The organism is Streptomyces sp. enrichment culture (assembly GCF_964272895.1).
GTDB lineage: Bacteria > Actinomycetota > Actinomycetes > Streptomycetales > Streptomycetaceae > Streptomyces.
On record NZ_OZ186832.1, the window covers coordinates 6,920,964 to 7,379,102 of the forward strand.

The window sequence follows — 458,139 nt, forward strand, 5'->3', positions numbered from 1 at the left end:
CGCCGGCGGGCACCCTGATCGCGGAGGGCGTCGGCCCCGCGTTCCGGGACGCCGTGGCGGCGGCCGCGCGCCGCAGGCGTGAGCTGGGCGCCGGCACCGGCGAACAGGCGGCCGACCGACCCGGAGGTCAGGCCATCGGTCGCGCCCCCGGACCCGGCCGCGCGACCACGTCCCTCGGCGTCAGCGCCGTCTGCTCGGCACAGCACTCCACCACGACCCGCACCGGCGACCCGCACGCGCCGTGCCGGATGTCGAGCACCGGCCCCTCGGGCTCACCGGCGTACGTCTCGCCCCACTGGCCGAGCGCCATCAGGACCGGCCACAGGTCCCAGCCCTTGCGGGTGAGCCGGTACTCGTGGCGCGCCCGGCTGCCCGGCTCCTGGTACGGAACCGTCCTGAGGATCCCGGCCGAGGTCAGCTTGCGCAGCCGGTCGCTCAGTACCGCCTCCGACAGCCCCATGTGCCGGCGGAAGTCCTCGAACCGGCGCACCCCGTTGGCGGCGTCCCGCAGGATCTGCAGCGTCCACTTCTCGCCCACCACTTCGAGCGTGCGTTGCACGGGGCAGTTCTCCGGGCTCGTCTCCAGCCAGTCCATGCCGCCATCGTAGGGCCCTGACTTCGTCGTTGACAGCCAGCTGATCGCACAGCTAGCTTCGTTCGACGAAGTCAGCCGAGGAGGGGCAGCTCAGCATGGGACGGACACGCACGTACGAGTGGCAGGACCCCGGGATCACGGCCGCGGCCGTCGGCCGGGGCAGCGGTCTGGAGCTGCTGCGCGACATCCTGGCGGGCGAGCTGCCGCCCCCGCCGATCGCGGCCACGCTCGGCTTCACCCTGGACGAGGTCGAGCACGGCCGGGCGGTGTTCTCCCTGGAGCCGGGGGAGGAGCACTACAACCCGATCGGCAGCGTCCACGGCGGTGTCTACGCCACGCTCCTGGACTCCGCGGCGGGCTGTGCCGTGCAGAGCCTGCTGCCCGCGGGCATGGGGTACACCTCGCTCGACCTGAGCGTGAAGTTCCTGCGCCGGGTGACGCTCGACACCGGCCGTGTGCGGGCCGTCGGCCGGGTCGTCAACAGCACCCGCCAGACCGCGCTCGCCGAGGCCACGCTCGTGGACGAGAAGGACCGGCTGCTCGCCCACGCGACGAGCAGTTGCCTGCTGTTCCCGGTGCCGGCCGCCTGACCGCGACGGCCGGCTGGACCTACCGGCGTCCCGGCGTCCAGAGGTCCGCCGACGGGGCCCAGGCCCTGGGCTCCGGCCGGCCCGTCAGCCCCCGGACCCGCCGACAGGCGCCCCCGCCTCCGGCCAGTTGCGCAACAGCGCGTCCACGGCGTCCAGGATCCGGCTCCATGTCTCCTCGGTGTCCGGCGTGCTGTGGCTGAAGCCGCCGCCCAGCTCCAGGCTGATGTAGCCGTGGAAGACGCTGCCCAGCAGCCGTACCGCGTGCGTCTGGTCGGGCTCCGACAGGTCGTAGCCGCGCAGCAGCGCCCGGGCCATCTGCGCGTGCCGCACCCCGGCGCTCGCGGCCGCCGTCTGCGGGTCCAGGGGCAGCCGGGTCGCGGCATAGCGGCCGGGGTGCTCGCGGGCGTAGTCGCGGTAGACGTCGGCGAGGGCGCGCAGGGCGTCCTTGCCGGCCCGGCCCGCCAGAGCCGCGGACGCGCGGTCGGCCAGCTCCTCCAGGGCGAGCAGCGCGATCCGGGTCTTCAGGTCCTGCGAGCTCTTCACATGCGAGTACAGACTCGCGGCCTTGACATCGAACCGCCTGGCGACCGCGGACACGGTGACCTGCTCGAAGCCGACCTCGTCGGCCAGTTCCGCTCCCGCCCGGGTCAGGCGTTCGGCGGTCAGTCCCGCGCGTGCCATCGGCCTCCCTCCCTGTTCATGGGGGGATTGTGGGCGGCTCGCGGGGTTCAGGCAAACCGCCCCGGCGGCGCGATCCGCGCACGCGTCTTGACGTGTCCTTGGCACAAGTGGGTTCATGGGAGCGCTCCCACACTCCCATCGGTAACCGCTTACTGGAGTAGCCGTGAGACCGACGAGCCGTACACTCCGCCTCCTGACCCGTTTACTCGCCCTGCTGGCCGCCGTCCTCGGGCTGGCCCTCCTCGGCACGCTCGCCCCCGCCGCCGCCCAGCAGCAGCCGCCCGGCGCCCGGGCCACCGGCCTGCACATCAGCGGTGGCCGGCTGGTCGAGGGCAACGGCAACGACTTCGTCATGCGGGGCGTCAACCACGCCCACACCTGGTACACCGGCGAGACGCAGTCCTGGGCGGACGTCAAGGCGCTCGGCGCCAACACCGTCCGCGTGGTCCTCTCCGACGGCCACCGCTGGACCCGCAACAGCGCCGCCGACGTGGCGGCCGTGATCGAGCGCTGCAAGGCCAACCGCCTGATCTGCGTGCTGGAGGTGCACGACACCACCGGCTACGGCGAGGAGGCCGCGGCCGGCACCCTCGACCACGCGGCCGACTACTGGATCAGCCTCAAGGACGTGCTGGCCGGCCAGGAGGACTACGTCATCGTCAACATCGGCAACGAGCCCTGGGGCAACACGAACCCGGCCGGCTGGACCGACCCCACGATCGCGGCCGTCAAGAAGCTGCGAGCCGCCGGGTTCGCGCACACCATCATGGTGGACGCGCCCAACTGGGGCCAGGACTGGCAGGGCGTCATGCGGGCCAACGCCCGCACGGTGTACGACGCCGACCCCACCGGCAACCTGATCTTCTCCATCCACATGTACAGCGTCTTCGACACCGCGCAGGAGATCACCGACTATCTGACCGCCTTCGTCGACGCCGGACTCCCCCTGGTCATCGGTGAGTTCGGCGGCCCGGCCGACCAGTGGGGCGACCCGGACGAGAACACGATGCTGGCCGAGGCCGAGCGACTCGACCTCGGCTATCTGGCCTGGTCCTGGAGCGGCAACACCGACCCGGTCCTGGACCTGGCCGTCGACTTCGACCCGGCGCGGCTCAGCTCCTGGGGCCGGCGCATCTTCCACGGTGTCAACGGCATCGCCCAGACCTCGAAAGAGGCCACGATATTCGGCGGCGCCCCCGGCGACACCCGGCCGCCGACCGCCCCCGGCACCCCGGCCGCCTCGGCGGTCACCGCCACCTCCGCCACCCTGACCTGGCCCGCGGCCACCGACGACGTCGGCGTGACCGGCTATGAGGTGGTCCGCGTCAGCGGCGGCGCCGAGACCACGGCCGCCGCGACCACCACCACCTCGGCCACCGTCACCGGCCTCACCGCGAACACGACGTACACCTTCGCCGTCTACGCCAAGGACGCCGCGGGCAACCGCTCGCCCCGCTCGGCGACGGTGAACGTCACCACTCGCAGCACACCGGCGGGCTCCTGCGCGGTCGCCTACCGCGTGGTCGGCGAGTGGCCCGGCGGCTTCCAGGGCGAGATCGTCGTCCGCAACACCGGCTCGGCCGCCGTCAACGGCTGGACGCTCGGCTTCCGGTTCGCCGACGGTCAGACGATCTCGAACATGTGGGGCGGCACCCCCGCCCAGACCACCGGCGGCGCGGTGACGGTCACCCCCGTCTCCTACACCTCCACCATCGCCGCGAACGGCTCGGTCACCGTCGGCTTCGTCGGCACCAAGGGCGCGACCAACACCGCCCCGACCGCGTTCACGCTCAACGGCGCCGCCTGCGCGGCGGGTTGACGTGCCTCCGGGCCCGGCCGGACCGCGGCCGGGCCCGGCCGGTTCAGGAGACGGCCCCCGGACCGCGAGCCCTCTCGGCGACGCCGGATCGACGGGGCACCGCCCAGGTCACGCGGCCGGTCGCCGGCGCCGCCCGCCGACGGGTGCGGTCAGCAGGATCAGGCCCGCCGCCAGGACGGCCAGCCCGCACCAGGAGAGGGACGGCAGCCGTTCCCCGAGGACGGCGACGCCGAGCACCGCCGCGACGGCGGGCTCGGCCAGCGTCAGGGTCGTGGCCACCGAGGCGGACGTGCGGCGCAGCCCGTGACCGAAGAGCAGATAGGCGAGGCAGACGGTGAACACGGCGAGGTACACCGCCACCCCCGCCCCCTGCCAGGAGGCCAGCCACCGCGTGCCGAGGGCCAGGACGAGCGGCACGACCAGCACACCGGCGGCCCCGAAGAGCACGCCCATCACCGCGCCGGAGGCGTGGCCGCCGGTGATCAGCCGCCCGCCGATCAGCGCGTAGCCGGCGTACGACAGTCCGGCGCACACCGCGAGCGCCGCGCCCGCCAGGTCCACCGGTTCCGCGTGCCCGGACAGGGCCGGGCCCAGGACCAGCAGGGCACAGCCCAGGACGGTGGCCGAGGTGGCGGCGGTCCAGCGTGCCGTGGGCCGTCCCCGACCGGTGAGCCATGCCAGCACTCCGGCGAACACCGGCGCGCTGCCCAGTGCGATGACCGTGGCCACGGCGACGCCGGTGCGGTGCACCGCCGGATAGAAGGTGACCGGATACCCGGCCACCGCGAGCGCGCCCAGCAGGAGCATCCGCCGCTCGCGGGGCGAGCAGGCGCGGGGCAGGGCGCGTGCTCCGCGGGAGGCGAGGAACAGCAGCAGCCCGCCGAGCGCGAGCCCGGCGCAGCCGATGGCCGCCGCCGGGGCACCGGCCGGGGCCATGGAGGCGGCGGTCCCGGTCGTGCCCCACAGCACGGACGAGACGAGGATCGGAGCGGGTCCGGCGAGCAGCCGGTGGCGGGACGCGCGCGGGCCGGCCTCGGCAGGGCGCGCGGGGGTCGGGGCGGCAGTGCGGTTCGGCACAGTCGTGTCTTCCGTCGTCGAAGCGTCTGGGAGTCCATCCGGGAACAGGCGCACGACAACAACCCCTGACCGCCCTGAGGGCCGGCCGGGGCCGGGGGATCAACTACCGCCGGGGTCCCGCGCCTGTCAGGCGCAGGGGGGCGGAAGGACGACGTGCCAGTGGGTGTTCATGCCGCGATGATAACCGGACCGCGGTATCAGCCGGGGCGGCCCGTCGTCCGCGGACCGCTGGGGATCATGGGGGTGCGGAAATCCCGGTGAGCATCGGAACGCCCGTTCGCTAGGGTCCCCGTATGCAGCAGAGAGCCACCACCACCCTCTGGCGTCCCACCGGCCCCGAGGAGCTCGACCTGGTCCGGGAGTCGGAGTGGCGGGCGTGGCCGCCGCGCCTTCCCGAGCAGCCGATCTTCTATCCGGTGCTCGACGAGGAGTACGCCATCAGGATCGCCCGGGACTGGAACGTCCCGGCGAGCGGCGTGGGCTATGTGACGCGGTTCGAGGTCGACTCCGAGTTCCTGCGCCGCTACCCGGTCCAGCAGGCCGGTGGCCGCACGATCCTGGAACTGTGGGTGCCCGCCGAGGAGTTGGAGGAGTTCAACGCGCACATCGTGGGCCGTATCGAGGTCGTGCACGAGTTCCGCTGACGAGATCCGCTGACGGGTGCCGCCGCCGGGCGCGGCGGCACCCCTCGCGCCGTCAGGGCGAGCAGTGGAACATCGCCCCGGCCCAGTCCCCGTGGTCCCCGGACTTCGTGCCGTCCGTGTCGGTGACCAGAAGGTTCACATGGCGGGCCGCGTCGAGCGGGACGTTCACCTCGACGGGCTCCGACCGCCCGTCGACGGTCGGCGAGGACCACAGCCGCCGCCCGTCGGCGACCACCGCGAAGGACACGCCGCCGTAGCCGTTGATCTCGTCGTCGATGCCGACCGTCGCGGTGAACGACGAGCACTTCCCGCCCAGCCAGAACTCGATGTCCGAGTCGGCGTGCGCGCCGATGCCCTTGGCGTACGCGGTGCCGTCGAGGGTGAGCGTGCGCCCGTCCGCGGCGCCCTGCTCGCCGTTGCTGCGGTCGCGTTCCGGCGGCCCCCAGCCGTTGGCCGACTTCAGCCACGGCAGATCGCTCGCCCAGCTGTCCGTCGTCGGCGGCTTCGGCATCGTGCGGACGGCGGCCCGCTGGGCGGTCACCCGCGGTTCGCCCGCGGCCCGGTACCGGGCGGTGGCGGTGAGCACCGACTCGCCGACGGCCGTACCGTCGGGCGGGGTCACGGTGAACTCGGCCCGCGCCCGCCGGCCCGGGTCGACGCGGCCGACGCTCCGTGCCGCCGACACGGTCCAGCCGTCCGGCGCGGTCAGCGACACCTCCGTACCGTCGGCGCCGGCGCGTCCGGCCGTGAAGTCGACCGCCACCTCGGCGGGCGTACCGGCACCGATCTCCGCGGGCTGGGTGACCGTGACGGTTCCCGTCGCGCCCGGCACCCTGCCGCCCACCGCGCTGGTCCCGGTCAGTTCGAGCCGGTGTGCCCGTGCCGTGCTCAGGGCGCGCGTCTTGACCTGGACGACCCCCGCCCGGTCGGCGGCGTCGTACCACCAGCCCTCGGCCGCCGCGTCGAACGCGGCCTCGGAGGTGTGGCGCGGCAGCGTCCGGTCGCCCAGCCGCACCTGCTCCGGCGCGGAACCGGTGTGCACGGTGAAGCGGTACGGGCGGGTCGTCTGCTTGCCGTCGAAGCTGCCCACGCTCGCGCCGACGTCGATGCTCACCGGGCCGGGCCCGTGTCGAGGAGCGGTGACCTCGACCCGCTGCTCTGCGTACTCGCCGGCGCGGTGCTGCCGGGTGACTCCGTCGTCCTCGTAGAGCGTGAACGACGAACGGCCCTGCGGATAGACGTCCCAGGCGAGCGGGGAGTCCGCCGTGCGGTCGCGGTACGAGGTGATGCCCGGCCACATGGGTATCGCGGCACCGGCCCTGACGAACAGCGGGAGCGTGTCCAGGGGTGCCTGGTAGCCGTCGACGGTGGTCGGGCCCTCGTACGTACGGCCGGACCAGTAGTCGATCCAGGTGCCCCGGGGGAGATAGATGCCGTCGCGCACGGTGGTGTCCCGGTACACCGGCGCGACGAGGAAGTGCTCGCCGGTCAGGAACTCGTGTTTCGCGGCGTCGGTCGCGGCCACCGGGTCGTCCGGGTACTCCAGCGCGAGGGGGCGGACCGGGCCGACGCCGTCGCGGTGCGCCTGTGCCGCGTAGGTGTACATGTACGGCAGCAGGGACTCCTTGAGCTTCAGGTACGTGCGGTTGATGCTGGTGTACGGCTCCCCGTGGCGGAACGGCTGCTTGTCGCTCGCGGCCCAGCCGTCCATCGTCATCACGGCCGGCAGGAACGCCTTCCACTGGAGGTCGCGGACGTACGTCTTGGGGCTGCCGCCGAAGATGCCGTCCACGTCACCGGTGGTGTAGGCGAGGCCGGACATGGTGGCTCCGGCGTACGTGGGGATCTGCCAGCGGATGTAGTCCCAGCTGCCGGACTGGTCGCCGCTCCACTGCACTCCGCAGCGCTGGGCTCCCGACCAGCTTTCCGGGGCCCAGGTGAAGCCGCGGGCGTCGCTGTTCTCCTCGATGCCGCGGTGGGCGGCCTTGCAGCCGTCCAGGGCGAACTTGTAGCCCTCGCCGACCCAGGCGACGTCGAGCTTCGCGACGCGCTGGCCGGCCTTCACCTGCTCGGCGAGCTTGTCCAGGCCGTCCTCGGTCCACAGGCCCAGTTCCATCTTGCGGTCGTTCAGGCCCTTCGCCGTCTCGGCGAGGTTCTCGTAGCCGCAGCCGTAGCCGTCGTTGACCAGCATCCAGCCGAGCGGCATGTCGTGCTCGACGTACTCGTCGGCGACCTTCAGGGCGTCCAGGGTGTGCCGTTCACCGCGGTTGGCGTTGTGCAGGTAGCAGTCGGAGTCGCCGATCTCCAGGCCGTAGATCGGCGGCATCATGGGGCGGCCGGTGAGCTTGGTGTACTGGCCGATGACGTCCTTCGCGGTGCGGCCCGCGAAGTAGTACGCGTCGAACCGCTTCTCCTGCTCGGTGGTGGTGACCGGGTCGGTGAAGGCGTATGTGCCGGGGGAGTAGGTGTTGCGGTAGACGCCGTAGCCCGAGGAGGAGAGGTAGAACGGGACCGAGTTGGGGTGGCCGCCCTCGTTCCAGTTGTAGTCCACGCCGACTTCGAGGGTCTTGCCGCGGTGGGAGGTGTTGCCGCTGCCGTTCTGCTCGCCCAGGCCGTAGAACTGCTCGGTGGCGCCGCGTCGGAGGGTCTGGGTGGTGGAGGTGCCGGTCCAGCTGATGCCGCGGGACTCCTCCCACAGGAGGGTGCCGTCGGCGCGGTACGCGGCGAAGCGGAGGGGGGATGTGTAGGCGCGCAGGGTGACCTGAGCGGTGGACAGCTCGTAGTGGTCGCCGCGGTCGGCCCACCGGGTGGTGGGCGGCGCGCCCTGGGGGAGCACGATGTCGTCGCCCACCGGGTCGGTGAAGGTGCCCTCCGGGGCCACCTCGATACGGAAGGTGTCCTGCGTGACGAAGCTGACGCGGGCCTTGGCGGGGGCGGCGGTGAAGGTGTAGGTGGCGCCCTTCGCCTCGAAGGCGGTGACGTCGCCGATCGTTGTTCCGGCGGTGGACCGGGGTGCCGTCCTGGTTGCTGTGGTCGCGTCGGCGGGGAGGGCTTGGGCCGTCGCCGTCAGGAGGGCCAGCAGGGTGGTGCCTACGAGGGTGGTCAGGCGGGTTCTGGGTCTACGGGGTGGAGCGGTCATGGCGGTCCCTTCCCCTTGCGCTGTGATGGAAGATGCTTGAAAAGCCGTCTTAGCGCGCAGAATCGATCAGGCGGTGAAGGTATAGCGCATGGGTGGGTGCCTGCGCCAGAGTGCGGCGGCTCCCCCTGGTCAGGGGGTCCGGCGTCGCCTTGTCCAGGTGGCGTCCGCTGTGAAGTGGACGTCGAACCGGGTTTGGGCCGCCAGGAGCTTTTCTGGGGGTTCCTGTCCCAGGGACACCTGGGACAGGAGGCGGAAGTAGTCGAAACGCTTCACCGCCGGGGTCATGACGACCAGTACGTCGGCCGGGGTGTCGGGTGGTGTGCCGAAGGCGTGCACCAGGTTCGGGGGGACGACGATCAGGTCGCCCTCGGTGGCCATGAGGGTCTGGTCGCCCAGCAGGAATTCCAGCCGGCCGGTCAGCAGGTAGAAGAGTTCCGATGCTCGTGTGTGGCGATGCGGTGCGGCGCCGTCGGTGCCGGCGGGGAGCGTGAGGCGGTTGGCGCCCAGGGCGCCCTCGCCGTCCAGGAGGAGGTGGAAGGCGCCGCCGTGTGCGAGGGGGACGACCTCGGCCTGGTGGGCGGGCGCGACAACGGGCTTGTGCATGTCGGGCTCCTGTGTGTCGGGACGTGATCATTCGACCGTGGGAACAGGCGGTGAACCAGGAGCAGTTGGCGCTGAGTGAGATCGGCGATCGTGATGAATCGGGGGTGGCGGAGTGGAGCTGCGCCAGTTGCGGTACTTCGTGGCCGTGGCCGAGGAGGGCGGCTTCGGACGGGCCGCCGAGCGGATCGGCATCGTGCAGTCGGCGGTGAGTCAGCAGATCCGCAGGCTGGAGCGGGAGCTGGGTGCGGTGCTCTTCGACCGGTCGACCCGGCGTGTGCGACTGTCGGCCGCGGGGGAGCGGTTGCTGCCGGAGGCCCGTCTGGTTCTCGCGGCGGCCGAACGGGTCCGGGAGGTGGCGGCCGGCATCTCCGAGGGCGCGGTGGGCGTTCTGCGCCTCGGCACGATCCACGGCGACCGGCTCTATCGTGCTCTGACGGCGCTGGCCGAGACACGGCCGGGGCTCCAGGTGCGCCTTCAGCGGTTGCCGGTGGTGGAACGGCTCGCCGCCGTGCGGGAGGGCAGGCTCGATGCCGCCCTGGTACGGGCCGTGGTCGAGGCGCCTGGCCTGCGGCTCGTTCCCCTGCGCACGGACCCGCTCTATGCCGCCGTGCCTGCCCGGCATCCCCTTGCCGAGCGTCCCCGCCTCGGTCTCGGTGACCTCGCGGAGCTGCCCTTGAGGCTCGCCGCGCGCGAGCGCAATCCCCCGTTCCACGACCTGGTCACCGACGCTCTGCGCGACGCCGGGGTGACCGCCGTGCCGGGGCCCGCTTTCACCAGTCTGCGCGAGACCCTGGCCGAGATCGCTGTGGGGACGCCGTCCTGGACCGTCTTCTACGACGTGTCCGGGCTGCCCCCGGCGCCCGGTGTCGTGATCCGGCCGCTGGCCGGGCCCGCCGTGGTGACCTCGCTCGCCGTGCGGGAGGGGGAGCCGTCCGCTGGTCTGCGGGAGCTGGTCACCGTGGTGAAGCGGTGCTTTCCGGATGAGGGGGCGCTGTAGGACTTATCACCGTTCCAGGTGATTCGCCGGTTGGCGTCTTCGGTCCCTGGGGAAGGAGTGGGAGCCGACGTCAACTGATCTTGCTCCGGGGTCTACTTGCGCCCGTCCTTTGCCGCTCCCTTCGTAGCACTCGTCGTTCTGTCCGGGTGTGCTGCGCCGCGTCCCGTCGCGCTGGGGCCCGATGACACCGTCAAGGCCGCACAGGCCCTGCTCACCGACCGTTGTCTGGCGCGTCAGGGTCTCACCCCGCCGCGGCCGGGGCAGGGGCCGCCCGGCGTCGCCGAGCAGCGCCGGGTCAGTGACGCGTTGTTCGGCACCGGACGCGCCGAGCTCTCCCTCACGCTGCCCAGCGGCCACACGATCCGCCAGCACACCGACGGTTGCCTCGCCCGCGCCCAGCAGCGCCTCTACGGCGACCAGGAACGCTGGTTCCGCGCCTCGACCACCGTCAACAACCTCAAGTCCAGGGCCCCGGAAGGCGAACGGACCGCCTACCGGGAACTGCGGGCGCACGCCGTCCGCACCGCCCGGTCCCTCCTTCAGTCCGCAGATGAGAAAGGCAGTCCCCGATGAAGAAGCCCGTCCTCCTGGCGGCCGCGCTGCTCCTCGCCGCCGGTTCCAGCCTCGCCACCGCCTCCACGGCGTCGGCCGCCGACTGCCCGAGCGGCCACTTCTGCGCCTGGGAGCACACCGATCACCAAGGGCAGCGTGCCAACTGGTCCGGCGACGACGGCTGGTGGGAGGGCTACATCGCCGACGCGGACTCCTCCTGGGCCAACCACGGCATCTCCGGGCCGGGCATCAAGGACCACGTCCAGGTCTACGACTCCGCCTGGCAGGGCGGGCGCATGACCATCTGCCTCGCCCCCGGCCAGGAGGTCCACGCGAACGGCACGGCCAACGACAGGGGCGACTCCCACATCTGGGCCACCGGCTGCTGAACCGCCGTCACCCGGCGTTGTCAGTGCCCTCTGCCATGATCCGGGCATGCTCCGAGACAGCCGGGTGACCGCACCCGCCCGCAGTGACCGGCACGGCCTCGCCGCCGTGCCGGTCGGTGCACCCCGCCGGTGGCAGCGGCGAGGGGATGCCCGATGACGCCCGCCGAGCGCTTGATGCGCGCGCTGACCGATCCGGAGTACGAGATCCCCGATCGGTACGGAGACCTGGCGCTGGTCTCCGACGAGGAACTGGGCACCCTGATGCCGGCCGCATACGCGGTCCGCGCCGGGTCGCCCCACGGCATGACGGCGACCCGTCTGGCCGTCCAGAGTGCGGGCGAGAAGCGTTCGCCGCGCTACACACCCGACGCGTGCCGTCGGATGTTCGAGGCACTGGTCGCGGGGACCGAGACGCGCGAGTGGGCCGATCTCGCGCTGGGCGTCGGTTCGTTGGCGCGTTGCACCGGGCCGCTGCCCGACCTCGCCGGACCTGCTCGCTTCCTGGTCGGGCATGCCCTGCGGGAGGACTACGCGGACGGCAGGCCGCTCGCGATGCTCACCGTCGGCGTGCTCGCCGGCGGGGAGGAGCTGAGGACGGTCGTACGGCTGCTGAGCAACGCCGGTGACCCCCTAGCCGAGGACGAACTGGCGGTGCTGACGGGGCTCGCTCCCGGTGAGCTCGCGCTGCTCGCCGAGACGGATCGCCACCGACCGGTCACCGCGCCGCCGCCCCTGCCGGATGCGTGGCGGAGGATCGCCGGCCTCCCCGCCTACACCGGCTTCGCCCGGCGGGCGCTGGAGACGGCCGTCGACCGCACGGACGCCATCCGGGGCGGCAGCGTCCCCTACCGCTCCGACAGGGCCTTCACCGGCAGGGAGGTCGCCGCACTCGGACGCGCCCTGCGGGTGGCGCTCGTGCGGGACGAGAGATGGTTGCCGGGACTGCTCGACCGGCTGCTGCCCGGCATCGCCGTCGCTCCCACCACCGCCAAGACCCTGCCGTCCCAGGCGCTGCTGTACGAGATCACCCGTGCCGCCCAGGAGTGGCCGACGCCCGAGCTGGTCACCGCGCTGCGCACCGTGCGCCGAGTGGTGCGGAACGCCGGGGTGCCCAACCAGCTCGACAAGGTGTTCAAGAAGATCGACGCGGCCCTCGCCGACCGCACCGATGTGGCGCTGCGGCTCCCGGCTCTCGGCTTTGCTCCCGACGGTGTGCTGCGCCGCGAGGCCGGGCAGTACACGGCGGTCGTCACGGTCGCGGACGGGGCGGAGCTGGGCTGGGAGAAGGACGGCCGCAGGCTGCGGGGGGTGCCCGCCGCCGTGCGTCGCGAGCAGGGCGGGACGCTCAAGGAGCTGCGGGAGCTGGTGAAGCGGGTGGACGCCCATCTCGCCACGCTCGTGCGGGCTCTGGAGGCCGGGCTCAGCTCCGATGTCCGGCATCCCTACGGCCGGTGGCGCACGGACCTGGCCGGACATCCGCTCGCCCGGTCCGTCGTACGCCGGCTGATCTGGGAGGTCGAGGTCGCACCGGGCACCTGGCAGGCCGTCCTGCCCGAGACCGGGGACCTGCCCGAGGCGCCCGAGGACGCGGCGGTGCGGCTGTGGCATCCGCTGCGCTGCGAGCCCGACGCGGTGCGCGCGTGGCGGGACCTGCTGACCGAGGCGCGTGTCCGGCAGCCGTTCAAGCAGGCATTCCGCGAGATCTACGTGCTCACCCCGGCGGAGGAGGAGACCCGCGTCCACTCCCATCGCTTCGCCGCGCACCTCGTGCGCCACCCGAGGATGCGCGCCCTGTTCCGGGCCCGCGGCTGGACGAGCGGCCACCCGTGGCACCCGGGCGACGAGGACGAGGCCGAGCGCGTCCTGGGCGGGGGCGAGTGGCGGGCCTGCTTCCGGTACGTGCAGGCCGAGTGGACGGCCGAGGAGCGGCTGGCCTCCACCGACCGGGTCCGCTTCGAGCGCCGTACGCGGGACGGGTGGCGGGAGGCCCCGCTGGCCGAGGTGCCCGCGCTGGTGTTCAGCGAGGCGATGCGCGACGTGGACCTCTTCGTCGGCGTCACCTCCATCGCCGCCGACCCCGACTGGGCCGACGGCGGTGCGGGGCGCGCCTACTGGGAGCGGGCCGCGTTCGCCGAGCTGCCCGGCAGTGCGCTGGCCCGCCGGGAGGTGCTGGAGCGGATCGTGCCCCGGCTGAAGATCGCGGACCGCTGCACGCTCGACGGACGCTTTCTGGTGGTCCGCGGCGACCTGCGCACGTACAAGATCCATATCTGGTCGGCGAACATCCTGATGGAGCCGGACGACTCCTATCTGTGCATCGTCCCGGCGCGGCGGGTGCAGGAGCGCAAGGTGTTCCTGCCGTTCGAGGACGAACGGCTGGGGGTGATCCTCAGCAAGGCATTCCTGCTCGCCGCCGACGCCGAGATCACCGACCCGGCCATCCTGCGTCAGATACGCCGAGCCGGCTGACGGCCGCGGTGGCGCCGCGTCAGCGGACGGCGTGCCCCTGGCCGATGCGCACCACCCGCGCCCAGGCCGGTGGGCGGCCGGGCTCGTCGTCGGGATCGTGCTCCTGCGCTGTGCCCGAACGCGGCTCCCGCGGGAACAGGCCGATCACCGTGCGGCAGGACGGACGGGCGGCCGGCCACGGTGTCTGACCGTCGGTCAGGGCGACCACCACGTCGGGGCGCGGCCGGGCGGCGAGGGCCCGCGCGAAACCCGTCCGCAGATCCGTGCCGCCGCCGCCCACCAGCGGGATGTCCTCGGCCTGGCACAGCGGATGCACGACCCGCGCGGCCGCGTCGCAGGACAGGACGCTCACCAGGTCGCGCCGGCCTCCGACGGCACGGGTGATCGCGGTGATCTCCAGGAGCGCGCTGCCCAGTTCGGCGTCGCTGACCGAACCGGAGGTGTCGACGACGACCGCGACGCGGGGCGGGGTGCGGCGCAGGCTCGGCAGCACCACGCCGGGCAGGCCGGCCGCGCGGCGGGGCGGGCGGCCGTAGGTGTAGTCCTCGCCGACGCCGGCGCTTGAGACCGCCGAGCGGACCGCCGCGCCCAGCAGGTCCCGCCAGGGCTGCGGCGGATGGAACACCTCCTCCGCCCACCGCCGCCACCCGCCCGGCGTGTCACCGGGCTTCCCGGTGATGCCCTGGGCGACCCGGAACCGTACGGCGTCCTGCTCCTGTTCGCTGAGCCCGTGCGCGCCGTCCGGGCCCAGGTCCCACTCCCGCTCCAGCCCGTCGGCGCCGCTGCCGCAGTCCAGCCAGGCCAGGTACTGGGTCAGCGGTCCGAGGCGGATGCCCGGCAGATACTCCTCCATGAGCTGTCCGCCGGGCAGGCCGAACATGTCGGGCCGCACCACGTCCTCGGGCCCGACCAGGCCCTCGCCGAAGATGTCGTCGTTGATCTCGCAGTCCGCGGCGATGTTCATCCGCAGCCGTTCGGCGGGACCGGTCAGCCCCTGGACGCGCGCCAGCCGGTCGCCGCGGCCGTGGTGGTCGCGCAGCAGATGCGACACCTCGTGCACCCACACCCCGGCCAGTTCCTCCTCCGGCGTGCGGTCCACGAAGGCCGGTGAGACATAGCACCGCCAGTGCCGGTCGACGGCCATCGTCGGCACCCGGCGCGACTCGACGACATGCAGGGCGAACAGGGCGGTCGCGAGATAGGGGCGGGCGCGGGCGGCGTGGAGGCGGGCGGCGTAGAGCTTGTCGAGGTCGAGGGCGGTCGTCTGGGCGGGGGTGGTCGTCTCCGTGGGCGTGGTCTGGGGTGGGCGGCTGCTCGTCGCGGGGGCGAGGGTGTCCGGCGTCGTCGGTGCCGACTGCCGTGTACGCCCGCTCATCGCGCCCCCTGGCCGGTGGCCAGCGCCCTGCCCGCGGCCTCGTCGGCGCGGCGGGACAGGGAGACCGCTCCGGCGAGCCGTTCGATGGCCTCGGGCACGTCCCAGTCCTCGCGGCGCAGGGCGGCGAGCGCGGTGGCGGGGGCCACCACCAGGTCGGGCGCACCGGTGTCCAGGGCTCGTACCAGCAGTTCCCATGCCGCGTCCCAACGCCACCGCTCCGGGCGGGCGTTGACCGCGGCGACCACCGCCTCAAGGCTGGCCTGGCGTCGGTCCCCGCGCTCGGGCAGCTCGGCCCGTGCGGGGTCGGCGAGCAGCACCTCGGGATCGGGGAGGTCCATCCGGTCGATCGCGGCCAGCAGTTCAAGGCCGGGTCCGTCGCCGACCGTGCCCCTGACCAGCAGCGACAGTACCTCGCGCGAGGACCCCGCGGCGGTGGCGAAGGCGATCAGCGACAGCGTCATGTCCCAGCTGCGCGGCGAGGGCCAGGCGCCGCCCCGGCGGGCCTCGCCGCTGGGCAGGCGGTGGACGAGGGTGGGCCGGGCGGTGAGGAAGGTGCACACCGCGCGGCGCGCGAACTCCACGGCCTCGGTCAGCTTCGCCGGGTCCAGCCGGGGCAGGGTCGCCCGGGGCCAGGTCCCGCCGAGGCCGCGGACGACGACGTCGTGGTCGTGGGTCCACTGCAGATGGACGAAGCGGTTGGCCAGCGGCGGGCTCAGCTCCCAGCCGTCGGCCGCCGAGGAGCGCGGGTTGGCCGCGGCCACGATGCGCACGCCGGGCGGCAGCCGCAGGGCGCCGATCCGCCGTTCCAGCACGAGCCGCAGCAGCGCGGCCTGCACGGCGGGCGGGGCGGTGGACAACTCGTCCAGGAACAGCAGTCCCCGCCCGGCCCGCACCAGGCGCACGGCCCAGTCCGGCGGAGCCATCGGCACGCCCTGCCGCGCCGGGTCGTCCCCGACGACGGGCAGGCCGGAGAAGTCGGACGGCTCGTGCACGCTGGCGATGACCGTGGTCAGCGGCAGGTCCAGGGCCGTCGCCAGTTGGGTGAGTGCCGCGGTCTTGCCGATTCCGGGCTCACCCCACAGCAGTACCGGCAGGTCGGCGGCGACGGCGAGCGTCAGGGCCTCCAGCTGGGTGTCGGGGCGGGGTTCGGTGGTGCTGTCGCGCAGCAGGGTCAACAGGTCGTCGGCCACGGCGAGTTGGCCGGGCGCGGGGGAAGAGGTCTTGGGCATCGTGCATCACCTGAAGGGTCGTCGGAGGGGCTTGTCGAGGGCGCGGAGGAAGTGCGCAGGGCAAGGAGGAAGGGCGTGAAAAGGGCTTGGGTGGGCGTGAGACGGGCCTGGGAGGGCGTGAGAAGGGTGTCCGCCGTCAGCGTGCGAGCGTGTGGCGGGGGTGGGAGCGGTGGCCGCCGGGGCGCGCCGGGCCGGGGCGGAGGCCGCGTGGGTGGGGGTCGGAGAGGCCGGCGCGGAACAGGCCGTAGGCGATGCGCCGTCGGGCGGCCGCCTCCAGTTCGTCCAGCAGCGGGCCGCTGCGCAGTACGGCTTGCGGACCGAGGAGGCCCTCCACGACGGCCAGCGCTCCGTCGATGTCGCCGTGGGCGAGGCGTTCGCGGACTCCGGTGAGGCAGTCGGGCCGGCGGTGCGCCCGGTCGACGGCCTGGAGGCAGGGCAGAGGGGTGCCGGAGAGCGCGGCGAGCAGTTCCTCGCGCCGGATCTCGGCCGGGTCGTGGTCCAACGGGGCCAACGCACCGTCGACCAGGCCGATGCGGTGCTGTTCACCGCGGCACTGCACGATCCGCGCCGCCCCGACCGGGTCCGCCGCTCGGGCAGACTCCGGTCGGTGTCCCGGTACCAGGGCCGAGGCGACCAGCGGGTGCAGCAGCCCGGGCTCGACCAGTCCGGCCCGCAGCAGCTCCAGGTCGGGAGGCACCCAGGTCGCCGCGTCGGGCAGGACGGGCAGCGCCGACAGCCGCCCGTCGGCCGGGGCCCGTGCGACGCGTACGCCGGGCGGCTCGGCGCCGTCCTCGGCCGGGCCGAGCAGCAGCCGGTGCCGGGTGCCGAGCCGTACCGCGACGGCGGTGGCCGTGCGGCGGTCGGCGCGCAGCAGCAACTCCGCCTCCGCCGCCCACCGGTGGACGGCACAGTGCCGCGCGTCCGGCACGTCGTCCGGCAGCCGGGGAACGGGCACGCCGTCCGGCGGCGGCCCCTCGGCCCCGGACCGCGCCCGCAGCTCGTCCGCCCTGCGGGCGTCCCACAGGTGGCGGTGCAGATCGAGCCGGAAGCGTCTGCTGGGGCGGGCCCGCGGATGGCCGCCCGCCCCGGCGTCCGGGCGGGACGCGTCCCACAGGGCGAGGCTCATCCGCTGACCGGCGTCCGCCCAGGCGGGCGGCGTACGGACCACGAGATGGACCGGGCTCACCCCGTCCCGTCCCGCGGCCTCGTAGCGGGCCAGCGAGACGGTCAGACCGGGGCGCAGCAGCCCGTCCGGTGCCACCCTGGGCATGTGCCAGCGCAGCAGGTCGGGAGCCAGATGCCGCAGATCGTCCCGGAGCCGGTCCGCGAAGGCCCGGCCGTGGGCGCGTGCGGCGGGCCGCAGTCCCAGATCGACGTCGACACCCGCGGCGGCACAGGCCCCCGCCCAGTCACCGGAGTGGCGACGGGCGGTCGCGGTCTCGACCATGGACGGCGGCACGGCGTACTGACGTACGCGCAACCAGAAGGAAAGTCGGGAGTCCCCGTGCACGCGATGAGTGGCCATCAGCACTCACCTTGCGCGGACGGTGCCCCCCATCTCTGAAGAGAAGGAGTCATCGCCTGGATCCTAATCCCATCTCCCGTCGGCGTCAGGTGATTTGATCGCCGACGGGGACAGGGCCAGGGACGGGGCGGCCTCACTCGGTGGGCAGCGACGACCGCACGGCCTCGGCCGTCACGGACGGGTCGTAGCCCTCGGGCACGCCCGGCACCAGGATGATGTCGCCCTTGATGTGCCGGGAGCGCAGCGGGGCGATCTCCTGGTACGCGGGGGAGTCCCACCAGGCCCGCGCCTCCTCCATGCCGGGGAAGGCGATCATCACCACCCCGCCGGGCCACTCGCCCTCCACCACCTGGTGCTCGACGGCGCCGTGCACCAGGAACCGGCCGCCGTACGGTTCGAAGGTGGCGGTGATCCGGTCGATGTACTCGGCGACCTCCGCGTGCGGAGTGATCTCCCGCAGGTGGGCTATCGCGTAGGCGGTCATGGCATTCCCCTCCGTAGGTCCAACTCCCTTGCGCTGAGGCGATCTTGGCACGGCGGGGCCGGGGCGGGCGATTACCCCGGAGGTAAGGGCGTGGCGGCGGCCACGGACCGGGCCCCCGGCCACGGACCGGGCCGGCGGCCATGGACCGTGCCGGCCAAAACCGCTTGACCGGTGTGGACGGCGGCCGGTCGGATGGCGCCCCATGAGCTCAGCACAGAGGCATCCCGGCCGGCAGCCGGTCGACGACGATCTCGTACGGCGGCTGGTTGCCGGGCAGTTCCCGCAGTGGGCCGGACTCGCGGTCGAGCGGATGGCGTCGGGCGGCACGGTGAACGCCATGTACCGCCTCGGCGACGCCATGGTCGTCCGTCTGCCGCTGGTCGAGGGCGGCGTCGGGGACGTCGAACGGGAACAGCAGTGGCTGCCGCGCCTCGCGCACCGGCTGCCCACGGCGATCCCGGAGGCGCTCGCGGCCGGGAAGCCCGCCGAGGGGTATCCGTGGCCCTGGTCGGTGTACCGGTGGCTGGACGGCGAGAACCCGCGGGAGGGCGAGCTCGCGGCCCCCGTGGCGCTCGCCGAGGGCCTTGCCGCCTTCGTGACCGCGATGCGTGCCGTGGATCTGCCGGGCGCGCCCCCGGCGTACCGGGGCGGCCCCCTGTCCGGGCTCGACGCCGAGACCCGCGCCGCCGTGGAGCTGCTGCGCGCGCTGGGGCAGGAGGGCGTGGACTGCGACGCGGTGACCGCCGTGTGGGAGGACGGCCTGCACGCCCCCGAGAGCGACGTCCCGCCGGTGTGGCTGCATGCCGATCTGATGCCGGGCAACCTGCTCGTGGACGATGACGGCCGGCTCGCCGCGGTGATCGACTTCGGGTGCATGGGGGTGGGCGACCCGGCCTGCGATCTGTTCCCGGCCTGGAACCTGCTGCCGTCCGACGCCCGGCGGGTCTTCCGGGACGCGCTCGACGTGGACGACGCCACCTGGCGCCGAGGCCGCGCCCGCACCCTCTCCCAGGCGGTGATCGCCCTGCCGTACCACCGGGACACCAACCCGGCGATGGCCGCCAACGCCCGCCATGTGATCCGGGCGGTGCTGGAGGAGTTCTGAGCGAGGCCGGCCCGGGCCCCGCAGCCGGGCGGTGGCGGCGAATTCCGTTGTCCGGTCCCGCGCCCTGGTCTACCGTCCCGGTCATGCTGCCTGTGGTCGGGACGGACGAGGAGTGGGACGCCGTCGTCCGTGACGAGACGGTGCTGCGCCCCGGAGTCGAGGACCTCTGCGCGCGCCTCGGACTGGCCGGGGCGCCGCTGAGCCGGTTCCCCGACGGGTCGCAGCCGGTGTACGCCGTCGGTGACGAACACGTCCTCAAGCTGTTCCCCGCGGCCGCGTCCGGTGACGCCCTCGCCGAGGCCCGGGTCCTCACCCACCTCCAGGGGAGGCTGCCGATCCCCACACCGCGGGTGCGCGAGCACGGCATGTACGAGAACGGCTGGCGCTACGTCCTGATGTCCCGGCTGCACGGCGAGAGCCTGGCCGGCCTGTGGGACCGCGTGCCCCAGGCCGGGCGGGAACGCGTCGTCACCCAGATCGGCGAGACCCTCGGGGTGCTGCACTCGCTCGACCCCGGCCCCCTCACGGACGTCCTAGGCCCCGGGGAATGGGGCGCCTTCCTCGACCGGCAGCGGGCCGGCGCGGTGCGGCGGCAGCGCCGGCACGGGCTGCCGGACCGGTGGCTGGAGCAGATCCCTGACTTCCTCGCCTCGGTCGAGCTGCCGCGCACCCCGCGCCCCGCCCTGCTGCACACCGAGGTGATGCAGCAGCACTTCCTCGTGCGGGACCTCGGGGACGGCCTGCGGCTGACCGGGTTCTTCGACTTCGAGCCCGCCATGATCGGCCACCGCGCCTACGATTTCGTGGGCGTCGGCCTGTTCGTCACGCGGGGCGACCCGGCCCTGCTGGCCCGGCTCTGCGCCGCGTACGGCCACCGCTTCGCGCCCGACGAGCTGCTCGCCTACACGCTGCTGCACGTGTACAGCGATCTCCCCTGGTACCTCCGGGAGTTGGGCGCCCCCGAGGAGAAGACGCTGACCGCCCTCGCGCAGGAATGGTTCGGCGTGTCCTAGGGCGTCAGCCCTCGGGCTCGTGGATGTCGATCATCCAGGACACCCCGAAGCGGTCCGTGCACATGCCGAACACATCGCCCCACATCTGCTTGTCGAGCGGTACCTTCACCTCGCCGTCGGCGGACAGCTTCTCCCAGTAGCCGCGGAGCTCGGTGTCGTCGTCACCGCTGACGGACACGGCGTAGGCGGTGCCGGGCTCGAACTCCGTGCCGGGAGGGGTGTCGGAGCCCATCAGGGTGAAACCGGCGGGGGTCTCCAGCATGCTGTGCATGATCTTGTCGGACCCCGGGGCGTCGCCGGAGCCGAACTCCGCGAACGTGTTGAGTTCGAGTGTGCCGCCGAAGACCTCTTTGTAGAACTCCATCGCCTGCCGGGCGTCGCCGTCGAAGCTGAGGTAGGGGTTGAGCCGCGAGGCCATGAATACCTCCTGGAAGGGGCGGAACGGACATCAGGGGCAGACTAATGCGGGGCACTGACAGCGGCCTGCTGGGCGGCTGGGCCGTGTGATAGTCCTTGATCGCATGAGTTCGATCCAGGCCGTCCCCGGCAGTGACGATCCGCAGGTGGCGGAGGCGCTGGCCGCCGAGTACGAGACGCTCTCGCCGCAGTGCCGGGCGGACGCGGACCGGCTGCGGAGTTTCCTCGCGCCGGACTTCCACGAGTTCGGTGCCTCGGGCGCGGAGATCGTCTTCGAGGGCACCGCGGAACGTGTCGCCGCCTACACCGACCCGGACGGCGAGCCCATCAGGGTGGAGCGCATGCGGGGCGTACGGCTGGCCGACGGACTGGTCATGCTCAAGTACACGGCGTGCATCGACGGCCATTGGTCGCACCGCACCTCGCTGTGGCGCCGGGTGGCACCGGGCCGCTGGCAGATGTTCCACCACCAGGGCACACGGACCCGCCTCGACGCGCAGGACACCTCGGCCCCCTCGGCCCCCGCGGACGAGCCGGCCTCCTCCCACAAACCGGCCTCCTCTCACGGGCCGACCCCCTCCGACGGACCGGCCCCCTCCGACGGACCGGCCACGCCGACCCGCGCCTGACCCCCGTAGCGGCGCTCCCGCCCCCCGCACGGCAGCCACTCCATCTGTAGTAGTCTGCCGACGCCGTCATGCTCGACGTACTGCACAGGGAGTGGTGGTGGGATGGTGCGCAGGAACGACCAGCGCAGAGCCGCGCTGGTGGATGCCGCGATCGAGGTGCTGGCGCGGGAGGGGGCCCGCGGTCTGACCTTCCGGGCGGTGGACGCCGAGGCCGGTGTGCCCGTGGGGACGGCCTCCAACTACTTCGCGAACCGCGACGACCTGCTCATCCAGACCGGCCGCAGGGTCTACGAGCGGCTCCAGCCGGACGAGGCCGTCCTCACCCGGCACCGCACGGCCGCCCGCGACCGGGAGACGTACGCGCAGCTGATGCGGGAACTGGTGGACCGGGTGAGCGCGTTCCGCTCCGGTTATCTGGCGCTGCTGGAGCTGCGTCTGGAGGCCACTCGGCGTCCGGGCCTGCGCGGGCTGCTGACCGAGCAGGTGCGCGCCGACCTCCAGGCGAACGTGGCCTACCACGAGGGGACCGGCCTGCCGGGCGACGCGACCGCGGTGCGGCTGCTCTATCTGGCGCTGAACTGGCTGATCGTCGAGCAGCTCACCCTCCCCGACGTGCTCTCGGAGGGTGAGCGCGAGCAGCTCGTCGAGGCGGCGGTGGAACGCCTGGTGACGGACGCTCAGTAGAGCTTGTTCACCGCCGTCTTGGTGGTGCGCTTGAAGTCGGCGAGCTGCGCGTGGCGGAAGGTGCCCATCTGGGACCACTTCACGAACGTCACCGTGCGGCCGTCGCGGCCGACCGAGAGCAGGGCGATGTCGGAGGCGCCCCAGCTCGAAGCGGTGTGCAGACCGTAGACATGGGCGCCCTCCTCGACGCCCAGCTTCCCGTAGTACCGGCCGGTCGCCGACATGTCGGGGTCCTGCTGCTCCAGTGCCGCGGCGCAGCCGTTGATCTTCTTGCGCAGCAGCGCGGCGAAGTCCTTGGCCTTCTGCGCGTTCTGCGCCACGACGGTCACCTGGAGCGCGCTGGTGTCGTACTCGGTCCAGAACGTGCGGTGCGAGGAGATCGACGGCAGCGCCTCGCCGACGCAGATCGGCAGCGGGTCGGGCTGACCGGCGGTGACCCGGCCGGCGTACCACGGGGAGGTGGGGTGCGGGGGCAGGTCGCCGGCCGCGAGGAACTTCGGTGCGGAGGCGGCGGAGGCCGAGGGCGTGGCGGCCGCGACGGCGAGCGCCGTGCCGGTCGCCACGGCGGCGAGGGTCAGTCGGACGGATCGGGAACGCAGGGTCATGTCTCCCCCAGGGGCGGGTGCGGGGCCGGTGTCATTGCGGTGACTTTGACTGATACGACCTGTCGGCGGCCCCGACCGTTGCGCCGTGTCCCGACACAAACCGGTCTCATTCGTCGCGGAACGGAAACATCCGCCCGGCGCTTCCGCTCCAGGGGCCTGCGACGCGGCTCTTGACTCCTTCGGCCGGCCTGACGATCCTCGTTCCTCATCGGTAACTTTCGATGAGCATGACAATCATGGACCGCCCCCCGGATCCGTCTATCCAAGGACGTGGGTTGATGACCAAGGCTCGACGTCCGCACCTCGCCGTCGTCACGCTGCTGCTGCTCGCGCTGGTCATGTCCCTGGGCCCGGCGCCCAGTTCGGCGGCGGGAGCCGACGCGTGGTGGGATCCGGCCGCGCGCCCGGCGCCGGACTCGCGGATCGGCGTCACCGGTGAGCCCTTCAAGGGCACCGACTCCCGTGGCGAGGTGCGCGGCTTCGTCGACGCCCACAACCACCTGTTCTCCAACGAGGCGTTCGGCGGCCGCCTCATCTGCGGCAAGCCCTTCTCCGAGGCGGGCATCGCCGACGCTCTCAAGGACTGCCCCGAGCACTACCCCGACGGCTCCCTCGCCGTCTTCGACTTCATCACGCGCGGCGGCGACGGCCGCCACGACCCCGTCGGCTGGCCCACCTTCAAGGACTGGCCCGCCCACGACTCGCTGACCCACCAGCAGAACTACTACGCCTGGATCGAGCGCGCCTGGCGCGGCGGCCAGCGTGTGATGGTCAACGACCTCGTCACCAACGGCGTGATCTGCTCGGTGTACTTCTTCAAGGACCGCTCCTGCGACGAGATGACCTCCATCCGTCTCCAGGCGAAGCTCACCTACGACCTCCAGGACTACGTCGACCGGATGTACGGCGGCCCCGGAAAGGGCTGGTTCCGCATCGTCACCGACAGTGCACAGGCCCGGCAGGTCATCGAGCAGGGCAAGCTGGCCGTGATCCTCGGCGTCGAGACCTCCGAGCCCTTCGGCTGCAAGCAGATCCTCGACATCCCGCAGTGCAGCAAGGAGGACATCGACAAGGGGCTGGACGAGCTGTACGCGCTCGGCGTGCGCAGCATGTTCCTGTGCCACAAGTTCGACAACGCGCTGTGCGGCGTCCGCTTCGACTCGGGCGCGCTCGGAACGGCCATCAACGTGGGCCAGTTCCTGTCCACCGGCACCTTCTGGCGCACCGAGAAGTGCAGCGGCCCCCAGCAGGACAACCCCATCGGCCTGGCCTCCGCCCCCGGCGCCGAGGCCGAGCTCCCGGCGGGCGTCAGCGTCCCCTCGTACGACAGTGACGCGCGGTGCAATGTGCGCGGGCTGACCGCGCTGGGCGAGTACGCCGTGCGCGGCATGATGAAGCGCAAGATGATGCTCGAGATCGACCATATGAGCGTCAAGGCGACCGGGCGCGTGCTGGACATCTTCGAGGCCGAGTCGTACCCCGGCGTGCTGTCCTCGCACAGCTGGATGGACCTGAACTGGACCGAACGCGTCTACTCCCTCGGCGGTTTCATCGCCCAGTACATGCACGGCTCCGAGGGCTTCACCGCGGAGGCGCGGCGCACGGACGCGCTGCGCGACAAGTACGGCGTCGGCTACGGCTACGGCACCGACATGAACGGCGTCGGCGGCTGGCCGGCGCCGCGCGGAGCGGACACCGCCAACCCGGTCAGGTACCCCTTCCGCAGTGTCGACGGAGGCGCGGTCATCGACCGGCAGACCACCGGGCAGCGCACCTGGGACCTCAACACCGACGGCGCCGCCCACTACGGCCTCGTCCCCGACTGGATCGAGGACATCCGGCTGGTCGGCGGCCAGGACGTGGTCGACGACCTCTTCCGCGGTGCCGAGTCCTACCTCGGCACCTGGGGGGCCACCGAGCGCCACCAGGCCGCCGTCAACCTCGCCAAGGGCGCTTCGGCCACGGCCAGTTCGGCCGAGTGGAACCCGTTCACCAGCTATGCGCCGGGCCGGGCGGTGGACGGCTCGCGCGACACCCGCTGGGCCAGCGACTGGAGCGACGACCAGTGGCTGCGCGTCGACCTGGGCGCCACGCACCGGGTGGGCCGGGTCACCCTCGACTGGGAGCGCGCGTACGGCCGTTCGTACCGTATCGAGCTGTCCGTCGACGGCACCGACTGGCGGACCGTCTGGTCCACGACCGCCGGCGACGGCGGGCTCGACACGGCCGACTTCACGGGGACCCCCGCGCGCCATGTGCGCGTGCGGTTCCTCGACCGCGCCACGGACTGGGGGTACTCGGTGCATGAGCTGACCGTGCACAGCGGCTGACGCACACCGTCTGCGAGACTGCCGTCCATGGACGCCGGTTACGCACGCGCGGTCTGGCAGGTGCTCGAACCCCTGCATGCCGTCACGTACTTCGCGCCGGAGAGCCGCGAGGCCGCCCGCGCGGTGGGGCTGCGCGGTTTCTGGATGGGGTACTTCGCGCTGCGGGCCGCGCCGCTCGGGGCGGTGAGGCCGGGCGTGGTGGAGGCGGCCTTCTCCAACTTCCACCCCGCGATGGTCCGCCGCGCGCTCCCCGACGCCTGGGGCCTCGCCTCACCCGAGGCGGTGCTGCGGGCCCGCGCCGACTCCGCCACGGCCGCCCTGCGCCGCGTGGCGCCCTCCGCCCGGGACGCGGCGGCGTCGGTCCTGCCACTGCTGGAGCGGGTGATCGCGGCCGCCGACGGGGCCGGGCGGCCGCTGTTCGCCGCCAACCGGGATGTGCCCGTGCCCGAGGATCCGGTCGGCGCGCTGTGGCAGGCGGCGACCTCGCTGCGCGAACACCGCGGGGACGGCCATGTCGCCGTCCTCACCGCGGAGGGACTCGACGGCTGCGCGGCGCATGTGCTCTTCGCCGCGGGTGAGCAGGTGCCCGTGGAGGTGCTGCGGGACAACCGGGGCTGGTCCGCGCAGGAGTGGCGGTCGGCTGCCGACCGGCTCGTCGCGCGCCATCTGCTGACGGGCGCGGGGGCGCTCACGCCGGAGGGCCGGGCGCTGCGCGCGCACATCGAGGCGCGCACCGACGCGCTGGCCGTCCGGCCCTACGGTGTCCTCGCGCCGGACGACGCCTCCCGCCTGCTGCGGACGCTGGAGCCCGTGACGGAGCAGGTCCTGGGCAGTGGCGTCATCCCGTTCCCCAATCCGATGGGGCTGCCGCGCCGCTGAGCCGCACGCCGGGCCGAGCGGCGCCCGGTGTCGTACGTACCGCGCGTGCCGCGCGGGGTCTGGTGCCGTAGGTACTGCGCGTGCCGCGCGGCGCCCGTGCTGTCCGAGCGGCGCCCCGTGCCGTACGGCCCCGCCCCGGCCTCACCGCGTCCCCGTCCGCACCGCCCCCGCGCTCGCCGCGACCACCAGCGCGATGGCGAGCCACTGCACCGGCGCCAGCCCCTGCTCCAGCACCAGCAGCCCGGCCAGTGCGGCGAGGGCGGGCGCGAGGCTCATCAGTACCGCGAAGGTCGCCGCGGGCAGCCGGCGCAGGGCCAGCAGCTCCAGGGTGTACGGCACTCCGGAGCTCAGCACGGCGATCCCGAGGCCCAGCACCAGCACATGCGGCTCCAGCAGTGTCCCGCCCGCCGAGGCGAGGCCCGGCGGCAGGCTGACCAGCGCGGCGACGGCCATGGCGAGCGCCAGCCCCTCCAGGCGCGGGAAGCGGCCGCCCGCGCGGGCGCCCAGCACGATGTACGCCGCCCACATCGCGCCCGCCGCCACCGCGAAGGCCGCGCCCGTGAGGTCGAGCCCGCCCATGCCGCCGCCCAGCAGCGCGACCCCGGCCAGCGCCAGGGCGGCCCACAGCACTCCGGAGACGCGGCGCGCGGCGGCCACCGACAGCAGCAGCGGGCCGAGCACCTCCAAGGTGACCGCCGGTCCCAGCGGGATCCGGTCGATCGCCTGGTAGAAGAGGAGGTTCATGCCACCGAGGGCCAGCCCGAAGCCTCCGGCCACCGCCCAGTCGCCGCGGGTGAGACCGCGCAGCCGCGGGCGCGCCACGATCAGCAGCAGCACCGCCGCCAGCGTGACCCGCAGGGCGACCGTGCCGAGCGCACCGGCCCGGGGGAACAGCAGCGCCGCGCACGCCGAGCCGAACTGCACGGACACCGCCCCGGCCAGCACCAGGCCGACGCCGGTGAGCGCGCCGGGCCGCGCGGACGGTCGTAGCGGGAATGCGGGAGCCGTCGTCTCGCGTACCGGGGTCGTCATGGCCTCCACGCTAGGCAGCGGCGCGACGGGTGTGAAATGCCGGTCCCGCTGCGATTATGCTCCCGAGGCATGACCATCGAGCTGCGGCATCTGCGGGCCTTCCTCGCCATCGCCGACGAGGGGAACATCACCCGTGCCGCCGCCCGTCTGCACATCGGGCAGCCCGCGCTCTCCCGCACCCTGCGGCAGCTGGAGGACCACCTCGGCGCCCGGCTCGTGGACCGCTCCACCCACCACCTGCGGCTGACCGCCGAGGGCCGCACCTTCCGCGACAAGGCGCTCGCCGCGCTCGCCGCCGTCGACACCGCCCTCGACCCGACCGGGCTGCGCCGCTGGCCGCTGCGCCTCGGGCACACATGGGCCGCGCTCGGCGACCACACCGTGCCGCTGCTGCGCCGCTGGGACGAGACCTATCCGGCCGTCCCCCTGGAGCTGCTGCGCGTCGACGACCCCACGGCAGGGCTCACCCGGGGCAAGGTCGACGCGGCCCTGCTGCGCGGCGAGGTCACCGCGCCCGGGGTCCGCACCGAGGTGCTGATGTCGGAGGAGCGCGTGGTCGTCGTGGCCGCCGACAGTCCGCTCGCGGAGCTGCCGCGCGTGACCCTCGGGGACCTCGCCGCGTATCCGATCGCCCTCAACACCGTCTCCGGCACCACGACGCTGGACCTGTGGCCGCCCGGCAACCGCCCGGTGGCGAGCATCGAGGTGACCAACACCGACGAGTGGATCATCGCCATCGCCGCGGGCCGTGCCGTCGGCGTGTCCACCTCGGCCACGCCCAGCAACCATGCCCACCCCTCGCTCGCCTACCGCCCGCTCGTCGACGCGCCCCCCGTCCCCGTCGTCCTCGCCTGGCCCGAGCGACCGGGGCACCCCGCCGTCGCCGCCCTGCGAGCCCTGGTACGAGACGTCGTCGCGGGGTGAGCCGCGCCACCACGCCGGCCGTCGCGGCGACGGCGTGAGCCACACCACCGCGGACCGCTGCCACCCCCGCACGGCGACGGCGTGAGCCGCGCCACCACGGCCGCCCGTCGCGCCAGCCCAGCGGCGCGGCACACCCGCGTGTGACCGGACTAACGGCCGCGGGGCCCGCGTCCGTCCCACCCCGTCTGCCACGATGGGCGACGCCGTCCTCCGGAACCGTGGAGGGAACCGCGCAGCGCAGCCGGTGTTCCCACTCCCGCCGGTAACCCCCCTCCGAGTCCGCCCTCCGCGGGTCTCCTCCCGAGTGACCTCACCGTGCCTGCCTCACCTTCCTCCGCCCCTGCCCGCGCTTCCCACTCGCCCTGGCGTGCCCTGCGACACCGCAGCATGCGCTGGTGGTCGGTGGCGAACTTCGTGTCGAACACCGGCACCTGGATGCAGCTCACCGTGCAGAACCTGCTCGTGCTGCAGATCACCGGGTCCGCCGCCGCCACCGGTCTGTCGATGTCCGTGCAGGCCGCCCCGGCGCTGCTGATCAGCCTGTTCGGCGGCGCGGCCGTCGACCGCTGGCCCCGGCGGCTGACCGCGGCGGTCAGCCAGGCGCTGCTCGGCGTGATCGCGTTCGTCACGGCCACGCTGGTGGCGCTGGACCGGCTCGACGTCACCACGCTGATGGTCCTCGCCGCCGCGACCGGCGTCATCGCCACCGTCGACGGCCCCGCCTGCGCCCTGCTGGGCAACGACCTCGTGCCGCAGGAGGACGTGCCGTCGGCCATCGGCGTGGGCTCCCTGGTGCACAGCGCCGGACGGCTGGTGGGGGCCGGTCTCGCCGGAGCCACCGTGGCGTTCCTCGGTACGGCGGCGGCGTACGCGGCGAACGGACTGTCGTTCCTGTTCGTGGCGGCGGTCATCCCCTTCCTCAAGCCGGTGCGGCACACCGAGCCCCACCCCGTGAAGACGCCCCAGGAGGCGGACCCCTCCGGCGAGACCATGAGCGTGCGCGAGGGACTGACGTTCTTCCTGCGCCGGCCCCGCCTGGTCGCCCTCGCGGCGATCACCGGCGTTAGCGCCGTCTTCGGGCGCAACTACGGGCTCACCCTCGCCGTCCTGGTCACCGGCCCCCTCGCGGGCGGCGCGGGAGCGTTCGGCACCGTCTCCACCGTCCTGGCCGTCGGCGGCATCCTCGGCGCGATCCTCGGCGCCCGGCTGCGCCGGCCCTCCGTACGCCTGGTCGGCCTGCTCGCGGCCGGTGGCGCGCTGCTCCAGGTGGCCGCCGGACTGTCGCCGTCGATGGCCGTCCTGCTGGCGATCGTGCTGCCCATGGCCGTCGTCGAGTCGGTGTCCGACACGGCCGGCACCTCCGTGCTCCAGACCGACCCGCCCGCCCGGATGCGCGGCCGTGTCCTCGGCGTCTGGGGCACCGTCTCCACCGTCTGGGGCCTTGGCGGACCGCCCGCCCTCGGCTTCCTCATGGAACACGCCGGCGCCCGCGGCGCCCTCGTCACCGGCGGCCTGCTCATCGCCGGCACCATCGGCACCGGCTTCCTCCTGCGCTCCCGCCGCACCCCGACCACCGTGCCCGTCCCGGCCCTCCACGAGGACCTGCGGGAGCGAGAGGCACTGGCCCCGGCGGCCTGACCTCGGCCCGGCCCCACGCGAGCCGGGATGCCTCCGGTACCGGTGTGACGTAGCGTCGGAAGAGGGGCGACGGGGGCCTCGCAACTCGGAAGGGGCTGTGCGGCATGCCTGAACCCGACGTGTGCAGAGGGTTGCGCAACAGGCTCCGGGATCTGGCGACGGAGTTGCAGCAGGTTCTCGGCGACCTGCTGAACGAGCCCTTCGGAGCGGGCCGTGTGACGCTCCAGGAACGCGCCGACCTGCTCCAGGAGCGCATCGAGGACACCCGCGCGCAGATGGAGGACGCCGGCTGCGACCCACCGCGGCCGCCGGCGGTCCACACCCCGCCCGTCACCGCCCCGACCCTCGACGAGTTCGGGCACGGCAGCATCCGGGTCGCCGGGCGCACGGCACTGGGACCCCGTCCGCTGCTCGTCGTCCTCCTGGAGTGGGACGACGACGGCACGGACGGCTTCCCGAAGATCTCCTCGGTCCATGAGCTCGACTACTACGAGAAGCTGGCCTTCGGCCACCCCGTCCCGCCGTTCAGCACCAGCGAGCCGGCCGTCAATCCGGCGAGCCTGACCGAGTACGTCCAGGAGTGCTCGGCCGGACGGTTCTGGTTCACCCGGGCCGGTGTCACCGGGCCCGCCGCGATGGGCGTGTTCGGCAACCCGAGCGAGGCGGAGCATGTACGCAAGGTGGCCGAGCGGATGGCCGGTCTCTTCCCGTACCTGCTCTACTCCATGGACAGCGACGCGAGTTCGGTGGTCACCTCCGACGAACTCGTCGTGCTGGTGGTGGAGAACCACCGCAACCGCTGGCCCGCCAACCGCTACACCCAGTCGGTGCCGTTCACCCTGGAGTTCTTCCCCTTCTCCCTCACGAAGACCATGCAACTCGACCTGGCGTTCGCGGGCCCGTTCACGCCCTTCTACCAGATCGCGCACGAGGTGACGCACTCGCTGGGCACCGTGGACATGTACAACCCCGGCACCATGAACTCCCTGCTCACGCTGATGGGCGCGTACTCCTTCACCAGCAACGACCAGACCGTCGTCCATCTCGACGCCTGGCACAAGATGGCCCTCGGCTGGTGCGAGCCGCAACGCGTGCAGCTGTCCGAGCACGGCACGGCCTGCGTCGTCGAGATCTCCGCCGAGCGGCCCGACGGCGCCGTGATCCTCTGGCATCCCAGCCGCCGGGCCGCCGAGTACTTCCTCGTCGAACGGCGCAGGCGGACAGGAGGCCGCAAGTACGACGCCGACTTCCCCGGCGACGGTGTGCTCATCTGGCACATCGACCCGTCGCGGCCACCCATGCACCGGGGCGCCCCCGACCTCACCCCGGGCGCGAACGGCGTCTGGCAGGCCGGGACCCGTACGCCCCCGCTGACCTGGACGGACGGCACGGTGGCCGTCGCCGGGCTCGAGCTCACGGACGGCCCCGACGCGGGGGCGATCACGCTCACCTGGTGAGGAGCCCTCGCGCCCGGGCCGTACGCGCGCCGGCCGCACGGAGAGAAAACCGGTGGAGGCGCCGGCCGGGGGCGGGATAGCCTCCGCGGCGTGAACCTCGCCGCCGACCTCGTCTCATGAGGCTTTCCAGGACCCTGCTGGACATCAGTCCCCTGCGCACCTCCGCTGTCTTCCGGCGGCTGCTGATCGGCCGTACGGTCTCCACGCTCGGCGGCTTCATGACCGTCGTCACCGTCATGTACCAGGTGTGGGACATGACGCACAGCACCGTGTGGACCGGTGCCGTCGGGCTCGCGCAGGCGCTGCCGCTGGTCGGTGTGGGGCTGGTGGCCGGTGCGTGGGTGGACCGGTCGGACCGGCGCCGGGTGTTCCTGGCGGCCACCGTCGGGCAGGCGGTGTGCTCGCTGCTGCTCGCGGTGCAGGCGTTCGCCGGGCACACGCCGGTCGTGGTGATCCTCGTGCTGGTGGCCGCGCAGTCGGCGTGCGGCGCGATCGGCGCGCCCGCGGCGGGGGTGTTCGTGCCGCGGCTGCTGCCCCGTGAACAGGTCGCCGCCGGGCTCGCGCTGTACCAGGTCAGCGGGCAGGCGATGATGCTGCTCGGCCCGGCCGTGGCGGGCCTGGTGCTCGGCTGGTGGGGGATCGGCGTCTGCTACGCGCTGGACGCGCTCAGCTTCGGGCTCGCCTTCTACGGCGCCTTCGGCCTGCCCGCGCTGCCGCCGCAGGGCGAGAAGTCACGCCCCGGAGTGCACGGCGTCCTGGACGGACTGCGCTTCCTGACCCGGCACCGGGTCGTGCGCGGGGCGCTCGTGACCGACCTCGCCGCCACCCTGCTGTCCATGCCGGTGAGCCTCTTCCCGCTGGTCAACGCCGAGCGGTTCGGGGGCGATCCGCACACCCTCGGCCTGTTCCTGTCGGCGCTCGCCGTCGGCGGGGTCGCCGCCACCGCCTTCTCCGGGCCGCTCACCCGGCTGGCCCGCCCCGGCCCGGTGATGCTGTGCGCCTCGGCGACCTGGGGCGCCGCACTCGCGGTGTTCGGCCTGGCCACCGACGCCTGGGTGGGCCTCGGCACGCTCGTCCTCGCCGGAGCCGCGGACGCCGTCGCCGTCCTGTCCCGGACCACGATCATCCAGACCCACACCCCCGACGCCCTCCTGGGCCGGGTGACCGCCGCCGAGCTGATCGTCGGCCAGGCGGGACCCCACCTCGGCAACCTCCGCGGCGGCGTCGTGGCCGGCTGGACCTCGGGCGCGACCGCCCTGATCAGCGGGGGACTGCTGTGCCTGGCCGCGGTGACGACCGTGGCGGCCACGACCCCGGAACTGCGCCGCGACGCCGGCGCCCCTGCGCACCCCGCGGAACCGGGGACGCCCGGCCTCGACTCGGACACCCCCGCGCCATCCGCGGCACCGGGAACGTCCGACCCGGCGGGCACCGGCCGCGACGCACCCACGCCCCCGGCCCCGGCCGACGGCCCCGCCTGACCCGCGCGGCTCCCCGGGACGCCGCCCGCCCCGGAGAGCCGCACCCGGCATCACGTCAGCTCGACCAGCAGGTCACCGCCCTCCACCTGCTGCACCCGGTGGACGGCCAGCCGGGAGACGCGTCCCGCCTTCGGCGCGGTGATGGACGCCTCCATCTTCATCGCCTCGATGGTGGCCAGCGTCGTCCCCGCCTCCACCTCGTCGCCCTCGGAGACCACCAGGGTCACCACACCGGCGAACGGCGCCGGGACGTGCCCGGGGTTGGAGCGGTCGGCCTTCTCGGTCGCCGGGACGTCGGAGGCGGCGGCGCGGTCGCGGACCTGGATGGGCCGGAGCTGGCCGTTCAGCGAGGACATCACCGTCCGCATGCCCCGCTCGTCGGCCTCGCCGACCGCCTGGAGCTCGATCAGCAGCCGCACACCGGGCTCCAGATCGATGGCGTACTCCTGGCCGGGGCGCAGCCCGTAGAAGAAGTCCTTGCTGTCCAGCACGCTGGTGTCGCCGAACGCGTGCCGGTGTGCCTCGAACTCCCGTGTGGGCGCCGGGAACAGCAGCCGGTTGAGTGTCGCCCGCGGCTCCTTGGCCAGCCCGGCGCGGTCGTCGTCGGTCAGCTCGGCCACCGGCCTGGCCTCGCCCCGCCCGCGCAGCGCCTTGCTGCGGAACGGCTCCGGCCAGCCGCCGGGCGGGGTGCCCAGCTCGCCGCGCAGGAAGCCGATGACCGAGTCGGGGATGTCGTACCTGTCGGGGGACGCCTCGAAGTCCTCCGGGTCGACACCCGCACCCACCAGGTGCAGCGCCAGGTCACCGACCACCTTCGACGACGGCGTCACCTTCACCAGCCGGCCCAGCATCCGGTCCGCGGCCGCGTACATCGCCTCGATCTGCTCGAACCGGTCGCCGAGCCCCAGCGCGACCGCCTGCGTACGCAGATTGGACAGCTGTCCGCCGGGGATCTCGTGGTGGTAGACCCGGCCGGTCGGCGCGGACAGGCCCGCCTCGAAGGGCGCGTACACCTTGCGCACGCTCTCCCAGTACGGCTCCAGGTCCCCGACCGCCGCCAGGCTCAGCCCCGTCGGCCGCTCCGAGTGGTCGGTGGCCGCCACGATCGAGGACAGCGACGGCTGGGACGTCGTACCGGCCATGGACGCCACCGCACCGTCCACCGCGTCCACGCCCGCCTGCACGGCGGCGAGATAGGTGGCCAGCTGGCCGCCCGCGGTGTCGTGCGTGTGCAGATGCACCGGAAGGTCGAACTCCCGCCGCAGCGCGGTCACCAGCTTCGCCGCGGCCGGCGCCCGCAGCAGCCCCGCCATGTCCTTCACGGCGAGCACATGCGCGCCCGCCTCGACGATCTTCTCCGCCAGCTTCAGGTAGTAGTCCAGCGTGTACAGCCGCTCCGACGGGTCGGACAGGTCCGCGGTGTAGCAGAGCGCCACCTCCGCGATCGCCGTCCCCGTCTCCCGTACGGCGTCGATCGCGGGCCGCATCTGGTCGACGTCGTTGAGGGCGTCGAAGATACGGAAGATGTCGATACCGGTGGCCGCCGCCTCCTTCACGAAGGCGTCCGTCACCTCCGTCGGATACGGGGTGTAGCCCACGGTGTTGCGGCCGCGCAGCAGCATCTGCAGGCAGATGTTGGGCACCGCCTCCCGCAGCGCGGCCAGCCGCTCCCACGGGTCCTCGGCGAGGAACCGCAGCGCCACGTCGTAGGTCGCGCCGCCCCAGCACTCCAGGGACAGCAGCTGCGGCAGCGTGTGCGCCACGACCGGGGCCACGGCCAGCATGTCCTTGGTGCGCACGCGGGTGGCCAGCAGCGACTGGTGGGCGTCGCGGAAGGTGGTGTCGGTGACGCCGAGCATGGGCGACTCGCGCAGCCGGCGGGCGAAGCCCTGCGGGCCCAGCTCGGCCAGCTGCTGCCGCGACCCGGCGGGCGGCTCGGCCGGGTCCGCGCCCGCGGGCAGCGGCGGCAGCTTGGTCGACGGGTCGATCAGGGCGGGCCGCTCGCCGTGCGGCTTGTTCACCGTCACGTCCGCCAGATACGTCAGCAACTTCGTACCCCGGTCCGCCGAATGACGGGCCGTCAGCAGATGCGGGCGCTGCTCGATGAACGCGGTGGTGACCCGGCCCGCCTGGAAGTCCGGGTCGTCCAGCACCGCCTGGAGGAACGGGATGTTCGTCGCCACACCGCGGATGCGGAACTCGGCGACGGCACGACGGGCCCGGTTCACGGCCGTGGTGAAGTCCCGCCCCCGGCAGCTCAGTTTGACCAGCATCGAGTCGAAGTGCGCGCTGATCTCCGAACCGGCGTGCGTGGTACCGCCGTCCAGCCGGATCCCGGAACCGCCGGGGGAGCGGTACGCGCTGATCCGGCCGGTGTCCGGGCGGAAGCCGTTGGCCGGGTCCTCGGTGGTGATACGGCACTGCAGGGCCGCGCCCCGCAGCGTGACGCTCTCCTGGGACAGCCCGAGGTCGGCGAGCGTCTCGCCGGCGGCGATGCGCAACTGCGCCTGCACCAGGTCGACATCCGTGACCTCCTCGGTCACCGTGTGCTCGACCTGGATGCGCGGGTTCATCTCGATGAAGACGTGGTTGCCGTCCCGGTCGACCAGGAACTCCACCGTGCCCGCGTTGCGGTAGCCGATCTGCCGGGCGAACCGCACGGCGTCCGAGCAGATCCGCTCCCGCAGCGCCGGGTCCAGATTGGGCGCGGGCGCCAGCTCGATCACCTTCTGGTGCCGCCGCTGCACCGAGCAGTCCCGCTCGAACAGGTGGATGACGTTGCCCTCGCCGTCCGCGAGGATCTGCACCTCGATGTGGCGGGGCTCGACGACGGCCTTCTCCAGGAACACCGTCGCGTCGCCGAACGCCGAGACCGCCTCCCGCGACGCCGCCTCGATGGACTCCCGCAGCTGCTCCCGGTCCTCGACCCGCCGCATCCCGCGCCCGCCGCCGCCCGCGACCGCCTTCACGAACACCGGGAAGCCGATCTCCTCGGCCGCGCGCACCAGCTCCTCCACGTCCGTGGAGGGCGCCGACGACCCCAGCACCGGCACCCCGGCCGCCCGCGCCGCCGCCACCGCGCTCGCCTTGTTGCCGGTCAGCTCCAGGATCTCCGCGGGCGGCCCGACGAAGGTGATCCCCGCCTCCTGGCAGGCCCGCGCCAGCTCGGGGTTCTCCGACAGAAAGCCGTAACCGGGATACACGGCGTCCGCACCCGCCCGCCGGGCGGCGCCGACGATCTCCTCGACCGAGAGATACGCCCGCACCGGATGACCCGGTTCGCCGATCTCGTACGCCTCGTCGGCCTTCAGCCGGTGCAGCGAGTTGCGGTCCTCGTGCGGGAAGACCGCGACCGTCCGCGCACCCAGCTCGTAGCCGGCGCGGAACGCGCGGATCGCGATCTCGCCACGGTTGGCGACCAGCACCTTGCGGAACATCCTGGATCCCTTCAGCCTGCCGGTGTCGAGCCCATCGTGTCGGCGATACCCGCGGTACGCCATGTGAGCCGGGCCACTGGATCCCCCTTCCCCGATCCGTGCGCCCCGACCGCAACCGAGGTGGCCGAAAATGTGTCTCTGACCGCATGAACGCTTGGGCGGTGCCCGGATACGCCGAGTCGCGGGAACTCGGAGCAGGAGCGAGCGGACGAGTGGTCCTCGCCGTGCACAGGGAGACCGGTGTGCCGGTCGCGGTCAAGTACCTCAGCGACTCCCTGCGCACCCGGCCCGGTTTCGTGCGGGACTTCCGCGCGGAGGCCCGGCTGCTCGCCGGACTGGAGAGCCCGCACGTCGCCGGGCTCTACGAGTACGTCGAGAGCCCCGACGGCGCGGCCATCGTGATGGAACTGGTCGACGGCGTGTCCCTGCGGGCACTGATCGCCCGGCAGGGCCCGCTGGAGCCCGAGGCCGCGCTCACCCTCCTCAAGGGATCGCTGCTGGGCCTCGCCGACGCCCACCGCCTCGGCGTCGTCCACCGCGACTACAAACCGGAGAACGTCCTCGTCGCGCCCGACGGCACCTCCCGCCTCGTCGACTTCGGCATCGCGGTCGACTCCGGCATCAGCAAGGGCATCGCCGGTACGCCCGCCTACATGGCCCCCGAGCAGTGGACCGGCGCCCCGGCCTCGCCGGCCGCCGACGTGTACGCCGCGACGGCGACCTTCTTCGAGTGCCTGACCCGCCGCAAGCCCTACGAGGGCGACAACTTCGCGGAGCTCGCGCTGCGCCACCTCGACGCGCCGGTCCCGGCCGAGGAGGTCCCCGAGCCGGTCCGCGGGCTGGTGCGCCGGGGCCTCGCCAAGGACCCGGCCGAACGGCCCGCACACGCCGAGGAGTTCGTACGGGAGCTGGAGGCGGCCGCCGCCTCCGCCTACGGCCCCGACTGGGAGGAGCGCGGCCGAGGCCGGCTCGCCGCGCTGGTCGCCCTGCTGCCGCTGCTGCTGCCCTCGGCGCGTACCGCCCCGCGCACCACCCTGGACACCGCCCGCACGGTGCTGGGCGGCGCCGGCCGGGGCGGGCTGCGCGCCTGGCTGCCCGGCAAGCCGGGGCTCGCGGTGTCGGCCGCGCTCCTGCTGCTGGGCGTCCTGCTGGCGTACGGCGGCCCGTCCGGCGCCGGTGCGGACGCGGGGGAGGCGGCACGGGTGCTGGCCACCACCAGCGCAGGGGCGGCCACCGTCCCGCCCTCGCACCCGGAGACGGCCACCGCGTCGCCCAGCGCGTCCTCCATCTCCGCCTCGCCCTCCCCGTCGCCGTCCGTACCGGCGTCCGCGACGGCGTCGGCGTCGCCTACCGACCCGACCCACCCGACCGGCCCGACCGGCCCGGCCGAACCCACCGCCTCCGCACCCTCCGCCCCGCCCGCCGGCCCCGCGTCACCGCCCGCCCCGGCGACACCGCCCACCGACACGGAGGCCCCGCCGACCGGCGCCCCGCCCACCACGACGGCCCCGACGGCCGTCAAGGACGTGACGGTGACGGCCTTCCAGCAGACGGGCCCGTTCACGGGGAGCGCGACCTTCACCGTCACCACCGACGGAACCGGGCCCGTGTCCGTCACCGTCGGCTGGTTCACCGGCGACACACCGGGCCGGCCCGGCACCCAGGACGGAGCCGCCCAGACCCTTGAGCGCGTCGGCGCCACCAGCTACACCGTCACCGTCGAGCACACCTTCCAGAGCCGGGGCTGCTACTGGACGGTGCAGGCGACGACCACCCCCGCCTCCGCCGACGGAGGGGCCTCGCAGCAGCTTCTGACCAGACAGTGTGAGCTGACATGACCGCACACGACGACCGCGGACCCGTGTCCGTGCCCGCGCCCGCTGAGGACGATTACAGCGCCACCGTGCTGGCCAGTCACTGGATCCAGGGACCTGAGCCGGGGGAGACGGCCACGGTCCGGGAGACCGGCACCTTCCCCGGTCCGCCGGCCGACGCTCCCGTCGCGGACCGGGTCGAGGGCACGGTCCTGCGGTTCGGACCGGGCGTCACCGCGGCCGTCGCGGAGCGCAACCGGCACCGGTCGGCCGCCGTACCGCCGACGGCGGCCCGTACCCTGCCGCCGGGTCCGGCGTCGCCCGCTCCGGTGCGTCGGCGGGCGCGACGGCACGCCCTGCCTGCGCTGGTGCTCCTGTGCGTCCTGGCGTTCCTCGCCTGGCAGCGGCTCGGGTCCTCCGTCGAGGTGCGCTCGGTGACGGTCGCGGCGCGTCCGTCGGTGCTGGGCTGCGGCGCGACCGCGGAGATCGTCGCCCGCCTCACCACCGACGGCCGCCCCGGCACGATCTCCTACCGCTGGATCCGCAGCGACGGCACCGCCTCCCAGGTACTGCGCGAGCGCGTGACCGAAGGACAGCGGACGGCCACTCTCCGGCTGCGCTGGACCTTCGAAGGCACGGGCCGTGTGGAGGGCCGGGCCGACCTGCGCCTGCTCGCGCCGACCTCGCGGACGGCCACCGCACGGCTCGTCTACGACTGCCGTTAGGCGACTTGGCTCGCTCTCCGGGGTGGGCTCGCTCGCCACGGTGGGCCCGCTCTCCAGGGTGGGCCCGCTCCCGAGGGCGTCCCGCTGACCCGGTCGGCAGGGACAAGGGCGGCGGGGGCACCGGGAGGTCACCAGGCCCCGCGCACGGGCACCGCGGGCACCCGCAGGTCACCCGGCCCCGCGCACGGGCGCCGCGGCGCGCGCCACCAGCAGCAGGAACAGCCCGCAGCCCGCCACCAGCAGCCAGCCGGGGCGAGCGGCCCCGGCCAGCCCGGCGGGCGCGACCCCCGCGACCAGGCCGCCCGCCAGCGCGACGCCGAGGGCCGCGCCGACCTGCCGTGCGGTGGAGGTGACGGCACCGGCGACCCCGGCGCGGGACGGCGGCAGCCCGCTGACGGCGGTGTTGGTGAGCGGCGCGTTGGCGAACCCGAAGCCGACGCCGACCAGCAGATACGCGGTGAGCAGCAGCAGGACGCTCGTCCCGGTGCCGAGCCCCACCAGACTCACTCCGCCGGCGGCGATGAACGCGCCCGCGAGCAGCAGCGGGCGGCGGGCACCGAAGCGGCCGACCAGACTGCCGGCCCAGGGCGCGCAGACGGTGGCCCCGAGCGCCATCGGCAGGGTCGCCGTACCGGCGGCGAGCGGGGTCCAGCCGCGCGCGTGCTGGAGGTAGAGCGTGGTGAGCAGCAGCGTGGTGGTGAGGGCGGCGAACACCGCCACGGCACCGAGGACCGCCGTCGCGAACACCGGCCGCCGGAAGAGCCCGAGGTCCATCAGCGGATCGTCGCGGCGCAGTTCCACCCGGACGAACGCGGCCGTCGCCAGGGCGATCAGCGCATAGCAGGCCACCGCCGCGGGCGCGGTCCAGCCGATCCGGGGGCCCTCGATGAGAACGCCGACCAGCAGACCCAGCGTGAGCGTGAGCAGCGACTGGCCGGGCAGGTCGAGACGCCGGGCCCGCTGCCCGTACGACTCCGGCACGAACACGGCGACCAGCACCAGCGCGGCGGCGACGACCGGCAGGTTGATCCAGAACACCGACCGCCAGCCGAACGCCGCGATCAGCGCCCCGCCGGTGACCGGCCCGGCGGCCATGCTGAGGCCGAACACCGAGGCCCAGATGCCGATCGCCTGCGCCCGCTCCCGTGGGTCGGGCATCGCGCTCACCACGATCGCCAGCGCCACCGGGCTCAGCATCGACGCCCCGAGCCCCTGCACGGCCCGCGCCGCGACCAGCGCCTCCAGCGACGGCGCCAGCGCACAGACCAGGGAGGCCGCGCCGAAGAGGACCAGCCCGCCCCGGAACACCCGCCGCCGCCCGAAGCGGTCCGCGAGCGCGCCGGAGACGATCAGGAAGGCGGCGAGGACGACGGTGTAGGAGTCGACCACCCACTCCAGTCCGCGTGTTCCGGTGCCCAGCCCTTCGCCGATCACCGGCAGGCCGACGTTGACGATGGTGGTGTCCAGGCCGATCAGGAACAGGCTCAGCGCGCAGACGGCGAGGACCGTCCAACGCCGGCGCGCGCTCAGTGCGGGTTCCGCCGCCAGGGATGTCGTGGTCACGTAGGTCGCCTTCCGTTCGCTGCCAACTGCCGCCCATGCTCGGCCCGTCTGCCGGATCGGCGGCAGCGGATTTGCCGGTACGGCAAACGCTGGTGCCGGTGGCCTCCGCGTCCCCCGGCCGTGCGCAGGTGTCCTCGGGCCAGGCGCAGCGGTGCTCGTGCCGGACGAACTGGGCAGGCGGAACGGCGCGTTCGGCGGTGTGCGACGATCGGACCCCATGATCGAGACCGTGAGGGGCAGCAGGGGAGGCGCGGTGAGACGGACCGTCGTGCGGGTGCTCGCCGTCACCGCCCTGGCGGCGCAGACCGCGTGCGGGATCCTCGGGGACGGCACCCGCCCCTGCACGATGATCTACTCGCCCGCAGGGATCAGCGTCGAGGTCGCCCCCGAGCTGTCGGCCGGGGCGACCGCGTCCTCCCTCACGGTGTGCTGGGACGCCGTGTGCCGCCGGGGCGTTCCCCGTCCGCGCGAGCTCGCCCCGCAGGTGCGGCCCTGGCCCGGGTTCACGGCGGTGGACGACCTGCCGGGCCGCCCGGTCCGGGTCACGCTGCGGCTGACGGACGCCGAGGGCGGCACGGTCCTGGAACGCCGGACGACCCTCACCCCGCGCGCCACCTACGCCAACGGCCGCCACTGCGCGCCGGGCGGACCCCAGGCCCACCTCGCGGTGACGGCGGACGGCGCTCTGATCACGGGCTGAACGGGCGGGTCGTTATCGTCGTCGGCCATGGGGCTGGACATCACCGTGCTGATCGCCGACTGGGCCTGGCTGGGCGCGATACCGGTCCGCGAGCGCCTGGAGCGGCTGCGGGACGCCTGGTACGACGACGCGACCGGGCTGTGGGACCCGGACGCGCCGGTGGTCGACGCGGGCTGGGTGCGGCCGCGGGGCGCCGGCGGCGAGCGGTTCGCGGTGTACGAGTTCCGGCACACCTGCGGCTCGTTCAAGCCGCACTTCTGGGCCGGGCACCGGTGGGAGTCCCTGCGCGGCCACGTCGACGCCCCTGTGCGGTCCGACCTGGACGCCCTGCTGGCCGGGTTGATCTGGGCCGGGCCGGACGGCGAGGCGACGCACACCGATCCCGAGGTCTTCGGCGACGATCCCTCCCTCCACGGTCTGCTGCTCGCCCGCTCCCCGGACGGCGTGCGCGAGCTGGCCGCGACCTGGCGGCGGGCCCGGCCCGCCCTCGACGGTCTCGAAGGTCCCTTCACCGCCCACGCGGCCGGCCCCGACGGCTGGGTGGGCGACTTCGCCGCCTACCGCGAGCTGCTGGCGGGCTGGGGGACCGTCGTCACCGAGGCCGCCCGCCGGGGCTGGGCGGTGGTGGGGCTCAGCGAGTAGGGCGCGCCCCTCGGCCGGCGCCGGTCAGGCGCACCACCGCCGTCCCCCGGTCGAGGTCGACGCTCGTGCGGTGCGGAGGCGCGCCGTCCTCCTCGTCGTCGCGCAGCATCAGGGAGGACTGCCGCTCCTTGAGCTCGTGCTGCTTCCCCGGCGAGAGGGTGGCGTGCAGCTGCTCGAAGCCGGTCGCCGATATCTGACCGGTGCTCCCGCTGTGCCGCCAGGGCAGCAGCCCCGCCCGCCCGGCGCGCAGCAGCAGCTGGTCCGCGAAGGCCACGGCGGTCAGCAGGATCACCAGGCCGGGCAGGGTCAGGAAGACGATGAAGGCCATGAGGGCCAGTATTCAGGGCGGTGAGCCTCACGGACCAGGCGCGCGGCCCGTCCCTGGCCGCCGCCCGCGTCCCTACCCCCCGGCCCCCGCCTCAGGGTGGCGTACGGCCTTCTTCACGTCCGCCTCGACCTGGTTGCGCGCGGTGCCCTGTTCCTTCGCGTACTCGGTGACCGCCTGCTGGACGTCGCGGGCCAGCTCGCGCCAGGCGCGCCAGGCGGTCTCGTACAGGTCGGTCTGGTGCGCGGGCCACGCCTCCTGCGCGGGCGGCCCGTAGCGGTCGCGCAGCTCCTCCACGCGCGCGTGCGCCTCGTCGGCGGCGCGCTGCTTCTCGACCAGCTCTTCGAAGGTATGGGCCACTTTGTGATCGTAAGAAGCGGTGGCCGTTCCCGCGCGTCGACAGGGCGGTGACGCGACCGGTACGGGACCGGGCGGACCTCGGTTGCATGACCATGCAGGCTGATGCATACTCTTCCTATGTCCAAGGTCCTCACTTCCCTTCCGGCCGGCGAGCGCGTCGGTATCGCCTTCTCCGGCGGCCTCGACACCTCGGTCGCCGTCGCGTGGATGCGCGACAAGGGTGCCGTCCCGTGCACCTACACCGCCGACATCGGCCAGTACGACGAACCCGACATCGCCTCGGTGCCGGGCCGTGCGAAGACCTACGGCGCCGAGATCGCGCGCCTGGTCGACTGCCGCGCGGCGCTCGTCGAGGAGGGCCTGGCCGCGCTGGCCTGCGGCGCGTTCCACATCCGCTCGGGCGGACGGGCGTACTTCAACACCACGCCGCTCGGCCGGGCCGTCACCGGCACCCTGCTGGTGCGGGCGATGCTCGAGGACGACGTGCAGATCTGGGGCGACGGCTCCACCTACAAGGGCAACGACATCGAGCGGTTCTACCGCTACGGTCTGCTCGCCAACCCGCATCTGCGGATCTACAAGCCCTGGCTGGACGCGACCTTCGTGAGTGAGCTGGGCGGCCGCAAGGAGATGTCGGAGTGGCTGCTCGCCCACGACCTCCCCTACCGCGACAGCCCGGAGAAGGCGTACTCCACCGACGCCAACATCTGGGGCGCCACCCACGAGGCCAAGACCCTGGAGCACCTGGACACCGGCATCGAGACCGTCCAGCCGATCATGGGCGTACGGTTCTGGGACCCGGACGTGGAGATCGCCACCGAGGACGTGACGATCGGCTTCGAGCAGGGCCGCCCGGTCACCATCAACGGCAAGGAGTTCCACTCCGCCGTCGACCTGGTCCTGGAGGCCAACGCCATCGGCGGCCGGCATGGACTGGGCATGTCCGACCAGATCGAGAACCGGATCATCGAGGCCAAGAGCCGCGGCATCTACGAGGCCCCGGGCATGGCCCTGCTGCACGCCGCCTACGAGCGGCTGGTCAACGCCATCCACAACGAGGACACCCTCGCCCAGTACCACATCGAGGGCCGCCGCCTGGGCCGCCTGATGTACGAGGGCCGCTGGCTGGACCCGCAGGCGCTGATGATCCGCGAGTCCCTCCAGCGCTGGGTCGGCGCGGCCGTCACCGGCGAGGTGACCCTGCGGCTGCGGCGCGGCGAGGACTACTCGATCCTCGACACCACGGGCCCGGCGTTCAGCTACCACCCCGACAAGCTGTCGATGGAGCGCACCGAGGACTCCGCCTTCGGCCCCTCGGACCGCATCGGCCAGCTCACCATGCGCAACCTCGACATCGCCGACTCGCGCGCCCGCCTGGAGCAGTACGCCGGGCTCGGCCTGATCGGGGCCGCCGGTCCCGCCGTCGGCGCGGCGCAGGCGGCCGCCACCGGTCTGATCGGCGCCATGCCGGAGGGCGGCGCCGAGGCCATCGCCTCCCGCGGCGAGGTCTCCGAGGAGGACGAGGCGCTGGACCGCGCGGCGATCGAGTCCGGCACGGACTGATCACGCGGGACGCCGCAGGGGCGGCTCGGCACCACGAGGGCCGAGCCGCCCCTGTTCACGCCCGTGTCACAGACGCTGCCACAGCGCCGGTACGTTCGGCGGCTCCCAGCCCTGCTGGGCCTGGTGCGTCTGCAGGCAGCGGTAGCCGGCGCCGCCGTACGTCACGGTGGCGCCCGCCTGGTAGACAGTGCCCGCCGCCCAGGTGCCGCCCGGCTCACCGGGGTCGCCCGGATCGCCGGGGCCGCTGCCGGCGGTCTTCAGGGTGAGCCCGTACGCCTGGAGGATCGGGTTGATCGGCTGGAAGAACGTCGTCCCGCCGGACCGGCAGTTGCCCGAGCCGCCCGAGGTGACGCCCTGCGCCTGGCTGCCGGAGATGTACGAGCCGCCCGAGTCGCCCGGCTCGGCGCACACGGACGTCCGGGTGACCCCGCTGATCGTGCCCTCGGGGTAGGTCACGCTGGTGTTGTGCTGCTGGATGGTCCCGCAGTGCCAGCCCGTGGTGGAGCCGGAGCGGCAGACGGAGGCCCCGACCGCGGCCTGGGTGGACCCGGCGACCTGCACGGAGGAGCCGTTGACGTTCGGCGTCGCCGTCCAGTTGCTGTTGGTGGCCACCCACGCCATGTCGTTGCCCGGGAAGACCGACGCCTGGAAGGTGCCCTGCGCCACCCGGTTGGAGCCGGTGGTGCTGCTGCCCGCGCGGCCGCAGTGACCGGCCGTCGCGAAGCCCTGCTGGGTGCCGCGGGTCACCGGGAAGCCGATCGAGCAGCGCCCGCTGTTGTTGATGTAGTACGCGTCACCGCCCCGCAGGTCGTACAGCGGACGGGGCCGCTCGGCCGACACCTCCACGCGGGCCTCCACGCCGGCCGCCGCCAGCAGGGAACGCGCGGCCCCGGCCCGGACCGCCTGCACCACAAGGGAGTTGGTGCGGACGTCGACGTACCAGACCGGGGTGTCGGCGGTGCCGACGCGGGCGGCGGCACGGTCCAGGCGCGCCTTGGCCGCGTCCAGGTCGGCGAGGGAGTGGCGCACGACGACCGCGTGCGCCCCGCGTGCCTCTATGGCGGCCACGTCGGCGGGGTCGGTCGTCGCCACGGTCAGCGTCGCCGACTCGGGGCCGCGCACCCAGGCGCCGGCGAAGTCCGCGCCGAGCGCGGCCCGCAGCCGGCCCGCCGCGGCCCCCGCCTCGGCCTCGTTCACCAGCCGCCGCTCCGCCTGGTCCCGGTCCAGGCCCAGGTCTCGCTGCATCGCGCGCAGCAGTGCGGGCGGGGCCTCGGCGGTGCGCAGGGAGGCGGCGGCCGAAGGCGCGGCGGCGGGAGCGGCGCCCGCGCTCGCGGTGCCGCTGAGCCCGGCCACGAGCAGCACGGACGCCGCCGCACAGGCCGCCCGTGCCGCTCGTGCCGCTCGGGCGGCTCTCGCGGATTCGGCGGCACCGGCCGGTCGTCGGACATGTCGTCGGAGCATGGGGAGGTCTCCTCGGAATCGGATGGGGTGCCGAAACCGTAGGGACGCGGCGCCGTCCCGGATAAGACCTCAGCCGACCCCCTGCCCCGGTGTTATGGAAACCCCGGCTCCTCCCCGTGGAGCGCGAGCCAGTGCGCGTAACTCCCGCTGCGCGCCGCCGCGCCCGCGTGCGCACCGCGCGCCTCGGCCAGCACCGTCGCGGCCAGATCGGGCCGTTGGGCGGCCGGATGCCAGCCCAGCAGATGCCGCCAGACCAGCGGCGTACCGGCGAGGGGGCGGGTGGTGACACCGGGCGTCGGCGGAAAGGTCGCCCGGCACAGGCCCACCGCACGGCCCACCTGCACCAGATGCACACAGGACGCGGTGTCCGTCTCGTACATACGACGCGGGCTGAACCCGGCGCGGGCGCAGGCCGCGGTGAAGCAGTCGGCGAAGCAGCCGTCGCCGGGGACGCAGGCCCACTCCTCGTCCGCCAGTGCGGCCAGGTCCAACTCGCCGGGATCGCGGGCCAGTCGGTGGCCGTCGGCGAGCATGACGAACACCGGGTCCACGGCGATCTCCTGCCACACCAGCTGCGCGGTGCCCGGTGGGGGAGCGGTACCGCAGGTGCCGGCGAGCGCGAAGTCCAGGCGGCCCTCGGACAGCAGCTCCGCCAGCTCCCGCTCCGACCAGGAGGCGCAGGTGGTCACCGTGGCCTCGGGGGCGGCGTCCACGAGGCGGTCCACCAGCGCGCCGAGCAGGGGTCCGTGCGTGCCGCCGAGCCGCAGCCGCTCCGCCGCCCGTCGGCTCCGGGCGAACCGCGCGGCCTCGCGCTGCAGTTCGCTCACCGCCGGCAGCACGATCCGCGTCCGCTCCAGCACCAGCTCCCCCAGCGCGGTCGCCCGCACCCCGTGGCGCCCGCGCTCGAACAGCGCCCCGCCCAACGCCCGCTCGATCCGCTTGAGCTGCGCACTCAACGCGGGTTGCGCGAGCCCCAGCACCGACGCCGCCCGCGTCAGACTCCCCGCCTCCGCGATCGTCCGGATGGTCCTCAGATGCCGCAACTCCAGCTCCATGGGGGGAGCTTGCGCGGTGGGGGAGGGGAGGGCAAGGGGTTGGTACGGACCAGGGGCGCGCCGCGGGCCTGGATGGGAGGAATCTTCCTACGGGCGAAGTCCGGGAACTTCCGGGGACCTTGGGACGTCCCTCAGGGGGAGAGTGGACAGACGCGGTGCGGGGACGGCGAGGGGAGCCCAGATGCGCGACCAGGGAGCGGACCGGCTGGAGGCCACCATGGCCGACGGGCGGCGGATGACGCTGTCGCTGCCGGCGACGGATGCCCCGTGGGCCGCGGACGGCATACGGGCCCTGCGTGTGGTGCCGCCCACGCACACCGGCCGCGGCGAGGAGCCCCAGCCGCTGCCCGAGCGTCCGGCGCTGCCCCTGGAGGTGGCCATGCTGGGGCTGGGGCTCTAGCACCTGACCGGGGACTGTCCTGTCGGTCAGGGCAGGAGCTGACGTACGAGGGAGTCCGCGGCCCAGTGCTCCCAGCGGGACGGGGTCCAGCCGCGGGCGGTGACGAGCAGGCCGTAGGTCTCGGGGCCGAGGACGGCCAGGGCGATGTCGGCGGCCGAGCGGGCGTCGTGGCCGTCGCGCAGGGCGCCGCCCGTCTTGGTCGTCAGCGCCTCGGTGAAGCGCAGTTGTACGGCGTGCCGCTGCTCCAGGTTGGTCCGCCAGAGCTCGGCCAGTTCGGGCTCGGAGCCCGCGGCCGTGCGGACGACCTCCAGGATCGGTGCCGCACGCCGCAGGATGCGCCGCGCGCCGGCGGCCTGGCGGGCGAGCTGGGCGGCCGGGTCGGGCTCGGCGAGCACCGCGCGTGCCCAGGGGCGGTCCAGGGTGGCGACCGGATCCCCGTCCCCGGCGATCGCGGTGTCCAGCACCTCCTTGAGCACGGCGCGCTTGGTGCCGAACGTGAAGTAGACCGTCTGCACGCCGACGTCGGCGGTGCGCGCGATGTCCTCCACGGTGGTGCCCGCCCACCCCCGCTCCCTGAAGAGGCGCGCCGCCGCCTCCAGCATCCGCTGCCGGGTGCGGCGGGTCTTCTCGGCGCGGGTCAGGGGTGCGGTCACGGGGGCGTCTCCTCGGTGTCCGAAGGGCATTGACTGTAGTGAGACTACAGTGATGTCATCGTAGTGTGACTACAGTGAGAGCGGGTGGCGGGGCAGCCGGCCCGAGCGGGGGATGGCGCGGCGGCGACTACGCCGCGGCCGGGGACGCCTGGGCGCACGCGGCGGACGACGTGACCGCGGTGGCCCTCGCCCGGCTTGCGGGACCGGGACTTGCGACGACCGGTGCGCGCGTGCTGGACGTGGGCACGGGGACCGGCCCCGCGGCGCTCGCCGCGGCCCGCGCGGGCGCGGACGTCGTGGGCCTGGACCGTGAGCCCGCCCTGCTGCGGATCGCGGCCGCACGCGCCCGGCGGGACGGACACGGTTCCGCCGCCCGATTCGTCGCCGGAGACGCGCTGGACCTGCCGTTCCCGGCGGACGCCTTCGACATCGTCCTGTCCACCTTCGGCGTCATGTTCGCGCCCGACGCGCCCCGCGCCGCCGCCGAACTGGTACGGGTCTGCCGTCCCGGCGGTCTGCTGGCCGTCGCCTCCTGGACTCCCGACGGCGTGCTCGGCCGGATCGCCCCGACCGTCCTCCGACACCTGGACCGGCCGCCCGCCGCCGCGCCGCCCACCCGCTGGGGCGTCCCCGCCCACCTGGACGAGTGGTTCGCGCCGCTCCCCCTCGACCTGCGCAGCCAGGTGCGGACCGTCCGCGTCACCTACCCCTCCCTGGCCGACGCCGTCTCCGCCTTCGAGAACAAGCCCGGCCCCCTGCGCACCTACCGCACCGCGCTGCGGGACGCCGGCCGCTGGGACCGGGCGCGCGCCGACCTCACCGACCTGTTCCGCACGCACAACCTCGCCGACGACGGACGCCTCGTCATGGACGTGCCCTACCTGCTGCTGCTCGGACGCCGGAAGGCGGCGTGACGAAGTCCCCGGCTCAGCGCACGAGTTCGGCGGCCAGCAGGTCCATCAGCAGGCCGTCGTGCCAGGTGCCGTCCTCGCCGCGCTCGTACTGCCGCATGACGCCGACGGGCCGGAAGCCGACCTTGGTGTAGCAGCGGATGGCGGGCGCGTTGTCGGCGGCCGGATCGATGATCAGACGGTGGTAGCCGTGGTCGTCCACGAGATGCGCCGCCAGGGTGCGGACGGCGTCGGTGCCCAGGCCCCTGCCGTGGACGGCGGGATCGAGGAAGAGGTCGATGCCGGCGTGCCGGTAGTCCGGCTCCTCCTCGGCGTACCACTGGATCATGCCGACGATCCGATCCCCGGACTCGACCGTCAGACAGTGCGTGTCCGGATCCGCCAGGTCGGCGGCCGTCTCCGCGGCCAGGTCGTCCCCGCCGCGCCAGCGCGCCCGCACCTGCGGTGTGGCCCGGATGGCCGCCAGCGCGGGCACGTCCTCGGCGGTGGAGGGACGCAGGACGACATGAGTGCCGTACAGGACGGTCATGATCCGACCCTACGTGAGCAGCCGGACGGCGTCTCCCGGGTTTCCGGGCCACGGCCTCCTGAGCCCACCGCGATCTCCCTCGCCACCCGGACACGATGGCCGGATGTGACAGAACCCCGTCATTGCGGTCACCCGATCCCCCGACGACGATGGACGCATGTCCACGAACCGCCGCATCGTCATCGCCGTCTTCCCCGATGTCGATCTCCTCGACGTCACCGGCCCGGCCGAGGTGTTCGCGCTGGCCAACCGGGAGAGCGGCGGCCGTGCGGGCTACGAGGTGCGGCTCGCGGCGCCCGAGGCCGGGGCGGTGACCACGTCGGCGGGGGTCCGGCTGCTCGCCGACGTCACCTTCGACGAGGTCGACGGCGTGCTGGACACCCTGCTGGTGCCCGGCGCGGTGGACATGCTGCCCGGCGGACCGGTCGCGCGGATCGACAAGGACGTGGTGGCCTGGGTCGAGCGGGTCGCGCCGCAGGCCCGCCGGGTGGCGTCCGTCTGCGTCGGCGCGCACGTCCTGGCGGCGGCCGGGCTGCTGGCCGGGAAGACCGCGACCACGCACTGGTCGACCGCCGCCCAACTGGCCGCCGAGCACCCGGAGGTGACCGTCGACCCCGACCCCATCTTCGTGCGCTGCGGGTCGGTGTGGACCGGCGCCGGCATCAGCGCCTGCATGGACCTCGCGCTGGCCCTCGTGGCGGAGGACCTCGGCGAGGAGGTCGCGCTGACCGTCGCCCGGCAACTGGTGATGTACCTCAAGCGCCAGGGCGGACAGAGCCAGTTCTCCGTGCCCCTGAGCAGACCGCCGGCCACCCGCCGGGACATCGACGAGCTGAGCCTGCACATCGCCGACCACCTGGACGGCGACCTGTCCACCCCGGCGCTCGCGGCGCGGATGTGCCTGAGCGAACGGCACTTCGCGCGGGTCTTCCGCCAGGAGACCGGCACCACACCGGCCGCCTACGTCGAGGCGGCGCGGGTCGAGGCGGCACGCCGCCTGCTGGAGAGCACCGACCAGCCCCTCGACGAGGTCGCCGCCGCCTGCGGACTCGGCTCGGTCGAGACCCTCCACCGCGCGCTGCGCAGACAGCTCGGCACGACCCCGGCCGCCTACCGCCGCCGCTTCCGCACCACCACCTGACCCACCGAACCTCCCTAGCCGGGGCCCGGCCCCCGCCGCGCCCTTGCCCACATCCCGCGGGCCCGGCCCCGCCGCGCCCTGCCCCGGATCCCACGGGCCCGGCCCCGCCGTGCCCGTTCAACCCACCCTGCACACAAGGAGCTTCATCATGTCCGCTTCCGCGACCCTGCGTGACGTCATCGGCCTCGACAACCGGCTGCCCCGGCTCGCCGACGCCACCCTCGTCCTCATCGACTACCAGAACACCTACCGCACGGGCGTGATGGCGCTGGAGAACGCGGACCGGGCGCTCGCCGCGGGAGCCGGGCTGCTGGCCGCCGCTCGGGCGGCGGGTGCCCGGGTCGTCCATGTCGTCAACGACGGCGGTCCGGGGACGCCGTACGACATCCGTGCCGAGATCGGCGCCATCTGCGCCGAGGTGGCCCCGGTCGACGGCGAGCCGGTGGTCGTCAAGAAGTCCCCGGACGCCTTCCGCGACACCGACCTGGAGAAGACGCTGCGCGAGCTGGGCGCGGGCCAGGACCTGGTGCTGGCCGGGTTCATGACCCACATGTGCGTCACCTTCACGGCCCAGGGCGCGTTTCTCCACGGCTACCGGCCCACCGTGGTCGCCGAGGCATGCGCGACCCGCTCCCTGACCGCGCCCGACGGCACGGTCGTCCCCGCGGCCGCCCTGCACACGGCCGCCCTGACCACCGTGGGCGACCTGTTCGCGACGGTCGCGCCCACCGTGGCCGACCTCGTCGGCTGATTACCGGAGTCTTACGGCGACGGCACGGCGCTTCCGCGCGGGCACGCGGGCGTGTTGGCTGGGCGTACGAGGGGAGCGGCCGACCGCCGGCCGTTCCCGTACCGCTCCGCAGGAGGTCCCAGGTGTCCCGCGTGTCCCGCCGTGTCGTCGTCCCCGCCGCCCTGGTGACGGCCGTCGCCGTCGCCATCGGGCTGTATCTCTTCCAGCCGTGGAAGGCGTTCACCGACACCCGGGTGGACGAGGCCCTGCCCACCGTCGTCGTGGACCAGGGTGACAAGGAGGCGACCGGCACCGCGCGGCCGCCGGCGCGGAAGAAGACCGCGGCCCCCGTGGACCTCGCCCAGGGCACCTTCGTCACCCACGAGCACGACACCAGCGGCACCGCCCGCACCGTCCGACTCGCCGACGGCGGCCAGCTGCTGCGGATCGAGGACCTCGACACCTCCGACGGCCCCGACGTCCGCGTCTACCTCTCCACCCGCGATGCCGACGAGGTGGAATCGGGGCTCGGCGACGGAGCGGTCCAGCTGGGCAAGCTCAAGGGCAACCTCGGCAACCAGAACTACACGGTCCCGGCCGGCACCGACCTGAGCGAGTTCCGCAGCGCGGTGCTGTGGTGCAAGCGCTTCTCCGTCTCCTTCGGAGCCGCCGACCTGACGCCCGTGGCGAGCTGACCCCAACCCCGTGGCGAGCTGACCCCAACCCGGTGGCGAGCTGACCCCAACCCCGTGGCGAGCTGACCCCAACCCCGTGGCGAGCCGCCCCCGCTCCCGAGCCGACCCCGCGCGGACAGCCGGCCGGACTCTGGTGTTCCAGATCACCGTGTGAGTGAGGTGACGGTCGGGAAGGGATGTCCCCTGCTGGCCATGACACTTGTGGGGGAATCGGTGAACGTGTGCGTGATCGGTGCCGGTCTGTCCGGACTGGCCGTCATGCGGTCCCTGCGGGCACGCGGTATCGACTTCGTGTGCCTGGAGAAGGACCCGGACGTGGGCGGTATCTGGCGCCGGCCGCAGGCGGGGGAGCGCGGTCCGGGATATCTGGCCCTGCACCTCAACTCGGCCAAGGAACTGACCGGTTACACCGGGTTCCCCATGCCGGACTCCCTCCCCCTCTACCCCCGGCACAGCGACATGGCCGCGTATCTGCGGTCCTTCGCCGAACGGTCCGGGCTGTACGACCGGATCGAGCTGAGCACCGAGGTGCTGTCGGTGCGCCAGGAGGCCGACGGCCTCTGGAAGGTGGTGAGCCGCGACGCCGACGGGGCCGAGACGGTACGGCGGTTCGCCCATGTCGTCGTCGCCTCGGGCCACAACAGCGAGCCGAACATGCCCGAACCGCCCCCCGGCGCCGACTCGTTCGGCGGCAAGATCCTGCACGCCCTCGACTACCACGACGGCCGGGACTTCGACGGACAGCGCGTGGTCGTCGTAGGACTCGGCGCCTCGGCCGTGGACATCGCGGCCGATCTGTCCCGGCACGCCGCACGGACCGTGCTGTCGGTGCGCCGGGGGCTGCACATCGTGCCCAAGCAACTCTTCGGCCTGACGCTGGACCAGATCGCCAACGCCCCGTGGTGGACGCGGATGACGCTGGCGGAACAGCGCCGGTTCGTGGAGCAGGCGCTGCTGGTCGCGCGGGGCAGGCTGGCCGACTACGGCCTGCCCGAGCCCGACCATCCGGTCTTCGCCTCGGCCGTGACCATCTCCGACGAGATCCTGAGCCGGATACGCCACGGCGCCGTGATCCCCCGGCCCGCGATCGGCAGCCTCTCCGGCAACGAGGTCCGCTTCACCGACGGGAGCCGTGAGGAGGCCGACGCGATCGTCTACTGCACCGGTTACCGCATGGCGTTCCCGTTCCTGCCGGCCGGCTGGCCGACCGGGCCGCATGGCGCGGTCGAACTGTACAAGCGGGTGGTGGCGCCCGAGCTGCCCGGCTTGTACTTCATCGGCCTGGTCCGGCCGGTGGGGACGATCACCCGGCTCGTGGAGGCGCAGAGCGACTGGCTGGCCAGGATCGTCGCCGGTGAGGTGAGCCTTCCGTCCCGGCAGGTCATGCGGGCGGAGATCGACGCCCATCTCGGCGGTGTCGCCGAACGGTACGGGATCAGCGAGGGCTCCTCCCTCCAGGTCGACGTCGTGCCGTATCTGCGGCAGCTCGGCGAGGACGGGTGAGCGCGACGCCCGGCCGTGCGGGGTGCGGGCGACGCTGACCGCACCCGTGGCCCAGGGCCCCGCAAGGCCGGATCAGTACACCGGCACGGCCCCTCGGACCGGCACCCGCACCGGCGGCCGTACCGCGTACGCCTCGGAGGAGATGTAGACCGTCACCCGAGGCGGGCAGCCCTGCTGGTGGACGAGTGCCAGATACGCGATGAGTCCCACGCCCTCCTCCGGCAGCCGTGCGGTGACCGCGGACAGCGACCCGAGGAGCGCCGCGGGGTCCACGCCGATCCGGTAGAGCGCGGTCGCGGCCCGTTCCAGGGACTCGCCGTCGTGCCGGGCGTAGTCCCGGACCGGGATGTGCAGGGTGAAGCCGCTGGGCAGACCGGCCGTGGACTCGGTGAAGGCGTGGCAGGTGAGCACGGGGCGGCCGGTGAGCGGGACGGCGTCGTCCGTCCCTGTGCCGTCGAGCCCGGCCGCCGTGCGGAAGAACTCCGTGACCGTCTCGGGTTCGGGTCCGGCCGGCATCCGGGACAGGCCGGGCGCCTCGGCCGCGGAGAGTCCGTCGTGCCGCAGATAGACCTTCACCCGAGGTGTCTCCCAGTCGCCGAGGTCCAGCGCGAGGAAGGGAAAGCCGTCCGCGGGCGGCAGGGCCGCGAACGCCTCGCCGTGGCCGAGCCGGCGCATCGCCTCCCGCACGGTCGCGTGGGAGCGCTCGGCCCCGGACGCCGCCGGGTTCAGATAGACCTTCACCTTGGGCACTCCGCCGGGGCAGAGCTCCAGCGCGCACCACAGCGCCAGCGGACCCTCGGGGTCCTCGGGGAAGAACAGGTCCTCCAGCTCGTCGAGCCGGTCGGTGGCGAAGCGCCAGGTCCGGGCCATGTCACGGACGGCCCGCAGGCCCGCGCGGCCGTTCTCGGCCAGCGTGTCCGCGGCCCAGCCCGGCTCCAGCAGCACCCGCAGCATCGGTGCGGCACCCGTGTGGAAGGCGAAGGAGTACTCGACCGGGGTGTGGTCGTCGGAGAGGAACGTGCGGCAGGGCGGCGGCTCGTGGAGCGGCCGGGAGGCCATCGGGCCCAGGGTGTGGAGCAGGACGTCCGCGTAGGTCGCGGAGTCCTCGGGGGGCAGTCCGGCGACGTCGCACAGCCGCACGAGCTGGCGGGCGGTGAAGCAGCCGAGCGCCGGCACTGCCAGGGAGGTGCGGCCCTTCCTCATCGGCACCCCCGGCGGTCGCCGTGGTGCGCGGCGGGGCGGGCGGGGGCCGGGCGCGCAAGAAGATACCCGCCGATGCGGGCGGGTATCTTCCCCTGCTGTCTGTGAAGTTGACTTCTCGCGCTACGGCAGTCCGTACGCCGCCGCGGTCTGCGGGGGCGAAGTCGCGCTGATCCGACAGATATGCGAGACACGAACCGTCCTTCGACCGGGAATCGATACGGAAGCGATCGTTACCCTTCCGATTCGTGCTTCATGCGGTCGTGTGGGACTGGTGAGTGTCGTGTGAATCACTCCGCCAGCCAGTTGAGGAACTTGCTCCACAGTCCTGTGCGGCGCGGGGCCGGGTCGCCGGCCTTGGGCTGAGCGGTCTCGTCCGCCGTCGCCCGGACGGTGGCGGACCCGCGCACCGGCTCCACGGGGGTGAAGCGGGCCGGCAGGGTGACCAGCGCCCGGTTGAAGGGGCCCGGACGCCACGTCAGGCTGTCCTCGGGCACGGCGAGTTCGACGTCGGGCAGCCGGTTGAGCAGATGCTCGACCGCCATGACGGTGACGTGCCGGGCGGTCTCCTTGGAGGGGCACGCGTGCGGTCCCGCGCTCCAGGCGAGGTGGGCGCGGTTGCTCCCGGCCTGGCGCGCGGACGTCAGGGCGGGGCCGGTGTTGGCGGCCGCGAAGCTCACCAGGACCAGATCGCCCGCCGCCAGCTTCTGACCGGCGAACTCCATGTCGGAGGCGGGGTAGTGGGCCGCGTAGTTGGAGATCGGCGGGTTCTCCCACAGCGTGTCGTCGACGGCCTCCTCGATCAGCCCGCCCCCGTGGGCGTACCGGTCGTGGGTGAGCAGCCGGTGCAAGGTGTTGCCGAGCAGGTTGCGCAGCGGTTCGGCGCCCGCGCCCAGCAGCAGGGCGAGCTGGTGGACCATCTCCTCGTCCGTGAGCCGTGCCTCGTGCCGCATCAGCCATGAGGTGATGTCGTCGCCGGGCCGCGACCGCTTGAGCGCGATGAGATCGCTCACCGCCTGGAGCAGGACCGCGGTCGCCTTCTCCGCGTTGACGCCGTCGAACATGCCGGAGATACCGAACAGGACCCGGTCGCCGACGTCGGCCGGGCAGCCGAAGAGGTCGTTGAAGACGAACAGGGGCAGCTGCTTGGCGTAGTCGCTCAGCAGATCGGCCGAACCGCGGCCGCTGAACTGGGCGATGAGGTAGGCGGCCGCCCGCTCCGTGGTGCGGGTCAGCCGGCGCGCGTCCACGCGGGCCAGGCTGTCGGTGACCGCCTGACGCAGCCTCAGATGCTCGGCGCCGTCGCTGAACAGGCAGTTGGGGCGGTAGGCGAGCAGCGGGCCGACCGGGCTGTCGGCGGGGATCTTGCCGTCGGCGAGGTCCCGCCAGCGCCGCGAGTCCTTGCGGAACGACCCCGAGTCCTGGAGGAGCTGGAGTGCGGCGGTGTAGTCGGTGACCAGGGTCGCCTCCACCCCCGGCGCGAGCTCCACGGGCGCGGCGGGCCCGTAGTGACGCAGATACGCGTAGTACGACTGCGGATCGGCCGCGAACTCCGGCCCGTACAGGGGCACTCGGCCGCCGGAGCCGTGCGCCGGGCAGCCGGGCGGGGGTGCGGGGGCGGGGGAACGGTCGTCCATGTCCTGGCTCCTAGGAGGCGCGGTCCAGCAGATAGCGGACCAGGGTGATCAGTGCTTGGGCCGACGACTTCTCGTCGCGCGCGTCGCAGGTGACGACGGGGGTGTCGTCGAGCAGGTCCAGTGCTTCGCGCAGGGCGCGCTCCTCACGCAGGGGCGATTGGTCGAAGTGGTTGACGGCGATGGCGTATTCGAGGCCGTAGCTCTCGATCAGGTCGATCACCGGGAAGGAGTCCGCAAGCCGCTCGGGATCGACCAGCACCAGCGCCCCGAGGGCGCCGCGGGCCATGTCCTCCCACATCTGCACGAAGCGCTGCTGACCGGGCGTGCCGAACAGGTACAGCACGACCCGGTCGCTGATGGTGAGGCGCCCGAAGTCCATGGCGACCGTGGTGGTGGTCTTGCCGGAGACCCCCTTGAGGTCGTCGACGGCCTCGGCGGCCCGGGTCATCGTCTCCTCGGTGGTGAGCGGGACGATCTCCGAGATGGATCCGATGAACGTGGTCTTGCCCACCGCGAAATGCCCGACGACGAGGATCTTCACCGCCGTCTGATGCTCGCCGCCGCGGACGTAGGCCCGCTCATCCAAACTTTGCCCTGAGACCATGCAGCACCTCCTCCAGGATCTCCACGTCGGCCAGGGGCGCGCGCTCCACGGGCGGGCGGGTGATGAGATAGCCGCCTTCGACGAGCGCGGACAGCACGATCTTCACGACCCCCAGCGGGAGCCGGGTGTGCCCCGCGATCTCGGCGACCGAGAGATAGCCGGCGGAGCAGATGTCCAGCAGGTGCTGTTCCTCGGGGGAGAGCCGGGTCGGCCGCTGCTGGTGGTCCTCGGCCGCCGTGACCAGGGTGATCAGCGACAGCTGGGCCTCGTCCGGTAAACCCCGGCCACGGGTGATCACATACGGCCGTACGAGCTCGGCGGACTCCTGCTCCCACTCGTCGGCGCCGGTCATGACGAGGCGCCGAGGTTCTCGCGGGGCGGCGTCATCAGCGCCTTGCCCAACTGGCCCACCAGCTGCTGCATCCGGAAGGTGATGTCGGCCATGTCGACGTCAGGGGTGGCCGAGACACCCAGGTAGGCGCCCTGTCCGGCGGATATCAGGAACACCCAGCCGCCGTCGAACTCCACCAGCGTCTGCCGCCACTGCTGGTTGTCGCCCTCGCAGAAGAAACCCAGCGACCGGCTGAGCGACTGCACACCGCTCATCGCGGCGGCCACCCGGTCCGCGTTGTCCTTGTCGAAGTCCTTCGTACGGGCCATCAACAGACCGTCGGCGGATATCAGGACCGCGTGCAGGGCCCCGGGAATCTCCAGGGCGCTGTCGAGCATCCATGCCAGATCGTCGTTCACGAGACCTCATGTCCTTCAGTGCCTGCACCAGCTGTGCCGTTCGACTGTGCCGCGGGGTCCGCCTCCGGGCTCGCGCTGCGACCGGACTGCGTGCCTCGCTGGAACGCACCCATGATCGCCGCCGTCTCGGCGCTGGACCGAGCCGGGGCGGGGGAAGCGGGCGTGCTGCCCGGGACGATGGCCATCGGCCGCTTGCGGCGCCGCTTGGGCAGCCCGTCGGCCGTCGAGGCGACGGTCTGCGCGGGCTCGGGGCCACTGCGCGGCAGCCCGGAGGCGGCGGTGGCGCCCGGCGCCGGGGTGCGCTTCTCCGGCATGCTGGTGAGCAGATCGTGGGGGAGGAGGAGGACGGCGCGCACACCGCCGTAGGGCGAGCTGGAGTCCACCGAGACCTCGAAGCCGAAGCGTTCGGCGAGGACACCGACCACCGCGAAGCCGAACTGCGGCGGATTGCCGAGTCCGGAGACACCCGAGACGCGCTCGGTCGACAGGAGCCTGGTGGCGCGGGCACGCTCCTCGTCGTTCATGCCGACACCGGCGTCGTCCACGACGATGCAGATGCCCTTGGGCACGGTACGGATATTGATCTCGACGACGGTGTCCGGGCTGGAATAGCTGGTGGCGTTGTCGAGGAGTTCCGCGAGGGCCAGGGCGACCGGTTCCACGGCGCGGCTGGTGATGGCGAAGTCCACCTGCGACAGGATTTCCACCCGCCGGTAGTGGCGGATCCTGCCCTGGGCGCTGCGCACCACGTCGTAAACCGACGCGACTTCGCGCTGCCGGCCCAGCCATCCGTCGCACAGCACCGCAATGGACTGGGCGCGGCGGCCGAACTGTGAATTCGTGTGGTCGATTTCCAGGAGGTCGTGCAGAATCGTCGACTCGCCGTACTTCTTCTGCAGTCCGGAGATGACGAGTTGCTGTTCCGCGGCGAGACCCTGAAGCGTTCGCATCGCGGACTTCAGAACCGTCCGCGTGGCTTCCTCGGCCTCTTCCTGAGCTGCTTGGACGGATTTCGCGTAGTCGCTCTCCAGCTCCGCATAATGAGCCCTGAGCCCGTCGACGTCCTGCCGCAGTGATGTGGCCGCTCTGCGCTGACGAACAAAGGCGGCGACCGCGACGGAGGTGGTGACGAGGAGAGCCCACACCAGTGGGTTCTGTATGTACGTCATAAGACTCTCTTCAGGCGACTGACGGTCAGATGGTTGAATCTCCGTCAATGCGGGGGTGAACCAGCGGTGCGCCTTTAGACCGCACTCCGCAAGTGCGCGGTGATCCTATCACCATGAGAACTTATGACGATCCGTCAAGATGCTGTGCCTGTTGGGTGATTGACGTGCAAGCGGGGAAAGTCGCGCTTCTGCGACCCTCGGGGATGATTCCGGACGATCTCATCGGAAAAGCCGAACTCCCCGCCGGGGCAGGCCCGGACGGGGAGTCGGTGGTGCGGCGGCCGGCGTCAGCGGCCGGCGAGCAGCTCCAGGGTGTCGATGACGCGGTTGGAGAAGCCCCACTCGTTGTCGTACCAGGCGACCACCTTGACATGGCGCCCGTCGACCCGGGTGAGCTCGGAGTCGAAGATCGAGGAGGCAGGGTTGCCGGTGATGTCGGACGACACCAGCGGGTCCTCGGAGTACTCGAGGATCCCGGCCAACTTGCCCTGCGCGGCCTCCCGGTAAGCCTCCAGCACCTCCTCGCGCGTCACGTCACGGGAGACGGTCGTGTTCAGCTCGACGATCGAGCCGACCGGCACCGGCACCCGGATGGAGTCGCCGGACAGCTTGCCGTCCAGGCCGGGCAGCACCAGGCCGATCGCCTTGGCCGCACCCGTCGTCGTCGGCACGATGTTGACCCCCGCGGCGCGGGCCCGGCGCGGATCGCGGTGCGGGCCGTCCTGGAGGTTCTGCTCCTGGGTGTAGGCGTGCACCGTCGTCATGAACCCGTGCTCGATACCGGCCAGTTCGTCCAGTACGGCGGCCAGCGGCGCCAGGGCGTTGGTGGTGCACGAGGCGTTCGAGACGATGGTGTGCAGCTCCGCGTCATAGGCGTCGGTGTTCACGCCGTACGCCAGCGTCACGTCGGCGCCGTCCGACGGGGCGCCGACCAGCACCTTCTTCGCACCCGCGTCCAGATGGGCGCGCGCCGCCTTGGCGGAGGTGAAGCGGCCGGTCGCCTCCAGGACCAGATCGACGCCGAGCTCGGCCCACGGCAGGTTCGCCGGGTCGCGCTCGGCCAGCACCTTGATGCGCCGGCCGTCCACGACGAGCGTGTCCCCCTCGACGCTCACCGGGCGGCCCAGGCGGCCGGCCGTGCTGTCGAAGGCGAGCAGCCGGGCCAGCGCGGTGGGCTCGGTGAGGTCGTTGACGGCGACGATCTCCAGGGCGCTGTCGCGCTCCAGCAGCGCGCGCAGCACGTTGCGTCCGATGCGGCCGAATCCGTTGATGGCGATGCGGGTCATGAGTGGTGTCCCTTCGTCCCTCTGAACACCCCCAGCCTCCCGCCCGCCGCCCGATGACGACCGAGGCGAGAGCGCCATGGTTCGCAAGGATCGCGCCAAGGCCCCGCAGGCCGGTCGGGGCGCCGGTCCGACGGGTGGGGCGAGGCCCGTGCCGCGCGGTCACTCCCCCCGGGTGAAGGTGCGCCGGTACTCGCTGGGCGTGGTGCCGAGCACCTGCTGGAAGTGCAGCCGCAGATTCGCTCCCGTACCGAGGCCCACGTCGTTGGCGATCTGCTCGACACTGCGCTCCGAACGCTCCAGCAGCTCACGGGCCAGATCGATGCGCGCCCGCATCACCCACTGCATCGGCGTGTAGCCGGTGTCCTCCACGAACCGCCGCGAGAAGGTGCGGGGCGACACGGCGGCGTGCCGGGCCAGCCGCTCCAGGGTCAGCGGCTCGCCCAGCCGGTGCAGCGCCCACTCGCGGGTCGCCGCGAACCGCTCGCCGAGCGGCTCGGGCACCGTACGCGGCACGTACTGCGCCTGCCCGCCGCTGCGGTAGGGCGCCGCGACCAGCCGCCGGGCCGCGTGATTGGACGCGGCCACCCCGAGGTCGCCGCGCAGGATGTGCAGGCACAGATCGATGCCGGAGGCGGCGCCCGCCGACGTCAGCACGCTGCCCTCGTCCACGAACAGCACGTTCTCGTCGACCCGCACCCGCGGATGCTTCGCCGCGAGCGCCCGTGTGTAGTGCCAGTGGGTCGTGGCCCGCCGCCCGTCCAGCAGCCCCGTGGCCGCCAGTGCGAAGGCGCCCGTGGAGATGGCCGCGAGCCGCGCGCCCCGCCCGTGCGCGGCGACCAGCGCCTCCACGACGGCCGCGGGCGGGTCCTCCCGGTCCGGAAACCGGTACCCCGGCACGAACACCACATCGGCCCAGCCGAGCGCCTCCAGCCCGTGCGCCACGTGGTACGACAACCCGTCGCCGCCGGTCACCAGCCCCGGCTCCGCCCCGCACACCCGCACCTCGTACGGCATGCTCGCCCGCGTCGTGAACACCTGCGCCGGAATCCCGACGTCGAGCGGCTTGGCCCCTTCGAGCACGAGGACGGCGACACGACGCAGACGGGAGGACGACACGGGACCAGCGTACGAGGCGGCAGGGCTCGCCTCGGCGGGGCGGGCGCCGACGCATCGGCGGGGCGGGGCACGGGACCGAGACGCCGACACCCGCCTACGTCAGATAGGCCAGCCCCGGATGCACCGCCCGGTACGCGTCCACCAGGCGCCGCGCGACCTCGACGGAGTCGACCAGGGGATGCAGGGCGAACGCCTTGACGGCGGCGGCTCGGGAGCCGGACGCCGCCGCGGCCAGCGCCTCCCGCTCCACCGCCTTCACGGCGCACACCAGCCCCGTGGCGTGCGCGGGCAGCGGTGACACGGCCACCGGGTGGGCGCCGTTGGCGTCGACCAGACACGGCACCTCGATCACCGCGTCCTCGTCCAGCACCCCGAGGGTCCCGCGGTTGCGGACGTTGAGGATCAGCGTCGCCCGCTCGTCGCGCGCGATGGCCCGCATCAGCGCGAGCGCCACCCGCTCGTACCCGCCGGACTCCGTCAGCGACGCCTCGTCACGCCCGCCGGCGCCCGCCGCCTCCCGGTTCTCCGCCATGTACGTCGCCTCGCGCTCGGCGCGGGTGTCGTCCCAGGTACGCAGCGCGGGCGCGGCCGGGTCGCGCATACGGTCGTAGAACCGGGCCTGCTGGTCGCGCAGGAACGCGCCGCGCGTGAGCGGAGCCTCCTGGTAGGCGCGTACCGTCTCGCGGTTGAAGTAGTAGTAGTGCAGATACTCGTTGGGCACCGCGCCCAGCGACTGGATCCACTCCGGGCCGAAGAGCTTGCCCTCCTCGAAGCTGCCGAGCAGCTCGCGGTCGGCGAGCAGCCGGGGCAGCTCGTCGCGGCCGTCGATGCGCAGGCCGCGCAGCCAGCCGAGGTGGTTGAGCCCGACGTAGTCGATCCACGCCTCCTCGGGCCGGGCCGCGCCCAGCGCACGGGCCACGCGGCGGCCGAGTCCGACGGGGGAGTCGCAGATGCCGATCACCCGGTCGCCCAGACGCCGGGACATGGCCTCGGTGACGAGTCCGGCCGGGTTGGTGAAGTTGATGAACCACGCGTCGGGAGCGACCGCGGCGACCCGCTGGGCGATGTGGTCCACGACCGGCAGGGTGCGCAGTCCGTAGGCGATACCGCCCGCACCGACGGTCTCCTGGCCGAGCACCCCCTCGGCCAGCGCCACCCGCTCGTCGGCCGCACGGCCCTCCAGGCCGCCGACCCGGATCGCGGAGAAGACGAAGTCGGCGCCCCGCAGCGCCTCGTCGAGATCCGTGGTGACGGACACGCGCGGGGCGTCCGTGTGGCCCTCGGCCTGCTCGGCGAGGACCCGGGCGATCGCGGACAGCCGCCCGGAGTCGAGGTCGTACAGGGTGACATCGGTGACCCGGCCCTCGGCGTGGTCGCCGAGCAGAGCCCCGTACACGAGCGGCACCCGGAAGCCACCGCCGCCGAGAATCGTCAGTTTCACGCCGTGAACCCTACTCCGCGGCGGCAGGATGACGCATGGGATACCAAATCATGGCGCCTCATCTGCTGAGTGCTGTGAGACCTCTAGATGAGGCACTATTTGGTATACAAAACTGGCGTCACCCCCCGACCACCGCAGTCGTCCGCCAAGAGCCGCCCACCCCCGTCCCCGAAGGGAACCCGATGACGCCTCCCCCGCTCTCCCGCCGCACCGTCCTCGCCGGAGCCGCCTCCGTCACGGCCGCCGGCGCGCTGAGCCAGACCGCCCCGGCCCACGCCGCCGCCCACTCCGCCCCCACGTCCGCCGCCCCCCAGGACCACGCCGCCCCGGCTCACGCCGCCTCCCCGCAGGGCGCCCGGCGGCGGGCGGTGGTCTTCCGGGACGTACGGCCCTTCGGCGTCGGCGCCCCCGTCGACCTCACCGTCGTCGACGGCCTGGTCAGCGACGGCCCCGCCCCCAAGGGCGCGAGGGTGGTCGACGGCGGCGGGCGCATCGCCCTCCCCGCTCCCGTCGACGCGCACATCCACCCGGACAAGACCACCTGGGGCGGACCCTGGGTGACCCGCAGGCCCGCGAGCACCATCGCCGAGTACGTCGCCCAGGACGTGGAACTCTTCCGCGGCCAGGACCGGTCGGTCGCGGAGCGCGCCTACGGTCTGATGGCCCACGCCGTCACCCGCGGCACCCGCGCCATGCGCGCCCACGCGGACGTCGCCCCGGCGTACGGCCTGGCCGGGGTGGAGGGCGTGGCCGCCGCCCGCGAGCGTCTGGCGCACGCGCTGGACGTCCAGATCGTCGCCTTCCCGCAGCATGGCGTCATCCGCACCCCGGGCACCGCCGACCTGCTCACCGAGGCCGCCCGCAGCGGCGCCGTGGACGCGATCGGCGGCATCGACCCCAGCAGCTTCGACGGGGCCCTGGACGAACAGCTCGACCTGGTCTTCGGTCTGGCCGACCGCTACGGCACCGCGCTCGACATCCATCTGCACGACCGGGACGCCGGCGGCGTCGCCGTACTGCGCGCCATCATCGACCGCACCCGTGCCCTGTCCCTGCGCGGCCGGGTCACCGTCAGCCATGTCTTCTGCCTGCCCGGCCTGACCGACAGCGAACTCGCGGACATCGCGCGCGACCTGGGCGAGCTGGACATCTCCCTGACGACCGTCGCCCCCAGCCGCGACCTCGTCCTGCCCATCGAGCGGCTGCGCGAGCACGGCGTCACGGTCGGCCTCGGCTCCGACGGCGTCCGCGACGCGTGGAGCCCCTTCGGCAACGCCGACATGGTGCACCGCGCGCATCTGCTGGGCTGGGTCACCGACGTCCGCCTCGACGGGGAGCTGCGCGCCTGCTACGAGGCCGCCGCGCACGGCGGTGCCGATGTGATGGGCCTGCCGCGCGCCGACCTCACCGCGGGCAGCCCGGCCGACTTCGTCCTCGTCCAGGGCGAGTGCCTGCCGCAGGTCCTCGTCGACCTGCCGCCCCGTGACCTGGTCGTCCACGCCGGCGAGGTGGTGGCCCGCGACGGCCGGCTGGTCGGGTAGCGCGGGGGCGGCGCGCTAGGGTCGCTGTGCCGCGCGATGCCGTGGCACGGCGGCCCCGGCGGTCGCGGGACCGGAGCAGGAGAGGGCGAGCATGACGGGGTCTGGGGAGTTCACCCCCGAGTCGGAGCGGGTGACGCGCCAACTGCGCGACGAGATTCTCGACGGGGTACGCGCGCCGGGCAGCCGTCTGGTCGAGCGCGAGGTCGCCGAACACCTTGGGGTCAGCCGGCTCCCGGTCCGCGACGCCCTCAAGGCCCTCGTGGCGGAGGGCCTGGTCACCCCCAGGCCGCGGTCCTGGGCGGTGGTCCGGGAGTTCAGTCCCAGCGATCTCGCCGACCTGGACGAGGTGCGCTCCGCCCTGGAGACCCTCGCCTTCCGCCTCGCCGCCCAGCGGCACACCCGGGCCGGTCTGGAGAAGCTGCGGGCCGATCTGGACGCGGAGCTGGAGGCCGCCCGCGCCGGTGACGCCGTACGCGCCCGGCGCGCGGCAGCCGACTTCCACCAGACGGTCACCTCGCTGGCCGGCAACGAGCTCCTCGGTGAACTGGAGCGCGTCCTGCGCAGCCGGATGCGCTGGCTCCTCGGCCAGCACGACGACCTGCTGGGCATGGCCCGTGAACACGAAGCCCTCTATCACGCCGTCGCCGACCGCGACGTGGAGCGCGTCGAGGCCCTGGTACGCGAGCATCTGGCGACCAGCCGCCGGGCGGTCACCAACCGCCGGGCGCGGGAACAGGGCTGACCCGGCGACAGGTTGGGACACACCCAGGGGGCGCCGGTCCCGGCGCCCCCCTGTGGGACGAGGTCGGCGAGGAGAGCGAGAGGACTGGTCCAATTTAGTTCGGAGTGAAGAAGGAAGCCCCCTCATGGCCTCGCCGTGCCTCACGCTAGCAGTCAGGCCGGGATCGCGTCGTGCAGATTTCGCGGGGTGAACACCCGTGAGTCGGGGTGCAGACCCTCGGGCCGGTCCAGGCCGAGGAAGGTCACCGGGCCCTCCGGGAGGCCGGTGCCGTCCCAGACGGTCACGGACGCGGCGCGTTCCGCAAGCAGATCGACGAGGTGACGGACCGTCAGGCTCTCGTGCTCCAGGGCGGCCCGCACCAGCGCCCCCACCGACAGGCTGTTGCCCTCGACCGTGTTCTCCGACGGTTCGCCCTTGAGGTACACGTGCAGCCACTTGGCGTACCAACCGCCGTCCCCGTCACGGACGAAGGCCAGCGGCAGCGCCACCCGGCCGGGCCCGCGCAGCTCCGACTTCAGGCGTACCGTGCGCGGTTCGAACGGACGGCCCTGCTGCTCGCCGTCGCGCAGCATGAAGCCGAAGAACGACTCCTCCGCCTCGTCGAACCCCTCGCCCGCGTAGACATCGACCTCGGGCACGAGATACGGGGCGCGCACCGCCCCCAGCCGCAGGTTGACGAACTCCGAGGCACCCTCGGGCGCTTCGGTGATGTCACCGGAGTGCTCGCCCTCGACCTCGGTCAGCGACCCCCAGGACAGCCAGGAGACGAGGTCGAACTCGGCGTCGAGCAGGGCCGCCGACAGGTCGTAGTCGGTGGTGCGGCCGCGCTCCTTCCAGTGGACGAAGAACCGCAGCAGCTCGCCCTCCACACGGGACACCGAGCCGCGCGGCAGCACCCCGAGCCCGGACGGCGCGGCCCGGCCGCTCAACGGCAGTGCCACGTCCAGCATCTCGGGGTCGACCAGCAGATGACCGGGGTCGGGGAGGCGGCGGGCGGTCTCCGCGTCCAGCGCGGCGATCAGTTCCGTACGCTCCCGGTCGGGCAGGGGCGCCCGCGTGTCGTCCGCCACCCAGCCGCCGCCGGCACGGTTGACGAACACCCTCCGGCGGTCGCTGCCGGCACCCCGGTTGTGCAGATGCTCGCGCACCGACAGCAGCACCCGCCCCGACACCTGCCCGGCGGTCCGCAGCGCGGCCGCGACCACCGCGTCCCGCTGCTCCTGACCGGACGCCGAGCGCAGCAGCCGGTCCAGGGCGCGGTACAGCCGGCCCGGCGCGGTCGCCAGCAGCTCGGCCGCCTCGGCGACCTCGCCCTTGCCCAGCAGTTCCTCCACCCGGCCGTCCAGGGACGGCACCCGCCGCTCGCCCCGCGCGACCTCGAAGACGGAGGCGGCGTGCGGCCAGCGAGGGTACTCGTGCGGGTGCAGCCGCTCACCGAGCCGCTTCCACGCCTCGCCGTGCACCCGCACATCGGCGAGCTTGGCGGGGGAGGCGGCGACCACCGCGTCCAGACCGGCCAGCAGCGCGCGGCGCACCCGCCGGGACAGCCCCGTGAACCGGGTCGGCTCGCGCAGCGTCACATCGCCGCCCGACAGCGCGCACGCCAGCCGCAGCACGTCCGTCACCGTGTCCAGCAGCAACGGGCGACCGGCCGCCAGCCGCGCCGAGTTCACCACCGCCCGGTTCTCCCGCACCGGTATCTCCGCGGGCTGCGGGCCCTCGGCGCACACCCCGGCCAGCGTCCGCAGGTCGTCGAGGCGGTCCTCCCCGAGCGGGGTGACGGCACCGGCCAGCGCCAGATACAGCGCGGTCGCCTCGGACTCCAGCGGGCCGCCGAGGTGCAGCACGGTGAGCCGGTCACCCGCGGCGGCGATCAGCTCGTCGTGGGCGGCGAGCATCTCCTCGTAGGTGTGCCGATAGGTCCCGTACGAGGGCAGCGTCAGCAGGTTGACGGTCCCCTCGTCGAGCTGGGCCAGGGTGCCGGGGCGGGCGGTGCCGTCGGCGAGGGCCTCGGCGACGCACCGTGTCCAGAAGTCGAGGGTGTCCGGCACGTTCGCCGGGAAGTCCCGGAAGTAGACGTTGTGCCGGACATGGTCGCCGACCAGGAGGCGCACGGCATCCAGCGTCCACTGCGCCGTCTGCGTCACCGTCTCCTCCGGCAGCGCGGCCAGGCGCTCCAGCAGCTCCGCCGACAGCTTGAACCCGACGGACAGCAGCGCGGCGTCCAACTGCCGGGCGGCGACCGCCCCCTGACGTTCCGAAACAGGGGCAGCCGTGACCGGCACGCGATGCGTGTGCCGTACGACCAGGGAAGCGAGGCGGTGATCCATTCGGCCATGCTGACAGAGCGCCGACAGCACCCGCACGCGGATATCGGCGCCCTCGGCCCGCCCTACAGCGCGTAGTCCTCGGCCAGTTCCTCCCAGCACACGGCACGCAGCCCCGCGTCGGCGTCCTCGCCCGACGGGACGGCCGGGGTGGGCTGGAACCAGGCGAGGGCGAGGGCGGAGCGGTAGAGGACCGGATCGTGGCCGGGGTCGATCGCCGTGGAGCGGAAGAACCCGACGCAGGCCACCGCGGGCAGCACCTCGACGGGCCCGAACGGGCCGGAGGTGCGGTCCGGATACTCGAGGGGCGGCGGTATCAGATGGGCCGGGGTTCCGGGGAACTCCCTCCGCGCGGTGCGCAGCAGGCCGTCAATCTTCATCGAGTTGACCGGCTTGCAGGGGTAGCCCTCCAGCATCCCGCCGTAGGTCGAGGACAGGGTCAGCTCGGCGAGCTCGACCAGGCGGCCGGACGACAGGATGACGCGGCTCAGTGACATGGCCCCCACCCTACGAGCGGGAGAGCGCCGGCCCGGGCGCTCCGGCGGCGGGCGACGACGGGGCGAGGTGGCGGAGCTGCGGCTCCCTCATGACCGCCATGACCTGTGCGGCGGCAGGCGGCGTACGGAGTCAGGAATGGAGAAGCGCCCGCCCACGGGCCGTGGCTAGGGTGGCTGTCCTACGAACAGCCGGGAACCGGTACGCCACACCACGTACGAATTGTCCTACTGTGAGCTAATATGCGCGACGGCTGCCGGTGCCCCGATGCGCCTCGGCGCCCCGCGCGACAGATGGAGACAGGATGAGCAGGGCCAGGAAGACGGACACCCAGCCGACGCCGCACATCGCGGACAGCCATGAGCTGATCCGGGTCATCGGCGCGCGCGAGAACAACCTCAAGGACGTCAGCGTCGAGATCCCCAAGCGCCGGCTCACCGTGTTCACCGGCGTCTCCGGCTCGGGCAAGAGCTCCCTGGTGTTCGACACCATCGCCGCCGAGTCGCAGCGGCTGATCAACGAGACCTACAGCGCCTTCGTCCAGGGCTTCATGCCCACCCTCTCCCGCCCCGAGGTCGACGTCCTCGACGGTCTGACCACCGCCATCATCGTCGACCAGAAGCGGATGGGCGCCGACCCGCGCTCCACCGTCGGCACCGCCACCGACGCCAACGCGATGCTGCGCATCCTCTTCAGCCGCCTCGGCGACCCGCACATCGGCCCGCCCAGCGCGTACGCCTTCAACGTGCCCTCGGTCCGCGGCAGCGGCGCGATCGCGGTCGGCGACAAGAAGGCGGTGAAGGCCACCTACAGCCGCACCGGCGGTATGTGCCCGCGCTGCGAGGGCCGCGGCACCGTCTCCGACATCGACCTCACCCAGCTCTACGACGACTCCAAGTCCCTCAACGAGGGCGCCCTGACCATCCCCGGCTACACCATGGACGGCTGGTACGGCCGCATCTTCCGCGGCTGCGGCTTCTTCGACCCCGACAAGCCGATCCGCAAGTACACCAAGAAGGAACTGCACGACCTGCTCCACAAGGAGCCGACGAAGATCAAGGTCGAGGGCATCAACCTCACCTACGAGGGCCTGATCCCGCGCATCCAGAAGTCGATGCTCTCCAAGGACCTCGACGCGCTCCAGCCGCACATCCGCGCCTTCGTCGAGCGCGCGACGACCTTCCAGACCTGCCCCGAGTGCGACGGCACCCGCCTCGCCGAGGGCGCCCGCGCCTCCAAGATCGAGGGCATCTCCATCGCCGACGCCTGCGCCATGCAGATCAGCGACCTCGCCGCATGGGTCGCCGGGCTGAACGAGCCGTCCGTGGCACCGCTGCTGGAGTCGCTGCGGCACACCCTGGAGTCCTTCACCGAGATCGGCCTCGGCTACCTCTCCCTGGACCGCCCCGCCGGCACACTCTCCGGCGGCGAGGCACAGCGCGTGAAGATGATCCGCCACCTCGGCTCCTCCCTCACCGACGTGACCTACGTCTTCGACGAGCCGACCACCGGCCTGCACCCGCACGACATCCAGCGGATGAACGACCTGCTGCTGCGCCTGCGCGACAAGGGCAACACCGTCCTCGTCGTCGAGCACAAGCCGCAGACCATCGCGATCGCCGACCACGTCGTCGACCTCGGCCCCGGCGCCGGTACGGGCGGCGGCACCGTCTGCTTCGAGGGCACCGTCGAGGGCCTGCGGGCCGGGAACACGGTCACCGGCCGCCACCTCGACGACCGAGCCGCGCTGAAGGAGTCCGTGCGCAGGCCCACCGGCAAGCTGCCGATCCGGGGCGCGAACGCGCACAACCTCCAGGACGTCGACGTCGACATCCCGCTCGGCGTGCTGACCGTCGTCACCGGCGTCGCCGGATCCGGCAAGAGCTCCCTGGTGCACGGCTCGATCCCGGCGGAGGAGGGCGTGGTCTCCGTCGACCAGGGCCCGATCCGCGGCTCGCGGCGCAGCAACCCCGCGACCTACACCGGGCTGCTCGACCCGATCCGCAAGGCGTTCGCCAAGGCCAACGGGGTCAAGCCCGCCCTGTTCAGCGCCAACTCCGAGGGCGCCTGCCCCACCTGCAACGGCGCCGGGGTCATCTTCACCGACCTGGCGATGATGGCCGAGGTGTCCACGGTCTGCGAGGACTGCGAGGGCAGGCGCTACGACCCCTCCGTCCTGGAGTACCGCCTCGGCGGCCGGGACATCAGCGAGGTGCTGGCGATGCAGGTGACCGAGGCCGAGGAGTTCTTCGCCGACGGCGAGGCCCGTATCCCCGCCGCGCACAAGATCCTCCAGCGGCTCGCCGACGTCGGCCTCGGCTACCTCACCCTCGGCCAGCCGCTCACCACCCTCTCCGGCGGTGAGCGTCAGCGGCTGAAGCTGGCCACGCACATGGCCGAGAAGGGCGGGGTGTACGTCCTCGACGAGCCGACCACGGGTCTGCATCTGGCCGACGTCGCCCAACTCCTGGGCCTGCTGGACCGGTTGGTCGACTCCGGGAAGTCGGTCATCGTCATCGAGCACCACCCCGCGGTGATGGCGCACGCCGACTGGATCATCGACCTCGGCCCCGGCGCCGGGCACGACGGCGGCCGGATCGTCTTCGAGGGCACACCCGCCGACCTGGTCGCCGCACGCTCCACGCTCACGGGCGAGCATCTCGCCGACTACGTGGGCGCATAACGGGCGAGGGCCCGTGCGGCACGTCGGTCAGGTCCGTGCCGCACGGGCGGTTCAGGTGTCCCGCCGCGCGCCGCCCCGAGTCCGGGGCTTACGAACGTACACCCCTGCCGTGGGGCGGATCTCAGCTCTGCGGCAGCACCCCTCGGCGGAACTTCTCCACGCCCTCGACACGGCGGACGTGGTGCGGCTCGATGTACACCGCGACGCGCGTCTCACCGGGCACGAGCCACGGGAAGGTGTCCGTGCCGAGGTACTTCCGGGCGAGGCGGTCCATCACGCGCACGGCCGGCGCCCCCTCGACGAAGCGGACGACGTGCCCGCGGATCTCCACCCGGTGATACGGGTTCTCCGTGTCCATGCACGACAGCGACAGCCGCGGGTCGCGCCGCAGGTTCTCCTCCTTCACCCGGCCCACCGAGGTGTTGACGACGATCAGATCGCCCTCCAGGCCGGCCCACATCGGCGTCAGCTGCGGCGACCCGTCCGCGTTGAGGGTCGCCAGCTGCCAGAAGCGGGCCTCGGTGAGCCAGGTGCGGGTGATGTCGTCCAGCGGGACCGGCATGGGCGGACTCCTCGACTCGGCTGCCCGGTACGGGCGAGGAAGGTGATGTACATCCGGTTCCTACCCCGGTCCGACGCCTGTGACAGCCGGGCGGTGATCTCGAACCCGGCCCCGCGCAGCAGCCCGGCGATCCGGTCGGCTCCAGCGCAGGCCCGGATGGGCCGCTCGGGCCGGCTCCACCATCCGCGGCGAGATGTCCACCCCGAACACCCGCACCCCGAGCCCCACCAGATGGGCCGTCACCTTGCCGGGCCCGCACCCGACGTCCGCGACCGGCCCGAGACTGTCGTCGCGCACGAGCTCGGCGAACGCGGCCAGCATGCCGCGGGACAACGGGTCCAGTTCCGAGGGGAACTTGACCTCAGCGGCGTAGTCGGCGGCGACGGTGTCGTAGGACGCGCGGACCGCGGCGAGGTACGAGGGTTCGGTCACCGGTCGATCATCGCCGATCCCTACGGCTCCAGGTCGTCGGCGAGGGAACGGAACGCCGTGGCGAGGGTCTGCGCCTGGGCGGTGGTGAGGTGGCGGGCGAAGTGCCGCCGCACGCCCCGGACATGGGTGGCCCAGGCCGCCGTCAGCGCGGCGAGCCCCTCGTCCGTGAGGACGACCTGGGTGGCGCGCCGGTTGGCCGGGTCCGGCTCGCGGCGCGCGTGACCGCCGCGTTCGAGGTTGTCGACGATCCGGGTGACTCCGCTGGTGCTGTAGACCAGGGCCGCCGCGAGGTCCTTCATGTACATCCGCCGCCCCGGCGCCTCCGAGAGCTGCACCAGGGCGTCGTAGGTGAGCAGGGTCATCCCGTGCTCGGCCCGCAGATCGGCGTCCAGGGTGCGCACCAGCAGGGCGTGGGAGCGGAGGTAGAGCCGCCAGGCGGAGGCGTGCGCCTCGGGCAGGGGTTCCTCGGGCTGCTCGGGCTGCTCGGGCTGCTCGGGCGGGGGAGGCGTGGGCATGGCCGCGATGATACCCGCGCCGACTGTCCCGGTGTCCATTGTCCCTCTCCACAATGTCCGCAAACTTATTGTCCGCATGCGGACTGTTGCGATAGAAGAAACGGTCAGCTCGCAGGCGAAGAACAGTGAGCGAAAGGCGTCCACCATGTCCACGCGTCCCGCACCCGTCCACGGCACCGTCGCGGAGGGCTTCGAAGCCGTCCGCGCCCGCTTCGCGCGGATCGCCGCCGCCGAGCCCGGTCTCTCCGCCCAGCTGGTGGTCCGCCTCCACGGCCGCCAGGTCGTCGATCTGTGGACCGGCCCCCAGGTGACCGGCGACTCCCTGTTCGCCCTGTACTCCTCCGGCAAGGGCGCCGCGTACCTGGTCCTGGCGCTCCTCGTGCAGGACGGCCGGGTGGACCTGGACGCCCCGGTGGCGTCGTACTGGCCCGAGTTCGCCGCCGCGGGCAAGAAGCGGATCAGCGTGCGCGACCTGGTCTCGCACAAGGCCGGACTGATCGGCGCCGACGGCGGATTCACCGTGGAGGAACTGGCCGACGACCGCCTCCTCGCCGCCCGCCTCGCCGGACAGCGCCCCCACTGGGCGCCCGGCAGCGGCTACGGCTACCACGCCTTCGTCATCGGCGCCCTGGTCGGCGAGATCGTCCGCCGTGTCACCGGGACGACGTTGCAGGAGGTGTTCGACCAGCGCGTCCGGGTGCCGTACGGCATCGACTTCCACCTCGGGCTCCCCGCCGCCGAGGAGTACCGCTATCTGCCGGTCCAGCCGCTGCTGCCGCACCAGCAGGCAGTCCAGCAGGCGAACGCGCCCGCGGCGGACTCGCTCACCGGCATCGCCTTCAACCTCAACGCCACCCCGCCCACCGACCTGGTCGAGTTCGCCAACACCCGTGCCGTACGCGCCCTCGGTCCGGCCTCGTCCGGCAGCGTCGGCACCGCCCGCGGACTGGCGCGGATGTACGCGGCGGCGCTCGGTGAACTCGACGGACAGGGGCCGTTGTTGAAGCCGGAGGTGCTCGCGGAGTTCACCGCGCCGCACACCTCGGGCACCGACCTGGTGACGGGGGAGCGGGACCACTTCCTCCTCGGCTTCGAGGCCCAGGCCGCCCGCTACCCCGGCCTCGGTCCCGACGCCTTCGGGCACAGCGGAGCGGTCGGCGCCCAGTCCTTCGCCGACCCGCGCTCGGGCATCGCGTACAGCTACACCCGCCGCCGCTTCTCCTTCGGCGGGGGAGGGGGCGCCCCGGAGAACCGGGAGCTCGTGGCGACGGTGCTCGCCTCGGCGGCGGGCCGCCCGTAGGGGCGCGTGAGTGGGCTCCCGCGCGACCCCGAGCTCCTTTCACGCGCCGGTGCACCTCCAGGACCGAGGATGCGGGCCGTCTCGGGTGGGCAGGCATGAGCGCCGTGGAGCAAATCGATTCTGCAGCGATTCGCCGTGCCTACGGAGCCATCCTGGACGGGCTGCCGGGCGAGCCGGCCACCCAGATCCTCGCCGGCCGTCTGGCCGGTGACCTCCGGGCCCTGCTTCCCACCGTGGCCGCCCAGGCGTCCCGCATGCGGGGGGAGCGGCGCAGAACGGCGATACACGTCCTCACCCACGCCGCCCACCTCGTCGTCGACGGCACCGACCCCGCGTCCGCCGACCGGGCGTGCTCCTCCCCTCGGGACATCGCCGAGGCCGCCCGGGCGCTGCTCGCCCTGCTGGACGAAGGACGCGCGGCATCGGAGTGAGCGGCCCGGCGTGCTCCGCCGGGCGCGGCCTTGAAGGGGTAGACGAAGGAGCGTGGAGAAACGTTCAGTCAGGGGAAGGTGCGGGACACGCGGATGACGTCGTCGGGAGCCGACCACCCGGACGGGTGGCCCTCGCGCCAGGACGCGGGCACACCGATCTACGAGGAGCTGGTACGGGTGTGGCGAGCCGAGGGCCGTGAGGTGCCGCAGCCGCAGACGGGCGGCGCGCGCCGCGGACCGGGCGAGCCGAAGGACTACTTCGGGCGGGGGTGAGGCGCGGTGCCGGCCGCGCGGCCGTCCGCGCGTCCGGTCTCGGTGGTTGGCTGTCCGCGCGTCCGGTGCCGGGCGGTTGGTTGTCCGCCGTCCGGTGCCTGCCGCCTGGTTGTCCGCCGTCCGGTGCCGGGCGGTCGGCTGTCCGCCGTCCGGTGCCTGCCGCCTGGCCGTTCGCCCGTCCGGTGCCGTCCGGGGTGGGCCGTCCGCCCGTCCGGCGAGGCCCGCCCGGCCGGAACGTGGTTGTCCGGCGATTCGGTCCCCCACTACGGTGCCACGGTGGACCTCGACTCGGCGGACCTCTTCTCACAGTCCTGGACGGCGTTGCGCGCGGCCGTCGCCGAGACGCCGGACGAGGACTTCGAGCGGCCGTCCGGATGTGCGGGGTGGCTCGTACGGGACCTGGTGTGCCACCTCGTCATCGACGCCCAGGACGTCCTGATCACCCTCGTCACCCCGGCCGCAGGCGAACCGACGGTGGACGCCGTCACGTACTGGAACCTCGTGGAGCCCCCCACCGGGGACGATCCGCTGGACGCGCTGATCCCCCGGCTGGCGGCCGCGTACGGCGATCCGCGGCTGCTGAAGTTCCATCTGGACGACGTCGGTTCCGCCGCCGGACGGGCCGCGCAGCTCGCCGACCCCGCGCTGCGGGTGAGCACCCAGGGCGAGGTGCTGACGGTCGCCGACTACCTCGGCGCGTACGTCCTGGAATGGACCCTGCACCACCTGGACCTGACCGCCCATCTGCCCTCGGCGCCGCAGCCGCCCGCCCGGACGCTGGCCGCGGCCCGCACGGGCCTTGAGCGGATCGCCGGGGCGGCCTTCCCCGCCGCCCTCCGCGACCAGGACGCCCTGCGGATCGGCACCGGGCGCAGGAAACCGACCGAGGCGGAGCGGACCGCGCTCGGCGATCTGGCCGCGCGTCTGCCGTTCGTGCTGGGCTGACACACTCGACGCCTGCTCTCCGTGCCGGCCACGGGGTGCGGTTCAGTCCGGCGCGGTGAATCGGGCGAGTATCTCCCCGGCGCCGCGCGGCAGTTGGGCGTGGGCGGTGGGCGGAAGGCCGTCGACGGCCGTGCGCAGGTGCTCCGCCAGGTCCGGGAGCAGGGACCAGGCCGAGGCGGGGGCGCCGGCGGTGGCGAGGAGGAGGTCGCCCTCGTAGAAGTACGCCTCCGGCAGCGGCTCTTCGAGCAGCAGGCGGACCGCGAGGGGGAGGACGTAGGGGAGGGACACCCCCTGGGTGACGAGGGTGCGCAGGTCGGCCGGGCGCAGTCGGGCGAGGGGGACGCGCCGCAACTCGTGCACCGTGCGGACCGGTTGGGTGACGTCGGCGGGCGGTGGGGTCCAGCGCGGGGGATCCAGCTCGTCGAGTGTGCGGTCCAGGTGCAGGAGGCGGTCCATGGGGGCAAGTCTCGCCGCAGGGGCGGAAGCCGCGGCAGGCCGGGGCCGGACGGTCCGGCCCCGGCCTGCTCGCCCGCGGGGTGGCAGCGAGCGCTGCCTCAGAGGGGCGTGGGGCCGCTCTCGCCCGGGCGGATACGCCCGCGCCAGGCGCCGCTCTCGCCGCCGCGCTCCTCGATGTACTCCTTGAACCGCTTCATGTCACCCTTCACTCGCCGGTCGATCGCACCGAGCGCGTCACCGGCCTTCTCCGCCGCGCCACTGGGCTCGACGTCCATGACCAGCTCCACTCGCGTGTGGGTGTCGTCCACCCGCTCGAAGCGGACCGTGCCCTTCTGGTGGGTGTCGCCGGAGGTGGTACGCCAGGTGATGCGCTCGTCGGGCAGCTGATCGACGATCTCGGTGTCGAACTCGCGCCGGACACCACCGATCTTGGTGGTCCAGTGGTTGTGGCGGTCGTCCAGCTGGGTGACCTCCTCGACCCCCTCCATGAACCGGGGGAACTCCTCGAACTGCGTCCACTGGTTGTACGCGGTGTGCAGGGGGACGTCGACCTCGACCGTCTCCTTGACCGTGCTCATGACTTGTACCTCCGCTTACATCGGTCGGACGCTGCGCCGGGTACCCAGGTTCGCCGCGCCTGTGCCCACGAGAAGCGGGACGTGGGTTCGAGAGGTCGTCGGAGGGTGTGATCCACGGGTGCGCGGCGCCACCGGACATGCGCATGGCGCGTTGGGGTAGCCGTGGCGCGGCCGCGGTGACGGCTCTGCGTGACCGCGAGCGTGCCCCGCCGAACGGCCCGCAGACCTCACCGGACCCAGGAACCCCGTATGCACCGCACCCCGCCCGCCGCCCCCACGCCCACGACGCGCAGGTCCCTGCTGCGCGCACTGGACCGCACCACCGAGACCCCACCGCCCACCGATGTCCTGGCGGCCCTCATGCCGGTGGCCCAACGCCCGCTCACCCCGGAAGCCGCCTTCGACGCGCTGTACATATACGCGGCCCCCGGACTGGTCCACCAGGCCCACCTGCTGACCGGCTGCCGCCGCCGCGCCTTCGAGTCCGCCGAACACGCCTTCCGGCACGCCTGGGCCCACTGGCCCGAGGTCGCACGCGATCCCGACCCCGTGGGCTGGGTGCGGGCCCGCAGCCACGAGTACGCGCTGTCCCCCTGGCACCGCTTCCGGCGGCTGCGCTCCCGCCCCGGTCCGGCGCCCGCCGATCCCCTCCTGCGCGCACTGCTCGACCTGCCGCCCCGTCACCGCCGTACCGCCCTGCTCGTGGACGGTCTCGGGCTGACCGTGTCCGAGGCCGCGGCGGAGACGGAATCCAGCACCTACGCCGTACGGGGCAGGCTGCGGCACGCCCGCGCGGTGCTCGGCGCCACGCCGGGCGCGGCGCGCGAGGCGCTGCGGGCCCGCCTCGACGAGGCGTCGGCCGCGACCCTCGCGCACCCCCGGTCCGTACGCGCCGGCGGCGAACGGCGGGCCCGCGCCGTCACCCGTACGGTCTGCGCGGCGACCGCGGCCCTGGTCGCCCTCGTCACCTTCACGGTGGCCACCACCCCGGCCCGGCACGACCCCGGCCACGGGCCGCGCGGCGGGGTGTCCGAGGGACGTCTCGTCACTCCGTTTCCCGCCGAAGGCCGCGCCACGCAAGGGCCTCCTGTGCAAGGATGATCGAAGCCTTAGCCCGAGGGAGACGCAGCGTGAGCAGTGCTGGTGAGGGACTCGACTACGACGGCCTGAGGGTCGACCGGACAGGCCAGGCGGAGGCATTCGACGCCATCGGCGACCGGTACGACGAGGCCTTCCCGCACAAGGAGGGACAGGTTCAGGCCGCCGACTGGCTCGCCCAGCGCCTGCCGTCCGGTGCCCGGGTCCTCGACCTCGGCTGCGGCACCGGTCTGCCGACCGCGCGGCAGCTCGCCGACGCCGGATGCCGGGTCGTGGGGGTCGACCTGTCGGAGGGCATGGTGGAGCTCGCCCGCCGCAATGTGCCCGAGGCGGAGTTCCATCGCGCGGACATTGCCGACCTGCGTCCCGGCGGCCCCCTCGACCTGGGCCGGTTCGACGCGGTCGCGGCCTTCTTCTCGCTGCTGATGCTGCCCCGCGCCGAGATCCCCCTCGCCCTCGCGTCGATCCACGGGCTGCTCCAGCCGGGCGGTCTGCTCGTGCTGTCGATGGTGGAGGCCGACGTCGACGACTTCGCCATCCCCTTCCTCGGCAGCACCATCCGGGTCACCGGCTATCTGCGCGACACCCTCCGCGAGGTCGTCGAGGCGGCGGGCTTCGCCATCGAGGGCGAGTCCTCCTACACCTACGCCCCGGAGAGCTCGGACGTCCCACCGGAGGAGCAGATCTTCCTGCGCTGTACGAGACTCGACTAGTCGGGCAGAGCGGGGCGCGAGAGAGCACAGGAGCATGTCAGCACAAGCGGCGGTCGGAGGCGGGCGAGGCGTGGCCCCGACGGCGGGCCGCCCCTCGGCACGCGGCACGGCAGGTCGTACGGCCACGGCAGGTCGTACGGCCACGGCATGCCGGACGGCCACGGCATGCCGGACGACGGCGACGGCAGGCCGCACGGCAACCGCCGGCCGCGTCGATACGCCGGTCCGCGCGGCCATGGCGGTCCGCACCGGCGCCGGACGGGACCGACGAGCCGTGGTGGAGCGGTGACCAGGACGCGGGACGGTGAACCGGTGATCGGCACGCGGGACGACTCCGGTCGCGGCCGACGGGCACGCGGCACCCGGCCCCTGCGCGACGCCGGGACCGGCAGGCTGCGCTATCTCGACGCAGCGACCCGCCGGATCGCCCGAGGCATGAGCCTGGACGAGACGCTCACCGAGCTGTGCCGGGCGGCCGTGCCCCTGTTCGCCGACCTGGCCGTGGTACATCTCTACGACCCCCTGCCGGTCGGCGACGGCACCCGCGCCGGCCCCGCCCTGCTGCGCACGCACAGCGTCCACCCCCCGCAGATCCCGGAGCCCGGCGTCGCGCCACGGCCCGTCACGGGCGCGCTGGCCAAGCTGCTCCAGGACGGGCGGCCCGTGTTCGGCAACGGGCCGGGAGCCGCCGAGGCGTCGGCCGAGCTGCTGGCGGCGATCGGTTTCCCCGACGACATACCGCCCGGGCGGCGAGTGATCATCGCCCCGCTGCGCGGCCGCCGGCATGTCCTCGGCAGTGTCGCCCTCGTCCGGCGCCGGGGCCGCCGCGCCTTCACCGGTGACGACCTGCTGGTGGCCTCCCAGCTCGCCACGCACGCCGCGCTCGGTGTCGACAAGGCGCTCACCCACGGCCACGAGGCATCGGTCGCCGACACCCTCCAGCGCACGATGCTGCCGCCCTCGCTGCCCGCCCTGGCCGGCGTCCGGCTGGCCAGCCGCTATCTGCCCGCCTCCAGGACCGCCGAGGTCGGCGGCGACTGGTACGACGCCATCCCGCTGCCCGGCAACCGGGTCGCCCTGGTCATCGGCGACGTGATGGGCCACTCCCTCACCTCGGCCGCGATCATGGGGCAGTTGCGCACCGTCGTTCAGACCCTGGCCGGCCTCGACCTGCCGCCGCACGAGGTCCTCCACCACCTCGACGAACAGGCCGTACGGCTCGGCAGCCAGCACCTCGCGACCTGCGTCTACGCCGTCTACGACCCGGTCTCGCGCCGCCTGCTGACCGCCAACGCCGGCCACCCGCCGCCGCTCCTGCTCCACCCGGACGGCACCACGGAAGCCCTGATGCTGCCGTCCGGCGTGCCGATCGGCGTGGGCGGCGGCGACTTCGTGACCACCGAGATGCCGGCGCCCACCGGAGCCACCCTGCTGCTCTACACCGACGGCCTGGTCGAGTCCCGCGGCTCCGACATCGTCTCCGGCATGACCCGGCTGCAGCACCGGCTGCGCGCCGTGGCCGGTGAGGGTCCGCCCCCGCTGGAGCCCCTGTGCGAGGCGGCGCTCGGCCTCCTGGACGAGGTGGGCCGGGAGGACGACGTCGCCCTGCTCGCCGCGCGCTTCGAGGGGCTGCGGCCGGAGACCGCCGCCAACTGGTACCTGACCCCGCACCCGCGCACCGCCGGCCAGGCCCGCCGGCTCGTGCGCCGCACCCTGGAGCGCTGGGGCCTGGACGCCCTGTCCGACACCACCGAGCTGCTGGTCAGCGAGATCGTCGCGAACGCCGTGCGCGTCACCACCCGGCCGCTCACCCTGCGGCTGCTGCGCACGGACGTCCTGCGCGTCGAGGTACGCGACGACTCCACCCAGCTGCCCCGGCTCGGCCACGCCCAACTGGACGACGAGGGCGGCCGCGGGCTGTTCCTCGTCGACCAGCTCTCCCTGCGCTGGGGGGCCACCCGGGTCAGCGGCGGCAAGATCGTGTGGTTCGAACAGCGGCTGCCGGCCGGTGCCCGCCCGGCCCGGCACCAGGACGGGTGACGGACGCGACGCGTCGTACGGGCTGGTCCCGGTCGTGGCTGCTTCACTGGCGGCATGCCCTTCGCTCAGTACGGTGTGCTCTCCGGGACCCTGTACCGCCACTACCGCGACCAGCCCGACAACCAGGGCCGCTGGTTCCATGTGAACCTGGAGGTGGACGTGCCCGGCGGCCGCTACCACTGCGCCGTGGACGTGGACAGCCACAAGTCCAACGTGGGCGTGCAGTGGAAGGCGTTCACCGTCGACGCCGGCGCCCTCGGGCCGGTCGCCGGCCTGGCCCAGGGCTACCACGACCTGGCGCCCACCTCGGCCTCCGGCGCCCTGGACTACCTGCGGCACCCGGCGCTGGTCGACCGGTCCGGCGTGCTGTTCACCCGCCGCCCGCCCTCCTGGCTCCAGGACCTCCTCGACCTGTTCGGCGCCCGGCCCTGGCACGCGGGCTCCAACGTCGACGCCGCCACCGCCCTGGAGCCGATCCTGGTGCCGGGCCGGCGTGTGCTGGTCTTCGGCGAGCCGTTCACCGACGACCCCGAGGGGGACCTCGGGATGCACAACATCCACCAGAACCAGGGCGACCCGGCCGGGTCCCAGTGGTGGGCGGAGAACGGCGTCTGGCAGGACGGCGCCACGCTCACCCGGCGGCCCGACGGCCGGTTCGACGTCTTCCTGAACAAGTTCTCCAGCCAGGCGGACCGGACGGACAACGCCGGGCACCCGGTGACGTGACGTCAGAAGACGCTAGGCGGCGGGCCGGTAGTCGCTGATGGTGTAGGCCGCCTCGTCGTCGGTCGCGTTCTTGTCCCAGTCGATGGTGATCCGCTCCGGATGCCCGTCGGACGCGTACGCGGCCTCCGCCTCCTCGGCGCCGTCCCCGCGGGCCTGCTCCAGTTCCCTGAGCAGCCCGGCGATGGTGGGCACCTGCTCGGGCAGGTCGGCGACCACGCGCCGGGCGCTGTCGTCGAGGCCGCGGGCCCCGGCCACCCGATGGTCCCGGACGGTGATCCGGAAGGTCCCGATCAGTGCGCGCTCGCCCTCCGTCGACGTCAGTGTGTAGACGTAGGCGGAGGGCTCGGACCACGCCTCGGACGCGGCCGTCGACGCCTGGGTGTCCGCGCCGCACGCCGCCGCCCCGGCGAGCAGGACGGCGGCGAGTACGGCACGCGTGCGAGCCTTCACGGTGGTCATAGGTGTACGTCCCCTCATGTTCGACTGCACCTGTGACGCCGTCGGCCCGCGGAACGTTCGGCCACCCTGCGGATCAGGTGAGGACGACGAGCCGCTGGGTCGCCCTGGTCATCGCCACATAGCGGTCGACGGCACCCGCGACGCCCTCCCCGAACGTCTCCGGGTCGACGAGGACGACCAGGTCGAACTCAAGACCCTTCGACAGCGCGGGCGTCAGCCGCCGCACCCGGGGTGAGTCGGGCAACGGCAGCGGGGCACCGGCGTCGGCGATCACACAGGCGACGCCTTCGGTGCGCTCGGCGAGCCAGGTGCCGAGGACCGAGTCCAGGTCCGCGACCGCGCCGTGCAGCACGGGGACACCGCCGCTGCGGATGGAGACGGGGACGTTGGCGTCCGGCAGCACCGCGCGGATCACCGGCTCCGCCTCCGCCATGACCTCCTCCGGCGTCCGGTAGTTGATGGTCAGCGAGGCCACCTCGACCCGGTCGAGCCCGATCCGCTCCAGCCGCTCCCGCCAGGACTCGGGGAAGCCGTGCCGGGCCTGGGCGCGGTCGCCGACGATCGTGAAGGACCGGGACGGACAGCGCAGCAGCAGCATCTGCCACTCGGCGTCGGTCAGTTCCTGCGCCTCGTCGACCACGATGTGCGCGAACGGCCCGGCCAGCCGGTCCGCCTCCACCGTGGGCAGCTCGGACTCGTCGATCAGATTGCGCTGGAAGTCCGCCCGGCGCAGCTGGCTCATCAGGCCCTCGCCGTCGTCCGCCGCGACCAGGTTGTCGACGACCTGGGCCATGCGCTCGCGCTGCGCCGCGAGGGCGGCCTCCTGCCGGCGCCTGCGCCGTGACGTCCGCGGGTCCCCGAGCCGCTGCCGTGCCGCGTCCAGCAGCGGCAGGTCGGACACCGTCCAGGACTGCGGCGCGTCCTTGCGCTGCAGCATGCGCACCTCGTCGGGGCCGAGCCAGGGCGCGCACAGCCGCAGATAGGCGGGGACCGTCCACAGGTCCGACACCAGGTCGGCCGCCTCGATCATCGGCCAGGCCCGGTCCAGGGCCCCGACCAGCTCCCGGTCGTGCAGCAGCGCCCTGCGGAACAGCTCCTCCGGAACCTCCTCGCCGACCTTCTCCAGCAGGATCGTGACCAGCTCGTCCCAGATCTGCTCGCGGGCCTCGTTGTGCGGGGTGCCCGGCGCCGGTGCCCGGAACGCCTCGGCCCAGTCGTCGGCGGTCAGCCGGACGTCGGACCAGGGGGTGGTCACCGTCATCCCCTCGGCGGGCGGATCCTCGTAGAAGCGGACCGCCGTCTCGAGCGCCCGCACCATGTCCGCGGACTCCTTCAGCCGTGCCACCCGCGGGTCGCTCTCGTCGCGCGCCCCGGCCCCCTCGGCGACCAGATCGCGCAAGGTGCAGGTGAGCACGCCCTCCTCGCCGAGGCTGGGCAGGACGTCGGCGACGTAGTCCAGGTAGGGCTGGTGCGGGCCGACGAACAGCACCCCGCCGCGGCGGTGACCGAGCCGGGGGTCGGAGTAGAGCAGATAGGCCGAGCGGTGCAGGGCGACGACCGTCTTGCCCGTGCCGGGGCCGCCGTCGACGACGAGCGCGCCGCGCGAGCCGGCCCTGATGACGGCGTCCTGGTCGGCCTGGATGGTGGCCAGGACATCCCGCATCCGGTCCGAACGGCTGCTGCCCAGACCGGCGATGAACGCGGACTGGTCGTCGAGCGCGGCGTGCCGCTCCAGACCGTCGGTGGTGAACACCTCGTCCCAGTAGTCGCTGATCCTGCCGTCCGTCCAGCGGTAGCGGCGGCGGCTGGCCAGCCCCATCGGGTTGGCGTGGGTCGCCCCGAAGAACGGCTCCGCGGCGGGGGAGCGCCAGTCCACCAGCAGCCGGCGGCCCGTGCTGTCGGTGAGGCCGAGCCGGCCGATGTACAGGGGTTCGGCGTCCTCCGCGCCGACGATACGGCCCAGACACAGGTCCAGTCCGAAGCGGCGCAGCGCCCGCAGCCGGCCGGTGAGCCGGTGGACCTCCGCGTCGCGGTCCATCGCCGCCCGGCCCGCGCCGCCGGGCGCCTTCAGCTCGGTGTCCAGCCGGGCGGACGTCTCGGCGATCGCCTGCTCCAGGCTCTCGGCGATCGCCGCGAAGTGCTTCTCGTCGTCGGCGATCAGCGCCGGGTCGGCCTTGGGGGAGAGTCGGTCGGGCAGATCGAAGGGGCTGACGGTGCCGGAGGCGAAGCGTGTCAAAGACGCGTGCACGGAGTGGGTCTCCCGATTTCCGCAGGTGGTGGCCGTGAGGGAGTGATTGTGCGATACATCGGGGGCCTTGCCGCAAGCCCCCCTGTGCGCTATAAGTTGAGAGTGGCAAGGAGTGGGTGCACTCCTTGCTCTTCTCATTTCCGCTCCTTTTCCGCCCCGTCCGGCCGACTTCTTCCGCTCCGTCCGGCCGGCCTCGGGCTGCCGCCCGACGCCCCGCTATCCGGCGGGTGCCGGGCCCGAGCGCGGTGCGGTCAGGGACGCGAGGAAGTCGTCGAGCAGCGTGGTCTGTACGTCCTCGGAGAAGTGCGCGGGGTCGAACAGGGCCTGGACGACGAGACCGTGGACGAAGGCGACGGCCGTGGCGGCGAGTCGGCCGGGGTCGGCGTCGGCGGGAAGCTCGCCCAGGTCGCGGGCGGTCTCCAGAGGGGGGCGGAGCGAGGCGCGCAACCGCGTGTAGCGGTCGGCCTGTTGGGCGCGCAGACCGTCGTCGGCGAGGGACAGGTCCCAGGAGCTGACCCAGATGCGGTTCCGTGCGGTGTCGCCCGGCGTGAGCGGCAGGATGTCCAGCAGCATCGCGCGCACCGTGGCCAGCCCCGGCGCGGGCCGGTCCCGGCGGGGCCGCTCGGCGGTGTCCTTCTCCAGCAGGTCCAGGGCGTGGGTGACCAAGGCCCGTTTGGTGGGGAAGTAGTGCATGAGCATCCCCGTCGAGCCGCCCATCACGGCGGCGACGGCGCGCAGCGTCAGCCCGCCGAACCCCTTGTCGGCGAGGACCTGCCACACCGCCTCGGACACGTCCTTGCGGCGGGCTTCACGATCTCCAGGTGCGGGTGGCATGGTGCTAGCTTACGTACCGAACGCTTGTTACGTACCGGCGGTACCCGGTCGCTCCGCCGTGCCCGGCCCACGCCGATGCCTTCAGCGCCCGATCCGTCCCACGCCCGATCCGTCCCCCGCCCGATCCCACCCGCACCCGGAGAGCGAGACGCCCATGTTCAGCCTGCCCCTCGGCGACCGTGCCCTGCTCCGCCCCCTGGAACCCTGGCAGGCCACGGAGTTCCTGGCCCATATCGACCGCGCACGGCCCGGAGTCGACCCCTGGATACCCTGGGCGACCTTCAGCACCGACCTCGCCTCCGCCACGGCCACCCTCCAGCGCTACGCCGACCGCCAGGCCGAGGACACCGGGCGGATCTACGGCATCTGGAGCGACGGCACACTGGTCGGCGGCGTCATGTTCACCCGCTTCGACAGCGCCGCCGGGGTCTGCGAGATCGGCTGCTGGTCGGAACCGGCGGGGGAGGGCCGGGGCCTGGTCACCCGGGCCTGCCGGGCGTTGATCGACTGGGCCTTCCGGGAGCGCGGGATGAGCCGCGTCGAGTGGTGGGTCGCCTCGGGCAACACCCGCAGCATCGCGGTCGCCCGGAGGCTGGGCATGTCCCGCGAGGGCGTGCTGCGCCGACGGTACCCGTACCGGGACGTACGGCACGACAGCGAGGTCTGGTCGGTGCTCGCGCAGGAGTGGCTGCCGCCCGCCGGGGACGACTCGGCGTCCGAGTCCGCGGACCGGGCCGAACTCGACCGGCTGATGGGCGTGTTCGTCGGCGCCTTCACCAACACGGACGGGCGGCGGCCGGACCTCGACGTCATCCGCGAGGTCTTCCTCCCCGAGGGCAGGATCATCGCCAACGTCGGTGCGCGGCCCGTGATCTACGACCTCGACGCCTTCATCGAGCCGCGCCGCAAGATGCTCAGCGACGGCACGCTCACCGAGTTCTCCGAGTGGGAGGTCGCCGCGCGCACCGAGATCCGCGGCTCCGTCGCCCACCGCTTCAGCGAGTACCGCAAGTCCGGCTGCCACCACGGCACATGGTTCGAGGGCTCCGGCCACAAGACCACCCAGTTCCTGCGCACCCCGGCCGGCTGGCGGATGGCCTCGCTGGCCTGGGACGACGCACCCGCCGACGGCGGGTGAGGGACGGCGCCGCCCGGCCGCGGTGCGGACAGGCGGCGCCGTGACCCGTCACGGGAGGGACCGGTCGGCCCAGGTGAGCACGGGACAGGGCAAGGTCAGCCCGTGCGACGGTCGCGCGTCATCGCGACAGCGCCTCGTACAACGTGATCCATTGGTCCGGACGGACATGAGCCACCACCGTGTCCGGCCCGATCCCGGCCGCCGCCAGCGCGGCGTCCACGTCCCGGTACCGGGTGCGCAGTGACGCCCGTACGGTGCCGCCGATGCCGGTGAAGCCCAGGTCCACCAGCTCGGTGAAGCCCCGCCGGTCCCGCACCAGCGGCTCGGGCCGGCGGCGGATCCGCAGCACGGCCGAGTCCACCGAGGGCACCGGCCGGAAGCTGTCGCGGCCGACGCGGGCGACGAGTTCCCAGCTGAACCAGGGCCAGGAGGACACGGTCACCAGGCTCCAACGGCCGTAGCCGCCGGTGCGTTTGCGCGCGTACTCCAGCTGTGTCAGCAGCGTCGCCCGTGTGAGGTGCGGTGCGCGCAGACACCAGTCGACGATCCTCGCGGTCGCCGAGAACGGGATGTTGCCGACCACGGCGAACGGCTCCCGTGGTGGCCTGGCCCGGGCGAAGTCGCCCCGCACCACACGGATTCCGCCGTGCGTACGGGTACGGGCGGCCAGCTTCCCGGCGAGCAGAGGGTCGATCTCGTACGCAGTGACCCGCGCCCCGCGCTCGGCCAGCGCCCTGGTGACCACGCCCTCACCGGCTCCCGGCTCCAGCACGGTCCCGGCCGGGTCGGCGGCCTCCATCAGCAGGTCGACCGCGTGCCGGTCCACCAGAAAGTTCTGCGACAGCTCCCGTCTGGCCCGATCGCGCGCCGTGCGGCCCGCACCCGCGCCGATCTTGCCCTGAGTGTGCGAAAAGTTCCCGAAGCCATGCTTCCGGGAGGAGAAGTTGTGCGCCACGGCAGTTGCCCCTTCGGGTCTTCGAGATGGAACGAGCTCTCGAAGGGCCCTGGGCACGCCCGCGAACGCGGGAGGAGTGAACGCCTGCGTCCGCTAGCGGGCCAGAGCCCGACCGCTGCGCAGACGGATGAAGAACGCGGGCGACGCGAAGGTGGGACACGACATGAGAGCCAACCTAGAAGCCGCCTCCCCGGCGCCGCAAACCATTTCCCTGCCGCCTTGCCGCCTTGCCGCCCTGCCGCCCTGCCGTCGGCGGGCTCACGGGGGCTCGGGGCGGCAGATGCCCGGCCGGACCAGTCGGCGGTCCGCCATCCGGGACCACGCCCGCCGTGCCGCCGTCCCGCCACCACGCCCTCCACCCCCGCCGTCCGGCACGCGACCGGCTCCCGCGACCGCGCGCCCTCCACGACCCGCCCATCCCCAGGATCGGCCCCTACACCTCCACCACCACATGCGGCGACAGCGCCCGCAGGAAGTCGGCCGCCTCGAAGACCGCCCCGGCGGAGAGGACACCGGTCGCCTTGGCGCGGCCGGTGAGGACGCGCTCGACCGCCTCCACCGCGAGCGGCGCGGTGACGGCGTAGATGTCCTGTCCCCGCGCCACCGCGCGCCGTTCGGCGTCGCCGGAGCGTACGAGGACGTCGACGAGGAAGGTCTGTGCCGAGCGCCCGGCGTCGTCGACCGCGGTGGGGGCCGGGGTGTCGGGGGCGAGCACGTCCGTGGCCGCCTCGACGGTCATGTAGGTGCGCACCTCGGGGACGGACAGGTGGCTGGGCACGGTGACCACGTCGGCCATGGTGAACTCGGCGATGACGTCCCGGTGGCCGATCGGGTCGGGGAAGGTCCAGCGGGCGGCGGGCGGCGCGTCCTCGCGGTGCTCCAGCCGTCCGTTGGCGAACACCAGGCGCCGGCCGCCCCGCCGCTCACGGGAGACGGCGCCCGAGGCGCGGGTGCCGGGGGTGGGGTGCCAGCTGTCGAGCGCGTAGGCGACGTGCACTTCGTCGGCCGCCGTCCAGCCGCCCATCGCGGCCGTGGCGAGCAGGTCGCCGAGCCCGCCGTAGAAGGCCATCGCCGGCAGGACCAGCACATCCCTGGCGCGGGCCGGCTCCGCGAACCGCGTGAAGGTGTCGGCGTTGGCCTCGATCTCCGCGGCCACGTCGACGTACGTGATCCGGGCCCGCAGTGCCGCCTCGATCAGCGGGGCGGCCGTCGTGGCGAACGGGCCGGCGCAGTTGATCACGGCCGCCGTGCCGGCCAGCGCCCGGTCGAGCGAGGCCGGGTCGTCGACGGACGCGGGGCGGTGGCCGAGGCCGTGCTCGGCGGCCTGCGCGCCCAGGCGGCCGGCGTTTCGGCCGGACAGCACCGGCACGAACCCGCGCTCCAGCAGCTCCGCCACCACGAAGCGCCCCGTGTGCCCGTACGCGCCGAACACCGCCACCTCAAGCCCCGCACCCATGGATGTCTCCCCCAACTCGCCTGTTCCGCCGCGCACTTGGCGCGAGGAGGTCTCCGTGGAGACGCCCCGCGCGCCCGGCCGCGGCCTGGTGACGACCATCCTGTCCGGCACCGGCGGCCCGCACGAGTGTCCGGAACGACATGACCCGTACAATTCCGGACGTGACCACTGTCGCCGTGGCCGTCACCGACGGCATGCTGCCCTTCGAACTGTCCCTGGCCTGCGAGGTCTTCGGCTCCGCCCCGGCCGCGGTGCAGGGACCGTGGTACGACCTGGTCGTCTGCGGGTCCGGCCCAGTGCGGTTCGGCCGGTTCGGGCTTCGACCCGACCACGGGCTCGACCGGCTCGCCGACGCGGACACCGTGATCGTCCCCGGCTGGGCCGACACCGACGAGGACCCGCCCGGCGAACTGGTCGGCGCGGTACGCGCGGCCCACGAGGCGGGCGCGCGGGTGGCCTCTCTGTGCACCGGCGCCTTCGTGCTGGCCGCCGCCGGGCTGCTGGACGGGCGGCGCGCGACCACGCACTGGGCGCACACCCGCGACCTGGCGGACCGCTACCCGCGGGTGGAGGTCGACGCGGACGTCCTCTACGTCGACAACGGCAGCGTGCTCACCTCCGCGGGCAAGGCGGCCGCGATGGACCTGTGTCTGCACCTGGTCCGCCTCGACCGCGGCGCGGCGGTCGCCAATGCCGTCGCCCGGCGGCTCGTCGTACCGCCGCACCGGGACGGCGGGCAGGCGCAGTTCGTCACCACCCCGGTGCCCGCCCCGGCCCACCACCCGCTCGCCGAGGTTCTGCCCTGGGCGCTCGAACGCCTGGACCAGCCCCTGACGGTGGAGGACCTCGCCCGCCGGGCGGGGATGAGCTCACGCCACCTGGGCCGCCACTTCCGGTCGGTCACCGGCACCACCCCGCTCCAGTGGCTGCTCACCCAACGGATCCGCCGCGCCCAGGAGTTGCTGGAGACCACCGACGACAGCGTGGAGGCCGTCGCCACCGCCACCGGCATGGGCACCGCCACCACCCTGCGCCGCCACTTCAGCCGCACCGTCGGCGTACCCCCCGACACCTACCGGCGCACCTTCCGCACCCGCGTCGGTCCGCCGGACACGTCCGGCCGGCCCCGTAGCGCTTGATCCGCAAGCCGATGCGGGACCGCCTGTCCACGGCGCGCAGGCCGATGCCCGCGGCCCAGGCGATCTTGGATGGCGGAATTCCGCCCCGCCCGCGCCGGACCGGTGCGAAGGTGGGACGGCTCGCCTGATCACGACCGAAGGGAACAGCGGTATGGCCGTCATCCACCGGACCACCGTCAAGCCGACCAAGCTGGAACTGCTCACCGCCTGGCTGCCCTCCCGCCCCTGGTACCGCGGCGCGGGCGCACCGCAGCTGGCCAAGGCCGGCGGCTTCCGGCTGGACGACCCGGAGGGCGAGGTCGGCATCGAGTTCATGGTCGTCACCGACACCTCCGGCTCCGACCCGGTCCCCTACCTGGTGCCCCTCACCTACCGCGGCGCCCCGCTCGACGGCGCCGAGCACGCCCTCGTCGGCACCATGGAGCACGGTGTGCTGGGACGCCGCTGGGTCTACGACGCCTGCCACGACCCCGTGGCGACGGCCCAGCTGGCCGCCTTCCTGCTCGGCCGGGCGCAGGCACAGGACCAGAACGTCAGCGACGCCCCCGACCCGGAGATCACCGCCTCCTTCACCGGCGAAGGTGCCCTCCCCACGGACGTCACCGCCGCCGACGACCAGGACGGCACCGCGCTGACCGCGGCGCACGGCCCCACCCTGCGCCTGCGGCGCGTCCTGCGGCCCGCCGCGGACGAGCAGGACCCCGCCCCGCAGTCCGCGATCGGCCATGTCACCGGCCCCTGGCAGCTGCTCGACGGCACCCGCACGCGGGGCATCTTCGCCGTCGTGCACCCCGACGAGCGGGCCTGAACCCTCCCACGAGGGCGAGCACCTGCTGCTGAGGGCCGTCCGGCCCCGCAAGACCTCCGTGCCGCCCGCCGGTCCCCGTCGCAGGCCGTCGCTCCCGGCGGCCCTCCACAGGGGTGCCGACCGCCGCCCACAGGCGTAGCGTCCCGAGAGAGGGGAGGCGGGCGTGGCCGGACGCGCTCCGGGCAGCCGCCCCTGCCGGGCTGGAGGTGCCTCGTGACCGGAGCGGGTGACGCGGCGGCGGACACCGACGCGCTGGACGCGGCGTTCGCGGAGACGGTGCGCGCGACCGGGGCGTCCATCGGCGCCCTGTACCTGCTCGCACCGGGCGGGGACCAGCTGTTCCTGGACGTGCTGTGCGGGGCGCCCGCCGAGTTCGCGGCGCCCTGGGCGAGGGTCCCGCTGAGCGCACCCGCACCCGTCGCCGACGCGGCACGGGAGGGGCGGATGGTGTGGGTGGGCAGCCAGGAGGAGATGGCCCGCGCCTATCCCCGTACGGCGATGGCCCTCCCGTACCCCCTCGCCCTGGCCGCCGCACCGGTCAGCGGGGTCCGCCGCTGGGGATCGCTGCTCCTGCTGTGGCCGGCCACCCGCCCGCCGTACATGACACAGCGCGAACGCGGACACATCGCCGCCTCCTGCGGACGGATCGCCCGGCTGATCGAGGAGGTCGGGCAGCGCGGCCGGCCCCCGTCCCCCGACGGCGCGCCGCGAGTGGTGCCCCTCGGCGGCGGGCGGCCGTCCACGGACCCGGCGCAGGGCGCCGCCGACTTCATCGAACGGCTCCCCGGCGGAAGCTGCGCCCTGGACCTGGAAGGACGCTTCACCTACCTCAGCTCGGGCGCCTGCGAGCTGCTGGGCCGCGACCGCGGCCAGCTGCTGGGCACCCGGCCCTGGCACTCGCTGCGCTGGCTGGACGACCCCACCTACGAGGACCGCTACCGGGCCGCGGTGATCAGCCGCGAGCCCGTCGCCTTCACCGCGTGCCGCCCACCGGGCCACTGGCTGGAGTTCCACCTGTACCCGGACGCCAGCGGCATCAGCGTCCGGATCGTCCCGACCGGCGAGCGGCCCCCGCCGTGGCCCGCGCCGCACCGCGCCCCGGGCACCGTCGCACCGGCCCGCGCCGGGCGGCTCTACCAGGTCATGCACGTGGCCGCGGCGCTGACCGAGGTCGTCGGCGTCCAGGACGTCATCGACCTGGTCGCCGACCAGATCCTTCCCGTCTTCGGCGCCCAGGCGCTGGTGCTGTCCATGGCCGACGCGGGGCGGCTGCGCATCACCGGACACCGCGGCTACCCGCCCGAGGTCATCGAGCGGCTCGACCGGCTGCCCCTGGACACCGCCTTCACCCCGGCGGGGCGGGTCCTCGCCAGCGGAGTGCCGGCGTTCTTCGCCGACCCGGAGGAACTGCGGCGCGGCTACCCGCGGGCACCCCAGGTCAGCGGCAAACAGGCATGGGCCTTCCTGCCCCTGATCGTCTCCGGCCGCCCCGTCGGCTGCTGCATCCTGTCCTACGACCGCCCGCACGTGTTCTCCGCCGAGGAACGCGCCGTCCTCACCTCGCTCGCCGGCCTCATCGCCCAGGCCCTGGACCGGGCCCGCCTCTACGACGCCAAGCACGACCTCGCCCGCAGCCTCCAGCAGGCCCTGCTGCCGAGGACCCTGCCCGAGGTCCCCGCACTGCGCGTCGCCGCCCGCTATCTGCCCGCCACCCGCGGCATGGAGATCGGCGGCGACTTCTACGACCTCATCCCCCTCGGCGGCAGCGCCGTCGCCGCCGTGATCGGGGACGTCCAGGGCCACGACGCGGCCGCCGCCGCCCTGATGGGGCAGGTCCGCACCGCCGTCCACGCCCACGCCTCCGTCGGGGCCACCCCGGACCAGGTGCTCTCCGGCACCAACCGGCTCCTCACCGACCTCGGCGCCGAACTGTTCACCAGCTGTCTCTACGCCCAGCTCGATCTCGCCGGCCGGCGGGTCACGCTGGCCACCGCCGGCCACCCGCCGCCCATCATGCGCCGCCCCGGCCAGGTCACCCGGCCGGTGGACGTGACGCCCGGCCCGCTGCTGGGCATCGATCCGGACGCCGACTTCCCGGTGACCGAGCTCGACCTCACCCCCGGTCTCATGCTCGCCCTCTACACCGACGGCCTCGTCGAGACCCCCGGAACCGACATCGAGGACTCCATCGCCGAGCTCGCCCAGCACCTCGGCGACGCCGACGACCGGGACCTGGACGCCCTCATCGACACCCTGGTCAGGAAGGCGGGCACGGACTGGCAGCGCACCGACGACATCGCCCTGCTCGTGCTGCACCACACGGACGCCCGCTGACCCCGGCCGCGCGAGCGGCGGCCTTCGATGGGCGCCCCGCGGACACCCGCACTACGATCGTCCGTGGGGTCTGCACAACGGCCTTCTTCGCGGTCGGCGCGCCTGGGAGGGCCCATGTCCCGGCATCGTTTCCGTCGTCCGGTGGACGCGGACGCCCTGCTGGCCCGACTCGACCGGCTCACCGCGCAGGCCCTGGAGCGCACGGAGCTGCACCGGGCCCGCATCGAACTCGCCGAGGCCCTGCAACGCGAGATGCTGCCCGGCTTCCTGCCGGAACTGCCCGGACTGCGCGCGGCCGCCCGGTACGCGCCCGCCCGCTCCGGCCTGGACATCGGCGGTGACTGGTACGACGCGTTCCGGCTGCCGGACGGCTCCCTGGGGTTCTCCGTCGGCGACGTCCAGGGCCACGACGTGGAGGCCGCCGCCTTCATGGGGCAGATCCGCATCGGACTGCGCGCGGTGGCCGCCTTCACCACCGACCCCGGCGAGGTCCTCAGCCGCACCAACGACCTGCTCGTGTCGATGGACTGCGGCCTCTTCGCCACCTGCACCTTCCTGCGCTACGACCCCGCCACCCGGGAACTCCTCGCCGCCCGCGCCGGCCATGTCCCCACCATCTGGGCCACGCCCGACGGCCGCGGCGGGCTCCTCGACGACGACGGCGGCGCCCCCCTGGGCGTGCTGCCCGGCGTGAGCTTCCCGGTCACCCGCCACCGGCTGCCCATGCGCGGGGTGATCGTCCTGGTCACCGACGGCGTGCTGGAGGGTCCGGCCTTCCCGATCGAGTCCGGACTGCGTCAGGTGCTGAGCATCGTCACGGCGAGCGCGGAATGCGATCCGGACCGGCTCGCCGCCCAGGTCATCGAGGTCGCCGAGCTGACCGGACACACCGACGACGCGGCGGTGCTGGTGCTGTGCGGTGCGTGAGGAGGGTGACAACCGGGGCGCGCCTGGCGTGTCACGGCCCGCTTACGCCCCGGAAGGCCGTCTGATGGCGGGCGTGGTGCGATACGTGGGCCTGCGGCGCCCGGCTGCGACGGGGTTCACGATCCTCGTCGTCGCGCTTGCCTACGCGGTCACCGGAAAGCTCGGTCTGCTGGCCCAGGTCGTCGTCGAGAGCTCGCGCATCACCCCGCTGTGGCCGCCCACCGGCGTGGCGCTGGCCTCCCTGCTGCTGGCCGGCCTCCGTGTCTGGCCCGGAATCTTCCTGGGCTCGCTGCTGGTCATGGCGACCCTCGGCCCGCTCACCCCGGCCGCCCTCGTGATCGCCGCCGGGAGCACCGCGGGCCCGCTGTGCTCCTGTCTGCTGCTGCGGCGCCTCGGCTTCCGGATCGAACTGGACCGGCTGCGGGACGGGCTGGCGCTCGTGTTCGGGGGCGCCCTCGTCGGGATGCTGATCAGCTCCGGCGTGGGCAGCACGACGCTGCTGGTCACGGGCGGGCTCACGGCGAGCGACTTCTGGTCCGTGTGGTCCGCGTGGTGGACCGGCGACGCGATGGGCGTCCTGGTGGTCGTGCCCCTGCTGCTCGGCGTGCGCACCGCCCCGCCGCTGCGCGAGACGGGGCTGCGGGAGTGGGTCGAGCCCGCCGTGCTGGTGGCCGCCACCGCGGCCGTCACCGCCGCCGTCACCCACAGCCGGCTCCACCTGCTGTTCCTGGTGTTCCCGCTGCTGGTCTGGGCGGCGCTGCGCACACGGCTCTTCGGTGCCGCGGCGTGCGTGCTGATGCTGTCGGTGCTCACCGTGGTGGCGTCCACCCACCGCCGCGGACCCTTCGCGGACCGCAGCATCATCGAGAACATGGTCGTGCTGCAGGCGCTGAACGGGGCGGCCGCGCTGACCACCCTGCTGCTCGTCGCCGTCGTCGCCGAGCGGGAGAACACCTACCGCAAGATCGAGGAGGCATGTGTCGTCCTCACCGAGGTGGTCGCCGGCCTCCCGTCCCCCGGCCCGCTGAGCCCCCGCCCGCTGCGCGACGAACGGCACCGCGACTGAGCGGGCCCACGCCGCGGGCCGCCGGTGGACGGGCGTGCTCGTCGGGGCGGTGCGTACTCCTCGGGGCGCGCGGTGGACGGGCGTGCTCATCGAGGCGGTGCGTACTCCTCGGGGCGCGCGGTCGACGGGCGTGCTCGTCGGGGGCGACGGCGGTCGCCATGTCGCCCAGTCGCTCTCCAGCGGGGTCAGCCCTCTCGGAGCCGACGGACGTCACCCGTGCCGAGTGCGACGACGACCCGTGGCCGCATCGGCTCCTCCCCGCGCCGGGACAGCACGACCACCTCGTCGACCGCCGCCGACAGCGAGCCCAGCCGGGCGGCGCACTCGGCGGCCAGGCTCCGCGGGTCCTGGGTGCGGCCGAGGGACAGATGCGGCACGAAGCGGCCGGCCCGCCCGTGGCACAGGGGGAACCGCTCCACCAGCTCGCGGTGCAGCCGGGCCCAGGGCGCCGGATCGCCCGCGGCCGGGTCGAGCCACACCGTCGCGTAGTGGCGGTGCCGGAAGTACCGTACGCCGGACAGCCGCGCGGTGAACGGCCCGCACCGCTGCGCCGCGGCGCCGAGCAGCGGCACCGCCCGCGCGAACTCCTCCTCCGGCACGAAGCCGAACAGCACGTTCACATGCGGCGGCCAGCGCCGTACCTGCGGATCGTGCTCCCATCGGATGTCCTGGATCGCCGGCCACAGCTCCCGCGGCGGCAGCCAGGCCACGGCCGTCCGCGGCGTCGGCGCCGCCCCGAGCGCGTCCACCGCCCCCGGAGCCCCCGCCGGACCGGCGGCGGCCAGTTCCTCCTCGGGCGTCACGGCAGGCCCTTCCTGGGCAACAGGCGTCCGCGCGGGAAGCCGACGCCAGGGCCCCGGCATCAGGGCGGGAAGGACTCATCCGCTTCTTGCGGATCCTCATTGCGCGGTGCACGGCTCGGGGCCGCTTCTCCGCGTCTGGAATCGGGTCCTTCCCGTCACTACCAGCACACCACACGGATCCCTCTCAGGCCAGGCGTGGGCCGGCCTCCAGGCGGTGCGGACCGGGCGCTACCCGGTGACGGTGAGCGTGCCCTCCGGCAGCCGCAGCCGGCTGCCGGTGAACCGGGCGCGCATACGGCGGTCGTGGGTGACGAGGACCACCGCGCCCGGATAGTCGGCCAGGGCCGCCTCCAGGTCCTCCACCAGGGCGGGGGAGAGATGGTTCGTCGGCTCGTCCAGGAGGAGCAGGTCCACCGGGGCGGTGACCAGACGGGCCAGTTCGATGCGGCGCCGCTGGCCGTACGACAGGTCGCCCACCCTGAGCCGCAGCGCCTCGGGCGCGAACAGGCCCAGGGACAGCAGGCGCTCCGCGTGTTCCTCCCGGGTGCCGGCCCGGCCGTGCGCGTAGGCATCGAGGAGCGTCAGCGCCGCCGGCCACGGTGTCTCCTCCTGGCGCAGGTGACCCACCCGGCCCGGCACGCGGACGGTGCCCGCGTCCGGCTCCAGTTCGCCGGCCAGCAGCCGGACGAGCGTGGTCTTGCCCGCACCGTTGGGCCCGGTGACCAGGAGCCGCTGCGCGGGACCGACCCGCAGATGCGGCAGCTCCATCCGGCCGCGCACCACCACGTCGGCGAGCTCGGCGGCCGGGAGCTCGATCGACGCCGTGTCCCGCGCCGTGGCGATGCGTGCCGTGAACGTCAGCGGGTCGGGCGGCGGCACCACCGGGGTCGCCGTGAGCCGGGCCAGCCGTTCCTTCGCCATCCGGATCCGGCCCGACGCCCCGTGGGTGCGCGAGCGCGGCTTGAACGCCCCGTGTCCGAAGCCGGACTTCGCCATCTTGCGCGGGATGGCGTCCAGCCGGACGGCGTTGGCGGCCACCAGCTTCCTGTTGCGGGCCAGTTCCCCGCGCCACTCGTCGTACCGCAGCCGCATCGCCTGCCGCTCGGCCGCCTTGGCGGTCAAGTAGCCCGCGTAGCCGTTGCCGTGACGGGTGACCCGGCCGCCGTCGACCTCCAGGACGGTCGTCGTCAGCCGGTCCAGGAACTCACGGTCATGGGTGACCGCGACGACCGTGCCCCGGTGGGCGCGCAGATGCTCCTCCAGCCAGCGCACGGCCCGGTCGTCCAGGTCGTTCGTCGGCTCGTCGAGGAGCAGCAGCTCGGGCCTGGACGCCAGGGTCCCCGCCAGCGCGAGCCGGGAGCGCTCACCGCCGGACAGCGTGCCGAGGCGCCGGTCCCTGGCCAGGCCGGGCAGGCCCAGCGCGTGCAGCGCGGCGTCCACGCGGGCGTCCGCGCCGTAGCCGTCCCGTGCCTCGTACCGCTCGATGAGCCGGGCGTACGACGTGAGCGCCGCCGCCAGGTCGTCGGCGTCCGCGAGTGCCGCCTCGGCACGGCGCAACTCCCGCTCAAGGGCGCGCAGTTCGGCGAGCGCCGAGTCGACGGCGTCCTGCACGGTCGCCTCCGGCGGCAGCCCGAGCGACTGCGCGAGACAGCCGACGCCGCCGGGTGCGACGACCGTCACCTCGCCGGTGTCCGGCCGTACCTCGCCCGCGATCAGACGCAGGAGGGTGGACTTGCCGGCCCCGTTGTCCCCGATGACGCCGGCCTTCTCGCCGGGGGCGAGGGACAGGGTGACGCCGTCCAGGACGGTGAGGTCGCCGTACCGCTTGGTGACGCCGTGCAGGGAGAGCTGGGCGGTGGACGGGGAGGCGGACGGTGTCCGGAGGGCGTCCGTGGTGGGCTGGGTGCGCGGGGAGGGAGAGCTGGGCAGAGGTGATGGTGAGGTGTGCATGGGCAGCCCCTGTTCTCGGCCGTCCCGTGGCAGGGCATGTCAGTGCATGCGACGCCACGCGGTGCCGATCCGTACGGAAATGAGGACGGTGAGCGCTACGGCCGCGGAGCGAGGCTCGACGCGGACCGTGCGGGGGCTGTCACAGAGATCCCATGCCGGACACCGTAGAAGGCCGACCCGTCGCAGGGCAACTTCTTTTTTCGCGTGGGCCAGGACCGGGCTACCCGAGGAGGCGGTCCAGTACGGCGAGTTGGTCGGTGACGCGGGTCTCGGACCAGCTGGTGAGCCAGGCCCTGTGGTCGGCGCCGTAGCCGCGCGGGGCCGCCTCCACGCGCATGATCAGGGCGAGATAGACCCGGTAGAGCGCGAGCCGGGCGGACGCCGCCTCGTCCAGGGTGAGGTCCGGGTCGACGCTGCGGTAGCCGGCGATCAGGTCGGCGTCGTGCTCGGCGGCGCCGAGCGGATCGAGGCCGACGAGTTCGGCGAGGGGGTCACCGAAGAAGGCGCGCTCGCCGTCGATGAGCCCGACCAGCTCCCAGGCGCCGGAGGGCCGTCGCCGGACGACGACATTGCCCTCCCACGCGTCGAAGTGCACCAGCGCCGGCCGCTTCACCTCGGCGAGTTGCGCGGCGCACCGCGCGGGCAGGCCGGCCAGCCGGTCCGGCGGCACGGGCAGTGCCACGCCGAACCTCTCCGCGTCGGCCAGCACCGCGCCCAGCATCCGGGCGAAGGCGGTCGGCCAGTCGGAGGCGCCGAGGGGCGGCGCGGTCGGCTGCGGATAGCCGTACTCCGTGCCGGTCACGCCGGCGATCCGGGCGACGGCGGCACCCAGCCCGCGCCGCAGCGCCGCCCGCGCGCCGGGGGCGATCCGGTCGCGGGCCGCGTCCATCGTCGTACCGTCGAGATACTCCAGCAGCAGCCACTCGCTCACCCCGTCCTCGGCCGCCGACTCGTGATGGAGCACCGTCGGCACGGGCACCCCCGCCTCGCCCGCCAGGCGGTGGAATACCCGCTCGGTGCCGAGCAGTCCGCACTCGTGGCTCAGTGCCGGTGCGTCGGCGGGCGGCGCCGACTTGAGCACCAGCCGCCGGCCGCCGGCGAGTTCCAGCAGCCACGCGGAGTTGTACCAGCCGCCGCTGAGCCGTGTGGCGGACAGCGGCTCCACGGGCCCGAGCGCACGCCGCAACCGGCGGACGACCATCTCCCGCGACGCCTCGGTCATGAATCCTCCCCCTCGGAAATCCGCTCGGCCCCCCGGCAGGCGGGCACCACGCTGGGCGCCCCTGCCTCAGGCCGTCTTGACCAGCCGGAACGCCACGCACACGACCGCTGTGTCGTCCTGGATCAGGGCCCCCTCCCGACTCCAGAAACGCCGGTGCCCGGTACGCCACTCCTCCAGGGAGGTGTCTCCCTCGCCCTCGGCCCTGGCGTGTTCCCAGGTGACCTCGCCGAAGGTGGTCACCTGCACGCCCGTGACCTCGATGACGCCGACGGACTGCCCCTCGTCGCCCAGCAGGGCGAGTCGTTCGCCGATGAACTCCAGCCCCTCGGTGTCCTCGACGTAGTCCTCCAGCAGTCCCGTGGTGGCGGTCTTGGTACCGGCCAGGACGAGCGCGTTCAGTCTGCCGCGCATCTCGCCGGGCGTGCCGAGCTCCATCGCGCGCATACCGTCGACTCGGGGCCACATGTGCTCTCGCCTCCCGCGGGACACCTCCGGCGCCCGAGGGTCGGGGGCCGGTCCGATCGTAGGCCGATCCGACCGTGCGGGTGGAGAAACTGATCAGCCTTGAACGTACGGAAGCTGATCAGGAGTTGAGGCCGCGGAAGCGGATCAGGACGGGAACGCGCAGAGGCCGATCAGGACTTGAGGGCGTAGAAGCGGACGGGCGAGTTCGGTACGAAGCCGATGCGCGGGTACACCGGCGCGCCCGCGGCCGTCGCGTGCAGGGTGGCGCGGGTCAGCCCGGTGGCGCGGGCGCCCTCGTACAGCGCCTTGCGGGTCACCGCCTCGCCGTACCCGCGGCGCTCGTGGCCGGGGTCGGTCGCCACCAGGACGACGAAGAGCCGGCCCGTCGCCTCGACCGTCGCGGCGCAGGTCACCGGGGTGCCGTCGCGCAGGCCCAGATACGCGTGGACCTCGCGCTTCCACAGGGCCGAGCCGACGAGGCCGTCGCGGCCGTCCTCCACAGGGAACCCGTACGCCCGCGAGTTGATGTCCGCGTACGCCCGCAGCTGTTCGTCGGTCGTCACGCGTACGAAGGTCAGGTCGGGGTGGGACGGCTCGGGGAGGGGCAGGAAGTCCCCCGCCATGCCGGTGCCCGGAAAGGCGTACGCCAGACCGGCCTCCTCCGCCGTCGCGTCCAGCACCGCACGGGCGTCGGCGTCGAGGAGGTCGTCGAAGACCCACAGGAAGCCCGGCTGAGTCTTGGAGCGCATGATGTCCGCCGCCTGACGCAAGCGCTGGGCGAGCACACCCGCCCGCGTGCCGACCTCCGTCAGCGTGACGCAGTTCCAGAACGCGAACCGGCAGTCGGCCCAGCGGACGGCGATGCCGGGAAGGTCGCGCACATCCGCCGCGGGGTCCCGGTCGAGCACCATGGCGCGCCAGACGTCGGCGAGCTGCTCCATCGATTCGACGGACGCCGTCAGTTCCTTCATCGAAACCTCTCAAGTGGCCGGACCGGACGAGGGTTTGACCGAGTCACCGTCCGGTCACCCTACGCCACCGGAGAGGGCGCGCAGAGAATCGACCGCCTGTTGTCGATGAATTGCAAAGTATGCGCGACATCTTGCGTGAGGTTGTGGTGAGTGGTTGAGTGTGGCGCGCCCCACAGACGTCGGTTCGTGGGGCGGACTCCACGTTCCTGCCCGAAGGGGACCCACCCATGAGAAGAGCCCGGTTCCGCCGTACCCGCCGCGGTGGTGCGGCCGTCGTCGTCTCCGCTCTGACCCTGACCGCGCTCGCCGCCTGCGGCACGAGCAGCAGCGGCGACGGCGGCGGCGGATCCGGCGACGGCGCCTCCGCCGACCCCTCGGCGCCGCTCGACCCGAAGACCAAGGTCACCCTCACCATCGACTGCATGCCGCCGGCGGCGAAGGCGGCCGAGCTGAAGGAGTGGAAGGAGGACGTCGCCGAGTTCAACAGGACGTATCCGAACGTCACGATCGACGGCCGCTCCACGCCGGGCCAGTGCCTGGAGCCGCCCCGCTTCACCGCGATGCTCAAGGCCAAGTCCCAACCGGACGTGTTCTACACGTACTTCACCGATCTGCCGCAGGTCCTCGACCACGACGGCGCCGAGGACATCACCGCCTACGTCAACGACAGAACCGTCCCCGCGCTGAAGGACATCGACCCGAACGTCCTCGCCTCGCTCCGCCACGACGGCAAGCTCTACGGCCTGCCCACCAGCAACTACACGATGGGCCTGCTGATCAACCGCAAGCTGTTCGAGCGGGCCGGGCTGGACCCCGACAACCCGCCGCGCACCTGGGCGCAGGTGCGCGCCGCCGCCAAGAAGATCGCCGGACTCGGCGACGGCATCGCGGGCTTCGGCGAGTACAGCGCGGGCAACACCGGCGGCTGGCACTTCACCGCGCACCTGTACAGCATCGGCGGCGACATCGTGGACGCGAGCGGACGCAGGGCCGCCTTCAACGACGAGCTCGGCAGGCAGGTCGCGGCCAACCTCCACGCCATGCGCTGGGAGGACGACAGCATGGGCGACACCCAGCTGCTGAAGTGGGGCGACCTGCAGAAGCAGATCGCCACCGACAAGCTCGGCATGTTCCTCGCCGCCCCCGACGACATCGCGTACATGGTCCAGCAACTGGGCGCCGAGTACGAGAACTTCGGCATGGGGCCGATACCCGGCGAGAAGAACACACTGGCCGGCGGCAACAACTACATGATCAAGAAGGGCATCTCGCCCGACAAGATCAAGGCCGCGATCGCCTGGCTCAACTTCAAGAACCTCACCGTCGGCAAGGGCCAGTTCGACTGGGCCCGCGCCAAGGCCGACAAGCTGCCCGTCGGCGTCCCCCAGCCCAACTTCTGGCGCGGCGAGTCCAAGAGGAAGGACGACGCCGCCCGTCTGGCGAACGCCACCATGCCGGTCGCCAACTTCAGGACGTTCATGGACAACCCGGTGCCCGGCAAGGCCGAACCCCCGAAGGCGCAGGAGATCTACAAGGTCCTGGACAACGTCATGTCCGGCATCCTCACCAACGAGGACGCCGACATCGACGCCCTCCTCGACACGGCCGAGGAACAGGTCAACCAGGTCCTGGCCAACCGGTGAAGCGCGCGACGCCCCTGCCGGCCCCGGGCGGCGCCCTCACCCGGAGCCTGCGCCGCAACCTGACCGCGCACGCCTTTCTCATCGGCGCGGTGCTGTGCTTCGCCTTCTTCTCCTGGTACCCGATGATCCGGGAGTTCCTGCTGGCCTTCCAGCGGACCGAGGGCGGCGAGACCACCTGGGTCGGCCTGGACAACCTCCGGACCGTCTACAACGACCCCGCCTTCTGGCAGGCATGGCGCAACACCGTGCTGTTCACCGTGCTCGCCCTGGTCCTCGGCTTCGCGGTCCCGTTCGTCGCCGCCGTCGTCATCAACGAGTTCCGCCACGCCCAGGGCTACCTCCGCCTGCTGGTCTACCTGCCGGTGATGCTCCCGCCGGTCGCCTCCGTACTGCTCTTCAAGTACCTCTACGACCCCGGATACGGCCTCCTCAACGAACTCCTCGGCCTCCTCCACCTGCCCGAGCAGCAGTGGCTCCAGGACCCGGACCTGTCCATGCTGTCCGTCGTCGTCGCCGCCACGTGGATGAACATGGGCGGAGCCACCCTGGTCTACCTCGCCGCGCTCCAGGGCATCCCCGGCGAGCTGTACGAGGCGGCCGAGCTCGACGGCGCCGGACTGCTGCGCAAGATCTGGCACGTCACCGTCCCGCAGACCCGGCTGGTCCTGTCGCTGATGCTGCTCATGCAGATCGTCGCCACCATGCAGGTCTTCGTGGAGCCGTTCCTGCTCACCGGGGGAGCCGGACCCGAGGGGTCGACGACCACCGTCGTGTACCTCATCTACCAGTACGCCTTCAACTTCAACAACTACGGTGCCGCGGCGGCGCTCGGCCTCCTCCTGCTCGTACTCCTCGCCGGATTCTCCGCGGCGTACGTCAAGCTCAGCCGCTCCGAGGACGCCTAGCACCGGGGGAGACCCACCATGTCCACGCGTACGCTCATCTCGCCGGCCCAGCTCGCCAAGCCGCGCGGCAAGGCCCTCTATCGGACCGTGTTCACCGTGGTCGTCGGCGGCTTCACGCTGGTGTTCCTGGGGCCGCTGTACTGGCTGGTGTCCAGCGGCTTCAAGGACGCGCAGGAGGTGATCCGCACCCCGCCGACCCTGGCCCCGGAGAGCTTCGCGCCGGAGAACTACAGCCGGGCCTGGGAGGTCATGGACCTGTCCTCCCTGCTGTTCAACACCCTCTACTACGCCTTCGGGGCGCTCGCCTTCCAGCTCGTCCTGGACGTGGCCGCCGCGTACTCGCTGTCCCGGCTGCGGCCCGTCCTCGGCAAGGTGATCCTCGGCATGATGCTGGCCACGCTGATGATCCCGGCGACCGTGCTCGTCGTACCGCAGTACCTGACCGTGCTGGACGTGCCGATCGTCGAGCGGAACCTGCTGAACACGCCGTGGGCGATCTGGCTGCCGTCCGTCACCAACGCCTTCAACATCTTCCTGCTCAAGCGCTTCTTCGACTCCATCCCCAAGGAACTGCTCGATGCCGCCGCGATGGACGGCGCCGGCCCTCTGCGCATCCTGTGGTCCGTCGTGCTGCCGATCTCCCGGCCCATCCTCGGCGTGGTGTCGATCTTCGCGGTCGTCGGGGTCTGGAAGGACTTCCTGTGGCCGATGCTCACCCTGCCCGACCCCGCCAAGCAGACCCTCAACGTCGGGATCTACTCCCTCTCCAACGGCGTCCCGGTCAACGTCCTGATCGCCGCGCTGACGATCGCCTCCCTGCCGACGCTGATCGTCTTCCTGGTCTTCCAGCGCAACATCATGAGCGGCCTGACCGCCGGCGGCCTCAAGGGCTGAGAGCCGCCGCCCACCCTCCCTGCCCGAAAGGAAACCCCGTGGCAGCCCCTCACCCGCCCCGCACCGACGACTGGTGGCGCGACGCCGTCATCTACCAGGTGTACCCCCGCAGCTTCGCCGACGGCGACGGCGACGGCACCGGTGACCTCGGGGGCATCCGGGCACGACTGCCCCACCTCGCCGAACTCGGCGTCGACGCCGTGTGGTTCACCCCCTGGTACGCCTCCCCGATGGTCGACGGCGGCTACGACGTCGCCGACTACCGCGCCATCGACCCCCTCTTCGGCACCCTCGCCGAGGCCGAGAAACTCATCGCCGAGGCCGACGCGCTGGGCATCCGGGTCATCGTCGACATCGTCCCCAACCACGTGTCCGACCGGCACCCCTGGTTCCGGGCCGCGCTGGCGGCCGGACCCGGCAGCCCCGAGCGCGCCCGCTTCCACTTCCGCCCCGGCCGCGGCGCCCACGGCGAACTCCCGCCCAACGACTGGCCGTCCCAGTTCGCCGGCACCACCTGGACCCGTGTGCCCGACGGCGAGTGGTATCTGCACCTGTTCACCCCCGAGCAGCCCGACCTCAACTGGGCGCACCCGGACGTGCGCCGCGAGCACGAGGACATCCTGCGCTTCTGGTTCGAGCGAGGCGTGGCGGGCGTACGGATCGACTCGGCCGCCCTGCTGGTGAAGGACCCGGCGCTCGCCGACTTCGAGGAGGGCGTCGACCCGCACCCCTATGTCGACCGGGACGAACTGCACGACATCTACCGCTCCTGGCGGGCGATCGCCGACGCCTATCGAGCGGTGTTCGTCGGCGAGGTCTGGCTTCCGGACGCCGAACGCTTCGCCCGCTATCTGCGCCCCGACGAACTGCACACCGCCTTCAACTTCACCTTCCTCAGCTGCCCCTGGGACGCCGGCCGGCTGCGCCGCGCGATCGACGACACCCTCGCCGAACACGCCCCCGTCGGCGCGCCCGCCACCTGGGTGCTGTGCAATCACGACGTCACCCGCACCGTCACCCGCTACGGCCGGGCGGACACCGCCTTCGACTTCGCCACCAAGCGCTTCGGCACCCCCACCGACCTCGCCCTCGGCACCCGCCGTGCCCGCGCGGCCGCCCTGCTCACCCTCGCCCTGCCCGGCTCGGTGTACCTGTACCAGGGCGAGGAACTCGGCCTGCCCGAGGCCGACATCCCGCTCGACCGCATCCAGGACCCCATGCACTTCCGCTCCCACGGCACCGATCCCGGCCGCGACGGCTGCCGGGTGCCCCTGCCCTGGGAGGCCGACGCGCGCTGGTGCGGCTTCGGCGCGGGGGAGGAGCCCTGGCTGCCCCAGCCCGCGGACTGGGCCCGCTACGCCGTCGACCGCCAGCGGGCCGACCCGGATTCGATGCTCACCCTGTACCAGGAGGCCCTGCGCCTACGCCGGTCGGAACCCGGCTTCGGAGACGGCCCGCTGACCTGGCTGCCCGCCGCGCCGGGCGTCCTGTCCTTCGCCCGCACCGACGGCCTGGTCTGCGTCGTCAACCTCTCCTCACCTCCCGTGGCCCTCCCACCGCACCGACGGACCCTGCTCAGCAGCGGGCCGCTCGCCGCCGACGGAGCCCTGCCGCGGGACACGGCGGTGTGGCTGCGCACCTGACCCGCGGGGAGCACGCAAGGGGCGCAAGACGCTTGCGTCGGAATCCGGGACGAAAGCGCGAACGGCCGCAATCCGCTTGCGGAATTTGCGTTAGTCTTGCGTACATGACGCGACGACTTGCCCAGGTGGCGAAGAAGGTGGGGGTCAGCGAGGCGACGGTCAGCCGTGTCCTCAACGGCAAGCCCGGCGTGTCGGAGGCGACCCGCCAGTCCGTGCTCACCGCGCTGGACGTGCTGGGGTACGAGCGGCCGACGCAGCTGCGCGGCGAGCGCGCCCGGCTCGTCGGCCTGGTGCTCCCGGAGCTGCAGAACCCGATCTTCCCGGCGTTCGCGGAGGTCATCGGGGGCGCGCTCGCGCAGCAGGGGCTCACCCCGGTGCTGTGCACCCAGACCAAGGGAGGCGTCTCCGAAGCCGACTACGTGGACCTGCTGCTCCAGCAGCAGGTGTCGGGCGTGGTCTTCGCCGGGGGCCTGTTCGCGCAGGCCGACGCGCCGCACGAGCACTACCACCGGCTCGCCGAGCGCAACATCCCGGTCGTGCTGGTCAACGCCTCCATCGAGGGCCTCGACTTCCCCTGTGTGGCCTGCGACGACGCCGTGGCCGTCGAGCAGGCATGGCGCCACCTCGCCTCGCTGGGCCACGAGCGCATCGGCATGGTCCTCGGCCCGGCCGACCACGTGCCCTCCCGGCGCAAGCTGGAGGCCGCCAGGGCGGCGGCGAAGGAAGCGGGCATGACCTGGACCGACGAGTACGTGGAGCGGTCGATCTTCTCCCTGGAGGGCGGACAGGCCGCGACCGCGCGCCTGCTCCAGCGCGGTGTCACCGGCATCGTGTGCGGCAGCGACCCGCTCGCCCTCGGCGCCATCAGGGCCGCCCGGCGCCGCGGGCTGGTCGTCCCCGCGGACGTGTCGGTCGTCGGCTTCGACGACTCCGCCTTCATGACCTGCACCGAACCGCCGCTGTCCACCGTGCGCCAGCCCATCGAGGCCATGGGCCGGGCGGCGGTCGACCTGCTGTGCGCCCAGATCCAGGGCACCCAGGCCCACCCCGGTGAGCTGCTCTTCGAGCCGGAGCTCGTCGTCCGGGGCTCGACGGCCCCGCCGCCGGCCCGCTGACCCCCCGAACCCTCACGGCACCGGTGTCACCGCCGCCCTCAGCGGCGGCCGACACCGGTGCCGTCGGCGTTTCGGGGGCCGGACGACCGTCCGGCAGCCCGTCCGAACTCCGGCCGGAGACCGCCCAGAAGTCCGACCGGAGACCGTCCCGGTGTGACGGAACCGTTGACAGACCCGTCACCCGGTAGAACCTGTGGCCTCGGCAACGCAAATGTTCCACAGAATTGCTCAAGAATCTGGCTCAGAGCGTGTGGAGAGGCCCACCATGAGACGTAAACATCCGATCGGGCGGCTGGTCACCGCCTTGCTGACAGCCACCCTGATCGCTGTCGGACTACTCCCCGTCCCCGCGCACGCCGCGGCGGAGCCCAACATCGCGCTCGGCGACCCGGCGTCGGCCGCCAGCGCACACTCCGGCCACGGCGCCTCCAACATCACCGACGGCGACCAGAGTTCGTACTGGGAGAGCGCCGGTGCGCAGCTGCCCCAGTGGGTGCAGACCGACCTCGGCCGCACCGAGCGCGTCGACGAGGTCGTCCTGCGGCTGCCGTCCGGCTGGGAGAGCCGCAGCCAGACCCTGACCCTGCAGGGCAGCGCCGACGGCACCAGCTTCACCACCCTGAAGAACTCCGCCTCGTACACCTTCAGCCCGGTCACCGGGAACACCGTCACCGTCGCCTTCCCCGCCACGCTGACCCGATTCGTCCGCGTCCACATCACCGCCAACACCGGCTGGCAGGCCGCCCAGCTCTCCGAGTTGGAGGTCCACTCGGCCGACGCCTCCTCCACCGACCTCGCCGCCGGCCGCACTTTGACCGCCAGCAGCCACACCGAGGTCTACGCCGCCCCGAACGCCAACGACGGCAACCGGGCCAGCTACTGGGAGAGCCGCAACCACGCCTTCCCGCAGTGGCTCCAGGCCGACCTCGGCGCCTCGCTCCGGGTCGACCGCGTCGTCCTGCGGCTGCCGTCCGGCTGGGAGAGCCGCAGCCAGACCCTGAAGATCCAGGGCAGCACCGACGGCTCCGACTTCACCGATCTGACGGCCGCGCGGGCGTACACCTTCGACGCCGCCGCGGGCCACGCGGCGACGATCGCCTTCGACGCCGCCACCACCCGCTACGTCCGCGTCCTGGTGACCGCCAACACCGTCCAACCGGCCGCCCAGATAGCCGAACTGGAGATCTACGGCCCGGCCACCGGCGACACCCGGGCCCCGACCGCCCCCACCGGCCTCGCCCTCACCGAGCCCGCCACCGGCCAGATCCGGCTGACGTGGACCGCGTCGACCGACAACGTGGGCGTCACCGCGTACGACATCTACGCCAACGGCGACCTGCTCACCAGCGTCTCCGGCGCCACCACCACCTTCACCGACACCCGCCCGGCCGACCAGACCGTGTCCTATCGCGTACGGGCCCGGGACGCGGCCGGCAACCAGTCCGGTGACAGCAACACCGTCACCCGCCTCGGCGACGGCGGCGACACCCAGGCCCCCACCGCCCCGGCGAACCTCGCCCTCACCGAGCCGGAGTCAGGCAAGATCCGCCTGACCTGGACCGCGTCGACCGACAACGTCGGCGTGACGGGCTACGACATCTACGCCAACAACGTCCTGCGGGCGAGCGTGGCCGGGAACATCACCACCTACACCGACACCCAGCCGACGACCGCCACCGTCACCTACCACATACGGGCGAAGGACGCGGCGGGCAACCGCTCCGCCGACAGCAACAAGGTGACCCGCAACGGCAGCGGCGGCACCGGCTCGAACCTGGCGGTGGGCAAGCCGATCGACGCCTCCTCCACGGTCCACACCTACATCGCCGCCCACGCCAACGACAACAACACGGCCACCTACTGGGAGGGCGCGGGCGGCAGTTACCCGCAGACCCTCACCGTCAAGCTGGGCGCCGACGCCGATCTCGACCGGCTGGTGCTCAGGCTCAACCCGGACCAGGTGTGGCAGGCGCGGTCCCAGACCATCGAGGTCCTCGGCCGGGAGCAGAACGCCACGGCCTTCACCGGCCTTGTCCCCAGCCGGAGTTACGACTTCAGCCCGGCGACCGGCAACACCGTCACCGTGCCCGTCACCGCACGCGTGGCCGATGTGCGGCTGCGGTTCACCGCCAACTCCGGTGCCCCGGCCGGACAGATCGCCGAGTTCCAGGTGTACGGGGTGCCCGCGCCCAACCCGAACCTCATGGTGACGGGCCTGACCACCTCGCCCGTCTCGCCCGTCGAGTCCGACCCCGTCACCGTCTCGGCGACCGTCCGCAACGACGGCCCGGCCCCGGCCGCCGCGAGCAGGGTGGCCCTGCGCCTGGGCGGCACCAAGGTCGCCACCGCCCAGGTCGGCGCCCTCGCACCCGGCGCCCAGACCACGGTGGAGGCGTCCGTCGGCGCCCGCGAGGCCGGGTCGTACGAGCTGAGCGCCGTCGCGGACGAGGCGAACGAGGTCATCGAGCAGAACGAGACCGACAACACCTACACCAGGCCCACCGCCCTGGTGGTCCGGCCCGTCCAGAGCGCCGACCTGATCGCCGCCTCGGTGACCACCACGCCCTCCAGCCCGGCCGCCGGCGACACCGTCACCTTCAAGGTCGCGGTGAGGAACCAGGGCAACGAACCGAGCGCCGCGGGCGCCCACGGCGTCACCCTCACCCTCGTCGACGACAGGGGGACCACGGTCAGAACGCTGACCGGCAGCCACACCGGCGTCATCGCCGCGGGTGACACGGCCGTGGTCGGCCTCGGCCCCTGGACGGCCGCCGACGGCTCGTACACCGTCCGTACGGTCATCGCCGACGACGTCAACGAGGTGCCGGTCAAGCGGCAGAACAACACCTCCACCCGCCCGCTGTTCGTCGGACGCGGCGCCGACATGCCGTACGACACCTACGAGGCGGAGGACGGCACCGTCGGCGGCGGCGCGAGCGTGGTCGGCCCCGGCCGGGCCGTCGGCACCATCGACGGCGAGGCGTCCGGCCGCAGGGCGGTCACCCTCGACGCGACCGGCGAGTACGTCGAGTTCACCACCCGCGCCGCGACGAACACCCTGGTCACCCGCTTCTCCATCCCGGACGCCCCGGGCGGCGGAGGTATCGACTCGTCGATCAATGTGTATGTCGACGGCGTCTTCACGAAGGCACTGCCGCTGACCTCCAAGTACGCCTGGCTGTACGGCGCCGAGGCGTCACCCGGCAACTCACCGGGTGCGGGCGCCCCGCGGCACATCTACGACGAGGCGCACCTGATGCTCGGCAGGACCGTGCCCGCGGGCAGCCGGATCCGGCTGCAGAAGGACGCCGCCAACACCGCCGCCCACTACGCGATCGACTTCGTCGACCTGGAGCAGGCCACCCCGGTCGCCAACCCCGACCCGGCGGCGTACGCCGTGCCCGCCGGATTCACCCACCAGGACGTGCAGAACGCCCTCGACCGGGTCCGCATGGACAGCACCGGCACACTCGTCGGGGTGTATCTGCCGCCGGGCGACTACCTGACCTCGAGCAAGTTCCAGGTGTACGGCAAGCCGGTGAGGGTGGTCGGCGCGGGTCCCTGGTTCACCAGGTTCCACGCCCCCTCCACACAGGACAACACCGACATCGGCTTCCGCGCCGAGGCGACGGCGAAGGGATCGCTGTTCAAGGGCTTCGCCTACTTCGGCAACTACACCTCGCGCATCGACGGACCGGGCAAGGTGTTCGACTTCTCCAATGTGTCGGACATCGTGATCGACGACATCTGGAACGAGCACATGGTGTGCCTCTACTGGGGCGCCAACACCGACCGGATGACGATCAGGAACTCCCGGATCCGCAACATGTTCGCCGACGGCGTCAACATGACCAACGGCTCCACCGACAACCTCGTCGCCAACAACGACGCCCGGGCCACCGGCGACGACAGCTTCGCGCTGTTCTCGGCCATCGACGCGGGCGGCGCGGACATGAAGAACAACGTCTACGAGAACCTGACCACCACGCTGACCTGGCGGGCGGCGGGAGTGGCCGTGTACGGCGGGTACCACAACACCTTCCGCAACATCCATATCGCCGACACGCTCGTCTACTCCGGCATCACCATCTCGTCCCTGGACTTCGGCTACCCGATGAACGGGTTCGGGGCCGATCCGACGACCTTCGAGAACATCTCGATCGTCCGGGCGGGCGGCCATTTCTGGGGCAACCAGACCTTCCCGGGCATCTGGCTGTTCTCCGCCTCGAAGGTCTTCCAGGGCATCCGCGTGAACAACGTGGACATCGTCGCCCCCACCTACAGCGGCATCATGTTCCAGACGAAGTACGACGGCAGCCGGCCGGAGAACCCGGTCAAGGACACCGTCCTGACCGACATCTCCATCACCGGCGCCCAGCGCAGCGGTGACGCCTGGGACGCCAAGTCCGGCATCGGCATCTGGGTCAACGAGATGCCCGAACCCGGCCAGGGGCCCGCCGTCGGCGAGGCGACGATCAACTGCCTGCGGATGAACGGCAACGCGGAGGACATCCGTAACACCACCAGCACCTTCAAGCTGAACATCAATCCCTGCTGACCCGCTCGGGCCCGGCCCCGGACGGCAGACGGCAGACGGCCGGCGCCCGCCGCACCGCGCGGCGGGCGCCGGTCCGTGTGCGTCTCAGCCCTTGTGGGGGGAGAGACGGGCGAGCAGCAGGTTCGGATCGGGGTCCTGCTCCAGGAAGAAGGACGCGCTGTTGACGTAGACGGTCCTGTGGCGCACGGCCACGGAGGTCGGGTTGGCCAGTCCGTCGGCTCGGGTGAGCACCGTCCTGTGGGTGCCGTCGGGCCGTACGAGGGCCACCTTGTTCACCTGGATCTGCGCGGCCAGGACCGTGTCGCCGCGGTGGCCGACGAAGGCGAAGTCGTCGATCCAGGTGAGGTTGCGCGCCCTGGTCTGGATCGGGCCCGCGGACTTGTCCGGGCGGACCGGGATGCGCAGCAGGGTCGCGCGGTCGGTGTTGGACACCCAGACGGCGCCCTTGCGGACCTGTACGCCGTTGGCGCCGACGAAGCTCTTCGGGGTCAGCGGCGTCCCGGTCGCCCAGGCCCTGGGCGTGCCGCCGGTCACCGGGACGCGCCAGACGATGCCTCTGGCCGAGTCGGCGGCGTAGAGGGTGCCGCACTCCTCGTCGAGCGCGAGGCCGTTCGGGAACGAGGTGGCCGGGAACCGCGCGATCTGTACCGGGCCGCTGCCGTCGGGGCGCAGCCGCCAGATGCCGCTCTCCTCGGTGCCGGTGGCGTAGTTGACGTACACGGTGCCGTCCTCGGCGCGGGCGATGCCCATGGCCGCGGCGATGCCGATGACCGGGGTCCGGGGGTTGTCGACGCGCGGCAGCTCCGCGAGGACGGTGACATCGCCCCGCGGGTCGACGTGGGCGATCTGACGGGCGAAGGCGAAGGTGACGAGGGCGGAGCCGTCGGGCTCCAGGGCGATGCTCTCCGGGGTCTGCCCGGCGGAGAAGTCGAAGTGGACGAGGACGCGCGGGTTGCGCAGGGTCAGGTCGCCGGCGGACGCGGGGCCCGCGGCGAGCGCGACGAGGGCCGTGGCGGCCGCGGCGAGCGCGGTCAGGCGGGGAAGTCGTGCCATGGGTTCTCCTCAGGGGGGTGAGACACCAGACGACGATGACCGTCCGGTGGCCGCGGAGGCCGGTGGCCCGTCCGGCAGGTCGCCCGCGCGGCCGACCGCGACCCACCGTCCGCACTCATGCGGGGCGCGGTCATGCCGCTCGTGCTCGTGCGGGGCGCGTGACGCCGGTCGTGCTCGTGCGGGGCGCGGTCACGCCGGTCGCGCGCAGCCCTCCGCCCCTACGCGCCCCTTCCTCAGGGCCCCTTCTCCCGTACTCCTGTCGCCCGTACTCACGTCCGAGATGAGTATCCGAGCGCTGACGCCCAACGCTTTGCGCACGGCACCGTGCCCGCATGGGAAACATCACCGACCGGGGGCCGACCGCCCGGGAACTCGCCGACGCCACCCCCGCCACACGGGACCGCTACGTCGATCTGCTGCGGGTCGCCTCGCTCACGGTGGTCGTGCTCGGTCACTGGCTGATGGCCGCGGTCACCGCGGACGGAGAGATCGGCAACCTGCTCGCCGTCGTCCCCGGTCTGCAGATCCTCACCTGGGCCCTCCAGGTCATGCCGGTGTTCTTCTTCGTCGGCGGCTTCGCGCACGCCCTGGCCCACCGCTCCCGCCCGCGGTACGCGGCCTTCCTGCGGGCCCGGCTGCAACGGCTGCTGCGGCCCACGATGGTCTTCATCGGCGTGTGGGGCGTGCTCGCGCTCGCCGTCCAGCTGCTCGTCGCGGACGCCGGGGGAGGGCTGACCGGCGCCGCGCTCCGACTCGTCACCCAGCCGCTGTGGTTCATCGGCATCTATCTGGCCATGGTCGCGCTCACTCCGCCGCTGCTGCGGCTGCACGGGCGCTGGGGGTGGGGCGCCTTCGCCGCCCTGGCCGGGGGTGCGGGCGCGGTGGACGTGCTGCGGTTCGCGGCCGGTGTGCCCTACGTGGAGTTCCTGAACTTCGCCCTCGTGTGGCTGGCCGTCCACCAGCTCGGCTTCCTGCGCGCCGACGGGCTGATCCGCCGTCCCGGCCTGCTGGCCGCGGCGGGCCTCGTGGGCGCGGGGCTGCTGGTCGCGTACGGGCCGTATCCGCTGTCCATGGTGGGGATGCCGGGCGAGAAGGTCTCCAACATGGCCCCGCCGACCCTCGCCCTGCTCTGCCACGGCCTGTGGCTGGTCGGCGCGGTCGAACTGCTGAAGGGCCCCGGTGCCCGGTTCACCGCGCGGGCGCGCGTCTGGCGTGCGGTCGTCGCCGCGAACGGCATCGCGATGACCGCGTTCCTGTGGCATCTGACGGCGATGCTCGGTGTGTACGGCGCACTGCTCGCCCTCGGCATACGGCTGCCGGAGCCCGCCTCGGCCGCCTGGTGGGCCCAGGTCCCCCTCCGGCTCGGGGCGGCGGCCGCCCTCACCGCGCTCCTGGTGTCCCTCTTCCGCCGCTTCGAACAGCCCGTCCCCGCCCCCACCCCGTCGACCGACGCCGGCGGCCCCCTCGCCGCACTCGGCATCACCCTCGCCCTGTTCGGGGTGCTGGGTCTGTCGATGACCGGCCTCGGCGGCCTCCTGCACGGGCACACGGCCACCCTCGTCGCCGTCCGGGTGACCGCCCCGGCGGCCGTCGCGATGGCCCTCACGGGGTGGTTCCTGGTGGAGCGCGCCGGCCGCGCATAACCCCCGTGCGCCTCATGTGCCGTGCCGGCTCACGCAGTTGGGCCGGTCACGGTGAGGTCCGGCCGGTCCCGCGTGAAGGCTGCACGCCACTCCGACGTTGCACTACTTGGGAGTACACCCAGGACGACGCCCAGGCCGCCCTGGACCAGTACACCCACGAGCAGAACCTCGGCCCGGCCGGACAGCCCACGTCGGACAACGCCTTCCACAACGGAGCAGATCGACTGCGGCCCCGGCCGCCGGGGCACCGCTCCTCGGCCCCGGCGGCGCGGTGCGCGGGCGCCGCGCCGCCGGCGCCGGGTCAGCGCAGGTCGAACCGGTCGAGGTTCATGACCTTGTTCCAGGCGGCCACGAAGTCGCGTACGAACTTGTCGGCGCCGTCCTGGGCGGCGTACACCTCCGCCAGGGCGCGCAGCTGGGAGTGCGCGCCGAAGACGAGGTCGACGGCGGTGGCGGTCCATCTGACCTCGCCGGTGGCCCGGTCGCGGCCCTCGTAGACGTTCTCCTCGGCCGCCGACGCCTTCCACTCGGTGCTCGGGTCGAGCAGGTTGAGGAAGAAGTCGTTGGTGAGGGTCTCCGGGCGCAGGGTGAGGACGCCGTGCGGGGATCCTCGGTAACCGGTGTTCAGGGCCCGCATGCCACCGACCAGCACGGTCATCTCGGGGGCGGTGAGGTTCAGCAGGTTGGCGCGGTCCAGCAGTAGGGTCTCCGGGGAGAGCTTCTCGCCCGCCCGCAGGTAGTTGCGGAAGCCGTCCGCCTTGGGTTCGAGCACGTCGAAGGTGGACACATCGGTCTGCTCCTGCGAGGCGTCCGTGCGCCCCGGAGCGAACGGGACCGTGATGTCGTACCCGGCGTCCCGCGCCGCCCGCTCGACGGCCGCGCAGCCGCCGAGGACGATCAGGTCGGCCAGCGACACCTTCTTGCCGCCGGTCTGTGAGGCGTTGAAGTCCCGCTGGATCCCTTCGAGCGTCCGCAGCGTCTCGGAGATCTCCGGCAGGTCGTTGACCTCCCAGTCCTTCTGCGGGGCGAGCCGGATGCGTGCGCCGTTGGCGCCGCCGCGCTTGTCGGTGCCGCGGAAGCTCGCCGCCGACGCCCAGGCGGTGGTGACCAGTTGGGGGACGGACAGCCCCGAGCCGAGGATCGTCCGCTTGAGGGCGGCGACGTCCTCGTCCGTGACCAGCTCGTGGTCGACCTCGGGCACGGGGTCCTGCCACAGCTGCGGCTCGGGGACCCACGGGCCGAGGTAGCGCGACAGCGGGCCCATGTCGCGGTGCAGCAGCTTGTACCAGGCCTTGGCGAACGCCGTCGCCAGTTCCTCCGGGTTCTCGTGGAACCGCCGGGCGATCGGCTCGTAGACCGGGTCGAACCTCAGCGCGAGGTCCGTGGTCAGCATCATGGGCGCGTGCCGCTTGGACGGGTCGTGCGCGTCGGGCACGGTGCCCTGGGCCGCCGGGTCCGTGGGAGTCCACTGCTTGGCTCCGGCGGGGCTGGTGGTCAGCTCCCAGTCGTAGCGGAACAGGTTGTCCAGGTAGCCGTTGTCCCAGCGCGTCGGCTCGGTGGTCCAGGCGCCTTCGAGCCCGCTGGTGAGCGCGTGGACGCCGACACCGGTGCCGTGTGTGTTGCGCCAGCCGAGCCCCTGCTGCTCCAGCGGGGCGGCCTCCGGCTCCGGGCCGATGTACGACGGGTCGACCGCGCCGTGACACTTGCCGAACGTATGACCGCCGACGATGAGCGCGACCGTCTCCTCGTCGTTCATCGCCATACGCCCGAACGTCTCGCGGATGTCCCGCGCCGCGGCCAGCGGATCCGGATTCCCGTTGGGGCCCTCCGGATTGACGTAGATCAGCCCCATCTGCACGGCGCCCAATGGCCCCGCGAGTTCCCGGTCACCGCTGTAGCGTTCGTCGCCCAGCCAGGTGTCCTCCGGTCCCCAGAAGATCTCCTCGGGCTCCCAGATGTCCTCCCGGCCGAAACCGAATCCGAACGTCTTGAACCCCATCGATTCCATGGCGCAGTTACCGGCGAACACCAGCAGATCGGCCCAGGAGATTTTCCGGCCGTACTTCTGTTTGACCGGCCACAGCAGCCGGCGCGCCTTGTCGAGGCTCGCATTGTCCGGCCAGCTGTTCAGGGGGGCGAAGCGCTGGGCGCCGGAGCCGCCGCCGCCCCGGCCGTCGGCGATGCGGTACGTCCCCGCGGCGTGCCAGCTCATCCGGATGAAGAGCGGCCCGTAGTGGCCGTAGTCGGCCGGCCACCAGTCCTGGGACGTCGTCATCACCTCGACGACGTCCCGCTTCAGTGCGTCGAGATCGAGGGTCGAGAACTCCCGCGCGTAGTCGAAGTCCTCGTCCATCGGATTGGCCGCCGGTGAATGCTGATGGAGAACCTGAAGGTCCAGCTGATTCGGCCACCAGTCCCGATTCGTTCTCGGTCGGGTCTGCTGGGGGGTCGGGGAGGGAATTGCTGGGTTCTCGCTTTCGCTGCCGGACACGTCCGCCCTTCTTCCTTCTCCGTATTTTCTGGGTGGGCGTCCGTATGGTCGCGCACCGGGCAGCGCGTCGCCGCGAGAACACGCAGGGAATCCCTCGGCGACAGGACTCCCTCTTCCCCCGCCCTCCGGCATAGGGTCACGCGTATGGGGGAGCGTCACATCGTCGTCGTCGGGTACGAGGCGGCCGAACTGCTGGACATCGCCTGTGTGACCACGGGCCTGGCCATGGCCAACGGGCTCGGTGCCCCGGACGTGCCGTACCGGGTGCGGGTGGTGGGTCCGGGCGGCGGCCCGATCCGGTGCGGGACCGGCCTCAGGCTGAGCAGCGACGCGTCCCTGGAGCGCACCACGGGCCCGCTGGACACGCTGATCGTCTCCGGAGGCACGGGCGTCGAACGCGCCGCCGCCGACGGCCGGCTCGTCGGACACGTCCGACGGCTGGCGCGGGAGAGCCGCAGGGTGGCCTCGGTGTGCACGGGGGCGGGCGTGCTCGCGGCCGCCGGACTCCTCGACGGCCGCAGAGCGACCACCCACTGGCAGTTCGCCCCCCACCTGGCCGCCCGCCACCCCGCCGTCGCGGTGGACCCGGCCCCGCTGTGGATCCGCGACGGCAACGTGTACACGGCCGCCGGCATCACCAGTGCCTTGGACCTGACCCTGGCCTTCATCGAGGAGGACCACGGCCCCGAACTGGCCCGCCATGTCGCCCGCCACCTGGTGGTGTACCTGCAACGCCCCGGCAACCAGGCGCAGATGAGCATGTTCACCGCGGCCCCCGCGCCGCGCGACGACACGGTCCGCGCCCTCGTCGAGCACATCGCCGCCCATCCGGCCGCCGACCTCAGCACGGTGGCGCTGGCCGCCCGCGCGGGAATGACACCGCGGCACCTGACCCGGCTGTTCACCCAGCACCTCGGCCTGGCACCGGGCCGCTACGTACGCACGGTCCGCACGGAGACCGCCGCGCAGCTCCTCGCCTCCACCACCCTGCCCATGACCTCGGTGGCGGCCCGCTGCGGGTTCGGCACCGCGGAAGCCCTCCGCAAGGCGTTCACCGACCACTACGGCACCACCCCGTCGCACTACCGCGCCACCATGCGGGGCGCGTCCGCTGACGGGGCCGGTGGACCCGGCGGTCCCTAGGGCGTCTCGTCGATCAGGCCCGGCCCGATCGACGAGACACCCCCCGGAGCTACGCCAGCACCCGGAACTCGTTGCCGTCGGGATCGGTCATCCGCACCGCTCCGAACGCGTCCGGGCCGGGACCGAGGCGGGCGGCCCCGAGGGAGACCAGGCGCTCGACGACGGTCTCCTGCGGGACGCCGGCGTCGGGAGCGAGGTCGAAACGCAGCCGGTCCCTGTCGCCGCCCCTCGGCATCAGCGGCGGCCCACCCCAGGTGATCTTCGTACCCCCGCGGGGCGACTGGATCGCCGTCTCCTCGTCCTGGTCCCACACCAGCGGCCACCCGAGCGCCTGACTCCAGAAGTACCCGACCTGCTGCGAACCGTCGCAGGCCAGCGCGCCGATGACTCCGCAGCCGGCGAGGAACGCGTTGCCCGCCGGGATGACACAGAACTCGTTGCCCTCGGGGTCGGCCAGCACCACGTGACCCTCCTCGGGGCGCTGACCGACGTCGATGTGCCGGCCGCCGAGCTCCAGGGCCCTGGCCACCGTCCGCTGCTGGTCGCCCTCGGCGGCACTGGCCAGGTCGAAGTGGAGCCGGTTCTGCACGGTCTTGGGCTGTCGCGTCGGGACGAACCGCAGCCTGAGCGAGGCGTCGTCGTCGGGCGGGAGCAGCACACCTTCCCGCGGATCCTCGGTCAGCTCGCGGCCCAGTACCCCCGACCAGAAGCGCGCCAGCCGCAGCGGGTCGTGCGCGTCGATGCAGAGGGCGAACAGGTGACAGGTCATTGCGGCAGCCTAGGGGCGGCGTGCGGCCGCCGCACTCGGGTTTCCGCTGCCGCGACGACGGCGGGTAGTACGGGGCCCACGTGCGGTGACGGTGGCCGTGAGCTGCGGCTCCGCCTGTGTGCCAGCGGTTGAGATCACCGGTCGGCCCGAGGACAGTGGGCGGTGTGAGCCGTCACCGACGCCCACGCCGACGGGCTCCCTGGATCGCGGGGGCCGTGGCCGCGCTGGCCCTGGCCGGGACCGGGACCTGGGCGCTGGTGGCACGGGACGGGGACCCTGCCCGGCCCGCTGCGACGCGGTCGGCCGACCTGTCCCTGCCGACGCCGGTCCCCTTGCCGTCCTGGACGCCGGAGCCGGCGCCGACCTCGTCGTCACGCCCTGCCGGTACGCAGCCGTCGGCACCGCGGACGCCGTCACCTCCGCGGACGCCGTCCCCCGCGGACACCCCCGCACCTCGGGAGACCGCGACGCCGCCGCACAGCTCCGCGCCCGCGCCCGCCTCCACGCCCCCGCGAACCCCGGCGCCTCCCAGGACGCCCGGCACCGGACAGCTCACGCCGTCCCATCCGCCGACCACGCCGATCCCGCGGCCCACCCCCACCCCGGCCCCATCGGCGCCGTCCTCCCCGGCACCCGAGCCCCCGGCCACCGCCCGGGCGACGACGACATGGTTCACCTCTCCGACCGCGGTGGCCGCCGCCCAGCGGATGGCGGCCGCGGGCGCTGTCGGTGACCCGGAGTGCTCGATGTCGGCCGTGGGCAGGCCGGACCCGGCCCTCGTACCGCAGGGCATCCGGATCGGCATCGGCAGCCACGGCGACTACTGGTGCCTGATCTGGTAGTCGTGCGATCGCCTTGACGAGGGGCCCGTGCGATCCCGGAACCCGGCGCTGCGGCACCGCCCCGGTGGCAGCGCCTCCGTGTCAGAGCCCGAACTCCTGGGGCGACAGCCCGAGCGCCGCGCACGCCTCGCGCAGCACCTGCTCCTCGGCCGGCGCGACATAGCCGTCCGCGCCCGCGATGACGATGCCCGTCTGCACGACGGCCCGCGCCTCCGTCGGCTTCTTCGCGGCCTTGGCGATCTCCTGGAGGACCTGCGCCTTGCCCTGCGGGAAGTCGAAGGCCAGCTGGTCGACATGCTTGTTGAAGAGCTGGCGCAGCTGCTCCGACGGGAAGTTCGCCAGGACGTCGTTGTTCAGGATCAGCGACTCCACATGCTGCCGCTCCGTCTGGTCCACGTACCCGTCGGCCGCCGCGACCAGGGCGCACATCGCCATGCTGGCGTCCCGGAACGCCCCGCTCTTCAGTTCCGTCTTCAAAGAGGTCAGCTGCGACTTGAGCGTGCTCACCAACTGGGCCTTCGAACCTCTGCCCGACCCCGACCTCGAGCCCATGCCGCCGGGCCCGCCGTGCGCCGGTCCGCCGTGCCCGCCCTGAGCGCCCTGGGCCTGCTGCTGCAGGCTCTTCGCCTGGTCCTTGATCCGATCCCACATCGCCATGCGAGCCACCTCGGCCTCTGCCGTCTCGTCACCGTCCGTCGTCGTGGGAACGGCTGCCCCGGCGAAGAAGTTCCACCCCTCGGGGATCTGCCCCACGAACGGCGGATCGGCCACCCGGGGCTCCGCCGGAGGAGCGCACACCTCAGGGCCTCGCACCTCAGGTGCGCCCAGCACCCGAGCCGGACCGGCCGCCCGGATCCACACGGTGGACCCGGACGACCGACGAGGCCGGGCGGGTCTCACCCACCCCGGCCCGTGACCCGCGTACCGCCGGCGGCCGGGGACGTCACAGCGCGCCGCGCACCCAGGGTCCGGTGATGGCGAACGTGATGCCGGGGAGCTGGACGTTCACGAACAGCCAGCGGCCGTTCTTCGGCTCGAACACCGAACCGGCCCACTCCGAGGCCCGGTGATCGGCCGCCGGAACGTTCTTGCCGGCGGTCCCGCCGCGCAGATCCACGTTGTTGGCGGCGAACCGGAAGATCTCGCCCTCGGGGGTCAGCCCGTGGACGTACTCCAGCCCGCTGCCGTCCTCGCACAGCACCAGGCCACCGCGCGGACTGACGCACATGTTGTCCGGGTTGTTCAGGACGTCGGCACCGGGCGAGGCGAACAGCACCCGCAGCTCGTCGGTGCACGGGTCCAGCTCGAACACCTGGCCCTGCCGGACGGGGCCGCCGTCGGTGGTGATCGCGTAGATGCGCCCGTTGCCGTACCAGGCGCCCTCCAGCCGGCTGAACACCGCGGCGCCCTTGGCCTGCGCCTGCGCGCGGACCGTGTCCGTCGCCGGGTCCGGGTCGTCCACCGGCACCCAGGAGACCCTGCCGTAGGAGCGCTCGCCGTCCAGGCGGGTGTCGTACGACGCGCCGCCGATGCACAGCGCCTCCAGCCGGCCGCCCTTGGCCAGCTCGCCGGGCACCGCCGGGACGAAGCGGTACAGCGAGGCGTTGGGGCGGTCCTCCGTCTCGTAGACGTAGCCCGTGGCCGGGTCCACGGCGACCGCCTCGTGCAGGAACCGGCCCATCGCCCGGTACGGCTCGGGGTTGCCCTTGCCCTGCGAGGGCACCTCGAAGATGTAGCCGTGGCGCTTGCCGGCGACCGTGGTGAAGGACTCCTCGCAGGTGAGCCAGGTCTTCCACGGGGTCGGCCCGCCGGCGCAGTTGCGCATGGTCCCGCCCAGACTGCCGTACGACTCCAGCCACTCACCCGCGTCCGGGTCGAAGACCAGCGTCGTGGTGCCGCCGCCCGCGCCGGTGTTGTAGGCCGGCGCGGTGAAGGGGGTGCCGGCGGCGATCTCGTGGTTGCGCACGAGGTGGACCTTGTCGCCGTGGCGGAAGGCCGCCATGCCGTCATGGGTGCTCGGCGTGCGCACCCCGTCGTCCATGAGGTCGTTCGTCCAGCCGTAGGAGATGTACTCGAACCCGCGCGGCAGCTGGAGCAGCTCCAGCCCGGTCGCCTGGTCCTTGACGGGCCGCAACGGGCCGTAGCCGGGGTCGAATGCGAGCTTGACCGGAGCGGCCGCCGCCGTACGCGCGGCGAGGGCCTGGAAGGGGACGGAGGCGGCCGCGGCCACCGCCGCCCCGCGCAGCAGCGTGCGTCGTTCGAAGCCGGAACCGGTCGGTCTGCCCGCGGACGTGTCGGTCATGGGTGTCCTCTCGATGCGACGAACTGTCAGAAGAGGGGGGGGCGGCGCCAGTCACCCTTGGAATTAAGCCCCCATGGGCCCCCGAACGTAAGGTGATCGGTGAGCCAACCTCTGGTGAACCCACTCCGGGAAAAATCTTGGGCGGCGATGTCGAGAACGCGGGACCGGCTCCGTCCCAGGGGTGAAGGCGGCCAGAATGGGCCGCACAGCACCGAGGAGAGACACCATGGCCAAGTACCTGCTGCTGAAGCACTACCGCGGCGCCCCGGCACCGGTCAACAACGTGCCCATGGAGCAGTGGACGCCCGAGGAGATCTCGGCGCACATGCAGTACATGAGCGACTTCGCGGCCCGGCTGGAGAAGACCGGCGAGTTCGTCGACGGCCAGGCGCTCGCCCCCGAGGGCACGTGGGTCCGCTACGACGGCGAGGGGCGCCCGCCGGTCACGGACGGCCCGTTCGCCGAGACCAAGGACCTCATCGCCGGCTGGATGATCATCGACGTCGACAGCTACGAGCGCGCCGTCGAGCTGGCCGGGGAACTGTCCGCCGCCCCCGGCGCGGGCGGCAGGCCGATCCACGAGTGGCTGGAGGTGCGTCCGTTCCTGGCCGCGCCGCCCACCATCACGGAGTGACCGCCGCCATGGACGAGGCCCTGCTCAGGAGCCTCACGCCGGGCGTGCTCGCCGTCCTCGTCCGCCGCGGAGCCGACTTCGCGGCGGCCGAGGACGCCGTCCAGGACGCCCTCGTCGAGGCCCTCCGCGTCTGGCCGGCCGACCCGCCGCGGGACCCCAAGGGCTGGCTGGTCACCGTGGCCTGGCGCAAGTTCCTCGACCAGGCCCGCTCGGAGGCCGCCCGCCGCCGGCGGGAGGACCTCGTCGAGGAGGAGCCGCCGCCCGGCCCGGTGCCCTGCGTCGACGACACGCTCCAGCTGTACTTCCTGTGCGCCCACCCGTCCCTGACCCCGTCGTCCGCGGTCGCGCTCACCCTGCGCGCCGTCGGCGGCCTCACCACGCGCCAGATCGCCCAGGCATACCTCGTGCCCGAGGCGACCATGGCGCAGCGGATCAGCCGTGCCAAGCGCACCGTCTCCGGCGTACGGTTCGACCGGCCCGGCGACGTGGCCACCGTGCTGCGCGTCCTCTACCTGGTCTTCAACGAGGGCTATTCCGGCGACATCGACCTCGCCGCCGAGGCCATCCGGCTCACCCGGCAGCTCGCGGCCGCGATCGACCACCCCGAGGTCGCGGGTCTGCTCGCCCTCATGCTGCTCCACCACGCCCGGCGCGCCGCCCGTACCGCCCCCGACGGCAGCCTGGTGCCGCTCGCCGAGCAGGACCGCGCCCGGTGGGACACCCGGATGATCGCCGAGGGCGTCGAGATCCTCCAGTCCGCCCTCGCCCGCGACCGGCTCGGCGAGTACCAGGCCCAGGCCGCCATCGCCGCACTGCACGCCGACGCGCCCACCGCCGAGGAGACCGACTGGGTGCAGATCGTCGAGTGGTACGACGAGCTCGCCCGCCTGACCGACAGCCCCGTCGTCCGCCTCAACCGCGCGGTCGCCGTCGGTGAGGCCGACGGCCCGCGCGCCGGACTCGCCGAGCTCGCGGCACTGGACGACACACTGCCCCGCCACACCGCGGCCGCGGCCTACCTCCACGAGCGCGCCGGCGACCTGTCCACGGCGGCCCGCCTCTACGCCGAGGCGGCCCACAAGGCCCCCAACCTCGCCGAGCGCGACCACCTGACACGGCAGGCGGCGCGGCTCAACGCCGTCCGGCATGGCTGACGGCAGCGACATGGCGGTCAGCCGTCCCGCTCCGTCCCGGCGACGGCGCGCAACAGGCCGGGACGGAGGATCTCGAGGCTGCGGCGGCCGATGCGCACCACACCCCGGTCGCGCGGCTCCCCGAGCAGCCGGTGCACCGTCTCCCGGCTTGCGCCCACGGGCCCGTTCCCGGCGGTGGACGGGCCACCGGTACGGTGTGGCCGCATGGAACACGCCGAGGCGCACGAGCCCGACGAGCACCGCCGGTTCGCGGACTACCTGGACGAGCTGCGGCGGGTCGGCGACGCGGACGAGATGGGCCTGGTGCGGCGCGTCCTCGCCGATCCGGTCCCGGCGATGGCCCGCTCCGCGGTGCTGCGGCACCTGGACCGCCGGGCCGCGGACCTGTACGCAGGCCCTGCCTACGAGCAGTGGGCGCAGGCATGCGCCCAGGCCGTCCACGACGACGACTTTCTGACCCGGCGCCTGTGCGAGTGGTCCCTCTTCCGGGCCGTCGTCCTCCGGCTGCCCTGGCAGCAGGACGACCTGTCTGCCGCGTCCGACTGGCTCCAGCTCAAGATCGCCGCCGACCCGGGCGCGAGCACCGAGGCCCTGGAACTGCTCGCCGACCGAGGCCGCACCAAGCGCATCCGCGCCACCGCCGGAGCCGGCCTGAAGCAGCGCCGGGGCAGGCGGTTCAGCAGGGAGTGACCCGAGGCTCGATCGAGGGCAGCGCCCACGCCTCCAGCGCCCCGGAGCAGTACTCGGCGAGGAACTGGACGGCTCCGGCCTCGTAGTGCCACCAGCCGCCGTTGCGGGAGGCGACGGTGACGGGCCAGTCCCGCGGGCCGTCCCCCGTGGTGGTCCACAGCAGTACGTCGCCCTCGTTGGAGCCCGCCCAGGGCAGCAGGCCGCCCGGCGCCGGGTGCGGGCGCAGGCCGATCGACATGTCCGCCTCCCACCATTCCTGGACGACTTCCTGGAGCTCGCCCCGGATACCGCGGAGCCGGTGGTGCTCCGCACCGGGTTCGGGAAGGCCGACCAGGAGGAAGTCGCCGAGCGCGAACGTCGGGTACCACTCCGCGAGCCGCTTGTAGTCGGCGGGGAGCGCGGTGCCCAGGCCGTCCTCCAGCACGGCCCAGTCGAGTACGGCGGGCGCCGGCCGGCGGTGGTTCGTCAGTCCGGGCACAGCGCGCTCCAGCGCCGCGATCGCCTCGTCCGGCTCCGTGATACGACGCGTCGGCCGCTGCGTGCCGATGAGATCGTCAGTCATGGCAGGCAGCGTGCCAGACACCACTGACAGCCCCTCCCGACACGGCCCGGCTGTGTGGGCCCCGGCGCGGTGTGACAGGGTGAACGCTGTTCATCGGAGGGGCACAGGGAGCGGCGTACGTCGACTGCTTCAGGACAGCATGCAGTGGGAGGGGAGTACGGGTGGCCGCGCCCATACAGCTGACACGGATGCACCGCGTTCTCATCGGCGTGGTCGTCTTCGGTGCCGTGATCATCGCCGGCATCGGTTTCGCGGGCTCCTACGCCGCGGTGCGCGAGCTGGCCCTGAAGAAGGGCTTCGGGGACTTCTCCTACGTCTTCCCGATCGGCATCGACGCCGGGATCTGCGTCCTGCTCGCCCTGGACCTGCTGCTGACCTGGATCCGCATCCCCTTCCCCCTGCTGCGCCAGACGGCCTGGCTGCTGACCGCCGCCACCATCGCCTTCAACGGGGCCGCCGCCTGGCCCGACCCCCTCGGCGTCGGCATGCACGCCGTCATCCCGGTCCTGTTCGTCGTCGCCGTCGAGGCCGCCCGCCACGCCGTCGGCCGCATCGCGGACATCACCGCCGACAAGCACATGGAGGGCGTCCGCCTCACCCGCTGGCTCCTCAGCCCCATCCCCACCTTCCTGCTCTGGCGGCGGATGAAGCTGTGGGAGCTGCGCTCCTACGACCAGGTCATCAAGCTCGAACAGGAACGCCTCGTCTACCAGGCCCGCCTCCGCTCGCGCTTCGGCCGCTTCTGGCGGCGCAAGGCGCCGGTGGAGTCGTTGATGCCGTTGCGTCTGGCCCGCTACGGCGTCCCGCTGGCGGAGACGGCCCCGGCGGGCCTGGCGGCGGCGGGCATCGAACCGGCACTGATCCCGCCGGCCCCGCAGCCGGCGCTGGAGCCCGCGGGGGCCCGTGTGGTGGCGGGTGCCGCCGCTGCCGGCAGTCGTGCCGCCGGGGCGGCGCCCGTCCCGCAGGGAGCGGCACCTCTCGGCGGGCAGCGCCAGGAGCTGGCCGGCAACCACGACGCGGGTCAGCCGGCGACCGGGGACCAGCCCGCCCAGGCCGCGCCGCGGCCACTGGAGCCCACCGACGCGACCGTGGAACGGTTCGCCGACGCCTACGCCTCCTTCGTCGACCAGTTCCAGATCGAGCCCACCGCCGCCCAGTGGGCGTTCTGGCTCCGCGACACCCTCGGCCTCTCCACCGCGACCGGCGCCCCGCTCTCCGAGGAGCAGGTGCAGCCGCTGCTCCAGGCGCTCAAGGAGCGCTACGCCCCCGAGGACAGCGCCCCCGGCGCGGAGCAGCCGCCCACCGACGAGTGGTTCGACTACTTCCACAACGCCTGGCGTACCTACGGCGAGGAGACGGGCACCCACCCGGACGCGGACGAACTCGCCGCCTACGTGCACCGCCGCGACGGCGTCACGGGCGCCGACGGCGCGCCCCTCACCGGCGAGGACGTCGCCGACTACCTCACCGCCATCCTGGAACGCGAGCAGCAGGCACAGGCAGCCGCCCCCGCCGACCCCGAGGGCACGGAACCGGCCACCACGCCGGAGACCGATGCCGACGCCGGGGGAGCGGAGCTGACGCTCCCGGACCGCTACTACCTGGCCTGGACCGCGTACCAGGACGAGCACGGCGCCGAACCCAGCGACGAGCAACTGTCCGCCTACCTCGCCGAGCAGGGGCTGCTGGGGCGGGCCGGAAAGCCGGTCGGCCCGTCGAGCCTGCGCCGCCACTTCCTGCGCTGGCGCGTCTACGGCGTCTGGGCCTCGTACCGTACGCACGTCGACCGGCCCTCCGCCGAGGAAGTCGCCCGGGCGTGCACGGCCCGCGGCATCACCGCCCAGTACAACCGGCCCGTCGCGGCCGAGTACATCGCCCAGGAGGCCGCCGACTTCGAACGACGATGGCTGGCGCTCGCCGGACACCGCGCGGACGCGCAGCCGTAGCCACCGGAGCGCGCAGAACCGGGAGGCGTCGTTCTGCCGCCCGAGAACCGGTCGTTCCTCCCAGGTGGGAGACGGCCCCGCCGGGCCCGGTCGCCTGGCCACGCCCTCCCCTTTGGCTCCGCTTCGGACGGGCCGGCGCCGGGTCACGCCAGTGGGGGGTGTGACCCGGCGGGACCGTCAGGGGTAGGAGACGACGGTCGACGGGATGGTCGCGGTGCCCTCGGTGGGGGCGCCCGTGTCGTTGATGACGTGCTCGAAGTGGCCGTTGCCGCCGAGCGAGACGGTCAGCAGGCTGTAGAATCTCACGCCCGGTTTCACCGGGGCCTTGAAGCCGTGGTCCTGCCTGATCGTCGGGTCGACGTTGTAGTAGCAGTAGCTGCCCATGCCCCAGCCCTCGTGGGTGTTCACCGAGTCGTCGACGCGGTAGGCGGCGTAGCCCTTGGTGGTGCCGTTCTGGATCGCGGCCTGGTTCGGGGCGTCGTACGCCTTCTCGTTCTGGAAGAAGATCGTGCGGCCGCGTTCGCCGTACCACTCGACGTCGTACTTGTTGAAGTGCTCCACGAACAGGCCGGTGGCCAGCACGTCGTCGCCGTTGACGCGGACCCCGTAGTCGGCGCGGTTGGTCTCCCAGCCGACGCCCTCGCCGTGGTCGGCGCGCCAGACCCAGGTGTGGTCGACGATCGTGTCGTCGCTGTTGACGACCAGGCTGGTGGTGGCCTTGCCCGCGCCCGCGCCGCCGATGCGGAGGTAGACGTCCTGGACGGTGGTGGGGTTGGCGGAGTGGTCGGCGCTCGCGTTCTGCGGACCGACCTCCAGCAGGGTGGGGGAGTTGACCGGACCGGCGTCGATCAGGAAGCCGGCCAGGCGGACGCCGTCGACGTCGGCGACGCGCATCGCGGTGACGCCGTTGTCGGGGACGATCGTGGCGAGACCCAGGCCGAGCACGATGGTGTCGGGCCGGTTGATCTGGATCGTCTGGTCGACGTGGTAGACGCCGGGCGTGAACAGCAGGTGCAGGCCCTGCGCCACCGCCTGGTTGATGGTCGCCGCGGTGGTGCCGGGCTTGACCACGTAGAAGCGGCTCAGCGGGAGGGACTGGCCCTGCGGGGTGCCGGACTCCCAGGTGGTGCCGCGGGCGTTGGTGCGCAGGGCGGGGGCGAAGACCTTGTACTCGTTGCCGTCCAGGTAGAGGAACGGCTTCTCCCGTGAGATCGGGGTGGTGGCGAGGGTGGTGTAGCGCGGCTCGGGGAAACTGTTGGCCGGTGCGCCCACGGTGCCCGAGAAGACCTGGTTCCACACGGAGTTGGACCAGCCGCCGATGGAGCTGTCCCGCGTGTACCACTGCTGCTGCGAGTAGTTGCCGACCTGTCCGTCGATCTTGGAGTCGGCGATGTAGCCGCCGCTCGCCCAGCCGTAGCCGTTGGGGGCGAGGTTGAGGCCGCCCTTGACGTGCATCCGGCGGAAGGAGGATGCCTGCGAGACGGCCCAGCGGTTGGTGCCGTTGACCGGGTTGACCGCGAGGTTCTCGGCGCCGCGCCAGAAGTTCTGGGTGGCGTTGCCGTTGAACCAGCCCGCGTCGACGGTGATGTCACCGTTGATCAGGGTGTCGTCGGGCTTGAGGCCGAGGCCCGCGATCTGGGTGTAGAAGCCGATCTGCGCGTTGAGGTTGTGGTACGTGCCCGGCTTGAACAGGAAGGCGTGCCGGCCGCTGCCGAACTGCGCCGACTCCTGCTGCCGGAACACCGCGTCCAGCTTGCCCTGGATGTCGGGGGTGGACGGGTCGATGACATGGACGTTGGGGCCGAGGTCCCCGCCGCCCGGCAGCTGGGTGGTGTCCCCGGCGCCGTACACCTGGAACTCCCACAGCGAGTAGCCGTAGCCGGTGCCGCGGGCGACGCCCTGGAGGCGGACGTAGCGGCCGGTGCCGGAGACGGCGAGGTCGTCGGTGCCTCCGTCGCCGGAGGTCACGGATCTGACGGTGCGCCAGTCGGTGCCGTTGTCGGACAGCTGGATGTCGTACGCCTTGCCGTACGCCGCCTCCCAGGTGAGGACGACCCGGCTGACGGTGGCGCTGCGGCCCAGGTCCACCTGGAACCACTGGTTGTCGTTCCACTGGCTGGACCAGCGGGTGCGGGTGAGGTCGCCGTCGACGGCGGCGGAGGCGGGGAAGGCCGCGGCCTCGGTGGAGGAGGCGGTGGCGGTGCGGCCCTGGGAGAGCAGGGTGTCGGCGGCGCCGGCCGGACCGGCCGGGCCGAGCGCGAGCAGGGTGCCGATCAGGGTGGAGACCAGAGCGCCTGCGGTGGCGCGTCTGGCTGCCGGGGAGGAACGCCGGAGGGCCGGCGGGATCCCGACTGGAGGCATGGGTGCTCCTAGTCATTGACACAGGGGATGGTGGGAGAGCGCTCTCCGGGGAACCTTGCCCGTCCTGTCGGTGGCCGGTCAAGCGTCGTGCGGCGCTTTTCTTTCGTCTTGCGTTAAGGCTCGGATCATTCGGCGACGCCTGCCCGTACCGGCTCGGCGACAGCGCGTCGAGGTGCCTTGGGTGGCGAAGAGAGGACCGACGCGGAGGACGTCGCGCGCGAGGCCGGGGTGTCGCGCGCGACCGTGTCGCGGGTGGCCAACGGGGTGCGCAAGGTGGATCCGGGGATCCAGGAAGCGGTGCGCCGGGCCGTCGAACGCACCGGGTACACGCCCAACCAGGCGGTCCGCTCCCTGGTGACGCGCCGCACGGGCGCGGTGGCGCTGGTGCTCTCCGCCTCGGGCGACGCCTTCGCCGCCCGCGCCTTCGCCGACCCGTTCTTCGGACGCGTGGTGGACGGCGCGGCGGGCTTCCCGCGGGAGCGCGGGGTGCAGCCGGTGCTGCTGGTGGTCGAGTCGGAGCGGGCCAGGGCGCAGGTGGTGGAGTACCTGGGGCAGGGCGCCGCCGACGGGGCCATGGTGGTCCCGCTCGACGCCGACGACCCGCTGCCCGGCATGCTGGTCGCCGCGGGCGTCGCGACGGTGCTGTTCGGCAGCCCCGCGGCGGGCCTCGGGGCCGGTTTCGTGGACCTCGACAACGAGGCCGGCGCCCGGCTCGCGGCCCGGCATCTGCTCGCCCGCGGCTGCCGCCGCCTCGCCACCATCGCCGCCCCGGACTCCGCACCGGCCGCCCGGCAGCGCCTCGACGGCTTCCTGCGGGCCCTGGCCGCGGCCGGTGGCACCGGCGTGCCGGTGGCCGAGGGGCGCTTCACCGTGGAGAGCGGCAGACAGGTGATGGCCCGGCTGCTCGCCGAACACCCGGTGCCGACGGGGTGTTCGCCGCGAACGACCTGATGGCCCAGGGCGCGTGCCAGTACCCGCGCGAGCACGGACTCGACGTGCCCGGCGACGTGGCCGTGGTCGGCTTCGACGATTCCCGCGCCGCGACCGAGTGCCGGCCCGCCCTGACGACGGTGCGTCAGCCGGTGAAGGAGATGGCCGCGGCGATGGCCCGGCTGCTCGTCGACCGGCTCCGCACCCGCACCGCGGCAGGTGCCTCGGTGCTGTTCGAACCGGTCCTCGTGGTCCGGGCATCGGCCTGACCGGGGCGCCCCTGACCGTGCCGCGCCCCGGTCAGGAGCTCAGGCCCCGGCCGCGACGCGGTGGGCGCGGATGATCTCCGCGTAGCGGCGGCCACTGCTCTTGACGGTGCGCTTCTGCGTCGCGTAGTCGACGTGGACCAGCCCGAAGCGCTTGTCGTAGCCGTACGCCCACTCGAAGTTGTCCAGCAGCGACCAGGCGTAGTAGCCCGCCAGCGGAACGCCCTTGCGGATCGCGCGGGCGCAGGCGGCGAGGTGCTCCTCCAGGTACCGCACCCGCTCGGGGTCGTGCACGCTGCCGTCGGCGGCCACCGTGTCCGGGTACGCCGAGCCGTTCTCGGTGACGTAGATCCGGCGCACCCCGTAGTCCTCGGTCAGGCGCAGCAGCATGCCCTCCAGTCCGGCCGCGTCCACCGGCCAGTCCATCCCGGAGCGCGGCACGCCGGGGACCCGCACCTCACGGGCGTACGGGACGGGACCCTCGGGGTCGTCGGCGACGACGGACGGGAAGTAGTAGTTCAGCCCGTGCCAGTCGGTCGGGGTGGCCATCACCTCCAGGTCGCCCGGTCGTTCGGGCAGGTCCACGCCGTACAGCTCGCGCATGTCGGCCGGGAAGCCGCGCCCGTGGACCGGGTCGAGCCACCAGCGGTTGCCGTGGCCGTCCATGCGGACGGCCGCGGCGGCGTCCTCCTCGCTCGCGGAGGCCGGTTCGACGGTGGAGTGGTTGGTCACCAGGCCGATCCGCGCGCCGGGCGCGGCGGCCCGGACCGCCTGCACGGCCAGTCCGTGCGCGAGCAGCAGATGGTACGAGGCGTGTACGGCGGCGGTCAGATCGGTGAGGCCGGGTGCCATCCGGCCCTCCAGGTGCCCGATCCAGCCGGAGCACAGCGGCTCGTTGAGCGTGGCCCACTGGGTGACCCGGTCGCCGAGCCGGCCCGCGACGACGGAGGCGTACGCGGCGAGGTGCTCGGCCGTGTCGCGCTCGGGCCAGCCGCCGCGGTCCTGGAGCGCCTGGGGCAGGTCCCAGTGGTAGAGGGTGACGGACGGGGTGATGCCGGCCTCCAGCAGTGCGTCCACGAGCCGGTCGTAGAAGTCCAGGCCCGCGGTGTTGACGGGACCGTCGCCGCCGGGCAGGACGCGCGGCCAGGCCACGGACATCCGGTAGGCGCCGGCGCCGAGCTCCTTCATCAGCGCGATGTCCTCGGGCCAGCGGTGGTAGTGGTCGCACGCCACATCCCCATGGTCGTCGTTGTCGACCCGGCCGGGTGTGTGCGCGTAGGTGTCCCAGATGGAGGGGGCGCGGCCGTCCTCGGCCACCGCGCCCTCGATCTGGTAGGCGGAGGTCGCGGTGCCCCAGGTGAAGTCCGCCGGGAAGGCGGCCAGGTCGAGATCGTGCGGGGCTGCGGAATCGGACACGGAGAACCTCTCAGGAAGGAACAAGGGAAAGAAGGAGGGGCACTACTTCACGGCGCCCGCGGTGAGGCCGGTGACGAGATACCGCTGGAGCATGAGGAATCCGGCGACCACGGGGACGCTGACGACCAGCGAGGCGGCCATGATCTGGTTCCAGTACACGTCGTTGAGGGTGGAGTAGCCCTGCAGGCCCACGGCGAGGGTGCGGGTGGTGTCGTTCGTCATCACCGAGGCGAACAGCACCTCGCCCCACGCGGTCATGAAGGCGTACACGGCGACCGCGATGATGCCGGGCACCGCCGCCGGCACGATCACCCGGAACAGCGCCCCGAGCGGACCGCACCCGTCGACCTTCGCGGCCTCGTCGAGATCGCGCGGGATGGATTCGAAGTACCCGATGAGCATCCAGATCGAGAACGGCAGCGAGAACGTGAGATACGTGAGGATCAGCCCGCCGCGCGAGCCGAACAGCGCGATGCCGGTGGCGTTGCCGATGTTGACGTAGATGAGGAACAGCGGCAGCAGGAACAGGATGCCGGGGAACATCTGCGTGGACAGCACGGTGACCGTGAAGACCTGCTTGCCGCGGAAGTCGTAGCGGCTGACCGCGTACGCGGCGAACACCGCGATCACCACCGAGCAGACCGTGGCGGCCACCGAGACGATCAGCGAGTTCACGAAGTAGTCCGCGAGCGGGACGGTCTCCCAGATGTCGACGTACGGCCGCAGGGTCAGCTCCGACGGGGCCCACTGGAACTTCCCCGAGACGTCCGCCAGCGGCTTCAGCGAGCTGGAGATCATCACGTACACGGGCAGCATCACGAACCCGGTCAGCAGGGTGAGGAAGATCCGCCGGCTCCACAGGAACGACCGGGGAGCGGCCATGGGTGAGCGGACGGCACGCGGTCGCGAGGTGTCAGGCACGGGCCTTCCTTCCCCGGTTGGTGACCAGCAGATAGACAGCGGTCACGACGAGCAGGAACAGCAGCAGCAGGACCGACATCGCCGAGCCGGTGCCGAAGTTCCAGGTCTGGAACGACGTCTGGTAGATGTGCACCGAGATCAGGTCGGCGGATTCGGGGGCCGCCTTGCCGAACAGCACGTACGGCGTGTTGAAGTCGTTGAACGTCCACAGGAACAGCACCAGCACCAGCACCTGGTTCACCGGCCGCAGCGAGGGCAGGGTGATGTGGCGGATCTGCTTCCACACACCCGCCCCGTCCAGGGCCGCGGCCTCGTAGAGGTCACGGGGGATGTTCTGCAGCCCGGCCATCAGCGTCAGGAAGGCGAACGGCCAGCCCTTCCACACCGACACGGTCAGCAGCGACCAGAAGGCGTTGTCGCCGATCAACCAGAACGAGGGCTTGTCGGTGAGGCCCAGCTGGTCGTGCAGGACGTGATTCACCAGGCCGTTGTCGTGCTGGAACATGAACACCCAGGTGATGACGGCCGCGTAGACCGGCAGGGCGTACGGCACCAGGAACAGGGTGCGCAGCAGGCCCCGGCCGCGGAAGCTCTCCTGGAGGAAGATCGCCGCGGCCGTGCCGATCAGCCAGCACAGGCCCACCGAGCAGACGGTGAACAGGCAGGTGGTGAGGAAGGACCTCAGCAGGGCCTCGCCGACGGGGGCGTCGAAGTCCACCGCCATCGAGAAGTTGTCGAAGCCGGACCAGGGGGCGGCGACCCAGTCGCGGATATAGAACTGGGTCAGCTCCTTGAAGCTCATGACGATGCCCATGAGCATCGGCACGAGGTGCACGAGGAGTTCGAGGACCAGCGCGGGGAGCAGCAGCAGATACGGCAGGGAGACGCGGCGCAGCCGCCCGGAGCGGGGCTTCTTCGGGCCCGCTCCGGGGGTCTTGCGCGGCTCCACCGCCTGCTGCGGGGAGGTGACGGTCGTGGTCATGGAGGGCTTCGCTCTTACTTCGCGGGCATCTGCTGCTGGGCCTTCTCCAGGGCCGCCTTCACCGATGCCTCGGTCACCTCGCGGCCGGCGGCCGCGTCGGCGAACAGCTCCTTGACGGCCGTACCGACCGCCGTCTCGAACTGGGACTCGTCGGCGACCTGCGGCAGGGCGGCGGCACTGGTGGCCAGGGTCTGCTTCAGCACGGCGTTGGCGGGGGTGTTGAACGCGGGGTCCTGCTGGGCGGCCTTGACCGGCGGGATGGAGCTGTACGCCTGGTTGAGGATCTTCTGCTCGGTGTCGCTGGTCATGAACTTCACGAACTCGGTGGCGCCGTCGAGGTTGTCGGTGTTCTTGAACACGGCCAGGTTGATGCCCGCGACCATCGAGTTGACCTGGGTGCCGGTGCCGGGGGTGCCGGACTGGACGGGGACCGGGGCGATGCCGTAGGCGTCCTCGCTCATGCCCTGGGACTTGAGGTTGGCGGAGGCGGACTGCCACAGCAGCATGGCCGTCTTCCCCCTGGCGAAGTCGGACACCGACTGGTTCTGCGCGTACTCGGCGTTGCCGACGGGGATGACCTTGTCCTTGGCCATCAGGTCGACGTACTGCTTCACCGCGGTGACCACGCCGTCTGAGGTGAAGTCGGGCTTGCCGTCGGGGGTGAAGAAGTCCGCGCCGTGCTGCTTGGCGAAGGTGAAGACGTGGTGGACGTTCTCGGCCGGGTTGGCGCCCTCCGCGCCCAGTACCTGCTTGCCGTCGGCCTGGATCTTCCTGCCCGCCTCGATCAACTCCGCCCAGGTGGCGGGCGGTCGGGCGACACCCGCGTCGGCGAGGATCTTCTTGTTGTAGTAGAGGGCGTAGGCCATGGAGTACAGCGGGACGGCGGCGGGGTCCTGGCCGGCCGCTCCGGTCGAGGCCAGCGCCGACTCGACGAAGCGGTCCTTGCCGCCGATCCTGCCGAAGGTCTCGGCGTCCCAGGGCAGCAGGGCGCCGGTCGCCTGGAGCGAGGCGGACCAGGTGTTGCCGATGTTCAGCACGTCCGGGCCCTGGCCGGAGGTGGTGGCGGTGAGGATCCGGTTGAGCAGGTCGGACCAGGGCACGACCTCCAGCTTCACCTTGATGCCGGTCTGCCGCTCGAACTTGTCGAGCTCCGGCTGGAGGACCTTCTTGTCGACCTCGATGCTGGCGCCCTGGTTGGACGCCCAGTACGTCAGGGTCTTGGGGTCGCCGTCCCCGCCGCCGGAGGAGGAACCGCCGCCGCAGGCCGCGGTGACGAGGGCGAGGGACAAGGTGACAGCACTGGCGGCCGCGGCTCTGATTCTGCGCATGGCTCCTCAAGGACCCTTTCGGGAAGGCGTGGTCGACCGGAACGGCGAGATGCCCCGCCCGGCTCGCCGTAACGGCTTAATTTACGCCGTGAGTTAAATGGCCGCGCGCCGTGCGCGTCAAGGCCCCGGCAGCGGGGAGCTCGTGCGCACGAGGGGAGCGGAGCGCCTGCCGTCGGCTCCGGCACGGGCCATGACCTGCGGCGCGAGGGGTGCGCCGCCCTTGTGCAACGGTTGGGTCTCGGTGGCGCGCCCGGACGTGCGGGCGGGGCGCGGCTGTTCGGCCGGTCAGCGGCGGTCCGGGCGGCGGGCCGCCCAGGGGGCTGTCAGCGGGGTAGGCCGTGAAGCGGCGGGCGGAAGCCGTACCGGCGGAGTTAGGGTCGCGGCATGACAGACGACACGCTGCGTTCCGTCACGGTGGAGCGCACCAGCACCGGTCACTTCGTCGCCACGAACGCCCGCGGCGGGACCCTCTCCTTCGGCAGCGCCGGCGACGACGACGCCCAGTTCACCCCGGTGGAGCTGCTGCTCGCCGCCATCGCGGGCTGCACGGCGGTGGACGTGGACATCGCCACCAGCCGCCACGCCGAGCCGGACCGGTTCAGCATCGCGGTGAGCGGCCACAAGATCAGCGACGATCTCGGCAACCGCCTCACCGATCTGAACGTCACCTTCTCGGTCTCCTTCCCCGACGGCGAGGGAGCCGAGCGCGCCCGGGCGATCCTGCCGAGGGCCGTCAAGACCTCGCACGACCGGCTGTGCACGGTCAGCCGTACCGTCGAGATCGGCACACCCGTCACCGCCACGGTGGAGGACGCCTGAGGGTCCTACGGGCGACGGGGGAGTACGACAAGCACATGGCCCCTAACGAGGGACACCGGTTCCACCGATGCGGGTCATGCGGGACGCCGGGCGTACCGCCCGGTCGTGCGGGCGCGTTGGCAGCAGCATGGACCGCACAGTCAGCACCGGAAGCCTCGTTCTGGCGGGCGAGAGCCGACGCGACCGCCCCAGCGCGTCAGCCGGGCCGCCGCCCCCGGCGTACCCCCCGATCTACGCCGCCCTGCTCGGGGAGTGGCAGGCCGCCGGACGGATGGTGCCCGGCGCCCCCGACGCCCAGTGGGACGCCCTGGTCGCCGCCGTCCGGGCGTCGCGTGAGCTGCCCGCCCCCGCCCTGAGACCGCCCGACGGCCGGGGCGAGCGCATCGCCGGCCTGGTGGTCGCCCGCTGACGGAGCCGGTTCACCGTGCGGGGCCGCCGTCTCCGCGTCCCCGGCCACGGCGCCGACCGCCGTCGGGCACCGCCCCGGCCGTCGGCGCCCCGCAGGTGGGGCACCGGCGCTGCGCCTGGGCCTGGGCGGCGAGCGAGGCGAGCGCGTGCTGGAGGGCGAGCTCCACCGCGGCGGGCACGAACAGCGTCCCGAGACCGTCCGGCGGGACCAGCCAGCGCAGCCGCCTCGCGGCGCCGTCCGGCGCGGGCGCCACGATCTGCGCGCCCCGGCCCAGATAGCGCACATCGGGACCGATCCACTGGCCGTGCGGGTCCGGTGGCAGGAAGAACGCCACCCGGCGGGCATCGGCGTCGGCGAGCGCGGGGCCCGGCGCCTGCGGAATGCACAGCAGCGCGTCCAGGGCCGGCACGCCCAGCGCCTCCGGAACGCTCAGCACGTCCCAGAACCGCCCGCAGGCCAGTACCGCGACCCCGGCGCCCGACCGCCACTGCCGCTTGCACTCGCGGGGGTCACGCGCAGCGGCGGACAGCCACTCCACGGCCTGCCGGGCGGGTTGTCGCATGGCGCACCTCCGGTATCCGTCGGCCCCGCGAACAGGGCGCACTTCCCCCTGACTGCCAGGACCTTCGGACTCGGGAGGTTCATGTTGGTAGATATTTCTATGCATCGGAAGGGGTGGCGAACCATGGCGAATACCGCTGAAATGTTCCTTCTCGGTGGAGAAGCCGCCCCGCTCGCGAAAGCTCCTCGACGGCCATGACTCTCGACGCGTTGCGATCCCCGTTCCGGCGGCTCTGGAACACCGCCCGGCGAGCGGCCTGGGCCGCCGTCCGCCGGTGCCCCTTCCGCCCGGACCCCCTCGCGTCCCTCGTGAGGACGGCGCGCGGCCTCGACTACGGCGCGGGGCGGCTGCCCGAAGCCACGGACGACGCCCGCCCCTCCGCCGACCGGGGCCGGTGAGGCCGACCTCGGCGGCACGGGAACCGCCAGGCCGTCGGGACCCCTCTCTGTGTGCGGCCGGCCCACCGCGAACGAACGGGCGAACGGACGAACGGGGGATGTCATGAACCAGGTGCTCTACGGGGAGCGATCGCGCAACCCCCTCGCACGGACCGTCGAGCTGACCGGCGACGGGCTGCGCAGGGGCGGCCGGCGGACGCCGCTGAGCGAACTGAACCTCCTCGCGATGGCGGACGCCTTCCGGCGCGGCCAGTGGCTGGGCGGCGGTGGCACGGAACGGCCGCTGCAGCGGCTGCCGGACGGGCCGGGCGTCGTCCCGGTGACCCGTGCGACCGGCACCTGCAGGCCGCTGAAGGTGCGGCAGGCGGCGCAGTTCGCCCGCGCGCTGGGGGAGTTGGCGCTGTGGGCGTGCGGCGGGCCCCAGCAGGTGGCCGCCCTCGCGGACCGGGCCCGCGCCGAGGGCGTACCGCTGTGGATCGCCCGCCGGTTCGCGCCGGGACCCGCCGGGCCGATCGCCGTCGCGGTGGACCGCAGTCTGGTGCGCGTGGACGTCTGGGGACCGGGCGCTCCCGTCGTACGGATCCGGGCACCCTACGGCTTCCACCGCGCCGGCGACGATCCCTCCCAGGGCTTGCGGCTCACCGTCGGCGACGTCCCCGCGGAGCTCAGCCTGGAGAAGAGGCTGCGCAAGTCCAAGCGGCGCGTGGAGGTCCGACTGCCCGGACAGCATTGGGAGTTGCGGCGGGAGAGCTCCGACGCCTCGTGGCTGCTGCGCGACGGACGCCGTGTCGCCTTGCTGTCCCGTCCCCGGGGACGGCCGCGTCCCGAGCCGGGCAGCGTCGTGCTGCCGCTGTCACCGGTGTCCTACGAGAGCCCCGACCCGCTGGACGCCGTCATGGCCCATGCCTTCGCCGTCACCTTCGGCATCGGCGACACCACGGGCGCGGCCCGGTTCCGCGCCGAGCGGCGCCGGGCGGCCGTCGGTGAGCCGATCGCCCCCGACGCGTGGTGGGACCGCGTCTGGTTCAGCAACCTCGGCAGCGGCGGCGAGGACAACGAATCCGGCGCCGCCGACGGCTGGGGCGCGGACGGCGGCGAGGGCGGCGACTCCGGCGCGGGCGACGGCGGTGGCGGTGACGGCGGTGACGGCGGCGGCGGAGGCGGTGACGGCGGCGGCGGGGGAGGCGGCGGCGACTAGGCGCCCCGTACCGGCAGTTCCGGACGACAGGCCCTGGGCCTCGCCCCTGGACCTCGGCGGTCGGTTCCCCGTACCGGGCACGGCCCTGACGCGCCGGGGTCCGTCAGTGGTCGTCCGGAGCGGGGACGACGGTGCCGTGCTCGTCGAGGGTGTGGGTGCGCCAGTACACGTCCCACTCGTCGTCGACCTGCCGCGGCACCTTGCCCTCGGGGTAGCGCGCGTATCCCGGCGGGGGCGCCTCGCCGTCGGTGACGCAGCCGGAGCCGCTGTTGTTCACCGCCAGGACGGGATACTCGCCGCTCCGGCAGATGTTCTCCCGGTACTCCAGCAGGGAGCACCCGGTCAGTGCCGCCGTCGCGGCCAGGCCGGCGAGGGCGGCGGCCGCCCGGAGGGCGGGGGCGGGTCGGCTGGACCTGGGGGCGGTGGGCATGTCGGCTCCTGGTGTTCGGTCGGCTCCTTCACTGTCGCCGCCGAAGATCGCCGCGGCCTGAGTACGCGTACTCAGAACCGTTCGCGCGGATGCTCAGACCCGCTCCCTCGCCGCGCGCGTGCGGCGCCGACGCCGAAAGGACGGGCGGCCACGGACGTCATGTCCGGGCCGCCCGGTGGCGCCGCCGGCGTCGGCGAAGCTCAGGTGCTGGTGCAGTGGTTGGCGAACGCGGGGTTGAGGAGCCCGATGATGTCGATCGTGTTGCCGCACACATTGGCCTGAAGGTCGATGGGCAGCTGGACGAGGTTGCCGCTGGCGACGCCGGGCGAGTCGGAGGCGCTGCCGGTGGCGGTGGGATCGGGCTCGGCGGCTATCGCCGTACCGGCGCCGCCGAGGGTGACGACGACGGCGAGGGCGGCCGCGACGAGGGTGCTGTGCCTGCGCATGGGTACCTCCTGAGGGGGATGGGTCGGTTCCACACCAGGGACCGTCCTCCGCGCGGCAGGCGACGGCAACGCCGGTGGGCCGGTCGACGGACCCGCGTCACCCGTACGGGGGCAGCCCCGCGGCAGCCGTCCGTGGCCGCTCGCCCCGGTGCCGATGCCCGCGCGGTCCGTTATCGCCGACGGCATCCGCGACCGGGCACCCCAGGCCACCAGCGCCGCCGCGCAGGCCCGAGCCGTGACGCGCTAGGGCGCCGGTGCCTCCTGTGCCAGGGTGGCCCAGTCGAGCGTGCGGTCGCACCAGCGCTCCAGGAGCACCCGGTCGTGGCCGACGGTGAGCAGGCCCGCGCCGGTCGTACGGCGGTAGTCCTCGACCACCGTCACCAGCGCGGCCGTGGTGGAGGCGTCGAGCATGGCCGTCATCTCGTCGCACACCAGCCAGCGCGGGCGCAGCACCAGCGCCCGCGCCAGACAGGCCCGTTGCAGCTGGCCGTCGCTGACCTCGTGCGGGCGGCGGGTCAGCAGGTCGGGGGTGAGACCGACGGTGTCGGCCAGTTCGGCGACCCGGTCGGGTACGGCGTCCCGGCGGCCGGTGGCGCGCAGCGGCTCGGCGATGAGGTCGCTGAGCCGCAGCCGGGGGTCGGCGGAGAGACGCGGCTGCTGGAAGACGATGCCCACGGCCGTGCGCAGTGCGCGCGGGGCACGGTGGCGCCAGCGGTCCACCACCGTGCCGTCCAGCCGGAACGTGCCGGAGTCGGGGCGGTGCAGCAGCGCGGCCACGCGGGCGAGGGTGGACTTGCCGCAGCCGCTGGGGCCGAGCAGACCGACGGCCTCGCCGGGTGCGACGGACAGGGAGGCGCCGCGCACCACGGGGTTCCTGCGGTCGTATCCGGCGGTGACGCGGCGCAGTTCAAGCACGGAGTTCCTCCTGCACGTTCGGGTGGTGGCAGGCGACCGCGTCCGTCAGCGGCGGCAGCGCGGCACAGGCGTCGTCGGCCCGGTCGCAGCGGGCGGCGAAGGCGCAGCCCGCCGGCAGGTCGCCGAGTTCCGGGGGCAGACCGGGGATGGGGGAGAAGGCGCGGTCGGGGAGCGCCTGGAGCAGACCCCGGCTGTACGGGTGGCGGGGTCCGGCCGCGCCGAAGAAGACCTTCGCGTCGGTGAGTTCGACGATCCGGCCCGCGTACATCACGGCGACCCGGTCCGCGATGCGCTCCGCGGCCCGCAGATCGTGCGTGATCACCAGCAGGGCCTGGCCGGCCGTGTCCACCGGGCGCCGCAGCTCGTCCACCGTACGGTCCACGAGATCACGGTCGAGCCCGGTGGTCGGCTCGTCCGCGAGCAGCAGGGGCGCGTCGCCGACCAGCGCGAGCGCGGTGGCGGCCCGCTGGGCGAGGCCACCGGAGAGCTCGTGCGGATGCCGGTCGAGGTGGTCCGCGGGAAACGCCGCCCGTACGGCGGCGGCCTCCGCGGCCGAGCGCAGGGCCGCACGCTCCCGGACGCCCTTCAGCGCGCGGACCGTCTCCTGCAGCTGGGAGCGGATGGTGCGGACCGGTGTGAGATGCGCCGCCGGGCTCTGCGGGATGAACCCGACGAGGCGGCCGCGCACCTGGCGGGCCAGCGTCCGCTCGCCGGCCGCCAGCAGGTCCAGCTCCCCGAGGCGGGCCTCGCCCGCCGTCCGGGCGTTGGCCGGAAGCAGCCCCAACAGGGCGGACGCCAGCACCGACTTGCCGCAGCCGCTCTCCCCGACCAGGGCCAGACACTCACCGGCCGCCACCTCGAAGTGCGCGTCCGTGACGGCCGCGATCCGGCGGCCGCCCGGCATGAGAAAGCGCACCGACAGCCCCCGTACCGACAGCACGGGGGACCGCTCCTCGACAGTCACAGCATCAGCTCCGATCGGCGGCGGGGGTTGATCCGCTCCCGCCACGCCCCGGCGAGCCCGGCGATGGCGAGGGTGGGCAGGATGATGAACAGGCCCGGGAACAGCGTCGGCCACCACTGCCCGGCGAGCAGCGAACCGCGGGCGCCCTGGATGAGCGTGCCGAGACTGGCCGTGTGCGGGGGCAGCCCCAGCCCGAGGAAGGACAGCGCCGACTCGTGCCACATGGCGTGCGGCACCATCAGTACGGCGGCCAGCGCGGCCTGCGGCAGCACGCCGGGCAGCAGATGCCGTACCGCCACCCGCCACCGTGAGGCCCCGCCGGAGACGGCGGCGTCGATGTAGGGGCGGGAGCGCAGGGTCAGCACCTCGGCGCGCACGATCCGCGCGGTGGACAGCCAGTGCGTGAGCCCCACCGAGACGACCACCGGCCATACACCGGGCCGGAACATGGCCACGATGAAGATGCCCATCAGCAGATGCGGCACGGACGAGAACGCGTCGACCACCCGCATCAGAGCGCGGTCCGCCCAGCCGCCCAGCGCCCCGGCGGCGGCACCGACGGCCGTCCCCAGCACGGTCGCGGTGAGCGCCGCCGCGACCCCGACGAGCAGGGACACCCGTAGCCCGTACACACAGCGGACCAGCAGATCGCGGCCGAGGTCGTCGGTGCCGAAGGGATGCGACCAGCTCGGCGGCAGCAGCTTGTCGGCCAACTCCACGGCCTGCTGGTCGAGTTGCACCAGCGGGGGCACGAGCAGCACGGCCAGGACGCTCGCGGCGACCAGCACGGCGGAGACCCGCACCCGCAGCGTGCGGGTGGAGCGGCGCTTGGCGCCGTGGGAGCGCCACACGGTCGGCGCGGACGCGGGCGCGGCGGAGTCACATCTCACTGAACTTCACCCTCGGGTCGAACAGTCCGTACAGCAGGTCCGCGAGCAGATTGCCCAGGAGCACGGCGGCGGTCGCGAGCGTGGTCAGGGCGGCGAGCAGCGGGAAGTCCACGGCGGTGGCCGCCTCGACGGTCGCCGCCGCGATGCCCGGCCAGCTGAAGACGCTCTCCACCAGCAGGGCGCCGGTGATGAGTTCGGGCACCCGCGACCCGATCAGGGTGAGCACCGGCAGCAGACCCGAGCGCAGCGCATGACCGAACAGCACGGTCCGCTCGCTCAGCCCTCGCGCCCGGGCGCCCCGTACGGGATCCTCCGCGAGCGCGTCCGCGACGCCCTGACGGACGTACAGGGTGAACCACGGCAGTTGGGAGACGGCCAGCACGCCCGCGGGCAGCACCAGATGGCTCGCCACCTGCCCCGGCGTGACGTGCTCGCTGGCGGTGTCGGTCAGACCGCCCGCCGGGAGCATCCCGAGCTGGAGGGCGAACAGCCACACCACGAGCAGCGCCACCCAGAACACGGGCGCGGCCTCCAGCGTGTACGCCAGGGAGGTGATGACCCGGTCCAGCCAGGAGCCCGGACGGCGGGCGGCCAGCACCCCGAGGAGGGTGCCGAGCAGGACGGCGACCGCGAACGCGACCGCGCACAGCAGCGAGGACCACACGAGCCGTTCGCCGATGACTTCGGCCACCGGCTGCCGCATCACGCTGGACCGGCCGAGGTCGCCGCCGAGCGCGGCGGTCAGCCAGTCCCACCAGCGGGAGACGAACGGCTCGTCCACGCCCAGGTTGGCGCGCAGCCGGTCCAGCGTCTCGGCGTCGGCACCGAGGGCGGCCGTCCCGGCGTACGCCTTGACGGGATCGAAGGGGGAGGCGGCGGCGATCGCGAACACGCCGAAGGTGACGACGAGCAGGACGGGGGCGGCGAACAGCAGCCGCCGCCCCGCCAGCCGTGCCATCGCCCCCCAGGGAAGCGAGGCGGGGGTCACTTCTTCGGCTGCCAGTCCTGGAGGTTCCACCAGGGGCCGCTGGCGAAGCCGTGCTCGTGGGGCTCGACCTGGGTGGTCAGCCCGTCCCAGCGGTCGGCGAGGACGTACAGGTGGTCGATGTGGGTGAGGAAGGTGTAGCCCGGGTCCTTCAGCAGCTCGCGCTGGAGCGTGTCGTAGGCGGCCTTGCGGGCGGGCGCCTGCTGGGTGCGGCGGCCGGCGTCCAGGGCCCGGTCCACGGCCGGATTGTCGTAGCGGGCCATGTTGTTGAAACCGTCACCGGCCAGGGAGGAGTGCAGCAGCGTGTAGAGCCCGAAGTCGGGGTCGCCGCTGCTGCCGAAGCCCGCGAGGACCGCGTCCCGCTTCATCCGCGGCTCGATGACCTCCCAGGTGGCGCTCTCCACCGTCACGTCGATGCCGGCCTTCTTGGCGTCGGAGGCGTAGGCGAGGGCGTGGTCCTGGCGGACCTTGTCGCCCGCCGGGTAGAGCAGGGTGAACGCGGCGCGGGTGCCGTCCTTGACGCGCACCCCGTCCCCGCCGGGCTTCCACCCGGCCCGCTCCAGCACCCGCTCGGCCTTCGCCAGGTCCTTCTCCCGCTCGATGCCCTCGGCGTACCAGGGGTCGTCGCTCGGCAGCGGCCCGTACGCCGGGCGCCCCGCTCCGTCGAGGATCTTCTCCACCATCGCCCGCCGGTCCACGGCGGCGTCCAGGGCCTGCCGGATCGCGCGGTCGCCGGTGACCGGGTGGGCGGTGGGCAGGGTGACGGCACGGAAGTCGTAGGAGGTCGCCTCGTACGTCCGCTTGTCGCCGTCGTTCTCGAACGTGGCGGCCAGGGCGGGCGGGAGGACCGCGCCGTCGAGGTCGCCGGCGCGCAGCCGGGTGGCGCGTACGTCGTCGTCCTTGATGACCGCCATGGTCACCTTCTTCACCTTCGGCGCGCCGCCCCAGTAGTTCGGGTTCGCCTTGAAGGTGAGCTTCTCGCCCTTGCTCCAGCCGGTCAGGACGTACGGTCCCGTACCGACCGGCTCGGTGTTGAAGGAGCCGGTGTTGGGGTCCTGCCCGCCCGCGATGTGCTCCGGCACGATCGGCAGGACGGTACGCCCGGCGAAGGGCGCGTAGGGGTACTTCAGGGTGAAGACGACCTTGTCGTCGCCGACCGCCCGCACCTGCTCGACGGCGTCCAGTTCGCTGCGCGCGGTGTTGTTCGTCCTGGCGTCGAGGATCGTCTCGTACGTGAAGACGACGTCCTCGGCGGTCAGCGGCTCACCGTCGCTGAACTCCACGCCGTCGCGCAGGGTGTAGGTGTAGGTGAGACCGTCACCGCTGACCTTGGGAAGCGCCTCGGCCAGGGCCGGTCTCAGCTTGAGGTCGGCGTCGCGTTCGAGCAGTCCGTCGAAGATCTTCGAGTTGCCGTCCTTGCCGTAGCCGAGGAGCGGGCTGAGGGTCTCCGGCTCGGAGGCCACGCCGATCACGACGGAGTCGGCGGCGTCGCCGCCGCCCGAGCCGCCGCCGGGGGCCGAGCAGGCGGCGAGCCCGGTGATCGTGGCCGCGGCGACGGCGGCCACGCGTATCCGTGGGACGGTCATGTACCTCACACCCTTATTGCGCTGAGCTGGCTGTTGCATATTAGTTGCAGATAAGCCCGGCTCAGGAAGCACCCCCCGCCAGTGGGTTTCACGACAGCGGGCGGGGCCGGGCGAGGTCAGATCAGCAGGACGATCGCCGCCGCGCCGGAGGCGTCGACGACACCGCACCACTCCGACCAGGCACGGGGCACGACCGCGCCCGAGAGGTGGTGCGCCAGGTCCCAGACCGCGTGCGCGCACCAGCCGCCGGCCAGCACCCACAGCGCGAGCTCGCCGTCGGCCGCCAGGGCCGCCGCGGCCAGGGCCACGAAGCCCGCCAGACCGGCGAGCTGGACGGCGAGCGCCCGCCGGTCGCCGAACTCGCCGCGGGCCGCGCCGAACGCGAGGTAGCACAGCGGCATCACCACCAGCAGCGCCGCCAAGAAACGCGTCGGCGGCATCCCGTCGAGGAACGTGGCCAGTGCCAGCGCCAGTGCCAGCAGGGTCGGCCACCGGTGCGCGAGAAAGCTCATCGTCATGGCGTCCACTGTCCGCACCAAGGGCACCGGGGGCGCGGGTCGGGGCCGTCGATGTCCGTCGGGTTGGGGCGGAGGTCCGTTCGGCAGCGGGTGGGGCGGGGGCGGAGGACGTCGGGAACGGAAGAACGGGGACGGGGGACGGCGGGGACGGGGGACGGCGGGGGCGGAGGACGGCGGCGGGACCGGGCTGCCGGGGAAGGGGCCGGTGAACGCGGCGAACGGGGGGCGAGCGCGGCCGGTGGGGCGCCGAGGCGTGTCGGCGCCCCGTGCGGGGTCAGGGCTGGCCCACGGCCTGTCCGTAGCGGAAGAGGGCGGAGGGGTCGTAGTGGTGCTTGACCTGGGTGAGGCGCTGGTAGTTGGCGCCGTAGTAGGCGTGCCTCCAGTCCCGCAGGTCGGGGTCGGGGAAGTTGACGTACGCGGCGTCCGTGCGCAGCCGGCGGCGCAGGGCGCGGTGGACGGTGCCGGTCTGCTCCAGCAGGGCGCGCACGTGCTCCGGTGCGGTGCCCGGCTTCCAGTGCGTGCCGACGTCGATGACATAGGTGGCGCCGCGGTGCGGGTAGGCCGTCTCGTCGGGGCGCGGCGCGTCGCTCGCGCCGCCCATGGCGAACAGGGTGACGTAACCGGTCGCGGCCGCCGGGCCGGGCCGCCAGGTCCGCGTCCATTCGGCGAGGTGCGCCACGGTCTCCGGGTCCAGCCACCGCTGGGGCACCAGGGACTTGGAGGCGTAGCAGCCCGGCGTGCCGGGCTCGTCCATGAGGTGGTCCTGCGCCGCCCAGAAGCCGCGCTCCTCGACGAACGTGCGCGTCGGCCGCAGCGCCAGCAATCCGGCGAGCGCACGGCGGGCGGCCGGCACCGCACCGATGCGCTGGCCGAGCACCCACAGGCCGGCGCTGCCGTTCCCGGCGTGCTTGAAGCCGATCCGCACGTCCAGATCACCGGCGTGGTCGGCGACGAGCAGCTGCTGCATCTCGTCGACCACCCGCTCCGCCACCGTCAGCGGGAAGACGAGGTCGAAGACGGTGGCCCGCAGCCGGTTCACTGGCACCGCGTCGAAGACGAACGCGGTGTTGATGCCGAAGTTGCCCCCGGCGCCCCCGCGGCAGGCCCAGAACAGATCGGCGTTCTCGTCGTCCCGTGCGCGCACCACACTGCCGTCGGCGAGCACCACACGGGTCTCGACCAGCCGGTCGCAGGTGAGCCCCCACTTGCGGTCGTTGAAGCCGAGGCCCCCGCCGAGCGTCAGCCCCGCCACCCCCACGCCGGGGCAGCGCCCGCCGGGGAAGTACAGGCCCGACGCGCGGGCCGCGTACACATCGGAGTTGGTGGCGCCGCCGCCGAGATGCAGCCGACGGCCCTTCACCCCCACCTGCTTCATCGGCCGCAGGCTGATCACCAGTCCGTCGGTGGTCGAGAACCCGGCGTAGTTGTGGCCGCCGGACCGCGGTGCGAACGGCACCCCGTGCCGGGCGCACCAGCGCACCGCCACCCGCACGTCCCGCTCGGTGGCACACGCCAGCACGCCCGCCGGACGCACATGGGCGTAGCGCCGGTTGTCCGCCGTGGCCTGCCCCGCGTACCCCTGCTGGCCGGGCCGGTACAACCGCGCGCCCGGACTCAGCGCGCCCCGCAGCTCACGCCAGGCCGCCGACTCGACCGGCACCGTGCCCCTGCGCGCGAACGCGGGGAGAGCCCCCGCGCCCGTCAGCATCGCCGCCCCGGTCACGGCGGCCACACTCCCGCGTACGACACTTCTCCGACTGATCTGCATGGTGGTGCCCCTTGTCTGGCGTTCTCGGACGATCACCGCACGGCAGGCCCACGATGATCGACAGCGCCCGCGGGCGCACCGCGACACCCAGTGCGCGGTCCCTGTTCATGCGCAGGGCGCAGAGGCCGCGGGAGCGCATCCGCGCACGTACGCGCGGGCGCACGCCCCGCCAGACGGCGCAGCCGTCGTCCGCGTCGCGGGGCAGCGGGGCCTCGGGGTGGTCGCCGGACCTCCGGCGTTCGGGGGAAGCGGCGCGTGAGCGGGGTGAGCGGGTGGAACGGTCAGGCGCGAGACCGGGTGGTGTCCACCACCGGCCTCGCTCCGACCCCACGAGAAAGGTACGTCCATGCGCGCTACCACGACGCGACTGTCCGCCCTCGCCCTCGCGCTCGGCCTGCTGACGGCAGGCGGCGCCACCCTCCTGACCCCCTCGGCGGCCGCCGCCTCGCCCGCCCGGTCGGCGCCCCACCCCTACTACCACGACTGCGACTCCACCTACGACGAGCCGGAGACCGGCGTCCTCGTCGGCGAGGGCTGCACGAGGGTCTACGACCCGACCGACGGCGACGGCGTCTACATCCGGGACTGGGGCACCACCAACGACTGGCTCTGTGTCCGGGTCGACGGCGGCGGCACCGGCGCCGTCAGAGGCCATGAATGCCGGCCGGTGGAGAAGGACACCTGGTAGGCGGCATCGGGCGGGAGAGGAACACCCGCGCCGCCCCTCGGGGACCGGTACATCGCAGGAAACGCGCGCCGCGCCGTTCACCGTGAGCGGCGCCCGGCCGCTCGGTCCCGGCCACGGTTCACCGGGACGTACCGCGCATTAGCACCCCGGCCAACCGGGATCCTGCCCGGACTCTTGACGTTGAGTCAGCCCGTCGTCGAACATTCAGCTCGCACAGCCGCACCAGGCAACGGCCCAGGCACCACACAGCTCCAGCGCCCCGCATCAACCGATGAGCGGGGCGTCTTGCACGTTCCGCAACCCATCCTCAGTTCGGAATCACGGAGCCCCCACATGAACCTCTCCGTTCGCAGACGGACCCTCGCGCTCGCCGGCACAGTCCTCGCCGGACTGCTCGCCGGGGCCGTCCCCGCCACCGCCGAGGAGGCCGGCGTCGCCGCCGCGCCCGACATATCGGTGGCCAACGTCAAGCAGCACCTCGCCGACCTCCAGTCGATCGCCACCGCCAACGGCGGCAACCGGGCCCACGGCAGGGCCGGTTACAAGGCGTCGATCGACTTCGTGAAGGCCAAGCTGGACGCGGCCGGCTTCACCACGACCGTCCAGACGTTCACGTACAACGGCACCACCGGCTACAACCTCATCGCCGACTGGCCCGGCGGCGACACCAACCAGGTCGTCATGGCGGGCGCGCACCTCGACTCGGTGACGTCCGGACCGGGCATCAACGACAACGGCTCCGGTTCGGCGGCGATCCTGGAGACCGCCCTCGCCGTCTCCCGAGCCGGCTACCAGCCCGCCAAGCACCTGCGGTTCGCCTGGTGGGGCGCCGAGGAGCTCGGCCTCGTCGGGTCGCGGTACTACGTCAACAACCTGCCGAGCACCGAGCGCGCGAAGATCAGCGGCTATCTCAACTTCGACATGATCGGCTCGCCCAATCCGGGCTACTTCGTCTACGACGACGACCCGGTCATCGAGAAGACCTTCAAGGACTACTTCGCCGGCCTCGGCGTACCGACCGAGATCGAGACCGAGGGCGACGGACGCTCCGACCACGCCTCCTTCAAGAACGTGGGCATACCGGTCGGCGGCCTGTTCACCGGCGCCAGCCGCACCAAGACCTCGGCGCAGGTGCAGAAGTGGGGCGGCACCACGACCGCCTTCGACCGCTGCTACCACTCCTCCTGCGACACCACCGCGAACATCAACGACACGGCCCTGGACCGCAACAGCGACGCCGTCGCCCACGCGATCTGGACCCTGTCCTCCGGCACGACCCCGCCGCCCGGCAAGGTCTTCGAGAACACCACCGACGTGTCCATCCCGGACAACGGCGCCGCGGTGACCTCCTCCGTCGCCGTCACCGGCATCACCGGCAACGCGCCCAGCAGCCTCCCCGTCGGGGTGGACATCATCCACACCTGGCGCGGTGACCTGGTCGTCGACCTCGTCGCCCCCGACGGCACGGTCTACAACCTGAAGCCGTACTCGTCCTCCGACTCCGCCGACAACGTCCAGACCACCTACTCGGTCAACGCCTCGTCCGAGGTCGCCAACGGCACCTGGCGGTTGCGGGTCCAGGACCGGGCCGCGCAGGACACCGGCTACATCAACGGCTTCAAGCTGACCTTCCCGTGACAGGCCCCCCGGGTGGGTCGGCGGCCTGTCCCGACCCACCCGGGCTCCAGCCGGTCCGATCGCCGACCCCACGGTCCGACGCGGGTGTGACACCTGGGCGGGACCGTGCGCTGTAGGCAGTGCGGACCGGTGACCCCGGTTCGGCCGAGCACCCCCGCGCTCCGGCGGGCTCACGCGCCGGTGACGGACCGGCACGTCGTCCCCCCGATGTCTGCCCGTCCGGCGCGCCGGTAGGCTGATCATCCCGGCCCCGAGCTCTGGGAACCGCGTGAACGGCGGTGCCGGGACGGTGTGTTGCCCTGGTCGAGAATGGGTGTGGACGTTGCTCGTAGCGGATCGGTATCAGCTCAGTCACCCGCTGGGGCGCGGCGCGATCGGCGAGGTCTGGCACGCCACCGACCATGTCCTGAACAGGCCCGTCGCTGTGAAGCTCCTGAAGTCCGGGCAGTCCGACCAGTCGGCGACCACGGACGCCGAGCGCTTCCGCATGGAGGCCAGGACCGCGGGCCGGCTCAACCACCCCAACCTGGTCGGTGTCTACGACTTCGGCTCCCAGGGCGGCCAGTTGTACCTGGTCATGGAACTCGTCGACGGCTGGAGCCTCGCCCAGGAGCGGTCGATGCGCGGCGCCCTGCCCCCGCGGGAGGCCGCCGACATCGCGGCGCAGATGGCGGTGGGCCTGGCCGCCGCGCACCGCCAGGGCGTCATCCACCGGGACATCAAGCCCGCCAACGTGATGCTCACCGCCGACCGGACCGTGAAGATCACGGACTTCGGCATAGCCCGCTTCGCGGACGACTCCGCCAGCACCCTGACCGCCACCGGCAAGATCGTCGGCTCCGCCGCGTATCTCGCCCCCGAGCGCGGACTGGGCCGCCCCGCGCAGCCCGCCTCCGACGTCTACTCCCTCGGCTGCGTCCTGTACGAACTCCTCACCGGCAGGCCCCCGTTCCCCGGCTCCGGCGCCGTGGCCGTGGTGCGGCAGCACATCGAGAGCGTGCCGGTACCGCCCCACCGACTGCGCCCCGAGATCCCGGTCCCCCTGTCCGAGTACGTCATACGCCTGCTGGCCAAGGACCCCGCCGAGCGGCCCACGGCGGAACAGGTCGCCGCCTGGCTGACGGGGGCCGACCACCGTATGGAGCCCACGGCACCGCTGCCGCCCGCCGCGGCGACCGCCGTGCTTCCCGCGCCCGCGCCGGCTCCGCCCCCCGCGTCCAGACCCGCCGCCGCGCGGCGCGGCCGCCGCCGTGCCTCGCCCCGAGCGCTCCTGTCGGTCGCCGGCCTCGCCCTGTTCGCCGCGGCGGCCGGCGTCGGCGCCACCCTGTCCTCCGGCGACGGCGACGACCCCGGCGCCCCCGCCCCCACCGCACCCGTCCCCATGAACGAGGCCCCGTCCGTCACGCCCTCGCTCTTCGTGCCGGAGCACACCTCCGAGGAGCGCACGGGCGAGGAGGAGCACAAGGACGCCGAGGGAGACGGGAAGAAGGACGACGAGCACAAGAGGGAGAAGAGGGACGGCAAGGACGAGGAGGAGAAGGAGAGGGACTGACGCCCCGTCGCGGACCTGCGGACCTACCGTTCCCGGCCGGGAGGGCGAGGGGTGGTGGTGTCGGCCTCGACGGCGTCCGCGACGGCCTCGGCCGCCGCCTGGGCCGCCTGGGCCGTGTCGTCGGCGGCCTGGGCCGCCCGGTGGTCGCCGGCCGGCTTCTCGTGGGTGGCCGGCGACGGCGGCAGCACCTCGCTGAAGGCCCTGGAGACGCCGTGGAGGGCGGTGGTGATCTCGCTCGGGATGACCCAGAAGTTGTTTCCGGAACCCTGGGCCAGCTCGGGCAGGGCCCGCAGGTACTGGTAGGCGAGGAGCTTGGGGTCGGGGTCGTTGCGGTGCACGGCCTGGAAGACCTCGTCGATGGCCCGCGACTGGCCCTCGGCCTCCAGGATCGCGGCCGTCCGGTTGCCCTCCGCGCGCAGGACGGCGGCCTGCTTGTCGCCCTCGGCGGTCAGGATCTGCGACTGCCGCTGGCCCTCGGCGGCCAGGATCGCGGCGCGCTTGTCCCGTTCGGCGCGCATCTGCTTCTGCATGGCCTCCTTGATGGACTGCGGAGGGTCGATCGCCTTGATCTCCACCCGGTTGACCCGCAGCCCCCACTTGCCGGTGGCCTCGTCCAGCACGCCCCGCAGCTGGCTGTTGATGGTGTCGCGGGAGGTGAGGGTCTTCTCCAGGTCCATGGAGCCCACCACGTTCCGCAGGGTGGTGACGGTCAACTGCTCCACCGCCTGGAGGAAGTTGGCGATCTCGTAGAAGGCCGCGCGCGCGTCGGTCACCTGGAAGTAGAGGACCGTGTCGATCTCCACCACCAGGTTGTCCTCGGTGATGACCGGCTGCGGTCTGAAGGAGACGACCTGTTCCCGCAGGTCGATCAGCGGGTGCACGCGGTCGATGTACGGGATGACGAGATTGAGACCCGGATTCAGGGTCCGGTGGTAGCGGCCGAGCCGCTCCACGTTGCGCGCGCGTGCCTGCGGCACGATCCGCACCGCACGGACGAGGGTGAAGATCGCGATGAGCGCGAGGATCAACCCGGCGACGTAGGACGCGGAAGCAGCCATGGCTCAACCCCGGGGATAGACGTAGGCGGTGGTGCCGCTGATCTCGATGACGTCGACGGTCGTCCCCGGCGCGATCACCAGGGTCTCGTCGTAGGCGCGGGCCGTCCACTCCTCGCCGTCGATGCGGACGCGGCCGCCCGCCCCCGTCACCTCCGAGACGACGTAGGCGGCCTTGCCGACCAGAGCGTCGATGCCGAACCGCACCGGCTGCGGCCGGCGCATGTGCCGCAGCGCCAGCGGGCGCACGAGCAGCAGGCTGGCGCCGGCGACGACGGCGTACGCCACCAGCTGCCAGCCCACCGGCAGCCCGAGCGCGGCAAGCCCCGCCGTGACCAGCGCGGCGGCGCTGAGCATGCCCAGCGCGGCTGTCAGGGTGAGGATCTCCGCCACCGCGAGGACAGCCGCGACGATCAGCCAGACCAGCCATGGGTCCATGGCATGCCTCTTCTCACCTGTGCGGACGGGCCGGAGGGCTTGAGCCGTCAGGGGAGTCGCCCGACGCGGTCCGCCGGGCGCTTTGCATGCATTTTACCGGTTCGGGTGATTTCCGCGCAGGGCCCGGCCCCCGTCGGCGACGGACCTCAGCCGGTCGCGGACCGTCCGGCGAGGCCCGCCAGCGCGAGGGCCCTGGCGACGGCCGGCAGGTCCAGCGGCTTGTCGTCGGGGCTCTCGGGCCGCAGCCGCTCCAACAGCACCGGCACATCCAGCCGGTGCGCCTCGGCGTCGGCCAGCAGGCTGTCCGCGTCCGGCCCGCCGGCCGTGCCGTCGACGTACGACGCCAGTTCCCCCAGCGCCTCGTCCCGCTCGATGAAACGGCTCAAGCCGCAGTCCAGACCGTCGTCGCCCAGGTCCTCCGGGTACGGGGCCCGGCCCCAGACCCCGTCCTCGTACCAGTAGACGCATCCGAGCTCGTACCCCTCGATCCGGTCGCGCAGCTCCTCCTGCGGCAGCCAGTCGGGGCCGCCCGCCAGCATGTCGATCGGCGGTGTGTGCCACTTGACCTTGCTGGACTCGTCCTCCCCGTAGAGCACGAACCGGCCCTCGCCCAGCCGGGACATGACCCACCAGGTGCATCCGGAGTCCTCCCAGTGCAGTCCGGTGCGGTCGATCCAGTACCCGGTGCGGTAGCCGCTCGGCCGCTCCTCGTCCTCGGTGGTCGCGTCGACGGCGGCGAGCAGGGCCCAGCGGGCCCACAGCGTCTCGGCGGGCGGCAGGTCCTGCGGAAGTCCCGGGCGGTGGACGGTCATGTGGTTCCCCCGTGTGTGTGCTGGTCGCGTGGCTGATCGGGCGCCACAGTACGGCCTGCCCCGCGCAGGTCGTACGGCGGGTCAGGCCCGTACGTCGAAGCCGCCCCGACCGTCGAACCGCACCTCACGCACCTCGTCGAAACCGTCCGCCGGCGACGGCCTGCGCAGCCGCCTCAGCGTGTCCAGCACACCGACGTCCGGCACCCGCTCCCGGCCCTGCCGGGCGGCGTTGCGGCGCAGCGCCCCGGCGACGTCCGGGGGGAACCAGTAGGCGGTCACCGTCGCGCCGTGGGCGCGGGCCAGCTCCAGCAGCGGCTCCCACTCCCGCGGGGAGGGGTTGGTGTTGTCCACGGCCACCGGGCGGCCGGCGGCCAGGCACTCCTCCACCAGGCGCAGCTGCCGCCGCTGCTTGTTCCGCGCGCCTCGGGGGAAGAGGTCCTTGCTGACCAGCGCGTACCGGTCGGCCAGACAGTGCGCGTAGAAGGTGGACTTCCCCGACGCCTGCAGGCCGACCAGCACGGCGAGGTCTGCTTCCTCTCGATCCGGCCCCTGCCTCACGGTGCCTTCCGGCGGCGGGGCCGGTCGCTCCCGTCCGGCTCGTCGCGGTCGGACTCGACGCCCTCCAGGGGCTTGCCGGCCGTCGTGCCGCGCTCCGGCTGGTAGCCCTCCCGGTTGCTCGCCGTACCCCGCACGGACCGCTTGCGCGCCTGGCTCTCGGCGCCCGAGTGCGCTCCCGGTTCCCCGGCGTCGCGTGCCCGGTCGTAGCGGTTCCCGTGTCGGTCCTTCCGGTCGGTCATGGCCGCACTCCCTCCACCAGGGCTCGGTCCCGCAGTTCCCCGGAACGGGTGGCGGAAACGGGCTGCTTCCCCCTGCCCGGCCGAAGGCTGGCGTGCGCGGCGGGGAGGGCGGACGATGGAAGGGTGACGCAGTGGCCGGGCGAGCCCGCCGACGAGACGGAGCGGATCGTTGAGCTGCGGGAAGAGGTGCAGCAGCTCAAGGAGGCCGTGACCTCCCATGCCGTGGTGGACCAGGCCATCGGCATGATGGTGGCGCTCGGGCGGGTCGCACCCGACGAGGCGTGGGCCGTGCTGCGGGAGGTGTCCCAGCACACCGACCTCAAGCTGCGCCGTGTTGCCGAGCTGATCCTGCTGTGGGGCAGCTCGGGCGAGATCCCCGCCGAGATCCGCGAGGAGCTGGAGGCGGCCCTGGACCGCCATGGGCCGACGCAGGTCCCGGAGGCCGACCCGGACGACGGGGCGTACTCCCCGCTCTGGGACCCGCTGGACTGACGGCCGGCCGACAGCCGGTGCCGCGCGCCCGCGCGGCTCCCGCCACCAGGGCGACGCCGGGCGGCGGCCCCTCCGTGACGCCGGAGCCAGGAGCGCGCCGGGGGCGGGCTGCCGTTCCGAACCCGTCGGCCCGACGCGCTGGGCATCCGAACCGTTTCTGTCTCCCGCAGTTCCCCGGACGGGAGAAGCGATTCACGCCGCTGCCGAATCTCAGTGCCCGACCAGCTCCTCCCTCGACCTGACCTCCTGATCCGTCAGGATGCGGAACGCCCGCTCGCGCTCGGTCAGCACCTTGAGGAACCCGGGCTCGGCCTGCATCACATACCCCCGCAGCTCCTCGCCGCCCCGCAGCTCGATCTGTTCCAGCGGAACCCACGGTGTGGTGACCGTCGCCGCTCCGAGCAGCATCGCCAGCGCGACCAGGCCCAGCAGGTGCCGGCTGGCCCACAGAGCGCCCCGTCTGAGCCGTCCGCCCGCGCGCACCCCGTAGCCGATGCCGACGATCAGGGCGCCGACCGCCAGCACGAGCGGCACCAGCCACCAGCTGTGGAAGGTCCTCAGGTACGCCACGACGGCCATGACCGCGATCAGCAGCAGCAGCGCGCCCGTCAGGTCGACGCGCTCGGGCCGCTCGCCCCTGCCGAGGGCGCGCTCCCTCGCCGCGCGCGCCGTCCGCACCTCCATGACCAGCCGCAGGGCGGCGACCGGCACAAGGAGCGTGAGGAACAGCACCGAGGCCAGCGAATCGGCCATCACGGTGCCGATGACGAGGCCGATGGTGTCGTCCAGGTCGAGCGTGTGCAGGACCGCGAACGCGGTGTGCCAGTCGTGGCCGGACACGGCGAACAGCCGCAGCACGAGAAAGGCGAACGCGGCGGTGGTGACGGTGAGCCCGGTACCACGCCCGTCCGCTGCCGCCTCGGGGGATGCCATGGACGTCCGTACGCCTTTCCTGCCGGAGTCGGGTGCCGCCGCAGAGGTCACCGGCCGAGCAGCGCGGTGACCCTGCGTCCCGTCACCGTGTCACGGCGTGGGGACCGCCGCGAGTTCCGCGGGCGCGCCGTCACCGGCGCGGGCGTCGTCGTCGCGCTCCGGCGTCCGGGGCGTCGACTCCCACCGCTTGACGGTGCGCACATAGCCGTAGATCACCGACAGCATGGCCAGCACCATCAGCGGACCGAACAGCCACGGATGTGCGGCCATCGGTGTCGGCGCGTAGCGGTAGGCGACCAGGAGCGCGGTGAAGACGGCCGCGCCGTAGGCGACGAACCGCAGGCCCGAGCGGTCCCAGCCGTGGGCCTGCGTGCGCAGCGCCGCCTCGATGGTCAGCGTGAACACCACACCGGCGATGATGTCCGCGCCGTAGTGGTAGCCGAAGCCCAGGGTGGCGCCGAGGGTGGCGATCAGCCAGAAGGTGCCGCCGTAGCGCAGCAGGCGCGTGGCCTTGCGGGAGTGGATGAAGATCGCGGTGGCCCAGGCCGTGTGCAGGCTCGGCATGCAGTTGCGCGGTATGTAGTCGTTGAAGGGCATGTGCTGCGGCACACCGGACGGCGGGGTGTCCGGCCACAGGTGGGCCACCGCCCACTGCCCGCCGTCGGTGCCGTAGGCGAAGATCGGTCCGACCACGGGGTAGATCATGTAGATGCCGGGCCCGAGGAGGCCGATCATCAGGAAGGTGCGCACCAGGTGGTGGCGGGGGAAGCGTCGCTCGGCCGCCACGTGGCGCAGCTGGTACAGCGCGACGGCGACCGCGGCGACCGCGAGCTGGATGTAGACCCAGTCGAGCACATGGGCGCCGACCGACCCCGTGGCCTCCACGATGCGGCCCGCCACCCAGGACGGATTCCCCAGTGCCTGGTCCGCGGTCGCGATGTACTGGTCGAGCACGACCGGGCGGGTCTTGGAGGTGATCAGCAGCCAGGTGTCACCGGTCTTGCGGCCGGCCACCAGCAGCAGGCCCAGCCCGACGCCCTTCAGCAGCAGGACGCGCTCGGCGCCGGTGCGGCGGGTCAGGGCGATGACCCCGCAGGCCAGGACCACCCACAACGCACCGTTGCCGAAGGGATAGCTGTTGGTCGACTTCACGTCGAGCACCCAGCGCGCCAGGAAGAAGACGACGTCGATCCCGACCGCGGCGCCCACCGCGACGAACCGCTGGCGCCAGGGGAGCACCACCAACATCAACGCCATGCTGGCGTAGAGCAACGGCCCCGATTTAGGGGTGAATATCACCTCTTTGACCTGATTGGTCATCGGCCCGGGTATGCCGTAGTGACGCGCGGCGATCTCCAGCGCGACGAGGAACGCGAGCGCCACCGCGGCCACCGCGAGCCACAGCATGACCTTCGGGGTGCGCCATGCGGTGAAGCCGGTGCCGCCGTTTGTTCGCGCGGTGTCGCGCGGTTCTATCGATCTCAAGGTTCTGGCCGATTTGCTAGGTAGTGGTCACGGGGGTGAAGTTCGGGCGATGGTGGTGATCACCGCATGGCCGAACATGTTATCGGGATGGCGTGGCCGGTTTTCACGGGTCGGTGGTCGTCGTGCATTTCGTAGGGAAAACTGCACGGGTGATTGATCGGGAAACGGCGATCCGCGTCGTCGAGGAGGAGCTGGAGCGCGCGTACCAGCGGCGCGCGGCCCTGGGCGGGCAGGCGATGCGCGAGGTTGTCACGGACGTCGAGGAGCATGAGCTCGTCTGGATCGTCCGCAGCCAGTCCGAGGAGTACGTCCGCACCCGCGACGTCCGTCACGCGTGGGTGGGAGCCGGTCCCTATCTGGTCGACCGCGTCGACGGGGCACTGCACTCACTCGGTGTTGTGTCCTGGCTCACCGGGGAGTGGGAGATCGACTACCGCGTTCGGATCCGGGGCCTCGCCGTCCGTACCGCCGTGGACGATCTGCACGACGAGATCCGCGACGTCGCCGCCTCGCAGGGGCCGATGCCTGCGCTGCGTCTCCTGCGGCGGAGGCTGCCGGTGCTGTCGCCCGGGGAGGCGCTCGCGTATGTGCGCGGGCTGCTGGACGGTGACGCGCCGGCCCGCCTGGTGGCGGTGGCCGCCGATCACCTCGTCGATCCCGTCGGCCCGGTCGTGACGACGATCCTGCCGGGGAGTGCTCGCAACTGACCTGTCACCGCAGGGCAGTTCGAGCCGCCGTCGCTCGGACGGGTGACTCTCGGCCATGGGCACGCGTCTACCGGGCGGGACGGGACGGGTGCTGGCGATCATGAGGCCGTGATCTTCACATACCCTCGCATCCCGCGCCGCCCGCGTGTGCGGCGCCGCACCCTGCTCCCGGCCGCCCTCGGCGCCCTGAGCCTCCTGCCCCTGCTGTCCCTGACCCCCGCCACCGCGCAGGCGCGGACGGCCCCGGACCGGCCGGCGGCCCCGCCCCGGCCGGTGACCGTCCCCGAGGCGGCCACCGATCTGTATCTGCGCACCATCCGGCATGACCCACGGCTGCTGCGGAGCTTCTTCGAGCGCATGCCCAAGGGCGGTGATCTGCACAACCACCTGTCCGGCGCCGTCACCACCGAGTACCTGATCGAGCTCGCGGCCGAGGACGGCCTGTGCATCGACACCAGGACGATGACCGCCGTCACCGCGCCCTGCGGCACCGGCACCCGTCCGGCGGCCGACGCGCGCACCGACCGGGCCTTCCACGACGCGATCGTACGGGCCTGGTCCATGCAGGACTTCCCGCCGGACCAGAACGGCCACGACCACTTCTTCGACACCTTCGGCAAGTTCGGCGAGGTGACCTGGCGCCATCGCGGCAAGCTGCTCGCCGAGGTGGCCGACGGTGTCGTACGGCAGAACCAGTTCTATCTGGAGACCATGGTCAGCCCGGCCTCGGACGGCGCGAAGAAGCTCGCCGCCGAGGTCGGCTGGGACAGCGACCTGGCGGCGCTGCACCGCAAGCTGGTCGCGGGCGGCAAGCTGGACAAGCTGGTCGCCGAGGCCCGCAAGGAGGCCGACGACGCCGACGCCGAGTTCCACGAGGCGGCCGCCTGCGGCACCGAGCGTGCCCGGCCGGCCTGTGGGCTGACCGTGCGGTGGATCTCCCAGGTGTCGCGGGGGAGTTCGCCCGAGCGGGTCTTCACGCAGATGGCCCTCGGCATGCGGCTGGCCGAGCGGGACGGGCGGTTCGTCGCCGTCAACCTCGTACAGCCCGAGGACTGGGACAGCTCCCTGGCGAACTACAGCCTGCAGATGCGCATGCTCGCCCATCTGCGCGGGATCTACCCGAAGGCCCATATCACCCTGCACGCGGGCGAGTTGTGGCCCGGTCTGGTCAAGCCGGCCGATCTGAAGTTCCACATCAAGGAGGCCGTCGACATCGCCCGCGCCGAACGCATCGGGCACGGTGTCGACCTCGTCCACGAGGACGACTGGCAGCGCACGGCCCGCACCATGGCCGCCCGGCAGGTGGCCGTCGAGGTGCCCTTCAGCAGCAACGCCCAGATCCTCGGCGTCAAGGGCGACGACCACCCCTTCGCCACCTATCGGGCCTACGGCGTCCCCGTCGTCCTGTCCACGGACGACCCCGGCGTCAGCCGGATCGACATCAGCCACGAGTACCGGTACGCCGCCGAGACCTACGGCCTGACGTACGCCGAGCTGAAGGACCTGGCGCGCGCCTCCCTCCAGTACGCCTTCCTGCCCGGTCGCAGCCTGTGGCAGGGCAACCCCACGCGCGAGGGCTACCGTCCCACCGGGGTCTGCCGCGGCACCCGCATCGGCCTCGCCGTGCCCTCCCCGGCCTGTCGCCGCCTCCTCGCGACCAGCCCCAAGGCCGCCGTGCAGTGGCGGCAGGAGGGTGCCTTCCAGCGCTTCGAGCGGACCTTCGGCAGTGGCCACTGAGCGGCTGAGCGGTTGAGCCACTGAGTCGCTGAGCCGCTGAGCCGCTGAGCCAAGGGGCGGCCGACCGGCGAGCGGGCCGCGGCCGGGTTCCCACGGGGCCCGGCCGCGGCCCGCCTGTGTCTGTTCACCGGCTGAGGCCGGGGCGGCGGACCGCCCGTGTGCGTCGCCCCCCGCGTGAGGCCGCCGCTCAGCGCAGGACGGCCGCCAGCAGATCCGTGCCCAGAGTCGTCAGGGCGGGGAGATCGAGGGTGTGGCGGACATAGCGTCCCTGGCGGCGGGCGGTGAGGAGACCGGCGCGGCGGAGGGCGGCGAGGTGGCGGGAGACCTCCGGGGGCGAGAGGTGCCAGGTGTGGGCCAGTTCGCCGGTGGTGTGGGGGCCGCGGGCCAGGGTGCGCAGCAGCCGCAGCCGTACCGGATGGGCGAGCGCCTCCAGCCGCAGGGTGACCGTCTCCAGCGGCACCGGCTCCACGGGACCGGCGTCGGCCACCGGGTACTGCACCACCGGCTGCCACCCCGGCGCGTGGACCACCACCAGGTGCGGGCGGCCGAAGACACTGGGGATGAAGGTGACGCCGGTGCCGTGGGCGGTGGTCGCCCTGTCCTGGAGCTTGTCGACGAGGATGCAGTCGCCGTCCGGGGCCAGGGTGACCGCGCCGGAGACCGAGGCGAGCGCCGCCCCGAGGCCCTCCCGCTTGAGCAGGTCGTTCTTCACACGCAGATCGGTGGCGAGCCGTACGACGGCGTCCGCCCAGGCGGTGTCGAAGAAGGCGTCGGCGCACTGCTCCAGGGTGTCGCGCACCCGGGCCCGCACGGCGGCGGGGTCCTCGAGCAGCCGTTCCGCGAAGGTCTCCTGCCCCGGGCCGCGGGCCTGCGCGAGGTCCAGGGCCCGCTCGCGCGCGCCCGCGTCGGTGAGCGGAGACGGCGCGGCGAGGTGCCCGCGGTCGGTGCCGCAGGTGGGGACGAGCGCGGCGGTCACATACCGCTCGTCGTCGATCCGGTCCACGTCGTCCAGTTCCTCGGCGAGCGTCGGCCGGGGACGGGCCGGGATCAGGAAGTCGGCCTGGGAGGAACGCCAGAGGAACTCCGCCTCGCGCAACCTCTCGGCCAGCTCCGGGGACAGCCCGGACCAGACCTCTGCGGCCCAGCCGGCGAGCTGCGGATGATGCGCGGGCTCGGCCAGCACATGCAGCATCGCGGTGAGCTCGGCCAGCGGGGAGGCGGCGAACCGCACCCGCTCGGAGGGCAGCCCGCCGATGTCGATCCTCAACGTCATCCCCTGATGATCACCTACGGGACGGCCGGCGACCGCGTCGGTTGACGATGTCCGTCAACCGGCGCCGCCGACCGGGAGGCACGACCGCACCGTTGGCGCCATGGCAACCACCACCAAGACCCGGCCCGCCGCCCTCGTCCGTGCCTGCGGAGGCCCCCGTTACGCGGTCGCCCTGGCCGTCGACGCGCTCGGCACCGGCCTGCTGCGGCCCTTTCTGCTGCTCTACGGAGTGACGGTCCTCGACCTCTCCGCACCGGCCACCGGCATCGCCATGACGGTCGCGGTCGTCGCGGGGCTGATGTGCATGCCGGCCGTGGGCCGTTGGCTGGACCGGGGCGCCCGCAGCACGGTCGTGGCGGCGTCGATGCTGGTCCGGGTGCTGGGGGTGGCGCTGCTGCTGGCCACGCCGACGGGCGGCGTGGGGCTCTTCGCTGTGGCGGCGCTGCTGCTCGGCATCGGCAACCAGGCATATCCGGCCGCCCATGCCGCGCTGGTGGCCACGGTCGCCCACGGCCGGGAACGCGACGCCGCCCTCGCGGTGGGCCGTGCGCTGCGCAACGCCGCCATGGGCGTGGGCGCGCTCGTCGCCACCGCGTCCCTGGCGGGCGGCACCGGCGCGTTGCGGGCGCTGGCCGCCGTCACGGGGCTCGCGTATCTCGTGGCCGCGGCCCTGGCCTGGTCGGTCCGGTTGCACGCGGGTCCGGTCGCCACGGCGGCCGGGGACGGTGACGGCGGCCCCGCACCCCGGCTGCGGGCGCTGCTGGCGGCGAACGTCGTCTACGCCTTCTGCCTCAACGTCCCCGAGATAGCGCTGCCCCTGGTCCTGGTGACGCAGTTGGACGCGTCCCCGGTGTGGTCGGCGGCGATCTTCGTGGCGAACACGGTGCTGGTCGTCTCCCTCCAGGTGCCGCTCACCGTCGCCCTGTCCCGCTTTCCGCGGCGTACCGTGCTGGCGCTGTCCGGTGTGGTCCTCACCGCCTCCTACGTCGGTTTCCTCGCCGCCCTCTCGCTGGGTCCGGGCTGGGGTGCCCCGGCCGTGGCGGCGGTGTCCGTGGTCTGCACGATCGGCGAGATCATGTACGCCGGCAGCGCCACCGCGCTGGTCACCCATCTCGCTCCGGCGCGCGCCCTGGGGCGGGTCGTGGCCCGCTTCGAACTCTCCACCGGCCTCGGCCTCGCCGTCTCCCCGGCGGTCATCACCGCCCTCGCTCCGCACGGCCCGGCGGCCCTGTGGGGCACACTCGCCGCGGCGACGCTCGTCTCCGCGTCCGCCGTCGCCCACTGAGCAGGAGCGGTGGGATGCCTTCCCGCCGCTCCGCGGGAGGGGGTGACCCTGGGGCGGGTCGGGGACGGAGATCAGGGTCGCCTCGGGGAGGACCCGGTGCCGTGGCGCCCGCCGGGCCGCGACGATGAGGTCATGATCACTCCCGGAGGCCACCGCACCGGCCGCTTCCTCGTCCCCGCCGTCTGGACCGCCGTCGTACTGGCGGCCGGCGCGGCCCTGTTCGCCCCGCTGGACACGGATCCCGGGCTCAGCCCGCTCTCCCTGACCGTCAGCGACTTCGCCGCCCTGGACCGCGGGGGTCCGATCGAGACCACCATGGCCTTACTGGGGTCCGTCTCCCTGGCCCTGCTCACGGCGGCGAGAACACGCCTCGTGCAGCTCCGGGGTCTGCCCTCGGTGCTGCTGGCCGTGTGGGGCCTGGGACTCGTGGTCGCGGCCGTCGTGCCGACCGACCCGCTGACCACTGAGCTGAGCGGCTCGGCGTACGTGCACCGCTACGCCTCCGTCGCCGCGTTCGCCGCGCTGCCGGCCGCGGGACTGATCCTGTCGCGCCGCCTCGCCTCCGGGCCCCGGCCCACCCGCACCGTCCACTGGCTCCGGGCCCTGTCCTCGGCCTCCGCGGCCGCCGCCCTGCTGATGGCGTGCGCGGCGGGTCCGGGCGACCGGGAGCTGATAGGTCTGGCGGAACGCCTGCTGCTCGGCTGCGAGGTGGCCCTGCTCGCCGTCATCGGCGGGCACGTGAGATCGGCCCTCGCTTCCGGCGCTCCCGGCGCGGCTCGTCGCCGAGCCCCCCGGTGACGCGGGCCCCGCGGGGGCCGACCGCCCCTCGGAGCGGCCGGCCGTCATCGTCCGGCTCGGCGGGAGCGTCCGTCCGGCGTCAGTCCGGCTCGGCGGGAGCACCCGCCCGGCGTCACCCCGCCGGTGCCGTGATCTCCCGCTTGAGGATCTTGCCGCTCGGGCCGGTGGGCAGCTTGTCCACGAGCCACACCTCGCGCGGGTACTTGTACGCGGCCACCCGGTTTTTGACGAACTCCCGCAGCTCGTCGGGGGTGGCATGGGCGCCGGGGCGCAGGACGACCGCGGCGGCGATCTCCTCGCCCAGGTGCGGATGGGCCACGCCGACCACGGCGGCCAGGGCCACGGCGGGGTGCTCGTGCAGCACCTCCTCGATCTCGCGCGGGTAGACGTTGTAGCCACCGCGGATGATCATGTCCTTCTTGCGGTCTACGATGTAGAAGTAGCCGTCCTCGTCCTGGCGCGCGAGGTCACCGGAGCGCAGCCAGCCGTCCGGGATGGTGGCCGCCGTCTCCTCGGGACGGTTCCAATAGCCCTTCATCACGTTCGGGCCGCGCACGGCCAGCTCGCCGATCTCGCCGGGCGCCACGTCCTGCCCCTTCTCGTCCAGCAGCCGCACCTCGACATCCTTGATCGGGGTGCCGATGGACCCGGCCTTGCGCGGCCGGTCGGGGTGGTTGAAGGTGACGACGGGGCTGGTCTCGGACATGCCGAAGCCCTCCAGCACCGCACAGCCGAAGCGCCGCTCGAAGCCGTGCAGGATCTCCACCGGCAGCGACGCCCCACCGGAGATGCACATCCGCAGCGTCGACACATCCGCCTCCGACGGATGCTGGAGCAGCGCGGCGTACATGGTGGGGACACCCTCGAACACGGTGGCCCGGTCCCGCGCGATGGCGTCCAGGACGGCCTGCGGCTCGAATCTGGGGATCAGGGTCAGCGAGGCACCGCTGCGCACGGCCACGCTCATCGTGCAGATCTGGCCGAAGATGTGGAACAGCGGCAGACAGCCCACCACCACGTCCTGCGGAGACATCTCCTGCACATAGGTCATGTTGACCTCGGTGTTGTGCCGCAGGCCCGCGTGTGTGAGCGCGGCGCCCTTCGGGCGCCCGGTGGTGCCCGAGGTGTACAGCAGCACGGCCACGTCGTCGCCGTCCGTCGCCGCCGTCTCCCCGAGCGGCTCGTGCCCGGCCAGCAGACCGGCGAAGGCCGCCGGCTCCACCGCGAAGTGCCGCACCCCGGCGTCCGCCGCGCCCTGGGCGCCCTCGCCCGGAGCCTGATGCCACTCCCACAGCAGGGCCGCGCCGGAGTCCGTCAGGTGATACGCGGTCTCCCGCGCCTTGAGCAGCGGGTTCAGCGGTACGACGATGCCGCCGGCGCGCAGCACACCGTAGTAGAGGACGACGAACTCGGGGACGTTCGGCAGCATCAGCGCCACCCGGTCACCGGGCCGCACGCCCTCGGCCCGCAGCAACGCGGCGGCGCGGGCACTGGCCTCGTCCAGTTCCGCATACGAGACGACCCTCCCGCCGAAGCGCAGTGCCGGTCGCTCGGGCTGCCGCCCCGCCGTCTCCACGAGAAAATCCGCCAGATTGGCCATGGTCCGCCTCCACGCCGCCGAAATGTGCCATCAACGTGGACGACATGGTGCTGACATCCCCGGCCACCGCCTATGGACGCCCCCACAGCGTCTCCGCGCACCGATTGTTCCCAGGGACAAGAAGCCGGCGATAAGCTGCGCTGATGGATCTGTCAGGAGTGGCCTCGGCGCTGCACGCGCGGCTGCCGGAACTGGGCGTACGCATCGCCGAACGCATCCGCGCGGACGTCGAGGCGTACCAGGACGAGTCACTGATCCCCTTCGAGTCCCTGCGCCGCTCCTGCACCGCCAACGCCGATCTCGTCCTGAGCCACTTCCGCCGCACGGACGCCCCGCAGGACCCCAGCCCGGCGCGCGACACGGGTCGTATCCGCGCCGAACAGGGCGTGCCGCTGGCCGACACCCTGCACGCGTACCGGATCGGCTTCGAACTGCTGTGGTCGGAGATCATCGCCGAGGCCCGCACCCATCCCGAGGTCTCCGACGCCCAGCTGGTGTCCCAGTCGGCCGACGTCTGGGCCCTGTTCGGCCGCTACGCCGAGGCGGTGGCCGCGGCTCACCGGGAGACCTCCGCGGAACTGACCCTGCAGCGCGAGTCACGGCGCTCGGCCCTGGTGGAGGCCCTGTTCACCGGTGTGATCGCCGACCGCACCACCCTGTGGGAGGCCGCCCGCGAACTGGGGCTGCCCGAACACGGCCCCTACGCGGTCGCCGTGGCGTCGGCGACCGCGCCCGGCGAGGAGCCGCTCACCGGCATCGAGTCCGCGCTGCGCGAGTCCCACCTCCCCTCCGCCTGGCGCCTGTCGCCCGACCAGCAGATCGGCGTCATCGCGCTGACCGCGCCGGCCGCCGCCGACACCTGCGTACGCGTGCTGCGCCGCACCCGGGCGCGCGTCGGCCTCAGCCCCGGCTTCGCCTCCCTGCGGGACGCCCCGCAGGCCCTGCGGTTCGCCCGGCTGGCCCTCGCCGGGCTGCCCGGCGCCGGTCCCGGTGTCGCGCGGTTCGACGACAACCCCCTCGCGATGCTGGTCGCGGCCGCCCCCGCGGAGGCGGCCCATCTGGTCGAGACCGTCCTCGGGCCCGTACTGGAGCTCCCGGCCCCGGAGCGCGCCCGGCTGCTGCAGACCCTGGAGCACTGGTTCGCCGCCGCGGGCTCGGCCGCCGACGCCGCCCGGACCCTCTTCGTCCACGCCAACACCGTCCGCTACCGTCTGCGCCGCGTCGAGGAACTGACCGGCCGCTCCCTGGGCGACCCGCGCACAGCGGCCGACCTGGGCGCCGCGCTCGCCGCGGTGCGCAACACGGGTGCCGGGTGAGGGCCCGTCAGAAGGCGGTGAGGGGTGGGGAGTCTAGGACTCCAGGCGTTCGGTGTATGCCTCGGTGGGGGGATACGGGGACGGGCTGGTCATGCCCGCCGACCAGAAGCCGGTGGTGCCCGGCACGGGCGTCACGTCGTTGAGGTACGGCGCCGGTGCGGGGCCCGTGGGGCCGCGGACGATCGTCCAGCCGCCCGAGTCCCGGCGCAGATACGTACTGCTGCTCTGGTCCTGGTAGTTCCAGCCGGAGATCCAAGCGGCGCGGCCCTGGGCGTCGCCGGCGACGCCGGTCAGCGAACCGAGGGTGAAACCGGCTGCGAGCCGCGTCCACGCGCTGCCGTCCCAGTGGCACAGGGCGGGGTTGCCGGGGCGGCCCACGGGTCCGCCGACGCCCGCCTCGGTCCCCACCGCCCAGACGTCGTCCGGGCCGTCGGGGTGGAGGTCGGCGATGGTCAGCCGCAGCCCCGCGACCGGGGGCAGGACCGTCCACGCCCCGTCCCAGCGGGCGACGACTCCCGACCAGCCGCCGCCGTTCGACTGGTCGCCGCAGACCCAGACCTCGCCGGTCGGGGCCAGGACGGCCTGGTAGAGGGTGGCGCCGGCGACGGGTAGCGGGTCCAGCCACCGCCAGCGCGTTCCGTCCCCGTGCAGCAACCGGGCGGCGCCGCCTCGGCTGCCGCAGATCCACACCTGGCCGTCCGGGTCGACGGCCACCGCGTTCAGCCGGACGTCCGGCTCGCCCCGGCCCGGGAACGCGGCCTCCTGCCAGGTGGTTCCGTTCCAGCGCAGCAGCGGGCTGTTGTCGCTCGTGACAGGCAGGCCCACGCTCCAGGCGGCGGTGGCGCAGACCCCGGAGACGGCCGTCAGCCGGGTGTGCCTCAGATGCGACAGGTCGGTCTTCGTCCAGGCGCTGCCGTTCCACAGCATCGCCAGCGCGCGTCCGCCGGAGGTGCCGCCCACCTGCTCCTGGCCGACCGCCCACGCCAGCCGGGGCCCGGCGGCGCACACGCGGCGCAGCTGCGCGGGGGAGATGCTGCCGGGCGCGGGCACGGCCTGCCAGCCCTGGGCCTGCGGTGCGGGCGTGGCGGCATGGGACGCCCGCGGTGCGCCCGTGACGGCGCGGGACGCCTGCGGGCCGAGCGTGAGCCCGGAGAGCGTGCCGAGTGCCCCGGCCACGAAGTGCCTTCGTCTCACGGATGGGTCCTTCCGGATGGAGGGGCGGACAGATGGCACCACCGTGAACCCGCACACCGCGAAGCTCTAGACACGCGCGTGCCAAAAACGCCGCCGGACGTGTGGCGCGCGGCCGGTTTCACCACCCCGGCTTGCCTGAGAACGCCCTGAAACCCGCGTGAGGCGGCGGCCGGTCACGCTGGGCGGCATCACGACGACGGCGGCTCCCCGACGGGCCGCGTCCTGGGAGGGGAGCACCATGAAGGCACTGCGAGGCATCCGCCGGCACACGGCGGCCTTCGCGCGCTTCGCCGTCCTGGGCAGCGGAGTCACTTTGGCGGCGTCGGCGGCCCTGGTGGCGCTCGCCCAGTGGATGCCGTGGGCGGCGGCGAACGCCCTGACCACCGTCGCCTCCACCGTGGCCGCCACCGAGCTGCACGCCCGCGTCTCGTTCGCCCACGGTCGGCCCGGCACCGCAGGCCACCTCAAGAGCGCGGCCACCGTCGCCGCGGGCTGGCTGGTGACCACCGCCGCGGTCACCGCGCTGACCGCCCTGCGCCCCGGCGCCGGTCTCGTCCTGCAGCAGACGGTGTATCTGGCGGCCACCGCGCTCGTCGGCGTCGGCCGCTATCTCGTGCTCCGCCTGGCCGTGTTCGGCCGGCGCACCCCGCGGCCCGTCCGGGCTCTAGCCGCCGGGGTCGAGGCCGCAGGTGTCCGAGTGCGCGACGCCGTCCCGGCCCCGCAGCCGGACGGTGACCCTGCCGTCGCGGGCCTGGCTGTAGGCGACCGTGCAGATCAGCTGCCGCAGGGCCGTGCCGTTCAGGCCGCGCACGGCGATGGGCAGGTCGGCGCGGACCGGCCCGTCGTCCGGCGGGGTCTGGATCTGGACGGTCTCCCGAGTCCGCAGCGGCGGCAGGGCGGTGGTGAGGCCGACGGCGCGGTCCTCGCCCCTGGGGCCGCGGAGCAGCATCGCGACCAGCTTGTCCGTGCGGACCGCTTCGGTCTCGCCGGAACTCGACCTCGTGCCGTCGGGACCGATCGAGATATAGCTCTCGGGCGTCAGGAACACGGGGGAGAGCCGCCCGTCGGGGGACACGAAGAAGACCATGGACTCACGGCCGCCGAACGCCTCGACGGTGGCCGCGCTGCCCGCCTCGACCACCTCGGACTCGTGCACCCCGCAGCCGCCGCCCAGCAGCGCGCCCGCCGCGACGAGGACCGCGCCCGCGCGTCGGCGCCTCCGCGCACCCCTCATCCGCCGGCCTCCTCCGAGTGGAGCGGTAGCTCGACGGTGAAGACGGCGCCGCCCTCCGGCAGGTTCCCGGCACGGATCGTCCCGCCGTGCAGCCGTACGTTCTCCAGGGTGATCGCCAGCCCCAGACCGCTGCCCGCCGAGCGGGTACGGGCCGCGTCCGCCTTGTAGAAGCGGTCGAAGATGTGCGGCAGCACCTCCGGCCGGATGCCGGGGCCGCTGTCGACGACCTCGGTGACCAGCACCGGCCTGCCCGGGGAGCGGGTCTCGCGGCGCAGGCGCACGGTGACGGGCGCCCCGCCGTGCCGCAGGGCGTTGCCGACGAGGTTGGCGATCACCACGTCGAACCGGCGCGGGTCGATGCGGGCGCGGACGCCACCGGACAGCTCGGTGCGGACCCGGCCGTCGGTCCAGCGCCGGTTCTCCAGCGTCTTGCGGATCGCCTCCGCGACATCGACCTCGTCGGCGTTGAGCTCGGCGGCGCGGGCGTCGAAGCGGGAGATCTCCATCAGGTCCTCGACCAGCACGGCCAGTTTTCCCGTCTCGGCGCTGACCAGCCGTACCGCCCGGGCGGTGTCGTCGTCCAGGCGGCTCGCGTCCTCGTCGAGGACCTCGGTGACGGCGAGCATCCCGGCGAGCGGGGTGCGCAGTTCGTGCGAGACGTCGGACGCGAAACGCCGGGCCCGCGCCTCGGCCTCCCGCAACTCGCGCACCGACATCTCCAGTTGGGCCGCCGACTCGTTGAAGGTGCGGGCCAGGTCCGCCAGTTCGTCCCGGCCCCGCACCGGGATCCGGGTGTCGAACTGTCCGCTGCCCATGCTGCGGGCGGCCCGGCGCAGCTCCCGCACCGGACGCAGCACGCTGCGCGCGGCGAGCAGTCCGGGGACCAGCGCGATGGCGAGCCCGAGCAGGGCGCCGTCGCGGGCGGCCATGAGCAGCGCCTCCACGTCGACCTGCTCGTCGTTCATCCGCATCACGGCGTAGAGGACGAGTCCGCTGGGCAGCACGCCCTCGGGGCCGGTCTTGAAGACGGTGGGCATGGCGATGGTCAGATACGGGACGCCGTCCTTGACGACCCGTTCGAAGGCGCCGTTGGGGTTGGCCCGCGCGGCCCGGCGCAGCTGCGGGGTGATGACCGTGGAGACGGGGTTCTCGCCGGAGGAGGCGCGCATCGAGCCGTACTCCGCGAACACCACCCAGGGGCGCGGCTTGCCCTTGCGGGCGAGGTCCTGCAGTAGCAGCTCGATCCCTTCCTTCTGCACGGGCAGGGTCCAGCCGGTCTGCTGGATCTGCTCGCGGAACGACGAGACCGCGGTGTCCTGGGTGGTCTTCAGCAGCGCGTTGCGGGCCTCGCGGTAGGTCAGCGCGGCCGTGGTGCCCGCGCCGACGGCGGCGACCAGCAGGAAGGCCAGCACCAGCCGGGTGCGCAGCCCGAACGCCCGCGCACGGTCGCGGGGCGCCCTCCTGCCGCGGTCCCGCCTGCCGTCGCGGTCCCGCCTGCCGCCGCGGTCCCGTCTCCCACCGCGCCGCCGCCCCGCGTCCGGGCCGGTGCTCACAGCGGCCCGAAGCGGTAGCCGAAGCCCCGCAGCGTCTGGACGTAGCGGGGACTGCCCGCCTCGTCCTCGATCTTGCCGCGCAGCCGGGCGACACACGCGTCGACCAGTCGCGCGTCGGCGTGGAAGCTGTGCTCCCACACATGCTCCAGCAGCTGCTGCCGGCTGAACACCTGCTCGGGGGCGGCGGACAGATGCAGCAGCAGCTTCAGCTCGGACGGGGCGAGCGCGAGCCGCCGGCCGGCCTTGGTGACGGTCAGCCCCACCCGGTCGATCGCGAGATCGCCGTGCACCTCGACGGCCGGCCGGTCCGTGCCCTGGTGGTGCTCGATGCGGCGCAGTACGGCGCCGATCCGGGCCTCGATCACCTCCGTGCGGGCGGGCTTGACGATGTAGTCGTCGGCTCCGGCCTCCAGACCGATCACCACGTCGAAGTCGTCACCGCGCGCGGTGAGCATGATGATCGGCAGCTGGCTGTGCTCGCGGACCGTCCGGCAGACCTGGACGCCGTTCATACCGGGCAGCATCAGGTCCAGCAGCAGCAGGTCGGGGCGGAACTCGGCCAGCGCGGCGAGGCCGGCCTCCCCGGTCGCGGCCGCACGGACCTCGTGGCCGCGGCGGCGCAGACCGAGCTCGACGCCTTCGCGTACGGAAGGGTCGTCCTCGATGAGGAGCACGCGGGGCATCAGCGGTTCTCCCTCGGTGGTGGTGAGCTGCGGGTGACTCGCCGGTGTAGACCGGAGATCAGCGCGTTCAGTTCCGTCAGCCGCAGCGGACGGGCCAGCAGGGCGAAGACGAGCACGACGACGACCGCCCCGGCGGCCGCGGCGGCCAGGGCACCCGCGCGCCGAGTGCCCAGCGTCGCCAGGTACCCCAGCGCGGTGGCGGGCACGGCGGCCACCAGCAGCCGCAGCTGCGCGCCGAACGCCGACGACCGCAGCGGACGGGCGACGGCGAGCCGCCGGCTCAGCACCAGCGCGGTCACCGCCCAGCCCACGCCCAGGGCCAGCGAGTACGCCGCCGCCATGCCCGTCACCGCCCAGCGGGCGGGCAGCAGCTGCGCGGCGGCCACGGACAGGCCCGCGTTGAGGACGACGATCACCAGATTGAGCAGGAACGGCGTCCGTGTGTCGGAGAGCGCGTAGAAGGTGCGCGAGAGCACGTACTGGCCCGACATGGCGACCAGGCCCGGCGCGAACGCCATCAGGATCCCGGCCATGGCCTCCGTGTCGTCGGCGCCGGTCCTGCCGTAGCCGAAGACCAGCGCCGTCACCGGCTGGGCGAGGGCGAACAGCATGCAGGCGGCGGGCACCACGGCCGACGCGGAGGTGCGCAGGGCGTGCGAGACATCACGGCGTACGGCCGCGGTGTCCCCGTCGGTGGCGGCCGCGCTCATCCGCGGCATCAGCGCGGTCACCAGGGACACGGTGATGATGCCGTGCGGTACGGCCCACAGGGCATAGGCGTTGTTGTACGCGCTGTATCCCGGGCCCCCGTCGAGGCCCGCGGTCGTCGCCAGCCGGGTGGTGACCCAGTAGGCGGCCTGGTTGGCCAGGACCAGCAGCACCAGCCAGCCGGCCGAGCGCAGCGGGCGGGTCAGTCCGCTGCCGCGCCAGTCGAAGCGGGGCCGCCAGCGGAACCCGGCCGCGCGCAGCGCCGGGACGAGGGCGAGGGCCTGCACGGCGATACCGGCGGTCGTGCCCCACCCCAGCACGGCGGTCTCGGACGCGGTGAGTGTGTCCCCGCCGCCCAGAAAGAGGGCCAGATACAGGCCGAACACGGTCATCACGACCAGGTTGTTCAGCACCGGCGCCCACATCATCGCGCCGAACCGGCCGCGCGCGTTGAGCACCTGCCCGAGCAGCGTGAACAGGCCCAGGAAGAAGATCTGCGGCAGGCAGTAGCGGGCGAACGCGGTGGTCATGGCCGCCTGTTCGCCGCCGTAGTCGGTGTACGCGTCGACGATCGCGGGGGCCGCCCACACCGCCGTCGCGGTGATCGCCAGCAACGCGACCACGCAGACCGTGACCAGCCGGTCGGTGTACGCGGTACCGCCGTCGGCGTGCTCCTTGGCCGCCCTGACCAGCTCGGGCACGAACACGGCGTTTAGCGCGCCGCCGAGCAGCAGCATGTAGACGATGGTGGGCAGCGCGTTGCCGACCGCGTAGCCGTCGGCGGTCGGCCCGATGGTGCCCAGCGCCGCCGCGACCACCGCGGACCGGGCGAAGCCGGTCGCGCGGGAGACGATCGAACCGGCGGCCATGACGGCGGTGCCGCGCGCGGCGGAGACGGGCTTCGCAGGGGCGGCCGGGCGGGAGGTGGTCGCCCTCATCGGCGGTTCAGATACGCCTGGAAGGCGCGGTACAGCGTCTGGTTGGCGGTTCCGCCCAACGGTCTCTCCCATTCCCCCAACGTCTCGACGACCTGTCCGCCGGTGCCGAGCTTCCACCTGAGCAGTCCGTACGCACGTTCGTCAGGATCGAGAGTGGAGGGTACCCCGCGCATGTCGTAGACGTCGGCGCCGAGGGCGTGGGCGTCCAGCAGCATCCGCCACTGCAGGGCGTTGGAGGGCCGCACCTCACGACGGTGGTCGGCCGACGCGCCGGTCTGGTACCAGACCCGCCGGCCCACCGTGATCATGGTGTGCGCGGCCAGGATCTCACCGCCGTGCCGGGCGAGATACAGCTTCATCCGGCCCGGTTCCTCCGCGTTGAGCGCCGCGTACTGGCGCTCGTAGTACGCCAGCGACCGCCCCAGCCGGAAACCGTCGCGTTCCTCGGTGATCCGCAACAGCCGGTAGAACTGCGGGAGTTCGGCGGCGCTGCCGACCACCACCTCCACGCCCTCCTTCTGCGCGCGCCGCACATTTCGCCGCCACTCCTGGTTGAGCCCGGACCACAGGTCCTCGGTGGTGCGTCCGGCGAGCGGCACATGGAAGACATGACGGGGCTGTGCGTCCCCGTCGTCCCCGGTGCCGTCGCCACCGCAGCGGCGCCAGCCCCTGGCCCGCAGGCGTTCGGCGACCGCGGTGCCGAGGGGATCGACCGAGCTGGCGAGCACATCGCCCAGCCGGCGGCCGGAGCCGGTCATCGCCTTCAGGTGGGCGGCGTCCCAGCGGCGGTACGCGGGGGAGGGGCCCATCCGCACGGCGAAGGCGCCCGAGCGGCGCAGCTGGTCCAGCAGCGGGGTGAGCCAGCCGTCGAGATCCGGGTCCGTCCAGTCGGCGACGGGCCCTTCGGGCAGGTACGCGAAGTACTTGCGGGTGCCCGGCAACTGCCGCAGCAGCACCAGGGCCACGCCCCTGAGGTGGCCGGCCGCCGGATCCGGGCCCCAGCCCAGCAGTTGGGCACGCCAGCCCTCCTTGACGTCCGCCCAGGACGGGCACTGCAGAAAGCCGGCGCCCAGCGCCGCGCCGGCGGGGGACGAGAGGAATGCGCGGTACGCCTCGGGGCCGATGGGGCCGAGGGTGACCGCCTCCTTGCGGGCGGGCGGTACGAGCAGTGCTGACACGGTCCGAGCCTCTCCTTCTCCCCGGCCCTGTCGCGGGGACGCACAGGATGCTCACAGCGGCCCATGACCGCTCCGTCCGGCGAATGTGACCGGACCATGACCGTTCCTCACCAAAGGCCGTCACATTGCTCTGCGGCCTCTGACCTGCTGTTTTCCCGCCCTACAGTCGGGAGTCGTCCTCATCCCACATCTCACGGGGGTCCCGATGCACCGCATACGTGTGCTTGTCCCTGCCGTCGCCGCGGCCCTGCTGGCGCCGCTCGCCGCCTGCTCGTCGAGCACCTCGCCCACGGCCTCGGACCCGACGCCGGCCCGCAGCTCCGGCGACCGGCCCGTCGAGGTCACCGTCACTCCCGCCGGGCACCGGGCCGTGCCGGGCGAGCCGGTGACGGTCACCGCCGAGGGCGGCCGCCTCACCTCGGTGACCGTCACCGACGCCGAGGGCCACCGGCTCACCGGCAAGGCCGCCGCGGGCGGCGGGCGCTGGGTCTCGGACCGCAAGGCCGCACCCGGCACGGCGTACACGGTCACGGTCGCGACCCGCACCGAGGCCGGTACCGCCCGGACCACCAGGGCCTCCTTCACCACCATCCCGGCCGACAAGGTCAACAAGGTCGACTGGCGTCCGGGCACCGGCACCACCGTCGGCGTGGCCCAGCCCGTCTCCCTCGTCTTCGACAACCCCGTCCGCAACCGCGCCGAGGTCGAGAGGCACCTCAGGATCACCACCTCGGACGGCACCGAGGGCTCCTGGGGCTGGATCCGCGACTGGTCCGGCCGGGACCGGGTGGACTGGCGGCCGAAGACCTATTGGAAGCCCGGCACCAGGGTCACCCTGAACGCGGAACTGAACGGCACCGACTCCGGCCCCGACGGCGGCTGGTTCGTCCGCGACTACACGACGAGCTTCACCATAGGCGCACGGCAGATCGTCAAGGTCGACCTGGACCGGCACCACCTTCTGCTCGTCCGCGACGGGAAACCCGTCCGCCGCATCCCCGTCTCCGGCGGCACCCCCGGCGGCGACAAACGCTCCTGGCGCGGAACCGCCGTGCTCATGGCCAAGGAGGGCACGATCAACATGAACTCCGAGACGGTCGGCCTCGGTGACGCCTACGACAAGATGGTCGACCACTCGATGCGCCTGACCTGGTCCGGCATGTACGCCCACGCCGCCCCCTGGAACGCCCGCTACTTCGGCAACGCCAACCGCAGTTCCGGTTGCATCGGCATGAGCGACGCCGACGCGGCCTGGTTCTACGCCCAGGTACGGCCCGGCGACCCCTTCGAGATCACCGGCGCGGACACCAAGGGCGTGGTCGAACCCGGCAACGGCTTCGGGGCGTGGAACGTGCCGTGGAACGAGTGGCGGAGCAAGAGCGCACTGCGCTGAGGCCGGGGCGAGCGGGGGAGCCGAGTCGGGGCGGATTCGGCGGCCGATGCGGGGCCGCCGCCCCTCGCTCACGGGGACCGTCGATCACGGAGCCCTCCGCTCGCGTTCCTCCAGCCATTCCAGATACCGGCTGCGGAAGGTATGGCGGTTTCCCTCGGCGTCCACATACGGCTCGAAGGGCGGGTTCGTCGCACAGTCCCGGCCACGGAGCTCACCGCGGTGCGGGCCCGTCACGACGAGCCAGCCGGTCATCCCGCATCCGTTGTCACTGATGAGGATCGCCCCACGCACGCGTTCCTCGTGCCAGATCCGTTCGCCGTCCTCACCGAAGGCCGTGCAGCAAGGACGTCAGCCGGCGATCCGGTCCGGGGTCACCTGCCCCGAGCTCCGCCAGAAACGAGCGGTACTCCTCGGGCAGTACGACACCGAACTGCGCCTCCACCTCCGCTATCTGGCCAGGTGTCAGGACAGGCTCGAACACCGGCTCGGAGGACGGCCCCCGTCTGGTCGCCCGGCGCCTCGCCTCACGCGTCGTCAGTGGTCTTCCAGGCCCGACCTGTCACGACGGGGAAGTCGGGGGAGTTCCGGCGGCGCCCGTCTTACGATCTCTGGCGGAGGGGGTGGTCGCATGGCCGAGGAGAGGCGTTTCTGGGCGGGGCTCGGGGGATGGTTCGGACGGGCGGGGCGCCGCCGGGCGCAGGAGGAGCTCAGCGAGGTGGAGGCGCGGATCACCGAGTTCGGGGTCGCGCTGGACGAGCACGACTTCTCGCCGGGGGAACCGGGGGCCACGGACGCGATGCGTGCCGACCTGGGGCGGGCGCTGGACGCGTACGAGGAGGCCAAGCGGGCCTTCGTCGGCGACCGTGACCGTGAGGAGGCCCTCGATGTGCTGCGGGCGTTGGACGACGGGTGGCACGCGCTGGCGTGCCTCGACGCCCGGCGCGCGGGGCTGCCGTTGCCCCGGCGGCTGCCGTTGTGCTTCTTCGACGCCCGTCACGGCCGGGCGGTACGGGAGCTGCCCTGGGTTCCGGCGGGCGGCGCCGCCCGGAACGTCGCGGTGTGCGCCGCGTGCGGGGTGCGGCTGGAGGAGCGGCGCGGCCGGGGGGTGCCCGCGCCGCGGCAGGCGGTGGCGTCGAATGTGATCAGGCTGCCGGTGCGGTCCGCCGGCCAGGCCGGGGCGGGGGATCAGGCCGCGTCCGCCGAGCCCCGTTCCACCGGTGAGCCGCGTGCGACCGGCATGCCGGTGCGCGGGCAGGGCGGCGGAGCCGGGAAGGTACGGCTGCCTGCCGTGGGGCAGCCCGGTGTGCTGGTGTTCCGCAGCAAGTGGTCCGCGCAGCCGACGGTCGTCCTGCTGCTGCCCGGCAATCAGCGCGCCGCCTACACCCTGGGCGACGGCGTCGAGCCGTTGTACGCCCGGCTGCCGCTGCGCCGCCTGGGCAACCGCCAGACGGCCCGCTTCCAGGTGGAGTTCCGGGGCTCGGTCCAGCCGGACTGGGAGGCGTGGGCCGAACCCGCGGACGCGATACCGGAGTTCACCGCCTGTATCCACGGACGAGGCGGTGACCTCGTACGCCACACAGGATCCGGCGGTCCGGCCGTACTGCGCCACCGCGGGCGCGGCGTCGTCCGTGTCCTGGCCCTCGACGACGACCTCGCCGAGTCCGCCGAGACGGCACGGGGCAAGGGCGACACCGAGCTGTCGTTCCACCTCCCCGGACCCGGCGTGTACCAGGTGCAGTCCCGCGGCAGTTGGGTCATCGAGGTGGAGGGGGAGGCGGGGAACAGCGGCGTGACGCCACTGCGGCCCGCCTGACCCGGCTCGTCGTACCGCCGACGCGGAGACCACGGCCCGCGGGGACCTCATGAACCCGGCGCGGGCCGCGGCAACGGCTGTCAGTAGCCGACGGTGAAGCGCCGCTGCACGAAGCGGGGCAGCTCCACCTCGTCGAGCAGGGCGACGGCCGCGTCCTCCGCCGAGATGCGGCTGCGGCCGTCGGCGTCCAGCACCGGCTGGTCGCCGCCGATGCGGAAGCGGCCGGTGCGCTCGCCGGGGGCGATCTCCTCGGCGGGGCTGAAGTAGGTCCACAGGCGGTTGGAGGTGCGCAGCACGTTCAGGGCGTCGCGATGACCGCGCACCGCGGCGGCGTACTCGCGGGGCAGCCCGAGCGGGTCGAGCACGGCGTGCAGCAGCTCGTCGGAGTCGGCGCGCACGACCCCCGGTGCGATCTCCAGACTGCCCGCGCCGCCGATCACGATGAGCCGGGTGCGCGGGTGGCTCGCCAGCGCCTCGACCAGGGACCGTGCCGCCGTCGCGTAGACCGTGGGGTCGGCGACGGAGCGCCGCACGGTGTCCGCGAAGTCCCGCGCGGCGTTGCCCGGCTGGAATCCACTGATCAGGACGTCGAGGCCGGACAGGACACCGGCGACGCTCTTCGGGTCCAGGACGTCGACACTGCGCCAACCGATGTTCTCCCGCCGCTCCTCGCGCTGGGCCGGCGCGGCGTCGCGGCTGAACGCAGTGACCTGGTGGCCGCGGTCGAGGGCCTCCGTGACGACCCTGCTGCCGATGGTTCCCGTGGCCCCGATGACTCCGATGTGCATGACTCTCCCCTGCGCATGCGAAAGCGGCACGCCACCGCTGCGGTGACGCCGTAAAAAAACTATACGCCGTGAAGTTATGGCACGGCGTGTACTTTCTGCGCAGGGCTCACCGAACGCTGTAGAGTTCTGGTCGTGACAGTCACGCGAAGCACCGGCCGACGCGCACGGCTCCGCGCCGAGACCACGGCCGAGATCAAGAAGGTGGCGCTCGCCCTGATGGCCTCCGGCGGCCCGGACGCCATCACCCTGCGCGCCATCGCCCGCGAGATGGGAATGACCGCCAACGCCATCTACGGCTACTTCGCGACCCGCGACGACCTGGTCACCACGCTCATCGACGACGTCTACACGGCCCTGGCCGACGCCGTGCAGTCCGCCTGGGAGGCCGCCCCCGCCACGGACCCGGCCGCCCGCATCAGAGCCTGGGCCGAAGCCTTCCGCACCTGGGCCCTGACCCATCCCCAGGGCTTCCGCCTCGTCTACGGCGACCCGGTCCCCGGCTACCAGGCCCCCGAGGGCGGCCCCGCCCCCGACGCCGCACGCCGCGTCTGCACCGGTCTCACCGCCCTCGCGGCAGCCGCCTGGCCCCACGCCCGGCACCTCTACGACGGCAGCACCTTCGACTGGTCCGACTTCGACCCCGGCCTCCTCGCCAAGGTGCGCCCCGCCTTCCCCGACCTGCCCCCCGCCGCCGTCGCCCTCGCCCTGCGCATCTGGGGCCACCTCCACGGCCTCGTCTCCCTGGAGATCTACGGCCATATGCGCACCCAGACCACCAGCCCGGACAAGCTCTTCCAGGAGGAGATCGCCCAGCTCACCCGCACCTTGGGCATCCCCGCCGAACGCTGAACGCCCCCGGCGGGGCCGCCGGCCGGCCGGGGGTCCGCAGCCGGGCGCCCGGTGCCGGGGTGAGGTCGTGGCCCGGCACCGGGAGGGGAACGGCTACTTCTCGTCGCGGAGTTCGGCCGCCAAGGAGGTCAGCGGCTCGATCTCCTCGGTGTGACCCAGGGCTCGCAGGCGGGAGATGGCGGAGTCCAGGCGGGCGAGGGCGGGGGCGGGACGCTCCAGGTAGATGCCCTCCACGGCGCTCGCGAGGCGTACGCACTCGGCCCACTCGCCGGCGCGGTCCTGGTCCTGGCCCGGCTCGCCCACGAGGGCGGCGGCCTTCTCCAGGGCGGCGAGGGCGTCCTCGTAGCGCCCCGCGTAGGCGTTGACCCGCCCGTGCTCGTAGGCCAGGGCCGTGTCCAGGGAGCGGCCGTGGGCCTCGTACGCGGCCTCGCGGGCCTCGTCGGCGACCCGGCGGGCGTCGGCGAGGAACGCGAGGGCGCCGGGAAGGCCCTCGGACCCCTGCTGCTGGGCCTGGAGACGGGCGAGCTCCCGCAGGCAGTTGCTCAGCGGCTCGTAGCGCGGAGCCAGGGCGTGGCCGGCGAGAGCCTGGTCCGCGACCTTGCGGGCCTGCTCGAACTCCCCGGCCTCGCCGAGGAGTACGGCGGTCTCGGCGGCGATCAGCGCATGGCTGCCGGGGTCGTCCTGCCAGCCGGCCGACTCGGCCGCCAGCGCCACGTACTCCGCGGTGGCCGCCTTGCGGTCGTCCCCCGCGTGCAGCGCGCGGGCGCGCGTCAGACGCAGCTGGGCGACGAGCCGGTCGTTCAACTCCCCGGCGGCGACGGCAGGTTCGGCCAGCAGGGAGTCGAGCAGCGCGATGCAGTCCTCCACCCGGCCCAGGTCGAGGGTGAGCCGGGCGGCGTCGCTGTAGGTGCAGTACGCGTCCATCCGCCGGCCGTGGCGCAGCTCCAGTTCCGCGGAGCGCGTCAGATGCCGCAGTGCCTCGTCGGGGCGGCCCAGGCGCAGGGACGCCTCGGCCAGGTCGGCGTGGAAGCGGGCGGTGTCGACGCTGTCGGCCGGCCACTGCGCGGCCAGGCGCAGGCTCTCGGTCAGATCGGCGTGCGCGGCCTGGGCGTCATGGAGACCGAGCCGGAGCCGGCCGCGCAGCGCGAGCGCGCGGGGCAGGTGCCAGGCCGGGCCCTGCTCCCTCAACCGCTCGACGAGGGCGTCGAGTTCGGACACCGCGGTGGGCAGGTCACCCGAGAGGGCGTATGTGCTGGCCCGCATGATCAGGGCGCCGGCGAGCACCGCGGCCGGCCCGTGCTCGTCGGCGAAGGCGCGCACCAGCTCCACCTCGGCGAGCACCGGCGCGACATGCTCCTCGCTGCCCGACGTCTGCAGCCGCAGACCGAGCGCCGACGCCCGCAGCCGCAGCAGACGCGCCTCCTGGTGCGGGGCGAGCCCGGACGCCTCCTCGTGCAGCCGGACCAGGGACGCGTGGGCGGCGGTGAGCGCGGCCGCCTTCACCTCGTCGGCATCCGGCCCGGCGTCCTGGCCCGCGGGCCCCTCCGCCTCGCGCCCGGCCGCCTCCGCGGCCGCCAGCAGCGCCCGGCCGCGGGCCAGCGCCGCGTGCCCCGGCAGCCCGGCGTCCTCGTACAGGCCCGCGGCCTCCTCGTGGAGCGCGGCGGCCTCGGCGTACTCGTCCCGCTCGTCCGCACTGTTCGCCTCGTCGGTCAGCAGATCCGCGCGCAGCCGGACCACCGGGCCCACGGCCGGATCGTCGGGGTGGGTGTAGCCGGGCGCGGCGACGAGCGTGCGCAGCCGCGCCCAGCAGACGGCCGCGTCCGGGTGCCCCTGCTCCTCCAGCTCCCGCGCCCGCAGGATGAGGTCGGGCACCGCGTCGGGCACCTCGGTGACCGCGGGCCCGGCAGGCGCGGCGGCCGGTGCCGTGTCCTCCAGGCTGCGGCTGCGCAGGGTCAGCTCCAGCGCGTCCAGGAGCGGGGCACGGTCGAGGCGGGCCCTGCGGTGGTCCGCGTGGGCCGTGGTGCCGTTGCGGGCGTCGAAGCGTGTGGCGAGGTCGTCGGCGCGTCCACGCACCTCGGCGCGCAGTGCCGACACCGTCCAGGCGCGGCCCGCGAACCCGGCCGCGGGCAGCTCGCCGTGCCCGAGGAGTTCGACGCGCTGGAGGAGGACCTCCACGCCGGTGAGGAAGCCGAGCAGGTCCAGCGGCGAGTCGACCTCGTCGAACAGGGTGCGGTTCTCCGCCAGCAGTTCCAGGCCGCGCGCCTCGTTCCCGGTCAGCGCGCAGAACTCCAGGTGCCGTCCGACCTCGGCGGACATCGAGGGGTTGCGGCGGCAGGCGCGGTAGCCGGCGAGGTGCAGTGCGCGGGCCCGGTCGGTGCGGCCGGTGCGCAGCAGCGGCAGCAGCGCGTACGAGATGGACCGGGCCGGCTCCTCCTGGCAGGACTCCTGCCCGGCCAGCACCGGCTCCCAGGTGCGCAGCGCCCGCTCGTCGTCGCCCGCGGCGAGGTGGTGGCGGGCGCGGTCGCAGATCTCGCACGCCTCGCAGTCGCTGAGCCGGGTACGGGCGCGGCCCGCCCACAGCTCGTAGGCGAGCGCGGTGTCCTCCCCGACGTGCGCGGCGAGCCGGTACGCCTGCCCGTAGTACGGCTGCAGGCCCAGCCCCGCCTTCTCGTACCGGTCGCGCATCTCCGTCAGCCACTGGCGCAGGCTGGTCAGCGGTATCTCGGGCAGCTGGACGAGCGCGTTCGCCACCCACTTGAACCGCCAGAACAGGGTGTGGCGCAGACGCTCGTCGAAGAGGTCGGGCTGCTCGTCGAAGAGGGTCAGCAGCCGGGCGAAGACGACGGGCGACTTCCGGGGCTCGGAGCCGTAGGTGTATGCCTCCTGGAGTTCGAGGAGCGCGTCCACCAGCGGGACGGGCTCGGCGAACTGCTCGGCGGCGTCGACGAGTTCCTCGGCGGTGACGGTGCGGGTGCGGCCGTAGGGGCGCCGGTGGTTCTCCCGGAGCGCCTCGTACAGCTCGTCGGTGGTCTGGGGTGCGATCGGCATCGTCAGCTGTCCTTGCGGAGGGCGTGGGCGAGAAGGTCGAGGAACGAGCGGTTGATGAGGCTCGACTCGGCGGGCCTGAGCGGGCGCCGGGACAGCATCACGGCCTGCCCGTAGAGGGCTTCGGCGCTGGTGCGGGCCAGCTCCGGCTCGTCGATGGCGACGGCGGTGCGCACCAGCGGATTGAGCTGGTTGAGGATGAGCTGCGCCCGCGGGGCCTCCTGGCGCAGCGCGCCCAGGATGTCGCCCCACAGGCCGCCCTCCTGCTCACGGTCCAGCTGGGAGCGGGTGCGCTCGTGCCGGGCCTCACGGCTGTCGACGAGCAGGGCGGGCGCCGAGGCGGGCTGGAAGGTGCGCAGCGCCACGTCGACGTCGAAGACGGCCAGCGCGTCACGGGCCTGGGCGAGGTAGGCCGCGGCGGCCAGTTCCGTCTCCCGGTCCACGGGGTCGAGGTGCGCGGTGAGGGTCGCCGGGTCGAGGTCGGCGACGCTGACCTCGGGCCTGATCTCGGGCAGCCGGTGGACCAGTTCACGGTCGTAGGTGTAGCCGCCGTTCACCACGCCCAGCCCGGCCGCCGAGGCGATCGACGCGACCTGCCGGAACTCCTCCACGCTCGACGTCACCAGCACGGTCCGGTGGGTGCGCGCGAACTCGTCGAGCGTGCAGTGCCCGTCGGTGGTCTCGAACGGCAGCCACGGCAGCAGCATCCGCAGGATCTCGTCGTCGTGCACGGCGAGCGACTTCACGGCCAGGTGGTGGACCTGGAGGAAGCGGGCCAGCAGGTCGGGATCGCTGGCCGCGGCCCGGGCGATCCAGGCGCGCAGCCGCTCGGCGAGCGCGTCGCGGACGGCGGCGAGCGTGTCGTCCTCGTACAGGGACTCGCGGGACGCGGTGGGGCGCAGGCTCTCGGCGTCGACGACACAGCGCACGAAGAACGCCCACTCGGGCAGGATCTCCTCGGCCTGCTCGGACAGCAGCATGCCCTTGACGTGCACGCGGTGCCCGTGGCGGCGCCCGGCAGGCACCGACTCGGGCAGCACACAGGCGATGCCCCTCAGGCCCACGGCCGGCAGATCCAGCTCGATGGTGTCCAGCGGTGCGAACCCGAAGACCTCCTCGCCGTACGCGGCCAGCGCACGCGCCCGCGCTCCGGGCGTGGGATACGTACGCGACCAGGGCGCCGCCTGCGGATTGACGGCCACGCCCGCGCCGCCCGTGCCGTCGTCGAAGGTCACCGGGTGCCGCAGCAGCGAACCGAAGTGCCGGGCCAGCGCGTGCACCTGGGCCGGCCGGGTCCACTCGGCGGCGTCGGCGCGCGGGGTCAGGGTGACGGTGGTGCCGGGGCGGGGGCGGGCCGACGCGGGCAGCGTACGGACGGTGTAGCTGCCGTCGCCCCGGCCCCGCCACTCCACGGCGGGCGCGTCGGGGGTGCGGGCGGAGCGGCTGAGGACATGGATCTCGTCCGCGACCAGGAAGCAGGAGAGCAGACCGATCCCGAACTGCCCGATGAAGTCACCGCGCTGCTCGGCGATCCGCTCGGCGCGCTTGCTGCTGCGCCCGATGGTGGCGAGGAAGGTGTGCACATCGGCCTCGGTGAGACCGACGCCGTCGTCCTCCACACGGACCGCCACGCCGTCGGCGTACAGCCGGATGCCGAACGAGCCCTCGGGCGCGGCCGGTTCGAGCGTGTGCCGGGCGGTGAGCGCGTCCACCGCGTTCTGCAGCAGTTCGCGCAGGTAGACGCGGGGGCTGGAGTAGAGGTGGTGGGAGAGGAGATCGACGAGGCCGCGCAGGTCCACCTGGAAGGTGCGGTCGGCGGCTGGGCTCTCGGGCAGGGTCATCGGGCAGTCCGAAGTGAGGCGGGAGGACGGTGGGGTGGGGTGAGGGGGGCCAGGGCGCGGTGGCGCCACGGAGGGTGGGGCCGGGGCCGCGGTGAGGCCGGGACGGCGGTGGGGTGCCGGGCGCGCGGCCCGGTCAGGCGCGCCGGTGGCGGCGGGCGAACTGCTTCTCCGGCTCCGCGAAGTAGGTCCACGGCCAGCTGGTGTAGGCGCCGTCGAGCGCCTGGAAGACGCGCCCGACGGTGTGCCGTTCACCGGCCAGCGACAGGGCCATGGCGAACATGTTGAAGTCCTGCTGCCAGCCCGGCCGGCGCACATACGCGGGGTGCAGGATGCTGTGGTCGGCGGCGGCACGCAGCTCGGCCTGGACCGCCGGGCTCTCGATGGCGTCCCCGCGCTCGGACTCGACCCACTCCTCGATGTAGGCCATGGCGAGCACACAGCCGAGGCGGTGGCCCTGCGGGGCACGGGCCAGCGCCTCGCGGGCGAACGCCAGGGCCTGTCCCGGCTCCCCGCCCCACCGCGGCTGCAACTGCGACAGCCACTCGACATGGGTCTCCAGGTCCAGCGGATCACGGCGCAGGGCGGCGTCGAACCGGGCCTCGTTCACGGCGGAGCCCAGCGACATACCGCGGCCGGAGGTGAGCAGCCGGCGCCATGGAGTGACCCACTCCGGCCGCAGCTCGGCAGCCTCCAGCAACTGCTCCTCGGCGATGCGCAGCCGCTCGTGGAAGACGCGCCACTGCTCCTCGGTGACCTGGGTGGCACGGGCGGCGGTACGGGCCTCCCAGCCCCAGCTGACATGGCGCGTCCCCGATATCAGCAGCGCGGTCGCCCGGTGCTCCTTGTCCTCCTCGACGGCCCGGCCGATCCAGTCCTGAAGGCCGTCCAGTTCGGCCAGCTCACCGAGGACCTGGTGGTCGCGGCCGAGGTCGAAGGGGACCAGCGTCGCCTTGACCGCCTCCCAGTCACCCGCCTGCGCGGCCTCCACCAGCGCCAGCACCCGCGTGTCCCCGAGCGCGCGCAGCTCGTACATCCCGCTCTTGTGCCGACGCGGCACGGGAAGGGCGTACGGATCCGCCGCGGGTCTCTCCCCGCCCTTGCCGAAGAACCTGCCGAACACGCCGCGCCCTCCCTGGTCCCGCTCGATCGTCCGTGCAGCATAAGCGGCCCCACCGACAACCCTTCACCGGGTTTTCACCACCGCCCGGCAGCCCGGCCCGGGTTGCGCGCTCTCGCCCGTTTCGTACGTCCGGCGGCCGACGACGCCGACCCGCGGGGGCGTCGGCGCGGGCCCGCACCCGCCACCGCGCCGCGACGGAACGCGCGGGGCCGGGAACCGGACCGTGCCCGCCGCCGACTCCTGAAGCGGTACGGCGCGCATCCGATCGACGCCGTACGACGTGATCTGGAGAACCGGTGATGGACGAGTCCGAGCAGCTCTCCGCCGGCGCCGGCGGGGCGCCCCGGAAGCTGGTGCCCCCTCCCGCGCTGTGCGCCTTCCTGCTGTTGCTGGCACTGCTGTTCGCGGTGTCGTTCGCCGTCGGGAGCGCCGCCGGCCCCGTCGCGCCCGGCATGCGACCCCCGGCCGATACCACGGGCGGCGGGGGAGACGGGGAAGACCCGCACGGCGGCATGCGGATGCACGGGAGCGGACACTGATGGGCCCCGAAGCGGTGGTCGCCCTCGTGACGACCGATCTCACCGTCGGCGGCATGACCTGCGCGGCCTGCGTCCGGCGCGTCGAGAAGAAGCTCGGCAGGCTGGACGGTGTCACGGCGAGCGTCAACCTGGCCACCGGGCGGGCCAGGGTGAGCCATCCGCCTCACATCGACCCGCGGGAACTCGTCGAGGCGGTGCGGAGCGCCGGATACACCGCCGCTCTCCCCGAACCGCCCCGGCAGGAGGACCCCGGCGAGACCCACCGGGAGGGGAATCGGGAGGGGAGTCGGGAGGAGGACCCCGACGCCTCCGACGAGGCCCGCCGGGAGCGGCACCGGCTGCTGGTGACGGCGCTGCTCGCGCTGCCCGTGCTGGTCCTGTCGATGGTCCCGGCGCTGCAGTTCCGCAACTGGCAGTGGCTGTGCTTCGTCCTGTCCGCCCCGGTGGCCGTGTGGAGCGCCTGGCCGTTCCACGTCCGGGCGGTGCGCGGCCTGCGGCACACGGCGGCCACCATGGACACGCTGGTGTCGCTGGGCGTGGCGGCGTCGTTCTCCTGGTCGGTGTACGCCCTGTTCCTCGGCGGCGCCGGTGACCCGGGGATGCGGATGCCGTTCACTTTGGTGCCCTCCGTCCCGGACGGCGTCGCTCACGTCTATCTCGAAGCCGCCGTGGGAGTACCGCTGTTCGTCCTGGCGGGCCGGTTCCTGGAGGCGAGGGCCCGGCAGGGGACGGGCGCGGCCCTGCGCTCGCTCGCCCGACTGACGGTCAGGGAGGTGTCCGTACGGTTCGGGGACGTCGAACGGGCCGTCCCCATCGAGGAGTTGGACGTCGGGCAGATCTTCGTGGTGCGTCCGGGGGAGCGGGTGGCCACGGACGGGCAGGTCGTGGAGGGTAGTTCGGCGGTGGATCTCTCCCTGGTCACCGGGGAGAACGAACCGGTCGAGGTGCGGCCCGGCTCGGCGGTGGTCGGCGGCGCCGTGAACGCCGGCGGACTGCTGCTGGTGCGCGCCACCGCGGTCGGCGCGGACACCCGGCTCGCCCGGATCACCCGGCTGGTGACCGAGGCACAGGCCGGGAAGGCGAAGGCGCAGCGGCTGGCCGACTCGGTGGCGGGTGTCTTCGTGCCCGTCGTGCTGGCGCTGGCGGTCACCACGCTCGGGTTCTGGCTCGGGGCGGGCGCCGATCCGCAGGCCGCCGTCACCGCGTGCGTGGCCGTGCTCGTCGTGGCCTGTCCGTGCGCGCTGGGCCTGGCGACACCGACCGCGCTGATGGCCGCCACCGGCCGGGGCGCCCAGCTCGGTGTGCTGGTCGGCGGCCCGCGGGCGCTGGAAGGGCTGCGCCACCTCGACACGGTCGTCCTCGACAAGACCGGCACGCTCACCTCGGGGCGGATGACCGTCGCCCGGATCCGGGCCGTGCCCGGCGGGCTCGGCGAGGAGGCGGTGGTACGCATGGCGGGCGCGGTCGAGCAGGGCTCGGAGCATCCGCTGGGGCGGGCCGTCACGGCGTACGCCCGAGGCGGGGCCAGCCCGCTGCCCGAGGTCACGGACTTCCGCGCGGAGGCCGGACGCGGCGTGCGCGGTCGCGTCGAGGGCCGCCTCGTCGAGGTCGTGGCACCGGACGGCGACCTGCCGCCCGCCCTGGCCCCCGACGAGACGTCCGCGCACACCTGCGTCCTGGTACGGGTCGACGGCGCGGCCGAGGCGCTGATCGAGGTCGGGGACGCCGTACGACCCGGCAGTTACCGTGCCGTGGACCGGCTGCGGCGGCTCGGCGTACGGCCGGTCCTCGCCACCGGCGACCGGGAGGCACCCGCCCGTGCCGTCGCCGGGGCCCTGGGCATCGAGGAGGTGCACGCCCGCCGCACCCCCGAGGACAAGGCGGCCCTCGTGCGCGGCCTGCGCGAGCAGGGGCAGCGGGTCGCCGTCGTCGGCGACGGTGTCAACGACGCGGCGGCACTGGCCGGCGCCGACCTCGGCATCGCCATGGGCGGCGGCACCGACGTCGCCATCGGCGCCGCCGACGTGACCCTCGTGCGCGCGGACATCGACGCCCTGGCCGACGCGGTCCTCCTCGCCCGGCGCACCCTGGGCACGATCCGGGCCAACCTCGTGTGGGCCTTCGGATACAACGCCGTGACCCTGCCGCTCGCCATGGCCGAGCTGCTGAGCCCGATGCTCGCCGCGGCGGCGATGTCGGTCAGCTCCCTGCTGGTGGTCGGCAACAGCCTGCGGCTGCGCGCCTGGCAGCCCTCGCCCGGCCGCAGGCCCACCGCCCGGCAGCCCTCGCCGTCCCGGAGGCGCACCCGATGACCCGCCGTGCCGGTGGCGCACCCGATGACCACGACCGCCGGGAGGGGCACCGGATGACCCGCCGTCCCAGTGACGCACCCGGCGACCACGACCGCCCGGACGGGCACCCGATGACCCGCCGTCCCAGTGGCACACCCGATGACCACGACCGCCCGGACGGGCACCCGATGACCCGCCCTCCCGGAAGCGCACCCGATGACCCCGCCCGACCGAAGGCACACCCGACGACCACGACCGCCCGGACGGGCACCCGATGACCCGCCCTCCCGGAAGCGCACCCGATGACCCCGCCCGACCGAAGGCACACCCGATGACCACGACCGCCCGGTGGCGGCCGAGCCGGCGCCGGCTCACCGACACCCTGCCCGCCGTACTCGCGCCCGTGGCCGCCTGCGGCATCGCCCTCGGCGGGCTGACCGCCTGGACCGCCGCCGGACAGGCGGGCACCCCGGCCCGTGTCGCCGTCTCCGACGGGCGGGTCTTCCTGCCGTTCGGGGACAGCACCGAGACCGCCGTGTTCTTCGACCTCACCAACCACGGCGGGGCGGACGACCGGTTGCTTCGGGTGACGTCGCCGGCGGTCGGCGGACCGATCTCCCTGAGCCTGCACCGCATGGCCGGCAGCGGAGCCGCCTACCGGGACACCGTGGACTCGGCCGCCGTTCCCGCGGGCGGCGGGCTGTCCATGTCCCCGGAGGGGCTGGACCTGACGCTGCGGCCCGAGGCGGGCTGGCGGGCCGGTGACCTGGTGCCGTTCACGCTGCACTTCGCGCACAGCGGGACGGTCGAGGCCCTGGCGGTGGTGGTCCGCCCCGGCAGCCCGGCGTCCTGACCGGCGGTCCGCCGGTCCCTGACGCCGAGCACGGGAAGAGTGTCCTTGATCACGCGCCGCCCACTGAGCCCCGGCCGGGGTTCTTTCCGTCTTTCCGTACGACGAGCAGTGTCCGGATGTGAGGATGGGACGCGATGACCGCAGGGTGGTGCGCTCGCACGGTGAGGGCCGCGGTGTTCGCGGCCGTCTGCGTGCTGCTCGCCGCCCTGGGCCACGTCATGATGTCCGGCTCCCATGTGCCCGCGGGGGCACTGGCCGCCGGTGCGGCCGGGACCGGCGCCGTCGGCTGGTGCCTGGCCGGCCGTGAGCGCGGGCTGCCGCTGATCGTGGCCGTGGTGGTCGCCGCGCAGACGGCACTGCACTCGGGCTTCTCGACGGCCCAGTCGGCGTCCGAGGGCACGGCATCACCGCCGATGGGCCACATGGGCCACATGGGCCACGCGGCGCACATGAGCCATGACGGCATGGACCACATGGCCCACGCCATGGACGGCGGCACCTCGTCGTTCGGGATGCTCGCGGCCCACCTGCTGGCCGCGCTGCTGACCGGACTGTGGCTGGCCCACGGCGAGAAGGCCGCCTTCCGCATCCTGCGGGCCGTGGCCGGCCGGCTGGCGGCACCCCTGCGGCTGCTGCTCGCCCTGCCCCTCGCCCCGGACCGCCCCCGCGGCCGTCCGGTCCGGCCCCGCTCGGACCGGGCGCCGAGCCTTCGTCTGCTCGTCCACGCGATCACCTCACGGGGTCCGCCCGCGGGGCCGGCCGTCGTCTGAGGACGGCTGGTTCCCCGAGGCCGCCCCTGTGCGCCTCGGGTCTCGGTCCTACGTCCGCGAAGGCGCCGCAGCGGCGGCGTGCCGTCGTGCGCGCGTGCCGTGAGCGGCAGCACGCTCACGCGACCCGCACCCGCGTGCCGTACGCCATCCCCTGCGCAGCGGCATCACGCTGCCCTCTCGCGCGTCCGTAGGGCCGGCTCCCCACTTCACCGGACCGAGCGCGCCCCCGTGCGCCCCGGTCCGGGTCACGGATCCCGAGAAGGACATCAGGTGATCACCACTGCCCTGCCCACCTCGCACAGCACGACCGCTCCGAAGGAGTCGCTCGACGAGTCGATAACCGCCTGGGCACTGGCCGCCCGAGGCGGTGACGCGGACGCCGTGGACCGGTTCGTGCGTGCCCTGCACCAGGACGTCCAGCGCTATGTCGCCCACCTGTGCGGCGACCCCCAGGCCGCGGACGACCTCGCCCAGGACACGTTCCTGCGCGCACTCGGCAGCCTCCACCGGTTCGAGGGCCGTTCCTCGGCGCGGTGCTGGCTGCTGTCCATCGCCCGCCGGGCCGTCATCGACAGCTACCGCTACGCCGCCGCCCGGCCCCGGCTGTCCGACGTGGCCGACTGGCAGCTGGCCGTCGAACTCTCCCAGCCGCACGACCTGCCCGGCTTCGACGACGGCATCGCCCTGCTGGACCTGCTGGCCACGCTGCCGGACGAACGGCGGGAGGCGTTCGTCCTCACCCAACTGGTCGGCCTGCCCTACGCGGAGGCCGCCGAGGTCAGCGACTGCCCCGTCGGCACGGTCCGTTCCCGGGTGGCCCGCGCCCGGGCGACCTTGATGGACCTGCTGGACGAGCCGGCGGAACCCGCTGTGCTCGCGGCGGTCTGAGCCGTGCCCGCACGAGGGTGCCGGCGGTCGGCCGCCGGCACCCTCGGCCCGTACCTCTCCCCGCGCGCCCTGGTTCACCTGACCTGCGCACGGCCGGGAACTCAGGGCGAGTTCACCCCGACTACTGGACCGGGTGACGCAAGTTCGCCCGTGTACCCACTCGATCCAGGAGTTGTTCGATGCGTTCTCGATCTCGTGCGTGGGGCGGTACGACGGCCGTCGTGCTGGCCGGTCTGCTGGCCTCCGGCTGCGGCGGCGGGCGGCAGGAGCAGGACACGGCGGAGGGGAACACCGGCTCCGGCGCCTACCCCGTCTCCGTCACCGACTGCCGGGACGCCGAGACCACCTTCACCGAGGCCCCCCGCAGGATCGTCACCAGCAACGCCTCCAGCCTGGAACTGCTCCTGCGCCTCGGCGCCGGGGACAAGGTGATCGGCACCGGCTTCCCGCCCGGCAAGGGCACGCTGCCCGCCGGCCTGGACGCCCAGGCGCAGCGGGTGAAGGTGCTCAGCGACACCGTCATCCCCAAGGAGAAGCTGCTCGGCTCCGGAGCCGACCTGTACATCGACACCTTCGCCGCGATGGACATGGGCGGCGGCATGGGGGACGCCCCGACCGATGAGGAGTTCCGGGCGGCCGGGATCAAGCACATCTACCTCAAGTCCACGGCCTGCGCCGCGCAGGGCCAGGGCCCGGTCACCGACCTGTCCGCGGTCGAGGCGGACATCGCCTCCCTCGGCGCGGTCACCGGAACCCGTGCCGAGGCGAGGCACCTCGTCGCCGCCATGCGCAAGAAGGTCGACGCCGTCCAGCAGGCGGTCGGCGACACGGCACCGAACGCGCGGCCTACGTACTTCTTCTTCGACTACGACGCCGGCACCCGGCAGCCCGTCGCCGTCTGCAACCGGCAGATCGCCCACGCCGTGATCACCCTGGCCGGGGCCCGCAACGTCTTCGCCGACTGCGACGGCGACTACCGGCAGGTCGGCTGGGAGGACGTGATCGCCAAGGACCCGGACTGGATCCAGCTCGGGGTACGGGACCGGGGCAGCGAGGCGGCGAACGACAAGGCGTTCGACGAGGCCGAGCGGTGGCTGCGCACCAACCCGGCCACCAAGGGGCTGCGCGCCGTCGAGAAGGGCCGTTTCCTGCGGATCGGCTCCGAGGCGACCACCATCGCGGGCGTCCGCAACGCCGACACGGTCGAGACGATCGCCAGGACCCTCCACCCGGACAAGGTGGGCCGGCCGTGACCTCGACCCTGCCGCGCCGCACGGCGCCGGCCGTCGAGGCGCGCGGCGGACTGCCCGCCGGACCGCTGTGCGTCGCCCTCGCGCTGGCGCTGCTGGCCGCGCTCACCGCGGCCGTCGCCTGGGGCTCCACGTCCGTCCCGCCCGGTGACGTGTGGAACGTCGTCTGGCGGCGGCTGTCCGGCGAGGCACCACGCCCCGGCACCGACGACCTCATCGTCTGGCAACTCCGGTTGCCCCGCGCCCTGTCGGCCGCGCTCGTCGGAGCCGGTCTCGGACTCGGCGGTACGGCGATGCAGGCCATGGTCCGCAACCCGCTGGCCGACCCGTACGTCCTCGGCGTCTCCAACGGCGCCTCCCTCGGGGCCGTCGCCGCGATCGTGCTCGGCATCGGCACCGGCGGCACCCTCGGACTCGGGCTGTCCGGCGCCGCCTTCGCCGGTGCCCTGGCCACCTTCGCGCTGGTCTGGACGGTCGCCCGGCGCGGCGGGGGCTTCGCGCCGCTCAGACTGGTACTGGCCGGGGTCGCGATCGGCCAGTTCCTGTCCGGGTTCACCAGCTACCTCGTCCTGCGGGCCGGGGACGAACAGCAGACCCGCAGCGTCCTGTACTGGCTCATGGGCAGCCTCGGCGGGGCCACCTGGGAACTCCTCTGCGCCCCCGCCGTCGCCGTACCCGCCGCCCTGCTCTGGCTCCAGGCGCGCGCCCGCGGCCTCAACGCCCTGACCATGGGCGACGAGACGGCGGCCGGCCTCGGCGTCGACGCCACCCGGCTGCGCCGGGAACTCTTCACGCTCACCAGCCTGCTCACCGGCGTCCTCGTCGCGGTCTCCGGCGCCATCGCCTTCGTCGCGCTGATGGTGCCGCACGCCTGCCGCCTCGTCGTCGGCGGCGACCACCGCCGCCTGCTGCCGGTCGCCGCGCTGTCCGGCGCCCTGCTGCTGGTCGCCGTCGACATCGTCTGCCGTACGGCCATGGACACGCAGGAGCTGCCGGTCGGCGTCGTCACCTCGCTCATCGGGGCCCCGGCCCTGCTGTATCTGCTGGACCGGCGCCTGGGGAGCGGCAGTTGAGAATCGACATCCAGGACCTGGAGGTCGCCTACGCGGGCCGGACCGTCGTCGCGGGCGCCCGACTGGTCGCCGCCGAGGGCGAGATCACCGGCCTGGTCGGGCCCAACGGCAGCGGCAAGTCCACCCTCCTGCGCACCGTCTACCGGCACTTGAAGCCGTCCGCTGGACGTGTGCTGCTGGACGGCACCGACATCCGGGGGATGACCCCCGCCCGGTCGGCCCGGCACATCGCCGCCCTCCCGCAGGAGCGGGGCGCCGACTTCGAACTGACCGTACGGGAAGTGGTCGCCATGGGCCGTACGCCCTACAAGCGGGCCTTCGCCGGGGAGGACACCGCCGACCGGGACATCGTCGCGCGGGCCCTGGCCGACGTCGGGATGGCCGGGCACGCCGGACGCCGGTTCACCGCGCTGTCCGGGGGCGAGCGCCAACGCGTCCTGCTGGCCAGGGCGTTCGCCCAGAGCCCCGACGTCCTGGTCCTCGACGAACCCACCAACCACCTCGACGTCCGCCACCAGGTGGAGCTCCTCGCCCTGCTGCGCGCCCAGCGCCGTACGACCCTGGTGTCCCTGCACGACCTCAACGCCGCCGCCTCCGTCTGCGACCGGCTGCACGTCCTGCACGCCGGATCGGTGGTCGCCTCCGGGCCTCCACGCGAGGTGCTGACGCCCGCGCTGCTGGCGGCGGTGTTCGGCGTCCGGGCGGCCGTCGTCGACCACCCCCTGACCGGGGACCCGCTGATCGCCTTCGACCACCACACCCCGGCCGACGCCCAGGTGCCGCCGGCGCACGGCGATCCGCGTCCGGCCGAGCACCCCCTCTGACAGGAGCCCCTCACCCATGTGCGGAATCACCGGCTGGGCGTCCTTCCTGCACGACGCCCGCACCCAGGCACCGGTCATCGAGGCCATGACCGCCACCCTCGCCCCACGCGGCCCCGACGCGGGCGGCGTCTGGCTGGGGGAGCACGCCGCGATCGGCCACCGCCGCCTCGCCGTCCTCGACCCGGCCGGCGGCGTCCAGCCGATGACCGACCGCCCCGACGAGCCCGGCATCGTGCTCAGCTACAGCGGCGAGGTCTACAACCACCACGCGCTGCGCGCCGCACTGCGCGGCCGGGGCCACCGCTTCCGCACCCGCAGCGACACCGAGGTGGTGCTGCGCGCCTACGCGGAGTGGGGCGAGGAATGCGCCCGGCACCTGGACGGCATGTTCGCCCTCGCCGTCTGGGACGAGCGGGCGCAGCGCCTGCTCCTGGTCCGCGACCGGCTCGGTGTCAAGCCGCTGTACTGGGCCCGGACCGAGGGCGGTCTGGCCTTCGCGTCCGAGCCCAAGGCGCTGTTCGCCCACCCGGAGATCAGACCCCGCGTCGATGCCGACGGACTGCGGGAGGCGTACAGCCTGCTCTTCAACACCGGCCCCACGCTGTGGTCCGGCGTCCGGGAGGTCGAACCCGGCGCGGTACTCGTCCTGGACCGGGCCGGCATCCGCGAACGCCGCTACTGGCGGCTGGAGCCCGGCGCCCACACCGACGACCGCACGGCGACCGTCGACCGCGTCCGCGCCACACTCGGCACGGCCGCCCGCAGCAGTCTGGAGGCCGACGTCCCGCTGTGCAGCCTGCTGTCCGGCGGCCTCGACTCCACCGTCCTGACGGCCCTGCTCGCCGACGAACTCCGGGCCCGGCAGGGGCCGACGGCGCGCATCCGCTCGTACGCCGTCGACTACAGCGACCAGGCGGCACGGTTCACCGGGGACGTGCTGCGCACCGGGCACGACACCCCGTACGCCATCGAGGCCGGCGCCTTCCTCGGCACCGACCACAGCACCGTCGTCCTCGACCCGCGCGCCCTCCTGGACCCCGAGCACCGCAAGGCGGTCGTCGCGGCGCGGGACTCGCCGATCGGCGTCGGCGACATGGACACCTCGCTCTACCTGCTGTTCGGGCAGATACGCCGGCACGCCACCGTCGCCGTCTCCGGCGAGGCGGCCGACGAGGTCTTCTGCGGCTACCCCTGGTTCCACGACCCCGGTGCACTGGCCGCCGACACCTTCCCCTGGCTGCTGGTCACCGGCGACGAGGCCGCCATGCCGCTGAACCCCGGACTCGACCTGCACATGGCCGAGTTCCGCGCCGACACCTACCGCACCGCCCTGGCCGCCGTGCCCCACGCCGACGACGAGTCGCCCACCGAGCACCGGCAGCGTGAGATGCAGCACCTGTCGCTGACCCGCTGGCTGCGCCAACTCCTGCACCGCACGGACCGGTTGAGCATGGCGTGGGGACTGGAGGTCCGCGTCCCCTACTGCGACCACCGCCTCGTCGAGTACGTCTTCACCGCACCCTGGGCGCTGAAGAGCTTCGACGGCCGGGAGAAGAGCCTGCTGCGCGCGGCCGGCAGGGGCCTCGCCCCGGCATCGGTCCTGCGGCGGCCCAAGAACCACTACCCGGCCACCCACCACCCCGACTACAACCGCGGCCTGCAGGCCATGGCCCGCGACGCCCTCACCGTCGGCCAGGTCCGTGACCTCACCGACGAAACACTCGTCGAGCCCTGCCTCGACACCCCGCCCGACCAATTGCAGTGGGGCCACCGCCTGCGCCTCGAACGCGTCGTCGACCTGGCCCTGTGGCTGGACCACCACCAGCCGGAACTCGCCCTCTGAGGAGCCCCCTTGACCGTCCAGGAACCCCCGGCCGACGCCGTCCCGCTGATGGGCCGCGCCTACCAGGCCGACCCCTACCCCCTGTACGAGCGGATGCGCGAGACCGGCCCTGTGCACCGCGTCCTCTTCCCCAGCGGGGTGCACGCATGGCTCGTGACGGGCTACGACGCCGCGCACACGGCCCTGAACGACGACCGCCTCGGCAAGAACCACGAGCGCGGCAACGACCGCTGGCGCGCCCGTGCCTCGATCATGCCCGAACCGCAGCACTCCCAGCTCCAGGTCCACCTCCTCCACCAGGACCCGCCCCGCCACACCTCGATGCGGCGCCTCCTCGCCGACGCCTTCACCCCGCGCCGCGTCCAGAGCCTGCGCCCCCGCTTCCAGCAGCTGGCGGACGCCCTGATCGAGGCCCTGCCCGAGCACGGCCCCGCCGATCTCGTCACCGGCTTCGCGGCGCCCTTTCCCTTCCAGGTCCTCGCCGAGGTGATCGGCCTGCCGAGGGAACTGGCGGCCCGCTTCGACCGCGACTGGGGGAAGGTCGTCCAGCCGGTCGGCCCCACCGACCCCGGACGACCGGTGTACGAGGCGCGCCTGCACGGACTGCAGAGCTATATCGCCGAGATCGTCGCCCACAAGCGCCGACACGGGGACGACGACCTCCTCGGCCGCCTGGTCGGGGCCGGCGACCGCGGTGAACTGTCCCCGGAGGAACGGGACTCGATGATCTTCCAGCTCCTCGTGGCAGGACAGGAACCGGTCACCAACCAGATCACCACCGCGCTGATCGCCCTCTTCCGCCACCCGGCCGAACTCGCCCGTCTGCGCGACGACATGGGCCTGCTGCCCCGCGCGGTCGAGGAACTCCTGCGCTACGACAGCGCCTTCGAGCTCACCACCTGGCGGTTCTTCGCCCACGACAGCGACCTGCACGGCACCGAGGTCCCGGCCGGCGACTCGGTGATCGTCTCCCTGTGCGCCGCCAATCGCGACCCGCGCCGCTTCACCGGCCCCGACACCCTGCGCCTCGACCGCTCGCCCAACCCCCACCTGTCCTTCGGCCACGGCATCCACTTCTGCCCCGGCGCCGCCCTCGCCCGCGCCGAGCTCCAGATCGCCCTCGGCACCCTGCTGACCCGGCTGCCCGGCCTGCACCTCGCCATCCGGGACGAGGACATCGAGTGGACCCCGGCCGTCCTCGGCCGAGGCGCCCACCGGCTGCCCGTCGGCTACGACCGACGCCGCTGAGCCGGCCGACCACCGGCTCCTCCACCGGACGACACCTGATCGCCGGAAGACCGGCGCCCGTCGGACGGCACGCGGTCCTCCGGGGGATCCGCATCCGCCGGACCGGCCCCGGTCCTCCGGGGGATCGGCGTCCGCCGGGCGGCCCCCGATCGCCGGAGGATCCCTCTCCGCCGGACGACACCCGACCTCCGGAGGATCCCTCTCCACCGGACGACATCCGACCTCCGGAGGATCCCCTCCCCGGACGACACCCGACCCGCACGCCACCCCTCCCCCGGAGGACCCCCATGCCGCTGGCGACGACGCCGGACATCCACCCCACGACCCTCGCCACCGACATCCTGCGCCTGCTCCTGCCCCACCACCGCACCACCGACCCCACCCCCGCACCACCCCCGGAGGCATTCCCCCACCAACTCCGCGGCATCGCCGCCTTCGTCCGCGAGGACGCCCCCGTCGTGTTCACCCTGCCCGCCTTCCCCTGCAAGTCCCCCAACCCCGCCAAGGTCCTCGGGCACCTCCCGGACCAGGGCGAACGCCTCTCACTGAGCTTCCTCGACACCCTGTGCCGGGACGTGGAGCGGATCCATCCGCCCGGCGCGCAGGTGATCATCTGCTCCGACGGCCATGTCTTCGGCGACCTCATCGGCGTACCCGACGCACACATAGACGCCTACGCCGACGAACTGCGCCGCACGATCGACGACTTGGCCCTGACCAGACTGTCCGTCCTCGATCTGCGCGACCTCCTCGGCGACGTGGACCACGACTCGGCGCGCGCCCACGTCCACCGGCTGCACGCGCCCACCCTGGACACCCTGCGCGCCGAGGTCCGCGCCGACTCCTCCGCGCGAGCCCTCTACCTGGGCATCACCCGCTTCCTCGTCGAGGACACCGCCGGCTGGACGGGCACCCGCTCGGCACTCCAACGCGCCTGCCGCCGACGCGCCTACGGTGTCATCCAGCGCAGCCGCGCCTGGGGCCGCCTGATCGCCGAGCACCACCCCCACGCCGTACGCCTGTCCATCCACCCCCAACCCGTAGGCGCCGCCAAATTCGGCATCCGCCTCCTCGACGTCCCGGACGCCTGGACCACCCCCTGGCACTCCACCGCCCTCCTTCGCACCGACGGCACGTGGACACTCGTGCGCCGCACCCAGGCCGCCGCTCGGGGGCGCCTGGTGAGCCTGGACGGCAGACCGAGCCATTACGAACAGAGGTGACGGCCCTTCAGTCCTGCCAGACCTCCGGGCCGCCGCCCTGCCACTCGACGAGGGAGGAGCGGACGACGTCGAGTTCGTCCCAGTCCTGCAGGCCGGCTTCCTGGACGAAGGCGACGACGTCGAGGAGCCCGTAGGCGATGCCGACGTACCGGCCGTCGATGCGGACGCGGCGGCCACCGTCCGTGGCGGGCGGAAGGACGACGACGGGGTGCTCGGTGGCCATGAGGCCAGCCTGCCGGTGGGGTCGGCGGGGCGCACGAGGTGGTGCACCAGACGCGTGGCGCACCCGGTCTGACCTGGTCGCTTCTCGGGAGGGCCGGCAGGCTGCCGACGTGGCGCCCGCGGGGGCCGGTCAGGGCAGGAGTCGGCGGACGGTCGTCCAGGTGGCAAGTGTGTCGTGGACGGGGCCGCGGGGCACATGGCCGAGCAGGGTCTCCAGATGGGCCGTCAGGTTCTTGTGCCACCGCAGTTCGCGGATCCGTTCGATCGGCAGGTCGCGCCAGCCGCCGGCCAGAGCGGCGGCCTCGGCGGGAGTGAGCGTCAGCGCGGCCAGGGTGTCGGAGGCCAGGGAGACGGGGCTCCAGTCGGGGTCCGAGTCGTCGGGGCCCAGGTGTTCGATCACCCATGTCCGGAGCGCGAAGTCCTGCCGGGCCACTCGGGCGCCCTCACCCTCGGCGGCGCCGGGCATCCGCCGGTTCGCGAGCAACGACAGCTTCGCCCACTGCCGACGGGACTCCGGGGAGCGGGCGCAGTCGTAGGCGCGCCCCTGTGCGACGACACGCGCCGCTTCGAGCCGCCGCCCCTGGGTCCCCTGAATGAAGGCCCGCATCTCGTCCGGCGTCCACGCGGTCGGCTCATGCCCCGGTTCCGCCCGGACCGCCCGGCGCATGCAGCACCGGGGCCACCGGTCCAGGCCGTGCTCCGCTTCGCGCGCGCGGATCCTGCGCAGTCCGGGGGTGAGCGCGCTGCCGGGCACGGGCTCGAAGCCGCAGCGCGCGTAGTAGGGCGCGTTCCACGGGACCTCGGTGAACGTGGTGAGGGTCAGGGCGTGCGCCCCCTCGGCGCGGGCGTGCTCCGCCGCGTGGTCGAGCAGCGATCGGCCGACCCCGCGGCGCGCGCTGTCCGGGTGCACCGAGACCTGTTCGACGTGGAGATTGCCGTCGACCCGGCAGGCGATCAGATAGGCGATGGGCGCATCGGCGTCGTCGACCGCCACCCAGGCCAGCCCGTCCCGCCGGTGGCGGTCGAGCTCGGCGACCGGGAGCGGTGCGTCGTCGGCGATCTCCGGCATGCCGATGTCCCGGAAGCTCCGACCGGCCGCCCGCTCGATGTCCTGGAGGGCGGGCAGTTCGTCGTCCGCGCGCACGGGTCGTATGGGCATGGCCACATTGTCCGAGGCCGGCCGGTGGACACCAACGGGATATGTGTCCGCGTGGCCCACGACCCGCTGCCGGCTGCCCGCCGCCCCCTCAGTCGCCGTGGTCGATCTCCGGGTCCCGCAGCAGGATCCAGAGGACGCCGTAGCCGCCCAGGTGGACGCTGTCGTGCTGGGTGAGGCCGAACATGTCCGCAGTGAAGACACGGCTGCCCGTACCGGTCGGGCGGGAAGGGCCGCCGGGCAGCACGAAGACCGCCCCGTTGGCCGTGTTCTCGATGGGCGAGCCGACGAACAGCTCCGGCCGGCCGTCCCGGTCGACGTCGGCGGCGGAGACGGTGGTCCCGAAGGAGTCGTACTCCTCGGCGGAGCTGGGGACACCGGGGGTGTTCTGGTTGAAGGAGTAGCCGCCGGCGCCGAGGGGGCCCGAGCGGCGGCCGGGGATCACGGTGACCGCGCCCGCGTGCGGCACGCTGCCGATGTCCTCCCAGGGTGCGCCGACGATGAGGTCCCCGAGCCCGTCCCGGTTGAGATCGGCCACCGCGACGGCGGCGCCGAAGGTGTCGCCGGCCTCGCTCGTGCCGGGCACGCCCTCGGTGCTCTGGGTGATCTCCTCGGGCCGCGCGTCGGGCGCGATGCCGCCGGCCGAGCCGCGCCACAGGAGCACGCGGCCGCCGAGCCGGCCGTCGACGCCAGGGGTCCGCGGATCCTCCGGGTCGCCGACGACCAGGTCCGCGTAGCCGTCGCCGTTGACGTCACCGGTCGCGGCGATCAGCCCGTCGCCCTGCCGGAGGGGCTCGGGCCAGTCCCGGCCGCCGGAGGGGTTCACCTGGACGCGGCCGCCGGTCAGGTCGGCCTTGCGGTAACCGATGCCCACCTCGTCGGTGGTGCCGTCGCGGTCCAGATCGCCGAGGGCGACGGACTCCAGGGGGCCGGGGTCCTGGGCGGCGACGACAGAACCGACGGTTCCGCTGCGGCTGAACGGTCCCTTGTAGGTGGCGGTGCCGCTGAGCCCGCCGACCAGGATCTGTGTCCTTGCGCCGGGTCCCGCGGCGACCACCGCCAGGTCGACGCCGTGGTGCTGGCGGCCCGCGGGCGCAGGCAGGTTGGTGCCGCCGCCCAGACCGCTCCGGCCGCCCCAGAGCACCGTCACCGTGCCGGCGTTGTCGTCCCGAGTGCCGTCCTCGTAGGGCGCGCTGACGATCAGGTCGGCGTACCCGTCCCTGTTCAGGTCCGCCGTGGCGGTGGCGGTACCGAAGCGGTCCCAGCCCTCGGGGGTGCCCGGAACGCCCGGCGAGTTCTGGGAGATCGTCTGGTGCCGACTCGCCCGGTACCCGGAGGACGAGCCGTACAGCACCACGACCGCCCCCGCGTACGGCGCCCCCGCCACATGCGCGCCCGGCGCCGGGAGCACCGCGTCCCGGTACCCGTCACCGTTGAAGTCCTCCGGCACCGCCCCGTGCACCGCCGCCGCCGGCCCGGCAGACACCAGCGACGCCCCGACGATCCCGGCGGCCACCAGCACGGCCGCCACCCGCCATCTGCCCATGTCCCTCTCCCCTTCCCGACGGACCGCACGGCCACGCCGACCCATCCGGCAGCCCCGACGCCCGCCGCCCACGTCCCCGACGCGACCTTCGAACGCCCGACCCGGTATAGACGTGACACACGCCGGCACCCGAAGGTTGCGTCCGATGACCAACCCCCACGCCCGCTCGCCTCTCCGCCGACGCCGCCGTGAACTCCCTATCCCTCGGCGGCGATCCGCCGATCACGCGGCACGCAGGTCCGGTCGGTGCGGTTGGATGGGTGCATGACGGATTGGGCAGCACTCAGTGACGCTTGTGGTTCCGCGGAGCACGTTCCCGCGCTGCTGGACCGGTTCGAGGCCGATCCGGGTGGTGTCTGGTCCGCCTTGATGGATCATCTGTGCCCCCAGTTGGACACCACGTTCACGGCCGGTGTCGCCGCGCTGCCGCGCCTCGCCGGGATCGGGACGGTCTGCGCCCCGGAGCAGCTTCCCTGGGTGCTGCTGGCGGCGGGTGCGATCGCGGGGTGTGCCGAGCCGGGCGCGCTGGAGGGGGCCGCCGCCTCCGCCGCGATCGATGTCCTTCGGGGGCTCACCGAGGAGTGCCTGAGCCGCACGTCGGACACGGAGGAGTACGTGTACCTGCTGCAGGCCCTCCTCGCCTTCGACGGGCTCAGGGACCGGGGCCGCTGCCTGGACGCACTGCACTCGGGGGAATACGAGGTGGACTGCCCTTACTGCGGGGTGGAGTTGTTCGTCGTGCTCGACGACGGCGAGCCCTTCTGCCGCAGTGAGGACCGCACTCGGGAAGGGGCGGCGAAGTCACCGATCCGCCGCGTCGAGCCCGGCGGGCTGGACGTCGTACCGCGGCGGCTGTACGACCGTGCCCTGGCCGACGGCAGGCAGCGGGTGGCCGACGGCCTGCCGTATCTCTTCGGGCGTGCCGTGTGCCCCGACTGTGCGACGGAGTTCACGGTGGGGGAGCAGGCGGCCGCACACTGGGTGGCCTGACACGGCGCGCTCGGAACCGGCGTCACGGCGCGGACGCCCGCGGCGGCCGGACACCGCTCGGGCTGCTCACAGCTTCGTCACATAGCCTCGTGCAGGGAGAGGTCGGATGCCGCAGGCGTCCAGGGGCGAGGAGGCGGTGGTGCTGGTGAAGAGCTGGCGGTGGTTCGTGGGCGCCGCGGTCGTGGCCTGCCTGGTGCTTCTCGGCACCGGCACGCGGGGCGACGGCTCCCTCGCCAGATCACTGCCCGCCGACGCCGCCGAGGAGGTCGTACCGAACCGGGTCATGACATGGAACCTCTGCAATCCCTGCGACGAGCGCAACGTCGACCGGGCGGCGGAGATCGCCACGTACGCGCCGCAGGTCGTCGGCCTGCAAGAAGCGTGCGCGCGGGACGTCAAGAAGATCCGGGACTATCTGGAGAGCTTCTACGGGCTGGACTACCACGTCGAGTACGGGCCGGTGCTGCGGAAGTGGAGCCGCTGCGGGGGAGCGCCGTGGAATCCGGGAGGCTACGGGCAGGCGATTCTCTCGGCGGCGCCGATGACCGACGTCGTCAAGGTCGAATACCCCGACGGAGGTTCGGAGGACCGCGGGTACATGGCCGTCACCACCGAGGTCGGCGACCGGTCCGTCCGCGTCTTCAACACCCACCTCGCGCAACGGCGTCAGGAGGCGGTCCGCGCGCAGCAGACCGGCGTCCTCGCCGAGGCCGTCGGCCGGTACGACCGCGCCATCGTCCTCGGTGACTTCAACGCCGTACCCGAGGCCGCCGAACTCGCCCCCATGTGGGAGCTGGCCACCGACACCGATCCCGGATGCCGCCCGACGTCCGGCGGCGACTGCGGGCCGACCACCGACTGGCAGAGCAAGTTCGACTACGTCTTCCTGCGAGGCATCGCCCCGCTCCAGCACTGGGTGCATCCGACCGCGTACTCGGACCACCACCTGGTGCACACCGACCTGGACATGTGAGCGAACGGCTCGAGGCGGGCGAGGGAGGGGCCTCGCGGTCCGCGGAGCCCGCTGCTTGGACCCGTCCGGGCGCCCGGTGGGAAAATGGACCTGTGCCGGCGCGGTGAAGGCGGTGAGGCCCATGGTGCTGCCTCTGGTCGTAGGGGTCGACGGCTCGGAGTCCGGGCTGCGGGCGGTCGACTGGGCCGCCGACGAGGCGGCGCGGCACGGGCTGCCGCTGCGGATCGTGCATGCCTCGCTGTGGGAGCGGTACGAGGCCGCCGTCCTCGCCGACGCGGCCGAGGCCGCTCCGGACGTGGTCACCGAGCATGACATCGCCGAGGGGATCGTGGCGCAGGCGGCCGCCCGGGCCCGTCAGCGCGTGGAGACGCTGGAGATCGGTACCGACGTCGTGCCGCAGGACCCCGCGTCGGCGCTGCTGCGCGAGGCGGGCGGCGCCGCGGCCGTGGTGACCGGGGTGCGGGGCAAGGGCCCCATCAAGGAACTGCTGCTGGGCTCGGTCAGTCTGTCCCTGGCGGCCCGCGCCCCCTGCCCGGTCGTCGTCGTACGGGGCAGTCCGCGCAACAGGGACGGCGTGAACGGCCGCGTCGTCCTGGGCGTGGGCGGCCCGGCCACGGGCCCCGCGGCCGCCCGGTTCGCGTTCCGGGAGGCCGCCGTGCGCCGCGGCACGCTGGAGGCCGTACGGGTCTGGCGCCGGCCCGCGCACCGGACGGCGCCGCATCCGCTGCTCAGGGGCGCGCCCGACCATCGCCGGGAGGAGGACGCCGCGACCCTGCTGGAGGAGGCGCTGGCGGCCGTGGGCGAGTTCCCGGCCGGGGAGGCCGGGCCCGTCGTGCACCGCACGGTGGTCGAGGGGTCCGTACGGCAGACACTGCTCGACCGGTCGGCGGCGGCCGACCTCCTGGTCGTCGGCGCCCCGCGCCGGCACCCCCACCTCGGACCGCAGCTCGGCCATGTCGGGCACACACTGCTGCATCACGCCGACTGCCCGGTGGCCGTCGTCCCGCACCACGGTGAGCCGGTGTCCGGGGAGCCATGACCCGGCGCAGCGGAGGCGCGCACCCGCCGGTCCGCTCATCCGCGCACCGCGCCCGCCGGTCCGCGTCGTCGCCCCGCGCCGCCGGTCCGCTGGCCCGCCCCCCGCGCCCGCCGGTTCACGTCGCCCGGCGCCCGCCCGTCTGCGTCACCTCGCGCCCGCGCCCGCCCCCTCAGTCGGCCTCAGTCGGCATCAGCCGGCCCCGGCCGCCGCGGCCAGCACCCCCGCCAGCTCCGTCGGCCTCGTGACCATGGGCCAGTGACCCGAGTCGAGGTCGACGAACTCCACCCGCTCGGCCCGCGCCAGCTCGGGCACGTCACCCGCGCCGATCCACTCCCGCGCCTGGTCGGGCGTGAACTCCGGGCAGACCACCACGACCGGCACCCCGAACCGCCGTTCGTCCACCAGCCGCACCACCCCCTTGGCCACCCCCTCGGGCACGGGGACCGCACCGGCCGCGAACGCGCGCCTGGCCGCGTCGTCGAGGTCCGCGGCGTCCGGCCCCTCGAAGGGGTCCCAGCCCGGGAAGGGCATGACACCGTCCCGCACCTCGAAGAAATCCGCGTACGGCTGACCGTCGCCGGAGGGGAAGCCGCCGACCAGGGCGACCTTGGCCAGCCGCTCGGGCCGCCGGTCGGCGGCCAGCCACGCCAGCGTGCAGGCGGCGGAGTGCCCCACCACCATGGGCTTGCCGGGCGCCGAGTCCACCGCGTCGAGCACCGCCCCGAGCTGGTCGTCGAGCGTGGCCGACTCGGAACCGTCCCCCTGTCCCGGCAGGGCGAGCGGCACCGGGCGGTGGCCGTGCGACTCCAGCGCGGACGCGACGCGGTCCCACACGGACGCGTCCAGCCACAGGCCGCCGACGAGCAGGATGTCCATGGTCAGTCCCCTTTCCCGAGGTGTGCGGACCTCACCGTAGGAGGAGATCCGGACGATCCACTGCCGGATTCCCGGCGGACCGGACCCCGGTTCCGGCTAGCCTGCCCCCGTGCCGAACGATCTCAGCCCCACCGCCCGAGCACTGCGCACCCTGGAGATCCTGCGGACCCGCCCCGGTACGACCGCCGACGAACTCGCCGCGCGGCTGGGCGTCACGGAACGGGCCGCGCGCCGGTACGTCGGGATCCTGCGGGAGGCCGGGATCCTCGTCGAGTCGGTGCGGGGGCCGCACGGCGGGTACCGGCTGGGGCGCGGGACACGGCTGCCGCCCGTGCACTTCACGCAGGCGGAGGCGCTCGGCCTGGTGATGGCGGTACTGAGCGCCCAGCCGGCCGCGGCCGACGCCGACGACCTGATCGGGACCGCCCTCGGCAAGGTCGTCCAGGCGCTGCCGGAGAGCGTCGGACGGCAGGCGGCGACCCTGCGGGAGTACGCGGCGGCCGCGCCGGACCCGCACTCGGCCCGCCCGGATCCGGCCGTCACCAGCGAACTCGTCGACGCCGTCGCGGCCCGGCGGCGGGTGCTGGTCGGCTACCGCAGCGACGCCGGGAACGCGTGGGAGGAGGAGGTGGACCCCTGGTCCGTCGTGGTGCGCCACGGACGCTGGTACCTGCTGTGCCACTCCCGTCGCGCGGACGCGATCCGCACCTACCGCATCGACCGGGTGCACGCCGTCCGGCGGACCGGCCAGGGCTTCGAACCGCCGCAGGACCTCGACGCGGTGGCGGTCCTGGAGCAGAACCTCGGCCTCGGCTGGGAGTTCTCCACCCGCGTGGTCTTCGACGCCCCCCTGGCCGAGGTCGCCCCCTGGATCCGCCCGCCCATGGGACGCCTTGAGCCCTTGGGTGAGGGCTGCGTCCTGCTCGGCAGCACCCGCAACCCCGACATGTACGCCCAGGAATGGCTGGCGCGCCTGCCTGTCGCCTTCCGCGTCGACGGCGGTGACGAACTGCGGGCGGCGGTCGCCTCGCTCGCGGCACGCTTCACCGCCGCCGTGACCGGCCGCCCCTGAGGCGGCGGCGCCCCTCAGGCCGCCGCCGCGCCCGGCTCCGGATCCGGCTGCCGCGGTCGCCGCGGGGCCGTGCGGACGGCGAGCACCATGGTCAGGCCCCCGCCGGGGGTGTCCTCGGCGTGGAGGGTGCCGCCGAGGGCCTCGGTGAAGCCGCGGGCGACCGCGAGGCCGAGACCGACGCCGACGCCGCGCGGGGCGTCGCCGTAGCGCTGGAAGGGTTCGAAGATACGGTCCTTGGCCTCGTCCGGCACACCCGGACCGCGGTCGACGACCCGGAGCTCTACGCGGTCCCCGAGCGCGCTGGCCGAGACCAGGACCTTCTGCCGCGGCGGGCTGTACTTGACGGCGTTCTCGACGACATTGGCGACGGCCCGCTCCAGCAGCCCCCGGTCGACCTCGACCATGGGCAGCGTCTCCGGGATGTCCAGGTCCACACTGTCCTCGGGCACCCCGACGAGCGCCATGGGCACCACCTCGTCGAGGTCCGTCTCGCGGACGACCGGGGCGACGGTGCCGGTCTGCAGCCGGGACATGTCCAGCAGGTTCCCGACCAGCTGGTCGAGCCGGTCGGCGCCGTCCTCGACGGCCTCCAGCAGCTCCGCCCGGTCCTCCTGCGACCAGTCGACGTCGTCCGAGCGCAGCGAGGAGACCGCGGCCTTGATTCCGGCCAGCGGGGTGCGCAGGTCGTGGCTGACGGCGGCGAGCAGCGCGGTGCGGATGCGGTTGCCCTCCGCCAGCTCCGCGGCGCGGTCGGCCTCGCGCCGCAGACGCTGCCGGTCGAGGACGACGGCGGCCTGCGCGGCGAACGCGGCCAGCACCCGGCGGTCGGCGGCCGGCAGTACCCGGCCGCGCAGGGACAGCGCCATGTGGTCGCCGATCGGCACCTCGACGTCCCCGGATTCCGGGGTCTCGGCGGGCCGCGGCCCCACGCTCCCGGCACATGTCCAGGGCGCCGTCTCGCCGGTCCGCTCCAGCAGCGCCACCGACTCCATGCCGAACGTCTCCCGGACCCGCTCCAGCAGCGCCTCCAGCGAGGTCTCGCCGCGCAGCACATGCCCCGCGAGGAAGGAGAGGATCTCCGACTCGGCCCGCAGCCGCGCGGCCTGGTCGGTCCGCCGGGCGGCGAGGCCCACGACCGAGGCCACGGACACCGCGACGCCCACGAAGACCGCGATGGCGACGATGTTCCTGCCGTCGGCGATCGTCAGGGTGTGGAAGGGCGGGGAGAAGAACCAGTTCAGCAGCGCGGAGCCCGCCACCGCGGACGCCAGCGCCGGGAGCAGCCCGCCCAGCAGGGCCGCCGCCACCGTCAGGCTCAGGAACAGCAGCATGGAGTTGGCCAGGCCCGGATCCGGCGCCGCACCCTTGAGGATCCAGGTGAGGAGCGCCGGGCCCAGCACACCGACGAACCAGCCCCAGACCACCCGGCACCGTCCCAGCCGTGCCCCGCGCGCCACCGGCAGCCCGCGGCCCCTGCCCGCCTCGTCATGGGTGACGAGGTGGACGTCGAGGTCGGGTCCGCAGGCACGGGCGACGGTGGCGCCGACGCCCGGCCCGAGGACGTACTGCCAGTTCCGGCGGCGGGAGACGCCCAGCACGATCTGTGTGGCGTTCGCACCGCGCGCGAAGTCCAGCAGCGCGGCCGGGACGTCGTCCCCGATCACATGGTGGAACGTTCCGCCCAGGGCCTCGACCAGCGTGCGCTGCTCCGCGAGTTCCTTCGGCGAGGCCGCGGTCAGGCCGTCGCTGCGGGAGACGTAGACGGCGAGCACCTGCCCGCCGGCGCCCTTCTCGGCGAGCCGCGCGGCCCGCCGGACGAGCGTGCGTCCCTCGGGGCCGCCGGTCAGCCCGACGACGATCCGCTCGCGCGAGCCCCAGATCCTGGAGACGTCGTGCTCGCTGCGGTACTCGGTCAGATACGCGTCGACCCGGTCGGCCACCCACAGCAGCGCCAGTTCCCGCAGGGCGGTCAGATTGCCCGGCCGGAAGTAGTGGGACAGGGCCGCGTCGACCCTGTCCGGCCGGTAGATGTTGCCGTGCGCCATCCGCCGGCGCAGCGCCTGCGGCGACATGTCGACCAGCTCGATCTGGTCGGCACGCCGTACGACCTCGTCGGGCACGGTTTCGTGCTGCCGCACCCCGGTGATGGACTCGACCACGTCGCCCAGCGACTCCAGATGCTGGATGTCGAGGGTCGAGATCACGTCGATGCCCGCGGCGAGCAGTTCCTCGACGTCCTGCCAGCGCTTGTGGTTGCGCGAGCCGGGCACATTGGTGTGGGCCAGCTCGTCGACCAGGGCGACCGCCGGGGCCCGGCGCAGGACGGCGTCCACGTCCATCTCCGGGCAGACCGCGCCGCGGTGGGCGACGTGGCGGCGGGGCACCTGTTCCAGCCCGTGCAGCAGCACCTCGGTGCGCGGCCGGTCGTGGTGCTCGGCGAGGGCGACGACGCAGTCGGTGCCGCGCTCCACCCGGCGGTGCGCCTCCGAGAGCATCGCGTACGTCTTGCCGACGCCCGGTGCCGCGCCGAGGTAGATCCGGAGCTTGCCGCGTGCCATGGGGTTCCTCGGTCAGACCTCGAAGCGGTAGCCCATGCCGGGCTCGGTGATCAGATAGCGGGGGTGGGAGGGGTCCTTCTCCAGCTTGCGGCGCAGCTGGGCCATGTAGACGCGCAGATAGTTGCTCTTGTTGCGCTGCGAGATGCCCCAGACCTCCTGGAGCAGCTGCTTCTGCGTGATCAGCTGCCCCGGACGCGTCACCAGGATCTCCAGCAGATGCCACTCGGTCGGCGTCAGACGGACGTCCTGACCGTCGCGGACGACCTTCTTGGCGAGCAGGTCGATGCTGAAGCCGTCCGTCTCGACGAGCGAGGTCTCCGGGGTCAGCGGGATGTCCTCGGTACGGCGGACGGCGGCCCGCAGCCGGGCCAGCAGCTCGTCCATGCTGAACGGCTTGGTGATGTAGTCGTCCGCGCCCGCGTCGAGCGCGCAGACCTTCTCGCCGGACGACTGCCGGGCGGACAGCACCAGGATCGGCACCCGGGACCAGCCGCGCAGCGCCTTGATGATCGCCACGCCGTCCATGTCGGGCAGGCCCAGGTCCAGCAGTACCACGTCGGGCTGACGCTCGGCGGCGAGCCGCAGCGCCGTGGCCCCGTCGGGTGCGGCGTCCACGCCGTAGTGACGTGCCTGCAAGTTGATCACGAGGGCCCGCAGCAGCTGCGGGTTGTCCTCCACCACGAGCACCCGGGTCATGGGTGTGTGCCTCTCCTGTCGTACGTCGGGCCGTGAGGAAGGTGCCCTCACCTGCGCGCCATGAGGTCCCTCAGGGCCATGTCGAGCCTGCGGACGCTCACCCGCGGCTCGCCGATGAAGCCGAGCGTACGGCCCTCGGTCTGCGCGCCGACCGGCCGCCCCACCTCGGCGACGGCCAGGCCGTTGCCCCCTGGGGCCCGGCGGACCTGCCGTTTCGCTCCCGGATGACGGGCGCCGACTCACCGGTGGTCGCCGGCTCGCCGCCGGACGCGACACCCCTCGACCGCATCGCCCTCGCCGGGGCTGACGTCCGCGCCGCGCGCAGATCAGGCGCCGATCTCCCGCGCGCGACCGGGACTTCGGAGCTGTCGCGGAGGCGACCGGCAAATCCTTGACGCCGCCTTGACGCCTTCGTCGGCTCAGGGGGCGGTCCGGGCACCACCGTCTGCCTACGCTGGTCCGGCCGTCCGAGCGATGGCCGCACAGCACGCATCACCGCACGTCAGGAGCCCTTGATGGTCGCCACCGCACCCCCTCCGCGCCGTCTGCGCGCATGGATGCTGGAGGGACTGTCCGACAGGGGCAAGGGCGACGGCCCCACGGGCCCGCACAGCCGGCCGGAGCCCGCGCACCAGGGCCGGCCGTGGTACCGGGTGATGTGCCTCACCGGCGTCGACTACTTCTCCACCCTCGGCTACCAGCCCGGCATCGCGGCTCTGGCGGCGGGCCTGCTGTCGCCGGTCGCGACGATCGTCCTGGTGATCGTCACCCTGGCCGGCGCGCTGCCGGTGTACCGCAGGGTGGCCGAGGAGAGCCCGCACGGCGAGGGCTCCATCGCCATGCTGGAGCGCCTGCTCCCCTTCTGGAAGGGCAAGTTGTTCGTCCTGACGCTGCTGGGCTTCGCGGCCACCGACTTCCTGATCACCATCACCCTGTCGGCCGCCGACGCCTCCACCCACCTGGTGGAGAACCCCCATCTGGCCAACGCCCTCCACGACCAGCAGCTGCTGATCACCCTGGTCCTGATCGCCCTGCTCGGTGCCGTGTTCCTCAAGGGCTTTCTGGAGGCGATCGGCGTCGCCGTCGCCCTGGTCGCGAGTTACCTGGCCCTCAACGCGATCGTCGTCGCCGTCGGCCTCTATCACGTGGTCACCGAGGGCCATGTCGTCACCGACTGGACGAACGCCCTGACGGCCGAGCACGGCAACGTCTTCGTCATGATCGGCATGGCCCTGATCGTGTTCCCCAAGCTGGCACTCGGCATGTCCGGCTTCGAGACCGGCGTCGCGGTGATGCCGCATGTCGAGGGGGACCCCGGGGACACGCCGGACCGGCCCGCGGGACGCGTCCGCGGCGCGAAGAAGCTGCTGACCACGGCCGCCCTCATCATGAGCGCCTTCCTGATCGCGACCAGCTTCATCACCACTCTGCTGATCCCGGAGAAGGAGTTCGAGGAGGGCGGCCAGGCCAACGGCCGCGCCCTCGCGTACCTGGCGCACGCCTACCTCGGCAACACCTTCGGCACGGTCTACGACATCTCGACCATCCTCATCCTGTGGTTCGCGGGCGCCTCCGCGATGGCCGGTCTGCTCAACCTGATGCCGCGCTATCTGCCCCGCTACGGCATGGCCCCGCACTGGGCCAGGGCCGCCCGCCCCATGGTCGTCGTCTTCACCCTGATCGGCTTCCTCGTCACCTGGCTCTTCGACGCCGACGTCGACGCCCAGGGCGGCGCCTACGCCACCGGCGTGCTGGTGCTGATCAGCTCGGCGGCGATCGCGGTGACCATCGCCGCGCGCACAGCGGGGCAGCGGAAACGGACCGTCGCCTTCGCGGCGATATCGGCGGTGTTCCTGTACACGACGGTCGTGAACGTCGTCGAACGCCCCGACGGTGTCAAGATCGGCGCCTGCTTCATCGTCGGCATCGTCCTCGTCTCGCTTCTGTCCCGGCTGCTGCGCGCCTTCGAACTGCGCGTGACCGACGTGACGCTCGACGACATGGCGGAACGGTTCGTCCGGGACATCGCCGGCCGCAGGATCCGGTTCGTCGCCAACGAGCCCGACGCCCGCGACCAGGCCGAGTACCGCGCCAAGGTCGAGCAGATCCGCGACGACAACGACCTCACCGACCAGGACGACTTCGTCTTCGTCGAGGTGACCGTCACCGACCCCTCCGAGTTCGAGGCGGGCCTGGTCGTGCGCGGCGAGGTCATGCACGGCCGCTACCGGGTGCTCACCCTGGAGTCCTCCTCCGTCCCCAACGCCCTCGCCGCGCTGCTCCTGCATGTGCGCGACGCGACCGGCCACACCCCGCACATCTACGTCGAGTGGACCGAGGGCAACCCCTTCGCCAACTTCCTCCGCTTCCTCCTCTTCGGCCAGGGCGAGGTCGCCCCCGTCACCCGTGAGGTCCTGCGCGAGGCGGAACCGAACCCGACGCGCCGCCCCCGCGTGCACACCGGCTGAGACGACCACCACGCGTCCTCGGCGGTCACGTTCGCGCCGAACTCCGAGGACCGCAGTGCCCGATCGGCGACGGTCGTCCGTCCCCGTCGTCCTTGACAGAAGACGCCTCGAGTCTTAAGTCGGTGTAGAGGCACGTCGTACCCAAAGCGCAGCTCGCGGGGCCGGGGAGGTGGCCCGCATGGAGAAGCCGGACCTGTACGCCGTCCTGGGCGTGGCACCCTCGGCCACCGGCGCAGCCCTCACCTCCGCCTTCCGGGCCAGGGTCCGGGAACTGCGCCCCGACACGCGGGTGGACGCCGTCACCGCGCAGCGGTTCTGCGAGGTGCGATCGGCGTACGAGACACTGCGCGACCCGGTGCGCCGCGCGGCCTACGACCGCGCCCACGAGCCGGCCCGCCGACGGCCACCGGGGCCCGAACAGCCGCCGCCGCGCCCCGCCCGGCCACCGGCCCGCCTCACCGTGCTCCAGATCCCCGTCCCGCCCGAGCCGCCCCTGCGAGCGGGCCCCGTCCACTGGGAACGCACCCCGCGCCGAGGCTCCTCATAGACGCAGGCGCGTCACTCACCTGAACCGAGCTCGCAGCACGGCCGTACTCCGCCGTCGGCAGGGGAAGGTGTGCAACACATTTCACCGCGGAAAACCGGCCTTTGCCTGCTGGTTAAACAGCAACGATCCCCGGCTGGCTGAAAATGCTTGCAGAAAGTTGCGCAAGATCTTGTCGTGCCCCAAGGATGCGGGGCATGAACGAGCTTCTGAAGCGCATAGCGCGACCGGTCACCCTGTCCGCCATGACCGCGGCGGGCCTCCTGACGGCCCTCACGGCCGCCCCCTCCGCCGCGGCGGCCACCGAGGCCACCGCCCCGGAGTGCGTGCAGTACTACCAGAGCTGGCGCTACACCGATGTCTTCAACGGCTGCGGCGACACCGTCGCCGTCACGGTCGAGTACACCAACGGCCAGTCCGCCCCGTGCCGCGTCATCCAGCCCGGCGGGTGGGCGACCTTCGCCGGCTACGGAACGGACGGCAACTACGTCACCGGGCTGCGGACCTGCGATCCCACGACGAGCGGCGCCTGACGGTCCATGAGAACCGACCTCGCCGGCCGGTGAGTTGCCGCGGGGGAGTCGGCAGTGCTACATGAGAGTTGGCACTCTCTGGTCGAGAGTGCCAACGGCTGGGTCGGGTGACGTACTCGTGCGGCCGTGACCGGCGCGTCCGGCCGCGCGGGTGGACGTCGCGGGCGTCACCCTGGTCCACCGTCGTCGACCCACGGATCGATGCGGAGGAGACCGTACCGATGACTGCGAAGATCATCGCTTACGAGGAGGAGGCGCGCCGCGCGCTGGAGCGCGGCATGAACCAGCTCGCGGACGCCGTGAAGGTGACGCTCGGCCCCAAGGGCCGCAATGTGGTGCTGGACAAGAAGTGGGGCGCCCCGACGATCACCAACGACGGCGTGTCCATCGCCAAGGAGATCGAGCTCGAGGACCCGTACGAGAAGATCGGCGCCGAGCTGGTCAAGGAGGTCGCCAAGAAGACGGACGACGTCGCCGGTGACGGTACGACGACCGCGACCGTCCTCGCCCAGGCGCTGGTGCGCGAGGGCCTGCGCAATGTGGCCGCCGGGGCCAACCCGATGACCTTGAAGCGAGGGATCGAGAAGGCCGTCGAGGCCGTCTGCGCGGCCGTGCTGGAACAGGCCAAGGAACTGGAGACCAAGGAGGAGATCGCCAGCACCGCCGCGGTGTCCGCGGGCGGCGACCGCCTGATCGGCGAGCTGATCGCCGAGGCCATGGACAAGGTCGGCAAGGAAGGCGTCATCACCGTCGAGGAGTCCAACACCTTCGGTCTGGAGCTGGAGCTCACCGAGGGCATGCGCTTCGACAAGGGGTACATCTCGCCCTACTTCGTCACCGACGCCGAACGCATGGAAGCGGTCCTGGAAGACCCCTACATCCTGCTGCTCGGCTCCAAGGTCACCGCGGTGAAGGACCTGCTGCCGCTGCTGGAGCAGGTCATGAAGGAAAGCCGGCCGCTGCTGATCATCGCCGAGGACGTGGAGGGCGAGGCGCTGGCGACGCTGGTCGTCAACAAGATCCGCGGCACCTTCAAGTCGGTCGCCGTCAAGGCGCCGGGCTTCGGCGACCGCCGCAAGGCCATGCTCGGCGACATGGCCGTCCTCACCGGGGCCACGGTCGTGTCGGAGGAGGTCGGCCTGAAGCTGGAGAACGCCACCCTGGACCTCCTCGGCCGCGCCCGCAAGGTCGTCGTCACCAAGGACGAGACCACCATCGTGGACGGGGGCGGCGACGGTGTCGCGATCGAGGGCCGGGTCAAGCAGATCCGCGCCGAGCTGGAGCGCTCCGACTCCGACTACGACCGCGAGAAGCTGCAGGAGCGCCTGGCCAAGCTCGCCGGCGGCGTGGCCGTCATCAAGGCCGGTGCCGCCACCGAGGTGGAGCTCAAGGAACGCAAGCACCGCATCGAGGACGCCGTCCGCAACGCGAAGGCGGCCGTCGAGGAGGGCATCGTCGCCGGTGGCGGTGTCGCCCTGCTCCAGGCGTCCGAGACGGCCTTCGAGAAGCTGGACGTGGACGACGAGGAACGCACCGGTGCGGAGATGGTCCGGCGCGCCCTGTCCGCCCCGCTCCAGCAGATCGCCGCGAACGCCGGTCTGGAGGGCGGTGTGGTCGCGGAGAAGGTCCGCACGCTGCCCGTCGGCCACGGTCTGAATGCCGCGACCGGCGAGTACGTCGACATGATCGCCGAGGGCATCATCGACCCGGCGAAGGTGACCCGTTCCGCGCTGCAGAACGCCGCCTCCATCGCCGCGCTGTTCCTCACCACCGAGGCCGTCATCGCCGACAAGCCCGAGGACAAGGGCAAGGGCAAGGACACGGCCGCGGCCGATCTGTAGCCGGCACCGGCCCGGAACACCGGTGGCCCGCACGGCGCGGGTCACCGGCGTCCCGGTGGCGCACGTCGGACGGTGGCGGCCGTCCGACGCGCGCCGGTCCCGGTCAGCGGTTCCGGTCGGCCGTCGCGGTCAGCGGACGAACGACACGTCGACGTAGGTGTCGGCCGGCGACCCGGAGGCGGTGAGGCAGCGGACCTGGATGCCGGAGCTCGGGGTCCAGTGGTCGACCTTGCAGTGCCGGGAGTCGGCGCCGTAGGCGGTCACCTGCACATTGCCGTAGCCCAGGGGCATGCCCGGCGTCCACACGCGGTAGACGCCGACGCCGTGGCGGGTGATCCGGTTGGTGTGTCCGGCGGAGTTGTACTGGTACGCCGCCGAGGGCACGTACGAGGCCGCGGTCGGCTGGTTCGCCCAGGCGTACGCGGCGGGCGTGGTGCGCAGCAGGCCGGTGCCGCGGGTGTACGTCAGTGTGAAGCGGGTGTCGCGCAGGGCGCCGCCCAGGGTGAAGCAGCGGACGTTGACCATCTGGGCGGTTCCCGACGGGTACCAGTTGACCACCTTGCAGCGCGCCGCCACGTCACCGTACGCCGTCACCTGCACATGCCCCGCCGCGGAGCCGATGGAGGGCAGCCGGACCGTGTACTGGCCGATACCGCTGCTGGTGATGGTGTTGCGGACCCCGGCGGAGTTGAACTGGTACGTCAGCGAGGGCGTGTACGAACCCGAGGACGGCTGGTCCGCCCACACATAGCCGAACCTCCCGCCGAGATAGGCGGTGTTGACGTAGCTCGCGCTGAAGTAGGTGTCGGCGCGGTACCCGGAGGCCGCGAAGCACCGCACGTGCACGTCGAGCCGTTCACCGACCGGCGTCCAGTACGCCACGCTGCATGAGTGGTTGGTCGCGCCGTACGCCGTGACATGCACCGTGCCGCCCAGCAGGCCCAGCCGGGGCATGCGCACCGTGTACTGGCCGACGCCCGTGCGGACCACCGAGTTCACCGCGCCGGTGGAGTTGCGGCTGTAGTAACCGGACGGTGTGTAGGGCGTGTTGAGCGGGGCGGACGGCTGGTTCGCCCATACGTAGGCGTAGCCGCGGGTCGCCGCCGCCTGCGCGGGGGACGGTGTGACGGCGAAGAACCCCGCGGTGAGCGCGAGCGTCATCAGGAGCCGCAGCATGCGGGCCGGCCGGTGTGCGGCCCTGCCTCTGGTGGTCGTGTTCATCTCTTCCCTTCTCTCCCGGACACGGGCAATGGAGGGTGAGGACGGCAGAGGCACCCGCGGTACGCGCCGGTGGTCACCACCACGGAACGGAACCGGCCGCGGCACACCACGGCACGGCACGGCTCGTCGAGCCGGCTGTGCCGAGGCGTGCGCTCCCGCGGCCACGCGGCGGAGAGCGGCGCGCGGCTGAGATGTGAGACCCCCCGGACAATTCCGTTTTCCCCCCAAGGCGTTCAGAGAATTGCACAGCGGCAGTCGGCCAGCCACTGGCCGAAAGCAGCTTGTGGGAGGTGAAGCAGCACTTCAGGGGCGCTCGCGCTCCTGACCGAGCGCCCTGGCCGGATCAGAAGGCCGTCAGGCGCCGCTGCGGCGGGCGGTGACCAGCAGGTACTCCCACTCCATCGCGCCGTCCCGCAGGTGGCGGCCGGCGAGGTCCGTGAGGGCTGTGTCGAGGGCGGCGACCTTGTCGGGGTCGTCGGCGATGGTGCGGTAGGTGACGATGGTGGGGCCGTAGAAGGACTTGAAGAAGTCGCGGAAGTCCTCGGGCGCGGTGAACCGGTCGACGCGAAGGGTCTGGCGCCGGGCGTCGAGGCCGGTGACGCGGTCGCCGAGCAGCGCGGACACATGGTCGGGGTCGCCCCACAGGGGCGGCGGCTGGGCGCCGGGCGGCGGCGCAGGCGCGTACGGGCGCATGGCGGCGAACATCTGGCCGATGAATCCCTGGGGCGTCCAGTTGATCAGCCCGATGACCCCGCCCGGCCGGCAGACCCGGACCAGTTCGTCGGCGGCCTGCTGATGGTGCGGGGCGAACATGACACCGACGCAGGACATCACGGCGTCGAACTCGCCGTCCCCGAACGGCAGCGACTCCGCGTCCGCCACACGCCACTCCAGCTCGGCACCCCGCTCCGCCGCCTGCCGGCGTCCGCTCTCCAGCAGCTCGGGGGTGAGGTCGCAGGCCACGACGTCGGCCCCGAGCAGAGCGGCGGGGATGGCCGCGTTGCCCGAGCCCGCCGCCACGTCCAGTACCCGCTGTCCGGGGCTGACGGTGCTCCGTACGAGCACGCCTCCGAGCTCCGCGATGACGTCGGCGGCCAGCCGGGGATAGTCGCCCAGGGCCCACATCGCGCGGTGCTTCGCCTTGAGTGCCTGGTCGGCCTGGTCCGCTTCACTTGCCTGCGACATGTCGGACCCCTTCCCAGCCGTACGAGCGGGGCGGTCGAGTCCGCCGACTCGCGCACCCTCTTCGACTGTCTCACGCGCCCGCCTCCGGCGCCGCTCGGCGCTGCCCGCAGGGGGAGGCGGTGGCCCGGTACGGCGGGAGCCGCGCCCTCGCCCTGTCCCCGTGGGGCGGGCGGTCACCCCTTCAGGGCGCGGCGGTTCGGGCGGCCGAAGTCGAGCCAGGCCCGTTCCCATCGGCGGGTCAGGGCCGGGTAGACGATGAGGTACCGGAACGGAAGGATGGCGGCCATGTACAGCCGTCCGAAGAGTCCGTTGGGTTTGACCAGCGCGGCCATGCGCAGTTCGTAGCCGCCGTCGGCGGTCGCCACCCAGCCCAGGTGCATGATGTCGTGCACGGTCCGGTTGGCCAGCTCGCGGGCCGCCTCGTCCTCCACCTGGTACACCTCGGAGAACGGGTCGCCGCAGGGGACGGCGTCCTGCACGGTCCGGGCGAGGTCGTGGGGGAGGCGGTCGCGCAGCGATGCGACCCGTCCGCCGAGGCCCGCCCGCGGGGTGTCCCAGCCCAGCAGGGCGCCCAGTTTCCAGCGCACCGCGAACAGGAACCGGACGGCGGCGGGTTCCTTCTGGGTGTCGTAGGCCGTCTTGAGCGCCTCGATCATCACGGGGAAGTCGTCGGGTCCGGCGTCGGGCGCGCGGAAGGACCAGACGTCCTCGATCCGGAAGTCACGGGTGAACTCGTGGATCCGCCACGGCTGTGCGGTGTGGGCGGCTCTGGGGATGCGCATCGGTCATTCCCTTCGGGGCGGGGTGCCCGCCGGAGTCGATTATGGAACCGTTGGTTTCGATACTCCTGGTCTCGTATGATGCACCCATGCCTGTGCGAGAGCAACCTCGCGGCCGAGGGGGACGCCCCCGGGACAGCCGCGTCGACGACGCCGTCGCCACGGCGGTCCATGAGCTGCTGGCCGAGGTGGGATACGCGCGCCTCACGACGGCCGAGGTGGCCGCGCGCGCCGGTGTGGGCAAGGCGGCGATCTACCGGCGGTACGCCACCAAACAGGAGATGATCTTCGAAGTTCTTCTCCCGGATCGCTTCCTGGCCGTGGCCCCCGACCGCGGATCGCTCCGCGCGGACCTGGCCGCCGTGCTCGCCGAGATCGCGGACAGCATGGCCGCACCGCCGCCGGGGACGGTCCCCGGGCTGCTGGCCGACATCCACGCCGACCCCGTACTGCGGGACCGCTTCGACGAGAAATACCTGGCGGCCCAGCGCCGGACCCTCACCGAGATCCTCGACCGCGCGGCCGCCCGCGGCGAACTCACCGCCCGCCCCGACCCGGCCGCCCTCAACGCCCTGCTGGTGGGCCCCGTCTTCGCCTGGCTGTTCCTGCTGTCCGAATCCCCCGACCGGCTCCCCGCACTGACCTCCACACTCCTTGAGGCGACACTCGCCCTCACCGGAGCGTGAGAACGGCGTGGCTCGCCGGGGTGAGAGCGGCGTTCGGCCGCCGCCTCACCCCTACGGGCGCGCCGCTTGCTCCACACGCCCGCCACGGCATGCGCAGGTCGCCTTCAGCGGGCAGTGAGGCAGCCGCTGACGGCCGATCGGGGGATGGCGTACGGCGTGTCACCCAGCTGATCGCTCCGGGTGGCGTGTATGGCGCCCGCGGCTGACGGTGGTTCACGTCGCAGCGGGGGTGTCTCTTGGCTGATGTCGTGTCAGCCGCTCCCGCCGTCGGCGGAAAGGAAGTCAGATGCGTGGAAACAGGATCCGTTCCGCACGCACCCTGCTGACCACAGCGGCGGCCTCGGCCGTCCTGGTGCTCGGCGCCCCCGCCGCCTCCGCGGTCGGGAACGATCACGGGGACTCCTCGTACGGCCAGGAGCAGGGCGGGGAGCACAGCGAGGAGACCTGGCAGGACCCCTCGCGCGACGGTCAGCACAAGGAGCACGGCGTCGAGAAGGACCACTCCGAGAGCGGCAAGTACGACGGCGGCGCGAACGACGGCGGTAAGCACGACGGCGGCGCGAACGACGGCGGCAAGCACGACGGCGGCAAGCACGACGGCGGCTCCTGGCGCGGTGAGCACGAGAAGCCGCGTGGCGGCATGCACACCGGTGGCGGGGCACTGGCCGCGCCGACGGTGACCGCGGGCGGGCTGGCCGTTCTGGCGGTCGCCGGCACCGGCCTGTACGCGGCACGCCGTAGGAGGCCGACCGGAAGCGCGGCCTGACCATGTCGGATGCCATAGTCCGCCGCGGCCGTCGCGCGTGCGCCGCGCGTGGCGGCCCTGGCGGCATCCGGCATCCCGTTGCTTCTCCGCTCCGCTGCCGTGTCCAGGTGAGGTGGTTACCCGATGGCAGCTCGTCCCTCTTCTCCCGCCGGCGGCACGCCCCCGCCGGTGAAGCCAGGAGTACGCGCCAAGCTCGTGGTGCTGTCGGCCGCGGCGAGCGCGGTGCTGGCCCTGCTCGTGGTCGGCGGTGGCGACGACGAGCCGACGACCGTCTCCAGCCCCCCTGTCCTGGCGACCGCGTCGGCTCCCCCCGCCGGGCAGCCGGCGACGAAGCACCTCCCGCGCTCGAAGCCGGTGCGCCTGCGCATCCCCGAGATCTCGGTCGACGCCCCCTTCGTCGCCCTGTCCATCGGCCCCTCGGGCCAACTTGAGCCGCCGCCCGCCGACGACGTCAACCTCGTCGGCTGGCACGCCGCGGGGCCCTCGCCCGGCGAGCGGGGCACCTCGATCATCGCCGGGCATGTCGACACGGCCACCTCGCCCGCCGTCTTCGTGGACCTCGGGGAACTGGAGAAGGGCGACGTCTTCCATGTGGACCGGGCGGACGGGCGCCGGGCCACCTTCGTCGTCGACAGCGTGGAGACGTTCGACAAGGACGAGTTCCCCGACCAGCGGGTGTACGCCGACACCGAGCAGGCGCAGGTCCGCCTCATCACCTGCGCGGGCGACTACGACCGTACGGTCAAGGACTACACGGACAACCTGGTCGTCTTCGCCCACCTCACATGAGCGCCGCCCCCACCTGGCAGGAGCCACCGACCGTCAGGCCCCGGCCCGGCGGGCCCGCCTGATGGGTTCCCCCACCCGGTGCAGATGGGCCAGGGCCTCGCGGTAGGAGCGGATCAGCCCGGTCTCGTGGTACGGCACCCCGATCTCCGCGCAGTAGGCGCGCACGAGGACCTGGGCGCGCCGCAGATGAGGGGTCGGCATGCTGGGGAACAGGTGGTGCTCGATCTGGTAGTTGAGCCCGCCGAGCAGCACGTCGGTGAGCGGACCGCCGCATACGTTGCGGGAGGTGAGGACCTGGCGGCGCAGGAAGTCGGGCCGTTCGTCGCCGCGGAACGTGGGCATGCCCTTGTGGTTGGGCGCGAAGGTGCAGCCGAGATAGACGCCGAAGAGACACTGGTGGACGGCGAGGAACGCCAGCGCCTTGCCGGGGGAGAGCACCAGGAACAGCGCGGCCAGATAGACGGCGATGTGGAGCAGGAGCAGCGCGGCCTCCGACGCCCGGTTCTTCATGGACGGCGAGCGCAGCGCCCGCAGGCTCGCGACATGCAGATTGAAGCCCTCCAGCGTCAGCAGCGGGAAGAACAGCCACGCCTGGTGTCCGCCGATGAGACGGGCCGCTCCCCGGCTGGCGCGGGCCTGCTCGGTGGACCACACCAGGATGTCCGGGGCGACGTCCGGGTCGAGTTCCTCGTGGTTGGGGTTGGCGTGGTGGCGGGTGTGCTTGTTCATCCACCAGCCGTAGCTCATGCCGATACCGAGGTTGCCGAAGAGCCGGCCCCACAGCGCGCTCGTCCGGCCGCTCCGGAAGACCTGCCGGTGCGCCAAGTCGTGGGACACCAGGGCTATCTGACCGGACATCAGGGCGAGGAACGCGGCCACCGCCATCTGCCACCAGCTGTCCCCGAGCGCGACGAACGCTCCCCAGCCGACCGCGGTCAGCCCGATCACCAGCGTGAGCCGCACGGCGTAGTAGCCGGGTCGGCGCCTCATCAGTCCCGCCTCGGTGACACGTCGGGACAGCCGCGCGAAGTCACTGCCGGCTCGGGAGTCGGCGCCACGGGAACGGGCGGCGGGCACGGTGGCCGCGACCGCGGCCTGAGGGGAGATCGTCATGCCCTTGAGTCTTCGCACGCCCGGCCGTCCGGAACAGCCTGCCAGTCCCCGTCCCGGAGGGGGGCCTGCCCCAGGACGGTCGGGGGTGCTGACACCCGCCGCCCGGAGCGAGGGGCCCGTCGGCGAGGCGGAGGGGACGGTCGTACGCGCCCGGCCGCCCGGTGCGCCGATCACCCCTCCAGCAGGGCGAGTTGGAGCCGTACGGCCTCGGTGAGCCGTTCGTCGTCGTCCGTGGCGAGGAGGTCGAGCAGAGCACCGCGCAGGACGGCCAGGGCGAGTGTGCGGCGGGCGGCACCCTGCCCGCTGTCGCGTTCGGCGGGCGGCTGGCAGTCGGCCAGCACGCCGAGCCAGTCCTCCACCGTCGCACGGGCGAACCCGGACCACGCCCCGTCGGGCTCGACCAGGGAACGCGCGTACGCCTCGGCCCACAGCCGCAGCAGCGGCCGGTGCTCCTTCGCCCCGAGCCACGCCCAGATCCGCTCGGCGGCCGGGACCAGCCCGGCGGGGTGATCGGGCTGCCTGACCCGGTCCAGGAGCGCCACCTCGTCGGCGCGGGCCCGCGCCAGCAGCGCCCGCACCAGGCCGTCCTTGCTGCCGAACAGGAACAGCAGCACCCGCGGGCTGGAGCCGATGGCCTCGGCCAGCGGGCGCAGGGACATGTCGGTCAGGCCGTGGGTGAGGGCGTACCGGTACGCCGCCTCCAGCAGCTCGGTCTGCCGGGCGGAGGGGGTTGGCGCTTGCTGGGGCATGCGGTTAGCCTAACTGAAACGAGTGTTTCAGTGCGGTGCGGACGACGTGCGGTGCGGACAACGATCACGGGACCGGGAGAGCAGCTCATGTCGCGGCGAGATCAGCAGCGAGATCAGCGGCGAGCCGTCGTGCGGCGCGCCGACCGTCCCGGCGACCTGGGATGGGTGGTGATGGCCCACGGTGAGGTCTACGACCGGCAGTTCGGCTGGAACACCGACTTCGAGGTCCTGGTCGCCAAGATCGTCGCCGACTACGGCGTCAAGCACGACCCGGCCCGTGAGGCGGCCTGGATCGCCGAGCTCGACGGCCGGCGGGTGGGCTGTGTCTTCCTGGTCGCCGGGGACCGGCCGGGGGTGGCCAAGCTGCGGATCCTGCTCGTCACTCCGGAGGGCCGAGGTCTCGGCCTCGGGACGCGCCTGGTCGCGGAGTGCCTGGCCTTCGCCCGCGAGGCGGGCTACGAGCAGGTGACGCTGTGGACCAACGATGTGCTGGTGGCGGCCCGCAGGATCTACCAGAGCTTCGGCTTCACCCTCACCGACGAGGAGCCCCACCACAGCTTCGGCCACGATCTCGTCGGCCAGAACTGGACCCTCGACCTGCGCGCCGGCGCGGCGGACGGCGGCGGCTGACGGACGGGGCGCCCCGACTCGGCCGGCCGACGGCGACCGGCTGGGGGCCGTGACCACGCGTCAGCCACCGTCGGTGACCCCGTCGATGCCGACTGCCGGCCCCGCCGGGGGAGGGGGGCCGGGCCGGGGATACCCTCGGACGGTGTCGAATCAGGAAGTCGCGGCCGGAGTGGGGCTCGCGCGGGTGATGGCCCACTGCGGCGGGAGCCCGGCGGCAGCCGTGCACTACGTGACCGGTGCCATCGCCTCCGCGCCGGAGAACCCCGAGCCCTATGAGGTCCTTGCCGAGCTGTGGCGGGAGAGGCCGTCGGAGCTGGCCGAGGTCCTTCAGGACGCCAGCACCCTGAGGACGGTCCTGGCGGGCTCGTACATCAGCTTTCTCCAGGGCGACATGGACGACGCGGTACTGGCGCTCGGATCGGTCACGGGGGTGCAGCCCGACATCGCGTGGGCCTCGGCCCCCTGGTTCGGCGACGAGCGGTTTCTCGGCGAGGTGAGCGCCGACGCGCTGGCCGAGGCCGCGATGCGGACGATGGACTACGGCCGTCCTCTGGACAGCGAGCCCATGCGCGAGCGGTTCCGGCCCTGGTTCCATGCCATCGAGGTGGTCTCCGGCCGTCAACCGCTGCCGGACGCGCTGGCCAAGATGGCGATCCTGCTCCGGGCGTGCGGCCGCACCGAGGCGTCGTTCGCCCTGTGCGACCGCGCGGACCGTGTCGAGCGGATCATGATGACGGAAGTCGTACGGGCGGGGACCTGGCGCAAGCTGGGGGACCCGGAGCAGGCCGCGGCGGCGTTCGAGCGCGCTCTCGCCCTGGAACCGGGCAACTGGTCGCTCTGGCTCGACCTGGCCGATCTGCGCGCCGAGCAGGGCGACTTCACCGAGGCGGTCCGGCTGACCGACCAGGGGCTGCGGTACGAGCCGACCGAGCCGACCCTGCGCGCGGCCCGGGCCGCCTACCGGGCACGGCTCACCGGCTCGCCCGCCGACCTGAGCGAACTCCTCGACCTGGCAGCGGGGCTGGCGCACAGCGAGTACCGCGGCCTGCTGATCGAGCATGCATGCGCCGGCCCCGGCCTGCCCGCCGAGCTCGTGGCCAGGGCCCGCCGCATCCAGAACGGCTGAGCCCCCGCTCGGCGGGGAGCGGGCCGGTCAGGACCGCTGTCCAGGGTGGTGCCGTCAGCCGAGCATGCCCGGCTGGTAGCCGCCGGCCGGCTGCCGGGTCATGACGTTCATCCGGTTGTAGGCGTTGATCAGGGCGATCAAGGAGACGAGGGCGAAGAGCTGGTCCTCGTCGTAGTGCTGGGCGGCGTTCTCCCAGACCGCGTCCGGGACCCCGCCGTCCGCGACGCGGGTGCCGAACTCGGCGAGCTCCAGGGCCGCCCGCTCGGCCTCGGTGAAGACGGTCGCCTCGCGCCAGGCCGCGACCAGGTGGAGGCGGGTCGAGGTCTCACCGGCCGCGAGGGCGTCCTTGGTGTGCATGTCGAGGCAGAAGCCGCAGCCGTTGATCTGGCTCGCGCGGATCTTCACGAGCTCCTGGGTGGTCGTGGGCAGCCCCGTGTCCGAGATGGCCTTGCCCGCGGCGCCCAGGTGCTTGATGATCTTGCCGGCGGTCTGGTTCCCGAAGGCGTCGAGGCGAGCCGTGACGGTCATGGTGAAGCTCCTTGCCGTGTCGTTCGTACGCTGCGTTCACTGCTCTGACAGAACGGCGCGGCGTCATCTGACACGTACGGAGGTGATCCCCGTCACGCCTCTGCGGCCGGGGGCGGCCACCGCCGTGACGGCCCGTCGGCCGTGACCGGTTCCGCGACGGGCCGTCGCGACCGCGGGGCTCGGCGGCTCGGTGGCTCGGTGGCCCGGTGGCTCGGCGGCCCGGTGGCCCGGTGGCCCGTGGCCCCGTGGCTCACTTCTTCCGTCGCCTCTTCTGCGTGTACCGCCGGTAGTGCTCGACCCGGTCGCCGTCGAGGTCGACCAGCTCCAGGATGTCGACCGCGGTCTCGCGCTCGCCCGAGACGGCTTCCCGGAGGATCAGCGCAAGGCCCTCGCGAGCCCGGAGCTGACACTCCCGGTCCAGGTGGGTGCGGCCGTGTGCGACCTCCACCGGGTGCGGGTCCCCGGCGACGAGATGCCACAGGAACGTGACGAGATACCGTCGTACGGCATCCGGCAGGGGTCCCGCGAGCGCGGCGAGGATCACACCGACCCCGGGGACCGCCGCCTCGAAGAGCCCGTGCCTGTCGATGAGGTGGCCCTCCAGGTCCGCCTCCGGCACCTCGTCGTCGGTCTCCGCCTCCAGCAGCCGCCGGAAGAGTTCGGGAACGTGCTCGGCGCTGCCGCCGCACCCGCACCGCAGCCGCCCCCAGTCGACGCGGTCCAGCTCGGCCTGCACCGCCTTGGCCATGCGCACGGAACACCTTCCTTCGTCGGGCCCGGCCGGCCAACGCGCGGTGACCGGCCGGGCGTTCGCCACCTGCCGAACAGCTCCCCGCCGCGTCCGTCCCTCCGGTTCACCCGCATGCGTCCCGCGCGTCGCGATGAGTTCCGCGGAGCCGCGCGGTCGTACTGTCGAGATCCGTCGCCGAGGAGGACTTCTGATGCGCAGTGTGACCTATTCGATGAACATGTCGCTCGACGGCTACATCGTGGGCCCGGACGGCGAGTTCGCCTGGACGGATCCCGACCCGGAGGTCTTCCGCTACTGGATCGACGACATCCGAGGGGTCGGCGTCCACCTGCTCGGCCGGCGGCTGTACGAGACGATGCTCTACTGGGAGACCGCCGACCAGGAGCGGAAGCTCGACGACGCGGAGCTGGAGTGGGCCGAGCTGTGGAACCGGCTGCCCAAGGTGGTGTTCTCCCGGACGCTGTCGACGGTGCAGGGCGCGGCCCGCCTGGCCTCCGGCGGGCTCCGGGAGGAGATCGAGCGGTTGCGGGCCGAGCCGGGGGACGGCGAGATCGCCATCGGCGGCGCCACCCTCGCCGCCGAGGCGGCCGCGCTGGGGCTGATCGACGAGTACCGGCCCATGGTCTACCCGGTGCTGGTCGGCGGCGGCATCCCCTTCTTCCCCCAGGCGGAGCGCCGGGCGGATCTCGAACTCGTCGAGACCCGCACCTTCGGTTCGGGGGTGGTCCACCTCCGCTACCGCGTCGCCCGTTAGGCCGTCCGCGGTCCTGCCCGGCCGGCTCCTTCGGTGCGGCCGGGCAGGCGCTCGACGGCCACCATGGCGGCGTCGTCGCCCAGATGCCCGCCCGCGTGGCGGATCAGGTCCTGGCGCAGGCGGGTCAGCAGGGCGCCGGGTCCCTGGCCGGCCATGCCGGCCGCCCGTTCGGCGAGCGGGTAGAACGTGCCGTCCCGGTCGCGGGCCTCGACCACCCCGTCCGTGTACAGCAGCGCGATGTCCCCCGGCTCGAAGGCGAACGCCGTCACGGCGAACTCGGCCCGTGCGAAAGCCGCGAGGCCCAGAGGGGGTGCCGGGTGGCGGGTGTCGAGCGAGGCGACCCGGCCCTGCCGCAGCAGCAGGGGCGGCGGATGCCCGCAGTTGATCAGCCGGAGGATCGGCTCGTCGTCCGGGACGTCCAGCACGACGGCGGTGATGAACCCCTCGCCGCGCTCGTCGGCGCCGACCGAGGGAGCCGCGGGATCGTCCAGATCCGAGGCGACCGTGCCCTCCAGGAACGCGACCAGCGAGGGCAGGTCGGCCTGCCGGTGCGCCGCGCCCCGGAACGCGCCGAGCAGGAGCGCGGCGTCCCCGACCGCCTCCAGGCCCTTGCCCCTGACGTCCCCGATGACGAACCGGGTGCCGTGCTCGGTCCGTGCGGCGGCGTACAGGTCCCCGCCGATCTGCGCCTCGGAATCGGCGGCCAGATAGGCCGAGGCGATGCGCAACGGGCCGATCCGCCGCGGCAGCGGCTTGAGCACCACCTCCTGGGCCGCCGTGGCCACGGTGCGCAACCGGGTCAGCTCGCGTTCATGGCGTTCACGGCGGGCGGCGAACGAGGTCACGAACGCGGACATCAGGATCAGCGTGATCAGCTGGAAGGTGTGGTTCAGATCGACCAGGCTGGTGCGCAGCACCGCGACCACCGCCTGCGCCAGGACGGCCAGCGCACCGACGCACGCGGTCGTACGGGGCCCGGCGAACGACGCGGTCACAGCCGGCGCCGCGACCAGGAACGGCCCCAGGTGGACGTCGGGCGGCGCCAGGACGTCGATCACGGTCACCAGCACGATCAGCGCGATCGGCACCGCCAGCAGCGCGTGACGCGGCTCCGCCGACCCGAGCCGATCCGTGAGGCGTCCCGGAACCATATGTCCTGCATACACCCCCGCGGGGCCCGGCGCCTCACGCCGGACCCCGCACCCCTGACCGCACGCTCAGCGCGCGTGCACGTGGTACACGTGGAACGCCCGCCCGATCACCGGCTGGGCCACGTTGCGCACCCGCACCCCGCTGCTGGTCATGCCGTGCTCCGTCCCGGCGTGCGCGTGGCCGTGCACCGCCAGGTCGGCGCCGCCCGTGTCGATCGCCTCGGCCAGGAGATAGCTCCCGAGGAACGGGTAGATCTCCAGCGGCTCCCCGGCCAGGGTGTCCGGCACGGGGGAGAAGTGGGTCAGCGCGATCCGGGCGTCGCACTCCTGCTCCCCGAGCTCCTCCAGGGCCGTCCGCAGACCGTCGGCGCTGCGCCGCGTGTAGCGGACGAACTCCTTCATCAGCGGCTCGCCGAATTCGCCCGCGTTGCGGCCGGCGAAACCGCCGCAGAAGCCCTTGGTGCCGGCGACGCCGATCCGGCCGTGCGCACTGTCCACCACGGTGCCGCTCCCCTCCAGGACGCGGGCACCGCCCTCCTCAAGGATCGCCGTGACCTCCTCGGGCCGTTCGTCGTGGTGATCGTGGTTGCCCAGGACCGCCACCACCGGCACCCCCAGGTCCTTGATCTCCCGCGCCACCACCCTGGCCTCCTCGGGCGTGCCGTGCCGGGTCAGATCACCGGCCAGCAGCAGGACGTCGGCGCAGTCGGGCAGGGTTTCGAAGGCGGGCCGCAGCGTTCCCTGGCTGTCGGGCCCCATGTGGATGTCTCCGACGGCTGCGACACGGATCACGGCAGCTCCTCGGCCTGGTCGGGGGTCGATGTTCCGGCGACCGTCAGGTCGCAGCGCACGGTGAGGCCCGGCAGCGACTCGCCGACGATGCGCTCGATCTCGCCGCAGGCATGCGTCGACGGCACGGTGCCGGTCACCACCACCGTGTCCCCGTGCACCGTGACGTGCACCCCGAGCTCGGCCAGCGGCCCGTCCGCGAGGTGTTCCCGCAGGTGAGCGACGCGGTAGTCGAGGTTGCTCATGGGCCTTCCCTCTCTGGCGGGGCCGGTGGGGGCGACGGGTGCGACGGGTCGTGCCCGTGCCCTGCCTCCGACGGGGGCGGCGGGTCCCCGGGCGTCGACGGAATCACGCTCAGACGTTCGAGGAGGAACAGGAACGCGGCGGGCATGGGCTCCTCACCGCACTCGCGCCGCACCTGCACCCAGTCGACCTTCTCCCGCAGCGCACGGGCCACCGGCAGGACCGCGCCGAAGTCGCAGTAGTGCTCCGAGAACGCCGAGAGCAGGCTCGTGACCAGGTCCGTCGCGGACAGCACCGGCATCCGCACGGAGTCGACCGGCAACTCCACGGCCCGGTCGAGCATCTCCGTGGTGACCGGCCGGTGCGCGAGCCGGAGAATGATGTCGACGGGCTGCCCGAAGCACTCGGTCTTCAGCAGCCAGTCCTCCGGGGGCGTCCAGACCTTCAGCCCGCCCTCGCGCAGGGTGGCCGCGACCGCCTCCACGTCCTCGGCGCGCACACAGAAGTCCGTGTCGTGCTGGAAACCGGCTCCGGCCCCGTGGGCGTACGCGGCGACGCTGCCGGCCAGCGCGAATCGGTGTCCCTGGCGTTTGAGCAGGGTCCCCACCTGCTTGGTCGCCTCGAGGATCGCCTGCGTCCGGTCGCGCGGCAGCTCCTCGTGCGGGGGTGCCTCGTGCACCTCCACCATCGCGCCGGTCTCGGTCGTCGCCGTCGTCACGGTCGGCTCGGTCGGCTCGGCGGGGTCCGCCTCCTCGGGCTCGCCCGTCGCCGTCGCCAGCCGAAGCTCGGCGGCACCCGCACGCCGGGCGGATGCCGGATCGTCAGCACGCTGCGTCATGATCACTCTCCCTCGGCAGGGCGGGACCCGCCGCGCAGGATGCCGGATAGGTGATGGAACGAGATCCAAGTACCCGAGCCGCACCCTTCGACACAGGGCAGTGCACGGACGGGTGAACCGGGCCCCCGACGCGCCGGACCCGGTCCTACCCGGCCTCGGGTGCGACGGCGAACCGGTACCCCGTGAAGTCGGCGACGCGGACGTACCCGAGGCGCTGGTAGAGGGCATTGCTGGTCGGGTTGGCCGGGTCCGCGAACAGGACGACGTCCGTCGCGCCCGCGGCCAGCGCGGCACGGCTCACCGCGACCGTCACGGCGCCCGCGTAGCCGCGGCCCCGGAGGTGAGCCGGGGTGTAGACGGGGTCCACCCGGATCATGCCGCCGACGACCGAGGTGGTGGCCGCCATGGAGACGGGGGTGCCGTCCGGGGTCTCCCAGAACGTGAAGTGCCGGTCGCCGAAGCGCGAGTCCGCCCAGGAACCGGAGTCGATCAGGTCGAGGGAGTGCTGCTCCCCGACGGCGACGCAGAACTCACGGCACCAGCGCACGACCTGCTCACGGTCCTCCCCGCCGACCTCGCGCCCCCGGCCCTCCGGGTGCGGCCGCGGCGGGGTGAGCGTGCCGAGGCGGTAGAGGTGCGTCCGCCAGAACGGCCGCGCCGCCGAGCCCGTGCGGTGCTGCCATGCCCCGGCGAACGCGGTGGCGGTGTCGTGGTCCCCGATGACACCGGACGGGGCATGCCCGAGGCCGGCCAGCCGCGCGGCCAGGCCGTCGGCCTGCTCGGCGGACAGGGGTGTCACGCCCAGGTGTCCGCGCGGAGTGCGATAGCAGACGGCGCGGACCTCACCCCCTGTGACGAGTCGGCCGAAGACGGGGCTCTGCGCGCCGGGCGGGTTCGCTCCGCGCCTGCGCAGTTTCTCCAGGTCCGTCAGCGGCGTGTTGTGCAGAGCGGGGCGTGACCGCAGGAAGTCCCCCGCGTGGGCGAGGAATTCGTCGATGTCTTCGGTGAGGTGCCAGTCGTCCGGGCGCATGCCTGATGATCGCAGACGCGGCAGCCCGTCCCGTGGCCGCGGGGTGAACGGGCCGCCCACTGCTCCGGCCGCCCGCTGCTTCGGCCGCCCGCGGCTCGGGCGGCCCCGGCGCGGGCCGGCAGCGGTCAGGGCTTCAGCGCCACGCCGCCCCACGCGCTGACGGCACCGTCGGTGACGGACTCCGCGGCGACGCGGGCCTGCGTCTCGGGGTCCGGGCGCCACCGGTGCACCATGGTGATGCCGGGCTCGATGAGCTCCAGCCCCTTGAAGAAGCGCTCGCCCTCGACGCGGGTGCGGACCTGGCCAGGGGTGCCGCCGCGAGCGTAGAGAGCGACGATCTGCTCCCATGCCTCCGGTTCGAACTCGGGAGTGGCGTGGGCCAGGGACAGCGCACTGCCGGAGGGGAGGGCGGCCATCAGGCGGTCGACGATGTCGTAGGCGCCCTGATCGTCGGGGACGAAGTGCATGATGGCGTTGAGCGACAGCGCCACCGGCTGCTTCAGATCGAGCACGTCGTTGAGCTCGGGGGAGTCGAGGAGCTCCTCGGGTGTCCTGATGTCGGCGTGCACATAGGCGGTCCGGCCCTCGGGAGCGGTGAGCATCAGACGCTCGGCGTACTTCAGGACCAGCGGGTCGTTGTCGGCGTACACCACGCGGGCCTCGGGAGCGATCGCCTGGGCGATCTGGTGCAGGTTGGGCTCGGTGGGGATGCCGGTGCCGATGTCCAGCCACTGCCGGATGCCGTGGTCACGGGCGAGGACACGGGTGGCCCGGTTCATGAAGGACCGCAGTTCACGGGCGCACGTGAAGATGCTGGGGAAGATCTGGGCCACGCCTTCGGCGGCCTGGCGGTCGACCTCGAAGTGGTCCTTGCCGCCCAGGTAATGGTCGTACATGCGCGCGGAGTGCGGGCGGCTGGTGTCGATGGTCTGCTCGGGGCGGGGGGTGGGCATGAGGCTCCTGTCGGTCCATGGGGCTATGTGGGTCGTACGGGTCCCTGAGGCCAGGGGGCGTGCTGCCGTCGCCCGCTTCCGTGGCGGCTGCGTCGGTCAGCCGGTGACGAGGTGGTCGGCGAGTCCGTTCTTGACCCCGTGGAGAAAGACGGCGATCTCCTCGGAGGTGTAGATGAGGGCGGGGCCGGTGGGGTCGGTGGACTGACGCAGCGCCACGCGCCCGTCGGCGAGCCGCTTCACCTCCACGCACTGGCCTCCGTTGGGCCCGCTCCAGGGGCGCTCCCAGCCCTGTTCGCCGAGGTCGGTGGCGGACATGCCGTTGCGTACGCCGGTGTCCGGCCTGTCGAGTCGGTCAGCCGTCATGAGTACTCCTTGCGCATACGTGTGAGGAGCGCCTTGCTCTCCCGCGCGGAGGTGAGCAGGGACAGCCGGTTGTGGGCCTCCAGATGAGCCACGACGTCCGAGCGCTGGTCCAGATAGACGGCAGCGGTCAGCAGTTCGCTGTAGACGATGTCGGGCAGTTCGGGTTCGGCGAAACGGAAGTAGGTGAACGGCGCACAGGTGCCGACGTGCGCGCCCGCGGCGAACGGGACGATGTCGACGCTGATGTGCGGCTGCTCCATGACCTCAAGGAGATGCTCGATCTGCTCGCGCATGATCTCGGCGCTGCCGACCTCACGGTGCAGCACCGCTTCCTCCATGACCACCCACAGGGTCGGGCGGTCCGGCCCCGTCAGCAGGTCCTGCCGGCGCATACGGAGCTCGACGCGCCGCTCCAGATCGCTCTCCGGCTCGTTCGGGAAGCCACCGCGCAGACACGCGCGGGCGTAGGACGGGGTCTGCAACAGCCCCGTGACGTAGTGGGGTTCGTACGTCCGCAGGGTCCGCGCGCCGGTCTCCAGGCTGACGAACGCCTTGAACCAGCTGGGAACGACATCGCGGTACGAGTACCACCAGCCGGGCTCGTTGGCCTGCTCGGCCAGCGCGCAGAACTCCTCGATCTCCTGCCGGCCAGCCCCGTAGGACTCCAGCAGCTTCTCCACGTACACCGGGCGGAGGGCGACTTCGGCCTTCTCCAGGCGGCGGATGGTGAGCGGCTTGACGCGCAGGACCCGCGCCGCCTCCTCCAGGCTGACCTCGGCGGCGAGCCTGCGCTCCTGCAGCCGCTTGCTGAGGATCATGCGCAGCACCGTGGGCGCACTGGTTCCCGACGCCGAGCGGTCCTCAGCCACCTCGCCGCACCTCCTGATGGTCCGTCAACAACGCGAGTGTGCCAGACAGTTGCTGATGGAACCAGACCGATTCTGTCCGTATGAAATTATCAGGGAGTCGGTTGCGGGGTGAATTGAACAGCGAGCATAGTGAGGTGAGCACCGCTTCCCGTCCCTGTCGATGGCGCATCACTTGCAGGAAGGCAGATCGTGGCCGACTACGCGGCAGTCCCCGTCCAGCCTTCGGGCGGCGAGGTCCCCGCACCGATGCGCTGGCTCGACCTCCCGGCCCGGCGCGGCAGCGTGAAGACCGCCCGTGACGGCGTCCTGGAGCGCCTGGTGGCGTGGCGCGTGCCGCGGAGCCTGTGCGACGACGCGCTGCTGATCGTCTCCGAGCTGGTGACCAACGCGCTGGTGCACGCGGCAGGCCCCCGCGTGGTGTGCGGGGTGCGATTATCGGCCCTCGAAGAAGGCCCTCTGCTGCGGATCGAGGTCCATGACTACGGCCTGCCGCGCCCGGACACCCCGCCTCCCCGCCCGCCGGACCCGTACGCCGAGAGCGGGCGCGGCCTGCTCATCGTGCAGGAACTGGCCGACGCATGGGGCAGGGGCTGGTCGGCCCGGACCGGCGGACATGTGATCTGGGCGAACTTATGCCTGCGAGGGGCTGTGGCGCGGGCGGCCGCGGAGTAGCCTCTCCGCCCCGCCGCCGCTTCTTCCGCCCTCTGAGCCTCTATGCCCCTACGGCCCTACGCCTCTCGCCGAGCGGCGCGGCGGCGCAGGAGCAGCGGCAGCGCGTACCAGCACAGGCCGAACCACAGCATGACGGCTCCGACGAGCACTTCGGCGAGAACGCCCGGAACGACGAAGCGCAGGATCAGCAGGAGCGTGCAGCCGATGGTCAGCGCGAGGAGGACCATGCCGCACATCATCAAGCGGCCGGCCGTCTTCACCACCTCGTGCTTCATGCGCTGACCGGACAGGAAGCGGTGGATGGAGACGGGCGCTATGAGCGACGCCGTGGCCGCCGCGCCGAGCACGACGGTGATGACGTAGATGACCCGGTCCACCGTCGTCAGTTCCCTGAAGACGGGCGTGAAGGCCGCGCTGAGGAGGAAGCCGAAGAGGATCTGCACGCCTGTCTGCGTGACCCGGGTCTCCTGGAGGATCTCGTTCCAGCGGCGGTTGACGCGCTCGCGTGCCGTTTCCGGTGCCTCGCCACCGGGCTCCGGGCCGTGACCGGCGTGCCGTGCGCAGCAGATGACGTCTTCCCTCGGCAACTCGGCCGCCCGCTCCCTCATCGTCATGGCATCCTCCGCATCTCCAGAGGATCCGTCTGCCCCCATCACGGCGGTTCAACCAGGTGCGGAGCGCGGCTACCCGCCCTGCTCGACCACGCCGTGCGTGGAGAAGCTGACCGCGCCGCCACTGGCGAAGTCGCCCGGCGGGATACCCGGATGGTGCCCCTCGCCGGCGGCCGGGGTGTGGGCGCGGGGGCCGAGGGACAGCCGGGAGACGATGCGGTATCTGTCGCCCCGGTAGAGCGAATGGACGTACTCCACCGGCTGGTTGTGCGTGTCGGAGGTGAGGCGTTCGAAGAGGAGGGCGGGGGACAGCTCGGGAACGCCGAGCAGGTCCGCCTCGGTACGGGTGACCACCGTGGGCTCGATCGACTGCACGGCCTCGCCGACCTGGACGCCGTGCCCGTCGCGCAGATGCTCGTACAGGTCGCCCCGCTCCAGCTCCTCGCGGCGCAGACCGGGCACGAGGTCCGCCCGCAGGTGCAGGTGCTCGATGGCGATGGGGGAGCCGTCCACCAGCCGCAGCCGGGCGACGTAATGGATCTGCGCCGCCGGTGACATCCGCAGCCTGCGGCCCACCCGGGCGCCCGCGGGCACGGTGCGGTGCTCCAGGAGCCGGCTGGTCCATGCCCCGCGGGCCTGCGGGAGGGTGAAGGCGTCGCGATGCGAGACCAGTTCCTGGGTGATCTTGGCCTCGGCGACGAACATGCCCTTCCCGTGCTCACGCACCAGCAGCCCTGCCCTGACGAGTCCGTCGACCGCGGCGCGCACGGTGGGCCGGGAGACCCCGAGTGCGGTGCTGAGCGCACGCTCGGAAGGGATGGCGTCTCCGGGGCGGCGTGCCTCGATCAGTTCGAGGATCGCCTCGCGGACCCGCTCGCGCTTCAGCATCGCACCCGAGGCTGCGGCGTCGATCTCCATGGGCGCCCTTCGGTCTCGTACGGGACAAGTCCTGACAGCGCTGGTCATCCTAACTGGTCTGCTGGTCAGCGGCGTTGAAAGAGGGAGATGTGCGGCGAACGGCACCGCACCGGAGGGCGATCGCCCAACGACCCTGATGTACAGGAGGGTTGACGCTCCCATTGGTCCATGCCATTTTCCTTCTCGTCGCAACTGGTCAAAGGAAAGTGGTCAACTGGTCAAGTCGTAGGAGGTCTCCGCCTCCCGAGAGGAGCACTCATGCGCAACCGCCCCACCACCCGTCGCACCCAGGCGGCTCTGGCCGTGGCCGCCCTGCTGGGCAGCACCGCGCTGGCGGCCCTGCCGCTGACGACCGCCTCCGCCTCCGCCTCTGCCTCCGCCGCCGAAGGGCTCGCGGTCCAGTACCGCACCAGCGCCTCAGGTACCACCGCCGATCAGAGCGAGCCGTGGCTGAAGCTGCGCAACACCGGGTCGACCGCGGTCGATCTCGCCCAGGTGAAGATCCGGTACTACTTCAAGGCCGACTCCGCGGGCGCTTCGTACCGCTTCGCCTGTTCCTGGGCGGTGAAGGGCTGCTCGGTGATCACCGGCACCTTCGGTACGCTCGCCAACCCCACGCCGACGGCCGACCGTTACCTGGAGGTCGGGTTCACGTCCGCGGCCGGATCCCTCGCTCCCGGCGCGGACACGGGGGACATGCAGCTGCGCTTCCACCAGTCCACCTGGCAGCCGCTGATCCAGAGCGACGACTACTCCTTCGGCGCCGGCCAGACCTCCTACGCCGACTGGACCAAGGTCACCGCCCGGCTCGGCGGCCGGACCGTGTGGGGCACCGCGCCCGGCGGCGGCGACCCGGACCCGACGCCCACCCCGACCCCCACCGACCCGGGGCCGTCCGGCGCCACGCTCTTCGACGACTTCCGCTACACCTCCGCCACCGACCCGGCCCTCGCCGCCCACGGCTGGCGGGTGCGCTCCAACTCCGGCGGACCGGGCGTGCCCGGCGCCACCTGGGACCCCTCCAAGGTCACCTTCGCCACGGAGGGCGGCAACTCCGTCATGAACCTGGAGACCTCCAGCGCGGGCACCGGCTCCAGCACCGTGCACACCGAAGTCCTCACCCAGGACATGAAGTTCAAGAACGGAACCTACGCCGCCCGCGTGAAGTTCTCCGACGCGCCCAAGTACGGCCCCGACGGCGACCGCATCGTCCAGACCTTCTTCACCATCAACGACCTCAAGGCGCCCATGGCCGACGACTACGCCGAGTACGACTTCGAGTACCTGCCCAACGGCGGCTGGGGCGAGCCGTCGAACATCCTCTACACGACCTCCTGGGAGACCTACAACCCCGACCCCTGGCAGGCCGTCAACCAGCACAGCGCGAGCCGGCAGTCCTTCGCGGGCTGGCACGACCTCGTCGTGACCATCGACGACAAGGCCATCACCTACTACGTCGACGGACAGCTCTTCGGCACCCACGGCAGCCAGTACCTGCCCGAGCGGCCCATGTCGATCAACTTCAACCAGTGGCTCATCGACCTCCAGGGGCAGACCTCGACGACACCGCGCGCCTACGACCAGCGCGTCGACTACGTCCTGCACGTCAAGAACCAGGTCCTCACCCCGGCGCAGGTCGCCGCCAAGGTCGCCGCGTACCGCAGCGCGGGCACGGCCTTCGTGGACGAGGTCCCGGCGTCCTGAGGGCCGAGACGCCGGGGGCGCGCTCAGCTCTGGTGGTTCCGGTCGAGCGGGCCCCAGCGGCCGGGCTGCTCGGTGATGATGCGCCGGGCCTCCGCGATCATCCGGTCGGCGATCCAGGCGAGCGGTTCCACGTCGGTCACCAGGGGCTCGTTGTCCGGTCCGCGGCCCGCCTCGGAGCCGTACAGCACCCAGGGCCGGGTCCGGGAGTCCTTGACGCGCGGCAGATGGCAGTAGTCGTACAGGCGCCGGGCCACCCACACGTCCACGGGCCGTTCGCCCCACCAGTCCTCGACGTCCAGCGGGCTGGCCGACAGTCCCGGCAGTTTCACGCCGGTCAGGTCGTCCGTGCTGCTCACGTCCCTCAGGTCGTGCTGCGGGCCGCGGGACCAGCGCACATACAGGCCGCGGCGGCGGACGACGAGGCGGGTCAGTTCGTCGAGGCTGACGAACGTCGGCATGTCGGAGGCGGCGTTCATGGCGTTCACGGGGTGCGGGGGGTGTGGGGGGTGCGGTGCGTCGGGGTGCGGAGGGTGCGGTGAGGTGCCGCGGCGGGCCGGCCGATGACCGCCGGGGGGCCGGCGCGGTGTCCCGGCGGCGCCGCGCGGACACCGGCGGTCGGCTCGTCCGGGGCGAGTGCGTGCATCATGGGCCTCCCTCGTGGTCGCATTCCTATGGGTCACCAGCGGACCCGCTCGCCACACCCGCCCGGCCCCTCCTGATCCCGGCTTCTCTCGGTGACCCCGGCCCCCTGTTCGTGCCGCCGTTCGCGTGCAATGATCCCTACTCGACAGTAACCCCGTGTCCGGCCGGGAGGCGGCACCGTGCCCCGTGTGTTCACCGTGAGCGACAGCATCGTCATCGACGTCCCGCCCGCCGTCGCGTACCGCGCGGTGAGCCGCCCCTGCGACATGGGCCGCTGGAGTCCGGAGAACCTGGGTACCACGGCCGCCTCGGAGACCGGGCCGGTCACCGTGGGCTCGACCTTCGTCGGACGCAACCGGCGCGGGAGATTCCGGTGGGTGACCCGGTGCACGGTCACCGCGGCGGAGCCGGAGCGGACCTTCGCCTTCCGTGTGCACGAGATCGGGCTCACGCGTCCACGGCTGCGGGCACCGATCGCGACCTGGGAGTACCGCTTCGAGCCGGCCGGTGACGGCACCCGCGTGACCGAGACCTGGACGGACGACCGCCGCCGGTGGCCGGCGTCCGTCGCCGACGCCTTCGACCGGCTCGCCACCAGGGGCAGCACCTTCGCCGACTTCCAGACCCGGAACATCGCGACGACCCTGCGCAACCTGAAGCGAGAACTGGAGCGGGACCGGACCGGATGAGCCCGCGTCACCCGGCCGGCGTGCGCACGGGGGCGGCGAGGAGTTCGGTGAGCGCGATGCCGCGCTCGCTCGGCAGCAGGCGCACCTCCCGGCCGTGGCGCTCGCGGTGGAGCAGCCCCGCGTCCGCCAGTTGACCGCAGTGGTACGTCGCCGTGCTGATGCTCAGGTGCAGATGCCGGGCCAGCGCGCTCACCGTCGGGCGGTAGGGCAGGAACCGCAGGATCTCGGCCCGCACCGGACCCAGCACCGCGCTCAGCCCGTCCGCGGGCGGCGGAGCGGCGTCGGCGGCACCCCGCCGTCCCGCGATCCGCCCGAGGCCGGGCACGGGATACGCGATCCAGAGGGCGTCGTCCCGGTCGGCGCCGTACATCCGCGCCCCCGGCCCGGACGCCAGCGGCACCAGCACCAGCGGCCGCCGGCCCAGATCGGTGAGATGCCGGGGACACTCGTGCGGCAGCGCCAGCGCTCCCGCGCCGTAGCGCACCGTGGAGTCCAGCCCCGCCAGCAGCGCGTCCAGCCCGCCCGTCACGCTGGCCAGGCCCACCCGCTCGCTCTCCCGGCCCAGGAGCGGGTCCGCCTGCCGCCACAGCGGCGCGAAGGCGTCCCACGCCGCGCCCACCACAGCGCGGTACGCGGTGAGGAACCCCTGCGGATCGTCCAGGAGCCGCCGCCACCCGCGCGGCGTCACGGCGCCATGGTGGCCGGCCACCTCCGCGGCCAGCGCCTCGGCGTCCAGCCCCTCCAGCTCGCCGGCGACGTCCCCCATGCCGCGGGCCCACAGATCGCCCACCAGCGCCAGGGGGTCCGGCAGCCAGCAGTCGCCCGACGCGAGCGAAGGGCCCACGACGGCCGCCGCGCCCGGCGGGATCGCCCGCCGCACGGACTCGCGCCACAGCGCCGGAACCCCGTGACGATGCCCGCCGAACACATCCTTGAGCACGGAGAACAGCGTCGCGCCGGGATGCCGCGCCACCCGGACCTGCACCTGTTCCACCGGCCCCAGCCGTACCGTCCCGCCCATGACGTCCCCCCGCAGCTCGACGACCGCTCCAGAGTAGGGACCGCGGGCCCGGGCACGGGCGTCTTTCCGGCCGAGCGGGGTGTCTTCCACCGGACGGGACCACAGGGCCGCCCCTCGCGGACCGGGCCCGGCGGCGCGTGCCGTGCCATCGTGGTGTCATGACCATCGAAGTCCGCCCGGCTTCCGTCTTCGAGGACGTCCGCACGGTGCTCGGCCCGAAGTCGCCGGACGCCAACGTGTGCTGGTGCCTGAGCTACCGCATCCCCTCCAAGCTGAACAACGAGCTGCGGGGGCCGGCCCGCGGCGAGTACGTCGCCGAGCTGTGCCGCGCGACGACGCCGCCCGGAGTCCTCGCGTACGACGCGGGTGAACCGGTCGGCTGGGCGGCGGTGGCGCCCCGCTCGGCCACCTCCTTCGCCCGCAACCGGAAGATCCCGCACCTCGACGACCTGCCGGTCTGGTCCCTGTGGTGCATCCGGGTCCGCCCCGGCCACCGCAAGCAGGGCCTCTCGCACGCCCTCATCGCCGGTGCGGTCGACTTCGCCCGCGCCCAGGGGGCGCCGATGATCGAGGCGTACCCGCTGGACAACGGGGACGCCAGGGTCGACCTGACGATGGCGTACGCCGGTCTGCGCAAGAACTTCGAACGCGCCGGCTTCGTCCACGCCGCCGACACCACCTCGGTCCTCGCGGGCCACCCCCGCGTCCTGATGCGCCTCGACCTCCGGGAAGGCGGCTCCGCCGGGTGATCCCGCCGGTCACCGGTCGCCCGTCAACGGCGCCGGTCACCGGTCGCCCGCCAGCGGCGGAACCCCCGCCCGGTCCAGCAGCGCCCGCATCTCCGCGACGGGCAGCGCGGCATTGGCCGCCGCCGCGTACGCCAGGTCCGGATCGTGGAGCAGCTCGATGAGCCGGGGCACCGGCAGCCTGGGGTCCAGGGCCGCCACCTCCCGTACGCGCCCCGCCGGGTCCCGGCTGAGCCGCTCGACGAGGGACGGTGAGGCGTCCGGATCGCGCAGCGCCAGGGCGCGTTCCCGCGGATCCGCCGCGTCGGCGCAGCGCGCCGCCAGCCCGGCCGAGGGGAACGCCGGACGGGAGACGAGCGCCTCGACGGCCCGGTGCGTGCCGTGCAGATACAGGTCGTACAGCAGCTCGGGCGGCGCCTCGGGGTGCCTCTCGGCGAGCAGCAGCCGTACGGCGACGTCCTCGTCGTCGGCGAGGAGCCGCACGCAGTCCTCGGGCAACTCCTGGCACATCGCGGCGGACCGGCGCAGCCATGTGTGCGCCGAGTGCGCGCAACGGCGCAGCACCTCCTCGTCGCCGCGCGAACGCCACACCCACGTCAGGGCGTCCAGCCGGTCCTCGGGCCCCACCGCCCAGTCGATTGCGGCGCGTTGATCGTCCGTCAGCTCCGGTCGCGCGGAGACGGCGAGCCGTACCTGCGGATCCTCGTGCTCCGCCAGCCGGGCCGCGAGGTCCGCGGGGAACGTCGGATTGAGCGCGAGCCGGTCCGGATGACGGCCGTCGGCCACCATGCGCTCGGCCGTCTCACGGGTGAGCAGGCCCTTCTCCAGTACCTCCCCGAGCTGCCACTGTTCCCCGAGGTTCTCGATGAGCCAGGCGGTGCGTTCGGCGTCCTCGTGCATCACGTTCAGCGCGGCCGCCTGACGGACCCGGTGGTCCGGGTCGTCGAGGAGCGAGGCCCGTACGCCCTCGGGCAGTTCGGGCCAGAGGCGGCGGCACACGGCCAGCCGGAACACGGGGTCCTCATGGGTGGCCAGCGGTGCCAGCACATGGACGGGGACATGAGCGGACATGACCGTCTCGTGCCGGACCACGGGCCGCTCGTGGTTCAGCAGCCGCTCGTACGCCGGGTCGGGCAGGGGAGGGACCGGCGCGCGGTAGGGGAGCGGACCGCAGGCGACGAGGATCGCGTCCGAGGCCGGCCCGTCCAGCACCCGGGCTCGCAGCTCCGGGTCGGCCTGCGGGCTGTCGGACAGCGCGGCGCGCACCCGGCGGTCGGGGTGGGTGACCAGGGCCTCCCCGACCTCGGGCGGGAGCGATGTGCGCCGGACGAGCCGGGTGACGATGTCCCAGTCGTACTCTTCCGGCACGATGCGCAGCAGCACGTCGACGGGTGCGGACGGGTTGGCGGCCAGCCACGGCACGGCGTCCCGTGCGGTCATCGGATCCCCCTGACATCGAGCAGCGCGGCCGCACCGGAAGCGGGACGGCCCGACCGATGATCCACGACGCCCTGTGCCGGGGGTGCCACCGGCCCTGCCCCGTCAGCACATGCTCACCCACGCCGAGCCGCCCGGCGGCGACCCGCCAGATGCCCGTGGCCTCGTCGAGCCGTGCGGACAGGGGGAGGCGGAGACGCGGCCGGACGGCGGCAGTTCGGCCGGGTCGAGGGTCGGGGCCTGCGGGGGGCACCGCGGGGGCGAGTGACACGGGGGCGAGTGACATGCCCGGATCCGGCTGCCCGGCGCGGCGCCCGGTGTACGCCGTGTCCGCGTCGGGGGCGTCTGCCGTGCACCGCGCGGGCGGATGGCCGCCGGTGACGCCGCGTAGGATCGGCCGGTCCGCACCCTCCCGAGGAGTCCTGCCCGGTGACCGCCTTCGTCCCGTCCCCGCCCGCCACCCGTGTCCTTGCCGTGCGGGAGCTGACCCGGACCGAGGACGGCGAGACCCTGCACGCCCTGCTGTGGCGGGCGGGCCCCGGTTGGCGGATGATCAGCAGCGCGGTGCTGGGCGGCGGCCTCGGGGAGCGCTCCTGGGTGCTCAACGCCCAGGTGTCCCACGGCTACCGGCGCACCGACCCCGACCGGCATCTGGCCGACCTGGCGGCGGACGCCGGCGCGCACGGTCCCGGCGTGGGGCTCATGACGGCGGCCGACGTCCGCGCGTACGGCGGTGCGCGCGACGGTGGTGTCGAGTCGGTCGTCACCGCCGGGCTGGGGGTGCGCGGGTGGGCGGCCTCCCCGGCCGAGGGCGTGACCGCACAGGCCCCGCCGGGCACGGTCAACGTCGTCGCCGCCCTTCCGGTGGCGCTCACCGACGCGGCGCTCGTCAACGCGGTCGCCACGGCCACGGAAGCCAAGGTGCAGGCGCTGCTGGAGGCCGGGTACGACTGCTCGGGGACGCCGACCGACGCGATATGCGTCGCCGCCCGCCGGCCTGTCGGCGGTGAGGGCCTGGTGCACTTCGCCGGCCCCCGGTCCGTCTGGGGCGCCCGGCTGGCCCGCGCGGTCCACGGCGCCGTACGCGCCGCCGCGCCCCGGCCCTGAGGACGACGTCCCGGACCGCCCGCCCGCCCTGTTCATCGCCGGCGCCCGGAAAACCGGTGGTGGGCCGCCGCCGCGGGCCGTTACGGTGCAGCCGAGCCCTGTCGTCTGATCAAGGACATGCCGTTGTACACCGTGTGAGACCTCCCAAGCGCTGATTCGTCGCGCGTCGCACCCGTGCGCCGCGCTGCTTTTTGCTGCGGACTTCTCACTGAAACCGGTGTACTTCTGTGCTCACCAACTGGGTGGTCATGCCCACCTGCCTGCCGCTTGTCCTCCGCCGTTGCCACACCTGCGCGTCCGAACGCTTTCGGACCGGCGGCAAGTTCCGGGTCAACGCCAACCACAAGCTCATCGACGCCTGGCTCCTCGCGCTGTGCACCACATGCGGGGACACCGCGAAGCTCACGGTCCTGGAGCGGACGAACGTGCGCTCCGTACGACCCGAGCTGCTGGACCGGATGCATGACAACGACCCCGGCCTGGCCGCCGAGGTGCTCCAGGATCCGGTCGTGCGGCGCCGCAATCGCATCGCCCTCGACTGGGACGGCGCCTGGCGGCTCGACACCGGCGGCTCGGATCATCTGGACCGCGAAGTGCTCGACGTCGCCGTCCGCTTCGCCGCGCGGATCCCCCTCCGCCCGGTGCGTCTGATCGCCGAAGGCTGCGGTCTCTCCCGCGCCGAGGTCGAGAGGCTGATCGCGGACGGCCGGCTCGTCTCGGCGGTCCGGCTGGGCGGCAAGCTCTCCGGCGACTTCACCTTCACGCTCAAGCGCTGAGGGCTGAGGGCTGAGGGCTGAGGGCTAAGGGCCGAGGGCTGAGCGCTGAGGGCTGAGCGCTGAGCGCCGAGGGCTGAACGCTGAGCGCTGGGCTGGGGCTGGGCGCTGAGAGCCCCGCCCCGGCCCAGGGGCCTGTGCCGACGCGACCGCTCGGACCAGGCCCCTGGCCGTTCTCCGCCTCGGCCGGCTCTGCGTTGAACGCCGCGCCCCGCGCGCCCGTTGAGTAAGGACGACGGGGTCCCGCCCGTCCGCTCGGCCCTGCCCCGCTCCGCCGAGGACGCACCGACCGAAATCAGGAGTGCCCGCTCATGAACACCCCCTCCCTGAGCGACCGGCTGTCGCACGGTCAGCCCCTCGTCCTCGGGCTGTACCGCCTCGTCCTCGGCCTGCTGTTCACCAGCGAGGGCGCCGCCACCGTCTTCGGCGTCCTGGACCGCAGGAGCAGCCCCGTGGGGGAGTGGCCCTTCTGGTACGCCGGTGTGATCGAGCTCGTCTGCGGTGTCCTCGTCCTGTTGGGGCTGGCGACCCGCAGCGCGGCGTTCCTCAGCTCGGGGACCATGGCCTTCGCCTACTTCACCGAGCACCAGCAGGACGGGCTGTTTCCCTTGCAGAACGGCGGACTGGCACCCGTCCTGCTGTGCTGGGGCTTTCTGCTCCTGGTCTTCTTCGGGCCGGGCGCCCTGTCCCTGGACCGCCTGCTCGGCCGCGCCGCCGCCTCCCGCACCCCCGCCCGGCCGGCCCCGCTGTCCGGGGGCACGGTTCCCGGAGGCAGGAGCGGGCACGTCTAGAAGGCTGGAAGGCAGGCAGGTCTACGGACTCGCCACCGGGGCCGGCGCGGTGGAGCCGCGCGGGGTCAGCGACGGTGTGGGCGCCTGGCGACCGCTGGTGTCCGCCCCGTTGATCACGTCGAAGAGCACACGCGCCACCTCGGCACCGAAGTGGTGCACGTCGTGGCTCATGGCGGACATCGGCGGGTGGGTGATCCGGCACAGCTGGGAGTCGTCCCACGCCAGGAGGGACAGGTCGTCGGGGACCGTGAAGCCCATCTCCGCCGCGACGCCCGCCCCGGCGACGGCCATGATGTCGTTGTCGTAGACGATCGCGGTCGGCCGGTCGGCGGCCAGCAGCAGCGTGCGGGTGGCGCGGGCGCCCTCCGTCTCGTCGAAGCCCGTGGCGATCTGCCGCGCCTCCGCCAGACCGAGTCGGCGGGCCGTGTCCGCGAAGGCGCGGGTCCGGATGGCGCTGTGCCCGAAGTCGGCCGGGCCGCCGACGCGGGCGATCCGCCGGTGGCCGAGGGCGGCGAGGTAGCGGACGGCCTCGGCGACCGCGGAGGCGTCGTCCGTCCACACCGCCGGGAACGTGCCGGTGAGCGAGGGATGGCCGACGGCGACCGCCGGCATGCCCAGGCCCTGCAGGGAGGGCACCCGCGGATCGTCCTCGCGCAGGTCCACCAGGATGGCACCGCCGATCATCCGGCCGCGCCACCACTCCTGGTGGAGCGCGATCTCCTCGTCGAGGTCCCGCACCAGCCGCAGCAGCAGGGAGCAGGACCGCTCCGCCAGGACGCCCTCGATGCCCGAGATGAAGTCCATGTAGAACGGTTCCAGGCCGAGCAGCCGGGCGGGCCGGCACAGGGCCAGCCCGATGATGTCGACGCGCCGGTTGGACAGGCTGCGCGCGGTGGCGCTGGGGGTCCAGCCGAGCTCCCGGGCCGCCGCGAAGATCCGCTCACGGGTGGCCTCGGAGACACCGGGTTTGTGATTGAAGGCGAGCGACACCGCCCCCTTGGACACCCCGGCCCGGGCCGCGACGTCGTTGATGGTGACGCGTTCCCCGGACCCGCTCACACCATGTCCCCGCGACGACGGGCCGCCTCGCCGGCGGGCGGTCCGGCCGGCCGGGACCGGCGAAGGAGGTCTCTGACGAGGGTCTGGGCGCTCACCACGACGCCGACTCTATCCCCCTGCCCACCCCTGGTTTCCAGGGCCTGACGGCACCCGGCACAGGCTCCGCCCGGCCGCGGTGCATGGCCGCTGCCGATCGGTGGCACCTGCACCCCTATGCATGCGATACGAGCGGCGGTGCGGGCGGTACGAGGGCAGGTGCTCGCCGCCGGACGGGCGGTACGGCGGGCGTGCGCGGGGCCGGGGCGCGAGCGCGACCTGGTCGTGCAGGCATGCAAGGCGGCGCTGGCGGCGTGGATCGCCTGGGCGGTGGCCGGCTGGTGGCTCGAAGCGCCGATGGCGTTCGTCGCGCCCTGGGTGGCGATCGTGCTGGTGGAGGAGACCGTCTACCGGTCCGTCGCGCACGGGCTGCAACAACTGGCGGCGATCGCGACCGGCACGATCGCGGCCACCGCGGCCGCGCTGCTGCTGCACGACACCATGCTGGCGATGGCGGTCGTCCTGCCGACCGTGGTCCTGCTGGGCCACTGGCGGCGGCTGGGCAGTCAGGGCGTCTACGCGGCCACCGGCGCCCTGTTCGTCCTCACCGGAGGGTCCATCGGCGTCACCACCGCCGCCGCGCGCATCACCGAGGCCGTCTTCGGTGCCGTCGTCGGCATCGCCGTCAACGCGCTGATCCGACCGCCGCTGTATCTGCGGGACAGCCGAGCCGCCCTGCGGGACGCCACCGAGGAGGCGCACGACATCCTGCGAGCGGTGGCCGACGGGCTGGCCGAGGACCGGTGGGACGCCGGCGAGGCCGGCACCTGGCACGAGCGCGCCCTGCGCCTGCGACGCCTGGTGGACGACTCGCGCGTCGCCCTCGGCCGCAGCCGGGAGAGTCTGCGCGTCAACCTCCGCCGCCGCACGGTGGCCCCCGGCAAGGACTACGACGACGCGGTCCTCGTCCTGGACTACGCCGCCGTCCACACCGCCGGCGTCACCCGCACGGTCCTCGAGGCCGCGAACCACTCCACCGCACGGCCCCACCCGCACCTCTCCCACAACTACGCCGAGTTCCTCCGGCAGACCGCTCACGCCCTCCACCTCTACGGGCACAGCCGCTTCGGCGACCGCAGCGACCGCGAACTGCGCCAGGCCGTGGACGAGTTGCACCGCATGCTCGACGCCCTGCGCCGCAGCCTGACCCGATCCAGGCCGCACCACCCCGACGAAGTCGCCACCTACGGCACACTCCTGGCCCAGGCCCATCGCCTGGCCGCCCAACTCGTCACCCCCTCATCCGACCCCGCCCCGACGGCGGCGCCGGCGACGGCACGCGAGGGCTGACGGGAGCAGCGGCGGTACACGAGGCGGCGGACCTGGCACAGGGCCGCGATTTCGCGCGTGCACGTCTCTTGACCACGGGTACTTACCGGCCAGTACGCTCTCGTCGTCCCGAGGCGCCACCCCTGCCCTCACTCCCTGGACACGCGCAACCCCTCGCGGGCACGGCTCTCGTACGCCCGCGGGTCCCGCTCCCGTGATCCGGGAGCCGTCCAGTGCTCTGCCGTCGGAACACGCTGTCGAGCGTTTCTCGAACCGCACCCTGTGAGGTCCCCGTGAAGAGCCCCGTCCCTGCCGCGGCCGTAGTCGCCGCCGGTGTCCTCCTCGCCGTGCAGGCGCCGCTTCCCGCCCGGGCCGCGACCGGCGCCGCCGCCTTTCACCCCGCGAGCAACCCCGTTCTTTTCGTGCACGGATACAACGGGAGCGCGAGCAACTGGAACACCATGGCCGACCGCTTCCGGGCGGACGGCTGGCCCTCCTCCCACCTGGACCAGTGGTCCTACGACTCGCGCCAGTCGAACAGCACGACCGCCCAGCAGCTGGCCACCGAGGTCGACCGCCTGCTCGCGGCCACCGGCGCCACCGAGGTCGACATCGTCAGCCACTCCATGGGAGGGCTGTCCTCACGCCACTATCTGAAGAACCTCGGCGGCACCTCCAAGGTCGACGCGTGGGTGTCCCTCGGCGGCCCCAACCACGGCACCGACACCGCGGCCACCTGCGCGGACACCTCCTGCACCGAGATGAGGATCGGCTCCAGCTTCCTCACGGCCCTCAACTCCGGCGACGAGAGCCCGGGTTCACCCCGCTACGCCACCTGGTGGTCCCCCTGCGACACCGTGATCAACCCGGACAGCTCCGTCTCCGTGGCCGGAGCGACCAACACCCGCACCAGCTGCCTCGGCCACATGGCCCTGCTCACCGACGCGACCGTCTACGCCCAGACCAGGGACACGATCAACCAGTGAAGACATGATCGAGCAGTGAACCGGGTCAGCGCTGCCGGGCGCGGTGGAGGTCGCGCAGCAGGGCGATCTCGGCCCCGTGGTGCAGCACCTCCTGGTTGACCCACCACACGATGTCGATGAACGGCTCCTCCGCGTCGCTGCCGTGCGGGTAGGTGCAGTAGCCCACGGTGTCGAGTGCCGTGTCGCCGGCGGTCAGCAGGGCCTTGCGCCAGGCCGCGGCGGCGGCGCCGAAGTCGGCGATCGCCTCGGCGGCGGTGCCGGGGACGCGGTAGTCGTCCCGCGTCAGTGTGTGCCCGCCGGCGGTGTGGTCGGCGCGCACGGTCAGCATCTCGCCGAGGTGGCTCAGGCGCCACGCGATGGTGGTGAAGGGCGGCGGCCAGGGGTGCGGGTAGGAGGCCGCGTCCCGCCCCCAGTCACCGGCACCGGCCAGGAAGGTCGCGCGCGGTCCGGGGCCGTCCTCGCGGCGCCGTACCGACCAGCAGTCGGGCACCGGTTCCCAGAGGTATTCCTCGTCGGTCATGGGGCCGACCTCGGTGTCCGACCCGTCGCCGCTGTCCATGACCGGTCCTGTCATACGGGCGGTGAGACGTTCGCATGCGAAGTCGAACTGTTCCAGCAGCGGAGACAGGCGGGACGACGGCATCGGTGGGTGCTCCTGTGGTCGGACTGGCCCGTGACGACCGGTCAGCCTGCCACAGCGGCACCACCGGGGCATCTCCGTTTCTCCGGGCGTGCCGTCCCAGGTGAGGTGGCCGTACGGGCCGTTCCGTCTGCGCCGGGGACGCTGCCCCCGGCGGGCTGGCAGCGGGCACAGATGCCGGTGAGTTCGAGCGTGTGCTCGACCGCCGCGTAGCCGGTGTCGGCGGCGATCCGTCCGGCCCATCTCTCCACGACGTCCGAGTCCACGGGACGGCTGCGGCCGCAGGCACGGCACAGCAGGTAGTGGCGGTGGCCGTCGGCGGGACGCAGCCGGTAGAGCCGTTCGCCAGCCTCGTCGCGCACGATGTCCGCGCCGCCCGAGGCCGCCAGGGCGCGCAGGGTGCGGTAGACCGTGGTGAGACCGATGCGGACGCCGTTCTCGACGAGCCGGTTGTACAGGGCCTGGGCCGACACGAAGTCCTGGTGAACGGCGAGGGCCTGCATGACCGCCGTCCGCTGCCGGGTTCTCGGGCCGTCCATGGCCGCAACCTCCTGCCCTTGCCGGGATTCGATACCCGACCACGCTAGATGAAAATGACTTCCATGTACACATGTGCCTGCGCCCGGACGGGAGAGGCGGCAAGCTCTCGCATGCCGCAGACTCGAGGGAGGGGACTGCCCGTCGAACGAGCGCGAGGGGGCCGGGCCCGGTGTATGACGTGCCGCTGTGGCTGTGGATGGTGTTCGCCGTCACCGTGCTGGTGTCGCTGGCGGTGGATCTGCTCGCCCACCGGCAGGCGCATGTCATCGGCTTCCGTGAGGCCGCCGCCTGGAGCGGCGTCTGGGTGGGGCTCGCCATCGTCTTCGGCGTCGTCGTCTTCCTCGTGGTCGGCACCACCCCCGGCGTGGAGTACACCACCGCCTGGCTGCTGGAGAAGAGCCTGTCGGTCGACAACCTCTTCGTCTTCGCCCTGATCTTCGGCTACTTCCGGGTGCCCCGCGCCTACCAGCACCGCGTGCTGTTCCTGGGCGTCCTGGGCGCACTGGTCTTCCGCGGCATCTTCCTCGCCGCCGGTGTGGCGGTGGTCAGCCGCTTCACCGCCGTGCTGTTCGTCTTCGCGGCCATCCTCTTCTACAGCACGTACAAGATCCTCAAGGAGGAGGACGACAGCTTCGACCCCGGCAGGAGTGTCGCCGTGCGGCTGCTGCGCAAGGTCGTCCCCGTACGGGACGAGTACGCGGGCGCGCACTTCTTCGTCAAGGAGGCCGGGAAGCGCGTCGCCACCCCGCTGCTCGCCGTCGTCGCCGCGATCGAGGCCGCGGACCTCGTCTTCGCCGTCGACAGCGTGCCCGCCGTCCTGGCCGTCAGCAGCGACGCCTTCATCGTCTACACCAGCAACGCCTTCGCCATCCTGGGCCTGCGCGCCCTGTACTTCATGCTGGCCGGCCTGCTCGACCGCTTCCACTACCTCAGCAAGGGCCTGGCGCTCATCCTGGCCTTCATCGCGGTCAAGCTCATCCTCCAGGCGTCCCACAAGACGATCAGCAGCGCCGTCCCCGAGATCCCCTCGCCCCTGAGCCTCGCCGTCATCGCCGCCGTGCTGACCGTCTCCATCGCGCTCAGCGTGCTGCGGCCCCCGCCGGAGGACGCCGAGGGCCGCCCCGTCGCCGACGTCGTCAGCACGGCGGGCCCCACGTCACCCGCCGATGCCCCGGGCGACGCCACCGGCCCCGAGCCGACCGACCCGCACGGCACCACCGGGCCTCCCGAGGAGAGGTGAGCGGGGGCCGCTCGCGGACCGGCGGGGGAAGCCGAGGCCGCCGGGCCAAAGGACTACCAAAACGGCATAAAACGGCAGTAAAGTTCCTTTATGAAGGCTGACCGGAAAACCAGGGCGGCCCGGCCGTCCAGAACATACGTCTGCCCCTCCTGCAAGAAGCCCGTGGACGCCGTCGTGGAACGCCACAAGACCATGGGTGTCTACGTCCCCACCTGGACGGCAGGTCCCTGCCACAACCCGCGGTGCGCGCAGTACGTTCCGGAACGGGCGACCATTCATTCGGTACGTGGCGAAACCTGGCGGAAGCTGACCGGATGGAAGTCCGCAGACTGACGCCCCTATGCCGCGAAACGGGCGGCCCGCCCCCAACACCGGAGGTCGTGCGAGTGAGGCGGAGGACGGGGACGTAGGGTTGTGCCATGCCTAGGACCTCTCCTTCCGTAGCTCTCGACGCCCTTCTCTCCGGCAACCGGCGCTTCGTGTCCGGCATGCCCGAGCACCCGAACCAGGACGCGGCCCGGCGCGCCGAACTGGCGCCGGGACAGGAACCCTTCGCGGTGATCCTCGGCTGCTCCGACTCCCGCCTCGCCGCCGAGATCATCTTCGACCAGGGCCTCGGCGACCTCTTCGTCGTCCGCACCGCCGGCCACGTCGTCGGGCCGGAGGTGCTCGGCAGCGTCGAATACGCCACCAGCGTCCTCGGGGCGCGCCTGGTCGTCGTCCTCGGGCACGACTCCTGCGGCGCGGTCGCCGCGGCCCGCTCCGCCGTGGAGGACGGCTTCGCGGCGAGCGGCTTCGTCCGGGACGTCGTGGAACGAGTGACCCCCAGCATCCTCGCGGCCCGCACCGCCGGACTCACCGCCGACAGCGACATCATCGACGAGCACATCCGGCACACCGTCGACCTGCTGATCGACCGCTCCCGGCTGCTCTCGGAACAGGTCGAGGCCGGGGAGGTCGCCGTGGTCGGACTCGGCTACGCCCTCGCCGAGGGCAGCGCCCGCCTCGTGGCCACCCGCGGCGACGTCCCGGAAAGCGTGCCCGCGACGTGACCCGGCGCTTCGACTGCTCCGACCCGTCCCAGCGCGCGGAGGGCCTGACGGCGGCGACCGAGGCCGTACGCCAGGGCCGGCTCGTGGTCCTGCCGACGGACACCGTCTACGGGGTGGGGGCCGACGCCTTCGACCCGGCGGCGGTCGCCAGGCTCCTCGGGGCGAAGGGCCGGGGCCGGCACAAGCCGTCCCCGGTGCTCGTGGACTCGCTGGAGGCGCTGCGCGACCTGACCGACGACCTGCCGGACGCGGCCCGCGCCCTGATCGACGCGTTCTGGCCGGGCGGGCTCACCCTGGTGGTGCGCCACCGGACCTCGCTCGCCTGGGACCTGGGCGAGACCGGCGGCACCGTCGCCGTCCGGATGCCCGACCACGCGCTGGCGCTGGAACTGCTGGCCGCGACGGGGCCGCTGGCGGTGTCCAGCGCCAACCTCACCGACCACCCCTCGCCGCAGGACTGCGCCGCCGCGCAGGCGATGCTCGGCGACTCGGTCGCCGTCTATCTCGACGGCGGCCGTACGGGCGGCGCGGTGTCCTCGTCGATCGTGGACCTCAGTGGTGAGGTACCGGTCCTGGTCCGCGACGGCGTCCTGCCGTACGACCGGCTCCGCGCCGTCGTGCCCGACCTGGTCGTGCGATAGACCTCGTCGCACGGTACAGCAGACGGACCGCGGGGCCGGCCGGCGCCGGCCCCGCCAGGGCTCGTCCCGCGGACCGCTCCCCGCGCTAGGCGGTGAGCCAGCGGCGCAGCAGCCTGCTCACGGCGGGCATCGCCGCGTACGTCATCAGCACATTGAAGACGCAGGCCACCACCGCGCTGCTGAGCAGCACCGGCAGCGCGGTCAGGTGGGGCATGAGGAAGAGGCTGCCGAGCACGGAGATCGGGTAGATCGCCAGGGTCGCGCTGATCGCCATCTTCCACCGCGGGGGCGCGGGACGGGTCGAGCCGGGCTTGGCGAACCACGTCTCCATGCCGGTCAGCTCCCGCCGGGCGATCTCGGTGTGGTGGTGACCGTCGCAGTCGGTGAACCAGGCCGCGCGCTCGGGCGAGTCCTGCCAGGCCCGGCACGCCGCCGCGTCCCGGAAGCGGTGGACGAGGAACCATGGGGCGTCACCGCCGGAGGCGCGGAAGAGGCCGTACCCGAGGTGCCCGGGAAAGGTGGCGGCGCACTCCAGGATTCCCTTGGCCCACCGCTCGAAGGCGGCCTCGTGGCCGGGCTCCACACGGCGGGCTATCAGCAGGGTCACCTCGCCCGTGTCGGCGGGGACGGTGGTGTGCTCAAGGCTGACGGCGGTCAACATCGACTCCTCATGCTCTCACCGCGCCCACCCCCACTGTACGCGGGGCCCCACCGGCACCGGCGCACCCGTCGAACCCGGCCCTCCTCCGCCCCACGGCGGCGAGCAGCGGCCGCCTTGCGGCCGAGGGGTCAGGGCATCATCTCGTACGCCCCCGACAGCGCCTCGACGCGCTGCCAGACGCGCTCCGCACGCGAGCGGTCGACGACCGGGCGGCGGACCGCGCCGAGCGCCCAGCGCTGCTGCTCGTCGGTCGCGGAGTCCTTGCCGTGCAGCTCGACGGCGTGTGCGGAGAAGTCCCGGACGAGGACGGCGAACAGCTCGTCGAGCACGTCCTCGTCGAGGTCCGTGAGGGCCGCCTGCTCCAGGACCAGCTGGCCGTGGACGACGAGCGCGAAGAGCTGCCCGACGGCGAGCAGCAGGTCGAGGTCGCGGCTCTGCTGCTCGTCGGGGGCGGCGGTGCGGACGAACTCGCAGAGCGCGTCGGCCTGTTCACGGAAGCGGGAGACGTTGGGCAGATGGGCGTACGTGTCGAAGGCGGGCCGCCAGTCGTGGAAGCGGACCGAGCCGAGGCCGCGGGCGGGCCCCTGGCGGAAGAGGAAGGTGTCGTCGGCCGCGTCGAGGCGGGTCGGGACGGGCTCGTAGGCGGCCGGGTCGAGGAGGTGGTTGCGCATGAACTTGAGGATCAGCGCCAGGTTGACGTGGACGGTGCCCTCCAGCTTCGGCAGGCCGCGGATCTCGACGGCGGCCTGGGCGAAGTAGTTGTCCTTCTCGAAGCCCTTGGCGGCGATGACGTCCCACATCAGGTCGATGACCTTCTCGCCCTCGGTGGTCACCTTCATCTTCGTCATCGGGTTGAACAGGAGGTAGCGGCGGTCGTCGGGGCCCGCGGTGCGGAAGTAGTCGACGGCACGGTCGCTGAACAGCTTCATGCCGACGAGCCGGACGTACGCGTCCGTCAACTCCCGCCGCACGTGCGGGAAGGCGGTGACGGGACGGCCGTAGAGGATGCGGTTCTGGGCGTGGGTCACGGCCTCGTACATCGCGTGCTCGCAGATGCCGATCGAGGCGGTGCACAGGTTGAACTTGCCGACGTTGACGGTGTTCAGGGCGGCGTCGAAGGCGGCCCGGCCGGTGTGCAGGACGTCCTCGGCGGCGACCGGGTAGTTCTCCAGGCGGAACTCGCTGACGTACTTCGAGGAGTCGACCACGTTCTTCACGAGGTGGTACGCCGGGTGGCGGCTGTCGGCGGCGAAGAAGACATAGCCGTCGGGGCCCTCGACGTCGGTGCGGCGGCCGAAGACGGAGACGAGCCCGGCCGCGTTGCCGTTGCCGATGTAGTACTTGGAGCCGGTGGCGCGGAAGCCGCCCCGGCCGTCGGGCTCCAGGAGCATGTCGGTGGAGTAGATGTCGGCGCCGTGGGTCTTCTCGGACAGGCCGAAGGCGAACACCTCGCCCTGGGAGAGGAGTTCGGCGGCGCGGGCGCGCGCGGTGGGGTTGTCGCTCTGCCAGACCGGGCCGAGGCCGAGGATGGTGACCTGCCAGGCGTACCAGTAGTCGAGGCCGTAGAAGCCGAGGATCTCGTTGAGGGCGGCGATGCGGGCGGTGTCCCAGCGCTTGTCGGCCTCGCCGTCCCCGGCGGCGGAGGACGGGGTGAGGAAGGTCGCGAACAGGCCCTCCTTCGCGGCGAAGGCGAGGAAGTCGCCGAGCCAGGCGCGGCTGCGGTAGTCCTCTATCAGCCGGCGCTTGCCGCGCTCCTCGAACCAGTCGACGGTGGCCCGCAGCAGCCTGCGGGTCTCCGGGTCGAAGTGCGCGGGGTCGTAGGTGCGCGGGTTGAAGAGCAGCGCGTCGGTCATCAGTGCCGCCTTTCGGCTGTGAGGGGTGAGGGTGAGGTCCGGGGTACGGGTCCCAGGGGCGCGCTCGGCCGGTCAGCGGCCGGCGTCGAAGCGGGCGAGCGTGGCGAGGACGTCGTCGAGCCAGGCGATCATCATCCGCTCGTAGGCGATGCCGCCGCGCAGCACGACGTGCTGGAGCTCGCGTTCGGCGTCGAGCGGGGCGTCCGCCGGGAGTTCCGCGAAGTCGCGGGCCTCGCCCGCCAGATAGTGGGCGAGGCGGTCCGTGTGCGCCTGGCGGTGCCGCTCGACCTCACCGATCAGCGCGGCCGGATCGCCGAAGGCGGCGCCCCGGACCTTCACCGCCAGGTCGTGCCGCACACTCTCCGGCTCGGTCGGTCGGTGCAGCCACGCGGAGAGCGCGGCCCGGCCGGGCGCGGCGACGGTGTACTCCTTCTTGTCCGGACGCCCGTACTGCGCGACGTCCCGGACCTCGACCCAGCCGTCGCTCTCCATGCGCTTGAGCACGCGATAGATCTGCTGGTGGGTGGCGGTCCAGAAGTACCCGATGGATCGCTCGAACCGCCGGGCCAGCTCATAGCCGGAACCCGGTTTCTCCAGCAGGGAGACGAGGATCGCGTGGTCGAGCGCCATGCCCCCGATCTTGCTATGCACTTCGTTGCATAGCAAGAGGTGTCCCGGTGAGACACACCTCACCGGGACACCGGGCCGGCGCCGGACGCTCCCTCGCGGGTGCGGCTGGCTCAGCGGGTGAGGGTCAGCGGCACGGTGTCCACGGTGACGGGCCGCCCGTTCTCGGGGGAGTAGAAGTACGCGGTGAGCGCACCCGGCCCGGTCCGCGCGGCCCGGTAGGGGAACGTCACGTCGAACGTGCCGCGGGTGCCCGACCCGGACGTGGCCATGACCTGGACGTCGGCGGCCGTCCGCCCGGTGACGTCCGTGATCTTCAGCTGGAACTCGGCCTCGAAGGTGTTCGCGGTGCCCCACACCCGCACGGGGGCGCGGACGGTGCCGCCCGGCAGCGGGGACTCGACCAGGACGGCCGGCGTGACGTCCTCGAAGTGCCCTCGCCCCACCGGCCGGTCGAGCGCGATGCCCTCGCCGCCGAACGACGTGACGGGCTCGCCGTCGAGCCGGAACCGCACCTTGTCGATGCTCGGGTACCGGGTCACCGTGTACACGACCTGGGCGAGACGGGCCCGCATCGAGAGGCTGCCGCCGCCGTCGTCGTACCGCCCGGACAGGTCGACGGTCGCCACGCCGTCGCGGACCGCGAGTGAGCGCAGGCTCGTGCCCGACGGGATCGCGGTGGTGCGCCCGCGTCCGGTCTCGATGCGGTCCGGTCCGGCCAGGAGGGCGCGTACGGCCTCCTCGGCGGTGGCCGGGGCGGTGACCGTGCGCGGGGCGGGGGAGACGTACGCGCCGTGCAGGAAGTAGACCGCGGTGGTCACCCGGCGCGGGGAGGCGGGTGGCGGTCCGCTGACCGGTGGGGACACGGGCGGGGGTTCCGGTTCGACGGCGGCCGTGCCCGTGGCGCCGGTCGACGGCGACACGGTGAGGGTGCGGGGCGGGGTGGAGCCGCCGTCCGTCCGCGGCTCGGTGAGCGCGGCGGACGGGCGGGTGGGGCTCGGGGCCGCGTCACCGCCGGAGCCGGTGTCACAGGCGCCGGCCGGCCACAGTGACAGGGCCAGTGCACACACCAGGGCGACGCGGACGCGCCCACCGGGGCGCGGAGCCGGGATCTCACCCGCCATGGCAGCCTCCTGCGACCCTTCCGGATCGGCGCCCGCGAGGTGCTGGGGACCGGGGCCGAAAACCCCCTTCACCCTGTCGTGCGGGCACCTTTGGGATGAGTATGCGCCGGTTCCGGCGGGGCGAATGTCATGACTTCGCGACAGTCCCGAGCGCGTGCGGAGCGGCGGCGTGATGCCGGGTCAGGCCCGCTCGGCCCGGACGGAGGAGGCGCGAGGGATCACCTTCGGCTCGGGGGACACCGCCACCGGCGGCACGGCGGCGTCGCCGCGCAGCCGCCCGAGCAGCAGCCGCACCGCGTCGGACGCCACCCGGTCCAGGTGCAGGTCGACCGCGGTCAGCGGCGGCTCGCAGGTGCGGGCGCGCAGGCCGTCGTAACGGGTGACGACCATGACGTCGTCCGGTACGGCACGCCCGCTCTCCCGTATCGCGCGGACCGCGCCCACCGCGAAGGCGTCCACCAGCGCACACACCGCGTCGATGCCGGGATGCTCCCCGAGCAGGGCGGCACACCGCTCGTGACCGGCCGGCTCACCGCCCGACTCCGGCACTCTCGCGACGATCGGCGTCCAGCCGTACTCCTGCGCCAGACGCTCGTACGCGGCGACCGCGTCCACCGACGAGTGCCGGGAACCGGCACCGACCATCAGGGCCGGCCGGACCGCACCCTGCTCGTGCAGATGCCGGAGCAGCAGCTCGGCGACCAGCCCGCCGCGCAGATCGACGTACGGGGCGTCCTCCTTCGGCGACACCGGTCGGCCGAGTGCCACGTACGGCAGCCCCCGCTCGCGGAGTTGGGCCGCCGCCGCGTCCTCGACGTCCGGCTCGACCACGATGGCCCCGTCGATGTCGAGGGAGTACAGCGCCGAGCCCGACTGCACGGGCGGGACCAGGACGAGCGCGTAGTCGTGCGACAGGGCGCTCTCCGCCGCGGCGGCCGCGACCTCCATGTAGAAGCCGAGCCGGGACGGGCCGCCGGCCACCGCGAACGGCATCGAGGAGACCAGGGCGATCGCCTTCGCCTCCCCGCGCCGCAACCGCTGTGCCCGGAGGTTGGGGCGGTAGCCGAGCTCCGTCGCGACCTGCCTGATGCGCTCGCGCGTCCGGGGGTCGACCTTGCCGAGCCCGTTGAGGGCGTGCGACACGGTCGTGCGCGAAACCCCGGCGACGCGTGCGACATCGGCGATCGTCGGCGGTTTCCGACCGGAGGCAAACGGGGCCATCTGCTCGAACACTCCTCGCGGGCACGGACGGTTGATCCCACCATCTTCGCCGATCTCCGCCGCGGTCCGTGTGCGGTCGGGTGCCGATCGTCGAGGCGTACGCCCCGGCATCGTGCGACCGACCCTTGACGACCGGTGGAGGGGCTCACATACTGGCGGCCAAATCGATTTGGCCAAATCGATTTGGCTCACCGTCCGGGGCCAGATCGCGGCTGAACTTCCGAGCGTTCCCGTACGCCCGAACGGAGCCCGAACGTGTCCAGTGCCCGAGAGAGCCGACCCGAAGCCGGACAGCGACCCCCCGCCTCCGGCTCGACCGCACCACCGACCGCCCCATCGACCGCCACGACCGCCCGTGCCGACGAGACGCACTCCCGTCCCGACGAGATGAACTCCCGTCCCGACGAGACGGGCACCTTTTTCGACGAGACGCACTCCAGGTCCGAGGAGACGCACTCCCTTCCCCAGGAGACGCCCTCCCGGCCCGAGGGCGGCGCCCGGCTCGGCACCCATCCCGTCGACGAGTCGCGGCCCCTGTCGAGGATGCTCCTCTTCGGGATCCAGCACGTCCTCGTCATGGCCGCCACCCCCATCTCGGCGATCTTCCTGATGAGCGCCACACTGGGGCTGGGCACCGAGCTGACCGTCGATCTGCTGTCCGCCGCCTTCGTGCTGTCCGGCGTCGGATCGCTGATCCAGTCGCTCGGACCCTGGAAGTTCGGCCCCCGGCTGCCGTTCGTGATGCTGCCCGGCGGGGCGCCCCTCATCCTGTTCCTCGCGATCGCGGAACAGCACGGGCTGCGCACGGCGAGCGGAGCGGTGATCCTGACGGCGGCGTTCTACTTCGTCGTGCTGCCGGTCTTCTCCCGGCTGCTCAAGTTCTTCCCGGCCCTGGTCATCGGCACGATGATCGTCATCGTTGGTGTCAACCTGGTGAAGGTCGGCGCGGTCCTCGTCACCGGACGTCCCGGCACGCCCGGCTTCGCGGATCCCCTCAACCTCGGCCTGGGCATGGCGACCATCGGGTTCACCGTCGTGTTCTACCTGCTCTTCGCCGGGATACTGCGTCAGCTCGCCGTGATGCTCGGCCTGCTCGCCGGTACCGCGCTGGCCGGCGCGCTCGGCGCGATCGACACGGCAGGCACCGGCGGAGGACTGGTCAGCCTGCCGCAGCTGCTGCCCTTCGGCTCACCCCAGTTCAACCTGGTCGCCGCGCTGCCGCTGATGCTCTACAGCCTGGCCTCCATGGCCGAGGCCACGGGGCAGACCGTGATCAACGCGGAGGCCGTGGGCAAGGACATCGACAAGCGGACCGATGTGCCCAAGACCGTCCGCGGTGACGCCCTCACCTCCCTCTTCGGAGGCTTCTTCGGCCTGCCGCTGATGGTCACCAGCGGGGAGAACATCGGCATCGTCCGGGTCACCGGCGTCCGCAGCCGGTTCGTCACCGCCGCGGCGGGCGTCGTGCTGATCGTCATCGGCTTCCTCGCGCCCGTCACCCGCGCGATCAGCGTGATCCCGTCCGCGGTCATCGGCGGCACGGCCATGGTCGTCTTCGCCGTCATCACCGTGCTCGGCGTCCAGATGCTCGGCCGCTCCGACCTCGACCGGCACACCAGCACATTCATCTGCGCCGTCGCCCTCGCGCTGGGGCTGCTGCCGATCCTGATCCCCGGCGTGTACGGCCACTTCCCCGCGAACGTCCGCATCCTGCTGGAGAGCGGCGTGGCCGTGGGCGCGTTCGTGGCCGCCGTCCTCAACATCCTCTTCCACCATGTACGGCCGGGCGTCGCCGCCCGCCTGACCACCGCGCGCACAGGAAGCGACCGATGAACCAGCCCGCACGCGAGGCGCTCGCCGCCCCCGGCCCCCTGCTCCTTCGACCCGACGCGGTCCTGCTCCCCGAGGGCCCCGCCGACGGCTGGGCCGTGGTGATCGGCGACGGCCGCTTCCAAGCCGTCGGACCGGCGCCCGAACTGGAGCGCACCCACCCGCAGTTGCGGCCCGTGCGGCTGCCCGGCCATCTGCTGATGCCCGGCTTCGTCGACGCCCACCACCACCTCACCCAGAGCTTCGGCGCCGCGCTCGCCTTCGGGGAGCCGTCGGAGATCTTCCGCCGGGTCTGGGTGCCGCTGGAGGGCGCGCTGGACGAGGAGTCGGCCTACACGGCCGCCAAGCTGGCCGCACTGGAGGCGCTGCGCGGCGGTTTCACCACCGTCGCCGACGCCGGTACCAGGGCCGACGTGGACGTCGACGTGGTCGCCTCGGCCGCGCGCGACGCCGGAATCCGCTGTGTGCTGGGACTCGTCTGCAACGACGCGGACGACGAGGGACGCCACGCGGCCGTCGTCGAGAAGGCCGAGAAGCACCTCGCCCGCTATGCCGACGACCCGCTCGTCCATGCCTCCCTGGCCGTCTCCATCCCCGAGGCGGCCACCGAGGAGACGCTGCGCGCGACCGCCCGGCTGGCCGCCGAGGCCGGTGCCGTCGTCCAGATCCACGTCAACGAACACCTCGCGGGCGTCGAACGCTCGCTGGTCCGGCACAGGGTGCGGCCGCTGGAGCATCTGCACCGCATCGGCGCGCTCGGCCCCCAGCTGCTCGCCGCGCACGCCACACTGCTCACCCCGCGGGAGCTGACCCTGCTCGCCGACACCGGGACCGCCGTCAGCTACAACCCCGTCGCCAGCGCCTGGAAGGGCAACGCCGTCGCGCCCGCGACCGCCATGGCCGAGCGCGGCATCCGCTTCGGACTCGGCACCGACGGCACCCGTGGCGACGGCTTCCGGCTCGCGGAGGCCGCCGAGTTCGCGCAGCGACTGGCGTACGGTCTGAGCACCGGCGACTCCTCCTGCGGTGCCGGCTGGACCTGGCTGGAGCACGCCCACTGCGGCGGTGCGGACGCCGTCGGCCTCGGCGCCCGCACCGGCACCGTCGCCGAGGGTCTGGCGGCCGACTTCCTCCTCGTCGACGTCGACACCCCGGAGCTCGCGCTCTCCTGGGACCTGCCCTGGGAACTCGTCCGGCGCGGCAACCGGGACCAGATCACCGCCGTCTTCGTCGCCGGGCGCCTGCGCCTGTGGCAGGGTCTGCCGACCGACTGGGACGGGCCCGGCCTGGTGCGGCGTGCGGCCGAGGCGGCGCGTGCCGCGGTCGGCAGAGCGGACGTCATCCGGGCGCATCCCACCTCCACCGCGGCACGGGCGCTGCACCGGGGGCGGAGCATGTCGCGGTGACGTCGGACATGCTGACGGTCCTCGCCGTCACGGTGGCCGTGGCCGCGTTCGTCCAGGGCAGCAGCGGACTCGGCTTCGCGCTGATCGTGGCGCCGGTGGCCGGGATGATCGACCCGAGCCTGGTCCCGGTCTTCGTCCTGGCGACGATGATCCCGCTCAACCTCTACGTCGCCTGGCGGGAGCGGGCCTCGCTCGACCTGCGGGGCGCGGGCTGGATCACCGGGGCGCGGCTCGCGGCCACCCCGGCCGGACTGGCGCTGCTCTGGCTGATCCCGGAGCGCAGCCTGGGTGTGTTCGTGGGGGTCGCCACCGTGCTCGCGGCCCTCGTCAGCCTGGCCGCGCCCGCGTTCACACCCGGCCGGGCCGCCTATGTCGGCGCGGGCGCGGTGACCGGGCTGACGGAGACCGCGACCGGTGTCGGCGGCCCCCCGCTGGCGCTGGTCTACCAGCACCGTCCGCCCGCCGAACTGCGCTCGACGGTCGCCGCGTGCTTCCTCGTCGGCGAAGTCGCCTCCCTGGCCCTGCTGTTCGGCACCGGGAAGGCGGAGGCCGCGGACCTCGGCCAGGCCGCCGTCCTGCTGCCGGCGATCGCCGTCGGCGCGTGGCTCAGCCGCCTGGTCCACCACCGGCTGGACGCCCGCAGGATGCGCCTGTTCGTGCTGGTCTTCGCACTGGTCTCCGGGCTTGTCCTGATGCTCGGGGCGGGCGGGTGACGCGCCCCCGGCGCGTCCCGTGACCCCGCTCTCCCGCACCGGTCGATGCACGGGCGATCAGCGGTTCCTGCCCCCGCCCCTGGTCCACTCGGGGTCCCGCTCCGCCTCCGGGAGCGGGACCCCGACGTGTGTCAGTGGACCTCGGCGTGCCGGCTGCTCCAGGTGGCGTACATCTGGTGGTACCTGCCGCCGGCCGCGACGAGCTGGTCGTGCGTACCGACCTCGACGATCCGGCCCTCGTCCACCACGACGATGCGGTCGGCCTTCATGGCGGTGGAGAGCCGGTGGGCGATCAGGATCGCTGTGCGGCCCTCCAGCAGCACGTCCAGGGCGGCCTCGATCTTCGCCTCGGTCCGCAGGTCCAGGTTGGACGTGGCCTCGTCCAGGACCAGCACCCGCGGCTGGGCCAGGAACGCCCGGGCCAGGGCGACGAGCTGCCGTTCCCCGGAGGACAGGGACTGGCCCCGTTCCTGGACGACGGTGTCGAGACCGTCGGGCAGCCGCTCGACCACCTCGACCAGGCCGACCACCCGCAGCGCCTCCCGCACCCGGTCGTCGGAGGCGTCCGCGGCGGCGAAACGGATGTTGTCCCGCAGCGGCCCGGCGAACAGGAAGGGCTCCTGCGGCACGACGCCGAGCTGCCGGCGCAGGGACTCGATCCGCACGTCCCGGAGGTCGTGTCCGTCGATGAGGATCCGTCCGGACGTCGGGTCGTACAACCGGGTGACCAGTTTGGCGAGGGTGGACTTGCCGGCGCCGGTCGGACCGACGAACGCCACCGTCTCACCGGCCCGGATGCCCAGCGACACACCGGAGATCACCGGTCGGTCGGGACGATAGCCGAACGTCACGTCCTCGAAGACGATGTCACCCTCGACCTTCGGCAGGTCGACGGCTCCGGGGTCCTCCTCGACCTCCGGCCGGGCGGTGAGCAACTCCCTCAGCTTCACGACGGACGACTGCCCCTGCTGGTAGGTGCTGTACAGCTGCACCAGCTGCTGGATGGGCTGGAAGAACGCTCCCAGGGACAGCAGGAAGGCCACCAGCTCGCCGACGCTCAGCCGCCCGTCGGAGACCATTCCGGCGCCGATGGCCAGCAGGGCGAGCTGTCCCGCGACACCGATGACCTGGGTGCTCGGCGTGTAGACGGAGTTGATCCGGCCGGTGCGCACATTGGCGTCGTAGTACGCGCCGGTGACCTGCCGGTGGTGCCTGGTGTTGTGCCGCTGCCGGTTGTGGGCCGTGACGATGCGCACACCTTGCAGGCTCTCGGAGAGGTCGGCGATCACGGCGGCGACGGTGTCCCGCACCCGCAGATAGCCCTTGCGCGAGGCCCGGTGGAACCACACGGACAGCGCGGTGAGGACGGGCACGACCAGCAGGACGGTGATGAGCGCCAACTGCACGTCGTAGGTGAACAGCACCACCGTGACCACGACCATGGTCAGGCCCTGGACGGCGAACTGCGCCAGCCCGTCCTGCAGCAGCTGCTGGAGGTTCTCGATGTCGCCGGTCATCCGGGTCATGATGACGCCGGCCTTCTCGCTGGTGTAGAAGCTCAGCGACAGCCGCTGCAACTGGGCGAAGACCCGCACCCGCAGGTCGTTCATCACCCACGCCGCGATCCGCCCGGTCACCTTCACCCGCGCGGCCTGGGCGAGACCGGTGCCCACCAGGCTGACCAGGTACACGACCGCGACCAGCGCCAGCACGCCGAAGTCCTGCTCCGTGATGCCGTCGTCGATCCCGATCTGCGTCAGCTTCGGACCGGCCTGCAGCGTCAGCGCCTCCACGGCCACGAACAGCCCGGCCAGCAGCGCCATCGCCCAGTACGGGCGGATCAGCCGCCGCAGACTCAGCCTGGAGCCGTCGGGATCGGGTCGGCTGTGCTCGAAGACCACGTCGGGCTCGGGGTGTTCCGGCTCGGTCCTGAGCAACGCGTCGACGCTCGCCTGCATCTCCGGCGGCACGCCGGCGAACGGCAGACCCGTCGCGGTCGCCCTGCCCCCGCCGTTGAACGCCGCGCCACCACCCATGGGAGACGTCATCGACCCACACTCCCCACTTCCTCGACCTGCTCGTCCGCTTGCGCGAGCACGTCCGCGTACAGCGGCGTGCTCGCCAGCAGTTCCTGGTGCGTGCCGTCGGCCACGATCCGCCCGCCGTCCAGCAGCACCACGCGGTCGGCCAGGCCGATCGTGGACGGCCGGTGCGCGATGATCAACGTCGTGCGGTCGGCGAACAGGGTCCGCAGCCCGGCGTGGATCTCCTGCTCCACCTGGACGTCGATGGCGCTGGTGGCGTCGTCGAGGACCAGTACCGGCGGATTCACCAGCAGCGTCCGGGCGATCGCGATGCGCTGCCGCTGCCCACCGGAGAGCGTGTAGCCGCGTTCGCCGATGACGGTGTCGTAACCCTCGGACAGTTCGGTGATGAACTCGTGCGCCCCGGCCAGCCGGGCCACGCGCTCGATGTCGGTGATGTCCGCGTCCGGCCGCCCGTAGGCGATGTTGTCGCGGACCGACGCCGAGAACAGGAACGGCTCGTCCAGCACGATGCCGACGGTGTCCCGCAGACTGCGCAGGCTCAGCTCGCGCACATCGTGCCCGTCCACGGTGACGGAACCCTCGCGCACGTCGTAGAAGCGCGGCAGCAGCCTGGCCACGGTGGACTTCCCGCTGCCTGTCGGGCCCACCAGCGCCACCGTTTCACCGTGGCGCAACCGCAGCGAGAACCCCTTCAGCACGTCGGGGCCGTCGCCATAGCCGAAGGTGACGTCGTGGAACCGGACGTCACCGCGTGCCCCGGTCAGCTCCCGCGCGTGGGGGGCGTCCACGATCTCCGGCCGCTCGTCCAGCAGCTCGTACAGCCGCTTGGCCGCGGCGGACGAGCGCTGCCCCAGCATGATCAGGTTGCCGAACACCTGGAACGGCACCTGGAGCATCAGGAGATAGGCGTTGAAGGCCAGGATCGAGCCGATGCCCATGTCTCCCTCGATGACGAGGTGTCCGCCGTACAGCAGCACGATCGCCATGCCGACGCGGGGCAGGTTCTGCACCACGGGTGTCCAGCGTGCGCGCAGATCGGCGTCCTTCACATGGGCCCAGCGGACGCTCGTCGCGGCCTTCTGCAGCAGCGCCAGCTGGCTGCGTTCCGCCGCGAACGACTTGACCACGCGCACCCCGTTGACGTTCTCGTCCACCACGGTCGCGACATCGGCCAGCCGGGCCTGGATCAGCCAGGACACCGGAAACATCGAGCGCTGCATCCGGCGCGTGGCCACGAACAGCAGGGGCATCGGCAGCATGGCGAGAACGGCCAGCGGCACGTCGATCGCCAGCATGTACGCGAACGCCACCAGCGAGATGCCGCACTGCACCAGGAGATACGGCGCGAACGCCAGATACATCTGCACGGCGCGGATGTCGGAATTGGCGCGGGAGATCAACTGCCCGGTCTGCACCCGGTCGTAGAAGGAGAAGGACAGACCGGTCAGGTGCTCGTAGACGATGTTGCGCAGGTCGTACTCGATCCTGGCCGCGGCACGGAACAGTATCTGCTTGGACAGATAGCCCACGGCCAGCATGACCACGGTCAGCCCGATGAGCCACCACAGGTAGTGCGACAGCGGCACCTCGTCCGACACGATCGAGTGGTCCACCGCGTCCTGGATCAGTTTCGGCACCTGTACGGACACCAGCAGGCTGGCCCCGGACATCACCAGTGCCGTGCCGAACATCCACCGGTGCGCCCTGACCAGCGGCCACGCCCGCCGTAGCCAGGAACGGCTCGAATCGGGGTCGATCGCCGCGCTCGGCGGCGGATAAGTCTTGCTCACCTGGTTCCCCTCTGTGCATGCCGTGTTGGGCGACCCACTCGGCTTGCCTTTCGCTCTCCAGCGCCTCGTGCCACCGCGACGGCGTCAGTTCCGCACGGAGCAAGGCGTGTTGGACGATCCCGGCCGGGGTGACCGCGGCCACGCCTGACTCGACTGCTGCGGCGGCACGAGGCCAGGTTAGCAAAAACGCTAGAACGGTGTACGCAGTTTATGGTGTGGGTTCGGTGAGCGGGAGGGGATCATGTCCTCAGCCGCGAGCGCACCGAGGCGACGGGACGGGCCAGGGCAGATCGGTCGCGACCGGGGCGGCGTAGTCGACGCCGGGGACGTCGAAGCCGTACAGGGAACGGAACCGGCCACGGAACCACGCGATGTCGGCCGACTCGGCGAGGTTTCCGGGGGTCAGGGACTGCCAGCGTTCGGCCACGGCGGCCTGGACCGGCTCGGACAGCTCCCAGCGATCGAGACGGATGCGGCCGGAGTCGTCCATGTCGGGCCGGTCCGCGGTGAGTTGCTCCCACAGCTGGAGCGCCTGCTGGACGGGGGAGGGGAAGCGGTCGCCCAGGACGCCGCGGAGCAGGCTGACATAGAGCGGAATGCCCGGGATGGCGGTCAGCGCCTGCGTGACGGCGGCCCCGCTCACCGATGTGAAGGCGCGGCCGCCCACCGCGGCCAACCGCTCGGTCAGGGCGCCCGCGGTGGCCTCCAGGTCGGCCTTGGCGGCACCGATCGTGCCGTTGCGGTAGATCGCCGAGGTCAGCGGCGAGCCGACATAGGTGAGCGCGACCGTGCGGAACCCGTCGCGCAGCAGCCCGCGCTCGGCCAGCGCGCCGACCCAGCGGGACCAGTCCTCGCCCCCCATGACCCGCACGGTCGCGGCGGTCTCGGCCTCGGTCGCCGGGTCGACGGTGACCTCGCGCACGTACGCGGCTCCGTCGTCGGCGAACTCCAGGTTGCGGGTGGTGTGCGGCGCGCCGAGCGGCTTGAGCACCGACTGATGGGTGGTGCCACTGCGTGGATCGGTGCGCCGGGGCGCCGCCACGCTGTAGATCAGGTAGTCCACACCGCCGAACCGCTCGGCCAGCAGATCCAGCGTCTCGGACTTGGTGGTGTCGGCGAACGCGTCGGCGTTCAGGAACGAGAAGTCCGCTCCGAGCTCGCGGGCGATCGCGTCGGCGGCGACGGTGCGGTACCACCCGGCGGTCGCCGTGCGGTGCCCGGCCGGCCGCTCCCAGCCGATGCCCACGCCGTCGATGCCGTACCGCACCAGCCCGGCGATCGTGCTCGCCAGGCCGTAGCCGGCGCTCGAACCGATCACCAGCGCCGTCGGCCGCCGCGCGGGTGGACCGTCGGGGGCGGGCACCTCGGCCCGCATCAGCTCGACGCTGCGACGGCATCCGGCCGGATGCGACTCAAGCAGCAGATATCCGCGTCCCGTCGGGGCGACGACGCGTTCGGACGGGGTGAGCGGTGGGTGCATCATCGTCTCCTCCGGTGGGTCAGTTCTCCAGCAGGGCCCGCTTGAGGCGCTGGACCAGGTCGTCCGGTGTCGACCGGTCGAACATCGACGAGGTGTCCAGACGCAGGCCCGTCGCCGAGTTCAAGCGGTTTCGCAGGGTCAGCAGGGACAGCGAGTCGAACCCGAGCTCGCGGAGGATCTGGTGCGGCGGCACCACATCGGCCGACGGGAGCCCCAGCACCGCCGAGATCTGCGTGGAGATCAGCTCGGACAGCGTCCGGTCCCGGTCGGCGTCCGCCATCGACCCGAGCCGTTCCCGCAGCAGCGGCGCCGAGACCGAGCCGCCGCCCGCGGTGCGCTTGCCCGTGGTCCTGACCAGCGACCTGAACGCCGGCGCGAGCACCTGCCCCGACGCGGCCTGCCGGGCCAGCTCGGCCAGATCCAGCCGGACCGGAATCCACACGGGCTCACGCGCGCGACCGACGGCGTCGAACACCGCGACCGCCTCCCGCACCCCCAGCACCCCCACTCCCGGCATCCGGGCACGGGACGGGGCGTCCCCCAGCGCCGACGGCCCCCACGCCAGCGACACCGCGGGCGCCCCGTTCGCCCGGCGCCGCCGGGCCAGCGCGTCCAGTGCGGCCGCCGACGCGGCCGAGGCGGCGGTTCCGTCGCCGCCGACGGTCCCGGCGAACGACGAGCACAGCACGAGCGTGGCGGCCCCGATCTCCTGGTCGAGCATCTCCGCGGTACCCACCGCCGCTCGCAGCACCGCGGCGAGCGCATCCGGACCGGAGGAAGACGGGGGAGCGGCCGCCTGATCGACTGCCGGCACCTCCGGTATGTGCACGACCCTGGTCAGGGGACGTTCCGGAGGCAGGCGGTCGATCAGCTCGCGCAGCGCCCTGCGGTCGCCGGGACCGCACGCCGCGGTGGTGACCGTCGCGCCCAACGCGGTGAGCTCCGCGGTGAGCTCCCCGGCCGGCGCGGGAGCCTCGGCGTCGGTCAGCACCAGGTGTCGTACCCCGTGTACGGCGACCAGGTGCCGTGCGAGGCGTTCGCCCATGGGCGTGCCCCCGCCGGTGATCAGCGTGGTGCCCTCGTCCCCGGCGGACCGCTCCATGTCCTCCGCCGGCCGGGCCGGGGCGAGCCGCGGCACCCTGACCCGGCCCTCGCGCACCGCCATCTGTGGCTCGCCGGACATGAGGGCCCTCGGCAGCACCCGCCACGACGCCTCGTGCGCGTCCCCATCGACGAGCACGAACCGCCCGGGGTTCTCCGCCTGCACGGACCGGATCAGCCCCCACACCGCGGCTGCCCCGAGGTCGGTGCCGGCATCGTCGAACGCCGGCACCGCGGAGCTGGTCAGGACCACCACGGTCACCGTGGCGAGCGCGCCGGTCGCCTGCAGGGCGTCGACCCGGCGCAGTGTCTCCCGCACGGTGGCGGCGACCTCCGCCCCCTCCGGCACGGTGAGCACCACGTAGTCCGGCACATCGCCGCCGGCTTCGGCCAGGACGTCAAGTGCCGGGTACGCCCGGGCGTTCGCACCCGCGGCCGTCAGTCCCGCCAGGGCGTGGAGCGGATCCTCGCCCACGACCGCCCAGTTCGCCTTGCGCGGCAACGACCTCGCGACATGCTCGACCCACACCTCCCGATACAGCGCCCCGAGTTGCGCGACCCTGGCGGCCTGCAACTCCCCCGGATCGACGGCACTGGTGCCGACCCGGAGCTCGGCGACCGGATCGCCCACGGTGTCGGCCAGCAGCATCGACACCGAGCCTGCGCGGTCCGGGCCGATCCGCACCCGCAGGGCGGACGCGCCGACCGCGTGCACGGCGACCCCACGCCACGACGTCGCCAGCCGAGGGCCCTCGGTGCACGCGGCGTGGAGGGTTGCGTCGAGGAGGGCGGGGTGGATGGTGTAGGCGTCGGGGTCGGCAGGGAGGGCGACTTCGGCGTAGACGTGGTCGTTGTGGTGCCAGATCCGGTGCAGGCCCTGGAAGGTCGGTCCGTAGTGGTGTCCCTGGTCGGCGAGGGTGTCGTAGGAGACGTCGACGGGCTGTGCGCCGGCGGGGGGCCAGGTGGTGAGGTCCCAGTCCGGGGCGGGCGCCTCGACGTCCAGGACGCCCGTGGCGTGACACGTCCAGGACGTGCCGGTGCCCGTGTCGGGGCGTGCGTCGATCCGTATCGGACGGGAGCCGTCGCCGCCGGCGGGCTCACCGACCTCCACCCGCAGCCGCACGGCACCGTGTTCGGGCAGGACGAGCGGGGTCCGCACGGTCAGCTCACGGACGGTGCCGCAGCCCACCTGGTCGGCGGCGTGCACCGCCAGCTCGACGAACACGGCGCCGGGCAGCACGGCGTCACCGGCCACCTCGTGGTCGGCCAGCCAGGGGTGGGTGGCCAGGGAGACACGGCCGGTGAAGACCGTGCCGGCGGCGCCCTCGACGACGGCACCCAGCAGGGGATGGCCGGCGGCGGTCAGTCCGACGGCGCCGATGTCACGGCGGCTGGTGTCGGAGGTGAGCCAGTAGTGCGACCGCTGGAAGGGGTAGGTGGGCAGGCTGACATGACGGCCGGGGTGCGCGTGGGGCCAGCGAGAGATGGCGCCGGCGGTGAATGCATCTCCGGCGGAGCGCAGGAAGCTGGCCAGGTCACCGTTGTGCCGACGCACTGTTCCTATGCTGCGGGCAGGAATGTCCGTGGTGTCGATGGTCTCCTGCACGGCCGGGACCAGGACCGGGTGAGCGCTGGACTCGATGAACACGTCATAGCCGTCCGCGAGAAGAAGGCGCGTGGCGGCCTCGAACTCGACGGTGCTGCGCAGGTTGCGGAACCAGTAGTCGGCGTCGAGCTCGGCGGTGTCGATCCGTTGTCCGGTGACCGTGGAGTAGAAGCGGACGCTGCTCGCTTGCGGCTTGATCGGGGCCAGCAACTCCAGCACCTCGTCCCGAATCCTGTCCACGTGCTGGGAGTGTGAGGCGTAGTCGACCGGGATGCGCCAGGTGCGCACGCCCTCGGCGTCGAGGGCGTTCTGCATCTCGTCGAGTGCCCGGGCGCTGCCTGATACGACGGTGGAGGCGGGGCCGTTGATGGCGGCGATCGCGATGTCACCGCCCCAGGGCTCCAGTCGGGGCCGTAGCTGCTCTACTGGCAGCGCGACTGACACCATGCCGCCCTGGCCTGCCAGCGCGCGGATGGCCTGGCTGCGCAGGGCAACGACGCGGGCCGCGTCGTCCAGTGTCAAGGCACCGGCGACACAGGCTGCGGCGATCTCTCCCTGCGAGTGTCCGACGACGGCGTCCGGTTCCAGCCCGTAGGACCGCCACAGTGCCGCCAGGGAGACCATCACCGCGAACAGTGCCGGCTGCACCACGTCGACCCGCTCGAGCAGAGACGCACCCTCGTCGGTCAGCAACACCTCCAGCAGGTCCCAGTCCACGTAGGCGGAGAGGGCGCTCGCGCATGCGTCCAGGCGGTTCCGGAAGACCGGAGCGGTTGCGTACAGCTCCCGAGCCATCCCGTCCCACTGCGAACCCTGGCCCGGAAAGACCAGAACCGTCCTGCCCTCCCCGGCGAGCCCCGTCACCACATCATCGGCAGGGAGGCCCTCTGCGAGGGACCTCAGCCCCGCCAGGAGCTCCTTACGTGTGGTGCCGACCACGACACCGCGGTGCTCGAACGCGGTCCGCCGCGCCAGCGTCGTAGCCACGTCCATGACGGACGGTTCCGTATCGGCGGCCGCGGCCGCAGCGATCCGTCCTGCGTAGGCCCGCAGCGCTTCCTCGGAGCGGGCTGACAGCGCCCAGCCCACGGGCCCGTCCACCGGAGCTTCCGCAACCGATGCCTGCGGGGTCTGGGGGGCCTGCTCCAGGATGACGTGGGCGTTGGTGCCGCTGATGCCGAACGACGATACTCCCGCGCGCCGCGGCCGGCCCAGCTCGGGCCACTCGCGGGCCTGTGTGAGCAGTCGTACGCCGTCGGCGCTCCAGTCCACGTGTGAGGTGGGCTCGTCGACATGCAGTGTGGGAGGGAGGATGCCGCGTCGCAGTGCCTCCACCATCTTGATCACGCCGCCGATCCCCGCGGCCGCCATGGTGTGACCGATGTTCGACTTCAGCGAGCCCAGCCACAGCGGCCGGTCCTCGGAGTGCTCCTGCCCGTACGTGGCCAGCAATGCCTGGGCCTCGATCGGGTCGCCGAGTTTCGTGCCGGTGCCGTGAGCCTCGACCACATCCACATCGGCGCCGGTGAGTCCGGCATCGGTCAACGCCCGGCGGATCACGCGCTGTTGGGAGGGGCCGTTCGGGGCGGTCAGTCCGTTGGAGGCGCCGTCCTGATTGACCGCAGAGCCCCGCAGCACCGCCAGTACCCGATGCCCGCGTGCCCGCGCCTCGGACAGGCGCTCCAGCACCACCAGCCCCGCGCCCTCGCCCCATCCGGTGCCGTCCGCCGATTCCGCGAACGCCTTGCAGCGTCCGTCCTGGGACAGCCCGCGCTGACGGGAGAACTCCACCAAGACGCCGGGCGAGGACATCACACTCACGCCGCCGGCCACCGCAAGCGAGCACTCACCACTGCGTATCGCCTGGGCGGCCTGGTGCAGCGCGACCAGCGACGACGAGCAGGCCGTGTCCACCGTCACCGCGGGCCCCTCCAGGCCCAGGAAGTACGCCAGCCGACCGGATATCACGCTGCCGCTGACGCCGGTCAGCAGCAGTCCGTCGGCCTCCGCCGACCCCTCGTGCATCGAGGGCCCGTACTCCTGGAACATGGCGCCGATGAACACGCCAGTGTCCGTGCCGCGCAGCGAACCGGGTTCGATGCCGGCGTCCTCCAACGTCTCCCACGCGGTCTCCAGCAACAGCCGCTGCTGCGGGTGCATCGCCAGCGCCTCGCGCGGTGAGATCCCGAAGAACCCGGCGTCGAACTCGCCTGCGTCGTCGAGGAAGTAGCCCTTGTCGACGTAGCTCTTGCCGGTGCGTGCAGGGTCCGTGTCGAAGAGGTTGTCCAGGTCCCAGCCGCGGTCGCGCGGCAGCCCCCCGACGGCGTCGCGGCCCGACCGCACGAGGTCCCACAGGCCGCCCGGTGACAGAACACCGCCGGGATACCGGCATCCCATGCCGACGATGGCGATCGGATCGTCGTCCCCGGCGGGGGCGGGCGTCGCGGCCGGAGCGGTGGACGGGACGGCTGGAGCGGAGGTCGGGACGGCTGGAGCGGAGGTCGGAGCGGCGGTCGGGGCGGTCTGAGCGGCGTTCCGGGGAGCCGCTCCCAGCAGTTCCTCGCGCAGGAGCTCCGCCAGCGCGGCCGGCGTCGGGTGGTCGAACGCCACGGTGGCCGGCAGCCGCAGTCCGGTGACCTCGTTGAGCCGCTTGCGCAGCTCCACCGCGGACAGCGAGTCGAGGCCGAGTTCCCTGAACGCGACGGTCGGCTGCACGGAACCGGTGCCGGCGTGCCCGAGCACGGTCGCGGTGTGGGAGCGCACCAGGTCGAGCAGTTCGCGGTCGACCTCCTCGGCCGGGCGGCCGGCCAGCCGGTCGGCGAGCGTGGAGCCGGTCGCGGTGACCGCGGTCGCCGCGCGCCGCGCACGGACCAGCCCGCGCAGCACCTCCGGCAGGCTCGCCTGCGCAGCCTGAGTGGCCTGCGCCCGCAGCCCTTCCAGGTCGAGCGCGGCCGGTACGGCGGTGACCTCGCCGCCCGCGAGCGCCGCGTCGAACAGCGCGAGGCCGGCGTCGGACGGCAGCGGCCGCAGCCCGGTGCGCGCCATGCGGGCGATGTCCGCGGCGTCCAGGTCGGCGGTCAGTTCACTGCGTTCGTCCCAGAAGCCCCACGCCAGCGAGGTCGCCGGCAGTCCGGTGGCGCTGCGGTACTGGGCGAGCGCGTCCAGGAACACGTTCGCGGCGGCGTAGTTGCCCTGGCCCGCGTTGCCGATCGTGCCCATGATCGACGAGAACAGCACGAACGCGGACAGCCCGAGGTCCCGCGTCAGGTCGTGCAGGTTCCACGCCGCGTCCAGCTTCGGTGTCAGTACGGCGTCCAGCCTGTCCGGGGTCATCCCGGAGACCAGCCCGTCGTCCAGGGTCCCCGCCGCGTGCACCACACCGGTGAGCCGGTGCTCCGCCGGGATTCCCCCGAGCAGCGCGGCGAGCGCGGCCCGGTCGGCCACGTCACACGCGGCGACCGTCACCGCGGCGCCCAGCGCCGACAGCTCGGCGACCAGGTCCGCGGCTCCGGGAGTGTCCGGCCCGCGCCGCGAGACCAGCAGCAGCCTCCGCACCCCGTGCCGCCTGACCAGGTGCCGGGCGAACAGCCTGCCCAGCGTTCCCGTGCCACCGGTGATCAACACGGTCCCGTCGCTGTCCCACCGGACCGGCGGCTCCGGCACGCTCCGGTCCCCGGACTCCGGGGCGCCCCGGTCCTCGGACTCCGGCGCGCTCCGGTCCCCGGACGTCGGCACGCTCCCGTCCTCGGACTCCGGCCGCCCGGGCACGGCTTCGGGGCCCCGCGGGCTCCTGGCGGTCACCCGGGCCAGGCGCGGCACCAGGACCCGCCCCTCGCGCAGGGCGAACTGGGTGGCGTCACCGGCCAGCGCGGACGGCAGCGCGGCGAGCGAGCGGACGTCCTCGTCCATGTCCACCAGGACCAGCCGACCGGGGTTCTCGTTCTGCGCGGAGCGAAGCAGGCCCCACAGGGGCGCGACGGACAGGTCCGGTACGGGTTCTCCGTCCCCCGTCATGACCGCACGCCGGGTCACCACGACCAGCCGCGCCTCCGCGAACCGGTCGTCGGACACCCAACCCTGGACCAGATCGAGCGCACGGTACAGCGCGGTGCGGGCGGCCCGCGGGACGTCCGGCGCCGGGTCACCCTCGACGCATACGACCACGTCGGGGGCATCGGCGGGTACGGCGGACAGCTCGCCGAACTCCCGCCAGGTGACGCCGTCGCCCGTCGCCGTGCGCAGTCCGAAGGGGTCGTCGCCGAGCAGCGAGAGTCCGGTGGAGGGCCCCGCGTCCGTCGACGGCAAGGGGGTCCATTGCAGGCGCAGGAGGGAGTCCCGGTGCACGGCCGCAGCGCCGGGGCCGGCCAGATCGGCCACGTCGGCCGGAAGCATGGCCAGCGACACCACCTCCGCCACCGGCCTGCCGGCACCGTCCGCCGCGCGCAGCCGCAGCGCGTTGTCCCCCACCCTCGTCACCGACACCCGCAGCGCCGAGGCGCCGGAGGCGTGCAGAGTCGCCCCTTCCCAGGAGTATGGCAGCCGCACCCGGCCGTCGTCCGGCAGGACCTGACCCATCAGGGCGGTGTGGAGGGTTGCGTCGAGGAGGGCGGGGTGGATGGTGTAGGCGTCCGGGTCGGCGGGGAGGGCGACTTCGGCGTAGACGTGGTCGTTGTGGTGCCAGATCCGGTGCAGGCCCTGGAAGGTCGGTCCGTAGTGGTGTCCCTGGTCGGCGAGGGTGTCGTAGGAGACGTCGACGGGCTGTGCGCCGGCGGGGGGCCAGGTGGTGAGGTCCCAGTCCGGGGCGGGCGCCTCGACGTCCAGGACGCCCGTGGCGTGACACGTCCAGGAGCCGTCGCTGCCCGTGTCGGGCCGCGCGTCGATACGAACGGGACGGGCGCCGTCACCGCCGGCGGGCTCACCCACCTCCACCCGCAGCCGCACCGCACCCTGTTCCGGCAGGACCAGCGGCGTCTGCACGGTCAGCTCCCGGACACTCCCGCAGCCGACCCGGTCGGCGGCATGCACCGCCAGCTCGACGAAAGCGGCACCCGGCAGTACGACGGTGCCCGCGACCATGTGGTCGGCCAGCCAGGGATGGGTGGCCAGGGAGATCCGCCCGGTGAGGACCAGGCTGGCCGCGCCCTCGGTGACGGCACCCAGCAGGGGATGGCCGGCGGCGGTCAGTCCGACCGCGCCGATGTCACGGCGGCTGGTGTCGGAGGTGAGCCAGTAGCGCGACCGCTGGAAGGGGTAGGTGGGCAGGCTGACATGACGGCCGGGGTGCGCGTGGGGCCAGCGAGAGATGGCGCCGGCGGTGAATGCCTCTCCGGCGGAGCGCAGGAAGCTGGTCAGGTCACCGTTGTGTCGGCGCAGTGTTCCTATGCTGCGAGCGGGCGCGGAGGTGCTGTCGATGGTCTCCTGCACACCAGGAACCAGGACCGGGTGAGCGCTGGACTCGATGAACACGTCATAGCCGTCCGCGAGAAGCAGTCGCGTGGCGGCCTCGAACTCGACGGTGCTGCGCAGGTTGCGGAACCAGTAGTCGGCGTCGAGCTCGGCGGTGTCGATCCGTTGTCCGGTGACGGTGGAGTAGAAGTGAACTTCACTGGCCCGAGGCCGAACTGGTGCCAGCAGCTCCAGCACCTCGTCCCGAATCCTGTCCACGTGCTGGGAGTGTGAGGCGTAGTCGACCGGGATGCGCCAGGTGCGCACGCCCTCGGCGTCGAGGGCGTTCTGCATCTCGTCGAGTGCCCGGGCGCTGCCTGATACGACGGTGGAGGCGGGGCCGTTGATGGCGGCGATCGCGATGTCACCGCCCCAGGGCTCCAGTCGGGGCCGAACCTGCTCTACTGGCAACGCGACCGAGACCATGCCGCCTTGACGTGCCAGCGCGCGGATGGCCTGGCTGCGCAGGGCAACGACGCGGGCCGCGTCGTCCAGTGTCAAGGCACCGGCGACACAGGCTGCGGCGATCTCTCCCTGCGAGTGTCCGACGACGGCGTCCGGTTCCAGCCCGTAGGACCGCCACAGTGCCGCCAGGGAGACCATTACCGCGAACAGTGCCGGCTGCACCACGTCGACCCGCTCGAGCAGAGACGCACCCTCGTCCGTCAGCAAGACCTCCAGCAGGTCCCACTCGACAAAGGGCGACAACGCCCGCGCGCACTCCTCAAGACGCTCTCGGAACACGGGAGCGGTTGCGTACAGCTCCCGAGCCATCTCCTCCCACTGCGCCCCCTGGCCCGGAAACACCAGCACCGACTTTCCGGACCCAGCGACCCCCGAGACGACGTTCTCGGCGGGAAGGCCATCGGCCAGCGCGCTCAGTCCTGCCAGCAATTCCTCGGGAGTGGTACCGACCACGACACCGCGGTGCTCGAACGCGGTTCGTCCCGCCAGCGTCGTAGCCACATCTACGACGGAGGGTCCCCCGTCGGCGGCCGCAGCGATCCGTCCTGCGTAGGCCCGCAGCGCCTCCTCGGAGCGGGCTGACAGTGCCCAGCCCACGGGCCCGTCCACCGGAGCTTCCGCAACCGATGCCTGCGGGGTCTGGGGGGCCTGCTCCAGGATGACGTGGGCGTTGGTGCCGCTGATGCCGAACGACGACACTCCCGCCCGTCGCGGCCGGCCCAGCTCGGGCCACTCGCGGGCCTGTGTGAGCAGTCGTACGCCGCCGGCGCTCCAGTCCACGTGAGATGTGGGTTCGTCGACATGCAGTGTGGGAGGGAGGATGCCGCGTCGCAGTGCCTCCACCATTTTGATCACGCCGCCGATCCCCGCGGCCGCCATGGTGTGGCCGATGTTCGACTTCAGCGAGCCCAGCCACAGTGGCCGGTCCTCGGAATGTTCGCGCCCGTACGTGGCCAGCAATGCCTGGGCCTCGATCGGGTCGCCGAGCTTCGTGCCGGTGCCGTGAGCCTCGACCACATCCACATCGGCGCCGGTGAGTCCGGCATCGGTCAACGCCCGGCGGATCACGCGCTGTTGGGAGGGGCCGTTCGGGGCGGTCAGTCCGTTGGACGCGCCGTCCTGGTTGACCGCCGAGCCGCGCAGCACCGCCAGTACCCGGTGCCCGCGTGCCCGCGCCTCGGACAGGCGCTCCAGCACCACCAGCCCCGCGCCCTCGCCCCAGCCGGTGCCGTCCGCCGATTCGGCGAACGCCTTGCAGCGTCCGTCCTGGGACAGCCCGCGCTGACGGGAGAACTCCACCAGCATGCCCGGTGAGGACATCACGGTGACGCCGCCGGCCACCGCGAGCGAGCACTCACCGTTGCGTATCGCCTGGGCGGCCTGGTGCAGCGCGACCAGCGATGACGAGCAGGCCGTGTCCACCGTCACCGCGGGCCCCTCCAGGCCCAGGAAGTACGCCAGCCGACCGGAGGCGACACTGCCGCTGGTTCCGGTCAGTACGTACCCGTCGACGCCGCCGTAGGGAGTGTCGAGCCGCGGGCCGTAGTCGCCCGCCATGGCGCCGATGAACACGCCCGTGTCGGTGCCGCGCAGCGAACCGGGTTCGATGCCGGCGTCCTCCAATGTCTCCCACGCGGTCTCCAGCAGCAGCCGCTGCTGGGGGTCCATGGCCAGCGCCTCGCGGGGCGACACCTCGAAGAACGCGGCGTCGAAACCGGCGATGTCGTCGAGGAAGCCGCCGTGGCGGACGTAGGTCCGGCCAGAGGCCGAGGGTTCCGGGTCGAAGAGGTTGTCCAGGTCCCAGCCGCGATCGCGGGGCAGCTCGGAGATGGCGTCCCGCCCCGACCGCACCAGCTCCCACAGGGCGTCCGGTGACGACACGCCACCCGGAAACCGGCACCCCATGCCGACGACGGCGATCGGGTCGTCGGCGCCGCTGCCGACCCTCGGTGCCCGGCCGCGCACGTCGTCGTTCGCGTCACGGATCCCGGTGAGCTCCCCGTGCAGGTAGGCCGCGAGCCGGTCGGGGGTCGGGTGGTCGAACACCAGCGAACCGGAGAGGATCAGGCCGAGTTCCGCGGAGAGTCCGGTGCACAGCTCGACCGCCGTGAGCGAGGTCAGGCCGAGGTCCTTGAACGACGTCCGCGGGGCGATGTCGGCCGCCGCGTGGCCCAGGACAGCGGCGAGGTGCGCGCGCACCAGGTCGAGCAGTCCGTCGCGGTCGTGGACGGGGGCCGGCCCGGCTGAGGGAGAGGCCGCATGCGCCTCACCGGTCGGCGCCTCACGCGTCTCCCCGATCCCGACCGCGGGCGCCTCACCGACTGCTGCCTCACGCGCCTCACCGCTCACGCCCCCGCCCGCTCGTCCCACCGCGGTCTCCCGCGCCTCGCCGATCCAGTGCCGGCGGCGCTGGAAGGCGTACGTGGGCAGCGCGGTCCTGCGACCGCCCTGCAGCAGCGGCGTCCAGTCCACCGCCTCGCCCGAGGTGTGCAGGGCGCCGAGCGCCTTCAGCAGGGTGCGGTCCTCCGCCTGCCCGGAGCGCATCGCGGACACCGCCACGGGCGCCTGCTCGGCGAGGGTGTCCCGGGTCATGCCGGTGAGCACGGGGTCGGGGCCGAGTTCGAGGTACCGGGAGACGCCCGCGCTCCGCAGGGCACGGATGCCGTCGGTGAAGCGGACGGTGCCACGGATCTGGCGGGCCCAGTAGCCGGGGTCGGTCAGCTCGTCCGCGGTGGCGGGGCGCCCCGTGAGGTTGGAGACGACGGGGATCTCGGGGGCGTGAAAGGTCAGCCCGGCGACGGCGTCGGCGAACTCGTCCAGGATTCCGTCGAGATGATGGGAGTGGAATGCGTGGCTGACGTTCAGCCGCTTGGTCTTCACTCCGTCGGCGCGGAGGGATTCCGCCAGCGTGAGCACCGGCTCGGTGTCGCCGGAGATCACCACCGAGCCGGGCCCGTTGACGGCGGCGATGCCGACGCCCGACTCGGGCAGCATGGCCCGCACCTCGTCCTCGTCCGCGTTGACGGCCACCATCGCCCCGCCGGACGGCGCCGCCTGCATCAGCCGTCCGCGTGCCTCGACGAGCGCGCAGGCGTCGGACAGCGACAGGACCCCGGCGATGTGCGCGGCGGTGACCTCACCGATCGAGTGGCCGATCAGGTGCTGCGGCCGTACGCCGAACGACTCGACCAGCCTGAACAGTGCCGTCTCCAGCGCGAACAGCGCCGCCTGGGTGTACCGGGTCCGGCCGAGCAGGTCCGCGTCGGACCAGACGATCTCCCGCAGTCCTGTGCCGAGCAGCGGATCCAGTTCCGCGCACACCGCGTCGAAGGCCCCGGCGAACACCGGGAACCGCGCGTACAAGTCGCGGCCCATGCCGGGGCGTTGGGCGCCCTGCCCGGTGAACAGGAAGGCGGTGCCGCCCTCGACGACCGCACCGGACACGGCGTACGGCGTCGGCGTCCTCGCCGCCAGCGCGGTCAGGCCGGCGGTCAACTCGCCCGTGTCGGCGCCGATCACGACGGCGCGGTGGGCGAGCGCGGCGCGGGTGGTGGCCAGGGAGAAGCCGACGTCGAGCGGATCCGGGTCGTGTGCGGCGATGTGACCGGCGAGCCGTTCGGCCTGGGCGCGCAGTGCCTGTGCGCTGCCGCCGGACACCAGCCAGGGGATCGCGCCCGCGTAGCCGGGGCGGCTGTCCTCGGCCGGAGCGGGGTCCGGGGCCTGGGCGAGCACCAGATGGCAGTTGGTGCCGCCCATGCCGAACGACGAGACGCCGGCCACCCGCGGTCCGTCGCCCGGCCACTCGCGCAGCTCGGCGGCGACCTCGATGCCCAGCTCGGCGAGCGGGATGTCGTCCGGGGGAGTGGCGAAGTGCAGACTGGGCGGCACCTGGCCGTGCTGGACGGTCAGCGCGGCCTTGAGGAACCCGGCGACTCCGGCCGCCCCCTCCAGATGCCCCACGTTCGTCTTCGCCGACCCCACCAGCAGCGGCCGGTCCCGATCGGCGAAGACCGCGCCCAGCGCCGCCGACTCCACCCGGTCGCCCACCGGCGTGCCGGTGCCGTGCAGCTCCACGTACCCGACCTCGGCGGGGGCCACCCCGGCGGCGGAGAGGGCCGTCCGCAGCATGTCCTCCTGCCCGGACCGGCTGGGGGTGGTCAGCCGACCGCCGCCGCCGTCGTTGTTCACGGCGCCGCCGCGGATCACGCACACCACGTCGAGGCCGTGCGCGAGGGCGTCCGCGAGCTTCATGAGCACGACCAGGCCGGCGCCCTCGCCGCGCACATAGCCGTTGGCCCGCGCGTCGAACGTGTAGCACCTTCCGTCCGGCGAGAGCGCGCCGAACTCGCTCGCGGTGGCCGTCGACTCCGGCGAGAGGATCAGGTTCACCCCGCCCGCCAGCGCCCATGCCGACTCGCCGCGGCGCACACTCTCGTACGCCTGGTGCACGGCGACCAGAGCCGAGGACTGGGCCGAGTCCACGACCACGCTGGGGCCGGACAGTCCCAGGAAGTAGGAGATGCGGTTGGCGAGGATGCCGCGCTGGAGCGCGGACAGGGTGAAGCTGTCGATCGCTGACTCGCCCTGGTCGCGCAGGAGCGCGGCGTAGTCGTCGCCCATCGCCCCGAGGAAGACTCCGGCGCGGTCGCCGCGTACCGCCGACGGGTCGATGCCCGCGTGTTCGAGGGCTTCCCACGCCAGTTCCAGCATCAGCCGCTGCCGCGGGTCCATCGCGGCGGCTTCGCGTGGCGACACCCCGAAGAAGCCCGCGTCGAAGTCCGCGACCCCGTCGATCAGCCCGGCCCGGCCCACCCGCGCGCCGATGTGCGCGGCGCGGTCGGCGGGAACCTCGCCGACGGTCTCGCGGCCTGCCGACAGCAGATCCCAGTACGCCTCGGGGGAACTCGCGCCCGGCAGGCGGCACGACAGACCGACCACCGCGACAACGTCCTGACCACTCGTTTTCACGAACTTCTCCGTCATGACAGCGGGTTCTCACTCTGCTCTCAGGGGGGCGGGCTGGGCCGGTGCCGCCGCGCGCAAACCTCATGTCGTGCCAATGCGACGAAGGTTGTAGGGGGCGCGATCCGAGACGGTCACCGGAGTGGGACCTTCGCCTCGAAGCATTGCCCGCGGTCTACGGGGCTCGGCAGAGTCTGGTTCGAGGCCCGTCCCGAACGATCAGCGTGTGGAGGCATTCGCCCGTGTTGCACTTCCAGGTACTCGGCCGCCTAACCGTCACCAACGATCTGGGCGACTGCACGCCGACCGCGCCGATGGCGCGGCGTGTGCTGGCGCAGCTGCTGCTGTGCGCGAACAACGTTGTCATGCTCGACGCGATCATCGACGAACTGTGGGGTGACAAGCCGCCGAAGAGCGCCGTCCCCACCGCGCAGACGTACATCTACCAGCTGCGGCGCCAGTTCGAGCCGTGGGTGCCGGACGGCACGGTCGAGCAGGTGCTCGCCACCTGCGGCGCCGGCTACATGCTCCGGGTGGAGCCGGACCAGCTGGACCTGGAGGCGTTCTCGCGGCTGGCGAATCAGGGGCGCACCGCGCTCGCCGCCGGCGATCCGGCCGCGGCGGCACGGCTGCTGCGGCAGGCGCTCGACCTGTGGTCGGGTCCGGCGCTCGCCGATGTGACGGCCGGTCCGTCGATCCAGGCGCATGTCGTCCATCTCACGGAGCAGCGGGCGCACACCGTCGAACTGCGCATCCAGGCCGACGCGATGCTGGCCGGCACCGGGAGCTCGTCGGCGAGCTGAAGGCCATGCTGCTGGCCGATCCGCTCAACGAGTGGTACCACGCGCAGCTGATCAAGGCCCTGGCGTCCAGCGGCCGGCGCAATGAATCGCTGATCGCCTACCAGGACCTGCGCAGAACGCTGTCGGCCGAACTCGGGCTCGAGCCCTCTCAGATGCTGCGGGAACTCCACCAGGAGGTCCTGGCCGGCCGTGACTCCTGGGCGGACTGGGGAATGTCCGAGCGGTCCCGCGCGCGGCAGGTCACCCGGTAGGGACCGCCGCGCGGGGAGGGCATGATGACGGATCGGGGATCGCCGACCGGCGATCCCCGATCCGTCATCGGGCCGTGCTAGCGGTTGTGGAGCAGCCGACCGCCGTCGACGACGAGGGTGTGCCCGGTGATCCAGGAGGCGTCCTCCGAGAGGAGGAAGGCCACGGCCGCACCGACATCGGCGGGTTCGCCGAGTCGCTTGAGCGGGATGGAGCCGACCACCTTTTCCTCTCGGCCCTCGACGTTCGCCCTGGTGAAGTCGGTGAGCACCGTGCCGGCCGCGACGGCGTTCACCCGGACGCCGGGCGCGAGTTCGTTCGCCATCTGCCGGGTGAAGTGATTCAGCGCCGCCTTCGCCGTCCCGTAGGAGGTGCCGTCGGGAACGGCGAGCATGGCGGCGATCGAGGACACGTTGACGACGGCGCCGCCGTGTTCGCCGAGCCAGCCGTGCCATGCTGCCTGGATCCAGGTCAGCGCGGTCACCAGGTTCTTGTCGATCGTGCGCCGGTAGTCCTCCACCTCGATGTCGACCAGCCGTCGGGCGATCCTCTCGGTGCCGCCGACGTTGTTCACCAGCAGATCGAGCGATCCGAACCGGTCGACGGCCGTCGCCACCGCGGTCCGCCGATGCTCGGGGTCGTGGGCGTCGCCCGCGACACCGATGGCCCGCTCCTCGCCGAGTTCGGCGGCCGCCTTGTGCAGCTTGTCCTCATCACGCGAGGTGATCACGACCTTCGCGCCCCGCTCGACCAACGCGGTGGCGATGCCGAAGCCGATGCCGCTCCGACCGCCGGTCACCAGCGCCGTCTTGCCCTTCAAGCTTGTCATGGTCTACGAATTCCCCTTGGTGTTGAGTGATGGGACCAGCAGGAAAAGGCGGCGACAACACAAGGCACGCCGCCTTTCGCTGGTCTCGTCATTCACTGAATGCGCTAGGCGTACGGATTCACCGCACTCGTGCGCAGGATCAGCCGACGCGCGGGATGAGGCCGATGGAGATCGCCTTGTTGACCGCTTCGAGTCGGGAACGGGCGCCCAGCTTCGAGAAGATGGTCCCGAGATGGCGCTTGACCGTGCCCTCGGCAATGGCCAGCCGCCGCGAGATCTGCCGATTGCTCATGGCCTTGCTCACCAGGGTCAGCACCTCCAACTCCCGTTTGGTGAGCATGTCCGGGTCGTTCGACGCAGAGGCGATGGAGGTCAGCGCCTCTGCGGATATGTGCAGCACGGTGCGGATGTCGTCGGCGCACACCGCACGGATACTGGACACCAGGTCGATCCGGCTCACCGATTTGTTCAGATAGCCGCGGACACCGCACTCCAGCAATTGGCGCACCAGCACCGGGTCGTCACGCATACCGACGATCAGGACCCTGCTGTGCGGCGATATCGAGCGGATGGCGTGCACCGCCTCGGTGACCGACCCGTCGGGAATGTTCACGTCGAGTAAGACGACATCGGGCTGTTCGGTCTTGCACTGCAGGATGCCCTCTGCACCGGTGGCGGCATCGCCGACCACGGTCATGTCCGGTTCCATGTCGAGCGCTTCGCGCATCACCTCGCGCAGCAGCGCGTGGTCGTCTATGAGCACTATCCGTAGCCGACCGGCGAGGTCAGGCCGCATGGCCTGCCTCCGAATGAACCGAAACCGCGCCGGATGCCCCCTGTCTTTCGTCGCGCCGGACTCGGACGGAGGTTCTTTCCTGGTCCTGGATGGCATTCTCGACCCCGAAAAGCACATTCAGGATTGCCGCCGGAAATAGCGCCTCAGCAGCTGCCATTGATACCCCCGCATGTTCGCTAGCCTGCGCCCGTACGGTAGTCCGTGGCCCTGCCATCTGACAAGGTTGGTGAAAGAATTCACAGGTGGGGGCCACCGTGCAACGCCGGGCAAGAACGGTGAAGTTCAAACCCGGATGCACGATGGCTTACCCAATTCTTACCCGTGGCCCTGTCTGCTCGCCCGGGCACGCGCGGCGGGCGGAGTCAAGACGCTCAAGGCGAGGATCGCGCGACTGCCGCCGCCCGCCCTTCCGCCGCGGTCCGTTTCCTATTGCCCGTCCTCACTTCGGTACCCGCACGACGGTCGTGTACGTGTGGTTCGTCACCATCTCGAATGCCGGGTCCGCAAGCGTCCGCCGGATCGCGGCGAGGTCGGCGGCGGTCAGGGCGGTGTGGCTGAGCAGGAAGGACTCCAGCATGCTGCTGTGCAGCAGGGCGAGCCGCGCTGTCGGTGTGCCGCCCGCTCCCGGTGCCCGGTAGTCCCGCACCGTGATGTCCCGATAGCCGGCGGCGGAGAGCACGTCCGGTGTACGCGACGCCCAGTGGAAGTCCATACCGGTCTGCCCGGCGAGTTTATGAACGCCGTCGTGGTATTCCTGGAAGATTCGCTCCGTGTATTCGTCGACGGGGGATTTGATGATGCCCTCGTCGGCGCATGCGCAGTACCAGTCGGTAAGCACCAGCGCACCGCCCGGCCGCAGATGTGCGGCCAGCTTTGCCGCGATGGCCTCGTTGTCGGCCAGGTGCATCAGCACCAGCCGCGCGTGAATGAGGTCGAACTCCGGCTCCGGCCACGGATCACGGGTGAGGTCATGGCGGATCGCCTCGATCCGCGGATGTTCGGGCACATGCTGCGGTTTGAGGTCGCTCGCCACCACATGTCCGGACACACCCACTCTTGCGGCCAGCCAGCGGGCCACCGAGCCGTCCCCGGCGCCCACGTCCCAGCAGCGCCAGCCATGGCCGACACGTACTTCTTCGCCCAGGACGCCGAATGTCTCCCGATTGAGGATCTCGGACAGCAGACTCAGTTGCTCGGGCGCTGCCGGCGCGTCATTGTCGAAGCGTTGCTCGTGCTCTGTGTTGTACATGGACATTCTCCTTGTTGAGCCGTCCGCGCCACCGGGCCCACGGCTAGATCGACGCGGGCAGCAACTCGTTGACCAGCCCGATGAACTCCTTGGGTGTCGCGTTCTTACTCGCCCGGTCGTCTTCCGGCAGGCTTATTCCGAGCCCACGCTCGACGAGAAGCGTGATCTCCACCATCGCCACCGAGTCATAGCCCAGGTCGGAAAACGTGATCTCGGCGATGTCGCCGTCCAGGTCGAACGCGTCGTCCTCGCCCGCGGCCTGGCGTATGTAACCCACCAGGTCCGCCTGAGTGAATGTCGCCATGTGTTTCCCCTTTCGTCTCGTGACCTCGGAACCACCCTTGCCGGGAGGCTTCGACACCCGATCGAGTTCCGATCGACGACGATTCCTGATCATTCGGGCCGATGGCCTCGCCTGGGCCTCGAACGAACCTCCGCCGGGCCTGCCGAGCATGACCGATGCGGGTATCCGCCCCATTCCGTAGGAGGACGAAGATGAGCGACGACATGTATATCGCCGCCGCGAGTTCGTGGCTGCCCGAGCGCATGACACTCGACGAGGCGGAACACGCCGGCCTCGCCGACCGGGCACGGGTCTGGAACACCGGTATCGAATCGGTGTGTGTCTCGGCGGACAGGTCGGCGCCCGAAATGGCGGTGCTCGCGGCACGGGACGCACTCGAACGCGCCGAGGTCGAGTCGAAGGACCTGCACCTGCTGCTGCACGCCTGCGCCTACCACCAGGGCCACGACATGTGGCCGGCGGCCTCGTACATCCAGCGGTTCTCCGGCGGAGGCTCGTGCCCGGCCGTCGAGGTCCGCCAGATGTCCAACGGCGGCATGATGGCCCTGGAGCTCGCGGCCGGCTATCTGAGGGCCGGCAACCGGCCGACCGCCCTGATCACCACAGCCGACCGGTTCAGCCTGCCCGGCTTCGACCGCTGGCACAGCGATCCGAGCACGATCTGCGGCGACGGCGGCACCGCCGTGGTCCTGTCCACCCGCACGGGGTTCGCCAGGCTCCGCGCGCTGGTGTCGGTGTCCGACTCCGGACTGGAGCACGGCGGCCGCGGTGAGCGGTTCAGCGACGCGCCCCTGGCCGCAGGATCGCCGGTCGACCTGAACAGCGACTCCCTGGTGCGCGAGCTCGGCGTGGTGGCCCTGCTCGACCGCATCCAAGCGGGCCAACGGGAGGCGTTCGACCGGGCTTGCGCCCAAGCGGACGTGAAATTCAGCGAGATCGACTGGTATGTGTTGCCGAACCTGGGCCGCACCCGGATGCGGGCGCAGTACTTCGACCCGTTCGGCATCGACCCCCAGCGGTCCACCTGGTCCTGGGGCCGGCAGGTCGGCCACCTCGGCGCGGGCGACCAGTTCGCGGGGCTGGCCCACCTCGTCTCCGAGGGTGCCCTCGAGCCCGGTCAGTTGTGCCTGCTGGCCGGCGTCGGCGCGGGCTTCACCTGGACGGTCGGCATCGTGGAGATCGTCGCCAGGCCATGAGCCGGGCGTCGCCGGGCCGATGGAGCCGGGCGATGCCGGGCCGATGGAGCCGGACGGTGCCCGGCCGATGGGACCCGGCGCGGCCCGGTGCCCTCTTCCGGGCCGATGCCGTACGGGGCAGCCGTCACCCGACGACTGCCCCGTACGCATGGCGTCGGCCAGGGCCCCGGCGGCCGCCGCTACGCCGCCGTCAGGACCATCGCGGAATTGATGCCGCCGCTGCGGGCCAGGACCAAGGCGGTGGACACGGTCGTCTCCCGCGGCCGGCCGAGGACGAGATCGAGCTGATCGGACCGGACGGGGCTGGTCACATTGATCATGGGCGGAATGACGCCGTGCCGCATGCTCAGCGACGCGGTGGCCACATCGAGCGCCGGGCCACCGGAGTACAGCCGGCCGGTCATCGTCTTCGGCGCGGTCACCGGAACGGCTCGGGGCCCGAACACACCCGTGATCGCGGCGGCTTCGGCACGGTCGAGCTCGTCGACCCCGGCCGCGTCCGCGAACACCACGTCGACGTCGGCCGGCCTCACACCGGCGTCCGAGAGCGCGGACTCGATCGCCCGGCGCAGTCCGGGCTCCCGTCCCGAACCGGGCCGCGGATCGAAGGTGCTGGCGTACCCGGCGATCTCGCCGTACGGGCGAACCCCTCGTGCGCTCGCACGGCCGGCTTCCTCGACGACGACCATGGCGCCGCCTTCACCCGGCACATACCCCGACGCCGCGGTGTCGAACGGCAGATAGGCCCGCGTCCGGTCGGCCACGGTGCTCAGCTGCCCGGTGGTCAACTCGATCGTCCACCCGAGCGGACACATCGCACTCTCCACCGCACCGCACATCACCACCGGCAGGCCCTCGCCCACGTACCGGCGGGCCTGGGCGATGGCGTCGAGTCCGCTGGTGTTGCCGGTCAGGACCCCGCCGGGGCCGTGCAGCCCGTGCCGGATGGAGATCTGCCCCGTGTTCACCGCGTAGAACCAGGAGAACGAGAGATAGGCACTGACATGGTTGCTGCCCAGGCGCCACAGCTTCTCCAGCTCCCGCTGGCTGTACTCGAGCCCGCCGGTGGACAGGCCGGTGACGATGCCGACCTCGTCCTCGGCGACGGTGTCCGGCTCAAGGGCCGAGTCCTTGACCGCCGCGTCCGTCGCGATCAGCACCAGCCGGGTGGCCTGGTCGGTCTGCGGCACCAGCCGGCCCGGTATGTACGCGCGGACGTCGTAGTCGGGCACTTCGCCCGCGAGGGTCGCCGGGTACTGCGCCGGATCGAAGCGGGTGATCCGGTCGATGCCTCCGCGCCCGTGCAGTACGGCGTCCCAGTATGCGTCGGTGTCGAACCCGTTCGGCGCGACCACCCCGAGACCGGTGATCACCGCGCGACGGGACGCCGGCGCGGTGCTGGTGTCACGCGCCGGGATGGGCCTAGTCATCGGAACCCCTCTTGGTCAGCACCATGGCGCTCTGGAAACCACCGAACCCGCTGCCGACCTTGAGCACCGTGCGCAGATCCGCCGGCCGGGCGGTCAGCGGCACGAAGTCGAGGCCCAACTCCGGGTCGGGTTCGTGCAGATTGGCCGTCGGCGGAATCAGACCGGCCTCGATGGCCAGCGCGCATGCCGCGATCTCGATCGAGCCGATCGCGCCCAACGAGTGTCCGATCATGGACTTGATGGAACTCACCGGCGTCCGGTACGCGTGGTCGCCGAGGCTGCGCTTGAACGCATCGGTCTCATGGCTGTCGTTCTGTTTCGTCCCGGAGCCGTGCGCGTTCACGTAGTCCACCTGCTCGGGCACGCGCTGGGCCATCCGCAGCGCCACCTCGATGGCCTGGGCCAGTTCGGGGCCCTCCGCCCGGAGCCCGGTCATGTGGTAGGCGTTCGTGCGCACGCTCCACCCGCCGATCTCGGCGTAGATGTGCGCGCCGCGGTCCAGGGCGTGGTTCAGCTCCTCCAGCACCAGCATCGCACTGCCTTCGGCGAGCACGAACCCGTTGCGGGTGCGGTCGAACGGCCGGGACGCGGTCTCCGGCTCGTCGTTACGAGGCGTCGTCGCCTTGATCGCGTCGAAGCAGGCGACGCAGATCGGTGAGATGGACGCGTCCGAGCCGCCGGCCAGCATCACATCGGCGGAACCTTCGCGAATCAGCTGCGCCGCGTGGGCCACCGACTCGATGCCCGCGGTGCAGCCGGTGGACACCAGCGACACGGGGCCTTCCGCTCCGGCCGTCCAGGCCACGTCGGCGGCGATCGACGTCGGGACGAGGTAGTTGTACATGTGGGGCACCGCGTACTCGTGGTCGAGGAGCCACTTGCGGCCGCCGTCGGAGAGGACGTTGTACTCCCGGTCCAGGCTCATCGTGCCGCCGATGGCGCTGCCGACCGTGACCCCGGTGCGATGCGGGTCGGTCTTCTCCATGTCGAGGCCGGCGTCCGCGACCGCTTCCCTGGTCGCGGCGACGGCGAGCTGTGCGCTGCGATCCATCCGCCGGATCTCCTGGGCGGACAGGCCCTCCGCGACCGGGTCGAAGTCGCATTCACCCGCGATCCGGGAGCGGCATCCTGACGCGTCGAACAGCGAGATGGTGCGAATGGCCGAGGTGCCGGACGAGAGCAGTTCCCAGAACTCCTTGGCGTTGGCACCCCCCGGGGCGCGTACGCCTATGCCGGTGATGGCGATCCGGCGATTCATCGTGCCCTCACCGAACGCACGCTGGAGGCAGTAATCGGCATGTGTATCTCTTTCCTGATAGCGGCCAGAAGGCTTGGTTTCCGCGAGATGGGTGGCCATGGACGCGGAGCCTTTTCCGGGCCCTTCGTCGATGGCGAGTGAGGGGAATCCTTCGATGCCGGTTTCAGGCATCGAAGGTGACCGGAAGTGATTCCAGTCCGCGGATCGTGAGGCTTCGCTGCCAGCGCAGTTGCTCGGGCGGCACGGCCAGTGCGAGACCGGGCAGCCTGCGCAGCAGCCCGTCGAACGCGATCCGGCCCTCCAGCCTGGCCAGCGGAGCGCCGAGGCAGAAGTGCGCACCCCGCCCGAACGCCACGTGCCCGTTGTCCGAGCGGGTGACGTCGAAAACGTCCGGTTCCTTGAACTTGTCCTGGTCCCGGTTGGCCGAGGCCAGCGACAGGAGCACCGGATAGCCCTTCTCGATGCGGGTGCCCGCGACCTCTATGGGCTCCAGGGGGAACCGCCATGTCGCCGTCTCGAAGGACCCGTCGTAGCGGAGCATCTCCTCCAGGGCCGCATCCACCAGCTCCGGTCGCTCGCGCAGCACGGCGAGCTGGTCGGGGTGGCGCAGCAGGGCGAGCGTGCCGTTGCCGATGAGATTGACGGTGGTCTCGAAGCCCCCGACCAGCAGCAGGGCCATCATCGACAGCAGTTCGGTCTCATCGAGCCGGTCGCCGTCGTCCCGCGCCGCGATCAGCGCGTCGACCAGGCCGTCGGCCGGCTCCTCACGGCGCTTCGCGACCAGCTCGGTGAGGTACTCCAGGAGGTCACGCAGCCCGACCGGCCGGGCGTCGTCGCTGCCGGCCTGTGCGGCGCCCGTGGTGTTCGTCCACCGGCGGAAGTCCTTCGTCCAGCGGCGGAACACGTCCTGGTCCGCCGAGGGCACTCCCAGCAGCTCGCAGATGACCGTGATGGCCAGCGGGAAGGCGAACTCGGTGACCAGGTCGACGCGTCCTCTCGGCACGATCTCGTCGAGCAGCCCGTCCGTGATCTGCTGCACCTGGCCGCGCAGGCCCTCGACACGACGGGCGGTGAAGGCGGTGGAGACCAGCCGGCGCAGCCGGGTGTGTTCGGGCGCGTCGGTGGTGAGCAGATGGGTCCCGAGGCCGGTCCGGTCCTCCAGCGGACGGCCCTTGCCCGCTTCCTGCCAGTCCAGTGGTGCGTTGCGCGGGTCCTTGCTCATTCTGGGATCGGACAGCAACCGCCGCACGTCTTCGTACCGGGTCACCAGCACTCCGTAAAGGCCCCGGCCTTCCATCACCTGCCGGACCGGCTCCTGCTCACGTAGCCAGGCGTACTGGGGATAAGGATCCTCGCCGAAATCCATCGTCCGCCTCCTCTGCTGTGGGAAAGCGTGGAATTTTTCAGATGGTCGAGCTGGACGGTGGTGACGCTCGGCATCTGTCTCTGTTTTCGAGGGGTCAAGAAATGACGGTGCGATGTTCGCGGGATCGCTTCGAGGCGAGTTCGTGTGTGGTTCGACCCAGGGCGCACGCGTCGGCCACGACAGCAGCATGCGGCCGGCACCGACCTCGTCGGCGCCGACCGCATGCCCGATGTGCGGATGTGGTGTCAGGTTCCCTGCTGCCGGCGGCACAGGATCCGGTCGAGTACGTCCCGCAGCCGCTGTGTGCCGGTCGCTGCCGCGTCCCGCGTGGTGACCGTACGCCAGCCGACGAAGCCGTCGGGACGCACGAGCACAGCGCCGTCCTCCTTGATGCCGGCGGCCTCGGCCCACCCTTCGACCGCGTGAGCCGTGATGCCCAGGGCGCGGGCGGCGTCCAGCCAGTGGTCGGCTGCCGTCCCGGTGATCAGTGTGAAGCCGTCCACCAGGTCGACGGTGGACCGTCCGTCCGGCAGCCAGCGGTGCGGCAGCCGGCTGCCCGGCGCTCCGTCGAGCGCGAGGTTCTCCATGTCCGTCAGCGGTTCGGGGTCGATCACCGCGGGTGAGTCGTACCGGTAACCGATCACGGGGATCATGATGCCGGCCATGCCGACGGCCGCCCGGTCGGCGGCCCGGCTCGCGTCGTTGTCCCAGTGCAGATCCCGGTTCTTGGCGCGGAGCACGGTCTGTTGCATGGTGAACAGCGCGACCGGCCGGCGCTCGGCCTCGTAGGTGTCGAGCAGGGCGTCCCCACCGGCGGCCAGTTTCCATGCCAGGTTGTGGCCGTCGGCGATCCCCACGTTGAGTCCGAGGCCGCCGACCGGCGGCACCACATGGGCCGCGTCGCCGACGAGGAAGACGTTGCCCTGCCGGAACCTGTCGGCCACCCGTGCCGTCGACGACCAGGGCAGCATGCTGATGATCTCCGGCTCGATGCCGGTGACCCCGGTGGCGTCCCGGATCTGCTGCTGGATCTGCTCGACGGGGGTGCTCGGATCGCCGTTCGGTATGTGGAAGACCCAGCGGCCGGTGTCGTCGACCTTGAGCAGGATGCCGGACGCCCGCTCGTTGCGCAGGAACGTCATGGAGAACGGCGGCGTCGGCAGCTCCGCGCGGAACAGCACGTTGAGCATGTGGGAGGTGCCGATCGCCCCCGGGCCGCTCACCCCGATGCCGAGCAACTCCCGGACGCGGCTGCGCACTCCGTCCGCGGCGATCACATAGTCACCCGTGACGGTCCTGCCGTCCGCCGTGGTGACGCCGCCGTCGGTAACGGCGACCACCTCGCTGCCGAAGTCGACCCGGCCGCCCAGCTCCCGCAGCCGCGCCAGCGCAGCCCGGTCGACGCGGTCCTGCGGGCAGCTGCCCAGCTTCGCCGGGCCGATCTCCGGCGGCTCGAACTTGGAGGTGACCGTAGTCAGTTCGGCCAGGCTCGACCCCGTCATCAGACCCCTGACGAGATTCTCCGTCTCGATCTCGACGCCGGCCTCGCGCAGGATCTCCGCCGACCGGTCGGTGATGCCGAACGCCCTCGGGTGGTCGTTGACCTGTGCCCGGCGCTCCAGCACATGAACCGAGACTCCCTGCCGGGCGAGGAAGACGGCGGTGCACAGCCCGACCGTGCCACCTCCGACGATCACGACACGCATGCTTGTCCCTCCGAATCCGAGTGTGAGACGCCCGCGGCTGACTGCCGCGGACTTGGACGTGTGGCTGTGCGGACGGACCTACAGTCCGGCGCGGGCGAAGCGGTGTGCCGACAGCGGCACGAAGACCACCAGCAGCAGGCCGGCCCACAGCAGGCTCGCGGTGACCGGGTGGGTGAGCGGCCAGGCGGCGCCCGGTGCGGGAGCGCCGGGGTTGCCGAACAACGTCCGCGCCGCCGTCGCCGTGCAGCTGAACGGGTTCCACTCGCAGATCACCCGTGGCCAGACCGGCATCCGGTCGGTGGGCACGAACGCGTTGGACACCAGGGTGAGGAGCAGGGGCAGCGGCGCCAGGCCGGCCGCGGTCCGCGCCGAACGCACCACCAGTCCGAGGTAGGTGCCGACCCACGCCAAGGTGTAACGGAACAGCAGCAGCAGGCCGATGCCGGCCAGCGTCGGCAGGGCGCCGTGGTGCGGCCGCCAGCCGACGGCGAGCCCGTACACCATCAGCACCGCCAGGCCGTACGCCCCGACGATCCCCTCCGCGCCGCTGTGGCCGAGGGGGACGGACAGCCGATGGGCGGGCAAGGACCGCAGGCGCTCCAGCATCCCGCGCGCCCGGTCCGCCGCCACCTCCACCATGGCCGTGGACAGCGCGGTCCCGGTGGTCGTCACGAACAGCCCCGGCATCATGTACTCGGGGTAGTTCGAGGCGCCCGGCACGCCGATCGCACTGCCCAGCACCCATCCGAACAGCACCACGAACAGGGTCGGCATCATCAGCATGCCGAGCAAGGTGCCGGGCTCGTGCCGCAGCCGGAGGAGCTTGCGCTGGGTCAGCGTCCAGCCGTCGGCCAGGAGGTTCATGCCACTGCCTCCGGCGCCGCGACCGGCGTCGTCGAGGCGATGTGCTGTCCGGTCAGGGACAGGAAGACATCCTCCAGGCTCGGCTCGCGGATGCCGACGCCGCGGACCACCGCGCCGGACGCGTCGAGTTCACGGACGATCTGCGGCAGGGGCGGCACGCGATCGACCGCGGCGACCACGATGTGCGGGCCGTCCGCCTCCGGGCGCCGACCGGTGAGCCGTTCCAGTGACGCCATGGCGTGGGGGAGATGGTCCGTGGATTCCACCACGACGTCGATATGACTGCCGATCAGGGATTTGAGCTGGGCCGGACTGCCTTCGGCGATGAGCTGGCCGCGGTCGATCACACCGACCGCCGAGGCGAGGTGGTCCACCTCCTCCAGATGCTGGGTGGTGAGCAGGACGGTGGTGCCGTCGGCCACCAGTTGGCGGACGCTCTGCCAGATCTCGCGGCGACTTCGGGGGTCGAGCCCGGTGGTCGGCTCGTCGAGGAGGAGCACCAGGGGAGCGCGTACCAGGCCGGCGATCAGGTGGAGGCGGCGCCGCATGCCTCGGGAGTAGGTGCCGACCAGCTGATCGCCCGCGTGGGCGAGGCCGAAGCGCTCCAGCAGTTCGTCCGCGCGCCGCCGGGCGCCGCGCACGCCCAGCCGTGACAGACGGCCGAAGATCCGCAGATTCTCACGGCCCGTCAGTCCGTCGTCGAGCGAGGCGTCCTGGCCGGCCAGTCCGATCACCTTCCGCACTTCCTCCGGCTCCCGGACCACATCGAATCCGGCGACCGCGGCCTGCCCGCCGCTGGGCCTGGTCAGGGTGCTCAGGATCCGCACGGTGGTGCTCTTGCCCGCGCCGTCCGGGCCGAGCAGGCCGTAGACACCGTGCGACGGCACCGCCAGGTCCAAGCCGTCCAGCGCGTCGACGCGCCCGAACCGCTTCCTCAGATCCTCGGCGTACATGATCGCGTCTTCCATGCATCAACCCCTAACCGAGTACGGCGTACGCGGTTGAACCTAACTAACTGAGTACGCCGTACGCAAGTGGCGTCGGACGCGTAGGATGGCTGCCGTGGCGGACTCGAAACAGATCATCTGGATGCGACCGGAAAAGCCCGCGCGCGGCCCGGCGCCGACGCACAGTCGTAGGCAGATCGCCGCGGTGGCCATCGAGATCGCGGACTCGGAAGGCATCGAAGCCGCGTCGGTGCGGAACATCGCCAAGAGACTCGGCACCGGCGCCATGACCCTCTACCGGTATCTTCCGACCAAGGAAGACCTGTACACGGTGATGATCGACGAGGCGACCGGCTTCGAGCCGCAGGAGTCCACCGGCGATCTGCGCGCGGATCTGACGACGTTGGCGCGCCGCCGTCGGCAGATCTTCCTGCGGCACCCCTGGCTCGCTCCGCTCCTCGCCACCCGTCCGATCATGGGCCCCAATCTGATGCGCGGTATGGAACGCGATCTGGCCCTTCTCGGCGGCTGCGGTCTGAGCATCGACGACACGGTCGAGGTACTCAGCCTGATCCACTCCTGGGTCAGCGGCGCGGTGCAGGCCGAGTTGACCGAGCGGGCGGCCGCGGACGAGTCCGGCGTCGACCGTCACGCCTGGCGGCTGCGGATGGAGCCGTACCTCACGTCCCTGCTGGCGACAGGGGAGTTCCCGTATCTCAGCAAGATGGTCCAGGCGTCCGAGATCAGTGAGGCCGACGACCGGTTCGAGAAGGGGCTGGCGATCATCCTCGACGGAGTCGAGGCCCGGTTCTCGGCGGGCGCCGAGCGCGACGGATCGCGCCCGGCCGAGTAGACGCACCGACCCCGGTCCGCCTTCGACAGGCGCGTCACTCAGCTGGGCGCACGCAGCTCGACGACGGAGTAGCGGCCGGCGGGCGTGACCGAGGCGATCCGAAGGCCGACGGTTCCCGCCAGTTCACCCAGCTGTTCCAGGGTGTGCTGCCGGCCGCCGAAGTAGCCGAGCATCCGCAGGTCGCCCTCCGTCTGCACGCTCCGGTCGTCGAAGTAGTCCACGACGAGCACCCGTCCGGTCGTCGACGCCGCGTCGGCGCACCGGCGCAGGATGCGGGCGGCCGACGCGTCGTCCCAGTTGTGCAGGATGCTCGACAGCAGATAGCCGTCCGCTCCGGCGGGCAGAGCGTCGAAGAAGCTGCCGGCCACGGCGTCGGCCCGGTGGTCGAGACCCGCCGCGGCGATGGCCTTCGCGGCACGCCGCACCGGTCCGGGCAGGTCGACGACCGTGCCGCGCAGGTCGGGATGGGTCCCCAGGATGGTGATCAGCATGCTGCCGTCGCCGCCGCCGACGTCGACGACATGCCGGAGGGCTCCCCACGGGTATGCCTCGGCCACGGCGGGCGCGTGCGCCGCGAGCCTGGCGCCCATCAGCGCGTCGAACGACTCGGCGCGCTCGTCGTCGGCCGACAGGTCCTCCCAGAACGGTATGCCGTACTGCTGCGGGAACGCCGGCTCGCCGGTGCGGACCGTATGCAGCAGATGGACGAGACTCAACTCGGCGTGACCCAGGGCTCCTTCGATGTCGAGCAGGGAACGCATCCCTTCGGGCTCGCCCTCACAGAGGTAGCGGCCCATGGTCGTCAGGTCGTAGGTGGCAGGTCCCGTGCTCGACAGCACGCCGGCGGTCACCAGATGGTCCATCAGGCGTCCCAGTGCGTCCTGGTCGGCATGGACGGCCTCGGCCAGCGCCTCGGTCGTCCGGGTGCCCGCGGCGATGTGGTCGGCCAGCCGCAAGGTCGCCGCCACCCGGACTGCCATCGGTGTCAGCAGATCCGCGGCTGCCCACAGCCCCCCGCCTCTGGCGGTCGTTCCCTCGGTCATGATCCCTCCTCGCTCAGCTGTTGTCCGTCGGGAAGCCGGCGCGTTCCTCCGCGAACGCCTTGGCGAGGCGGAGGTTGCTCATGCTGTTGCCGCTGAGCAGGCGCCGCAGGTACCGGCGCGCCTCATCGATCGTCGTCGCGCCGCCGAGCTGGGACAGCGCCGAGCGCTTGATCGTGCTGGTGTGCCGGGCCTCGGCGACGACGCCTTCCCGCGTCTCGGTGAACCGCCAGTGGCCCGTGTGCGCGTCGAGCATGGCGGGCAGCGAGATCTGCTTGTACACGATCAGACGGGACGGCAGGCAGATCCGCACCGAACGGACGGTGTGCGTACTGCCGTCCGGCCCCTTGGTGTCCATGTCGAAGAACTGGACGTTCGGCACGTCCTCGGTCATGGAGAGCCCCACCACGTGAGGGATGCGCTCGGGCCACAGGTCCGCCCGGTAGAGGTAGTCGTAGGCGTCCTCGACGGAACCGGCGATGAACAGCGGGTCGGTGAAGGACACCACCAGCTCGTCCAGTTCGGCACGTCGTTCCGCGGTGTCGCGCAGCGTGGCGAGGTGATCCTCGCTGTCCCGGCCGATCCTGTCGAGCAGGGGGCCGAGATCGGCGCCGGCCGGTGCGCCGACATGGTGATGCAGCTCCACCTGGGTCCGCTCCGGCCCGAGTTCGGCGAACACCCACTCGCCGCGGATCTCGGTGGCAGGGGTTTCGGCTTCCCAGTGCGTGAACGTGATGCGGCGCCCCGGCCGGTCCGTGCGGCGCACGGTCTTCCAGGTGCGGACGGCGGAATCACCGGCCAGCTCCCAGTACTGGACCAACTCCCCCTTCTCGTTGGTGTGGACCACTTCCGCGTGCACGGCGGACCGATGGAACTGCGGCCAACCGGCGACGTCCGCGACCAGATCGAACACCGTCCCCAGGTCGGCGTCGATGACCACCCCGCGGTCGACGTGCTGCTGCGTACTCGACACGACAAGACACCTCACAAGCGTCGTAGCGTCTGGAACCGTCGGCCCGACGATGTCCGTCACCGATCGACCTCGCTTCGAGGACCCTTCGAGATCGCCGCGCGGCCCCTCGCCACGGGCCCCGGCCGTTGATCCGGCGTCGATCCGGCGTCGAAGGCGCGGGCCCAGGCTTGCGGCGACCTGGAGACGCACCCGGCGAAGGCCCGCGGGGCGGCAACGGTCCCGACCCGCCTACCGTGAGGAGCGCATATGCCGAGCATCATCACTGTCGGCACGTTCGACAGTGCCAACGCCGCCGACGTGACCCGGATCCTGCGGGAGTTCGACGGCGAGGTCGCATCCGAACTGCCCCGGCTGCGCCGCAGACAGGTCTTCCACTACAGCGATCTCTACGTGCATATGCAGGACTGGGACGTCGACGACCCGGACGAGGCGTACCGCATCCTCACCACCGACCCCCGCTGCACGCGGCTGGACGAGCGCCTGTCGGCCTACTTCGGCGACTATGCCGCGGCAAAGGACTGGGACGGCCCGCACGACCAGTCGAGGGTCGAGCGCTTCTACCTGTGGCCGGCCGAGCGTCTGGACAAGGTGGAGCAGGCGTACAGCGCGGTGATCGTCAACAGGCAGCGGCAGGAACACATCCCCGAGGTGTCGCGGCTGTTCGCGGAGTCGGACGCGACCGACATCCCGCACAAGATGGGTACGCTGCGCCGCCAGCTCTGTCTGTGGCGTGGTGTCTACCTGCACATCCAGGACTTCGCCGAACCCGACAGCATCAAGGTGATCAGCGAGGTGTGGACGGAGGGGGACCCCCGCTTCCTCCAGCTCGTCGACGACCTCACACAGGTCATTCCCCCGTACGACCCGGAAGGCAATTCGTTGGCCACCCGTTTCTACCACTGGGCTGCAGAGGTGTCCGCATGACCACGCTCCCGACCCACCCCATTCGACGGCAGCTCCCCGGCGTCCTGCCGGCCGAGTACGAGACGCTGCGAGAACGAGGCATCGGCCAGGTGCAACTGCCCACCGGCAAACTGGTGTGGATGGTGGTGCGGCCCGAATACGCCCGGATCGTGCTCTCCGACCCGCGGTTCAGCTCGGACAAGACGGACGACCGCTTTCCGAAGCTGACACCCAACTCGCTGAAGAAGTTGAAGTACTGCGCACCGTTCATGATCAATCTGGACGGTCCGGAGCACCTGGAGAAGAAGAAGTCGATCATCCAGGAATTCTCCCCGGCAGGGCTCGCCCGCCTGCTGCCGCGTCTGCGGGTCGCCACCGAGGAGATCGTCGACGCGATGCTGGGGCAGGAGACGAAACCGGTCGACATGGTGGCGGAGCTGTCGTTCCCCATCGCCTGGCGGCTGCAGGAGATGTTCCTCGGTGTCCCCGCGGCCGAGCTGCGGACGATGCGGGACAACGTCTGGAAGCTGCTGCTGGGCACCTCCACCGAGGCCGAGGAGAAGGAAGCGGCCGCGCGTCTGAACCAGCACGCGGAAGACGTCCTGAAGGAAAAGGCCCGCCATCTCGGCGACGACATGATGAGCCGCCTGATCGTGCAGGAGCAGGAGAAGCACGGCGAGGTCGACTGGTACGAACTCGCGCCCCTGCTGCTCTCCAACGCCCAGGGCATCCACAACTCGGTGTCCACGATGATCTCGCTGGGCGTCCTCACCCTGCTGACCCACCCGCAGGAGCGGGCGACGCTGCTTGCCCAGCCGGACCGGATGGCGGTCGCGGTGGACGAGATGCTCCGGTACTTCTCCGTCAACGACGGCACCCCCATGCGGCTGGCCACGGAGGACGTGCTCATCGGCGATACGTGGGTCAGGGCCGGCGACGGCCTGGCAGTGCCGACGCTGCCCGTCAACCGCGACCCGTCGGTGTGCCCGTATCCCCATCGGCTCGACCTCATGCGGGAAAAGCCCGCCCGGCACATGGCGTTCGGGCACGGGCCGCACAAGTGCCCGGCGGACCGCTTGGTGCCGGAGCTGCTGGAGATCGTCTACCAGACGCTGTTCGAGCGGGCCCCGACGCTCGCGCTGGCCGTGCCCGAGGCGGAACTCACGTACAAGTACCACTCCATCCAGGCGTTCGGTCCGGCTGAAATGCCGGTCACCTGGTAGGACTCCCCGGTCACCTGCCAGGACTCCCCGGTCGCCTGGCAGGACTCCCGGCCGCCGCACCCGTGTCCCCCAGCGGGTGCGGCGGCCGGGCCGTCGCCGAGGCGGTCGGCTTCCCGCTGCGAGAGCTACCCGAGAGGAGGTGACAACCTGAGGTTGACAGTGAAGGACTGACAACCTAAGGTTGACACCATGATGCAGACGACTCCGCCGGTCAGGCTCGACGAGCTGATCACGGCGATCACCGAAAAGCACACCGACGCCCTCGACCAGCTGGCCGGCGCGGTCCAACTGGCGGACCACATCGGCGAGATCGCCGACCATCTCATCGGTCACTTCGTCGACCAGGCCCGTCGCTCCGGCGCCTCCTGGACCGACATCGGCCGCAGCATGGGCGTCACCCGGCAGGCAGCCCAGAAGCGGTTCGTCGGCAAGCCCGAGGCCAAGCCGTCGAACGCCTTCGAGAAGTTCTCCCAGGCGGCACGCAGCGCCGTCATCGCCGGCATGAACGAGGCCAAGCAGGCCGGCAACGCCGAGATCGTCCCCGCCCATCTCGTCCTCGGTCTGCTCGCCACCGACGGCACCGCGGCCGACGCCCTGCGCGGCCAGGGCGTGGACCTCGGCCGGGCGCGGGACACGCTCGTGGCGACCCTGCCGGCGCGCAGCGACGCCGACCCGGCGCTGATTCCCTTCGACACCCACGCGAAGAAGGCGCTCGAACTGGCGTCGCGGGTGGCGCTGCGCCTGGACGAGGACACGGTCGGCACCGGCCATGTCCTGCTGGCGCTGCTGGAGGAGGAGAACGGCTCCGGAGTGCTGTCCGCGCTGGGTGTCGACGCGGCGGCGGCCGAGGCGTTCGTCGCGGACGCCACCGACGAGTCGGCCGTCGACGCGTAGCGGAACCGGCGGAGCCCGCCCACAGGCGCCGGCCTGACAGCGGCGCGTTCCGCAAGGGCACGGGACCTCCGGGCGAGGCGGAGCCTGCGGAAGGTGACACCTCGCCCGGAGGTCCCGTGCCCCTCCCGCGCCGACACCACTGACCCGAACACGGGCCGGTGCCCGCCTTGTTCAACCGTCCTGGGTGTGACGTTGGCCCGGCCTCTCGCGGTCTGTCACCCCCTTCCGTCCCCCGTGCATCTCGGAGTGGTGTGATGGCTTTCCACCGGACGCAGATCCTCGACCGTCGGCCTGCACAGAAGGCATGTCCGGCCGGCGCCCGTACCGGAGCGCGGGTCTGATGGCCGCGTCTGGCACCGACGGGCGCGTCGCCCTCGTCACCGGCGCGTCGGGGGCCCTCGGCGCAGCGGTGGCACGTCTTCTCGACCGCCGTGGCTACCGCCTGGCGTTGCACTACGCCACCGGGGAGGACCGGGCCCGCGAGGTCGCTGCCGAACTCGGCGGGCCGAGCACCGTCGTCCAGGCGGATGTCGCCGACTGGGCTGCCACACAGGACATGATGGACCGGGTGCGCGCCGAACTGGGCGGCATCGGCGTGCTCGTCAACGCGGGCGCGATCCGCCGGGACGGTCTCCTGGTCACCCAGTCCGTCGACGACTGGACGCAGACCATCGCCGTCAATCTGATCGGCACCTTCCACACCTGCCGGGCGGCGCTCCCGGACATGGTGCGGGCCCGCTGGGGACGCATCATCAACGTCGTCTCGCCCGCCGGACTCCTCGGCAGCCGGGGCCAGACGGCGTACTCGGCGGCCAAGGCCGGCGTCATCGGGATGACCCGGAGCCTGGCCCTGGAGTGCGGGCGGTACAAGGTGACCGTCAACGCGCTGTCGCCCGGGCTCATGGCGACCCCGCTCACCGAGGACGTGCCGCCCGAGGTCGGCGCCGCGCTCCTGGCCCGGACCGCGTTCGGCCGCATGGGCACGCCCGACGAGGTGGCCCGCGGCGTCGAACTGCTGCTGGACGCCGACTACATGACCGGTCAGGTGCTGTCCATCGACGGCGGCATGTCGATCTCGTGACGACGTGACGGACGGCCTCGCCGCGGGAACCGGCGGCGCGGATCGGGGAGCATCCGCCGGCCCCGGAGTCGTGGTCCCGCACGGGGCCCACCGGTGCCGGCAAGCCCGCGGTGCGGGCGGGCCGCTCGTCTAGCGGTGCTCGGTCACCTCTCTGTCGCCACCGGCGACGCTTCCCTCATGCATGGTGAACTCGAACGACCCACATCCGGCACATCGCCGGTCCCGTCCCCGGGTCAGCTGCCCCTCCTGCTCGCCTGTGCCCTGTTCACCCGAGATGCGACATCGACGGCCGCCCGCCTCCTCGGCCTCTCCCCGGCCCCCGCCGCATCCCCGTCCCCGGACTCGTCCCCGTACAGCCGCGCCCTCGGCGTCTGAGCGGGAGGGCGGTACGCCGGGTTCTGTTCCCGGCGCTCGCCTCCTCGCCTCCCCCGTCAGCCGGGCCGGCCGGCGGGCAGCAGGCGGACCAGCACCGCCGCGGCGATGGCCGCGGTCATAGTCGCGAGGGAGGCCACGGCGAGGGCGTGGCCGGCCGCCTCGGCCGGGTCACCGGTGGGGTGGCCGAGAACGGTGAAGAACACCGCGCCGATCACGGCGACCCCCAAGGCGCCGCCGATCTGCTGGGACGTGGACAGCACGCCGGAGGCGGTGCCCGCGTCCGCGGGCGCGATACGCGCCAGGACGGTGTTCATCGCGGGCGTGATCAGGAGCCCGCCTCCGACGCTCTGCAGCATGAGCGTCGGGACGATCACCCCAGGGGTGAAGGGCGCTCCGCCGAGCAGCACGATCGCGGTGGCGGCGTAACCGGCGACGAGGGCCAGCGCGCCGGCCTCCAGGACGCGGCGGCCGTACCGTGGCACCAGCCGGCCGGCGATCATGCTGAAGGTGAAGAAGGTGACCGCGGCCGGGGTGTACGTGAGCCCCGCGCCGAGCGCCGACAGTCCGAGCCCGTCCTGGAGGGAGATCGACAGTACGAGGTAATAGGACGTCACCACCGTGTAGAGAGCCAGGATCAGCAGGATGCCCACGCCGAAGGTGCGGGTGCGGAACAGTGAGACCCGTACCAGGGGATCGCCTCCCAGGTCGCCGGTCCGCTTCTCGATCACCGCGAAGGCACCGAACCCGAGTGCCCCGGCGGCCAGGCAGACCCAGGTCCACGACGGCCATCCCTCCTGGCGCCCCTGGATGAGCGGGAAGACGAGCAGGAACAGGGCGACGCTGAGCACGAGGACACCGGGGATGTCCAGCCGCCGGCCGCCGGTCGCGCGGGACGCGGGCAGCCACCGGGCGGCCGTCCAGATGGTCGCCGCCCCGATCGGGACGTTGATCCAGAACACCGGCCGCCAGGTGGAGCCGAAGAGATCGGCGCCGATGAGCAGGCCGCCGATGAGCTGCCCGCCGATGGTGGCGAGACCGAGGACGACGCCGAGCACGCCGAAGACGCGGTGCCGGCTGCGCGCCGGGACCAGAACCGTGACGGAGGCGAACACCTGCGGCAGCATCACGGCTGCCCCGAGGCCCTGGACGAGCCGGGCGACGACGAGGACGGCCGCGGTCGGAGCCGCCGCGCACGCCGCCGACGCCGCGGTGAACACGGCCATGCCGGTGATGAACATGCGCCGCCGCCCGTACAGGTCGCCCAGGCGTCCGCCGGTGATGAGGAACACCGCATAGGTGAGCTGATAGCCCACCAGGATCCATTGCAGCTCCCCGGCGGAGGCGCCGAGTCCGGACTGGATCGAGGGCCCGGCGACGATGACGATGAAGGCGTCGAGGGTCGCCATGAACGCGCCGACCAGAACGACGGACACGGCGGGCCAGGGCACGGCGGGGGACTGCTCCGCCCCGGCGCGGGCGCGGTCCGCGGACGCTTCGACGCCGCTCACGCCCGGTCCCCTCGCGCCGCCAGCACCCCGGCGAGCCCTTGGACGACTTCCGCGGCCATCACCGCCTGGCCCGCCGCGCGAAGTGGATGCCGTCCGCGCTCACCAGGTCGGGCCGGTCGTTGACCGGGTGGTCCCACATGTCGACCAGCACGGCACCGTAGGCCCGCGCCAGGTTCCGGGTGAGCGCGTTGACCGTGCGGATCCGTTCGTCCCAGTCGGCGAAGGCCGGAACCCGGAACGCCCAGCCGAGCGTGAACACGGTCAGCTGCGCTCCGGTCGCCGCGGCGGCGTCGTAGACACGTCGCATGGTGCGTTCGATCAGCGCGTAGTCGGGATCCCGGCGGAACAGGTCGTTCGCGCCGCAGGGTACGTGGACCAGGTCCGGGCGGAAGGCGGCGAGCCGCCCCGTCTGTGCCTCGAGGGTCCGCGCGGTCGTCGCACCGGTCTCGGCGATGTTCAGGTACGCCAGGTCCGGGTGGATCCGCCGCAGTACGTCGGCGACGCGGTCGGCCCAGCCGCCGGCGGCGTATCCGGGGCGGGGGTCGCCGGTCCCGGCCGAGAGGCTGTCGCCGATCACGGCGAACCGGCGCCAAGGGGCGCCGGCGAGCAGCGCGGCGGCGCGGTCCCGCGGCAGGCAGTAGGGGTCGGATTCCTCGGTCGGAGGAGGGGGCGTCGGAGAGGAGGTCGTCGAAGTCGTCGAAGTCACAAACAAAACGTACGACCGTTCGTGCATATTCTTCAAGTGTGGCAGGATGGAGCCATGAACGAGCTCCAGGAGTCCCCGGAACGTACGGACCTCCGCCTGGTCCGCGGGGAGCGGACCCGTAAGCTGATCACCCGTCACGCCGCCGACGTCGCCTCCCTGGAGGGCCTGTCCGGCCTCAGCATCGGCCGCCTCGCCACCGATCTCGGCCTGAGCAAGAGCGGGGTGGCGACCCTGTTCGGGACGAAGGAGAAACTCCAGCTCGCCACCGTCGAGGCGGCCCGCGAGGCGTTCCTCGACGAAGTGGTGCGCCCCGTCGCGGCCACCCCGCGGGGCGCCGAGCGGCTGCGCGCCCTGACGGAACGCTGGATCGCCTACGCGAGCGCGCCACTGTTCCCGGGCGGCTGCTTCTGGGCGGCGAACCTCCCCGACTTCGACAGCCGCCCCGGCCCCGTACGCGACGCGCTCGTGCAGCAGCACGAGGCATGGCTGTCCCTGCTCGCCGACGAGCTGCGCCACGCCGCCGGCGCGCAGCAGATCGCCGCCGCCGACGCCGACCTCACCGCGTTCCAGCTCAACGCGGTACTCCACGCCACGAACACCGCCCTGCGGCTCGGCGACACCCAGGCGGCGGACAAGGCCCGACGCATCGTCGACGGCCTGCTGACCACCGCCTGACGACCGCGGCTGCGCGGACCGGGGACGCAACGTCGACCGCACCGTCCTGCTGTGACTGAGCACTGCATCTGTCCAGTGAGCACTGGACTTGTCGCGTGCGTTCACGTTGGCGGGCAGGGCAGCCCTGCCGAGTCTGAGCGCGTAGGGGTCCCGCGCGCGATGAGGGGCACCGAAAGAGGTTGTCACGGGGGCGTACGTCGACGATGATCACCCCATGACCACCAGAAAGGGCCATGCCTTCTAAGCGGCCCGCTTCGCTCTCCACCACTCGCGCACCGCCGACCGCCGCTCACCGCAGCGCCCGAACGCCGTGACCGCCCACCAGGAGAGCCCGCCCATGCAGAAGACTGCCCTCGTTCCGTACGCCCATCTCCCCCGAGCCCACCACGACCGCCACGTCCTGACCAGTACCGTCGATGTCTTCGGCACCGCCCACTGGCTCCTCGCCGACCGCGCTCCCCAGCCTGGCGGCGATGTCCTGCCCTTCGACGCGCTGGCCGTCTCCGTCCATCCGGGCGGCGACGTCGAACTCACCGAGCTGAGCGCCGTGCGAGCCCGCTGGCCGCACCTGGACCGCCTGCCCGACGGCGGGTTCGTCGTCGCAGCATCCCGCGCCCGCCGATATGAGGACGCGGACCAGGTCCAGGTCTTCGACGCGCTCGGCCGCGAGACCTCGTCCTTCTCCGTCGGGGACGCCATCGAGCACCTGCTCGTGGACGAGGCCGGCCACATCTGGGTCGGGCACTTCGACGAGAATCCGGCCGGGATCCGCCGCTGGAGCCCCACAGGCCACCTCTACTGGACGTCAGACGGCGCAAGCATCCCCGGTCTCTTCGACTGCTACGCACTGAACGTGTCGGGCACCACCGCCTGGGCGTGCCCGTACACGGACTTCCCGCTTGTGGAGATACGCCCAGGCCGCATCGACCGGCCCGTGAAGGTGTGGGCGAACCGCGTCCGGGGCGCCAAGGCGGTGGCCGTCCACGGCGAGCGGGTCGCCTTCTACGGCGGCTACGGCGAGGAGCGGGACCGGCTCGCCCACGGAGAGGTCACCGAAACATCCGTCGAACCAACGCACGTCGGCCTGCTCACCCTGCCCGACGGACCCCTCCCCGGCCGCCGCCGGGTCGTCGGCCGAGGAAGCAGGATCTACGTTCAGGCCCAACCGTTCACCGCGTGGGGAGTATTCGACCTCAGCATCTGAACACCCAGTACTGAGACCACATCCCCCGGTTGCCGACCATCCGACGGCCAATCGCGATGGATGGCCCGCGTGAGAGTGGCAGGACGCCTGCCGAGCTGGGGGTTTCTGGGTTCACGATGGTCTGCGGCGTGCAGCGCACTGGCTGCCAGGTGGCTTCGCGTCGTCCGGATCGCACGTGATCCAATCTCTGTGCATTCGACGGGGGTGGTGTGGCGTGAGGGATTGGCGGACCGATCCGACGTTCGCGATGTGCCGGGCTCTGGTGGACGGAGCGGATCTGGCGTCGTTCGCGGGAGGCCCGTTCGATGTGCGGGTAGTGCTGGCTGGCATCGAGTCCGGGGCCTACAGCAGGTCGCTCCTCGACGCAGTCCCGTGGGGGAACTTCCCTCAAGGCGATGACGTCCGGAAAGCCGTTCACCTGCTGCAAACCGGCGAGGACCCGAGCCGCGCGACGCACGTGCTGGGGGGCCTGTGCGCCAACGACAGCCGGGCCGCCGCCGCCCTCGCCGTACCGTTCCTGATCCGCATCGCCACCGATGCCCACCATGCACACCGTGCCGCCGCCCTCGCCGTACTCTCCGACCCGGCCCGCGCCCGGCACTTCGGCGTTGCTTCCCGCGATGAACTCCTGCTGCATCGCACCGATCCTCAGCGCCACGCTGCCGAGGACTACGACGACTACGGCGTCGAGGTGACCGGTTACCCGGCCGGCTGGTCGGTGGCCGCCGCCCGAGCCGCGATCACCGCCCACACCCCCGCGCTCCTACCCCTCCTCGGCGACTCTGACCCCACCGTCCGCGTCGATGCCGCCTACGCCCTGGCGACCGCCGCCGACCCTGACCACACCATCCGCGCCGCCCTGGCCGATGGGTACGCCGCGCAGCGTGACGCCATGGTCCGCGCCGCCCTGCTCCTGGCCACCGCCGAGATCACCCGGGCCCATCCGCACCCCCCGACCGTCACATGGCTGTGTGAGCGGTGGCACGACCGGGCGGAGGTCCCCGAAGCCCGCCTGGCGGCTGCGATCGGATGGCTCTGTCTTACCGACGCCCCCGCACCCGAGGAGCTCCGCCGGACCGTCGACGCCCTCGCCGACGACGAACGCGCACACGCTATGGAAGCCCTGCCGTGGATGCACGCCGCCTCCGGAAGCAATGAACCAGGACTTCTACGCTGCAAGCGCTGCATGCTCCACCCAGAAGACCCCGACCCCGAAGCGATCTTCTGGGACTCCGTGTTCTGAGTAATCGCGCTGCGGTTGTACATCGGAATTGTCCATCGGTACCACCTCCGGTGCACAGTCACACCTGCGGCACCCGGCCCCGTCAGGCGTCGGGGTCGACTTCGGGGTGCGTGAACCGCACGGGCTTGCCCAGCGACCGGGCGTAGGCGATTTCGGCGCGGGTGCTGTCTCCGATGTAGTCGCCGACCACGAGCACCTCGTCGGCGAGCCGGATCTTCGCCCGATGCAGATCGTCGAGCCGAACCTTCAGAGCCGCGGCCTCGACGGGATCGGACCAGAGTTCGTGCGGCGACTTCAGGTCGCAGCCCGGTTTGACGACGATCCTTCCGGCTTCGGTCTCCCGCAGATCCGCCTCGTTCATCTCGGTCATGAAGCGGGTGGAGCCGCAGATCGCGACGATACGCGGCAGGTCCAGCAGCCGCTTCGCGTCGGCGAGTTTCTCCTCGGGGGTGAGCGGGTGCGGGGATGTCACCGGTTCCTCCTGGTGGTGTGGTCCAAGGCGTGCCTGCGGGGGAACGAGGGTGTCCGCCGGCCGGCCGAGCCTCTCACGCGCAGCCGTGTCCCGGTCCCCGAGCGACCGGGCCCGGCTGGAGCTTGCTACAGCGGCAGCCGTGAATTCGCCTTCCCGGTCTGGCGGTTACGTTCATGGCCTCCGCTCCGGCGGGTGCGGTCTACTGCCCGAGGTGCCCAAGGCCCCGACGAGAGAAGTGAGTCGACATGCGGCGCATCGCCTTCCTCCGGTCCGTCGACATCCAGCGCGCCGACCCCTACATCCAGGGCATCGCCCCCGCCCTCGCGCAGCTCGGCGCCGAGGCCCGCCTCTTCCACACCGACGGCGAGTGCGGCCCGGACATGTTCCCGGGGACGAGCGAGCGGCTGGCCCCCGACACGACACCGGACGAGTTCGTCGACCGCGTCCTCGCCTGGGGCGCCGACGCCGCCGTGGCGATCTCCCTGCCGGACGAGAACGCCCTGCGGGACGCCGTGGTGAAGACCAAGCTGGAAGCCCTCGGCATCCGCACCGTCATGACCCCTCTCGCCGCCACGCGTGTGCTGTGCGACAAGTGGGAGACCAAACGGGTCCTTCAGGCGTACGGCATTCCCACCCCGCCCGCCGTGCTGCTCGACAGCGACCTGCTCAGCGAGCGGACGCTGCCCGTCCCCGCCTACCCGGACGCCGTGCGCCTCGCCGCCCAGGACCTCGGATTCCCGCTGCTGTCCAAGCTGTGGGACTCCACCAGCATGGGCATCGAGTTCATCGCGGACCCGGCCGCCCTCGACCGCCACCTCGCCGCCCGGCCCGCGGCCCACGCCGTACTGGAGAAGGCCGTCGCCGGGCGGCTCTGCTCGGTCGACATCGTCGGCGCCGGCGGGCACTACACCGTGATGCCGCTGCTGTGGACCGGCACCGCCGGAGGCCCACCCCTGTTCACGTTCGAGGATGTGCGGTACGTGGACCCCACCCGCGACGACGACTTCGCGCCCACCGCCTGGCGACTGGTCCAGCTGTGCACGGACCTCGGCGTCGAGGGGTCCGTCAACGTCGACATGATCCACGCCGACGGCGTCTACCACGTCCTGGAGATCAACCCCCGCATCGGCGGCGCCACCACCCTGTCCGTCGCCGCGTCCGGCCTCAACACCTTCGTCGCCCTGCTGGACATCCTCACCGGCACCTGGCCGGGCCGGTCCCGGCCCACGGCACCGGCCGAACGCTTCGCCGTCGAGTGCCTCACCGCCAACCCCACCCCGGAACTGCTCGCCGACCTGCGCGCCCGCATCGACGTGGTCACCTGGCACGACCTGATCATCGACGGCCACGACTTCGGAGGCATGCTCGCGTTCACCGTGAACCGCGGCGACGAACAGCGCGTGCTGAAGGAACTCACAGCACTGCCCGGCTTGATCACCGCCCCCAGGCTCGACCGGATCCGGAGCCTGCTCAGCCCGTGAGGGCACGTCTCCGTCAGGACGGTGAGGGCACGGCCCCGTCAGACCGGGACGGACGCGCAGCCCCGCAGCGCCGGGGAGCCCACCACGTGCGAACCGGGCTCACGCAGGGCCAGGTCGCAGGCCGCCCCGGACCGGCCCGCACTCAGCCGCAGCTCGATGACGGCGCGCACGGCCGGCCACTCCTCTTCCAGGATCGAGTAGAACGCCGTGCTGCGCACCACGCCGTCCAGGCCCCGCGAATGGGCCCGGCGGATACCTTCGCAGGTCGCCCCCAGGCGCTCGATCGCGGCGCGCGAGCGCGTGTTGCGGGCGTCCGCGCGGAAGGAGACCCGGCGCAGCCGCCAGGTCTCGAACGCGTGGCGCAGCATGAGCAGCTTGGCCTCCGTGTTGATCCCCGTCCCCTGGGCGTGCGGAGCGAGCCAGGTGTTGCCGATCTCGGCGGCATCGGGCACGGCGGTGACCGGGTCGCCGTGCGGCACACCGGACACGGGCGGCCACACCAGCGGCCCCTGCCAGTAGTCGAGCTCCTGGAAGCGGGTCGAGCCGACGACGCGTCCGTCGTCCGCCCGGACCACGGCGAACGGCACCGCCCGCCCGGCCGCCTGCTCGGCGAGCGCACGCTCCACATAGCCCCGAGCCGAGTCCACCCCGTGCGGCACGGGAGTGAACGCGTACGACGTACGGTCCTCGGCTCCGGCCTGGGCCAGGCCGTCGACATGGTGCACAGCGAGGGGCTCCAGCCGCGTCAGGCGGCCGGTGAGCACGACGGGTACGGGCACGGGGCCTTCGGTCTTTCTGGGAAGGGGGCGTCACCTGCCACCGGCTTCCCGGTGTGAGGGACGTCAAGGATGCGTCATGGGCCCCGGTGCGCGAGGAACGAGGGCGTGAAGGACAGTAGAAGGCCGAATGACGCCCTTGCGCAAGAGGTCCGGGCGCAACGGCTCCGATCCCCGATTTCCTCGTAACCCAGCAGGTCAGAACGTCGTGGACGGACAAGGCGGGACCGGCCGGGCGCTGCGGCTCGTGGGCGCCTTCCGGCCACTCGGTGCACCGGTACCCGCGTCGGCGTCCGGGCGGGCCCCGCACCGTGCGGGGCGTCACCCGGGGGCCGCGTGCCGGACCGCGCCCTGGGGTCGGGAAGGTCAGGCGAGGTAGTCCGCGACCAGGGCGGCGAACTCGTCAGGGGTGGCGAGCCGCACACCGAGGGTTTCGGCCTTCGCGCGCTTGGACCCGGCGCCCTCGCCGGCGACGACCAGGCTGGTCCTCCGGGAGACGCTGGAGGAGGAGCGGCCGCCCGCGCGTTCGACGAGCTCGTTCATCTGGTTGCGGCTGAGCTTCTCCAAGGGGCCCGTCATGGCGCCCGTGACCACGACCGTCATCCCGGCCAGCGGACCGGCCAGCGGACCGGCGAGCGGACCGGCCAGCGGACCGGCCACGTCGTCCGCGGCCCCCACCGTGCCGTCCTCACCCGTGCCGGTGGTCGGCGCGGTGACTCCGGGTTCGGTCAGGTTGACCCCGGCCCCGGCGAGCTTGTCGATGAGCGGGGCCAGCTCGGCGAGTTCGGCGACGATGGACGGTGCCTTCTCGGTGCCGATGCCCTCGACCTGCCGCATGGCCTCGGCGTCGGCGGCGCGGATCCCGTCCATGGTGGCGAAATGGCGCGCGATGCGGCGGGACATGGAGCGGCCGGTGCCGCGCAGGCCGAGCGCGCACAGCACCCGTGACAGAGGCTGGTTCTTGGCGGCGGCGATGGCGGCGAGGAGGTTGTCGGTGCTGGTCTCGCCCATCCGCTCCAGACCGAGGAGCTGGTCGCGGGTGAGGGTGAACAGATCGGCGAGGTCGGCGACGAGTCCGGCCTCGACCAGTTGGACGACGCGGGTGTGGCCGAGGCCCTCTATGTCGAGCTGGTCGCGTCCGGCGGCGTAGGAGAGGGACGCGACCAGATGGCAGTTGCGGCCGTTGGCGCAGCGCCAGCGCTGCTCGCTGGTGTCGATCCCGGCGCCGCACCTCGGGCACACCTCGGGGAAGGCGATGGGCTGTTCCTCGCCGGTCCGCAGATGGGCCACGGGGGCTTCGACGCGGGGGATGACGTCGCCGGCCCGGTGGACCATGACGTGGTCGCCCAGCCGCAGGTCACGGCGGGTGATGTCGGCGGGGTTGTGGAGGGTGGCATAGGTGATGGTGGAGCCGTCGATCTCGACCGGTTCCAGGACGGCGCGGGGCGCGATGACGCCGGTGCGGCCCACGTTCCACTCCACGTCCAGCAGCCGGGTGATCTTCTCCACCGCGGGCAGCTTGTAGGCGATCGCCCAGCGCGGGGCGCGTGAGCCCGAGCCGGCGGCCCGCTGGTCGGCGGCGAGGTCCGCCTTGACGACGATCCCGTCGATCCCGAACGGCAACTCCGCCCGCACGGCGGCGATCTCCCGCACGCGGGCCAGGACCTCCTCCACGGTGGTGGCGGTGCTGCCGGGCACCGCGGTCGACGCGGTCGTGTTCACCCCGAGTGAGGCTGCCCGCGCCATCAGTTCGCTGTGCGCGCCGTCGGCCAGCCGCGTGGCGAGTTCGCTGTCGGTGTCGCCGAGGGGCAGCAGGCCGTAGCCGAAGAAGGTCATCGGCACGCGGTAGGACCGCTCCTTGGCGCGCAGGGTGCCCGCCGCGGCGTTGCGCGGGTTCGCGAACGGCTGCCCGCCGTGCCCGGTGCGCACCTCGTTGGCGTGCTCGAACTGGGCCGTGGTCATCAGGACTTCGCCGCGCACCTCCAGCGTGACCGGCTCGGCCAGCCGCTCGGGCAGCCCCTCCAGGGTGCCGATCGCGTGCGAGACGTCCTCCCCGGCTGTCCCGTCGCCCCGCGTGATCAGCCGCGTCAGACGGCCGCGGACGTAGCGGGCCGCGACCGCGAGACCGTCCAGCTTCGGCTCGACGCTGAACCGGGCGACGTCGTGGCCTATGCGTCTGGCCAGCGAGGCGTTCCAGGCGGTGAACTCCTCGGCCGAGAACACATTGTCCAGGCTCAGCATCGCCACCGTGTGCGGGACATCGCCCTCGACGGCACCGCCGGCGACCTTCCCGGTCGGCGAGGCGGGCAGCACCTGGTCGGGGTGGGCGGCCTCCCACGCGGCGATGCCCCGTACGAGACGGTCGTAGGCGTCGTCGTCCAACGGCGAGGTGCCGCCCGTGTAGTAGGCGCCGGACGCCTTCACCGCGTCCTCGACGGCCCTTGCGTAGGCGGCGGCATCCACGATCACAGTTGCAGGTGTTGTCATGCCGGTCATCCTGCACGCCACCACTGACAACGCCCCGGACGTACGTCTGCTCGCGGCACCCGACAAGGCCGCGCAGGGCGTTGTCAGTGGCCTGCTCTAGAGTTCCCGTCACTTGATCGACGCGGTGCGGGGAGGCACGTGTGGGGTGGGTGAGGGCCGGCGACTACGAGGTCGCTCTGGACGCCGGGAAAGTGGTCTGCCGCAATGCGGCGGGACGGCGGCTGAAGTCGGTACCGGCCAAACTCGCCGACGATCCGGCCGTGCTGGGACTGCGCCAGCTCGCCGAATGGCTGGAGCGGCACGAGCGGCAGTGCCTGGCCGACGTGGAGCGGTGGATGGTGCGCTCGCTGCCGGTGCCCTTCGCCGTCGTCGCCCGCGTGTGGCCCGACCCGGCGTGGCAGAGCGCACTGCGCGACCTCGTGGTCACCGGCCCCGACGGCGAGGTCGCCGGATTCCTCCGAGACGCCGACCCGGACCGCGGCCTGGGCCTCGTCGACCTCGACGGCGACACCGTGCGCATCAGCCCCGACCTCGTCCGCATCCCGCACCCCGTGCTCCTCGACGACCTGGAGGACCTGCGGGAGTTCGCCGTCGAGCTCGGTCTGGAGCAGCGCGCCCAGCAGCTCTTCCGCGAGGTGTGGCACCGCCCCGCCGCCCTCGACCCCGAGGCCCGCACCGTCGAGGACTACGCGGGCGGGGCGTTCAAGGAACTGCGCTTCCTGCACGGCAGGGCCACCCAGCTCGGCTACCGCGTCCGCGGCGGCGACGCCGTCTGCTCCCTGCGCGAGGACGGCCGTGTGGTCGAGGCCCGCGTGTGGGTCGGTGACTACGACAGCTACCTGGAGACCGAGACCGGCCCGCTGACCTTCACGGACGGCTCGGGACTAGCGCTGAGACTCGGTGAGATCGGGCCGGTGGCCTGGTCGGAGGGGATGCGCATGGCGGCCGCGCTGTACGCCGGGCGCGACGTCGAGGACGAGGAGAAGGCCGCATGAGCACATACAACGAGACCACCGCGGCCGCGCTGCTGGACGCCGGCGCCGTCCTGCCGCCGGGCACCACCGCCCGCGAGGACGCCGACACCCTCACCGTCCGCACCTACACCCACCCCGCCCTGGACGAGCGCCGCGTCGTCCGGCTCGTGCCGGGCACCCTCGGCGAGGCCGAGGACCTGGCGCTGGAGTTCCTGGGCCTGGAGCGCGAACCGGAGGCCCCCGAGGTGGGCCAGGTGCGCCGCGAGACCCTGGGCTTCCCCGCCTGGGCGCTGGTCAACGACCCGGCCAACGGCCATCACGCGCTGGCCCTGGTCAAGGACGTCGAACGGCTCGCCCGCCAGGCCAAGTCCCGTCCGGGCGCCGCCAAGGAGGGCTTCGAGGCACTGGGCGAGCGGCTCGGCCGCGCGGTCCCGCACTTCCTGCCCACCTTCTACGAGCAGGCGGCGCGGATCTTCCTCCAGCACGAGAACACGACGTACGCCTCGGCCTTCTTCGGCAAGGCGCGCGAGGCCGAGCGGGTGCACGCGCTCGCCGTCGACGAGGACCGGCAGCGGGCGGTGTTCCTGGAGTTCGCCTTCGCCGGGGCGCTGACGGTCAAGGCCCTCAAGGAGCATGTGAAGGACCTCGCCCGCCGGCTCGACCCGGCCGAGGCGTGGGCGCAGTACCGGCAGCTGACGGTGGAGCGCTGCGCGGCCGGCATGTCGCCGTACGCCTCGCTGCCGCAGGATGCCCGCGGCCTCATCAAGGCGGCGGGACTGTCGCGGGGCACCGAGGAGTGCTCGCTGGTCGCCGACCTGATCGCCTCTCCGGCCGCGGTCCGCGCCCCCGCCTCCTTCTGGAACACCTACCGGGCCACGCTCCGACTCCTCGCCGGACAGCAGCCGTCCGCGCGGACGCGGCTGCTGGAGATCATGCCGAACGGTCTGGGCGGCGGTGTCGGGGACGACGAGTTCTGGCTGGCACTGCTGGCGGAGACCGGCGCCGACCGCCTGCTGACCGGCGAGGACACCGAGGCGGCCGCGTCGGTCGACGCCGCGGAGTGGCTGGGCCGCTGGGCCGCGTACCGCAAGCACGGCGGTGCGTACTCCCGCCGCTCCCCGGCCACCCTCGCGCTCGTCGAGCGCATGGCAGCCCGCCTGCGCGCGGACGGCCGGCCCGTCGACCTCTTCACCGGCCGCTGGCACGCGGGCGCCGACCTCGACCTGCTGGACCTGTGCGCCGCACAGGGCATCCCGGTGTCCGTCCCCGACCCGGGGACCCCCGTCCACCTGGCCCTGGACCGCTGGCTGGGCGAGACCGGGCCGGGCCGCCGCGACCTGACGGCCACCGCCGCCGACCCGCGGCTGCGGCGCCTGCTGTACGAGGCGATCGGCGCCCTGGGCGGCGCCCGGCCCTCGGCCGAGGTGCTGGACGCGCTCGCCGCGCACCCGGTGCTCGGAGACGTCCTGCGCGAGTGGCTGGCCGACCGCGCCGGGGACTTCACGCGCGCGACCGGCCTGCCCGGTGCCCGCACGGCCCTGGACCGGCTGCGGCCCTTCCGCCCGGTGGCCGCCCGGGTCGACGCCGACTCCGTCGCCCGCGTCGCCGCCCACGAGATCGCCCCGCTGCTCGGCCGCACCCTGCGCGCGGGCATCCTGGACGAGCTGGGCTGGCCCGCCCTCGACGAGGCGCTGGACCTGCTCGACGCCGAGACCCGCCCCAAGGGCCATCACAACGACCTGACGGTCACCGAGGCATGGCCCGCGCTGATCGTCTCCCGCGGGCACAAGGCGATCGTCGTCGGCCCGGAGAAGATACTGCTCACGCACGACCTGCGGCTGCCCGTGGAACTGGACCGCTGGAGCCGCCCCCAGTTCCGCTACACCGACGGCGAACTGCTGGTCATGTGGCGGCACGAGGGCAAGCAGCACGGCTACTGGTCCGCCCGGCCCTCGGAGGTGTTCACCCTCGGCGGCGAACAGCTCGGCTACGCGTACGGCCACTACGTCGGCCTGCCCTCGATCCCGCTGCCGGGCGGCGGCCGCGCCACCGGTGGCCGCGCCCTGCACGCCGGGGACACCGTCCTGCCGCCGAGCCGGCTCGTGATCGGCGACGGCACCACCCTGTGGCGGCAGGGCAGGCAGGGCAAGAAGCAGGTGTGGCTGGAGTACGACCCGGCGACCGGCACGCACGGGCGTGCCTCGCTGCCCGCCCTGCTGGCCTCCGGCGTCCGCGAGGGCGCGTCGCTGCAGCAGGCGGTGTGCGAGGTGCTGCCCCTGCAACCCGGCCTCGAACACAGCCCGTTCGGCACCGACGGCACGGTCCTCGGACGCTGGGTGCGCACGGAGCGGGACGGCGACGAGACGCGCACCACCACCGGCACGCCGGACGGCCGTACGGTCACCATGACGCGCGGGACTCCGCTGGGCAGGCTGCGGCTGCCCGGGGGCGCCGAGCCCGTCGCCGCGCTCTACGGCGCGCACTTCGCCCTGTTCGCGGCCGACGACACCTCCGAGGACGGCCTGCTCGGCAGGATGAGCCTGGGGGAGCGGGGCGGTGAGTTCGCCGGCGGCACCCGCTACCTGCCGCCCGTGCCCTACTGGCACGCCCTGCGCCCCCGCGACGAGCAGGGCTCGGCCGTGCTGCGGGCCCTCAGCGACGAGCGGGCGGCCGAGTTGCTGCGCGCGGCGGCCGCCGCCCTGGCGGAGCGTCAGGCACAGTTCGCCGCGGCGGACGAGGGCACACGCGCAAGCATCGCGAGCGCCGAGGAGTTCGTGCTGCGCGCCGTGGCCCCGTCGCTGCCCGGCATCACCGACGAACGGCTGCTCAAGGGCGTCGCCTCCTTGACCGGCGCGGCGCTGCACCTGACCGAGTCCGCCACCGCCCTCGCGGCGCCTCCCGCCCGGCGGACCGCGCCCGACAAGCGGCGTACCGAGGGCATGTTCGCCGACTACAGCCCCGAGCACGGCGACGACGGGACGTTGCGCGAGGCGACCGCCGGTATCGGCCGCCTGTGGGGCGGCTGGCACAGCGAGCGACGGTGGAGCGTGCTCCGCCAGATCCGGGCGGTCAACCACGTGCTGCGCGGGCACCCCGCGGAAGGCGCGCCGCTGCCCGCAGGGCAGGGAGCTCCCGCAGCACTGGGCGACGGCTGGACCAGCGACGAGTTCACCGTGCCGGGCATCGGCCCGGTGTGGCCCTCGCTGCTGGGTGCCCTGCGGCCGCTCGCCTACCGTGCGGCCGCGCCGACCGTGCCCGACGCCGAACGCGAGGCGCTGCTCCTGCTGTTCGAGGCCCTGGCCGAAGGGCCGCTCGCCGCGCCCGGGGACGCGCTGCGCGAGATCGTCCTGACCGAGCCGTCCGGACAGCAGCAGCGCGCGGGCCAGGTGCTGCGCCGGGCCGACCGCACCGTCGTCGTCCTCGGCTGCCAGCGCATCGACACCGCCCACGGCCGGGTGCACTGGCTCGCCCTGGACCACGACCCCACCGGGGCGTTCGGCGCGATCGCGCACTTCACCCTGGAACAGGAGACACGGCACCGGCCGGCGATCTCCGCCGACGAACTCGCCGATGTCGCCCGGCTGATCCGGGACAAGGGCGCCGCGCCGTGGCGACCCGAGGCCGTCGAGGCGTTCGCCGCCGTCACGCGCGGCGGTCTCGGTCCGCTCCAGGCCACCGTGCTGCTGGCCGCCCAGCCGCACGACCGCGATGCCGACGCACTCGCCCTCATCGGCCTGAAGCCGCGTCAGATGGACCAGGCCAATGGCATGCTGGGCACCCTCTCCGGCCAGGACCGAAGGGCGCTGCTCGGGGCGCTGCTGCCCGCGACCCCCGCCGACCTGTGGACGACCGGCCCGGACATCGACGCCGCCGGCCGCGTGTGGGCCGAACGGCTCGGCTCCCTCGTACGGCTGCCCGAGGACGTCTCGGCCGACCTCGCCGGTCTGCCCTGCTCCGCCGCCCAGGCCGTGCTCAACCCGCGGCGCACCGCCTGGATCAGCCGCACCACGGTCCTGCGGCCCGACAAGGACGGCAACCTCGTCCCGGAGGACCCCAGGGCCATCCCCGCCAGGGGCGCCCTGGTGACCGCCGTCGCCTCCCTGGCCTCCCTCGCCTACGCCCTGCCCTACGGCCACCCGTTGCGCGCCGCCCTGCCCGAGGGCCTTGCCGCGCTGCGCCGGCGGATCGCCGATCCCGGACTGCTGCTGGACCTCGACATCGAGTGGACGGAGCAGGGCAGCGCGACCGCAGCCGAGATCCGCACGGCGTACGGTCTCCCGGCCACCGGCGGCGCCGACGCGCACGGACTCACACGGGTCGGCGAGGCGCTGGTGCTGCGCCCCGCACACCGCGACACGGAGACCGTACTGGTCCGCCCGGCCGGGCTCACCGGCCCCGACGACGCCGTCCTCGGACTGCTGGAGGGGCTGGTCGGCCCCTCGCGGGGTGCAGGACTGTGGGCGCTGCGCAGGATCCTCGGCGACGACCTCGCCCGCACGCTCGCGGCCGGACTCGAAGCCGGGACACCCGCCGGATACGCCCAGGACCCCATGGTCGGCGCGCCCGCGCTGGTCACCGAGGTCGCCTCGGCGCACGGCCTGAGCGAGGACGCGGCCGCCCACTACCTCCAGTTGCTGGCCCTGCCCGACCCCACCGACCGCAACTGCGCCCGCTGGACCGGCTGGAAGCCCGCCCGCCTGAAGAAGGCCCGCGCCGAGCTGGCCGCGACCGACCTCGTCGTCGAGGCCAAGCGGGCGCGGGCCGGGCGCGGCCTCTTCCTGCCCTGCGGCTGGCTCGACCTGAAGGGCTCCGCGCTGCCGGTGGAGATCTGGAAGGAGGGCCTCTACCCGATCCACGAGCGCATGCGCACCGCACCGATGTCCCCGGTCCCCGACCTGTTCGCCCGTGCCTGGCAGCGCGTGCGGGACGGCGACGCCCCCGCCTACGAGGAACTCACCACGCGCGCCACCCGCAAGGGACGGCGCCGATGACGACCGCCCAGCTCCCCGCCACGCCCGACCGACCGGAAGACCCGCAGCCCATGACCACCACCCTCACCCCCGGCCCGGCCCGCCAGATCGTCCCGCCCGAGGACCTGTACGCCACCGAGCTGGCCTTCCTCGCCGCCTACGACGACGGACCGCGCCCGCCCGCCTGGCGGCTCACGCCCCGTGCCGTCGTCACGTTCGTCATGGGCAGCGGCGGCCAGGCGCTGAAGCTGCCCGACACCGCCGAGGTCCCGGACGGCGTGCCGCGACGGATGGTCGTCTCGGGCAAGTTCGTCGGCGACCGGGCGCTGGTCGAGCGGTGTGTCGTCACGCTCGCCGGGGAACGCGGCCTGCTGCTCGTCGGCGAGCCCGGCACCGCCAAGTCGATGCTGTCGGAGCTGCTGGCGGCGGCCGTGTGCGGCACCAGCGGGCTCGTCGTGCAGGGCACCGCGGGCACCACCGAGGACCAGCTCAAGTACGGCTGGAACTACGCCCTGCTGCTGGCCCAGGGCCCCAGCCGCAAGGCCCTGGTGCCCTCGCCCGTGCTCACCGCCATGGGCCGGGGCGCCATCGCCCGGGTCGAGGAGGTCACGCGCTGTCTGCCCGAGGTGCAGGACGCCCTGGTCTCCCTGCTGTCGGAGCGGCGCATCGCTGTACCCGAACTGGCGGGCGGCGAGGACGCGTTGGCGCATGCCGCGCCCGGCTTCAACCTCATCGCCACAGCCAACCTGCGCGACAAGGGCGTCTCGGAGATGTCCGCCGCGCTCAAGCGCCGCTTCAACTTCGAGACGGTCGGCCCGATCTCCGACCTCGACGCCGAGTGCGCGCTGGTGCGCGGCCAGGCACGGGCCGCCGTGGAGCGCGCCGGGGCGGCCTTCCAGGTCGACGACGCCGTGCTCGAGGCCCTGGTGACGGCCTTCCGGGACCTGCGCGAGGGCCGGTCGGCGGAGGGCTGGGAGGTGGAGCGGCCGTCCACCGTGATGAGCACCGCGGAGGCCGTGTCCGTCGCGGGCGCGCTGGGGCTGGCCGCGGCCTACTTCCCCGGCGACCGCGATGTGCTCGGACTGCTGCCGGGGCATCTGCTCGGCGTCGTCCGCAAGGACGACCCCGCCGACGCCGCCCGCCTGCGCGGCTACTGGGACGGCCCGGTCCGGCGCCGCGCCGAGCAGGGCTCCGCCACCTGGCGCACCCTGTGGGACCTGCGCACGGTCCTGGAGGGCTGAGCACCGTGCCCCTGACCCCCGACGAGGCCGTGGCGGCCCTGACCGACCCGGCGGCGCCCTACCTCATCGGCGTACGCCACCACGCGCCGTCCCTGGCCGCCGCCGTGCCCGCGCTGCTGGACGCGGCGAAGCCCGACGTGCTCCTCGTCGAGCTGCCCGACGAGATGCAGCGGTGGCTGGACTGGCTGGGCCACGAGGACACCCGCGCCCCCGTCGCCCTGGCCGCCGCGCCCGAGGACGGGGGAAGCCCGGCGTTCTATCCCTTCGCCGACTTCTCCCCGGAACTCGCCGCCGTGCGCTGGGCCGCACGGCACGGCATCCCGGTCGTCGCCTGCGACCTGCCGCTCGCGGACCGGGCGTGGGACGAGGGGCGGGCGACGGCGGGGCGTACGGCGACCGGTCCCGGACTCGCCGACGCCCTGCGGGAACGGCTCACCGGCCGTCCCGGGGACGACCTGTGGGACCGCCTGGTGGAGGCCACCGCTCCGGGCTCCCCGCCCGAAGCACTGCGCCGGGCGGCGCTGCTCACGGGCTGGGCACTGCGCGAGGACGCGGCCGCCTCCGGCGGGGTGCCCGAGCTGGACCTGCGGCGCGAGCGGTGGATGCGCGCGCGGCTGGCCGAGGCGACCGCGCACGGGGAACGGGCCGCGGTGCTCGTCGGAGCCTTCCACGCGCCCGCGCTGCTGCGCGCCGAGACGTCCGGGGCCGACGCCGACCGCCTCGGGGAGGATCCGCTTCCAGGGCCCGCCCGGCGCGGGAGGTGGGTGACCTCCCTCATCCCGTACACCTACACCCTGCTGGACGAGCGCTCCGGCTACCCGGCGGGCATCCGGGACCCGGAGTGGCAGCATCTGGTGCTGCGCGCGGCGGGGGACCCGGACGCGCTGGAGGAGGCGCTGACGCGGGCGGCCGTACGGGTCTGCGCGGAACTGCGCTCCCTCGGGCATCCGTCGGGGCCCGCCGACGCGCGGGAGATCAGCCGTCTGGCGGGCGACCTGGCCCGGCTGCGCGGGCTGCCCGCCGCGGGACGGGGCGAGTTGGTGGAGGCCGTGCAGACCGTGCTCGCCCAGGGCGAGCCGTACGGCAGGGGCCGGGCCGTGGCACGGGCGATGGAGCGGGTGCTCGTCGGTACGCGCAGCGGCCGTCCGGCACCGGGCGCCCCGCGCAGCGGCCTCGCCCCCGCGGTGGAGTCGGAGGCCGCGGCGCTGGGCCTGCCCGGACCGGACAGCCGTGGCACCGACGCCGCCCGCGATCTGCGGCTGGATCCGCTCCGCTCGGACCTGGACCGCCGCCGCGAGCTGCTGCTGCGCCGGCTGACGGTGTGCGGGGTGCCGTACGCGCAGGCCAAGGAGGTCGCCGGCGCGGGCGGCGCCGAGGCGCTCACCTCGCGCTGGGAGGTCCGCTGGACCCCCGCCACGGCGGCCATGCTGAACGCGGCCGGCGTACGCGGCGTCACGCCCGCCCAGGCGGCCGAGGGCGTGCTGCGCGAGCGCATGCGGACGGAGCGGGACGAAGGCGGACCGACGGTCGCACAGGTGCTGCAGGGACTGCGCCAGGCCGCGGAGTGCGGCCTCGCGGAGCTGGCGGACGAACGGCTCACCGACCTCGCCGACACCGCGCCGCAGGCCGGCACGCTCCCCGAACTCCTCGACGGCCTCGCCCTGCTGGACCGCCTGCGCGCCGGCCACATCGCCGGGCTCGACAGCGGCGAGGAGCGGGCGGCGCGGGCCGTCGCCGTGGCCGACCTGCTCACCGCGGCGGCCGTGCGCCAGGTGGACGGCCTCACCGGCTCCGAGGACCCCTCCGACGCACACGCGCTGCTGGAACTCGCCCACCGCGCCGACGCGTCCGGCGGTATCCGGCTCACCGACGCGCTCGCCCGGCTGGCCGCCGACGGCTCGCCGTTGATGCGCGGCGCGGCGGGCGCCGTACGCGTCCTGCTCGGGCACGAGGAGCCTGCCGCGCTCGGCGACCGGGCCGCCTCCTGGGCGGACTCGGCCACCGATCCCGAGTCCCGCCGCGCACTCACCGCCCGGCTCACCGGACTGCTGACGGCCGCCGGCCCCCTCCTGGAGGCGGCCCCGTCCGCGCTGGAGCCACTCCTCGACCGGATCGCGACCCTGCCCGACCGGGCCTTCCTGGACCGGCTCCCGGCGCTGCGCGCGGGCTTCGACACACTCAGCCCCGCCGCCCGCGACCGCCTCCTCACGGTCGTCGAGGAACGCCTGGGCGCCACGCACCTGGCCGACACCGGCGGCATCGACCCCGCCGCGCTCGCCGCCTGGACCCGTGCCGACCTCGCGGCCCGCGCGAGACTCCGGGCGCTGGAGCTGCTGCCCCCTCCGACCGGGGACGGTTCCCCGGAGCCCCACCAGGCCCCGGCCGCCGTCCCTCGGGAGGACGGCCTCCCCGAACCTCGCCCGGTGCCGGCCGCCGTGCCTCGGGAGGACGACCGGCTCGCCCCCGCCGACCGCTGGCGCCTGGTACTGGGCCGTCGCACGGACCGGCTGCCGCCCTCCGCCGCCGGACTGGCCACGGCACTGGACGAGTTGTACGGCAGCGGACGCGGCGAGGGCAGCAGGGGCGGACTGCCCGGAGCGGGGGCGGGCGGAGGCCGGGAGGCGCCCTACCCCGGCGTGCGGGAGTGGTCGCAGGAGCTGGCCGCATTGTTCGGGCCCGGCATCCGCGAGGAGGTGCTGGCGGCGGCGGCCGCGTCCGGCCGCACCGATGTGTTCGCCGAACTCGATCCGGACAGCGCGCGCCCGTCCGTCGACCTGTTGCGCACCGTGCTCCGGCACGCCGGCGGGCTGCCCGAGGCCCGGCTCGCCGCGCTGCGTCCGCTCGTGCGGCGCCTGGTCGACGCACTCACCCGTGAGCTGGCCACCCGCCTGCGCCCCGCCCTGCACGGCACCGCGCTGCCCCGCCCCAGCCGACGGCCGGGCGGCGGCCTGGACCTCCCGCGCACCCTGCGCGCCAACCTGGCGACCGCGCGGCGCGCTCCGGACGGCACGGTCCAGGTGATCCCCGAGCACCCGGTCTTCCGTACCCGGGCCAAGCGCGCCGCCGACTGGCGGCTGATCCTCGTCACCGACGTGTCCGGCTCGATGGAGGCGTCCACGGTCTGGGCCGCGCTGACGGCCTCGGTGCTGGCCGGGGTGCCCACGCTGTCCACCCACTTCCTGGCCTTCTCCACGGAGGTCATCGACCTCACCGGCCATGTCCACGACCCGCTGTCCCTGCTGCTGGAGGTCAGCGTCGGCGGCGGCACACATATCGCCGCGGGACTGCGGCACGCGCGGGAACTCGTCACCGTGCCCTCGCGCACGCTCGTCGTGGTGGTCAGCGACTTCGAGGAGGGCTACCCCTTGGGCGGGCTGCTCGCCGAGGTCCGTGCCCTGGTCGGGTCCGGCTGCCATGTGCTGGGCTGCGCGAGCCTCGACGACTCGGGCCGCCCCCGCTACTCCACCGGCGTGGCGGGGCAGCTGGTCGCCGCGGGCATGCCGGTCGCCGCCCTCAGTCCGCTCGAACTCGCCCGCTGGGTAGGAGAGAAGATCGCATGAGTCCGGGCCTTCCCGCGGTCGCCCCGTCCGTCACCGCCGAGCTGGTCGCAGCGCTGTCGCCCCGGCTTCGCAAACGGCTGGACGCCGGCGTCGCCAAGCTGTCGGGCCGCCCCGTCGTCGTGGACGGTGACACCGTACGCCTCGCCGTCGACGATGACACCGACCTCGAACTGCACGCCCCCGGCGGGGTGGTGACCGACCCGGACGCGATCCGCTGCGGCTGTCTGCTCGCCCCGGACTGCCTGCACCGCGCGGCGGCGGCCTCGGCGGCGCCGATCGCGGACGAGGAAACGGACGGTGCGTCGGCGGCGGCCGAACCGGCCACCGGACCGGCCACCGGACCGGGCGCCGCGTCAGGGGCGCGGGCCGAGCCCCGGCCACGCCCGCAACCAGAGCGTGAGCCGCAGCCGCAGCCGCACGCGGAGCCCGAGCCCGGACAGCAGCCGCATGCCGAGCCCGAGCCCGGACCGCAGCCGCACGCGCAACAGCAGCCGCACCCACGCCCTGAGCCGCACCCCGCGCCCCATCCGCACCCCGAGCCGCAGCCGCATCCGCCCCGGCACCCCGAGCCACAATCGGCGTCGCAGCCCGCCCCGACCCCCGACACCGCCACCCCCGCCCAGCACACGGCGGCCAAGGCCCTCCGCACCGCCTCGGCCCGTGTGCTCGACGCGGGCACGGACGGTGCCGGCGCCGTCCTGCAGGCGGAGCTGCTGCGTGCCGCGCACAGCGCGCGGTTGGCCGGGCTGCCGACGCCCGCCGCCTCCGCGGTGTCCGCGGTGACCAGGCTGCGCGCGGCCCGAGCCGCCGACCCCTCGTACCGGCTGAGCGAACTCGTCACCACGCTCCGGCACGTCCTGAGTGCCGCCCACCGCATCCCGCGTGCCGTCGGCCCGGAGCTGAGGGCCCTGTGCGGCAGTGCGCGCCAGCCCTACCGGCCGGACGGCTCGCTGCGCCTGTACGGGCTCTTCTGCGAGCCGGTCCTCACGACGACGGGTTACGCGGGGGCCGTGACCTGGACCGCCGACGCCGACGGCCGTCTGTACACGGTCTCCGACGTGGCGCCGGGCGGCCCGAGCCGGGCGGCGGGGGCGGCCGACCGCGCCGTACGCATGGGGGACACCGCGCTGACACACCGTGAGCTGTCGCGGGCGGGACTGGCCGTGTCCGGCGCGACGGTCTCCCCGACGGGCCGGCTCGGCGCGGGAGCGGCGGTACGGGCGGTACGCGCGTCCGGCGCGGCCTGGGACGCCGCGCCCCTGGACCGGCTGTGGGCCGTGCCCGCCGCCGATCAGGCCGTACGCGCCCTCGCCGACGACGCCCGCCACGACCTGCTGTTCCTCGACGTCACCCTGGTCGGCACGGTCCGTGAGGCCGCGGGCGACTGTCTGCTCGCCGAGTGCGACGGTCTGGCCGTCCGCCTCGCCGCAGCCCACGACCATCCCGCGCTGGCGCACCGCGACAACCTGCGGCTGCTGGCCGCCGCCAGAGGCAGCCGGCTGCGGGTCGTCGCCCGCCTGCTGCCCGCCGCGCACCCACGCGCCCAGCTCCTCGCCGTCAGCCACCCGACCGACCCAGGCGCACGACTCGACCTGGGCCTCGACCGCCTGCGCCGCGCGGACCTGCCCGAGCGGCCTCAGGACGGTCCGGCCGCGGTGCCGTCCGGGCTCGAGGCGGCTCCCGTGCTCGACGAGGCCGTGCCCGACGAGGCCCCCGTGCATCTGCTGCGCCGCCGCGTCCACCAGGCCGTCTCCGGCGGACGCCGGGCGCTCGCCTTCCCCGGTGACGCCGTCGCCGACAGCGGGCGCCTGCGGCGGTACGGACTCGCCACGGCGGCCGAACTCCTCGACAAACTGCACGCGTCGGCCGCCGACCGCACCCGCGACGCCTTCGGCCGTCTCCTCCCGGCCGACCACGACCGCTTCGCGCGCGCCTGGCTCGCCGCCGCCCAGTACACCGCAGAGGTCGACCGCGCGCTGTGCGCCGCGGCGTGGGGAGCGGATGATCGCGGAAGCCCGTGGTCAGGTGAGGTCGGGCGAGGGTAGCGTCGGGCACATCGAGGTCTTCCTGGCGGTCAGGGGGAGAACACCCACCGCCGGAGGGCCTCGACGCCTGCCCGGCCATCACCGCCGAAACCGCCCCGCCCCCGCCCACGCGGTCAACTGCCCGCAGTCCAGAGCAACATCAGGAGCCGACGATGGATGACGAGATCGAGCTGATCAGTGACGGCGACGGCCTGGCGGTCATCGGAAGCCCCACGGCCGTCGAGCAGTTCCTCGCCTCCGAAGGACTGCCGTCGAAGGACCTCGGACTGCCGAGGCTCGGCTCCGCCTTCAGTGCCATGGCCGGAGCCGCACAGACGGGTTCCGAGATCGCGGCCAACTCGGGCCGCTGGGTGCAGTTGACCGAGAAATCCGCGCAGGCCCTCAAGAAGTACGAGCTGATGAAGGGCTCGCAAGCGGGGCTCAGCCGTGCCGTGCTGACCAAGAACGGCAAGATCAAGGGACTCCTGGAAGTGGTGCGGACCCCCGGATCGAGGCTGGGCAACCCGGCGTTCCTGTCCGGTGCCGCGGGGCTCATGGCGCAGCTCGCGATGCAGCAGGCCATGGACGAGGTCACCGACTATCTCGCCGCGATCGACGAGAAGGTCGACGACGTTCTCCGCGCCCAGAAGGACGCCGTGCTGGCGGACATGATCGGAGCGGGCTTCGTCATCGAGGAGGCCATGACGGTCCGTGATCAGGTGGGGCGGGTCTCGGAGATCACCTGGTCGAAGGTGCAGGCCACCTCGTTGACGATCGCCCGGACCCAGGCGTACGCGCTGCGTCGACTCGACGCGCTCGCCGAGAAGATGGAGCACCGGACCAAGCTCGGTGATCTCGCCCGATCGACCAAGGAGGCCGAACCGGCGGTTCGCGAGTGGCTCGCCGTGCTGGCCCGCTGCTGCCAACTGCACGACGCGATCGCCGTACTGGAGCTCGATCGCGTGCTGGACGCGACCCCGGACGAGCTGGACCGCCACCGCCTGGCACTGCGCGCTGCCCGCCAGAACCGGAGGGAACTCATCTCCCGGACCACCGAGCGCCTGCTGGCCCGCGTGGACGCCGTCGTCGACACGGCCAACACCAAGGTGCTGCTGCACCCGACCACGTCCCCGGCCGTGGTGCACGCGAGCAACCATGTCGCGGTCGCCGTCGTCGACTTCCACGGTCGGCTCGGGATCGAGCGCGACCGGGAGTCGCTGGACGCCCGACGGTGGAAGGAGGCGGCCGCGGAGGCGCGGGACAAGGTGCTGGAGACAGGAGCGGAGGGTGTCATCGCCGCGAGGCGCCTGGGCAACGAGACCCTGGACCGAGCCAGATCGGTGACGGGCAAGCTCTCCAGCGGCCTCGCCGAGCGGGTGCTCCGCCGGCGCCCGGACGACGAGAACCGGGCCGAGGAGCCCTGAGACGCCTGCCGCACCGGCCGCGACCGCGCCCTGTCAGGCGGGATGCCCGGGCTCGATGGACACGGCGTCCGCGAGCCGCAGCAACGGCCGGCCGTCGGTCCCCGGCTGCTCACCGCACTGCTCGGGGCTCAACACGAAGCCGACATGGTCACCCCCGTCGACCTGCTGCAGCACCCTCCCCACGAACCACGCACAGGCGTCCTGGAGCACCGCCGCCCCGCCATACCCGCGCGCCCAGGCCGCCCGCGCGAACTTGTCCACCCGGTGACCGGTCTCTCCCCCGAACAACTCGGCCAGCTCCCGCTGCTCCCGTGCCAGCAGATGAACGGCGAGGAAGTCGGCGCCACGGGCCACCTCGTACGTGCGGTTCACCTTCGACAGCCACACCACGAACCGCACGGGCCGGATCGAGCACTGCGAGGCGAACCCCACAAGACAGCCGGCCCGCTCCTCACCCGCCGTGGCGGTTACGACATACATATCGGGATCGAGCCTGTCGGTGAACGCATCCATACCCCCATGCTCCCGCACGAGGCACCACCACCCGTCTGACGCGCCGACCGAAGCCCTCAGGCCGGATGCCTCCACCCGGCGGCCATGAAAAGGTTTCGCGGTCTTCCCCCCGGTCAGGGGATGATTCCCGGTGTGCAGGAAGGCAGGGGCGCCGGCGGGCAGGGACGATACGCGCTGACGGAATCGGAGAACGGCCATGTCTGGGGCGTCTGCGCCGAGGTGGACGGACTCTTCAGGGAGCCGCGCCGCGGAACGTACGAACTGTTCGGTTGGGTTCCGGAACGAGCCGGGCTACGGGGCTGGCTCGGCGACCGGGTGTGGCTCGTACCGGAGGACACCACGCTCGACGCCTGGCTGCTGGAGGACTCGGAGATCCTCGGGCAGCATGCGTGGACGGATGCCCTCGTGCTCACCGGTCTGGACGACCACCTGGGCCCCCCGGAGGGCCACCGGGCGACGGTCCGTCTGCACAACGAGTACCGATGGCTGGGCTCCTGCCGGGAGTTCGCCCGCGTCCTGCCCGAGGAGCGGGCGGCGCCCCCGCTCGTCCTGCGGGGCCTCGCCCCCAGCGACCTGTTGCGTCGGGCGTTGGCGACGGGAACCCGTCATGCGCTCGACCTGGAGGAAGCCTGGCTGGAGATCCGCGACGACAACGGCGACCGGCTCACCGATCGCCTGCTGCGGCCCAGGATCCGTGCCTGGCACTCCTCGGCCCACGGTCCGGATCTGATCGACCTGGAGCTCGACGAGGAGGTCCACAGACCGGTGGCCGGCCATGCCCGCCCCCTCTGGGACCGCTGGCTCGCCGGCCCACCGAAGAACCCCGGCGCCTGGGCCGTCCTGGGCACCCGACAGCGCGAGAGCTGGCTCGAACTCGTGCGCGAGCGTGGCTGCCGGATCAGGCACCACGACCGGCCGGCCGGACGTGAGTACGAGATGGACGGCCGGCACATCACCGACCGACCGGGCCTCTTCCTGGCACTGGGGGAGGCGGTCAACGGTCCGGGCGGCTACTTCGGTGGCTGCCTGGACGCCGTCGTGGACTGTCTGCGAGGCGACTTCGGCTACAGGGCCCCGGCCACCCTGCTGTGGCGGCACGCCGCCATCGCCCGCCGGCACCTCTCCCACGTCCTGGCACCGGACGGGCAGCCGTACGACCTCGTCGACCTGGTTCTCGAGATCCTCACCGAGGGCGGGATGCGGGTCACCCTCGCGTGAGCCGGCGTGGAGAGCGAGGCCCTGTCTGTCCGTGGGGCCGGCCGTCGACGTGCGCCGCCGTGGTCGGCCAAAGAGGGGCGTGCGGTGGCCGAATCGCGTGGTTCGGGGGTGAGTCGTTGTCGCGGCGAAGGCACGATGGCCGGAGTTTCCGGCCGGAGAGGTGTGCAGCCATGAGCATCGTCGACCTCGCGTCGCTCGGTGAGTCCTTCACCCGCGACCCCTATCCCGTCTACGCCCGGCTGCGGGCGCAGGGCCCGGTGCACAGGATCCGGATGCCCGAGGGCGGCGCGAAGGCGTGGCTCGTGGTGGGGTACGAGGCCGGCCGGGCGGCGCTCGCCGACGGCCGCCTGACGAAGGACTGGAGCAAGGCGTCACCGACCCTGGGTCTGGGTGCCGTCTCGGCGGGGCCGCACATGCTGCGGGCCGACCCGCCGGACCACACGAGGCTGCGCAAGCTCGTGGCACGGGAGTTCACCCCGCGCCGCGTCGACCAACTCGCCCCCAGGATCCAGAAGACGACCGACCTCCTGCTGGATGGGATGCTCACCGCCGACGAGGGGCGCGCCGACCTCGTCGAGGCGCTGTCCTTCCCGCTGCCCATGGCCGTGATCTGCGAGCTTCTGGGGGTTCCCGACCTGGACCGCGAGTCGTTCAGGACCTGGTCGACCGACGCGCTCAGCGCCACCGACCCCGAGACACGGGCGGCCGCCGCCGAGGCGATGGCCCGGTTCATGCGGGAACTGATCGAGGACAAGGGGCGGCATCCCGGCGAGGACCTGATGAGCGCGCTGATCCAGGGCTCGCGCGACGACCCGGACGGTCTGTCCTTCGAGGAACTGCTCGGCACCGCCTGGCTGTTGCTGGTCGCCGGATTCGAGACGACGGTGAACCTCATCTCCAACGGGGTCCTCGCCCTGCTCACCCATCCCGCCCAACTCGCCGCCCTGCGCGCCGATCTCGACCGCATCGACACGGCGGTCGAGGAGATGCTGCGCTACGACGGGCCGGTGGAGACGCCCACCTACCGGTTCACCACCGAGCCGGTCACCCTCGCCGGCACCCCGATCCCCGGCGGCGGCGAACTGGTCCTCGTGGCACTGGCCGACGCCAACCGCGACCCGGCGCGCTTTCCCTCACCCGACCGCTTCGACCTGTCCCGCGACGCCCGTGGGCATGTGTCGTTCGGCCACGGCATCCACTACTGCCTCGGCGCGCCGCTCGCCCGACTGGAAGCGCGCATCGCCATCCGCACACTGCTCCAGCGCTGCCCCGACCTGACCCTCGACATCCATCCGGCCGCGATCACCTGGCGCCCCGGACTGATGATCCGCGGCCCGCGGTCCCTGCCGGTCCGGTTCGGCACGGGCCCACGTCTCAGGCCCACACCGCTTTGACCACGGCGTGGCCCGCCAAGGCCGCCCGTCCGTAGAACCCCTGGAGGTCGCGGTGATGTTCGAGGAGTTCCCGGGCGGTCCAGCCCAGCGCACCGAATCTGGCGCCGACGGCGTTCCACAGCTCGTCGAAGGAGACGGTGGCGAGGAAACGCGCGGCCTGTGACACGCCAGGGGGTTCCAGAAGCATCAGCGGGGGCCGGGAGGGATCGGCGTCAGGGCCGTGCGGCACGGGGCGGCCGCCGTAGATCGGCAGGGTCCAGGGCGCGTCGGCGTCCGCGCAGAGCGTGTCGGCCGCGGCATAGAGGTCGTTGACCGTGTCCCACCCCTTGTTCATCGACCAGGTGAGGCCCGCCGCGTACTCGGCGAAGTGCTCGTCCCAAGCCTCGGACATGAACGCGGCGAGCCATGTGTGGTCGTCCCGGATCTCGGACTCGGGCACGGCGCGAAAGTGCAGGTAGAGGCTCACTACGACGGGTCCCTCAACTCGGCGGCCCACCTGTCGGGCCGAACGGGGAGAACCTACGTCAGGTCGCCGACAGCCAGGTGCGGGGGACTGGCACCGTGACCCCGAAAACGCATTGAGGCGAGACGGTTCGTCTTGTTATGGTGGGGGCATGGCTTTCCTCTTCTTCGTCTGAGTCCGGGCACGGCCGATGCGCCGTTTCTGCCGCCCGTCGACCCTTCGTACCCCCGGGGAAAGTCCTATGCGCGACCGCGCACGCACCACCCTGCCCGCCACCGCCCCTGCCGCCGTGGCGCAGCTGTCCGTCAAGAACGTCACCAAGTCCTACGGCACCCGTACCGTCCTCGACCAGGTCTCCTTCACCGTCCGGCCGGGGGAGAGGGCGGCCGTCGTCGGTGAGAACGGTTCCGGGAAGTCCACCCTGCTGCGGCTGCTTGCCGCGGCCGAGACGCCGGACGCCGGGGAGATCACCGTCGACTTCCCCGGAGGCACCGGCCACCTCGCCCAGACCCTCGACCTCGACGAGACCCGCACCGTGCAGGACGCCGTCGACCTCGCCCTGGCCGACCTGCGCGACATGGAGCGAGCACTCCGTGCGGCAGAGGCGTCCCTCGGGGAGGCGTGCGACGAGGAGCTCACCGCGTACGGCGAGCTGCTGACCGCGTACGAGGAACGCGGCGGATACGCGGCGGACGCGCGGGTGGATGCCGCGATGCACGGGCTCGGGCTCGCCGGGATCACCCGCGACCGCCCCCTCGGTTCGCTCTCCGGCGGCGAGCAGTCACGGCTCGCGCTCGCCTGCGTCCTGGCCGCCGCCCCCGAGCTGCTGCTGCTCGACGAACCGACGAACCACCTCGACGCCACGGCCGTGCGGTGGCTGGAGGAACACCTGCGCGCCCATCGCGGCACCGTCGTCGCGGTCACCCACGACCGCGGCTTCCTGGAGCGCGTCGCCACCACGATCCTCGAGGTCGACCGCGAGGAGCGCACCGTGCGCCGGTACGGCGACGGCTGGGCCGGCTACCGGGCCGCGAAGGCCGCCGCCCGACGCGGCGCGCAGCAGCGGTACGCGGACTGGCTTGAGGACGTGACCCGCACGGAGGACCTGCTCGAGGCCGCGGGCAGGCGGCTCGCCGGCACCGGCCGCGACCCGAAGCAGGGCTTCGGCAAGCACCGCCGCTCCAGCGAGGCGAAGCTCGGCGGGCAGGTGCGTGCCGTGCGGGAACGCCTGGCCCAGCTGCGGCGCCACCCGGTGGCCGAGCCGCCGGCACCGCTTCGCTTCACCGCGGCCCCGGCCACGGCAGGCGGCCCGGCGCACGGCCCCCTCGCCGAGCTCGACAACGTATCGGTCGGCGACCGGATGCGTCTGGAAGGGCTCCTGTCGATCGCGCCCGGCCAGCGGCTGCTCGTCACGGGCGAGAACGGCGCGGGCAAGACGACGCTGCTGCGCGTCCTGGCGGGCGACCTGGAGCCCGACGCGGGCACGGCGCGCCGCCACGCCCGGATCGGCTACCTCGCGCAGGAACTGCCCGCGCGCTCCACACGGCTCCCGCTGCTGGCCGCGTTCGCCGCCGGGCGGCCCGACCGCCGGAGGAGCACGCCGACCGGCTGCTGGCCCTCGGGCTGTTCCGTGAGGAGGATCTGCACGTCCCGGTCGCCGCCCTGTCCGCGGGACAGCAGCGGCGGCTGCAGATCGCGGCCCTGGTGACCCGGCCCGCGGACCTCCTCGTCCTCGACGAGCCGACCAACCACATCGCGCTCGACCTGATCGAGGACCTTCAGACCGCGCTCTCCACGTACCCGGGAGCGGTGGTCGCCGTCTCCCACGACCGCGGCTTCCGCGCACGCTTCGACGGCGAGGAGCTGGAGCTGCGCGCCGGGCGGGCGGCGGCGAGCGGACACTGACCGCCGCCCTCACCCCGTGACGCGAGGCGCGCCCCGCCCCGGCAGCCCGGTCCCGAGGCCGGTCGGACGGCCGTGGGCGGGGCCGCGGCCCACCGCGCACCTCGACTCACCAGCGCACCGCGGCCCACCGGTGCACCGCGACTCACCTGCGCACCAGACTCACCCGCGCACTGCGACTCACCTGGCACCGCGACTCACCCGCGCACCGCGACTCACCGGCACACCGCGACTCACCGGCACACCGCGCCCCACCAGCGCACTGCGACCCACGCGCACACCGCGCCCCCCCCCGCACACCACGACCCTCCCGCCCCGGCGACCCCGGCCCGGCGCAGGCCGACGCCACCCCGAACCTTGCGATTCGGATGAGCTTTCGATGAACCGGCGGCAAACTCTTGACCTCGGTGACCTGTGCCACTAACTTGCGCTAGAAGTCGATCCACAGCCAGCGAAAGGAGGCGATCGACAGATGTACACCAGCTCTGATCTCGGTCGCCTCGCCCGCCGCACGGTCTGGGTTCCGGGTCGCATCGCACACGGCTGCTGAGTACGCCGTTCCGCTGTGCCCTGCGCGGCACATCTCGGGTCTCCCGTCCTCCTCTCCCGGCACATCGCTGCCGCGTGTCTTCGTGCGCCCGTTCCTCTGACGTGGCGCCTCTGAACACAGAAAGCTGCCTGAAAATTGGCGAACATCATGTATCGATCCGTCGCGCACCGAAACGAGGGCCTGTCGTGGTAGGGGCGCGGATCACGGTCAATGGGGAAGAAGCACCGATCTCACCGGCCGCGCCGCACACCACGGTGCTGGACTATCTGCGCGAGCGCGGCCTGACCGGCACCAAGGAGGGCTGCGCCGAGGGCGAGTGCGGCGCCTGTTCGGTCCTGGTCGCTCGTCCCGGCGTCAACAAGCCCACCGACTGGGTGGCGGTCAACGCCTGTCTGGTCCCGGTCGCGGCGCTCGACGGTCAGGAGGTCGTCACCGCCGAGGGCCTGGCCACCCCCGGTGACCCCGGACAGCAGCCGGCGCTGCACCCGGTGCAGCACGAGATGGCGGTCCGAGGCGGCTCGCAGTGCGGCTACTGCACGCCGGGATTCGTCTGCAGCATGGCCGCCGAGTACTACCGGCCCGACCGCTGCGCGCACGGCGCGTCGGACGACAGCGCCGACGCCGAGCACGGCCCCAACGGCTTCGACCTGCACGCGCTGAGCGGAAACCTGTGCCGCTGCACCGGCTACCGACCGATCCGCGACGCCGCGTTCGCCGTAGGGGAACCCACCGACGACGACCCGCTGGCGCAGCGCCGTGAGCAGGCGCCGCCCGCGCCGGTCGCCACCGAGTACGCCCAGGGCGACAGCGTGTTCGTGCGCAGGAGCACACTGGCCGAAACCCTGGAGCTGCTGCGCGAGCGGCCCGACGCGGTCGTGGTCGCCGGCTCCACCGACTACGGCGTCGAGGTCAACATCCGCTCCCGCAGGGCCGAATGCGTCGTCGCCATCGACCGGCTGCCCGAACTTCGGGAGCTGCGGGTCGAGTCCGACCACATCGAGATCGGGGCGGCGCTGACGCTCACCGAGATCGAGCGCCGCCTCGACGGCACCGTACCGCTGCTGGCCGAGCTGTTCCCGCAGTTCGCCTCCCGGCTCATCCGCAACGGCGCCACCCTCGGCGGCAACCTGGGTACCGGCTCGCCCATCGGCGACAGCCCGCCGGTGCTGCTCGCGCTGGAGGCGTCGGTGGTGCTCGCCGACGCCGACGGCGAGCGGGAGGTCCCGCTGGCCGAGTACTTCACCGGCTACCGGCAGAGCGTGCGCCGGCCCGGTGAGCTGATCCGCGCGGTGCGCATCCCGCTGCCGCTGTCGCCGGTCACGGCCTTCCACAAGATCGCGAAGCGGCGCTTCGACGACATCTCCAGCGTGGCGGTCGCCTTCGCGCTGGACATCCAGGACGGGACCGTCCGCAAGGCCCGCATCGGCCTGGGCGGCGTGGCCGCCACCCCGATCCGGGCCCTCGCCACCGAGGCGGCCCTGGAGGGCCGGGCCTGGTCGGCGGAGACCGTCGAGGCCGCGGCCCGGGTGCTGCGGGGTGAGGGCACGCCGATGGACGACCATCGCGCCAGCTCCCTCTACCGTTCCGCGATGCTCGGCCAGAGCCTGCTCAAGCTGTATGCACAGACCACCGAGGCGGTGTCGTCATGAGTCATCTGTCCGAGCGTCCCGAGAAGCCGGTCGTCGGCGTCTCGATGCCGCACGAGAGCGCCGTCCAGCATGTGACCGGCACCGCGCTCTACACCGACGACCTGATCCACCGCACCAAGGACGTGCTGCACGCCTACCCGGTCCAGGTCATGAAGGCCCACGCCCGGATCACCGCGCTGCGCACCGAGCCCGCGCTCGCCGTGCCCGGCGTGGTCCGGGTGCTGACCGGCGCCGACGTGCCCGGCGTCAACGACGCCGGCATGAAGCACGACGAGCCGCTGTTCCCCGACGAGGTCATGTTCCACGGCCACGCCGTCGCCTGGGTGCTCGGCGAGACCCTGGAGGCGGCCCGGCTCGGCGCCGCGGCCGTCGAGGTGGAGCTTGAGGAACTGCCCTCACTGATCACCCTGCAGGACGCGATGGAGGCGGGCAGCTACCACGGTGCCCAGCCCCTGATGGTGCACGGCGACATCGACGCCGGCTTCGCCGACTCCGTGCACGTGTTCACCGGCGAGTTCCAGTTCGCCGGTCAGGAGCACTTCTACCTGGAGACGCACGCGGCGCTGGCCCAGGTCGACGAGAACGGGCAGCTGTTCATCCAGAGCAGCACCCAGCACCCGTCGGAGACCCAGGAGATCGTCTCGCACGTGCTCGGTGTGCCCGCCCACGAGGTGACCGTGCAGTGTCTGCGGATGGGTGGCGGCTTCGGTGGCAAGGAGATGCAGCCGCACGGGTTCGCGGCCGTCGCCGCGCTCGGCGCCAAGCTGACCGGCCGCCCGGTCCGGTTCCGGCTCAACCGGACCCAGGACATGACCATGTCCGGCAAGCGCCACGGGTTCCACGCCAAGTGGAAGATCGGCTTCGACGCCGAGGGCCGTATCCAGGCCCTCGACGCCACCCTGGTCGCCGACGGCGGCTGGAGCCTGGACCTGTCCGAGCCGGTCCTCGCCCGCGCGCTGTGCCACATCGACAACACGTACTGGATCCCCAACGCACGCGTCGCCGGCCGTATCGCCAAGACCAACACGGTCTCCAACACCGCCTTCCGCGGCTTCGGCGGGCCCCAGGGCATGCTGGTGATCGAGGACATCCTGGGCCGCTGCGCGCCGCAGCTCGGGCTGGACCCCATGGAGCTGCGCGAGCGCAACTTCTACCAGCCGGGCCAGGGCCAGACGACGCCGTACGGACAGCCGGTCACGCAGGCCGAGCGGATCTCCACCGTCTGGCAGCAGGTGCAGCAGAACGGCGGCATCGCCGACCGCAAGCGGGAGATCGCCGCCTTCAACGCCGCGCATCCCGACACCAAGCGGGCCCTCGCGATCACCGGCATCAAGTTCGGCATCTCGTTCAACCTCACCGCCTTCAACCAGGGCGGCGCGCTGGTGCTGATCTACAAGGACGGCTCCGTCCTGATCAACCACGGCGGCACCGAGATGGGCCAGGGCCTGCACACCAAGATGATGCAGGTGGCCGCGACGACGCTGGGCATCCCGCTGCACAAGGTGCGCCTCGCCCCGACGCGCACCGACAAGGTGCCCAACACCTCCGCCACCGCCGCCAGCTCCGGCGCGGACCTCAACGGCGGGGCCATCAAGAACGCCTGTGAGCAGCTGCGCGAGCGCCTGCTGCAGGTGGCCGCCTCCCAGCTGGGCGCCAACGCCTCGGACGTGCGCATCGTCGAGGGCGTCGCCCGCGCGCTGGGCAGCGACAAGGAGCTGGCCTGGGACGACCTGGTGCGCACCGCGTACTTCCAGCGCGTCCAGCTCTCGGCGGCCGGCTACTACCGCACCGAGGGGCTGCACTGGGACGCCAAGACGTTCCGCGGCTCGCCCTTCAAGTACTTCGCCTACGGCGCCGCGGCGACCGAGGTCGAGGTCGACGGCTTCACCGGCGCGTACCGCATCCGGCGGGTGGACATCGTCCACGACGTCGGCGAGAGCCTGTCCCCGATGATCGACATCGGTCAGGTCGAGGGCGGCTTCGTGCAGGGCGCGGGCTGGCTGACGCTGGAGGACCTGCGCTGGGACACCAGCGACGGCCCGAACCGCGGCCGGTTCCTGACCCAGGCGGCGAGCACCTACAAGCTGCCGAGCTTCTCGGAGATGCCCGAGGAGTTCAATGTCACGCTGCTGGAGAACGCCACCGAGGAGGGCGCGGTCTACGGGTCCAAGGCGGTCGGCGAGCCTCCGCTGATGCTGGCGTTCTCGGTGCGCGAGGCGCTGCGGCAGGCCGCCGCCGCGTTCGGTCCGGGCGGGGCGCCCGTCGAGCTGGCGTCGCCCGCCACGCCCGAGGCGGTGTACTGGGCGATCCAGGAGGCGCGCCGTGGCCACGCCGAGCGCGACGGATCCGCCGTCATCGGCCGCTCCGGGGCCGTCGACGGGCGCAGCCGCGCCGACGCGGAAGCGCTGAGCGGTGCCTGACATGACATGGGTCGCCGCGGTCGCGCGGTTGCGAGCACGCCGGGAGCCCGGCGTGCTGGTGACCGTCGCGACCGTGCGCGGCCACGCCCCGCGTGACGCCGGTGCCAAGCTCGTCGTGGGGCGGACCGAGACATGGGGGTCGATCGGGGGCGGCAATGTCGAGGCCGTCGCGATCGACCGGGCCCGCGAGATGATCGGCGCGTCGAAGGCGGAGCCGGAACTGATGGATTTCGCCCTGAACGACAAGGTGACCAACCAGCACGGCGTGCAGTGCTGCGGCGGCACGGTCGCGGTGCTGCTCGAACCGCTGCCGGTGGTACCGGCGGTGGCGATCTTCGGCGTCGGGCACGTCGGCCTGGAACTGGCGCGCATCCTCGCCCGCCAGGACCTCGAACTCCATCTGATCGACAGCCGCGCCGACATCCTCACCGAGGAGCGGCTGGAGGTGCTGGCGGACGCGGTCGCCCAGGTGCATGTGCATCACACCCCGCTGCTGCCGGAGGAGGTGCTGGAGGAGCTGCCGCGCGGCACCCACATGCTGATCATGACCCATGATCACGCCGAGGACGCCGCCCTGTGCGACGCCGCCCTGCGCAGCACCCACCTCGGCTCCATCGGTCTGATCGGCTCGTCGGCCAAGTGGGCGCGGTTCCGCAAGGTCCTCACCACCGAGGGAGGGCACGACGAGGCCGCCATCGGCCGGATCAAGACCCCCATCGGGCTGCCCGACATCACCGGCAAGGAACCCGCGACCATCGCCGTGAGCGTCGCCGCCGATCTGCTGCGCATGTTCGAAGACCGAGGAGACGATCAGTGACGCGGGGCGTCCCCCGGGACGCCCTCCTCGTCGAGGGGCGGCACAGCTGCGGGCCGGTGCAGAACAGGCAAGGGGCAGAAGGTCGGATATAGCCTGGAGTCACCCAACTGGCCGGCATGTGCCGCTCACCGTCAGGAGGGCCTCATGACCTTCGTCCAGCTCATCGACTGCAAGACCAGCGACGTCGATCAACTCAACCGGCTGATGGACAGCTGGGTGGAAGCGACCCAGGGCAAGCGGACCGCCACCCACTCGATCGTCGCCCGCGACCGCGCGGACACGGCCCATGTCGTCGAGATCGTGGAGTTCCCGTCGTACGAGGAGGCGATGAAGAACTCCAACCTCCCCGAGACCAACCGCATCTTCGAACAGCTCGTCGCCGCCTGCGAGGAGACGCCCACCTTCACCGACCTGGACGTGGTCCAGGACCACCAGCTCAACAAGATCGTCGTACGCCGCTTCTTCGACGAGGTGATCAACGCCAAGAACCTCGACCTCGCCGACGACCTGTGCACCGACGGATACCGCGAGCACGACCCCGCCCTCTCCACCTACGACGTGGACCTCGCCCAGGCCAAGCGGGAGAACGGCGAGATCCTGGAGGCGTTCGGTCCGCGGATCACCGTCGCGAGCATGATCGCCGAGGGCGACCTGGTCAGCTGCCGCCTCACCTACGAAGGCCGACACACCGGTGCCTACCAGGGCATCGAGCCCACCGGCCGCAACGTCGCCGGCACCGGCCACGCCACCTTCCGCTGCGAGGGCGGCAGGATCGCCGAGAGCTGGTGGAACTGGGACGACCTCGGGCTGCTGCGCCAGATGGGCGTCCTGGACACCTGAGCCGCCGCGGACCCTCCCACGCAGGGGCGCGGTTCCCCCCTCAGGGTGAACCGTCGGTTCGAGGGCATACGGCCTGAGTGATCGACGTGTCCATCAGAAGGGGGGACCGCCCCACCGTGACGCTGCCCGCACCTCGCATACGTCGCACCGGCGGCCGGCGCTTCGAACTGCGCGCGACCGCCGTCTATTTCGGCCTTCTCGCCCTCGTCGTGTGTGCGGCGGGGCTCACCGCTCGAGTGCTGCTGGACGCCGTCCAGCGGCGGCCGGTCTGGGCCGCGGCCCTGGGCCTGGTCGCCGTCGCCTGCGCCTCGGCCGTGCGGCGCAGGCGACGGCGGGACCTCGCCGCCCGCGCCGTGCGGCAGGCGGCCGCGGCACTGGAGGTGGGCAGGGACACCGCGCTGGAAGCCCTGGAGCCACCGGCCCCGGAGGCGCAGCGAGAGGTCGCGATCGACTTCGACGCCCTGGACGCGCAGGAGTTCGAGCAGGCCGTGGCCGCGCTGTGCGCGCGCGACGGGTGCACCGGGGTCGAGGTCGTCGGCGGTGCGGGCGACCTGGGCGCCGACGTCCTGGCCGTGACGCCCGACGGGCGGCGGCTGGTCATCCAGTGCAAACGGTACGGCGCCGAACACCGGGTCGGCTCGCAGGAACTGCAACGCTTCGGCGGCACCTGCTACACCGTGCACGAGGCCGATGTGGCCGTCCTGGTCACCACCAGCGACTTCACGACGCCGGCCGTCGAATACGCCGCACAGTGCGGGATCGTCTGCCTGGACCGGGACGCGCTGCGGGTGTGGAGCGAGGGGACGGGACCGGCTCCGTGGCTCTCCTGAACCGCAGGGGCGTGCGCGCGGCGGCGGGCGACGTCCAGGGCGCCGGTACCCCTCGCAGGCGGTCCGGACGTCTTTCGGCCGGAAGCGCAAGGTGAAAGAGGTCACCGCCGGTCGGCGTTGGCCCGTACACGTCGCTCGGGTTACGTTCCTGCGATCCGGGGGCAGGACGACGTCACCCCACCGAGCGCAGATCTCCCTTTCGCACCCGCCTTTCGAAGAGAGACACAGGACATGTCTGCTGAACGCTCACACCATCCACCGCGCCGCGTCGGCGTCGTGGCCGAGTCGGTCTCCGGGGAGACCCGGGTCGCGGCGACCCCGGCGACGGTACGACTGATCCTGGGCCTCGGCTACGAGGTCGTCGTCGAGTCCGGAGCCGGCGAGGCATCGGGCTTCGACGACCAGGCGTACACCGACGCCGGAGCACGGATCGGGGAGGCATGGGACGCGGATGTCGTCCTCAAGGTGAACGCCCCCTCCGAGCCGGAGATCCGCCGGCTGCGAGGGGGCGCGACCGTGGTCGCCCTGCTGAGCCCGGCGCAGAAGCCCGAACTGCTCCAGGCGCTCGCCGACGCCGAGGTGACCGCCCTCGCGCTGGACGCGGTGCCGCGCATCTCGCGGGCCCAGTCGATGGACGTGCTGTCGTCGATGGCGAACATCGCCGGCTACCGCGCGGTCATCGAGGCGGCGCACGTCTTCGGACGGTTCTTCACGGGCCAGGTCACCGCCGCGGGCAAGGTGCCGCCGGCGAAGGTCCTGGTGGCCGGCGCGGGCGTGGCCGGCCTCGCGGCCATCGGCGCCGCCTCCAGCCTCGGCGCGATCGTCCGGGCCACCGACCCGCGGCCGGAGGTCGCCGACCAGGTGAAGTCGCTGGGCGGCGAGTACCTGCCGGTGAACGCCGCCCAGGAGACCAGCACCGACGGCTATGCCAAGGCGACCTCCGCCGACTACGACCGCGCGGCGGCCGAGCTCTACCGCGCGCAGGCCGAGGACGTGGACATCGTCATCACCACCGCCCTGATCCCGGGCCGGCCGGCGCCGCGCCTGCTGACGGCCGAGGACGTGGCCGTCATGAAGCCGGGCAGCGTCATCGTCGACATGGCCGCCGCGATGGGCGGCAACGTCGAGGGCACGGTGCCCGGGCGCAGCGTGGTCACCGACAACGGCGTCACCATCATCGGCTACACCGACCTCGCCTCCCGGCTCCCGGCCCAGGCGTCGCAGCTGTTCGGCACCAACCTCGTGAACCTGCTCAAGCTGCTCACCCCGGGCAAGGACGGGCAGTTGACGATCGACTTCGACGACGTCGTCCAGCGGGCCGTGACCGTGGTGCGCGACGGCGACGTCACCTGGCCCCCGCCGCCGGTCGCCGTCTCGGCCGCCCCCGCCCCCGCCGCCGCACAGCCCGCGGCCGCACCCGCGGCACCCGAGCCGGAACAGCCGAAGCTGACGCCCGTGCGGCGCTTCGCCCTGATCGGCCTCGGCATGCTCGCCCTGTTCCTGCTGGTGGCCTTCGCCCCCGCCCAACTGGCGGGCAACTTCACGGTGTTCACGCTGGCCGTGGTGATCGGCTACTACGTCATCGGCAAGGTGCACCACGCGCTGCACACCCCGCTGATGTCGGTGACCAACGCGATCTCCGGGATCGTCGTGATCGGCGCCCTGCTGCAGATCGGGCACGAGAGCCGGCTGGTCACCACGCTGTCCTTCGTGGCGATCCTGCTGACGAGCGTCAACATCTTCGGAGGCTTCGCCGTCACCCGCCGCATGCTGTCCATGTTCTCGAAAGGCTGAGCCGAGATGACGTCCCTGACGGCTTCACACGCTGCCGACCTGGTCGCCGCCCTGCTCTTCATCCTCAGCCTGGCCGGCCTGTCCCAGCACCGCACCTCCCGCGCCGGCGTCGTCTACGGCATCGCCGGCATGGCCCTCGCCCTGGTCGCCACCGTCGTCCTGGCGGCGCAGAGCATCACGGCCGGAGCGGTCGCGCTGATCGTGCTCGCGATGGCACTCGGCGCGTTGATGGGCCTGTGGCGGGCACGCCGCGTCGAGATGACGCAGATGCCCGAACTGATCGCGGTCCTGCACAGCTTCGTCGGCCTCGCCGCGGTGCTGGTGGGCTGGAACAGCTACCTCCAGGTGGAGGCCCACGGCACGGCGCAGACCGAGGTCGCCGCCGACCTGCTGCGCATCCACCACGCCGAGGTGTTCATCGGCATCTTCATCGGCGGGGTCACCTTCACCGGCTCGATCGTCGCGTACCTCAAACTCGCGGCGCGCATCAAGTCCCGTCCCCTGACGCTGCCGGGCAAGAACGCCCTGAACGTCGGCGCGCTCGCCGCGTTCGTCGGACTGACCACCTGGTTCACCGTCAGCCCGAGCCTGCCCCTGATGATCGCGGTCACCGTGCTGGCGCTGGCGCTCGGCTGGCACCTGGTCGCCTCGATCGGCGGCGGCGACATGCCGGTCGTCGTCTCCATGCTGAACAGCTACTCGGGCTGGGCGGCGGCCGCGGCCGGCTTCCTGCTCGACAACAACCTGCTGATCGTCACCGGCGCGCTCGTGGGCTCCTCCGGCGCCTACCTGTCGTACATCATGTGCAAGGCGATGAACCGGTCCTTCCTCTCCGTCATCGCGGGCGGCTTCGGCATCGAGGCGCCCTCCGGCCCCGCCGAGGAGCAGGGCGAGCACCAGGAGGTACGGGCCGCGGAGGCGGCCGAGATGCTGGCCGGGGCCCGCTCGGTGATCATCACCCCCGGATACGGCATGGCCGTCGCCCAGGCCCAGCACCCCGTCGCCGAACTGACCCGGCGGCTGCGCGAGCAGGGCGTCGAGGTCCGCTTCGGCGTCCATCCCGTCGCCGGCCGGCTGCCGGGGCACATGAACGTGCTGCTGGCCGAGGCGAAGGTGCCCTACGACATCGTCCTGGAGATGGACGAGATCAACGACGACTTCGCCGACACCTCGGTCGTCCTCGTCATCGGCGCCAACGACACCGTCAACCCCGCCGCCACCGACGACCCGGCCAGCCCGATCGCCGGTATGCCGGTGCTGCGGGTCTGGGAAGCCGAGCAGGTCATCGTCTTCAAACGCTCCATGGCCTCCGGCTACGCCGGTGTGCAGAATCCGCTCTTCTTCCGCGAGAACACCAGCATGCTCTTCGGGGACGCCAAGCAGAGCGTGGAGGAGATCCTGCACGCGCTCGGCCCCGACTCCCGGCGCGGCACGGACGCGGCGGCAGGCCGGACGACGGTGCCGAGCCACTGACAGCTCGTCTCGGCAGGCGCGGGCCGACTCGCCGGCTTCGGCGGGCGTGGGGCCGACTCGTCGACCAGGTGACCACCTCACGCAGGTGGTCGCCGGTCGGACACACTCCGCGCCTGCCGAAGCCTGCGGCCGCTGAGCGGCGTACGCACCGTGCCGGGCCGGCGGCTCCGGGCTCGGCGGCCCGCCGTCAGCCGGAGCCTGCGGGGTCCTTCGCCGCCGAGACGAGGGTTCCTATCTTGTCGATGCGGTGCTCGGGGTTGTTGCGATCGTCCCGCCAGAAGTTCCCCGCCGCGTTGTCCTCAAGGGTGGCGCAGGTCGATATCGTGATCATGGCCTGGGTGGGTGTCTGCCCCGGCTTGCCGGGCACCGCGGCACGCTGCTCCTCGAGCGAGCGCGGGGAGCGGAACGACGTCCACCGCGACGCCGTGATCTCGTAGGTGTAGAGCGTGTCGCCGAGCCGGACCCGTACGGTGTCGCCCTTGTCCAGGTCGGGCAGGTCGCGCAGGGGGCCGCCCGCGCTCAGCCGGTGCGCGGTGACGAGATAGTTGCCCTTCTCGCCGGGGCCGACGCCCCCCTGCTCCCCGTAGGGACTCGCGCCCACACCCCGGTCCTGGATCCGCGTTCCGGGCCAGTCGTCGGTCGTCCCCTCGTACGGAACGATCTTCAGGTCCCGCACGCCGATCGCGGGGATGCTGAGGAAGGCCGGCGTGCTGCGGGGGTCGACCGCGGGCTTCGGGCTGGGGGAGGGGGTGGCCGCCGGGGCGGCGGGTGCGCTGTGCCGTGCAGCCGCTTCGGCGGTCAGGACCGGCGACGGGGACGTCCGGGCCGGCTCCGGGCGGGGTACGGGGGCTCCGCTTCCGGCGCCCGGTTCACCCGCCGCGCAGCCCGCGACGAGAGCGAGCAGCCCGGCGGCCAGGGCCGCCCCGGTGGCGCGGATGATGATCATGGTTCTCCCGACCGGCGGCCGGATCTGGGTCGGGGAGCGGGGAGCCGGTCGCCTAGCAGGGAAAACGCGTCAGCGGCGCCCCGTGTTCCCCGCCCGCCGGGTTCCGTGCCGAGGCAGGGCGCCTCGCAGTCTCCCGCCCCCCAGGACCGCAGGCGTCCGTGCCGGGGCAGGGCGCCTCGCAGTCTCCCGCCTCCCCAGGACCGCAGTCGTCCGTGGTCCCAGGGTGAGGGGCGAGCGCCTGCCTCAGCCTCTGCCGCCGGGCGGCGACTGGATCCCGTACGAGCGTACGAGCCGGGCGAGCTGCCGGCCTGCCACGAGCAAGGGCTCCTCGCTGCGGTTGACCTGCGCGGTGACCTCGGCGCCCTCCAGGGCGGAGATGACGATGCCGGCCAGTTCCCCGGCGCTGTCGGAGGGGAAGCCGCAGCGCAGCAGCTTGTCCCGGACCAGGTGCTCCCAGCTGCGCAGTGCGCCGGCGCACGCCTGCTGGATCTCCGAGTCGGTGCCGAGCGTCTCCAGCGCCGCGGCCGTGACGGGACAGCCGTCGATCCAGCCCGACTCGCGCAGTTCGTCGGCGAGTTGCCGTGAGCAGGCCGCCACCGCGTCCGCCGCGTCCTCCTCGCTGTCCAGTGCCGTGCGCAGGAGCGACGCGAACTCCTCGCTGCTGTGCTTGATCGCGGCGACGGCGACGGTCTCCTTGCCGCCCGGGAAGAAGTGGTAGACGGAGCCGAGGGTGGCCTGCGCCTCCTGGGCGATCTGCTTGATTCCCGTGCCGACGTACCCCTGCCGCTGGAGCAGGCGTGCCGCGGCGACGACGATCCGGTCCCGTGTGCTGGTCTGCATGCGGCCACCCTACCGCCCACTGAGTAGAGCGTTCGTTTTAGAGCTGTGGTACGTTTCTTCCGCGCCCTAAATAGAGCGCTCGTTTTAGTCATGACAGCGAGGGGTGGAGATCTCATGAGCAGCACCAAGCAGTCGGTCACCGTCATCGGCCTCGGTCCCATGGGGCAGGCCATGGCCGGCGCCTTCCTCGACCGCGGATACGGCGTCACCGTCTGGAACCGCACCGCGTCCCGCGCGGACGCCCCGGTCGCGCGAGGGGCGGTGCTCGCGCCGAGCGTGCAGGAGGCCCTGGCCGCCAACGAGCTGGTGATCCTCAGCCTCACGGACTACGACGCCATGTACGCCACGCTCGAACCGGCCGCGGACGCACTGGCCGGCCGCGTCCTGGTGAACCTGAGTTCCGACACACCGGAGAAGGCCCGTGCCGCGGCCCGCTGGGCAGCCGAGCGGGGCGCCGTCCAGCTGACCGGCGGCGTCACCGTGCCGCCCTCCGGGATCGGCCGGGCCGAGTCGTCGACCTTCTACAGCGGCCCGCGTCAGGTCTTCGACCGGCACCGGTCCGCGCTGGAAGTCATCACGGGGCGGACCGACCACCGCGGAGAAGACCCCGGCATGGCCGCGCTCATGTACCAGATCGGCATGGTCATGTTCTGGACGTCCATGCTGAGTTACTGGCAGGCGATCGCCCTGGCCGACGCCAACGGCCTGAAGGCGGCGGACATTCTGCCGCACGCCGTGGAGACCGCGAACTCGCTGCCCGGGTTCTTCTCCTTCTACGCCGAGCGCATCGACTCCGGTCGGCACGTCGGCGACGTGGACCGCCTCGCCATGGGAACGGCCAGCGTGGAGCACGTCCTGCACACCAACGCGGACGCGGGAGCCGACACCACGCTTCCGGCCGCGGTCGTCGACCTCTTCCGCCGCGGCATGGACGCCGGCCACGCCGCGGACAGCTTCTCCGCCCTGGTGGAGCTGATGAAGAAGGGCGAGGCGTAGCGGAGTCGGCCCTCCGAGGGGCGCGGTGGGCCGACTCCGGGCACCGGCCGGAGCCGTTGCTGAGGGTCAGCGAGGCGTGAGGAGGCAGAACTCGTTGCCCTCGGGGTCGGCCAGAACCGTCCAGGAGATCGCGGACCGGTCGAACTCGGGGTCGGTGGCGCCCAGGGAGCGCAGCCGGGCCGCCTCCGCGGCCATGTCGTCACCTGGGTAGGGGCAGACGTCGAGGTGGACGCGGTTCCACACGGTCTTCGGGTCGGGCGTGCGGACGAACTCCAGGTAGGGACCGACGCCCTTCGCGGAACGCATGGTCGCGTGGTCGTCGGCGACCTCGTGCACCGTCCAGTCCATCGCCTCGCCCCAGAACCGGGCCATCTCCCGCGGGTCGGCGCAGTCGACCACGACCGCGGCGATCGGCCCGGTGTCCCGGTAGACCTCGCGCGGTTCCAGGACGCAGAACTCGTTGCCCTCCGGGTCGGCCATGACCGTCCAGGGCACCTCACCCTGACCGACATCGGCGAGGGTCGCGCCGAGACTCTTCAGGCGCGCGACCAGCTCCTCCTGATGGGCGGTCGAGGTGGTGGCCAGATCGAGGTGCACGCGGTTCTTGACCGTCTTGGGTTCCGGCCGGGCGACGATGTCGATACAGACGGCCACGGGGTCCGGGTAGGAGAAGCCCACGGGTTCGAGGTTGGTCACGCCGGGTGCCTCGCTGTCGACACCCCAGCCGAGCACCTCCGCCCAGAACCTGCCGAGCGCCGAGTCGTCCTGGGCCTTCATATTGATCTGCACGAGTCGTGTTGCCATGCCGGAGATCCTAGAAGGCGCCGCCGACCAGGGAAGCCTCGTTTCCGACCGGTCGCCGGGCACCCGCATCACCGGTCCGTACTACGTCCGCGACCCCGAGAAGCTCTCCCACCTCCTGTCCACGACCCCGCTCACCCTCCGCCGACCGGAAGCCTCCAGGCGCCCGTGTGGCCGCGTGGCCGCGTGGCCGCGTGGCCGTGTGCCTTGTGTCGGTCTTGCCCCTGTGCCCGAGCCGCACGGGCAGCCGTACCCGGCACGCCGGGGGAGCCCCTTGATCACGGGATCTTCACCCGTGTTACATGGGCCTCACGCGAGCCTCACCGAGCCCGGTGCGGCTCAATGAAGCCTGTGGGGGGCCCCGTTGAACACAGCACACCGTCCCAGACGCCTCGCGGCCACGGTTCTCGCCGCCGCGCTCACCGGAACCGGACTCGCCGTCGCCGCCGCGCCCGCGGCGCACGCCGCCGCGTCCGACAGTGTGGCCAAGCTGCCGTTCGCCTCGTACTCGGCGCTGGCCGTCGACGAAGTCCACCAGCGCGTCTTCCTCGCCGACGCCGCCGTGGGCTCCAGCTCCTACTACGGCCAGATCGCCGTGTACACCTTCGACGGCGAGCGGATCTCCACCATCACCACCAGCTACCACGTCTCCGGCCTCGCCCTCAGCGCCGACGCGAGCACGCTCTACGTCGGTGAGCGGCACCGGATCTACGCCTACGACACCGCCACGCTGACCCTCAAGAGCGCGCCCAGCGCCCCCACCGACAACTGCGGCCGCGAGGTGGTGGTCGCCGGCGACAAGCCGTACTACACCTCGCAGTACACGGACTACCTGTCCCAGTGCGGCACGGCGACGAGTTACGTCGACACCATGGCCAACGGCCTCTGGCAGCGCACCGGTTGGAACGACGCCGGCAAGCTGCTGCTGGAAGGCGGCCCGAACGGCACGTTCGTGATGGGCCAGGCCCTCAACTCCGCGGCGCCCGACCCGTTCGTCAGCGTCTTCGACGGCAGCGGCACGACCCCCGTACGCAACGCCACCCGCCGGTTCGCCGACGCCGCCGGCGCGGGCGCGCTGAACCTGAAGGACGTCGCCGTCTCCCCGGACGGCACGAAGGTCGCCCTCGCCGACGCCACGGCAGGCACCCGGCTGCTGAACACGGGTGATCTGTCGGACGCGGCCACCGCTTACCAGCCCCTTCCGGCCGGCGCCACCGCCAGCTCGGTCGCCTTCAGCGGTGACGGCAAGTACATCGCGCGCGGCGCCTCGGCCACCGGCTCCACCCCCGACCTGCTGGTGCAGCCCGCCGACCCGAGCGACTCCACCGCGCCGCTGGAGTTCGTCTTCGAGGGCAGCCAGGACGGCGACCGCGTCGTGCCGCGCGGCATGGAGTGGTCGGCCGACGGCTCCCGGCTGTTCGCGGTCACCACCAACGCGGGTGGCAGCCAGTACTGGCTGCACATCATCCAGCCCCCGGCCGTCCAGTACGACGTACGCCTCAGCGAGACGCTCGCGCACAGCCCCGCCCGGCCCGTCGCGGGCGAGCCGCTGGCGGTGCGCGGCCGGCTGGAGTACGACGGCCCGGCGCCCGGAACCCCGATGACGGTCAAGGCGACCCGCACGGACGCGAACGGCACCCATGACCTGGGCACCTTCCCCGTGCGGGAGGACGGTTCCTACACCGTCCTCGACGAGCCCGACCTCGTCGGCGACGCCACCTACACCGTCTCCTACCTCGGCGACCTCACCCACCGCCCGGCGAACGACGTCACCCACACCGTCTCCGTCGCCAAGGCGCCCACCTCGATCGCCCTCACCGCGCCCGCCGAGGCGTCGATGAGCACGGGCCTCGAAATCACCGGCACCTTCACCGCACAGGGCAAGGCGCTGCCCGACCGCGCGGTGCTGAGGGTCCAGCGCACCGACCGCCTCGGCACCGGCACCCTGTCGTCGGTGACCGTCGGCGCCGACGGCACGTTCACCCTCAACGACCTTCCGCGGACCCGGCGGGAGACGACCTACACGGTGAGCTGGCCGGGCGACGACCTGCACGAGGGCTCGACGGCCTCCGCGACGGTCTACGTCACGCGCTGATCCCCGCCCCGCCCCGCCCGGCCCCCGGATCCCCGGGCGGGGCCGCCCTGCGGCGGACCGGGCCGCAGCCCGGACACGCCCGGTCGACCGGTCATGTGGGCGCCCGATGAACGATATTGGACGGTGACCGCTCATCCGCACGCCGCGGAAGCGGACCGAGGCTCACACAGGAGGACCCCTTGACGAACGACCGGCCCTTGACGCTCATGGCGGTGCACGCGCACCCCGACGACGAGGCCACGGGGACCGGGGGTGTCCTCGCGCGGTACGCCGCGGAGGGCATGCGGACGGTTCTCGTGACGTGCACCGACGGCGGTTGCGGCGACGGACCCGGAGGGGTCAAGCCCGGTGAGCCGGGGCACGATCCGTCAGCCGTCGCCGCGATGCGGCGCCGCGAACTGGAGGCCAGTTGCGAGATCCTGAAGATCAGTCACCTTGAGACGCTGGACTACCCGGACTCCGGGATGATGGGCTGGCCGAGCAACGACGCCCCCGGCTCCTTCTGGCGGACGCCTGTCGAGGAGGGCGCCGCCCGGCTCGCGGAGCTGCTGCGGCGCTACGAGCCCGATGTGGTCGTCACCTATGACGAGAACGGCTTCTACGGCCACCCCGACCACATCCAGGCCCACCGCATCACGATGGCCGCGCTGGAGATGACCGACCTGGCACCGAAGGTGTACTGGACGACGGCACCGCGCTCGGCGATGCAGCGGTTCGGGGAGATCATGCGGGAGTTCGGTGAGGACGTCCCGGAGCCGGATTCCGCCGATGCCGCCGCGCTGGACGAGATCGGGCTGCCCGACGAGGAGATCACCACCTGGGTGGACACCACGGCCTTCGGCGGCCAGAAGTTCGATGCGCTGGCCGCGCACGCCAGCCAGGGCGAGAACATCTTCTTCCTCAGGATGGGCCCGGAGAGGTTCACCGAGCTGATGGGCGTCGAGACCTTCGTACGCGTCCGGGACACCACCGGTGCGGCGCTGCCGGAGAACGACCTCTTCGCAGGACTGCGCTGATCCGTCCGCCATGGCCCTCGCCGCAGACGGTCCAAGTGGCCGCCGCGGCGGGGGCCGTGCCGCGCCCGCCGCACACAGGTGACGGCGAACGACCGATATGCGGACGCCTGGCTCTCGTAGGAACACACGAAGTACGGTTCTCATGCCGTCCCCGTTTCATGGTTTCCACGCCTGGCTGGAACACGCCTGTCGACGATGTACTCCTCGGGCAAGCCGAACCAACGAACGGGAAAAGCCTTGTCTGAGAAGCTGCTTGGCCGTCAGATCGAGATCTCCTGGCCCGACCTCGGCATCACGGTCGCCGCCGACCTCGACGACCGCAATCCGGCACTCGCCGACGCCCTGTGGGAGTCCCTGCCCTACCGGAGCCTCCAGGGGCACGCGCTCATCGCGGGGGAGCACCTCTACCACGTGGCGCCGATACCCACCCTGCTGCACACCCCGCACACCACCCGTATCCCCGACCGGCGCGAGGCCCCCGACGGCACCGTCTTCTGTTCCGGCTTGCAGCACCTGGGCATCAAGTACGGCACGCTGACCGAGCCCATGCCCGCCACCCCCGTCGGCCGGATCCGTGAGGCGGACATGCCCGCCCTGCTGGAGGCCGGGGCCGCGATCTGGGACGCCGTCTACTCCACGAAGAAGCAGATCCTCGCCGAAGTACGCCGCGCGGGCGAGCCGGGCGGCCACCGCATCCCGATGCTCCACGCCACCGACGCGGCCGCCGCCCACCTGATCGCGGACATCCATGCCGAGACCGAGAGGATCTGGCTCGCGCCCCCGGCCGAGCTGGACGACCTGCACCAGGGCGTCATCCCCTCCCAGGCCGGCAACTTCGGCACCGTCCTGCCCACCCTGCTGTTCGTCAACGGCGAGACCAGGCCGCTGGGTTACGCCTCCTACGGCGGGCTCGTCCGCGCCGCGGTCCAGGGCATGCCGATGGACGCCCTCGTCCAGATGACCCGCCTCCTGGTCGGCGTCCCCGCCGAATTCCTGGGCTACTGCGGGCTGGAGAAGCTGTGGGCGTTCACCCAGCGCTTCCTGGACGTGGTCGACAGCCTCGACCGTGACGACTTCTACGCCGTCACCAGCCAGATGGCCCTCTACATCAACTGCCTCGGCGGCTGGAACCTCCAGCTGTACCCGTGGGAGACCGGCGACCACCTTCGCCAGCAGACCGCCGAGGCGGGCGTGTAGTCATGCCGAGCCCCCTGCCCGCCCGCGCCGAGGCTGTCGTCATCGGCGGGGGAGTGATCGGCACGTCCGCCGCCTACCACCTCGCCGAAGCCGGCGTGGACACCGTGCTGCTGGAACGCGGGGCCCTCGGAGGCGGGGCATCCGCACACACCGCGGGCATGGTCCGCACCTACTTCCCCGGCGACCCCTACACCGGGCAGCTGGCCGTGCGCAGCCTGAACGCCTACCACGAGTTCGCCCGCCGCACCGCGGCGCCGCTCGGCCTGAAGCGGCTCGGTTTCATGGCGCTGTTCACCGAAGAGGAGCAGATCGCCGAGTTCGAGGCCACCCAGCACGCCCAGAAGGCCGCCGGTGTCCAGGTCGACCTGATCAGCGCGCGCGAAGCCGCCGGAATCAATCCGCTGCTCAGCGAGCGTGCCGTCCTGGCCGCCGCCTGGTCTCCGGAGGCGTATCACGTCGACGGCCTCGACATCGTCCGCGGCTACGCCGCCGCCGCCCGCAATCACGGGGCCGCGCTGTTCACCCACACCCCCGTCACCGGCATCGACGACGACAACACCGTCCACACGCCGCGGGGCGGCATCAGGGCGGACAGCATCGTGTGCACGGCCGGGCCCTGGTCCGGCGAGGTGGCGTCCATGGCATCGGTCGACCTGCCGCTGACACCCCGCACGATGGAGATGCTGTTCACCGACGTCCCGCCCACGCCGCACCGCGAGTTGCCCATGACGATGCACGCCGCGTCGGGCCTGCGGATCCGCTCCTGGAAGGACCGCATCCTCCTCGCCATGGGCGCACCCAAGGCGGGCGAGACACGCACCGGCTGGCTCGGCCGCATCGCCGGGCATCTCGGCAGCCTGTTCCCCGCCCTGGACGGCATCGGCCTGCATCGGGCGTGGACCGGGGACTTCGACGCCAGCCCCAACAACTGCGCCTTCATCGGCGAACACCCCACCCGCCGCTTTCTGTACGCGGCCGGCTTCACCGGCGCGGGCCTGTGCCAGGCACCCGCCGCGGGCGAAAAGCTCCGCGATCTGCTCCTCGTCAAGCAGCCCGAGTAGCCGAAGCAGCCCCCCAACAGGAAAGAATGCCGTGATAGTTCTCGGATGTAATGGTTTCAGCCGGGTGTCGGAGTTCTTCTCCGAACGCCTCGGCGCGACCGGCATCAACAAGCACTACCTCCTCGGCCACGACGCCGCCGCAGCCCTCCTCGTGGACGGCCGCCTGGTCGCCGCGGTGGAGGAGGAACGCCTCAACCGGGAGAAGAAGACCACCGACTTCCCGGTGAACGCGATCGACTGGTGCCTGAAGGAAGCCGGGATCACGTTCGACGACATCGACCTGTTCGCCTTCCCCTGGAACTGGTCCGCCGAAGTCCTCGACGAGACCCTGGACAGCATCCGCACCTCGCCGGCACCGGACGAGGCGAAGAGCAGGCTGACGGGCGTCATCACCGACCTGTTCGACGAGGTCGTCAGCCATGAGGCGATCCTCGCGGACTTCGAGGCCCGCACCGGACACCGCCCCGACCCCGCCAAGGTCCGCTTCGTCCCGCACCACTTGGCGCACGCCACGACCGGCTACTACCTCGCCGGCATGAAGGATGCCGCGTTCCTCGTCAGCGACGGCCGCGCCGAACGCTTCTCGACCCTGACGGGCGAGATCCGCGACGGCCGGATCACCGTCTTCGAGGACACGGTCACCGGGGCCGAGTACTCCATGGGCACCCTGTTCTCCGCCATCACCCGCTTCCTCGGCTTCGTCCCCAACAACGACGAGTACAAGGTGATGGGCCTGGCCGGCTACACCGACCCGCCGGTCCCGAACCCGTTCATCGACCACCTGCTGCAACTGCACGACGACGGGCGCTACACCTTCAGCAAGCGTCTGGAGACGGACAACGTCCACAGCCACGACGCCCTGTTCGAGGAGTACTTCGGACCCTTCGAGGACACCCTCGTCTACAAGGCGCGCGTCGCGGCCGCCGCACAGCAGATGCTGAACGTCGCCACCGCCCACCAGGTCGCCCACCTGGAGAAGAGAACGGACCTCGACCGGCTGCTGTTCGAAGGCGGCGTCGCACTGAACTGCCTGAACAACACCCCGTTGTTCGAAGGCTCCCGCTTCGAGGACATGCAGGTCAGCTTCGGCGCCTCCGACACCGGCATCACCATCGGAGCCGCCGCCCGCGCCTGGCTCGACCACCCCGCCACCGACACCGCGAGCATCGCCGCCGCCGCGACCGCGCCGGTCACCCCCTACCTCGGCCCGTCCTACGACGAGACCGCGATCGAGGAGGCCCTGAAGGCTTTCGCCGACCGCGTCACCGTCACCCGGCTGGACGACGAGGAGATCGTCGAGCAGGTGGCGCGGCTGCTGACGGAGAAGGTCGTCCTCGGCTGGTTCGACGGCCGCATCGAGCACGGCCCGCGCGCCCTGGGACACCGCAGCATCCTCGCCAACCCCGGCTTCGACGACATCAAGGACATCATCAACACCCGCGTCAAGCACCGCGAACCCTTCCGCCCGTTCGCCCCGCTCGTCCTTGAGGAGCGGGCGCCGGAGATCTTCCACATGGGGCGCAAGACCAGCTCCCCGTACATGACGTTCGTCTTCCCCGTCCGCGAGGAGTACCGGGACCGCATCCCCGGCGCCGTGCACGTGGACGGCACCTCCCGCATCCAGACCCTGACCGACGAGGGCACCCCACGGCTGACGGCACTGCTGCGGAGGTTCACCGAACTGACCGGCGTCCCCTGCCTGATCAACACCTCGTTCAACGTCGCCGGCGAACCCATCGTCTGCACGCCCACCGATGCCCTGAACTGCTTCCTGGGCACCGAGATCGACTATCTGGTCCTCGGAAACCACCTCATCGCCAAGAGCTAGGAGCACCCCGTGCCGAGCAAGATCCAGCGCAAGCACACCATGTACCACTCCACGATCCTCGACGCCGACCCGGACACCGTGTGGGCGACGATCCGCGACGCCATGCAGATCCTGGAGATCGTGTCCCCCGGCGACCTGGACGTCCACCGGGACGTCAGCTGGGTGGAAGGCGGTTCGGTCGAAACGGTCCCGGCCCGCTACGACTTCCGGCTCACGCTCAGCGGCAAGGTCGTCCAGCAGGAGATCGCCGCCCGCGACGAGATCAACAAGACCCAGTCCTACCGGGCCGTCGCCCCCACCAGCGGAGTCGCCAGCTACGAGGCGACCATCCGCGTGTTCCCCATCACCAACGACCCGACCCGCAGCTTCTTCGACTGGTCACGGATCCTGGAGATCGCCGACGACGCCGACCTCGACGTGGTCGAGGGCATCATCGACATCATGGAGAAGCAGACCGACGCCGTACGGGACCACTTCGCGAAGTCCGCGCGGTGAGCGACGTGACGACGCTCGTCCTGCTGCGGCACGGCGAGACCCCGCTCACCCCCGAGCGGCGGCTGTCCGGCAGCGGAGGATCCGACCCCGGACTCTCACCGGCCGGCCACCGCCAGGCCCGGGCGGCGGCGGACGCCCTCGCCCGCCGCGGCGACATCGAGGCGGTCGTCACGTCACCGATGCGGCGCTGCCGGCAGACCGCTCAGGCCGTGGCCGCGCGCCTCGGCCTGAGCGTCCAGGTCGAACCGGACCTGCGGGAGGCGGACTTCGGCGCCTGGGAGGGCCTGACCTTCGCCGAAGTCCGCGCACGCCACCCGCAGGACCTGAGCGCCTGGCTCGCCTCGCCCGAGGCTCCCCCCTCGGGCGGGGGCGAGCCCATGCACCAGGTCGCCCGCCGGTCCGCCGCCGTACGCGACGCCCTGCTCGCCCGGTACGCCGGCACCAGCGTCCTGATCGTCTCGCACGTCGGCCCCATCCGAACCCTGATCCGCCTCGCCCTCCAGGCCCCGCCGCACACCCTGTTCCGCATGGACGTCGCGGCAGCCTCCCTGTCGACCGTGACCTACGACGCGGACGGCACCGCCACGGTGCGCGCCCTCAACGACACCCACCACGTGGGCTGAACCCCGGTGCGGCGGCCGGTCTCCGTGCCGGGGCGGCTCGCCCGAGCCGGGGCGGATCAGCGCCGGCCGGTGTGCGCCCGGCGGGGCCCCGGTCGGCCGGCGCGGGTCCGGGCCCCGGCCCTCCGGTCGCGCCGCCAGTCCCTGACGGCCACCGCGAGGGCGGCGAGCATGGCGGCGTCCACAGCGGCGACGGCGACGAAGACGGCGGTCCGGTAGTCGTCACCGGTGGCGTTGAGCACCAGGTAGAACAGGCCGGGCAGGAGCGCCGTACCGACCGCCGCACCGAGCCGCTGTCCGGTCTGCAGCGCGCCGCCCGCGGCGCCCGCCATCCGGACCGGGACGTCCCGCAGGGTCATGGTGACGTTCGGGGAGATCACACAGCCGCTGCCCAGGCCACCGACGAGCAGGGCGGGGGCGGCGAGCCAGGGGAGGGCACCGGCCGGCGCGAACCGCAGGACCAGCGCCGCCGCACCCAGCCCGGCCATCACCGTGACCAGCCCGCACACGGTGAGCAGCCGGCCCAGCCGCTCCACCAGCCGACCCGCCACCACGGCGGCCGCCGCCGAGCCGAGCGCGAACGGGGTCACCGCGAGCCCGGAGCCGAGCGGCGAGTAGCCGAGCCCGTTCTGGAAGAACAGCGCGAAGACCAGCCAGACCCCGCTGAACCCGAGGAAGTACAGGGCACCCAGGACGGCACCCGGCAGGTATCCGCGCGCGTCGGTGGCCAGCCGCGGGTCGAGCAGCGGCTGGCCGTCGCGCGCGGTGACCCGGCGCTCCCAGCGGACGAAGACGACCAGCAGCGCGGCCCCGGCCGGGAACAGCCACCACAGCCGGGCCAGTCCCCCCGCCTCCGCGAACACCAGCGGCAGCATCAGCGCCAGGACACCCGCGCCGAGCAGGGCCACCCCGGGCAGATCGAGCCGCTGACCGCGACCGGGCGCCGTGCGGGGCAGCAGCCGGACGCCCAGCAGCAGCGCGGTCAGGCCGACCGGCACATTGACGTAGAAGATCCACCGCCAGCCGTCCGGGCCGGAGGCGAGCGTCAGGATCAGGCCCCCGGCGACGGGCCCGACCGCGCTGGACACACCGACGGTGGCGCCGAAGAGACCGAAGGCGCGGCCGCGCTCGGCGCCGCGGAACATCTGCTGGATCAGCGCGGAGTTCTGCGGGGCGAGACAGCCCGCGGCCACGCCCTGCGCGATGCGCGCCGCGATGAGCAGCGCCACGGTGGGCGCGGCGCCCGCGGCGGCGCTGCACACCACGAAGGCGGTGAGCGCCCACAGGAAGATACGGCGCCTGCCCACCGCGTCCCCGAGACGCCCGGCCGGCACCAGGGCCAGCGCGAACGCCAGGGCATAGCCGGAGACGACCCACTGCACCGAGGCCGCCGAGGCGTGCAGATCCCGCTGGAGCGAGGGCAGCGCCACCACGACGATCGTCACGTCGAGCAGGCTCATGAACCCGGTCACCAATGTGACCCACAGGGCCTTCCACCGCTGCCGGCCGGAGCCTGTCGGTGCCTCGGGTTCCACGCGGGCCTACCTCCTCGCCACCGGATCGGGCCGTGGCGCCGGTACCGCCGGGCGGAGCGGCGCCACACCTTCCCATGCGTCACCCGTGGGCGGCGGGTGAAACCGGCGGCGAGGAGGGTTCCCGCGTCCGAGGGAGCCCGGTCAGGGCTGCAGGGGCATGCTCCAGCAGTTCGAGCCGGCCGCCCGCCCGGACAGCCGGTCGGTGAGCCAGGAGACCGCGTCGTCCTGATCGGTCAGGAGCGGACCGAAGTGGTTGAGCAGGGGACTGACGACATTCGGCAGGACGACGGCCTGGTACGTGACGTCGGCGCCCTTGCGGCACCAGTCGACGGCGAGCCGGCGGGCCTGCCCGTGCGGGACCAGGTTGTCGTTGACGCCGGTCGCCACCCGGACCGGGCCGGACGGCTTCAGGGTGCCGATGCGCTGCGTGTCGAGGAACGCCTGGAGGGCGGGCGTGGCGGCGATGATCTCGCTGAGCGAGCTGCCGTCGGTGGTCCACCGGGTGCTGCGCCGGTAGCCGTAGCCGAACAGGGCGTCGCCCACGCACATGGTCGACAGGTCGGCCAGCGCGTCCTTGCCCGCGCTGTTGAGATGCGCCTCGGCGATCGGCCGCAGCGACGGGTCGGACTGGAGGAATCCGTTGAGCGACCAGCCGAGCGCTCCGGCCAGCTCACTGCCGTCGATCGCCTCGGTGACCTCGGTGAGGTCGGCCGGGGGCGCGCCGACGTAGCTGCCGGAGAGGCGGACGTCGGGGGCGTAGGCGGGCTGGAGCTCGGCCGCCGCTGCCGTGGCGCCGCCGCCCTGGCTGTAGCCGAAGAGCCCGATCCGGGAGTCGGCGGTCAGCGAGGTGCCGGGCAGCGAACGGGCGGCGCGTACCGCGTCCAGCACCGCGTGCGCCTCGTCGACACGGTTGACGTAGGTGTGCAGCCGGTCGGTCGTGCCGAGGCCGCCGTAGTCGGTGACGACGACGGCGACGCCCGCGGCCAGCAGCCGGTAGATCGACAGATCCTCGTAGCCGACGGAGACCGTCTGGCCGTTGAGCAGGATCGGGCGCTCCAGTCCGAGGGAGGCCGCGCACTGGTCGCCCTGGCCCATGGTGCCGGGGGCCACCGCGACCAGCGGGCGCGCGCCGCCGCCCTTCCAGGTGGCCGTGGGTTCGATGTAGGCGCCGGTGACGGCGACGGGTCGGCCGGCCGCGTCGGTGGACTTGTACATCAGCCGGGTCGCGCGGCCGGGCAGCGGGCCGTCCAGGCTCGGCAGGCTCAGCGCCAGCGGCAGCGGCTCGCTCCGCACCAGCGCGCCGTTCGCGGCGGGCAGGGTGGCGGGCGGGGTGTAGAAGGCGGGAAGGGTGACACCGCGGGACACGACGGGGTCCGCGGCGGTGGCGGCGGGGGCGGCCAGGGCCTGTGCGCCCAGGCAGGCCGCGGCGGTGACCGCCGCGGGCAGAAGCCGTCTGCGGGCGGGCATGGGGAGACCTCCTGTGAAGCGGCGTACGAAGAAGCGGAGCACGGGGAGGCGGTCGCCCGTGCGCCGGGACGAGTGGGGTGAGGGGACCGTAGAGGCACAGGGGTTACCGCGGGTAGCATCCAGCAGGTTACGGTTCGGTAATTTGACGCAGCGTCTAATAAGGTCGCCGGAGCGCTCACGCACCGCACAGGCCGACGATCACTGAATCCCTCGGACGGACCGGTGTCACCGGGACCCGGCCGGCGCAGACGATCTCGTGTCGTCGGCCCGTCCCTGCCCCGCACTGGCCGGTCAAGATCAACGACTGATCGGTCGCCCCTTAGGGTCGGGGCATGACGACACCCCTCACCGGCACCGCATTCGACTCACTCCGCCTCGACGCGCTGCGCGACCAGCAGGCCCTGCGCGAGGTCTACGCATTCCCCAAGGACACGGCGTTGCGCAAGCAGATGACCGAACTCACCGAGGAGACCAGACGGTTGATCGGCTGCTCCTCACTGGTCCTGGTCGCCAGCGTGGACGCCGAGGGCCACTGTGACGTCTCCCCGCGCGGCGGCCCCGCCGGGTTCGTCTCCGTCCTGGACGCACGGACGGTGGCGATACCGGACGCGACCGGCAACAACCGTCTGGACACCCTGCAGAACGTCGTCGCCACCGGACGAGCCGGGCTGCTCTTCCTCGTTCCGGGACGCACGACCACCCTCCGGGTGAACGGCCGGGCCTGCGTCTCCACCCGCCCGGAGCTGCTGTCACAGCTGACCGCCGTGGGCAAGCCCCCGGCCAGCGCGCTGGTCGTGGGGATCGAGGAGGTCTACCCGCACTGCCCCAAGTCGCTCCTGCGCAGCGGGGCCTGGAAGCCGGACCAGTGGCTGCCCGCGGACATGCAGCCCACCTCGGCCGAGGTGACGCTGGCCCAGCTGCGGATGCCGGAACTGACGATCGCCGACGTGGAACAGGCGGAGGCGGACTCGCTGAAGTACCGGTACGAGTAGCCGGCCGTCCTGCGCGCGCAGGACCACCGGGCATCCCGTGAGCGTCGGTTGGCCGCCCACGGGATGTGCTCACCGGCGGAACCGTGCGGCGGGACGGGACCGCGTGGTCCAGGTGCCGGTCATACGGTCAGCCGCCACAGGGACGTGGTCTCCGCGCTCCGTGCCGCGTGGAGCGGGTCGGCGGCGTCGCGGGAGCGAGGATGCCGGGGCCTGGCGTCGATCTTGCCCACGACGCGCAGCCCGGCCGCCTCGACGGCGTCGAGCAGCTGCTGACGGGTCCGCAGGCCGAGCTGCTCTGCCAGGTCGGACAGCACGAGCCAGCCCTCGCCGCCTGGTCGCAGACGGGCGGACAGTCCGGCGAGGAAACCGTGGAGCATGGTGCTCCCCGGGTCGTAGACGCCCTGTTCGACGGGGCCGGCCGGGCGGCCGGGGAGCCAGGGCGGGTTGCACACCACGAGGTCGGCGCGGCCGTCGGGGAACAGACACGGCCCCGACACCTCGACACGGTCGGTCAGCGCGAGCCGACGGACGTTGTCCCTGGCGCAGGCCAGCGCTCGGGGGCTGATGTCGGTGGCCACGACGTGCCCGACACCGCGGTGGGCGAGGACCGCGGCGAGGACACCGGTCCCGGTGCCGAGGTCGAACGCCGTACTCGCGGCGGTACGGTGCCGGATCGCCGGCGGCAGGGCAGCACCGGCGACCAGATCGACGTACTCGCCTCTGACGGGCGCGAACACGCCGTAGTGAGGGTGGATTCGCCTGCCGAGCGCCGGCACGTCGACCCCCTTCAGGCGCCACTGGTGGGCGCCGAGCACGCCCAGCAGCTCCCGCAGCGAGACCGCCATGGGTCCCGTCGCGGGACCGTAGGCTTCCCGACACGCCTGGCGGACGTCGGGGGCGCGTCGCACGGTCAACGTGTAGTCGTCCTCCAGCACCACCAGGAGTCGTCCGAGTACGCGGGCGCGGTGACTGCTACGGCGTCGATGCAGGTGGAAGTTCTCGGCCGGGGACGCGCCCGGCCCGACCGGCTTGCGGTCGACGCGACGGCCCAACGCCTGCAGAAGCTGCCGGGCGTTGTGGAAGTCGCCTCGCCAGAGCAGGGCCGTTCCTTCGCATGCCTGTCGGTAGGCGTCGTCGGCCCTCGTCCGGTCGTCGACGACGATGGTTCGCCGCGGGACAGGCGTGCCGTTCTCGGAATGCCAGCGGGCGGACCGGGGGGTGTCGTTCTCGGTCCAGCGGATGGTGGACACCACGTACTCCTCGTGGTCGAGCGTGCAAGGGCACGAAGAGCACTTCGACGACGAGCGGACCGCACCCACGCCGGTCGGCGGACGGGCGTGTGCGTCGAGACGGGTCGGCGGTCACCGCTCCGGCGCCGAAGCGCGGGAGCGGACGTCCCAGACAACCATGCCGAGCATCAGGGCCGGTCCCTTCGAAGGAGGAGTGACAGAAGGCTCGCACATCCGCCGCTCGACCGCCAAGCACACCGGGGTCCCTCGGCAGCATCTCGCGCCCGTCGACGCTGCTTTGAGAGATACCGGGGAGCTGCCGGACGAGTGCGCGGCATCTCAGAGCTCCCCTCGGCCGAGCGCGGGGCGGGCGGCGTGCCGGGCCGCGGGGTTCGCGACGAGGTGGCGTGGGTCGGCGGCACGGTCGATGGCCGACTCGACGGCGGCGATCCGGTCGGCGAGCAGACCGAGGGTGGCGACCGCGCGGGTGAGGGGGTCATTCTCGGGGCCGCCGAGGGTTTGGGTGCGGACATACGCCGCTTTCAACTCGGCCCAGCGGCTCGCCTGCTCGGCGGTGAGCGTGCCGCGCAGTTCGGCGAGCTTGAGCAGATTGGCCTCGGTGCCGGTGGTGAGGGTCTGGGCCTCGGCCCGGTAGTGGTCGTCGATGAGCGCGGCCAGCTCGGTGTCGTTCATGACGGGCTGGATCCGTTGGGCGATCTTGTTCATGGTGCGGTACGAGCCCTGGAGCCGGAAGGGCGGTTCGGTGCGGGTGGAGTCGGACCGGGCCGCCGAGGCGATGTAGGCGGCATTGACCGCAAGGACCGTCTCGCGGGCCGTGATCAGGTGGCGCAGCACCGCGAGGACGCGCTCCAGCTCGGCGGGGGCGTACGGGTGGGTGAGTCCGTCGGCACGGGCCGTGGAGTCGCCCTCGGCCAGGCGGATCAGCAGGTCGAGGTCGGCGCGGTCGCGCCCGGCCAGCGGGGCCAGGACGGGGTTCGCGGTCAGGGCGTTCTCGATGAAGCTCAGCGCGAAGACGTCCTCCTTGCCGGTCAGGACGTCTCCGAGGTTCCACACGTCGGCGCGGTTGGCGAGCATGTCGGGCACCTGGAAGCGGCTGCCGGACTCGGTGTAGGGGTTGCCGGCCATGCACACGGCGAACCGCTTGCCGCGCAGGTCGTAGGTGCGCGGCTCACCGTCCCGCACGCCCTCGATGCGGCGGGTGGCGTCGCACAGCGGGATGAACTTCTGCAGCAGTTCCGGCGAGGTGTGCTGGATGTCGTCCAGGTAGAGGAGGGTGTTGTTGCCCGCCTCGAGCGCGAAGTTGATCTTCTCGATCTCCTGGCGGGCGGTGGCGTTCGGAGCCTCGGCCGGGTCGAGGGAGGTGACGGCGTGGCCGAGGGCCGGGCCGTTCACCTTCACCAGGATCAGACCGAGGCGGTCGGCGACGTACTCCATGAGCGTCGTCTTGCCGTAACCGGGAGGGGAGATGAGCAGGAGCAGGCCGCCGGTGTCGGTGCGCTTGGACTCGCCCGTGGTGCCGAGCTGCTTGGCGAGACTGTCGCCGACGAGGGGCAGGTACACCTCGTCGATGAGACGGCTGCGCACGAACGCCGACATCACCTGCGGCCGGTACTCGTCCAGGCGGATCCGAGCGCGCTCGGCGGTCACCAGAGTGGTACGGCGGCGCTGGTAGGCGCGATGGGCCGGGACCTCATGGGTGCGGAACCGCTGGGTTCGGGCGAGGAATTCGTCGACGCGGACGGTGAGCGTACGCCCGATGATGCGCGGGTGGGTGCCGAGCAACCCCTCGACGGTCCCGGTCAGCGGCGCGTCGGACTCGTACCGGAGCAGATCCGGGCAGAGCTCGGCGGTCACCGCTTCGGCCAGGTCGCCGGGGGAGATGTCCGTGCCGGTGGCGGAGGTGTACGACGTCAGCCACGCCTCGACGAGCTGCCGGCGGGCGGCCAGGTCGGAGAGTCGGGTGAGGTCGTCGTCGTAGGCGGACGTGCCCACGGTGCGGCGGAATGTGTCGAGCAGTGTGCGCGTGCCACTGCTGATGACGAAGCCGTCGGGGCAGGTGGTCAGCTCCTCGAAGAGGTACTCGGCGGCGGCACCGGAGGTTTCACCGCCGATCGCCTCTGCCAACTCCGCTTGCACGTCGGCGATCGCGGGCGCCAGGCCGAACGTGTCCCGCGCTCGGGCCAGGGACACCGCGCGCCGGGTCCAGCTCTCGCGTACTTCGGCCGTCGTCCGGTGTGCCCAGAAGAGCTGGGCGGCGGCACGGGCGGCGGGCTCGTGGCGGAGCAGCCCGGCGCCCTCGTGCAGGCGCAGGAGCGCGGCGAGGATCAGCGTCGCGTCATGGTCGTGGACGCCACGCTCGTAGCCCTCGTCGTACGCCGTCTCCGCGGCCTGCCGGACCAGGGCCGGCAGATCGGCCTCCGCGAGGGCCTGCGAGCCGTGCTCGTCCAGCAGCCGGGCGGCGAGGTGCTCGGCGCGGTACACCTCCGCGGACTCCGACGGCAGCGGGCGGTCCCAGTACGGGCGGGTCGCGGCGAAGTCGGGGTCGGTCACCGGGGCGCGGTAGTCGGTGCCGGTCAGCGCGAAGGCCAGGCCGTCGCCGTGCGGGACCAGGGTGAGGTCGAGGGGCTGCGTGTTGACGGCGAAGCGGTGGGTGCCCAGGCGGAGTGTGCGGCCGTCGTCGGCGTACAGGTCGGTGCGGTCCCGCAGGGCGCGCAGGGCCTCCTGGCGGGCGGACTTCAGGCGGCCGTCCAGCTCCTCCGCCCGCACCTGATCGCCGAGTGCGCGCAGTTCGTCGGCGACGCGGCGGACCTTGGCGGGCATCGGGTCGGAGGTGAAGTACGTGGTGACGGCGTCCGCGTCGGCGAGCGCGGCGGCGCGGCGGCTGACCGTCCGCAGAACGCGGGCCGCCGAGTCGGCCAGGCGCTCGGCGCGGCGGGAACGGGCGTCGACGAGGGTCTGCTTGCGGGCGGAGAACGCCTCGTGGATCTCGTCCCGCTTGTCCGCCAGGTCGGAGAGGAAATCGTCGAACTCGGCGAACCGCGCTTCCAGGTTCTCCACCTGTACGAGCATGCGGGCGAGCTGGTCGTCGCATGCCTCGGGGCTGCCGGCGGCCGCGAGCGCGCCGGTGGCGGACTGCCCGAGCAGGGCGAACTCGGCGGCGAACTCCGCGCGCCCCTCGCGGTCGAGCAGCTCTCGGCGGCGGCCGTCGAGGGTGGCGCGGGCGCGGTTGGCGCCGCCGAGGACCTCGGCGATCCGTTCCAGGATCGACGTCCGGACGGTCGCGTCGCCGATGTCCAGACCGGCGACGACCTCGGTGACCGTGCGCAGCCCGTCGGTCAGATCCTCGATGCGGGCGGCGAGGGGCGCGGCCTCGGCGACGGTGGCGATCGTCTCGGCGTCGGCGACGAGCCGCTCGATGTCGGCGTGGTGGCCGGCGAAGGCGTCCTCGCGGGCCAGGTGCTCGACGGCCCGCCGGCCGAAGGCGGCGAGATCGGACTCGACGTCGGCGGCGAGCTCGTCGATGCGGACGGTGTCCGCGTACCGCATGTCCTTGAGGGTGAGCAGCCGCCCCTGTGCATGCCGGAGTTCGGCGAGTCCGGTGACCCAGGCCGCGGCGCTGCGCGGAGCCTCGCCGCGCAGGCGCCGTACGACGCGGGCCACCTGCGCGGCGGCCTCGGCGAGGGCCTCGGCGGCCCCTCGGGTGAGGGCCTGGACGGCCTCGAACTCGGACACCACCTGTTCGGCGGTGGTCCGCAGCTGCGTGAGCGGCGCCAGCAAATCGCCGAGTTCGGCCTCGCCCAGCCAGTGGGAGGAGTCGGTTGCCCGGACACAGGCGGCGGCCAGCGCCTCGTACACCTCGGTCGTGGGTGTCGTCTCGGCGACCGCGCGGGTGAGGGACAGGCAGTCGGAGATGCCGCGGACGAGGTCGGCGTTGCCGACGCGGGCGAGCGGGCCGGTGCCGACGGGCTGGGCGGCGGCGTGCAGGTCGGAGACGTACGGGGACGTCCACAGCTGGACCGGGTGCACGCGCCGCGGCTCGTCGCTGTCGGCGCGCAGCACGACGAGCGCGCCGTCGTCGAACAGCGCCCAGCCGTGGCAGGACAGGGGGGTGGCGATCTCCTTGCGGATCATGTTGTACGGCAGCAGCAGGCTGCGGCCCTCCACGCGCGCGTGGAAGGCGTACAGGACGTCCTCTCCGTTGGGCGAGCGCACCTCACGCTCGAACTCCAGGTCCGCCGTGTCCAGTTCGTACGTCCTGTGGGCGCCAGTGGCGAGGCAGTAGCCGCCGGGGAAGACGATGCCCTGGTCCTCCGGCAGGCGTCGGCACGCCTGGCCGATGCCGTCGAGGCGGACGACGGTCCTGGTGAGGGTGTTGAAGACCAGGTAGCGGTCGGTGTCCTCCTTGTAGGGGCGGACGCGCAGCAGGATCAGGGCGCCCACGCGCGCGTGCGCGATGTCGGCGTCGGCGAGGGACTGCAGGGGCTCGTCGACAGGCTCGGCGTAGATGCCCTCGCCGGTCTCGGTGTCGTTCTCGATCTTGACGGTGAGGGTGCCGCCGACGGTCTCGACGAAGACCTCGCCCTGGACGGAGACGTGCGGGTGGCGGCCGAGGACATGGTCCTCGCGGGTCGCCGGGGTCCACTCGAAGTCGTGCGAGGGCGGAAAGACGTGGTCGCGCTCGCCACGCCCGTCGAGGAACGCGGCCTGTCCGTCGTCGGTGAGCGCCCAGCGCAGGACGCGGATGTCGGCGGCCTTCTCGCCGGTCTGGAAGACGGCCAGCAGTTTGCCGTCGACGCGGCGGAGCTGGAGGAGGTGCGCCTGGCGGTAGTAGCGGTAGAGGGCGGCGAACTCACGCAGGAACGCCGGGTCGTCGAGGAGACCGGGCACGGCGTCGTCGGGCAGCCGGTTCAGGTCGCGGTCGTGCAGCGCGAAGACGTCCCGCACGGTCGTCTCGGGCTTCTGGCCCAGGAAGACGTTGTGGCCGAAGAGCAGGGTGTCGCCGACGGAGACGATGTCGCGGGGCACGCAGTTGTGCTCGGTGCGCAGCCGCTCGGTGCCGGCCAGCTCCAGCCGCAACGAGCCGAACTCCTCCAGGCGGCGGGCGTTCAATGCCTCCGCACGGCGGGCGAGTTCGGCCGCCTGCGCGGTGAGGCGGTCGCGCAGCACGTCGTACATGCCCGTGTCCAGGCCGGTGGTCATGGGGTCCCTCTCATCGCGTCGGAAAGAACGGTCCGGAGCTGCCGTCCCCTGTGCGGCAGCTCCGGACCGTGGCCGGTCAGACCTGGGCGTGGCCGTTCAGGGCGGCCAGCGGGGTGTCGGCGAGGCCCAGCTCGCCCGCCCTGTCCAGCAGTTGCTTCAGCTGTCCGGCGTCGGCTCCGCCACCGTTCATCAGCTTCATCAGCAGGGCGGACACGGTCAGGTTCTGCACATCGGCCGTGGACACCGAGCCCAGCGCACGGCTGAGGTCGTCGGTGAAACTCGACGTCCCGTCCAGCCAGGGCTTCGCCAGTGCCTGCGCGGTCTCGGAGTGCTGGACGAATCCGTCGACGCCCTTGCCGAGCGCGATGGCCCCGACCAGCCGGTCGAAGAAGACGGACTCGCCGCCGACGATGCTGATGTCGGCGTTCTCCAGCCCGGTGGCCAGTACGGTGGCCTGCGCCTCGGCGACCTGCCGCTGCACGTCCAGCCCGGCGAGCCGGATGTCCTTCTCCGCCTCCAGGCGCAGCCGGTACTCCTCGTGCGTGCGGGACGCCTCGTCGAGGGCGGCCATCGCCGCGGCCTTCTCGGTGAGACCGGCGGCCTCCGCCTTCAGCTTCTCGCCGATGGCCTCCGCCTCCGCGAGCGCCTTGGCCTTCGCGCCCTCGGCCTCCGCCAGCATGCGCGCCTGCGTCGCCTCGGCCTCCGCACGGCCCGCCTTCTCGATGACCTCCGCCTCCTTGTCGCGCACCTGCACCGCGGCCAGCCCCTCGGCGGCGGCCTCCGCCTGGATGCCCTCCGCGAGCCGCAGCTTGGCCTGCGCGTCGAGATCGGCGCTCTTCAACCGGGCCTCGGCGAGGGTCAGTTCCTCCGCGGCGCGGTGCACGGCGGCCTGCTCGGCGGCCTCGGCGGCCTTGATGTCCTTGACCAGCCGCTCCTGCGCCTCCGCCTCGGCGGCGATGATCACGGACTGCCGCTGCCGCTCCGCCTCCTCCACGGCCCGCAGCTTCTTGATGGACTCCTCCTGCTCGGCGACCGTACGGTCCACGGCGACGCGCTCGCGGACCACCTCGGCGATCTCCCGCTTCTCCGCCTCGACCTCCTTCGATGCGGCGATCTTCGTCAGCTCGGTCTCCCGCTCGCGGGCGATGACCTCCAGAAGGCGGTCCTTCTCGATGCGCTCGTTCTCGATGGCGATGACCCGCTCGCGGTTCTTCTGCGCGACCGCGACCTCGCGGGCCTGGTTCTCACGCTGGATGCCGAGCTGTTCCTCGGTCTTGAGGAAGGCGGACTGCGCCCGCAGCCGCTCCTCCTCCACCACCCGCGCGGTCTCGGCCTCCTCGCGGGCCCGTACGGTCTCGATCTCCCGCCGCTGCTTGATCTCGGCGTCCGCCTGCCGGCGCTCCAGCTCCAGGATCGCCTCGCGGGCGTCGACGTTCTGCCGGGTGATCTCCTTCTCCTCGCCGCGCTGCGCCTCGTTGGTGCGTACGTGCTCCACGGCGGTCAGTTCGGTGATCTTGCGGATGCCCTGGGCGTCGAGGACGTTGGCCGGGTCGAGCTGGGTGATCGGCGTCTGCTCCAGATAGTCGATCGCGGCGTCCTCGAGGTGGTAGCCGTTGAGGTCGACCCCGATCACCTCGATGATCCGGTACCGCAGCTCCTCGCGCTTGGTGTACAGGTCGGTGAAGTCCATCTGCTTGCCGACGGTCTTCAGTGCCTCGGAGAACTTCGCGTGGAACAGTTCCTGCAGCGTGTTCCGGTCGCTGGCCCGCGCGGTGCCGACCGCCTGCGCGACCTTGATGACGTCCTCCACCGTCTTGTTGACCTTGACGAAGAACGAGATGCGGATGTCCGCGCGGATGTTGTCCTTGCAGATCAGCCCTTCCTTGCCGGCCCGGGTGATCTCGATGGTCTTCACCGAGATGTCCATCACCTCGGCCTTGTGCAGCACCGGCAGCACGACCTGCCCGGTGAAGGTCACATCGACCTTGCGCACCTTGGAGACGATCAGCGCCTTGCCCTGCTCCACCTTGCGGAACAGCCGCGAGACGACGAACAGCACGACGATCGTGACGAGCAGGACAGCGGCGACGGTCACGCCGATGCCCACGGTGATGGCATCCATGGAGATTCCTTGAAGTCTGCGAAGAGGGGACGACGTCTCAGGCGGCGCGACGGCTCGCCAGGGTGCGCACGGCTGCGCGGGCACCGCCCGGCGTTCCTGCCGCGGGTGCGTGGCCGTTCAGTCGCGAGAGTGACGACTGCCGGGGTCGAACGGGGCGCCACTCGCCAACTTCTGCGAGCGCGCCCCAGGTTCCTCGGGGAACAGGGACTTGGCCAGAGCGGCCGCGGCACCCCGCGTCACCCTCCACGCGATGAGCGCGGACAGCCCGAGCAGCATGATGCGGGCCACCGCACCGCTGATTCCCGTCGAGCCCGCCGACCCCAGCAAGAGCGACCCCGTGAGGCTGACCAGCCAGGCGCACGTGATCGCGACGGTCGCGGCGACGGTGACAGGCGCACCCCGCAGTGTCCGGGCCAGCGAGGGGGCATCGGCGTCGAAGGCCCGGACGTCGGCCCTGCCCAGCAGGGCCAGCAGCCAGAAGCAGAGGGTGACCAGCAGGGCAGAGGTGAAGATGAGGGTGGGGAACTGCGCGGCCGCGTCGATGACCTTCCTCATGTCCCCACCCCCAAGCATCATTGTCCGGTCCCGGCGCTCACCACTGATGCCAGAACACGGCATCGGCATACCGCCATGTTCGGCCCGACACCATCTTGAACTGGCACTGTCTTACGGCGCATTGCCGTATTCCGGCAGTCTTTACGTCTTCTTGATGCCGGACTGCGGTACCCGCCGTCGACGCGGGGGAGGTCCGAACGGCGCGAGCTCCACCGCTTGCGGGTCGGAGTCGTCGTACCGCCGCCGCATTCCACCACCGACTCCGGAAGCGGAACCGTCGGACGAGGGCGGGCGGCGGCTCTGCCGGCAAGGATGCCGACGGTCGTCAATCGGACTGCCTCCTCCTCGCCGAGATCGAGCGTCGTCTCGCCCGGGACGTTCCTGATCTGGTCTCGCTGATGGACGCGCTGAACTGTCCGCTCCACCGTGAACCGGATGACGCGGATGACCGCAGCGACGACGGACGGCACGGCCGACGCCGGAAGGCGGCGACCGCGCTGCCTCGCCCCGGCCGCGTTCGCCCATACCCAGCGCCAAGGGATGCCGTTTCCGAGCGAGACTTGCAGTAGGCGGACGTCTTGCCGAAGCGGTCCCGAGGCCCGCGTCGCAAGGGCGCGGGTGAAGGACCGGTCACCTCGGTCCGCAGGAGATGGTCATGAACGTCTCGGCACGGATGGGGCGAGTTCTCGGGGTGCCGCTGCGCATCCACTGGAGCGTGCCCCTGCCCGTAGTGCTCTTCGGGTACAGCCTGGGGAGCCGCACTCTCCCCGCTGCGGTGCCGGACCAGTCGGGCGCCGCGTACACCGTCGCCGGCCTCGCTGGGGCACTGCTGCTCGTCGTCAGCCTGCTTGCGCACGAGGCCGCCCACGCGATCACGGCCCGGAAGAAGGGCATCAAGGTCCAGAGCATCACGTTGTGGGCGCTGGGCGGGATGACCGAGATGGGCAGGCCCCGCGGAGCCGGGGCGGCCTTCCTGGTGGCCGTGGCCGGGCCGCTCACCAGCCTCCTCGTCGGCGCGATCGGCATCGGGGCCGGCATCGGTGTGGACGCGGTGTCCGACTGGGCGATGCCCGCCGCAGTCCTGGTGTGGCTGGGCTGGGTGAACGTGGTGCTGTGCGTGTTCAACCTGCTGCCGGCAGCGCCGCTCGACGGCGGGCGCGTGGTACAGGCGGCGATGTGGTGGCGTACCGGAGACCGGGACCGCGCCGAGCGAGCAGCCGCGCGCGGCGGGCAGGTCCTGGGCATGCTGCTGATCGCCGTCGGATGGATCTCCGTGCTGGGCGGCGCCCTGAGCGGTCTCTGGCTGGCGATCATCGGCTTCTTCGTCCTCATCGTCGCCAACGCGGAACGCCAGTACGCGAAGCTGGCGCCCGCCCTGCGTGGAGTGCGGGCGGCCGACGCCATGACGAGCCCCGTGGAAAGCTGCCCGGACTGGATCACTGTGCAACGCTGCATCGACGACGTGGCCCTGCGGGCCCAGCACTCGACGCTGGTCCTGACCGCCTTCGACGGACGCCCCAGCGGCTTGCTGCAACTCCCGAGGCTCGCGAGAATCCCTGCACCGCAGCGGGAAACATTGCGCGTGCGGGACGTGGCGACGCCGCTGCCACAGGGCCACACATGCGCACCTGACGATCTCCTGGAAGACGTACTGGAAAGGCTCACGCCAGGCGTCGGCGTGTGCATCCCCGTCATGGACGGCCCGCGCCTGGTCGGCATCATCACGGCACGGGACATCTCCCGGATCACCCAGCGCCACACATTTCGCGGCACCGACGGACGGTGAGAGCGCCAGGCCGTCTGCCGGTGCTGTGCGGTCGCGAGCGCGACCTGCCGGAGACGGGTGCCCGCTTCCGCCAGTCCGCCATGACGGCGGCGCCGCTGAATGCCGCCGAACGCGAGGATGAGCAGGATCTCCACCGTCGCGTACGCCACGGAGCAGAGCGGGTCGCTGCAGAAGACCGGGATGGCCAGCGGCTTGGGCAGCAGCGTCTCGCCCAACTGGGTGGTGCGCAACACACGCCCGATGAGCACCTTCTTCAACCTCAGTGTTGATGCCGACGAGGCTCGCCCCTGGTTGAGCTGGGCGGAACTTTGCTGCGTCGTGAACGCAGAACGCGGTGGCGCCGGCTCGGAACGAACCGGCAGGCCCTGCTGGTCCGGGAACCGTCCGCGTGCCCCATCTCGGTCGCCAAAAATTGGGGCGCTGGGCCAGCAGGCCAGGGTCACGCTCAAGGTCTGGCGACTCCTATGCCGGTTGTGGTGCAGCACCACCCGCATCACCAGCCTTGTTCAGGCCCCTCCTCACCCTTCACCTGACCTGCTCAAACCAAGGGTGAAAACGGCTTACGGCTGATATTCCTTGCGCCAGTTCTCGATGAGTGTGGGCATCTCGCGTGCCATGTAGGCGTAGAAGTCCTGCATCTCGTGGAGACGCCGAGCGGTGGGGGAGCCGGCCCGGGCCGCGTCGATGCCGTCCTTCGCGGCGCCCAGCATCACGTCGAGCATGGCGTTCTGCTGGGACATGAGGGTGGCCCAGGCGCCTTCGCGGAAGCGGTAGTGGTCGCGGCGACTGCCGGGCGCGGGGACGCGTTCGACCAGCCCGACGGGAATGAGCTGCTTGATCGCGGTGGACACGGCCCCGGAACTGATGGACAGCTCCTCGCACAGGTCGGCGGCGGTCATGGTGTCCTGCTCGGTGTAGAGCAGGGCGGTCATCACCCGGGCCGTCGTCTTCTGCATCCCGCTCTGAGCCAGGGTCAGGGCCAGCTTCTCCGCTGCGTGGCGCAGCTGCTCCTTCGTGTCCATGCCGCTCAGGATAGCGAGCGTTTCGAGTGCTCAATGAGTTCTGGATGTTTACAGATCTCTGAAAGTTCGATACGTTCGGAGTCATGGAGAACGCGATTGAGCTCCGCGAGGTCACCAAGACATATGGCTCCCGACGTGGCCTGACCGGCCTGTCCCTCGACGTTCGCGTCGGCGAGGTCTTCGGCTGTCTGGGCCCGAACGGTGCCGGGAAGTCCACCACGATCCGGCTGCTGCTCGACCTGATCCGGCCCACCTCGGGCAACGTCAAGGTCCTCGGCCTGGACCCGCGGGCCGGCAGCGTGCAGCTGCGTCGCCGCGTGGGATACCTCGCCGGCGACTTCGTCGTCGACGGACGGCAGAAGGTGCGTGACTGCCTGCGCTTCCTGGCCGACCTGCGCGGCGGCGTGACGCAGCAGCGCATCGACACCCTGGCCGACCGGCTCGGACTCGACCAGAGCGCGACCGTCAAGAAACTGTCCAAGGGCAACCGGCAGAAGGTCGGCCTGGTCCAGGCATTCATGCACACCCCGGAGCTGCTGATCCTCGACGAGCCCACCTCCGGACTCGACCCGCTGGTGCAGCAGACGTTCCTGGAGCTGGTCACGGAGGCCGCCGCGAACGGCCAGACCGTGTTCATGTCCAGCCACATCATGGACGAGGTCGAGGCGGTCGCCGACCGGGTCGGCATCCTGCGCGGCGGACGGCTCGTCGCTCTGGACACCGTGGCCCAGCTGCGTGCCGGAGCGGTCCGGGAGATCGAGATCAGCTTCGCCGAGCCCGTCACCACCGAGGAATTCGCCTGGCTGCCCGGCGTACACGACCTCGTGCTCGACGCGGACCGGACCACCCTGCGCGGACAGCTCACCGGCGAGCCCGACGCCCTCGTCAAGGCCGCCGCCCAGCACCACGTCACCGCGCTGCGGACCACCGAACCCGCCCTCGACGACGTCTTCCACGCCTACTACACCGACGCCGAAGCCGCGTCCCGTCGCACCGCCGACGCCTGACCCGCCGCGCCGTCACCTGCTCAGGAAAGGAGCCGACCCGCCATGCGCACCACCGTGTTCACCAAGACCCTCCGCGACAACCGCCGCTCGCTCATCGGCTGGACGACCGGCACCACCCTTGCCGCCGCCATGTACGCGAGCTTCTACCCCCAGATGGCCACCGGCGGCGCCGAATCCGTCGAGAACTTCCCCGAAGCGATGCGCGAGGCGTTCCACCTCGACGATCTGACCACGGCCGCCGGATATCTGCAGTCCTCCGTCTTCGGCCTCATCCTGCCGCTGCTCGCCCTCTTCTACGGCGCCGCGACCGGAGCCCGCGCCACGGCCGGGGACGAGGAGTCCGGCACGCTCGACCTCCTCCTCGCCCACCCCGTCACCCGGACCCGCCTGATCCTCCAGCGATTCGGCGCGCTGGCCGCCGGAGCCTTTGGTATCGCCACCGCGGTGTGGCTCACGATGCTCGCCATCCGGGAGAGCGCAGACCTGACCTCCATCAGCCCGACGGACTTCCTGGCCCAGTGCCTCAACCTGGCCCTGCTGGCCGTGGCGTTCGGCGCGCTCGCCATGGGACTCGGCGCCGCCACCGGCCGCCGTGCCGTGGTCTTCGCCGCGACTGCAGGCATCGGCGTCCTCACCTACGCCGCGCACACGTTCGCCGGCCAACTCGGTCTCGACTGGGCCGCATACCTCTCGCCGTTCCACTACTACATCGGCGGCGAGCCGCTGGAGCACGGCTTCCAGTGGCCGGACGTGGCAATCCTCGCCGGGGCTTCTGCGGTGTTGGTGGCCGCGGGCACGTACCGCTTCAACCACCGCGACCTCAACGGCTGACGGGGCAGCGGCGGCACGTCCGGTCCACGACGGCGCGTCCACCGTCCTCATCACAAGGAATCAGCCGCTCTGCGCGCGCCTCTGTCCAGTGCGTGGCGCCAGTCCCACCCACAGCAGGGCCGGGGCGGCTTCAGGCCCGGGCGCATGAGTCGGTGGCGAGCAGCGCTGCGAGGGGAGTCGCCGAGCTGTCGCATGTCGAGCGCATGCGCCTGGTCGGGCCGCACTGCGTTGGGCAAGGGACCAGTGGAGGCGTGTCCAGGGGAGCCCAGCCGCTGAGCGCGGCGACGCCGCAAGGCAGCGCGGTCATGGTGAAAAGTGCTGTCCAAAGATTGCCGTGGTCCGGCAGGAAATTCGGCGTCAAGTGTGCTGGGGACGCGCATGGCCGCCGCTTCAGGGCGAGGGGCTCAATGGAGTCGGGCGAAGGGTGGAGTCGATGGCCGCGTCAAGGATGGTCTCGAGGGGCGAGACGGCTTGGGTGCTGGTGGGCTGCTGGGCACTGTGTGCCCTGGGCTACTTCGTTGTGGCCCTGCTGGACGACCCGACCCTTCCGGCAGCCGCTCCTGTCGTGTTCCTGCTGGGCCACTGGTTCGTGCGGCATCGGAACTGGACGGCAGGTGTCCTGGCGACCCTCGCAGGTTCCGCGGCGTTGTTCGCCTGCTTGGAAAGCCTTCGGCCGCGGATGGACCGGATTGTCGCCGACGCGTTGTCCGTGGGTGCCGGTGTATTCGCCGCGCTGCTGGTCTTCACCGTGGTGGCGCGGGCACGCTCGGGATTCCGGCGTGTATGAGAGTCGGCTTCCTCTTCGGCTGCTGGACATCTTCGTCGCACACGTGCGGGCTGTCTGGCCCGGGGCGAGTCTGCTGCCCTGCGCTGGTCGGCATAGTTGCTGTTCTGGTCGCAGCGGCTGGTCAAGTCGTGATGTACGTGCTGCCTGACCCGGGAATGCCCTTCCTTTCCGTCGGTGGGGTGCCTCTGCTGGCTGCCGGAGTCATGCGCTGGCACGGCAGGCGGCGCGTATGACAGCCGGGAGAAGCATGCGAAGACGCCGCCGGCGCCACGAGCGGCGCCTGCGAGTGCAGGAGCTCGCCGCCCGGATGGAAACACCATCGGCTCCAGTGGTGTGGCGGGCAGGTTGGGGAGGGCGACTCGCTGCCGCCGTCTTCTGCGGACTCTTCGTAGCATTCGTCGATCGCCCAGATGGAGGGACGCTGACCACCTCCCGTCCAGGGGCGCTGTTCTTCGCGGTGTGGACCTCGCTCGTCGCCGCCTGGGTGTGCTGCCGGCTCGCCCTTTGGCGCGTCACCGCCGACCACGACGGCGTGCACCTGCGCGGAATGTGGACCGTCCGCCTCATTCCCTGGTCCAAGATCGGCCGGGTCGAGCTGCGCAACGACGGGCTGCTCGAATTCGTCGTCAGAGACGGTGAACCGATGGGCGGTCTCTTCCTGCCTGCCTGGGCCGGGCGCTTGCTCCGCCGTTCCAGCAGGGGAACGCGGACGGCTGACGTGCTGACAGTACTGGCTCACCATGCCGAGCTGCGCCCCACATCATCAGCGACGCCGGCAACGAAGGGGTCGGCCTTTGCCGGACGGGCGCTGCCCATGGCTGCTGTGCTGTACGCCGTGACGGAACTCCTTCACAGGTGAGGCCGCGGCAGGATACGGACTTCGTGACCTCCGGGGCCGGTAGGCGCTCTCAGCCATCGCGTGTTGCGGCAACAGTGCGGCTATGCGCTTCAACAGGCCATCGGAGAAAAGTCCGCTTCCGGTGTTGTGCTGGTTGTAGACGGTGGTTCCCGTCATCGTCAGCGCGATGAACTCGCGGATGGCGTCCGGATGCGCGTCGAAGTGGGCTTGGAGGAGAGGGGCCAAGCTTTCCGCACGCTCCTCGGGCGTGGCCTCACCGTTGTGGAGTACGGCGATCACGGCGTCCTGCTCGTCACGCGTGCCGCGACGCAGGAGCTCGCGGGCTCTTGCACTACCCATGCCGTACCGCCCGTAACCGCTCCGGTGGCTAGCACGATCGCCGAACCGGTGACAATGTCACCTGCAACCTCCGGTAAATCCATGGCAGTTGACTCCTTCGGTGCCAAGTGGAGAGCCAACCTACCCGCCGCCGACTTGCTCATGAGGCGGTTCTCAACATGGCGTCCATCACGCTGCTCGACTCGGTCCGACTGGATGGTCTGAGGTGATCGTTGGTGAGCTTCGCGACCGCTTGAGCGTGGTTCAGACCTGTGTCGGTCCCGGGTGAAGGGCATCCGAAAGGCGCTCTGACCTCGTAGATCTCCGGAAACATGGGTGTCAGCATGTATAGACGGACTCAGGTCGATCGCAAAGAATCCACATGATCACCAAAGGGTCGACGGTGCCAGTCGAGGCCCAGGTCAGGGAAGGGGGAGGTCGACTGTGTCGCTGTTCTGGCGCATCTTCGCGATGAACGCCTCTCTCCTGGTTGTGGCGGCCCTTCTGCTGCTAAGCCCGTGGGTCACGGTCTCTTCGCCCCTTCACTTCGTGGAAGCCGTCGTGGTGGCGGTCGGGGTCCTGGTGATGCTCCTGGCCAACGCCCTCGTCCTCCGCTACGCCCTGGCCCCGCTGAACCGTCTGTCGCGCACCATGGCGCAGGCGGACCTCCTCGCCCCGGGCCTTCGGGCCGAGGCGGCGGGACCGAGGGAAATGGTGCAGCTCGTGGGGACGTTCAACGCGATGCTGGACCGGCTGCAGAACGAGCGTGTCACCAGCAGCGCCCGGGTGGCCGCGGCGCAGGAGGCCGAGCGGCAGCATCTCGCCCGTGAGCTGCACGACGAGGTCGGACAGGCGCTGACGGCCGTCCTGCTTCAACTGAAATGGCTGGCCGACCAGGCGCCCCCGGAACTGCGGGGCGATCTGCGCGGCGCACAGGAGACGACCAGACAGAGCCTGGACGAGCTGCGGCGCATCGCCCGCCGGCTGCGCCCAGGAGTCCTGGAGGATCTGGGCCTGGGCAGCGCTCTTCGTGCGCTGGCGTCCGACTTCACGGGCGCAGGCTTCACAGTTGTCGACCACATCGACCACGGGCTTCCGGCGCTCACCCAAGAAGCTGAACTGGTCATGTACCGGGTGGGCCAGGAAGCCTTGTCCAACGCGGCGCGTCACGCGGACGCCGATCACGTGAGCCTTGAGCTGCGGCACACGAGCCTCGGCGTGGTCGAACTGGAGATCCGGGACAACGGACGAGGTTTCCGTAACGCGCCCGAAGGCGCCGGCATCCGAGGAATGCGGGAACGCGCTCTGCTCATCGGCGCACGGCTGTCCATCGAGGCGACCCCCGAAGGCGGCACGTCGGTGCGTCTGCGGGTACCAGTGCCGGGGGAGGCCCAGTGATGACCGAGCTGCCGCGTCGGATTCTGCTCGCCGACGATCACGCCCTCGTTCGCCGCGGTGTCCGGCTGATTCTGGAGTCCGAGCCCGACCTCACGGTCGTCGCCGAGGCCGGTGACGGGGCCGAGGCCGTCTCCATCGCACGTACGGTCCCCGTGGACCTCGCCGTTCTGGACGTCGCGATGCCGCGGATGACCGGTCTGCAGGCCGCGCGCGAGCTGTCCCGGACTCAACCGGACCTGCGGATCCTCATGCTCACCATGTACGACAACGAGCAGTACTTCTTCGAAGCCCTGAAGGCCGGCGCCTCCGGGTACGTGCTCAAATCGGTCGCCGACCGGGATCTCGTGGACGCCTGCCGTGCCGCGATGCGAGACGAGCCGTTCGTGTATCCCGGCGTCGAGAACACCCTGATTCGGAAGTACCTGGACCAGGTGGCGCAGGGCAGGCCCCTCCCGGAGAAGGCGATCACGAATCGCGAGGAGGAGATCCTCAAGCTCGTTGCCGAGGGTCACAGTTCGAAGGAGATCGGCGAACTGCTGGTCATCAGCGCCAAGACCGTCGAGCGTCACCGGGCGAACCTGCTGCAGAAGCTCGGCCTGCGCGACCGCGTCGAGCTCACCCGCTACGCCATCAGGACGGGCCTGATCGAGCCGTAGTTCGCCCCACGACTTCCCGCGACGACAACCGAGCGGGCATTCCGTCATGCCCGATACGGCCTCGAACCGATGACGGCCACCCCATGAGCCCCTGGGTCCTTCCTGCCCAGGTTTTGGAATCGGACCCTCCTTGTCCGGTTCCGTAGCACCATCCATCTTCATAGGAGCAATGTGAGAAGCCCTGAACCGGGATCCATAACAGGATTCCAGGAACGGCACAGAGCTGACTGCCGGCCAGGCATACGTGCGGCCGCGACCGGACTCGCTCTGCTGATGGCCGTTTCGACTCTCTACGGCGCGGAGGCGGCGCTCGCCGCCCCGGCTGAGCAGGCGGCTGCTCAGCCGCAGAAGTCGGCCTACGCGACGACCGCGGCGGACATCCCGTCCGCGCGCGTGACCGCCCGCCTCTCGGGCCACCGGGTCGAGGCGCTCTCCGAGCGCACCGAGACCTCGACGACCTGGGTGAACAAGGACGGATCGCTCACCACCGAGCTGTCGGCCGGTCCCATCCGATTCCGCGACCCGGCCTCGGGTCAGTGGCGTGACGTCGACGTCGACCTCATCAGGTCGTCGGACGGCACGGTCGTCTCCCGCTCGCACCCGACGGGCCTGAAGCTGGCGGGCAAGTCCGGCTCCAAGCCCCGCTCGCTGAAGGCGGCCCAGTCGGCCCCGGCCACCGACCTGGTCACCCTCGGCACCGGTGACGAGGCGATCACCCTCCAGTGGCGCGGCGGCCTGCCCGCTCCGAAGCTCGATGGGACCCGCGCCACCTACGAGAACGCGGTACCCGGCGCGGACGTGGTGGTGGAGGCCACGCGTACCGGCTTCGAGCAGTTCGTCGAGGTCAAGGAGCGGCCCGCCGACGGCTTCTCCTACACCCTGCCCCTGAAGACCAAGGGTCTGAAGGTGGAGCAGCAGGCCGACGGCAGCGTGCTGTTCAAGGACAAGAAGTCGAAGAAGACCGCGGTGATGCCCGCCCCGGTGATGTGGGACGCCACGGTAGACCCGGTCTCCGGCAAGCACACGCGCCAGGTCAGGGTCGCCATGAAGGTCGTCAAGACCAAGGGCGGCGTCGACCTCGTCCTCACCCCGGACGCGAAGTTCCTCGCCGACCCGAAGACCACGTACCCGGTGACGGTCGACCCGTCCACCTCCTCCCTGTCGAACGTCTTCGACACCTACGTGCAGCAGGGCACGACGGTCGACTGGTCCACGGACGTCGAGCTGGACCTGGGCAATCCGGGCACGAAGAACGCCGACGGCACCTACCGCACCGCACGTTCCTTCATTTCGTGGAACACGGCGCCGATCGCCGACGCCCTGGTGATGGACGCCAAGCTGTCGCTGTGGAACTTCCACTCCGGCAACTACACCGGTACGTCCTGCCCCAACCAGCCGTGGGAGGTGTGGTCCACCGGGGCCGCGACGACCTCGTCGCGCTGGACGGCCCAGCCGTCGTGGATCGCCGAGAAGGCGAGCTCGACGGAGACTCGGGGCAACGCCTCCTGCTCGACCCAGCCGGACGGCTGGATCAACGCCAACGTCACGACGATGGTGCAGGAGTGGGCCTCGGCCAAGGCGGCCAAGTCCAACATGGGCCTGCGCGCCAGCGACGAAACCATCACGGGACAGTGGAAGCGGGTCAACTCCGCCAACGCCGCCGCCAACCCGCCCAAGCTGGTCGTCACCTACAACTACCGGCCCCGTACCGGTACGAAGCAGGAGGCGGGTCCCCCGTTCTACTCGTACGGCGGCGCCTACGTGGTCAACACCACGACGCCGACGCTGCGGGACACGTTCGTCGACCCCAACGGTGACAAGATCCAGGGTGCGTACCAGATCTACGACACCGCCACCAACACCCAGGTCGGCGCCGTCCTGCGGTCGGCGTTCGTGCCGTCGGGCCAGCCCGCCCCGGTCGTCGTGCCGGCCGGCGTGCTGACCAACGGCAAGACGTACCAGTTCCGCAGCAGCCCGTACGACGGCACGCACTACAACCTGGGCTGGTCGGCCTGGAAGACCTTCACGGTCGACACCGCCGCCCCGTCCGCGCCGACGGGCATCACGTCGACGGACTACCCGTCGAACGCCTGGGTCAAGGGTGCGGGCCAGGCCGGCACGTTCACCGTCACCCCGAACGGCACCGACCACAACTGGCTTGAGTGGTCCCTGGACGGTCTGACCTGGACGAAGGTCGCCACCGGCGGCTCCACCGCCGCCAAGGCCATCAGTGTCACGCCGCCGAAGAACGGCACGCACACCCTCCAGGTGCGGCAGGTCGACAAGGCCGACAACAAGTCCGAGGCGCGGGAGTACACCTTCCACGCGGGTCCTGGCGGCTTCGTCCAGCCGAGCGAGGGCGAGAGCACCGCGCGCCGTCTGCCGCTGGTCGCCGAGGCCGAGGCCGGGAAGTACGACGCCGTGTCGTTCTCCTGGCGCCGGTCCGACGCCGACCCGTGGACGCAGATTCCCGCCGCTGACGTCCTCAAGGACGGACAGGCGCTCACCGCCTGGCCCGTGCCACTGACGAACGGCAAGAACGCGCCCCTGACCTGGAACGCCACCACCACCGTCGACCCCGACGGAAGCGTCCAGATCAAGGCCGACTTCACCGGCCCGAACGGCGCCACGGGCAGCACGCAGCCGCTCCCGGTCGTCGTCGACCGCAACGCCGACGGTGCCGCCGGATCCCAGGTGGGCCCGGGCTCCGTGAACCTGCTCAACGGCGACTACTCGCTCGGCGCCTCCGACGCCGAGGTGATGGGCCTCTCCGTCACGCGCACGGCCTCCTCGCGCGTTCCCGACAAGGGCGCCAAGCAGACCGGCCAGGCCCCGATCTTCGGTAAGGAGTGGGTCTCCGGCACCGTCGCGCCGGAGGTGGACTCGGGCTACTCGCACATCGAGAAGACCTCGAACACCTCGCTGAACCTGGTGTCGGCCGACGGCTCGTCCGTCTACTTCACGGCCAACCAGGCGCAGAACGGGTGGATCCCCGAGCCCGGCTTCGAGGAGCTCACGCTGACCGGCGGGTTCACCTCCTCCTTCGTACTGAAGGAGGACGACGGCTCGGTGACGACCTTCAAGAAGGCCGCCGCCGATGCCCCGACCTGGCAGGTCTCCAGCTCGGTGCAGTCCGGTATCGACGGCGGTGAGAGCCTCGTCGTCTCCGAGGCCGTCACCGTCGACGGCAAGCGCGTCAGCCGCCCGAAGCGCATCATCGGTGCCACCAGCGCGGCCACGGCCACGACCTGTGAAGCGACGCCGTCCACGCGCGGCTGCAAGGTCCTGGACTTCGTCTACGCGACGACGACCACCGCCACCTCCAGCGCCTTCGGCGACATCGCCGGTCAGGTCTCCGAGCTGAAGGTGTGGGCCACGGAGCCCGGCGCCACGAGCGCCACCGCGCGCACCGTCGCCCGCTACGCCTACGACCACCAGGGCCGCCTGCGCGAGGCATGGGACCCGCGGATCAGCCCCGCGCTGAAGACCGCCTACACCTACGACACCGCCGGCCGCATCGTCACCCTGACTCCGCCCGGCCAGCTGCCGTGGACGTTCAACTACGGCAAGGTCGCCTCGGTCACCGGCGCCTCGGACGGCATGCTGCTCTCCGTGCAGCGCCCGACCCTCGTGGCCGGCACCAAGGACCAGGTCTCCGGTACGGCGACCTCCACGGTCGTCTACAACGTCCCGCTGACCGGGACGACGGCACCGGTCCCCATGGGCTCGGCGGATGTCGCCAAGTGGGGGCAGAACGACGCCCCGTCGGACGCGACCGCCGTCTTCCCCGCCGACAAGGTGCCCTCGTCGTCCGACGGCGCCCAGCTGACGAAGGCCGACTACGCCCGGGCCATGGTGGTCTACCTGAACGCCTCCGGGCGACAGGTCAACCAGCGCAACCCCGGTGACCACATCACCACCACGCAGTACGACCGGTACGGCAACACGGTGATGGAGCTGTCGGCCGCGAACCGGGCCCTCGCCCTCGGCCTCACCGCCCAGGACCGGACCCGCCTCGCCGAACTCGGCCTGGGCACCGACGCGGCCGGATCCGCCGAGCGCGCCCGGCTGCTGTCCAGCGAGACCACCTTCTCCGCCGACGGATCCCGCTCGACGGACACGCGCGGCCCGCTGCGGATGCTCACCGTCGAGAAGGACCTCAAGGCCGGTGACGGCACGGTCCTGCTGGCGGCGGGCACGGCGGCTCCCGGCCGCACCTGGACCACCACCCAGTACGACGCCGGCCGCCCCACCGACGGCTCGGCCACCGTGGTGAACCAGCCCACCAAGGAGACCGTCGGCGCCGAACTGCTCACCTACCCGGGCCAGATGGCCGACGGGCGGGTCACCACGACCGAGTACGACTGGGTCAAGGGCCTGGCCACGAAGAACGTCCAGGACCCCGGCGGTCTGGCGATCACCCGGATCACCGAGTTCGACGACAAGGGCCGCCCGGTCAAGTCCCTGATGCCGAAGTCGACCGGCACCGACCCCGGCACCCAGCTGACCACCTACTGGTCGGCGACCGGCACCGGCACCTGCCAGGGCCGCCCCGAATGGGCCGACCAGGTCTGCGAGGTCCGCTACGCGGGCGCGGCCGCCGGCACCAACGGCGCACTGCCGGTCATCTACAACGAGTACAACGCCTACGGGCAGCCCGCGAAGGTCGTGGAGACCGCCAACGGCGCCACGCGCACGCTGGTCACCACCTACGACGCGGCGGGCCGCCAGACGGCTGTGACCACCAGCGGCACGGCCGGCACGGCGATCCCCGACCAGACCTTCACCTACGACCCGGAGGCAGGACACCTCACCAAGACCACCTCGACGAGCGCGGGCAGCATCACCCGCACGTTCGACGTGCTCGGGCGTCAGATGACCTACACGGACGCCGATGCCAACACCACCACGGTGCACTACGACCAGCTCAACCGGCCGGTCAAGAGCACCGACAGCGCTCCGTCCACCGTCACCTACACCTACGACACCACGGCTGAGCCGCGCGGACTGCTGGTCTCCCTGACCGACTCCGTCGCCGGCACCTTCCGTGCCACGTACGACGCGGACGGCAACGTGGCCACCGAGAAGCTTCCCGGCGGCTACACCATGACCCAGTCCACCGATCCGGCGGGCAAGCCGACGGAGCGCGCCTACACCCGCGACTCCGACGGAGCACTGCTCTTCAGCGACTCCGCCACGGTCACGGCGCACGACCAGTGGGCCACCCGTTCGGGAGGCGTCGGCCAGAACGCCAACCGCGCCTACCGCTACGACGCCGCCGGTCGTCTGACGACGGTCGAGGAGACCGCCGACAGCGTCTGCACCCGCCGCTCGTACGCCTGGGACAAGCACTCCAACCGCACCTCCGTCACGACGGCCGCCGGCGCACCCGGCCTCGAGTGCCCGACGACCGGTGGTACGACCGTCACCAGCACCTACGACACCGCGGACCGCAAGACCGACAGCGGCTACGCCTACGACGCCTTCGGCCGCGCCACCTCGGTTCCGGGGGAGGGCACCCTCAGCTACTACCTCAACGACCTCGTGAGGCAGCAGCTGCTCGGCAACCAGCGCCAGACCTGGGCCCTCGACGCCACCCGACGGATCCGTTCCTGGACCGTCGAGTCGAACGCCACGGGCAGCTGGGTCACCACGGCCACCAAGACGAACCACTACAGCAGCGACAGCGACAAGCCGACCTGGATCGTCGAGGACTCCGCCACGGGCGCCATCACGCGCAACGTGGAGTCCGCGGGCCGCAGCCTGGGCGCGACCACCAGCAAGACCGGTGACGTCGTCCTGCAGTTCGTCGACCTGCACAACGACATCGCTCTCGCCCTTCCGCTCGACACCACCAAGCCCGCCACCGCCCTGACGAGCGACGAGTTCGGCAAGCGGACGGGCACCGGCGAAGCCCGCTACGGCTTCTTCGGCGGCGAGCAGCGGTCCTCGGACACCCTCGGCAACCTCGTCCTGATGGGCGTGCGTCTGTACGACCCGGCATCCGGCCGGTTCCTGCAGACCGACCCGGTGGCCGGCGGCAGCTGCAGCAACTACGACTACGTCTGTGGCGACCCGGTCAACGCCGAGGACATCTCCGGCTGCCTGCCCTGCAAGATCCCGTGGTACGCCTGGACCGGTTGGCGAAGCGACATCAAGATCACCTGGTCCGGCAAGTGGTCCTACACCAGCTGGCGCACCAAGAAGTACTCCTGGATGTGGGACGCGCTCGCCGACTGGACGCCCCTGGCGATCGTGGGCTGGAAGGAGCGGTGGCGCTGGCGCACCCAGCGCGGTGTCCGCTGCACCCTCCTGTCGTGGAGCCGTGAGAAGGTTCTCGCCGAGTGGGTGTCGGTCTACACCACGCAGTACCAGGACCGCATCACCTACCGGAAGACCTACACCAACTTCCGGTTCTCGGAGACGTCGTCCTGGTGGACCACCTATCGACGGGTGTACGTCTACTCGTCGAAGATCTACTGGGGATACTGATCAGGCCGCCAGGCACGCGTGATGCGTGACCCCTGGCCCCAGTGATCAACCCCTGCCTCCAGGTTGCCCGGGTCGCCGTCATGCGGCCCGGGCAACCGTGCAAAATCCTTCCCGTACACATGTGAGCAAGCAAAGAGGAACCAACATGTCCCAGCCCCGTGCCGGCGTCCTGGTGATGTCGATCGGCGCTGCCCTGACCGTCGTCGGAGCAGCGATGTATGTCCTTCCCGGCCCCGGTCTGCCTGTCCTCGCCCTCGGTCTGGCCGTGGCCGCGGTGGGCGCAGTGCTGTGGTTCATCGGCCGCGGGAAGGCCGGCTGATCGCTTCCTTGCGGTCCTGGAAACGAGAGGATCCGCTCTCCGTGCCGTCCGCCGTGGGGGTGTGCTCGGAGAGCGGATCCTCATTTTTCGCTGTGTTCGATGCGTGCGACGAGGAGGCCGGCGAGTACCGCCCACGGCAGGCTGGCCGGGCCGGACAGCGTCCACCCCAGGGCACCGAACAGGGCCGTTGCCGCCAGGCCGGTCGTCAGTGCTCGGGTGTCGCGGAGAAACGCCCACTCGCGGCGGGCTGAGCCTGGCTTCTTGAGTTCGCTCACTGCTGTGCGGATGACCAGGAGCGCGAGCACGACGCTGACGGCGAGGGCTGCGGGTCCGATGTCCTGCACGGTCATCAGGTGGTGTCGCGGCTCGGCAGGATGTCCACCTGGTAGATGTCGGGGATCCCGTCGGCGTTGTCGTCGCGGTCCTCCTCCGCGCACAGACGCTGGTAGAGGCGGTTGCGTCGGCGCAGGAAGAGTGCGGCGAGGGCTGCTGCGGTCAGGGAGCCGACCAGGACGGCGGCCTTGACGTGTTCCGTCTGTGTGGGGTCGGTGAAGGAGAGTTCGCCCAGGAGCAGGGCGACGGTGAAGCCGATGCCGGCGAGGACGGCCAGGCCGAACACATCCGCCCAGGCGAGTTCGGCGTTCAGTCTGGCGCGCGTGAAGCGGGCGGCCAGGTAGGTGCCGCAGAAGACGCCGAGGATCTTGCCTGCGACGAGGCCGGTGAAGACAGCCAGGGGTTCGGGGTCCGTGAAGACGTGTCCGAGCGCGGTGGCGGACACGCTGACCCCGGCGGCGAAGAGTGTGAAGAGGGGGACGGCGACGCCCGCGGAGAACGGGTGCACGAGGTGGGAGACGCGCGCGGCGGGGGATGCCTCCTCTCCCTTGTCGGGAGTCGTACGCAGGATGAGGCCCATGGCGACTCCGGCGACTGTCGCGTGCACGCCCCCGTTGTACATCAGCGCCCAGATCGCGATGCCGAGCGGCACGTACCACCACCAGCCCCGTACGCGCAGCCGCTGGAGCAGGTAGAAGACGGCGAGACCGCCGAACGCCCCGCCCAGCGCCCACAGGTTGAGGTCGGAGGTGAAGAAGATCGCGATGATGACGATGGCGCCGAGGTCGTCCACGACGGCGAGGGTGAGCAGGAACGCCCGCAGGGCTGCCGGGAGATGGGTGTTGATGACGGCCAGGACGGCGAGTGCGAAGGCGATGTCAGTGGCCATCGGCACGGCCCAGCCGTCCAGGCTGCCGCCGCCGGTCGAGGCGACGAGCACGTAGAGGGCGGCGGGGACGGCCATGCCGCAGAGCGCGGCGATCGCCGGCAGGGCCGCGGTGGCCGGAGTGCGCAGCTCGCCGAGGACGAGTTCCCGTTTGAGCTCGATGCCGGCGACAAGAAAGAAGACGGCCAGGAGGCCGTCGGCCGTCCAGTGCTCCAACGAGAGGTCCAGCCCCAGAGCGGGGATGCCGAAGTGGACGTCGCGTATCTGTTCATAGGCTTCGCGCCAGGGGCTGTTCGCCCAGACCAGGGCGACGAGGGCCGCGGCGAGGAGGACGAGGCCGCCGACGGTCTCGGTGCGCAGGGACTCGGTGATGGCCTTGCGCTCGGGCCAGGGGAGAAGGCCCAGGAAGACGGTGCGTCGGCGGGGCGTGGTCATGGGGGAGAGCCTCCGGGGCTGTCGGCGGAATCGGGCACACAGGCCCCTCGGACGCCGACCAGACTTCCCGGCACACCAGCATCGTCTTGATGCGTTCTTTACACCCTATCGGGTGATCGAAAGCCTCACCAGGGTGCCTCTCACGTGCCGAGACGGGGGGAGAGGGCCTGCCCCCACCAAGGCGCAGGTGGAGACAGACCCTCTCGGGAGCCGGGCCGCCGGGGGGACGGTCAGACGGTGGTCTTCACCGGCTCCTGGTCGGTGTCCTCGTCGGTGTCGAGGCCGGCGTCACGCCGCTTGACGAAGGCGAGGAAGGAGTTCAGCTCCCGCTTGACGACCGGGGCGAGCAGGTACAGGCCGATGATGTTGATGACGGCGAGCATGAAGAGCACCGCGTCGGCCATGTCGATCAGCGTCTGGAGCGTGAGCAGGGAGCCCGCGACCGCGAAGACGGTGTAGAAGACCTTGAAGGTCAGCTCGCTGGTGCGGCTGCGGCCGAACAGGTGCGTCCACGCCTTCATGCAGTAGTAGCCCCAGGTCAGCACCGTGGAGATGGCGAACAGCATGACGGCGACGGTCAGGATGTACGGGAACCAGGGCAGGACGGTCTCGAAGGCGTCCGAGGTGATGGTGACGCCGCCGATGGCCTCACCGCCGTTGCGGATCTCGACGTAGCTGGCCGGGTTGGCGATGACGATGGTCAGCGCCGTGATGGTGCAGATGACGACCGTGTCGATGAACGGCTCGAGCAGGGCGACCAGGCCCTCGCTGGCGGGGTGCTTGGTCTTGACCGCGGAGTGCGCGATCGGGGCGGAGCCGAGTCCGGCCTCGTTGGAGAACGCGGCCCGCTTGAAGCCGATGATCAGCGCGCCGAGGACACCGCCGGCGACGCCCTGCGGGTTGAACGCACCCTCGACGATGGAGGAGATCGCGGAGGGGACGGCGCTGACGTTGACGGCGATCACGACGAGGCAGGCGGCGATGTAGATGCCGGCCATGGCGGGCACCAGCCTGCTGGTGACGGAGGCGATCGAACGGATGCCGCCGAGGAGCACGATGCCGACGAGCGCGGCGATGAGGATGCCGAAGAACAGCGCGCCCGCGGAGGAGCCCATCAGGCCGCTCTCGCCGCCGGTGACGGAGACCAGCTGGGCGTAGGACTGGTTGACCTGGAAGAGGTTGCCGCCGAACAGGCCGAAGAAGAGGATCATGAAGGAGGCGAGGACGGCGAGGACCTTGCCGAGGGTCTTGCCGTTCTTGCCGAAGCGGTCGGCCAGGCCCTTGGGCAGGTAGTGCATCGGGCCGCCGGAGACGGTGCCGTCGGCGTGCACCTCGCGGTACTTCACACCGAGGGTGACCTCGACGAACTTGGTGGCCATGCCGAGCAGGCCGCACAGGATCATCCAGAAGGTGGCGCCGGGACCGCCGATGGAGACGGCGACGGCCACGCCCGCGATGTTGCCGAGGCCCACGGTGCCGGAGACGGCGGCGGTGAGGGCCTGGAAGTGGTTGACCTCGCCGGTGGAGCCCTTCTCGTCGTACTTGCCGCGTACGACGTCGACCGCGAGCTTGAACTTGCGCAGCTGGACGAAGCCGAACCAGCCGGTGAAGACGATGCCGGCCACGACGAGCCAGGCGACGATCAGGGGGAGCTCGGTGCCGGCGACGGGCACGGTGTAGAAGACGACCTTGCCGAGCCAGGTGGCTATGGGCTCGAAGAATCCGCTGACTGCCTTGTCGACGGACTGGGTGAAGGCATCGAGTGACACGGGTGGGTACCTCGTAGCGCGTGGCCGGCGCACAGGGAGCTGCGCCGGAGAGGGGACGGGCTGTGAGCGAACGCCGTTGTCCGATCGGCGACCGAAAACAATGCTGTCCGCGGACTCGGACAGTGATCGTCAGGTCTGGCAGGCCGGGATGGGCCGGCCGGTCCGCAGGGCGGCGAGGGGTGGTGCCACCTGCGAAGTTGCGTATTGGTACCACAGCACCCACCCCCCAAGGGGTGACGCATGTCACACTGCGGACGGTGATGTTCCGAAAGTCCAGCACGCGTGACGCGACCGTTATCCGGACGCGTGTGTCCGTTCATCGTGCATGTATCTGCGGACGGGGGAAGCGATGACGTGGCTCGCGACACTCGCCGGCGGCCTTCTCGTCCTGGGCGCCCTCCGGGATGTGTTCCACACGCTGTGGCACCCGACCCGCCACGGCGGTCTGAGCCGACTGGTGATGACCTGTATGTGGCGATTCTCCCCTCACCTTGCACTGCGACACCGGCCGGCCGGGCTGACCGGGCCGCTGGGCATGGTCGCCGTCGTCGCGGTCTGGGCCTCCACCATGGCTGTGGGCTGGGCACTCGTGTACTGGCCGCACATGCCCGAACATTTCTCCTACGCCACGGGTCTGAACCCCGGCGAGCACGCCGGGCCGCTCGACGCGCTCTATGTATCCATGGTCATGCTGGGCACCCTGGGGCTCGGCGACATCGCCCCGACGGCCGGCTGGCTGCGGGTCCTCGCTCCTGTCGAGGCCCTGTCCGGGTTCGCCCTGCTGTCCGCGACCGTGGCGTGGATCCTCGGCATCTATCCCGCCCTGGCCAGGCGCAGAGCACTCGCCCTGCGCCTGTCCCACCTGCGTCGCAGTGGCGTCCCGGCATCGGCGCTCGACTCGGACGGGGGCGCCGCGCTCCTGGACGGCCTCGCCGCCGCTGTCTCGGTGGTGTCCGTCGACTTCATGCAGTACCCGGAGTCGTACTACTTCTATGACGTCGACGACCACACCGCCCTGCCGCTCCAGCTCGACCACGCCGTCTCTCTGGCGCGACAGGCCGCCGCCGCTGCCCACCCGGACGTCCGCCTGGCGGGTTCCCTCCTGCGCACGGCTCTCGACGACCTCGCCGTGATCCTCGACGACCGTTTCCTGCACACCGGGGGAGGCGCAGGCCGAGTCATCACCGCGTACGCGGCGGACCACGGCCACGGCACGCGATCGGCTCAGTCGTGAGAGGCGGCTCGGTGGTGGCGGTCAGTGGCCCTGGCCACCGGACGCCGGACCCGGCGGGCGCACGGTGGGCAGGGGCCGGCGGCCGAGGAGTTCGGCCAGTCCCTGCCGGGTGGCGGCGAGCACGACACGGTCCTCGCCGCGAAGGACATAGCCCGGGTGGAGATCCCAGACGAGACCGGCCGGCCGCTCCCTACCGTCGTGCGACGGGGTGGCCGCGAGGTCGGGCGTGCGGTGGTCCGGTTCGGCGGTGTCCAGGGCGAGGACACGCCAGGCACCGGGGCGGAACGCCTCGGCGATCGTGCGTCCCTCCAGCTGCGGATGACCGGCGACGTTCAGGGCGGCGAAGAGCAGGACGCGGCGTTCGACCGGGATGGCGCCGAGGATCTGGCGGCCCATCATGGCTCCGGCGAAGGCCGGTGCCGACAGGGTGGAGACGCTCCGGCTGCGGGTCAGCGCCCGGGGGTACGCGGCGCGCAGGGTGCGGTAGACGGCCGCGGCGAAGTCGTCGTCGTACAGGCGCAGGGCCACCCGCAGCTCGGGCTTGACCGAGCGGGCGTACAGGACCGCTTCCAGGTTGGTGGTGTCGTTGCTGGTCAGGGCCAGCAGGGCGTGCGCGCGGTCCACGGCGGCGGATTCGAGGACGCCTTCCTGGGTGACGTCGCCGACGACGACGGGGATGCGCAGGCGGCGGGCGAGGGGGATACCGCGCGCCTCGGGGTCCTCCTCCACGCACACCACGGGGATGCCGAGTTCGTCGAGGCGGGCCAGCACGCGGGTGCCCACCTTGCCGAGGCCCAGCAGGACGACGTGGCCGGACAGTCCGCGGGGCGGGCGGCGCAGCACGGAGGCGGTGCGGAAGGTGCCGAGCGCCTCCAGGACGGCCGCGAACAGCACGGGCAGCAGGAGGAAGCCGGCCAGAGCGGAAAGGAGTTGAAGCACCTGGCGGGCAGGTGTCTCGCCGAGCGCGGGGTCGTTGATGGCGAAGAGGTCGAGCAGGACGACGTACCCGGCGTGCAGAGGATGGTCCCCGGTGGTCACACGGCTCACGACGGCCAGCCCCAGCACGCAGGCCACGAGTCCGGCCAGCGACCAGCGCAGCCGTCGGGAGAAGAGCGATCCCAGCGGGAACCCGCGCCCCGCGAGCCGCCGTGGCGGGGGAGCGGAGCCGGTGTGCACGACCGTCTCCAGCACCACGGTGCCGCGACCTGCCGCGGCGGCCACCGCGTCGTCGTCCGGCAGCAGCGTCGGCCCCTCCCGGCCACTCGTGTCCGAACCCTCCGTGCCCGCCGGGTCGTTGGTGGTCGACGACAGCAGCGCGAGGGTGCACAGGCCGGGGTCCGGGATCTGACCGGGTCCGGCCGGTGAGCGTTCCACGGCGCGCAGCAGCAGCCCGTCGGCCTGGACGACCTTGCTGGTGCCGGCGACGGCGGTGGCGGCGAGCGCGGGGGCGGCGGTGTCCGCGTCCGACAGGACGGTGGTGGAGGTGTCGAGGGCATGCGGGTCCAGGCCGGGCACGGCGAGCATGGCCGCCTGGTCGAGGAGTTCCTCCAGGTGCTGGCCGAGCTTGCGGTTGTAGAGCCGGATCACCAGCCGGAGCCGGGGGTTGAGGCGCCGGGCCGCGAGCGCGGCGTGGATGTTGGTCTCGTCGTCGTCATGGACGAGTGCCAGCGCCGCCGCCTCCTGCACGCCCGCCTGGACGAGGGCGGCCTCGTCCAGGACGGGCGTCTGGAGCACGCGTGGACCGACCGCGTTCCCGCCACCCCGGCGCATCGCGGCCTGCACCCGCCCGAACAGCGCTGAAGCGGAAGCCGTCGGGGCGCTCCGGGACGCGCCCGGTACGACCAGCGTGACGCGCTCCCGGTAGACGGAGGCAAGTTCCGCGGCCAGCCGCTCGGCGAGCGCGTCGTCACCACAGACGATCATGTGCCCCGGCCGGGCGACCGACCGAGCGGGCTGAGGAAGCAGGGCCATGCTGTACGGCACCTCCGACTCGGACGGCGGAGAGGGCAGGGTCAGGTGGTGGGACGCCGACTCAAGCGCCCAGGCGCTCACGTGCCTTGGCGGTACCGGACCCCTCATCCACTCCGGCGATGTCCTCCACGTGGAACATGCGGGCGATGGGCACGTCGGTGGAGCTGTGCGCGACGATCGAGAAGGCGATGCACACGGCGATGAGCGTGAACGCCTCCTCGCCCTGCGGAATCCCGGCCTGAAGCACCAGCAGCCCGTACACCACCGAGGCGAAGCCCTTCGGCCCGAACCAGGCGGCGACCAGCTTCTCCTGCCGCGTGAAGCGGGTGCCGAGCAGGGACAGCAGCAGCGAGGCCGGCCGGATCAGCACGATCGCCAGCACGGCGGCGACGTAGCCGCCGAAGGACAGGTCGCCGAACAGCTGGGGGGTCAGCAGCGCGCCGAACACCAGCAGTGCCGCGAACTTGGCCAGCTCCGCCAGCGCCTCGCCCAGCGGCTCGAACGCCTCCTTCGCCTCCAGCGAGCGCGCGGTGAGCACCGCGCCGGCCGAGAACGCCGCGAGATAGGGGTTGGCGTGCGTGAGGTGGCAGAGCGCGTAGAGGATCACGCCGATGGCGAGGGGGAGCAGCGGCTGGAGCTTGGGCTCGGCGCCCAGCAGCCGGAACCGTACGAGTTCGATCACCACGAACGGGATGACGATGCCGAAGACCAGGCCGAGCACCAGCTCGAGCGCGATCTTCCCGAAGTCGGCCTCGGCGTGCCCGGACGTCGGCCCGGCCGCGGCGATGAGGATGAGCACCACCGGCAGGGCCAGCCCGTCGTTGATGCCGCTCTCCACATTCAGCAACTGCCGCAGTTTCGCCGGGACTTCCTTGCGCCCGACGATCGCCGAGGCGAACACCGGGTCGGTCGGCGCCAGTACGGCACCGACGAGGAAGGACGTCGTCCAGTCCAGGCCCACCAGGAAGTGCGTGATCAGTGCCATCCCGACGAACGCGAGCGGCATGCCCAGCCCGAGCGCACGGGCGGGGCTGCGCCAGTTGGCGCGGAGCTTCGGGAAGGAGACGTGCATGCCGTCGGTGAACAGCACCGCGAACAGCGCCAGATCGGCCGTTACGGACACGATCTCGCTGTCGGGCGTGATGTGGATCAGGCCCAGAAAACCGTCGCTGACGAGCGCCCCGCCCGCGAGGAAGAGGAAGGAGGTGGACAGCACGGTCCGGGCCGCGAGCCCGGACAGCAGCACCGCGATGAGCAGCGCCACACCAAAGACAACGACGAGCACCATGCGCCAAACCCCGATCGACGAAGAGAGTTCTCCCCACACCGCCGACCAGACTTCCCGGCACACCGCTGGGAAGCCTACCCGTTCTTGACGCGACACTGACAGGTCCGTCGCAGGCACGCAGGAGCGTCTGACATTGCCGGGGTCCGGCAGCGGGGATCCGCGGGCTGATTCCGGACCGGTTCGGCAACCGCACGTCGGAAGGGGTGCTTTCGGTCAGCTGAGCTCGGCGAATGCCTCCACCGCCTGGGTCTTGCCGGTGACGATGATGACGTCACCCTTCTCCACGACGGTTTCCGCGGTGGCGTAGGTGAAGTCCTCGCCGGGGCGCTTGATGCCGACGACGGTGACGCCGTACCTGCTGCGCACCTGACTCCGGCCAAGGGGCACACCAGTGGCGAGGTCGGGGGCGACGGTCTTGACCAGAGCGTAGTCGTCGTCGAACTGGATGAAGTCGAGCATCCGGCCGGTGACCAGGTGGGCGACGCGTTCACCCATCTCGTGCTCGGGCAGCACGACGTGATGGACGCCGAGGCGCTCCAGGATTTGCCCATGTCGGCGGCTGACGGCCTTGGCCCAGATGTTGGGCACCCCGGCTTCCAACAGATTGGTGCTGACAAGGATGGACGCCTCGATGTGGGAGCCGATGGCGACCACGGCGCTGGTGAACTCGTTGACGCCGAGCTGGCGCAGGGCCTCGGGGTCGGTGGAGTCTGCGACCGCGGCATGGGTGAGTTCGTCGCTGTACCTCTGGACCAGACGGGCGTCGGTGTCGATGCCGAGCACATCCCAGCCGCGCCGCATCAGCTCGCTCGCCAGGGAGGAGCCGAAGCGGCCCAGGCCGATGACGGCGACGCGCTGGTCGGCGCTGGGCCGGGCGTGGGTGTCGGCGAGCCTCTTGCGGCGCCTGTGGCGCAGGGAGTGCAGGAAGTTAACCAATGACGGGTCGCTCCTCAGGAAGGTTGTAACGGCGGGTGCGCTCGCGCAGGGCGAGGGCTGAGACCAGCGTGATGGGACCGAGGCGACCGACGAACATCAGCATGATGAGCAGCAGCTGCCCGGCGACGGGCACATCGGCGGTGATGCCGGTGGACAGACCCACCGTGCCGAAGGCCGAGACAACCTCGAACAGCACCGGCTCCAAGGGCTCGTCCATGAGGGTGAGCAGGGCCAGGGTGGAGACGATCACCAGCCCCACGCCCAGGAGTGCCACGGTCAGCGCCTGGCGGAGGGTGTGCGGGGCGAGCCGGCGGCCGAGCACGGTGGAGTTGGGCTCACCGCGGACCTCGGCGATGATCGCGACCAGCAGCACCGCGAAGGTGGTCACCTTGATGCCGCCCGCGGTACCGGCGCTGCCGCCCCCGATGATCATCAGCACACAGGTCATCAGCAGCGTCGAGGCGTGCATCGCGCCGACGTCGAGTGAGTTGAAGCCGGCGGTACGGGACATCGCGGAGTGGAAGAAGCCGTTGAGGATCTTGTCGGCCGTCGAATGCGGTCCGAGGGTGCCGGCGTTGGTCCACTCCAGCGCGCAGGTCAGCACCGCGCCGCCGAGCAGGAGGACGGCGGTGGTGAGCAGGGTCAGCCTGGTGTGCAGAGTCCAGTTGCGGCGTCCGGTCGTACGGCGGCGACGGCGATGGCGCAGCAGCTCCAGCAGAACCGGGAAGCCGATGCCGCCCAGGATCACGGCCGCCGCGACCGGCACGGTGATCCACACGTCCCCGGCGTACCGGGTGAGACTGTCCGCGTGCAGCCCGAACCCGGCGTTGTTGAAGGCCGACACGGCGTGGAAGAAGCCCAGGTAGGCGGCGCTGCCGATGCCCTCGCCGTACCCGTGGCGCAACCGCAGCGCGAGGACGGCCCCGACCGTGAGTTCCACGATCAGTGTGGTGCCGGCGACGCCGAGCAAGACACGGCGTACGTCTCCGATGCCCAGACTCTTGGTCTCGGCCTGCGCGTGCAACTGCAGCCGCAGCCGCAATCGGCCCGACACCAGCAGCGCCAGCAGCGAGGCCATGGTCATGATGCCGAAGCCGCCGACCTGGATCAGCGCGAGGATGACGCCCTCACCGAAGCCGCTCCAGTGCGTGCCCGTGTCCACCACGGCCAGCCCTGTCACGCACACGGCCGAAGTGGACGTGAACAGCGCGGTGACGAAGTCCGTCGCGGACCCGTCCTCCGCAGCGAACGGCAGCGCCAGCAGCAACGTCCCCAGCAGGATCACAAGGGCGAACGCCATGACACCGACACGAGCGGGGTGTGCCGCGAGCAGCGATGTCCGCCTTCGTGCCCACGGCACCAGTCCCGCCATCACTGCCACTCCCAGCCGTGCCCGAGCCGTGCCCTCCGGCACTGCGCGTCAGGACTTCGTCAAGATCCCAGCGGCACACCGTACCTGCGGAAACGGGCGAGATACAGGACCTGGCCGTTAGGAAGCCGTCAAGGGATCGTCAATGTGTGCCGCCTAGCACTCGTCGAACGGGCCGCTGAGCGGTGCGTCGCCTTCGTACACATCGAGGGCTCGTTCCAGGCCCAGCTGCCGGAGAGCACCAAGAGGCTGGGCGCCTACGTGTGTGGCGATCACTCGCGTGCCGCGGTCCTGGGCGGCGCGGAGCGCCAAGACGAACGCCGTGCCGCCGGCGCTGCTGACGTACCTCACGTCCGCCAGGTCGATCTCCAGGATCGAGGCCCGCGATTCAGTCGCCTTCTGAAGCCGTCTGCCGATGCGCTCGGCATTCACTCCCGTGATCTCACCAGACAGCCTGACCACGACCCGATCCATGACGTCGGAGGGGGAGCGGCCTCGGCGCCAGGGGCTCCACCGACGGATTCTCGCCTTCCAAAGCTCATGCGCATGGGAGCCTCTTCCGGCACGAGGTGATTCGGGCATCCGGGGCTCCAGAGCATGGGTCGGTTCGCCTGCCGACCAGCCTTCCCGGCGCACCTGGCCACCAGCCTAGAGCCCGGACTGCTTCCTCGCCCCTTGGTGGTCAGGCCCTGAGCTCGCTCGAGGCGCACTCATCGGGGCACAGCGGATCAGATCGGCATGGTTGTTCTGTCGACGATGTTCGGCGTCGCCCTGCTAGCGCGCGGGTGCCTTGTCACACATCGTTGTCGGGCCAGCCGAGCAGGCGGGCGCCGATCACCGCTGTCTGCAGGGTGTAGCGGTGGACGGAGTCGGAGGGATCGGCACCGGTCAGCTTATGGATACGTTCCAGGCGGTAGGTGAAGGCCCGCACGCTCAGGCTGAGTCGCCGTGCCGCCTCGGCGGCGACGCAGCCGGAGTCGAAGTACGCCGTGAGCGTCTCGATGAGCGGACGGGCGCCGCCGCGTGCCTGCTTGAGCGGACCGAGAGTGTTGTGCACGAGGTCGGCCATGGCCTGCCGGTCACGGCTCAGCACCGGATAGACCAGGAGGTCGGCCGCGCGCAGCACCGGCTCGGACAGCTGGAGCCGCTCGGCGAGATCGAGGGCGCCCAGGGCCTCTTCGTACGAGTGGACGACTCCGCCGGCGCCCGGGTGGGGGCGTCCGATGGCGACCCGGCCGCCGTCGGTGGCCGCGTACGCCTGCTTGGCGAAGAACGACAGCACGTCGTCCTGGTCGCCGGGCGCGACACAGACCAGCCGGCCGTCCTTGGTCGTGAGCAGGATGCGCCGCTCGCCGAACCGGGCGACCACGGCGCTCTCCACCTGCCGGGCGGCAGGGTCGGCGTCCTCCACCGGCTTGTCGCCCTCGGCGACGGCGACGGCGTGGGCGCGGGAGAGCAGCAGGCCGAAGCGCTCGGCACGTTCGGCGAGACGGCCCAGGTCGCTGCGTCCGTAGAGGAGGTCGTCGATGAACTCCCGACGGACTGCTTCCTCCTGACGTACGGCGAGAAACTGCGCGCGCTCGTGTCCCTCGGCGAAGGCGTCGATGGCCTGCTCCACGGCGGCCAGCACATGACTTCCCGAGACGGGCGCGAGCGTGGGCCAGGTGTCGCGGGCCACGGATATGTGCCTGCGTACCAGGGCCCGCAGTCCGAAGCCGGCCTCCGCGGCGAGCTCACCCCGCGCCCTGAGAGACTCCAGCTCCTCCCGGGTGAGACGACGGCCCGTCGCACCCACCTCGCCCAGCATCTGGGCGTACCCCTCCAGATACTCGTCGGGTATCTCCCGCCCTGCCACCCGTCCTCCATCGTCCTTGACGTTGCGCCGACGCTTTCTTGACGACGCCGGACAAGACTGGCAGATGGCTCGTGCCCGGGGGGAGGCCGGTGTCCCCGGGGTATCCCGCTGTGCGCCGCCGTAGGGAGCAGGTCGTTCCGTACACGTCAGCGGGTCTTCCCTCTCCACCGGAAGTCGGCTTGCCGCCAGTCCTCTTCCCACTGCCGCATGCGACGGTCGTCGAAGAGCCGGCGGGCGACCGGCACGCCTGCGAGCACGATCGAGCCCGCGCCGGTACCGATGAGGATGCCCAATGGGCGCGAGCGCCGGGACCTGACACGACCGGATCGGGGTGAGGACATGGCGCGGGCCGAAGACGCCGCCTCACCGTTGCCGCCGTCCTCGACGGCCCGGTGCCGTCGGGCGTTCGCGCCGACGCGGCGAGCAGCACTCCGTACGACCCCGGCAGTTCTGGCGTCCGCGGCTGAGCCGTCGATCGGCGTCACGTACGACGCATCAGCCCGTGGTCGAGCGGGCCGTCCCGCCTCGCCGCCGAGGCGTCAACTTCTCGTAGACCCAGAGGACTCGCCATGGATATCAGCAACGGGCGTCGGTGTGTTCGCCTGCCTCTTTCTCTCGGAGCCGACGCCGGGCAGCTGAAGCAACTGCTGGGGAAGGCGGGCGAGCTGGGCCGCGCTGACACCCCGCTGGCCGCTCTGAACGGCCACGCCCAGGTCTGACTGGGCCACGGTCCGGAGCTGCCGCACAGGGGACGGCAGCTCCGGTTTTTTGCAATGCGATGAGAGGCTCCGCGGAGCCGATCCACCACGTATATGAAGAAGGTCCGCCCTTGATCCACAGGCGAACCACAGCTGCCTCGAGCCGACGGCACTCTGGGACCGATCTTGCAACGGTCCTGCTGCTTCAGCTGGGTGCCGCCGTGCCCGTGGGCTCCATCGAGGAGAACGAGACGATCCGCGTCGTGGCGAGCGGTGGTGTCGGCGGCATGAATCCTGTGGTGGTGACCGCGCGAGTCCTGAAGGTCGATGAGGGAAGAGCGGAGATCTGGTTGCGTGCCGCCGCGAAGGAGGGCCTGCTAAGGCAGCGAGCTGGTGAGAAGACCGCCATCCGTCTTGCCGCCCTGCTGAGCAAGGCGACCGGAGCAGAGCGGGCAGGCGAGTGAGCCGCGTGGTCGACCGCAGAGCGACTGACGCTTTCCGTCGCCGTCGGTAGTGTGCGCTGGCTTCGCGGGGCTGTGATGGCGAAGGCGTACTGGTACGCGTGATGGCTCAGGCTGTCGGAAGGATAGAAGTTGCACATCGAGTGGATCTGGGTCCTTCCCGTGGCCGCACTGGTCTTGGTGGCGTGCGACTACGGGGGCGTGGCACGCCTGATCTGGGAGATGCAGCCAGCGGCCAGACAGAGACTCTGGCCAGGTGTGATGGGATTCGCGTGACTGCCGCGATCCTGGCGATCGTCACGATCGTGACTCGTCTCATTGAGCCGGCCAGCGGCTGAAGGCTGGAGTGCAGGGGGGCAGGGCTGTTGGCGCGAAGGCAGGTGAACGCCGTCGCGGAGGTTTTCGCGCCGGGGCTCGGTGTCTTCGTCGCACAGGTGGCGCCTCCGCCGTCGAGTACCAGCCGCCGCTGTCCCCCCATGCGGCGTGTCCGCTCGTTGGGGTGCCCACCGGGCCACGACGTCCCACCTCCTCCCGCACATCACCACGCTCTCCAGTCTCGGGGCTCGTGACCAGTACGAATGGTGAAGTACTGCTGGCGTACTAGCTCGGCCTCGTCTCGTCGTCCGGCTCGGTGCGGGCCTTCGCCGCCCGCCACAGACGGGGGTGACGGCTGCGGCCCTGTGCCGTGACGACGTCGCCGACCATCGTCCGTACGACGTCCTGCAGCCCGTGCAGCGCATGGTGCCGGGCGAGTCCGGCGCCCGGGTCCTCCCGGAGCTCCTTCAGCAGCGCCCAGCACAGCACCAGCATGACGATCACGAAGGGCAGGGCGACCAGGATGGTCGCCGTCTGGAGGGAGTTCAGGCCGCCGACCACCAGCAGGACCGCCGCCACGGCGGCCATCAGCACCCCCCACATGACGACGAGCCACGAAGGCGGGTGCAGGGCACCACGGCTGGTCAGGGACCCCATCACCAGTGACGCCGAGTCGGCGCTCGTGACGAAGTACGTCATGACCAGGATCATCGCGACGAACGAGGTGACCGTACCCAGGGGCAAGGCGTCGAGCATCGCGAACAGCGACGCCTCCGCGCCGTCCTCGACCGCGCCGGCGAGGTCCGCCTGCCCGGTCCGCTCGAGGCGCAGCGCCGTTCCGCCCAGGACGCAGAACCAGACGATGGTCGCGCCGCTCGGCACCAGCAGGACACCGATGAGGAACTCGCGGATGCTCCGGCCGCGTGAGATGCGGGCGATGAACGTTCCCACGAACGGTGCCCACGACAGCCACCAGGCCCAGTAGAAGATGGTCCACGTGCCCAGCCAGGCGTGGTCGGAGAAGGCACCGGTCCGGGACGCCATGGGCAGCAGGTTGTTCAGGTAACCGCCGACGGACGCCGGGATGGTGTCCAGGATGTACACCGTGGGGCCGAGCAGGAAGACGAACACCATCAGGCCCGCTGCGAGCACGATGTTGAGCGTCGACAGCCATTTGACTCCGCGGTGCAGTCCGGAGAAGGCCGAGACGACGAACGCCGCCGACAGAGCGGCGATGATGACCAGTTCGGTGGTCAGGGTGGCGTCGACTCCGACCGTGAGGTCGAGCCCTTCGGCGACCTGGAGGGCGCCCAGGCCCAGGCTCGTCGCCGTACCGAAGACGGTGGCGAACACGGCGAGCAGATCGATCGCCCTGCCCTGCCAGGCCACGGCCCGCCGGGCACCGATGAGCGGCACGAACGCGGCGCTGAGCCGGTTGCCGCGCCCCTTGCGGAAGCCTGCGTACGCCAGGGCGAGCCCCGCGATGCCGTAGATCGCCCACGGGGTGAGCGTCCAGTGGAAGAACGAGTACTCCATCGCCGTACGCGCCGCATCGGCGGACCCGGCCCGCACACCGCTCGCCGGGGGCGGCGCCAGATAGTGAGTGAGCGGCTCCCCCACGCCGTAGAACATCAGGCCGATCCCCATCCCGGCGCTGAACATCATGGCGATCCACGCGAGATTCCCGAACTCCGGCTCCGCGTCGTCGCTGCCCAGCCTGATGCGGCCGAAGCGGCTGAACGCGATCACCAGGCAGAGGACCAGGAACACATCCGCCGCGACCACGAACAACCAGCCGAAATTGTCCAGCACCCACGCCAGACTCGTGGACGAGGCGGTGTCGAAGGACTCCTCACCGAGCCAGGCCCACAGAACGACGGCCGCCACCGCGGCCATCCCCACCCCGACCAGGGTGCGGTCGGGTGTGTGGTCGGCGGACGAACCATGCGGCGACCCTGCCTGTTGCTGTTCGCTGGGTTCCGTACTCATGGTGTCCCACTATGGTGCGCCATCAGACGGAATGAGACGGTGCCACGCTGGTGCCTGCCCTCCTCGCGGTCTCGTCAGCGAACCGCCGGCGAGGACCGCGTCGTCGCCCTCATGCTCGGGGCTCCGGGGCGATCTCCTGGATCAGCCCCTCGACCAGGGCCTTGATCTCGTCGCGGATGGGGCGTACGGCCTCCACGCCCTGTCCCGCCGGGTCCTCCAGCTGCCAGTCCAGGTAGCGCTTGCCGGGGAAGACCGGGCAGGTGTCGCCGCAGCCCATGGTGATGCAGACGTCGGACTCCTTGACCGCGTCGACGGTGAGCATCTTCGGCACCTCGGCGGAGATGTCGATGCCGACCTCCCGCATGGCCTCGACGGCGGCCGGGTTGACCTCGGTGCCCGGGGCGGAGCCGGCGGAACGGACCTCGACGCGGTCCCCGGCCAGGTGGGTCAGCCATGCGGCGGCCATCTGGGAGCGGCCGGCGTTGTGGACACAGACGAACAGCACGGAGGGCTTGTCGGACATCTGGAGGTCTCTCTTGTCTCGCGACGGAATCGGTGCCCGTCCTGCGACGGAGCCGGTGCCCCGTCCTGCGAGCGGAACGGTGCCCGGCGCACGACGACATCAGGCGCGCATGACGTCAGCACCCGATGGTGTCAGCCACCACTGATGTGACAGTATCAGTACATGATGACGTCAGTCGACACTGATCTGATCCGGGTGCTGGCCGACCCGCTCAGGCTGCGGATCGTGACCCTGCTGGCCCGGGAGATGCTGTGCACCACGCATCTCGTGGAGGAGACCGGTGCCCGGCAGACCAACCTCTCCAACCACCTGAGAGTGCTGCGCGAGGCCGGGGTCGTCGAGACGGAACCGTGCGGCCGGTTCACCTACTACCGGCTCAGGCCGGACGTCATCGCCCTGCTCGCCGGTCAGTTCGCCGACCTGGCCGAGTCCGCCCGTACCGCCGCCGACAACAAGAGGGCCTGTCCGTGACCCGTACCGAAGCGTCCGCAGTCGTGGCGCCCGCCGTAGCAGCCGCCCCCGAGCCGCAAGCGCCCCCGGCCGTCCTGCCGCCGCCCAGGCCGCTGCTCGCGCGGGCCGCCGCCGAACTGGTCGGGACCGCGGCCCTGGTGGCGGTCGTGGTCGGCTCCGGCATCCAGGCGACCGATCTGAGCCGCGACGTGGGTGTGCAGCTGCTGGCGAACTCCCTGGCCACGGTCTTCGGCCTCGGCGTCCTGATCCTCCTGCTCGGCCCCGTCTCGGGCGCGCACTTCAATCCGGTCGTCACGCTGGCCGAGTGGTGGACCGGCCGACGCGACGGCAAGGGGGTCACCCTCCGCGACGCGGCCGTGTACCTCCCGGTCCAGATCGTCGGCGCGATCGCGGGCGCGATCCTGGCGGACGCCATGTTCGGTGAGCCGTTGGTGGAGTGGTCCACGCGCGACCGCTCGGCCGGCCACCTGCTGCTGGGCGAGGTCGTGGCGACCGCCGGTCTGATCCTGCTGGTCTTCGGGCTGGCCCGCACGGACGGGCTGCGCTTCGCCCCGGTCGCCGTGGCCTCCTACATCGGCGCCGCGTACTGGTTCACCTCCTCCACGTCCTTCGCCAACCCGGCCGTGACCGTCGGCCGCGCCTTCACGGACACGTTCGCCGGCATCGCCCCCGGCTCGGTCGCCGGCTTCGTCGGCATGCAGGTCGTCGGCGCGGTGGTCGGGCTCGCCCTCGTCGCGCTGATCTTCATGCCGGGCCGGAAGCCCGCCGAGTGAACCACATGACTCAGGTGGTGGTGATCGGCGGCGGCCAGGCCGGGCTCGCCGCCGGCTACCACCTGCGCCGCCTCGGCCTCGACTTCGTCGTCCTCGACGCCCAGGCCGAACCCGGCGGCGCCTGGCGGCACACCTGGGACTCCCTGCACCTGTTCTCCCCGGCCGCGTACTCGTCGCTGCCCGGCCGGCTCATGCCCGTACAAGCGGGGAAGACGTACCCCGACGCCCGCCATGTGGTCGGCTACCTCTCCGAGTACGAGCGGCGCTACGACCTCCCGGTGCACCGACCGGTCCATGTGCAAGGGGTCCACCGGGACGGCCCGTTCCTGCGCGTCGAGACCGACCGGGGCTCCTGGCGGGGCAACGCGGTCATCAGCGCCACGGGCACCTGGTGGCGGCCCTTCGTGCCCGCCGTACCCGGCCGCGCGGACTTCCGCGGACGGCAGCTGCACACCGTCCAGTACCGCAGTCCCGCCGACTTCGCCGGACAGCGGGTCGTCGTGGTCGGCGGCGGCAACTCCGGTGCCCAGATCGCCGCCGATCTCGCCCACGACACCGACCTGACGTGGGTCACCCCGCGACCGCCGCGCTTCCTGGCCGACGACATCGACGGGCGCGCCCTGTTCGACGTGGCGACCGCACGCCGCCGGGCGCTGGACGAGGGCCGCGCCGACACCGGCGGCGTGGCGTCGCTCGGGAACATCGTCGCCGTACCGCCGGTGCGCGAGGCGCGGGACGCGGGGCTGCTGAAGGCGCAACCCATGTTCGTACGCCTGGACCGCGACGGCGTCGTATGGGCCGACGGCACACGGGCACCGGCGGACGCCGTGATCTGGTGCACCGGCTTCCGGCCGGCTCTCACCCACCTCAAGCCCCTGGGCCTGCGCGGCCCACGCGGCCACATCGCCACGCACGGCACCCGGTCGCTCGACGAACCGCGCCTGCACCTGCTCGGCTACGGCGACTGGACCGGCCCGGCCTCCGCCACCCTCATCGGCGTCGGCCGCCCAGCCCGCGACGCGGCCCGCGAGATCGCCGCAGGCTGATCCCCAGGGGGAGGGGGAGGACAGGCGGCGTTTCCGCGGGTGCCGCCGGCGTCGGCCGCGCAGTGCCCGAACCCGCACCGCCGGGAGCTGTCCCGTGCCGTGGACCGGTTCCCGCGGCGCCTGATCGGCACCGGACGCTTTTGGTCCTGAACCGGGAGACTCTGATGACAGCCCGGACGTGGCGGAGCGCAGGACCGACGACAAGTGGGGGAGACCGTGCCGGAATCGGTGGGAACCGAAGACACACGCCTGATCGTGGTCCGCGGCAACAGCGCCTCGGGCAAGTCGTCCGTGGCGGCCGGGCTGCGCGAGAAGTTCGGCCGCAACCTCGCGATCGTCAGCCAGGACAACCTGCGCCGAACCGTGCTGCGCGAACGCGACCGGCCCGGCGCCGCGAACATCGGCCTGATCGACCTCACCGCCCGCTACGCCCTGGACAACGGCTTCCACGTCGTCGTGGAAGGCATCCTGTACGCCGACCGCTACGGCACGATGCTCCAGCACCTGGTACGCGCCCACCGTGGCGTCTCGCGCTGCTACTACCTCGACGTGCCCTTCGCGGAGACGGTGCTGCGGCACGCGACGAAACCCGATGCCGAGTACCTCAAGCACGTCACCGAGGCCCACCTGCGCGACTGGTACCGCGAGAAGGACCTGCTGCCCGACGGCATGGAGACCGTCATCGACGCGGCCAGCACCTTGGACGGCACCATCCGGCAGATCCTGCGCGAGAGCGGCCTGGACCGCGTGCTCCCGGTCGACCGCTGACGAGCCGACGAGCCGACGAGGCGACGAGGCGACGAGGCGACTGTGTCGGGCGCAGCGGTCGCCGCATGGCTAGGAGTCCGTCTCGCGCGTCATCACATAGGTGTTCCCGATGTCGGGATCGCCGTAGAAGAAGAACAGTCTCAACTCGTCGTGCTGATCGCGGTCCACGTAGAAGGACCACGAGTATCTCGACGGGGGGCGAGGAGGCGAGGGGGGAGTGGGGGAGGGGGTGGCGGTGGCCGTTGCCGGGGAACGCCTCTCCGCCCGCGTCCGGGCTGTCAGCGTGAGCCGGACGAGCTGTCCGCCGTCGGCGTCGGTCAGTCGCCAGGTCCCCGTACCGGAGAGGCGCCAGCCGTCCTCGAAGTCGAAGTCCTGCCCGTCCAGCTTCTGGACGAGAGCCGTTCCGGCCTGGTGAAGCACCACGCGGGTTCCCTCGACGTTTTCCCAGCTGCCGGCGACTTCGGCCGCCGTGGCGTCGTGGACGCCTGTGCCCTCGTAGTACTGGAAGGGACCCGCGCACCCCGTCACAGCGGTCAGAACCGCCATCGAGCCACCGACAGCGGCTCCCCACGCCCGCAGCCTGCTTCCACCCGCCACCAAGCCCCCAACCCTCAGCTGCATCGGCCGACCGAGAGGAGCGGGCCGTGGACAGCAACCATGTCAGACCTGTTGAACGTGTTCAACTCTGCGCCTGGAGGGTGGCCGCGTGGGCTGTTCGGGGTGGCTCCTACGCCTCTTCGCGCCCGCCGCTGCCGGATCGGCCTACCGACGTGTGGGGACCCCATCGGCCCGTCGCTGACCGGGCCACATGTCGGCGTAGGCGGCATCCATGAACTGAACCTGCGGCTCACGCAGCGCGGACGCGTCGGCTGCCTCGCCTCGGGCCGCCTGAGCGAGGCGGGACGCGTAACGATAGGCAGCGCCCCGCAGGGGCTCGCTTCTGGCCGCCAGGTCGATCTCCGCCTGGGCGAGCCAGAGGTCATCGACAAGCCGACCGAGCTCGGGATCGGCGGCGGCGGTGCGGTCGGTGCCGTCGGTGCGCGAGTGGGGGAGCGCCAGCTTCTCCAGCTGCAACGCGATACCCACGAACTTCAGCACCGCGTCCTTGAGCTCCGCCCGGTGGGCGGCGGCTTCCTGCACCTCGAGTTGTCGAGTGCTCGCGCGCGAGACGAGGTACTGACCGAACAGCGAACCGGCCGCGCCGAGCACAACGCCTGCGAGAGACAACAGCGCCGGCCCCAAGGTTCCCCAAGATCCCATGGCCGAAGTCTCTCAACATCGTTTCCACGCGCGGGAGGTGTCGGGACGTCAGCCGCCGCCGACGACCTGGTCCGCAATCGCCTCGCGCCGGGCCGCCCCCGCGATCTACCCTCGCGGCCATGACCTCACACTCTGCGCCGCCCGACGGCCCCCGGATCACTGCCGATGCCGGGCTGGTGATCCGGCAGGAGACCGCTGACGATCACCGCGACGTGCGCGAGGTCCACACCCGCGCCTTCGGTGACAACGGCCGGGTCGCCGGGCTCGCGGAGGCACTTCGCGTCGCGGACGCCCCGTTGGCGCCGATGTCCTGCGTCGCCGTCGTCGACGGCCGGGTCGTCGGGCATGTCCTGCTGAGCGCGACACGGTTGGACGCACCGCGCCGGATCGTGGACGTCCTGTCGCTGTCACCGCTGGGCGTGCTCCCGGAGTTCCAGCGCCAGGGCATCGGTACGCGACTCGTCGCCCACGCCCTCAAGGCAGCCGACAGCCAGGGGGTGCCGTTGGTGTTCCTGGAGGGTTCGCCGCGCTACTACGGCGCGCGCGGTTTCGAGAACGCCGGCGCTGCGGGCTTTCGCTCGCCGTCGCTGCGTATACCCGAAGCCGCGTTCCAGGTCGCCCGGTTGTCCGCTCACGAGCCATGGATGACGGGCACCTTCGTCTACTCGGAGCCCTTTTGGGCCCTCGACTGCGTCGGCCTGCGCGACCCACAGGACTGAGGGGACACCGGTGGAGGAAATATCGGAGCGGGCGCTGGCCGCGGTGCCGTGGGAGCGGCTTCAGTCCGCGGATCCACGCGATCCGGGAGTGACCGTCCAGGACGTACGCCGGTTGCTGAGGCGGCTGTTCCGGTCCGGTCCGTCGTCGACCGAGGAGGACTGCTACGACCTCTTCGCGGCCCTCGCGCTGCCGCACCGCGGTGTCGCCTCCGTCGCCCCGGCCGTCCTGCCGTTCGTCGTCGCGCTGGCCGCCGATCCCCGGACGGGCGCGCGCACGACGCTCGTCGAGCTGCTCGTCCACCTGTCGGAGAGTGCGCGCGAGGCCCCGCCCCACCTGGTCGACGAGGGCTGGGCCGATGCCTGGAGCCAAGCGCAGGAGGGGATCCAGGCCCTGCTCGCCGACCGCGATCCGGCGGTACGGCGGGAGGCCCTGCCTCTGGCGGACGCCCCCGGCAGACTGCTGGAGCGGTGGCGGGCGGAGCGGGACCCGGCGGTGCGGCTGCCGGTGCTGTTCGCGCTGGGCCGTCGCGCGCCCGGCACGGAGGCGGCCGCCGAGACCCGTGCGGTCCTGGAGGCCCTGCTGCGGGACCCGGACCCCGTGCTGCGGACGGCGGCGGTGCACGCCTCGGCGTCCCTGGCGGCGGCCCTGTCCGCGCAGGCCGTGGAGCGTGAGCCGGCTCCGCAGGCCGCAGAGCGCGAGCTGTCCCCGCAGGCGGCGCAGCCCGAGCTGTCCCCGCAGGCCGTGGAGCGCGAGCAGGAGCTCCTGGTCGCGGCCCTCACCGATCCCGCCGCCCGGTCACGCTGGGAGGAGGTCTGGTACGAGCCGAACATCGAGCACCCCTTCGACCGCGAGGCGGTCGCCTGCTGGACGGCCGCTCTGTTCGAGGAGGCGCCGGCCACGGCGACGGCCTTCCTGGCGCGGCTCGCCGAGGCGGCGGACCCCGACGAGGACGTCGATCTGCTGCGTGCCGTGCTGGACCGGGCCTGGCAGCTGCTGGTCCTTCACCGGTCGGTCGAGCCCGCCGTACTGGCCCTCGCCGCCCGGTTCCTGGAGCACCCCGACCCTTCGGTCCGCTACCGGTGCGCCCACCTCCTGGCCGTTCTCGGCCCGCGCGCCGCCGCCCACGCCGACCGGCTCGCCGCGCTGCTCGACGACACCGGCGAGGACGAGCTGCTGGAGGGAACCGTCGGCGAGCACGCCCGCTGGGCGCTGGCCCGGATGGGCGACCCGCGTGCGCTGCCCGGCCTGGTGGACGCCCTGTGCGCCCCGTACCGCGACCACTACGGCCGCGGCTATGTCGTCAGCGACCCGCGCCGCCCGGAGATCGTCGACGTCCTGGCCCCGCTGCGGGCCCACGCGCGAGCGCTCCTGCCGTCGGTACGCGAGGAACTGCGCCGCGCACTCGCCGCCCCGGACATCGGCGGCGTCCCCATCGCCGACTTCCTGCAGGCCCTCACGGCCTGGGGGCCGGACGCGCGCCCCGCTCTGCCGGAGGTCACCGCCTGTGTCGCCGCCGGCTTCCAGACGTACCACGCCACCGAGGCGTTGGCGGCGATGGACCCGACGGCCCGGGCACGCCCCGACGCTCCCCAGCCCGACCGAGCGGTTCTGGAGGAACACATCCGTGCCCTCGCCGACGGCGGCGACAGCTACGGCCGCTTCGAGGAAGCACTGCGCACGCTGCTCCGCTCCGGCCCCCTAAGCCCCGCCGTGCACGCCTGTCTGCGCACTCTGGCGGCCCAGGACCGCCGTCTGTCGGTGTGCCACGACTACACGGCGATCCTCCAGGACGAGAGGCTCCGGGCGTTGATCGAGGAAGGGCTGAGGAGCGGCGCCGGTAGCCCCGGCCCTGTCTGAGGAACGTCAGTCGGGGCCGGTCCCGAGCCGTCGAAGCCCGGAGGCTCTGCCCGCCACTCGCCCACGTGGATCGGGCGGCTCTGGCGTGGAGCGTCGCCACGGCGTAGCGTGCCGGACTGTTGATCAGTGAGGGGTGAGGAGTGCAGGTGACCAGTACGCGCAGGCTGTTCCTGGGGGCGTTCACGGCGGGGGCCGTGACGGTGGCGGCCGGGTCGGGGACCGCGTCGGCGGCCGAGAACGCCGGAGAGGCCGAGGGGGACGTGACGTACCCGGGCGAGGTACGGGCCCGGAACTTCCGCACCGACGGCGGCACCACCTCGGTGTTCAAGACCGTGTCGACGGCGGCCACGGCGAAGCTCCACGCACTGACCGTCTATCAGGCCGGGACGGCCGGCGACGGTGTCGCGCTGAACGTCACTTCGGACAATCCGGAGGACTCGGCGATGTACCTCTCCGGGAGGGAGAGGAGCAGGGGCACACTGAAGATCCTGCACCGGGGGCATGCGGACGCCTCGGACGGGGGAGCGGCCGCGGTGTCCGTCTATCTGGACACGGAGGGCGTCACCGACCAGTCGGGCGGCACCGCCGCGCAGGGCATCTTCGTCACCCACACCACCGGCCCCACCAAGGGGAATCTCATCACGCTGCGCAACAACGGCGTGGACGACTTCGTGGTGAAGGGCTCCGGAGCCGTCGGTATCGGCCTCGCCATCGGGGCGACCCCGCGCGGCCGGGTGGAGATCGCTCAGCGCAACTCCCTGATCGGACTCCTCATGCAGGCCAACGAGGACACCGCCAGCCGTCTGGTGGAGATACGGGACCGCACGGGCACCGCGAAGCTGCGGGTGCTCAACAGCGGCGCGCTGGCCGCTCACAACGCCATGTTCGGTGCCACGGGCGCCGAGTCCTACGGCGGCGGCGACGGCGTGATCGGCATCCGCAACGCCACCACCGCCCCGGTCGGCAACCCGACGAACGGTGGTGTCCTCTACGCCGAGGGCGGTGCCCTGAAGTGGCGCGGTCCCTCCGGCACCGTCACCGTGATCGGACCGGCCTGACCATGGAACTGACCCCTGAGCAGCTCGTGTCCGAATTCCAGGACGCCGTGATGGAGCTGTACTTCGCCCGCAAGCGCATCGCCCTGCTGGAAGCCGAGAATGCGGCGCTGCGGCACCAGCTGGCCGCCTCCGAGCGGACATCCGAGTCGGAGAGTTGAGAAAGCCCTGCTGCCGGTGGGGCGCCTGGCGCCCTCGGCCGGGGCAGGAGACTGATGGCGGCAGCGGCCGGGGGACGCGAGGCTGATGGCGGCAGCGGGGCCGCCGGCCGGTGGGCGGTCAGCCGCCCAGCCGCACTACGAAGGCCACTGGACCACGCCGTCACGCACCACCAGCGGCTCGGGGCGCGGGTCCTCGTAGAACCGGATCCACCCCAACGGAACGGCCCCGTCCGCGCGCTGGACGTCGTCGGCGGCGCGGGCGGCGAGCCAGGCGAGGAGTTCGCCGGTGGCCTCGAAGTCGTCGGGGTGGATCTCCTGCCTGCTGGTGAGGGTCCAGCCTCCCCGATCTGCGGCGCCCGGCCGAGGCACGAGGGCCGAGGCGAGGGTTCCGCCTGCCTTGAACGCGGCACCGTGGCAGGCCAGTAGGGGCTCGGGGCGTTCTTCGACGGCACAGTCCCCCTGTTCGTCCTCGACGACGACCGGAAAGCCGGTGACGATGCGGAGCGTCCGAGGCCGAGGACCCAGGCCGAGGTGCCACCGCAGCTCCACCAGTTCCTGCTCGGTCAGCGCGTCGTGGAGATCCAGCTCGACCACCAGCTCGAAGACATCAGCCATGACGTCACACTAGCGAGCCGACGGTCGGCGGAATCCGCCGCCGCAGCAGGACCCGGCAGCCCCGCAGCCTGGCAGCCCCGCAGCCCTGCAACCGGGCCGCCGGACCCGCCGGCCGGTGAGACCGGCCCGCTTCATGGTTTTGCCGAGACGGTTGACAGCTCGTGAGGCGCCTGGCTTCATAGCAACGCGCCAATGGGAGCGCTCCCATTTTCTGAACGTGCTTCTCGTTCCGGCCACTTGACCAGAAGGGCACACATAGTGGGACAGCCAACAGCACGGAGCAGGCCCCGGGGTCCGCTCAGGCGACTCAGTACCTTGCTCGCCGCGGTTCTGGCCGCGGGAACACTGTCGGCGGTCGGGTCCGCCGCCCAGGCCGCGGACCCGTCGTCCGGGGAACGGGCCTCGGCCGCGGCCGTCGCGGCACCCGGCGACGACTGGTTGCACACCGAAGGCAACAGGATCGTCGACGCGAACGGCGACGAGGTCTGGCTGACGGGAACCAACTGGTTCGGCTTCAACGCCACCGAGCGCGTCTTCCACGGCCTGTGGTCGGGGAACATCACCGAGATCACCAAGTCGATGGCCGACCGGGGCATCAACATCGTCCGCGTACCCATCTCCACCCAGCTCCTCCTGGAGTGGAAGAACGGCCAGGCCACGGTCCCGAGCGGCGTCAACGCGTACGCCAACCCCGAGATCGCGGGCAAGACGTCGCTGCAGGTCTTCGACCACTGGCTGGCCCTGTGCAAGCAGTACGGCATCAAGGTCATGCTCGACGTACACAGCGCCGAGGCCGACAACTCCGGCCATGTGCACCCCGTGTGGTGGAAGGGCACCATCACGGCCGAGGACTTCTACCGGGCCTGGGAATGGGTGACCGCGCGCTACCGCGACGACGACACCATCGTCGCGATGGACATCAAGAACGAGCCGCACGGCACGGCCAGCAGCAGCCCGCGTGCCAAGTGGGACGGCTCCACGGACCAGGACAACTTCAAGTACGCCTGCGAGACCGCCGGAAAGCGCATCCTCGCCGTCAACCCGAACCTGCTGGTGCTCTGCGAGGGCATAGAAGTATACCCCAAGACGGGCGTGAGCTGGACCTCCACCACACCGACCGACTACCACTCGACCTGGTGGGGCGGGAACCTGCGCGGCGTCCGCGACCACCCCGTCGACCTCGGCGCGCACAACGACCAGCTGGTGTACTCCCCGCACGACTACGGACCGCTGGTGTTCCAGCAGCCGTGGTTCAGCGGCGACTGGAACCGCACCACCCTCGAACGTGACGTCTGGGACCCCAACTGGCTCTACCTCCACAAGGAGAACAAGGCGCCGCTGCTGATCGGCGAATGGGGCGGCTTCCTCGACGGCGGCCCCAACGAGAAGTGGATGACCGCCCTGCGCGACCTCATCGCCGAGCACCGCATCCACCAGACCTTCTGGTGCCTGAACCCCAACTCCGGTGACACCGGCGGGCTGTTGCTGAACGACTGGAAGAGCTGGGACGAGGAGAAGTACGCCCTGCTCAAGCCGGCCCTGTGGCAGCACCAGGGCAAGTTCGTCAGCCTGGACCACGAGGTCCCGCTGGGCGGCGCCTCCAGTACGACCGGCATCAGCGTGAGCGACGTCCACGACGGACCCCCGGACCCGACCGACACCCAGGCACCGACGGCACCCACCGGCCTGACCAGCACCGCCACCACGTCGAACAGCGTCACCCTGTCGTGGAACGCGTCGACCGACAACGTGCGCGTCACCGGATACGACGTCTACCGGGGCACGACCAAGGTGAACGCGGCGCCGGTCACCGGGACGACGTACCAGGACACCGGGCTCTCCCCGGCCACCTCGTACCGCTACACCGTGCGCGCCCGTGACGCGGCGGCCAACGTCTCCGACCCCTCGGCCGCGCTGACCGTGACCACCGCCACGGCGGACACCCCGACCGGTGCGCTGAAGGTGCGGTACAAGAACAACGACTCCTCGGCGACGGACAACGCCATCCGGCCCTCGCTCCAACTGGTCAACACCGGCAGCTCCTCGGTCGACCTCGGCACCGTCTCCCTGCGCTACTACTTCACGCGCGACGGCGCCACCTCCGTGAGCGCCTGGTGCGACTACGCCGCCGTGACATGCGCACAGGTCAAGCTGCGAGTGGTCCCGCTGACCACGCCCGTGCGAGGAGCCGACGCCTACCTGGAGGTCACCTTCGCGGGCGGCTCACTCGCCGCGGGGAGGGACAGCGGTGACATCCAGCTGAGAATGAGCAAGGCGGACTGGTCCGCCTTCGACGAGACGAACGACTACAGCAGGACGACGGCAACCGCCTACACCGATGCCCCAGCAGTACCCGCCTACACCGGCGCCACCCTGGCCTGGGGCACTCCGCCCGCCTGAGCCACGGCCGCACCCCGCCCCCCACGGGACGGGGTGCGACAGCCACGCGCGGCAGGGATCCCGCTGGTGGTGACGGGTGTTGTCAGTGGGGCCGATGAGAATGGCGTCATGACTCACGCCATACCCGTGCCCCTGCCGTCCGCGCTCGTCGAGCACCACGCGATCGACCTGGAGCGCAAGTACACCGACGGCTGGGGCGTGAAGGTCGACGACGTCGCCACCGCGCCCACCGGCGAGATCTACGCCCTCTACTCGGTCCACCGTCACACCTACGGCGTGGCGAGGGACGAAGCCGACCCGGCGAAGGCGAACTTCGGCTACTCGCTGCTGACCAGATACGCCCCCGACGGCACGGTGCTCGCCACCGCCCTCTCCGGACAGCGGGAGTACCTGCGCCAGGACACGACGCTCGGCGGCCCCACGACCGGGCTCGGCGAGGACCTCTGGTGGGCCAAGGGGCTGTGTGTCCTGCCCGACGGGACGCTCGCCGCGACCGGCCCCGGCGACCAGACCCACCTGATCACCGCGGACCTCACCGCCGTGACCGCCCGTCACGGCATGCCCCGCAGAAGCCACGACGGCGGCGCGCGCGACCCGTTCGCCGCCTGGATCAGCACCACCCCGGCCGGCCGCCTGCTGTGCACCACCGGGGAGTACGGGCTGTACAACTACGGCGACCTGCTCGACAACATCGTGGCGCTCACCGACCGGCCCCTCACCGCCACCTCGAAACCGACCCTGACGGCTCTGGCTTCCATGGAGGCGGCACCCGTCAGGCACACCGAGGCCGACCTGCGACCGGACGTCCTGTTCCAGGGCAGGCCGGTCGGCATGGACCACCGGCCGCGGCCCTCGCTGACCGAGCACCTCACCGAGGCCGAGCCGACCGCGCGACCGTGGGACTGGCGCGACGCCCGGCTCGGCCGGCCCGCGGTGGTCCGCGAGGACCTGTTCGTCGTCCCCGTCTACGGCCACATCTACCGCGGCGGCAGCCGCGGCCAGCGGTTCGCCTTCGTCCTCGTCGACGACCAGGGCGAGTTCGTCGGCCGGCTCTGCGGCATGGACCTGTACCGCGACAGCCCCTTCACCGGCTTCTGCTTCGAGATCGCCGCCGACCCCGTACGGGAACGGGTCTACCACCTCAACCGCTACGGCCTGTTCGCCTGGACAGCCACCGGAGTGCGCGCCCAACGCCTTGACCTGGAAGACAAGCGGTACAAGCTCCTCAAGCACTTCACACTCGTGGACTGCACCCCCGCCGGCGAAATGATCCTCGTGCACCGCACCCAGCACCTCATGCTCCGCATCCCGTGCCCCGCCTCCCTCGGCGACCTCGGCCATGTGGTGGAGGACGCACTGCGCTCCTACGCCAAGGAACGCACCAGCCTCAAGAAGCAGTGGCAGCCCGTGAACTGGCACTGGACCGACCGCACGGCCCCCCTGCACCGCATCTGAACCGAACCACCCGACCCGAAAACCCGTGGAGGCCGCGCTCAGTAGCCGGAGACGCAGTCGTCGCGGGTCAGGGGCGTCTCGCCGACGAGGCGGCCCTGGAGGTCGTCCAGGATGGTGGCGGTGGCGGTGGCGCCGAAGCGAGTGGCGCCCAGATGGTGCAGGTGGAGCAGGGCGTCGAGGGTGCGGACACCGCCGGCGGCCTTGACCTGGACGTGCGGTGAGACGGTACGCCGCATCAGGGCGATGTCGTGAGCGGTCGCTCCGCCGGGGGCGAAGCCCGTGCTGGTTTTCACGAACGCCGCTCCCGCCGCTTCCGCCGCCTGGTATCCGGCGGTCTTCTGGGCGTCGGTCAGATACACGTTCTCGAAGATCACCTTGACCGTGCGGCCCTGTGCGGCCTCCACGACGGCGGCGATCTCGTCGCGGGTGTAGGCGGTGTCTCCGCCGCGCAGGCGGCCGATGTCGATGACCATGTCGATCTCCTGTGCCCCGAGGGAGACGAGCTCGGTGGTCTCGCACACCTTGGCGGCGGTGGTCGCCCCGCCATGGGGGAAGCCCACCACCGTGCCGACCGCGACGCCGCTGCCGGCGAGCGCGGTCACGGCGGCGGGCACGTCGGCCGGCTTCACGCACACCGAGGCGGTGCGGTACTCCAGCGCGGTGGCCAGACCCTCGGCGACCTCGGCCGGGGTCAGCTCCGGCCGCAGCAGTGAGTGGTCGATCATCTTCGCCACCTCCTCCCGAGCGGGCAGCGGGCCGTTCCAGCGCGTGACGGGGATCGAAGCAACAGACATGGCGTCCTCCTCCAGCCATCCGTAAACTGTCTAGACAGCCTATACAGACAAGGATGGTGGTGCCGAGGGCTCCCGCGAAGACGGCCGGGCCCGAACCACCCCGACCCGGAGGACGACGCCCGCCATGGCCGCACGGCAGCCCCTGTACGAACGCATCGAGAAGCAGTTGCGCCGCCGCATGGCCGACGCGGCCGACGGCGACGCGTTCCCCTCGGAGCCCCGGCTGGCCGAGGAGTTCGGCGTCTCACGCATGACCGTGCGGGCGGCCCTGGCAGGGCTGGAACGCGACGGCCTGCTGGAGCGGGTGCCCGGCCGGGGAAGCTTCGTCCGCAAGGCCGCCGCCGCCCGCCCGGTCGGCACCCTGCTCAGCTTCCACGACCAGGCGCTCGCGCTGGGCGCGACGCCCCGCTCACGTGTCCTTCAGGCAGCCCTGCGCCCCGCCACGCCCGCCGAGGCCGCAGCCCTGTACCCGGCCGCCCCGGACGAAGGCGCGACCGTGGTCGCGATCAGCCGGGTCCGGCTCTTCGGTGACCTGCCCGTCGCCATCGAGCACGCCGCTTTTCCGGCAGCCCTCGCATCCCTGCTCACCGCGGACCTGGAGACCGGGTCGCTGCACAACGCACTGCGCCGCATGGGCCTGCGCCCGACGCTCGGTTCCTCCGTCCTGACCGCCCGGACCGCTGACGACGACGCCCCCGAACTCGACGTGAGCCCCACCACCGCCATGCTGGTCGAGACACGCTCCATCACCGACCAGCACGGCGCTCCGCTGGAGTACACCGTCAGCTCCTATGTGGCCCACCGCTACGCACTCCAGGTCGACTTCTCGGTCGCCCGCCACGAGAGGCCGTGACCGCGGTGGTCAGGACAGGTGGACCGGAAGGGAGCGGTGGCCGTTGGAGATGAAGGAGTCGATCGGCTCCAACGCGCTCGCGTCGACGGCGAGCCGAAGACCGGGGAAGCGATCGAAGACCGCCCTCAGGGCGATGCGCGCCTCGAGCCGCCCCAGCGGGGCGCCCAGGCAGAAGTGCGCGCCGTGACCGAAGGCGAGGTGTTCCTTGTCGGCGCGGGTGACGTCGAAGCGGTCGGCGTCCTCACCGTAGGTCTCGGGGTGGCGTCCGGCGGCCGCGTACGCGGCGAGGACGGCCTCTCCCTGACGGATCACCAGCCCCTCCGGGCCGCCGAACGCGCTCATCTCCAGGTCCTCGACGGCGTACCGCAGGGGCAGGCTGGCGACGGGCGCCTCCAGGCGCAGCGCCTCCTCGACCACGTCCTCCCACCGGACGCGGCCGGAGCGGACGTGGGCGAGCTGGTCCGGATGGGTCAGCAGGAGGTGGATGGCGTTGTCGATCAGGTTGACCGTGGTCTCGTGCCCGGCGCTGATCATGAGCACCAGCGTGTCGAGCAGTTCCTGCTCGCTGAGCCGGGTGTCGCCCTCGTCGCGGGCCGCGATCAGCGCCGAGGTCAGGTCGTCGCCGGGCGACCGCCGTTTGAGGGCGACGAGTTCGCCCAGAGCCGCGTAGAACCGGGCGTAGGTGTCGGTGACCTCCTCCGGGGTGGCGGACGTGTGGAAGACGCCGTCCACGACGGCCCGTAGCTCCGGGCCCTGTTCCTCGGGCAGGCCGAGCAGTTCACTGATCACCTGGATCGGCAGCGGGTAGCAGAACTCCTCGCGCAGGTCGACGACTCGGCCGTGCCGTCCGGCCTCCCCGACCCGGTCCAGCAGGGCCGCGGCGATCTCCTCGACGCGGGGTCGGAGCGCCGCGGTGCGGCGTGCGGTGAACGCCTTGGAGACCAGGGCGCGCAGCCGTTTGTGCTCACCTCCGTAGGCGGTGAACATGTTCCGCACCGCGACCCACGTGAACAGCGGCCACTCCGGGGCGATCTCGCCGTCGATCCAGCGGGGCCAGTGCCGGCGCGGGTCCTTGGAGACGCGCGGGTCGGTGAGCAGGCGCCTGAGGAGAGCGGGACTGCTGACGGCCCAGGCCCGTACACCGTCGGGCAGTTCGACGAGGGTCACCGGTCCGCGCTCGCGGATCCGGGCGGCCTCACCGTGGATGTCGCGGCCGGTGGGGTCGATCACTAAGGGGCGAGGGTGTCCCATGGAAGCCTCCCAGGCGCTCGCACGTCGCTACGTCCCGTGAAACTACTCGGCCGTAGGGGCCTGGGCGAGAGCGCGTGGGGGAGCGGTGCGCACGGGCACAACTGCCTTGCGCACGGGCACAACTGCCTTGCGGGCGGGTGCACATGGGCGAGATGCCTCCCGTCAGGCGCTTCTGGTGCCGGAAACGGCGTGCCTGCGCGTACCTCCGCCGCGCCACCCGTGACATGGCCGAGCTCCGGACGCGGGGGAGTCGCGGATCGTGAGGCCGGTCCGGCGATGGCCTCCGCGTGCCGGCGTGCCTGGGCAGCCCTGCGTGTCGCTCAGGTGTTCACCGACTGCCCCGTGCGAAGGGTGCTCGCCGCAGTCGCGTAATGCTCCTGACGCCGACGCCTCCCTCTCGTGACGCCGCCGTGGGCGGCCCGCACCGAAAGAGACGTGGACCCGTGATCGATTCGACGGCGAAGACGGCGATGGAATGGCTGGCATCGGTCGCCCCCGACCCCCGGGCCTGTCGCGAGCAGTGGGAGGACAACCCCTTCGCGGCCGTGCTGCTCCCGGCCGGCCTGCGCTGGGACGTCCTGCTCGTCCCCGGACGGCTCGGCTACTCGGCGTTCGACCTGCTGTCCCGGCGCGTGCGGACGCCCGGCCCTGTGCTGGCCGACCTCGGCGGCACCCGGACCGGCTTCTTCGTCCCGCCCGGCTCGACGCACCACCGGTCGCACGACGCCGGCCGCGTCGCCGGCTTCGGCACCTGGATCTGCCTGCCATGCCCCGGCCACGCCGCGCGCGGTACGCGCTGGCTGGTGCCGCCCGACGGCACCGGCTCCCTCAACGAGCCGGCCGTCGTCGAGGCGGTCCTGGACGCGGCCGCCGCCCTCCTGACCCCGGCCTGACCCCTCAGCCGGTGGGGCGTTGCCCAGGCATCCGTGCCACGTCCGCTCGGTCTGCCGCTCGACGCCCGGCCGTGAGCCTGCGCCGCGGGCACCGGCCGGCCGAGCCCCGAAAACCGGTGGAACCGCCTGCCCGGATACCGCTACCGTCCTCTCGCCCCAGAAGTCACACCGTCAAGGACACGCCGTTGTACACCAAGTGAGCCCCTGAGCGCTGATTGGTCGCGCGTCGCACCTGTGCGCCGCGCCTCTTTCCGATGCCTCCACTCACTGGGAAGCGGTGTATCTGCATGTCCGCACACCGGGTCCTCGCACCCACCTCCATACGAGCCCACGCCCCGTCCCGGCACGGCTCGCCCCGAACCGACCGCCCGGCCTGGCAGTCCCCGTACGGCCCGCCGCAGCCCCGTGCGCACCGCGGCCGCTGGGCCCCCGCGGCGCTGTTGCTGAAACCCTGGTCCGCCGCGCCGCGCGGACGCGGTCGTGCCTCGGCGTCGCGAGGCGCGGCAGAGGGAGGGTGACCGGGGCGGCTTCCGGGGGTCCGTCGTGACCGGTGCCCGGTCGTCGACTCCCCGTCCAGGTCAGTGACATGCGTCATCAAAGCGATGACGCATGTCAGTCCGGCTGTCGATGCCGTTGTCCGGTGGCCGGGCGGCGACGCAGGATCGGCGGCGGCTCGCTCGCCCCGACCGCCCCGATCACGGCAGGTGACACGGATTGAACCTGGATAGCGCACCTGCTGCAACGCCGCCCCGCGGGCCGCTCCGCCGGGACCGCCGCCTGAGGCCGGGGCGTACGGTCGGGCAGGACCTGGCCGTGGCGGGCCAGGGCGCGCCCCCGCCGGTGAACCCCTGTGGATGCTGCGCGTCAACCCGCTTCCCCGGGTCCGGCCGGCGGACTCCGTACCGGCCGCGCTGCTGCGGGACATGTGCGCTGCGGAGGACGAGGTCGAGGCCCCCGCGGAGGTCCACTCCGCCCACCTGCACCGGCTGATCGGCGCCACCGCCGACCCCGGTGAGCGCGGCCGGCTCATCGCGCTGCGCCGGGACATCCACAACGACCGTGTGCCCCGCACCGGGGACGACTGTTCCCGGCGCGAGAGAGCCGGGTCCACATCCGCACGGCCCGCGACCACGACGCCGACGACATCGGACGGCTGATGCGCCAGTGGGCGGTGCACAGCGGATTCGACCCCCGGCGCTGCGACCAGCTGACCGACCGCTGGGCCGGCGAGGACATCACCTCCTTCCACGTGGCCCACGATCTTGACGGCACGCTGGTCCGGGGCCTCGGCTTCACCATCCACGGCGGCATCAGGGACGACTTCTACCGGTGCGGCAGGCCGCCCGAGGTCTCCTCCCACGACTTCGCCCCCGACCAGCTTCCCCTCTGGCTGGGCCGGCTGGCCGACCGCCCCCGCCACTCGACCGCCGCCCCGCTGCCCGGCCCCCGGCTCGCCCCCAGGGAACTGCAGATCCTGCTGGACCACACCTCGGGCATGACCCTCAAGTCCGCCGCGCGAAGGGCTGGCGTCACCCCGAACACCGCCAAGCACTACCTCAACCGCGTCAAGGCCAAGTACCGCCTGGCCGGGCGGCCCGCGTACACCAAGATCGACCTGGCCCAGCGGGTACGCGAGGACGGCCTGCTCGGCAGCGCGGACCGCACCCGCTGACACCCCGGTGCCCCTGCCACCGCCCGGCGGCGCCGAGCGGCACACGCCGCCGCCGGCGTCCTGCCTCCCGCTTCCGCGCCTACGATCAAGAGCGGTCGGCGGCAGCCAAGAACTCACCGCAAGCCCCCATTCCCGGAAGGCGAGGGACCAGTCCCGATCTTCGGCCGCGGGACAGCGCGACCGGACCCTAGCCTTCCGAGGGACAGCTCCACGCCACACGGCGGACCGTCCGCAGCGTTTCGAATCGAGCGAGTGAGGGATCGTTTGTCGCCCCAGGAATTCATCCACGCGAAGATCCACGCCGGCTTCACCTACCTCGACCGGGACGGCGACGGCGCACTCACCGAAGCCGACCACCACCTGATGGGCCGCAGCGTCGCCCAGGGCCTCGGATACGAGGAGAACTCTCCCGAGGCACAGGCCATCATCGGCGCATACCTCCAGATCTGGCACGACGTGCACGTCCCGATGGACACCGACGGCGACGGACGGATCAGCCGCGAGGAGTTCGTCTCCTCCACCTCCCGCCTGGCCGACGACACCGAACAGGCCGATGCCGCACTGGGCGGACTCGCCGACCGGATCGTCGACATCGCCGACCGCGACGGCGACGACCGCATCGGCATCGACGAGTACACCGCCTTCATCCGCGGCCACGCTCCCGGCCTGAGCCCACAGGAAGTGCACAAGGCGTTCCACCACCTCGACCGCGACGGGGACGGCACGCTGACCCGAACCGAACTCCGCACGGCCGTCATCGAGTACTTCACCAGCCCCGACCCTGACGCGCCCGGCAACTGGTACTTCGGCACCCCGGCCCACCGCACCTGACCACCCCGCACGAGCACGCCGTCCGGCAGCCCGCAGGCGACCACCAGCCCGGCCAGTTCGGCTGCCCCCGTCTCCAGGGCCGGGCGTCGCAGCCCTTCGGCCGCGGCTGGGCACCGCCCTCCCACCCGCTGCTCACGCGCGTCACGGCGACGGTGGCGCTCGGTCCGAGTGAGGAGACGCCCGGCAGGGTACCCGGCCGGGCGTACGAAGGGAGACGTGACGTGGCCGGCACGACAGAGCACGAGCGCGCGCGGGGCCTCGCCGTCGCGCAGGGTGCCTTCAACGTGGTGGGAGGGCTGTGGCCGCTGGCGCATCTGCGCAGCTTCGAGTGGGTCTTCGGCCGGAAGACCGATGTGTGGCTCCAGATGACGACGGGCGGGCTGCTGCTCTCCGCGGGCCTGGCCCAGCTCGCCGCGGCCACGGACCCCGACGGCCCGGCCCATGCCCGTCGCGTCGGCCTGGGCACCGCGCTGACCCTCCTGGCCGTCGATCTCGTCTACGTGCCCAAGGGACGCATCCGGCCGACGTATCTGCTCGACGCCGCGATGCAGACCGGCTGGATCAGCGCCTGGCTGCGGACCAGCTGTGCGCAGGGTGCCTCGGCGGCCGGAAGGCGCAGGCGATGAGGTTCCCGCCGCCGACGCGTCCCGCCGTGCCGCGGTTCTCCCGGCCGAGGATCCGCCGAGGAGCCGGTGATGGGTGAGCGACGCGCTGCGCGCCTGCACTTTCCGTCCGGGAGGGCGTCGCGGCCTTCCCCGACACACACCGCCGCGCGGCAGGGCCGACGTATCGAGGCGGGCTTCCGCCTGCTGGCACGGCTGCGCGGCGCTCCGGCACTGCATCCGGACGGGCTGATGTGCACGGCCGAGGTGGAGGTCGCCGAGGGCGGCGGACACTGGGGCGTGCCGTGGCTGGACGCGCCAGGGCGCTACGCCGCGACGGCCCGCCTCTCCCGAGCGGCCGGCCTGCCCCGCCGCCTGCCCGACGGCCTGGGACTGGCCGTACGTGTGGACGGGGCGGACGCCCCCGGCCGCGTACTCGATCTGCTGCTCACCAGCAGCGGCCGCGGCCGCATGGGCCGGCACTTGCCGCTGCCGCGCGCCGACGCGCTCGGCGGCCCCTACTCCAGCCTGGTCCCCTACCGGGTGGGCGGCCGTCCCAGCGTCCTGGCCGCCTTTCCCCGCCGCACACATCAGGCCCCGGTGCACGGCGACCCGGCGAGCCTGCGCCGGGCGCTGGACGCCGGACCGCTCGTCTTCGACCTGCGTGCCGAGCAGCCCGACCGGTCGTGGCGGACGTTCGCCGTCCTCACGGTCCGCACCGCGCTGCCCCTGCCACCGTCGCAGAGCGCGGACTTCGACATCTACGCGCACGACGCACGGAAGTTCACGCCGGGCCCGGCGCTGGCCGTGGCCCGCCGCGCCGCCTACCGCGGGTCCCGGGCCGGCCGCGGTAGCCGGCGGCAGGGCCGGCGGACGGTTCCACCGGGCACAGGCCCACGCACCCCGTGACGGGACGACGGATCTCGGGCATCGCGCAGTCACTCCTTGCCCTCGGCGCTGGGCCGTACAGGGCCACTTCTCGTCACCGGTGGGAGCGGCGGAGGATGTCGCGTTCCCTGCCGGTCCGGGTGTCGAGGGAGTCCTCGTGGTCGATGACGACGGTGTCGTCGGCCGGCCGGGCTCGTACCTGGCGGCCGTAGGCGTCCGTCGCCTTGACCAGGAGCGTGTCCTGGAACGGGGCGGGCCAGCTTTGGATCAGGTAGTGCTCGACGACGCCGTCCGGTGCCAGGTCGATGGCCCGGTCCCGGCCTCGTGCGTGGACGCGCAGCCGGTAGCTGCCGGGGCCGTGGGCAGCCAGGTTCGGCAGATCGACGGGGTCGTGCATGAGGGGCGCCACGAGGATGTCGCCGCTGGGGGAGTGGCATGAGATCTCGGCGATCTCCTCCCAGCCGGAAGCGGGCTCGGGCGGACGGGAGTGCAGCTCGGCGGTGACCTGGACGTCACCGGTGTGGATTCCGGTGTGCACCTCGATGGCGCCGCCGCAGGCGGACACCAGGCCGGTAGGGGGCGCACCGAGGTCGTCGGCCGGCGACCCGTCCGGGTCCGTGATCTGGAAGAGGTGGTACTCGGCGAACACCAGGGATGTGCCCGTGCGGGCCGGCCCACTCATGACGCCGCGACAGCCCGCCGACGGAGCTGTCGTGCACCGCCCTCGGGGATCCCGGCCGTGCACGACGGCTGGGGCGTTGTCCGTGCCGGCGAGGCCGGTTCAGGGAAGTGGGCCGTCACGGCGACCGGTCGGGCTGAGGCGGTGCGGATGGCATCCATGGCCGTGATGGTGCCAGCGGGGTCTGACAATCGGGTGTGCCGGTTCCACGCGCGGCCAGGGGGAGTGCCCCGTCGCGGGGCTCAGCGCGCCGCGCGGTCCGGGCTCCTGCTCGGCACACTGAAGGCATGGCCGATCTCAATGCCCCGGGGACGTCGTCGCGGCGGTTCCCCCGGTGGCCGGAGAGCGTGGCGAAGGCCCGGCGGTTCGTGCGGGCCGCTGTGCGGGATGTCGCGCCGGACGTGGTGGACACCGCTGAGCTCCTGGTCAGCGAGCTGGTGACGAACGCGGTCCTGCACGCCCGGACGGACATCGAGGTGTCGGCCCGCGTCGACAGCGGCACGGTCCGGGTCGGCGTACGGGATCGGCGGCCGGATCGGGAGCTGCTGCCGCAGGGGTGTCCCGCGTACGCCGGCACCGGACAGGGCCTGGCCCTCGTCGGCCGTCTGGCGTCCCGCTACGGCGTCGAGGCGGCAGCGGACGGCAAGACGGTCTGGTTCGAGCTGGCACCCGGCGGACCGGCGCCGCAGGCGGACGGCTGGGGGCCCGCCACAGCCCCGGCCGACTCGGGCGCACACGTGACACTGATCGACATGCCGGGCGCGCTGTACGCCGCCAGCCAACAGCACCGTCACACCGTGCTGCGCGAGCTGGCCCTGGCCATGGCGGCCGGGTACGACCTCGGGGTGCCGCCGGAGGACCTGGCCGTCGCCCAGGACACCAGCCTGGTGATCAGCGCGTGTGTGACGGCCGCGCTGCGCGGTCGGCCCGCGGGCCAGGAGATCCCCTCGCTCCCCCTGCGGCTGCCCGCGGACGCCGGGGCGTCGGTGGCGACCCTGTACCGGGTACTGAACCGTGCCGAGGACGCCGCCCGTGACGAGCACCTGCTCACTCTGCCGGCCCTTCCCCGCAGCCGCGTCTTCCAGCAGTGGCTGTGCGAGCAGATCGTCGGCCAGCTCGCCGGCGGCCACGCCACCGCGTGGACCATGGTGCCGCGCGATCCGGGCGCCAGCCCCTCCGAGCTGGTGCCCTGGGACGCCGTGCAGGTGCGCTCCAGCAGGGTCCCGACCATCGCCGCCGACGAGAGGAACTGCGTCATCGCGGTGAACGCACCGGCGACGGACCTCCTCGGCTGGCGGGCGGACGAGCTCGTGGGACGGCCGCTGACCACCCTGATCCCGCAGCACCTGCGCAGCCGTCACCTCGCTGCCTTCACCTCTCTGCTGCTCAGCGGCCAGCCGCGCATCCTGGGCCGCTCGGTCCCGCTCCCCGCGCTGCACCGGGACGGCAGGCTGGTCCCCGTCCGTCTGTTCATCCAGACCCAGGAGACCGCCGACGGCCGCACCGTCTTCGTCGCCCAGCTCACGCCCAGGGCCGCCGCGCCCCTCTCCTCGGCCCCTCCTCCCGGCCGGGGCCGAGAAGCGGCACCGCAGGAACCGGGCAGCACCTCCCCAGCCGTCCGAGCGGGCGCGGGCACCCTCGAGGAGCCGCTGGAAGGCGCCTCGACCGATGCCCTGGCGGGTGCCTCGACCGATGCCCTGGCGGGTGCCCCGACCGATGCCCTGGAAGGCGCCCCGACCGATGCCCTGGACGGCGCACCGACAGGCGCCCTGGAAGGCGCCCCGAGAACGGGCCGCGGCCACGGCGGACTCTCGGCCCTGGAACGGCTCTCCCTGCTCGCCGACACCGCAGCCGCCCTCAGCAACACCGCCGACCTGGACGAGGGACTGCGCCGCGCGGGCAGGATCCTGACCGAGCGGCTGGCCGACTGGTGTGCCGTCGACCTGTTCTCGGAGGACGCGCGCGTGGAGCGGATCTGCGTCGTCCACCGCACCCCGCGGGGCCTGTGCCCCCAGGACTACGAGGGCAGGCTGCCGTCCGTGACCGAGGCATCCCGAGGTCCGCTGGCCCGTGCGCTGCGCGGCGCGGGCCCCCTGCTCCTCACCGAGCCCCCGCCGCCGAGCCAGTCGCAGAGCCCGCTGGACGCGCACTACCTCGACCTGCTCGGGCACCTGGGCGCCCACAGCGCGATCGTCGCCCCGCTGAGGGCGCGCCGGCAGATCATCGGCGCCCTGACCCTGGCCCGCGGCGGCGCCGAACAGCCGTTCACGCAAGAGGACCTGCCGCTGGTCGACGACCTGTGCCGCGGCCTCGCCCTGGGCGTGGACAACGCCCGTCTGTACCTGGAGACCCGGAACATCGCGGAGCGGCTCCAGCGCTCGCTGCTGCCCGTGCTGCCGCAGGTCGAACCCCTCCACCTGGCCGCCCGCTACGCCGCCTCCTCCACCACCGCCCAGGTGGGCGGGGACTGGTACGACAGCTTCCTCCTCCCCAGCGGGGACACGGCGCTGGTGATCGGCGACGTCACCGGGCACAACCTCGACGCGGCCGTCGCCATGAGCCAGCTCCGCAGCATGCTGCGCGGCATCGCCGTGGACCGCCAGGAGCCCCCGGAGACGGTCCTGCGCCGCCTGGACATGGCGAACCACAGCCTGTACCGGGAGGCCACCGCCACCTGCATCTACGGCCTGATCAAGGGCGGTGCCGACGGGCCGTGGGAGCTGGTGCACTCCTCCGCCGGGCATCTGCCGCCCCTGCTGACCGCCGCCGACGGCCGGACTCGCTACCTGGAGGAGGGATCGGGGCTGCTGCTGGGCATGGACCCCGACATGCCGCGCCGCAGGGCCACCGATGTGATCCCGGCCCATTCGACCGTGCTGCTGTACACCGACGGGCTCATCGAACGGCGCGGCGAGTCCCTCGACGACGCCATGGAGCGGCTCCGCCGGCACACGTCCGCCCTGGCCCGCGAACCCCTCGACGTGTTCTGCGACGAGTTGCTGATCGGCCTCGGCGCCGACAGCGACGACGACATCGCCGTCCTCGCCGTCCGGCCGGCGCCGCCCTCCCCGGCCGGCTGATCGCCCGCGACGCCGCGCAGGGCTTCGCGTCCGCAACTGCTCGCGGACCTTGGCAGATCTCCCCGTGCGGAGGTCGAAAGACCAGGTCAGCGCGGTATCCGTCGGTGCGTCAGGTGGCGCAACACTTCAGCAACACCCCTTTCCCTACCGGATAGGTATGGTTCCGGCCATGCACCCCACCGACCGCGTACGCGACCACGCCGGCCAGGGCGCGCCCACCATCGCCGCTCAGCGCACACGGCGTCGGCTGCGCGCGGACCGGGCACGTCAGCTCGCCGACCTCCTGCGCCACCAGCTCCTCACCGACGGCTTCCCGGCCGGTTCCCTGCCGCACGAGTCGACCCTCGCCGCGGACTACCGGGCCTCCCGCAACACCGTCCGCCAGGCCCTGGATCTGCTGCGCGCCGAAGGGCTCGTGGAGCGCCTTCCCGGCGTCGGCACGGTGGTCGTCGCCCAGAAGTACCCCCATGGGCTGGACCGCCTGATGGGCCTCGGGGAAACCCTGCGCGAGCACGGCCACGTCACCAACGAGGTCCGCACCATGGGCCCCGCCCCCGCACCGGCCCCCGTCGCCGAACGCCTGCGCGTCCCGCACGGTGCCGACGTCCTCTACATCGAACGCCTGCGCCGCCTGAACGGCCTTCCGCTCTCCCTCGACCTCACCTACGTCCCCCTCGACATCGGCACCGCCCTGCTCGGCGCCGACCTGGAGAACACCGACGTCTTCCGCCTCCTGGAGGCCGTCACCGGCCGTCGGCTCGGCCACGCCGAGATCACCCTGGAGGCGGTGAACGCGGACGCCCACTCCGCCGCCGTCCTTCAGGCCCCGCGCGGCGCGGCCGTCCTGATGCTGGAACGGCTCACCCATCTCGACGACGGCCGCCCCGTCGACCTGGAGTTCATCCGCTTCCGCGGTGACCGCATCACGATGAGCGGCCTGCTGCACCGCTCCCCGTAGCACCCCGCGGCCTGCCCCGCCGCACCCCTCGGCGACCGGCGACCAGCGGCCGGCCGCCGGCGACCAACGACCCACCACCCCTTCCCGGAGACAGCCATGCCCTTGGTGCCCCAGCGGGCCGACGTGCCCGTGACCATCGACGAGTCGAAGTGCATCGACGGCTGCACGCTCTGCGTGGACATGTGCCCGCTGGACTCCCTCGCCATCGACGAGACCAACGGCAAGGCGTACATGCACGTCGACGAGTGCTGGTACTGCGGCCCGTGCGCCGCCCGGTGTCCCACCGGAGCCGTCACGGTCAACATGCCCTATCTGCTCCGCTGAGAGGCCCCCACTCCCATGAGACGCACGACAGCCGCACTCGCCGCCACCGCCCTGCTGCTCCCGTTGTCCGCCTGCGGCGGCAGTGCCGGAGCGGGCGACGGCTCCACGGTCACCGTCACCGTCGGATACCAGTCCAAGACCATCAACACGGTCACCGCAGGCACCCTCCTGCGCTCCCTCGGCTCCTTCGAGAAGCAACTCGCCGCTCTCGGCGACGGAAAGACGTACAAGGTCGACTGGCAGGACTACGCCACCGGCGCCCCCATCACCGCGCAGATGACCGCCGGGAAGGTCGACATCGGCTCGATGGGCGACTTCCCGCTGCTCATCAACGCGGCCCGCGGCAAGCAGCTGGGCAAGCCCACCCACCTGGTCTCGGTCACCGGCTACAACCTCAAGGGCGGCCTCAACACGGTCGTCGTCGCACCCGACTCCGAGCTGGGCTCACTGAGGGACCTGAAGGGCAAGAAGGTCTCCACCAGCGTCGGCTCCGCCGCCGACGGCACCCTCGTACGGGCGCTGAAGCGGGCCGGCATCGACCCGGACGAGGGCATCGAGAAGCTCAACCAGCAGCCCGCGGTGGGCGCCTCGGCCCTCGCGGCGGGCAGCGCCGACGCGCTGTCGCAGTTCGTCGCCTGGCCGGGCCTGCTCGCCTACCAGGGCAAGGCCAAGGCGCTGTACGACGGCGCGCAGCTGAACCTGCCCACCTTCCACGGCGTCACGGTCCGCGAGGACTTCGCCGAGCGACGCCCCGCCGTACTGGAGGCGTTCCTGAAGGCACAGGCGGAGGCGACCGATTACCTCGTCGCCCACCCCGTCCAGGCCGCCGAGAAGGTCGCGAAGGCCACCGGGCTGCCCGCCGAGGTCGTCTACCTCTACAACGGAGCCCACGGCATCTCCACGTTCGATCCGTCCGTCAAACCCCGGCTGGTGTCCGCGCTCAAGCAGGACGTGGCGATCCTGAAGGCGGCCGAACTGACCGGCGACATCGACGTGGACGCCTTCGTCGACGACCGGTACGTCAAGAAGGCCCTCGGCGCCGGGTACGCCGGGCGGCTCGCCGCCACCCCGCCCGCCGCCGCGAGCGAGGTCTGGCCCGAGGGCGCCGCGCGGACCCTGACCTTCGCCACCCCCGCCCAGCTCCTCGCCCACGTCGGCCGGCACCAGGACGGCATCCGCGCGGCGTACGTCCCCGACGCCACCACCGGCACCCTGTGGTTCGCCGACAAGGCCGTCTGGGTGGCGGACGGCGAGCGGCTGCTGCCCTTCGTCGCCCCGGAGACCGCGCGGGCCTACGTGGCCGGTCACCGCGGCGCCCGCGTGATCACGTACACGGACGCCCTGGGACGGGCGTCATGAGCCGGTACCCCCGGCGGACGGGCCGGCTCGCCCTGCGGGCCGGTTCGCTGGCCGCCGCTCTCGGCCTGTGGCAGCTGCTGACCACCTTCGACGTCGATCCGTGGGTGCGCTTCTCGCAGTTCCCGGCGGTGACCGACGTGGCCCGGACCTTCGCCGACCGGGTCTTCGGCCCCGACTACTGGACCGACCTCACCGACAGCCTCGTCCGGATCGTGACGGGCTTCGTGCTCGCCGCGGTCGTGGGCGTGGCCACCGGCGTGCTCGTGGCACGCTCGCGGCTCGCCGAGGACCTGCTCGGCCCGCTGCTCGAAGTGGTGCGGCCCATCCCGGCGATCGCCATGGTCCCCGTCGCGATCCTGCTGTTCCCCTCCAACGAACAGGGCATCGTCTTCATCACCTTCACCGCCGCCTTCTTCCCGGTGCTCGTCTCCACCCGGCACGCGGTGCGCGCGCTGACCCCGGTGTGGGAGGAGGCGGTGCGCACGATGGGCGGCGGCCGGTGGCGGATCCTCGGGTCGGTCGTGCTGCCGGGGGCACTGCCCGGCATCTTCGGCGGTCTGTCCGTCGGCATCGGGGTGTCCTGGATCTGCGTGATCTCCGCCGAGATGATCTCCGGCCAGTACGGCGTCGGCTACCGCACCTGGCAGGACTACACGATCGTCGACTACCCGGGCGTCTTCGTCGGCATGGTCACCATCGGCCTGCTCGGCTGGCTGACCTCCACCGCCGTCGAGCTGGGCGGCCGCCGCCTGACCCGGTGGCTGCCGCGCACCTCCTACGTCCCCGGCCACCGGCCCCGGCCCGCACGGACCCCCGCGGCCCCGTCCCCCGCCGCGCCCGCCACGACCGAGGAGACACGCGATGAGCACCTCGTCTGAGACCAGGCCGGCAGAGCCGAGAACCGCGCCGGCGGCCCCGCGCGGCACCCGCCTGACCCTGCGCGGCGCGACGCTCGGCCGGCCGGACGCCCCGGCCGTGACCGGCCTCGACCTGGATGTGGCGGCCGGCGAGATCCTGACCGTCGTCGGCCCCTCCGGCTGCGGCAAGTCGACGCTGCTGCGCACCTTCGCCGGGTTGCTGCCCCCGCTGGAGGGGACGGTGGAGCAGGACGGCCGGCCGGTGACCGGGCCGGGCGCGGACCGGGCCCTGGTGTTCCAGGAGGACGCCCTGCTGCCCTGGCGCACCCTGCGCGCCAACGTGGAACTGCCCCTCGCCATCCAGGGCCTGCCGCGCGCCCCCCGCAGGGAACAGGCCGACGACTGGCTGGTCCGGGTCGGACTCGCCGACCAGGCACGGCAGTTGCCGCACCGCGTCTCCGGCGGACAGCGCCAGCGCGCCCAGCTGGCCCGCGCCCTGGCCGGACGGCCGCGTGCCGTCCTCATGGACGAACCGTTCGGCGCGCTCGACGCCCAGACCCGCGCCGGCATGCAGGACCTCCTGGTGGAGGTGCTGCACGGCACCGGCGCCACCGTCGTCTTCGTCACGCACGACGTCGACGAGGCCCTGTTCCTGGGCGACCGCGTCGCCCTGATCGGCTCCGGCCGGCTGATCGCCGTACGGGATGTGCCGCGCCCGCGCGAGCGCTCGGCGCACGACGACCCGGACCGCGTGGCCCTGCGCCGCACCCTCCTCACCTCGCTCGGTACCTGAAAGGCCCGTGGTGACCACCCCACTTGAGATCCCCGCCCTCGGCGACGCCGAGGAACTGACCTGCGACGTCCTGGTCATCGGCGGCGGCACCGCCGGCACCATGGCCGCCCTGACGGCCGCCGAGCACGGCGCGGACGTCCTGCTCCTCGAGAAGGCCCACGTCCGCCACTCCGGTGCCCTCGCCATGGGCATGGACGGCGTCAACAACGCGGTCGTCCCGGGCCGCGCCGAGCCCGACGACTACGTGGCCGAGATCACCCGCGCCAACGACGGCATCGTCGACCAGTCCACCGTCCGCCAGACCGCCACCCGCGGCTTCGCGATGGTGCAGCGACTGGAGTCGTACGGCGTGAAGTTCGAGAAGGACGAGCACGGCGAGTACGCGGTCCGTCAGGTGCACCGCTCGGGTTCGTACGTGCTGCCCATGCCCGAGGGCAAGGACGTCAAGAAGGTCCTGTACCGGCAGCTGCGGCGGCGCGAGATGCGCGAGCGCATCCGCATCGAGAACCGGGTGATGCCGGTCAGGGTGCTGACGGCCGCGGGGAGGGCCGTCGGCGCGGCGGGCTTCCACACGCGCACCGGGGCCTTCGTCACCGTACGCGCGGGCGCGGTGATCCTGGCGACCGGCGCGTGCGGCCGCCTCGGCCTGCCGGCCTCCGGCTATCTGTACGGCACGTACGAGAACCCGACGAACGCGGGCGACGGCTACGCGATGGCGTACCACGCGGGCGCCGAGCTGACCGGCATCGAGTGCTTCCAGATCAATCCGCTGATCAAGGACTACAACGGCCCGGCCTGCGCGTACGTCGCCAATCCCTTCGGCGGCTACCAGGTCAACCGGCACGGGCAGCGCTTCGTCGACTCCGACTACTGGTCGGGCCAGATGATGGCCGAGTTCGCCGCCGAGGTGGCGAGCGACCGCGGCCCGGTCTACCTCAAGCTCAGCCATCTCCCGGAGGAGTCGGTGTCGGCCCTGGAGTCGATCCTGCACTCCACCGAGCGGCCCACCCGCGGCACCTTCCACGCGGGCCGCGGACACGACTACCGCACCCATGACGTGGAGATGCACATCTCCGAGATCGGCCTGTGCGGCGGCCATTCGGCGTCGGGCGTACGGGTCGACGACCACGGCCGTACGACCGTTCCCCGGCTGTACGCCGCCGGGGACCTGGCCTGCGTTCCACACAACTACATGATTGGCGCGTTCGTCTTCGGAGATCTGGCGGGCGCGGACGCGGCACGGTACCGGCCCTACGAAGGGCAGTTGCCGCCGGATCAGCTCCGCGAGGCGCACGAACTGGTCTACCGCCCGCTGCGCAACCCCGACGGTCCGCCGCAGTCCCAGGTCGAGTACAAGCTGCGCCGCTTCGTGAACGACTATGTGGCTCCGCCGAAGTCCGGTGCCCGGCTGTCACTGGCGCTGGAGGCGTTCGAGCGGATGCGCGCGGACATCGCCGCGATAGGGGCGCGCACCCCGCACGAGCTGATGCGCTGCGCGGAGGTCACGTTCATCCGCGACTGCGCGGAGATGGCCGCACGGGCGTCCCTGGCCCGCACGGAGTCCCGCTGGGGCCTCTACCACGACCGGCTCGACCATCCGCGGCGCGACGACGCCTCCTGGTTCCACCATCTCGACCTGCGCAAGTCGCCCTCGGGAGCGATGGAGTTCACGGCCCGCCCGGTGGCCCCCTATCTGGTCCCGGTCGACGGGTTCACCGCGGTCGGCGGCCCCTCACGCCCTCTCGGCGAGGTCCGGCCGGAGCAGGTGGCGACGGCGGGGGCACGCGAAGCGGCACCGGTGGCGATGGGTCAGCAGACGCGCCGCGGCGACGCCGCCCGTCCCGCCGGCGGCACCGACGCGACGGCCAGCCCGCGGTTGCTCGAGCTGCTGTCCCTCGGCGAGGACGAGCCGCACCTGTCCGACCTCGTCCCCTACCTCACCGACCCCGAGCACGCAGTGCGGCGCACCGCCGTCACCGTCCTGACGGAGACCGTGCCGCAAGGGGCCGGACCGGCCCTCGCCGCCGCGCTCGCCGACTCCGACCCCGGCGTCCGGGCCGCCGCGGCCGCCTCACTGCGCGAACTGGTGGAGACGCTGGACCCCGAACCGGCTTTGCTCGACGGCCTCGCCGCCGCCACGCACGAGGCCGACCCCGTCGTCCGTGCCGTCGCGCTGGACGCCCTGCGCGTCCTGCGCCTCGGGGACGCCGCCCTGTTCGCGAAGTCCCTGACGGACACGGACATCACCGTCCGCGTCGCGGCGGTACGCGCCCTCGTGTCGGTCGACGCGGCCGGAGAGCTGGCCCGCGCGGCGACCACCGACGCGTCCCGCGAAGTCCGGGTCACCATCGCCCGCGGCTTGGCCACCCTGACCGCGGAGCCGCCGGCCGACACGGCGCCGGCCGGTCCCGACCGGGACACGGTCCGCTCGGCCCTCGCCGGACTCCTCGACGATCCCGACGCGCTGGTGCGCGCGGCAGCCTACGAGGCACTGGGTGCCACCGGCTGCCCGGCACCGCTCGCCGCCCGCGCCCGGGCCGCGCTGTCCGACCCGGCCTGGCAGGTCCGCGCCGGCGCCGCGACCGCCCTGTCCGCCGCCGCCCCCGGCCCCGCCGTCCCCGCCCTCGCCAAGTCCCTCGCCGACCCCAACGCCGACGTCCGCAAGGCCGCCGTGCGGGCCCTGACCCGGCACCGCGCCACCGAAGCCGCGCGAGCGGCACTGGCCACCGCCACCACGGACCCGGACGCGGACGTCAGGGCCTACGCGGCCCGGGCGCTGTGACGCCACGGGCCCACCGTGGCCTAAGCTGCCCACGGACGCCGCGGCCGGTGCCCGGACCTCCGGAGCCGGTACGTGCGACGCGGTGCCGGAGCGGGATCATCCACGCCTCTGGTCGCTGTGCGGCCCGCCGCGGGGGTACACGTCAGAAGCAGGCCATGCCCAGCTGACATGGCCGGCGACGAGCGGGCTGTTCGGCCCTGTCGGCGAGGAGGCCGGAACATGGCGGGGCCGAGACACACCGAGTCGCTGGAGAGACAGCCCGTACCGGAGGCGTCCCAGGCGCTGAGAACCGCACTGGACGCCATCGGCACGGGTGCCTACGTGGTGGACGAGAAGGGCTGCGTCCTCGCGGTCAACACCCGCGCCGAGGAACTTCTGGCGCGGCCCGCCACCGGTCTCGTCGGCTACGACGCGCATGATCTGCTGCATCGCGGACCGCACGGCGAGCCGCTGCCGAGGAGCCGGTGCGCGATGCGGCAGGCGTTCCACGCCGGCCGCCCCGACCAGGCCGACGGCGACTGGTTCGCCCGCGCGGACGGCACCCTCCTGCCGATCTCCTGGCTGATCACGCCGTACGACCTCGGTGACCAGGGCACCGGCACCCTGGTGATCTTCCACGTGGCCGAGGACCCGCAGGGACGGGTCCGGCCGGCCCGACCCGCGGTGGCGTCGCTGCCGGAACTGGAGCGGCTGGCGCTGCTGGCGGAGGCCACCGCACAGCTGACCTCGACGCTCGATGCCGACGAGACGCTGCGGCGGCTGGTGACCCTCGTCCTGCCCCGCCTGGCGGACTGGGTGATCGTCGACCTGATCACCGAGCGGGACGAGGTGTGGCGCACCCTCGTGGCCCATGCCGACGAGGACGGGTTCCAGCGGTACGAGGAACTGGAGGGCCCGATGCCGCGGGTCCTCGAAGACTCCCTGATGCCCTTGTCCCGCGCCCTGCGCGGGGTCGCCTCGACGGTCGCCGGACCGGAGACCTACAGCGGCGCACCGGACTCCGGAATCGCGGTCGAACAGCGCCGCCTGTTCCACACCACCGGGATGCACTCAGCGGCCATCGCACCCATCCGCGGGACACGCGAGGTGCTGGGCGCCCTCACCCTGGGCCGCGCGTCCCAGCCGGCGGCCTTCACCACCGCGGACCTCGCCCTGGTCGAGGACGTGGCACGGCGTGCCGGTCTGGCCCTGGACAACGCCCGCCTGTACCAGCGCCAGCGCAAGGTCGCCGAGACCATGCAGAACCACCTGCTGCCGCAGATGCCGGACGTCCCCGAACTGGAGATGGTGGCCCGCTACCTGCCCGCCCCCGATGCCTCCCAGGTCGGCGGCGACTGGTACGACGCCTTCTCCCTGTCCGACGGAGCCACCGCCCTGGCCGTCGGAGACGTCGTGGGCCACGATCTGGAGGCGGCGGCCGGCATGGCGCAGGTGCGGAACATGCTGCGCGCCTTCGCGTGGTCCCACAACGAACCTCCCAGCCTGATCGTCGAACGGCTGGACGGAGCGATCGAGCACATCACCGACGTCAGCATGGCCACGTTGATCTTCGCCCGGATCGCCGCGGCCGGCAGCGGCCACTGGGAGCTCTCCTGGACCAACGCGGGCCACCCGCCGCCCCTGCTCATCAGCCGCGAAGGCGTGGCGGACTTCCTCACCGCCGGCCACGGCATGCTCCTGGGCATCGGGGGAGCGGGCATCCCGCGTCCGGACGCCACGGCGCTGCTGCGGCCCGGCGCCACCCTCGTGCTCTACACCGACGGTCTCGTCGAGGCCCCCGGCGACACCATCGACACGGGACTGCACCAGCTGCGCCGCCACGCCGCCGCGCTGGCGCACGCCCCCCTCACCGTGCTCACCGACCAGCTCCTGCGCCGCGTACGCCCCGCCGGCAACCACGACGATGTCGCCCTGCTGGCCCTGCGCGCCCCGCTCTGAGGTGCTCCTCCGGCAAGGCCGCGATCACCAGCCGGGTCGCCGCGCCGGACCCGGAAGGGCCGGGCGCCGGCTCGTTCCCCGGTCCCCAAGGGGCTGAATCCGGCCCCGAGTTGGCGCTACGCTTCGTACCCGTCGAACTACTCCACGGAGGGGGCCCATGGGGGACAGCCTGCGGGACGGAGGACACGCCGACGGAACGGACCGCCTGATCCTGCTCGACGTGGAAGGGCAGCGGGTCTACATGGCCGTACGAGAGCTCGACAGCAGGTACGGCGGCGAGCAGGAGATCTCGGGCCGGGTCCGCAGGCGTCTGGACGAGGCGCTGGAGGGGCTGACGAGCACCGCGCGGGCCGTGGTGACACAGCTGCGGCAGAGCGAAGCCACCCGCGTGCGGGTCCAGTTCGGCTGCGAGTTCGCCGTCGAGTCGGGATCCGTCGTCGCGGTGATCGGCAAGGCACGCACCTCCTCGGCCTTCACAGTGGAGCTGGAATGGGAGCAGCCGCCGACTCCGTGACCCCGGCCGGGCTCACCGGCTGGGAAGGACTCCTCAAGGCGGCGACCGTGCGGCTGGAACCGCCGTCCGGTGACATCGGCACCGGATTCGTCATCGCCGAGGGACTGGTGGCGACCTGCGCGCACGTCGTCGCCGAGGACGAGCGCTCGCTGCCCAAGCGGGTCCTCGGCCACGTCGTCGCCCTCAACCGGGAGCTGACCCTGGAGCCCGTGCCCGGCTCCTACGTCCGCGACCGGGACGGCGGGCTCGACCTGATCCTGCTGCGCATCGCCGACACCTCGCGCACCCCCGCACCGCCGCTCCAGCCGGTCCTCACCTCGAGCGTGCTCCGGATCGGCGACGAGTTGTGGACCTACGGCCATCCGCTGCGCGGCTTCCGGTCCGGCCAGTCCGGCACCCTGCGCTACCAGGGCACGGATCTGCGCAGCGACCGGGCAGGCGCGCCCTGGCTGCCGCACGCGGAGGGACGCGTGGGGGAGGGATACAGCGGCAGCGCCGTGATCAACATCCGTACGGGCGCGGTGTGCGGCATGCTGAGCACCTCCGACCTCACCTCCAGTGCCCATCTGGTGCCCGTGGCGGAGATCCTCGCGCGCTGTCCGCCGGACGCGGACCGGGCGGCCCTCAAGGGCGACTGGCCACGGCGGCTGAGCCGCAGCCAGCTGGAGGCGGGCGGGTGGGGGCGGGCCACCCCTCTGCTGCGGGACTACCTGAGGGGTGCGCAGGCCGTAGCCGACGGACAGCATCCGTATCCCATGATCGAGGGCGACCCGCCCCGGACCCTGTCCATGGTGTACGTCAGCCCGTCCGTCGGTTCGGAGGAGACGGAACCGGCCGCGTCCGGCGCGGACGGCACCGGCGGGGAACCGCGTAACTCGGACAACGAGCGGATCCCGGCCGAGGAGCTGTTCCGGCTGGACGCGGACATCCTGCTGGTCGGCGCCCCCGGCGCCGGCAAGTCGAGCCTGCTCCGGCACGCCGTCACCGAGCTGGCCGCGCGATGGAAGCCGCCCGAGGAACGGCACGACGTGGTTCCCGTCCGGGTGGATGCCCGCGACCTGGCCAAAAAGTTCCCACTCAAGGCCATGGTCAAGGCCGTGAACAGCGAGATCCTGCCCTCCTCGGCCCAGGGCTGGCCCCCCGAGTGGTTCGACGGGCCTCCCGTCCCGGCCGCACGCTGGCTGGTCCTCGTCGACGGGCTCGACGAGGTGGGCGACTCGGACGCTCGCGCGGGGGTGATCGAGAAGATCACCGAACTGCGGGAGCGGAGTGTGGGCGACAACTACCGCTTCCTGGTGACCACGCGTCCCCTGCCCGCCAAGGAACTGCCTCCCCAACTGCGCCGGTTCGACCTGCTGCCACTGGATCCGCGGCAGTTGTCCGACTTCGCCACGCGCTGGTTGACGGCCCTGAAGGTCGACGACCCGGAGCGTGCGGCGGACCTCTTCCTCGACCGCCTCGAAGCCTCCGGGATGACGGATCCGGCACGGACACCGCTGATGGCCTCCATGCTGTGCCAGCTCTTCAAAGCGGACCAGGACCAGCCGCTGCCGCGCGGGCGCAGTGCCGTGTACCGGGAGTTCGTCAGAGCGACCCAGGGCGGCAGACGCTGGAACCGCAGCGACAGCCCCTGGCCCCAGCTCCTGACCAGGGCCACCAAGGACTACGGTGACGCGGGTGCCGCGGCACTGAAGAGCCTCCGCGCGCAGCTGCCCGCCCTGCTGGAGCGCCTTGCCTACGAGCGCCACAACGGCACCGACGGCTCGGCCTTGCAGCTGCTGACCAAGTGGTCGAGAACCATCGGCCGCAAGGTCATGTCCGAGGACGACTGGGCCGAGCTGTCCGGCCGCGCCCTTCCCGAACTCCTGCGCGCGTGCGGCCTGTTGCGTCAGCGGCGCGACGACTTCGTCTTCATCCACCAGACGTTCGCCGAGTACCTGACCGCGCGTTGGATCGCCGGGAACCCGCGGCTCAGCGCCAGGGAGTTCCGCCTGGTCTTCGGCCACGACCCTCGATGGCCTTCCTGGGCCCTGGGCCTCACCCGCGACTCCGATCCGGCGGCCACCTCCGTCGTCCGCTTCCTCGTCGACGCCTGGGCGCAGAAAAGGCAACGCGGGCTCCATCCGGCCCTGCGCAGGCTCGCCGCGCGTGACGAGGGCGCGGCCCTGATCGCCACCCTCGTCGCCGACGGTGCCAAGGTCGACGAGGTCGCACGGAAGACCGCCATCTCCGTGCTGCACCGAGCCGCCCTCGCCCTGGACCACGAGGCCGCGGTGTCCCTGGCGCGGATGGGGGACCGGCGGGGTGTCACCATCCTCATCGAGACGGCCGAACGGCACCGGAGCCTGGAGCATCGGCTGAACGCGGCCCGCGGCCTCGCCGACCTCGGCAACCCGCGCGGCATCCAGGTCCTGCGCGCCATGGCGGCGGACCCCACCGCGGACGGCCGCGTTCCGGCCGCTGAGGAACTGGTGCGCCGAGGCGACCCGACGGGTACGCGTGTTCTCGTCGAGATCGCGAGGGGTCCCGAGAACGCATCGCCTCTCTGGCTCGAAGCCGCGAGGACCATGGTCCGGTTGCAGCTCCCGGAGGGCACCGAAGCCCTCGTGGCCCGTATGACCGACACCGGCGCATCGAGTCAGGCACGGATCCTGGCGGCCGAGCAACTGCGCGAACGGTACCCCGGCACGGTCGCGGAGACGCTGGCGGAGCTCATCCGCGGCGATCTGCCGCCGCAGGACCGCATCCGGGCCCTCAGCCTGCTGCGGCCGTCGTCCCACGACCCACGCACCGACGTCGTGCTCGCCGGACTGGCCGAGGATCCGCGGCTGCCGGTGCATCTGCGCATCGAGGCGGCGCGGGCCGTCCACGACCGCGAGCGGCAGGAACGGCTGCTGGTGGCCGCCGCGTCGGATCCCGACGCCACTCCCGAACTGAGACTGACAGCCCTGCAGGCGGCCCCGACCGCCAAAGGCCGCCACATCACGGACCTGCTGCTGTCGATCGTCGACGACCGCTCCGCTCCGCCCGCCGTCCGCTTCTCCGCCGTGCACCGAATGCCACCGTCTCCCGAACCCCGGACCAGGACCGAGGCGGCGCTGACAGCCCTGCTGAAGCACCCCGGCCTGCCGTCCAACTCGCGCAGCTCACTGATGGAACACACGGTTTCGTGGTGGGCTCCGCAACCCGCCGAAGGGCGCCGGTCGCAAGGGCGCCGGTCGCAAGGGCGCCGTTCGCAGCAGGCGTCCCCATGGTGGGCCGACACGGTCAGTGACCTGGTCACCGACGACCGACGGGACGAGAACGAGCGCCGGCACCTCATCACGCAGTTGAGCCGGGTCGGCGCCCGAACCCACCTGATCCGCCTGGCCGCGGCCGAGCCCCTGCCCGGCAGGCTGCGCCTCCTCGCCGCGCGCAAGGCCACCGCCCTCGCCGCCGAGCAGGGCGCCGGGGGCGACGTACGACTCGCCCTGGTCCGCAATCTGAGACTTCCCCTGCGCCACTACCTCGTCGCTCTCGCCCAGGTCGTCTGGGATCTGCTCGTCGACCTCGGCAAGCAGTTGGCGGGGGCCTGCCGAGACGGAGGCAATCGGCTGGCGGCGGCCTGCCGGGACGCCGGCCGAAGCTTCGTCGAAGCGGTGAGAGCCGCGATCGACTGGTCGCTGACCACCCTCCTCCGGCTGCCCTTCCTCACCCTTCTCGCCGTCCTGCCGTTCGCGGTCGCGGTCGCAGCGAACGCGTTCGGGGTGGCCTGCACGGCCGCGGACCCGCCCGAGGACTGGAAGCTGCGGGTGTACTTCATGGTGACCGCCCTCCTGGTCAGCACGCTGTATCTCGGGGCGAGCGCGATGTGCGGGATGGGCAGGGAGGGACGCAAGACCATTCTGTACGGCCTGGTCGCGGGGGCGGTCATCGGTCTGCTGCGCATCCCGGAACCCGCGGTCCTCAACGAGATGGGGGCGTATCTGGCGGCCGTGATTCCCTGGGACAGAGAATGGCAGGTGCCTGACGCCCAATGGACCTGACGCCCAATGGACCTGACGCCTAACGGACCTGACGCCGCTCCTCGCCGGCGGCCGTCGGCACGGCGGACGGCCGCCACTCCCGCCTGAGCAACCCGAACACCCACGAGTCGGAAACCTCGCCGTTCACCACGCAGTCCTCGCGCAACGTGCCCTCCCGCACGAACCCGAGCTTCTCGAGGACGCGGGCGGATGCCACGTTGCGCGTATCGGTCTCGGCCTGCACACGATTCAGGTCCGACGTCTCGAACGCCCATCGCAGCAGGGCGTGCGCGGCCTCCGTCGCGTAGCCCTGGCCCCACATCGCATCGCCGAGGACGTAACCCAAGGAAGCGCTGCGGTAGTCCGGGTTCCAGCCGATCAGCCCGCACCAGCCGACGAAGGCCCCGTCACCGGCGCGCTCGACGGCCACCCGCGCCCCGGTGCCTGCGTCCGCCATCTCCCGGCACACCATGATGAACCGCTCGGCGCGGGCCGGTTCGGTCCACGGCGGGGAGTCCCAGTAGCGCAGCACATGGGCGCTGCTGTGCAGGGCGAAGAGGGGGCCCGCGTCGGCGTCGGCGAAGGGGCGCAGCCGCAGGCGAGCGGTGTGCAGTGTGGGGGTGGGCAAGGTCATGCGCACCATCTTGTGGCCTCATGGGCCCGCGGGACACCGAATATCCCGGTCCCGGTCCATGACGGGCGGTCCCCGGTCGGGATATTCGCTGGTCGCCGTCTGTCGAGGTGGCCATACTGCCGCGATGGACCCGGTGACTCTTGAGACCGACCGTCTGGTGCTGCGGGCCTTCACCCCTGCCGACGTGGATGCGGTGCACGCGGCCTGCCAGGACGAGGACATCCAGTTCTACACCCCCGTGCCGGTGCCGTACCGGCGTGCGGACGCGGAGAGGCTCGTCGGCGAGAAGCTGCCCGCCCAGTGGGCCGAGGACAGGGACTACACCCTCGGCGCGTTCCGCAAGGACACCGGCGCCCTGGTCGGCTCGTACTGCCTCACCTTCCTCAGCCGCGGGGTGTGGGAGCTCGGTTACTGGGCGGTCAGGGAGCAGCGCGGACGCGGGTACTCCGTGGAGGCCGCCCGGGCCCTGTGCGACTGGGGCTGGGCCACGCTCGACGTCCACCGCATCGAGTGGTGGGCCATGGTCGGGAACACCGGCTCGCGTGCCGTCGCCGAGAAACTGGGCTTCACCGTCGAAGGGACACTGCGCCGTCGCGGCATCGCCAACGACGGCAGGCCGCACGACTGGTGGGTGGGCGGACTGCTGAGGCCCTGATGCCCGGGCCGGCGCTTCGCCGCCCGCGGGCGCCGTCTCCTCGCCTCCTCGACCCTGCTGGTATGACTGGGGGATGCAGGAAGAACTCGCCCGGTCGGCGATCGACACGTTCATCTCCGCGTTCAACGCCTCCGACGACAGCTATGTGACCTCGTTGCTGTCGCAGGCCCTGACCCCGGACGTGGTGTTCTGGGGGCCGCTCGGCCGCAGTGAGGGGGTCGCGGCGGTCGAGAGGTTCGTGCTGGATCTCAGGCACCACCCGGCCGGGACGGGGACGATGGTGCGCTGCTCCGCGGTGGACATGCCGGGTGAATGGGCCCGCTATCAATGGGTGTTCACCACCCCGGACGAGGGCCCGCGCCTGGCGGGAACGGATGTGGTGCACCTCAGGCGCAATCTCATCGACCAGATGATCGTGTTCGCGGGCGACATCAAGCCCTCCCCGTGAACCACGCCCGCCCGGTGACCGACGGTGTCAATGGCCGGTCGGGCGAGTGCGGATTGCCCTTCGCCGGAGGACCGGTCGGTTCGGCTAGTGCTCTGACCGCATACCTTCGCCGGGTTGGGCGGGTGTGGGGCCATTAATGCCAGCTACCTGGCGAGGCATCCGCCTATGCTCGGCTCGTGCAGCCGCTTTCCGACCGCAGCAATCTGTTGATCAAGGCGTTCCCAGCCGAGCTTGCAAGCGATGCCGCGGCAGTCCTGGCGGTGATGCCTGACTCTCGGCTCCAGCCGCATGCCTCGTTCTCGGTCGTTGTAGAGGGCCAGCAGGTTTTGATCCCTGGGCGCCTCTACAACGACGAGCCGTCAACTGACAGGGTGGCGTCGCTTTCGTCGCGCCAACAGCAGCTTCTGCACTGCCTGTACTCAAGGCACTGCGACGGGGTGGTCAGGCAGCGCCACCTGGAGAAGGTCGTTGGTTCCACGGACCCGTGGGTCGTCCCCTTCGTCGTGCAGCTGGTCGGCGAGTACGTCTTGGAGATCCTGGTCGTCATCTGCGATGAGCTCCGTGATCTCGCCACGCCCGGCACCTGCGGCCACCTCGCTTACGGGCAGTTCATCGTGGACAACCCTGCCTTTTTCGCGCGCACTCAACGGCGGGTCGTGAGCTACTGGAGCTGCTACTACCGGGGCACCTACGCGAGTTTTCGGGGCTACCCGGGCAGCACGATTCTTGACATCCTACGGTCCGCTGCCTCCGACAGAGCAGGACATCCCTGGCCCAACCTCGCTCCAGCCGGCGCCAGGGTGGACGGCTACTGCTAGGACCGGCCGGGCAAGGTCGCCGGGCTGGTCAAGCGGCATCGGCGAGGGGACGTCCGCCCCAACGGATGCCCTTCTCGCTGCGGATGCGAGCGCGCTCGCGGCGCTGGGCTGCCAGCACGTCGGGGTGACGGGCATTCGCGTTGCGCCAGCGCAGATAGGCGTGCAGGGCCCGGGTCTGCACGGTGTGGTTGCGGTGGTTGGAGTTGGCGATGGTGAACTGCCGCAGCGGCCCGAAGTGCGCCTCGATCGGGTTGGCCCAGGACGCGTATGTCGGCGTGAAGCACAGCTCGACGCGGTTCTTCTTCGCCCAGCGGCGGATCGTCTCGCCCTTGTGGGCGGACAGGTTGTCCAGGATGACGTAGATGGGGGCGCCGTCCGGTCGGGCGGCCCGGACCGATCTGAGCGCGGCCAGCGTGTTCGCGGCGCCCTTCTTCCGGCGGTTGACGCCCCAGAGCGTGTCGTCACCAACCGAATAGCAGCCGTGGAAGTACCTGACGCCATGCGTGCGGTGGTAGGTCGCCGGGTGCCGCTCGGGGTGACTGGCCGGGGCCCAGCCCGCACCGCCGGTGGGGCGGATGCCGAGCGGGCCGAACTCGTCGAACGCGAAGACCCGGTCCGGGAAGCGGTTCAGGATCTCCTCGATCCGGTCCAGCTTTGCCTCGCGGTCGGGGTCCGGAGACTCCTTCCACGTCTTGGTGCGCTGGAAGGTGATGCCGCGGCGGGCGAGCAGACGGCGTAACGCCTCGCGGCCGATGCGGATGACCCGCCCATGGACCTTCCGCAGGTGGGCCAGCAGTTTACGGATGGACCAGCGAGTGAAGGGCTGGCCGAGCTTGGTCGGGCGGGTGGTGGCCGTCTGAACAACGAAGTCCTCGTCGTCAGGACTGAGCAGGCGGGGACGGCCTCCCGCCCACCGAGGGTCCAGACAGGCCAGGCCGATCTCGTTGAACCGGTGGATCACATCCCGGACGGTGTCCTCGTCGGCCTGCACCAGCTGGGCGATCACCGGGACCCGGTTCCTGCCGGCCGACGCCAGCAGCATCATCGCGCGTCGGAAGCGGACCGAACTGGTGCTGCCCCGGCGCACGATCTGCTGCATTTTCTGCCCCTCCTGGTCGGTCAACCTGCGCACGCGGACAGGCTCAGCCACCGCACCCCCCAGCACTCGGATCGGAACGTCACGCAACATCCAACCGCCCCGACCACCAACCCGGCGAACCAATGTGGTCAGCGCACTAGGTGGGGTCGGCGCCGAGGGCGAGGATGGTGCGGCCGGCGGTGAAGAGTCGTGCACAGCGTTGTGTCATGGCTTCGGGGGACTGGTCGGGGTGCTGGACCCACCAGCGGACCAGGGCGGTGCACAGGCCGCGCCAGGCGTAGGTGAGGGCGTCGGCGTCGAGCGGGTCGCCGGCTCCGGCCGCGTGCAGGAGTTCGGCGGTGCCGGTCGCGGCGAGGTCGTCGATGGCGTCGCGGTAGTACGCCGCGCGTCGGGCCGCGTCGGTGCCGGGCGGCAGTGTGGGGTCGTAGAGGACGAACCATGCCTCGCGTTGCCCGTCCAGGGCGGTGAACAGCGCGTGCAGCACGCGCAGGGGGACGGGCGGTGCGCCGGCGGGGTGTTCGGCCATCGCGGTGCGGACGGCGTTCAGCAGTCGCTCACCGATCGGGTCCAGGCAGGCGACGTAGAGCTCTTGTTTGCTGCCGAAGTAGTGGTGCAGCAGTGGCTTGGTGACGCCCACGCGGGCGGCGATGGCGGCCACGGTCGTGGCCTCGTAACCGTGCCGGCCGAACTCCTCGGTGGCTGCGGCCAGGACCTGCCGTTCGCGAGCGGCCCTGGGCACGCCCTTGGTGCCGGCCTTGGAGGGAAGCACTGTCATGCGGCCCGATATTACCCTAAGGTAATTTTCCATCGGGTAAATTGCCTGCTTCCCTGGGAGCACACTCATGTCCGCCACCCCGTCCCACCCCGGCACCTCCCGCACCCGCTCCTGGTGGGGCTGGGGTTACGCCGACGCCCAGCCCGACGACGCCGAATGCGCCGCGCTGGGCGCCCTGCTGCCCGGCACCCTCGCCCGCCCGCTGCCGATACCGCGGGTCGCCGACCTGGCCGTCCCCCGCCCCTGCGTCTCGCCCCCGCCCGCACTCGCGCACCTGGTCACCGCCGATCCCGAAGTACGCGCCGCCCATGCCATGGGCAAGGCGTACCGCGACGTCATCCGTGCCCTGCGCGGCCGTCCCGGCCGTATCCCCGATCTGGTCGCCCGACCGGGCAACGCGCGGGACGTGTCCGACCTGCTGGACTGGGCCGGCGGACACGGCGTGGCCGTCATCCCCTTCGGCGGAGGCTCCTCCGTGGTCGGCGGCGTGGAGTACCGCGGCGACACCCACCGTGCCGTGCTGTCGCTCGACATGACCTCGATGGACAGGGTCCTGCAGATCGACACCGCCGGCCGCTCGGCGCGCATCCAGGCCGGCGCGCTCGGCCCCGTACTGGAAGAGCAGTTGCGGCCGCACGGCCTCACCCTGCGGCACTTCCCCCAGAGCTTCGAGTTCTCCACACTCGGCGGATGGCTGGCCACCAGAGCCGGCGGCCACTACGCCACCGTCCGCACCCACATCGACGACTTCGTGCAGTCTCTGCACGTCGTCACGCCGGCGGCCTCCGGCGCGTCCTGGCGTCTGCCCGCGTCCGGCGCCGGGCCGTCGCCGGACCGCCTGTTCCTCGGCTCCGAGGGTGCGCTGGGTGTCATCACCGAGGCATGGATGCGCCTTCAGCAACGCCCGCGACACAAGGCATCGGCCTCCGTGACCTTCGCCGACTTCCAGCAGGCGCTGGACGCGGTGCGTGCCGTCGCCCAGTCCGACCTCGCCCCGGCCAACTGCCGTCTGCTCGACTCCGGCGAGGCGCTGCTGGCCGGCGCCGCGCACGACGGCTCCGCCGTCCTGGTGCTGGGCTTCGAATCCGCCACCGGCCCCGTCGACGACCGTCTCACCAGCGCCCTGGACCTGGCCCGCGACCACGGAGGCCGCACCGGGGCGCTGACGCAGGACCGCGACGCCCCGGCCGATTCGGCCGTGAGCGCCTGGCGTTCGGCGTTCCTGCGCATGCCCTACCTCCGCGACGGCCTGGCCCGCATGGGCGCCGTCGTCGACACCTTCGAGACCGCCGCCACCTGGGACAAGATCCCCGCACTCATCCACGCCGTCCGCACCGAGGTCGGCGCGGCCGCCCTGAAGGCCACCGGACACCCGGCGACCGTCACCTGCCGCCTGACCCACGTCTACCCCGACGGCGCCGCCCCCTACTTCACCGTGGCCGTCGCCGGCCGGCCCGGCGACGAAGTGCAGATCTGGGACGACATCAAAGCCGCCGCGAACGACGTCCTCCACGGCCACCGCGCCACCATCACGCACCACCACGCCGTCGGCCGCGACCACCGCCCCGGCTACGACCTCCAGCGCCCGGAACCCTTCGCCCTGGCGCTGCGCGCGGCCAAGGACGCGCTGGACCCCCATCGCATCCTCAACCCGGGTGTCCTGATCGACTGATGTCCGGCGCACCGGCGAGCCGACGGGGAACGCGGCGTCCACCCGGCCGGGGGAGCCGCGGAGGCTTTCGCCGTGACGAGATCCCGACCGATCCGAGTGACCGGTCGGGATCCTCTCGTTCGGGGAGTCCTTCGGCGCCTGTGCCGGGAGACGGGGCCCGGCCGTGGCAGGCGTAAGGGTCAGGCGCCGGCCGCCACGGACGTCAGCCAGGCGTGCCAGTCACTCTCGTAGTCCAAGGAGGTGAGGAAGGAACGGGCGGCGGCCCAGTTTCCGGTGCGGTAGTGGCCGAGCACGGTGGCCACGTCGGCGGGGTGGCGCTCGACCATGTAACGGGCGGCGAGGTAGCCCCAGTTGTAGGTGCGGTTGACGTTGCTGTTGGCGTAGGTGGTGTCGAACAGCGTGCGCAGGGAGTAGGTGTGCTTCCCGGCCTCGGCGAGCGCGCTGGTGTAGGGGACGCCGCGGTAGGAGTAGGAGATGTACTCCGCGATGCCCTCGCCCCACCACACGGTGGGTGTGGTCTGGCTGGCGTCGAAGTCGCCGTACAGGTCGAAGCGGCCGTCGAGGTAGTGCGTGTACTCGTGGTTGAGGTTCCAGATCTGCCAGCCGGGGCTCACATCGGTGCGTTCGTAGCAGATGAACCGCGGCTGGTTGCCCGTTCTGGAGGGATCTCCCTCCAGGTACATGCCGCCGTTGTTGGTGTCGATGCCGTAGATCTTCCCCGCGTACGCCTTGTAGTCGGCGCTTGAGTTGAAGACATCGACCTCGAGGGTGGTGTTGTAGTCGTCCGCGACCGGCCCCGAGTCCTTGACCACGCCGTGGAAGAAGGAGTCCTGGCCGGCCAGGCTCGTGCAGGTCGCGGCGAGCTGGTCGGCGGTCATCTCCTGGGCGCGGATCCGCAGCGTGGGGCTGCAGTTGTGGACGATCGGCAGGATGCGCGATTCCAGTCGGCCGCCGCCGGTCCCGGCCGGGCCGGGAGCGCCTTTGGCGGTGCCGTGGGCCGGGCGCAGGCCCGGGTCCGCGAAGACGTGCTCCGGCTTGGGGCCGGCGGGGGACGCCTGGGAGGCGTGGGCGGGAGAAGCCGCGACTGCGGCGGCTATGAGCAACGTGGTGGCGACGGCTGTGGCGCGCAAGTCTCACTCCAGGGTGGGGAGTAGTGGGGTCCCGTCCGTGACGGGCTGCGCTGTAAAATGGCACATGTCACATGGCTTCTCAATGGTTTTGACAGGGACTCGTCGAGTCCACTTCTGCGCTCCAGGTCGGTGCACGGGCCTGACAGCCGGGCCTGTTCCGCCTCGGGTCGGGCAGGGGAGCGGCAAGCGAGCGCAGGTCACGGGGGTTTCCTGCGAGCTCTCAGCCCAGCCCCGCAACGGAACCCGGCACCCCGACCCGCTGCCAGGCGGCCCGGCTCGACGCCCGAGGCGGGGCGGAGAGGAGACGAGGCACCCCCGTGGTCCCCCCACGCATATGATCAGGAATCCGATCCGACACAGCGGCAGGAGGCCGAACCCGCATGGACGACCGGCGTGTTGTGGTGGTGACCGGAGGGGGAACGGGCATCGGTGCGGCCACCGCACGCCTGCTCCGAGCGGCCGGTCACGAGGTCGTCGTCTCCGGTCGGCGGCCGGAGCCCCTGAACCGCGTCGCCGAGGAGACCGGAGCGCTCGCCTGTCCGGCCGACACCACCGACCCGGAAGCGGTACGCCGCCTGGTGGACACCGTCGTCACCCGCTTCGGCCGACTCGACGGACTGGTCGTCAACGCGGGAGTGGGCCGAGGCGGGGGAGTCGGCGAACTCTCCGACGACGACTGGGAGTTGGTGCTCCGCACCAATCTCACCGGCCCCTTCCTCCTGATGCGGGAGGCGCTGCCCCACCTGCTGCGAGCCCGCGGCTCCGTCGTCGCCGTCGCCTCGGTCTCCGCCCTGCGCAACGGCGTCGGCAACGCCGCGTACGCCACCTCCAAGGCGGGGCTGCTGCAACTGTGCCGGTCGCTGTCCGTGGACTACGGCCCGCAGGGCCTGCGAGCCAACACGGTCTGCCCCAGCTGGGTGCGCACGGAGATGGCCGACCGTCGCATGGCGCGGTTCGCCGAAGAGGCCCGACTGCCCTCCGGTGAGGTCGACGAGGCGTACGAGGAGGCGACCCGGCTGCTCCCGGCACGCCGACCCGGTGACCCCCGAGAGGTCGCCGAGGCCATCGCCTGGCTCCTCTCGCCGGCCGCCTCCTTCGTCAACGGCGCCGTCCTGACCGTGGACGGCGGCGCCACCGCCGTGGACCCCGGGACCGTCCCCTTCGATTTCCGCATCGTCCCCCGCGACAGCGACGGCTGACCCGGCGAAGGGCAGAGCGGCGCATCCTGGCGGTCGCGTCGTCGTGTGCGCCGTCCGGAGTCCGGCCGCGGCGTCCCCGGCAGCGAGAGGACGCCTTGTCGCCTGTTCGTACGAAACCGGCGATTCGCGCGCCTCTTGCGCCGCCGCCCCACTGATCATGAAGCGACCGCATCCGCAAGCCGGCTGAAGGGCTGATCAGTGGGGAAAAGCCAGATCGCACGGGGAGCAGTAGCCGGCATTCTCCTGCTCGCCGGCACGATTTCCTCATCAGCGCCTGTCCGCGCTGCTGACAACGACGAGGGACGGGCGACGGACGTCGCGTACGTGAATCCGTACAGCATCCCCTGCGACGGAGTTCAGTACGCCGTTCGCAACGGTTACGTGTCGACGTACCACGCGAGTGCCGGAACGGCCCAGCACGTCAGCGAGGGCTACGTGGGGCCGTACACCTTCAAGGCCGTCAAAGGTGAATCCACGACCAACACCGTGACGGACACGCATACCGTCAGTGTGAAACTCGCGGGCAAGCTCGTGGGTGCGGACAAACTGGCCGAAGGTAGCGGAGAGCTGAGCTACACCCACTCGCATACGATCTCCGAGGCGAAATCCGTGACGTTCTCGACGGAGAACAGCTTCACCATCATGGCCAAGGGCGGGTACATCGAAGCCGTTCCGGAGTACGTCAAGACACAGGCCAACGCCGACTACTGGACCCGCTCGCCCGACGATCACTGCCGGCCCCGGCGGAGCAAGGACCGCTTGAGCATGGACGCTGTCACCTCCATGGGCTGGCGCCTGTTGTGCGGTGCCACGAGGAGGCCGTGCGTGGCGGGCAAGGACTACGAGGCGAAGACGGCCTCACGCCCCGCCGAGGAAAGCTCGGAATCGAGCGTCTACCTGCAGGCGAACATGCCGCACGTGCCCTATCGCCACGTCGAGCAGTGTCACTACACCGAGATGTTCCACAACCGCTGGCTGTGCGACTTCTCCCTTCCGGAACGCTGTGAGGTGGACGTCACGGGGTCGCACTCCTTCCACGCGACACTCGAATGCCCGAACACGGTCCATTTCAGGGGCTATCGCATCATGGGCAAGAACTACCACGAGGGCGTGACCACAGGGCAGTGGCCTTCGAAGAAGTTCGACTTCCGGGCCGACGACGAAAAGGCATGTGTGACCGCCCAGAAGTGCGACTGGGGAGAGGTCGCCTACGGAAGCCAGTGGACCCTCAGCGGCACCAATCGCGAAACCGTGAACCTCGTCACCCCGCTCTACTAGCCGCCCTCTCACCTTCGGATCGGATGAGCGAATGAAGCTCCGCGCCGCGCTGGCACCCGTCATCGCCCTCTTGTGCTGCGGAACCGCAGCAGGCTTCACCCTCGGCTCCGCGCATACGGACACCCGGGCCGTCGAGTGCTACGACCTGAAGGCCGATCAGCTCGCCAAGCCGTCGTTCGACAGCGCTTCCGGGCGGCTGCGCTATGCGTTCCAGATGAGCCGAGGAGGCGACGAGTGCTCCATCCGGGTCTCCTATCTGGACATCACCGCCACGGACGAGGGCTCCGTGGGCACCTACCGAAGCCTCGAGTACCACTCCTGGGTCGTCGCCGGCCACACGATCCTCGGCCCCGAGCACACCGTGCGTGACCTCGAGGTGGTCGTCCAGCCCAGGTCACCGGAGGCCAACCAGCCCTTCGACCACGGCAGCCGGACGAAGGCATGGGCCTGCTACGAGCACGCCCGCGACTGCACCGAGCCCGACTCCGTGGCGTTCACACCCGTCGAGTGAGAGGTGATGGCGTTCGGTGAACGTGCGGTAGTCGATGGAACCTCGCCCGCAGGGCTGCCTCGGGCGACCGGAGTGGGAGAAGGCCCCGCGAGGCGTGCGCCTCGCGGGGCCGGTTCGCTGTGGTGCGGCCGTCGTGCCACCGCGTCTTGAGCTGTGCGCTGCCGGCGGCGGTGACGGCCGCGGGCTGCGCGGCGGATACCGCCGGGACCGGGAGCGGTCGTCCGTGGGCCGGGACGGGATGTGTCTCCGGCACCTCCCATCCCTGAGGCCCCCTGGGATGCGGGCGGGAGAGCCGAACGAGCCGTGCGCAGCCGGCGCCGAGTTTTCTTTCTTGACGCATTAAAAGCGTCGGGGCCAGACTCCTGTCACGCGCAGTCGGCTACCAGGTCTGTCTGTTTCTGCCGGTCCCTCGCTGTTCCGGAGGCACGTGTGATGACCCCGTCCAAGATCCGTTTCTCGGAGCTGGTCGGTGAGCGGACCCGCGCGGAGATCTTCGCGACCGTGCTCACCGCGGGGCCCATCTCCCGCACCCAGCTCGCACAGCGGCTCGGACTGGCGCCGTCCAGCGTGACAAGGCCGTCGCCGGCAACTGGGCCGTCCTGCGCCACATCCAGGACGCCGGAGTGGAGTGCAGCGGCATCACCGAGGCCATCGAGCTGGCCCGTTCCGGCACCGGCTCGGCCCGGACCGTGAGCCGGTCCGCGTTCGCCGAGCCCGGCACTGCCCTCGGCAGGGGTCTGGCGGGGCTGTGCAACCTGCTGAACCTTCAGAAGATCATCATCGCTGGGGAGGGCGCGGTCGCCCATGACTTGTTCGGTCCCGCCATGACCCAGGCGATGCAGGCTCATGCCTTCTCCACCGCCGCCGAGGACTGCGACATCCGTGTCGATCCCGTCCAGCACGACCTGTGGGCCAGGGGCGCCGCGTGCCTGGTGATCCAGGACGCGGTCGGCGGCGCGGCCCTGAACTGACCTGAGGGGCCTCCCGCTGCTCCGCCCGGATCAGCGAGACACCCTCCGGCCCCACCACGAACAGCACCCAGCATCCGAGACACACGATGAGGTTCGACGTGCCCGACAACGTGCCCGGCCCCGCCGACTCCTGGTGGAGCAACGCGGTGGTCTACCAGATCTACCCCCGCAGTTTCGCCGACTCGAACGCGGACGGCATCGGTGACCTCCAGGGCATCATCGAGCGCCTCGACTATCTCGCCCAGCTCGGCGTCGACGTGCTGTGGCTCTCGCCGGTGTATCCGTCCCCCCACGACGACAACGGCTACGACATCAGCGACTACCAGGACATCGACCCGCTGTTCGGCACCCTCGCCGACTTCGACCGCCTCCTCGAGGCCGTGCACGAGCGCGGCATGAAGCTGGTCATGGACCTCGTCGTCAACCACACCAGCGACGAACACCCGTGGTTCACCGCCTCCCGCGACGGCGGCCCGCACGGAGACAAGCGCGACTGGTACATCTGGCGGCCGCCCCGCGCGGGCCTGGCACCCGGCACGCCCGGCGCCGAACCCAACAACTGGGGCTCCTTCTTCTCCGGTCCGGCCTGGACGTACGACGAGACGAGCGGGGAGTACTACCTGCACCTGTTCTCCCGCAAGCAGCCCGACCTGAACTGGGACAACCCAGAGGTCCGCCAGGCCGTGTACGCGATGATGCGCTGGTGGCTGGACCGGGGTGTCGACGGCTTCCGCATGGACGTCATCAACCTGATCTCCAAGGCCCCCGGTCTGCCCGACGGACCGGTGCACCAGGGTGCGCGGTACGGCGACGGGAGCGCCCACTACATCTGCGGCCCCCGCATCCACGACTACCTCGCCGAGATGCACCGCGAGGTCTTCGCCGGGCACCCGCGCCGGCTGCTGACCGTCGGGGAGATGCCCGGCGTCACGGTGGAGCAGGCGCGGCTGTTCACCGACCCCGCCCGGCGCGAGGTCGACATGGTCTTCCAGTTCGAGCACGTCGGCCTCGACCAGGGCCCCGGCGGCAAGTTCGACGCCCGCCCGCTGAAGCTCACCGACCTCAAGGCCAGCCTCGGCCGCTGGCAGACCGGCCTCGGCGACACCGGCTGGAACAGCCTGTACTTCTGCAACCACGACCAGCCGCGCGTCGTCTCCCGCTTCGGCGACGACAGCCCGGCCTTCCGTGACCGCTCGGCCAAACTGCTGGCCACCGTGCTGCATCTGCACCGCGGCACTCCGTACGTCTACCAGGGCGAAGAACTCGCCATGGCCAACGCCCCGTTCGCCTCCATCGACGACTTCCGCGACATCGAGTCCCTCAACCACTACCGCGACCAGCTCGCCCTCGGCGCCGACGAGGACCAGATCCTGGCCGGACTGCGCGCACGCGGCCGCGACAACGCCCGCACCCCGATGCAGTGGGACGCCGGCGAGCACGCCGGCTTCACCGCCGGCACCCCCTGGATCGCCGTCAACCCCGACCACCAGCACGTCAACGCCAAGGCCCAACTCGCCGACCCGGCCTCCGTCTTCCACTACTACCGGCGCCTGATCGAGCTGCGCCACACCGAACCAGCCGTCACCCACGGCGCCTTCCACCTCCTCCACCCCGACCACGAGCAGCTCTACGCCTTCACCCGCCACGACCGGCAGCGGGGCGTCGAACTCCTCGTGCTCGCCAACTTCGGACCGACCGACCTCACCGTCGACCTTCCCGACGGCTGGCAGGACAGCGACACGCTCATCGCCAACCTTCCCGCCACCTCCCCCCTCACGAGCACCTGCACGCTGCGCCCGTGGGAAGCCCGCGTCCACAGGCGCCGCACCGCCGACTGAGGTCACGGGGGCACGGAGCCGGGAGCTGGTCCCACCTCGGCGAGGACGATCACCGCGTCGTCGGTGGCTGCCGCGGGCCGCAGCTGCGCGAGGATGCTGTCGGCCTCCTCCTCCAACGTGGCCGAGGGGCGCAGCTCGAGCTGGGCGCGCAGGGCTTCGATGCCTCTGCCGATGTCCTGGCCACGCGCTTCGACGAGTCCGTCGGTGTACAGGACCAGGGTGTCGCCCTCGTGGAGTGCGATCTCGGTGGTGCGGAAGGGGACGCCGCCGACACCGAGGGGTACGCCCAGGACGTCGTCGATCGCCTCGACCGTGCCGTCCGGTCCGCGTCGCAGGGGCGGGAGATGTCCCGCGTTGGCGATACGGGCTCGGCGCGTCGTCGGGTCGTAGCGGATGTAGAGGCAGGTCGCGTAGGCGATGCCGGCCTCCTCGGCGCAGGCGTCGAGCTCGTGCAGGAGGTGGTCGGGCTCCAGGTTCTGGCGGGCCAGCGCCTTGGCGGTGATGCGCAGCCTGCCCATCGCCGCCGCGGCCGGTACGCCGTGCCCCATGACGTCACCGACCACGAGGGCCACCCGCTGGCCGGGCAGGTCGATCACGTCGTACCAGTCGCCCCCGACTTCCGTGTGGTGGCTGCCGGGGACGTAGCGATGGGCGATGCGCAGGGACGGGCTGGACGCCAGAGCGGTGGGCAGAAGGGCGCGTTGGAGGGTGAGCGCGATGTCCTGGACCCGGCTGTAGAGGCGCGCGTTGTCCAGGCACAGGGCGGCGCGTGAGGCGAGTTCGCCGGCCAGGGTGAGGTCCTGATCCGTGAAGGCCGGTCGGGCTCCGGAACGGCCGAACATGGTCACTCCCTGGACCGTGCCCCGCGCGATGAGAGGAGCGATGAGCAAGCAGGTCAGGCCGCTGTCGATGAGCAGGCGGGCACGGTCCTGGTGGATGACCGTCCGCGTCATGAACTCGTCGTCGATCGCGACGCGCACCGGCCGTCCGGTCGTCATCATCTCGTGGATGGCGGAACCGGGTGGGTAGGTCACGTTCTGCAGTCCGCCGACGAGCTCGTCGGCGGGTGGCGGCAGGCTGGTGCCGGATGCGATCCGGCGCGTGAGCAGGGGCTGGCCGGGGTGGAACACCTCGGGTTCGTCCATCCACTCCACGACCTCCACGACGGAGGCGTCGGCGAAATCCGGGACCACCGCTTCGACCAGCTCCCGCGCTGTGACGTTCATGTCCAGCGTGGTGCCGATACGGGCGGCGGCCCGGTCCAGCATGGCCAGCCGCTGGCGCCCTGCCGCCGCCTCCACGAGGGCCTGCTCACGGTCGGTGACGTCCACGAGGAGGCCGCCGAGCCCCGGCCTTGTGTCACCCGCCTGGCTCAGAGGGAAGAAGCTCACCGACCGCACCTGGTCGCGGTCGGGGCGGCCCGGTGTGCGCAGGACGACCAGCGCGCTCACGACGGGGCGGCTCTCGTCGGTCACGCTCCGCAGCATGTGCAGATACTCGTCGGCATCGGACGTGATCATGAACTCGTCCACGCGCCGTCCGATGTGGTCCTGGATCGGGACACCGTCCATGTCGGCCAGGGCCTGGTTGAGGTGGACGTAGCGCAGGTCGTCGTCGAGCATGACCAAGCCGATCGGGCACGTGGCGAAGAGAGCGTCCAGGAAGGCGAGGTTGGTCTTGACGCGATCGAGTTCGTCACCCCTGCTGGCCAGACCGACGATGACGGAGCGGTCGTCGCGGCCGGTCACGGGGAACACCCGGAAGCCGCAGTCGAAGACCGTGCCGTCCTGGTGCCGCGCCGGCATCCTTACCCGCCAGTAGCCGAGGGTGCGAGCCCGCTCGGCGAGCCGTTCGGCCGGGGTGGGTCCGTCCCCGGCGGCGGCCGGGAAGAGGGCGGCCACGGGCCTGGAGAGGGCGTCCGCGGCACCGTATCCGAAGAGCCTGCGGGCGCCGGGGCCCCAGTAGCAGATCCGGCCGCCCTCATCCATCGCGAACACGGCCACGGCCACGTGCTCGAGCAACGTGCCCGGCTCGGACCAGAGCGGCCCGCGAGCCGCTTCTTCCTTCGACCCGTTCGACGACACCAGGCTCCCCTTCACGCGCACACGCCATGGCCGAGTGCGCCACTCACCGATGGGCGGGACCCTCACGCCAATTCTGCGCGCCGTTCGCCTTTCGGACATTACGGCGTGGGATCACCTGCGGCGGCGAGCCCCGCGTTGCCGTCGCCAGGGCCTGGCCTGATCGAGCCGCTCGAATCCCTTTCGCCGCGGTTTGTACTCACCGTGCGCGAGTGACTACCATCCGCGATCATGACGATCGGTGACGTCTCCTTCGACCTGCGGCTTCCCGTCGTGGAACCGCCCTTCGACGTACCGCCTGTGACGGAGGATCAGGAACCGCTGCGGCTGCGCACGGCGCAGTGGGCGCACGGGCACGGGCTGGCGGGGCCCAGGGGCGAGCAGCGGCTGAGGACGTCCGGGCTGCTGGATCTGCCACTCGCCATGGCGCACGGGGCGGACCCGGTGCGCGCTGCTGTTCTGCTCGACTGGTTCGTGTGGATGACCCTCCTGGACGACCGGGTCGACAACGGACCCTGGGTCAGGGACGGAGGGCTGGCGGCCCTGGCCGCCGACGTGGCCGCCGTGACCACGCACCGGCTGCGGGGGCCGAGGTCCGCCGACCCGATGCTCCTGGCACTGTCCGAGGACCTGTGGCCGAGAACCGCCGCACTCGGTGGACCTCGATGGCGGGACAGGCTGGCCCGTCACCTCCTCGAACACCTCGACGCGCAGCAGGCGCTCGCCGCACGACGAAGGGAACCGGGCCCCGCGCCGCTGACCCAGAACGCCTACGTCCCGTTGCGGCGCGCCCTGTTCGGAGCGGAGTTCTTCTTCGAGTTGCTGGCCGCTCTCGACGGCCCCGGCCCCCAGCAGGAGCCGGAGAGCGAACTGGCTCGGGCCCGCGAGTGCGCGGCGGACGTGATCGCCTGGACCAACGACCTGTACTCCTTGCGCAAGGACCTCGCCCTGGGCGAGGAGGCCAACCTCGTCCTCGTCGTCGCCGCCCAGCACGCGACGGACCGGGACCACGCCCTCGACATCACCCACCGCATGATCAGGGACCGGACGGACGACTTCCGCCGAGCGGCCGACAGTGTGCGCCTACCGCAGGAGCAGGCCCTGGCGCGCAGACTGCGCTCGACCATGGCGGCCTCGGCACAGTGGCACAGCCGCACAAGCCGCTACCACGGCCTGCCCATCGCACCGGGCGCCGCGGCGCCACCCGTCCACGCGTCCCCGCAGCAGCCCAGCCTCCTGTCACCCGGCTTCGAACAGGACCCCTACGCCCACTACGCACGGCTGCGGGAACGCTTCCCGCTCGCCTACGACGAACCGGTCGACGCCTGGCTCATCAGCCGGTACGACGACGTGCGTACCGCACTGAGCGACCCCCGCTTCACCTCCGCCAGCTACGCGTGGCAGCTCGCCCCGATGTTCGGCCGGACCGTCATCCAGATGGACGGCCGCGAACACGCGGCGCACCGCTCCTTCTTGACCCCCGCCTTCCGCGGCCACGCCCTGGACCGACTCACCGCAACGGTCGAAACCGTCGCCCGCACGCTGGCCGGCCCTGTCGCGCGCCGCCTGCACGCCGGACAGACCGTGGACCTGGCCACGGCCTTCTGCCAGGAACTGCCCGTACGCATCGTCGTCCACGCCCTGGGCCTGCCCGAGAACGACGTGCCACAGATCCGTGCCTGGTACCAGGACGGCTTCTCCTACCTCGGCAATTACCGGCAGGACCCCGCAGCCCTGGCCGACGGCCTGACCGCGCGCGACGAGCTGTACGCCTACCTCGACGACCACCTCGCCCGACGGCGCGCCGACCCCGGCCAGGATCTGCTGTCCGTCCTGTGCCACGCACGCGTCGAGGGCGACCCGCTGCCCGATCACATGATCAAGGGCTTCTGCGGCATGCTGCTCGGTGCCGGCGGCGAGACCACCGACACGGCCCTGCGCTCCTACCTGGCCAACCTCCTCGACCACCCCACGGCATACGCACAGGTCCGTGACCATCCCGCGGAGCATGCGGACGCCGCCTTCCTGGAGTCCCTGCGCCGCAATCCCCCCGTACACATCGTGCTACGGGAGACCGCAACCCCCGTCGACCTGCCCACCGGACACATTCCCGCGGGCGCCACCGTCGCCTGCCTGGTCGGCTCGGCCCACCGCGACCCGGCCCACTTCCCCCACCCTGACCTCTACCACCCCTCCCGCTTCACAGGACCACTCGCACGCCACTACACCGCCTTTGCCGCCCACCTGGCCTTCGGAGCCGGCCGGCACGTCTGCCTGGGCGCCCAACTCGCCCGCAAGGAAGCCCACATCGCCGTCCCCCTGCTGCTGCGCGCCCTGCCACCCCTGCGCTGGGCGGACGGCCACCGACCACCCGAAACGGGCGTACTGACCCGCGCCCCGCAACACCTGCGCGTCACCCTCGCCGATCCGGGCCGCCGACTCGGCGACATGTGAACCGCCTGCGCGGGAAGTCGACGGGCCGTGCGGATCCGCCGGTTCCAGGGCACGGCGAGGGACATCCTGACCGTGCCCTGGGGCGTCACTCGGGGACGGCGAGCGGCGGGTGCTCGAGCACGCGGGGCTTGTACTCGACCAGCTGGATGCCGCCGTCGAAGGTGCGGTGGTCGGTCATCTCCAGGGCGACGTCCGGGTAGCCGTCGTAGATGCGCTCGTCGCCGGTGGCCCCGGTGATCACCGGGAACATCACGACGCGGAAGCGGTCCACGAGTCCGGCGCGCAGCAGGGACCGGCACAGGCTGAGACTGCCGATCGTGCTGAGGAGCCCCGAGCCACCGGCCTTCATGGTGCGGACCGCCTCCACGGCGTCGCCGCGGACGAGCGTGGAGTTCGCCCACGTCAGCGGCTCCTCGAGTGAGGAGGAGAAGACGACCTTGGAGGCTCGCGTGAGCTCGTCGACGGACGCCTCCTCCTCGGGCCTGAACTCGTCCTGGCCCTCCGGGACCTCTCCCGCGGCGAAGCCGGACATCAGGCGGTAGGTGTTCGCTCCCATCAGGTAGGTGGCCTTGGGTTGCTCGCCGAGCCATGCGAGGTACTCCGGGCCCTCGAGGCCCCAGAATCCGGGCCATCCCTTGCCCGACGCGTAGCCGTCGAGGGTGGTGATGAAGTCGACGAGAAGTTCCGACATAGCGGTGTCCTTTCCTGGGTCGTCATGAGCTTGGACCGGCCGGGAGCCGCAAACTCATCGGCCGCGCCGTGGGAGATCCAGGACATTCATGGCCCAGCATGATCGACACTGCCTGTCAGGGGGTGGGCGGTGCCCGGGGAGCCGGTGGTCTGTGCTGACCCCGGCAGCCGTCAAGGCGCCGGCCACCGGCTCCGTCGTCATCTCCGGCTCAGCCGCCGGGTGATCGCCTGGAGCAGTTCGTCCAGTACCGCCTCGTGCGTCCGCCGCTGGGACCGGGCCAGTCCCACCCGGCTGGGCGAGACACCACGGACCGGACGGAACACCACACCCGGATGGGCGTGGAAACGGGCCGCGGACGCCGGGGCCAGCGCCACGCAGCCGCCGGCCACCGCTCCGAGCCACTCGTCGGGACGGCTGGTGACGGCACCGATCCGGACGGGGTGCCCGTCGCGTTCCTCCGTCGCGAGCCAGTGCTCCCTCCAGGCTCCGGTCTCGAATCCGGCCGCGACGAACGGCTCGTCCCACAGCTGCCGGAACTCCACCGTCTCGCGGTCCGCCAGCGGATGCCGAGCCGGCAGCAACACCCCACGCTCCTCGGCGAACAGCTCCCGCACCGCGAAGCTCTCCTGCCCCGGAAACGGCACACGCACCACTGCCGCGTCCACCTCCCCACGGGCCAGCCCGGCGCTCGGGTCCGACCAGTCGAACTGCCGCAGTTCCACTCGCCACTGCGGCCGCGTGCGGCGGAACTCGGCGATGACCTCGGGGACGGCCCCCACCGCACCCGCGTCGAGGAAGCCCAGCCGCAGCACCCGCGCCGCCCGGCCGGTCGCCCGCACCGCCTCGTCCCAGCCGTCCAGCAGTGCGGGCACCCGTGAGGCGAGCTCACGACCGGCCTCGGTCAGCGCCATCCCCGACCGCGAACGCGCGAAGAGCCGCACCCCGAGATCGTCCTCCAACCGCCGGATCTGCTTGGTCAGCGCAGGCTGCGAGACGAACAGCCGCTTCGCGGCCCCGGTCAGACTGCCCTCCTCCGCCACCGCGGCGAAGTACCGAAGCAGGCGCGTGTCCACATCCATGCCGCCAGGTTATAGAAGCAGGTATTGGACGGTGTCGAAAGGACTCGCGGACCCTGAAGGCATGACCGGTACCCAGCTCGCGCTCCTCGTCGTCACCCTGCTCACCGCCGCCGTCAACGTCGGCATCGCCGCCGCCGACCTCACCGGGGCCCGCTTCGTGCTCGCCAACTCGGCGCAAGTGGGGGTCCCCCGATCCTGGCTCCCGAGGCTGGCCACCCTCAAACTCGCCGGCGCGGCGGGCCTCCTGCTCGGCCTCCTCGACGCCGCGCTGCGCCCCCTCGGCGTCGCCGCGGCCGGCGGTCTCGTCCTGCTCTACCTGGGCGCGCTCGCCTTCCACCTGCGCGCCCGCGTGCTCCACAACCTCGCGTTTCCCGGCTTCTACCTCGCCACAGCGGCCGCCTCGCTGGCCCTGGCCGTGTCCTCCTGACGACGCTGCCCACGGCGGCCCTCCCGGCGCCGCGGATCGTCCGGGGTGAAGATGCTGAGATTGATCCGGGCGCCGGGGGCGAGAATGGGCTGCGCGAGGCAGGTCGTCAAACGCCCGGGACCATAAATGGCGTGGCGCAACGGCAGTTCGGAACCGTCGGTGAACGGGACGGGGACCGCCGCGCCCTCGCGGTAGAGCGGGCCCGCCAGTGGGTCGGCGAGGACATCCCGTTCGAGGCGGACCAGTGCGGCGTTGTCCGGGCGTAGCTCCACGGCCTGCCTGAGATGGGGCATCATGGCCGGCGCCCACTGGTCGGCCCAGTCCGGCAGGACATCGGTGCGGGCCTCGGGGTCCAGCAGCAGCCAGCGCATGATGTTGGCGGGGGCCTGTCCGCGAGGGAAGACACGACGGAAGTCCTCGTTGCAGGTGACGAGGTTCCACTCGGCGTCGTTGATGTAGGCGATCGTGTCGGTCATGGACTCGATGACCTTGCGCCACATACCGGCGAGGGTGTTCCCGGCGCTGCTGTGCAGGGGGTACGGAGGGTTCTCCTTGCGGGTCGTCTGCCACAGGAACGCCCACTCCTGTTCGCTGAGACCGAGGACCTTCGCGACAGAGGCCAGGAGGTCCGCGCCGGGGCCGGCGAGTTGGCCGTTCTCCAGGCGGTTGTATGTGCCGCGGGCACGCAGGATCAGCTCGTCCATCTGCTCCTGGCTCAGCCCGGCGGCCCGTCTCCCGGGACCGGGCAGCCGTCTGGGGAAACCCCTGGTCACCGGGTCGATGGAGGCCCGGCGCTCTTGAAGGAGCTTCTTCAGGGAGCGCCGGTCATGGGCAGAGAGTGGCATCTGACGCAACCATTCGGTCGGGGGTGGCAGTTGCCCGATTATCTGCGCCGACTGTGCGTGGAAAGGTCCACCGGGCACCGGAATGCTGGTACCGGCGCGCGACACCGACGTACCAGGCATCCCATGACCAGGAGGCAGCAGTGACCTTTCGGCGCAAGCTCACGACCTTGGCGCTCGCCGGCGGACTGGCCCTGTCCGGGCTGGCGGCAACCGCGGCACCCGCATCGGCCGCGATGAGCGAATGCCCGGCGGACGCGCTGTGCCTGTGGGAAGGCACCGGGTACAGCTACGGCCTCGACTTCGCGGCCCGCAGCACTCGGGCCTGCTTCGACCTGCGGAAGTCCGGCGACAACTACTTCCTGTACGGCATAGGTTCGTACTGGAACCGCCTGCCGGTGAAGGCCGACGTCTACCACCGCGACGGCTACGGCAGACTGCATTACGACGGAACCATCCGGCCGGGCGGCTTCAGCTCCGACAGCCGTACGGGAGATCAGTGGGGCCATGTCGGCGCGGTGTGCACGGGCGGCGCCACGCCCTGACCTCACCGGCCCGGCCGCCGGGACCGTGCGGGCGAGAGGAGCCCGCCGCGCCTCCGGCAGCCCCGGAAGGACCGGCCGAGGGGATGGGGGGAGAGGCCGGTTCCGGTGGTACACCGTCACACCCGTCGCGCTCACGAGGAGTGATGCGGAGGAGCGGCGAGTCCTGTGCGGCCGGAGGTGAGGGCGACTGCCCCGAGGCCGCCGTCGCGGGTGCGGCGCGGGGCGCTCGGCCGGGCAAGCGCGGCGGCCGGCGGGTCGGGGGCCGCCGTCGGGGCGTGCGTCCGGGCGGAACGGGGCCGTGCTGCGGGCCCCGCTGCCGGGGAGGGGGAGAACGCGGCGCGATAGGCGGTGGGTGTCGTCCCGAGGGAGCGCCGGAAGTGCAGCCGGAGGTTCGAGGGGCTGCCCAGGCCGCATCGGTCGGCTATCTGGTCGACGGCGAGTTCGGTGCTCTCCAGCAGCTCCCGCGCGCGGTCCAGCCGGGCGGCGAGCAGCCAGCGCAGCGGCGTCGTGCCGGTCTCGGCGACGAACCGCCGGGCGAAGGTCCGCGGCGCCATGTGGGCGTGGGCGGCCAGCTGGGGGACCGTCAGCGGTTCGTGCAGGCGGGTCAGGGCCCACGCCCGGGTGGGCGCCAGGGTCACGCCCAACGGGTCGGGCGCCACCGGCCGCTTGATGTACTGGGCCTGCCCGCCGTCGCGATGGGGAGCGCAGACCAGGGCGCGCGCGACCTGGTTCGCCGTCTGCGAACCCAGGTCGCGTCGCACCAGATGCAGACACAGGTCGATGCCGGCGGCGACCCCCGCCGAGGTCAGCACCTGCCCCTCGTCCACGTAGAGCACCTGCGGGTCCACCGTCACGCGCGGATACCGCGCCGCGAGCTCCTCGGCGTACCGCCAGTGCGTGGTGGCCGTGAGGCCGTCCAGGATCCCGGCCGCCGCCAGCGCGAACGCGCCGGTGCAGATGGACACCAGCCGCCGGCCGCGGGCGTGGGACTCGGCCAGTGCGGCGAGCACGTCCGCGGGGAGTTCCCGCGCGTGCGGCGCGTATCCGGGGACCACCACGGTGTCCGCGCCGCGAACCACCTCCAGTCCGGCCCGCACCGTCACGTCGAACCCCGCCGCGGTCGGGACCGGCCCCGCGGTGCGTCCGCACAGGGTCAGTTCATAGGGGGCGCCGGGCACGGCGATGAAGACCTGGGCGGGGATGCCCAGGTCCAGGGGCAGCACGTCGTCCATGACCAGGACCGCCACGCGGTGCGGTGCGGCAGGGGTGGCAGTTTCCTCTCGCATACCGGCAAGTCTGCCACTGTCAGGGGCAGTTGCCGCAGCCGATCATCGAGGACATGAACGACGTGATGATCAACGGCGTCCCGCCGCTGCCCGACACCCCCCTCGCCCGCCGTGCGCTGGCCCTGGTGCGCGAGACGGAGTCCACCGCGACCGCCAACCACAGCGTCCGCAGCGCGCTCTTCGCCCGCCTGCGCGCCGACCACGAGGGCGCGGAGCCGGGCCGTGACTACGATCCGGAGCTGCTGTTCCTGGCCTGCGTCCTGCACGACATCGGCCTGACGCAGGCGGGCGACCGCCACCAGCGGTTCGAGGTGGACGGTGCCGACACGGCCGCGGAGTTCCTCACCGCCCAGGGCCTGCCCACCGCCGACGTCGACGCCGTGTGGGAGGCCGTCGCCCTGCACACGTCACCCGGCATCGCCGAGCGCCGCGGCACCTTGTGCGCCCTGGTGCACCAGGGGACCGGGATGGACTTCGGCTGGAACACGGACTGCGTCGACGACGCCACCGCGGCCGCCATCCACGCCGCCTATCCGCGGCTGTCCATGGCCACCACCCTCACCGACGAGATCGTCGCCCAGGCGCGGCGCCGACCGGAGAAGGCCCCGCTGTTCTCCCTCACGGCCGAACTGCTGCGGGAGAGGTCCGCACCTCCCCACAGGACCCGGATGGAGACCATGGCCGACGCCGCGCGCTGGGGCAACTGAGCATGACCACATACGGAATTCTGCTGTTCGAAACGGCGCAGGAACTCGACTTCGCCGGTCCCTGGGAGGTGTTCACCACCTCCTCCGATCTGCGCGAGGGCAGGGACGACGTCCTGCTCCTCGCCGAACGTCCCGGACCCGTCCGGTGCTCCCAGGGCATGCGGGTACTGCCGGATCTCACCCTCGGGGACCACCCGCCGCTGGACGTCGTCCTCGTACCGGGCGGTTCCGGCGCCCGGGAGGTCGAGCCCTGCAACGAGCGCGTCACCGGCTGGCTCACCGACACCGCCGCGCGCGCCACCTGGGTGGTCGGCGTCTGCACCGGAACGTTCCTGCTGCACGCCGCGGGCCCGGCCCGGGGCCGCCGCGTCGCCACCCACTGGCAGTACGAGGAGGCACTCGAAGGACGAGGCGACGTCACTGTCGTCCGGGGCGTCCGCTATGTCGCCGACGGCAACCTGCTCACCAGTCAGGGCGTGTCCGCCGGCATCGACAGCGCCCTGTGGCTCGTCGGACACCTGCACGGACGCGAGCACGCCCGCGCCGTGCGCCGCGCCCTCCAGTACGACCCGGCACCCCCGTACCTGGCGGACGAACCTCTCCTCCACCCGTGACCGATCGACGAAACCGGAGTACCGACCGATGAACCGCCGTACCCTCCTGCACGCCACGACCGCGCTGGGAGCCGTGACCCTGACGGCCGGCACCGCCCCCCGCGCCGACGCGGCGTCCTCCGCGGCCTCCGGGCGCGACCGTCCCTTAGCCGTCCACATCGTCATGTTCGACGGCGTGGAGGAACTCGACTTCAGCGCTCCCTACGAGGTGTTCTCCGCCTCCGGCTACTTCACCGACCGCGAGGTGCAGGTCCGCTACGTCGCACTCGACGGTCCGCGCACCGTCCGGGCCGCCTACGGCACCAGGCTGCGCGTCGACCACGGATGGGCCCCCGAGGACGCGGACCTCCTGGTCGTCCCCGGCGGCGGATACGCGCGCCGCGAGGATCCCGGCGTGTGGGCCGAGATCCGGCGCGGCTCCCTGCCCCGCGCCCTGGCCGCCGCGACCCGCCCCGGTCTGACCGTCAGCGCCTTGTGCACGGGCGTGATGCTGCTCTCCGCCGCCGGACTGACCTCGGGACGCCCGTGCACCACCCACCACCGGGCGCGGGCCGACCTGGAGCGGCAGGGCGGCCTGCTGAAGAACGCCCGCGTGGTCGACGACGGCGACCTGGTCACCGCCGGCGGCGTCACCTCCGGACTGGACCTCGCCCTGTGGCTGGCGCGTCGGGAACTCGGCGCGGATGCCGCGGTCGGTCTGGAGCAGATGCTCGAGTACGAGGCCCGAGGGACGGTCTGGACGGCGCGCAGCGGCCGGTGAACGCGGTCGGCGGCGCCGGCCCGACCCGTCCCACCCCGGAGGGGCCCAGGGCCCGCAGCCCTACCCCTTCAGGTGAATCCCGCCCGCTCGCCGGTGCCGTCGGCCGCCTCGAACGGTTATCTGCGCGGCATATGTCCATGATCGGGATCGGGAGACGAGTCGTGAGCACGGGAACGGTGCTTCTCGCCACGCGGGAGACGCGCGCAGGCGCAGGGGCTGTCAGCGAGCAACTACTGCGCATCGGAAAGGAATTGGAGACCCAGGGGCTGCACGTACGGTGGGCCGCCGATGCGCGCGACGCGCAGGCCGTGCTGCGCACGGAGGCAGGGCTCGCCGCAGCCCTCGTCGCCTGGGACCTGGACCCGCAGGCCGCGCCCGGCGGTGAGGAGGGCGGCGGCGCGGAGGTCCTGTCCGCGATCGAGAAGCGGTTCAAGGACCTCCCCGTCTTCCTGCTCATGCCGCAGCAGGCGCAGGACGCGGACGGGGACTTCGAGCAACTCCCCCTCTGGGTCGCGGAGGTGGTGACCGGATACATCTGGCCGCTGGAGGACACCCCCCTCTTCATCGCAGGGCGCGTGGCCGCCGCCGCGCGCGGATACCGGGACGGCGTGCTGCCGCCGTTCTTCAAGGCGCTGCGCCGCTTCGACGACGCCCACCAGTACTCCTGGCACACGCCGGCACACGCCGGCGGCGTCGCGTTCCTGAAATCCGCGGCGGGCCGGGCGTTCTTCGACTACTACGGCGAGCGCCTGTTCCGTACGGACCTGTCGATCTCCGTCGGGGAACTGGGCTCGCTGTTCGAGCACAACGGCCCGATCGGCGACGCCGAGCGCAACGCCGCCCGCGTCTTCGGCGCCGACCGCACGTACTTCGTCCTGCACGGCGACTCCACCGCCGACCGCATGGTCGGCCACTTCAGCGTGATGCGCGACGAGATCGCCCTGGTGGACCGCAACTGCCACAAGTCCGTCCTGCACGGACTGGTGATCTCCGGCGCCCGCCCCGTCTATCTGGTCCCCACCCGCAACGGATACGGACTCGCGGGCCCCCTGCCTCCCGCCCGTACCGACGCCGAGGCGGTCCGGGCACGCATCGCCGCGCACCCCCTCGCCGCGGACGCGCTCTCCCCGCAGGCGCAGTACGCCGTACTCACCAACTCCACCTACGACGGGCTGTGCTACGACACGGTCCAGGTCGCGCGAACGCTGGCGCCCAGTACGCCGCGGCTGCACTTCGACGAGGCGTGGTTCGCCTACGCGCGCTTCCACCCGCTGTACGCGAGCCGGTACGGGATGGCGGTCGGCCCCGACACCTTCGACGACCCGATGAGGCCCACGGTCTTCGCCACCCAGTCCACGCACAAACTGCTCGCGGCGCTGTCCCAGACCGCCATGGTGCACGTCAAGCCCTCGCCCCGCGCGCCGGTCGAGCACGAGCGGTTCAACGAGGCGTTCATGATGCACGGCACCACCTCGCCGCTGTATCCCGCGATCGCCTCGCTGGACGTGGCCACCGCCATGATGGACGGCCCCCAGGGGCGGGCGCTCCTCGACGAGGCGATCACCGAGGCCATCCGCTTCCGCCGGGCCGTCGTGCGCACCGGCCGCCGCATCGCCGCCGCGGGGGACCGGCCGGGCTGGTTCTTCGGCGTGTGGCAGCCCGACACCGTGACCGATCCCGCGACCGGCGAGCGCGTCGACCTCCTCGACGTGCCGCCCTCCCTGCTCGCGGCGGACCCCCGCTGCTGGCAGCTGGAGCCGGGCGCCGACTGGCACGGCTTCGAGGGCCTGACCGAGGGCTACTGCATGCTGGACCCGGTGAAGGTGACCCTCACCTGCCCGGGCGTCACCGCCACGGGAGACACCGCCGAGTGGGGCATCCCGGCCCGCGTCCTGACCGCGTACCTCGCCACACGCGGCATCGTCGTGGAGAAGACGGACAGCTACAGCACGCTCATCCTCTTCTCCATGGGCATCACCAAGGGCAAGTGGGGCACCCTCATGGACGCCTTGATGGACTTCAAGGCCCTGTACGACGGCGACGCCCCGCTCGAGGAGGTACTGCCCGCACTCCTGAACGCACACCCCGGCCGCTATGCCGGCCTGACACTTCGGCAGTTGTGCCAGGACATGCACGAACACCTCACCGAGGCCGAGCTGATCGGCACGCTCGACACGGCCTTCCGCGAGCTCCCCGAGCCCGTCGAACCTCCGCAGCGCTGCTACCAGCGCCTGATCCGCGGCGGAACCGAGCGCCTCACCCTGGCCAAGGCGGCCGGCCGCATCGCCGCCGCGATGGTCACCGTCACCCCGCCCGGCATCCCCGTCCTGATGCCCGGCGAGGCCATCGGCGCCGCCGACGGACCGCTGCTGCGCTACCTCGGCGCCCTGGAAGCCTTCGACCGCGCCTTCCCCGGCTTCCACAGCGAGACCCACGGCGTCACCATGGACCCCGGCACCGGCGACTACCTCATCGAATGCGTCCTCCCCCGACCCGAGGACACCGGCCCCTGAGGAATCCGACCCCCGCGCGCTGTCCAGGCCGGTCTGGACAGCGCGGGGACGTGGCCGACGACGGCCGGGTCGACGACGGACACCGGTCCCCGTCCGCCGATCCTGCGGACCACGGTCGGACCCTTCGGACAGGCAGCGGAAAATCATTCGACGGCCCGGCCATGAGTCGTCATGATCCGCCCTCGTGACGACTCCGAAGCAGTTCCTGGTCCAGGCCGCCGCGCGCAACAACGCCGAGTGGTGCGCGGCGATGACCCGATCCCACGGCCTGGCAGGCGAGTTCGGAGCACATGCCTGGGCCGCTCCGTCTCGCACGCCGCTGTACTACCCCGACGCGGTGACGCTGGCGCCGGGCGCCGACCCGGCCGCGCTCGTGTCCCGGATCGACACCGCCACCCCCGACGCCTCCGTCAAGGACAGCTTCGCCGACCTCGACCTGACGGAGGCCGGCTTCCAAGTCCTGTTCGAGGCACAGTGGATCCACCGCCCGGCAGGTGCGCCCGCCCTGGCGCCGGACCTCTCCTGGAATGTGGCGGACGATCCGGACGCGCTGCGCGCCTGGGCCCTCGCCTGGGACGACGGGGACGGCCACGCCGACCTCTTCCGGCCCGAACTGCTCGACGCCCCAGGCACCTTCGTGCTCGCCGGACGGTCCGCCGACAGCCGAGTCGTCGCCGGAGCGGTGGCGAGCCGCAGTGACCAGGTGGTCGGAATCTCCAACGTCTTCGCGCTGGACGGTGGCCCCGACGCGGCCTGGCCGGTCGTACTCGACGCGGTGCACAGGCTATTCCCCTCGTCGCCGCTGGTCGGCTACGAGCGGGGCGAGGACCTGGAGGCCGCCGTCCGCCACGGCTTCGAGCCGGTCGGTCCGCTGCGGGTCTGGATGCATGGCCGGTAGCGTCTGGTCGCAGGGCCAGTAGCAGGACCGCAGGCGGGCGG

The 458,139-nt window shown here is 72.4% G+C and carries 382 protein-coding genes and 10 pseudogenes; 208 read left to right on the top strand and 184 right to left on the bottom strand.

The window, feature by feature from the left end; all coding sequences use genetic code 11:
• Positions 1 to 127 precede the first annotated feature (127 nt).
• Positions 128 to 595 carry a winged helix-turn-helix transcriptional regulator gene (locus ACSU6M_RS30900; protein WP_437074163.1) on the bottom strand — a complete coding sequence of 156 codons (468 nt, stop codon included), beginning with the start codon at positions 593 to 595 and terminating at the stop codon, positions 128 to 130.
• 95 nt (positions 596 to 690) lie between these two features.
• On the opposite strand from ACSU6M_RS30900, the gene ACSU6M_RS30905 reads away from it, so the two are divergent.
• Positions 691 to 1,185, top strand: coding sequence for a PaaI family thioesterase (locus tag ACSU6M_RS30905; RefSeq protein WP_437074165.1), 495 nt, complete (start codon positions 691 to 693; stop codon positions 1,183 to 1,185).
• Positions 1,186 to 1,269: 84 nt separating this feature from the next.
• Here the strand turns inward: ACSU6M_RS30905 and ACSU6M_RS30910 are convergent, their stop codons facing one another.
• Positions 1,270 to 1,866, bottom strand: coding sequence for a TetR/AcrR family transcriptional regulator (locus ACSU6M_RS30910; protein ID WP_437074167.1), 597 nt, complete (start codon positions 1,864 to 1,866; stop codon positions 1,270 to 1,272).
• A 163-nt stretch (positions 1,867 to 2,029) separates the two neighbouring features.
• Between ACSU6M_RS30910 and ACSU6M_RS30915 the strand changes: the two genes are divergently transcribed.
• Positions 2,030 to 3,685, top strand: a complete 1,656-nt coding sequence (locus ACSU6M_RS30915) for a cellulase family glycosylhydrolase (protein ID WP_437074169.1) — start codon at positions 2,030 to 2,032, stop codon at positions 3,683 to 3,685.
• Positions 3,686 to 3,793: 108 nt separating this feature from the next.
• Here ACSU6M_RS30915 and ACSU6M_RS30920 read toward each other — a convergent pair whose 3' ends face one another.
• Entirely contained in the window at positions 3,794 to 4,762 is a 969-nt protein-coding gene (locus tag ACSU6M_RS30920; protein WP_437074170.1) for a DMT family transporter, read from the bottom strand.
• Positions 4,763 to 5,055: 293 nt separating this feature from the next.
• Here ACSU6M_RS30920 and ACSU6M_RS30925 point away from each other — a divergent pair, with 293 nt between their 5' ends.
• Entirely contained in the window at positions 5,056 to 5,406 is a 351-nt protein-coding gene (locus ACSU6M_RS30925; RefSeq protein WP_437074171.1) for a hypothetical protein, read from the top strand.
• A 52-nt stretch (positions 5,407 to 5,458) separates the two neighbouring features.
• Here the strand turns inward: ACSU6M_RS30925 and ACSU6M_RS30930 are convergent, their stop codons facing one another.
• Positions 5,459 to 8,545, bottom strand: a complete 3,087-nt coding sequence (locus ACSU6M_RS30930) for an NPCBM/NEW2 domain-containing protein (RefSeq protein WP_437074173.1) — start codon at positions 8,543 to 8,545, stop codon at positions 5,459 to 5,461.
• A gap of 129 nt (positions 8,546 to 8,674) precedes the next feature.
• On the bottom strand, positions 8,675 to 9,148 hold the full coding sequence (locus tag ACSU6M_RS30935) for a cupin domain-containing protein (protein ID WP_437074175.1): 474 nt from the start codon (positions 9,146 to 9,148) through the stop codon (positions 8,675 to 8,677).
• 112 nt (positions 9,149 to 9,260) lie between these two features.
• On the opposite strand from ACSU6M_RS30935, the gene ACSU6M_RS30940 reads away from it, so the two are divergent.
• The 4 genes from ACSU6M_RS30940 (at position 9,261) to ACSU6M_RS30955 (ending at position 13,555) form a co-directional block, all read left to right on the top strand.
• Positions 9,261 to 10,145, top strand: a complete 885-nt coding sequence (locus ACSU6M_RS30940; protein WP_437074177.1) for a LysR family transcriptional regulator — start codon at positions 9,261 to 9,263, stop codon at positions 10,143 to 10,145.
• Between the two features lie 306 nt (positions 10,146 to 10,451).
• Positions 10,452 to 10,718, top strand: coding sequence for a hypothetical protein (locus ACSU6M_RS30945; protein ID WP_437074179.1), 267 nt, complete (start codon positions 10,452 to 10,454; stop codon positions 10,716 to 10,718).
• Positions 10,715 to 11,086, top strand: coding sequence for a peptidase inhibitor family I36 protein (locus ACSU6M_RS30950; RefSeq protein WP_437074180.1), 372 nt, complete (start codon positions 10,715 to 10,717; stop codon positions 11,084 to 11,086). Before ACSU6M_RS30945 ends, ACSU6M_RS30950 begins: the two co-directional genes overlap by 4 nt.
• A gap of 153 nt (positions 11,087 to 11,239) precedes the next feature.
• A complete protein-coding gene (locus tag ACSU6M_RS30955) occupies positions 11,240 to 13,555 on the top strand; it encodes a DUF4132 domain-containing protein (protein WP_437074182.1) in 2,316 nt (771 codons plus the stop codon).
• A 19-nt stretch (positions 13,556 to 13,574) separates the two neighbouring features.
• Here the strand turns inward: ACSU6M_RS30955 and ACSU6M_RS30960 are convergent, their stop codons facing one another.
• The 4 genes from ACSU6M_RS30960 to ACSU6M_RS30975 form a co-directional block, all read right to left on the bottom strand.
• Positions 13,575 to 14,930: a vWA domain-containing protein gene (locus tag ACSU6M_RS30960; RefSeq protein WP_437074183.1), complete on the bottom strand. Its 1,356-nt coding sequence runs from the start codon at positions 14,928 to 14,930 to the stop codon at positions 13,575 to 13,577.
• Positions 14,927 to 16,159 (bottom strand): AAA family ATPase, encoded by a 1,233-nt coding sequence (locus tag ACSU6M_RS30965; RefSeq protein ID WP_437074184.1) that lies wholly within the window; start codon positions 16,157 to 16,159, stop codon positions 14,927 to 14,929. The genes ACSU6M_RS30960 and ACSU6M_RS30965 overlap by 4 nt, the downstream gene beginning before the upstream one ends.
• A 136-nt stretch (positions 16,160 to 16,295) precedes the next feature.
• Positions 16,296 to 17,684, bottom strand: coding sequence for a hypothetical protein (locus ACSU6M_RS30970; protein WP_437074186.1), 1,389 nt, complete (start codon positions 17,682 to 17,684; stop codon positions 16,296 to 16,298).
• Positions 17,685 to 17,817: 133 nt separating this feature from the next.
• The gene (locus ACSU6M_RS30975) at positions 17,818 to 18,168 is read right to left on the bottom strand and encodes a DUF1330 domain-containing protein (protein ID WP_437074187.1); all 351 of its coding nucleotides are present in this window, start codon (positions 18,166 to 18,168) and stop codon (positions 17,818 to 17,820) included.
• 202 nt (positions 18,169 to 18,370) lie between these two features.
• Between ACSU6M_RS30975 and ACSU6M_RS30980 the strand changes: the two genes are divergently transcribed.
• Both ACSU6M_RS30980 and ACSU6M_RS30985 read left to right on the top strand, forming a co-directional pair.
• Positions 18,371 to 19,273, top strand: a complete 903-nt coding sequence (locus ACSU6M_RS30980) for an aminoglycoside phosphotransferase family protein (protein ID WP_437074189.1) — start codon at positions 18,371 to 18,373, stop codon at positions 19,271 to 19,273.
• An 83-nt stretch (positions 19,274 to 19,356) separates the two neighbouring features.
• Positions 19,357 to 20,286, top strand: a complete 930-nt coding sequence (locus ACSU6M_RS30985) for an aminoglycoside phosphotransferase family protein (RefSeq protein ID WP_437074190.1) — start codon at positions 19,357 to 19,359, stop codon at positions 20,284 to 20,286.
• Positions 20,287 to 20,290: 4 nt separating this feature from the next.
• Here the strand turns inward: ACSU6M_RS30985 and ACSU6M_RS30990 are convergent, their stop codons facing one another.
• Positions 20,291 to 20,704 (bottom strand): VOC family protein, encoded by a 414-nt coding sequence (locus ACSU6M_RS30990; protein ID WP_437074192.1) that lies wholly within the window; start codon positions 20,702 to 20,704, stop codon positions 20,291 to 20,293.
• A gap of 103 nt (positions 20,705 to 20,807) precedes the next feature.
• Here ACSU6M_RS30990 and ACSU6M_RS30995 point away from each other — a divergent pair, with 103 nt between their 5' ends.
• Positions 20,808 to 21,332, top strand: a complete 525-nt coding sequence (locus tag ACSU6M_RS30995) for a DUF4440 domain-containing protein (RefSeq protein ID WP_437074194.1) — start codon at positions 20,808 to 20,810, stop codon at positions 21,330 to 21,332.
• A 102-nt stretch (positions 21,333 to 21,434) separates the two neighbouring features.
• A complete protein-coding gene (locus ACSU6M_RS31000) occupies positions 21,435 to 22,016 on the top strand; it encodes a TetR/AcrR family transcriptional regulator (protein WP_437074196.1) in 582 nt (193 codons plus the stop codon).
• Here ACSU6M_RS31000 and ACSU6M_RS31005 read toward each other — a convergent pair.
• A complete protein-coding gene (locus ACSU6M_RS31005; RefSeq protein ID WP_437074197.1) occupies positions 22,010 to 22,621 on the bottom strand; it encodes a hypothetical protein in 612 nt (203 codons plus the stop codon). The two genes, ACSU6M_RS31000 and ACSU6M_RS31005, sit on opposite strands and share 7 nt — an antisense overlap.
• Positions 22,622 to 22,899: 278 nt before the next feature.
• Between ACSU6M_RS31005 and ACSU6M_RS31010 the strand changes: the two genes are divergently transcribed.
• Both ACSU6M_RS31010 and ACSU6M_RS31015 read left to right on the top strand, forming a co-directional pair.
• Positions 22,900 to 24,951 (top strand): galactose-binding domain-containing protein, encoded by a 2,052-nt coding sequence (locus ACSU6M_RS31010; protein WP_437074199.1) that lies wholly within the window; start codon positions 22,900 to 22,902, stop codon positions 24,949 to 24,951.
• 27 nt (positions 24,952 to 24,978) lie between these two features.
• A complete protein-coding gene (locus ACSU6M_RS31015) occupies positions 24,979 to 25,830 on the top strand; it encodes an SCO6745 family protein (protein WP_437074201.1) in 852 nt (283 codons plus the stop codon).
• Between the two features lie 141 nt (positions 25,831 to 25,971).
• Here the strand turns inward: ACSU6M_RS31015 and ACSU6M_RS31020 are convergent, their stop codons facing one another.
• Positions 25,972 to 26,862 carry an EamA family transporter gene (locus tag ACSU6M_RS31020; protein ID WP_437074203.1) on the bottom strand — a complete coding sequence of 297 codons (891 nt, stop codon included), beginning with the start codon at positions 26,860 to 26,862 and terminating at the stop codon, positions 25,972 to 25,974.
• A gap of 69 nt (positions 26,863 to 26,931) precedes the next feature.
• Between ACSU6M_RS31020 and ACSU6M_RS31025 the strand changes: the two genes are divergently transcribed.
• The 4 genes from ACSU6M_RS31025 (at position 26,932) to ACSU6M_RS31040 (ending at position 32,362) form a co-directional block, all read left to right on the top strand.
• On the top strand, positions 26,932 to 27,786 hold the full coding sequence (locus ACSU6M_RS31025; RefSeq protein WP_437074205.1) for a LysR family transcriptional regulator: 855 nt from the start codon (positions 26,932 to 26,934) through the stop codon (positions 27,784 to 27,786).
• 387 nt (positions 27,787 to 28,173) lie between these two features.
• The gene (locus tag ACSU6M_RS31030) at positions 28,174 to 29,424 is read left to right on the top strand and encodes an MFS transporter (RefSeq protein WP_437074207.1); all 1,251 of its coding nucleotides are present in this window, start codon (positions 28,174 to 28,176) and stop codon (positions 29,422 to 29,424) included.
• Between the two features lie 104 nt (positions 29,425 to 29,528).
• A complete protein-coding gene (locus ACSU6M_RS31035) occupies positions 29,529 to 30,881 on the top strand; it encodes a hypothetical protein (protein WP_437074209.1) in 1,353 nt (450 codons plus the stop codon).
• Between the two features lie 116 nt (positions 30,882 to 30,997).
• Positions 30,998 to 32,362, top strand: a complete 1,365-nt coding sequence (locus tag ACSU6M_RS31040) for an MFS transporter (RefSeq protein ID WP_437074210.1) — start codon at positions 30,998 to 31,000, stop codon at positions 32,360 to 32,362.
• Positions 32,363 to 32,412: 50 nt separating this feature from the next.
• Here ACSU6M_RS31040 and ACSU6M_RS31045 read toward each other — a convergent pair whose 3' ends face one another.
• A complete protein-coding gene (locus tag ACSU6M_RS31045) occupies positions 32,413 to 35,799 on the bottom strand; it encodes a pyruvate carboxylase (protein ID WP_437074212.1) in 3,387 nt (1,128 codons plus the stop codon).
• Between the two features lie 146 nt (positions 35,800 to 35,945).
• Here ACSU6M_RS31045 and ACSU6M_RS31050 point away from each other — a divergent pair, with 146 nt between their 5' ends.
• Both ACSU6M_RS31050 and ACSU6M_RS31055 read left to right on the top strand, forming a co-directional pair.
• Complete coding sequence (locus ACSU6M_RS31050) at positions 35,946 to 37,637, top strand: serine/threonine-protein kinase (protein WP_437074214.1); 1,692 nt, start codon at positions 35,946 to 35,948, stop codon at positions 37,635 to 37,637.
• A complete protein-coding gene (locus ACSU6M_RS31055) occupies positions 37,634 to 38,338 on the top strand; it encodes a hypothetical protein (RefSeq protein ID WP_437074215.1) in 705 nt (234 codons plus the stop codon). The genes ACSU6M_RS31050 and ACSU6M_RS31055 overlap by 4 nt, the downstream gene beginning before the upstream one ends.
• 168 nt (positions 38,339 to 38,506) lie before the next feature.
• Here ACSU6M_RS31055 and ACSU6M_RS31060 read toward each other — a convergent pair whose 3' ends face one another.
• Positions 38,507 to 39,901 carry a DHA2 family efflux MFS transporter permease subunit gene (locus ACSU6M_RS31060; RefSeq protein ID WP_437074216.1) on the bottom strand — a complete coding sequence of 465 codons (1,395 nt, stop codon included), beginning with the start codon at positions 39,899 to 39,901 and terminating at the stop codon, positions 38,507 to 38,509.
• A gap of 253 nt (positions 39,902 to 40,154) precedes the next feature.
• On the opposite strand from ACSU6M_RS31060, the gene ACSU6M_RS31065 reads away from it, so the two are divergent.
• Positions 40,155 to 40,601 (top strand): hypothetical protein, encoded by a 447-nt coding sequence (locus ACSU6M_RS31065; RefSeq protein ID WP_437074218.1) that lies wholly within the window; start codon positions 40,155 to 40,157, stop codon positions 40,599 to 40,601.
• A 27-nt stretch (positions 40,602 to 40,628) separates the two neighbouring features.
• Positions 40,629 to 41,243 carry a hypothetical protein gene (locus ACSU6M_RS31070; protein WP_437074219.1) on the top strand — a complete coding sequence of 205 codons (615 nt, stop codon included), beginning with the start codon at positions 40,629 to 40,631 and terminating at the stop codon, positions 41,241 to 41,243.
• Here ACSU6M_RS31070 and ACSU6M_RS31075 read toward each other — a convergent pair.
• Together ACSU6M_RS31075 and ACSU6M_RS31080 are read right to left on the bottom strand one after the other, a co-directional pair.
• Positions 41,233 to 41,571: a DUF6191 domain-containing protein gene (locus ACSU6M_RS31075; protein WP_437074221.1), complete on the bottom strand. Its 339-nt coding sequence runs from the start codon at positions 41,569 to 41,571 to the stop codon at positions 41,233 to 41,235. The genes ACSU6M_RS31070 and ACSU6M_RS31075 overlap by 11 nt on opposite strands.
• 72 nt (positions 41,572 to 41,643) lie before the next feature.
• Positions 41,644 to 41,928 (bottom strand): hypothetical protein, encoded by a 285-nt coding sequence (locus ACSU6M_RS31080; protein ID WP_437074222.1) that lies wholly within the window; start codon positions 41,926 to 41,928, stop codon positions 41,644 to 41,646.
• A 117-nt stretch (positions 41,929 to 42,045) separates the two neighbouring features.
• Between ACSU6M_RS31080 and argG the strand changes: the two genes are divergently transcribed.
• Positions 42,046 to 43,491 (top strand): argininosuccinate synthase, encoded by a 1,446-nt coding sequence (argG, locus tag ACSU6M_RS31085; protein ID WP_437074224.1) that lies wholly within the window; start codon positions 42,046 to 42,048, stop codon positions 43,489 to 43,491.
• Positions 43,492 to 43,557: 66 nt separating this feature from the next.
• Here the strand turns inward: argG and ACSU6M_RS31090 are convergent, their stop codons facing one another.
• A complete protein-coding gene (locus ACSU6M_RS31090; protein ID WP_437074226.1) occupies positions 43,558 to 44,952 on the bottom strand; it encodes an alpha-lytic protease prodomain-containing protein in 1,395 nt (464 codons plus the stop codon).
• A 92-nt stretch (positions 44,953 to 45,044) separates the two neighbouring features.
• Entirely contained in the window at positions 45,045 to 46,007 is a 963-nt protein-coding gene (locus ACSU6M_RS31095; RefSeq protein WP_437074228.1) for a LysR substrate-binding domain-containing protein, read from the bottom strand.
• Between the two features lie 181 nt (positions 46,008 to 46,188).
• Between ACSU6M_RS31095 and ACSU6M_RS31100 the strand changes: the two genes are divergently transcribed.
• A complete protein-coding gene (locus tag ACSU6M_RS31100) occupies positions 46,189 to 46,407 on the top strand; it encodes a hypothetical protein (RefSeq protein ID WP_437074230.1) in 219 nt (72 codons plus the stop codon).
• A gap of 26 nt (positions 46,408 to 46,433) precedes the next feature.
• On the opposite strand, the gene ACSU6M_RS31105 is transcribed toward ACSU6M_RS31100, so the two are convergent.
• Positions 46,434 to 47,060 carry a TetR/AcrR family transcriptional regulator gene (locus ACSU6M_RS31105; protein ID WP_437074232.1) on the bottom strand — a complete coding sequence of 209 codons (627 nt, stop codon included), beginning with the start codon at positions 47,058 to 47,060 and terminating at the stop codon, positions 46,434 to 46,436.
• 65 nt (positions 47,061 to 47,125) lie between these two features.
• Between ACSU6M_RS31105 and ACSU6M_RS31110 the strand changes: the two genes are divergently transcribed.
• Entirely contained in the window at positions 47,126 to 47,974 is an 849-nt protein-coding gene (locus ACSU6M_RS31110; RefSeq protein ID WP_437074234.1) for a class I SAM-dependent methyltransferase, read from the top strand.
• A gap of 13 nt (positions 47,975 to 47,987) precedes the next feature.
• Here ACSU6M_RS31110 and ACSU6M_RS31115 read toward each other — a convergent pair whose 3' ends face one another.
• The gene (locus ACSU6M_RS31115; protein ID WP_437074235.1) at positions 47,988 to 48,500 is read right to left on the bottom strand and encodes a GNAT family N-acetyltransferase; all 513 of its coding nucleotides are present in this window, start codon (positions 48,498 to 48,500) and stop codon (positions 47,988 to 47,990) included.
• A 157-nt stretch (positions 48,501 to 48,657) separates the two neighbouring features.
• On the opposite strand from ACSU6M_RS31115, the gene ACSU6M_RS31120 reads away from it, so the two are divergent.
• From ACSU6M_RS31120 to ACSU6M_RS31135, 4 genes are all read left to right on the top strand, one after another.
• Complete coding sequence (locus ACSU6M_RS31120) at positions 48,658 to 49,641, top strand: GlxA family transcriptional regulator (protein ID WP_437074237.1); 984 nt, start codon at positions 48,658 to 48,660, stop codon at positions 49,639 to 49,641.
• Between the two features lie 148 nt (positions 49,642 to 49,789).
• Positions 49,790 to 50,392, top strand: coding sequence for an isochorismatase family protein (locus ACSU6M_RS31125; protein ID WP_437074238.1), 603 nt, complete (start codon positions 49,790 to 49,792; stop codon positions 50,390 to 50,392).
• A 131-nt stretch (positions 50,393 to 50,523) separates the two neighbouring features.
• A complete protein-coding gene (locus tag ACSU6M_RS31130; protein ID WP_437074240.1) occupies positions 50,524 to 51,066 on the top strand; it encodes a DM13 domain-containing protein in 543 nt (180 codons plus the stop codon).
• Between the two features lie 213 nt (positions 51,067 to 51,279).
• Positions 51,280 to 52,569 carry a flavin-containing monooxygenase gene (locus ACSU6M_RS31135; RefSeq protein WP_437075421.1) on the top strand — a complete coding sequence of 430 codons (1,290 nt, stop codon included), beginning with the start codon at positions 51,280 to 51,282 and terminating at the stop codon, positions 52,567 to 52,569.
• A gap of 72 nt (positions 52,570 to 52,641) precedes the next feature.
• Here the strand turns inward: ACSU6M_RS31135 and ACSU6M_RS31140 are convergent, their stop codons facing one another.
• The 9 genes from ACSU6M_RS31140 to ACSU6M_RS31180 form a co-directional block, all read right to left on the bottom strand.
• A complete protein-coding gene (locus tag ACSU6M_RS31140) occupies positions 52,642 to 53,772 on the bottom strand; it encodes a tryptophan dimethylallyltransferase family protein (RefSeq protein WP_437074241.1) in 1,131 nt (376 codons plus the stop codon).
• A 287-nt stretch (positions 53,773 to 54,059) separates the two neighbouring features.
• A complete protein-coding gene (locus ACSU6M_RS31145) occupies positions 54,060 to 55,406 on the bottom strand; it encodes a cytochrome P450 (RefSeq protein ID WP_437074242.1) in 1,347 nt (448 codons plus the stop codon).
• A 10-nt stretch (positions 55,407 to 55,416) separates the two neighbouring features.
• Positions 55,417 to 56,010: a GTP-binding protein gene (locus ACSU6M_RS31150; RefSeq protein WP_437074244.1), complete on the bottom strand. Its 594-nt coding sequence runs from the start codon at positions 56,008 to 56,010 to the stop codon at positions 55,417 to 55,419.
• Positions 55,985 to 56,362 carry a DUF742 domain-containing protein gene (locus tag ACSU6M_RS31155; RefSeq protein ID WP_437074246.1) on the bottom strand — a complete coding sequence of 126 codons (378 nt, stop codon included), beginning with the start codon at positions 56,360 to 56,362 and terminating at the stop codon, positions 55,985 to 55,987. Before ACSU6M_RS31155 ends, ACSU6M_RS31150 begins: the two co-directional genes overlap by 26 nt.
• Entirely contained in the window at positions 56,359 to 56,760 is a 402-nt protein-coding gene (locus ACSU6M_RS31160) for a roadblock/LC7 domain-containing protein (RefSeq protein ID WP_437074248.1), read from the bottom strand. Before ACSU6M_RS31160 ends, ACSU6M_RS31155 begins: the two co-directional genes overlap by 4 nt.
• Positions 56,757 to 57,929, bottom strand: a complete 1,173-nt coding sequence (locus tag ACSU6M_RS31165) for an ATP-binding protein (RefSeq protein ID WP_437074250.1) — start codon at positions 57,927 to 57,929, stop codon at positions 56,757 to 56,759. Before ACSU6M_RS31165 ends, ACSU6M_RS31160 begins: the two co-directional genes overlap by 4 nt.
• Before the next feature lie 287 nt (positions 57,930 to 58,216).
• Positions 58,217 to 59,215, bottom strand: coding sequence for a type I glyceraldehyde-3-phosphate dehydrogenase (gap, locus tag ACSU6M_RS31170; RefSeq protein WP_437074252.1), 999 nt, complete (start codon positions 59,213 to 59,215; stop codon positions 58,217 to 58,219).
• A 159-nt stretch (positions 59,216 to 59,374) separates the two neighbouring features.
• A complete protein-coding gene (locus ACSU6M_RS31175; RefSeq protein WP_437074254.1) occupies positions 59,375 to 60,331 on the bottom strand; it encodes a GlxA family transcriptional regulator in 957 nt (318 codons plus the stop codon).
• A 94-nt stretch (positions 60,332 to 60,425) separates the two neighbouring features.
• A complete protein-coding gene (locus ACSU6M_RS31180) occupies positions 60,426 to 61,772 on the bottom strand; it encodes a 6-phospho-beta-glucosidase (RefSeq protein WP_437074256.1) in 1,347 nt (448 codons plus the stop codon).
• Positions 61,773 to 61,954: 182 nt separating this feature from the next.
• Between ACSU6M_RS31180 and ACSU6M_RS31185 the strand changes: the two genes are divergently transcribed.
• Together ACSU6M_RS31185 and ACSU6M_RS31190 are read left to right on the top strand one after the other, a co-directional pair.
• Positions 61,955 to 63,313 carry an amidohydrolase gene (locus tag ACSU6M_RS31185; RefSeq protein ID WP_437074258.1) on the top strand — a complete coding sequence of 453 codons (1,359 nt, stop codon included), beginning with the start codon at positions 61,955 to 61,957 and terminating at the stop codon, positions 63,311 to 63,313.
• Between the two features lie 91 nt (positions 63,314 to 63,404).
• Positions 63,405 to 64,055, top strand: coding sequence for a GntR family transcriptional regulator (locus ACSU6M_RS31190; protein WP_437074260.1), 651 nt, complete (start codon positions 63,405 to 63,407; stop codon positions 64,053 to 64,055).
• Between the two features lie 152 nt (positions 64,056 to 64,207).
• Here the strand turns inward: ACSU6M_RS31190 and ACSU6M_RS31195 are convergent, their stop codons facing one another.
• Both ACSU6M_RS31195 and ACSU6M_RS31200 read right to left on the bottom strand, forming a co-directional pair.
• Complete coding sequence (locus ACSU6M_RS31195; protein WP_437074262.1) at positions 64,208 to 66,385, bottom strand: hypothetical protein; 2,178 nt, start codon at positions 66,383 to 66,385, stop codon at positions 64,208 to 64,210.
• A gap of 62 nt (positions 66,386 to 66,447) precedes the next feature.
• The gene (locus tag ACSU6M_RS31200; protein ID WP_437074263.1) at positions 66,448 to 66,879 is read right to left on the bottom strand and encodes a hypothetical protein; all 432 of its coding nucleotides are present in this window, start codon (positions 66,877 to 66,879) and stop codon (positions 66,448 to 66,450) included.
• A gap of 302 nt (positions 66,880 to 67,181) precedes the next feature.
• Here ACSU6M_RS31200 and ACSU6M_RS31205 point away from each other — a divergent pair, with 302 nt between their 5' ends.
• Positions 67,182 to 69,560, top strand: coding sequence for an ATP-binding cassette domain-containing protein (locus ACSU6M_RS31205; RefSeq protein ID WP_437074265.1), 2,379 nt, complete (start codon positions 67,182 to 67,184; stop codon positions 69,558 to 69,560).
• 121 nt (positions 69,561 to 69,681) lie between these two features.
• Here the strand turns inward: ACSU6M_RS31205 and ACSU6M_RS31210 are convergent, their stop codons facing one another.
• The 3 genes and pseudogenes from ACSU6M_RS31210 to ACSU6M_RS31220 all read right to left on the bottom strand — a co-directional run bounded on the left by ACSU6M_RS31210 (position 69,682) and on the right by ACSU6M_RS31220 (position 71,069).
• A complete protein-coding gene (locus ACSU6M_RS31210) occupies positions 69,682 to 70,122 on the bottom strand; it encodes a PPOX class F420-dependent oxidoreductase (RefSeq protein ID WP_437074266.1) in 441 nt (146 codons plus the stop codon).
• A 138-nt stretch (positions 70,123 to 70,260) separates the two neighbouring features.
• Positions 70,261 to 70,554 (bottom strand): annotated as a pseudogene (locus ACSU6M_RS31215) (class I SAM-dependent methyltransferase); the annotation flags it as partial.
• Positions 70,555 to 70,574: 20 nt separating this feature from the next.
• Positions 70,575 to 71,069 (bottom strand): MarR family winged helix-turn-helix transcriptional regulator, encoded by a 495-nt coding sequence (locus ACSU6M_RS31220; RefSeq protein WP_437074268.1) that lies wholly within the window; start codon positions 71,067 to 71,069, stop codon positions 70,575 to 70,577.
• 145 nt (positions 71,070 to 71,214) lie between these two features.
• On the opposite strand from ACSU6M_RS31220, the gene ACSU6M_RS31225 reads away from it, so the two are divergent.
• From ACSU6M_RS31225 to ACSU6M_RS31240, 4 genes are all read left to right on the top strand, one after another.
• Positions 71,215 to 72,369, top strand: a complete 1,155-nt coding sequence (locus tag ACSU6M_RS31225) for a serine hydrolase domain-containing protein (RefSeq protein WP_437074269.1) — start codon at positions 71,215 to 71,217, stop codon at positions 72,367 to 72,369.
• A gap of 95 nt (positions 72,370 to 72,464) precedes the next feature.
• The gene (locus ACSU6M_RS31230) at positions 72,465 to 72,800 is read left to right on the top strand and encodes a hypothetical protein (RefSeq protein WP_437074271.1); all 336 of its coding nucleotides are present in this window, start codon (positions 72,465 to 72,467) and stop codon (positions 72,798 to 72,800) included.
• 93 nt (positions 72,801 to 72,893) lie between these two features.
• Positions 72,894 to 73,073, top strand: coding sequence for a hypothetical protein (locus ACSU6M_RS31235; protein WP_437074272.1), 180 nt, complete (start codon positions 72,894 to 72,896; stop codon positions 73,071 to 73,073).
• Positions 73,074 to 73,349: 276 nt separating this feature from the next.
• A complete protein-coding gene (locus ACSU6M_RS31240; protein WP_437074274.1) occupies positions 73,350 to 74,018 on the top strand; it encodes a maleylpyruvate isomerase N-terminal domain-containing protein in 669 nt (222 codons plus the stop codon).
• 42 nt (positions 74,019 to 74,060) lie between these two features.
• Here the strand turns inward: ACSU6M_RS31240 and ACSU6M_RS31245 are convergent, their stop codons facing one another.
• Both ACSU6M_RS31245 and ACSU6M_RS31250 read right to left on the bottom strand, forming a co-directional pair.
• Positions 74,061 to 74,474, bottom strand: a complete 414-nt coding sequence (locus tag ACSU6M_RS31245) for a contact-dependent growth inhibition system immunity protein (RefSeq protein ID WP_437074276.1) — start codon at positions 74,472 to 74,474, stop codon at positions 74,061 to 74,063.
• A gap of 98 nt (positions 74,475 to 74,572) precedes the next feature.
• On the bottom strand, positions 74,573 to 75,052 hold the full coding sequence (locus ACSU6M_RS31250; protein ID WP_437074278.1) for an SRPBCC family protein: 480 nt from the start codon (positions 75,050 to 75,052) through the stop codon (positions 74,573 to 74,575).
• Between the two features lie 249 nt (positions 75,053 to 75,301).
• Here ACSU6M_RS31250 and ACSU6M_RS31255 point away from each other — a divergent pair, with 249 nt between their 5' ends.
• The 4 genes from ACSU6M_RS31255 to ACSU6M_RS31270 all read left to right on the top strand — a co-directional run bounded on the left by ACSU6M_RS31255 (position 75,302) and on the right by ACSU6M_RS31270 (position 79,629).
• Complete coding sequence (locus ACSU6M_RS31255) at positions 75,302 to 76,153, top strand: sigma-70 family RNA polymerase sigma factor (protein WP_437074279.1); 852 nt, start codon at positions 75,302 to 75,304, stop codon at positions 76,151 to 76,153.
• Positions 76,150 to 76,863 (top strand): class I SAM-dependent DNA methyltransferase, encoded by a 714-nt coding sequence (locus ACSU6M_RS31260; protein ID WP_437074281.1) that lies wholly within the window; start codon positions 76,150 to 76,152, stop codon positions 76,861 to 76,863. The genes ACSU6M_RS31255 and ACSU6M_RS31260 overlap by 4 nt, the downstream gene beginning before the upstream one ends.
• Before the next feature lie 285 nt (positions 76,864 to 77,148).
• Positions 77,149 to 78,903 carry an ATP-binding SpoIIE family protein phosphatase gene (locus ACSU6M_RS31265; protein ID WP_437074282.1) on the top strand — a complete coding sequence of 585 codons (1,755 nt, stop codon included), beginning with the start codon at positions 77,149 to 77,151 and terminating at the stop codon, positions 78,901 to 78,903.
• A 54-nt stretch (positions 78,904 to 78,957) separates the two neighbouring features.
• Positions 78,958 to 79,629, top strand: a complete 672-nt coding sequence (locus ACSU6M_RS31270) for a DUF2278 family protein (RefSeq protein WP_437074283.1) — start codon at positions 78,958 to 78,960, stop codon at positions 79,627 to 79,629.
• Between the two features lie 12 nt (positions 79,630 to 79,641).
• Here ACSU6M_RS31270 and ACSU6M_RS31275 read toward each other — a convergent pair whose 3' ends face one another.
• From ACSU6M_RS31275 to ACSU6M_RS31285, 3 genes are all read right to left on the bottom strand, one after another.
• Positions 79,642 to 80,088, bottom strand: coding sequence for a DUF6174 domain-containing protein (locus ACSU6M_RS31275; protein ID WP_437074285.1), 447 nt, complete (start codon positions 80,086 to 80,088; stop codon positions 79,642 to 79,644).
• Between the two features lie 73 nt (positions 80,089 to 80,161).
• Entirely contained in the window at positions 80,162 to 82,336 is a 2,175-nt protein-coding gene (gene helR, locus ACSU6M_RS31280; RefSeq protein ID WP_437074286.1) for an RNA polymerase recycling motor ATPase HelR, read from the bottom strand.
• A gap of 216 nt (positions 82,337 to 82,552) precedes the next feature.
• The gene (locus ACSU6M_RS31285) at positions 82,553 to 83,170 is read right to left on the bottom strand and encodes a TetR/AcrR family transcriptional regulator (protein WP_437074287.1); all 618 of its coding nucleotides are present in this window, start codon (positions 83,168 to 83,170) and stop codon (positions 82,553 to 82,555) included.
• A gap of 154 nt (positions 83,171 to 83,324) precedes the next feature.
• On the opposite strand from ACSU6M_RS31285, the gene ACSU6M_RS31290 reads away from it, so the two are divergent.
• A complete protein-coding gene (locus ACSU6M_RS31290; RefSeq protein WP_437074289.1) occupies positions 83,325 to 84,308 on the top strand; it encodes a GNAT family N-acetyltransferase in 984 nt (327 codons plus the stop codon).
• A gap of 118 nt (positions 84,309 to 84,426) precedes the next feature.
• On the opposite strand, the gene erm is transcribed toward ACSU6M_RS31290, so the two are convergent.
• Positions 84,427 to 85,200 (bottom strand): ErmE/ErmH/ErmO/ErmR family 23S rRNA (adenine(2058)-N(6))-methyltransferase, encoded by a 774-nt coding sequence (gene erm / locus ACSU6M_RS31295; RefSeq protein ID WP_437075423.1) that lies wholly within the window; start codon positions 85,198 to 85,200, stop codon positions 84,427 to 84,429.
• A 496-nt stretch (positions 85,201 to 85,696) separates the two neighbouring features.
• On the bottom strand, positions 85,697 to 86,719 hold the full coding sequence (locus ACSU6M_RS31300) for a saccharopine dehydrogenase family protein (protein WP_437074291.1): 1,023 nt from the start codon (positions 86,717 to 86,719) through the stop codon (positions 85,697 to 85,699).
• A gap of 161 nt (positions 86,720 to 86,880) precedes the next feature.
• Here ACSU6M_RS31300 and ACSU6M_RS31305 point away from each other — a divergent pair, with 161 nt between their 5' ends.
• The 5 genes from ACSU6M_RS31305 (at position 86,881) to ACSU6M_RS31325 (ending at position 92,993) form a co-directional block, all read left to right on the top strand.
• Positions 86,881 to 87,858, top strand: a complete 978-nt coding sequence (locus ACSU6M_RS31305; RefSeq protein WP_437074292.1) for a GlxA family transcriptional regulator — start codon at positions 86,881 to 86,883, stop codon at positions 87,856 to 87,858.
• 151 nt (positions 87,859 to 88,009) lie between these two features.
• Positions 88,010 to 88,666, top strand: coding sequence for a maltokinase N-terminal cap-like domain-containing protein (locus ACSU6M_RS31310; RefSeq protein ID WP_437074294.1), 657 nt, complete (start codon positions 88,010 to 88,012; stop codon positions 88,664 to 88,666).
• A 213-nt stretch (positions 88,667 to 88,879) separates the two neighbouring features.
• Complete coding sequence (locus ACSU6M_RS31315; RefSeq protein WP_437074295.1) at positions 88,880 to 91,000, top strand: SpoIIE family protein phosphatase; 2,121 nt, start codon at positions 88,880 to 88,882, stop codon at positions 90,998 to 91,000.
• Between the two features lie 114 nt (positions 91,001 to 91,114).
• Entirely contained in the window at positions 91,115 to 91,927 is an 813-nt protein-coding gene (locus ACSU6M_RS31320) for a PP2C family protein-serine/threonine phosphatase (protein WP_437074297.1), read from the top strand.
• Positions 91,928 to 91,991: 64 nt separating this feature from the next.
• Positions 91,992 to 92,993, top strand: a complete 1,002-nt coding sequence (locus ACSU6M_RS31325; protein WP_437075424.1) for an MASE1 domain-containing protein — start codon at positions 91,992 to 91,994, stop codon at positions 92,991 to 92,993.
• A gap of 185 nt (positions 92,994 to 93,178) precedes the next feature.
• Here the strand turns inward: ACSU6M_RS31325 and ACSU6M_RS31330 are convergent, their stop codons facing one another.
• The 5 genes from ACSU6M_RS31330 to ACSU6M_RS31350 all read right to left on the bottom strand — a co-directional run bounded on the left by ACSU6M_RS31330 (position 93,179) and on the right by ACSU6M_RS31350 (position 98,404).
• Positions 93,179 to 93,796, bottom strand: a complete 618-nt coding sequence (locus tag ACSU6M_RS31330; protein WP_437074299.1) for a 2'-5' RNA ligase family protein — start codon at positions 93,794 to 93,796, stop codon at positions 93,179 to 93,181.
• 228 nt (positions 93,797 to 94,024) lie between these two features.
• On the bottom strand, positions 94,025 to 95,746 hold the full coding sequence (locus ACSU6M_RS31335) for a TlrC/CarA/OleB/SrmB family ABC-F type ribosomal protection protein (RefSeq protein WP_437074300.1): 1,722 nt from the start codon (positions 95,744 to 95,746) through the stop codon (positions 94,025 to 94,027).
• Between the two features lie 220 nt (positions 95,747 to 95,966).
• Positions 95,967 to 96,968 carry a phosphotransferase family protein gene (locus tag ACSU6M_RS31340; RefSeq protein ID WP_437074302.1) on the bottom strand — a complete coding sequence of 334 codons (1,002 nt, stop codon included), beginning with the start codon at positions 96,966 to 96,968 and terminating at the stop codon, positions 95,967 to 95,969.
• A gap of 66 nt (positions 96,969 to 97,034) precedes the next feature.
• A complete protein-coding gene (locus ACSU6M_RS31345) occupies positions 97,035 to 97,433 on the bottom strand; it encodes an ASCH domain-containing protein (RefSeq protein WP_437074304.1) in 399 nt (132 codons plus the stop codon).
• Positions 97,434 to 97,603: 170 nt separating this feature from the next.
• On the bottom strand, positions 97,604 to 98,404 hold the full coding sequence (locus tag ACSU6M_RS31350; RefSeq protein ID WP_437074305.1) for a GNAT family N-acetyltransferase: 801 nt from the start codon (positions 98,402 to 98,404) through the stop codon (positions 97,604 to 97,606).
• A gap of 227 nt (positions 98,405 to 98,631) precedes the next feature.
• On the opposite strand from ACSU6M_RS31350, the gene ACSU6M_RS31355 reads away from it, so the two are divergent.
• From ACSU6M_RS31355 to ACSU6M_RS31380, 6 genes are all read left to right on the top strand, one after another.
• Positions 98,632 to 100,047, top strand: coding sequence for an ABC transporter substrate-binding protein (locus tag ACSU6M_RS31355; protein WP_437074307.1), 1,416 nt, complete (start codon positions 98,632 to 98,634; stop codon positions 100,045 to 100,047).
• Entirely contained in the window at positions 100,044 to 100,952 is a 909-nt protein-coding gene (locus ACSU6M_RS31360; RefSeq protein ID WP_437074309.1) for a carbohydrate ABC transporter permease, read from the top strand. The genes ACSU6M_RS31355 and ACSU6M_RS31360 overlap by 4 nt, the downstream gene beginning before the upstream one ends.
• Positions 100,953 to 100,970: 18 nt before the next feature.
• Positions 100,971 to 101,846, top strand: a complete 876-nt coding sequence (locus tag ACSU6M_RS31365; RefSeq protein WP_437074310.1) for a carbohydrate ABC transporter permease — start codon at positions 100,971 to 100,973, stop codon at positions 101,844 to 101,846.
• 38 nt (positions 101,847 to 101,884) lie between these two features.
• Positions 101,885 to 103,489, top strand: coding sequence for a glycoside hydrolase family 13 protein (locus ACSU6M_RS31370; protein ID WP_437074312.1), 1,605 nt, complete (start codon positions 101,885 to 101,887; stop codon positions 103,487 to 103,489).
• A gap of 104 nt (positions 103,490 to 103,593) precedes the next feature.
• A complete protein-coding gene (locus tag ACSU6M_RS31375) occupies positions 103,594 to 104,604 on the top strand; it encodes a LacI family DNA-binding transcriptional regulator (RefSeq protein ID WP_437074314.1) in 1,011 nt (336 codons plus the stop codon).
• A 265-nt stretch (positions 104,605 to 104,869) separates the two neighbouring features.
• Positions 104,870 to 109,162, top strand: coding sequence for a discoidin domain-containing protein (locus ACSU6M_RS31380; protein WP_437074316.1), 4,293 nt, complete (start codon positions 104,870 to 104,872; stop codon positions 109,160 to 109,162).
• An 84-nt stretch (positions 109,163 to 109,246) separates the two neighbouring features.
• Here ACSU6M_RS31380 and ACSU6M_RS31385 read toward each other — a convergent pair whose 3' ends face one another.
• Positions 109,247 to 110,215, bottom strand: a complete 969-nt coding sequence (locus ACSU6M_RS31385) for a hypothetical protein (protein ID WP_437074317.1) — start codon at positions 110,213 to 110,215, stop codon at positions 109,247 to 109,249.
• Positions 110,216 to 110,547: 332 nt separating this feature from the next.
• On the opposite strand from ACSU6M_RS31385, the gene ACSU6M_RS31390 reads away from it, so the two are divergent.
• Complete coding sequence (locus tag ACSU6M_RS31390) at positions 110,548 to 111,858, top strand: acyltransferase family protein (RefSeq protein WP_437074318.1); 1,311 nt, start codon at positions 110,548 to 110,550, stop codon at positions 111,856 to 111,858.
• Between the two features lie 301 nt (positions 111,859 to 112,159).
• Here ACSU6M_RS31390 and katG read toward each other — a convergent pair whose 3' ends face one another.
• Positions 112,160 to 114,319 (bottom strand): catalase/peroxidase HPI, encoded by a 2,160-nt coding sequence (gene katG, locus ACSU6M_RS31395; RefSeq protein WP_437075426.1) that lies wholly within the window; start codon positions 114,317 to 114,319, stop codon positions 112,160 to 112,162.
• 174 nt (positions 114,320 to 114,493) lie between these two features.
• On the opposite strand from katG, the gene ACSU6M_RS31400 reads away from it, so the two are divergent.
• On the top strand, positions 114,494 to 115,492 hold the full coding sequence (locus ACSU6M_RS31400) for a GlxA family transcriptional regulator (protein WP_437074320.1): 999 nt from the start codon (positions 114,494 to 114,496) through the stop codon (positions 115,490 to 115,492).
• 49 nt (positions 115,493 to 115,541) lie between these two features.
• On the opposite strand, the gene ACSU6M_RS31405 is transcribed toward ACSU6M_RS31400, so the two are convergent.
• The gene (locus ACSU6M_RS31405; RefSeq protein ID WP_437074322.1) at positions 115,542 to 116,261 is read right to left on the bottom strand and encodes a VOC family protein; all 720 of its coding nucleotides are present in this window, start codon (positions 116,259 to 116,261) and stop codon (positions 115,542 to 115,544) included.
• A gap of 689 nt (positions 116,262 to 116,950) precedes the next feature.
• Between ACSU6M_RS31405 and ACSU6M_RS31410 the strand changes: the two genes are divergently transcribed.
• Positions 116,951 to 117,103: a hypothetical protein gene (locus tag ACSU6M_RS31410; RefSeq protein ID WP_437074324.1), complete on the top strand. Its 153-nt coding sequence runs from the start codon at positions 116,951 to 116,953 to the stop codon at positions 117,101 to 117,103.
• 81 nt (positions 117,104 to 117,184) lie between these two features.
• On the opposite strand, the gene ACSU6M_RS31415 is transcribed toward ACSU6M_RS31410, so the two are convergent.
• A complete protein-coding gene (locus tag ACSU6M_RS31415; protein ID WP_437075427.1) occupies positions 117,185 to 117,760 on the bottom strand; it encodes a tellurite resistance TerB family protein in 576 nt (191 codons plus the stop codon).
• Between the two features lie 286 nt (positions 117,761 to 118,046).
• Positions 118,047 to 119,405 carry an alkaline phosphatase PhoX gene (locus ACSU6M_RS31420; RefSeq protein WP_437074326.1) on the bottom strand — a complete coding sequence of 453 codons (1,359 nt, stop codon included), beginning with the start codon at positions 119,403 to 119,405 and terminating at the stop codon, positions 118,047 to 118,049.
• Between the two features lie 226 nt (positions 119,406 to 119,631).
• On the opposite strand from ACSU6M_RS31420, the gene ACSU6M_RS31425 reads away from it, so the two are divergent.
• Both ACSU6M_RS31425 and ACSU6M_RS31430 read left to right on the top strand, forming a co-directional pair.
• Positions 119,632 to 120,039, top strand: a complete 408-nt coding sequence (locus tag ACSU6M_RS31425) for a YciI family protein (protein WP_437074328.1) — start codon at positions 119,632 to 119,634, stop codon at positions 120,037 to 120,039.
• A gap of 8 nt (positions 120,040 to 120,047) precedes the next feature.
• Complete coding sequence (locus ACSU6M_RS31430) at positions 120,048 to 121,193, top strand: RNA polymerase sigma factor (protein ID WP_437075429.1); 1,146 nt, start codon at positions 120,048 to 120,050, stop codon at positions 121,191 to 121,193.
• 17 nt (positions 121,194 to 121,210) lie between these two features.
• Here the strand turns inward: ACSU6M_RS31430 and ACSU6M_RS31435 are convergent, their stop codons facing one another.
• On the bottom strand, positions 121,211 to 121,351 hold the full coding sequence (locus ACSU6M_RS31435; protein WP_437074329.1) for a helix-turn-helix domain-containing protein: 141 nt from the start codon (positions 121,349 to 121,351) through the stop codon (positions 121,211 to 121,213).
• A gap of 46 nt (positions 121,352 to 121,397) precedes the next feature.
• Between ACSU6M_RS31435 and ACSU6M_RS31440 the strand changes: the two genes are divergently transcribed.
• Entirely contained in the window at positions 121,398 to 121,883 is a 486-nt protein-coding gene (locus ACSU6M_RS31440; protein ID WP_437074331.1) for a hypothetical protein, read from the top strand.
• Here the strand turns inward: ACSU6M_RS31440 and ACSU6M_RS31445 are convergent.
• On the bottom strand, positions 121,870 to 122,445 hold the full coding sequence (locus ACSU6M_RS31445; protein ID WP_437074332.1) for an SMI1/KNR4 family protein: 576 nt from the start codon (positions 122,443 to 122,445) through the stop codon (positions 121,870 to 121,872). The two genes, ACSU6M_RS31440 and ACSU6M_RS31445, sit on opposite strands and share 14 nt — an antisense overlap.
• A 188-nt stretch (positions 122,446 to 122,633) precedes the next feature.
• Between ACSU6M_RS31445 and ACSU6M_RS31450 the strand changes: the two genes are divergently transcribed.
• Entirely contained in the window at positions 122,634 to 124,391 is a 1,758-nt protein-coding gene (locus ACSU6M_RS31450; RefSeq protein ID WP_437074333.1) for a DUF2637 domain-containing protein, read from the top strand.
• Between the two features lie 177 nt (positions 124,392 to 124,568).
• Here the strand turns inward: ACSU6M_RS31450 and ACSU6M_RS31455 are convergent, their stop codons facing one another.
• A complete protein-coding gene (locus ACSU6M_RS31455) occupies positions 124,569 to 126,752 on the bottom strand; it encodes a discoidin domain-containing protein (protein WP_437074334.1) in 2,184 nt (727 codons plus the stop codon).
• Positions 126,753 to 126,929: 177 nt separating this feature from the next.
• Here ACSU6M_RS31455 and ACSU6M_RS31460 point away from each other — a divergent pair.
• Positions 126,930 to 127,951 (top strand): annotated as a pseudogene (locus tag ACSU6M_RS31460) (LacI family DNA-binding transcriptional regulator).
• A 39-nt stretch (positions 127,952 to 127,990) separates the two neighbouring features.
• Here the strand turns inward: ACSU6M_RS31460 and ACSU6M_RS31465 are convergent.
• From ACSU6M_RS31465 to ACSU6M_RS31480, 4 genes are read right to left on the bottom strand one after another with little or no spacing between them, the layout of a single operon-like run.
• Positions 127,991 to 129,364 (bottom strand): GH1 family beta-glucosidase, encoded by a 1,374-nt coding sequence (locus ACSU6M_RS31465; RefSeq protein WP_437074335.1) that lies wholly within the window; start codon positions 129,362 to 129,364, stop codon positions 127,991 to 127,993.
• A gap of 42 nt (positions 129,365 to 129,406) precedes the next feature.
• Positions 129,407 to 130,246, bottom strand: coding sequence for a carbohydrate ABC transporter permease (locus ACSU6M_RS31470; protein ID WP_437075430.1), 840 nt, complete (start codon positions 130,244 to 130,246; stop codon positions 129,407 to 129,409).
• A gap of 31 nt (positions 130,247 to 130,277) precedes the next feature.
• Complete coding sequence (locus ACSU6M_RS31475) at positions 130,278 to 131,267, bottom strand: carbohydrate ABC transporter permease (RefSeq protein WP_437074336.1); 990 nt, start codon at positions 131,265 to 131,267, stop codon at positions 130,278 to 130,280.
• A gap of 14 nt (positions 131,268 to 131,281) precedes the next feature.
• Positions 131,282 to 132,595, bottom strand: coding sequence for an ABC transporter substrate-binding protein (locus ACSU6M_RS31480; RefSeq protein ID WP_437074337.1), 1,314 nt, complete (start codon positions 132,593 to 132,595; stop codon positions 131,282 to 131,284).
• 384 nt (positions 132,596 to 132,979) lie between these two features.
• On the opposite strand from ACSU6M_RS31480, the gene ACSU6M_RS31485 reads away from it, so the two are divergent.
• On the top strand, positions 132,980 to 133,414 hold the full coding sequence (locus tag ACSU6M_RS31485; RefSeq protein WP_437074339.1) for an OsmC family protein: 435 nt from the start codon (positions 132,980 to 132,982) through the stop codon (positions 133,412 to 133,414).
• Positions 133,415 to 133,541: 127 nt separating this feature from the next.
• Positions 133,542 to 133,823 carry a hypothetical protein gene (locus ACSU6M_RS31490; protein WP_437074341.1) on the top strand — a complete coding sequence of 94 codons (282 nt, stop codon included), beginning with the start codon at positions 133,542 to 133,544 and terminating at the stop codon, positions 133,821 to 133,823.
• A 10-nt stretch (positions 133,824 to 133,833) separates the two neighbouring features.
• Here the strand turns inward: ACSU6M_RS31490 and ACSU6M_RS31495 are convergent, their stop codons facing one another.
• Positions 133,834 to 134,385, bottom strand: a complete 552-nt coding sequence (locus ACSU6M_RS31495; protein WP_437074342.1) for a hypothetical protein — start codon at positions 134,383 to 134,385, stop codon at positions 133,834 to 133,836.
• Positions 134,386 to 134,594: 209 nt separating this feature from the next.
• Here ACSU6M_RS31495 and ACSU6M_RS31500 point away from each other — a divergent pair, with 209 nt between their 5' ends.
• Positions 134,595 to 134,783 (top strand): hypothetical protein, encoded by a 189-nt coding sequence (locus ACSU6M_RS31500; protein ID WP_437074344.1) that lies wholly within the window; start codon positions 134,595 to 134,597, stop codon positions 134,781 to 134,783.
• A 103-nt stretch (positions 134,784 to 134,886) separates the two neighbouring features.
• Positions 134,887 to 135,981: a hypothetical protein gene (locus ACSU6M_RS31505; RefSeq protein ID WP_437074345.1), complete on the top strand. Its 1,095-nt coding sequence runs from the start codon at positions 134,887 to 134,889 to the stop codon at positions 135,979 to 135,981.
• 103 nt (positions 135,982 to 136,084) lie between these two features.
• On the opposite strand, the gene ACSU6M_RS31510 is transcribed toward ACSU6M_RS31505, so the two are convergent.
• The 9 genes from ACSU6M_RS31510 to ACSU6M_RS31550 all read right to left on the bottom strand — a co-directional run bounded on the left by ACSU6M_RS31510 (position 136,085) and on the right by ACSU6M_RS31550 (position 144,483).
• On the bottom strand, positions 136,085 to 136,411 hold the full coding sequence (locus tag ACSU6M_RS31510; RefSeq protein ID WP_437074346.1) for an SCO0607 family lipoprotein: 327 nt from the start codon (positions 136,409 to 136,411) through the stop codon (positions 136,085 to 136,087).
• A gap of 200 nt (positions 136,412 to 136,611) precedes the next feature.
• Positions 136,612 to 136,857, bottom strand: a complete 246-nt coding sequence (locus tag ACSU6M_RS31515; RefSeq protein WP_437074348.1) for a chaplin — start codon at positions 136,855 to 136,857, stop codon at positions 136,612 to 136,614.
• Positions 136,858 to 137,100: 243 nt separating this feature from the next.
• Positions 137,101 to 137,772 (bottom strand): ABC transporter ATP-binding protein, encoded by a 672-nt coding sequence (locus ACSU6M_RS31520; protein ID WP_437074350.1) that lies wholly within the window; start codon positions 137,770 to 137,772, stop codon positions 137,101 to 137,103.
• Positions 137,765 to 138,676, bottom strand: a complete 912-nt coding sequence (locus ACSU6M_RS31525; RefSeq protein ID WP_437075431.1) for an ABC transporter ATP-binding protein — start codon at positions 138,674 to 138,676, stop codon at positions 137,765 to 137,767. The genes ACSU6M_RS31520 and ACSU6M_RS31525 overlap by 8 nt, the downstream gene beginning before the upstream one ends.
• Before the next feature lie 56 nt (positions 138,677 to 138,732).
• Positions 138,733 to 139,626 (bottom strand): ABC transporter permease, encoded by an 894-nt coding sequence (locus ACSU6M_RS31530; protein ID WP_437074352.1) that lies wholly within the window; start codon positions 139,624 to 139,626, stop codon positions 138,733 to 138,735.
• Complete coding sequence (locus ACSU6M_RS31535; protein ID WP_437074354.1) at positions 139,616 to 140,584, bottom strand: ABC transporter permease; 969 nt, start codon at positions 140,582 to 140,584, stop codon at positions 139,616 to 139,618. The genes ACSU6M_RS31530 and ACSU6M_RS31535 overlap by 11 nt, the downstream gene beginning before the upstream one ends.
• A gap of 26 nt (positions 140,585 to 140,610) precedes the next feature.
• Complete coding sequence (locus tag ACSU6M_RS31540) at positions 140,611 to 142,197, bottom strand: ABC transporter substrate-binding protein (RefSeq protein ID WP_437074355.1); 1,587 nt, start codon at positions 142,195 to 142,197, stop codon at positions 140,611 to 140,613.
• Positions 142,198 to 142,313: 116 nt separating this feature from the next.
• Positions 142,314 to 142,715: a hypothetical protein gene (locus ACSU6M_RS31545; protein ID WP_437074356.1), complete on the bottom strand. Its 402-nt coding sequence runs from the start codon at positions 142,713 to 142,715 to the stop codon at positions 142,314 to 142,316.
• 274 nt (positions 142,716 to 142,989) lie between these two features.
• On the bottom strand, positions 142,990 to 144,483 hold the full coding sequence (locus tag ACSU6M_RS31550; RefSeq protein ID WP_437074357.1) for an FAD-binding oxidoreductase: 1,494 nt from the start codon (positions 144,481 to 144,483) through the stop codon (positions 142,990 to 142,992).
• Between the two features lie 346 nt (positions 144,484 to 144,829).
• Between ACSU6M_RS31550 and ACSU6M_RS31555 the strand changes: the two genes are divergently transcribed.
• The 3 genes from ACSU6M_RS31555 (at position 144,830) to ACSU6M_RS31565 (ending at position 148,361) form a co-directional block, all read left to right on the top strand.
• Positions 144,830 to 145,171 carry a hypothetical protein gene (locus ACSU6M_RS31555; protein WP_437074359.1) on the top strand — a complete coding sequence of 114 codons (342 nt, stop codon included), beginning with the start codon at positions 144,830 to 144,832 and terminating at the stop codon, positions 145,169 to 145,171.
• A gap of 333 nt (positions 145,172 to 145,504) precedes the next feature.
• Entirely contained in the window at positions 145,505 to 146,809 is a 1,305-nt protein-coding gene (locus ACSU6M_RS31560; RefSeq protein ID WP_437074360.1) for a M28 family metallopeptidase, read from the top strand.
• Between the two features lie 322 nt (positions 146,810 to 147,131).
• A complete protein-coding gene (locus tag ACSU6M_RS31565) occupies positions 147,132 to 148,361 on the top strand; it encodes a serine/threonine-protein kinase (protein WP_437074362.1) in 1,230 nt (409 codons plus the stop codon).
• Between the two features lie 23 nt (positions 148,362 to 148,384).
• On the opposite strand, the gene ACSU6M_RS31570 is transcribed toward ACSU6M_RS31565, so the two are convergent.
• The 5 genes from ACSU6M_RS31570 to ACSU6M_RS31590 form a co-directional block, all read right to left on the bottom strand.
• Positions 148,385 to 149,419: an SPFH domain-containing protein gene (locus ACSU6M_RS31570; RefSeq protein WP_437074364.1), complete on the bottom strand. Its 1,035-nt coding sequence runs from the start codon at positions 149,417 to 149,419 to the stop codon at positions 148,385 to 148,387.
• 3 nt (positions 149,420 to 149,422) lie between these two features.
• Positions 149,423 to 149,854 (bottom strand): NfeD family protein, encoded by a 432-nt coding sequence (locus ACSU6M_RS31575; protein ID WP_437074366.1) that lies wholly within the window; start codon positions 149,852 to 149,854, stop codon positions 149,423 to 149,425.
• Between the two features lie 146 nt (positions 149,855 to 150,000).
• Positions 150,001 to 150,666, bottom strand: coding sequence for a hypothetical protein (locus ACSU6M_RS31580; RefSeq protein ID WP_437074367.1), 666 nt, complete (start codon positions 150,664 to 150,666; stop codon positions 150,001 to 150,003).
• Positions 150,667 to 150,747: 81 nt separating this feature from the next.
• Positions 150,748 to 151,185 carry an AAA family ATPase gene (locus tag ACSU6M_RS31585; protein ID WP_437074369.1) on the bottom strand — a complete coding sequence of 146 codons (438 nt, stop codon included), beginning with the start codon at positions 151,183 to 151,185 and terminating at the stop codon, positions 150,748 to 150,750.
• 35 nt (positions 151,186 to 151,220) lie between these two features.
• Complete coding sequence (locus ACSU6M_RS31590; protein WP_437074371.1) at positions 151,221 to 151,463, bottom strand: hypothetical protein; 243 nt, start codon at positions 151,461 to 151,463, stop codon at positions 151,221 to 151,223.
• A gap of 123 nt (positions 151,464 to 151,586) precedes the next feature.
• Between ACSU6M_RS31590 and ACSU6M_RS31595 the strand changes: the two genes are divergently transcribed.
• Positions 151,587 to 151,955: an ANTAR domain-containing protein gene (locus ACSU6M_RS31595; RefSeq protein ID WP_437074372.1), complete on the top strand. Its 369-nt coding sequence runs from the start codon at positions 151,587 to 151,589 to the stop codon at positions 151,953 to 151,955.
• 210 nt (positions 151,956 to 152,165) lie between these two features.
• Here ACSU6M_RS31595 and ACSU6M_RS31600 read toward each other — a convergent pair whose 3' ends face one another.
• Together ACSU6M_RS31600 and ACSU6M_RS31605 are read right to left on the bottom strand one after the other, a co-directional pair.
• Positions 152,166 to 152,888 (bottom strand): hypothetical protein, encoded by a 723-nt coding sequence (locus tag ACSU6M_RS31600; protein WP_437074373.1) that lies wholly within the window; start codon positions 152,886 to 152,888, stop codon positions 152,166 to 152,168.
• Positions 152,889 to 152,978: 90 nt separating this feature from the next.
• On the bottom strand, positions 152,979 to 154,295 hold the full coding sequence (locus tag ACSU6M_RS31605) for a phosphatase PAP2 family protein (RefSeq protein ID WP_437075433.1): 1,317 nt from the start codon (positions 154,293 to 154,295) through the stop codon (positions 152,979 to 152,981).
• 227 nt (positions 154,296 to 154,522) lie between these two features.
• Between ACSU6M_RS31605 and ACSU6M_RS31610 the strand changes: the two genes are divergently transcribed.
• A complete protein-coding gene (locus ACSU6M_RS31610; RefSeq protein WP_437074374.1) occupies positions 154,523 to 155,080 on the top strand; it encodes a YrhB domain-containing protein in 558 nt (185 codons plus the stop codon).
• 108 nt (positions 155,081 to 155,188) lie between these two features.
• The gene (locus ACSU6M_RS31615; RefSeq protein ID WP_437074376.1) at positions 155,189 to 156,817 is read left to right on the top strand and encodes an adenosine deaminase family protein; all 1,629 of its coding nucleotides are present in this window, start codon (positions 155,189 to 155,191) and stop codon (positions 156,815 to 156,817) included.
• A 187-nt stretch (positions 156,818 to 157,004) separates the two neighbouring features.
• On the opposite strand, the gene ACSU6M_RS31620 is transcribed toward ACSU6M_RS31615, so the two are convergent.
• A complete protein-coding gene (locus tag ACSU6M_RS31620; RefSeq protein ID WP_437074378.1) occupies positions 157,005 to 158,090 on the bottom strand; it encodes a DUF5937 family protein in 1,086 nt (361 codons plus the stop codon).
• A 100-nt stretch (positions 158,091 to 158,190) separates the two neighbouring features.
• Here ACSU6M_RS31620 and ACSU6M_RS31625 point away from each other — a divergent pair, with 100 nt between their 5' ends.
• Positions 158,191 to 159,375 (top strand): MFS transporter, encoded by a 1,185-nt coding sequence (locus tag ACSU6M_RS31625; RefSeq protein WP_437074379.1) that lies wholly within the window; start codon positions 158,191 to 158,193, stop codon positions 159,373 to 159,375.
• A gap of 132 nt (positions 159,376 to 159,507) precedes the next feature.
• Positions 159,508 to 160,173 carry a DUF998 domain-containing protein gene (locus ACSU6M_RS31630; RefSeq protein ID WP_437074380.1) on the top strand — a complete coding sequence of 222 codons (666 nt, stop codon included), beginning with the start codon at positions 159,508 to 159,510 and terminating at the stop codon, positions 160,171 to 160,173.
• Between the two features lie 112 nt (positions 160,174 to 160,285).
• On the opposite strand, the gene ACSU6M_RS31635 is transcribed toward ACSU6M_RS31630, so the two are convergent.
• Entirely contained in the window at positions 160,286 to 161,773 is a 1,488-nt protein-coding gene (locus ACSU6M_RS31635) for a long-chain-fatty-acid--CoA ligase (protein WP_437074381.1), read from the bottom strand.
• 143 nt (positions 161,774 to 161,916) lie between these two features.
• Between ACSU6M_RS31635 and ACSU6M_RS31640 the strand changes: the two genes are divergently transcribed.
• Positions 161,917 to 163,089, top strand: a complete 1,173-nt coding sequence (locus tag ACSU6M_RS31640; protein ID WP_437074382.1) for a PucR family transcriptional regulator — start codon at positions 161,917 to 161,919, stop codon at positions 163,087 to 163,089.
• Positions 163,090 to 163,122: 33 nt separating this feature from the next.
• Here the strand turns inward: ACSU6M_RS31640 and ACSU6M_RS31645 are convergent, their stop codons facing one another.
• From ACSU6M_RS31645 to ACSU6M_RS31670, 6 genes are all read right to left on the bottom strand, one after another.
• Complete coding sequence (locus ACSU6M_RS31645; RefSeq protein ID WP_437074384.1) at positions 163,123 to 164,283, bottom strand: hypothetical protein; 1,161 nt, start codon at positions 164,281 to 164,283, stop codon at positions 163,123 to 163,125.
• A 664-nt stretch (positions 164,284 to 164,947) separates the two neighbouring features.
• On the bottom strand, positions 164,948 to 165,517 hold the full coding sequence (locus ACSU6M_RS31650; protein WP_437074386.1) for a hypothetical protein: 570 nt from the start codon (positions 165,515 to 165,517) through the stop codon (positions 164,948 to 164,950).
• Positions 165,514 to 167,070, bottom strand: a complete 1,557-nt coding sequence (locus tag ACSU6M_RS31655; protein ID WP_437074388.1) for an ATP-binding protein — start codon at positions 167,068 to 167,070, stop codon at positions 165,514 to 165,516. The genes ACSU6M_RS31650 and ACSU6M_RS31655 overlap by 4 nt, the downstream gene beginning before the upstream one ends.
• Positions 167,067 to 167,753 carry a response regulator gene (locus ACSU6M_RS31660; protein ID WP_437074389.1) on the bottom strand — a complete coding sequence of 229 codons (687 nt, stop codon included), beginning with the start codon at positions 167,751 to 167,753 and terminating at the stop codon, positions 167,067 to 167,069. Before ACSU6M_RS31660 ends, ACSU6M_RS31655 begins: the two co-directional genes overlap by 4 nt.
• Positions 167,753 to 169,399, bottom strand: coding sequence for a murein biosynthesis integral membrane protein MurJ (murJ, locus tag ACSU6M_RS31665; protein ID WP_437074390.1), 1,647 nt, complete (start codon positions 169,397 to 169,399; stop codon positions 167,753 to 167,755). Before murJ ends, ACSU6M_RS31660 begins: the two co-directional genes overlap by 1 nt.
• Positions 169,396 to 170,577 carry a lipid II:glycine glycyltransferase FemX gene (locus ACSU6M_RS31670; protein ID WP_437074392.1) on the bottom strand — a complete coding sequence of 394 codons (1,182 nt, stop codon included), beginning with the start codon at positions 170,575 to 170,577 and terminating at the stop codon, positions 169,396 to 169,398. Before ACSU6M_RS31670 ends, murJ begins: the two co-directional genes overlap by 4 nt.
• Positions 170,578 to 170,782: 205 nt before the next feature.
• Here ACSU6M_RS31670 and ACSU6M_RS31675 point away from each other — a divergent pair, with 205 nt between their 5' ends.
• On the top strand, positions 170,783 to 171,970 hold the full coding sequence (locus tag ACSU6M_RS31675; protein ID WP_437074394.1) for an Ig-like domain-containing protein: 1,188 nt from the start codon (positions 170,783 to 170,785) through the stop codon (positions 171,968 to 171,970).
• Positions 171,971 to 172,054: 84 nt separating this feature from the next.
• Here the strand turns inward: ACSU6M_RS31675 and ACSU6M_RS31680 are convergent, their stop codons facing one another.
• Both ACSU6M_RS31680 and ACSU6M_RS31685 read right to left on the bottom strand, forming a co-directional pair.
• A complete protein-coding gene (locus ACSU6M_RS31680) occupies positions 172,055 to 172,222 on the bottom strand; it encodes a hypothetical protein (RefSeq protein WP_437074395.1) in 168 nt (55 codons plus the stop codon).
• A 70-nt stretch (positions 172,223 to 172,292) separates the two neighbouring features.
• The gene (locus tag ACSU6M_RS31685; protein ID WP_437074397.1) at positions 172,293 to 172,451 is read right to left on the bottom strand and encodes an SMI1/KNR4 family protein; all 159 of its coding nucleotides are present in this window, start codon (positions 172,449 to 172,451) and stop codon (positions 172,293 to 172,295) included.
• Between the two features lie 147 nt (positions 172,452 to 172,598).
• Between ACSU6M_RS31685 and ACSU6M_RS31690 the strand changes: the two genes are divergently transcribed.
• Positions 172,599 to 173,783, top strand: a complete 1,185-nt coding sequence (locus tag ACSU6M_RS31690) for a hypothetical protein (protein ID WP_437074399.1) — start codon at positions 172,599 to 172,601, stop codon at positions 173,781 to 173,783.
• Between the two features lie 80 nt (positions 173,784 to 173,863).
• Here the strand turns inward: ACSU6M_RS31690 and ACSU6M_RS31695 are convergent, their stop codons facing one another.
• The gene (locus ACSU6M_RS31695; RefSeq protein WP_437074400.1) at positions 173,864 to 174,571 is read right to left on the bottom strand and encodes an NAD(P)-dependent oxidoreductase; all 708 of its coding nucleotides are present in this window, start codon (positions 174,569 to 174,571) and stop codon (positions 173,864 to 173,866) included.
• A 132-nt stretch (positions 174,572 to 174,703) separates the two neighbouring features.
• Between ACSU6M_RS31695 and ACSU6M_RS31700 the strand changes: the two genes are divergently transcribed.
• Positions 174,704 to 175,420, top strand: coding sequence for a TetR/AcrR family transcriptional regulator (locus tag ACSU6M_RS31700; protein ID WP_437074402.1), 717 nt, complete (start codon positions 174,704 to 174,706; stop codon positions 175,418 to 175,420).
• 93 nt (positions 175,421 to 175,513) lie between these two features.
• Here the strand turns inward: ACSU6M_RS31700 and ACSU6M_RS31705 are convergent, their stop codons facing one another.
• From ACSU6M_RS31705 to ACSU6M_RS31715, 3 genes are all read right to left on the bottom strand, one after another.
• Positions 175,514 to 178,468 (bottom strand): hypothetical protein, encoded by a 2,955-nt coding sequence (locus ACSU6M_RS31705; RefSeq protein ID WP_437074403.1) that lies wholly within the window; start codon positions 178,466 to 178,468, stop codon positions 175,514 to 175,516.
• Between the two features lie 2 nt (positions 178,469 to 178,470).
• The gene (locus ACSU6M_RS31710) at positions 178,471 to 180,306 is read right to left on the bottom strand and encodes an HSP90 family protein (RefSeq protein ID WP_437074405.1); all 1,836 of its coding nucleotides are present in this window, start codon (positions 180,304 to 180,306) and stop codon (positions 178,471 to 178,473) included.
• A 133-nt stretch (positions 180,307 to 180,439) separates the two neighbouring features.
• On the bottom strand, positions 180,440 to 181,426 hold the full coding sequence (locus ACSU6M_RS31715) for a hypothetical protein (RefSeq protein ID WP_437074407.1): 987 nt from the start codon (positions 181,424 to 181,426) through the stop codon (positions 180,440 to 180,442).
• A 299-nt stretch (positions 181,427 to 181,725) separates the two neighbouring features.
• Between ACSU6M_RS31715 and ACSU6M_RS31720 the strand changes: the two genes are divergently transcribed.
• From ACSU6M_RS31720 to ACSU6M_RS31770, 11 genes are all read left to right on the top strand, one after another.
• A complete protein-coding gene (locus tag ACSU6M_RS31720; protein ID WP_437074409.1) occupies positions 181,726 to 181,965 on the top strand; it encodes a hypothetical protein in 240 nt (79 codons plus the stop codon).
• Positions 181,965 to 184,277 carry a heavy metal translocating P-type ATPase gene (locus tag ACSU6M_RS31725; protein ID WP_437074411.1) on the top strand — a complete coding sequence of 771 codons (2,313 nt, stop codon included), beginning with the start codon at positions 181,965 to 181,967 and terminating at the stop codon, positions 184,275 to 184,277. The genes ACSU6M_RS31720 and ACSU6M_RS31725 overlap by 1 nt, the downstream gene beginning before the upstream one ends.
• A 310-nt stretch (positions 184,278 to 184,587) precedes the next feature.
• Complete coding sequence (locus tag ACSU6M_RS31730) at positions 184,588 to 185,109, top strand: copper chaperone PCu(A)C (RefSeq protein WP_437074413.1); 522 nt, start codon at positions 184,588 to 184,590, stop codon at positions 185,107 to 185,109.
• Between the two features lie 134 nt (positions 185,110 to 185,243).
• On the top strand, positions 185,244 to 185,879 hold the full coding sequence (locus ACSU6M_RS31735; protein ID WP_437074415.1) for a hypothetical protein: 636 nt from the start codon (positions 185,244 to 185,246) through the stop codon (positions 185,877 to 185,879).
• Positions 185,880 to 186,149: 270 nt separating this feature from the next.
• Positions 186,150 to 186,767: a sigma-70 family RNA polymerase sigma factor gene (locus ACSU6M_RS31740; RefSeq protein ID WP_437074417.1), complete on the top strand. Its 618-nt coding sequence runs from the start codon at positions 186,150 to 186,152 to the stop codon at positions 186,765 to 186,767.
• 179 nt (positions 186,768 to 186,946) lie between these two features.
• A complete protein-coding gene (locus ACSU6M_RS31745; protein ID WP_437074419.1) occupies positions 186,947 to 188,020 on the top strand; it encodes an ABC transporter substrate-binding protein in 1,074 nt (357 codons plus the stop codon).
• The gene (locus ACSU6M_RS31750) at positions 188,017 to 189,090 is read left to right on the top strand and encodes a FecCD family ABC transporter permease (RefSeq protein ID WP_437074421.1); all 1,074 of its coding nucleotides are present in this window, start codon (positions 188,017 to 188,019) and stop codon (positions 189,088 to 189,090) included. Before ACSU6M_RS31745 ends, ACSU6M_RS31750 begins: the two co-directional genes overlap by 4 nt.
• Positions 189,087 to 189,914, top strand: a complete 828-nt coding sequence (locus ACSU6M_RS31755) for an ABC transporter ATP-binding protein (protein WP_437074422.1) — start codon at positions 189,087 to 189,089, stop codon at positions 189,912 to 189,914. Before ACSU6M_RS31750 ends, ACSU6M_RS31755 begins: the two co-directional genes overlap by 4 nt.
• A 16-nt stretch (positions 189,915 to 189,930) precedes the next feature.
• Positions 189,931 to 191,757 carry an asparagine synthase (glutamine-hydrolyzing) gene (asnB, locus tag ACSU6M_RS31760; protein WP_437074424.1) on the top strand — a complete coding sequence of 609 codons (1,827 nt, stop codon included), beginning with the start codon at positions 189,931 to 189,933 and terminating at the stop codon, positions 191,755 to 191,757.
• Positions 191,758 to 191,805: 48 nt separating this feature from the next.
• A complete protein-coding gene (locus tag ACSU6M_RS31765; protein ID WP_437075434.1) occupies positions 191,806 to 193,005 on the top strand; it encodes a cytochrome P450 family protein in 1,200 nt (399 codons plus the stop codon).
• A gap of 287 nt (positions 193,006 to 193,292) precedes the next feature.
• The gene (locus tag ACSU6M_RS31770; RefSeq protein WP_437074425.1) at positions 193,293 to 194,228 is read left to right on the top strand and encodes an L-tyrosine/L-tryptophan isonitrile synthase family protein; all 936 of its coding nucleotides are present in this window, start codon (positions 193,293 to 193,295) and stop codon (positions 194,226 to 194,228) included.
• A gap of 7 nt (positions 194,229 to 194,235) precedes the next feature.
• On the opposite strand, the gene ACSU6M_RS31775 is transcribed toward ACSU6M_RS31770, so the two are convergent.
• From ACSU6M_RS31775 to ACSU6M_RS31785, 3 genes and pseudogenes are all read right to left on the bottom strand, one after another.
• A complete protein-coding gene (locus ACSU6M_RS31775) occupies positions 194,236 to 194,451 on the bottom strand; it encodes a hypothetical protein (RefSeq protein ID WP_437074427.1) in 216 nt (71 codons plus the stop codon).
• A gap of 651 nt (positions 194,452 to 195,102) precedes the next feature.
• A pseudogene (locus ACSU6M_RS31780) lies at positions 195,103 to 195,609 on the bottom strand (GNAT family N-acetyltransferase); the annotation flags it as partial.
• An 88-nt stretch (positions 195,610 to 195,697) separates the two neighbouring features.
• The gene (locus tag ACSU6M_RS31785) at positions 195,698 to 197,152 is read right to left on the bottom strand and encodes an FG-GAP repeat protein (protein WP_437074429.1); all 1,455 of its coding nucleotides are present in this window, start codon (positions 197,150 to 197,152) and stop codon (positions 195,698 to 195,700) included.
• Between the two features lie 390 nt (positions 197,153 to 197,542).
• On the opposite strand from ACSU6M_RS31785, the gene ACSU6M_RS31790 reads away from it, so the two are divergent.
• The 3 genes from ACSU6M_RS31790 (at position 197,543) to ACSU6M_RS31800 (ending at position 200,154) form a co-directional block, all read left to right on the top strand.
• Positions 197,543 to 198,142, top strand: a complete 600-nt coding sequence (locus ACSU6M_RS31790) for a hypothetical protein (RefSeq protein WP_437074431.1) — start codon at positions 197,543 to 197,545, stop codon at positions 198,140 to 198,142.
• 106 nt (positions 198,143 to 198,248) lie between these two features.
• Entirely contained in the window at positions 198,249 to 199,115 is an 867-nt protein-coding gene (locus ACSU6M_RS31795) for an endonuclease/exonuclease/phosphatase family protein (RefSeq protein WP_437074433.1), read from the top strand.
• A 121-nt stretch (positions 199,116 to 199,236) separates the two neighbouring features.
• Positions 199,237 to 200,154: a universal stress protein gene (locus ACSU6M_RS31800; RefSeq protein WP_437074435.1), complete on the top strand. Its 918-nt coding sequence runs from the start codon at positions 199,237 to 199,239 to the stop codon at positions 200,152 to 200,154.
• A gap of 189 nt (positions 200,155 to 200,343) precedes the next feature.
• Here the strand turns inward: ACSU6M_RS31800 and ACSU6M_RS31805 are convergent, their stop codons facing one another.
• A complete protein-coding gene (locus ACSU6M_RS31805; protein WP_437074437.1) occupies positions 200,344 to 201,030 on the bottom strand; it encodes an alpha/beta fold hydrolase in 687 nt (228 codons plus the stop codon).
• 109 nt (positions 201,031 to 201,139) lie between these two features.
• Here ACSU6M_RS31805 and ACSU6M_RS31810 point away from each other — a divergent pair, with 109 nt between their 5' ends.
• Positions 201,140 to 202,102 carry a helix-turn-helix transcriptional regulator gene (locus tag ACSU6M_RS31810; RefSeq protein WP_437074438.1) on the top strand — a complete coding sequence of 321 codons (963 nt, stop codon included), beginning with the start codon at positions 201,140 to 201,142 and terminating at the stop codon, positions 202,100 to 202,102.
• Positions 202,103 to 202,116: 14 nt separating this feature from the next.
• Here the strand turns inward: ACSU6M_RS31810 and ACSU6M_RS31815 are convergent, their stop codons facing one another.
• The 3 genes and pseudogenes from ACSU6M_RS31815 to ACSU6M_RS31825 form a co-directional block, all read right to left on the bottom strand.
• Positions 202,117 to 204,660 carry an ATP-binding protein gene (locus ACSU6M_RS31815; protein ID WP_437074440.1) on the bottom strand — a complete coding sequence of 848 codons (2,544 nt, stop codon included), beginning with the start codon at positions 204,658 to 204,660 and terminating at the stop codon, positions 202,117 to 202,119.
• 12 nt (positions 204,661 to 204,672) lie between these two features.
• Positions 204,673 to 205,356: a response regulator gene (locus ACSU6M_RS31820; RefSeq protein WP_437074441.1), complete on the bottom strand. Its 684-nt coding sequence runs from the start codon at positions 205,354 to 205,356 to the stop codon at positions 204,673 to 204,675.
• A gap of 47 nt (positions 205,357 to 205,403) precedes the next feature.
• Positions 205,404 to 205,565: pseudogene (locus ACSU6M_RS31825) on the bottom strand (potassium-transporting ATPase subunit C); the annotation flags it as partial.
• 306 nt (positions 205,566 to 205,871) lie between these two features.
• Here ACSU6M_RS31825 and ACSU6M_RS31830 point away from each other — a divergent pair.
• From ACSU6M_RS31830 to groL, 4 genes are all read left to right on the top strand, one after another.
• A complete protein-coding gene (locus ACSU6M_RS31830; protein ID WP_437074442.1) occupies positions 205,872 to 207,824 on the top strand; it encodes an amino acid transporter in 1,953 nt (650 codons plus the stop codon).
• 178 nt (positions 207,825 to 208,002) lie between these two features.
• On the top strand, positions 208,003 to 208,371 hold the full coding sequence (locus ACSU6M_RS31835; protein ID WP_437074444.1) for a J domain-containing protein: 369 nt from the start codon (positions 208,003 to 208,005) through the stop codon (positions 208,369 to 208,371).
• A gap of 194 nt (positions 208,372 to 208,565) precedes the next feature.
• Positions 208,566 to 208,901: an alpha-amylase gene (locus ACSU6M_RS31840; protein ID WP_437074445.1), complete on the top strand. Its 336-nt coding sequence runs from the start codon at positions 208,566 to 208,568 to the stop codon at positions 208,899 to 208,901.
• Positions 208,902 to 209,122: 221 nt separating this feature from the next.
• Positions 209,123 to 210,742, top strand: coding sequence for a chaperonin GroEL (gene groL, locus ACSU6M_RS31845; protein WP_437074447.1), 1,620 nt, complete (start codon positions 209,123 to 209,125; stop codon positions 210,740 to 210,742).
• A gap of 129 nt (positions 210,743 to 210,871) precedes the next feature.
• Here the strand turns inward: groL and ACSU6M_RS31850 are convergent, their stop codons facing one another.
• The 3 genes from ACSU6M_RS31850 to ACSU6M_RS31860 all read right to left on the bottom strand — a co-directional run bounded on the left by ACSU6M_RS31850 (position 210,872) and on the right by ACSU6M_RS31860 (position 213,930).
• The gene (locus ACSU6M_RS31850) at positions 210,872 to 211,963 is read right to left on the bottom strand and encodes a hypothetical protein (protein WP_437074448.1); all 1,092 of its coding nucleotides are present in this window, start codon (positions 211,961 to 211,963) and stop codon (positions 210,872 to 210,874) included.
• A gap of 354 nt (positions 211,964 to 212,317) precedes the next feature.
• Positions 212,318 to 213,148, bottom strand: a complete 831-nt coding sequence (locus ACSU6M_RS31855; RefSeq protein WP_437074450.1) for a class I SAM-dependent methyltransferase — start codon at positions 213,146 to 213,148, stop codon at positions 212,318 to 212,320.
• A gap of 173 nt (positions 213,149 to 213,321) precedes the next feature.
• Entirely contained in the window at positions 213,322 to 213,930 is a 609-nt protein-coding gene (locus ACSU6M_RS31860; RefSeq protein ID WP_437074451.1) for a DUF2867 domain-containing protein, read from the bottom strand.
• An 86-nt stretch (positions 213,931 to 214,016) separates the two neighbouring features.
• On the opposite strand from ACSU6M_RS31860, the gene ACSU6M_RS31865 reads away from it, so the two are divergent.
• From ACSU6M_RS31865 to ACSU6M_RS31875, 3 genes are all read left to right on the top strand, one after another.
• Positions 214,017 to 214,613 carry a TetR/AcrR family transcriptional regulator gene (locus ACSU6M_RS31865; protein ID WP_437074453.1) on the top strand — a complete coding sequence of 199 codons (597 nt, stop codon included), beginning with the start codon at positions 214,017 to 214,019 and terminating at the stop codon, positions 214,611 to 214,613.
• Between the two features lie 286 nt (positions 214,614 to 214,899).
• A complete protein-coding gene (locus ACSU6M_RS31870; protein WP_437074455.1) occupies positions 214,900 to 215,379 on the top strand; it encodes a hypothetical protein in 480 nt (159 codons plus the stop codon).
• A 123-nt stretch (positions 215,380 to 215,502) separates the two neighbouring features.
• Positions 215,503 to 216,168: a class F sortase gene (locus tag ACSU6M_RS31875; protein WP_437074456.1), complete on the top strand. Its 666-nt coding sequence runs from the start codon at positions 215,503 to 215,505 to the stop codon at positions 216,166 to 216,168.
• 33 nt (positions 216,169 to 216,201) lie between these two features.
• Here ACSU6M_RS31875 and ACSU6M_RS31880 read toward each other — a convergent pair whose 3' ends face one another.
• Together ACSU6M_RS31880 and ACSU6M_RS31885 are read right to left on the bottom strand one after the other, a co-directional pair.
• Complete coding sequence (locus ACSU6M_RS31880; protein WP_437074458.1) at positions 216,202 to 217,281, bottom strand: fatty acid desaturase family protein; 1,080 nt, start codon at positions 217,279 to 217,281, stop codon at positions 216,202 to 216,204.
• Between the two features lie 170 nt (positions 217,282 to 217,451).
• Entirely contained in the window at positions 217,452 to 218,030 is a 579-nt protein-coding gene (locus tag ACSU6M_RS31885; protein ID WP_437074459.1) for a TetR/AcrR family transcriptional regulator, read from the bottom strand.
• An 87-nt stretch (positions 218,031 to 218,117) separates the two neighbouring features.
• On the opposite strand from ACSU6M_RS31885, the gene ACSU6M_RS31890 reads away from it, so the two are divergent.
• Both ACSU6M_RS31890 and ACSU6M_RS31895 read left to right on the top strand, forming a co-directional pair.
• On the top strand, positions 218,118 to 218,660 hold the full coding sequence (locus ACSU6M_RS31890) for a GNAT family N-acetyltransferase (RefSeq protein ID WP_437074461.1): 543 nt from the start codon (positions 218,118 to 218,120) through the stop codon (positions 218,658 to 218,660).
• A 187-nt stretch (positions 218,661 to 218,847) separates the two neighbouring features.
• Complete coding sequence (locus ACSU6M_RS31895) at positions 218,848 to 219,786, top strand: tetratricopeptide repeat protein (protein ID WP_437075436.1); 939 nt, start codon at positions 218,848 to 218,850, stop codon at positions 219,784 to 219,786.
• 54 nt (positions 219,787 to 219,840) lie between these two features.
• On the opposite strand, the gene ACSU6M_RS31900 is transcribed toward ACSU6M_RS31895, so the two are convergent.
• Both ACSU6M_RS31900 and ACSU6M_RS31905 read right to left on the bottom strand, forming a co-directional pair.
• On the bottom strand, positions 219,841 to 220,314 hold the full coding sequence (locus ACSU6M_RS31900; protein ID WP_437074463.1) for a carboxymuconolactone decarboxylase family protein: 474 nt from the start codon (positions 220,312 to 220,314) through the stop codon (positions 219,841 to 219,843).
• Positions 220,315 to 220,564: 250 nt separating this feature from the next.
• Positions 220,565 to 221,068, bottom strand: coding sequence for a hypothetical protein (locus ACSU6M_RS31905; RefSeq protein WP_437074464.1), 504 nt, complete (start codon positions 221,066 to 221,068; stop codon positions 220,565 to 220,567).
• 187 nt (positions 221,069 to 221,255) lie between these two features.
• On the opposite strand from ACSU6M_RS31905, the gene ACSU6M_RS31910 reads away from it, so the two are divergent.
• Entirely contained in the window at positions 221,256 to 221,819 is a 564-nt protein-coding gene (locus ACSU6M_RS31910) for a dihydrofolate reductase family protein (RefSeq protein WP_437074466.1), read from the top strand.
• On the opposite strand, the gene ACSU6M_RS31915 is transcribed toward ACSU6M_RS31910, so the two are convergent.
• The 8 genes from ACSU6M_RS31915 to ACSU6M_RS31950 all read right to left on the bottom strand — a co-directional run bounded on the left by ACSU6M_RS31915 (position 221,816) and on the right by ACSU6M_RS31950 (position 228,004).
• Positions 221,816 to 222,970 (bottom strand): PP2C family protein-serine/threonine phosphatase, encoded by a 1,155-nt coding sequence (locus ACSU6M_RS31915; protein ID WP_437074467.1) that lies wholly within the window; start codon positions 222,968 to 222,970, stop codon positions 221,816 to 221,818. The genes ACSU6M_RS31910 and ACSU6M_RS31915 overlap by 4 nt on opposite strands.
• 66 nt (positions 222,971 to 223,036) lie before the next feature.
• A complete protein-coding gene (locus tag ACSU6M_RS31920; RefSeq protein WP_437074469.1) occupies positions 223,037 to 223,762 on the bottom strand; it encodes a metallophosphoesterase family protein in 726 nt (241 codons plus the stop codon).
• The gene (locus tag ACSU6M_RS31925) at positions 223,759 to 224,004 is read right to left on the bottom strand and encodes a hypothetical protein (RefSeq protein ID WP_437074471.1); all 246 of its coding nucleotides are present in this window, start codon (positions 224,002 to 224,004) and stop codon (positions 223,759 to 223,761) included. The genes ACSU6M_RS31920 and ACSU6M_RS31925 overlap by 4 nt, the downstream gene beginning before the upstream one ends.
• Positions 224,001 to 224,840 (bottom strand): hypothetical protein, encoded by an 840-nt coding sequence (locus ACSU6M_RS31930; protein ID WP_437074472.1) that lies wholly within the window; start codon positions 224,838 to 224,840, stop codon positions 224,001 to 224,003. The genes ACSU6M_RS31925 and ACSU6M_RS31930 overlap by 4 nt, the downstream gene beginning before the upstream one ends.
• Before the next feature lie 145 nt (positions 224,841 to 224,985).
• On the bottom strand, positions 224,986 to 225,870 hold the full coding sequence (locus ACSU6M_RS31935; protein WP_437074473.1) for a GNAT family N-acetyltransferase: 885 nt from the start codon (positions 225,868 to 225,870) through the stop codon (positions 224,986 to 224,988).
• A gap of 125 nt (positions 225,871 to 225,995) precedes the next feature.
• Entirely contained in the window at positions 225,996 to 226,823 is an 828-nt protein-coding gene (locus ACSU6M_RS31940; RefSeq protein ID WP_437074475.1) for an SAM-dependent methyltransferase, read from the bottom strand.
• A 96-nt stretch (positions 226,824 to 226,919) separates the two neighbouring features.
• Entirely contained in the window at positions 226,920 to 227,186 is a 267-nt protein-coding gene (locus ACSU6M_RS31945; RefSeq protein WP_437074476.1) for a DUF397 domain-containing protein, read from the bottom strand.
• Entirely contained in the window at positions 227,183 to 228,004 is an 822-nt protein-coding gene (locus ACSU6M_RS31950; RefSeq protein ID WP_437074477.1) for a helix-turn-helix domain-containing protein, read from the bottom strand. Before ACSU6M_RS31950 ends, ACSU6M_RS31945 begins: the two co-directional genes overlap by 4 nt.
• A 240-nt stretch (positions 228,005 to 228,244) precedes the next feature.
• On the opposite strand from ACSU6M_RS31950, the gene ACSU6M_RS31955 reads away from it, so the two are divergent.
• Positions 228,245 to 228,727 carry an ATP-binding protein gene (locus ACSU6M_RS31955; protein WP_437074478.1) on the top strand — a complete coding sequence of 161 codons (483 nt, stop codon included), beginning with the start codon at positions 228,245 to 228,247 and terminating at the stop codon, positions 228,725 to 228,727.
• Between the two features lie 56 nt (positions 228,728 to 228,783).
• Here the strand turns inward: ACSU6M_RS31955 and ACSU6M_RS31960 are convergent, their stop codons facing one another.
• Together ACSU6M_RS31960 and ACSU6M_RS31965 are read right to left on the bottom strand one after the other, a co-directional pair.
• Positions 228,784 to 229,341, bottom strand: a complete 558-nt coding sequence (locus ACSU6M_RS31960) for a DUF6328 family protein (RefSeq protein ID WP_437074479.1) — start codon at positions 229,339 to 229,341, stop codon at positions 228,784 to 228,786.
• Between the two features lie 69 nt (positions 229,342 to 229,410).
• Positions 229,411 to 230,256, bottom strand: coding sequence for a GntR family transcriptional regulator (locus tag ACSU6M_RS31965; protein WP_437074481.1), 846 nt, complete (start codon positions 230,254 to 230,256; stop codon positions 229,411 to 229,413).
• A gap of 258 nt (positions 230,257 to 230,514) precedes the next feature.
• On the opposite strand from ACSU6M_RS31965, the gene ACSU6M_RS31970 reads away from it, so the two are divergent.
• Positions 230,515 to 231,960, top strand: coding sequence for a cellulose binding domain-containing protein (locus ACSU6M_RS31970; RefSeq protein ID WP_437074482.1), 1,446 nt, complete (start codon positions 230,515 to 230,517; stop codon positions 231,958 to 231,960).
• Positions 231,961 to 231,983: 23 nt separating this feature from the next.
• Here the strand turns inward: ACSU6M_RS31970 and ACSU6M_RS31975 are convergent, their stop codons facing one another.
• Positions 231,984 to 232,436 carry a DUF6098 family protein gene (locus ACSU6M_RS31975; protein WP_437074483.1) on the bottom strand — a complete coding sequence of 151 codons (453 nt, stop codon included), beginning with the start codon at positions 232,434 to 232,436 and terminating at the stop codon, positions 231,984 to 231,986.
• 5 nt (positions 232,437 to 232,441) lie between these two features.
• Positions 232,442 to 232,606: a hypothetical protein gene (locus ACSU6M_RS31980; RefSeq protein ID WP_437074485.1), complete on the bottom strand. Its 165-nt coding sequence runs from the start codon at positions 232,604 to 232,606 to the stop codon at positions 232,442 to 232,444.
• Positions 232,607 to 232,781: 175 nt separating this feature from the next.
• Here ACSU6M_RS31980 and ACSU6M_RS31985 point away from each other — a divergent pair, with 175 nt between their 5' ends.
• Entirely contained in the window at positions 232,782 to 233,291 is a 510-nt protein-coding gene (locus tag ACSU6M_RS31985) for an SRPBCC family protein (protein ID WP_437074486.1), read from the top strand.
• A 7-nt stretch (positions 233,292 to 233,298) separates the two neighbouring features.
• Here ACSU6M_RS31985 and ACSU6M_RS31990 read toward each other — a convergent pair whose 3' ends face one another.
• Positions 233,299 to 234,312: an ArsR/SmtB family transcription factor gene (locus ACSU6M_RS31990; RefSeq protein ID WP_437074488.1), complete on the bottom strand. Its 1,014-nt coding sequence runs from the start codon at positions 234,310 to 234,312 to the stop codon at positions 233,299 to 233,301.
• Between the two features lie 158 nt (positions 234,313 to 234,470).
• Here ACSU6M_RS31990 and ACSU6M_RS31995 point away from each other — a divergent pair, with 158 nt between their 5' ends.
• Positions 234,471 to 235,061: a GNAT family N-acetyltransferase gene (locus tag ACSU6M_RS31995; protein ID WP_437074490.1), complete on the top strand. Its 591-nt coding sequence runs from the start codon at positions 234,471 to 234,473 to the stop codon at positions 235,059 to 235,061.
• A 36-nt stretch (positions 235,062 to 235,097) separates the two neighbouring features.
• Here the strand turns inward: ACSU6M_RS31995 and ACSU6M_RS32000 are convergent, their stop codons facing one another.
• A complete protein-coding gene (locus tag ACSU6M_RS32000; protein ID WP_437074491.1) occupies positions 235,098 to 236,498 on the bottom strand; it encodes a hypothetical protein in 1,401 nt (466 codons plus the stop codon).
• Between the two features lie 426 nt (positions 236,499 to 236,924).
• On the opposite strand from ACSU6M_RS32000, the gene ACSU6M_RS32005 reads away from it, so the two are divergent.
• The 3 genes from ACSU6M_RS32005 (at position 236,925) to ACSU6M_RS32015 (ending at position 239,166) form a co-directional block, all read left to right on the top strand.
• Positions 236,925 to 237,602, top strand: coding sequence for an adenosylcobinamide amidohydrolase (locus ACSU6M_RS32005; RefSeq protein WP_437074493.1), 678 nt, complete (start codon positions 236,925 to 236,927; stop codon positions 237,600 to 237,602).
• Positions 237,603 to 237,829: 227 nt separating this feature from the next.
• Positions 237,830 to 238,378: a DUF1062 domain-containing protein gene (locus tag ACSU6M_RS32010; RefSeq protein ID WP_437074494.1), complete on the top strand. Its 549-nt coding sequence runs from the start codon at positions 237,830 to 237,832 to the stop codon at positions 238,376 to 238,378.
• 308 nt (positions 238,379 to 238,686) lie between these two features.
• Complete coding sequence (locus ACSU6M_RS32015) at positions 238,687 to 239,166, top strand: DoxX family protein (protein WP_437074495.1); 480 nt, start codon at positions 238,687 to 238,689, stop codon at positions 239,164 to 239,166.
• A gap of 21 nt (positions 239,167 to 239,187) precedes the next feature.
• On the opposite strand, the gene ACSU6M_RS32020 is transcribed toward ACSU6M_RS32015, so the two are convergent.
• Positions 239,188 to 240,225 (bottom strand): LacI family DNA-binding transcriptional regulator, encoded by a 1,038-nt coding sequence (locus tag ACSU6M_RS32020; protein WP_437074496.1) that lies wholly within the window; start codon positions 240,223 to 240,225, stop codon positions 239,188 to 239,190.
• A gap of 213 nt (positions 240,226 to 240,438) precedes the next feature.
• Here ACSU6M_RS32020 and ACSU6M_RS32025 point away from each other — a divergent pair, with 213 nt between their 5' ends.
• Together ACSU6M_RS32025 and ACSU6M_RS32030 are read left to right on the top strand one after the other, a co-directional pair.
• Positions 240,439 to 241,611: an FUSC family protein gene (locus ACSU6M_RS32025; RefSeq protein ID WP_437074497.1), complete on the top strand. Its 1,173-nt coding sequence runs from the start codon at positions 240,439 to 240,441 to the stop codon at positions 241,609 to 241,611.
• A gap of 272 nt (positions 241,612 to 241,883) precedes the next feature.
• On the top strand, positions 241,884 to 242,576 hold the full coding sequence (locus ACSU6M_RS32030) for an esterase/lipase family protein (RefSeq protein WP_437074498.1): 693 nt from the start codon (positions 241,884 to 241,886) through the stop codon (positions 242,574 to 242,576).
• 25 nt (positions 242,577 to 242,601) lie between these two features.
• Here the strand turns inward: ACSU6M_RS32030 and ACSU6M_RS32035 are convergent, their stop codons facing one another.
• A complete protein-coding gene (locus tag ACSU6M_RS32035; protein ID WP_437074499.1) occupies positions 242,602 to 243,219 on the bottom strand; it encodes a DinB family protein in 618 nt (205 codons plus the stop codon).
• Positions 243,220 to 243,260: 41 nt separating this feature from the next.
• Positions 243,261 to 243,755 carry a Fur family transcriptional regulator gene (locus ACSU6M_RS32040; protein WP_437074500.1) on the bottom strand — a complete coding sequence of 165 codons (495 nt, stop codon included), beginning with the start codon at positions 243,753 to 243,755 and terminating at the stop codon, positions 243,261 to 243,263.
• Between the two features lie 170 nt (positions 243,756 to 243,925).
• Here ACSU6M_RS32040 and ACSU6M_RS32045 point away from each other — a divergent pair, with 170 nt between their 5' ends.
• From ACSU6M_RS32045 to ACSU6M_RS32055, 3 genes are all read left to right on the top strand, one after another.
• The gene (locus ACSU6M_RS32045; RefSeq protein WP_437074502.1) at positions 243,926 to 244,996 is read left to right on the top strand and encodes a TerC family protein; all 1,071 of its coding nucleotides are present in this window, start codon (positions 243,926 to 243,928) and stop codon (positions 244,994 to 244,996) included.
• Between the two features lie 419 nt (positions 244,997 to 245,415).
• The gene (locus ACSU6M_RS32050; RefSeq protein ID WP_437074503.1) at positions 245,416 to 246,048 is read left to right on the top strand and encodes a carbonic anhydrase; all 633 of its coding nucleotides are present in this window, start codon (positions 245,416 to 245,418) and stop codon (positions 246,046 to 246,048) included.
• A complete protein-coding gene (locus tag ACSU6M_RS32055) occupies positions 246,045 to 246,689 on the top strand; it encodes an L-threonylcarbamoyladenylate synthase (RefSeq protein WP_437074505.1) in 645 nt (214 codons plus the stop codon). The genes ACSU6M_RS32050 and ACSU6M_RS32055 overlap by 4 nt, the downstream gene beginning before the upstream one ends.
• Before the next feature lie 85 nt (positions 246,690 to 246,774).
• On the opposite strand, the gene ACSU6M_RS32060 is transcribed toward ACSU6M_RS32055, so the two are convergent.
• The 5 genes from ACSU6M_RS32060 to ACSU6M_RS32080 all read right to left on the bottom strand — a co-directional run bounded on the left by ACSU6M_RS32060 (position 246,775) and on the right by ACSU6M_RS32080 (position 252,175).
• The gene (locus ACSU6M_RS32060) at positions 246,775 to 247,350 is read right to left on the bottom strand and encodes an antibiotic biosynthesis monooxygenase (RefSeq protein ID WP_437074507.1); all 576 of its coding nucleotides are present in this window, start codon (positions 247,348 to 247,350) and stop codon (positions 246,775 to 246,777) included.
• A 128-nt stretch (positions 247,351 to 247,478) separates the two neighbouring features.
• A complete protein-coding gene (locus tag ACSU6M_RS32065) occupies positions 247,479 to 249,203 on the bottom strand; it encodes an acyl-CoA dehydrogenase family protein (protein WP_437074509.1) in 1,725 nt (574 codons plus the stop codon).
• A gap of 72 nt (positions 249,204 to 249,275) precedes the next feature.
• Positions 249,276 to 249,833: a PadR family transcriptional regulator gene (locus tag ACSU6M_RS32070; RefSeq protein WP_437074510.1), complete on the bottom strand. Its 558-nt coding sequence runs from the start codon at positions 249,831 to 249,833 to the stop codon at positions 249,276 to 249,278.
• A 110-nt stretch (positions 249,834 to 249,943) separates the two neighbouring features.
• Positions 249,944 to 250,954 carry a GerMN domain-containing protein gene (locus tag ACSU6M_RS32075; RefSeq protein WP_437074512.1) on the bottom strand — a complete coding sequence of 337 codons (1,011 nt, stop codon included), beginning with the start codon at positions 250,952 to 250,954 and terminating at the stop codon, positions 249,944 to 249,946.
• 180 nt (positions 250,955 to 251,134) lie between these two features.
• A complete protein-coding gene (locus ACSU6M_RS32080; RefSeq protein WP_437074513.1) occupies positions 251,135 to 252,175 on the bottom strand; it encodes a LacI family DNA-binding transcriptional regulator in 1,041 nt (346 codons plus the stop codon).
• 543 nt (positions 252,176 to 252,718) lie between these two features.
• Between ACSU6M_RS32080 and ACSU6M_RS32085 the strand changes: the two genes are divergently transcribed.
• From ACSU6M_RS32085 to ACSU6M_RS32095, 3 genes are read left to right on the top strand one after another with little or no spacing between them, the layout of a single operon-like run.
• Positions 252,719 to 254,008: a uracil-xanthine permease family protein gene (locus tag ACSU6M_RS32085; RefSeq protein WP_437075437.1), complete on the top strand. Its 1,290-nt coding sequence runs from the start codon at positions 252,719 to 252,721 to the stop codon at positions 254,006 to 254,008.
• Positions 254,005 to 255,411 carry an amidohydrolase family protein gene (locus ACSU6M_RS32090; protein WP_437074514.1) on the top strand — a complete coding sequence of 469 codons (1,407 nt, stop codon included), beginning with the start codon at positions 254,005 to 254,007 and terminating at the stop codon, positions 255,409 to 255,411. The genes ACSU6M_RS32085 and ACSU6M_RS32090 overlap by 4 nt, the downstream gene beginning before the upstream one ends.
• Positions 255,412 to 255,419: 8 nt before the next feature.
• Positions 255,420 to 256,124 carry a TSUP family transporter gene (locus ACSU6M_RS32095; protein ID WP_437075439.1) on the top strand — a complete coding sequence of 235 codons (705 nt, stop codon included), beginning with the start codon at positions 255,420 to 255,422 and terminating at the stop codon, positions 256,122 to 256,124.
• A gap of 131 nt (positions 256,125 to 256,255) precedes the next feature.
• Here the strand turns inward: ACSU6M_RS32095 and ACSU6M_RS32100 are convergent, their stop codons facing one another.
• The 4 genes from ACSU6M_RS32100 to ACSU6M_RS32115 all read right to left on the bottom strand — a co-directional run bounded on the left by ACSU6M_RS32100 (position 256,256) and on the right by ACSU6M_RS32115 (position 275,042).
• Positions 256,256 to 258,172 carry an ABC transporter ATP-binding protein gene (locus ACSU6M_RS32100; protein WP_437074515.1) on the bottom strand — a complete coding sequence of 639 codons (1,917 nt, stop codon included), beginning with the start codon at positions 258,170 to 258,172 and terminating at the stop codon, positions 256,256 to 256,258.
• Positions 258,169 to 259,962, bottom strand: a complete 1,794-nt coding sequence (locus ACSU6M_RS32105) for an ABC transporter ATP-binding protein (RefSeq protein WP_437074516.1) — start codon at positions 259,960 to 259,962, stop codon at positions 258,169 to 258,171. The genes ACSU6M_RS32100 and ACSU6M_RS32105 overlap by 4 nt, the downstream gene beginning before the upstream one ends.
• A gap of 247 nt (positions 259,963 to 260,209) precedes the next feature.
• The gene (locus ACSU6M_RS32110) at positions 260,210 to 261,442 is read right to left on the bottom strand and encodes a trans-2-enoyl-CoA reductase family protein (RefSeq protein WP_437074517.1); all 1,233 of its coding nucleotides are present in this window, start codon (positions 261,440 to 261,442) and stop codon (positions 260,210 to 260,212) included.
• A 19-nt stretch (positions 261,443 to 261,461) separates the two neighbouring features.
• On the bottom strand, positions 261,462 to 275,042 hold the full coding sequence (locus ACSU6M_RS32115) for an SDR family NAD(P)-dependent oxidoreductase (protein WP_437074519.1): 13,581 nt from the start codon (positions 275,040 to 275,042) through the stop codon (positions 261,462 to 261,464).
• Positions 275,043 to 275,545: 503 nt separating this feature from the next.
• On the opposite strand from ACSU6M_RS32115, the pseudogene ACSU6M_RS32120 reads away from it, so the two are divergent.
• Positions 275,546 to 276,075 (top strand): annotated as a pseudogene (locus tag ACSU6M_RS32120) (AfsR/SARP family transcriptional regulator).
• A gap of 77 nt (positions 276,076 to 276,152) precedes the next feature.
• On the opposite strand, the gene ACSU6M_RS32125 reads toward ACSU6M_RS32120, so the two are convergent.
• The 4 genes from ACSU6M_RS32125 to ACSU6M_RS32140 all read right to left on the bottom strand — a co-directional run bounded on the left by ACSU6M_RS32125 (position 276,153) and on the right by ACSU6M_RS32140 (position 279,251).
• Positions 276,153 to 276,902, bottom strand: coding sequence for an SDR family oxidoreductase (locus tag ACSU6M_RS32125; protein WP_437074521.1), 750 nt, complete (start codon positions 276,900 to 276,902; stop codon positions 276,153 to 276,155).
• Between the two features lie 139 nt (positions 276,903 to 277,041).
• On the bottom strand, positions 277,042 to 277,665 hold the full coding sequence (locus tag ACSU6M_RS32130; protein WP_437074523.1) for a response regulator: 624 nt from the start codon (positions 277,663 to 277,665) through the stop codon (positions 277,042 to 277,044).
• A 472-nt stretch (positions 277,666 to 278,137) separates the two neighbouring features.
• Positions 278,138 to 278,947 carry a class I SAM-dependent methyltransferase gene (locus tag ACSU6M_RS32135; RefSeq protein ID WP_437074525.1) on the bottom strand — a complete coding sequence of 270 codons (810 nt, stop codon included), beginning with the start codon at positions 278,945 to 278,947 and terminating at the stop codon, positions 278,138 to 278,140.
• 43 nt (positions 278,948 to 278,990) lie between these two features.
• A complete protein-coding gene (locus tag ACSU6M_RS32140; protein ID WP_437074526.1) occupies positions 278,991 to 279,251 on the bottom strand; it encodes an acyl carrier protein in 261 nt (86 codons plus the stop codon).
• 191 nt (positions 279,252 to 279,442) lie between these two features.
• Between ACSU6M_RS32140 and ACSU6M_RS32145 the strand changes: the two genes are divergently transcribed.
• Entirely contained in the window at positions 279,443 to 280,447 is a 1,005-nt protein-coding gene (locus ACSU6M_RS32145) for a ketoacyl-ACP synthase III family protein (protein WP_437074528.1), read from the top strand.
• A gap of 179 nt (positions 280,448 to 280,626) precedes the next feature.
• Here ACSU6M_RS32145 and ACSU6M_RS32150 read toward each other — a convergent pair whose 3' ends face one another.
• The 6 genes from ACSU6M_RS32150 to ACSU6M_RS32175 form a co-directional block, all read right to left on the bottom strand.
• Positions 280,627 to 281,877, bottom strand: coding sequence for a ketosynthase chain-length factor (locus tag ACSU6M_RS32150; protein ID WP_437074530.1), 1,251 nt, complete (start codon positions 281,875 to 281,877; stop codon positions 280,627 to 280,629).
• Complete coding sequence (locus ACSU6M_RS32155; RefSeq protein WP_437074532.1) at positions 281,870 to 283,135, bottom strand: beta-ketoacyl-[acyl-carrier-protein] synthase family protein; 1,266 nt, start codon at positions 283,133 to 283,135, stop codon at positions 281,870 to 281,872. The genes ACSU6M_RS32150 and ACSU6M_RS32155 overlap by 8 nt, the downstream gene beginning before the upstream one ends.
• Positions 283,136 to 283,298: 163 nt before the next feature.
• A complete protein-coding gene (locus ACSU6M_RS32160) occupies positions 283,299 to 284,501 on the bottom strand; it encodes a cytochrome P450 family protein (RefSeq protein ID WP_437074534.1) in 1,203 nt (400 codons plus the stop codon).
• A gap of 245 nt (positions 284,502 to 284,746) precedes the next feature.
• A complete protein-coding gene (locus ACSU6M_RS32165) occupies positions 284,747 to 286,207 on the bottom strand; it encodes an FAD-dependent oxidoreductase (RefSeq protein ID WP_437074536.1) in 1,461 nt (486 codons plus the stop codon).
• 78 nt (positions 286,208 to 286,285) lie between these two features.
• The gene (locus ACSU6M_RS32170; protein ID WP_437074538.1) at positions 286,286 to 287,071 is read right to left on the bottom strand and encodes an ABC transporter permease; all 786 of its coding nucleotides are present in this window, start codon (positions 287,069 to 287,071) and stop codon (positions 286,286 to 286,288) included.
• On the bottom strand, positions 287,068 to 288,039 hold the full coding sequence (locus ACSU6M_RS32175; protein WP_437074540.1) for an ATP-binding cassette domain-containing protein: 972 nt from the start codon (positions 288,037 to 288,039) through the stop codon (positions 287,068 to 287,070). Before ACSU6M_RS32175 ends, ACSU6M_RS32170 begins: the two co-directional genes overlap by 4 nt.
• A 94-nt stretch (positions 288,040 to 288,133) precedes the next feature.
• Between ACSU6M_RS32175 and ACSU6M_RS32180 the strand changes: the two genes are divergently transcribed.
• Entirely contained in the window at positions 288,134 to 288,871 is a 738-nt protein-coding gene (locus ACSU6M_RS32180) for a TetR/AcrR family transcriptional regulator (protein WP_437074542.1), read from the top strand.
• Between the two features lie 38 nt (positions 288,872 to 288,909).
• Here ACSU6M_RS32180 and ACSU6M_RS32185 read toward each other — a convergent pair whose 3' ends face one another.
• Positions 288,910 to 289,914 (bottom strand): methyltransferase, encoded by a 1,005-nt coding sequence (locus ACSU6M_RS32185; RefSeq protein WP_437074543.1) that lies wholly within the window; start codon positions 289,912 to 289,914, stop codon positions 288,910 to 288,912.
• A gap of 13 nt (positions 289,915 to 289,927) precedes the next feature.
• Entirely contained in the window at positions 289,928 to 290,884 is a 957-nt protein-coding gene (locus ACSU6M_RS32190) for an aromatase/cyclase (protein WP_437074545.1), read from the bottom strand.
• Positions 290,885 to 291,130: 246 nt separating this feature from the next.
• On the opposite strand from ACSU6M_RS32190, the gene ACSU6M_RS32195 reads away from it, so the two are divergent.
• From ACSU6M_RS32195 to ACSU6M_RS32210, 4 genes are all read left to right on the top strand, one after another.
• Entirely contained in the window at positions 291,131 to 291,808 is a 678-nt protein-coding gene (locus ACSU6M_RS32195; RefSeq protein WP_437074546.1) for a TcmI family type II polyketide cyclase, read from the top strand.
• Positions 291,805 to 293,010: a cytochrome P450 gene (locus ACSU6M_RS32200; RefSeq protein WP_437074547.1), complete on the top strand. Its 1,206-nt coding sequence runs from the start codon at positions 291,805 to 291,807 to the stop codon at positions 293,008 to 293,010. Before ACSU6M_RS32195 ends, ACSU6M_RS32200 begins: the two co-directional genes overlap by 4 nt.
• A 189-nt stretch (positions 293,011 to 293,199) precedes the next feature.
• Entirely contained in the window at positions 293,200 to 293,904 is a 705-nt protein-coding gene (locus ACSU6M_RS32205) for a Clp protease N-terminal domain-containing protein (RefSeq protein WP_437074549.1), read from the top strand.
• A gap of 340 nt (positions 293,905 to 294,244) precedes the next feature.
• Positions 294,245 to 294,985, top strand: a complete 741-nt coding sequence (locus tag ACSU6M_RS32210) for a 3-oxoacyl-ACP reductase family protein (RefSeq protein WP_437074551.1) — start codon at positions 294,245 to 294,247, stop codon at positions 294,983 to 294,985.
• 431 nt (positions 294,986 to 295,416) lie between these two features.
• Here the strand turns inward: ACSU6M_RS32210 and ACSU6M_RS32215 are convergent, their stop codons facing one another.
• Together ACSU6M_RS32215 and ACSU6M_RS32220 are read right to left on the bottom strand one after the other, a co-directional pair.
• Positions 295,417 to 296,868 (bottom strand): MFS transporter, encoded by a 1,452-nt coding sequence (locus ACSU6M_RS32215; RefSeq protein ID WP_437074552.1) that lies wholly within the window; start codon positions 296,866 to 296,868, stop codon positions 295,417 to 295,419.
• A gap of 58 nt (positions 296,869 to 296,926) precedes the next feature.
• Positions 296,927 to 297,574, bottom strand: coding sequence for an SGNH/GDSL hydrolase family protein (locus ACSU6M_RS32220; protein ID WP_437074553.1), 648 nt, complete (start codon positions 297,572 to 297,574; stop codon positions 296,927 to 296,929).
• A gap of 54 nt (positions 297,575 to 297,628) precedes the next feature.
• Between ACSU6M_RS32220 and ACSU6M_RS32225 the strand changes: the two genes are divergently transcribed.
• The 3 genes from ACSU6M_RS32225 to ACSU6M_RS32235 all read left to right on the top strand — a co-directional run bounded on the left by ACSU6M_RS32225 (position 297,629) and on the right by ACSU6M_RS32235 (position 300,696).
• A complete protein-coding gene (locus ACSU6M_RS32225; RefSeq protein WP_437074555.1) occupies positions 297,629 to 298,249 on the top strand; it encodes a TetR/AcrR family transcriptional regulator in 621 nt (206 codons plus the stop codon).
• A 337-nt stretch (positions 298,250 to 298,586) separates the two neighbouring features.
• Entirely contained in the window at positions 298,587 to 299,453 is an 867-nt protein-coding gene (locus ACSU6M_RS32230) for a hypothetical protein (RefSeq protein ID WP_437074556.1), read from the top strand.
• A gap of 214 nt (positions 299,454 to 299,667) precedes the next feature.
• Entirely contained in the window at positions 299,668 to 300,696 is a 1,029-nt protein-coding gene (locus ACSU6M_RS32235) for a hypothetical protein (RefSeq protein WP_437074558.1), read from the top strand.
• Between the two features lie 82 nt (positions 300,697 to 300,778).
• On the opposite strand, the gene ACSU6M_RS32240 is transcribed toward ACSU6M_RS32235, so the two are convergent.
• Positions 300,779 to 301,168 (bottom strand): hypothetical protein, encoded by a 390-nt coding sequence (locus ACSU6M_RS32240; protein WP_437074560.1) that lies wholly within the window; start codon positions 301,166 to 301,168, stop codon positions 300,779 to 300,781.
• 245 nt (positions 301,169 to 301,413) lie between these two features.
• Between ACSU6M_RS32240 and ACSU6M_RS32245 the strand changes: the two genes are divergently transcribed.
• A complete protein-coding gene (locus ACSU6M_RS32245; protein WP_437074561.1) occupies positions 301,414 to 302,649 on the top strand; it encodes an ATP-grasp domain-containing protein in 1,236 nt (411 codons plus the stop codon).
• A 38-nt stretch (positions 302,650 to 302,687) separates the two neighbouring features.
• On the opposite strand, the gene ACSU6M_RS32250 is transcribed toward ACSU6M_RS32245, so the two are convergent.
• Positions 302,688 to 303,428: a GNAT family N-acetyltransferase gene (locus tag ACSU6M_RS32250; RefSeq protein WP_437074563.1), complete on the bottom strand. Its 741-nt coding sequence runs from the start codon at positions 303,426 to 303,428 to the stop codon at positions 302,688 to 302,690.
• A gap of 363 nt (positions 303,429 to 303,791) precedes the next feature.
• Positions 303,792 to 305,912, bottom strand: a complete 2,121-nt coding sequence (gene ligA / locus ACSU6M_RS32255; RefSeq protein ID WP_437074565.1) for an NAD-dependent DNA ligase LigA — start codon at positions 305,910 to 305,912, stop codon at positions 303,792 to 303,794.
• Between the two features lie 140 nt (positions 305,913 to 306,052).
• Between ligA and ACSU6M_RS32260 the strand changes: the two genes are divergently transcribed.
• From ACSU6M_RS32260 to ACSU6M_RS32285, 6 genes are all read left to right on the top strand, one after another.
• Positions 306,053 to 306,907, top strand: coding sequence for a DUF4132 domain-containing protein (locus ACSU6M_RS32260; RefSeq protein WP_437074567.1), 855 nt, complete (start codon positions 306,053 to 306,055; stop codon positions 306,905 to 306,907).
• Positions 306,904 to 311,877: a hypothetical protein gene (locus ACSU6M_RS32265; protein WP_437074568.1), complete on the top strand. Its 4,974-nt coding sequence runs from the start codon at positions 306,904 to 306,906 to the stop codon at positions 311,875 to 311,877. Before ACSU6M_RS32260 ends, ACSU6M_RS32265 begins: the two co-directional genes overlap by 4 nt.
• Before the next feature lie 50 nt (positions 311,878 to 311,927).
• Positions 311,928 to 313,097: an ATP-binding protein gene (locus tag ACSU6M_RS32270; RefSeq protein WP_437075440.1), complete on the top strand. Its 1,170-nt coding sequence runs from the start codon at positions 311,928 to 311,930 to the stop codon at positions 313,095 to 313,097.
• 5 nt (positions 313,098 to 313,102) lie between these two features.
• A complete protein-coding gene (locus ACSU6M_RS32275; protein WP_437074569.1) occupies positions 313,103 to 316,657 on the top strand; it encodes a vWA domain-containing protein in 3,555 nt (1,184 codons plus the stop codon).
• Entirely contained in the window at positions 316,654 to 318,702 is a 2,049-nt protein-coding gene (locus ACSU6M_RS32280) for a hypothetical protein (protein ID WP_437074570.1), read from the top strand. Before ACSU6M_RS32275 ends, ACSU6M_RS32280 begins: the two co-directional genes overlap by 4 nt.
• Before the next feature lie 152 nt (positions 318,703 to 318,854).
• Positions 318,855 to 320,105 carry a hypothetical protein gene (locus ACSU6M_RS32285; RefSeq protein WP_437074572.1) on the top strand — a complete coding sequence of 417 codons (1,251 nt, stop codon included), beginning with the start codon at positions 318,855 to 318,857 and terminating at the stop codon, positions 320,103 to 320,105.
• A gap of 33 nt (positions 320,106 to 320,138) precedes the next feature.
• Here ACSU6M_RS32285 and ACSU6M_RS32290 read toward each other — a convergent pair whose 3' ends face one another.
• Positions 320,139 to 320,618: a flavin reductase family protein gene (locus ACSU6M_RS32290; protein ID WP_437074574.1), complete on the bottom strand. Its 480-nt coding sequence runs from the start codon at positions 320,616 to 320,618 to the stop codon at positions 320,139 to 320,141.
• Positions 320,619 to 320,738: 120 nt separating this feature from the next.
• Here ACSU6M_RS32290 and ACSU6M_RS32295 point away from each other — a divergent pair, with 120 nt between their 5' ends.
• Positions 320,739 to 321,836, top strand: coding sequence for a barstar family protein (locus tag ACSU6M_RS32295; protein ID WP_437074576.1), 1,098 nt, complete (start codon positions 320,739 to 320,741; stop codon positions 321,834 to 321,836).
• 170 nt (positions 321,837 to 322,006) lie between these two features.
• Positions 322,007 to 323,230, top strand: a complete 1,224-nt coding sequence (locus tag ACSU6M_RS32300; protein WP_437074578.1) for a cytochrome P450 family protein — start codon at positions 322,007 to 322,009, stop codon at positions 323,228 to 323,230.
• Here the strand turns inward: ACSU6M_RS32300 and ACSU6M_RS32305 are convergent.
• Positions 323,211 to 323,669, bottom strand: a complete 459-nt coding sequence (locus ACSU6M_RS32305; RefSeq protein WP_437074580.1) for a DUF1877 family protein — start codon at positions 323,667 to 323,669, stop codon at positions 323,211 to 323,213. The genes ACSU6M_RS32300 and ACSU6M_RS32305 overlap by 20 nt on opposite strands.
• A gap of 265 nt (positions 323,670 to 323,934) precedes the next feature.
• Between ACSU6M_RS32305 and abc-f the strand changes: the two are divergent.
• From abc-f to pntB, 8 genes and pseudogenes are all read left to right on the top strand, one after another.
• A pseudogene (gene abc-f, locus ACSU6M_RS32310) lies at positions 323,935 to 325,598 on the top strand (ribosomal protection-like ABC-F family protein).
• A gap of 732 nt (positions 325,599 to 326,330) precedes the next feature.
• The gene (locus ACSU6M_RS32315) at positions 326,331 to 327,794 is read left to right on the top strand and encodes a xanthine dehydrogenase small subunit (RefSeq protein ID WP_437074582.1); all 1,464 of its coding nucleotides are present in this window, start codon (positions 326,331 to 326,333) and stop codon (positions 327,792 to 327,794) included.
• Positions 327,791 to 330,214 (top strand): xanthine dehydrogenase molybdopterin binding subunit, encoded by a 2,424-nt coding sequence (gene xdhB / locus ACSU6M_RS32320; protein WP_437074583.1) that lies wholly within the window; start codon positions 327,791 to 327,793, stop codon positions 330,212 to 330,214. Before ACSU6M_RS32315 ends, xdhB begins: the two co-directional genes overlap by 4 nt.
• Before the next feature lies 1 nt (position 330,215).
• Positions 330,216 to 331,031 (top strand): xanthine dehydrogenase accessory protein XdhC, encoded by an 816-nt coding sequence (gene xdhC, locus ACSU6M_RS32325; RefSeq protein WP_437074585.1) that lies wholly within the window; start codon positions 330,216 to 330,218, stop codon positions 331,029 to 331,031.
• 144 nt (positions 331,032 to 331,175) lie between these two features.
• The gene (locus ACSU6M_RS32330; RefSeq protein WP_437074587.1) at positions 331,176 to 331,871 is read left to right on the top strand and encodes an ester cyclase; all 696 of its coding nucleotides are present in this window, start codon (positions 331,176 to 331,178) and stop codon (positions 331,869 to 331,871) included.
• An 86-nt stretch (positions 331,872 to 331,957) separates the two neighbouring features.
• On the top strand, positions 331,958 to 332,701 hold the full coding sequence (locus ACSU6M_RS32335; RefSeq protein ID WP_437074588.1) for a restriction endonuclease: 744 nt from the start codon (positions 331,958 to 331,960) through the stop codon (positions 332,699 to 332,701).
• A gap of 231 nt (positions 332,702 to 332,932) precedes the next feature.
• Entirely contained in the window at positions 332,933 to 334,495 is a 1,563-nt protein-coding gene (locus tag ACSU6M_RS32340; protein WP_437074589.1) for a Re/Si-specific NAD(P)(+) transhydrogenase subunit alpha, read from the top strand.
• A 6-nt stretch (positions 334,496 to 334,501) separates the two neighbouring features.
• Positions 334,502 to 335,968, top strand: a complete 1,467-nt coding sequence (gene pntB / locus ACSU6M_RS32345) for a Re/Si-specific NAD(P)(+) transhydrogenase subunit beta (protein WP_437074591.1) — start codon at positions 334,502 to 334,504, stop codon at positions 335,966 to 335,968.
• Positions 335,969 to 336,155: 187 nt separating this feature from the next.
• On the opposite strand, the gene ACSU6M_RS32350 is transcribed toward pntB, so the two are convergent.
• A complete protein-coding gene (locus ACSU6M_RS32350; RefSeq protein WP_437074593.1) occupies positions 336,156 to 336,914 on the bottom strand; it encodes a class E sortase in 759 nt (252 codons plus the stop codon).
• 243 nt (positions 336,915 to 337,157) lie between these two features.
• The gene (locus ACSU6M_RS32355; RefSeq protein ID WP_437074595.1) at positions 337,158 to 337,754 is read right to left on the bottom strand and encodes a TetR/AcrR family transcriptional regulator; all 597 of its coding nucleotides are present in this window, start codon (positions 337,752 to 337,754) and stop codon (positions 337,158 to 337,160) included.
• Between the two features lie 114 nt (positions 337,755 to 337,868).
• Between ACSU6M_RS32355 and ACSU6M_RS32360 the strand changes: the two genes are divergently transcribed.
• Entirely contained in the window at positions 337,869 to 338,750 is an 882-nt protein-coding gene (locus ACSU6M_RS32360) for an NAD(P)-dependent oxidoreductase (protein WP_437074597.1), read from the top strand.
• Between the two features lie 66 nt (positions 338,751 to 338,816).
• On the opposite strand, the gene ACSU6M_RS32365 is transcribed toward ACSU6M_RS32360, so the two are convergent.
• Entirely contained in the window at positions 338,817 to 339,554 is a 738-nt protein-coding gene (locus ACSU6M_RS32365; protein WP_437074598.1) for a VOC family protein, read from the bottom strand.
• Between the two features lie 361 nt (positions 339,555 to 339,915).
• Between ACSU6M_RS32365 and ACSU6M_RS32370 the strand changes: the two genes are divergently transcribed.
• The 7 genes and pseudogenes from ACSU6M_RS32370 to ACSU6M_RS32400 all read left to right on the top strand — a co-directional run.
• Positions 339,916 to 341,646: an Ig-like domain repeat protein gene (locus ACSU6M_RS32370; RefSeq protein WP_437074600.1), complete on the top strand. Its 1,731-nt coding sequence runs from the start codon at positions 339,916 to 339,918 to the stop codon at positions 341,644 to 341,646.
• Positions 341,647 to 341,852: 206 nt separating this feature from the next.
• Positions 341,853 to 342,662, top strand: coding sequence for a PIG-L family deacetylase (locus ACSU6M_RS32375; RefSeq protein WP_437075441.1), 810 nt, complete (start codon positions 341,853 to 341,855; stop codon positions 342,660 to 342,662).
• Between the two features lie 237 nt (positions 342,663 to 342,899).
• Positions 342,900 to 343,859, top strand: coding sequence for a hypothetical protein (locus ACSU6M_RS32380; RefSeq protein WP_437074601.1), 960 nt, complete (start codon positions 342,900 to 342,902; stop codon positions 343,857 to 343,859).
• Positions 343,860 to 343,861: 2 nt separating this feature from the next.
• A complete protein-coding gene (locus ACSU6M_RS32385; RefSeq protein WP_437074603.1) occupies positions 343,862 to 344,920 on the top strand; it encodes an NAD(P)/FAD-dependent oxidoreductase in 1,059 nt (352 codons plus the stop codon).
• A gap of 64 nt (positions 344,921 to 344,984) precedes the next feature.
• The gene (locus tag ACSU6M_RS32390) at positions 344,985 to 346,748 is read left to right on the top strand and encodes a carbamoyltransferase family protein (RefSeq protein ID WP_437074605.1); all 1,764 of its coding nucleotides are present in this window, start codon (positions 344,985 to 344,987) and stop codon (positions 346,746 to 346,748) included.
• Between the two features lie 9 nt (positions 346,749 to 346,757).
• Positions 346,758 to 347,243, top strand: a complete 486-nt coding sequence (locus tag ACSU6M_RS32395) for an SRPBCC family protein (RefSeq protein WP_437074606.1) — start codon at positions 346,758 to 346,760, stop codon at positions 347,241 to 347,243.
• An 11-nt stretch (positions 347,244 to 347,254) separates the two neighbouring features.
• Positions 347,255 to 347,866: pseudogene (locus ACSU6M_RS32400) on the top strand (histidine phosphatase family protein); the annotation flags it as partial.
• A gap of 56 nt (positions 347,867 to 347,922) precedes the next feature.
• On the opposite strand, the gene ACSU6M_RS32405 reads toward ACSU6M_RS32400, so the two are convergent.
• Together ACSU6M_RS32405 and ACSU6M_RS32410 are read right to left on the bottom strand one after the other, a co-directional pair.
• The gene (locus ACSU6M_RS32405; RefSeq protein WP_437074608.1) at positions 347,923 to 349,398 is read right to left on the bottom strand and encodes an MFS transporter; all 1,476 of its coding nucleotides are present in this window, start codon (positions 349,396 to 349,398) and stop codon (positions 347,923 to 347,925) included.
• 141 nt (positions 349,399 to 349,539) lie between these two features.
• The gene (locus ACSU6M_RS32410; RefSeq protein ID WP_437074610.1) at positions 349,540 to 350,865 is read right to left on the bottom strand and encodes a lipase family protein; all 1,326 of its coding nucleotides are present in this window, start codon (positions 350,863 to 350,865) and stop codon (positions 349,540 to 349,542) included.
• A gap of 332 nt (positions 350,866 to 351,197) precedes the next feature.
• Here ACSU6M_RS32410 and ACSU6M_RS32415 point away from each other — a divergent pair, with 332 nt between their 5' ends.
• Positions 351,198 to 351,857 carry an MSMEG_1061 family FMN-dependent PPOX-type flavoprotein gene (locus ACSU6M_RS32415; RefSeq protein WP_437074612.1) on the top strand — a complete coding sequence of 220 codons (660 nt, stop codon included), beginning with the start codon at positions 351,198 to 351,200 and terminating at the stop codon, positions 351,855 to 351,857.
• Between the two features lie 119 nt (positions 351,858 to 351,976).
• Here ACSU6M_RS32415 and ACSU6M_RS32420 read toward each other — a convergent pair whose 3' ends face one another.
• The 4 genes from ACSU6M_RS32420 to ACSU6M_RS32435 form a co-directional block, all read right to left on the bottom strand.
• Positions 351,977 to 353,107 carry a methyltransferase gene (locus tag ACSU6M_RS32420; RefSeq protein ID WP_437074614.1) on the bottom strand — a complete coding sequence of 377 codons (1,131 nt, stop codon included), beginning with the start codon at positions 353,105 to 353,107 and terminating at the stop codon, positions 351,977 to 351,979.
• Positions 353,108 to 353,425: 318 nt separating this feature from the next.
• Complete coding sequence (locus ACSU6M_RS32425) at positions 353,426 to 358,306, bottom strand: DNA repair ATPase (protein WP_437074615.1); 4,881 nt, start codon at positions 358,304 to 358,306, stop codon at positions 353,426 to 353,428.
• 76 nt (positions 358,307 to 358,382) lie between these two features.
• Positions 358,383 to 360,428, bottom strand: a complete 2,046-nt coding sequence (locus ACSU6M_RS32430) for a flotillin family protein (RefSeq protein WP_437074617.1) — start codon at positions 360,426 to 360,428, stop codon at positions 358,383 to 358,385.
• Positions 360,429 to 360,545: 117 nt separating this feature from the next.
• Positions 360,546 to 360,983, bottom strand: a complete 438-nt coding sequence (locus ACSU6M_RS32435) for a hypothetical protein (RefSeq protein ID WP_437074619.1) — start codon at positions 360,981 to 360,983, stop codon at positions 360,546 to 360,548.
• Between the two features lie 655 nt (positions 360,984 to 361,638).
• Here ACSU6M_RS32435 and ACSU6M_RS32440 point away from each other — a divergent pair.
• Both ACSU6M_RS32440 and ACSU6M_RS32445 read left to right on the top strand, forming a co-directional pair.
• Positions 361,639 to 362,769 (top strand): site-2 protease family protein, encoded by a 1,131-nt coding sequence (locus tag ACSU6M_RS32440; RefSeq protein ID WP_437074620.1) that lies wholly within the window; start codon positions 361,639 to 361,641, stop codon positions 362,767 to 362,769.
• Between the two features lie 408 nt (positions 362,770 to 363,177).
• Positions 363,178 to 363,322: pseudogene (locus ACSU6M_RS32445) on the top strand (IS5/IS1182 family transposase); the annotation flags it as partial.
• A 7-nt stretch (positions 363,323 to 363,329) separates the two neighbouring features.
• On the opposite strand, the gene ACSU6M_RS32450 reads toward ACSU6M_RS32445, so the two are convergent.
• Positions 363,330 to 363,791, bottom strand: a complete 462-nt coding sequence (locus ACSU6M_RS32450) for a GbsR/MarR family transcriptional regulator (protein WP_437074622.1) — start codon at positions 363,789 to 363,791, stop codon at positions 363,330 to 363,332.
• Between the two features lie 83 nt (positions 363,792 to 363,874).
• Between ACSU6M_RS32450 and ACSU6M_RS32455 the strand changes: the two genes are divergently transcribed.
• From ACSU6M_RS32455 to ACSU6M_RS32490, 8 genes are all read left to right on the top strand, one after another.
• A complete protein-coding gene (locus ACSU6M_RS32455; protein WP_437074624.1) occupies positions 363,875 to 364,798 on the top strand; it encodes an ATP-binding cassette domain-containing protein in 924 nt (307 codons plus the stop codon).
• A 42-nt stretch (positions 364,799 to 364,840) separates the two neighbouring features.
• Positions 364,841 to 365,629 carry an ABC transporter permease subunit gene (locus ACSU6M_RS32460; protein WP_437074626.1) on the top strand — a complete coding sequence of 263 codons (789 nt, stop codon included), beginning with the start codon at positions 364,841 to 364,843 and terminating at the stop codon, positions 365,627 to 365,629.
• Positions 365,630 to 366,053: 424 nt separating this feature from the next.
• A complete protein-coding gene (locus ACSU6M_RS32465; RefSeq protein ID WP_437074628.1) occupies positions 366,054 to 366,416 on the top strand; it encodes a hypothetical protein in 363 nt (120 codons plus the stop codon).
• A 286-nt stretch (positions 366,417 to 366,702) separates the two neighbouring features.
• Positions 366,703 to 367,275, top strand: coding sequence for a hypothetical protein (locus ACSU6M_RS32470; RefSeq protein WP_437074629.1), 573 nt, complete (start codon positions 366,703 to 366,705; stop codon positions 367,273 to 367,275).
• A gap of 762 nt (positions 367,276 to 368,037) precedes the next feature.
• Entirely contained in the window at positions 368,038 to 368,991 is a 954-nt protein-coding gene (locus ACSU6M_RS32475; RefSeq protein ID WP_437074630.1) for a HAMP domain-containing sensor histidine kinase, read from the top strand.
• Positions 368,991 to 369,647 carry a response regulator gene (locus ACSU6M_RS32480; protein ID WP_437074632.1) on the top strand — a complete coding sequence of 219 codons (657 nt, stop codon included), beginning with the start codon at positions 368,991 to 368,993 and terminating at the stop codon, positions 369,645 to 369,647. Before ACSU6M_RS32475 ends, ACSU6M_RS32480 begins: the two co-directional genes overlap by 1 nt.
• A 273-nt stretch (positions 369,648 to 369,920) precedes the next feature.
• Positions 369,921 to 376,139 (top strand): DNRLRE domain-containing protein, encoded by a 6,219-nt coding sequence (locus ACSU6M_RS32485; RefSeq protein WP_437074633.1) that lies wholly within the window; start codon positions 369,921 to 369,923, stop codon positions 376,137 to 376,139.
• Positions 376,140 to 376,284: 145 nt separating this feature from the next.
• Positions 376,285 to 376,458 (top strand): hypothetical protein, encoded by a 174-nt coding sequence (locus ACSU6M_RS32490; protein ID WP_437074635.1) that lies wholly within the window; start codon positions 376,285 to 376,287, stop codon positions 376,456 to 376,458.
• 80 nt (positions 376,459 to 376,538) lie between these two features.
• On the opposite strand, the gene ACSU6M_RS32495 is transcribed toward ACSU6M_RS32490, so the two are convergent.
• The 3 genes from ACSU6M_RS32495 to ACSU6M_RS32505 all read right to left on the bottom strand — a co-directional run bounded on the left by ACSU6M_RS32495 (position 376,539) and on the right by ACSU6M_RS32505 (position 379,881).
• The gene (locus tag ACSU6M_RS32495) at positions 376,539 to 376,808 is read right to left on the bottom strand and encodes a hypothetical protein (protein WP_437074636.1); all 270 of its coding nucleotides are present in this window, start codon (positions 376,806 to 376,808) and stop codon (positions 376,539 to 376,541) included.
• Positions 376,808 to 378,112: a Na+/H+ antiporter NhaA gene (gene nhaA, locus ACSU6M_RS32500; protein WP_437074637.1), complete on the bottom strand. Its 1,305-nt coding sequence runs from the start codon at positions 378,110 to 378,112 to the stop codon at positions 376,808 to 376,810. Before nhaA ends, ACSU6M_RS32495 begins: the two co-directional genes overlap by 1 nt.
• A 230-nt stretch (positions 378,113 to 378,342) precedes the next feature.
• Positions 378,343 to 379,881 carry an alanine/glycine:cation symporter family protein gene (locus ACSU6M_RS32505; protein ID WP_437074638.1) on the bottom strand — a complete coding sequence of 513 codons (1,539 nt, stop codon included), beginning with the start codon at positions 379,879 to 379,881 and terminating at the stop codon, positions 378,343 to 378,345.
• A 349-nt stretch (positions 379,882 to 380,230) separates the two neighbouring features.
• Between ACSU6M_RS32505 and ACSU6M_RS32510 the strand changes: the two genes are divergently transcribed.
• Positions 380,231 to 381,115, top strand: coding sequence for a potassium channel family protein (locus tag ACSU6M_RS32510; RefSeq protein ID WP_437074640.1), 885 nt, complete (start codon positions 380,231 to 380,233; stop codon positions 381,113 to 381,115).
• 21 nt (positions 381,116 to 381,136) lie between these two features.
• On the opposite strand, the gene ACSU6M_RS32515 is transcribed toward ACSU6M_RS32510, so the two are convergent.
• The 6 genes from ACSU6M_RS32515 to ACSU6M_RS32540 form a co-directional block, all read right to left on the bottom strand.
• Complete coding sequence (locus ACSU6M_RS32515) at positions 381,137 to 383,086, bottom strand: NAD-binding protein (RefSeq protein ID WP_437074642.1); 1,950 nt, start codon at positions 383,084 to 383,086, stop codon at positions 381,137 to 381,139.
• A 61-nt stretch (positions 383,087 to 383,147) separates the two neighbouring features.
• Positions 383,148 to 384,374, bottom strand: a complete 1,227-nt coding sequence (locus tag ACSU6M_RS32520) for a cation:proton antiporter (RefSeq protein ID WP_437074644.1) — start codon at positions 384,372 to 384,374, stop codon at positions 383,148 to 383,150.
• Positions 384,375 to 384,587: 213 nt separating this feature from the next.
• Positions 384,588 to 385,310: a potassium channel family protein gene (locus tag ACSU6M_RS32525; RefSeq protein WP_437074646.1), complete on the bottom strand. Its 723-nt coding sequence runs from the start codon at positions 385,308 to 385,310 to the stop codon at positions 384,588 to 384,590.
• Positions 385,303 to 386,682, bottom strand: coding sequence for a TrkH family potassium uptake protein (locus ACSU6M_RS32530; protein ID WP_437074647.1), 1,380 nt, complete (start codon positions 386,680 to 386,682; stop codon positions 385,303 to 385,305). The genes ACSU6M_RS32525 and ACSU6M_RS32530 overlap by 8 nt, the downstream gene beginning before the upstream one ends.
• A gap of 153 nt (positions 386,683 to 386,835) precedes the next feature.
• Positions 386,836 to 387,141: an STAS domain-containing protein gene (locus tag ACSU6M_RS32535; protein WP_437074648.1), complete on the bottom strand. Its 306-nt coding sequence runs from the start codon at positions 387,139 to 387,141 to the stop codon at positions 386,836 to 386,838.
• 331 nt (positions 387,142 to 387,472) lie between these two features.
• Positions 387,473 to 388,486, bottom strand: a complete 1,014-nt coding sequence (locus ACSU6M_RS32540) for a PucR family transcriptional regulator (RefSeq protein WP_437075443.1) — start codon at positions 388,484 to 388,486, stop codon at positions 387,473 to 387,475.
• Between the two features lie 617 nt (positions 388,487 to 389,103).
• On the opposite strand from ACSU6M_RS32540, the gene ACSU6M_RS32545 reads away from it, so the two are divergent.
• Together ACSU6M_RS32545 and ACSU6M_RS32550 are read left to right on the top strand one after the other, a co-directional pair.
• Complete coding sequence (locus tag ACSU6M_RS32545) at positions 389,104 to 389,253, top strand: hypothetical protein (protein WP_437074650.1); 150 nt, start codon at positions 389,104 to 389,106, stop codon at positions 389,251 to 389,253.
• 206 nt (positions 389,254 to 389,459) lie between these two features.
• Positions 389,460 to 389,696, top strand: coding sequence for a hypothetical protein (locus tag ACSU6M_RS32550; RefSeq protein WP_437074651.1), 237 nt, complete (start codon positions 389,460 to 389,462; stop codon positions 389,694 to 389,696).
• Positions 389,697 to 390,293: 597 nt separating this feature from the next.
• On the opposite strand, the gene ACSU6M_RS32555 is transcribed toward ACSU6M_RS32550, so the two are convergent.
• Positions 390,294 to 391,997 carry a BCCT family transporter gene (locus ACSU6M_RS32555; RefSeq protein ID WP_437074653.1) on the bottom strand — a complete coding sequence of 568 codons (1,704 nt, stop codon included), beginning with the start codon at positions 391,995 to 391,997 and terminating at the stop codon, positions 390,294 to 390,296.
• Between the two features lie 109 nt (positions 391,998 to 392,106).
• Positions 392,107 to 392,520 carry an arsenate reductase ArsC gene (locus ACSU6M_RS32560; protein WP_437074654.1) on the bottom strand — a complete coding sequence of 138 codons (414 nt, stop codon included), beginning with the start codon at positions 392,518 to 392,520 and terminating at the stop codon, positions 392,107 to 392,109.
• A 162-nt stretch (positions 392,521 to 392,682) separates the two neighbouring features.
• Here ACSU6M_RS32560 and ACSU6M_RS32565 point away from each other — a divergent pair, with 162 nt between their 5' ends.
• The 4 genes from ACSU6M_RS32565 to ACSU6M_RS32580 all read left to right on the top strand — a co-directional run bounded on the left by ACSU6M_RS32565 (position 392,683) and on the right by ACSU6M_RS32580 (position 395,578).
• On the top strand, positions 392,683 to 392,991 hold the full coding sequence (locus tag ACSU6M_RS32565; RefSeq protein WP_437074655.1) for an ArsR/SmtB family transcription factor: 309 nt from the start codon (positions 392,683 to 392,685) through the stop codon (positions 392,989 to 392,991).
• On the top strand, positions 392,988 to 393,764 hold the full coding sequence (locus ACSU6M_RS32570; protein ID WP_437074656.1) for an aquaporin: 777 nt from the start codon (positions 392,988 to 392,990) through the stop codon (positions 393,762 to 393,764). Before ACSU6M_RS32565 ends, ACSU6M_RS32570 begins: the two co-directional genes overlap by 4 nt.
• A gap of 5 nt (positions 393,765 to 393,769) precedes the next feature.
• Positions 393,770 to 394,810, top strand: a complete 1,041-nt coding sequence (locus ACSU6M_RS32575; protein WP_437074657.1) for an ArsO family NAD(P)H-dependent flavin-containing monooxygenase — start codon at positions 393,770 to 393,772, stop codon at positions 394,808 to 394,810.
• A 228-nt stretch (positions 394,811 to 395,038) separates the two neighbouring features.
• Positions 395,039 to 395,578: an AAA family ATPase gene (locus ACSU6M_RS32580; RefSeq protein WP_437074659.1), complete on the top strand. Its 540-nt coding sequence runs from the start codon at positions 395,039 to 395,041 to the stop codon at positions 395,576 to 395,578.
• Positions 395,579 to 395,647: 69 nt separating this feature from the next.
• Here the strand turns inward: ACSU6M_RS32580 and ACSU6M_RS32585 are convergent, their stop codons facing one another.
• A complete protein-coding gene (locus ACSU6M_RS32585) occupies positions 395,648 to 396,124 on the bottom strand; it encodes a hypothetical protein (protein ID WP_437074660.1) in 477 nt (158 codons plus the stop codon).
• Positions 396,125 to 396,340: 216 nt separating this feature from the next.
• Entirely contained in the window at positions 396,341 to 396,838 is a 498-nt protein-coding gene (locus ACSU6M_RS32590; protein ID WP_437074661.1) for a hypothetical protein, read from the bottom strand.
• Between the two features lie 176 nt (positions 396,839 to 397,014).
• On the opposite strand from ACSU6M_RS32590, the gene ACSU6M_RS32595 reads away from it, so the two are divergent.
• The 4 genes from ACSU6M_RS32595 (at position 397,015) to ACSU6M_RS32610 (ending at position 400,631) form a co-directional block, all read left to right on the top strand.
• Positions 397,015 to 397,557 carry a GNAT family N-acetyltransferase gene (locus ACSU6M_RS32595; RefSeq protein ID WP_437075445.1) on the top strand — a complete coding sequence of 181 codons (543 nt, stop codon included), beginning with the start codon at positions 397,015 to 397,017 and terminating at the stop codon, positions 397,555 to 397,557.
• 10 nt (positions 397,558 to 397,567) lie between these two features.
• A complete protein-coding gene (locus ACSU6M_RS32600; RefSeq protein WP_437074663.1) occupies positions 397,568 to 399,415 on the top strand; it encodes a hypothetical protein in 1,848 nt (615 codons plus the stop codon).
• Between the two features lie 146 nt (positions 399,416 to 399,561).
• Complete coding sequence (locus ACSU6M_RS32605; protein ID WP_437074665.1) at positions 399,562 to 400,473, top strand: hyaluronoglucosaminidase; 912 nt, start codon at positions 399,562 to 399,564, stop codon at positions 400,471 to 400,473.
• A gap of 2 nt (positions 400,474 to 400,475) precedes the next feature.
• Complete coding sequence (locus ACSU6M_RS32610; RefSeq protein ID WP_437074667.1) at positions 400,476 to 400,631, top strand: hypothetical protein; 156 nt, start codon at positions 400,476 to 400,478, stop codon at positions 400,629 to 400,631.
• 135 nt (positions 400,632 to 400,766) lie between these two features.
• On the opposite strand, the gene ACSU6M_RS32615 is transcribed toward ACSU6M_RS32610, so the two are convergent.
• Positions 400,767 to 401,246 (bottom strand): hypothetical protein, encoded by a 480-nt coding sequence (locus ACSU6M_RS32615; RefSeq protein WP_437074669.1) that lies wholly within the window; start codon positions 401,244 to 401,246, stop codon positions 400,767 to 400,769.
• A gap of 315 nt (positions 401,247 to 401,561) precedes the next feature.
• Here ACSU6M_RS32615 and ACSU6M_RS32620 point away from each other — a divergent pair, with 315 nt between their 5' ends.
• Positions 401,562 to 403,646, top strand: a complete 2,085-nt coding sequence (locus ACSU6M_RS32620; RefSeq protein ID WP_437074671.1) for a cellulase family glycosylhydrolase — start codon at positions 401,562 to 401,564, stop codon at positions 403,644 to 403,646.
• A 108-nt stretch (positions 403,647 to 403,754) separates the two neighbouring features.
• The gene (locus ACSU6M_RS32625; protein WP_437074673.1) at positions 403,755 to 405,101 is read left to right on the top strand and encodes a hypothetical protein; all 1,347 of its coding nucleotides are present in this window, start codon (positions 403,755 to 403,757) and stop codon (positions 405,099 to 405,101) included.
• Between the two features lie 38 nt (positions 405,102 to 405,139).
• Here ACSU6M_RS32625 and deoC read toward each other — a convergent pair whose 3' ends face one another.
• Entirely contained in the window at positions 405,140 to 405,895 is a 756-nt protein-coding gene (gene deoC, locus ACSU6M_RS32630; protein WP_437074674.1) for a deoxyribose-phosphate aldolase, read from the bottom strand.
• A gap of 124 nt (positions 405,896 to 406,019) precedes the next feature.
• On the opposite strand from deoC, the gene ACSU6M_RS32635 reads away from it, so the two are divergent.
• Positions 406,020 to 406,748: a GntR family transcriptional regulator gene (locus tag ACSU6M_RS32635; RefSeq protein WP_437074675.1), complete on the top strand. Its 729-nt coding sequence runs from the start codon at positions 406,020 to 406,022 to the stop codon at positions 406,746 to 406,748.
• A 9-nt stretch (positions 406,749 to 406,757) separates the two neighbouring features.
• Here ACSU6M_RS32635 and ACSU6M_RS32640 read toward each other — a convergent pair whose 3' ends face one another.
• Positions 406,758 to 407,999, bottom strand: a complete 1,242-nt coding sequence (locus tag ACSU6M_RS32640; RefSeq protein ID WP_437074676.1) for a cytochrome P450 family protein — start codon at positions 407,997 to 407,999, stop codon at positions 406,758 to 406,760.
• Positions 408,000 to 408,469: 470 nt separating this feature from the next.
• Between ACSU6M_RS32640 and ACSU6M_RS32645 the strand changes: the two genes are divergently transcribed.
• The 6 genes from ACSU6M_RS32645 to ACSU6M_RS32670 all read left to right on the top strand — a co-directional run bounded on the left by ACSU6M_RS32645 (position 408,470) and on the right by ACSU6M_RS32670 (position 412,906).
• Complete coding sequence (locus tag ACSU6M_RS32645; RefSeq protein WP_437075447.1) at positions 408,470 to 408,892, top strand: hypothetical protein; 423 nt, start codon at positions 408,470 to 408,472, stop codon at positions 408,890 to 408,892.
• An 854-nt stretch (positions 408,893 to 409,746) separates the two neighbouring features.
• Positions 409,747 to 410,049: a hypothetical protein gene (locus tag ACSU6M_RS32650; protein ID WP_437074678.1), complete on the top strand. Its 303-nt coding sequence runs from the start codon at positions 409,747 to 409,749 to the stop codon at positions 410,047 to 410,049.
• Entirely contained in the window at positions 410,049 to 410,564 is a 516-nt protein-coding gene (locus ACSU6M_RS32655) for a helix-turn-helix transcriptional regulator (protein WP_437074680.1), read from the top strand. Before ACSU6M_RS32650 ends, ACSU6M_RS32655 begins: the two co-directional genes overlap by 1 nt.
• Before the next feature lie 264 nt (positions 410,565 to 410,828).
• Positions 410,829 to 411,395, top strand: a complete 567-nt coding sequence (locus ACSU6M_RS32660; RefSeq protein ID WP_437074682.1) for an EF-hand domain-containing protein — start codon at positions 410,829 to 410,831, stop codon at positions 411,393 to 411,395.
• A 221-nt stretch (positions 411,396 to 411,616) separates the two neighbouring features.
• A complete protein-coding gene (locus tag ACSU6M_RS32665) occupies positions 411,617 to 412,021 on the top strand; it encodes a hypothetical protein (RefSeq protein ID WP_437074683.1) in 405 nt (134 codons plus the stop codon).
• A 69-nt stretch (positions 412,022 to 412,090) separates the two neighbouring features.
• A complete protein-coding gene (locus ACSU6M_RS32670) occupies positions 412,091 to 412,906 on the top strand; it encodes a phosphodiesterase (RefSeq protein WP_437074685.1) in 816 nt (271 codons plus the stop codon).
• A 73-nt stretch (positions 412,907 to 412,979) separates the two neighbouring features.
• Here the strand turns inward: ACSU6M_RS32670 and ACSU6M_RS32675 are convergent, their stop codons facing one another.
• On the bottom strand, positions 412,980 to 413,567 hold the full coding sequence (locus ACSU6M_RS32675) for a hypothetical protein (RefSeq protein WP_437074686.1): 588 nt from the start codon (positions 413,565 to 413,567) through the stop codon (positions 412,980 to 412,982).
• A gap of 284 nt (positions 413,568 to 413,851) precedes the next feature.
• On the opposite strand from ACSU6M_RS32675, the gene ACSU6M_RS32680 reads away from it, so the two are divergent.
• The 10 genes from ACSU6M_RS32680 (at position 413,852) to ACSU6M_RS32725 (ending at position 430,194) form a co-directional block, all read left to right on the top strand.
• Positions 413,852 to 416,644: a SpoIIE family protein phosphatase gene (locus ACSU6M_RS32680; protein WP_437074688.1), complete on the top strand. Its 2,793-nt coding sequence runs from the start codon at positions 413,852 to 413,854 to the stop codon at positions 416,642 to 416,644.
• Between the two features lie 169 nt (positions 416,645 to 416,813).
• Entirely contained in the window at positions 416,814 to 417,602 is a 789-nt protein-coding gene (locus ACSU6M_RS32685) for a GntR family transcriptional regulator (RefSeq protein WP_437074690.1), read from the top strand.
• A gap of 96 nt (positions 417,603 to 417,698) precedes the next feature.
• Entirely contained in the window at positions 417,699 to 417,926 is a 228-nt protein-coding gene (locus tag ACSU6M_RS32690; protein ID WP_351802318.1) for a 4Fe-4S dicluster domain-containing protein, read from the top strand.
• Positions 417,927 to 417,941: 15 nt separating this feature from the next.
• Positions 417,942 to 419,285 carry an ABC transporter substrate-binding protein gene (locus ACSU6M_RS32695; protein ID WP_437074692.1) on the top strand — a complete coding sequence of 448 codons (1,344 nt, stop codon included), beginning with the start codon at positions 417,942 to 417,944 and terminating at the stop codon, positions 419,283 to 419,285.
• Complete coding sequence (locus tag ACSU6M_RS32700) at positions 419,282 to 420,163, top strand: ABC transporter permease (protein ID WP_437074694.1); 882 nt, start codon at positions 419,282 to 419,284, stop codon at positions 420,161 to 420,163. The genes ACSU6M_RS32695 and ACSU6M_RS32700 overlap by 4 nt, the downstream gene beginning before the upstream one ends.
• Positions 420,147 to 420,935, top strand: coding sequence for an ABC transporter ATP-binding protein (locus tag ACSU6M_RS32705; RefSeq protein WP_437074695.1), 789 nt, complete (start codon positions 420,147 to 420,149; stop codon positions 420,933 to 420,935). The genes ACSU6M_RS32700 and ACSU6M_RS32705 overlap by 17 nt, the downstream gene beginning before the upstream one ends.
• Before the next feature lie 10 nt (positions 420,936 to 420,945).
• Positions 420,946 to 423,717 (top strand): fumarate reductase/succinate dehydrogenase flavoprotein subunit, encoded by a 2,772-nt coding sequence (locus tag ACSU6M_RS32710; protein ID WP_437074696.1) that lies wholly within the window; start codon positions 420,946 to 420,948, stop codon positions 423,715 to 423,717.
• Positions 423,718 to 423,936: 219 nt separating this feature from the next.
• Entirely contained in the window at positions 423,937 to 425,655 is a 1,719-nt protein-coding gene (locus tag ACSU6M_RS32715; RefSeq protein WP_437074698.1) for a SpoIIE family protein phosphatase, read from the top strand.
• A gap of 157 nt (positions 425,656 to 425,812) precedes the next feature.
• Positions 425,813 to 426,169, top strand: a complete 357-nt coding sequence (locus tag ACSU6M_RS32720) for a CU044_2847 family protein (RefSeq protein WP_437074700.1) — start codon at positions 425,813 to 425,815, stop codon at positions 426,167 to 426,169.
• The gene (locus ACSU6M_RS32725; RefSeq protein ID WP_437074701.1) at positions 426,145 to 430,194 is read left to right on the top strand and encodes a trypsin-like peptidase domain-containing protein; all 4,050 of its coding nucleotides are present in this window, start codon (positions 426,145 to 426,147) and stop codon (positions 430,192 to 430,194) included. The genes ACSU6M_RS32720 and ACSU6M_RS32725 overlap by 25 nt, the downstream gene beginning before the upstream one ends.
• Positions 430,195 to 430,213: 19 nt before the next feature.
• Here the strand turns inward: ACSU6M_RS32725 and ACSU6M_RS32730 are convergent, their stop codons facing one another.
• The gene (locus tag ACSU6M_RS32730; RefSeq protein WP_437074703.1) at positions 430,214 to 430,807 is read right to left on the bottom strand and encodes a GNAT family N-acetyltransferase; all 594 of its coding nucleotides are present in this window, start codon (positions 430,805 to 430,807) and stop codon (positions 430,214 to 430,216) included.
• A gap of 124 nt (positions 430,808 to 430,931) precedes the next feature.
• Between ACSU6M_RS32730 and ACSU6M_RS32735 the strand changes: the two genes are divergently transcribed.
• The 3 genes from ACSU6M_RS32735 (at position 430,932) to ACSU6M_RS32745 (ending at position 432,728) form a co-directional block, all read left to right on the top strand.
• Complete coding sequence (locus ACSU6M_RS32735) at positions 430,932 to 431,462, top strand: GNAT family N-acetyltransferase (RefSeq protein ID WP_437074704.1); 531 nt, start codon at positions 430,932 to 430,934, stop codon at positions 431,460 to 431,462.
• Between the two features lie 73 nt (positions 431,463 to 431,535).
• Positions 431,536 to 431,910, top strand: a complete 375-nt coding sequence (locus ACSU6M_RS32740; RefSeq protein ID WP_437074706.1) for a nuclear transport factor 2 family protein — start codon at positions 431,536 to 431,538, stop codon at positions 431,908 to 431,910.
• A 176-nt stretch (positions 431,911 to 432,086) separates the two neighbouring features.
• Positions 432,087 to 432,728: a hypothetical protein gene (locus ACSU6M_RS32745; protein ID WP_437074707.1), complete on the top strand. Its 642-nt coding sequence runs from the start codon at positions 432,087 to 432,089 to the stop codon at positions 432,726 to 432,728.
• Between the two features lie 28 nt (positions 432,729 to 432,756).
• Here ACSU6M_RS32745 and ACSU6M_RS32750 read toward each other — a convergent pair whose 3' ends face one another.
• Both ACSU6M_RS32750 and ACSU6M_RS32755 read right to left on the bottom strand, forming a co-directional pair.
• A complete protein-coding gene (locus ACSU6M_RS32750; RefSeq protein ID WP_437074708.1) occupies positions 432,757 to 433,878 on the bottom strand; it encodes an IS630 family transposase in 1,122 nt (373 codons plus the stop codon).
• A gap of 85 nt (positions 433,879 to 433,963) precedes the next feature.
• Complete coding sequence (locus ACSU6M_RS32755; protein WP_437074710.1) at positions 433,964 to 434,602, bottom strand: TetR/AcrR family transcriptional regulator; 639 nt, start codon at positions 434,600 to 434,602, stop codon at positions 433,964 to 433,966.
• A gap of 67 nt (positions 434,603 to 434,669) precedes the next feature.
• Between ACSU6M_RS32755 and ACSU6M_RS32760 the strand changes: the two genes are divergently transcribed.
• Complete coding sequence (locus ACSU6M_RS32760; protein WP_437074711.1) at positions 434,670 to 436,274, top strand: FAD-binding oxidoreductase; 1,605 nt, start codon at positions 434,670 to 434,672, stop codon at positions 436,272 to 436,274.
• A 185-nt stretch (positions 436,275 to 436,459) separates the two neighbouring features.
• Here ACSU6M_RS32760 and ACSU6M_RS32765 read toward each other — a convergent pair.
• A pseudogene (locus ACSU6M_RS32765) lies at positions 436,460 to 437,221 on the bottom strand (collagenase); the annotation flags it as partial.
• A gap of 563 nt (positions 437,222 to 437,784) precedes the next feature.
• On the opposite strand from ACSU6M_RS32765, the gene ACSU6M_RS32770 reads away from it, so the two are divergent.
• The 5 genes and pseudogenes from ACSU6M_RS32770 to ACSU6M_RS32790 all read left to right on the top strand — a co-directional run bounded on the left by ACSU6M_RS32770 (position 437,785) and on the right by ACSU6M_RS32790 (position 443,201).
• Positions 437,785 to 438,603, top strand: coding sequence for an SDR family NAD(P)-dependent oxidoreductase (locus ACSU6M_RS32770; RefSeq protein ID WP_437074713.1), 819 nt, complete (start codon positions 437,785 to 437,787; stop codon positions 438,601 to 438,603).
• Positions 438,604 to 438,801: 198 nt separating this feature from the next.
• Positions 438,802 to 439,881: a hypothetical protein gene (locus tag ACSU6M_RS32775; protein ID WP_437074714.1), complete on the top strand. Its 1,080-nt coding sequence runs from the start codon at positions 438,802 to 438,804 to the stop codon at positions 439,879 to 439,881.
• Between the two features lie 31 nt (positions 439,882 to 439,912).
• Complete coding sequence (locus tag ACSU6M_RS32780; protein WP_437074716.1) at positions 439,913 to 440,392, top strand: hypothetical protein; 480 nt, start codon at positions 439,913 to 439,915, stop codon at positions 440,390 to 440,392.
• Between the two features lie 593 nt (positions 440,393 to 440,985).
• A pseudogene (locus tag ACSU6M_RS32785) lies at positions 440,986 to 441,363 on the top strand (ROK family protein); the annotation flags it as partial.
• Between the two features lie 98 nt (positions 441,364 to 441,461).
• Complete coding sequence (locus ACSU6M_RS32790; protein ID WP_437074717.1) at positions 441,462 to 443,201, top strand: alpha-glucosidase; 1,740 nt, start codon at positions 441,462 to 441,464, stop codon at positions 443,199 to 443,201.
• A 2-nt stretch (positions 443,202 to 443,203) separates the two neighbouring features.
• Here the strand turns inward: ACSU6M_RS32790 and ACSU6M_RS32795 are convergent, their stop codons facing one another.
• Positions 443,204 to 445,306, bottom strand: coding sequence for a SpoIIE family protein phosphatase (locus ACSU6M_RS32795; protein ID WP_437074719.1), 2,103 nt, complete (start codon positions 445,304 to 445,306; stop codon positions 443,204 to 443,206).
• Positions 445,307 to 445,513: 207 nt separating this feature from the next.
• Here ACSU6M_RS32795 and ACSU6M_RS32800 point away from each other — a divergent pair, with 207 nt between their 5' ends.
• The gene (locus tag ACSU6M_RS32800; RefSeq protein ID WP_437074721.1) at positions 445,514 to 447,736 is read left to right on the top strand and encodes a cytochrome P450; all 2,223 of its coding nucleotides are present in this window, start codon (positions 445,514 to 445,516) and stop codon (positions 447,734 to 447,736) included.
• Positions 447,737 to 447,821: 85 nt separating this feature from the next.
• Here ACSU6M_RS32800 and ACSU6M_RS32805 read toward each other — a convergent pair whose 3' ends face one another.
• Both ACSU6M_RS32805 and ACSU6M_RS32810 read right to left on the bottom strand, forming a co-directional pair.
• Positions 447,822 to 448,427 (bottom strand): dihydrofolate reductase family protein, encoded by a 606-nt coding sequence (locus ACSU6M_RS32805; RefSeq protein WP_437074722.1) that lies wholly within the window; start codon positions 448,425 to 448,427, stop codon positions 447,822 to 447,824.
• A gap of 197 nt (positions 448,428 to 448,624) precedes the next feature.
• A complete protein-coding gene (locus ACSU6M_RS32810; RefSeq protein ID WP_437074723.1) occupies positions 448,625 to 449,506 on the bottom strand; it encodes a LysR family transcriptional regulator in 882 nt (293 codons plus the stop codon).
• A gap of 61 nt (positions 449,507 to 449,567) precedes the next feature.
• Between ACSU6M_RS32810 and ACSU6M_RS32815 the strand changes: the two genes are divergently transcribed.
• On the top strand, positions 449,568 to 449,933 hold the full coding sequence (locus ACSU6M_RS32815; protein WP_437074725.1) for a DoxX family protein: 366 nt from the start codon (positions 449,568 to 449,570) through the stop codon (positions 449,931 to 449,933).
• On the opposite strand, the gene ACSU6M_RS32820 is transcribed toward ACSU6M_RS32815, so the two are convergent.
• A complete protein-coding gene (locus tag ACSU6M_RS32820; RefSeq protein WP_437074726.1) occupies positions 449,885 to 450,778 on the bottom strand; it encodes an MmyB family transcriptional regulator in 894 nt (297 codons plus the stop codon). The genes ACSU6M_RS32815 and ACSU6M_RS32820 overlap by 49 nt on opposite strands.
• A gap of 140 nt (positions 450,779 to 450,918) precedes the next feature.
• On the opposite strand from ACSU6M_RS32820, the gene ACSU6M_RS32825 reads away from it, so the two are divergent.
• A complete protein-coding gene (locus tag ACSU6M_RS32825) occupies positions 450,919 to 451,320 on the top strand; it encodes a peptidase inhibitor family I36 protein (protein WP_437074727.1) in 402 nt (133 codons plus the stop codon).
• 131 nt (positions 451,321 to 451,451) lie between these two features.
• Here ACSU6M_RS32825 and ACSU6M_RS32830 read toward each other — a convergent pair whose 3' ends face one another.
• On the bottom strand, positions 451,452 to 452,606 hold the full coding sequence (locus ACSU6M_RS32830) for a GlxA family transcriptional regulator (RefSeq protein ID WP_437074729.1): 1,155 nt from the start codon (positions 452,604 to 452,606) through the stop codon (positions 451,452 to 451,454).
• Positions 452,607 to 452,659: 53 nt separating this feature from the next.
• Here ACSU6M_RS32830 and ACSU6M_RS32835 point away from each other — a divergent pair, with 53 nt between their 5' ends.
• From ACSU6M_RS32835 to ACSU6M_RS32855, 5 genes are all read left to right on the top strand, one after another.
• Positions 452,660 to 453,313: an HD domain-containing protein gene (locus tag ACSU6M_RS32835; protein ID WP_437074731.1), complete on the top strand. Its 654-nt coding sequence runs from the start codon at positions 452,660 to 452,662 to the stop codon at positions 453,311 to 453,313.
• A 2-nt stretch (positions 453,314 to 453,315) separates the two neighbouring features.
• Positions 453,316 to 453,927, top strand: a complete 612-nt coding sequence (locus tag ACSU6M_RS32840) for a DJ-1/PfpI family protein (RefSeq protein ID WP_437074733.1) — start codon at positions 453,316 to 453,318, stop codon at positions 453,925 to 453,927.
• Positions 453,928 to 453,955: 28 nt separating this feature from the next.
• Positions 453,956 to 454,687 carry a DJ-1/PfpI family protein gene (locus ACSU6M_RS32845; RefSeq protein ID WP_437074734.1) on the top strand — a complete coding sequence of 244 codons (732 nt, stop codon included), beginning with the start codon at positions 453,956 to 453,958 and terminating at the stop codon, positions 454,685 to 454,687.
• A gap of 161 nt (positions 454,688 to 454,848) precedes the next feature.
• Entirely contained in the window at positions 454,849 to 457,200 is a 2,352-nt protein-coding gene (locus ACSU6M_RS32850) for an Orn/Lys/Arg decarboxylase N-terminal domain-containing protein (RefSeq protein ID WP_437074736.1), read from the top strand.
• 184 nt (positions 457,201 to 457,384) lie between these two features.
• Entirely contained in the window at positions 457,385 to 458,098 is a 714-nt protein-coding gene (locus ACSU6M_RS32855) for a hypothetical protein (RefSeq protein WP_437074738.1), read from the top strand.
• Positions 458,099 to 458,139: the final 41 nt, after the last annotated feature.

Excerpts from the sequence above, each read along its gene's own strand:
- ACSU6M_RS30900 (WP_437074163.1), bottom strand. The coding sequence starts at position 595 with ATGGACTGGCTGGAGACGAGCCCGGAGAACTGCCCCGTGCAACGCACG.
- ACSU6M_RS30905 (WP_437074165.1), top strand. The coding sequence starts at position 691 with ATGGGACGGACACGCACGTACGAGTGGCAGGACCCCGGGATCACGGCC.
- ACSU6M_RS30910 (WP_437074167.1), bottom strand. The coding sequence starts at position 1,866 with ATGGCACGCGCGGGACTGACCGCCGAACGCCTGACCCGGGCGGGAGCG.
- ACSU6M_RS30925 (WP_437074171.1), top strand. The coding sequence starts at position 5,056 with ATGCAGCAGAGAGCCACCACCACCCTCTGGCGTCCCACCGGCCCCGAG.
- ACSU6M_RS30930 (WP_437074173.1), bottom strand. The coding sequence starts at position 8,545 with ATGACCGCTCCACCCCGTAGACCCAGAACCCGCCTGACCACCCTCGTA.
- ACSU6M_RS30935 (WP_437074175.1), bottom strand. The coding sequence starts at position 9,148 with ATGCACAAGCCCGTTGTCGCGCCCGCCCACCAGGCCGAGGTCGTCCCC.
- ACSU6M_RS30950 (WP_437074180.1), top strand. The coding sequence starts at position 10,715 with ATGAAGAAGCCCGTCCTCCTGGCGGCCGCGCTGCTCCTCGCCGCCGGT.
- ACSU6M_RS30955 (WP_437074182.1), top strand. The coding sequence starts at position 11,240 with ATGACGCCCGCCGAGCGCTTGATGCGCGCGCTGACCGATCCGGAGTAC.
- ACSU6M_RS30960 (WP_437074183.1), bottom strand. The coding sequence starts at position 14,930 with ATGAGCGGGCGTACACGGCAGTCGGCACCGACGACGCCGGACACCCTC.
- ACSU6M_RS30965 (WP_437074184.1), bottom strand. The coding sequence starts at position 16,159 with ATGCCCAAGACCTCTTCCCCCGCGCCCGGCCAACTCGCCGTGGCCGAC.
- ACSU6M_RS30970 (WP_437074186.1), bottom strand. The coding sequence starts at position 17,684 with ATGGCCACTCATCGCGTGCACGGGGACTCCCGACTTTCCTTCTGGTTG.
- ACSU6M_RS30975 (WP_437074187.1), bottom strand. The coding sequence starts at position 18,168 with ATGACCGCCTACGCGATAGCCCACCTGCGGGAGATCACTCCGCACGCG.
- ACSU6M_RS30980 (WP_437074189.1), top strand. The coding sequence starts at position 18,371 with ATGAGCTCAGCACAGAGGCATCCCGGCCGGCAGCCGGTCGACGACGAT.
- ACSU6M_RS30985 (WP_437074190.1), top strand. The coding sequence starts at position 19,357 with ATGCTGCCTGTGGTCGGGACGGACGAGGAGTGGGACGCCGTCGTCCGT.
- ACSU6M_RS30990 (WP_437074192.1), bottom strand. The coding sequence starts at position 20,704 with ATGGCCTCGCGGCTCAACCCCTACCTCAGCTTCGACGGCGACGCCCGG.
- ACSU6M_RS30995 (WP_437074194.1), top strand. The coding sequence starts at position 20,808 with ATGAGTTCGATCCAGGCCGTCCCCGGCAGTGACGATCCGCAGGTGGCG.
- ACSU6M_RS31000 (WP_437074196.1), top strand. The coding sequence starts at position 21,435 with ATGGTGCGCAGGAACGACCAGCGCAGAGCCGCGCTGGTGGATGCCGCG.
- ACSU6M_RS31005 (WP_437074197.1), bottom strand. The coding sequence starts at position 22,621 with ATGACCCTGCGTTCCCGATCCGTCCGACTGACCCTCGCCGCCGTGGCG.
- ACSU6M_RS31010 (WP_437074199.1), top strand. The coding sequence starts at position 22,900 with ATGACCAAGGCTCGACGTCCGCACCTCGCCGTCGTCACGCTGCTGCTG.
- ACSU6M_RS31015 (WP_437074201.1), top strand. The coding sequence starts at position 24,979 with ATGGACGCCGGTTACGCACGCGCGGTCTGGCAGGTGCTCGAACCCCTG.
- ACSU6M_RS31020 (WP_437074203.1), bottom strand. The coding sequence starts at position 26,862 with ATGACGACCCCGGTACGCGAGACGACGGCTCCCGCATTCCCGCTACGA.
- ACSU6M_RS31025 (WP_437074205.1), top strand. The coding sequence starts at position 26,932 with ATGACCATCGAGCTGCGGCATCTGCGGGCCTTCCTCGCCATCGCCGAC.
- ACSU6M_RS31030 (WP_437074207.1), top strand. The coding sequence starts at position 28,174 with ATGCGCTGGTGGTCGGTGGCGAACTTCGTGTCGAACACCGGCACCTGG.
- ACSU6M_RS31035 (WP_437074209.1), top strand. The coding sequence starts at position 29,529 with ATGCCTGAACCCGACGTGTGCAGAGGGTTGCGCAACAGGCTCCGGGAT.
- ACSU6M_RS31040 (WP_437074210.1), top strand. The coding sequence starts at position 30,998 with ATGAGGCTTTCCAGGACCCTGCTGGACATCAGTCCCCTGCGCACCTCC.
- ACSU6M_RS31045 (WP_437074212.1), bottom strand. The coding sequence starts at position 35,799 with ATGTTCCGCAAGGTGCTGGTCGCCAACCGTGGCGAGATCGCGATCCGC.
- ACSU6M_RS31050 (WP_437074214.1), top strand. The coding sequence starts at position 35,946 with ATGAACGCTTGGGCGGTGCCCGGATACGCCGAGTCGCGGGAACTCGGA.
- ACSU6M_RS31055 (WP_437074215.1), top strand. The coding sequence starts at position 37,634 with ATGACCGCACACGACGACCGCGGACCCGTGTCCGTGCCCGCGCCCGCT.
- ACSU6M_RS31070 (WP_437074219.1), top strand. The coding sequence starts at position 40,629 with ATGGGGCTGGACATCACCGTGCTGATCGCCGACTGGGCCTGGCTGGGC.
- ACSU6M_RS31075 (WP_437074221.1), bottom strand. The coding sequence starts at position 41,571 with ATGGCCTTCATCGTCTTCCTGACCCTGCCCGGCCTGGTGATCCTGCTG.
- argG (WP_437074224.1), top strand. The coding sequence starts at position 42,046 with ATGTCCAAGGTCCTCACTTCCCTTCCGGCCGGCGAGCGCGTCGGTATC.
- ACSU6M_RS31090 (WP_437074226.1), bottom strand. The coding sequence starts at position 44,952 with ATGCTCCGACGACATGTCCGACGACCGGCCGGTGCCGCCGAATCCGCG.
- ACSU6M_RS31095 (WP_437074228.1), bottom strand. The coding sequence starts at position 46,007 with ATGGAGCTGGAGTTGCGGCATCTGAGGACCATCCGGACGATCGCGGAG.
- ACSU6M_RS31100 (WP_437074230.1), top strand. The coding sequence starts at position 46,189 with ATGCGCGACCAGGGAGCGGACCGGCTGGAGGCCACCATGGCCGACGGG.
- ACSU6M_RS31115 (WP_437074235.1), bottom strand. The coding sequence starts at position 48,500 with ATGACCGTCCTGTACGGCACTCATGTCGTCCTGCGTCCCTCCACCGCC.
- ACSU6M_RS31120 (WP_437074237.1), top strand. The coding sequence starts at position 48,658 with ATGTCCACGAACCGCCGCATCGTCATCGCCGTCTTCCCCGATGTCGAT.
- ACSU6M_RS31125 (WP_437074238.1), top strand. The coding sequence starts at position 49,790 with ATGTCCGCTTCCGCGACCCTGCGTGACGTCATCGGCCTCGACAACCGG.
- ACSU6M_RS31140 (WP_437074241.1), bottom strand. The coding sequence starts at position 53,772 with ATGAGGAAGGGCCGCACCTCCCTGGCAGTGCCGGCGCTCGGCTGCTTC.
- ACSU6M_RS31145 (WP_437074242.1), bottom strand. The coding sequence starts at position 55,406 with ATGGACGACCGTTCCCCCGCCCCCGCACCCCCGCCCGGCTGCCCGGCG.
- ACSU6M_RS31150 (WP_437074244.1), bottom strand. The coding sequence starts at position 56,010 with ATGGTCTCAGGGCAAAGTTTGGATGAGCGGGCCTACGTCCGCGGCGGC.
- ACSU6M_RS31155 (WP_437074246.1), bottom strand. The coding sequence starts at position 56,362 with ATGACCGGCGCCGACGAGTGGGAGCAGGAGTCCGCCGAGCTCGTACGG.
- ACSU6M_RS31165 (WP_437074250.1), bottom strand. The coding sequence starts at position 57,929 with ATGACGTACATACAGAACCCACTGGTGTGGGCTCTCCTCGTCACCACC.
- gap (WP_437074252.1), bottom strand. The coding sequence starts at position 59,215 with ATGACCCGCATCGCCATCAACGGATTCGGCCGCATCGGACGCAACGTG.
- ACSU6M_RS31185 (WP_437074258.1), top strand. The coding sequence starts at position 61,955 with ATGACGCCTCCCCCGCTCTCCCGCCGCACCGTCCTCGCCGGAGCCGCC.
- ACSU6M_RS31190 (WP_437074260.1), top strand. The coding sequence starts at position 63,405 with ATGACGGGGTCTGGGGAGTTCACCCCCGAGTCGGAGCGGGTGACGCGC.
- ACSU6M_RS31195 (WP_437074262.1), bottom strand. The coding sequence starts at position 66,385 with ATGGATCACCGCCTCGCTTCCCTGGTCGTACGGCACACGCATCGCGTG.
- ACSU6M_RS31200 (WP_437074263.1), bottom strand. The coding sequence starts at position 66,879 with ATGTCACTGAGCCGCGTCATCCTGTCGTCCGGCCGCCTGGTCGAGCTC.
- ACSU6M_RS31205 (WP_437074265.1), top strand. The coding sequence starts at position 67,182 with ATGAGCAGGGCCAGGAAGACGGACACCCAGCCGACGCCGCACATCGCG.
- ACSU6M_RS31210 (WP_437074266.1), bottom strand. The coding sequence starts at position 70,122 with ATGCCGGTCCCGCTGGACGACATCACCCGCACCTGGCTCACCGAGGCC.
- ACSU6M_RS31220 (WP_437074268.1), bottom strand. The coding sequence starts at position 71,069 with ATGCCCACGCCTCCCCCGCCCGAGCAGCCCGAGCAGCCCGAGCAGCCC.
- ACSU6M_RS31225 (WP_437074269.1), top strand. The coding sequence starts at position 71,215 with ATGTCCACGCGTCCCGCACCCGTCCACGGCACCGTCGCGGAGGGCTTC.
- ACSU6M_RS31230 (WP_437074271.1), top strand. The coding sequence starts at position 72,465 with ATGAGCGCCGTGGAGCAAATCGATTCTGCAGCGATTCGCCGTGCCTAC.
- ACSU6M_RS31235 (WP_437074272.1), top strand. The coding sequence starts at position 72,894 with ATGACGTCGTCGGGAGCCGACCACCCGGACGGGTGGCCCTCGCGCCAG.
- ACSU6M_RS31245 (WP_437074276.1), bottom strand. The coding sequence starts at position 74,474 with ATGGACCGCCTCCTGCACCTGGACCGCACACTCGACGAGCTGGATCCC.
- ACSU6M_RS31250 (WP_437074278.1), bottom strand. The coding sequence starts at position 75,052 with ATGAGCACGGTCAAGGAGACGGTCGAGGTCGACGTCCCCCTGCACACC.
- ACSU6M_RS31255 (WP_437074279.1), top strand. The coding sequence starts at position 75,302 with ATGCACCGCACCCCGCCCGCCGCCCCCACGCCCACGACGCGCAGGTCC.
- ACSU6M_RS31260 (WP_437074281.1), top strand. The coding sequence starts at position 76,150 with ATGATCGAAGCCTTAGCCCGAGGGAGACGCAGCGTGAGCAGTGCTGGT.
- ACSU6M_RS31270 (WP_437074283.1), top strand. The coding sequence starts at position 78,958 with ATGCCCTTCGCTCAGTACGGTGTGCTCTCCGGGACCCTGTACCGCCAC.
- ACSU6M_RS31275 (WP_437074285.1), bottom strand. The coding sequence starts at position 80,088 with ATGACCACCGTGAAGGCTCGCACGCGTGCCGTACTCGCCGCCGTCCTG.
- ACSU6M_RS31285 (WP_437074287.1), bottom strand. The coding sequence starts at position 83,170 with ATGCCACCCGCACCTGGAGATCGTGAAGCCCGCCGCAAGGACGTGTCC.
- ACSU6M_RS31290 (WP_437074289.1), top strand. The coding sequence starts at position 83,325 with ATGTTCAGCCTGCCCCTCGGCGACCGTGCCCTGCTCCGCCCCCTGGAA.
- ACSU6M_RS31300 (WP_437074291.1), bottom strand. The coding sequence starts at position 86,719 with ATGGGTGCGGGGCTTGAGGTGGCGGTGTTCGGCGCGTACGGGCACACG.
- ACSU6M_RS31310 (WP_437074294.1), top strand. The coding sequence starts at position 88,010 with ATGGCCGTCATCCACCGGACCACCGTCAAGCCGACCAAGCTGGAACTG.
- ACSU6M_RS31320 (WP_437074297.1), top strand. The coding sequence starts at position 91,115 with ATGTCCCGGCATCGTTTCCGTCGTCCGGTGGACGCGGACGCCCTGCTG.
- ACSU6M_RS31325 (WP_437075424.1), top strand. The coding sequence starts at position 91,992 with ATGGCGGGCGTGGTGCGATACGTGGGCCTGCGGCGCCCGGCTGCGACG.
- ACSU6M_RS31335 (WP_437074300.1), bottom strand. The coding sequence starts at position 95,746 with ATGCACACCTCACCATCACCTCTGCCCAGCTCTCCCTCCCCGCGCACC.
- ACSU6M_RS31340 (WP_437074302.1), bottom strand. The coding sequence starts at position 96,968 with ATGACCGAGGCGTCGCGGGAGATGGTCGTCCGCCGGTTGCGGCGTGCG.
- ACSU6M_RS31345 (WP_437074304.1), bottom strand. The coding sequence starts at position 97,433 with ATGTGGCCCCGAGTCGACGGTATGCGCGCGATGGAGCTCGGCACGCCC.
- ACSU6M_RS31350 (WP_437074305.1), bottom strand. The coding sequence starts at position 98,404 with ATGAAGGAACTGACGGCGTCCGTCGAATCGATGGAGCAGCTCGCCGAC.
- ACSU6M_RS31355 (WP_437074307.1), top strand. The coding sequence starts at position 98,632 with ATGAGAAGAGCCCGGTTCCGCCGTACCCGCCGCGGTGGTGCGGCCGTC.
- ACSU6M_RS31365 (WP_437074310.1), top strand. The coding sequence starts at position 100,971 with ATGTCCACGCGTACGCTCATCTCGCCGGCCCAGCTCGCCAAGCCGCGC.
- ACSU6M_RS31375 (WP_437074314.1), top strand. The coding sequence starts at position 103,594 with ATGACGCGACGACTTGCCCAGGTGGCGAAGAAGGTGGGGGTCAGCGAG.
- ACSU6M_RS31380 (WP_437074316.1), top strand. The coding sequence starts at position 104,870 with ATGAGACGTAAACATCCGATCGGGCGGCTGGTCACCGCCTTGCTGACA.
- ACSU6M_RS31385 (WP_437074317.1), bottom strand. The coding sequence starts at position 110,215 with ATGGCACGACTTCCCCGCCTGACCGCGCTCGCCGCGGCCGCCACGGCC.
- ACSU6M_RS31390 (WP_437074318.1), top strand. The coding sequence starts at position 110,548 with ATGGGAAACATCACCGACCGGGGGCCGACCGCCCGGGAACTCGCCGAC.
- ACSU6M_RS31400 (WP_437074320.1), top strand. The coding sequence starts at position 114,494 with ATGGGGGAGCGTCACATCGTCGTCGTCGGGTACGAGGCGGCCGAACTG.
- ACSU6M_RS31405 (WP_437074322.1), bottom strand. The coding sequence starts at position 116,261 with ATGACCTGTCACCTGTTCGCCCTCTGCATCGACGCGCACGACCCGCTG.
- ACSU6M_RS31415 (WP_437075427.1), bottom strand. The coding sequence starts at position 117,760 with ATGGCGATGTGGGATCGGATCAAGGACCAGGCGAAGAGCCTGCAGCAG.
- ACSU6M_RS31420 (WP_437074326.1), bottom strand. The coding sequence starts at position 119,405 with ATGACCGACACGTCCGCGGGCAGACCGACCGGTTCCGGCTTCGAACGA.
- ACSU6M_RS31425 (WP_437074328.1), top strand. The coding sequence starts at position 119,632 with ATGGCCAAGTACCTGCTGCTGAAGCACTACCGCGGCGCCCCGGCACCG.
- ACSU6M_RS31430 (WP_437075429.1), top strand. The coding sequence starts at position 120,048 with ATGGACGAGGCCCTGCTCAGGAGCCTCACGCCGGGCGTGCTCGCCGTC.
- ACSU6M_RS31440 (WP_437074331.1), top strand. The coding sequence starts at position 121,398 with ATGGAACACGCCGAGGCGCACGAGCCCGACGAGCACCGCCGGTTCGCG.
- ACSU6M_RS31445 (WP_437074332.1), bottom strand. The coding sequence starts at position 122,445 with ATGACTGACGATCTCATCGGCACGCAGCGGCCGACGCGTCGTATCACG.
- ACSU6M_RS31450 (WP_437074333.1), top strand. The coding sequence starts at position 122,634 with ATGCACCGCGTTCTCATCGGCGTGGTCGTCTTCGGTGCCGTGATCATC.
- ACSU6M_RS31455 (WP_437074334.1), bottom strand. The coding sequence starts at position 126,752 with ATGCCTCCAGTCGGGATCCCGCCGGCCCTCCGGCGTTCCTCCCCGGCA.
- ACSU6M_RS31470 (WP_437075430.1), bottom strand. The coding sequence starts at position 130,246 with ATGGCCGCTCCCCGGTCGTTCCTGTGGAGCCGGCGGATCTTCCTCACC.
- ACSU6M_RS31475 (WP_437074336.1), bottom strand. The coding sequence starts at position 131,267 with ATGACCACGACCGTCACCTCCCCGCAGCAGGCGGTGGAGCCGCGCAAG.
- ACSU6M_RS31480 (WP_437074337.1), bottom strand. The coding sequence starts at position 132,595 with ATGCGCAGAATCAGAGCCGCGGCCGCCAGTGCTGTCACCTTGTCCCTC.
- ACSU6M_RS31485 (WP_437074339.1), top strand. The coding sequence starts at position 132,980 with ATGACAGACGACACGCTGCGTTCCGTCACGGTGGAGCGCACCAGCACC.
- ACSU6M_RS31490 (WP_437074341.1), top strand. The coding sequence starts at position 133,542 with ATGGACCGCACAGTCAGCACCGGAAGCCTCGTTCTGGCGGGCGAGAGC.
- ACSU6M_RS31495 (WP_437074342.1), bottom strand. The coding sequence starts at position 134,385 with ATGCGACAACCCGCCCGGCAGGCCGTGGAGTGGCTGTCCGCCGCTGCG.
- ACSU6M_RS31505 (WP_437074345.1), top strand. The coding sequence starts at position 134,887 with ATGAACCAGGTGCTCTACGGGGAGCGATCGCGCAACCCCCTCGCACGG.
- ACSU6M_RS31510 (WP_437074346.1), bottom strand. The coding sequence starts at position 136,411 with ATGCCCACCGCCCCCAGGTCCAGCCGACCCGCCCCCGCCCTCCGGGCG.
- ACSU6M_RS31515 (WP_437074348.1), bottom strand. The coding sequence starts at position 136,857 with ATGCGCAGGCACAGCACCCTCGTCGCGGCCGCCCTCGCCGTCGTCGTC.
- ACSU6M_RS31525 (WP_437075431.1), bottom strand. The coding sequence starts at position 138,676 with ATGCCGGGCGGCCGCCGGATCGCGGCCGTCACGGACGCGCACTTCGAG.
- ACSU6M_RS31535 (WP_437074354.1), bottom strand. The coding sequence starts at position 140,584 with ATGGCACGGCTGGCGGGGCGGCGGCTGCTGTTCGCCGCCCCCGTCCTG.
- ACSU6M_RS31540 (WP_437074355.1), bottom strand. The coding sequence starts at position 142,197 with ATGACCGTCCCACGGATACGCGTGGCCGCCGTCGCCGCGGCCACGATC.
- ACSU6M_RS31545 (WP_437074356.1), bottom strand. The coding sequence starts at position 142,715 with ATGACGATGAGCTTTCTCGCGCACCGGTGGCCGACCCTGCTGGCACTG.
- ACSU6M_RS31550 (WP_437074357.1), bottom strand. The coding sequence starts at position 144,483 with ATGCAGATCAGTCGGAGAAGTGTCGTACGCGGGAGTGTGGCCGCCGTG.
- ACSU6M_RS31555 (WP_437074359.1), top strand. The coding sequence starts at position 144,830 with ATGCGCGCTACCACGACGCGACTGTCCGCCCTCGCCCTCGCGCTCGGC.
- ACSU6M_RS31560 (WP_437074360.1), top strand. The coding sequence starts at position 145,505 with ATGAACCTCTCCGTTCGCAGACGGACCCTCGCGCTCGCCGGCACAGTC.
- ACSU6M_RS31570 (WP_437074364.1), bottom strand. The coding sequence starts at position 149,419 with ATGGCTGCTTCCGCGTCCTACGTCGCCGGGTTGATCCTCGCGCTCATC.
- ACSU6M_RS31575 (WP_437074366.1), bottom strand. The coding sequence starts at position 149,854 with ATGGACCCATGGCTGGTCTGGCTGATCGTCGCGGCTGTCCTCGCGGTG.
- ACSU6M_RS31580 (WP_437074367.1), bottom strand. The coding sequence starts at position 150,666 with ATGACCGTCCACCGCCCGGGACTTCCGCAGGACCTGCCGCCCGCCGAG.
- ACSU6M_RS31590 (WP_437074371.1), bottom strand. The coding sequence starts at position 151,463 with ATGACCGACCGGAAGGACCGACACGGGAACCGCTACGACCGGGCACGC.
- ACSU6M_RS31600 (WP_437074373.1), bottom strand. The coding sequence starts at position 152,888 with ATGGCATCCCCCGAGGCGGCAGCGGACGGGCGTGGTACCGGGCTCACC.
- ACSU6M_RS31605 (WP_437075433.1), bottom strand. The coding sequence starts at position 154,295 with ATGCTGTGGCTCGCGGTGGCCGCGGTGGCGCTCGCGTTCCTCGTCGCG.
- ACSU6M_RS31620 (WP_437074378.1), bottom strand. The coding sequence starts at position 158,090 with ATGACGTTGAGGATCGACATCGGCGGGCTGCCCTCCGAGCGGGTGCGG.
- ACSU6M_RS31625 (WP_437074379.1), top strand. The coding sequence starts at position 158,191 with ATGGCAACCACCACCAAGACCCGGCCCGCCGCCCTCGTCCGTGCCTGC.
- ACSU6M_RS31630 (WP_437074380.1), top strand. The coding sequence starts at position 159,508 with ATGATCACTCCCGGAGGCCACCGCACCGGCCGCTTCCTCGTCCCCGCC.
- ACSU6M_RS31635 (WP_437074381.1), bottom strand. The coding sequence starts at position 161,773 with ATGGCCAATCTGGCGGATTTTCTCGTGGAGACGGCGGGGCGGCAGCCC.
- ACSU6M_RS31640 (WP_437074382.1), top strand. The coding sequence starts at position 161,917 with ATGGATCTGTCAGGAGTGGCCTCGGCGCTGCACGCGCGGCTGCCGGAA.
- ACSU6M_RS31650 (WP_437074386.1), bottom strand. The coding sequence starts at position 165,517 with ATGAGGGGTGCGCGGAGGCGCCGACGCGCGGGCGCGGTCCTCGTCGCG.
- ACSU6M_RS31660 (WP_437074389.1), bottom strand. The coding sequence starts at position 167,753 with ATGCCCCGCGTGCTCCTCATCGAGGACGACCCTTCCGTACGCGAAGGC.
- murJ (WP_437074390.1), bottom strand. The coding sequence starts at position 169,399 with ATGAGGGCGACCACCTCCCGCCCGGCCGCCCCTGCGAAGCCCGTCTCC.
- ACSU6M_RS31675 (WP_437074394.1), top strand. The coding sequence starts at position 170,783 with ATGCACCGCATACGTGTGCTTGTCCCTGCCGTCGCCGCGGCCCTGCTG.
- ACSU6M_RS31680 (WP_437074395.1), bottom strand. The coding sequence starts at position 172,222 with ATGACCGGCTGGCTCGTCGTGACGGGCCCGCACCGCGGTGAGCTCCGT.
- ACSU6M_RS31690 (WP_437074399.1), top strand. The coding sequence starts at position 172,599 with ATGGCCGAGGAGAGGCGTTTCTGGGCGGGGCTCGGGGGATGGTTCGGA.
- ACSU6M_RS31695 (WP_437074400.1), bottom strand. The coding sequence starts at position 174,571 with ATGCACATCGGAGTCATCGGGGCCACGGGAACCATCGGCAGCAGGGTC.
- ACSU6M_RS31705 (WP_437074403.1), bottom strand. The coding sequence starts at position 178,468 with ATGCCGATCGCACCCCAGACCACCGACGAGCTGTACGAGGCGCTCCGG.
- ACSU6M_RS31710 (WP_437074405.1), bottom strand. The coding sequence starts at position 180,306 with ATGACCCTGCCCGAGAGCCCAGCCGCCGACCGCACCTTCCAGGTGGAC.
- ACSU6M_RS31720 (WP_437074409.1), top strand. The coding sequence starts at position 181,726 with ATGGACGAGTCCGAGCAGCTCTCCGCCGGCGCCGGCGGGGCGCCCCGG.
- ACSU6M_RS31725 (WP_437074411.1), top strand. The coding sequence starts at position 181,965 with ATGGGCCCCGAAGCGGTGGTCGCCCTCGTGACGACCGATCTCACCGTC.
- ACSU6M_RS31730 (WP_437074413.1), top strand. The coding sequence starts at position 184,588 with ATGACCACGACCGCCCGGTGGCGGCCGAGCCGGCGCCGGCTCACCGAC.
- ACSU6M_RS31735 (WP_437074415.1), top strand. The coding sequence starts at position 185,244 with ATGACCGCAGGGTGGTGCGCTCGCACGGTGAGGGCCGCGGTGTTCGCG.
- ACSU6M_RS31745 (WP_437074419.1), top strand. The coding sequence starts at position 186,947 with ATGCGTTCTCGATCTCGTGCGTGGGGCGGTACGACGGCCGTCGTGCTG.
- asnB (WP_437074424.1), top strand. The coding sequence starts at position 189,931 with ATGTGCGGAATCACCGGCTGGGCGTCCTTCCTGCACGACGCCCGCACC.
- ACSU6M_RS31765 (WP_437075434.1), top strand. The coding sequence starts at position 191,806 with ATGGGCCGCGCCTACCAGGCCGACCCCTACCCCCTGTACGAGCGGATG.
- ACSU6M_RS31770 (WP_437074425.1), top strand. The coding sequence starts at position 193,293 with ATGCCGCTGGCGACGACGCCGGACATCCACCCCACGACCCTCGCCACC.
- ACSU6M_RS31775 (WP_437074427.1), bottom strand. The coding sequence starts at position 194,451 with ATGGCCACCGAGCACCCCGTCGTCGTCCTTCCGCCCGCCACGGACGGT.
- ACSU6M_RS31785 (WP_437074429.1), bottom strand. The coding sequence starts at position 197,152 with ATGGGCAGATGGCGGGTGGCGGCCGTGCTGGTGGCCGCCGGGATCGTC.
- ACSU6M_RS31795 (WP_437074433.1), top strand. The coding sequence starts at position 198,249 with ATGCCGCAGGCGTCCAGGGGCGAGGAGGCGGTGGTGCTGGTGAAGAGC.
- ACSU6M_RS31800 (WP_437074435.1), top strand. The coding sequence starts at position 199,237 with ATGGTGCTGCCTCTGGTCGTAGGGGTCGACGGCTCGGAGTCCGGGCTG.
- ACSU6M_RS31805 (WP_437074437.1), bottom strand. The coding sequence starts at position 201,030 with ATGGACATCCTGCTCGTCGGCGGCCTGTGGCTGGACGCGTCCGTGTGG.
- ACSU6M_RS31815 (WP_437074440.1), bottom strand. The coding sequence starts at position 204,660 with ATGGCACGCGGCAAGCTCCGGATCTACCTCGGCGCGGCACCGGGCGTC.
- ACSU6M_RS31820 (WP_437074441.1), bottom strand. The coding sequence starts at position 205,356 with ATGACCCGGGTGCTCGTGGTGGAGGACAACCCGCAGCTGCTGCGGGCC.
- ACSU6M_RS31830 (WP_437074442.1), top strand. The coding sequence starts at position 205,872 with ATGGTCGCCACCGCACCCCCTCCGCGCCGTCTGCGCGCATGGATGCTG.
- ACSU6M_RS31835 (WP_437074444.1), top strand. The coding sequence starts at position 208,003 with ATGGAGAAGCCGGACCTGTACGCCGTCCTGGGCGTGGCACCCTCGGCC.
- ACSU6M_RS31840 (WP_437074445.1), top strand. The coding sequence starts at position 208,566 with ATGAACGAGCTTCTGAAGCGCATAGCGCGACCGGTCACCCTGTCCGCC.
- groL (WP_437074447.1), top strand. The coding sequence starts at position 209,123 with ATGACTGCGAAGATCATCGCTTACGAGGAGGAGGCGCGCCGCGCGCTG.
- ACSU6M_RS31850 (WP_437074448.1), bottom strand. The coding sequence starts at position 211,963 with ATGAACACGACCACCAGAGGCAGGGCCGCACACCGGCCGGCCCGCATG.
- ACSU6M_RS31855 (WP_437074450.1), bottom strand. The coding sequence starts at position 213,148 with ATGTCGCAGGCAAGTGAAGCGGACCAGGCCGACCAGGCACTCAAGGCG.
- ACSU6M_RS31860 (WP_437074451.1), bottom strand. The coding sequence starts at position 213,930 with ATGCGCATCCCCAGAGCCGCCCACACCGCACAGCCGTGGCGGATCCAC.
- ACSU6M_RS31865 (WP_437074453.1), top strand. The coding sequence starts at position 214,017 with ATGCCTGTGCGAGAGCAACCTCGCGGCCGAGGGGGACGCCCCCGGGAC.
- ACSU6M_RS31870 (WP_437074455.1), top strand. The coding sequence starts at position 214,900 with ATGCGTGGAAACAGGATCCGTTCCGCACGCACCCTGCTGACCACAGCG.
- ACSU6M_RS31875 (WP_437074456.1), top strand. The coding sequence starts at position 215,503 with ATGGCAGCTCGTCCCTCTTCTCCCGCCGGCGGCACGCCCCCGCCGGTG.
- ACSU6M_RS31880 (WP_437074458.1), bottom strand. The coding sequence starts at position 217,281 with ATGACGATCTCCCCTCAGGCCGCGGTCGCGGCCACCGTGCCCGCCGCC.
- ACSU6M_RS31885 (WP_437074459.1), bottom strand. The coding sequence starts at position 218,030 with ATGCCCCAGCAAGCGCCAACCCCCTCCGCCCGGCAGACCGAGCTGCTG.
- ACSU6M_RS31890 (WP_437074461.1), top strand. The coding sequence starts at position 218,118 with ATGTCGCGGCGAGATCAGCAGCGAGATCAGCGGCGAGCCGTCGTGCGG.
- ACSU6M_RS31895 (WP_437075436.1), top strand. The coding sequence starts at position 218,848 with ATGGCCCACTGCGGCGGGAGCCCGGCGGCAGCCGTGCACTACGTGACC.
- ACSU6M_RS31900 (WP_437074463.1), bottom strand. The coding sequence starts at position 220,314 with ATGACCGTCACGGCTCGCCTCGACGCCTTCGGGAACCAGACCGCCGGC.
- ACSU6M_RS31910 (WP_437074466.1), top strand. The coding sequence starts at position 221,256 with ATGCGCAGTGTGACCTATTCGATGAACATGTCGCTCGACGGCTACATC.
- ACSU6M_RS31915 (WP_437074467.1), bottom strand. The coding sequence starts at position 222,970 with ATGGTTCCGGGACGCCTCACGGATCGGCTCGGGTCGGCGGAGCCGCGT.
- ACSU6M_RS31925 (WP_437074471.1), bottom strand. The coding sequence starts at position 224,004 with ATGAGCAACCTCGACTACCGCGTCGCTCACCTGCGGGAACACCTCGCG.
- ACSU6M_RS31930 (WP_437074472.1), bottom strand. The coding sequence starts at position 224,840 with ATGACGCAGCGTGCTGACGATCCGGCATCCGCCCGGCGTGCGGGTGCC.
- ACSU6M_RS31935 (WP_437074473.1), bottom strand. The coding sequence starts at position 225,870 with ATGCGCCCGGACGACTGGCACCTCACCGAAGACATCGACGAATTCCTC.
- ACSU6M_RS31940 (WP_437074475.1), bottom strand. The coding sequence starts at position 226,823 with ATGCCCACCCCCCGCCCCGAGCAGACCATCGACACCAGCCGCCCGCAC.
- ACSU6M_RS31945 (WP_437074476.1), bottom strand. The coding sequence starts at position 227,186 with ATGACGGCTGACCGACTCGACAGGCCGGACACCGGCGTACGCAACGGC.
- ACSU6M_RS31950 (WP_437074477.1), bottom strand. The coding sequence starts at position 228,004 with ATGATCCTCAGCAAGCGGCTGCAGGAGCGCAGGCTCGCCGCCGAGGTC.
- ACSU6M_RS31960 (WP_437074479.1), bottom strand. The coding sequence starts at position 229,341 with ATGACGATGAGGGAGCGGGCGGCCGAGTTGCCGAGGGAAGACGTCATC.
- ACSU6M_RS31965 (WP_437074481.1), bottom strand. The coding sequence starts at position 230,256 with ATGGAGATCGACGCCGCAGCCTCGGGTGCGATGCTGAAGCGCGAGCGG.
- ACSU6M_RS31970 (WP_437074482.1), top strand. The coding sequence starts at position 230,515 with ATGCGCAACCGCCCCACCACCCGTCGCACCCAGGCGGCTCTGGCCGTG.
- ACSU6M_RS31975 (WP_437074483.1), bottom strand. The coding sequence starts at position 232,436 with ATGAACGCCGCCTCCGACATGCCGACGTTCGTCAGCCTCGACGAACTG.
- ACSU6M_RS31980 (WP_437074485.1), bottom strand. The coding sequence starts at position 232,606 with ATGATGCACGCACTCGCCCCGGACGAGCCGACCGCCGGTGTCCGCGCG.
- ACSU6M_RS31990 (WP_437074488.1), bottom strand. The coding sequence starts at position 234,312 with ATGGGCGGGACGGTACGGCTGGGGCCGGTGGAACAGGTGCAGGTCCGG.
- ACSU6M_RS31995 (WP_437074490.1), top strand. The coding sequence starts at position 234,471 with ATGACCATCGAAGTCCGCCCGGCTTCCGTCTTCGAGGACGTCCGCACG.
- ACSU6M_RS32000 (WP_437074491.1), bottom strand. The coding sequence starts at position 236,498 with ATGACCGCACGGGACGCCGTGCCGTGGCTGGCCGCCAACCCGTCCGCA.
- ACSU6M_RS32015 (WP_437074495.1), top strand. The coding sequence starts at position 238,687 with ATGAACACCCCCTCCCTGAGCGACCGGCTGTCGCACGGTCAGCCCCTC.
- ACSU6M_RS32025 (WP_437074497.1), top strand. The coding sequence starts at position 240,439 with ATGCATGCGATACGAGCGGCGGTGCGGGCGGTACGAGGGCAGGTGCTC.
- ACSU6M_RS32035 (WP_437074499.1), bottom strand. The coding sequence starts at position 243,219 with ATGCCGTCGTCCCGCCTGTCTCCGCTGCTGGAACAGTTCGACTTCGCA.
- ACSU6M_RS32040 (WP_437074500.1), bottom strand. The coding sequence starts at position 243,755 with ATGGACGGCCCGAGAACCCGGCAGCGGACGGCGGTCATGCAGGCCCTC.
- ACSU6M_RS32050 (WP_437074503.1), top strand. The coding sequence starts at position 245,416 with ATGCCTAGGACCTCTCCTTCCGTAGCTCTCGACGCCCTTCTCTCCGGC.
- ACSU6M_RS32060 (WP_437074507.1), bottom strand. The coding sequence starts at position 247,350 with ATGTTGACCGCCGTCAGCCTTGAGCACACCACCGTCCCCGCCGACACG.
- ACSU6M_RS32065 (WP_437074509.1), bottom strand. The coding sequence starts at position 249,203 with ATGACCGACGCGCTGCTCTTCAACCCGCGCACCTACGACCCCGCGCAC.
- ACSU6M_RS32070 (WP_437074510.1), bottom strand. The coding sequence starts at position 249,833 with ATGGCGCTCGACCACGCGATCCTCGTCTCCCTGCTGGAGAAACCGGGT.
- ACSU6M_RS32075 (WP_437074512.1), bottom strand. The coding sequence starts at position 250,954 with ATGGCGGGTGAGATCCCGGCTCCGCGCCCCGGTGGGCGCGTCCGCGTC.
- ACSU6M_RS32080 (WP_437074513.1), bottom strand. The coding sequence starts at position 252,175 with ATGGCCCCGTTTGCCTCCGGTCGGAAACCGCCGACGATCGCCGATGTC.
- ACSU6M_RS32085 (WP_437075437.1), top strand. The coding sequence starts at position 252,719 with ATGCTCCTCTTCGGGATCCAGCACGTCCTCGTCATGGCCGCCACCCCC.
- ACSU6M_RS32090 (WP_437074514.1), top strand. The coding sequence starts at position 254,005 with ATGAACCAGCCCGCACGCGAGGCGCTCGCCGCCCCCGGCCCCCTGCTC.
- ACSU6M_RS32095 (WP_437075439.1), top strand. The coding sequence starts at position 255,420 with ATGCTGACGGTCCTCGCCGTCACGGTGGCCGTGGCCGCGTTCGTCCAG.
- ACSU6M_RS32100 (WP_437074515.1), bottom strand. The coding sequence starts at position 258,172 with ATGACGTCTCCCATGGGTGGTGGCGCGGCGTTCAACGGCGGGGGCAGG.
- ACSU6M_RS32110 (WP_437074517.1), bottom strand. The coding sequence starts at position 261,442 with ATGCACCCACCGCTCACCCCGTCCGAACGCGTCGTCGCCCCGACGGGA.
- ACSU6M_RS32115 (WP_437074519.1), bottom strand. The coding sequence starts at position 275,042 with ATGACGGAGAAGTTCGTGAAAACGAGTGGTCAGGACGTTGTCGCGGTG.
- ACSU6M_RS32125 (WP_437074521.1), bottom strand. The coding sequence starts at position 276,902 with ATGACAAGCTTGAAGGGCAAGACGGCGCTGGTGACCGGCGGTCGGAGC.
- ACSU6M_RS32135 (WP_437074525.1), bottom strand. The coding sequence starts at position 278,947 with ATGTACAACACAGAGCACGAGCAACGCTTCGACAATGACGCGCCGGCA.
- ACSU6M_RS32140 (WP_437074526.1), bottom strand. The coding sequence starts at position 279,251 with ATGGCGACATTCACTCAGGCGGACCTGGTGGGTTACATACGCCAGGCC.
- ACSU6M_RS32145 (WP_437074528.1), top strand. The coding sequence starts at position 279,443 with ATGAGCGACGACATGTATATCGCCGCCGCGAGTTCGTGGCTGCCCGAG.
- ACSU6M_RS32150 (WP_437074530.1), bottom strand. The coding sequence starts at position 281,877 with ATGACTAGGCCCATCCCGGCGCGTGACACCAGCACCGCGCCGGCGTCC.
- ACSU6M_RS32155 (WP_437074532.1), bottom strand. The coding sequence starts at position 283,135 with ATGAATCGCCGGATCGCCATCACCGGCATAGGCGTACGCGCCCCGGGG.
- ACSU6M_RS32160 (WP_437074534.1), bottom strand. The coding sequence starts at position 284,501 with ATGGATTTCGGCGAGGATCCTTATCCCCAGTACGCCTGGCTACGTGAG.
- ACSU6M_RS32165 (WP_437074536.1), bottom strand. The coding sequence starts at position 286,207 with ATGCGTGTCGTGATCGTCGGAGGTGGCACGGTCGGGCTGTGCACCGCC.
- ACSU6M_RS32170 (WP_437074538.1), bottom strand. The coding sequence starts at position 287,071 with ATGAACCTCCTGGCCGACGGCTGGACGCTGACCCAGCGCAAGCTCCTC.
- ACSU6M_RS32175 (WP_437074540.1), bottom strand. The coding sequence starts at position 288,039 with ATGGAAGACGCGATCATGTACGCCGAGGATCTGAGGAAGCGGTTCGGG.
- ACSU6M_RS32185 (WP_437074543.1), bottom strand. The coding sequence starts at position 289,914 with ATGACCGAGGGAACGACCGCCAGAGGCGGGGGGCTGTGGGCAGCCGCG.
- ACSU6M_RS32195 (WP_437074546.1), top strand. The coding sequence starts at position 291,131 with ATGCCGAGCATCATCACTGTCGGCACGTTCGACAGTGCCAACGCCGCC.
- ACSU6M_RS32200 (WP_437074547.1), top strand. The coding sequence starts at position 291,805 with ATGACCACGCTCCCGACCCACCCCATTCGACGGCAGCTCCCCGGCGTC.
- ACSU6M_RS32205 (WP_437074549.1), top strand. The coding sequence starts at position 293,200 with ATGATGCAGACGACTCCGCCGGTCAGGCTCGACGAGCTGATCACGGCG.
- ACSU6M_RS32210 (WP_437074551.1), top strand. The coding sequence starts at position 294,245 with ATGGCCGCGTCTGGCACCGACGGGCGCGTCGCCCTCGTCACCGGCGCG.
- ACSU6M_RS32225 (WP_437074555.1), top strand. The coding sequence starts at position 297,629 with ATGAACGAGCTCCAGGAGTCCCCGGAACGTACGGACCTCCGCCTGGTC.
- ACSU6M_RS32230 (WP_437074556.1), top strand. The coding sequence starts at position 298,587 with ATGCAGAAGACTGCCCTCGTTCCGTACGCCCATCTCCCCCGAGCCCAC.
- ACSU6M_RS32245 (WP_437074561.1), top strand. The coding sequence starts at position 301,414 with ATGCGGCGCATCGCCTTCCTCCGGTCCGTCGACATCCAGCGCGCCGAC.
- ligA (WP_437074565.1), bottom strand. The coding sequence starts at position 305,912 with ATGACAACACCTGCAACTGTGATCGTGGATGCCGCCGCCTACGCAAGG.
- ACSU6M_RS32265 (WP_437074568.1), top strand. The coding sequence starts at position 306,904 with ATGAGCACATACAACGAGACCACCGCGGCCGCGCTGCTGGACGCCGGC.
- ACSU6M_RS32270 (WP_437075440.1), top strand. The coding sequence starts at position 311,928 with ATGACCACCACCCTCACCCCCGGCCCGGCCCGCCAGATCGTCCCGCCC.
- ACSU6M_RS32280 (WP_437074570.1), top strand. The coding sequence starts at position 316,654 with ATGAGTCCGGGCCTTCCCGCGGTCGCCCCGTCCGTCACCGCCGAGCTG.
- ACSU6M_RS32285 (WP_437074572.1), top strand. The coding sequence starts at position 318,855 with ATGGATGACGAGATCGAGCTGATCAGTGACGGCGACGGCCTGGCGGTC.
- ACSU6M_RS32290 (WP_437074574.1), bottom strand. The coding sequence starts at position 320,618 with ATGGATGCGTTCACCGACAGGCTCGATCCCGATATGTATGTCGTAACC.
- ACSU6M_RS32295 (WP_437074576.1), top strand. The coding sequence starts at position 320,739 with ATGATTCCCGGTGTGCAGGAAGGCAGGGGCGCCGGCGGGCAGGGACGA.
- ACSU6M_RS32300 (WP_437074578.1), top strand. The coding sequence starts at position 322,007 with ATGAGCATCGTCGACCTCGCGTCGCTCGGTGAGTCCTTCACCCGCGAC.
- xdhB (WP_437074583.1), top strand. The coding sequence starts at position 327,791 with ATGAGTCATCTGTCCGAGCGTCCCGAGAAGCCGGTCGTCGGCGTCTCG.
- xdhC (WP_437074585.1), top strand. The coding sequence starts at position 330,216 with ATGACATGGGTCGCCGCGGTCGCGCGGTTGCGAGCACGCCGGGAGCCC.
- ACSU6M_RS32330 (WP_437074587.1), top strand. The coding sequence starts at position 331,176 with ATGACCTTCGTCCAGCTCATCGACTGCAAGACCAGCGACGTCGATCAA.
- ACSU6M_RS32340 (WP_437074589.1), top strand. The coding sequence starts at position 332,933 with ATGTCTGCTGAACGCTCACACCATCCACCGCGCCGCGTCGGCGTCGTG.
- pntB (WP_437074591.1), top strand. The coding sequence starts at position 334,502 with ATGACGTCCCTGACGGCTTCACACGCTGCCGACCTGGTCGCCGCCCTG.
- ACSU6M_RS32350 (WP_437074593.1), bottom strand. The coding sequence starts at position 336,914 with ATGATCATCATCCGCGCCACCGGGGCGGCCCTGGCCGCCGGGCTGCTC.
- ACSU6M_RS32355 (WP_437074595.1), bottom strand. The coding sequence starts at position 337,754 with ATGCAGACCAGCACACGGGACCGGATCGTCGTCGCCGCGGCACGCCTG.
- ACSU6M_RS32360 (WP_437074597.1), top strand. The coding sequence starts at position 337,869 with ATGAGCAGCACCAAGCAGTCGGTCACCGTCATCGGCCTCGGTCCCATG.
- ACSU6M_RS32365 (WP_437074598.1), bottom strand. The coding sequence starts at position 339,554 with ATGGCAACACGACTCGTGCAGATCAATATGAAGGCCCAGGACGACTCG.
- ACSU6M_RS32375 (WP_437075441.1), top strand. The coding sequence starts at position 341,853 with ATGGCGGTGCACGCGCACCCCGACGACGAGGCCACGGGGACCGGGGGT.
- ACSU6M_RS32385 (WP_437074603.1), top strand. The coding sequence starts at position 343,862 with ATGCCGAGCCCCCTGCCCGCCCGCGCCGAGGCTGTCGTCATCGGCGGG.
- ACSU6M_RS32410 (WP_437074610.1), bottom strand. The coding sequence starts at position 350,865 with ATGCCCGCCCGCAGACGGCTTCTGCCCGCGGCGGTCACCGCCGCGGCC.
- ACSU6M_RS32415 (WP_437074612.1), top strand. The coding sequence starts at position 351,198 with ATGACGACACCCCTCACCGGCACCGCATTCGACTCACTCCGCCTCGAC.
- ACSU6M_RS32425 (WP_437074615.1), bottom strand. The coding sequence starts at position 358,306 with ATGACCACCGGCCTGGACACGGGCATGTACGACGTGCTGCGCGACCGC.
- ACSU6M_RS32430 (WP_437074617.1), bottom strand. The coding sequence starts at position 360,428 with ATGGATGCCATCACCGTGGGCATCGGCGTGACCGTCGCCGCTGTCCTG.
- ACSU6M_RS32435 (WP_437074619.1), bottom strand. The coding sequence starts at position 360,983 with ATGAGGAAGGTCATCGACGCGGCCGCGCAGTTCCCCACCCTCATCTTC.
- ACSU6M_RS32440 (WP_437074620.1), top strand. The coding sequence starts at position 361,639 with ATGAACGTCTCGGCACGGATGGGGCGAGTTCTCGGGGTGCCGCTGCGC.
- ACSU6M_RS32450 (WP_437074622.1), bottom strand. The coding sequence starts at position 363,791 with ATGGACACGAAGGAGCAGCTGCGCCACGCAGCGGAGAAGCTGGCCCTG.
- ACSU6M_RS32455 (WP_437074624.1), top strand. The coding sequence starts at position 363,875 with ATGGAGAACGCGATTGAGCTCCGCGAGGTCACCAAGACATATGGCTCC.
- ACSU6M_RS32460 (WP_437074626.1), top strand. The coding sequence starts at position 364,841 with ATGCGCACCACCGTGTTCACCAAGACCCTCCGCGACAACCGCCGCTCG.
- ACSU6M_RS32480 (WP_437074632.1), top strand. The coding sequence starts at position 368,991 with ATGACCGAGCTGCCGCGTCGGATTCTGCTCGCCGACGATCACGCCCTC.
- ACSU6M_RS32485 (WP_437074633.1), top strand. The coding sequence starts at position 369,921 with ATGGCCGTTTCGACTCTCTACGGCGCGGAGGCGGCGCTCGCCGCCCCG.
- ACSU6M_RS32490 (WP_437074635.1), top strand. The coding sequence starts at position 376,285 with ATGTCCCAGCCCCGTGCCGGCGTCCTGGTGATGTCGATCGGCGCTGCC.
- ACSU6M_RS32495 (WP_437074636.1), bottom strand. The coding sequence starts at position 376,808 with ATGACCGTGCAGGACATCGGACCCGCAGCCCTCGCCGTCAGCGTCGTG.
- nhaA (WP_437074637.1), bottom strand. The coding sequence starts at position 378,112 with ATGACCACGCCCCGCCGACGCACCGTCTTCCTGGGCCTTCTCCCCTGG.
- ACSU6M_RS32510 (WP_437074640.1), top strand. The coding sequence starts at position 380,231 with ATGACGTGGCTCGCGACACTCGCCGGCGGCCTTCTCGTCCTGGGCGCC.
- ACSU6M_RS32515 (WP_437074642.1), bottom strand. The coding sequence starts at position 383,086 with ATGGCCCTGCTTCCTCAGCCCGCTCGGTCGGTCGCCCGGCCGGGGCAC.
- ACSU6M_RS32520 (WP_437074644.1), bottom strand. The coding sequence starts at position 384,374 with ATGGTGCTCGTCGTTGTCTTTGGTGTGGCGCTGCTCATCGCGGTGCTG.
- ACSU6M_RS32530 (WP_437074647.1), bottom strand. The coding sequence starts at position 386,682 with ATGGCGGGACTGGTGCCGTGGGCACGAAGGCGGACATCGCTGCTCGCG.
- ACSU6M_RS32540 (WP_437075443.1), bottom strand. The coding sequence starts at position 388,486 with ATGCTGGGCGAGGTGGGTGCGACGGGCCGTCGTCTCACCCGGGAGGAG.
- ACSU6M_RS32545 (WP_437074650.1), top strand. The coding sequence starts at position 389,104 with ATGGATATCAGCAACGGGCGTCGGTGTGTTCGCCTGCCTCTTTCTCTC.
- ACSU6M_RS32555 (WP_437074653.1), bottom strand. The coding sequence starts at position 391,997 with ATGAGTACGGAACCCAGCGAACAGCAACAGGCAGGGTCGCCGCATGGT.
- ACSU6M_RS32560 (WP_437074654.1), bottom strand. The coding sequence starts at position 392,520 with ATGTCCGACAAGCCCTCCGTGCTGTTCGTCTGTGTCCACAACGCCGGC.
- ACSU6M_RS32565 (WP_437074655.1), top strand. The coding sequence starts at position 392,683 with ATGATGACGTCAGTCGACACTGATCTGATCCGGGTGCTGGCCGACCCG.
- ACSU6M_RS32575 (WP_437074657.1), top strand. The coding sequence starts at position 393,770 with ATGACTCAGGTGGTGGTGATCGGCGGCGGCCAGGCCGGGCTCGCCGCC.
- ACSU6M_RS32585 (WP_437074660.1), bottom strand. The coding sequence starts at position 396,124 with ATGGCGGTTCTGACCGCTGTGACGGGGTGCGCGGGTCCCTTCCAGTAC.
- ACSU6M_RS32590 (WP_437074661.1), bottom strand. The coding sequence starts at position 396,838 with ATGGGATCTTGGGGAACCTTGGGGCCGGCGCTGTTGTCTCTCGCAGGC.
- ACSU6M_RS32610 (WP_437074667.1), top strand. The coding sequence starts at position 400,476 with ATGGAACTGACCCCTGAGCAGCTCGTGTCCGAATTCCAGGACGCCGTG.
- ACSU6M_RS32615 (WP_437074669.1), bottom strand. The coding sequence starts at position 401,246 with ATGGCTGATGTCTTCGAGCTGGTGGTCGAGCTGGATCTCCACGACGCG.
- ACSU6M_RS32625 (WP_437074673.1), top strand. The coding sequence starts at position 403,755 with ATGACTCACGCCATACCCGTGCCCCTGCCGTCCGCGCTCGTCGAGCAC.
- deoC (WP_437074674.1), bottom strand. The coding sequence starts at position 405,895 with ATGTCTGTTGCTTCGATCCCCGTCACGCGCTGGAACGGCCCGCTGCCC.
- ACSU6M_RS32635 (WP_437074675.1), top strand. The coding sequence starts at position 406,020 with ATGGCCGCACGGCAGCCCCTGTACGAACGCATCGAGAAGCAGTTGCGC.
- ACSU6M_RS32640 (WP_437074676.1), bottom strand. The coding sequence starts at position 407,999 with ATGGGACACCCTCGCCCCTTAGTGATCGACCCCACCGGCCGCGACATC.
- ACSU6M_RS32645 (WP_437075447.1), top strand. The coding sequence starts at position 408,470 with ATGGAATGGCTGGCATCGGTCGCCCCCGACCCCCGGGCCTGTCGCGAG.
- ACSU6M_RS32650 (WP_437074678.1), top strand. The coding sequence starts at position 409,747 with ATGCTGCGCGTCAACCCGCTTCCCCGGGTCCGGCCGGCGGACTCCGTA.
- ACSU6M_RS32655 (WP_437074680.1), top strand. The coding sequence starts at position 410,049 with ATGCGCCAGTGGGCGGTGCACAGCGGATTCGACCCCCGGCGCTGCGAC.
- ACSU6M_RS32670 (WP_437074685.1), top strand. The coding sequence starts at position 412,091 with ATGGGTGAGCGACGCGCTGCGCGCCTGCACTTTCCGTCCGGGAGGGCG.
- ACSU6M_RS32675 (WP_437074686.1), bottom strand. The coding sequence starts at position 413,567 with ATGAGTGGGCCGGCCCGCACGGGCACATCCCTGGTGTTCGCCGAGTAC.
- ACSU6M_RS32680 (WP_437074688.1), top strand. The coding sequence starts at position 413,852 with ATGGCCGATCTCAATGCCCCGGGGACGTCGTCGCGGCGGTTCCCCCGG.
- ACSU6M_RS32685 (WP_437074690.1), top strand. The coding sequence starts at position 416,814 with ATGCACCCCACCGACCGCGTACGCGACCACGCCGGCCAGGGCGCGCCC.
- ACSU6M_RS32690 (WP_351802318.1), top strand. The coding sequence starts at position 417,699 with ATGCCCTTGGTGCCCCAGCGGGCCGACGTGCCCGTGACCATCGACGAG.
- ACSU6M_RS32695 (WP_437074692.1), top strand. The coding sequence starts at position 417,942 with ATGAGACGCACGACAGCCGCACTCGCCGCCACCGCCCTGCTGCTCCCG.
- ACSU6M_RS32700 (WP_437074694.1), top strand. The coding sequence starts at position 419,282 with ATGAGCCGGTACCCCCGGCGGACGGGCCGGCTCGCCCTGCGGGCCGGT.
- ACSU6M_RS32705 (WP_437074695.1), top strand. The coding sequence starts at position 420,147 with ATGAGCACCTCGTCTGAGACCAGGCCGGCAGAGCCGAGAACCGCGCCG.
- ACSU6M_RS32715 (WP_437074698.1), top strand. The coding sequence starts at position 423,937 with ATGGCGGGGCCGAGACACACCGAGTCGCTGGAGAGACAGCCCGTACCG.
- ACSU6M_RS32720 (WP_437074700.1), top strand. The coding sequence starts at position 425,813 with ATGGGGGACAGCCTGCGGGACGGAGGACACGCCGACGGAACGGACCGC.
- ACSU6M_RS32725 (WP_437074701.1), top strand. The coding sequence starts at position 426,145 with ATGGGAGCAGCCGCCGACTCCGTGACCCCGGCCGGGCTCACCGGCTGG.
- ACSU6M_RS32730 (WP_437074703.1), bottom strand. The coding sequence starts at position 430,807 with ATGACCTTGCCCACCCCCACACTGCACACCGCTCGCCTGCGGCTGCGC.
- ACSU6M_RS32735 (WP_437074704.1), top strand. The coding sequence starts at position 430,932 with ATGGACCCGGTGACTCTTGAGACCGACCGTCTGGTGCTGCGGGCCTTC.
- ACSU6M_RS32740 (WP_437074706.1), top strand. The coding sequence starts at position 431,536 with ATGCAGGAAGAACTCGCCCGGTCGGCGATCGACACGTTCATCTCCGCG.
- ACSU6M_RS32755 (WP_437074710.1), bottom strand. The coding sequence starts at position 434,602 with ATGACAGTGCTTCCCTCCAAGGCCGGCACCAAGGGCGTGCCCAGGGCC.
- ACSU6M_RS32760 (WP_437074711.1), top strand. The coding sequence starts at position 434,670 with ATGTCCGCCACCCCGTCCCACCCCGGCACCTCCCGCACCCGCTCCTGG.
- ACSU6M_RS32770 (WP_437074713.1), top strand. The coding sequence starts at position 437,785 with ATGGACGACCGGCGTGTTGTGGTGGTGACCGGAGGGGGAACGGGCATC.
- ACSU6M_RS32780 (WP_437074716.1), top strand. The coding sequence starts at position 439,913 with ATGAAGCTCCGCGCCGCGCTGGCACCCGTCATCGCCCTCTTGTGCTGC.
- ACSU6M_RS32800 (WP_437074721.1), top strand. The coding sequence starts at position 445,514 with ATGACGATCGGTGACGTCTCCTTCGACCTGCGGCTTCCCGTCGTGGAA.
- ACSU6M_RS32805 (WP_437074722.1), bottom strand. The coding sequence starts at position 448,427 with ATGTCGGAACTTCTCGTCGACTTCATCACCACCCTCGACGGCTACGCG.
- ACSU6M_RS32810 (WP_437074723.1), bottom strand. The coding sequence starts at position 449,506 with ATGGATGTGGACACGCGCCTGCTTCGGTACTTCGCCGCGGTGGCGGAG.
- ACSU6M_RS32815 (WP_437074725.1), top strand. The coding sequence starts at position 449,568 with ATGACCGGTACCCAGCTCGCGCTCCTCGTCGTCACCCTGCTCACCGCC.
- ACSU6M_RS32820 (WP_437074726.1), bottom strand. The coding sequence starts at position 450,778 with ATGCCACTCTCTGCCCATGACCGGCGCTCCCTGAAGAAGCTCCTTCAA.
- ACSU6M_RS32830 (WP_437074729.1), bottom strand. The coding sequence starts at position 452,606 with ATGCGAGAGGAAACTGCCACCCCTGCCGCACCGCACCGCGTGGCGGTC.
- ACSU6M_RS32835 (WP_437074731.1), top strand. The coding sequence starts at position 452,660 with ATGAACGACGTGATGATCAACGGCGTCCCGCCGCTGCCCGACACCCCC.
- ACSU6M_RS32840 (WP_437074733.1), top strand. The coding sequence starts at position 453,316 with ATGACCACATACGGAATTCTGCTGTTCGAAACGGCGCAGGAACTCGAC.
- ACSU6M_RS32845 (WP_437074734.1), top strand. The coding sequence starts at position 453,956 with ATGAACCGCCGTACCCTCCTGCACGCCACGACCGCGCTGGGAGCCGTG.